This is a genomic window from Streptomyces canus, assembly GCF_041435015.1.
Taxonomy (GTDB): Bacteria; Actinomycetota; Actinomycetes; order Streptomycetales; family Streptomycetaceae; genus Streptomyces; species Streptomyces canus_G.
The window spans coordinates 399930-855389 of the sequence record NZ_CP107989.1; the positions used below are offsets into that span (position 1 = coordinate 399930).

Below are 455460 nucleotides of genomic sequence, written 5' to 3' on the forward strand. Positions count from 1 at the left end.
CGACCGAGGCCCGGCGGTGGGCCGACGCGCGAGGTCGGCCCGGCGCCGGTGTCCCCGGTCTTCCCGGTGGCCGGTCCCGCGGTCCGGGCGGAACCCGGGGCGACACGCCCGCCGTGGCGGAAGCCGTCACTCGTCGTTCACCCACCGCATGAGCCGTTGCAGCGGGTAGAAACCGTCGTGGGACAGGCCCGGCGGCATGCCGCCCGCCCTGCCCAGGGAGACCACGCGTTGCACGCCGGCGCAGGCGAGGGCGTCGCGCAGTTCCGCCTTGCGGGTGTCGGGGTACACGCCGACCGTCTGGGTGGCGACCCCGGCATGGGTGACGGCCTCGGACAGGGCGGCGACCGGGACGACGTCCACGATCTTCCCGTCGGGGTGGAAGTCCACGGGTTCCGGTGAGCGGATGACCAGGCCCCGGCCGTCGTAGCCGCCCCACACCCGGTACTCGGGTTCCATGGACCGCAGGACGTCGATCTCCTCGCGCAGTTCCGCGGCCACCCGTGGGCCGATAGCTGAGCTGAACTCCCTTGCCACACCCAGGCGTTCACACAGTAGGGCGGCGTAGCGGTCGGCGTCGTCCCAGGATCCCTCGACGAACTGGAAGCGGCTGGCCACGCAGGCCTGCTGGTTGAAGAACGTGGCGTCGGCGGCGCCCGCGTCGGCCGCCCGGGCCAGGCTCTCCTCGGACGTGAAGGCCTCGCGGCCGATCATCGAGATGGAGGTCTTGGGGTCGAAGGAGACGAGCTCGAACCCCGGGCCGACGTACTTCAGCGCGCTGCGGATGGTGGACTCGCCGCCCCAGGCGACCAGCTTGTCGAAGAACTGCGGGCGGAACAGCGCGCTCTCCACCACATCGTCACCGCCGCGCCAGTACGCCGCGGAGAACGACCGCACCACCGGGTGCCCGGGGGCGACCGCGGCCATGGTGCGCAGGATCGCGGTCGCGGTGAACAGGTCGTTCGAGGGCAGTTTCAGGAGGTTGACGCCCTTGGTGAGCGCGCCGCGCACGACGGACATCGCGGCGACCCCGGGTGCGTTGCCGGCGATGATGTGCACCAGGCGGGGTGGGAACGCGCGGGTGGCCGCGACCCGATCGTCAGGCAGGCGTACCTCGCGCCAGCCGTCGAGCACGTCCGCACCGCCGAGTTCGTGGTCGATCTGGGCGTACAGGCCGGGGCGTTGGAAGCTGCGCCACAGCACGGCGTAAGCGCGCTCCAGCACCTCCGCCGGCAGCGGGCTGACCGGGGCCATCCGCTCCAGGGCTTCGGCGAGCAGGCCCGCGCGGTCCGCCTTGAGCGCCTCGCCGGTCTCCACCAGCAGGTCGACGATCTCCGCGACGGGCACATGGAAGGCGGGGCCGGGTTCGGTGCGGGGCCACACGAGGCGGTCCAGGTCGAGGGCCGGTGCGGCGAACCGGCCGAGGTCGACGGGGGTGCTCCGGTCGACCTCGCCCCGGATCACGTGGACGACGGTCACGGGGGCGGCCGCGGTGCCGCCGAGTGTCGTACCGCTCATCAGTGGATCATCCCCCGCACATAGGAGTCGAGTGTCGCGGCGCAGGTGATCTTGTCGTCGCCGCCGAGGTCGCCGTAGCGCCGAATGTCCGGCAGGACCGCCGGTCCGGGGCGGCCGCAGGCGCACGGCGAGAAGTCCACGAAGACACGGTCGCCGCTGATCAGCCCACCCCAGCGGCCCTCCAGGGAGATGTCGAGGAACGCGAAACGCCCTTCCACCACACCCTGTTCGGGGTTGAGCAGCTTCTCACCGGGCTCGTCCAGCACCAGGGGGATCACCCAGGGCGGCACGTGGTAGTTGCCCTGCTCGCAGGCGAGGCAGGAGCCCTGGAGCTCGGTCATGCCGTAGCTGCGTACCCGGCGTACCCCGTCGTAGAAGGCGGTGAGCTGCTGCTGGTAGTCGTCGGGCAGGGCGCGGCCCTTGTTGCCGCCGCCGCTGAGCACCAGTGTGTCCGGGTGCAGGCTGCCGTCGGCCACACCGCGGGCGCGCAGGGCCTGGATGAGGGTGAACTGCTGGTTGTTCATGCCGGCGATCAGCAGCGGCTCGTCGCGGTGCGCGGCGATGTCGTCGACGATCCGGGCCATGGCCGCGCCGAGTTCCCCCTCGCGGGACTCGGAGGCGGTCTCGAAGGAGCTGATCTCCTGCGGAGTGGCGGCTCCCTCGGCGATCCGGCGGCGCAGCAGCGCGCTGCTCATCAGCTCGGACACCCGCATCGGGTCCTCGGTGAGCAGTCGCGTCTCGCCGGGTTGGGCGAAGACGTCGGCGTGCCAGCGGAAGCCGTCGATGGAGCGCATCGGGCCGCTCGCGGGTGCGAGCAGATAGCCGCGGCGGGTGGGTTTCGCCGGCAGCGGGTCGGGCCAGCAGGTGAGGTGCTCCAGGATGTCGTGCAGGAAACTCAGGTCACTGGCGTCGCAGTTGAGGAAGGAGACCTTTCCCGAGGTGCCGCTGGTGATGTACGGGCGGTGGCCGGCGGCGGTGATGCGGTCGGTCCACTCGTCGATGTCGCGGACGCCGTCCATGTCGACGTCGCCGGGTTCGACCGCCGACACGGTCGTGTACCAGCGCAGGAGCCGGTCCCAGCGGCCGGCGGTGATGAGGGAGACGGGGTAGGACTTGTAGCTCGTGTGCGAGAAGAGCAGCGGCACGAGGTCGTCGAGGCCGGTGACCTCCTCCACGCCGGTCTCCGTCGCCCGGGTGCGCAGCAGCGGAACCCGCTCGCGGTGGGCGGTGAAGGTCTCCCGGGCGGCCTCCAGCTGCAACTCCCGCAGTTCGTCGGCCGGTTGGTCGAAGGTGTCGCCGGAAAGGACGAGGGATCGGATCTGCTCGCGTGCGCCTGGCACAGCGTTCACCTCAATCAGTTGCGTACGTTGTCTTTTCCGCTGTGGCTTGCGCGAGGTACGACGACTCGATCGCGTCGAGGTTGCCGCGCAGTTCCTTCGGGGTGCCGGTCATGGTGACGCGGCCGCGGTGCAGGACGTACACGCGGTCGGCGATGTCCAGCACCTTGCGCACGTGCTGTTCGACCAGCAGCGCGCCGAGGCCGCGGTCGGCCGCCTCGCGTACCGCGCGCAGGAGGCGGTCGACCACCAACGGGGCGAGACCCAGGGAGAGTTCGTCGGCGAGGAGCAGCTTGGGCGCGCGGCACAGGGCGCGGGCCAGCGACAGCATCTGCTGCTCGCCGCCCGACAGCATGCCCGCGCCGGTTCTGAGGCGCTTTTCGAGTTCGGGGAAGAGTTCCAGTGCCTGCTGGGACCTCACCCGGCCGACCCGCAGGTTGTCCGCGGTGTCGAGCCGGGTGAAGACCGCCCGCTCACCGACGTACGCCAGGCCCTGACGGGCCCGGCGGTGCAGCGGTGCGCGGCCGGGTACGCCCAGCCAGCGCACCTCGCCGCCCATCGGGGCGAGGCTGCCGGAGAGCGCCCGGAGGGTGGTGGTCTTGCCCGCCCCGTTGGGGCCGAGCAGGGCGACCACCTCGCCGGGCCGGACCTCCAGGTCGAGATCGCGTACGACGGGCCGGCTGCCGTATCCGGCGGACAGGGAGCGTGCTTCTATCAGGGGTGCGTCGGTGTCCGGCACGGGCCTGCTCCTCAGCTGGACGGCAGGGCCGTCAGGACCTTGCGGACGTCGACGAAGGTCGATCCGGGCTTGGCCCACTCGATCTTCCCGTCGCGGATGGTCAGTTCGGTGGCGGTGGTGTTGTGGATGCGGTTGAGGCCCTTGATCGGCAGGGCCGTGGACGCCTTCCAGCTCAGCGGCGGGGTCAGTCCGCCGGTGTTGATGCCCGGGGCCGTGTCGAGCTCCTGCACCAGGGCCTTCGCCGTGATCGTCGGGAGCGTCTTGGCGGCCTCGGTGAAGACCTTGAAGGCCACCCAGGTCGTCTCGTCGGCGCCGTTGCTGGTGTCGATGTCCTTGTCGCCCTTGGTGGCCGCGAGGAAGTCCTTCCAGGCGGCGTCGGAGGTCGGCGGGAAGTAGCCGGTGATCGCGGCGCCCTCCAGAGGGCCGCCGGCTCCGCCGGTGCTCTCGGCGAGCTGCGGGGTCAGGTTGCCGACGACGCTGCCGAGCTTCGTCTTGGCGCCGGACTGCACGTACGACTTCACGAACAGGCCCGAGGCGGTGCCCATGATGACGCTCACGCAGTCGCTTCCCTTGGTCGCGGCGGCGACCTGCGGGGCGAGGTCGGTGGCGGTGAGGGGCACCTTGATGTCCTTGGGCGCCGCCCCTCCGGCGGAGACCGCGCCGACGGTGAGGAACTGCGAGACGACGGCGGCGGCGGCCACGTCGTAGCGCACGCCGGAGATCTTCTTGCAGCCGTTCTGGACCAGTTGCCGACCGTGGGCCGCGAACACCACCGGGGTGCCGCCGTTGACCGGGAACGACAGCGGGTTGGAGAACTCCGCCGCCGAGACTCCGGTGCCACCGATGTACGGGATGCCGGCCTTCTGCAGGATGGGCATGTAGCGATCACCGGCGAGGCTGTAGGAGCCCACCACCGCGACCACCTTCGCGGCGACCGCCTGCTGGGCGCACTTCTCGGCCTCGTCGGGGTTGTTCTTCTCGTTGCAGGTGAGCACCTTCAGCGGGGCGCCCTTGATCCCGCCGTTGGCGTTGATCCACTTCTCGTACGCCTGGGCGGTGAGCCGGACTCCGGGCTGGGCGCTGCCCTGGGTGTCCTCCGGCGCCCAGACCATCACCTTGACCGGTGTGCCCTTCAGGGCGGAGGTCTCCTCCTTCGAACTGCCGGACGCCTCTCCCCCGCAGCCGGCGGCGAGCAGGACTCCGGTCACCGCGAGAGCGCTCGCTGCGGCGGTTCTGCGTCGGCGTGAGTGGTTCATGGTTCCTCCGCTGTGCTCGTCGTCGAGATGCCGAACAGCATGGGGTGCGTTTTGCAGTTAGTGAAGTACTCTCGGCACAATTATTTAAATGAATGCACTGTCTGACCACGCCTCCGGGAGGTTCCCCGATGGACGACATCCTGCGGTTCGCGCTGCTGGGCCTGGGCCTGGGGGCCCTGTACGCGCTCACCGCGCACGGCATCGTGCTGGTCTACCGGGGCTCCGGCGTCCTGAACTTCGCGCACGGCGCGATCGGAATGGCCGGGGCCTATGTCCAATGGGAGCTCGCCACCCAGCACGGCATGCCGTACTGGCCCGCGACCGCGTGCGGCGTGCTCACCTCCGCCCTGCTGGGCGTGCTCACCCACCTGTTGGTGCTCCGCCCGCTGCGCAGAGCGTCCTCACTGGCCCGCCTGGTCGGCACCCTGGCGGTCTTCATCGTGCTCACCGCGATCGCCGTCAAGCGCTACGGCGACAGCCTCGAGCTGGTGCCGGGCAAGCTGCCCACCAAACTGCTGACGATCGCCGGGGCGACGGTCTCCCAGGACCGCATGTGGCTGATCGGCATCGCGGTCCTCGTGACCGTGCTCCTCCACCTCCTCTACAGGCGCACCCTGTTCGGCCTGGGCACCAGCGCGGTCGCGGAGAACGAGGGCGCCGCCGCCTCGCTCGGCTGGTCCCCGGACCTGATCGCCACCGGCAACTGGGCGCTGGGATCGGCGCTCGCGGGGCTGACGGGCATCCTGATCGTGCCGGTCATCGGTCTGTCGGTGACCGGGCTGACCACCCTCCTGCTCAGCGCCCTGGCCGCCGCCCTGGTCGGCAGGTTCTCGTCGTTCCCGATCACGCTGGCGGGCGGCCTGGTCATCGGCGTCGTGCAGTCCGAACTGACCCGCTTCGGCTCCGACGTCACCGGGCTCGCCGCCTCGGTCCCCTTCCTGTTCATCGCCCTGGTGCTGGTCGCACGCGGCCGGGCGCTGCCGCTGCGCGGCACGTTCCTGGACCGGCTACCCGGTCTCGGCACCGGGAAGGTCCGCCCCCTGCCGTTGGCGCTCGCCGTCGTGGCCGGGCTGTCGCTGGTGAGCCTGGCGACACCGCTGTGGGCCGACGCGATCACCACCACCCTGGTGCTGTCGCTGATCATCCTGTCGATCGTCGTGGTCACCGGGTACGCGGGACAGGTCTCTCTCGCGGCCTACTCCCTGGCCGGGACCGGCGCCTTCCTCGCCGGACACGCGGCGGCCGACTGGGGTTGGCCGTTCGAACTCGCCCTGCTGGCCGGGGTGTTGGGTACCGTGCCGATCGGCTTGCTGTTCGCGCTCCCCGCGGTCCGCACCCGCGGTGTCAATCTCGCGATCATCACGCTCGGCCTCGGCACCACGCTGGAGGCGATGGTCTTCCAGAACACCGACCTGTCGACGACCCCCGGCAGCGACGGCATCGCGGTGGGCAAGCAGACACTCTTCGGGATCAGCATCTCCGGCGTCGACCATCCGCAGCGGTACGCCGCCGTGGTGCTCGTGCTGTTCGTCGCCGCCACGCTCGTGGTCGCCAATGTACGGCGCAGCCGGACCGGCCGCCGGCTGATCGCCGTACGGGCGAACGAGCGGGCCGCCGCCGCCCTCGGCATCGACGTCCGCGCCGCCAAGCTCTACGCCTTCGGCCTCTCCTCGGCCATCGCCGCGCTCGCCGGCGTACTCACCGGCTTCCGCTCGACCTCGGTCGTCCTGTCCGACTTCGCGAGCTTCGGCTCCATCACCGCGCTCGGCCTCGCGGTCATCGGCGGTGTCGGTTTCCTCGTCGGCCCACTGTTCGGCGCGACCTTCGCCGCGGGCACGGTGGGCGCCCGGTTCGGGGACCTCGTGCTGCCCGGGCTCAGCGAGTGGATGCCGCTGATCGGCGGAATCGTCCTGGTGCTGACCCTGGTGGGCAACCAGGACGGCATCGGGGCGGGGCTCGGCAAACGAGCGGCGGGGAACCGGCGCGAGCTGCCCCCGAAGCGGCCGGCGACCGTCCCGGAGGACGAGCCGTCGGCCGCCCCGACCGTGACCCGTGCCGCCCCGCTCCTCCTCCAGGTACGGGACCTCACCGTCCGCTACGGCGGTGTCGTCGCCGTCGACGGGCTCTCACTGGACGTCGGGCCGGGCGAGGTCGTGGGGCTCATCGGTCCCAACGGCGCCGGCAAGACCTCCGCCATCGACGCGGTCACCGGCTTCACGCGGGCCGCGTCGGGCAGTGTGCGCCTCGGGGACCGGGACGCGACCCGGCTGGCGGTCCACCGACGGGCCGCCGCCGGTCTGAGCCGGTCCTTCCAGTCTCTGGAACTGTTCGAGGACATGACCGTCCTGGACAACCTGTACGCGGCCTGCGACCGGCCCGGCCGGTGGGCGTACCTCACGGACCTGGTCCGTCCCGGCAGCCGCCCACTGCCTGCCCATGTGCTCGTCGCGGTAAGGGAGTTCGGTCTCCAGGACAGTCTGGACCGGCCGGTGGGCGACCTGTCGTACGGAGAACGTCGGCTGCTGGCCATCGCCCGCGCGGTGGCGGCCTCGCCGTCCGTGCTGCTCCTCGACGAACCGGCGGCGGGCCTGTCGGACGACGAGACCAGGGAGTTGGCCCACCTGGTACGGCGGCTCGCCGAGGACTGGGGCATGGGCGTGCTGCTCGTCGAGCACGACGTCGACATGGTGATGAGCGTCTGCGACCAGGTCGTCGTCCTGGACTTCGGCCGCCGCATCTGCGCCGGTACGCCGGAGGAGGTCCGGCGCGATCCGGCGGTACGGGCGGCCTACCTGGGCGACCTGGAGCCGGAGACGCTGGCCTGAGCGTCCCGTCCCGGGGAACACCGAGAACCGGAGGCGCTGATCTCAGCGCCTCCGGTGGCCCGGTGGCAGGGACAGAGGCCGTGTCAGGCGTCGCGCAGATCCGCGACATACGGCTGATGGGACAGGAGCCCGCCGTCCACGCGCAGGGTGTGCCCGGTGACGAAGGCCGACTCGTCGGAGGCGAGGAACACGACCGCCGAGGCGACGTCCTCCGGGCGCCCCAGGCGCGGGGTGAGGTGATGGCGCAGCATCGCCTCCCGGATCGCCCCGTGCGCCGAACCGGAGCTGGCCGGGGTGACGATGAACCCCGGTGCGATGGCGTTGCAGCGCACGCCCTGCTTGCCGTACTGGGTGGCGACGTACTGCGTGAGGTTGATGAGGGCGGCCTTCGAGGCGCCGTACGCCGGATTGCGCAGATCGCCCGAGAGGCCGGCGCCGGACGAGGTGTTGATGATGGAGCCGCCGCCCCGGGCGATCATGTGCGGGACGGCGGCCTGGATGGCGACCATGGTCCCGCGCAGGTTGATGCGCATCGTGTCGTCCCAGACCGCCGGGTCGGCTTCCACGACGGCGAGGTCCTGACGGGCGGCCAGGTGGGTGGCCGCCGCGTTGTTGTGCAGGACGTCGAGACCTCCGTACGTCTCCACCGCCGCGGTCACCATGGCCCGTACGCTCTCGATGTCGCCGAGGTCGACCGGGACCGCCGTCGCGGAGCCGCCGGCGGCGCGGATCTCCTCCGTCACCGCCTTGGCACCCTCGAGGTTCAGGTCGGCCACGACCGTGTGGGCGCCCTCGGCCGCGAGGCGGCGGGCGGTGGCCGCGCCGATGCCGGACGCGGCCCCGGTGACGACGGCTATCTTGTCCTGGAGTCGCGTCATGGCGAACCGCCTTTTCTACTCGGTGAGTTGACTGCCGACAACCGACACGAACGAGACGCACTCGCCGGGTCCGCCGCCGAGGTTGTGGGTCAGGGCGAGCGAGCGTCCTTCGGCCACGGACTTCACGGTCCGCTCGGCCGGTGCCTCGCCGCGCAGTTGGAGCCAGGCCTCGAACATCATCCGCAGGCCGGAGGCGCCGATGGGGTGGCCGAAGGCCTTCAGGCCGCCGTCCGGGTTGACCGGCAGCGAGCCGTCCAGGTCGAACGCGCCGCTGGTGACGTCCTTCCAGCCCTGACCGCGCTCGGAGAAGCCCAGGTCCTCCATCAGCACCAACTCCGTGGGCGTGAAGCAGTCGTGGACCTCGGCGAGGGCGAGTTCGGCGCGCGGGTCGGTGATGCCCGCCTGCCGGTAGGCCTCCTGCGCGGAGGCGACGACCTCGGGGAAGGTGGTGAAGTCGTACTCGGGGTCGAGGAGCCCGTCGGCCGGACCGGCGACGAAGGACAGCGCCTTCACGAAGATCGGCTTGTCGGTGTACTTGTAGGCGTCCTCGGCGCGCACCACGATCGCCGCCGCCGAACCGTCCGAGACGCCCGAGCAGTCGAACACGCCCAGCATGCCCGCGACGATCGGGGCCGACCGGATGCGCTCCAGCGGGACCTCCTTGCGGAACTGGGCGCGCGGGTTGCGGGCCCCGTTGACGTGGTTCTTCCAGGCGATGCGGGTGATGACGTCCTTCATCTCCTCCCCCGCCAGGCCGTACTTGGCGGCGTAGGCGGGGGCGAGGAGGGAGAAGTTGGCCGGGGCGGTGATCTCCCCGCGGCTGTCGTCTCCCGCGCCCGGAATGACGGTGCCGGACAGCCCGGACATGCCGGAGTCCTTGAGCTTCTCCACGCCGACGGCCATCGCCACGTCGTACGCCCCCGAAGCGACGGCGTAGCAGGCGTTGCGCAGCGCCTCGGAGCCGGTCGCGCACATGTTCTCGACGCGGGTGACCGGCTTGTGGGGCAGGTGGAGCGCCCGGCTCAGGGTCAGCCCGGACACGCCGGAGGCCTGGGTGCCGAACCAGTACGCGTCGATGTCGTCGAGGGTGATGCCGGCCGAGGTGACGGCCTCGCCGACGGCGTCGATCAGCAGGTCGTCCGCCGAGCGGGTCCAGTGCTCGCCGAAGGGCGTGCAGCCCATGCCGACGATCGCGACCCGGTCCCGTATTCCGTGCGAGCCCATCAGTGTGTCCCCTCGGTCTCGCCCGTGCGCACCGGCCGGGCCTTCCAGAAGTAGTTGTGGACGCCGGACGCGGTGACCGTGCGCCGGAAGGTCATCTCGACCCGGGCGCCGATGACGGCGTCGGCCTCCGTGGCGTCGGTCAGCTGGCAGCGGAACCGGCCGCCGCCGTCGTAGTCGACGACCACGACGAGCATCGGCGGACTCGGCGTGGCCGCCAGGCGGTCGACGGTGAACGTGGCGACCGTGCCGCGCACGTCCGCCATCGGCTCGTCGGTCATGGCGTCGACGCTCCGGCACGAGGTGCACACCCGGTCCGGCGGCAGATGCCGGGTGGCGCACTTCTCGCAACGGGAGGCGACGAAGCCGTACTTCCATCCGGTGCGGCGGTGTGCGGGCGGGGCGTAGGGCGGCTCGGGGTCCGGCCGGCGGGGTGGTTCGCGGTCGAGGAGGCCGCGCCAGGACAGGTAGGTGGCGTACGGCATCGGGGCGCTGCCCTGGGCGATCTGAGCGGCGACCGGGCGGGCCGCGCGGTGTGCGGGGAGTGCGTCGGTGGTGCGCAGCAGGAGGACTCCGGCGCCGTCGCCGAGTACGACGAGGGCGATGGTCTCGCCGGACCGGGCCCGATCGAGGACGTCGGCGAGGAGCAGGCCCGGCTGGGCGGTGCCGGCGTTGCCGATCACCCCGGCCAGGTCCGGGGTCACCGCCTCGGCGCGGACCCCGGCTGTGCGCCGGACCGCCGCGCACGCGCGCGCGTGCAGGCCCGCGACCACGAAGTGGTCGATCGAGCCGATGTCGACCGCCGCGTGGTCGAGGGCCGCGGTGAGCGCCCTGTCCGCGAGGGACACGTAGATCTCCTCGGCGAAGCGCTCCTCCCAGACCCGGGAGACGGGCGCGCCCGGCAGCCGCCAGCGGTCGAGAATCTCGTCGCTGACCGTGTCATGAGCGAGCAACTCCGCGATGACCGGGGCTCCGTTGCGGTGCCCGCCGAAGACGAACGCCGCCGCGCCGTCGCCGCCCGCGACCTCGTCGCTGCCGCCGGGCAGGCCGGTGCGCAGGTCGGACAGGACCGTCAAGGTCGTTACCGGGGATCGTGCGGCCGTGACCAGGGCACCGAGGCCGGAGCGCACGGAGCCGGCCATGTCGGCGGCGAGCACGTGCGGGTCCAGGCCGAGCGCGGCATGGACGGCGGTGGCGTTGGTCTTGTCGAGGTAGGCGGGTGCGGCGGTGGCGAGGAAGAGCTGGCTGACGCGGGCGCGCAGTCCGTCGCGGGCCAGGGCGCCGCGGGCCGCCTCGACGGCCATGGACGTGCTGTCCTCGTCGTAGCCCGCGACCGCGCGGGTTCCCTTGCCTCCCTTGCCGCCCAGGGCGGCTGCGACATCCGTCCTCGCGAGGCGGTGGTACGGCACGTAGGCGCCGTATGCGATCAGTCCGGCCATGTCAGCGTCCTCCATGAACGTGGGTTGCGTCGGTCGGCCGCTCGAAGACCGCGGCCAGGCCCTGGCCCCCACCGAGGCACATGGTCTCCAGGCCGTAGCGGGCCTGACGGCGGTCCAGTTCGCGCAGCAGGGTGGCGAGGATGCGGCCGCCGGTGGCGCCGACGGGGTGGCCCAGCGAGATGCCGGAGCCGTTGACGTTGAACCGCTCGAAGTCGGTATCGGTCAGGCCCCATTCACGCGTGCAGGCCAGGACCTGGGCGGCGAAGGCCTCGTTGAGTTCGATCAGGTCGATGTCGGCAAGCTTCAGTCCGACTCGCTCCAGGGCCCGGGCGGTGGCGGGTACGGGGCCGATGCCCATGGTCTCGGGTGGTACGCCGACGACGGCCCAGGAGACCAGGCGGCCCAGCGGGCGCAGGCCGAGTTCGGCGGCGCGCTCGGGGTGGGTCACGACGCAGAGCGCGGCGCCGTCGTTCTGGCCGCTGGCGTTGCCGGCCGTGACGGTCGCCTCGGGGTCCTGGCGGCCGAGCACGGGGCGCAGCGACGCGAGCTTCTCCAACGACGAGCCGGGGCGCGGGTGTTCGTCGGTGTCGACGACCGTCTCGCCCTTGCGGCTGCGTACGGTGACGGGCACGATCTCGTCCGTGAACCGGCCATCGCGCTGGGCCGCGACGGCCTTCTCGTGGGAGCGCAGGGCGAGTCGGTCCTGTTCCTCGCGGGGGATGGCGTACTCGCGCCGGAGGTTCTCGGCGGTCTCCAACATGCCCCCGGGGACGGGGTGGTTGACCCCTCCGGAGGTGACGCGGCCGCGCGCCAGCCGGTCGTGCAGGGTGGTGCCGGCCCCGCGCACGCCCCAGCGCACCCCGGTCGTGTAGAACTCGGCCTGGCTCATGGACTCGACGCCCCCGGCCAGCACGAGGTCGCTCGCGCCGGTCTGCACCTGCATCGCCGCGGTGATGATCGCCTGCAGTCCGGAGCCGCAGCGGCGGTCGATCTGCAGTCCCGGCACCTCCACGGGCAGACCGGCGTCCAGGGCGGCCACGCGGCCGATGGCCGGGGCCTCGCCGTTGGGGTAGCACTGGCCCAGCAGGACGTCGTCGACGGCTGCGGGCGGTATGCCGGTGCGTTCCAGTACGGCGCGGACGACCGTGGCGGCGAGTTCGGCCGCCGTCACGTCACGGAAGGCGCCGCCGTAGCCGCCGACGGGGGTACGCAGGGGTTCGCAGATCACCGCGTCACGCAGGAGGGCGGGCATCAGCACTGCCTTTCATGAGGGGTCACATGTACCGGCCGCCGGTGACCTCGACCACGGCTCCGGTGACGTAGCTCGCCAGGTCGGAGGCGAGGAACAGGACGACCTGGGCGACCTCGGCGGGCTCTCCGGCACGTCCCATCGGGATCTCCGCGAGCTTCGCGTCCCAGGCGGCCCTGGGCATCGCCTCGGTCATGGCGGTGCGGATCAGACCGGGCTGGACGGCGTTGACGCGTATCCCGGCCCGGGCGAGTTCCTTGGCGGAGGCCTTGGTGAGGCCGACGAGTCCGGCTTTGGCGGCGCTGTAGTTGGTCTGCCCGAAGTTGCCGACCTTGCCGGCGATGGAGGAGATGTTGACGATGCTGCCGCCCTGGCCGTGCGCGCGCATCGCCTCGGCGGCGTACCGGGTGCCGTTCCAGGCGCCGGTCAGGTGCACGTCGACGACGGCGCGGAAGTCGGCGAGAGCCATCTTGCGCAGGGTCGCGTCCCGGGTGATTCCGGCGTTGTTGACCATGACGCCGACCGGTCCGAAGATGTCGGTGCCGTGGGCGACGAGGGCGGCGACCTCGTCCTCGTCGGTGACGTCGCAGCGCAGCGAGGTGGCTGCCACGCCGTTCTTGGCGAGGCGTTCGGCGGCTTCCGCGGCCGCGTCCTCGTTGATGTCGCCGAGGACGACGGACGCACCCTCGGCGCCGAGGACTCCGGCGATCTCGAAGCCGATGCCCTGTGCGCCGCCGGTGATCACCGCGTTGCGGCCGTCCAGCAGTCCCATGTCAGCCCGCCCTGGCTCGACGCTATTCCTCTCAAATAGATAACCTATTATGCTGAAACAATCAATACAGCGACTGAGCTGTGCGCACGGGCCGGACGAGGAGAGTACGCAGGTGGACATCAGCTATCCCCCCGAGACCGAAGCGTTCCGCACCGAGGTCAGGGCGTTCCTCGCCGAAACACTGCCGCCGCGCTGGAAGGGCATCGGCGCCCTCGACGAGGAGGCGGCCTGGGCCTTCGCCCGGGACTGGCGCCGTCTGCTGGCCGAGCGCCGCTACCTCTCACTGACCTGGCCCGAGCAGTACGGCGGCCGGGGCCTGACCAAGCTCCACCAGGTGGTGCTCATGGAGGAACTGGCGCTGGCCGGTGTGCCGTTCGGGCTGCCGCAGGACACCTTCGGCGTGAAGATGCTGGCCAACACGCTGCTGCGCTGGGGTACGGACGAGCAGAAGGCCCACTTCCTCCCCCGCATCCTCAGCGGCGAGGACACCTGGTGCCAGGGGTACTCGGAGCCGGACGCGGGCTCCGACCTGGCCTCCCTGCGGACACGTGCGGTGCGTGACGGTGAGGAGTGGGTGATCGACGGCCAGAAGGTGTGGACCTCCGGCGCCCATCACAGCGACTGGATCTTCGTCCTGGCCCGCACCAACCCCGACGCCCCCCGACACCGCGGCATCTCCTTCCTGCTCGTCCCGCTCGACCAGCCCGGCGTCGAGGTGCGGCCCTTTCGCATGATGAGCGGACAGCTCCACTTCAACGAGGTGTTCTTCAACGGCGCCCGCACCCGCGCCGACCTCGTCGTGGGCGGCGTCGACAACGGCTGGACCGTCGCCCAGAGCCTGCTCGGCGTGGAGCGCGGGGAGGAGGCGGCGACCAACCCGATCCTCTTCAAGGCGGAGGTGGAACGCCTCGTCGAACTCGCGCGGCTGTACGGCAAGGACCAGGACCCGGTGATCCGGCAGCGCATCGCCTGGTGCTGGTCCAAGGTCGAGATCATGCGCTATCTCGGCTACCGGATCCTCACCGGCTGGCTCAAGGGCACCGAGCCCGGCCCGGAGTCGTCGATCGCCAAGCTGTACTGGAGCGAGTACCACACCAAGGTCACCGATCTGGCGATGGACATCATGGGCCTGCACGGCCAGGTGCCGGTCGGCCGCCCGCCCCTGCGCACCTACCGCACCGACGACCCCGGCGCCGCGAACTCCTCGGCGTCCTGGTCGACGACGTACCTGATCGCCCGGTCCGGCACGATCTACGCGGGAACCTCCCAGGTGCAGCGGAACATCCTCGCGGAGAAGGTGCTGGGGCTGCCGCGCGAGCCGAGGGCAGCGGCGGGTTAGAACCCGGTCGGGGGGGCTTTGCCGGCCGCGGCGGTGGACCGCGTCGGGCGCGGAGCAAGCGGAGCGGGGCGGGCCGGATCGTCATGCCCGTTGGGCCCTCGGCCGCAGTGGGTCTATCGTCGGGATCCTGGGGCCAGACGATGGAGGACGGCCGTGATGCCGCAGGACGAGGCCGTGATCGGTTGCACGGGGAAGCTGCTCATCGGAACCCGCGGTTCCGCGGGCCCCGGCGAGATCCTCGTGCGGGTCAGAGGCGGCTCGGAGACCTTCCTCGCCTGGTCCGAGGATCCCCTGCCCACCGGAGCGACCGTGCTCGTGATCGAGTCGCGTGGATGCCGCGCGGTCGGCGTCATCGAGTGGGCGGATCCATTGGACGCGCTCGCGGTGAACCCGCCGGCGCCGGCTGAGGAGTAACAATGTTCGGATACCGCGTTCCCGCTCCCGACGAGGCGATGCTGATCTCGGGGGGACGGCGGGGACTGGGGGGCGCGCCGTTCCGAGTGGTGACGGGGCACGGCAAGTTCGTGCTCCCGATCTTCCGCAAGACCCGTTTCCTCACCCTGTCGATGTGCGAGGCCGAGGTCACCGAGACCTGTGTGACCAGGCAGGGCATCGCGCTGCACGTCCGCGCCGTCATCGCCTTCAAGGTCGGCAACGACCACGAGAGCATCATCAACGCGGGCCAGCGGTTCCTCTCCGACCAGGATCAGATGTCGGTGCTGACCGGCCGGATCTTCGCCGGTCACCTGCGCGCCATCATTGGCTCGATGACGGTCGAGGAGATCGTCACCGAGCGGCAGAAGCTCGCCGCGGAGGTCCTGGACACCTCGAAGGTCGAGATGGCGAAGATCGGTCTGATCGTGGACTCGCTGCAGATCCAGTCGATCGACGACGGAGAGGTCGGCTACATCGAGGCCATGTCCGCGCCGCACAAGGCGGCCATCCAGCGGCAGGCCCAGATCGCCCAGGCCCAGGCCACCCAGGCCTCGGTCGAGGCGGAGCAGGTGGCGGCCCGCAACCAGGCCGAGTACGCCCGGCAGACCGCCGTGGTCAAGGCGGAGTACTCGGCCGAGGTGGACCGGGCGCAGGCGAGGGCCGCGCAGGCAGGGCCGCTGGCGCAGGCCCACGCCCAGCAGGAGGTCCTCGACGCCCAGACGGAGCTGGCCCTGCGCCAGGCCAAACTGCGCCAGCAGCAACTGGTCGCCGAGATCGTGAAGCCCGCCGAGGCCGAGGCCGAGCGGATCAGGGTGCTCGCCGCCGCCGACGCCCAGCGGATGAAGATCCAGGCGGAGGCCGCGGCCTCCTACGACCGGGTCGCGCTCGACCGGATGCTGATCGACCAGCTCCCGCAGATCGTGAAGGAGGCCGCGGGCGGCCTCGCCGGTGCCAACGTCAACGTCCTCAACGGCGCCGACGGGCTCGGCGAGATCGCCGCCGGCCTGGTGTCCCAGGGCCTGACGATCCTCGACTCGGTCCGGCAGAACCTGAACGGCCAGGACTCCTCCGACGGCCGCCGTCCCTCGGAGAGCAACGACGGCGACGGCAGTGGCAACGGCCTGCTCCAGTTGCACGCGCGGAAGGACGGCAAGGGGGACGACGGTCGGGTCGACGTCGACTGAGTGGGTTCCCTCGATCCGGAGGCCCTAGCAGGACCGGGGCAGGATGCGGCCCTGCAGGCCCCAGGCGGGGTCGATGGGGACGCCGAGACGGTCCAGGACGGTCGGTGCCAGGTCGATGAGGCGCGGGGTGTCGAGCCGGGTGCCGCCTGGCACGCCGGGCTCGGCGAGGATGACGAAGACCTCCCGCTCGGCACGGGTGTCGCCGCCGTGGCCACCGGTGTCGAGGTGGCCGTGGTCCGTGGTGACGAGCACCGTCCAGCGCTCGTCACCACGGCCGGGCTGGGAGCGTCGGGCGGCGATCGCGTCCAACAGCCGCCCGAGGTGGGCGTCCGTGCCGAGGAGGGCGTGGTCGTAGGCGGGGCTGAGCGAGCCCGTGGCATGGCCGGCTTCGTCGGTGGCGCCGAAGTACACGAACACGGCGTCCGGATCGCCGTCCGTGAGCCAGTGTGCGGCGGTGTCGGCGACGAGGCGGTCCGCACCTTCGTAGCCCTCCGCCTCGCCGTCGTGGAGTACCCGCCGGCCGATGGCGGGGCCGAGGGTGCCGCGGTGGACCAGGTCGGGCCAGGACACCGCGGCCGCGGTGCGCAGACCGGGCCGGGCGGTGACAGCGCGGCTGAGGAAGTCGGGGTAGCGGGAGTAGTCGGCGCCGGTGAAGTCGTTGCCGGTCACCCCGTGACGGTCGGGCCACACCCCGGTCAGCACGCTCGACCACCCGGGTCCGGAGTCGGTGTAGGCCATGCTGGTCGACGGCCCGCCCTCCGCCTGCCCGTCCACCTCGCCGTAGGGCAGCAGACTGGTGCCGTGGGCACCCGCCGCCATGAGCCCGTGCAACACGGGGACCATGGATGACGGCGAGCGAGTCAGCCGGTCGAAGCGCACCCCGTCCAGGCCGACCACGAGTACCTTGCCGCGCTGCACGCCGTGCGCCCTCCCCTCCTCAGCCGGCCGCCCCGGCGGATCGACATCCGTCATTCCTCACCTCTCTCGACGCCGAGGAGCCGTCTCCTCGCAGTCCAGGGTCGCCAACGGGTTCAGCTGCCCTGCACGGCACCTTCCGTCGCGCCCGCGATGAAGCCTCGGGCGAAGATCGAGAAGACGACGAGCATCGGGACGGAGGCCATGAGCACACCGGCCATGACCATGCTGTAGTCGGTGTTGTGGGCGACGTTGAGCTGGGCGAGCGCCACCTGCAGGGTGACGTGGCCGGGCCTGGTGAGCACGACGAGCGGCCAGATGTAGTCGTTCCAGGCGTTGACGAAGGCGTAGATCGCGAGGAAGGACAACCCCGGCTTGATCATGGGCAGCGTGATGTTCCAGTACTGGCGGAAGAACCCGGCGCCGTCGATGCGTGCGGCGTCGAGCAGTTCGTCGGGCACGCCGCTCTGGATGTACTGGCGCAGCCAGAAGATGCCGAAGGCGTTGGCGAGGGCGGGCGGGACGAGTGCCCTGAGCGTGCCGACCCAGCCGATCTTCGAGACCAGGATGAACTGCGGAAGGATGCCCAGCTGCAACGGCAGCATCATGAACCCCAGCAGCGCGGCGAAGAGCACCCTGCGTCCGGGAAAGTCGAACTTGGCGAAGGCGAAGGCGGCCAAGGAGTCGACGAACAGCACCAGGAGGGTGGTGACGGACGCGACGACGAGGGTGTTGAGCATCGACCCGAAGAAGTCGATGGTCTTGAGCATGTGCCGGATGTTCTCCAGCAGATGGGAGCCGAAGGTCAGCTTCGGCGGACTCTTGTAGATGTCCTGGGTGGTGTTGGTCGCCATGATGATCGTCCACACGAACGGGAAGACCGAGATCAGGACGGCCAGCATGAGGAAGATGTGGGCGCTCAGGCCCCTGGGCCGTCGGGACCGCCTCGTGTCCGCCGCCCCCGGCGTCGTACCCGCTGCCGTCATGCCTTCCTCCCTCGTTGCACGATGCGCCAGTTGATGAGGACCAGCACGATGATCAGTACGAAGAAGGCCCACACGATGGCCGCGCCGTAGCCGTAGTCGTTGTTGACGAAGGCCGACTGGTAGAAGTACAGCAGCGTGGTCAGGCCCGCCTGGCCGGGACCGCCGAGGCTGGGGTTGGCGGCCTCACTGGCGAAGAGGATCTGAGGTTCGCTGAAGCTCTGCAGGCCGTTGATGGTCGAGATGATGACGGTGAACAGGATGATGGGCCGCATGATCGGCATGGTGATCTGGAGGAAGGTGCGGACAGGGCCGGCACCGTCCAGCTTGGCCGCCTCGTAGATCTCCTTCGGGATGGTCTGAAGCCCGGCCAGGTAGATGATCATGTTGTAGCCGGTCCACATCCAGGTCATCAGCAACGCGATGACCAGTTTGATCAGCCACGGGTCGCTCAGCCACGGGACGGGCGAGATGCCGACCGTGTCCAGGATCGCGTTGACCAGGCCGAAGTTGTTGCTGAAGACCGCGCCGAAGAAGATCGCCACGGCCACGATCGAGGTCACGTTCGGCACGTAGAGGGCGATGCGGTAGAAGCCCTTGAACCGGCGCACCGAATGCAGCAGCGTCGCCAGCACCAGGGCACCGGCCAGCGTGGGCACGGTGGAGAGGACCCAGATCACCAGGGTGTTGCGGATGGACAGCCAGAAGACGGGGTCCTTCCACAGGAACCGGAACTCCTGCAGCCCCACGAAGTGCATGGTGCCGATGCCGTCCCAGCGCTGGAAGGCCAGATACAGCGAGTAGAGGACCGGGAAGAACGAGAAGGCGAGGAAGACCAGGTAGAAGGGCGAGATCGCCAGGTACTGCCGCCAGTGGGACAGCACCCCGCGACGCCTGACCCGTACGGCGCCCGCGGGCGGGGTGCGCCGCGGGCGGAACCGGGTCGGGCCCGGCCCGCCGCGGTGCTTGGGCACCGCGGCGGCTCCGGTGACCGGAGGTGAGGACACGTCAGCTCACCCCCTGCCGCTGGCCGATCTGCTTGGCCTGGCTGACCGCGTCCTTCCAGGCGTCGTCGGGCTTCTTGCCCTTGGCCTCGATGTTGGTCAGCTCGGTCAGGTAGGGGGCCATGACGGCGGCGTCGGCGGGCGCCTCGTAGCTGGCCGGGATGGCCTCGGCGGCCGGGCCGAAGATCTCGATGATCTTCTGCCCGCCGAAGAAGGCGTCCGGCCCCGTCATGGCCGGCATCGCGTAAGCGGCAGGACAGGCCGGGAAGATGGCGGCGTCGGTGAAGCCTCGGGCGTCGTTGGCCGGGTTGAGGATCCAGCTGATGATCTTGAATGCCTCTTCGGGATTGCGGCACTGCTTGGGCAGGGCCAGGTAGGAGCCGCCCTGGTTGGCCGGTCCTCCGGGGTTCGGGCTGACATGCCACTTGCCCTTGGTGTTGGGGGCCGCCTGCTCGATGTCCAACGCGTGCCAGGCCGCGCCGAGTTCGGTGGTGAGGGTGCCCTTGCTGAGGGCGGCGTTGTGGGTGTTGTCGTTGATCTTCCCGTCGAGGCCGAGCCGGTAGGGGCGGATGGAGAGATCCCAGGCGGCGCGTATGTGGTCCTGGTCGCCGATGAAGTGGTTGTTCTCGTCGATGAACCGCTTGGTGCCCTGACCGACCGCGATGTTGAACACCGAGCCGAGGTTGTTGATCAGGTAGGTGCCGGGCAACGCCTTCTTCAGCTCGGCGCCGAGCGCGTAGTAGTCGTCCCAGGTCTTGGTCTCGGCGGCGACCTTGGCGGGGTCGGAGGGCAGCCCGGCCTTGTCGAACAGGTCCGCGCGGTAGTAGAGCGCGGTGGGACCGATGTCGATCGGAAAACCGATCTGCTTGCCGTCGGTGGTCTGGGCGAGCTTGGTCTTCCAGTCCAGGTACTGGGAGGAGAGCTTCTTGAAGCCCAGGTCGTTCAGGTCCAGGAAGCGGCTGCCGTTGGGCAGGAAGGAGGCGATGTCCTCCCCCTTGATGCCGGTGATGTCGGGCACGGCCGCGCCCGCCGCGAGGGTGGTGGTGAGCTTCTGCTTGAAGTCGCCGCCGATGGAGCTGGTGGTCAGCTTGACCTGGCCGCTGAAGTGCGTCTTGGCTTCGGCGACGACCTTGTCGCTGAGCGCGCCTCCCCAGTACCAGAGGGTCAGGTCCTTGCCGTCCTTGCTGCCGCTCGATCCTGAACTGCCGCCGCATGCTGCGGTGGCGCCGGCCGCGGCGGCCGTCAGGGCGGCGGCCTGAAGGAATCGTCTGCGGGAAAGATCCACGATCTTCTCCTAGTTCTGGGCGGGTTCTGCACATCGGCCATATCCGGTATGTCCGACAGGACCTGTGAGTCGTGAGCCGTGGAGGGGTGTGACGGGAGGGCCGGGTGGCTGAAGAGCATCGGCGTGGTGGGAACCCTTCAGCCACCCGGGGCGTGTGAGCTGGTCCTCTCAGACGGTGCCGACGCGTCCATGGCGGCGAAATACGCCGTTCATCCGCTTCGGCCGACCGGAGTGGGGTCCGGACCTCGCTTGAATTACGCAAGAGAGTGCACCCACTGCGCGACTTTGACAAGGGTCAAGCGAGTATCGAGACATTCCTGCGTGACTTTGCTTGAGTTTGAAGAGTTCGCGAGTATGGTCAGCGGCATGCTCGCTGACCGAAGACATCAGCTGATCCTTCGCGCCCTGCGCGCGGACGGGCCCCTCTCGGTGGTCGCCCTGGCCGAGAAGATCGGGGCGAGTCAGGCCACGATCCGTCGGGACCTCGTACAACTGGAGGACGAGGGACTGCTCAAGCGGGTCTACGGCGGTGCCGCCCCCGTGGTGGGCGAGGACGACCCGTTCGCCGACGTCGCCGGCGTCCGTGTCGAGGCGAAGGACGCGCTGGCCGTCTGGTGCGCGGACATCGTCAGGGACGGCGAGACCGTGCTGCTCGACATCGGCACCACCGCCCACCGGGTGGCCCGCCATCTGCACGGCCGGTCGCTGACCGTGATCACCAGCAACCTCGCCGTCTACGAGGAGCTCCAGGACGACAAGGACGTCCAGTTGATCCTCCTGGGCGGGGTGGTCCGCCGCGACTACCGCTCGCTGGTCGGCTTTCTCACCGAGGACAACCTGCGGCAGGTCCACGCCGACCGGTTGTTCCTCGGCACCAGTGGAGTCCGCCCCGACGGTCAGGTGCTGGACACCACGGCCGTCGAGGTACCCGTCAAGCGGGCGATGATCGCCGCCAGCGCCCAGGTGGTCCTGCTGGCGGACGCGGGCAAGTTCCCCGGCACCGGAATGGCCCGGGTGTGCGGTCCCGAGGAACTCGACGTCGTGGTGACCAACGCCCCGGTGGACGAGAAGACCGGTAGCCGTCTGCGGGAGGCGGGAGTCGAGGTGGTCGAGGTATGAGACTGACGATCCTGGGTGGCGGCGGCTTCCGCGTCCCGCTGGTCTACCGGGCCCTGCTCGGCGACCGCGGCGAAGGACGCGTCACCGACGTGACCCTGTACGACCTGGACGCCTCCCGGCTGACGACCATCGGCAAGGTGCTCGCCGACCAGGCGGCCGAGCACCCCGATCCGCCCAGGGTCACCGTCACCACCGACCTGGACGCGGCGGTCACCGGAGCCGACTTCGTGTTCTCGGCGATCCGGGTCGGCGGGCTCGCCGGCCGTGCGGCGGACGAGCGGATCGCCTTGGAGGAAGGTGTGCTGGGCCAGGAGACCGTCGGCGCCGGCGGCATCTCCTACGGGCTGCGCACCATCCCGGTCGCGCTCGAGATCGCCCGTCGGATCGCCGCCCTGGCACCCGACGCCTGGGTCATCAACTTCACCAACCCCGCCGGCATGGTCACCGAGGCCATGACCGCTCTCCTCGGCGACCGCGTGATCGGGATCTGCGACTCCCCGGTGGGTCTCGGCCGCCGCGTGGCCGGGGCGCTCGGCGTGGATCCGGCGCGCACCAGCCTGGACTACGTGGGTCTGAACCATCTGGGCTGGCTGTGCGGCCTGTACGCCGACGGCCGGGACCTGCTGCCGTCCCTGTTCGAGAACGAGGCCGCCCTGACCTCCTTCGAGGAGGGCAAGCTCTTCGGCGCCGACCTGCTGCGCACACTCGGCGCGCTGCCCAACGAGTACCTGCACTACTACTACTTCCACCGTGAGTCGGTCGGCACCGCACGGGCCGCCGAGCACACCCGGGGCGCCTTCCTCCACACGCAGCAGCAGCGCTTCTACGACTCGCTGGACACCTCGGTCGGCGGTCCGACCGCGCCCCGTGCCGCCTGGAACGCCTGGGACGCCACCCGGCTGGAGCGCGAGACCACCTACATGGCGGAGAACCGCGACGCCGTCGGCATGGGCGAACGGGACTCCTGTGACCTGGAATCGGGCGGATACGAGCAGGTGGCCCTTGCTCTCATGCGGGCCATCGCCCGGGACGAGCGCACCACGCTCATCCTCAACGTCCGGGGCCGCGGCCGGATCCCCGCCCTGGACGACGACGCCGTCATCGAGGTCCCCTGCCATGTGGACGCCAACGGCGCACGCCCCATCGCCGGCTCCCCGTTGCCCGACCACGGCCAGGGCCTGGTGTGCGCCGTCAAGGCGGTCGAACGGGCGGTGATCCACGCCACGACCACCGCAGAGCGGGCCCACGCGGTCAAGGCACTGACCATCCACCCGCTGATCGACTCGTACACCGTCGCCAAGCGCCTGCTGGACGCGTACCAGCGGCACTTCCCCGAGCTCGCCTACCTGGGCCGCTAGCGCCTTGACCGGGAATGTTCGCCCAGGCTGGTCGGTCACCGGGAGCTCAGGGCGGCCTCCAAGACCTCGTGGACGGTCTTCGCCGGGTGGCCGATGGTGGCTTCCAGTGTCGGGGTGGTGGCGTTGAACTCGCCCTTGCGCGATGCCGTGAACATCGTCAAGGAGAACTCCGCAGCCGGCCGCGGCATCCCGCCGGCGACTGCTGCGGATATCCACTCGTCGTCGTCCATGGCGACTCGGGTGATGGTCCGGCCGGTGATGCGGCTGAGGATGTCGGCTACGTCGGCGAAGTCCAGCGTGTGAGGGGCTGTCAGAGGCGGCGTGATCCCTTCGAGTGCACCGTCTTCGACCAGGGCGGAGGCCGCGGCTTCTGCCAGGTCCTCGTGGGCCGTCCAGGACACCGGGCCGTCCTGCGGCACGGCGAGCGTGCCGGTCTCCAGCGCCGCGCCGATGTAGAAGCCCAAGGTGGCGGCATAGAACCCGTTGCGAAGAGCGGTGTAGGGGACGTCTTGCTGCTTGAGGTGCTCCTCGGTAGCCGCGTGGACCTTCTGCGGCGGGAAGAACGACGTGGGAGAGGCGGCCTGGTGGCTGGTGTAGAGGATGCGTCGGGCGCCCGCTTCCCGTGCTGCGTCGATGGCGGCGCGGTTGGCGGTCAACGCGCCGCCTCCTCGAATGGCCGCGGAGACGACCAGGACGCGCTCGGCACCTTCGAAGGCGTGCTTGAGACTGTCGGGTTCGGTGAAGTCTCCCGCTCGGACTCGGACGCCGCGCTCGGCAAGGTCGGCGGCCTTGCGCACGTCGCGCACACTGACGGCGATCCGGTTGGCCGGTACCCGCTCCAGAAGGCGGTTGACGATCAGCGACCCGAGGCGGCCGGTGGCTCCCGTGACGATCAGCATTCCTGGCTCCAGTCTGACGACGTTTCCAACGGAACTGAAATAACGGTATCACTGATACTTCCATTGGAAGCACTCATGCTTCACATGCAGCTCAACGGCATGTAGTTGCTCATATCAGTGATAACATCACCTGTCACTGTCGGGCGATATCATCGTCTCCATGACACCGAACGCGCAGCGGCGAGACATCACCCGGGACCGCATCGTGAAGGCTGCGGCCGGCCTGCTGCGCGACCAGGGTCCGGCCGCGGTGACCACGCGTCGCGTGGCGCACGAGGCCGGGCTGCAGCCTCCTGCTCTCTACCGCTTCTTCCAGGACAAGGACGAGCTGCTGGATGTCGCCGCGGAACATGTCTTCGCCGAACATGTGGCGAGCAAGCAGACCACCGCGCCCTCGGACGACCCTGTGGAAGACCTCCGCGCCGGATGGAACACGCAGATCAGCTTCGGGCTCGCCAACCCGTACGTCTACGGCCTGTTGCTCGACCCGGCCCGCGCACGCGCCACCCCGGCACAGGTCAAGGGTGTCCTGATCCTCGCCGAGCGCGTGCACAGGATCGCCGCCGTTGGGCGGCTCCGGGTGAGCGAGGAACGCGCCGTCAATCTCATTCGCTCGGCGGGGATCGGAACCGTCCACACCCTGCTGACCCTGCCACCAGAGCAAAGCGACCCGCATCTGGCCGACGCCGCCTTCGACGCGATCGCTCGCGCCATCCTCGTCGATGAGCCCGCTGTCCCCACCCAGGACGCGGCGGCCGTCGTCGCGGCCTTCCGCACCCTCCTGCCGGAACTTCCCGGTCTCAGCAAAGCCGAGGCCGCGCTTCTCGACGAGTGGCTGCAACGCTGATCCAGCACCGCGCTGCGCGACGCACACTCCGCCGCGAACGGGAGAGATACGCCCGTCGACGCGACGCCCGCGAGGATGCAGACGTCGGACGGCAACGCGTTCAGGTGGTGCCGGACGTCCCCGGTCCACGCCCCTCGAAGGTCCTGAGCGGCGGCACCGGACGCGGGCCGGTCCCCGGGACCCAGCCCGCGTCGAGCTTGCGCAGGCCCACGCCGTCCGGCGCCCAGATGTGGCAGCTGTTCAGCACACCGGCCGTGGAGCGCGGGCCCTGCGACTGCTCACCGGCGTACCGCAGGCCCGCGTTCGCCGAGATGGCCGCCTGCACCACCGCGGGGCCCAGGACACGGGCCAGCTCATGCAGGTGCGAGCAGCCGGACACCCCGCGGAACCGCTCCTGGATGGCCCGGTTGTAGCCGGCGGCCACGCTGAGCCCGACCAGCCCGTCGAACACCGGGGTGATCAAGGGGCACTCGGCGTGCGGGAAGGTCCGCATGTCCGCGTCGGCGTGCACGATGACCATGTCGGCCAGACGGACGCGCACGGCGAGCGCCATCCGGTGGACGACGTCGGCCGACGGCTCCGCCCAGGGGCGCACGTCGCTCAGTTCCGCCTCGACCGAGATCTCGTCGCCGCCTTCCGCGTACGCGGTGACGGTGATCGTACGGCGGTGCAGCGGACGTCCGGAGCGCGTCACGAGGAGGCCTCCCCCGGGAGCGCCGATGCCGGGACCGGGGCCTCCCCCAGCCCCGCGAACTCCGGGGGTCTGCGTTCGATGAAGCTGCGCACGCCCTCGCGGTAGTCCGGGGCGCGCTTCGCCGTGGCCAGCAGGGCGGCCGCGTGGTCCTGGCTCTCGGTGAAGGTCCTCGCCTGGTCGTCGGCGAGCTGCCGCTTGATGAGGGACATCGCGTACGGGCTGGCCGATCGGGCCAGTTCGGTCGCGTACGCGAGCGCCGTCGGGAGCAGCTCCGCCGGCTCGACCAGGCGGTTGACCAGCCCCATCGCCAGGGCCTCCGTCCCGGTGATCCGGCGCGAGGACAGCAGCAGGTCGGCGGCGTTGCCGTAGCCGACCAGCCGGGGCAGGAGCCAGGACACACCGTCCTCGGCCACCAGCCCACGGGCACTGAAGGCGGCGGCGAACTTGGCGTGCGGTACGGCGAACCGGACGTCGCACATCAGCGCCTGGTTGAAGCCGATGCCCGCGCAAGCTCCGTTGACGGCCGCCACCACGGGCTTCGGGAAGGACATGGGCCGGGTGCGCGGGGGCAGTTGGTCCGTCGGCCACGGGCGGGCACCCGATGAGGCCGCGTCGAGCACACTCATGTCCATGCCCGGGCAGAAGCTGCGCCCGGCGCCGGTGAGCACTACGGCTCGCACCCGTGGATCGTGCTCCGCCCGGTCGAACAGTTCGTTGTAGAGCAGCTCCATCTCCAGCGTCCAGGCGTTGTGCCGCTCGGGCCGGTTCAGGGTCAGCAGCATGACCCCGTCGTCGGTGAGATCGGTGAGGATCTCCGGGGCCGGGTTCTCGGTCATCGAGGTCACTCCCGCGGTATCCGTCGGCTGGACCGGCTTTATAGATAGATGAATCATCTATATACCAACAACCGCCGGGGCACCAGATCGGTTCGCGCAAGGAGAAGATCACCGATGGCTTGACCTGGTACCCTCGATGCACTAAGACGATTCATTTAGCTATACGAGGAGCCCACTGTGGCCGAGGCAGCCCGCACCGCAGAAACGGCGACCGTGCCGGTCCCCGCCCGCAGTCGCGTCGGACGTCAGGTGCGGGTGCCGAAGACCGCCGAGCTGGTCGCCGCACACCTGCGTCGCCAGATCGTACGGGGCGAGCTGAAGCCCGGCGACGCGCTGCCCCCGGAGTCGGGCCTGATGGAGCAGTTCGGCATCTCACGGCCCACACTGCGCGAGGCGTTCCGGGTGCTGGAGTCGGAGTCCCTGATCACGGTGCGCCGCGGCGCCCACGGCGGTGCCCGGGTGAGCGCTCCCGACTCGGATGTCGCCGCCCGCTTCGCCGGCCTGATCCTCGAGTACCGCGGCGCCACCCTGGGCGACATCTATCGTGCCGCCGCCCTCATCGAGCCGCCCTGCGCCCGCCAGCTCGCCACCAAGCACACGGCGGACGACATCAAGCGACTGCGCGACGCGGTGGCGGCCGAGAAGGCCGTTCTCGAGGACCCGCTCGCCCTGGTCGACGCACAGGACGCCTTCCACGCCCTGCTGGTCGAACTCACCGGCAACCAGACCCTGATCCTGCTGTGCGGCATGCTGCGCAACATCATCGACCGGGCCAACGCCTCGTACACGGCGGGCGCGGCCGATGCCGAGGCACAGAAGACGCAGGCCCTCAAGGGACACCGGGCGCATGTGCGGATGGTCGGCCTGATCGAGTCCGGCAAGGCGGACGAGGCCGAGAAGCTGTGGCAGCGGCACATCTCCAGCGCGGACGACGTCGTGAACGCCGCAGGACCCAAGACGGTGCTCGAACTCCTCGACTGACCGGCCCGACCTCGCGGCGGCTCCGCCTCCACTCCCCCTTGCGCTCTCTAATCAGTTAGATAATTATAGAAGGCGTACTGAATAGTTCCTGGGGCCCGGAGGCGACGCCATGGCCGAACAGCGCAAGCCCATCTTCGACTGCGACCAGCACATGTACGAGGAACGGGACTCCTTCACCCGCTACCTTCCGAAGGAGTTCCTCGGTGCGGCCGTCGCCCCGGTGACCCTGCCGGACGGGCGGGAGGTGATCCTCGCCGGGGACCGCATCGTCGTATGCCTGGAACCGGAGTTCGGGCAGGTCTACCGTCCCGGTTCGCTCAAGGAGATGCTCAAGGCGATGGCCTCGGGCAATCCCGAGGAGACGTACCAGTTCGAGCCGATGCACGAGTCGTACCAGAACCGCGACGCCCGGCTGCGCGTCATGGACGAGCAGGGGCTGGACCAGACGATCATCTACCCGGGCGGCTGGGCGCTGGTCGCCGAGGAGTACGTGAAGGGCGTGGAGCCGCTCTACGCGAACTACCACTCCTTCAACCGGTACATGAACGAGGTCTGGGGCTTCAACCACCAGGGCCGCATCTACGCCCCCGCGCTGCTGTCACTGCGCGATCTGCCCAGCGCCGTCAAGGAGCTGGAGTTCGTCCTGAACCAGGGCGCCCGCTTCATCCTGCTGCCCACCGGCCCGGTCTACGGCCGCTCGCCCGGCGACCCGTACTTCGACCCGTTCTGGAAGCTGGTCAACGAGGCCAAGGCGAGCGTCTGCTACCACATCAGCGAGTTCTACTACAACTCGCAGGTGGCGCCCTCCTGGGGCTACGACCCGAACCCCATCCACTTCCGGATGTCGGCCTGGCAGTGGCAGAACACCTACGGCCAGCGCCCCGTCGAGGAGACGCTGTCCGCGCTGATCTTCGACAACCTCTTCGGCCGTTTCCCCGACATCAACGTCCTGGTGTCCGAGTTCGGCTCCGAGTGGGTGCCGCACTTCGTGCGTCACATGGACAAGAGCCGGGGCATGGGCCGCAACGGCCCGTGGATCGGCGGGCAGTTGGACGAGCGCCCCAGCCAGGTCTTCCGCAAGCACATCCGCGTGGTGCCCTATCCGGAGGACGACATCGTGAACGTCGTCAAGCGCCTCGGCTACCACGAGTCCCTCGTCATGGGCTCCGACTTCCCGCACGCGGAGGGCCTGGCCAACCCCGGCGACTTCCGCAAGCTCATCGCCGAGCTCGACGAGTCCGCCCAGGACGACATCATGTACAACAACGCCCAGCAGCTGATCACCCGCTGAGCCTCGCGGGAGAGAAACGTGGAGCCCGGTACCGGATTCGGTACCGGGCTCCGTGCTGCCCGGCCCGTTTGCCGTCGGCGCCTGGAACCCTGCCGTCGGGCCGGTGGAGCGGCCATCCCCGAAGCGGCCCGCACCCCCAGCGGTGAATCGGTGCATCCGTACAGGCGCACTCGGCAGAAACATGGGTGTGCGGGTGACCGAGAGTGAGAAGGGGTTGCGCATGCGGGGACTGCGGCCCACGGTGGCCGAACCGGCTGGATCGGTCGGATCGGTCGGGTCGGTCGACCGGCCGTGCACGGCCCAGGAAGCCGTCCGTGCCGTCGAGGCGGAGCTCGGGCGTGTTCTTGACGAACGTATGTGCCGGGCCCGGGAGACCGATCCGGTGTTCGCCCGCGATGTCGCCGACCGTGTCTCCGCGCTCGTCCGGCGCGGCGGGAAGATGCTGCGCACGGCGTTCGCGTGGTGCGGATGGCGGGCCGTCGGCGGATCGGGCGACGTCACCGCGGTCCTGCGTACGGGCGCGGCCCTCGAACTCCTCCAGGCGTGCGCCCTCATCCACGACGACGTGATGGACGGATCGCCTCTGCGCCGCGGCGCACCGGCGGTGCACGTGGACCTCGCCCGCATGCACCGGGCCGGACGGATGACCGGGCCGCCCGAAGCGTTCGCGACGTCCGCCGCGGTGCTCGCCGGCGACCTGGCCCTGGCCTGGGCGGACGACCTCCTGACCGAGACGGCCCTCGGCTCGCCGTACGGCCCCGAGCTGCACCGCGAGTGGCAGGCCATGCGCGGCGAGATGGTCGCCGGGCAGTACCGGGACATCCACGCCCAGGCCACCGGAACCTCCGGACTCGACGAGGCGGTGAGCATCGCCACGCTCAAGAGCGCCCTGTACACGGTCGAGCGGCCCCTGGCTCTCGGCGCGGCACTGACCGGAGCCGACGCGTCCGCCCTGGACGCGCTGCGCTCCGCCGGACGGTGCGCCGGTCTGGCCTTCCAGCTCCGCGACGACCTCCTCGGCGCCTTCGGAGACCCGGCCGTGACGGGCAAACCGGCCGACGACGATCTGCGGACACGCAAGCTCACCTACCTGCTCGCTGTCGGTGTCAGGCTCGCCGACGCCTCCGGTGACGAGGAATCCGCCGACGCGCTCGCCCCGGGCACGCATCTCCCGTCGGACGAGGCCGTGGCGCGGATGCGGGCGGCGCTGGAGCGGACCGGGGCACGCGCCGTCGTGGAGTCGAAGATCACGCAGCTGGGCGCGACAAGTCTGCGGCACTTCGACCGGACCGGCGCGGAACCCTTCGTACGGCAGGAGTTCGCCACCCTCGTCGAACAGGCGGCGGGCGTCGCACTGGAGCGCGCCGGGGAGGCCGCGTGAGGACCGTACCGGGGCCGACGGACCATGTCGTCGTGGTGGGCGCGGGGTTGTCCGGCCTCGCCTGTGCGTTGCACCTGCTGGGTGCCGGCCGCCGGGTGACGGTCGTCGAGCGGGACGCCGGTCCGGGCGGCCGGGCCGGCCGGGTACGCCTCGGCGACTACGAGGTGGACACCGGGCCCACGGTCCTGACCATGCCGCACCTGGCCGACGAGGCTTTCGCGGCCGTCGGTGACAGCCTCGCCCGCCACGTCGAGCTGACGGCCCTGCACCCCGCCTACCGGGCGTGCTTCGCGGACGGCACCTCCCTCGACGTGCACACCGACGGCGAGGCGATGGAGGCGGAGGTCGGGCGGTTCGCCGGACCGGCCGAGGCGGCCGGCTACCGCGACCTGCGGGACTGGCTGGAGCGGCTGTACCGGGCGCAGATGCGACGCTTCATCGACACGAACTTCGACTCGCCCTTCCAGCTGCTCCACCCGGACCTGGCACGCCTGGCGGCCCTGGGCGGCTTCGGGCGGCTCGACCGGCGCATCGCCCGCTTCCTGTCCGACCCCCGCCTGCGCCGGGTCTTCTCCTTCCAGGCCCTGTACGCCGGAGTCGCCCCGGCCAGGGCCCTCGCGGCCTACGCGGTGATCGCCTACATGGACACCGTGGCCGGCGTCTGGTTCCCCAAGGGCGGTATGCACGCGCTGCCCCGCGGGATGGCGGACGCGGCGGCCGACGCGGGTGCCGAGTTCCGCTGGTCGGCCGAAGTGACCTCGCTGGAGCGCTCGGCCGGTCGGGTCCGTGCCGTACGGCTGGCCTCCGGCGAGCGGATCGCCTGTGACGCGGTGGTGCTCTCCTGCGAGCTGTCCGCCGCGCACCGGCTGCTGGGGCGCGTGCCTCGGCGCCCGGTGGGGCTGCGGCACTCACCGTCCGCCGTGGTCCTGCACGCGGGGACCGACCGCACCTGGCCCGGCCTCGCCCATCACACCCTGTCCTTCGGCGGGGCCTGGGAGCGCACGTTCGACGAGCTGACCCGCTCGGGGCAGTTGATGAGCGACCCGTCCCTGCTGATCACCCGGCCGACGACCCACGATCCCAGCCTGGCGCCGCCGGGCAAACACCTCCACTACGTGCTGGCCCCCTGCCCGAACACCACCGTCGGCCCCTCCGCCGCCGCGTGGCGCGACCTGGGGCCGCGCTACCGGGAGAGCCTGGTCGCCGAGTTGGAACGCCGGGGCCTGGACGGATTCGCGAACAGCGTCCAGGAGGAGCTGCTGGTCACCCCGCTGGACTGGGCGGCGCAGGGGCACGCGGCGGGCAGCCCCTTCTCCGTCTCCCACACCTTCGCCCAGACCGGCCCGTTCCGCCCGCGCAATCTGGTGCGCGACGCCGACAACGTCGTGCTGGCCGGCTGCGGCACAACCCCCGGTGTCGGCGTTCCGACCGTGCTCATCAGCGGCAAACTCGCGGCGGCGCGTATCACCGGGGGCGTCCCGCGCCGTTCCGACCGCACCCGCCCGGCGCCCCGCGAAGCACGTGTTCCCGTCCCCTCGACCGTGGAAGACGCCCATGACCCGTCGTGAACTGGACGCCGCCGGCATCACCGACCCCGCCCTGCGCGCCGCGTACACGTACTGCCGGCGGCTCAACGCCCGCCACGGCCGGACCTACTTCCTGGCCACCCGGCTGCTCCCGGTGGAGCGCCGCTCCGCGGTGCACGCGTTGTACGGCTTCGCCCGCTGGGCGGACGACATCGTGGACGACCTCGACGGGAGCCGCACGCCTGAGGACCGCGACCGGCTGCTGCGCCGTCTGGAGAGCGATCTCGCGCACGGGCTGCGTACCGGCGGCGGAGACGAGCCGGTGGTCCGGGCCGTGGCCGACACCGCCGACCGGTACGGCATCGAGGCCGTGCTGTTCGCGGACTTCCTGGCCTCGATGCGCAGCGACCTGCACGTCACGGACTATCCGACCTACGCCGACCTACGGGCCTACATGCACGGCTCGGCCGCGGTGATCGGACTGCAGATGCTGCCCGTCCTCGGCACGGTCGTACCCCGCGCGGAGGCGGCACCCCACGCGGCTGACCTCGGCGTGGCGTTCCAGCTCACGAACTTCCTTCGGGACGTGGGCGAGGACCTGGACCGCGGCCGCGTCTACCTGCCGACGGACCTGCTCGCCGCCCACGGCGTGGACCGGCCACTGCTGGAGTGGAGCCGCCGCACCGGACGCGGCGACCCGCGGATCCGCGCGGCGCTGATCGCCGCCGAGGCCATGACGCGAGAGGTGTACCGGGCGGCGGAACCCGGCATCGCCATGCTCGACCCACGGACACGCCCCTGCATCCGCACCGCGTTCACCCTGTACGGCGGCATTCTCGACGCGATCGCGGATCAGGACTACACGGTGCTGCACCGCCGTGCGGTGGTGTCCCGCGGGCGCCGAGCGGCCACGGCCGCCGCCGGAGTCGTACGCATCGCGGGCGCGCGGTGGCGTGCCCGCACCGCGCGTGGGGTGCCCCGGGCGAGTGGCGAGGCAATCCCGACGAAAGGACCGGCGCGATGAGTGACCGACCGGAATGGGCCGGCTGGACACCTCCGTTGCGCCGGCGCCGGCGCCGGCGCTCGGACTGGGCGACGCAGACGCCCACCTGGCGGGAGGCACGCCCGGCGCTGATCGCCGACGCGCTCAAACGGGCGTCGGCCCGCCGGTCCGGAAACTGGTTCGTCGTCGGTGCCTCCCGGGACGTACGCGCCGGTGGCCGCCCCTACGGCAGGACGGTGGGCGGGGTCGAAGTGGTGCTGTGGCGGTCCGACACCGGTGCGCTGCACGCCGGCCCGGGAGCCTGCCCCCACCTCGGTGCGCCCCTGCGTGACAGCCGGGTGGTGTGCGGCACGCTGGTGTGCCACTGGCACGGACTGGCCCTGGACGGCCGGTCGTTGGCCGGCTGGGATCCCTATCCGGCCCACGACGACGGGGTCCTGGTGTGGGTCCGGCTGGACGCGGTCGGCGGCGAGGAGCCGTTGGAGCGTCCGGTGGTGCCGGAACGGCCGGCGGCGGGCAGCGGGGTCGACGCCGTGTTCACGGCCGTCGGGCGGTGCGAACCGCAGGACGTGGTCGCCAACCGGCTCGATCCGTGGCACGGCTCGTGGTTCCACCCGTACTCGTTCGTCGACCTGACCGTGGCCCGGCCGCCGACGAGCGAGGACGACACCTTCGTCGTCGACGTCTCCTTTCGTGTGACCGGTCGTCTGGTGGTGCCGGTCCGGGCGGAGTTCACGGCACCCGGACCGCGTACGGTCGTCATGCGTATCACCGAGGGTGAGGGGGCCACGTCCGTGGTGGAGACTCACGCCACCCCGCTGACCCGCGAGGCGGACGAGCGGCCGCGGACCGCTGTGGTCGAGGCGGTCGTCGCGGCCTCGGACCGGCGCGGTTTCGCCCTCGCGCGAGCGGCCGCGCCCTTACTGCGCCCGCTGATGAGGCGGACGGCCGGCCGGCTGTGGCACGACGACCTGGCGTACGCGGAACGACGCTGGGCGCTGCGCAGCACAGGACGGTTCCCGGGGTAGCGCCGCGAGTCACCCGGCAGCCCGGGGCCCGCATGCCGGGGACTCAGCGTCTCCCGGTCGCCCCGAGTGCGCGCAGTACGGGGGTACGGCCCGCCCGGGGCACCGTCCACAACACCTGCCCCCGGACGCCCCAGGCGTCGAGCAGGGCACCCGCCGCCAGGAAGCCCGTGGTGGCGGCGCGCTCCATCAGGGCCACGGGCAGACCGCAGCGGATCGCGTCACCGGCCAGCGTCACCCGGGGATGGGGCGTCACCACGGTGGGCCGCCGGGAGTGGGAGCCGACCGGGAAGAACGGACAGTCGGAGCGCCACTCGTGCCGGGCGTCCACGACCCGTGCGTGCCGTGTCTCCGGGTAGACCCGGCGCAGACTCTCGGCGAGGCGGTTCTGCATCGCCTCCCGTGCGGTGCCGTCGGGGACGGCGTAGGCGTGCAGTTCCACCACCGAGCCGCCGGTCCGGGCGGCCCAGCGGGCGGCCTCGCCCTCGTAGCGGTCGAGGACGCTGATGTTGTCGAGGCCGTCGTAGCCGTTGGTGCCGAGGAATCCTGGGCGGTCTGCGCGGACCGGCCGGTCCAGCCAGAGCCGGGAGACGAGGAACGCGGGGGCGGTGGCAAGGGCGGCGATGTCGTCGCGCCAGGCGGGGGTGCCCAGGCCGGGTGACGCCGCGACGACCCCGCGCAGCGCCCCGGGGTCGAGTGCGAGCACGGCCGCGTGGTACCGGTCGGCGGCGCTGTCGGTCCGCACCTCCACTCCCCCGCCGTCGCACGGGAGGACGCCGTGCACGGGTGTGCCGGTGCGGACATCCGTCCCGAGGTTGCGGAGGTAGTCGCCGAGGGGCTCCCACAGGGCCCGGGGGAAGGGCTCGTTGGGCACGTCGAAGAGCAGGCCCTCCGAGGAGCCGAGGAAGTAGATGTGGAACATCAGCAGCAGTTCCGCGGCGGACAGTTCACGCGGGTCGGCGAAGAAGCTGCGCGAGAACACCTCGAAGGCCAGATGGTGCGCGGCTTCGGGGAAGCGGACACGCTCCAGGAAGGCTGTCGCGCTCATGCCGTCGAAGCGGTCGTAGACCTCGGGCACGCGGACGTCCAGGAGGGGCAGCGCGGCCCTGGCGTTCATCGCGGCGAGGTCGCGCCAGCCGAAGGTGGGGCTGAGGGCGACGAAGCCGAGCGCGCTGAACGGCGGCGTCCGCGGGACACGGGCGAAGCTGTCGGTCAACCCGCCGCTGTGCCGCAGCGGGTAGTCCGGCAGTGGCCGAAGACGGTCGAGGCCGGGATCGGTACGCCGCAGCAGGCCGCGCAGGTTGTAGTACTGGCGGAAGAAGGCGTGGAAGCCGCGGCTCATCGTCGCCTCGGAACCGTCGGCGAGACGGGTGCGCCACCCCGCGAGCCGGCCGCCGAGCGACTCCTCCCGTTCGTAGAGGGTCACGCGGGCGCCGCGTTCGGCCAGCAGGGTGGCCGCGGCGAGACCGGCGATCCCTCCGCCGACCACGGCGACGCCCGGCGCGTCCGCAGGGTCGAAACGGTCCCGGCCGGGCGCGGGCATCATGATCTCGGCCTTGCGGTCCCGGCCCCGCCGGGCTGCTCGCGGTGGGGCGCTCACCGTGCGTCCCCCGCAGCCGCGGGGGAGCCGTTTCGGGCCAGGAAGGTGTGCACGATGCCGGTCTGCCATCCGGCGACGGGCGCCGCGCGCACGCCCGTGAATCCGGCGCCGGTCAGCCGCGCGGTGAAGTCGGGGACCGTGTCGAAGTCGAGGACGCTTCGCCACAGGTGACGGTAGAGGGCACGGTCACCGCTGAGGGTGCCCGCCGGGATGATCACTCCCCGGCACACGGCCGTCCACACGGCGCGGTGCGCGGGCGAACCGCTGAGACTGTACTCGTGGACGGCGAGCCGCCCGCCCGGCCGGAGCAGTGACCGGACGGTTCCGAGGACGCCGTCCGGGTCGGTGACGTTGCGGAACAGGTAGGCGGCGAACACCGCGTCGTACGGTTCCTCACCGGCCGCCGCCGCCTCCTCGGCGGTCAGGTGCAGAAAGCGTACGTGGTCCGGCCACGGTTTGGCCTGAGCGCGCCGCAGCATCCCGGCCGACGCGTCGACGGCCGTGATCCGGGCGCGGGGCGCGGCCCGCAGCAGGGCCCGGGTGGAGGCGCCCGTGCCGCAGCCGAGGTCGAGGATGTGCAGGCCGGCCCCTGACCGGGGCAGCCCGAGCCTTCGGGCCGAGCGCAGGAGGTCGGTGCGGTAGCCGGGGTTGAGGGCCGTGAGGCGGTCGTAGGTGTGCGACGCGTGGTCGAAGGCGCGTGCCAGGTCGTCGTCGCGCAGCAGTGTCATCGGTGGCTCTCTCCGGTTCGTGGGGCGGGCTGGAAACGCCGGGGCAGGAAGGGGAGTTCGAGGGCGGTCCGCAGCATGGGACCCACGGGGGTGCGCAGGCCGATGCCCCACTCCTCGCCGAGCGAGGTGTCACCGTCGAGGAAGCGCAGCAGACGTTCCGGCGGAATGCGTCGGAACAGGCCGGTGAAGAAGTCGGGACCGTCGATCCGCCCGGTGTCCAGCGCTCGCAGCAGCACCGCGTCCATGGCCAGTGCCCGCCGCCCGTGCGGGGCGGGCACGGCCGGCCGGCCGTCGCCCAGGGCGGCGGCGATGGCCCTGCTCTGACGCTGCACGGCGGCGAAGGTGTAGCCGGTCGACGGGCGGGTGGCACCGCCCGCGGTACCGATCCGGAACACGGCGGGCCCGGTCCGGCGGGCGAAGCGCGCGTCGGTCATGGGGATGACGCCCTGCTCCGCCGATTCGACGGTGAACGCCCCGAGGCCGAGGATGTCGCGGCAGTAGTGGGCCAGCGCGGCCTCGTACGCCGTCGTGGTCAGCGGGGCACGGGAGAACTCGGTGTACTCGACGAGCGCCCGGTCCGTCGCCAGCGGCAGCGTGTAGCCGAAGGCGAGCCCGTGGCGCGGCTGCGGCACCCGGAAATCCATCAGATCGGCGACCGCGGGGTCGAAGCGGTCCTCATCGGTGCGCACGAACCAGCCGCGGAAGTGCTGCATCAGCTGTGTCCGGGCCGGTGGCAGGGAGCGCAGCGGGCGGGAGTCGAACACCTGGCGGGCGCGGAGTGTCAGCGTCCGGCCGTCGGACGTCGTGCAGCGGACCTCCGCGCCGCCGGCCGTGTCGTGCACCGTGTCCGCGGTGGCGCGCAGGACGCGCGCGCTGGGTGAACGGGCCAGCCGGGCATGCACCAGCTGTTCGAACGCCGTGGACCGGAGCATGCGGTAGCGCAACGGAGCCGGGTCCACGGTGATCGTCCGGCCGTCGGTGCCGTGCACGCGGAGCCGGGACCAGGAGGCGCTGACCGCCTCGGCGAAGTCGCCTGCGCCACGCTCCCAGTAGCACCAGGTCCGCTCGGGCGGACGCCGCGGACCGTCCGGGGCTTCCACCAGGGTGACGGTGGAGGAACCGGTCGCCGCCAGGTGGTGCGCGAGACTGAGCCCGGACGCGCCGCCGCCGACGATGACCACGTCGGAGGTCTCCTCGGGCGCCTCGGGAGCTCGGCTCACCGGGCACGCCGTTCGGCGGCGGATGTCCCGGGGGACCTCGTCACTGCCTCGACGGCGTACCGCCCGCCGGTGGCGGCGGCCCCCAGCACCCGTGCGCCGTTGATGTCCACGTCTCACTCCTGATCGCCGAGGCACGCCGGCGGCTTCCCTCTCCTTGCCCTCTCTTCCGTGAACCGGCCGCCGGCGGATGCGCCGGACACAGACCAACCGGAGTCACCTGAGCGCGATGGACTCCACCGCCGCGAGGGCCTGCGCCAGCCCGGACGGATGGGGCGAGCCGGGCACGGTCTGTCCGGCCCAGCCGGGCCCGAGCGTCAGGACGACCGGCTTCCTGCGGGCACCCCGCACCCCCCATTCGAGCGCGGCCACGTGCTGAGCCAGCGGCCGGCTCGCGGTGGTACGCGACTGCGCCCACAGACCCACCGCGGCCGGACCGGTTCTGCGTACCGCGGCCACGAGTGACTCGACGGGCAGTGCGCCACCGAACATGCGCACCGGCAGGCCCCGTTCGGCCAGGGCGGCGGCCAGGACCTCCAACGGCAGCGTGTGGTTCTCGGCGGGGACACAGGCCAGGAGCGTCGTGGCGCCGGGGCGGTCGGCGACCACGGGCGGGGCGTGGCGCCGCAGCACACCGGACACGTGCCAGGACAGGAAGTGCTCGACCTCGACGTATCTCTCGCCCGAGGTCTCCCACTTGCGGCCGACCGCCTGCAGAGTCGGCATGATCACCTCCGACCACGCCACGACCAGGCCATGGTCCTCGATCGCGGCGCTCAGCAACGTGTCGAGCGCGGTGGCGTCGAGACGCAGGGCCGCACGGGCGACTCCCTTGCACTCCTGACGTACGTCGCCCAGGCGCAGGCCGGTGCCGGCCCGGCTCCGGCCGCGGGACGTCGGCAGTCGGGACCGGACGGAACCCACCTGGGGGGCGGGCGCCTGCGGCCCCTCCTCGTCCAGCGCCAGTCGGGCGGCCTCGGCGGGTGGCAATCCGGTCGCCGTCAGCGCGCACATCCGCTCCAACCTCGCCACGTCCGCGGCGGTCCAGCGGCGATGCCGGCCATCCGTATGCGCTGTGGGGCCCAGACCGTAGCGGCGGTCCCAGGAACGGACGGTGGTCGGTGCCACCCCCAGACGCCTCGCCACCTCACCGGTGGTCAGCCCGCCGCCGACACGCGGCGCGTCCTGGTGATCACCGTCATCTCTGTCCAGGCTCATATTCTCCATCATACGACGCACAAACGACGCATGTTGTATGCGTCGTTTCGGCTCACAAGACTGGCATGCAAGCGCTCGGCCGCTACGGCGCCTGCCGACCGAACCGGTTCGGCAAGCGGCTTCCGGCCCCATCACGGGACGCACGGCAGGAGGGACAAGCCCATGACCATGAACACACGATCCGCCGGTGTCCGCACCCAGGCCGCGGAGGAAACGCCGTGCGAGGACGAACTGGCGCGCGGCCTGTGCGCCGCGGACGAGACCGCGTTCGCGGCTGTCTACCGGCACTGGGGCGCACTGGTCCACACCATGGCCACCCGCTCGCTCGGTGACGTCCACGAGGCCGAGGACGTGACCCAGCAGGTGTTCCTCGGCGCCTGGCGCGGACGGGACGGCTACCGTCCGGAGCGGGGACCGCTGGGCGCCTGGCTGGTCGGCATCGCGCGCCGGAAGATCATCGACGCACTGTCAGCCAGGACGAGGCGTCTCACGCTGATCGATTCGATGGCGTCCGACGCCGACGTGCACCGCCACGAGACGGGCGCCCCGGACGACGTCCTGGACCGGGTGCTCCTGGTCGACGCGCTGTCCCGGCTGCCGCGCCACCAGCGCGAGGTGCTGTGCATGGCCTTCTACGAGGACCTCACCCAGGCCCAGATCGCCGAGCACACCGGCATCCCCCTGGGCACCGTGAAGAGCCACACCCGACGCGGCCTGCACCGGTTGCGTGAGGGGATCGAACGAGGCCGCACCGGCGAGAACACCGCGTAGGCACGCACGGGAGTCCTCGGCGAGACAGGAGGGTGACGGTGCCACATGTCGAGCCCGCACACCTGATGGAACTGGCACCGGGAAACGACGTCTCGAGCGACGACCCGGGCGCGCTGAGGCACATCGCCACATGTAACCGGTGTCGGGAGGAACTGAGCCAGATCACGCGGATCGTTGTCACGGCCCGTGACGTGGAGGAGTCGGACCTCCCGGCCACCCCTCCAGAGCAGGTATGGCAGCGCATCACACAACAGTTGTCCGCGGCGTCGGCCGAGCCCCGTCGCATCCGCCGCTCCACGAACCGCCACGGTCGGACGATCCGTTACGCGCTGAGCCTTCTCGTCGGCATCGCCCTCATCTGGTGGTGGAGCCGCACTGGTCCGTGAGATCCGCCGCGAGATTCGCGATGTTGGTGAGCAGTGCCGTGCCGCGCCGGGAGTGGTCGTAGCCGGCGAGGGGGTAGCCGTTGCTCAGGCAGGCGAAGGACAGGCCGGTCTCCGGGTCCAGGAAGCCGAGTTGGTAGGCGGCTCCGGCACTGCCGAAGAGGGCGGGCGAACCGGTGGACGGCAGGTTGCTGCCCGCGTCCGGGCCGGCCACGGTGACGAACAGGCCCATGCTGGTACGGCGGTTGGAGCCGCCCCCGTAGATCTGTTCCCCGTGCGGGTGGTCGGTCAGCCGGATCCGGGTGCCCTCGGCCACCGCCTCCGGCTTCCACAGGCCGGAGTGTTCCAGCGCCTGGAAGTACAGGGCGACGTCGGCGGCCGTGGCGACCAGCGCGTGGCTGGGCTCCCCGGCCGCCAGCACCCGCGGGTCGGACAGATACCAGGGGCCCCAGGGGTCGGGCTCCTGCTCGTCGCTCGTGCGGTCGGTGGCGGTCATACGGGCGACGGTGCCTGCCTGCCGGTCCACCGGGACGCCGAGTTCGAGCGAGGACAGGCCGAGCGGTACGGCGATCCGCTCGCGCAGGTAGTCGGCGAACGCCAGGCCCGTACGCCGCTCCACGATCTCGGCGATCAGCCAGGCCGCCGAGGTGAGGTGGAACTGGAAGCGGCTGCCCGGCGGGTAGTCGAGCCGCCAGCGGCCGAACGCGGCGAGGCGCTGCTCGCGGTCGAGCATCTTCGGGTACCCGAGCGGCGCGAAGGGGAAGCCGGCGGTGTGGGTGAGCACCTGCTCGACCGTCACCGCCTCCTTCCCGTTCGGCGCGAACTCCGGGATGATCGCGGCTACTTGCTCGCCCACGTCCAGAAGGCCTTCGCCGATCAGCTTCCAGACCGCGCCCGCGACGATCGACCGCCCGACGGACTGCAGGACGTATCGCGTGGACGGTTCGGCGTCCCCCCAGGTCGCGAAGGCGACCAGCCTTCCGCCCCGCGCCACGGCGACCTGCGCGGACGGCAACGGCCCGTGCTCGACCTCGAGGCGGATCCGGCGCAGGAGTACGTCCAGCCGGTGCGGGTCGACGCCGACGGTTTCCGGGGCGACGACCGAGTGGTCAAGCGTCACGTGGTTCTCCTTCGAGCGTGGTCGGTTCCCGAAGGCTTCGGCGTACGACCTTGCCGTTCGCGTTGCGCGGCAGGTCGACCACGAACCACCAGCGGACGGGGACCTTGAACCCGGAGAGCCGGGCGCGGGTGTGGCTTGTGAGCGCCGCCGGTTGTGGCGGGGCGTCGGGATCGGCGGGGACGACGAAGGCGACGACGGTCTGGCCGAGCCGCTCGTCCAGAACGCCGGTCACCGCGACGTCCGCCACCTCGGGGTGCGCGGACAGGACCGTCTCCACCTCGAGCGGATGGACGTTCTCGCCACCACGGATGATCATGTCGGTGCGCCGGCCGAGCAGGTAGAGATACCCGTCCTCCGCCACGCGGCCCAGGTCGCCGCTGTGCAGCCAGCCTTCGGCGTCGATCTTGAAGAGGTGGTCGGCGCGGGCATGGATCTCTCCGCTGCCGTCCGGGCCGGGGTCGTGGACCCTGATCTCGACGCCGGGTGCGGGTCGCCCCACCGACCGCAGCAACTCGGTGCGTCCGGCCACCGCCTCCCGGTGGTCCTCCGGGGTGAGCACGCTGATCGGCGAGCCCTCGGTCTGGCCGAACATGTTGAGCATGCGAACGCCGGGCATCGCCTCGTACGTCCGCCGCAGGGTGCCGGGGCGGATGGGCGCGCCGCCGTACTGGAGCGTTCGCAGCGTCTCGTGGCGGGCCTGTCCGGCCGCCAGCAGGGTCTCCAGCATCGCGGGGACCATGCTGGTGTGCGTGGTGCCGAGGTCCCGCAGCAGGGCCCAGCCCTCGACGGTGAAGCGGGGCAGGCCGGTGATCAGAGCGCCGGCGGCGAGGGCGACGGCGATGTTGCCCAGGCCCGCGATGTGGTGGAAGGGGGCGCTGCCGCCGTAGAAGCTGTCGGGGTCGAGTGCGCACAGATGCCCGTTGACGCGGGCCCGGGCGGCCAGGCGCCGTTGGCTCATGGGGACGGGCTTGGGCAGGCCCGTCGTTCCGGAGGTGTGCAGGACAGCGGCGAGGTCGTCGGGTCCGGCAGCCAACCGGCGTCCGCCGGGGGCCAGTTCGGGCATGATGGCGATCCGCCGACCGGACAGCTCGGCGACCTGCCTGCCGAGGTCGGCGAACTCGGGCTGCGCCAGCAGGACGTGAGCCCTCGTCTCCTTGACCACGGCGGCGATCTCGTACGCCGTCATGCGGACGCCCAGCGGTGCGAGCGGGTGCCCGGATCCGGCGCCGCCGATCACCAGCGCGAGGGCGTCGGCGGAGGTGGCGACCAGTGCGGGCACCGGTTCGCCGGGTTCCAGGCCGAGGGTCTCCAGCCAGTCGGCCGCGCCGGCCGCACGGTCGAGCAGTTCGCGTCCGGTCCAGGTCAGATCGCCGAACCGGACAGCGGGGCGGGCGTGGTCGTAGGCGCGGCTCACCATGGCGGTCCAGGTGGCCGCCTGCACCCCTTCCTGCGCGGCGGCCATCGGCTCAGGGCTCCAGACGGGCCGCCGCCGTGCCGGAGACCACCTCGGCGCCGTCCTGGTTGACGGTGCGCAGGGTGAAGTGGGCGACCGGGCCGGTCGGCGTGTCCTCGATCGACTCGACGGTGGCCGTGGCGGTGAGGGTGTCGCCGGGCCAGACCTGGGCCTTGAAGCGCACGCCGTAGCGCAGCAGCGCCTCGGTGCCGACCCAGTCGGTCAGGACCCGGCCGGTCATACCCATCGTCAGCATGCCGTGGGCGAACACGCCGGGATAGCCCGCGGCATCGACGGCGAACCGCTCGTCGGTGTGCAGGGGGTTGAAGTCGCCGGAGGCGCCCGCGTACTGCACGATCCGGGTGCGCTTGAGGTCGTCGACGAGGACGCTCTCGCGTATCTCGCCGACCTTGATGTCGTCCGGGCTCAGGCTCATCGGGCGTCCTTCGGGGTCGCCGGGCCCTCGGGGACGACGGCCACGGTCACGGCACTGACGACCGGCTCGCCGTCGGCGTCCCGGTACTCGGTGATGCGCTCACTGAAGAGCAGGCGGCCGGTGCGGCCCTGCTTCTCCCAGCTGCGGCCGGTGCTGTTGTGCGCGTAGAGGGTCTCGCCGGCGCGCACCGGACGGTGGTACTCGAAGTGCTGCTCGGCGTGGAGCCCGCCGGCGCCCTCGGCCATGACGCCGGCGTCACGCCCCGACCCGAACCACTCCTCGTCCGGCTTGGGACGCAGGTGGTAGTCGGGGTCGTAGTGGGCGCTCGCCATGGTGAAGGTGGGCGGTGCGAGCGCGGACTCGCCCTGGTACGCCGGGTTCTCGTCGCCGATGGCGCGGGCGAACAGCATGATGTGCCCGGCCTCGACGGGGAAGGGTTGCCCTGTCATCTGCGTGTGCTCCTCGAATCAGTACGGCAGATCAGTACGGCAGAAACGCGTCGCGCGTGGCCTCGTCCGGGTCGAAGTCCGGCGGCAGTCCCTCGAACTTGGGCTCCCGCTTCTCCACGAAGCTCGACACGCCCTCGCGGAAGTCGGGGGAGCCCGCGAAGAACTCCATGGCGGAGTAGGAGCGGGCGAGGGCGTCGGTGAAGGTGCGGTCGAGGTCGCCGTACACCTGGTGCCGTACGACGGCCATGGCCCGCGGCGAGCAGTTGCGGGCGATGTCCCGGGCGTAGGCGCGAGCGGCGTCGAGGAGGTCCTCGGGTTCGACGACGCGGCTGACCAGGCCGAGGCTCTTCGCCTCGTCGGCGTCGAAGACGCGGCCGGAGAGCAGCAGGTCGAGCGCGTTCTCCAGGCCGATGACGCGCGGCAGGACGTGCGGCAGGTTGTACTCGCCGGCCAGCCCGCGGCGGGTGAACGCGGTGGTGAAGCGGGCCCCGCGGGCGGCGAAGCGGACGTCGCAGATGAGCGCCTGGACCAGTCCGATGCCCGCGCAGGCGCCGTTGACGGCGGCGATCAGCGGCTTGGGCATGTTCCGCCTGCTGTACATGGGGACGCGGGCCTGCAGGTTGAGGGACTCCCCCGGCTGCGAGTTCTGCTCCAGGCGCTGCATGTCCATCCCCGGGCAGAAGGCCCGGCCCGCCCCGGTGATGATCACCACTCTGACGGCGGGGTCCTGTGCGGCCCGGTCGAGGAGCGCGAAGAAGCGGCGCTCCATCGGCAGGCTCCACGCGTTCTTGCGCTCGGGCCGGTTGAGGGTGACGGTGGCGACACCGTCCTCGTCCACGTCGTACAGGACCAGGTCCAGGTCCTCGGGGGCCACCACGGTTTCCTCGGGCATCACGTCACTCCTCGTCCAGCGGTTCGATCGGGTCGCCGACGCCGGGCCGCTCCCCGGAGATGGTCACCACCACCTGCCCGCGGGCGCAGATGCGTCCGTCGGCCCGCACGTCGACGTCGGCGAAGTGCACCCGGCCGCCCCGCCGCACACAGCGCGCGTACGCGACCGCCTCACGGCCGCGGGCGGGTGCGAGGTACTGCACCGACATCGACACGGTGCTGAGCCGGCTGCCCTTGGTGAAGTCGTGCCCGGCGATCACGGCTCCGGCGCCGGCGGTGTCGATGAGCGCGGAGATGACGCCGCCGTGGAAGACGTCTTCGTGGGCCGAGAGGGACTCGGCGTAGGGGAGCACGATCTCGACGCCGTCGGGTTCCCAACGTCTTACGCGCATCCCGCAGCGGCGATTGAAGGCGACTCCGCGCTCCCAGCGGGCTCGGAACCAGGATCGGCGTTCGCGCTGCTCCTGGTCGGTGAGGGTCCTCGCCGCGACGGTCATCAGCACGCCCTCCGGTCTCGGCCTGTCGACCGACCTATATAGCTACATGATTCGCCTGGATGAAGGAATCATAGACCCCGGGGCGTGACTACTGAAGTATATTTATCTAACTCATTCAGCTGAAGGGGGAATCTCGATGCCGTCGACCGCCCTGGCCGGGATCCGTGTCCTCGATCTGTCCCGCATCCTCGCGGCGCCGCTGGCCACTCAGCTACTGGCCGACCTCGGAGCCGAGGTGATCAAGGTGGAACGGCCCGGGACGGGAGACGACTCACGGGCCTATGGCCCGCCGTTCGCCCCGGGGACCGACACCGCCGCCTTCTACCTCTCCTGCAACCGCAACAAGCGGTCGGTCACCGTCAACCACGCCTCCACCGAGGGGCAGGAGGTGCTCCGCGCCCTCGCCGCGCGGTCGGACGTACTGGTCGAGAACTTCCGGACGGGCACGCTGGCGAAGTACGGTCTCGACCACGAGAGCCTGCGCGCACTCAACCCACGTCTCGTCTACCTCTCGGTCACCGGCTTCGGCCAGACCGGCCCGTACGCCGACCGCCCCGGCTACGACGGCATCTTCCAGGCCATGTCCGGGATGATGAGCGTCTCCGGACACCCCGAGGAACCGATGAAGGTCGGCGTCAGCATGATCGACATCCTCACCGGGCTCTACGCCTCCACGGCCGTCCTCGCGGCCCTGCGCCACCGGGACGCCACCGGCGAGGGCCAGTTCATCGACCTGTCCCTGCTGGACTGCGGCCTGGCCTCGCTGTCCCACTTCGCGATGAACTACCTGGTCTCCGGCGAGGTTCCGCAGCGGCGCGGCAACGGCGGCTACGGCGGGATCCCCTCGCAGGCCTTCCCCTGCAAGGACAAGCCGATCTTCCTGGTCGCCGGCAACGACAAGCAGTTCGCCGCGTTCTGCGCGGCGGCCGACCGCACCGACCTCCTCCAGGACGAACGGTTCGCCACGACCTCCGCCCGGATCGCCCACCGCGAGGAGATCCTGCCGGTGCTGGCGGCGATCCTGCGCACCCGCACCCGGGACGAGTGGCTGACCGTTCTCGACGCACACGACGTGCCCGCGGGACCGTTCAACGAGATGCCCGAAGTCTTCGCCGATCCGCAAATACAGCACCGGGGGATGCTGATCGAGGTCGAGGACCCGGCCTCCGGGCAGCTGCCGATGCTCGCCAACCCCATCCGGTTCACGGCGACGCCGATCGAGGGGTACGCCCCACCGCCTGCGCTGGGTGAGCACACCGCCGAAGTGCTCACCGCTCTCGCGGGGGTGACGGACCGTCAGCTGGCCGCGCTGCGGAACCGGGGCGTCGTGTAGCGGCGTCAGCCGATCAGGGTCCGACCGCCCTCCAGCATCAGCGTCGCGCCCGTCAGATAGGCCATGTCGTCACTGACGAGCGCGGCCACCGCCCGGCCGATGTCGGCCTCCGGGTCCCCGAGCCGCCCCAACGGGATCTGCCGGGCGAGCTCGTCCGCCTTGTGGGGATGCGCGGCCAGGTAGTCCTCCGCCGCCGGACTGAGCGCGGCCGGACAGATGACGTTCACACGGATCCCGTACGCGCCCCACTCCCGCGCGGCGACCCGGCTCAGACCGCGGATCGCCTCCTTGGCCATCGCGTACGCCGCGAAGGTCACCTCGCCCTGCACGGCGGCCGACGAACCGAGGTTCACCACGCTGCCGCGGCTCTCCTTGAGATGGGGCAGTGCGGCCTGCATCGCGTGGAATGCGGCCAACGGACCGCTGCGGTAGGTGAGTTCGACATCGTCGTACGACGTCTCCGCCAGCCGGCGCTGCACCGAGGACTGCGCGTTGTTCACGAGCACGTCGAGACCGCCGAACTCCCGTACCGTCTCGGCCACCATGCGGTCGACGTCGTCCCGCTCCCCCACGTCCCCGACCACGGTGTACGCCCGGCCACCGCGTTCGACGATCTCCCCGGCCGTGTCCTTCAGCTTGGCTTCGGTGCGGCCGGTGATCACCACGGCAGCCCCCTCGGCCGCCAGCGCGAGCGCGATGCCCCGCCCCACGCCCTGCCCTCCGCCGGTGACCAGCGCCGTCCTGCCTGACAACCGTGCCATTACGTCTCCTTCCAGAAGGCCGACCAGGAGGGGAAGGCCTCGGGCAGCGCCGGTTCTCCGGCGCCTTCCCAGCCCTTGAATGCCACCGCCTGGGGGCGCTCGGTCACGTCCGCCGCGTACCAGTGGCGCTCGCGCCGCCGGGAGAAGTACCAGTCACCGTCGACGCGCGCATAGTCGTCCCAGTAGCAGATCGCCATCACGATCCACCGGTCCCCCACCTCGTGCTCGGCCCGGCAGTACACCGCGCCGGTCGCCGTGTCGCGGCCGGTGAACTCGACGCGGTGGCCGCAGATCTGGTGGACCGACCGGTGGAAGCCGCGCACCGCGGGTTCGATGTGCTGCCGCAGGACAGCCCGCCCGCGGCCGTGGCGCCCCATGTCCACGTCGGGCCGGAAGCAGCCGACCCAGGCGTCGAGGTCACGGCCGTCCACGGCGAGCGCGTAACGGATGGGCAGTTGCTGGATGGCGAGCTGCGACTCGATACGGTCGACGCGTTCCTCGAGCGATGTCACGGGCGCGGCTCCTTCGGCAGACCGAGGACCTGCTCCCCGATGATGTTGCGCTGGATCTCGCTCGACCCGCCGTAGATCGTCTCCGCGAGGGCCAGCAGGAACGACCTCTGCCGACGGTCCAGGGCGTAGTCCTCGCCCACGATCTGTCCGGCGGGGCCCGCCAGCTCCGTGGCCAGCCGGCCGAGTTGCTGGTGCCTGGTCGACGCGTACAGCTTGGCGGTGGTGGCCTGTGCTCCCGCGGTGCGGCCGGCGGTCAGTTCCGCGATGGTCCGCAGGTTGGTGGTGCGCATGATGCGTACGGAGATCCAGGCGTCGACGATGCGGCGGCGCAGCATCGGATCGTCGAGCGCGCCCCGCTCGCGGGCCAGGTCGATCAGTGCCTCGGCCTCCCGCTCGAAGGTGAGCTGCTGGGGCAGGAGGGTGGTGCCGCGCTCGATGCCGAGCGTGGCCATCGCGGTGCGCCAGCCCTGGCCGACCTCGCCGACGACCATGTCGGCTCCTGTGCGGGCGTCGGAGAGGAAGATCTCGGCGAACTCGTCCTGGCCGGCGAGGTTGCGGATGGGGCGGATCTCCACGCCGGGCTGGTCCGTGGGCACCAGCAGCATGCTCAGGCCCTTGTGCCGCGCGGACTGCGGGTCGGTGCGGGTGAGGACGTAGACCCAGTCGGCGTGGATGCCGAAGGACGTCCAGACCTTCTGTCCGCTGACCACCCACTCGTCGCCGTCCCGTTCCGCCCGGGTGCGCACGGATGCCAGGTCGGAGCCGGCGCCGGGTTCGCTGAAGCCCTGGCCCCACAGCTCCTCGACGGCGAGGATCGGCGGCAGGAAACGCTTCTTCTGTGCCTCGCTGCCCATCTTGAGGAGCATCGGGCCCAGCAGGTCGAGGGCGTTGACGGTGGCCCGGTACGGGGCGTTCACACGGGCGTACTCGTACTCGAAGACGATCTCCTCCAGCAGCCCGAGCCCGCGTCCGCCGTACTCCTCGGGCCAGCCGACGCCCAGCCAGCCACCGGCGGACAGCTCACGGTCCCAGGCGAGGCGGACCTCCCAGGCCGCGCCGTCGGTGGGGCCGCCCACGCCCCGGTGCTCGGCGAACTCCCCCACGAGGTGGTCCGCCAGCCAGTCCCGCACCTCGTCGCGGAAGTCGCGTACCGCGGGCCCGAAGTCCAGCTCCATGTCTGCTTCTCCCTGAGGTCTCAGATGCCGAGCCGGGCGGCGAGCAGTTCCCGGTGGTACGACGGTGTGCCGAGCAGTACCTCGGAGCTCTTGGCCCGCTTGAGGTACAGGTGCGCGGGGTGCTCCCAGGTGAAGCCGATGCCGCCGTGGACCTGGATGTTGTCCGCGGCGACCTTGGTGAACGCCTCCGAGCAGAAGGCCTGCGCGAGGGCGGCGGCGATCGCGATCTCCGTCTCGTCGCCCGCGTCCAGCGCCCACAGCCCCCCGTACGCGGCCGAGCGGGCGGACTCGATGTCCATGAGCATGTCGGCGCACTTGTGCTTGATCCCCTGGAACGAGCCGATGGGCCGGCCGTACTGCTCGCGGATCTTGGCGTACTCCACGGCGGCGTCCAGGGCGGCCGCGGCTCCCCCGACCTGTTCTGCGGAAAGGAGTACGGCGGCGGTGGCGAGGGTGCGCGCCAGGGCCGGCCAGGCCGTGCCCTCGGGGCCGAGGAGGCGGGCGGGGGTGTCCCTGAACTCGATCCGGGCCTGTTTGCGGGTCTGGTCGAGGGTGGGGAGGGGGGTGCGGGTGAGGCCGGGCGTTCGGGCGGTCTCGACGGCCAGGAGGCTGATGCCCGAGGGGGTGCGGGCGGCGACCAGGAGCAGGTCGGCGAGGTGCCCGTCGGGGACGTAGGTCTTCACGCCGGTCAGCTGCCAGGCGCCTGTCTCGTCACGGACTGCGGTGAGCCCGATGCCCTGCTCGTCCCAGCGGCCGACGTCCTCGGTGAGCGCCAGCGTGGCCACCGTCTCGCCGGATGCGATACCCGGCAGGAGTTCGTGCCGCGCCTGCTCGTCGGCGCAGCGCAACAGCGCCTCGGCGGCCAGAGCGACGGTGGCGAAGTACGGCCCGCCGAGCAGCGCGCGACCCGCCTCCTCGAAGACGATGCCGAGATCGACGTAGCCGAAGCCCGAGCCGCCGTACTCCTCCGGTACGGCGAGCCCCTGGAGGCCGAGTTCGCCGGCCATCCGCCGCCAGACGACCGGGTCGTGACCCTGGGGGTCGGCGGCCAGGCGGCGCACGGCCGCCTCGTCGGAGTGCTTGGCGAGGAACGAGCGGACGACCTTGCGCAGTTCGTCCTGTTCCTCGCTGAAGGTGAGATCCATGCCGAGCTTCCCGTCCTCCGTGCAACGTCACGTGCGGCCTGCTTGCCGCCCACCCCTCGATACAGTTAGATAATTATAGTATCCACACTGAATACACCAGGAGCGCGACGTGATCGATCCCTACGCCCCGTTCACGAGCCTGACCTTCGAGCGGCCCACGCCCGGCGTGCTGCGGATCGTGCTCGACGCCCCGAACCTCAACGCCGTGGATCCACGGATGCACGGTGAGCTCGCCGACATCTGGTCCGTCGTCGACCGGGACGACGAGACCCGGGCGGTGCTCGTCCAGGGGGCGGGCCGGGCGTTCTCGGCGGGCGGGACCTTCGACTCCATCGACGCCATGACCGAGGACTACGCGGTGCGTGCCCGGGTGATGCGGGAGGCGCGGGACATGGTCTACGGGGTGCTCAACTGCTCCAAGCCGGTGGTCTCCGCGATCCACGGACCGGCGGTCGGCGCGGGGCTCGTCATCGGCATGCTCGCGGACATCTCGATCGTGGCCCGCACGGCGAAGATCGTCGACGGGCACACGCGGCTCGGGGTCGCGGCCGGTGACCATGCCGCCATCTGCTGGCCGCTGCTGTGCGGCATGGCCAAGGCCAAGTACTACCTGCTCACCTGCGAGACGCTGACCGGTGAGGAGGCCGAGCGGATCGGGCTGGTGTCGAAGTGCGTGGACGACGCGGACGTGCACACCGAGGCCCTCCGGGTGGCGACGGCCCTGGCCGCCGGGCCGGCCAGCGCGATCAGCTGGACCAAGCGGTCCCTCAACCACTGGTACCGCACCGCCCAGCCGATCTTCGAGGCCTCGCTGGGGCTGGAGTTCTTCGGGTTCGGCGGGCACGAGGTCGTCGAGGGGCTCGCCGCGCACCGCGAGAAGCGGCCCGCGGACTTCGAGGGCGTCAGCGGCAAGCACCCGCTCGACCTGTGACCACCGTACGAGAGGAACCGATCGATCATGACACCGCAGCAGGCCAGCACCGAAGTCCCCCTTCTGGTCAAGGGGCTGACCTTTGAGGAGATGCCGGTCGGGCAGGTCTTCCGGACCGCCCGCCGCACCATCACGGAGACCGATCTGGTCAACTTCGTCACCTGGGGCGGCTTCACCGAGCCCCTCTTCTGGGACGCCTCGCACGCGGCGGACGGCGGTTACACGGGGCGACTGGTCCCGGGGGGACTGACGTACTGCATCGCCGAAGGCCTCGTCCTCCAGACGAACGTGCTGCACGGCACGGGCCTCGCCTTCCTGCACATGGAACTCGACGTGCTGGGTCCCGTGTACGTCGGCGACACCGTGTACGCCGTCGTGGAAACCACGGGGTCCCGGCCGTCCAGCAAGCCCGGCCGGGGCGTGGTGACCAGCCGGATCACGGTACGCAACCAGCGGCACGAGCATGTTCTCGTCTACACGCCGGTGCGGCTGATCCGCGGCAGGGACTACGAGGCTCCGGCATCCTGAGCCCGCGGCGGGGACTGGTTTCGCTGCCTCCGCCCTCCGGACCCGGGGCCGGGCGCTGGCTACACGGCCTCCGCCCTCCGGGCCCGGGGCGGGGACTGACTGCACGGCCTCCGCCCTCCCGAACCCGGGGCCGGGCACCGGCTACACGGCCTCCGCCCTCCGGACCCGGGGCCGGGCGCTGGCTACACGGCCTCCGCGGTCCTGAGCCCGCGGCCGGGCTACGAGGTTGCGCCGTCCTGAGTCCGGGGCACGGCCGGCACGAGACTCAGACCGGTGGCCCGCCCCGCTTCGGGTACGGCGGCGCCGGCGAAGGCGCCGTGGTGCAACCAGTCGGAGGGGATCGCGGGACGCGGCGGGGCCTCGTGGTCCGGGACCGCCATCGCGTACAGGCGGGTGTAGCGGAACTTGGCCTCCAGGTTGTCCAGGACCGACCAGTACTCGTAGCCGCACACCTCCACACCTGCCGCGGTGAGTCCGGCCAGCCAGGAGAGGCGGGCGCGCAGCAGGGCCCGGCGCCGGTCGTCGTCGCTGTGTCCGGTGGCGTCGACGAGGTCCAGGTCGCCCATGCCGTTGTCGATGACGGACAGCGGCGGCAGCGCGTCACCGTACAGCTCGTAGAGGCCGGCGACGGCGTCGGCGAGTCCTTCGGGGATGATCGGCCAGCCGTAGGCGGTGGTCTCCACGTCGTCGAACGGGACGATCGCGAAGCCCAGCCCCACGAGCAGGCGGTTCACCTCGTTGAGGGCGCTCTGACAGGTTCTCGTCGGCAGCACCCGGGGCAGGTTCTCCGGCGCGGTGACGCGGAACGGCGTGTGCCAGGACAGGCCCAGCAGGTCCTGCTCGGTGGTGATGTTCTCCAGGTCGCCAGGGCGTACGCAGCCGGTGTCCTCGACCGGTGAGTCGCCGTCCTCGGTCACCATGTGCTCGCCGAGCAGCAGGGGGTCGAGGAAGAGACGGTTGGTCCAGCTCTCCAGGCGTTCCAGGGCGAGACGGTCGTAGGGGTCGTCGGTGGCCGGGTAGCCGCCCACGAGGGTGACCGTGGTGCCGATCCGGCCTCGCGCGCCGCCGGACCTCAGGGCCTGGGTGGCGAGCCCGTTCGCGAGCAGGATGTGGTGGACCGCGGGCAGTCCTGCCCGGCCCGCGCCCCGGTTCGGGGGATACATTCCGGCCACGTGGTCGGCGAGTGTGGGGCCGGCGAGGTCGGTGGAGGTGATCCAGCGTTCCACCCGGTCGCCGAAACGGCGGCCCAGCTCGGCGGCGTAGGCGGCGAAGTGCTCGGCGGTGTCACGGGCGAGCCAGCCGCCGGCCGCGTCCAGCCACGGCGGCAGCGAGCGGTCGAGCAGGGTGAGAGCGGGCCGGGTGCCGTGCGCGAGCAGTGCGTCGAGCGCGCGATCACAGCGGTCCAGGGCGTCCCGGTCCCAGCTGCCTGCGCCGTCGGGCTGGAGCTGCGGCCATCCGGCGACCATGCGGTGGGTGTCCGCGACGACGCCGGTCAGCTGCCGGAGGTCTTCGGTCCACTGCCGGAAGTGCCCGCCGCGTTCCGGCCGGGGCGGCAGTGGCGCCGCGATGGTGTCCGCGGTGGCGACCCCCCAGTCGACACAGCGAAGGGATTCGTGCAGGAAACCATCGCTCATGGTTACCGTCCAGGCGGTGAATGGTTTAGCGCATTCAACTGAATGTCCGCCGACCGGACGCTAACAGGTCAAACAAACTACGACAATGTTTCGGCCAGATCTCCCGATAACGGATCAGACCGCGTCCAGGATGAGGCCGCCCGCCAGGCCATCGCCATGATCGGCGCGTTCGGATTGCCGGACACCATGGTCGGCATGACCGAGCAGTCGACGACCCGCAGGCCTCGATGCCGCGTACCCGCAGCCGGCCGTCGACGACGTCGCCCTCGTCCGGGCCCATGGCGCAGGCGCCGACGGCGTGGTGGTCGAACGTCGTCATCCCTGGCTGTCCGATGCCGGTGCCCGCTCCTCCAGGGGACGGAACTCCTCTTCCTGCCACCAGGGATAGAGGGATGGCATGTCCTTGCTGACCCGGCCCGGGAACGCGGGCGGCCGTTTGGCGAGGAACGACTGGACGCCCTCCACGGGGTCCGGGCCGCCGCCGATCTGGCTCATGATCCGGGAGTCGAGCCGGTGGGCGGCCATCGGGTGCGGCTCGCCCAGCATCCGCCACATCATCTGGCGGGAGAGGGCGACGGAGATCGCGGAGGTGTTGTCGGCGATCTCCCGGGCGAGTGCGTACGCCGCCGGCAGCAGCTCCTCCGGCGGGTGCACGGAGCGGACCAGCCCGGCCGCGAGTGCCTCGTCCGGGCCGAAGACGCGGCCCGTGGCGACCCATTCCATGGCCCGCTGCATGCCGACGGCCCGGGGCAGGAACCAGCTCGCCGCCGATTCCGGCACGATGCCGCGCCGGGCGAAGACGAAGCCGAACTTCGCCGAGGTCGACGCCAGCCGGATGTCCATGGGCAGGGTCATGCTGGCTCCGACGCCCGCGGCCGGGCCGTTGATCGCCGCGATGACCGGTTTGGTGCTGGAGAAGATCCGCAGGGCGACCCGGCCGCCGGTGTCCCGGTGCCAGGCGCCCGCCTTGCGGTGGTCGAAGGAGGAGCCGCCCGAGCTGACGTCGGCGCCCGCACAGAAGCCGCGCCCTGCGCCGGTCACCACGATCACGCGGATCTCGTCGTCGGCGTCGGCCGCGTCCAGGACGTCGAGCAGATCGGCCATCATCCGGGGGTTGAAGGCGTTGAGTTTCTCGGGCCGGTTCAGCGTGACGGTGAGGATCCGCTCCGCCACCTCGGCCCGCACGGTGTCGTACTCCTGCTCCGGCATACGCGTCCTCCGTCACTCCGGCGAGCCGTTTCCAGAAAGCTTAATTAGTTATAGCATTCAACTCTACTGACTCGTTCGATGATGACTGATGGCGGTGGAGATGACGGACCTCTTGGTGACGGCCGTCGGGCCGGTCCGGCTGATCGAGCTGAACCGGCCGGACCAGCTCAACGCGATGAGCGAGGAGCTGCACGCGGGTCTCGCGTCCCTGTGGGACTCGCTCGCCGACGACCCCGAGGCCCGGGTGGTCGTGCTCACCGGGCGCGGCCGGGCGTTCAGCGCCGGGGGCGACTTCGACATCATGACCCGGGTCCAGCGCGACCGCGCCTTCCGCGAACGCAACGTCGACGAGGCGCGGCGGATCATCACCGGCATGGTGCGCTGCCCGCTGCCGGTGATCGCGGCCGTCAACGGGCCCGCGGTGGGGCTCGGATGCAGCCTGGCGTTGCTGAGTGACCTGGTCCTGATGGCCGACGACGCCTATATGGCCGACCCGCACGTCCAGGTCGGGCTCGTCGCGGGTGACGGCGGTGCACTCGTCCTCCCCCTGCTCGTCGGACTGACCCGCGCGAAGGAACTGCTGTTCCTGGGCGACCGGGTGAGCGCCGAGGAGGCGGTCCGGCTGGGCATCGCCAACCGCGCCGTGCCCAAGGACAAGCTCCTGGACGAGGCCATGGACCTCGCCGGACGGCTGGCCGCCCTGCCCACGCAGGCGCTGCGCGAGACCAAGCGCGCGGTGAACCTGCATCTGGAGCAGGCAGTCGCCACCGTGCTCGAACCCGCCCTGCTCGCCGAGCAGGAGACCATGCACTCGCCGGACCACATCGCCATCGTGGAGAAGATCATCGCGTCCCGCGCCCGTCGCCGGACCGCCGGGGAGGGCTGAGGCATGGACTTCGCGTTCAGCGAGGAACAGGAGCAACTGGGGCGCACCGTACGGGCGTTCCTGACCCACACCTCGCCCGAGACCGAGACACGGCGCCTCATGGAGACGCCCGAGGGCTTCGACCGGGCGCTGTGGCGCCGGATGGGGACGGAGCTCGGGCTTCAGGGACTGGCGATCCCAGAGGAGTACGGCGGTGCCGGGTGCGGGCCGGTCGAAGTGGGCGTGGTGATGGAGGAGATGGGCCGTGCGCTGCTGTGTGCGCCGTTCCTGTCCTCGGCCGTGCTGGCGACGACCACGCTGCTGCGCTGCGCCGACGAGGAGGCCCGCAAGCGCCTGTTGCCGGGCCTGGCCTCCGGTGAGCTCGTCGGGACACTCGCCCTGACCGAGGACTCCGCCCGCTGGGACGCGGCGGGCGTCGGGCTCACCGCCCGTGAGAGCAATGGGAGTTGGCTGCTGACCGGGCACAAGACGTTCGTCCTGGACGGTGCCACCGCCGATGTCGTCCTCACCGTCGCCCGCACCCACGACGGCATCGGGGTGTTCTGCGTGGAGGGCGACGCGCCCGGACTGACCCGCGCACCGCTGCCCACCATGGACCCGACGCGCCGCCAGGCCCGCCTCGACTACCAGGACGTACCGGCGACCCGGCTGCGTACGCACGGCGACGGATGGGATCTGGTCGCGGAGGTGCTCGACCGGGTCGCGGTGGCGCTGGCCGCCGAGCAGGTCGGGGTGGCCTCCCGGGCGCTCGACATGGCGGTGGAGTACGCCAAGGTGCGCCACCAGTTCGGGCGGCCCGTCGGTTCCTTCCAGGCCGTCAAGCATCTGCTCGCGGACGTCCTCCTGGAGGTGGAGTCGGCGCGCGCCGCCGCCCACTACGCCCTGCTCGCGTCCGAGAACGAGGATCCGGAGCTGCCCGCCGTGGCGAGTCTGGCGAAGGCGTTCTGCTCCGACGCGTGTGTCCAGGCGACGGAGGAGAACATCCAGGTGCACGGCGGCATCGGCTTCACCTGGGAGCACCCGGCCCACCTCTATCTGAAGCGGGCCAAGACGTCACAGCTGCTGTTCGGCGATCCGGCGTACCACCGGGAGCTGCTCGCACGGAGAATCGGCATGGAAACGGACAAGGGAGCGGCATGAAGGTCGACGGCAAGCTCAACGTGTGGAGCACCACCGAGGTCGTGGAGGAGGCCCGGCACCACGAGAAGGCCGGCTACGACGGCCTGTGGGCGTCGGAGTCCAAGCACGACCCCTTCCTGCCGCTGGTGCTGGCGGCCGAGCACACCGACCGCCTCGAGGTGGGGACGGCCATCGCGGTGGCCTTCGCCCGCTCCCCCATGCAGCTCGCGTACACCGCACACGACCTGCAGACCTACGCCGGCGGACGGTTCTCGCTCGGTCTCGGCAGCCAGATCAAGCCGCACATCGAGCGGCGCTTCGACATGCCGTGGAGCCGGCCCGCGGCTCGCATGCGGGAGTACGTGAGCGCGCTGCACGCGATCTGGGACGCCTGGAACGAGGGCGAGAAGCTCAACTTCCGCGGCGACTTCTACTCGCACACCCTGATGTCGCCCTTCTTCTCTCCCCCGCCCGCTGCCGGCGGCGCGCCCAAGGTGTTCGTGGCCGCGGTCGGCCAGGCCATGACCAAGGTGGCGGGCGAGGTCGCCGACGGGCTCCTCGCGCACGGCTTCACCACCGAGCGGTACCTGCGGGAGGTGACCCTGCCGACCGTGGAGGCGGGTCTGGCCGCGTCCGGCCGGACGCGGGCCGACTTCGCCGTCTCCCATCTGCTGCTGACCGCGACCGGCCGCACGGAGGAGGAGATGACCCGCGCGATCGACGGCACCCGTGCCCAGATCGCCTTCTACGGCAGCACGCCCGCCTATCGCGGGGTGCTGGAGCTGCACGGCTGGGGTGAACTCGGCGACGAGCTGCACGCGTTGTCGACGTCCCGGCGCGAGGACAAGTGGGAGGCGATGAGCCGCCTCGTCGACGACGAGGTACTGCACACCTTCGCGGTCGTGGCGGAACCGGAGCGGGTCGCGGCCGAGATCCGGCGCCGGTACGGGGCACTGGTCGACCGGGTGTCCTTCTACACGGCGTACGAGATCGACGCCGCGGTGTGGGAGCCCATCGTGCAGGAGCTGCGCACATCCGAGTGACGGTCAGCCGAGCAGGTCCAGGACGGTGGTCATGGACCTGTTCTGCAGCAGATAGTCCTCGGCCTCCTGGAGGTGGAGGCGCCACAACTCCTCGGCGGCCTCGGTCTGGCGCGCGGCGACGAGTTCGACGAGCGCGCCGTGGGCGCGGAAGCCTCGGCGGTTGGCCCGTACGTTCTCGGGGCTGCCTGCGTCCAGGTCGACGTGGGACCAGTTCGCCTGGTCGATGATGTGCCGGACCATGCCGTTGAGGACGCTCAGCGTCTCGTTGCCCGCCAGTTCGACGACCAGGGCGTGGAACTCCATGTGGGCACGGATGAAGGCGGAGGGGTTGTCCATCAGAGTCTCGGCCTCGGCGACGGCGGCCCGCAGCCGCTCCAGGTCCCCGTCCGTGCGTCCCTCGGCCAGCAGTCCGGCGCACGGTGCCTCGATGACCGTACGGGCGTCGTAGACGTCCTTGAGGGTCGTGCCGCGGTATTCGAGGACCACGCCGGCGTACCGGGCCGCGACCGTGCCTTCCGGAGTCTGTACCCGTGCCCCGCCCCGGGCGCCCCGGCGCACGCTGATCAGCGACTCCGACTCCAGTACCCGGAACGCCTCACGCAGCGTCGGCCGGGACACGGCGAACTCCGCCATCAGCGCCGACTCGGCCGGCAGCGCCTCGCCCTCGGCCAGTTCCCCGCGCACGATCTTGCGGCGCAGCTGGGCCGCCACCAGTTCCGCCATCTTGGGCACACGGACCTTGACGCCGTTCACCCGGCCACCGCCACCGCCCTGCCGCCCCGTCGTACTCGTCACCGGGCCCACCTCCGTCCGACCCAGGGGTGCGGGACACAGCCCGAGCACCGGGTAGACGGCCAACTCTACTAGATAACTGATTGAACTAGGTTACCGAGTTCGCGGCAATGAGGTGTTCGGCCAGTGCGAGCAGCAGATCGCGGCCGACCGCCCGCTGTCGCATGTCCCCCATCACCAAGGGGACTTCCGGGTCGAGGTCGAGCGCTTCGCGGATCTCCCGCTCGCTGCGTTCCTGGTGGCCGTGGAAGCAGTTGACGCCGATCACGAAGGGAATGCCGCGGCTCTCGAAGAAGTCGATGGACGCGAAGCTGGACTCCAGCCGCCGGGTGTCGGCGATGACCACCGCACCGAGCGCGCCGTGCACGAGGTCGTTCCACATGAACCAGAAGCGCTCCTGGCCGGGCGTCCCGAAGAGGTAGACCACCAGCTGGGGGTTGACCATGATGCGGCCGAAGTCCATGGCCACCGTGGTGGTGGCCTTCCGCTCGACGCCCTCTACATCGTCGACGCCCACGCTCGCGACGGTCAGGTACTCCTCGGTGCGCAGCGGCGCCACCTCGCTCACCGCCCCGACCAGGGTCGTCTTGCCCACGCCGAAGCCACCCGCCACAAGGATCTTGACCGCCGCGGGTGCCGAGCCGTCGTAGGCCCGGCCCGCGGGGTCAGAGTCTGCGAAGGCCATCCCTCACCGCCCGAAGAAGTGTCATGTCCATTGCGTTTCCTCCTGCTACAGCGATCGGCGGGCGGGTTGTCGCCCGGCCCAGCGCGACCAGGTCGTCGATGAGGATCTTCGTCACCGCCACCGGCAGGTCCAGTTCCGCGGCGATCTCGGCCACCGCGGCGGGTGTGCGGCACTGCTGGAGGATCGAGCGGTGCTCGGGTTGCAGGCCTCGCAGACCGGCCCGGCCGGGTGCCGGTTCGACGGTCGTCACGAGGGTGATCAGAGTGAGGTCGTCGCGCGCGGGTGCCGTCCGGCCCTGGGTGATCGTGTAAGGCCTGACCGACAGCTCTTCAGCGTCTCCCGCTTCCAGGCCGTCCATCCAGTGGCTCACTCACGTACACCGCGCTCGTCGGCGGGCGCCCCGAAGCGCGTCTCGGTGCTCATGCGCTGGCCCACCTGCTGCATCAGGGTGTGCATGGCCACGGTCATCAACTCGGCGTCCACTTCCTGGGATGCCACGACGGCCAGATGCGTGCCGCGGCCCGCCGCGGAGATGAACAGCCACAGGTCGGTCAGCTCCACGATCACCTGGTGCACCGAACCGCCGCCGAACAGCTGCCCGACCCCGCGGGCCAGACTCTGCTGGCCGGTGGCGATGGCGGCGAGGCGTTCGGCGTCGCCGCGGGCGATGGTGCGGGACTGGCTGACCACCAGTCCGTCGTCGGACAGCACGATGGCGTGGTGCGTGCCGGGAACCTGTTCGACCAGGCCGTCCAGCAACCAGTCCAGGTCCGGATGAGTGGCGGTCGTTCGCATTGTCATGGTCAGTCTTCCGTCGGGATCCGTCTACGCTGCGGCAGCACGTCGAGGGGTTCGTGGTCGGTCGGGGGAACGTCACGCCGGACCATCCGGGACTGGCGCTGGAAGGCACCGATCGTCGCGCCGGAGCGGGCGGGTGCGGACCGCCGGTCCGGTGCCGGCTCCTCGGGCGAAGGCGCCCCCAGGCCGGCGGCCGGGTCCCGCAGTTCGTCGGCGAGACTGGCCAGCCGCACCCGTTTGGGCAGCGGTTGCACATCCGGGGCGACATCCACGCGCAGGGTGCCGTTCCCCCGCGGCGCGCCGGCCGTCTGCGACACCGGGTGGGGGCGCGGCGGCCGGGTCCACACATCACTCGCGGGGGCCGTGGCTTCGAGCGGACCAACCCGGCCGGTCACCAGGGTGTCCGCGTCCGGAGCCAACCCGTGCTCCACGCCGGGCGCGTCCGCGACGGCCACCTCGGGGGGCGGCGGCCAGGCGGCGTCGGCTGATTCGGGTGGGGGCCCGGTCCGCCCGGGAGCCTCGACGACGAGTTCGTCGGGGATGAGGACGACGACCCGGGTGCCGCCGAACGAGGAGGGCCGCAGTTCCACCTGGATGTCGAGGGCACGCGCCAGCCGGGCCACCACATAGAGGCCGAGCCTGACGTCGTCCGCCCGGGACATGACGTCCATGCGGGGCGGCTCGGTCATCAGCCGGTTGGCCTCGTCGTACTGCTCGGGGTCCATGCCCACGCCGCGGTCCTCGATCTCCACCGCGAGACCGCGTCCCACTCGGGCGGCGTACACCTCAACGGGCGTCGGTGGCCTGGAGAAACCCACCGCGTTCTCCATGAGTTCGGCCAGCACATGGATCACCAGGCCGACGGCGCGCTCGGCCAGCCACACCCGGTCCTCGACGTCGATCTGGATCCGCCGGTAGTCCTGCACCTCGCTCTGCGCGGAGCGCAGCACATCCAGCAGCAGGACGGGCTTGCGCCAGCGTCGCTGCGGCTGGCCGCCTCCGAGGATCACCAGGTTCTCCTCGTAGCGCCGCAGCCTGGCGGTCAGATGGTCGAGGTCGAACAGGCCTTCAAGGACCTCGGGATCCTCGTGCCGGCGCTCCAGCTCACTGAGCTTCTTCATCTGCAGGCCGATGAGCAGCTGGGTACGCCGGGCGATGCGCTGGAGCAGCTTCTCGAAGCCGCGGAACTGTGAGACCTGGGCCATCGTCGTGTCCAGGGCGCTGTGGCGCGCGAGGTTCAGCGCCTGGCCCAGCTGGCCCAGTTCGTCGTCGCCGTGCTGGATCGCGGGGAGTTCGGCGTCCAGGTCGACGACGTCTCCGCTGCGCAGGCGTTCGACCACGGCCGGCATGCGGGTCTGCAGGTCCAGGGCGGCGACGCGCAGCGCGGAGATCCGGCGGCGCAGCGTCCGGGTGAGCACCGCGCTGATCAGGACGACCACGAGCACCGCCACCGCGCCCATCACGCTGGTGACGATCAGCCGCCGCACCAACGCGTTCAGTTCTTTCTCGGTGGCCGCCGTCAGGGTCACGGAGTAGGCGGTGTTGAGCTGCTGGAGCTGGGCGGCGACCGGCCCGACGCTGTCGCTCCACGTCGTGCCGAGTCCCTTGGAGAACGTGTCCGCGTCTCCCCCGGAGCCGGAGCCCGACAGGACGTTCTGCTCGGCCGTCGTCTTCTGCTTCCACGCGCCGCCCGCCATCAACTTCCGGTAGAGCGCGGCCTGATCGGCCGGGACGAGGGGCACGATCTTGTTGTCGTAGAGGAAGCGCTGGGAGCCGATCCATCCGGCGAGCTGACCGCGTTCGGTGGCGGAGAGCCGTCCGGTCACCGAGCCGCGGGTGAAGAGCGCGTTCTCCCGCGAGATCATCTCCATGCCCCAGACCGAGTCGATGGCCGGCCGGGCGAGGTAGTCGATGTTGGGCAGACCGACATGGCTCAAGGTGGTGAACAGGTTCAACTGGCTGGAGATGAGGCTCGTGTAGCGGTCGAACGTCTGCTGCTGCGAGGCGGTCCGCTGGTCCACCCCCGCCCGGTAGTCGGCCAGTTTCCGCAGGTTCCTGCCCACCTGGACGACGTTGGCACGGATGTCGTCGGGGGCGCTCCAGCCGCTGTCGGGCAGTTCCTGGACGGTCGTGACGTCGGCGTCGGTGCGGCTGCGCTGCGCGCGCAACGCCTTCTGGTAGCCCTCGGGATCGGCCAACTCCGCGCCGCTGAGCCGGCGTTCCTCCTGGAGGTCGAAGAAGGCCGCCATGATCGGACGTGCCGCCGCGTTGGAGGCGGCGTTGCGGTCCTTCTGCGTCCGCCACTCCGTGTAGAGCTGCGCGGAACTCGCCAGCCACAGGGCCACGAGGGTCACGCTGGGCACCAGAGCCAGGATCAGCAGGACCGTGCGGAGTGACGGTTGTCGCCGGGCTCCGCTGCCGCTGACCCTGGGGCCTTGTCTCTTCGACGCACGCGCGTGCACTGCCACTGAGGTCCCCAGCGATGCTCCAAGTGACAGGCCGCTCCGATGGGCCCGCACGATGACGCGCCGATGCTATCCATGGATACCGCTATCTAAATACACTTAGAGCACTAAACTTTCACCATCATCGGTTTCCACCGACGCGGTCAGCGCTCCGGCACGAAGCAGGGCAGCGTGATCTCGTCCGTGAGGGGCCGGAAGTCGACGCGAACGCGCATACCGATGGCGACGGCGTCCGGATCCCCGGCGTCCACGTGGGAGAGCAGGGAGCCGCCGCCGTCGAGGTCGATCACGGCGAGCGCGAAGGGCGTGTCGAAGCCGGGGCCGGGGGCGCGGTGGACCACGGTCACCGAGTAGACGGTCCCGCGGCCGACACTGGGCACGTACCGCCAGTCCAGCGCCATGCACCCGGGGCAGGCGGGCTCGGGGACGAAGAAGCGCAGGTCACAGCTCGGGCAGTAGGGGACGACCAGGTCGCCGCGCCGGGCCGCGTCCCAGAACGGTTCGGACAGTTCGGTGGGGACGGGTACGGGCCGGCTCATCGCGCTCTCCCCAACAGGCTCATCTCGTAGTGCTGGGCCCCGGATCCGGCGTTCCCGACGACCGCCAGCTCGGCGCCCTCGACCTGGTGCACGGCGGTGCCGCGCAACTGCCGTACGGCCTCGACGACTTTGAGCGTCATCTGCTGTGTCCCGTTCCAGGCGTACGACAGACAGCCCCCGTCGGGATTGACGGGATGCTTGCCGCCCACGGCGATGGCACCGCTGGCCGCCAGTGGTCCGCCCTCGCCCTCGCCGCACAGGCCGAGCGTCTCCAACTGCCGGATGATCTCGAAGGAGTTGGGGTCGTACAGGGAGAACACGTCCACGTCGTGCGGGCCGACGCCCGCCATGGCGTAGGCGCGGGTCGCGGCGTCCAGGCCGAGCTGCCCGACTTCGCGGTACAGCGCCGGGTTGGCGTATGCGGCCTGGTGGTACTCCATGCCGCCGCCCAGGACGGCGACGGCGGGGTGCGGCAGGTCGCGGGCCCGCTCGGCGGTGGTCACCACGAGTGCGGCGCCGCCCTCGCCGACGATGCAGCAGTCCAGCAGGTGGAAGGGCGTGGCCACCATCCGCGAGGCGAGGACGTCGTCGGCGGTGTACGGGCCGCGCCCGTACATCATCGCCTCCGGGTTGGTGGTGCCGTTGTTGCGGATGGTGGCGGCGACCTCGGCGAGCTGGCGGGAGGTCGTGCCGTACTCGTGCATGTGCCGTGCCGCCACCAGCGCGAACTGGGCGACGACATAGCTGCCCCACACGTCGGCGAACTCCAGGGGCACACCGGCTCCGACGGGACCGGCGCCGCGCGAGACCAGCTTGCAGCCGCCGACGACGACGGTGTCCGCGAATCCGGCTCTGATGGCGGCGGCCGCTTTCAGCAGGCCCCGTGAGCCGGCGTTGTCGAGCATCGAGTCGCTGGTCCAGCGCAGGTCCCGGCCGAGCATCCGCGCCCAGGAGCTGCCCTCGCCGGGTACGCCGCCGGGGCCGGGCCAGTCGACCTGAGCACCGTCCACGTCGGCTGGGGTCAGTCCGGCGTCCGCGATCGCGCCGCGTACCGCTTCGAGGGCGAGGTCCATGGCGTCGCGGTCGGGCAGTGTCAGCGCCTGTTCGGTGGCGTGCACGCCGACGACGACGGGTTGGCGGTCGTTCACGAGGTCACCGCCCCGCGCCGAGCTGGTCGCCGCCGGGATAGCCGCCCCCGCCGAAGCGCTCGTCGAGCACCTCGTAGTCCTTGGCGTAGTCCTTCGTGCGCGGCAGAGCCTCGATGAACTCGACCGTCTTCGGCTTCTTGTACGAGGCGATCCGTGCCCGGCAGTGCTCGATGACGTCCTCCGCGGTGATCGGCTCGGCGCCCGGCTGGAGCACCACGACGGCCTTGACGTCCTGCGCCCAGCGCTCGTTGGGCACACCGATCACGGCCGCCTCCTTCACTGCGGGGTGGGACTCGATGCAGTTCTCCACCTCGGCCGGGAAGATGTTCTCGGCGGCGGACTTGAGCATGCGGGTCGTCGTCCCTAGGAAGCTGATCGTGCCGTCGGCCTCGCGTCGGCCGAGGTCGGTGGTGTGCCACCAGCCGAAGCGGAAGCGTTCCTCGTTGATCTCGGGCCGGTTCCAGTAGCCGAGGTGCACGAGGTCGCCGCGGACACAGATCTCGCCCGCCTCGCCGGCCGCGCACTCCGTGCCGGTGCCGTCCAGGACGCGTACGGCGGTGAAGGGGCCGGGGCGTCCCGCGTTGCCGGTGCCCGCGCCGCCGTAGGCGCCGGTCACCGCGAAGCCCGTCACCTCGGTCTGCCCGTAACCGCGGCCCATGCCGCCGCCGTTGCGGGTGAAACGGCTCTCATCGGTGGGGACGGTGCCTTGCCACAGTGGTGCGGCGACGCTCGCGCGCAGGTGGGAGAGGTCGTGGCCGGCCTCGCGGTTCAGCGCGACGAGCTGGGCGATGGTCGGAGGCATCAGGTAGGCGTGCGTGCACTTCTCGTCCGCCAGAAGCGGGAGCAGTTCCTCGGCGACCACGCGGCGCACGACCACGTTCTTGCCGCCGTGGACGAAGGCCGGGACGCCCCAGAACTGGTAGTTGCCGATGTGGAACATGGGCCCGGCGCCGAGGAAGGACGTCTCCGTGCCGATGTCCCCCATCCAGGCGGCGCTCGCGCCCATGGCGAGCAGGTTGCGATGCGAGAGCATCGAGCCGGACTGCCGACCGGAGATAGCCGCGGTGTAGATCACCAGGAGCGCCGCGTCGGGGTCGACCTCGGCGACGGGGTCCTCGGGTGAGCCCGAAGCCAGGAAGGACTCGTAGGAGTCGGCGCCCTCGGAGTCGTGACGCAGCCACAACGCCCGCTGGTCGCTGGCGAGTTCGGCCCGTGCCTTGGCTACCGTGTCGCCGATCTCCTCGTCCTGCCAGACGACGACCTTGGGGTCGAAGTCCTCGACGGCGAAGGCCATCTCGGGGGCGGCCCAGCGCCAGTAGCCGGGACAGACCATGGCGCCGATCTTCGCGGCGGCGCCGAGCAGCTCCCAGATCCGGAAGGAGTTCTGGCCCAGCCACAGGATGCGGTCGCCGGAGCCGACGCCCGCGTCCGTGAGGGCGCCTGCCAGGCGGTTGGTGCGCTCGTCCAACTGGGGCCAGGTCAGCCGGACGTCGCCGTCGACGAGGGCGACTCCGTCGGGGAAGGACCTTCGGTGCTCACGGATGATGTCGCCGAACGTCAGGCGGCGGGCGGAATGCATGCTGCTGGCTCCAAAGGCTCGGAGAGGTGGGGGCCGTCAGACGCGGCCGATGCCGACGCCCTTCACGTTGATGAACTCGTCCAGACCGGCCTTGCCGCCCTCCCGCCCGAACCCACTCATGCCCACGCCGCCGAAGGGCGTCGCGGGCGAAGTGATCGGATTCGGGCCGGGGTTGACGTAGACCGTCCCGGCCTTCAAGCGCGGCACCAGGCGGTTGACGCGCGCGATGTCACGGGACTGGATGTAGGCGGACAGGCCGTACTCGCTGTCGTTCGCCAGGGCGACGGCCTGGTCCTCGGTGTCGAACGGGGTGATGGCCAGGACCGGTCCGAAGACCTCCTGCTGGGCGAGGTCGCTGCGGTTGTCGACGTCCGCGAAGACGGTCGGGGTCACGAAGTAGCCGTCGGATGCGATGCGTTCACCGCCGTACACGAGCCGGCCCGCACCGTCCTCGACCGCCTTGTCGACCATGCCCTGGACGCGGTCGCGGGCGGCTTCGTTGATGAGGGGACCGATGTACGTCGTCGGGTCGAGCGGGTCGCCCACGGGCAGGTGGGCGATCACCCCGGTGACCCGCGCGATGACCTCGTCGTAGATCGCGCGCTCCACCAGCAGCCGGGTGGGCAGTGCGCAGCCCTGCCCGGTGTTGCTCATGGCGAAGGCGGCGCAGTACGGGACGACGGTGTCCAGGTCGGTGTCGGCGAAGAGCAGGTTGGCTGACTTGCCGCCGAGCTCGAACACGACCGGCTTGAGGCTGAGGGCCGCGTCGGCCATGATGCGGCGCGCGGTGGCGGGGCCGCCGGTGAAAGAGATCTTGTCGACGCCGGGGTGGGTCACCAGTGCCGATCCCGCGTCGCCGAGCCCGGTGACGACGTTGATGACGCCCTCGGGGATGCCGGCCTCGTGAGCCAGGTCGGCAAAGAGCAGCGCGGAGAACGGCGTGGACTCGGCCGGTTTGATGACCACGGTGTTGCCTGCGGCGAGCGACGGCGGGACCTTCATCGCCAGCGAGAGCGCGGGCGAGTTCCAGGTGATGATGTGGCCGATGACGCCGTACGGCTCGGGGATGGTGTACTCGATGTTCTCGTGCGGGCTGTAGGCGGCGCCGACCATGCCCTCGATCTTGTCGGCCCAGCCGGCGTAGTACTCGGTCCACTCGGCGACGTGCGGTCCGACGTTCTCCGCCCACCCTCCGATGCACACGCCGTTCTCCAGCGGGCAGATCGCCGCGAAGTCGGGGATGTGGTCGCGCAGCAGCCCGGCGAAGCGGGTGAGCAGCCGACGGCGCTCCGCGGGGCGCATGGTGCCCCACACCGCGAAGGCCTGGCGGGCGGCCGCCACCGCCTGGTCCACCTCGGTGGGTCCGGCGAGCGGGATGTGCGCCTGGATGAGGCCGGTGGCCGGGTTGCGGTGCTCGTAGAGTCCGCCGCTGGTGTCGGTGACGTCCTTGCCGCCGATGACCAAACGCGGCTGCGGCAGGTCGTGCTCCGCTCTGTCCTGGTGCAGCTTCACATCGACCGTGACCACGGGTACCTCCTAGAGACCGCGCAGCACTGCGCACATCCAGGCTAAATAGCTAACCTATTTAGCCAAGGTAGTCAATAAGTTCAGGACACTCCCGACCGTGACCTACAGGCCCAGCGACCGCCCGATGATCTCCAGCATGATCTCCGAGGTTCCGCCGAAGACCCGCTGCACCCGGCTGTCGCGCCAGATGCGCGCGATCTCGTACTCGTTGACGTAGCCGTAGCCGCCGAAGAGCTGCATGCAGCGGTCGATGACCTCCCAGCCGGTCTCGGAGGTCCAGTACTTGGCGGCGGCGGCCTCGTCGGCGGTCAGCTCGCCCTGGAGAAGGGCCATGATGCAGCCGTCCACGTACACGCGGGCGGCGTTCAGCTTGGCCCTGATACCGGCGAGCGCGAACCTGTTGGCCTGGAACTCCCCGATGGGCTGCCCGAAGGCCGTACGGGTCTTGGCGTAGTCGAGCGCCAGCACGTAGGCCCGCTCTGCGGCCGCCAGGGAGGAGACGGCGATGGCGAGCCGTTCCGTGGGGAGGTTTCCCATCATGTGGTAGAAACCGCGGCCCTCCTCTCCGATGAGGTTCTCGGCCGGGACCCGGACCTCGTGGAAGAAGAGCTCGGCTGTGTCCTGGGCCTTCATGCCGACCTTGTCGAGCTTGCGTCCGCGCTCGAAGCCCTCGGCTCCGCGCTCGACGACGATCAGGCTGATGCCCTTATGGCCGGCCGCCGGGTCGGTCTTGCAGGCGACGATGACCAGGTCGGCCAGGATGCCGTTGGTGATGAAGGTCTTGGAGCCGTCGATCACCCACTCGTCGCCGTGGCGGCGGGCGGTGGTGCGGATGGCCTTGAGGTCGGACCCGGCGGACGGCTCCGACAGCGCGAGCGCGCAGATCGTCTCGCCGCTGATGACACCGGGCAGCCAGCGGGCCTTCTGCTCAGGTGTCGTGAGGTTCATCAAATAGGGCGGGAGGACGTCGTTCTGCAGCCCGAGCCCGATGCCGACCGAGCTGGTGGCCGCCATCTCCTCGGCCATGATCGCGTTGTAGCGGAAATCCCGGATGCCCTGGCCGCCGTACTCCTCCGGGAACTGCCAGCCGATGAGTCCGGCCTTGCCCGCCGCCGCCCACGCGGCCCGGCTCACCTGCCCGTCGCGCTCCCACTGCTCGGCGTACGGGGCGCATTCGCGCAGGTAGAAGGTGCGGGCGGTCTCGCGGAACAGCTCATGTTCCTCGGTGAAGATCGTTCGGCGCATGCTCGACTCCACTCACACATCTCGCTTATTTAGCTGAAGTAGTTATACGATAGCGCTGTATCGGGACCTGGGCGAGGGAGGGCGCGTGAGCGTACGGGACAAGGTGGCACTCGTCACCGGAGCGGGACGCGGGATCGGCGAGGCGATCGCCGACCGGCTCGCCGCCCAGGGAGCCGCGGTCGCCGTCTGCGACCTCGACCCCGAGGCCGCCGCCAAGGTCGCGGGACGGCTCGTCGAGCGGTACGGGGTGCGGGCGACGGGGGTCGGCGCGGACATCTCCGACAGCGCGGCCGTGCACGCGGCCGTGGAGCGGGTGACCGTCGAGCTGGGTCCGGTGGACGTCCTGGTCAACAACGCGGCCGTTGACGTCATCGGCCGCTTCGTCGACAGCACCGAGGACACCTGGAACCGGATCATCGACGTCAATCTGCGCGGCACGATCACGGTGACCCGCGCCGTACTGGACTCGATGATCGAAAGCGGTGGCGGCCGGATCGTGCACATCGCCTCCGACGCCGGCCGCGTCGGCTCGTCCGGCGAGGTGGTGTACTCCGCGACGAAGGGCGGGGTCATCGCCTTCGGCAAGGCGCTGGCCCGCGAGGTCGCCCGGCACGGCATCACCGTCAACAGCGTCTGCCCGGGCCCGACCGACACCGCGCTGCTGGGACAGGTCGCCGACTACAGCCAGAAGATGTACGACGCGACGGTGCGGGCCATCCCGCTGCGCCGCGTCGCCCAGCCCGAAGAGATCGCCGGTGTGGTGGCCTTCCTCGCGTCCGACGACGCCGCCTACATGACCGGGCAGACGCTCTCGGTCAGCGGCGGACTGACGATGGTCTGAGGTGAACACCGTGCTCCGTACCGAACTCCGCGACCGCATCGCCGTACTGACCCTCGACCGGCCGGGGCAGCTCAACGCCCTCGGCTCCGAGACCGCCACACAGCTGAAACAGACTCTCGCCGACGTCCGCGACAACGACGACGTACGCGCCCTGGTCATCACCGGTGCGGGACGGGCCTTCTCGGCCGGTGCCGACCTCGGTGAGATCGAGTCGTTCACCGCGCCGGGGCAGTTCCGGGCCTTCGTGGGGCGCCTGACCGAGGCGTTCGCGCTCCTGGAGGACTTCCCCAAGCCGTCGGTCGCGGCCGTCCACGGATTTGCCTTCGGCGGCGGCCTGGAGCTGGCCCTCGCCTGCGACCTGCGGGTGGCCGAGCGCGGCACCCGGCTGGGCCTGCCCGAGATGAAGCTCGGCGTACTGCCGGGCGCGGGCGGCACCCAGCGGCTGCCCCGCCTCCTTCCGCCGGCGATCGCCAAGCAGATGATCCTCACCGGCGAGCCGATCGACGCGGAGCGTGCTCACGCGCTCGGGCTCGTCAACGAACTCGCCGAGCCCGGCGGTGCGCTCAAGACCGCCGAAGCCCTGGCCGCGAAGCTGACCGCCGGGGCCCCGCTCGCGCTCGCGGCGGGCAAGCGGCTCATCGACTACGGGCTCGGCATGGACCTGGAGGCGGCGATCGCGTACGAGCGCGAAACCGTCGCGGTGCTGTTCTCCACCGAGGACCGGGCCGAGGGACTCAAGGCCTTCCGGGAACGCCGACCGGGCGACTTCCGCGGCGTGTAGCAGGCGTACAAGCGCCCGATGATCTGGAGGTGGGCCCGTGCGGCCACTGGAGGGCTATTCCGTGGTCGAGCTGGGCATGTGGGTGGCGGCACCGGCCGCGGCCACCATGCTCGCCGACTGGGGCGCGGACGTGATCAAGGTGGAGGCGCCGACCGGCGACCCCAACCGGTACACGCTCAAGCACGTCGGGCAGGACATCGACAGCGCTCCCCCGTTCGAGACCGACAACCGCGGCAAGCGCGGGATCGTCCTCGACCTGCGCTCGCAGGAGGGCAGGGACGTACTGGAGCGGCTGCTGGAACGCGCCGACGTGTTCGTCACCAACCTCCGCCCGGGCGCTCTGGAGAGGCTGGGCCTGGCGCCGGACGATCTGAGGGAACGTCATTCTCAGCTGGTCGTCGGCACGTTGACGGGCTACGGCTGGACGGGCGCCGAGCGCGACCGCGCCGGGTACGACGTCTCGGCGTTCTGGGCCCGCCCCGGCATCGCCGCCATGCTCAACCCGGCCGGGGAGCCACCGCCCGGCATCCGGCCCGGCCTCGGCGACCGTACGGCCGCGGCCAACCTGGTCGCCGGAGTGCTGGCCGCGCTGCTGCGCCGCGAACGCACCGGCGAGGGCGGCGTGGTGGACGTATCGCTGCTGCGGTCCGGCACCTACGCCAACGGAAACGACCTCGCCCTGCAGAACTACTTCGGCAAGCGCGGCCGTACCCGGCATCGCACCGAGCACGAGTCGCCGCTCTACAACTCCTACCGGGCCGCCGACGACCGCTGGTTCTGGCTGGTCGGTCTGGAGGGCAACCGGCACTGGCCCGGTGTCGTCAAGGCACTCGGCCGCGAGGACCTGGCGACGGACGAGCGGTTCGCGACCGGCAAGGCCCGGCGCGGGCACGTACGCGAGCTGATCGCCGAGTTCGACGAGGAGTTCGCCAAGCGGCCCCTGGACGAGTGGGCCGAGCGCTTCGACGCCGAGGGCGTGTGGTGGGCGCCCGTGCAGACCCTGGCGGAGGTGGCGGCCGATCCGCAGGCGGAGGCGGTCGGGGCGTTCGTCGAACAGCCGGGCATGGGGGACGCCCCGCCGCTGCGGACGGTGGCGACCCCCGTCGCCTTCTGGGGCGTCGACGAGAAACCGCGTGGCGGCGCGCCGACGCTCGGCGAGCACACCGACGAAGTGCTCCGCGAACTCAACTGAACTCATATATCTGGAGGTACGGCGTGGGCATCCTCGACGACAAGGTCGCCATCGTCACCGGCGGCGGCAGAGGCCTTGGCCGGGCGCACTGTCTGGCGCTCGCCGAGGCCGGCGCGACCGTGGTCGTGAACGACCTCGGCTCGGGCATACACGGCGAGCAGACCGGCGACTCCCCCGCCGACGAGGTCGTCGCCGAGATCACCAAGCTCGGCGGCCGGGCGATCGCCAACCACTCCTCGGTGACCGACTGGGCGGCGACCGAGACCATGGTCGCGGACACCGTCGCGGAGTTCGGCCACCTCGACATCGTCGTGAACAACGCGGGCATCGTGCGCGACCGGATGCTGTTCTCGATGACCGAGGCGGAATTCGACTCCGTCATCGCGGTGCACCTGAAGGGCACTTTCGCGCTCACCCGGCACGCGTGCGCGTACTGGCGAGAGGCGTCGAAGCGCGGCGAGCGGGTCGCCGGCCGGGTCATCAACACGACGTCCGGGACCGGCCTGTTCGGCAACCAGGGCCAGTCCAACTACGGGGCCGCGAAGGCCGGAATAGCCGGGCTCACCGTCCTGACCGCCCTGGAGATGCGCCGCTACGGCGTGACCGCGAACGCCATCTCGCCGATCGCGGCCACGCGGATGACGGATGGGCTGGCCGTCGGCGAGTCCCTCCAGGCCACCGAGGGCTTCGACCCGCGCGATCCCGCCAACGCCTCCGGGGTCGTCGTCTACCTGGCCTCCGACAGCGCGGCCTGGCTGACCGGTCAGGTCCTGCGCATCGAGGGCAACCGGCTGAACCGGCTGCAGGGCTGGACGGTCGCCGCCGTCCACCCGAGCCAGTCGGGGCAGGCCCTCACCTACGACGAGCTCGTCGACGCGGTACCGCAGTTGTACGGCGCCGTCCCCGTCGGCCGGGCGACGGGCGTCGGCCAGTGAAGGGCCACGACGCCGCCGCCCTCGCGCTGCGCGCGACCCTCGGCCCGATGCTCTTCGCGCACGGCTGGAACAAGGTCGCCGGACCGGGCGGGCTCAAGGGCACCACGGGCTGGTTCGAGGCGCTGGGCCTCAAGCCGGCCGAGGTGCACGCCCGGATGGCGGCGGGCACCGAGATGGCGGCCGGGGTGGGCATCGCGCTCGGCGCGGCCAACCCGCTCCCCGCCGCGGCGGCCGTCGGCCTGATGACCGTGGCCGCGCGGACCGACCACCGCGGCAAGGGCTTCTTCGTCTTCAAGGGCGGCTGGGAGTACGCCGGTGTCGTGGGCGGCGCGGCCGTCGCACTGGCCGCGCTGGGCAACGGACGGTACTCGCTGGACGGCCTGCTGCGCCGCCAACACGCGGGCAGCCGACACGCGTTGCTGGCGGCCGGAGTCGGCACGGCGAGCGCGGCGGCGCTGCTGGCGCTGTGCTACCGGCCGCAGCAGAAACCGGACGGGACAGATCAATGAGACCGATAAGGGCAACAAGGGAGAGTCGACATGGACGCGGCTGACTTCAGCGCGGTGCTGTCCGAGGTCCGGCGTTTCGTCAGGGACCGTGTCGTGCCGCTCGAGGCGGAGATCGACGAGAAGGACGAGATGCCCGCGGACATCCGCGAGGCGGCCAAGAAGATGGGCCTGTTCGGCTTCGCGCTGCCCGAGGAGTACGGCGGACTGGGTCTGTCGATGCTCGAGGAGGCCCAGCTGATGTTCGAGCTGGGCTACACGACCCCGTCGCTGCGTTCGATGTTCGGCACGAACAACGGCATCGCGGGTCATGTCCTCATGGTGGGCGGCACCGAGGAACAGAAGGCGGAATGGCTGCCGAGGATCGCCTCCGGTGACGTACTGGCGTCGTTCGCGCTCACCGAACCCGAGGCCGGGTCCGACCCGTCGACGCTCACCACGCGCGCCCATCTGGACGGCGACGACTGGGTGATCAACGGCGCCAAGCGGTACATCACCAACGCCCCGCTCGCCGACGTCTTCATGGTCTTCGCCCGCACCGACCCCGATGCCCCGCGCACCCGGGGCATCTCCACCTTCCTGGTCCCGGCCGGAACGCCGGGCCTCACCGTGGCTCCCAAGGACCACAAGATGGGCCAGTTCGGCGCCTGGACCGCCGACGTCTTCTTCGACGACGTCCGCGTGCCGGCCTCCGCCCTCGTCGGCGGCGACGCCGGCCTCAACCGTGGCTTCTCCACGGCGATGGGCTGCATCGCCCACGGGCGGGTGCACATCTCCGCGCTGATGGTCGGCATGGCCGAGCGCCTGGTCGACGAGTCGGTCGCCTACGCGAGCACCCGCAAGCAGTCCGGGAAGCTCATCGGCTCCTTCCAGCTCGTCCAGGGCCTGATCGCCGACTCGCAGACCGACTACTACGCCGGACGCGCCACCGTCCTGGAGGCCGCCCGCGCCTTCGACGCCGGGACGGACACCAAGATCGGCCCGTCCTGCACGAAGTACTTCGCCAGCGAGATGGTGTGGCGGGTCGCGGACCGCGCCGTGCAGATCCATGGCGGTGCGGGCTACATGCGCGGGGTCGCCGTCGAGCGCTTCTACCGCGACGCCCGGCTGTTCCGCATCTACGAGGGCACCAGCCAGATCCAGCAGGTCATCATCGCGAAGGCGCTGCTGGGCGAGGCGGCGCGCGGCTGAACCCGCCTGCCGGGGTGTGTCGTTCTCGGCGCATGACCGACACCTCGCCGAGTGACGAAGACGGCCTCGCGCTGTGGCGGCAGACGCCGGCCCCGTTCCAGCAGCAGGACCAGCAGCCGCTCGCCGCATCCCTCCGACCGATCCTCCCAGATCTCCTCGCCCATGCCCCCTGCCCGCCGCTTCTGTCCTCCAGCACCCTGGTCATCGGCGCACAACGTGACCTGTGAGGCCCGCCCCAGCGGCTCATGCCGCCATGCGCGGCATGTCGGAGGCGCCGGCGAGTAACTGCTTCTTCCTCTGCGTGATCAGTATCGAGGGGAATCGATGTCGCGGAGTCAGCCCGCGTCGAGCGGAACCAGGGCCACGGGCCGGACCATAGCGCGCGCCGGCACCACCGGCCGATGGCTGGGCGCGCACAGCAAGTGGACCACCGGCATCACCATCGCCGACGACGCGCTCGCCCTGTTGCCTCTCCGCGGTCTTCGGCACAGCAGGACACGCCAACGCCGATGGTCAGCGACTCATCCCCTCCGGGTGATGCCGTCCGGTGCGGGCTGGAGTCTCCTGAATACGTACGGCACTCCGACCGCCAGACAAGGAGCACGAAATGGCCAAGCAAGAGACAGGCGCGGGCGGCGTCGCCGCCATCGCCGAAGCGGACGCTCCCGTCTTCGAGACGCTGGTCCAGATGACGCTCGACACGTTCGAGCGGTCCGGGCTGGATCAGGAGACGTACCTGCTGGCACGCATCGCGGCTCTGGTGGCCATGGACGCCTCTGCCCCCTCGTACCTGCTCAACATCGGCACCGCAGCGGAGATCGGTATGCCGCTGGAGAAGATCCAGGGAACGCTCGTGGCGATCGCCCCCGTAGTGGGCAGCGCACGGATCGTGTCCGCCGCCCGCGCCATCGGCGACGCATTCGGCCTGGAACTCCCCGGAGAAGAGGAGCAGTGACCCCGCCCCGGCCGGGGTGGCAAGCCCTGGCCCCGGGCTCGCCATGGGGCCTGCGGCCCTTCCTCTCGCACGCACTGCGACCTCGGCACGGCCGAGACACCAAACAGGAGACGCGATGGACAGCTATGTGAACCTGGCCTACGACTACCCGGTACTGGGCGCCTTCTGGACGGTCATGTGGATCTTCCTGTGGGTCATGTGGATCTTCCTGCTCTTCCGCGTCGTCGTCGACATCTTCCGCGACGACTCCATGAACGGCTGGGCCAAGACGGGATGGCTGGTCTTCACGATCGTCCTCCCCTTCCTGGGCGTCTTCGTCTACCTCATCGCCCGGGGCAAGGACATGGGCAAGCGTGAACAGGAGCACACCAGGGCCAAGTTGGAAGCGACGAACCAGTACGTCCGCGAGACCACCGGCACCACAGGGCCCGCGAGCGAGGCGGATCAACTGGCCAAGCTCTCGGAGGTCCGGGCCCGTGGCGACATCTCCGACGAGGAATACCGCCGGGCCAAGGAGAAGGTCCTCCACTAGCAACCGGACGCACCACATGCCACGTCTGTGCGCCCGTTCACCGGGCCCGCGACGATACGGGGGCCCTGGCTGTGGCAGGGGCCGGGTCGGCTGTGGGGCCCAGGGGCGGCAATGAGCCCACGCAGCTGTGACGGCAGCGGACTCCCTCGCCAACCCGGCGTACAAAACCATCAGCCACCACGCCCGCAGTCCACCAGCGCCGCGCTGAGGCTCTGCACCGAATCGGGGGCGACAGCATCACATCGGACGAGTTCGCCGGTCAGCTTCCACGCGAAGAAGCTGGCTCGAGGACATCTGCGGTCGTCCTACACTCCACTGCGGCTCCGAAGGTGCTCACACTCTCGACGCCGGCCCAGCGGTCATGGAGCCCGTCATCGGGGATGACGTCCGCATGAACGCCGACGGACAACGGTCGCCCACCTACCACCCTCAGCTGCGGGGCACCTGGACCGGCCTCTCATCCACCAGTTCAAGACCGGGGGCTGTCGGCCCGACCGCCGCCTGCGAGCGGATGACATCGATCGCTTCGACGAGTTGGTCGCGCAGCAACCGGCAGAGCCTGGTCCGCCCCTCCGGAGCCCAGGCCAGTCCATCCGAACCACTCATGTGCACCTCCGCCGGGTGACCTCGCCCTGAACGTTGTCCGTCAGATCGCCGACCCGGTCTGCAACCAGCGCAGCATCAGTCCCACAGGCCGCGCAATGCACGATCACATCGGTACTCAGCTCGCGGCGAGCACCCTCACGCCGACAAAGCTGATCACCGTGCTGCACCGCCATACCGTCCCAACGACGCCACCTCGCTCCCGATGGCCCGCCGAAAGGGTGACTTCGGCCGCTGCCCACCCCCGGAATATCGGGAACTGCGCCTGGAGTCCGCCAGTCACCCACCGGCGCAGGCCGGCTGCGGCCAGGTGGCGCCTGGACCCGTGTGGCGGCGGCGGACGCCACTGCGGCGTAGCAACTTCGACGCGAGGCTGCCCGGGCTGTGGGAATGCGACGTCAAGCGGCAGTCGGCCGACCTGGTCATCGCGGGCCGGCGCCGGGAGCAGGTCGGCCGCCGTTTCGGCCGACGCAAGTCCCCTCTTCCATCGGACACAGGACCGGCCCGCCCTGGATCCTTGCCGCGTGCAACCGCCCACGTCAATCCGACTGGCACACCGGTCCGCCTGTCTCCGGAAGACGCCGCGAGCACAGCTTGCAGCGGATGAGGCCGACGTGGCTGTGCTGTTCCCAGGGCAGCCAGGCATGCTCGCCGAGCCGCTGTTGGCTCGCGTCGGCCGGGACGGCGGCCGTCCGGCGTGTCCTCGTCGATGTCGGCGCGCAGTCCTTCGTCGACCTGTAGAAGGAGGCGAGCGGCGCGTCCAAGGGGGATCAGCGGGGCTGCCGCAGGAGTCGACAATCCGCAGGGTTGATCCGAAGGGTCGGAGCATGAGCAGTGGCGGCTGGACCGTTGTGGCGGTGGCGGGCGTCACCGCCGCGTACGCACTGGTTTCGCGTCGGCTGTCCTCGACGCCCCTGTCGTCGGCGATCGTGTTCGTCGGCGCCGGGATCCTCATCGGGCCGGCCGTGCTCGACATCGTCGACCTGGAGCACGACACCGCACCGATCACCACGCTCCTCGAGGCCACGCTGACCCTCGTGCTGTTCACCGATGCCATGACCGTGCGCAGACGGGACCTCGCGGCCGGGGGCTTTCTGCCGGGCCGTCTGCTGGGCTTCGGACTGCCGCTGAGTATCGGGGCGGGCTGGCTGCTTGCCTGGCCCCTGCTGCCGGGGCTGACGGTGTGGGAGCTCGCACTCGTCGGCGCGATCCTCGCCCCTACAGACGCCGCCCTCGGAAAGACGGCGATCTCCAATCCCCGGGTCCCGGCGCTCGTACGGCATGGACTGAATGTGGAAAGCGGCCTGAACGACGGCATGGTGCTGCCGTTCTTCGTCGTGTTCCTCGCCGCCATCCCGGGCACGCACTATGCGGACGAGGGTGCGGCAGGTGTCTTCTGGCGCGCACTCGTGCTGAGCACCGCGCTGGGGCTTCTGGTCGGTGGGCTGGGCGGTCGTCTGCTGCAGTGGACTCGGGCCAGAGGGTGGGTCACACGGGAGTGGCGGCAGGTCTATCTGCTGGCCGTCGCCGCGGCGTCGTACGAACTCGGCGTCCTGACGGACGGCAGCGGCTTCATCGCGGCCTGGGTGGCCGGGTTCGCCTTCGGGTTCGCCCTGCGCCGTTACCGGACCGGCGGCGAGGAGGAGGCACACCCGGACCACACCTCCGACTTCGCCGAGAATCTCGGCGGACTCCTGGCGTCGATCAGTCTTCTGGTCTTCGGAGCGGTGCTCCTCGGTCCTGCGCTGGAGCACCTGAGCTGGCGGATCGTCCTTTACGCGGTGCTCAGCCTCACCGTGGTCAGGATGCTGCCCGTGGCCCTCTCGCTCGCAGGGAGCGGACTCCGGTCGCCCACGGTGACGTACATCGGGTGGTTCGGGCCGCGCGGTCTCGCGTCCGTCGTGCTGGCGCTGCTCGTGGCGGAGGAACACGTTCCAGGGGTGGAACTGCTGGGCAGAGTGGTCGCGATCACCGTCGGCCTGAGTGTCCTCCTGCACGGCGTCTCGGCCGTGACCCTCGCTGAGCGGTACGGCCGCTGGTACGAGAAGGCCGCTGCCGCCACCCGCGGCCTGCGGGAGAAGGCACCCGTACCTGAGGCCCCCGGGCGCCGCAGGCTCGGCTCCCTGGACCGGCCCGAGACGTGATGGCACGGGTCCCGTACTCGCTCCGCGCGCTGTCGCCCGGCTCGTACGGTGTGGCCCGCCCGCCCTAGGGACGGTCAGATCCCGAGCCGGTCCAGCAACCGCTCGTGGTACACCGCCGGGCCGCCGAACAGCAGCTGCGAGGACTTGGCCCGCCGGAAGTACAGGTGGGCCGGGTGTTCCCAGGTGAAGCCGATGCCGCCGTGGACCTGGATGTTCTCCATGGCGGCGATCATGTACGCCCGTGAGCAGCAGGCGTGGGCCACGGTCGCGGCGACCGGGAAGTCCGGGGAGCCCTCGTCGGCCAGCCGGGCCGCCTCACGGGAGGCGGCTTCGGCCAGTTCCACCTGGACGAGCATGTCGGCGCACTTGTGCTTGACCGCCTGGAAGGAACCGATCGGCCGGCCGAACTGATGGCGGGCGCGGGCGTACTCCGCGCTCGTCTCCAGGCACCGGCGCGCCCCACCCGCCTGCTCGGCGGCGAGCCCGACCGAGGCTATGTCGAGGACCTTGGCCATGATGCGGCCGCCCGCCCCCTCCGCCCCGACGAGGGTCGCGGGCACGGCGTCCAGGGTCAGCCGCGCCATGGCCCGGGTGGCGTCCAAGGTCTCCATCGGTTCCGCCGCGAGTCCCGCGGCGTCCCGCTCCACGGCGAAGAGGGTGGGGCCGGCCACGGTACGGGCGACGACGAGGATCAGGTCGGCCGTCGTACCGTCGATGACGAAGCACTTGCGGCCGCGTACCGTCCAGCCGGCGTCGCCGTCCGGCACGGCGCGCGCCGAGACCATGGCGGGGTCCCAGGAGCCGTGGTCCTCGGCGACGGCGAGGGTGGCCGTGGTCCGCCCGGCCGCGATACCGGGCAGGAGGCGCGCACAGGCCTCCTTGTCCCCCGAAGCCAGCAGGGCCTGGGCCGCCAGGAGGACGGTGGCGAAGAAGGGGGCGCAGAACAGTGCGCGGCCCATCTCCTCCAGGACGACGCCGAGTTCGACGCGTCCGAAGCCGTCGCCGCCGTACTCCTCGGGGATCGCCAGGCCCGGCAGGCGCAGTTGGTCGGCCGCCTGGGACCACACCGCCGGGTCGAAGCGCGGCTCGCTCTCCATCAGCTTGCGGACCGCTTCCTCGGGCGACTTGGCTTCCAGGAACTCCCGTACGGCTGCCCGCAGTTCCCGCAGTTCGCTCTCGTCGGCGGTCACGGCCGCACCTCCTTGGCAGCGGCGGTCACCGGTTCCTTGGGCAGGCCGAGGACGCGTTCCGCGAGGATGTTCTTCATGATCTCCTCGGTGCCGCCGAGGATGCGCAACGCCGGGGTGGCCAGCAGCAGTTCGGTCCATGCGTACGTGCCCCACTGGCCGGTGTCGGCGATGATCCGGGGGCCGAGCACGTCGGACACGAAGTGCGCCGCGCGGGTGAGGTTCTGGCCGTACATCAGCTTCGAGACGGACATCTCGGGGCCCGGCGCGACCCCCGCGCGCAGCCTGCGGAGGGCGCGGGCGTTGAGGTGTTCGGTGGCCAGGACGTCCACGAGGAGTTCGGCGAGGCGGGCGCGCAGGGCCCGGTCGTCCCAGGTCCAGGTGGCCCGCATGAGCGCCGAGAGGTGGTCCGGGGACAGGGCGGCGGCCACCGGGCCGACTCCCTCGCTGCCGACCGTCGCGCGCTCGTTCATCAGGGTGGTCAGGGCGACCGTCCAGCCGCCGTCGACCTCGCCGAGCCGGTGGTCGTCGGGGATGCGTACGTCGGTGAGGAAGACCTCGTTGAAGTCCGCGCCGCCGGTCATCTGCCGCAGCGGCCGGACCTCGACTCCGGGGGCGTCCATGGGGACGAGGAACGCCGTGATGCCGCGGTGCTTGGGCGCTTCCGGGTTCGTACGGGTCAGAGCGAGGCCGATCTGGCTGTGCTGGGCGACCGACGTCCACACCTTCTGCCCGTTGAGCACCCAGTCCTCGCCCTCGCGGACGGCCCGGGTCGCCACGCTCGCCAGGTCGGATCCCGCGCCTGGTTCGCTGAACAGCTGGCAGGCGATGGCGTCCCCGCGGTACATCGCGGGCAGCCAGCGGTCCTTGATGCGGGGCTGGGCGTGGGCCAGGATCGTCGGCCCGATCATGCCCAGGCCGATCACGCTGAGCACACCGGTGTCGGCGACGTCGTACTCCGACTCAATGGCGTCGTAGAGCAGGTCGTGGACGGGGGTCAGGCCCCGGCCGCCGTACTCCACCGGTCCCGTGATCCAGCCGAAGCCGTTCTCGTGGCGGATCCGCTGCCACTCCCGGGCCCGTTGCACGAACTCCCGTTCCTCCTCGAGCGGGAGGCTGCTGAAGTACGCCATCGAGTCGTCGCCCTCGCCCCAGGTGAGGGCGGTGCGGTCGGGGGCCTTCGCCACGTGCGCGTCGAGGAAGCGGCGCGCCTCGGCGGCGAAGTCCCGCATGTCGTCGGATTCCATCGCGTTCGCTCCGCTGTCAGGTCGAGAGGATCGTCACCGCCGACGCGCCGGGCGCGCCGTACAGGTGGGTGTAGCCGACGCGCGGTGTGCCGGGGATCTGGCGCGTGCCCGCGGTACCGCGCAGCTGGAGGACGATCTCGTGGATCTGACGCAGTCCGGACGCGCCGATCGGTTCTCCGTTGCCGAGGAGTCCGCCGTCGGTGTTGACCGGGAGCCGGCCGCCGATCTCGGTGGCACCCTCAGCGATGAGGCGTTCCTGCTCGCCGTCCTTGCAGAGGCCGTTCTCCGCCATGTGGATGATCTCCGACCCGGCGTCGGTGTCCTGGAGCTGGGCGACGTCGACGTCTTCGGGGCCGATGCCCGCGCGTTCGTACGCGTCCCGGGAGGCGTCCACGCTCGGGCTGTCCACGGGCTCCCCGACCGGGAACGACGGGCTCTGCACCTCGAACGCGCCGAGCCTGCGGCTGCGCAGGGCGGTGGCCCGGACGCGTACGGGGGTGGTCGTGTACTTGTGGGCCTGGTCGGCCCGGCACATCACGACGGCCGCGGCGCCCTCGTTCGGCCCGCAGTACATGAACTGCCGCAGGGGGTAGTTGAGGACCGGCGAGGCGAGGACCTCCTCGGGCGACAGGGGCGTCCGGCGCCAGGCCTTGTCGTTCCCGGCCGCGTTGCGGAAGTTCTTCGAGGCCACGCGGGCGAGCGTCTCGTGGGAGATGCCGTGCTCGTGCATATAGCGGTTGATCTTCATGCCGAAGAAGTGGGTGGTGAGGAAGAGCCCGGTCTGCCCGTACCAGGAGGGGATGCCTGCCACGGACGGGTCGGCGGCGAACGCGCCACGCGGGTGCTTGTCCAGGCCGATCGCGATCGTCAGGTCGTGCTCGCCGGTCTCGATCGCGCGGGCGGCCAGCGCCACCGCCGTACCGGCCGTCGCGCAGCCGTTGAAGACACCGCGCATCGGTATGCCGGTCAGGCCGAGCCTGCCGACGATCGCGTCCGGGTTGGCGACCTCGTAGCTGCCGATGTAACCGCCCTGGATCTGCGGCCAGTTCACGCCCGCGTCGGCGAGCGCCAGCCGTACCGCGTCCGCGCCCATGTCCAGCGCGGGCTTGCCGGGGAACCGGCCGAAGGGGTGCAGGCCCACCCCGATGATGACGGCCTCGGTCATGACGCCTCCTCCTCGATCTCAGTGGATTCCTCGACCGGGGCGAACGCGAACGTCATGACCTCCGTGCCGTCGTCCTGGACGGTGTAGGGCACGAGCGTCAGCCGCATGTCCTGCCCGATCCGCAGCTTGTCCGGGTCGGGTTCGGTCAGTCGCGCCTCGACCAGCAGCTCGCCGGGGAGCTCGATGTATCCGACGGAGTACGGCTCGAAGGTCTCGGGGCCGTCGTACGGCGGGGACGGCGGGCGGAAGTCCTGGGTCGTGTACGTCCACAGCGTGCCGCGGTCCGCCAGGAGCCGTTCCTTCGAATCGTCGCTCGCGCACCGGACGCAGGTCGCGGCGGCCGGGAAGCTCACCAGGCCGCACACCCTGCACTCGGAACCGATCAGCCGGAGGGGCGCGGCGGCGGGCGGCCAGGTGAACAGGCCCTCGGCGACCGGGCGTTGTGCCGTCGTCATCTCAGGCCCCGTTCCGGTTGCCCAGGACGTCGGCGTTCGGAGCCGCCTTGGCCACCAGGTTCGGGACGACGGAGGACAGCTCCTCCGGCGTCCAGCGGGTGTCGGCACTCACGGCGGGGCCGTTGACCCAGCCCTCCAGGACCGTGATGCGGTTGCCGACGACGCCGAACACCCGGCCGGTGACCTCGCGCGAGGCGGCCGAGCCCAGCCACACCACCAGCGGCGAGATGGCCTCAGGGGTCAGGTCCTGGCTCTCGGCGGCCTGCTTCATCATCTCGATGTCGTCGGTCAGCCGGGTCAGCGCGGTGGGCGCGATGGCGTTCACCGTCACGCCGTAGCGGGCGAGTTCGGCGGCGGCGATGAGGGTGAGGCTGCCGATGCCGGCCTTCGCCGAGCCGTAGTTGGACTGGCCGGGGTTGCCGAAGATGCCGGACGGGGAGGTCGTGTTGATCACCCGGGCGTCGTTGTCCTGACCGGACTTGGCGCGCTCGCGCCAGTACGCGGCCGCGTGGTGCAGGGTGGCGAAGCTGCCCTTGAGGTGGACAGCGATCACGCTGTCCCAGTCCCGCTCGGTCATCGACACGATCATCCGGTCGCGCAGGATGCCGGCGTTGTTGACCAGTACGTCCAGACCGCCGTAGGTGTCCACGGCCTGTCGGACGAGCCGGCCGGCGCCCTCCCAGGTGGAGATGTCGTCCGTGTTGGCCACCGCCTCACCACCGGCCGCGACGATCTCGTCGACCACACTCTGGGCGGGCCCGGCCGATGCGCCCGCGCCGTCCCGCCCGCCGCCCAGGTCGTTCACGACGACCTTCGCCCCGTGCGCCGCGAACGCCAGGGCGTGCGCCCGGCCGATCCCGTTGCCGGCGCCGGTCACGACCGCGATCCGGCCTTCGACCACTCCTTCAGACATGCTCAATTCCTCCATCGGAAAGGTCAGTTGGCCTCGGCGAGCAGGACTCGCGGGGTGTCGCTGCCGCAGCCGCACCGGCCGGTGACGACGCGTCCGGTGATGCCGAGCGGCGTCTCGGGCAGGGGCGAGGTGCGCCCCTCCCCCGCCGCCACGGTCAGCTGTCCGTCCCGCTCGGCGAACCGCCATTCGGCGGCGTTGACATGTGCGCCGCTGCGCTCGGGGCATTCCAGTGCGAGAGCCGGTCCCACCGCCGAGATCACGGAGGCGGTCACCCCCACTCCGCGCAGGAGGGGGATGGCGGCGGGCCGGGCCAGCACGACGGGCGTGGACCGGAACATCTCGCCGATGTCGGCCGTGCCGGCGAGCCCTCCCAGCGTCTCCGCCGACAGGCCGATCACCGCGTGCGGGGTCAGTTCGCGATGGAAGACCGCGGTGCGGCGGTGGTCCCAGCCCATCGCCTCGGCGATGCCGTACGGCACCTTCAGCGTGCGCAGGGCGCCGATCACCGCATGTCCCCAGAAGCCCTCGAAGCCGGAGGCGGTCAGCAGGGCCCGCTGTCCGGCGGCGAGGCCGTGTTCGCGGAGCCGTGCGGTGGCCCACTCGGTGTCGCGGGCGAGTTCCGCCCAGGTCAGCTCCAGGTCCCGCATGCCGTCGGCGGTGGGGAAGCGCAGGAGGTAGGCGAGTTCGGGGCGGTCGAGCGTCCTGGCACGGGCCAGGGTGTCGGCGCGGGCCATCAGGTCTTCACCACCCGGGGGAACTTGGCGACGCTGGTCATGGTCTTCAACAGGTCCTCCTCGGTGCGCATGTCGAGCACCGGCTTGACTCCGGTCCGTTCGCGCACGGCCTCGCTCAGGCGTCCGGCCAGGGCGTCGACGTCGCCGGTGAGATGGGGGTCGTAGCCGACGCGCAGCCGCAGTTCGTCGACCTCGCGTCGGTCCCGGACGATCTGGAAGACGCCGGCGACGGTCTCCGGCTGGTCCTCGACCGCCTGCCAGACGTCCCGCAGGACGACGGAGCGTCCCTGGACCACCGTCTCGTCACCGCGCCGCCCGGCCACCCACATACGGGCGTGGGTGCGGCCGCAGCCGCAGGTGTCGCGGGAGAGGCGGACGAGGTCCTCGCTGCGGTAACGGATCAGCGGCGCGGCCCGGTTGTCGAGGTCTGTGGCGACGAGTTCGCCGAGGTCGCTCTCGGGGACGTCGTGCCAGCCGTGCTCGTCGACCTCGACGCACTCGGCGAAGACGGTGTCCTCCCAGAGGTGGAAGCCGTCGTGCTCGCGGCACTCCCAGGCGGTGCCGGTGTCGGCGGCGCTGGTGTACTCGTAGACGTCGATGCCCCAGTCGTCGCGGATCCGCTCGCGCATCTTCCGGCTCAGGGGCTGGCCGGCGCAGGAGGCGCCCTTGAGGGAGGAGAAGGCCTCCCTCAGGTCGGTCTTCTCGGCCAGGTGCTCCAGCTCCACCATCTGCGGATACATCATCTGCAGGTAGGCGGGGCGGTAGGTGCGCAGGGCCTCGACGACCTCGGGCATGTTGCCCATCCAGGTGTCCACCTCGATGACCACCGCGCCCAGCGCCTGGAATCCGGCGTCCATGAAGTTGCGGAAGGTGCCGGGCGGGCTCAGGACCCGGTCGCCGGGCCTCAGGCCCAGTTCCCACAGGTCCCGTACCTGCGCGGTCACCAGGGGTGGGGCGTCCTGCCAGATCTCGGCGAAGAACTCCGGGTCGCCGGTGGTTCCGGAACTGGAGGAGACGGAGGTCAGCTCCTCGACCGGGACGCAGAGCAGGCCGGCGAAGGGATCGCCGGTGCGGCTGCGGTAGGCGCGGATCATGTCCTTGGTGATGAACGGGATGCGTGCCCGGAAGTCCTCCAGGGAGCGGATGTCACGCGGGTGGGTCCCGTGTTCGTCCCACAGCTCGCGGTAGAAGGCCGAGTTGGCGTAGGCGTACTCCACGAGCTCCAGGAGCTGTTTCTCCTGCCGCGCGCGCAGTTCCTCGCGGGGCATGGTCTCCACCTGGGGCTCGAAGTACCTGTCAGCGGTGTCCCTGTCACCGACCATGGCGCCTCCTCGCGGCTCAGTGCCCAGATCTTCCAGCTATCAGCGCAATCAGTCAACCAATTCGACGGATTGAGCCCGAGGCTCGCGCTCCACCGATCTATATAGTTAACTATTAACACTCATTGAACCACAGGAGGGCTGCCGTGAAGATCGTTGTCTGCGTGAAGCACGTCCCCGACGCCACGGCGGACCGCACCTTCACCGAGGACGGCACCACCGACCGGGCGTCCGTCGACTCGCTGCTGTCCGAACTCGACGAATACGCCGTCGAGCAGGCACTGCGCCTGGCCGAGTCGGACGCGGAGGCCGAGATCAGCTATCTCACCGTCGGCCCCGACGACGCGCGCGACGCCCTGCGCAAGGCCCTGGCCATGGGCGGTGACGCGGCGATCCATGTCAGCGACGAGGACATCGAGGGCAGCGACGCGTTCGGCACGTCACTGGTGCTGGCCAAGGCCATCGAGCGGCACGGCTTCGATCTCGTGCTGTGCGGGATGGCCTCGACGGACGGCACCATGGGCGTGCTGCCCGCGCTGCTGGCCGAGCGGCTCGGCGTCCCGGCCGTCACCCACCTCGAGGACCTGGCGATCGAGGACGGAACCGTCACCGGCCGCCGCGAGGGCGACGGCGCCACCGTGCGGATCCAGGGCGCCCTGCCCGCCGTCGTCTCGGTGACCGACCGCTCCGGGGACGCCCGCTACCCCTCCTTCAAGGGGATCATGGCCGCGAAGAAGAAGCCGGTGCAGACCCTCGGCCTCGCCGACCTCGGCATCGAGTCCGCACAGGTCGGCCGGGCCGGGGCGCGGTCGGGCGTGGACACCGCGACCCGGCGCCCGCCGCGCAGCAAGGGCGAGATCGTCGCCGACGAGGGGACGGGCGGCGTGGGACTGGCCGCGTTCCTCACGACCAAGAAGTTCATCTGACCGCGCCCCGCCCTGACATACCTGCCTGAAGGAGTTGCATCACCGTGGCCGAGATCCTCGTCCTCGTCGACCACGTCGACGGTGCCGTACGCAAGCCGACTCTCGAACTGCTCACCCTGGCCCGCCGCTTGGGCGAGCCATCGGCCGTCTTCCTGGGGCCGGGCGCGGACACCGCGACCGAGGTTCTCGGCCGGTACGGCGCCGGGAAGATCCACGTCGTGGACGCCCCCGAGGTCGACGAGTACCTCGTCACCCCGGCCGTGGACGCCCTCACCCAGATCGCCGAGCGCACCGGCGCCGCCGCGATCCTGCTGCCGTCCGGGCCGGACGGCAAGGAAATCGCCGCGCGGGTCGCACTGCGGCTCGGATCCGGACTCATCACCGACGCCGTCGAGGTCACCGCGGGACCCGACGGACCGGTCACCGAGCAGTCGGCGTTCGCCGCGACACACCAGGTCACCGCGCACGTCACCCAGGGCGTGCCGGTGATCACGGTCAAGCCGAACGCCGTAGCCCCCGAACCCGCTGCCGCGGACCCCGTCGTCGAGAAGCACGACATCACCTTCGGGCCGGCTTCCGCCTCCGTCCGGATTCTGTCCCGCACGCCTCGCGAGCGCGGCGACCGGCCCGAACTGACCGAGGCCGACATAGTCGTCTCCGGCGGCCGAGGCGTGAACGGCGCCGAGAACTTCGCCCTCATCGAGCGGGTCGCCGACACGCTGGGCGCGGCGGTCGGGGCGTCACGGGCCGCCGTGGACGCGGGCTGGTATCCGCACAGCCACCAGGTCGGGCAGACCGGCACCCAAGTCTCCCCGCAGCTCTACCTGGCCGCCGGCATCTCCGGGGCGATCCAGCACCGCGCGGGCATGCAGACCTCCAAGACCATCGTGGCCGTCAACAAGGACGCCGACGCCCCGATCTTCGAGCTCGCCGACCACGGCGTGGTCGGGGACCTCTTCGCGGTGCTGCCGCAACTGGTGGACGAGATCGAGCGGCGCCGGAGCTGATCTCCGCTCCTCCCGGCCTTCCCTTCAGCCACCCATACAACTAAAATCGCTAACTGATTACATCCATTGAGCTTGCAGCCCTGACCCGAAGGAGCGTCATGACGAAGATCTGGGTCAACTCCGGGGACTCCCACGTGATGGAACCCGCCGACGTGTGGACCGAGAGGCTGCCCGCGCGGCTCGGCGCCCGCGCCCCGCGCAGCGAGCGCGGCGAGAAGTACGAGATGCTCTACATCGACGGGGAGCGCATCGACCGCCAGCTCGGCGACTTCATGGACGCCATGCGTCCGCCGGGCGCCTGGGACCTGAAGGTCCGCCTCAAGGACCTCGACCAGGAGGGTGTGTGGTCCCAACTGGCCTTCCCCTCCATGGGGTTCTGGCTGGTGTCGATCACCGACCGGGAGCTGGCCCGGGAGACCGTACGGGCCTGGAACGACTGGGCCCACGAGGAGATCCTCAGCAAGAACAAGCGGGTCATCACCACCGCCTGCGTCTCCACGGCCGACATCGACGACGCGGTCGCCGAGGTGGAGCGGGTGGCGGAGCTGGGCTTCAAGGCGGTCTTCCTGCCGTGTTCCACCCGCGAGGGCGAGGAGTACGCGCTCGACCGCTGGGAGCCGCTGTGGACGGCGGTCGAGCGGGCCGGTCTGGTACTCGGCTTCCACATCGGCACGGGCGGACAGAACGTCGTCTTCCGCGGGCCCGGCGGCGCGGTCGTCAACTACATGGAGACCACGTACCCGGGCATGCGGGTGGTGTCCCACATGGTCGCGGGCGGCGCCCTGGACCGTCACCCCGACCTGAGGATCCTCATCGCGGAGGGCGGCGCGGGATGGATGCCGGCCATCGGCGACCGGATGGACGAGGCCTACCGCCAGCACGGCATGTTCGTCCGGCCCAAGCTGAGCCGACTGCCCAGCGAGATCATCAGGCAGCAGGTGTACGCCTCCTTCCAGCACGACAAGAGCTCGGTGGAGATCGTCGAGTCGACGGGCTACCGCAACGTGATGTGGGGCGACGACTACCCGCACCTGGAAGGCACCTACGGCCACACCCAGTCCACGCTGCACGACCTGTTCGACGGCGTGTCCGACGACATCCGCGACCGCGTCACGCGCGGCACCTTCAACGAGCTGTTCGGCCTGCCGGAGCAGACTCCCCAGGAGGCGGCCGTCTGAGCGGCGCCGACGGATCCACTCCGGTGACCACTCCCCCGTACCCCTCCTATCCCGAAGACCTCGAGCGGCCCGGACTCGTCAGGACGGGACGGTCGACCTTCGTCCGGCCCATCCGGCCGGAGGACGCCGACCGCCTGGTCGCCTTCGTCGGCACCCTCTCCCGGGCCACCCTGGCCTACCGTTCCCTCGGCCCCGTGGTCCGCGCCCGCGACGACGTCATCCGGCGCGGGGCCCACGTGGACTACCTCAACGAGCTGGCGCTCGTCGCCCTGGCCGGTGACGAGATCGCCGGCCTGGTGCGCTACGTCCGCGACCCGGAGGAACCCGAACACGCCGAGGTCACCTTCACCATCCGGGACGACCACCAGAGCGAGGGGTTCGGCAGGCTGCTCCTGGAGCACATCGCCGCCGCCGCGCGGGCGCGGGGCATCCGTGTGCTGGAGGCCGACGTCCTCGCCGACAACGCCCGGATGATCAATGTGTTCCTCGGCTCCGGCTACCGGATCGAAGCCGGTCCGCCCGGTCAGATCATCCACTTCGAGATCGCCGTCGATCCGCAGGCCCAGGCCGTGGCGCGGGCCGAGCGCCGCGAGCAGACGGCCGTACGGCGCTCACTCAAGCCCCTGCTCGAACCGCGCTCCGTCGCCGTGATCGGCGCCAACCGCGACCCGCTGACGATCGGCCACGAGATCGTCGCCAACCTGCTGCGGGGCGGCTTCGCCGGCAGCGTGTTCCCCGTCAACCCGCGGGCCGAGCGGATCGCCGGGGCGCGGGCGTACGCCGGCGTGCGGGACCTGCCCGAGGCGCCGGACCTGGCGCTGGTGGCCGTACGGGCCGAGGCCGTACCCGGTGTCGTACGGGAGTGCGCGGAGGTCGGCGTCAAGGCGGTGGTCGTCGTCTCGACGGGCTTCGGAGAGACCGGCGCCGAAGGACGAGCCGGCGAGCTGGAGCTGGCGCGTTTCGCCCGCGCCTCCGGAATGCGGCTGGTGGGCCCGAACTGCATGGGCGTGGTCAACACGACCCCCGCGGCGCGACTGGCCGCGACCTTCTCCCCCGCCCTGCCGACGCCCGGCCGGGTCGCGATGTCCAGCCAGTCCGGGCCGCTCGGGCTCGCGGTGCTCGACTACGCCCGGCGGCTGCGGCTCGGCTTCTCCGGCTTCGTGTCGGTGGGCCACGCCGTCGACGTCTCCACCGACGAACTGCTCCAGTGGTGGGAGGAGGACCCGGGGACCTCGGTGATCCTGCTGCACGTCGAGACCTTCGGCGATCCGCGCCGGTTCGCCCGCGTCGCCCGCCGGATCGCGCCGCGCAAACCCATCGTGGCGGTCCACCCGGGCCACGCGGACTCGGCGGTGAGCTCGCTGTTCGCCCAGTCCGGTGTGATCCGCACCCGCAGCCTCCAAGAGTTGTTCGACGTCGCCCTGCTGCTCGCCCACCAGCCTCCCCCGCCCGGCAACCGGGTCGCCGTGATCACCAACGCGGGCGGCCCGGCGACGCTGACGGTCGGCGCGTGCGCGGCGAGCGGCCTGTGCGTGCCCGCGCTCGGTGAGCGCACCCGGCAGACGCTCCGGCCGGCCCTCGCCCCCCACGCCGACGTCTCGAACCCGATCGACCTGACGCCCACCGCGACGGCCGCTCACTATCGGCAGGCTCTGGACGCCGCCCTGGCGGACGACGGCATCGACGCGGCCGTCGTCCTGTTCATGCCGCCGCTGGCGGACAAGCCCGACGAGGTGGCATCGGCGATCCTCGACGCGGCCGCGGCCCGGCCCGACAAACCCGTGCTGGCCAGCTTCCTGGGCGGTGCGGGCGTCGCCGATCTTCTGCACCGGGGCGACCTGGTGGTGCCGACGTACACGTTCCCCGAGGCCGCGGCCACCTCGCTCGGACACGCGGCGGCCTACCAGACCTGGCGCAGCACCCCGGCGGGCGTCGTACCCGACCTCGCGGGAGTCGACGCCGAGCGGGCCCGGGCGCTGATCGCCTCGAGTGCCCCCGGCCCGGTCCCCGCGGCGGTCGCCGCCGAGCTGCTCGCCTCGTACGGGATCGCCGTGCGCGGGGGTGAACCGGGCCCCGGACCCGACGCGTTTCTCACCGTCCGCGCCGACCCGGTCTTCGGACCGGTGGTCGCCTTCGGTCTCACCGGGGACTACGCCGATCTCATGGCGGACGTCGCCCACCGCGTCACCCCCCTCAGCGACCGCGACGCCCGCGAGATGGTCCGCTCGCTGCGGGCCGCCCCCCTGTTGGACGGCCGGACCGGGGGCCCGGGGGTGGACCTCGCGGCCCTGGAGGAGACCCTCCTGCGCATCTCGGCGATGGTCGAGGACCACACCGAGATCGAGGCGCTGGAACTGCGTCCGGTACGGCTCCTGCGGCCCGGGGACGGAGTGGCCGTCGCGCACGCGACGATCCGGCTGGCCGACAACACAGCAACAGGAGGTTCCTCGTGAAGGTGGGCATCTACTTCGACCTGCGCAACCCGCCACCGTGGCAGCAGAGTTGGTCGCGGGTGTACGGGTTCGCCCTGGAGATGTGCGAGGAGGCCGACCGCCTCGGCCTCGACTCGGTCTGGTTCTCGGAACACCACGGCTTCGAGGACGGCTATCTCCCCCAGCCGCTCACCATGGCCGCAGCGGCCGCCGCCCGCACCCGCCGGGTCCGCCTGGGCACCGCGGTCATCCCCGCACCGCTGCACGCGGCCCCCGAGATCGCCGAACAGGCCGCGCTCGTGGACATCATCAGCGACGGCCGCCTGGACCTCGGGCTCGGCACCGGCTACCGGGTGCCCGAGTACCGGCTGTACGGCGGCGACCTCACCAAGCGCTACTCCACGACCGATCAGCGGGTACGGGAGATCCGCGGCCTGTGGGCCGAATCCCTCGTCACCCCCGGCCCGGTCCAGGACCCGCTGCCGATCTGGCTCGGCTACCAGGGCCCGCAGGGCGCCCGCCGGGCCGGCCGGCTCGGCACGGGACTGCTGTCGCTCAACCCGGCGCTGCTGACGCCGTACCGGGAAGGGCTCGCCGAGAGCGGGTACGACGTGTCGGCGGGCCGTATGCAGGGCTCGTTCACCACGTTCGTCACCGAGGACCCCGACGGCGACTGGCCGGTCGTACGCAGGCACCTGGCGTACCAGTGGGACAGCTACCGCCGGTACATGGTGGAGGGCACCGACCAGCCGCTCCCCCGCCCCATCGACCCCGAGAAGTGGCGGGAGACGGGGCTGAGCGCGACCGGTGTCGGCCAGTTCCTCTACGGCACCCCGCAGGACGTCGCCGATGCCATCAGGGCGTACGTGGCAGGGTTGCCGGTGGAGGGCGTGTTCCTGTGGGCCTCGCTGGCCGGGATGCCCGAGGAGATGGTGGCCCGGCAGGTCCAGCTCATCGCCGGGAAGCTGCGTCCGCTGCTTGCCGATGTCTGACAGCCCGATGTCCGACACTCCGACGCCCGACAAGAGGAGTCACACCATGTCCACGACGCCACCGACCGGGCCCTGGGCGGGGGCCGACTTCCAGGAGCCGCCCCGGACTCCCGGCGGGGTGGCCCTGTGCGGGGCGTGCCGCGCCGCCGGTTCCTGCCGGCTGGGAGTGGAGCACGAGCGGCTCGACGAGGACGGGTCGGCGGTGTTCGAGCTGTCCTGCCCGCGCGACCAGGAGGGCGGGCCCGATGTGGCGCACGGCGGCTGGACCGCGGCCGTACTGGACGACTGCCTCGGCCATCTGCCGCTGCTGCACCGGGTGTTGAGCGTGACGGCGGAACTGACCGTGAGCTTCGTGAAGCCGGTGCCGGTGCAGCGGCCGCTGGAGGTCCGGGCCTGGGTGGAGAAGCGGGAGGGCAGGCGCTGGTACATCGCGGGCGAGATGGTGCTGCTGCCGACCCGGGCCGTCCTGGCCCGGGTCTCCGGAATCTGGGTGACCCGGGACCAGGGCCACTTCGCACGGCACCAGGAGTGGCTGGCCGGTCAGGACGGCGAGGCGCAGTAGGAGCATCGGGCCAGGCCGAGGCGACGGGTCCCGGTAGGAACAACCGACGGGCCGGGACGGCGGGGCCCCGAAGAAGCACCCGGCAGGCCGAGGCAGCAGGGCTCCGAAGAAACAACCAACAGGCCGGGGCGGCGGGGCCCCGAAGAAACAACCGACAGACCAGGGCGACGGGGCCCAGAAGGAACAACCGGCAGGCCGGGGCAGCGGGGGCCAGAAGGAACCCCCGGCAGGCCGAGGCGATGGGGCTCAGTAGGACCTGAGCCCCATGCTGCGGGCTATGCCGTTGCGCTGGATCTGACTCGTGCCGCCGGAGATCGTGGCCACGATCGACTCCCGGTAGCGGAAGCTCATCACGCTCTCGGTCGAGAAGCCGTGCCCGGCGCAGACCTGCATCCCGAGCCGGGCGGCCGCCACGTACGTCTCCGAGCCCTTCAGCTTCGCCATCGACCCCTCCCGCGTGCACGGCTTGCCCTGCGCGAGCAGCCAGGCCGCCCGGTAGGCGAGCAGCCGGGCGGAGTCGATCTCGGTCTGCAGGTCGGCCATGGCGTGCGCGAGGGCCTGGAAGTTGCCGATCGGTCGGCCGAAGGCGTGCCGGTTGCGGGAGTAGTCCAGCATCTCGTCGAGCGTGGCCTGCGCGGCGCCCAGATAGCCGCCGCTGATGATCACCTTCTCCAGCTCGATGTTGGAGAGCATCACCTTCCAGCCCTCGTCGTGCGGACCGACGAGATTCTCCTTCGGCACCAGGGCGTCGTTGAAGAAGACCTCGTTGGTGCCCAGGATGTGCCGGGCCAGTGTCGGCGTCCGGCGCACGTCGACGCCCTCGGTCGCGGGATCGACGAGCAGCAGGCTGATGCCGCCGTGCTTGGGCTCGCGGGGCCCGGTCCGCACGTACGTGGCGATGGTCGTGTCGGGCAGGCCGCCGCCCGTGCACCAGGCCTTCTGACCCCGGACGAGGAAATGGTCCCCGTGGTCCTCGGCGGTGGTGCGCAGCGCGGCGGCGTCGGACCCGCTGTCCGGCTCGCTGAGGCCGACGGCGAGCCGGTGGCGGCCCGTCATCACCTGCTCGCGGATGAACTCGCGCTGCGCCTCGCTGCCCCACCGGAACACCGTGATGCCGGGAATGAGCACCCCGATGTAGCACATGGCGACGTCGAAGCTGGCCCGCCCGAGCTCCTCGGCGATCAGGATGAGCTCCAGCGGCCCGCCGCCGTCACCGCCCTCGTCCTCGGCGAACGGGAGCGAGAACCACCCGAGGTCGGCCATGCCCCGGAACAGCTCGGGCGGTACGACGCCCTCCTCGTCCCACTGCTTGGCCTTCTCGGCCGGACACACGTCGGCGACGAACTTCCGAGCCGTCGCACGCAACAGGTCCTGCTCGTCGGTCAGCCCGAAGTCCACGGCCACTCCTCGCCAGCACTAGCCTATTCATCTATCTAATTGTTCTATGTTAGCTGATAGAAGGCGGCCGTAGTACTGCCAGACCACGGTTACCTGCGCGCCGGTCACCTGGTGGTCGCCGAGCCGCGGTGCACGGGGCCGTGCAGCCCCCAGCCCACACTCGCGGCTCGCTGGACGCCCGCGGGCTCAGGGCAGGAGGAGCACCTTGCCGGTCTGACGGTGGCTTTCGAGGTAGGCGTGGGCTTGGGCGGCTTCTTGCAGGGGGAAGGCACGGTCGATGATCGGGGTGATCTTCCCGGCCGCCAGCAGTTCCAGGCACAGTTGCTGGTCGCGCAGGGTGGCGCCGCGCACGCCGGCGATTTTGACCTGTTGGCCGATGACGGCGAGTGCGTCCAGTTCGAGGCGGGATCCCTGGTCGGTCGGTGTCCCCAGGACGATGACCGTGCCGCCGAGCCGTGCGCAGGCAAGAGACAGCTGGAAGAAGTCATTGCCTCCGACGCAGTCCCAGACGGCGTCGGCGCCCAGGCCGTGTGTCAGCTCCCGCACGCGTGCGGGCAGTTGGGGGGCGGTGGAGTGCACGATGTGGTCGTAGCCGAGCTTGGCGAGTGCTTCGTCGTGGTCGGGTTTCGTGGTGGTCCCGATGACGGTGGCGCCGCTGAGTTTCGCCAGTTGTGCGCAGGCGATCGCCATTCCGCCGCTGGCGCCGGTGATCACCACCGTGTCGCCGGGGCCGACGGGTGCTTGGCGCGCGCAGTTGAGGGGCGTGGTGTAGGTCCACATGGTGGCCGCGGCGGTCTGGAAGTCGACGCCGCCGGGGATGGGCAGGACGGCGTCCTGGCGGCGCACGACGTACTGGGCGTATCCGCCGAAGACCTGGTGACCGGGGTAGGCGGTGTCGACGCACAGGTTTTCCAGCCCGCGCAGGCACAGGGCGCAGTTGCGGCATGGCGGGTGCGGGAGCTGTACAGCCCGGTCGCCGGGGCGCCAGCGGGTGACGTTGTCACCGGTGGCGACGATCTCACCGGCCGCGTCCCGGCCGAGCTGAAAGGGCAGGGGCCACGGCGGCCGACCCGGCAGAGGCTGCGGCAGGTTGCCCGCACGGTAGCGCAGGTCCCAGCTGTTGACGGCCGTGGCGTGCACACGCATCAAGACGTCATCGGGGCCGACCTCGGGAACCGGCGCCTCCATGTACTGGAGCACCTCGGGCCCGCCGTGTTCGAACAGGCGGACCGCCATCATGGTCTGTTCCACTTTCACGTTCCTTCAGATCGATACGCAATTCATCGCAGGCTCCACTCAGCCGTCCACACCACATCCGTCCCGCCGACGGGCATGCGTGAGCCGATCCCGGCCAGGCGGCTCACCAGGGACGGACACAGGATGGAAAGGAAACGGAACTCCCCGAGGAGTACACCGAGATCAGGACTGAACCGGACAGCTCGATGTGAACCGCCGCAGTCAAGTGCTGCACAACCTTGTGCTGGAAGGCGGGACGAGAAAGCTGCACAACCACCAGGCAACAGCCGCCTCATAAAGCCCGTACCGCTCCCCGGATGAAGCTTCCATGAAGCCGGGCGCTCCGTGCGGCCGAACCCGGCCGGGCAGAGCAGGTCCGGACGCAGGTTTCTGAACCCCCTGGACCTGCTTGCGCATCACCCGGCCGAGGCCGGTGTCAGCTGTCAGTTGCCGAACAGTTGAAGGGCGCTGAGCCAGATTGCCCACGGGTTCACACGCTCGGGGTAGCGCTGCTTCATCGCGTTGAAGAATTCCGCGGGGTTCGTGGACTGCTCGAGGACGACGGCGCCGACGTCGAGATAGCGCCGCGTTTCTTCGATGTCCGATGCGGGATTTCCGCGTTGGGTGTCCTTGTGGCCGGCCACCACGAACCGCGGCTTCAAGGCAGCGACCTTGTCGAGTGCCCGGTGCCACGCCTCCAGGCCGCCGTCTCGGCCTTCTCCGAGATACTGGTGCACGTTGTTGTAGACGACATCGCCGGCTATGACCAGGTCCAGTGAGGGCGCGTGCAGCACGCTGGTGTCGTCGGTGTCGGAGTGGCCGACCTCGTGCGCGAAGAGTTCGTGGCCGTCGAGGAGCAGTCCGTCCGCGGGGAAGACGGAACCCTGGACGGTCAACGGAGGCTCGGGAAGGGCGTCGCCGAAGATGTCCCTGTATGTGCCGGCCAGCACTCCGCCAGGTGTCTGGTGGGCGATGCCCGCAAGCACCGCGTCGCTCGCGACGACTGTCACGTCAGGGAACCGGCGGAGCAGGTGATTCGTGGTCGCGAAGTGGTCGAAGTGAGCGTGGGTCACATAGATGTAGCGCAGCGCCACATCGTGGCTTTCCACCCATTTGATGAGCGTGTCGGCCTGCCCGCGTGTGACCGGCGGGTCGGTCAGCAGCGCCTCGTTCTTCCCGTAGATGAGCGTGTGGGACATCGATGACCAAAGCGACGGCCCGTCGTCCGGCCGTGGCGGAGCCGCGACCGTGACCGGCTCCATGTCCGAGACGAAGACCTCATAGCGAAGATCGGTGCTGCTCATCGGATTTCCGCCCGTCCGCCGGCCGCCGCGAGGCTTTCCCGCCGCGGGAAATGCTTGCCGTACGCGGTGCCGGCGACGTGCGTCGCGACACCGTCCTCGACCACACCGCTCGCTGCGGATACGGGCGGATTGACCGTCCGTCCCAGGCCGCGATTGGCTCTGTCCGGATAGGTGATCACCATCAGTCCTCTCCATCGTCGTGAACATTTGAACGAGGGCGGCGCCTGGACGAGCCGCGATGCGTGCTGCTGAAGAAGGTGCGGGCGGCGAACAAGATCGGCTGGCCCAGGGGGTGGCCGATCCCTCCCACGCCCGGGCGGCTCGGCGCGTCCAGAAGCGGTCCCAGTCCGGTCGACCGCGCGCGACCGGGCAGCAAGCACCAGGTCCTCACCGAGGGGCAGGGCATCCCGCTCGGGGTGTCACCGACCGGTGAAAACCGTAACGACGTCACTCAACTGCTGCCGCTGCCCGACAAGATCGCAGCTGTGACGGGGAAGCACCGCGGCGGCCGTTCGCATGCGGCGCCATGCTCCGGGTCGCGTTGCGACGCCCCAGCTAGCTCTGTGAACCTCCCGTGACGTCCACCCAGCTCCCCGTCACCCACCGGCCCCCGTCCGACGCCAGGAACGCCACCACATCCGCGACGTCGGCCGTCTCCCCCACCCGGCCCAGCGCAGACAGCGCCGCCATATGCTCCCGCGCGTCCTCGCTCGTGTGCAGCAGTTCATATGTGCCGTCCGTGGCTATGACCCCCGGCGCCACCGAGTTCACGGTGATGTTCCGAGGGCCCAGCACCTTGGACAGGTACAGGGAGAAGGTGTCCAGAGCGCCCTTCGTCATGGCGTACGCAATGGCGTTCGGCATCTTCGCGCTCCGGGCCAGTCCCGACGAGACGTTGATGACCCGGCCGCCGTCGCGCAGACGGGTCAGGCCGTGCTTGACGAGGAGGAAGGGCGCCTTCACGTTCACCGCGAAGACGCTGTCGAACTCCGCCTCGTCGATTTCCTCGATCGACCGGGTGTTGCCGATTCCGGCGTTGTTCACCAGGATGTCCAGCCCGTCCGCGTGCCGGTCGAACTCCTCCCACAGGGCCTCGGCGTCCCCGGGCACCCCCAGCTCCACGCCGATGGCGAAGGCCGAGCCACCCGCCGCCTCGATCGCGGCGACCGTCTCCTTCGCCGCCGCCTCGTTCCTGCCGTAGTGCACGGCGACCCGTGCGCCGTCGCGTCCCAGCCGCTCCGCGATCCCGCGTCCGATGCCCCTGCTCGCCCCGGTGACCAGAGCCGTCCTGCCCGCAAGCACGCCCATGTCGGCGCCTCCTTCACCATTCCCTTGATTGCTCATGGGAACGACCCTAGAGGGTCTGACTTTAAAAATGCAATCCAGCAGGGGTGCGACTTGGGCCCAACTTTCGAGAGAGGCGGTGAGTTCGAGGGCGTCGACCTGTCGCCGTATCGGTGCTGAGCAGGCACTTCTGGCCGCCGGCTGCGCGGACGGCGCCACGAGCCGCCGGAGGGGGCGGTGCTGCGGGTGGGGTTCTTGCTGCTGTCCATGACGCAGTCGGCGAAGCTCTCGCGCATCCTGGCGCGGGCGGCAGCAGGGAGGGTCAGGAGGCATCCTCAGCGAGTGCCCGGACCCTCAAGAGATCCATGGACCCAGGAGTGCTCACTGGAGGCAGCTTCTCCGCGTACAGCCCCGGCGCGGGTCTTCTGGTCCGCCGGCTGCCCCGACGGTCCGCCGCAATCCGGACACCGCAGCAGTCGGCTGGGCGGGACCGGGAACGCTTTGACGAAGGCTGGGTTCAGCCGGACTGACCGGGGGACGAGTTCTGAGGGTCAGGTGCTGCCGCCAGCAACACATCCTCCACGGGAACCTCGCGGCCCTCGTCATCGACGAACCCCACATGGACGGCCCGCCCCGTGGAGCGGGTCCGCCGGCCAACGGAGGGACCTGCGGGCCGCGGGCGATGTCGGTCGCCCCACTGCTGCAGCGCTCCCAGGACGGGCTGCAGTTCGAGCCCGGCCGGCGTCAGGTGGTAGCTCTGCCGGGGCCTGCTGCCTGCCTCCTGGTAGGTCAGTGTCCGCAGCACTCCGGCGTCGACGAGAACCTTGAGCCGGTCACTGAGCAGGTTCGACGCGATGCCGAGAGCTGACTGAATTTCAGCGAACCGGTGCCGGCCGTAGAGGACCTCACGCAGCACCAGCAGAGTCCACCGCTCGCCGAGTACCTGCAGGCTCCGCTCCATGGAGCAGGCCGGCTCGTCATCCATGGGGCCGGACACGTGCCTTCCTGACGGCACAGAACTCACCTCCACATCGACGCCGGACACTCGTTCCGGTGGCCACGCACGTCCCGCAGCCGCACCGCATGCCTGAGTTTACTATCACCAGCCAGAAGACACGTACGCCTGCCGAGCGGGAGCAGGCGACTCGGGCAGGATCCCCCACAGGCAAAGGGACGCGGCAGGTAAGAAGGATCAATTGCGCATCCCCTCGCCGGACGGGCCGACTGCACGTCGCAGCTGCCGGTCTGGCGCATGTGACGGCGAGACAGGCTGCCAGGAGTACGACCGGCGAGCGAGTCACCGGTCAAGGAGGCCCAGCCGGGGGGCGGCCGCCTGCTCCGGATTGCACGGAGCAAGCTGCAAGGCCTGCGGCGTGCGTTCACGTCGGGTCGTGGAGCCTTGGAGTTCGCGTCTTGGAACTGGCGGCTGCGTTACTGCCAGCCGGGGAGGCGGCGGTCGAGATCCCTACCACGGAGCTTCCTCGACCTGGCGCAGGATATCGGCCCGCCCGGCCACCGCAGGTGCTTGTCGCCCTTGTACGCCGCCTCAGACACCCCGGGTCCGAGACACTCGCGCGTGTCACATCACTCCATCGCGGCGACAAGCCTTGTCTCGGCAGACTGAGGACATGTCAACCGAAGTGAGCGGAATGATCGAGTGCCGGCCCTTGGCCCGCATCTGGGGAGAGGAGGACGAGGACGCGGTCTGGCACGCCGCCATTGACCTCTTCCTCCTCAATACGGGCAACGCCTACGACGCCCTCGCCTGCCTCTTCGGCGTCCGCAATTCCTTCGGGTTCCGGCCGCTGACCGAGGACCGCGGTCTGCCGGAGGACGCCTCGGACGGACTGCGAGGCACGTTCAGCGCGTGGGGCGGACCACAGGACACGCACGGAACGACATGGATCAGCTGGGCCGAGTTGGCAGCCGCCGACTGGGACGAGACAGATCGGTCCGGCACGCGCAGCCGAAGGGCGGTCGCCGGTGACGAGACCCACTGGGCCCCGGTCTGGGACGTGATGCGGACGCTTGGCGAGGTGCATGGCCCAGAGCACGTGCGACTCGTGGTCTGGTTCGACTGATCGCGGTACCGGTTCTGCCCCAGGACGCAGGTCGACTTCTCCGTTCGGAAGCCACTGGAGCCGAGTCTGCTCGGCGGGTCCGTCGTGACGGGCGAGGTGAACCACGGAGTGGGTGAGGGTTGGGCCGGTGTTGCACTCTGGTGATCCGGTGCCGGTCATGTGGCGCCTCTGGTCATGCGGCGTACCCGCTGCGTGGACTCGTGTACCGCCCGCTGGGCCTGGGCGACGACGTCGGCAGCGGAGCGGCTGTGTCCCTCGGCCTCCTGCTGTTCGTTCTCGGCCTGCCGGCACTCCTCGCGCGCCTGCTGCATCTGCTCCTCGATGGCGGACATCCGTCGACGAGCCTGTTCGGTGCGCTTGCGCGCCCGCCGAAGCTCGGCGTCGAAGTCCGCCTGCCGTGCACGCTCTTCACGCAGGCACTGCTCGGCCGCCTCGGCTTCCTCCCGCGCGCGGGCCAGCTGCTCCTGTCGGGCGCGGCGGCGCTCGGCGAGTTCGTCCTTGGATGCCCGTCTCGGAGACGCGGAGGGGGACGGGGCCGCCGGGCGACTGCGGGTGCCCGGTTTCTCGGCCACCGGTGCGCTGCCCGGGCGGAATTCCGATGGCGGGGTGAGGGCGTTGGCCAGGCGGCCGCCCGCCCACTGATCGGCTGCGTCCGGATCTGCGAGTACGGCGCGCAGGGTCGCTTCGAGGTCCTGCTGGACCGGTTGCGAGAGCCGGTGCCCGGCGTCACGGGCGAGCTGGGCGGCCTGCCGGGAGAGGGCGGAGACGACGCGGCGGCGCTGCGTGGAGAGATCTTTGAGGCTTTCGGCGTCCAGGGCCTGGTAGGCCTCGCGCAGCGCCTGTCCCAGTTCCAGGAACTGCCGGCTCTCTTCCGGCTGGGAGCGCAGGAGGAGGTTGGCCGCCCAGGCCGCGAGGGTGGGGCGGCGGGCGGCGCGAATGCGGCGGGCATCGTCCATCCGGCCGGCGGTTCTCGCGGCGGCGGCCAGCGTCTCCCGCCGGGCGACGAAATCGGACGGCGGCGCGGTGTACAGCTCGTCGAGGACGGCTTCCACGTCGTCCCCTTCGCTGCCCCGGCGGCTTTTGCGCGCGTTCAGTGTCCCCGCACCTCCAGGCTGCCCTCATGCCGCTCGTTCCGTCTCGACTCCCCGACATCCAGCTCGTGTCCGCCAGTCCGGCCCGTGTTCTGCAGGAACACGGTGAGGTCATGCAAGCGGTGGGCCGTGCGGAGCAACGGATCGTCGATGCCCGCCCTGCGGCCACCCGTCCCATACGGCGGGCAGATGATGACGCGGCGCTCCGACATGGCACCAGCCTCACGCGCACCGCAGCGCCCCGCATCCCGGCGGGGGCGAGCTTCGGATCCCGCCTCGCAGGCCGGGGCGAGGTCGGTTCGCGACAGCGTGCAGGTGACGGTGCGTGGTTCACAGGCGGAGGACGATGAGGGCGATGTCGTCGCGGGCGCCGCTGCTGACGCCGAGGTGCGCGAGCAGAGCGTCGGCGAGACGTTCGGGGCTGTGGCGGGCATGGCGGGCGAGCGCGTCGGTGAGGCGTTGCAGGCCGGCGTCGATGTCCTCGCCGCGGCGTTCGATGAGACCGTCGGTGTAGAGCACGAAGGTGTCGCCAGGGGTGTAGGGCAGGTCGGCCTGGACGCGGGGGACGGGTTCGGGGCGGGCCCCCAGCGGAGGGTCGGTGGCCTGGTCCAGAAGTTCGCAGGTGCCGTCCGGGTGAAGCAGGACGGGAGGCGGGTGGCCTGCGCTGCTGTACAGAATGCGGCGAGCGCGGGTGTCGATGACGGCCTGGACGACGGTGGTGGCCAGCGCACCCTCCACATAGCGCGCATACCGGCCCAGGACGTCCAGGGCTCTCGCGGGCCCGTCGACGGCCCGGACTACGGCGGACAACGCGCTGCGCAGCATGCCCATGACGGCGGCGGCCTCCAGGCCGTGACCGACGACGTCGCCGACCGCGACGGCGAATCTGTTCTCGGGCAGGTCGACCACCTCGTACCAGTCACCGCACACGTTCAGTGACCCGGCGGCGGGCAAGTAGCGCACCGCGGTGTCCCGGTGCCGGGCCAGGTGGGGAGAGTGGAGCATGGCCTCCTGCAAGGTGACGGCGACCTGGCGTTCTCGGGCGTGGGCCTGGCGCAGTTCCTCGTTCACTCGGTGGAGCTCGCGCGCCCGCGCGTACAGCTCGACCTCCATCGCCTCCACGCCGCTGAGCGCCCCGCCTCCTCGCCGACGAGGGTGGGAGAGGATGAACGAGGTCACATCCTCCCCCCGGTGGAGGATCCACTCCACCTGCCCGTCCGGCCCGAGCACCGGTGTGTTGATCGCGGACCACCACCGCTCCTCGAACACGCCGGGCCGGTCGACCACGGGAATGTCGTACTTCATCGGCGCCATCGTGTCCGGCTCCCTCGAGCGCAGGACCCCGTGCAGGGAAGCGTGCAGATTCCGCACCCCGTCGGCATCCGGGTCCGCCGGATTGTCGGGGAAGGCATCAAAGAGGTACCGCCCGACCAGATCTTCCCGAGTACGGCCGGTCCCCCGGCAGGCCGCCTCATTGACGTCGACGAGCACCAGGTCCGGGCCGAGCACCATGCAGGGACTGGGGCTGACCGTGAACAGCGCCCGGTAGTCGATCCCCGGCCTCGCCACACGATGTGGCCGGGCACCCTCAGCAGGGCTGGTCTCGTCCCTCACCCTTACGTTCTACCGTTCGTCGGCGCCCTCGGCACCTGGGCGTATCGCCAAATCAAACGTCACGGCAGGCCGTCATCGCCAACTAGCGCGTCGAGGACGAGCAGATCGGCGGCCTGTCCGCGGGCCACGCTGCCGGCGGCCGGCAGGCCCAGGGTGCGGGCCGCGTCCCGCGTGGCCGCGTGCACAGGGCCTCAGCCGGGGTGAGGCCGGCCGCCACGAGCGCCGGCCGTCGTGGAGGGCGAAGCCCGGGACGAGGTGTCCCGGCCGGTATCGGTGCCCGCCGCCAGCCGCACACCCCGCCGTGCGGCTCGTTCACCAGCCGGCGCCGGTGCTCGAAGACACGGCGGAACTGCCGGGCCTGGGGGCGCCGGCCGGTCAGGGCCGCCGGCTGGTCCGGCCGGCTCTCCCTCTGCCAGGCGGGCAGGTACTTCCACTCCTCGGTCCGGGACGGAACGCCATCGGGCAGTTCCAGCGTGCGGTGCACGCTGAGCATGGAACGACCGCGGTCCCGTCAGCCGCCAGGCCCCGGAAGAGGGCGTCCGCCCGATCCCCGGGGTCTGAGCGCACTACTCGGCGTCCTTCTCGACCGCGACGTGCTCGTCACCGCCGCCCCGCGGTCGATGGGTCAGGGGGACATCGGAGGCAGGACGCCTCCCGGAACGTGATCCTGCGGCAGGTGCAAGGTGATCGTCGCTCCCTTGCCCAGGCCGGCGGATTCCGCGGTGATCTCTCCTCCGTGGGCTCGGGCGATGCCCCGGGCGATGGTCAGGCCGATGCCGCTGCCACCGGCGGCAGCGGGTCGGCCGGGATGCTCAAGGCGTTCGAAGCGGTGGAAGATGCGCTCACGGTCGAGTTCGGCGATGCCGATGCCGTCGTCCATGACACGGACGATCACGTGGTGCGCGGGAGACGGTCCAGCGTGCACGGACAACGCCACATGTCCCCGCCGATCGCAGGCGGCCAGTGCGTTGCCGAGCAGATTCACCAGGACCTGGGTGATCCGGTCCGGGTCGCAGAGAGCGGCGACGGGTGTGCCTGCGTCAACGGAAAGCGTCACCATCTGGTCGTCGTACTGGGGGCGCAGTCGCTCGGCTGTGCTCCGAGCCAGCATGGCCACGTCGGCGTGCCTGCGGCGAAGATCGAAGGCGCCCTCCTCCGACCGCGACAGGCTGGAGAGGTCGCCGGCCAGGCGCTGCAGCCGGTCGAGGTCGTCGGCGAGAGAGGCGAACATCGCCCCGTCGGGGGTGAAGATGCCGTCGGCCATGCCCTCTATCTGGCCGCGAAGGATGGTGATGGGAGTGCGCATCTCGTGGGCGACCTCGGAGATCAACCGGGCGCGGCGGCGCTCGGTGTCGGCGAGGGCCGCCGCCAGCTTGTTGACATCCTCGACCAGCGCTGCCAGGCCCGGCTCGCTGGGAAGTTCAAGGACGTCGTCGTAGTGGCCCTCGGCGAGCCGACGCGTGGCGGCGCGCACCCTGTCGAGCGGACGCAGCAGAAACCGGGACAGGGCGACGGACGCCGGGAAAGCCGCGGCCCCTCCGAACAAGAGGCCGACCTGCAGGACCACGTCGCCTTGGATGTCGGCAAAACCGAGCCATACCTCGATCAGCGCGCTGATCGCCGCCATGGCCGCCAGTGCCAGGAGGAGCACCATGACGTGCGAGAGCACCAGCCGGTCGCGGAGCGACAGACGCTCCTTGATCCGGCGCAGCCGCGCAGACAGGTGGTAGGCCGGCAAGCGGGAAGCAGGCACGCGTCGGTGTCCTTCCTGGCCGCTAGGCGGGGCGCCCGACAAACCGGTAGCCGATGGTGCGGACGGTCCCCACGAACCGGGGTGCGCCCGCGTCGTCGCCCAGCGCGCGCCGCAGCGTGCGGATGTGCACGTCCACGACGCGCTCGTCCCCGAAGAAGTCATCACCCCACACCTGGGCCAGCAGGCCGCGCCGAGTGAAGACCCGCCCGGGGGCACGGGCCATCGCGCACAGCAGATCGAAGTCGAGAGCGGACAGCTCCACCGTCCGGTCGGGATCGACCAGCACGGTCCGAGTCTCGGGATCGACCGTCAGTCCGTCGAAGCGCAGCACCCCGTCCTCGTGGTCCGCCTCGGACCGGCTGTCGGCGCGCCGCAGGATCGCTCGTACGCGCAGTGCCAGTTCGCGGGGGCTGAACGGCTTGGTGACGTAGTCGTCGCTGCCGGTGGTGAAGCCGATCAGCCGGTCGACCTCCTCGTCCCGGGCGGTGAGCATGATCACCGGAATCTGGCTCGCCTCCCGGATGCGGCGCAGGACCTGGAATCCGTCCAGGCCCGGAAGCATCACGTCGAGCACCACGAGGTCCGGCCGGTCGCGGGTGACCGCCTGCAGGGCGGACGGTCCGTCCGCGGCTTCGACGACGTGGAACCCGTCCGCCTCCAGGTAGCCGCGCACGGTCATGCGGATCTTGGGCTCGTCATCGACGACCAGAACCCGCTGCGTACTCATCGTGCTCGCTTTCCGTCGCCGAGGTGGGGAGAGGAAGGGGGAGGCCAGGCCGTCATGGCCGTGGGGGCACGGGGCAGAGGGCCTCGAATGCCGCCAGCGTACGGTGTCCGTCATGGTCGGCGACGGGCCTGCGGTGTGAGGCCGGCCGGTGCGGCGTGATCCCCCTCTCCACGCTGGTCGTTCCCAACGGCCTCCGCCGCCCGGCAGATCAGGCACCGGCCGCCCCGTCCTGCGTCCGCGCTCGCCCGGCCAGGTGACGGTGGTCCCTCCGTCGTTGGGCTCCCCCGCCGGCCGGCCCTTGCACAGCGCCCCGCCCAGGGGCGGGGCAGCGGGCGGCGGGCCGGGCCGGCCGGCGTACGGTCGCGGTTCAGCGAGAGCCGGAGCGGCGGAGCCGCGCCTTCAGCTTCGGGAACTGCTCGAGGGCGTTGGTCCGCTCGAGCGCGATCCGCCGGCGCCGGTTGTAGATCTCGTCGACGGTCGGTTCGGGGTCGCCTGACTGGAGAAGCGGCAGGCTGCCCTTGAGGAAGGGCATGGTCTCGACGTTGTCGGCCGCGTAGAGGTGGCGGGTCGCCGGCCAGTCGCTGCCGAACATGATGTGGTCGGCGGGCACAAGGGACGACAGCGGCTGCAACTGCGCGGCGGTGAATGCCTGTGCGTCGTCGAAGAACAGCCGCTTGATGTAGGTGAGGGGGCCTTCCGGCAGCACCTCGTTGAAGGGCGGGAAGGCCGAGTGCCGGGTCGCGAGCCGGTAGGCCAGGAACGGCAGTGCGCCGCCGCTGTGCGTGAAGTGCCAGCGGATGTTCGGGTAGTCCCGCAGGACACCGTTGTAGATCAGGCTCGTCATCGCACGGGTCGCGTCGAAGGTGTACTCGAAGACGTTGTTCCCGGCCGGGATGTCGGGGCCGAAGCAAAGCTTGGGAGCCGGGTTCACCTCCGGACCCGTCGGGTGGACGTAGACGTAGGCACCCCGGTCATTGAGGATCTCGTACAGAGGCGCGAAGGACGGATCCCCCAGATAGGTGCCCTTGTAGTTGGTGAGCAGGCAGATGCCGTCGAGATCCAGTTCGCCGAGCGCGCGGTCCACCTCGGCCATCGAGCCCTCGATGTCGGGCATCGGGGTGACCGCGAAGATGCCGAACCGGTCACCGCGGGTCTGCACGAGGTCGCGGGCGTAGTCGTTGACCGCGCGGGCGGTGGCGCGGCGGTCGTCGACCGGGCCGACGGTGATCTGGAGGTCGCCGAACGACAGGACGCTGGCCTGGATCCGGTACTCGTCCATGAAGGCCAGGTGCCGATCGACCGACCACGGACCGTACGCGCCGGTGATGGCGCCGAGGAGGCCGTAGCGCTTCAGGTAGTCGTTGTACACGTCCGGGGAGTAGTGCGCGTGGGTATCGATACGCCAGTTGCCCTTCGGCAACCCAGATTCGGAAGCTGCCGACTCCGGACTGGCCATGGCCGCGGGCACCGTGGCCGCAGCCGCGGTGACGACCGCCGCGGCCGATGCCCCTTCGATCATCCTTCGACGCGAGATGTTCCGTCGCAGGTTCATTTCCAGGTCGCCTCTTCATTCTGTGTGCGAGTCAGGTCGTATGTGCGTGCGTCACGGCGCCGTCGACAGGCCGGCGATGGCCCCCGCAGTGGTGGAGACCACCGTCTCCTCGGGCGCGCGTGCGCCCAGTCCAGGCCGACCGGGGAGCGCAAGCGGCCAAGTCACCCTTCGGCCGGGCCGGTTGCCGCAGTCGGAGTTGAAGCGGATCTGCGAGCAAGGCCGCCGACCTCGCCGACCCCAGCCGTAGGAACTCGCCGCACAGCAGGGTGATCAACGTTGTCCACCGGCGGGACGAGGAGTACAGGCATGACCGTCAGACAACAGCCGCCCCATAAAGCGGCTACCACTCAGCACATGAAGCTTCCATGAAGCCCATCGGCAGCCATGCAGGGTGCGAGTATTGCCCGGCAGCGGCGGCGAGGCTCACTCGTTCAACCGTGGCGAGACCGGTGGACACGAATTCGCCTTCTGTGACTACTCCCGGGAGTCTCGCGGTGCCTCGGCGGGCTGGACCGTGGTGAGCCATTGGGCCACGACGGCGTCGATGAAGGCGTCGGTGACCTGACCGCGGTCGAGGAAGAGCCGGGCCAGGACGGGGCCGTACAGCAGGGTGAACTCGTCCTCGCTGATCTGGACGCCCGCAGGCTCCAGCAGCCTGTTGAAGCCGGCGTGGCGGTCTTCGCCGATGCGGACGAGCGCCCGCGCGCTGTCGGGGTCGTGGTCGGCCTGGGCGGTGACGGCGAGGGCCGCGGTTCGCACGGCCGGCACGCTGACGCCGGCGCGCAGGCTCTTGAGCCAGGCGGTGGCCACCTCACGCACGTCACTGCCCGGTTCGGGGTAGGTGCCGAGGTCGGGGCCTTCGAGGACGAGGTCGAAGAGCAGCGCGGCTCGGGTGGGCCAGTGCCGGTAGAGGGTCTGGCGGGTGACGTCCGACCGCTCGGCGAGCAGGGCGTAGGTCAGCCCGGCCGGTCCGACCTGAGGCAGCAGTTCCCGTGCGACGGCCAGCACCCGGTTACGGGTGCGCTGCACGCGTGGGTTGCCCGGGGTCGGCTGACGGCGGTGGAGGGGCTGCTTCATGGCGCCACCCTACCGGCACATCATACGGAGCGTGTGATTGACGTCACACGCCCGAATCATACGCTCCGCGTGATAGACCTGAGGAAGTAATCACACGCACTGGATGATTCTTGCGTGTCGGCCCATCCGAAAGGCAGACAGCCATGTCACCTCGCAACCTGACCGCACCCACCTTCGCCCGCACTCGCCTCGGCTCCGGCCCCGGCCTGCTCCTCGCCCACGGCGCCGGCAGCAGCCTCGCCGGCACCTACGGCCCCGTCCTGGAAGCCCTCGCCGCCCGCCACACCGTCGTCGGCATCGACTACCCCGGCAGCGGAGACACCCCCCGCTCCACGACCCCGCTGTCCGTCGACGACCTCGCCGACCAGCTCGTCGCCGCCGCCGACGCGGAGGGCCTCGACCGCTTCGCCGTGTCCGGCTACTCCCTCGGCGGCCCGGTCGCCATCCGCGCCGCCGCCCGTCACCCCGAGCGCGTCACCGCACTGGTGCTGACCGCCGCCTTCCCGCACCGCGACAACCGGCTCGCTCTCGCCTCCTCGATCCAGAGCAAGATCGCCGCGTCCGGCGACCGCGAGCTGCTCGCCGAATTCCTCCTCATGGTGGCCCTCGGCACCCAGGCACTGGAGTCGATGCCGACCGAGCAACTGCAGCAGACCCTCGGCTACGTCGCCGCCGGTGCGGCCGACGGCAGCTCCGAGCAGACCGACCTCGTCGGTCAGGTCGACGTCCGGGACGACCTCGCCGGCCTCACGATCCCCACTCTGGTCGTCTCGACCACCGACGACCGCCTCGTCTCCACCGACCTGCACCGCCGGCTCGCCGAGACCATCCCCGGCGCCCAACTCGCGGAAATCGCCACCGGCCACCTGCCGATGCTGGAGCGGACCGAGGAGTGGCTGCAGCTCATCACCGACTTCCTCGACAAGCACCACGCCTGAACGCAGGCCTCGGGCGGAGCCACAGGGCCTGCCCCTTCACCCGGACCGATCACAAGTCACCACACGCGAGTCCATGGAGGAATCATGCTCAGCTTCGGCCACCTCGACGAGTCCACCCACTTCCACGACCAGCAGAAGGAGAAGGCCGGCCCTGTCACCATCATCAACACCTTTGTCGCCCCGGAAGGCAAGGAGGATGAGGTGGTGGCCGCCTGGACGGCCGACGCGGAGTACATGAAGAAGTCGGGGAACCTGCTCTCGGTGCAGCTGTACCGGGGTATCGGCGGCAGCCGGCTTTTCACCAACGTCGCAGTCTGGCGATCCACCGAGCACCTCCGCGCCGCGCTCGGCACGCCGGAGTTCGCCTCGCACCTGGCGAGCTATCCGGCCGGCACCGTCGCCTACCCGCACCTGTACCAGAAGTTCGCTGTCGAGGGCATCTGCGAAGGGGAATGACGACCCCTGACCGACCGGCCGGTTGCTCGAAGTACGGACGGTGATGGCGGCGGCGAGCGCCGTCACACCGCCTCGACGGAGCCCGCCTTGCCACGGACGACGTCCCGCAGGCGCTTCTTGTCGATCTTGCCGACCTTCGTGAGCGGCAACTCGTCCACGACAAGCAGGTCTTCGGGGAGCTTGTACCGCGCCACCTGCATCGCGGTGAGGGCGGCACGGACCGACTCGAGGCTCACGTGGGTCCCCGGCTCGACGACCACGACCGCGCACACCCGCTCCCCCAGGTCGGGGTCGGCCTTCGCGACGGCCGCGACACGGGCGACGCCGGGCAGGCGGTAGATGAGGTTCTCGACCTCCTCGGCGGAGATCTTCTCGCCGCCCCGGTTGATGAGGTCCTTGTCCCGTCCTTCGACGACGAGGTTGCCCGAGAGATGCAGCCGGACGACGTCACCGGTGCGGTACCAGCCGTCGGGGGTGAACGCACGGGCGTTGTGCTCGGTGGCCCGGTAGTAGCCGCGTGGGGTGTACGGGCCGCGGGTGAGCAGGGCGCCCATCTCGCCGGGCGGGACCGGCTCGCCGGAGGCGTCGACGACGAGGATCTCGTCGTCCGGGCACATGGGGCGGCCCTGCGTCTCGATCTTGATGTCGTCGGGGTCGTCGGGGCGCGTGTAGTTCAGCAGCCCCTCTGCCATGCCGAACACCTGCTGGAGTGTGCCGCCGAGCACGGGTTCGGCGCGGCGGGCGACCTCAGGCGCGAGGCGGGCGCCACCCACCTGCAACAGCCGGAGAGCCGGCGGGGCAGGGTGGCGGCCGGAGGCCACCGCGTCGATCCAGCGCTGGACGACGGCCGGTACGGCGGCGGTGGCCGTCACGCCTTCGGCGGCCATCAGCGGCAGCACCTTGCCGGGTTCCGGGCTGCGGGCCAGAACGACCCGGCCGCCGTTCATGAGGGTGCCCAGGATGCCGGGGCAGGCCAGGGGGAAGTTGTGTCCGGCGGGCAGTGCCACCAGGTAGACGGAGTCGGAGTCGAGGCCGCAGACCTCGGCGCTGCGCCGCGCGTTGTACTCGTAGTCGTCATGGGTGCGGGTGATGAGCTTCGGCAGTCCGGTCGTACCGCCGGAGAGCAGGAAGACGGCGATGTCGCCGCTGTCCGGGGCGATCCGGTCGAGCCGGGCCCGTGCGACGGCCGGATCGTCGGCCGGTTCGGCCAGGGCGCGCAGGTCCGTGGCGTCGGTGCCGATCATGCCTCCCGCGACGAGCAACAGCCGTACGCTCGGGACGGCTTCGGCGACCTCCCGTCCCAGGGCCTGGTGGTCGAAGTCGCCGAGTCGGTCCGGTACGGCGATCGAGGTGACCTCGGCATGGGCTGCCAGGTAGCGCAGTTCGTGACCGCGGTGGGCGGGCATCGCCATCACGGGAGCGATTCCGGCCCGTAGACAGGCAAGGGTGAGTGTGACGAACTCCCAGCCGTTGGGCAGCTGGACGAGCATCGCGTCACCTGGGTGGAGACCACCGTCCAGCAGGCGGCATGCCAATCCGTCGGCCCTCTCGACCAGTTGACGGTACGTCAGGCGCGTTTCGCCGTCTACGACGGCCACCGTGTCGCCGTAGGTCTCGGCCCATTCGTGAAGGTACGAGCCGAGCGGCCTGCCACGCCAGTACCCGGCCTCGCGGTACCGGTCGGCCGCCTCCTCGGGCCAGGGCACGAATCCCTCATGCGTCATCGGATCCTCCTTGATCCCGGGGGTCACGCAGCAGCAGTACGGCGTCGAGCGCGACGACGTCGCCGTCGGGCAGGACGCGCAAAGGGTTGATCTCGCACTCGACGACCGCGTCCTCGGCGGCGAGGGAGGCCATGGCGAGCAGCACGTGGGTGAGCCGCGCGCGGTCGACCGGGGTGGCGCCGCGCGCGCCGAGGAACATCTGGCGGGTGGCGAGCTCGTCGAGCATCGCGTGGGCCTCGTGCGCGGACAGGGGCGAGAGGCGCAGGGAGACGTCGCAGAGGATTTCGGCGGCCGTTCCCCCGGCGCCCAGAGCCAGCACGGGGCCGAAGACCGGGTCGCGGCGTACGCCGACGATGAGTTCGGGTCCCGCGGGGGCCATCTGTTCGACCAGCAGCGCGGGGCTTGCGGGCATGCGGGCGAGGGCGTCGTCGAGTTCCTCGTGCGTGCGGACGCCGACTTGGACCCCGCCCACTTCCGTCTTGTGCAGGATCTCCGCGTCGAGGATCTTCACGACGACCGGGCCGCCGAGCTCATCGAGAGCCGCGTGCGCCGCGGCGGCGTCGGCGCACACGAGCCGTACGGGCGTACGGATGCCCAAGTCCGCGAGGACCCCCGTGGCGGTGTGCTCGTCGACCGGGCCCGGCGGGAGCAGGGCGGGGGCATCGGAGGCGGTGACGACGGCCTCCAGCCGGGTGCGGGCAGCCGCGTCCTCGACGAGCGCGCGCACCATCGCCGATCCGGAGGCCGGCGTGGCCGCGCAGGGAATGCCGGCTTCGCCCAATTCACGGCGGGACCGCCGCGCCTGCTCCACGGGCCCGCCGACGACGGCGACGAGCGGGGTGGCCGTACGGGCGGCGCCCAGCGCGGCCGGGAGGTCCACCGCCGTGGGTTCCAGCAGCCCGTACACGGCGGTGACGTCGATGCCGGGGTCCTCCGAAACCCGCTCCACCACCTGCGTGAGCGCGGGTGAGGGGCGGCCGGTGTCCACGGGGTTGTTCAGATAGGTGAGGGCCGGGAGCAGCTCGCGCAGTTCCTTCACCGTCCGTTCGACCAGTGGCGGAACCTGGATGCCGTGGGAGCGCAGGTCGTCGGTGAGCAGCAGTCCGGGTCCGGCCTGTGCGGTGACCAGGCCGATGCCCGGGCGCGGGTTGGCCGGGAGGCGTACGCGGCTGAGCGCGGTGACGGCGTCGACGAGGTCGCGCTCGTCGTCGACGAGGACGGCTCCGGCCTGACGCAGGGCGGTCCTGGTCACGCGCCAGGAGGTGGCCAGGGCGCCGGTGTGGGAGCGGGCGAAGTCGCCGATGTCGCTACGGCCCACGACCAGGGCCACCACGGGGACCCGATCGGTCAGGCGTCGTACCGCCTCGGTGAGGCGCCGGCCCTCCGCGGCGGTCTCCACGTGCAGGGCGACGGCCCGTACGCCGTCGTCCTCGGCGAGGTGGCGCAGGACGTCGGCCTGGGTGACGTCCAGGCTGTTGCCGAGGCCGACCCCGAGTTGCAGGCCGCCGCCGGCCTCGGCCAGGGCGAACGCCAGCGCGTGGTTCACGCCGCCGCTCGCGGCCACGACCGCCACCGGACCCGGTTCCAGGTCGGGCGCGCCTGGGACGAAACTGGCCGTGAGCCGTCGATGGGGGGCGAGAAAGCCCGAGGTGTTCGGTCCGAGGACCCGGATGCCGGTGTCCCGCATCACTTCGGCCAACGCCTGCTGGTGCAGCGCACCGTCAGCCCCGGCTTCCGCGAACCCGCCGGCGCACACGAGTGCGGCGCGGGCACCCACGGCTGCCGCCTCGCGCAGGGCGACGGCGGTCACGGCGGCCGGAATGCAGGAGACGACCACGTCAGGTGTGATGCCGTGAGCTTCGGCCGCCTCGCCGACGGTGGCGAAGAAGCCCCGATCGGGGTCCGGGCGGCCGGAGTTGACCTTCATCACCGGTCCAGGAAAGGAAGCCAGGGAGTCGACCATGGCCGCGCCGAGTTTCCCGGGCGTGGCCGATGCGCCGAGCACGGCAATGGCTTGGGGCGCGAACAGCGCGTCCAGGGAGCTCACTTGCTGCCTCCGACGAGATCGGCCCGGCCGGAGAGCACGAGCGTGGTCGCGGTGTCGTCGTCGTACGCGCCGGTGATCGCGGCGGGCAGGCTGTGCACGAGCCGGGCCTCCTCCGCGATCAGTACCCGGGTCAGCGCCGTACCGCCGCGTACGCCGACGAGCAGGACGCCCGCCTCTGCCGCCTCACGCACCTGGTCGAGGGCGAGCGGCATCCCCTCCTCGGTGTCCGGGGCGTCGATCCACACGCCCGCCCCGTACGACTGACCGCTGAAGGGGACCATCGGGATGCCGGTGCCGTCGGTCCCGGTCAGAAGATCGTCGCCGACCGTCACCCGGCGCGAGGGAAGGCGGTACGGCCCGACCCGGAAAGGCGTCTCCAGGGGACCCGCCTCGTGACGTCGCCGCCACCATCCGTCGACGCGGTCCATGTACGTCGCGTCGCGCACGGCGAGTTTGGCGCGCGGGATGCTGCGGGTGAGGAAGTGGAAGGCGAACTGTGTCGGGTCGTCGAGGTGACGGACGTAGCGGCCGAAGTGCTCCCACCACGACAGGCTGGGCCGCGCCGAGTTCTGGATCCTCTCGGCCTTGGGGCGGCGACGCTCCTCATAGAGGCCGAGTGCCTCCGACACGCTGTCCGGTGCCTCCCCCAGGGCCTCGGCCAGCGCGACCGCGTCCTCCATGGCCATCTTGGTGCCGGACCCGACGGAGAAGTGTGCGGTGTGCGCCGCGTCGCCCAGCAGCACCCACTTCCCGCTGCGCCACGAACGGGCCCTGCGGGTGGCGAAGTTGGCCCAGCGGGAGTTGTTGCCGACCAGCGAGTGCCCGTCGATCTGCTCGCGGAAGAGGTCTTCCAGGTAGCTCTTGGTCTTCTCGTCGCTCATGCCCGGCGGGGTCGACGGATCGAAGGCGTCGAGTCCGGCCCTGATCCAGGAGTCGGCGTCGGTCTCGACGATGAAGGTGCTCAGCGAGTCGCTGATCGGATAGGCGTGGGCGGCGAAGACACCGTGGGGGCCGTCCTGGTGGACGAAGGTGAGCCCGTCGAACAGGTAGGTGGTGCCGAACCAGATGAACTTCGCGCTCGCCACCTCGGCGCTCGGCCCGAAGTCGTCGGCGAACAGGGCGCGGAAGCGGCTGTTGGCGCCGTCGCACACCACGACCAGGTCGAAGTCGTCCAGTTCGGCGGAATCGCGGACTTCGTGCTGGAAGCGCATCTGAACGCCCTCGGCGCGGGCCCGTTCCTGCAGCAGGCTCAGCAGCGTCTTGCGTACGACAGCCGCCATGCCCATGCCGCCGACGCGCTCCCGTGTGCCGTGCACGCGGACCTCGATGTCGTCCCAGTGCCGGCCATGCTTCTCCAGCGCTTCGCTGAGGACGGGGTCGGCGGCGTCGATGGCATCGAGGGTGGCGTCGGAGAAGACCACTCCGAAGCCGAACGTGTCGTCGGGCCGGTTGCGTTCGAAGACCACGACCTCGGCGTCGGGCCGGCTCCGCTTGAGCAGGGTGGCGAAGAAGAGTCCTCCGGGACCTGCGCCGATGCAGGCAACTTTCATTGCTGTTCCTTCGCGCTCACAGCCACGCGGGCAGTGTCGGCAGGGATCCCCTGCCGGTCGGGTACAGGGGGCCGGGCACGGGCCGTCCGGTCGTATAGGCGGCCAGGCTGGGCAGGTCACCGCTCACGACGACCGGCTCGACACCGGCCGGGTCGCCCAGTAGCCAGGTGTGGGCACCGTCCTCGGACCGCAGCCGGACGGAGGGACAGTCAGGTCGCCCCCGGAAGGAGGCGGCCACGTCGTCGACGAGGGCCGCGCACATGTCGTGCGGGACGTCGTCGAAGCCGGTGTCGATGTCCAGGTCGACGGCGTGGATCCATACCTCGCGCGCCCGCATCCAGGGCACCTGAGCGGCGGGCACCTCACGCCCTCGCGCGGTGCGGACGGTCGCCGCCCAGCACTCGTCGGGCAGCGCGGCGAGCTCCTCGGCGAGACGGCTGTCGGCCTCGAGCAGCTCGGCACGCAGCTCTTCGGCCGGCCGCCGGGCGCCCTCTTCGATCTCGCGCGCCCGCTGGTCGCCACTTGCGTACATGGGTGTCTCGACACCTGTACGCGCCCAGGTCAGCACATTGACGAGTGCGTCGGCGTTGCGGGCGACGTGAGCGACGACGTGGGCCCGGCTCCAGCCCGGCAGGTGCGAGGGCCTGGTGAATCCCGGGTCGGTGAGCCGGTGCACGGCGGCTTCGAAGGCCGCCGTGCCCTTGGCCGCCCGCTCCAGCATCGTGGCCGGGAGTGCGCTCACCGCGTCTCCCGGCGGCAGGTGTTGCGGGTCTCGCCGATCCCCTCGATCCGGGTGACGAGGAGCGATCCGTCCTGCAGATGGCGGGCGGGCTTGCGGGCGTGGCCGACCCCGCCCGGAGTGCCGGTGGCGATCACGTCGCCGGGCACGAGGGTGACGATCTCGGACAGGTACGAGACCAGCGTGGCCGGGTCGAAGACGAGGTCACCGGTGTCGGCCTTCTGGACCGTGTCGCCGTCGACTTCGCAGGTCAGGCTCAGGCCCTGGGCGGAGACCGCGGGATCGTCGGCGGTCACCAGCCATGGTCCGATGGGGGTGGTGGCCTCGAAGGTCTTGCCCTGGTCCCACTGGGTGGTGCGGTACTGCCAGTCGCGGGCGGTGACGTCGTTGAGCACGGTGTACCCGGCGATCGCGGCCCGCGCCTGCTCCGTGTCGGCGTGCCGGACCTCGGCCCCGATGACGACGCCGAGTTCGGCTTCCCAGTCCATCTGCGTGGAGGAGGCGGGCAGGGTCACGTCGTCGTAGGCGCCGACCAGCGCCCGCGCGTACTTGTTGAACAGCGTGGGGTGGGAGGGGAGTTCGCGGCCCATTTCCAGAATGTGGGTGCGGTAGTTGAGGCCGACGCACACGACCTTCTCGGGCGCGACGACGACGGGGGCGTAGTCCAGGGCGCCTTCGTACGTCTCGCCGTCGGCATCCGCGGCACGCGCCGCCCAGTCCCGGTGGCGCAGGAAGGCCACCAGGTCGTTCTCGCCGAGGTCCACGGCCTTGTCCTCGTCGACGCGGACGGCGCTCGTGCCGCCGTTGACCCGGATGGTGGCGAGCTTCACTTGTGTTCTCCTCGGGAGGTACGGGCGAGGCCGAGGGCCTCGTAGACGGGCTCGTCGCTGAAACGGAACAGGTCGACCTGGGTGCGGGCGGACAGCGAGACCTCGCACCAGGACGGGACGACGAACAGGTCGCCCTTGGCGATCTCGAAGACCTTGTCGCCGACGCGGGCCACCGCCTCGCCCTCGAACACCTGCCAGATCGCGGAGCCGACGGTGCGCACCGGGGCGGTCTGGGTGCCGGCCCGCAGTCGGCGCATCTCGGTGCGCATCGTGACCAGGGCGTCCCTGCCGGTCGTGGGGTTGGAGAAGCGGACTCCGGCGTGCCCGGGCTCGAGCACGCCGGGCACGCCCTCCCGCTCCAACTCCAGCTGGGAGGTCAGGGCGGCGTCGGTGTGCTCCCAGCGGTACGCGTTCAGCGGGGAGTTGGGCCGGCCGATCGGGCGCAGTCCGGGGTGGCCCCACAGTCGCTCGCCGCGCGACCGCTCGGGGGTTTCACGAGTGGAGAGCTCATCGGGGCCGAACTCGAAGAAGCCGGCGTCCAGTTTGGAGACGAGCGGGATGTCGAGCCCGTCGAGCCAGGCCATCGGCTCATCGGTGACGTTCTGGTGCTCGTGGAAGGCCCAACTCGGCGTGAGCAGCAGGTCACCCCGCCGCATCGCCACCGCGTCCCCGTCGACGTTGGTCCACACGCCTTCGCCTTCGACGACGAACCGGAAGGCTCCCTGGCTGTGCCGGTGCGAGGGGGCGACCTCGCGCGGGCCCAGGTACTGGATCGCGGTCCACAGGGTGGGAGTGGCGTAAGGAAGGCCCGGAAGACCGGGGTTGGACAGGGCCATGGCCCGGCGCTCGCCGCCGCGTCCCACCGGTACGAGCTCTCCGGAGCGCTGCGCGATGGGCAGCAGCTCGGCCCACCGCCACAGGTGCGGGACCGCTGCGGGCTGCGGCGACATCGGCATGAGGCCGTCCACCTGAGTCCACAGCGGGATCAGGCCGGCGTCCTCGAAGTCCGCGTACAGCTCGTCGAGCAGCTTGCGCTCGGTCTGTTCGCTGGTGGTGTCGGTCACGGAAACCTCCACGTCGTGTGTGCGGCGACCGCCGGAAGAAGCGCAGTTCGTTCCGCGCCGTCCATGACGCTACGGACCGTTTCCCCTCACCGGAATCCTGGAGAGATAGGATTCCTCTATGGAGAATTCAGGCAGTCCCTCGCCCAGCCCCTCGTATCCGGTGAGCGCCGCCGGCAACGCCCTGCGCGTCGTCCGGCTGCTGCACGAGCTCGACGAGCTGCGGGTGATGGACGTCGCCGACCGGCTCGGCGTCGCGCGCTCGACCGCGCACCGGATCCTCGCGATGCTGGTCTTCGAGGGATTCGCCGTGCAGGACCGCCACAAGGTGTACCGGCCGGGGCGGGCTCTGCAGGCCATCAGGGGAAGCCAGGCCGCCCCTCCCCCGGACCTGATCACCGTCGCCCATCCTCACCTGCAACGGCTGGCGGACGCCGTCCGGGAGACGACTCACCTGATGGTGCTCGAGGGCAACGGCAGCCGCTTCCTCGACGGCGTGGAGGGCCCCCAGGCGCTGCGCGTCAGCTACCGCACCGGCACGCTCCTGCCCGCCCACGTGACCTCGGGCGGCAAGGCCCTGCTCGCGGCACTGCCGACCGACCGGCTCCGGGCGCTTTACCCCAACGGACTTCCCGAGGACCGGGCCAAGGCCCCCAAGGACTTCGAGAGCCTGATGAACGAGCTGGTGTCCGTGCGCCGTCACGGCTACGCCATCAATCTCCAGGAGAGCGAGCGCGGAGTGCACGCCGTCGGCGCGTGCGTACGCGACCGCACGGACGCCGCCGTAGCTGCCGTGGTCGTGGCGGCTCCGTCCGTTCGCTGCACCCGCGCAAGGCTCGCTGAACTGTCCCAACCTCTGCTCGCGACCGCACGGGACATCGGTCAGGGTCTGTGAACGGCGGCGGCGCACGCCACCGTCGAGCCGCGTGGTGGCGTGCGCCGTAGTGTCTTCGAGGTACGACCTGCTGTGCGCAGGTCGTCGAGGCTCCTCACAGTCGCAGAACGCGCTCGGCGTTGCCGTGCGCGATGCTCGCGAGATCGGCCGGCGCGTACGGTGCCGAGCGCAGGAATCCGACCGCCTCAGCACTGGACTCGAACGGGTAGTCGATGGAGAACAGCACACGGTCGACACCCACGGCATGGACGGCTCCCAGCAGCGCGGCATGCGACATGACTCCGCTGGTGGTGACGTACACGTTGTTCCGCAGGTAGTACGAGGGCAGGTGCTGCACCCTGCGCTCGGCGGGCACCTGGTCGTAGCGGCTGTCGAGCCGGGCCATCTGGAACGGCAGCAGTTCGCCCATGTGACCCAACACCACCGACGCGCGCGGGAACTCGTCGAACACTCCGCCGTAGATCAGCCGGAGCGCATGGGCACCGGTCGTCGCCGTCCATCCCCAGGACGGCCCGACCAGCACGGGATACCCATCGAAGACATGCCAGTTGTCGGCCGGAACGACGGCCGGATGCAGGTACAACGTCACGCCGAGGCGCTCCAGTTCAGCCCATACCGGCCTGAACTGCGGCTCGTCGAGGTAGTGCCCCCGCACATGGTCGTTGTGGAGGACGCCCTTGAAACCGAGCTCCGTCACCGCCCGGCGCAGTTCCACGACCGCGGCCTTGGGGTCCTGCAACGGAAGGGTGGCAAAGCCCGCGAAGCGGGTGGGATGGGCGGTGATCGCCTTGGCGAGATGGTCGTTGATGCGCCGCGCGGCAGCCACGGCCTCCGCGGGATCCTCGATCACTTCCACGCCCGGCGTGGAATACGAGAGGACCTGGACGTCGACGCCGTTGGCGTCCATGTCCGCGAGCCGCAGCTCGGTCAGATCGTCCAGGCGCCGGAACCACTCCTGCTTGATCGCGTCCGGCACCGCCATGTGCTGACGGATGGTTTCCTCCTGCCGGATGGCTCCGGGAACGGAGAACGCCTCTTCCACGGCCACAATGCGCATCTTTTCCTCCGAAGTGTTCCGATGGTCCTTCGAGTGGCCGCCTGCGGGCCGGGGCGGCGGGCCTGGCGTCGGGCGCCTGGAATCGGCTCCCTGGACGCCGGCGACCGCCGCGGAGACACGACGGCCTGGCGCGGTCTCGGCCGCCCGCGCGGGCGCCCCCGCGACCAGGCCGCCGACCACTTGCGGCTCCTGAAGCAGCGGCGGTCACGGCGATGAATCTTCGCCGGGTGGCCTCGGCGGGAGGCTGGGGGCGGGGTTCGGTGGGCGGAGTCACGGCTTGGAAGGGACGGTCGTCGGGCATGTCCACTCTCCCTCGAGGGCGCGCGGGTGATTGCCGGGTCCTGCCGATGGCCTTATGCGCTCCGCGAGGTGCGCCTCGTTCGCGAGTGGTCCGATGGCCTGTTCGAGCAGCTCTTTTCGGCAGTTCGCCGTCGCCCGTGGCTCATTTCACTGAAGCTCTCTTGAACTGGAGCCAAGCTAGTTCTGGGGCACTTTTCAGTCAAGGCCTGCTCGGAAGCCACTCGGCGCCAACCTCTCTCATGACTCGCTGTCAAGAGAGTGAGCGGGCGGCGCGGCACGCCGCACTCGGCTCGTGTCACGCAGGTCCGTCGTCGGCAGAGCATCGGGATTGAGCTCGGCAAGCATCCGGAGCAGCAGGGTATGTACGACCGCGCGCTCGCCGGGAGCGAGGACCGCGAGGGCTTCCTCGTCGAGGTGTTCCACCACACCCCGCGCCCGCTCGGCGACCTTCGCACCGCTGTCGGTGATGGTCAGCTGTACGGTTCTGCGGCTCGAAGGGTGTTCACGGCGAGCCAGAAGGCCGCGGTCGACCAGCGTGTTGACAGCGGCGCCCATGGACTGGGGAGTGAGGCCGGTCCGACGCGCGATCTCCGCCGCGGAAATGCCGGGACTCCAGACGACGTGCTGCAGAGCGTTGTGCTGGGCCGCCGTGAGGTTGAGCGAGCGCAACGCTCTCTCAAGACGCGCCCCCATCACGTGCACCACTTGCCACGCCAGGTAGCCCATGCGCGTCGGGGGATGTGCGTCAGGACGCCCCATCAGCAACTCCAAAAGTAAGGTGCCTGATATTTCTATGGTACAAATAGAAGGTACCTTAGAAGGTGCCTTACAAGAAGAACTTGGAGAGGGCCCCATGTCCACGCCACCGACCACTTCCGCCGAGCCGCACCATGCGCACCATCACCACGCGATGGACACCGCTCCGGCGCCGCAGGGCGCCACCGGGATGAAGGGGGTTCTGCTCCCCGTCGCGATCGTGCTGGCCATCGGCTCGATCTTCGTCAGCGTGTTCCTGGCCGCATTTCACGCCCCGCGGCCTCACGACCTACCGGTCGCCGTGGTCGGGACGACCCCACGGCTCGAACAGATCACCGGAGGGCTGGAACTCGGGCTGCCCGGCGGATTCGAGGTGAAGCGCTACCCCGACGCGAACGCGGCCCGCCACGCGCTGCAGGATCGAAAGGTGTACGCCGCCTATGTCACCGGCCCCGAAAAGTCCGCCGAGTTGCTGTATGCCGGAGCCAACGGCCCTTCGGTGACCTCGACGGTCACCGGTGCCTTCTCCGGTGTCGCCAAGTCGAGCGGAGACCGGCTGACAGTGCAGGACGTCGTACCGGCCTCGGCGGGCGACACCCGCGGTATGTCGGTGTTCTACGCCGGGTTCGGCGTCGTGCTGGCCGGGTTCCTGTTCGGCATGATGACGTACCAGATGGCTCCGCGGCTGGAGTACCGGTGGAGGTTGGTCAGCCTCGCCTCCTTCAGCGTCCTCGCCGGCGTCCTCGTGGCGGCGATGGCCGGCAGCCTGGGCTTCTCTGCATTGCCGGGTCCCTTCCTGGGCATAGCGGGGGTCATCGCGCTGATGGCCGCGGCCATCGGCAGCGCGACCATGCTGTTCATGCGTCTCTTCGGCCGCGCCGGGATGTCACTGGCCGCCGTGGTCCTGCTGACCTTCGGCAACAGCACGAGCGGTGGCACGCTGCCCACCGCCTACCTGCCGGGCTGGCTGCATCCGCTCTCGGAGATCCTCCCGGTGGGAGTCGGCGTACGAGCCGTCCAAGGCCTGTCCCACTTCAACAACGACGGTCTCACCGCGGGCGTCGTCGTCCTGGTGGCGTGGATCCTCGTCGGCGCCGTGGTGCTCCTCTGGCTCGATGCCCGCGGACCGCGTCGCGCAGCCGTCGGCTGACCCGTCAGCCTGCGCGCCACGCGGCGCAGTCCCAGCTCCATTGACCGGTGACACGCTCGCAAGCTGCGCACCTCGCTCTCGTAGACTGCGGCCGTGACCGACGCCGCTTTCCCCACCACCGGATACCTCGCCTGGCAGTTCTCCCAGATCATCGCCGGACGACTGGAGCGGGCACTGCGCGCGGAGGACCTCACCTTGGCGCAGCACAACGCTCTGCAGCAGGTCCTGTGGACGCCGGGGGTGTCCGCCGCGGAGATCGCGCGCCGCTCCGGCATCACGGCGCAGTCCATGGGAGCCGCGGTGAGCCAGCTCGTCGAGCGAGGACTGCTGCGACGGGAGCCGCATCCGACCAGCCGCCGTAGCATGCGCCTGTTCGCGACGGCCGAGGGAAGCGCGACGACCGCTCGTGCCACGTCGATCGCGAGGCGGATCGAACGGGAGACGACCGCGCCGCTCTCCCCGGAGGACAAAGACGCCATTCACCGTCTGCTCTACCGTTTGGTCGAGGAACTGAACCCCGACGCCCTCGCCATCGACACGCGATCGCTGAACTGACCCTGGCCGTCCAGCGGTCGCCACTTCCGGGGGCGAGAGGACGCAACGCCATGAGCCGTGCCGAGAGCCGTCGTCGGTCGTACGGTTCCACCCGCGGTCGTCCCCGCAGCAAGGCCGTGGAACGGGCCATCCTGGAAGCGGTGCTGATGCTTCTCGAGGACGGCGTCCCGCTGGCAGAGCTCTCCGTCGAGAGCATCGCCCGCACCGCCGGTGTCGGCAAGGCGGCCATCTACCGCCGCTGGAGCGACAAGGAGGACCTCTTCGTCGACGTCATCCGCGCCGCTGAGCCTGCCGAGCGAGAGCTTCCCGGTACGTCGATGCGGGACGACCTGGTCGTTCTGCTGGAGTCACTGCGCCAACGCAGCCTGGCCGGCCGCTCGTCGGCGGTCCTGCACACCGCACACGCCCAGATGAGAAGCAGCCCGAAGATATGGGCCGCCTACCACTCCGGCGTGATCACTCCCCGGCGTGACCTCGGACTGGAGATCCTCCGGCGAGGCCAGCTGAAGGGGGAGCTCCGTACGGGCATCGATCTGGAACTGACCATCGACATGTTCGTCGCCCCCCTGCTCATCCGCACGTTCGTACGCCACGACCCCGACCTCCCGGATGGACTCCCCGAACAGATCGTCGACACCGTCCTCCATGGGCTACGGCCTGTCGGCTCCCCGCGCAGTTGAACGCGTAGGCGCCGGGGGCGCGGTCGCTGCGGCGCTCAGCCGCGCGCGGCGAACACAGTGGCCGCTTCCTCGAAGGACGCGGGTGCGCGGCCGAGCAGCATCCGCAGGACGTTGCTGTTGCCGCGCAGGCCGTGCCGGTCGTAGCCCTGCCACATGGCGCGCATGTCCGAGGCCCGGGACGCGGAGTCGGCCACTCCCGGCGGGAGCGGTGCGTCCGCCCAGTCGACCGTCCGCGCCTCCAGATCCACTCCTCGTGCCCGCCCGGCGAACCGCACCGCCTCGGCCAACGTCAGGGCGGGCCCCGCGAGTTCGTAGGTCGCCGAGTCGTGGCCTTGCTCGGAGAGCACCTTGACGCCGGCTTCCCCGAGGTCCCGCAGGTCGATGAACGAGAACTCGTTGTCGACGTCGAACGGCACCCCGACGGGGCCTGCCGGAGCCCTCCCCCACGTCGACAGGACGATCTGCGCGAACATCGAGGGCTGAAGGATCGTCCAGTTCAGCCGCGAGGCCCGCACGGCGGCCTCGGCGTTCGCCTTGCGCAGGTGGTGACGCAGCCCGGGGGTGTGCGGGTGCAGGACGGACAGGTACACGAACCGGCGCGCACCCGCGTGCTCAGCCGCTTCAAGTGCCCTGATGGCGAGCATGTCTTCCTCCGGGTGGAACGCCGGCGGGATCATGAACACGAAGTCCGCGTTCTCCAGCGCCTGACGGACGGTGTCCGGCTTCTCCAGGTCGGCCTCGACGATGTCGTCCACGCCCAGGGCAGCCACTCGTTCCCGCCCTGCCGGGCCGTGCACCACGGCCCGGACCCGGAAGGGAGCTCGCAGCGCGGCCTCCAGCACGTACGTACCGCAGAGCCCGGCCGCCCCGATCACCGCGATCAGTGGCGGCTCCTGGCTGCGTACGCCTTCTGATTCGGACACGTTCCTGCTTCCTCTCGCTGTTCAGAGGCGACTCCGCGGAGTCGCCTCGCGCGCGTGCGTAGGGTCAGGGGTTGATCACGGTCATCCACATGGGGTCGTCGACCCGTTGCTGTATCGCGTCCATGGCCTTGCGCGCTTCGGTGAGCGGGAAACGATGCGTGATGAGCTCGTCGGCGGTGAGGGCGCCCGTCGCGAGCAGACGAAGGACGTCCGTCGCGTCCTGGCGGGTGTAGGCGCGCGTGGCGACGAAGCGCCAGCAGTGCATCATCAGGTCGATGGGGGGCAGTGCCAGCGGGGTGGAGTTGCCGCCCATGTGCACGAGTGTGCCGCCGGTGGCCATGCCGGCCATGGTCTGGCCGAGGGCGGGCCCCTCCGGGATGAAGTCGATGACGGCATGGGCTCCCTCGGGTGCCAGCTCACGCAGCCGACGGGTGAGGGTGCCGTCGGTCGACCAGTTCTCGGGGAGTTCGTCGAGTGCGACGACGCCGACCGGTATGCCGCCGGCGAGCCCGGCGACCCGGTGGAGACGGTCGGAGTCGCGGCCGACGAGGATCAGACGGGCGACTCCGAAGTGCTCCGCGAGTTTGACCGTCGCGGTTCCCATGGTGCCGGTCGCGGCGGTGACCACGAGGGTGGCCCGTTCCGGAAGGTCGGCGCACTTGAGTGCGCGCACGGCGTTGGCCAGATCCTGGACCTTGGCCGCGACGTCGAAGCCGACGGAGTCCGGCAGCGAATCGATCAGCCAGTGCGGGACACGGACGTACTCCGCGAGCCCGCCGTCGTGGTACTGCTCGTACAGCGGCATCGGGCCATCACCGAAGGCGGCGTGGCCGAGCATGGCCTGCTGGGCGCACATCATGTCCCGGTCTGTACGGCAGTAGTCGCACTCACGGCAGTTCAGCAGGGGGTGCACGCGCACCCGGTCGCCGACCGCATGGCCCGTGACGTCGTAGCCGACAGCGGAGATGACGCCTGCGGCCTCGTGGCCGAGTGTCGTGGGCAGTTGCTTGAGCGCCCCCATCCTCAGCAACCGCATGATGCCCGGCGCCAGGCCGGCGGAGGCGACCTTCACGACCACGTCGAGTGGACCCGGCTCGGGGACGGGCACCTCCTCCAGGACGAGTGCTTCGGCGCCCTGGTGCGCCCGCAGGGCAAGCATCGTGGCCATCAGCCGACCTCCACGGTGAGGCTCGGGAGGCGTGCGGGGGTGTAGGCATCCGCCGTACGCGTGGTCTCGGCGACCTGGGGCAGTTCCTGCTGCGAGAGAAGACTGACGTGGTCACCGGGCTCGGTCACGACGCTGGTGTGGGAGATACCGAGCGGGATGCGGACGAAGTCGCCCGGCTGGAGCTCGACGACGCCCCGCTGGGTGATCAGCGTGCGGTGGCCGTGGGCCTGGTACTGGATCTCGTCGGCGTCGAGGGTGCGCCGGTAGCGGCGCTGCCCGCCAGGGGTGGTGGTGACCATGCCGAGGCGGATGCGATCCGTCGTGTACAGCCAGGTGACGTCCTGACCGGGATCGGACCGGAACACCGCCATCCGCCGGTCCTCCTGGTGCACCTGCTCGAGCAGGAGCTGTTCGTCGACCCCGAAGACGGTGATGTCGTGGCCGAGCGCGGCCATGCACTGCGTGATCGCCTCGTTGGCCTCGCCGGGCTGCCAGCCGGGGAACGGCGGGAACACGGCCCCGGACTCCCGCTGGGCCGGCGCCAGTTCGGTGACGGGTGCGGGGATGTAGAACAGCAGGTGGCTGTCCTCGCGGCCGTAGTTGTCATGGGCGACGCCGCGTGGGATGCGGGAGAACTCGCCGGGCTGGAACTCGATCACGCCGAGTTCGGACATCAGCGTCCGCTCGCCGCCGATCTGGTAGGAGATCTCGTCGACGTCGCAGTTGCGGTGGTAGAACGGCTGCCGGCCGTCCATCTTCTGCCACTCGACGCGGATCTCGTCGTTCTCGTAGACGCCGCGCGGCGGGGCGAATGCCTCCGGCTCGTACTGCTGCGGGTAGTGCACCACGGTCAACGGCGGGTGCTCCTGCCACAGCTTGACGGGCACCTTCGGGGCATGCGGCGGCGAGAGCAGCAGGTGCTCGTCGCGGACGATACTGCGCAACGGATGATCGGAACCCAGGACCATGACGTCTTCTACGACACTCACGGGGACCACCTTGTCTTTGCGTACCTGTCCTTGGGCGGTCACCTCTTTCGGCCCCAGTACATCTCGATGCCCTTCCATTCCATGAGTTGCGGGCTGTCGACCTTGTCCCCGAACGCCTCGCGGATCTGCTCTCCGGAGTAGTAGGGAATGTCGTCCACGGGGACGTGCGCGAAGAGTTTGTCGAACCACTGCCGAAGGTGGACGTCGGAGTTGATACGGGAGGAGAACGTCGCTCCCTTCAAGACCGCTTCGGCCAGCACGATGCGCCGACCGGGCTTCATCACCCGCAGCAGATCCGCGGCCGTCTCCTGCCAGTCGTCACAGTGCTGTGTCGCCTGCAGCACGGCGACGCAGTCGTATGCCTCGTCGTCCACCCCGTCCGTGTACGCCCAGCGCCAGCAGCCGATCTGGCCGTTCCGGCCGGGGATCTTGCCCAGGACGGCGTTTCGTCCGTCCTTGATGATCTCCACGGTGTCGATGACGCCGTCCGGCCCCACGATGGCCTGCATGTCCTCGACCCATCCGGAGGGCGCGATGCCCTCACCGATGAGCAGAACCCGGTCTCCGGCACGGAGTTCGAGCAGACCGTAGACGATCTCGGAGATCGGCCGCGCCAGCTCCTGCCAGATGTACGGCAGGCCACCGGCGATGGCCATGGCCATTTCCCATTTCACCCGCTGGTTGACGTCGTGGACCTCCGGGCCGAAACGCTCCTCGTCCCACGGCTGGATGTATTTCCAGGGGTCTCCGCCGCCGAAGCTGTCCTTGTCTTGTGTACTCATGTCGTCATGTCCTCCGTAGCCTGCCGGAATCATGTGGTGAGGGCGCCGTTTCTCCGGCTGGAATGCCCTCCTTGCCCGTCAACGGTGAGGGCAGCGGCCTGAAGGCGCGGCGCCTGATGCGCCGCTTGCCGCCGGTACGGCGGAACGGGTGGGTGGTGGTGTCCTGGTGGCATCCGCCAACCAGGGCCAGGCAGCGGCTCCCGACCTCGTCCTGATCAGCGGGAGTCGCCATGACCATCCCCGCCTCTTGAACCCGAGATGAGCGTAGCACCGCACCTGACCTGTCAAAAGTCTTGTGTTTTGCCAGGTCTTCCATGCACAGGCTTGCGCGTCCAATCCTGACCCCGGTTCAAGAGGTCGGGTCATGAGCGGTCCGACCCTTGCTCAGGAAGGCAGATCTTCTACGTCTGACCAGCACGAGAGAGCTGGATCTTGGCCGGGTGCGGCATCTCGCCGGGCTGCTTCGGGGCCGACATGAGATGGGCGAGGAGATCCGCCGGTTCCGTGCCAAGGAGTTCCGCTGGACGGGCGTCCAGCTCGGATACCGCTGCAGCGGCTCCCCGATCTGCGTGCCGGACGGCAGTCCGGAGCCGCCCGACGAGCCGGACGAGTACGCCCGTCGAGGTGGCCCGGCTGCCGCGCACCGCACGTCTGGCTGCCCGACGGCAGTTCGGTGCTCGACCACTTCGGGCGCGGGTTCACGCTCGTGGTCTCGGGTTTCGCGGACCCGACGCCACTGGTGCAGGCCGCCCGCCGGTGCGGTGTGCCGTTGGCGGTGCTGCGCCTCGCCGACCCGGCCGCGGCAGAGCTGTACGAGCGGCCACTGGTGCTCGTCCGCCCGGACGGTCACGTCGGCCGGCGGGGGCGGAGGGCTCCCGCGGATCCCGTCGCCGTGCTCGACATGCTGCGCGGGGCGACGCTCCCGCGTCCCCACGGGAAAGCGGCCGGTGCGGGGCGGGGTATCAGCGGGAGTCGGGACTCACCTCGTCCGAGGCCGCGCTCAGCGCTTCCGCCCCTGGGGCCCCGCACACCTGGCCAGGACGGACTCCATCAGAAACCGGATCATCTCGTGGGCCGGTCTGTTCCGGTCGTTGGGCACGTTCGCCCCTTCGAACACAGCGACCGCGACATCGCGGACGAGTGCGGCATCGATGCCAGGGGCGTCGTCGAGGCCGCGCTCGGCCATGAGCTCGTCGACCAGTCCGACGATCCAGTTCAGGAAGGTGTTGTGAGCCTCGCGAACTGCCTCCGAGTGAGGAAGCCGGTCGTGCATGGCCTGGTGCAGCGGCCGTGAATAGCGCATGTCGGACAGCCCGCGCACCAGGCGGCTCAGTGGATCTGCACCGACCTGCTCCTCGTTCAGGATGCGGATCTCGCGACTGAGCATGCGGTTCATGACGGCGGCGAAGATGTGGTCCTTGGAGTCGAAGTACCAATAGACGTTGCCCCGGGCCACGCCGGCGGCGGAACTGATGTCCGCCATCGTCGTCTTGGCATAGCCCTTCGCCAGAAAGAGCTCGGTGGCCGCGGCTAGCAGATCACCCGTGCGCTCCTCCCGGGGAATCTGTTGGCGGTTCCGCGGCATCCCGAGTCCTCCTATGAGTTCACCACATCTCATGTGAGTGTAGACACCCGGCAGCTCACGCCCTGTTCAGGAGTCGCACGGCGGCCACCGCTCGTCGGTTCAGTCCACGGAGGGCCGGGCGAGGCCGTGGTCGTAGGCGAAGATCACCGCCTGGATGCGGTCCCGGGCTCCGATCTTGGTCAGGACGCGGCCGACATGCGTCTTGACCGTGGACTGGGACAGAACGAATCGCGCGGCGATCTCCCCGTTGGTCCAGCCCTTGCCGATGGCCACGAGGATCTCGCGCTCACGGTCGGTCAGGGAGGTGAGCCTCGGGTCCTCGGCGGGGTCAGTTCTGTGGGAGGGGACGTACTGGGCGAACTCCTCAAGGAGGCGGCGGGTGAGAGCGGGCGCGATGACGGCGTCGCCGACGGCGACCGCGCGGATGCCCGCGAGAAGTTCTTCGGGGCGGGCGTCCTTGAGGAGGAAGCCGCTGGCGCCGGCGCGGATGGCTGCGTGGACGTACTCGTCGAGGTCGAAGGTGGTGAGCACGAGGATGCGCGAGCGGCCGCCCGCGGCGACGATGCGGCGGGTGGCCTCGATGCCGTCCATGCCGGGCATGCGGACGTCCATCAGGACGACGTCGGGGCGCAGTTCGGCGGCCTTGCGGACGGCCTCGCCGCCGTGGGCGGCCTCACCGACGACGTCGGTCTCGGGGACGGAGTCCAGGAGCAGGTGGAATCCGTAACGTTGCAGCGGCTGGTCGTCCACGATGAGCACGGTGGTCATCGGTCACCGCCGCTTCCGGGCGTGAGGTCGAGGTCGGCCTCGACGCTCCATCCTCCGCCGCCCGCCGGTCCCGCTCTGACGGTACCGCCGTACAAGGCCGCTCTCTCCCGCATGCCCACCAGGCCATGTCCTTCCTCGTTCGGCGGTCCGGGCGGTGCGGCCGGGCCGGTGTCCAGGACCCGGATGGTCAGTCGGCTGTCCTCGACGAGGATCGCCAGGTGTACCCGGGTGCCGGGGTCGGCGTGCTTCAGGGTGTTGGTGAGGGCTTCCTGGACGATGCGGTACACCGTCAGCTGCACCCCGCTGTCCAGGGTGTCCACGTCGCCGGAGGTCCGGTAGACGACCTCAAGCCTTGCGGCGCGCACCTTGGCGCACAACGCTTCGATGTCCGCGATGCCGGGCTGCGGGCTGAGTTCGGCCCTGTCCGGGGGACCGTCCGCGGTCTCGCGCAGCACGCCGAGCACGCGCCGCAGCTCGCCGAGGGCCTGTCGGCCGGTGTCGCCGATGAGCTGCAGGGCCTCCTTGCCGCGTTCGGGTGCGATGTCCGTGGCGTAGGTGCCGGCGTCGGCGAGCGTGATGATGACGGACAGGTTGTGGCCGACGATGTCGTGCATCTCGCGGGCGACCCGGGTGCGTTCGGTGGCCGTGGCCAGCCTGCTGCGCTGGTCGCGCTCGATCTCCAGCCGGGCGGCCCGATCCCGTAGTCCGGCGAGCTGGGCCCGGCGGATCCGCACCATCATCCCGAGCGCGAGCGCCGCGGTCGCCGTGCTCAGCAGGAAGAACAGCGCGTCCCCGACGGACACCGCCGACGACACGCGGACCGCGACCAGCACCATGGCTCCCGCCATGGCCGCACAGGCCCACGGCAGCTGTCGCAGCCTCCCGTGCAGGGCCAGGCTGTACAGGGCGACGAAGAGGGCGACATCCGCGCGCAGCGCCGCGCCCAGGGACCATTGGAGGACGAACACCGCGGCGATGACACCGAAGGCCACCACGGGCTTGCGCCGCCGCCACAGCAGGGGCAGTACCAGGCCGACCTGCAGGGCCAGCGTTCCCGCGACGGGCAGTTGGGTGAAGGCGAGCCGGAACCGGCGCGGGCCGTCGCCGTCGTCCGCACCTCCGTGGATCAGGTCGGGCAGGCAGAACATCAGGAAGACCAGGACGACGACCGCGGTGTCCAGTACCCACGGATGTCTCCGGTCGGCATGCCGCAGCCGCTGGCCGCCCCGGGACAGTCGGGCGACCAGCGGTGCCATCCCGCTGATGTCATCGGTGGTCACGGACGTCACCTGTCCATGGTGCGGGCGTCAGACGTCGCTGCGCACGAGCCGGTACGCCGCGCCGCCCAGCGCCAGCGCCGTCCAGCACAGGAACACCAGCAGTCCGGCACCCGGCGACAGGGTCGTGGAGTCGTGAGTCAGGGCGAACATCGCCTCCCCCGCGTTGGACGGCAGGTAGGGGCTGATGTCGTTCTGCCAGGAGCTCGGCAGCAGTGAGATCAGTCCGGGGATCAGCATCAGGGTGGCCACCAGGACCGAGATCCCGCCGGCCACCGACCGCAGCAGTGCGCCCAGGGCGGCGCCGATCACCCCGACCAGGCCGAGGTAGAGCCCCGCACCCAGCAGGCTCCGCAGGACGCCCGCGTGCGAGAGGCTCATGGCCGCGGGCGTGCCCGAGACGATTCCGCTCCCGATCAGGAAGGCGACGAACGCACCCAGCGTCCCCACGACCAGCGCGACCAGCCCGAACACGGCCGCCTTGGACCACAGGACGGGCAGCCGGCGGGGCACCGCCGCCAGCGTCGAGCGGATCATGCCGGTCGAGTACTCCCCTGCCGTGACCAGCACGCCGAGCACGCCCAGGGCCAGCTGGGCGAAGTTCGTACCGAAGAGGGACAGGCTCACGGTCGTGGAATCGGCGAAGTCCCGGTCCAGGTTGCCGGAGTCGATCCCGGACTTGTACCGGCTCGCGGCGATGAGGCCGAAGGCCACCAGGAACAGCAGGCCGAGGCCCAAGGTGATCCAGGTCGAGCGCAGGGACCACAGCTTGGCCCATTCTGAGGAGAGCACGCGCCGCCCGGTCACCCGGTACGCGGGGCGGGCAGGGGTGGTCCGGGGTTCCTCGGCGGGTGCGGCGAGGGTGCTCATGCGGACCTCCCGAGGGTCTCGATGCCGGTCGTGGAGCCGTGGTACTCCACGGCATCCCTGGTCAGGTCCATGAATGCTTCCTCCAGCGACACGGTCCGCGCGCTCAGCTCGAACAGGGCGATCCCGTGCTCGGCCGCCTTCAACCCGATCTCGCGGGCCGACAGCCCCGTCACCTGCAGCTCCTCGGAGCCGATCCGACCCGTGACGTCGACACCCGGCCCGGCCAGGACGTCCCGCAGCCGCGTCGGGTCCTGCGTCGCGACCTTCACCGTGTCGCCGCCCGCCTCGCGGATCAGGTCCGCGACGGTGGTGTCGGCCAGCAGCCGCCCGCGCCCCACGATGATCAGGTGGTCCGCCACCAGGGCCATCTCGCTCATCAGGTGCGACGACACGAACACCGTCCGCCCCTCGTCGGCGAGCCCCTTCAGCAGGTTGCGGATCCAGAGCACACCCTCCGGGTCCAGCCCGTTGACCGGCTCGTCCAGCATCACCGTCTGCGGGTCGCCCAGCAGAGCCGCGGCGATGCCCAGCCGTTGGCCCATGCCGAGGGAGAAGGCGCCGGCACGCTTTTTCGCCACGCTGCTCAGTCCCGCGAGGTCGATGACCTCGTCGACCCGGCGGCTCGGAATGCCATGGGTCAGCGCGAGGGCCCTGAGGTGGTTGTACGCCGAGCGGCCGGGGTGGATCGACTTCGCCTCCAGGAGCGCGCCGACCTCCTGGAGCGGCGCCTGGTGGCGGGCATAGTGACTGCCGTTCACGGTGACGGAGCCGCTCGTCGGGGCATCAAGGCCGACGATCATGCGCATGGTCGTGGACTTGCCCGCGCCGTTGGGCCCCAGAAAGCCCGTCACGGTGCCCGGCTTCACGACGAAGTCCAGCCCGTCGACGGCTGTCTTCTCGCCGTATTTCTTGGTCAACTGCCGTGCGTCGATCATTCGCGTTCTTTCTGTCGGGCTCCGGCGTCCGTCACTTCGACGCCGCACCGGCAACGCTAGGCGCCGAATCACCCCGATCCGGTGGTACCTGGAGGCTGATCTACGCCATACGCGTGGTACCGCGGTACTACGGGCCTACCTGCGGTGCTTTCCGAGTTCGTCGGCTCCGGCATGGTCGCAGCAGGCATCCGGCCGCCGCGGAGGACGCCGGCCACGGCTGGGCGATGACGACGATGACGATGACGATGACCACGGCGTGGCGCAGTCCTCCCTCAAGCAAGTGGCGGCATGACAGGAAGCGGTCCGCGGTCTGCCGTGGGAGCAGGCGAAGCCGTGCCGACAAGCAGCGGATGAAACGGGGTTCGGGAACCTCGGGGCGGCCGGAGAGACGACGGGCCGGGTGCCGCCCGCGGACGTCAGGAGAGGTCGGCGAGGTCTTCTTCGCCGAGGCTGATCCCGGCGACGGCCATGGTGTCCTCCAGATCCGTCGGAGAGCCCGTGCCAGGAATGGCCAGGGTCACCGGCGAGGAGGCCGGCAGCCAGGCCAGGCCGATCTGCGACACGGCGACGCCGTGCCGGGCCGCGACCTTGGCCAGCCGCTCGTCGTCGAGTTCCCGGCGGCCACCGAGCGGGAAGAGCGGCACGAACGCGATGTCGGCCTCCTCGCAGGCGGAAAGCAGCTCCGCGTCGTGGCGCTTGGCGGCGTGGAACTGGTTCTGCACCGCCACGACCGGGGCGATCGCGCGGGCCTCCACGAGATGGTCGGTGTCGACGTTGCTGAGGCCGAGGTGACGGATCAGGCCCTCCTCCCACAGCGCGGCGAGCGCCTCGAAGGGCTCGGCGAGCCAGTCCCCGTGCGGAGGCGTCATCGCCCCGATCCGCAGGTGGACGAGTCCGCTCGAACGGGGCAGGCGGTGAACTCCAAGCCGTTCGGGAGCCGCCTGAGGCAGCGGCTCTCCCACGCGCCCGACATCGGCCCGGCGTCCGGCATCCGGTCCAAGACGTGAAGCGTCTCGAACCCGGGTACCTGGCGGGCCGATGTCAGGCGCGTGAGGGCACGGGCGTTCCGGGCCGGGCTCGGCCCCGGAACGCCCGTCGGCGCCCGTGAGGTGAATCAGTCCGACTTCTCGCCGCTCTCGGCCAGGATCCTGTTACGGGCGCCGGCGAGGGCTCCCGCCATGGCCCCCTGTGGCCTGCCGAAGGTCGAGGCGGAGAACCGGGCGGGGCCGGTCTTGGCGGTGAAGGAGTGCGCGTAGGCGAATTCCCGCAGCCCCTCGTCCCCCTGCTTGCGCCCGTAACCGCTGTCGCCGCGACCGCCGAAAGGCACCGCGGGATTCATGGAGAACACCAGGGCATCGTTGATGCTGGTCATTCCCACGCGGAGCCGACGGGCGATGGCTTCACCGCGGTCGCGGCTGAAGACGGCGCTGCCCAGTCCGTACCGGCCGGCGTTGATGTGAGCGACGGCCTCATCGGCGTCGGCGACCTTGATGACCGCCAGCGTGGGCCCGAACGTCTCCTCCGTCGCCGCGAGGGCGTCTGGGGCCACTCCGACCAGGATGGTGGGCGCGACATAGCGGTCACCCACCGCGTCGAGGCCGCCGACGGTGGCTGTCGCGCCGCGCTCCAGAGCGTCCTGGATGTGTTCGCGGATGATGGAGGTCTGGCTCGGCAGCGGAACCGGCCCGATCTCCGCATCCTCGTCGCTGCCGACGCGTACCTGCCCGGCAAGCTCACTGATCTTCCGGACGAACTCGTCGTGCACCGATTCGACGACGTAGGCCACTTCGAGACTGATGCACCCGTGCCCGGTGTTCTGCATGGCACCCCACACGACGTGAGCGGCGGCTTCGTCCAGGTCGGCGTCCTCGGCGATGATGACGCCGTCCTTGCCACCGAGTTCCAGCAGAACGGGGGTCAGGGTCCGAGCGCATTGGGCGGCCACCGTTTTGCCCGTGGCGACGCTGCCCGTGAACGCGAGTTTGTCGAGGCCGGCCTCGATGAGCGCCTGCCCCGTGGCCCCGTATCCGTTCAGGTTCTGCAGGACGGCCGGCAGGTCCGGAACGGCACGCTGCCAGGTTCGGACGAGCCATTCGGCGACGCCGGGCGTGATCTGGCTTGGCTTGAGGATTACGGCGTTCCCGGCCGCGAGCGCGTCGACGAGGATGGCCGCGGGAGTGAGCAGGGGGAAGTTCCAGGGGCCGATGACGCCGACCACTCCGTAGGGCTGGTATTCGACCCACGCACGCTGGTTGGGCGTGGTGGGGCTGCCCTGAACCTCTCGGCGCTCCAGGACGCGCGCGGCGTTGTCAGCGGCGTACTGCACGTGCTCGAGCGTGCCGAGCACCTCCACGCGGGCGTCGTCGAGGGGCTTGCCGTTCTCGGCGTGAATGAGTGCGGCGCCCTCCTCACCGCTCGAAGCTATCTGCCGCCGCCACGCGCGCAGCCGCTCCGCCCGGCCTTCGAATCCGAGGTCCCACCAGGCCTCGGTGACCGAGCGTGCGGCGGCGACGGCTGCGGCAGCCTCTTCCTTGCCGGCCACGGGGTATCGCGCGAACTCGGCTCCGGTGGCCTGGTCGATGGTGACGATCTCGGTCGCGTCGTATCCGATGACGCCGTCACGGGTGATCGTCGGGGTGTTCTCGGTCATGGGTCTTCCCTTGTCTCTTTACGTCCGCCCGAGTGAGACGCACCCGTGAGTGAGGGCCAGGTGGCGGACGTGGTCTTCGGCACGAATGGCCGCTGGACTGCGGTCGGCGTGGGCCGACGTGAAGCAGGTCTTGGCAGTTGGGCACCGGTAGCCGCATATCCGGAAGCGCCCTCGGCGGACGGACGTGGCGCAGCCGTCGGAGGGCGACGCGTGGCCGGGCCGGGGCAGCGCCGAGGAGGCGCCCGCATCTATGCCTCGGGGTTGCGGTAGCGAGCCGCGGGGGTGGGCTGGTTCCCGCCGGTGAGCAGAGCGGACTCCGCGGCCAGCAGGGCGTCAAGAGCGGCGGCCTGGTCCTCCAGACCAGGGGCGCACACGGTCTCCCCCAGGCGCAGTCCGGCAAGGCTGGCCGAGGCGACGTCCTGCGGGGTCATCGCCCAGGGGATGTCGCGGCCGACGCCTTCGTTCCACTCCGTGGCCACGACGCCGGGCAGCAGCACTTGCGTACGGATGGGCGTGTCGGCGAGCTCACCTGCGAGGGTCCGGGTGAAGGCGACGGTGGCGGCCTTCGCCGCCGCGTAGAGAGTGCGTCGGGGTGCGCGTGGATTGGTCAGGCCCCCGCTGAAGGCCAGCAGCGAGGCCACCGTGATGATCGCGCCTTCTCCGGCGGCGAGCATTCCGGGAAGCGCGGCGCGGACCAGCTGAACGGGGGCCACGGCGTTGAGGGTGAGCAGTCGGTCGACGTCGGCGGGGTCGACATCGACGAGCGGGGCGTAGCCGCCGGCGCCGGCGTTGCTGACCAGCAGGCGCACATCCCCTGCGGTGAGGCGAGCGGCGACGGCGGCGATGCCTTCGTGGGTGCCGAGATCAGCGGGCAGCACTTCCACGGCCGCACCCCGGGCGCGGAGTTCCTCTGCGAAGTCGCCGAGCCGGTCCGCGCGGCGCGCGACCAGGACGAGGTCGTGGTCATCCGCCAGCAGACGGGCGAATTCGGCGCCGATGCCGGAGGAAGCGCCGGTGATGAGAGCGATCATGCGAGTCATACGTCGAGCATGACTCAAGCGCTAGCCTGGTGTCAAACGCTTGATAGTTATGAAGTGTCGTACTCTTGGCGGGTGATACGTGATGACGAGGAGCCCGTGGGGCTCGGCGCGCTTGACCGGGTGACCTGGGCATTGCGCCGCGCGGAACTGGCGGTGCAGACGCTCAAGGAACAGCGGCTGCGCCCGCTGGGCATGGCCGCCGCGCACTACACCCTGCTGATGTCGGTGCACAGCGAACCAGGGCTGGCCGGCGCCGAGTTGGCCCGCCGCCTCAACGTCACCCCCCAGGCCGTCGCCTCCCTCGTGGCACGCCTGGAGGGCCGCGGGCAGCTGGAGAGGCGCGAGCACCCGCGCCACCGGCACGTGCAGGAACTGCACCTCACCGACGCCGGACGGGAAGCGCTGCGCGCGGCCGACCAGGTGATCGCCGACATCGAGCAGCACATCACCGAGGGGCTGGGACCGGAAGAGAGCGCGCAGCTGCGGACGCTGCTCGACCAGGTGAGCAAGACGGTACGCAACGCCTGAGTCCGTCGGCCGCCGGCCACGCTGGTGCGTCGGGGGCACCGGCCCGGCGCACGCGGACTCTTCCCCCCCCCGCGGTCTCGGCGCATTGCGCGCCGGCTGCCACGGGGCTCGCCCCGCGGCGCAAGCGGCGACCACTCGCTCGACGGACACGGTTCACGGCCGAGCAGCATGTCGGGACCCGTGCAACGGCGGCAACGATCAACCGTACGAAGCCGCCGGTGCAGCCGGGTGTCGGGTCACGGGACGAGGACGATCTTCCCCGTCGTATGCCCGGTCATGATCTGCCGATGCGCCGCGGCGACTTCGCGCAACGGATGGCTGGCGGCGATCAGGACGCGCAGTCGCCCGGCCCCCGCGGCTTCGGTGAGCTGCAGGCGCGCGGCGGCGCGGACTTCTGTGCCGGGGTCCGCGCCGGGCCCGCCGCCCAGGAGCTTGATACCGGCTCGGGCCCCGCGTTCGAACCCCGCGACGCTCGCGATGCGGGACCGGTCCGCCACCAGCTCCACCGAGACGTCCACCGCCTCGTCGGTGCCCACCAGGTCGGCAGCCGCGTGGACGCCCTGCGGCGCTGCCGCACGCACGCGGTCCGCCAGGCCCGGCCCGTACGCGATGGGAAGCGCCCCCAGGTCGCGCAGTACGTCGTGCTTGGCCGGGCTCGCCGTTCCCAGTACCGTCGCGCCGCGCTCGACAGCCAGCTGCACGGCCATCAGGCCGACGCCACCCGCAGCGCCGTGGATCAGCACCGAGTCCTTCTCGCGCAGGCCGATCGCTTCGAGGACGTGCACAGCAGTGACGCCCGTGACCATCAGTCCTCCCGCCTGCTCCCAGGAGAGTGCGGCGGGCTTGGGCACCACCGACGAGGCCGGGACGACGAGTTCGGACGCGTACGCGCCGGGCGCTCGGTACGCGATCACCTCGTCGCCGATCTGGATCGGGCCCGCGGGACCGGTCGCGTCGGCACCGACAGCGGTCACGACACCGGCCGCTTCGGCGCCGAGCCGCATCGGCAGGTTGGCCGGATCGGTTCCGAAGGCGCCGCTGTACATCTTGTGGTCGAAGGGATTGACGCCGACGGCGCGGACCTCGATGCGCACCTGACCGGGCCCGGGCTCCGCTACGGCGACATCGATCACCGACAGCACCTCGGGACCACCGTAGGCACGCGCTACTACTGCTTCGCTCATGTCAGACGACAACACGGTGCTGGAAGGGCCGATTCCCCTTCGCAAGCAATTTTTTGAACGGAGCGCTCCGCTCCGATAGGTTGGGAAACCAATCGCCTGACATGGAAGGACACATGAACACCACCACCAAGCCCACGGCCCTGGTGACCGGCGGGAGCCGGGGAATCGGTGCTGCCACGTCGCGGGCATTGGCAGCTCGCGGCTACCGCGTAGCGGTCAACTACTTCTCCCACCGCGAAGCGGCCGACCAGGTGGTCAAGCTCATCGAGGCCGACGGCGGCGAAGCCTTCGCCGTGCAGGCCGACGTGTACGACCCCATCCAGGCGACCGAACTCCTGGAGCGCTCCTCGGCCGACGGGCGCCTGGATGTCCTTGTCTGCAACGCCGGCGCCCGCTTCACCCCCACTCCTGTGCAGCACCTCGCCTGGGACGACTTCAGGACGAAGGTGACGGACGAACTCGCATCCGTCTACACGCTCACCCAACGGGCACTGGGGCTCATGGGCGCCCAGGGACAGGGAAGCATCGTGTATGTCTCCAGCGCCGTGGCTGACGGTCCGCCCGCCCCGGGCATGGCCGCCCACGGCACCGCCAAGGCCGCCCTGAACACCTTCGCCCGCTTCGTCGCCCATGAGGCCGGTCCGGTCGGCGTCCACGTCAATGTCGTGGCACCGGGTTACGTCCGTACCGAGAGCAGTGCGCTCATGCCGCAGGAGTTCCAGCGGCGGCTGGCGGAGAACACGCCCCTGGGGCGGGTCGCGGAGCCGGAGGACGTGGCCCGGGCGATCGCGATGCTCGTCGGCGAGGAAGCCGCCTTCGTGACCGGCGAGGTGCTCACCGTCGACGGTGGGTACGGCCTGGCACGCCGGTAGAGGAAAATACCTGTCCATGGGTGACACGCAGACCGGTAGACCGCGCGGCCGCCGCCAAGAGGCGGACCGCAACGACGCCCGCCTCATGCGGGCTGCGCGCGAAGTCTTCGCCGAGCTCGGCTGGGACGCCCCCGTCTCGGAGATCGCCCGCCGGGCGGGCATCGGCATGGGGAGCCTCTACCGCCGTTATCCCAGCAAGGAACTGCTGGCTCAGCGAATGCGCATCGTGGGGATGGAACAGCTCGTCACCCAGGCCCGCACCGCCCTCGCCGAGGAGCCCGATCCTTGGGATGCGTTCGCCCGTTTCCTCCGGGACGCGCTCTCGGCCCAGGGTGCGGGCGGCCCGCTGCTCCCGCTGGTGGGCGGCCGGCTTCCGGCCACCGACGAGATCGTGGCCGCCGCCGACCAACTCCGGGCCGCTCTCGACGATCTCGTGGACGGCGCCCACCGCGCAGGCGTGCTGCGCGCCGACTTCACCTCCGCCGACGTGCCCTTGCTGCTCGAGCACCTCACCGCGCGGATCCCCGTCACCGACGAACGCGCCACCACGCTCCACTTGCGGTACCTGGATCTGATCCTCGCCGGACTGCGCACGTCGACCACCGACGGGCCCACCGCGGTGCAGAGTCCGGCTCCGGACTGGGCGGAACTCAGCGAGCTGTGGAACGCGCCCAAGAAGTGAGCCTCGGAAGGGAACCTCCGGCGGCGTACGACATCGATGATGCGAAGCGCGCGATCCTGGAGGTGGTCCGTTGCGAGCCGTTTGAGAGGGTGCGGGTCGGCCGGCGACGGACGACCGTTCACACGGCAGCCTGCCTTGTTTCGGTCATGCTGTCGTATCCCGCGCCCGCCCGTACGGAGCAACCGTCCAGGACGCAAGGAAGCGCAGTCCGTCATGGGACGGGGTCCCGGGCTCAGGGGTCATGATCACCAGCTGCTGTGCCGGGTCGGCTGTCGAGGTCAGGCTGTCCCGGTCGAGAGTGAGGTCACCGGCGACCGGATGGCTCAGCCTCTTGGAGCCGACTTGCAGGCAGGGCACCTGGCGGCCTGCCCACCACTGCCGGACCAGGTTCTGGGCAGTCGCCTTTGCTTTTCTTGAGTGCGCGAGGTCATGACTGCCCGGTGATCAGCCGGTCAGTTCAGGTGACGCGAACGGCTACGGACTCGGCGGACCGACGGGCGGCCCGCGAGGCGAGGATGCGCAAGGCGTCGTACGCCGCGTTCCGGACTCCGCCGCGCGGACGACGAGTTCCTGATCGGGATCCGCGCTGCGGGTGAGGGTGTCCCAGTCGAGGGCGAGTTCGCCGGCGACGGGGGGTGGAACCTCTTGGTGTCGGTCTGCCCGGCACCGGTGGCCCCCGGCGCGTGGCCGGCCTGCGCCGGGGGAAGGCGCCCTGCCCGCCGCCATCAGCACCCATGACGGCCAGTCTCGCCCCGCTCGGTCTGCGCGAGGAGGGTAAGGATTCCTCCCCTGGATAAGCCATTCTCAGGATGGGATTCTCCCCTTTGCGGGCTCGCACGAGGATGGCAGGGTCGACCCGCGACCACCAACCGGGACCGGCCCACGGAGAACATGCACCCAAAGCAGGCCGGGATCGCCAACCTCAGCTAGTAATTGCTTTCCGGACGCCACAGAGCGAAATCGCCCTGGCCCCCTTACCGAACGCTCGCCGCCATCCAATCCCCCTGCCAGGGGACAATTGCTTACCCAGAGCCACGAAAGGGCAGGTGCCATGGTCGAGACTGTTTCGTTCAGGAACAAGGACGTAGAGATTGCGGGACATCTCCATCTGCCGGAAAACCTCAGCGAGGACAAGAAATATCCGGCACTCGTCGGAATTCATCCAGCCGGCGGCGTAAAGGAACAGACCATCGGCCACTACGCCAAGAGGCTCGCCGAGCACGGATTCGTCACCGTGGTCTACGACTCCTCGTACCAAGGAGCGAGTGGTGGTGAACCCCGTCTCCTGGAAGACCCGACGACCCGGGTGGAAGACGCTCGCTGCGCAGCCGACTTCCTCACCACTCTTCCGTTCGTCGACTCCGAGCGCATGGGGGTCTTCGGTATTTGCGCCGGCGGTGGCTACGCGATCAGCGTGGCCCAGACCGAACGTCGCTTCAAGGCAGTGGCTACGGTCAGCGCGGCTCCGATGGGCGAGGGATCCAGGGGCTTCCTGGGGCATCTGTCCCCGGTGGCCGAGCAGATCGGCACGCTGGACATGGTCGCCCAACAGCGCACGGCAGAAGCAAGGGGGGCACGGCCTCTCTACGCCCCGTTCGTCCCGGAAACGCTGGAGGATATCGACGAAAGCACGCCGGACCTCCTGCGCGAAGGGTACGACTACTACAGGACGCCGCGAGGTCAGCATCCCCATTCGAAGGGCCGTTTCCTGCTGACCAGCATGGACAGGATGTTCGCCTTCTCGGCCTTCGACCGGATCCCGGAACTGCTGACCCAGCCGCTGCTCCTCATCGCAGGGAGCAAGGCGGACACAAAGGTGTTCAGCGACCAGGCCTACGCGCTTTCCGAGGGGCCGAAGGAGTTGTTCGTCGTCGACGGCGCGACTCATATCGCACTGTACGACGTGCCTGAGTACGTGGACCAGGCGATCCCCAAAATGGCGGAGTTCTTCGCCGTTCTCTAGCGGTCCACAGATTTTCGAGGAGCCCGATCGCCGTGTCCCATTCGAACCGCACCAAAATCGCCGGTCTGAATCTCCGTGGACACCAGCACCGACGAGCAGTGGGCGCAGCTGGATGTCTCGGACACGATCATCTTCGGTGCCGCCAGGACAAGCTCGCCGCGGGCTTCACCACCTCCGGCGCCAAGAGCGGCGACAAGTCGTCCACCCCGGGCTGCTTCGCCACCTTGGCCGCCCAGCACGGCATGCACGGGATCAGCGAGGGCCTGGTGCCGGGCTCCCGACCGACGCCCGGTCCCGAAGCGGTCCACACGTCGGACATCGCCACCGCCGCGCACTTGGATGCGCACGTCACAAGCCAGGCCGCGGTCGGCCCGCCCCGGACGGGCCGCTCTCGCCGCCGGATCACCAGCCCTTCTGTCCGTCTCCGATCCACCACCCCCCGCAAGGAGCAACCATGTCCGCCTCCCCGAACCTCGCCCTCATCCGCCGACTGTACGAGTCCGGAATGGCCCCGGAGGTCACCCGCGAGGTCATGGCCTCCGACCTCGTGTGGGACATCACCCCCGGCTTCCCGAACAGCGGCGTGTACCACGGTTGGGCCAGCGCGGCGCAGGACTTCTTCGGCAGGACGATGCCGAACTACGAGTCGTTCGGCGCGGTGCCCGAGGAGTTCTACACGGACGACGAAGGCCACGTCTTCGTGTTCGGGCACTACCACGCCGAGACGAAGACCGGGAACAAGGCCGACGTCCGGTTCATCCACCTGTGGACCGTCCGCGACGGCAAGGCCGTGAGCATGCGGCAGGCCGCCGACAGCCACGTCCTCCAGGAAGCCCTCAAGGGCTGAGCCCTCACCCGTCAGGAGTCACCCATGGCGAAGATCCTCTTCGTGATCACCGCGTCCGACCACTGGACGCTGGCCGACGGAACCCGGCAGCCGGCCGGCTTCTGGGCCGAGGAAGCAATCGGCCCGTACCAGGTCTTCAAGGAGGCCGGATACGAGATCGCGGCCGCGACGCCCGGCGGCGTGCCGCCCACCGCTGATGCCCTCAGCCTCACTGCGGATTTCAACGGCGGCGAGGAAGGCGCCCAGCGCATGCGGACCGCCCTGCGCGAGGCGACCGAGCTGGCCCAGCCCATACGCATCGAGGACGTGGCCATCGACGACTACGTGGCCGTCTTCTACCCCGGCGGCTGGGGCCCGATGGAGGACCTGCCCGACAACGCCGCGTCCGGCAAGCTGCTCACCGAGTGGCTCGCCTCGGGCAAGTTGGTGTCGCTGGTGTGCCACGGCCCCGCGGCGCTGCTGGCCACCATCGGCCCGGACGGGACGTCCCCGTTCGCCGGCTACCGCCTGACCGGCCTCTCCAACGCCGAGGAGAAGCTCAACGGTCTCGCGGACCGCGCGAAGTGGCTGTTGCAGGACCGCCTCGTGAACGAACTCGGCGCGGACTACCGCGAGACCGAGCCGTTCGCCCCGCACGTGGAGGTGGACCGCACCCTGTACACAGGCCAGAACCCGGGCTCGGCCGTCCCCCTGGCACAGGAACTGGTCAGGGCACTGAGCTGACAACTCAGCTGCACGCGGAAGAGGACTCGGCGGCCCCCGGAACGCGTTCCGGACCGCCGAGTCCTCTTCCCTCGGTTGCCATGAAGCGTGGCACTGATACAACTATTGATACATATCGGTAAAGCCCAACGGAGACAGGATCACTCCCCCTCACATCGCCGGGCTTCTGTGCGAGGCTGCACATCATGAACCGCAACCCCCATCTGAACGAGCTGGGTGAGTTCCTCAAGGCCCGCCGTGCCGAGCTCAGCCCCTCCGAGGTCGGACTTCGCGGAGGGCAACGGCGGCGCGTGAGCGGTCTACGGCGTGAGGAAGTGGCGCTTCTCGCCGCGATCAGCACCGAGTACTACACGCGCATCGAGCAGGGCCGTCTCCAGGCATCGGCCCCACTGCTCGACGAGATCGCCCAGGTACTCCGCCTGAACGACGACCAGCGCACGTACCTCTTCGACCTCGCGGCAAAAGAGCGCGGGCGCCCCTCCGCGTCGGACGAGCACCAGCAGGTGGACACACAGCTGCAGCGCATGCTGGACGATCTCACCGCCTCCCCTGCCTTCGTCATCGGCCGGCGGACCGACATCCTCGGTTGGAACCGGCTCGCCGCCGCCCTGTGGACCGATTTCGGACGCTATCCGAAACAGGAGCGCGTGTTTGTCCGGCTGCTGTTCACCGAACCCTGGATGCGCGAGCTGTACGCGGACTGGGAAGAGGTCACCCGGCTGGCCATCGCCCAGCTGCGCATGGAGAGCGCACGCTACCCCGACGACCAGCGCCTTACCGCGCTGGTCGAGGAACTCTCCGCCCGCGACACACAGTTCCGGCAATGGTGGACCGAACACGACGTCGCGGCGCGGGGCAAGGGCACCAAGAAGCTTCATCACCCGGTGGTGGGCGAGCTGACCCTCGACTGGAACACGCTCACCTGCGGCACGGACCCCGACCAGCACATCATCGTGTGGAACGCCGAACCCGGATCCCCGTCCCACGACGGACTGCGCCTCCTGGCCTCCTGGGCCGCGGACCAGAAACGGACGGCGTCCGACACCGTCACCTGAGCCCCCTCCCACGTGCGTCCGCAGGGGGAGAATTCCCGAGCACCATCCCCGGCGGCGCTGCCCTCTTGCTCTCAACGGCATGCCACAGCGCGGCAGACAAAAGCACCGCATCTCTCGCCGGTGCCCGTGTCATGGAGGGAGGGATTCGTCCCCCCTATCACCGCATCCCGGCCAAGAACCTTCCCCTTTTCCCGGCGCGCGCGGGGCGGAAATGTCGGACACCTCAAAGACCGCATGCCGAGCTATGAGGTAATTCGATGAGGGCTGTAGGTTTCACGGAATTCGGCGGACCGGAGGTGCTTCGGATCCTGGAGCTGCCCACGCCCGAGGCCGGTCCGAACGAGGTGCGCATCCGGGTGCACGCCGCGACCGTCAACGCGGTCGACGCCCTCCAGCGCAGCGGACCCGCCCGGTCGCCGGACGCCCAGCCGCCGTTCGTTCCGGGCATGGAAGCCGCAGGGATCGTGGACCAGATCGGCGCGAGTGCGGACACGGATCTGAGCGTCGGCGACCGCGTCATGGCGATCGTGCTCCCCGACGGCGCGCACGGCGCCTACGCCGAGCAGGTCGTGGTCCCGGTGGACTCGGTCGTCCGCGCCCCCCACGGCGCGACCGACGCGCAGGCCGGGTCGCTGCCGATGAACGGCCTCACCGCGCGCCTGGCCCTGGACACACTCGGCCTGGAACCCGGCCAGACCCTCGCGCTCACCGGAGCGGTCGGCGCGGTCGGCGGTTACGCCATCCAGCTGGCCAAGGCGGACGGGCTGCGCGTGGTGGCCGACGCCTCGGACCAGGACGAGACCCTGGTCAAGGAACTCGGTGCCGACGTCGTACTCCGTCGCGGCGCCGCGTACCCGGACCGGGTACGCGCGGAGGTCCCGGAGGGCGTCGACGGACTCGTCGACGCCGCGTCGCTCGGCGCCCTCTGCGCTCGGGCGGTACGCGACGGCGGCCGGGTGGTGACACTGCGCGGCTACGACGGCCCCGGCGAGCGAGACGTCGTCTTCGAGCCGATCGTCGTGTTCGGCTACGCCAAGGAGCACGCCAAGCTCGACCAGCTCCGGCAGCAGGCGGAGGAAGGCCGCATCACCCTCCGGATCGCGAAGACGTTCCCGGCGGAACAGGCCGTCGAAGCACACCGGCTCCTCGCCGCCGGCGGTGTGCGGGGTCGGCTGATCCTGACGTTCTGATCCGAGGCGCCTACCGGCACAGGGGCGTTCTTGAAGAACTCGGGGTTCCGCAGGTTGCCCTCATCGTCGAACCATCCGAGGTCCACCTAGGGGGGTACGGATTCCTCCCCTGGATAAGCCATTCCCAGGATGGAATTCTCCCCTTTGCGGGCTCGCACGAAGATGCCAGGCTCGATGCGCGACCGGCAACTGGTACCGGTCCGGCGACTGTCCGAGCACGGCTGCACCGCCTTCGCCTTCGACGCGGCCGACAGGGTGTCAGTGACAACGAACCACATTTCCTGGAGAACTCCCTGGCCGCGGGCCCGGCCTGAATCCCTGAAACACACGCTAGGAGCATCACCCCATGTCCGAACGGAAGAAGTTCGCGCCGCCGGCGATCCAGGAATTCGCCCCCAAGCTCGCGGAGGTGACCGACACGGTCCTGTTCGGCGACATCTGGGAGCGGCCGGGTCTGTCCCCGCGTGATCGCAGTCTGGTCACGGTCACCGCTCTCGCCGCCCTGTACCGGGGTGACCAGCTCACCTTCCACCTCGGCAAGGCGCTGGAGAACGGCGTGACCAAGGACGAGTTGATCGAGGCCATCACCCATCTGGCCTTCTACGCCGGATGGCCCAACGCCATGGCCGCGATGAACCAGCTCAAGGAGATCGTGGACAAGGCTGACCAGTCCGGCTGAGGCTCCTCCGCCCGTCCCCGCGGCAGCGTCACACCAGAGGGACGACATCCCATGGAACCGCTGAAGCGGCCTTCCATCATGAAGCTTCCTGCAGAGTGGTCATCGGCGATGCCTACGCCGAAGTGATCCACCGTGGCGAGGATCCCTCCTGTAGGCGGGCCAACCTGGTCCGACAGAGCCCCTCCCTCGTCGCGGGCATCGCGCTGGTGCAGTCCCGTGGCGGCGCCCTCATCGAGGCTCATCCCGGCGAGGTCATCCGGACGCCCCCGGGTGAGGAGCACTGGCACGGCGCGGCACCCGACCGGTTCATGATCCGCCTCGCTCCCTGGGAGACGGACGACGCCGCCTGGCTCGAACACGTCGCGGCCGACGACCACAACGGCCCGCGCTTCAGCACCCGTACGCGTCCCTGACGCCACGACAGACACCACGAGTGGGAAGGCATCATGCGAGCGACCATCATTCACGCGCCGGGGGACATCCGGGTGGAGGACCCCCCGGAACCGAAGATCATGGCATCGACGGACGCGGTGATCCGTACCGTCGCCACCTGTGTGTGCGGGTCCGATCTGTGGAGCTACCGCGGTGTCCTGCCGGTCGCCGAGGCGCAGCCGATCGGCCACGAGTACGTCGGTGTCGTCGAGGAGGTCGGCAGCGACGTCTCCAGCGTCAGGCCGGGCCAGTTCGTCATCGGTTCCTTCGTCGCCTCCGACAACACCTGTCCGGTCTGCCAGGCCGGCTACCACACCTCCTGCCGGCACGCGCAGTGGGTGAACGGCGCCCAGGCCGAGTACGTCCGCATCCCCCTCGCCGACGGCACCCTGGTCGCCACGCCGGAGCAGCCGTCCGAGGAGCTGATCCCGGACCTGCTGGCTCTGTCCGACGTCATGGGCACCGGGTGGTACGCCGCCAAGGCCGCCGAAGTCGAGTCCGGTTCGACCGCCGTGGTCGTCGGGGACGGCGCGGTGGGCCTGTCCGGCGTCATCGCCGCGAAGGAACTGGGCGCCGAGCGCATCATCGCCATGAGCCGACACGAGTCCCGACAGAAGCTGGCCCTGGAGTTCGGCGCCACCGACATCGTCACCGAGCGGGGCGAGGAAGGCGTCACCCGCGTCAAGGAACTGACGAACGGCATCGGCGCCGACTCGGTCCTCGAGTGCGTCGGCACCCAGGAGTCGCTGCACCAGGCCCTGCGGTCCGCTCGCCCCGGCGGCAACGTCGGTTTCGTCGGCTTCCCGCACGGCTCGCAGATCGACGGCCAGGAGCTCTTCTTCTCCCACGTCGGCCTGCGCGGTGGCCCCGCCCCCGTGCGCGCCTACCTTCCCGACCTGATCGACCGCGTCCTCAGCGGCCGTATCAACCCGGGCCGGGTCTTCGACCTCACCCTGTCGCTGGACGAGGCCGCCGAAGGCTACAAGGCCATGGACGAACGCCGCGCCATCAAGACCTTGCTGCGTCCGTGACCTGAAACCCGGCAGTGGCCCCTGGACCGTCGCGGCCAGCGAGCAGAACGGACCCGACCGTCATGACCAGCGAGGCGATCGCCACCGTCGAGACCTACTCCGAGGCCTTCGGCACCGGTGACCTGGAGCGGATCCTCTCCCACTTCACATCCGACGCGTGGATGATCCCGGGCGATCCAGCACTGGCGTCCTGGGACGGACTCGCTCGGCATCACACATACCTACCTCGGTGAGCCGCTCACCACCGCCGCGAGGATCCATCCGCCCTCACCGGATCCAGGGAGATCGGAGAATCACCGATGACGACATGGACGAGTGACGAGCTCAACCTCATCGCAAGGGCCGACGAGTTGGAGATGGCGCCGCGGCGCGGTGACGGCACCCTGCGGGGGCCGGTGCCGATCTGGGTCGTCCGCGACGGTGACGACCTGTACGTCCGCTCGTTCCGAGGCACGGACGGCGGCTGGTGGCGCACGGCCCGCGCGAGCCACGAGGGGCACATCCGCTCCGGTGGCGTCGACAAGAACGTCACCTTCCTCGAGGTGACGGACTCCGAGACCAACGACCGCATAGACACCGCGTACCGCACCAAGTACGGCCGCTTCGGCGACGCATACGTCAACCCCATGGTGACCGCGCGCTCGACAACCCTGCGGCTGATCCCCCGATGAACACGACGATCCCGGTGGAAGCAGTTGCGCTCCCATCGGCATCCGTCCCCTCCCAGGAGTACGCGCCATGCTCGGTCTCGAACTCGTCGTCGCTCTGGGCGCGGCCGTACTGCTGGGCAGTGTCCTGGGCCGGCGCTTCCACGTCGCGCCGCCCGTCATGCTGCTCATCGTGGGTGCGCTGCTCGGTCTCGTGCCGGCCGTCCGCCAGACCCAACTCCCTCCCGAAGTAGTGTTGTTGCTCTTCCTCCCCGTGCTGTTGTACTGGGAGAGCCTGACCACGTCCATGCGGGAGATCCGTACGAACCTGCGCGGGATCGTCCTGCTCAGCACGGTCCTGGTGATCCTCACCGCGGGGACTGTGGCGGTAGCCGGACACGCGCTCGGACTGCCCTGGGGGCCGGCGTGGGCGCTGGGCGCGGCCGTGGCTCCGACCGACGCCACAGCGGTCAGCGCCCTGGCCGGCTCCCTGCCGCGTCGTCAGATCACCGTGCTCCGAGCGGAAAGCCTCGTCAACGACGGCACCGCGCTCGTCATCTACGGCCTGGCGGTCGGTATCACCGTCGGCGAGGAGCACCTCACCCTGCCGCACGTCGGAGCGCTGTTCCTGCTCGCGTACGGCGGCGGGGCCGCGGTCGGCGTGGCGGTCGCCTGGGTCAACATGAACCTGCGGCGCCGCCTGGACGATCCCCTGCTGGGCAACCTCGTCATGATCCTCGCGCCGTTCACGGCGTTCCTGCTCGCCGAACTGATCCACGCCTCCGGTGTCCTCGCGGTCGTCGTGAGCGGGCTGATCATGGCCCAGGTGGCTCCCAGCCTCATCCGGGCCGAACATCGCCGACAGGCACTGGCCTTCTGGCCGCTGGCCACGTTCATCATCAACAGTGCGCTGTTCGTCCTGGTCGGCGTGGAACTCCAGTACGCACTGCGCCACTTGAGCCGGTCCGACCTCCAGGACGCCCTGATCGCGGTCGGCGTGGTCAGCGTGGTGCTGGTCGCGGTCCGGATCGCGTTCCTGTTCTCCTCCGCCTACCTGATCCGCGCCCTCGACCGGCGTCCCGAGCAACGGCTGCGAAGAATGACCCACCGGGCCCGTGTCGTCAGCGGTTTCGCGGGCTTCCGCGGCGCGGTGTCGCTCGCCGTGGCCCTCTCGGTGCCGGAGACACTCGACTCCGGCGCGCCGTTCCCCGATCGCGCCTTCATCGTCTTCGTCACCTCCGGCGTCATCGTGGTGACCCTCGTGGTGCAGGGACTGCTGCTGCCCGGCGTGGTGCGCTGGGCCCGGCTGCCGCGCGACACGTCCGTCGACGAGGAAGAGGTGCTCGCCGAGACGAAGGCGACCGAGGAAGCCATCGAGGCACTGCCCCACCTCGCTGCCGAACTGGGCACCACCCCGAAGGTCATGGAGTGGCTGCGCCAGGAGTACGAGGCCCACCTGGCGACCGTACGGGCCAAAGGCACGGGCACCGACAGCGATCCGGCCCTGCTCCACAACCGCCACTACACCGACCTCCGCCTCGCCCTGCTCGCCCACAGGCGCGCCACCGTCGTACGCCTGCGCGACGAGCGAGAGATCGACGACACCGTGCTGCGTCGGCTCCAGGCCGCCCTGGACAACGAAGAGGTGCGGCTGGCCGGACGCGAGCAGGTGGAGTGAGCGGAGTCCGACACCCGGCCTCGTCCCAAGTCCCCCAGGAGAACGGATCCTTCCTGCCATGCCCTCCGGCCTCATCGACGTCCACGCCCACCTCCTGCCCGACTTCTACGTCGAGCAGGCGACCGCGGCCGGCCACGCCCACCCCGATGGCATGGGCGGCTGGCCGTCGTGGTCCGTCGAAGCGCACCTGGACCTGATGGATCGCAACGGCATCGAGACCGCGATGCTGTCCATGTCCTCCCCCGGCGTGCACTTCGGCGACGACAAGGCGGCCCGACTCCTCGCCCGGCGCGTCAACGAGTACACCGCCGAACTGACAAGAGACCACCCCGGCCGCTTCGGCAACTTCGTGTCGCTTCCGCTGCCGGACGTGGACGCCTCGTTGGAGGAGATCGCCTTCGCCTACGACGAACTCGACGCCGACGGCGTGGCCCTGCTGACCCACACGCACGGTATGTACCTGGGTGACCCACGCCTCGAACGGGTCTTCGCGGAACTCGACCGCCGCCGAGCCGTGGTCTTCCTCCACCCCACCTCACCCGTGGGCTGGGAACAGTCCGCACTCGGTCGACCGCGGCCGATGGTCGAGTACATCTTCGACACGGCCCGCACCGTCACGGACCTGGTGATGGCGGGTGTCGTGGCGCGTTGTCCCCGCATCCAGGTGATCGTTCCGCACTGCGGTGGTGCGGTCCCCGTCCTGGCCGACCGCATCAACGAGTTCATGAGACTGTTCGTGCCCTCGGAGAAGTCGCCCGCCCAGGACGCGGTGGAGCAACTACGAGGCCTGTATTACGACATGGCGGGCACTGCCTTCCCACGCCAGGTCCCAGCGCTGCTGAAGCTCGTCGATCCGGACCGCGTGCTGTTCGGCAGCGACTACTGCTGGACCCCTCCCCCGCTGGCCGACGCGCACATCGCGGCGATCGACACGGCCGAGTCACCGGTGGACGGACCCACGTGGCGGTCCCTGACGACGGCCAACGCCCAGCGCCTGTTCCCAGCGACGGCGCGGTAATTCGACACCGCCTTCAACAAGGAGGAAAAATGCACACGCGAACGCTCGGGCGAGACCTCCGGGTATCCGCCGTCGGCCTCGGCGCCATGGGAATGTCCCAGAGTTACGGCCCGAACCCCGGCGACCGACACGACATGATCGCCGTACTCCGTGGTGCCGTCGACCGCGGGGTCACCTTCTTCGACACCGCTGAGGTGTACGGCCCCTACGTCAACGAGGAGCTCGTCGGCGAGGCCCTCGCTCCCGTCCGTGACCAGGTGGTGATCGCCACGAAGTTCGGATTCCACATCGAGAACGGCGCCCCAGCCGGACTCAACAGCCGGCCCGAGCAGATCCGTGCCGTCGCCACGGCCTCCCTCGAACGGCTCGGGGTCGAGAGGATCGACCTGTTCTACCAGCACCGCGTGGATCCGGAGGTACCGATCGAAGACGTCGCCGGCACGGTTGGCGAGCTCGTGCAGGAGGGCAAGGTCCGCTCCTTCGGGCTCTCGGAGGCCGGCGCGGAGACCATCCGCCGTGCTCACTCGGTCCACCCGGTGACGGCCGTACAGAGCGAGTACTCGCTGTGGACCCGGGATCCCGAGCCGGAGGTCCTGCCGACGTGCGCGGCGCTCGGGATCGGATTCGTGCCCTTCAGCCCGCTCGGCAAGGGGTTCCTGACCGGGTCAGTGGACGCGTCGACGTCCTTCGCGGACGGCGACGTCCGCACGACGATTCCACGGTTCACGACCGAGAACCGAGCGGCGAACCAGGCCCTGGTCGAACACATCTCAGCGCTCGCGCAGGCCAAGGACGCCACACCGGGACAGGTCGCCCTCGCCTGGCTGCTCGCGCGGCATCCGTCGATCGTCCCGATTCCCGGAACAAGGCGCATCGCCCGCATCGAGGAGAACATCGGCGCCACCCAGCTGCCGCTCTCCGCCGACGAACTGGCGGACCTCAACGAACTGGCCGGTCGGGTCGGGGTGCAGGGAGACCGCTACAACGAGCACCACATGTCGCTGGTCGACAAATGACTTCTGCTCCACGGGCTGACACCGCCAGTCCGGCGGCCCTGGCGACCCCGAGGCGACCCGAGACGTCACCGCCTCGCACTCGCCGGCCCCGACCGCCACCGACGGGAGCGGGCGCTCGAACCAGACCTTCCTCGTCGACGTCGTCGTTCGATCGGGCGGAGCCGAACGCCGGGCCATGGCCGGCGGCCAGGACATGTGCGCCGTCACCAGGCCCCTGGTCGCCGAGGCTCTCGAGTGCGTCCTGACCGGCCGCACCAAGACCGTGGACGCCGCCTCCGCCGACGAGATCTTCGACGCCCCCGACTTCCCGCACGCGCTCGCCCCGCACCTCACACTCGACCTGGGTCCGGTCTGAATCCGGTCTTGATGTGTCAGCGGGCGAGGGAGACGGCGAAGGGCTCGAAGCCGTGTCGGCGCAGAATGTGGGGCACGACCAGGATCATGGCCTCGGTGGCGCGGGCCGTGGTGATGTCGCCGAGGTCCTCGATCCGTTCCGGCTGCCAGCCCAGGTCGCCGAGCAGGCCGGTGACGGTCCTCTTCGCGAGTTCGTCGTCGCCCGAGAGATAGGCGGTCGGTGGGGTGGCCAGGGTTTCGGGAGCGGTCATGACCGTGAAAAGCATGGTGTTGAGGGTCTTGACCACGTGGGTGTCGGGGAGCGCGGCCTGGAGCTTCTCGGCGAGGCTGCTGCCGGGGTAGCACAGGTCGCCGGGCAGGCCGTCACTGTCGTCGCCGGTGGCGTTGGAGACGTCGACGAGGATCTTGCCGGCGAGTTCGGTGCGCAGGTCGGTGAGTCGGTCGAGGGAACTTCCGCCGGGCGTCGCGTTGATCACGATGTCCGCGGTGCGGGCAGTGGTGCGCTGGTCGGCGAAGGCGATCCGCGGGGCGAGCCCGGCGGTGCGGGCGGCGGTCCTTTCAGGGCTCCGGACACCGAGGGTGACATGGTGTCCGGCTGCGGAGAGCTTGCCGGCGAGGTTGGTGCCGACGCGGCCGGCGCCCAGTATGCCGATGCTGGTCATGCGGTGATGCTCCTTGCGGTATCGGGGCGGTATCGGGGTGGGGAAGAGCAGAGACTTCGGGTCATGCGGTCGTCGCGAGGACCTTGAGGGCGGCGCCGTGGATGCCGGGGGCGGCGGCCAGGAAGTCGCGGCTGCCGGTGTTCCAGGGGTCGCCCGTCAGGTCGGTGACGGTGCCTCCGGCCTCGGAGACCAGCAGGGCGCCGGCGACCAGGCCGGAGCGGACGTCGGAGAACTGCCAGAACGCGTCCATGCGTCCGGCGGCGACGTGGATGAGCTGCATCGTGGCGGGAACGGACACACGCACGACCAGGCCGTTGATGAGCATCGCGGTGACGGAGTCACCGATCCGCCGGAAGGTGCGCTCGTCCTCGCCGGGCTTGGCCTGGCCGGTGCCGATGAGCGCCGCGCCCAGGTCGGTCTTGGCGGACACCTTCAGGGGCCGGTCGTTGAGGCGGGCACCGCCGTCGGCGACCGCGGTGTAGGTGTCGCCGGTCAGCGGCAGATGGACGACAGTGAGTACCGGCTGGTTGTCGCGGACCAGGGTGGCGGTGACGGCCCAGTCGTCCATGCCGTGAACGTGGTTGATGTTGCCCTCGGCGGGGTCGACGACCCACCACTCCCCGGGCGGCAGCGCGCCGCCGGCCAGCTCGTCCTCGGCCCACTGCGACCCCGGCCGGGCCCGCAGCAGCGGCTCCCGCAGCACGTCCAGCACCGCGTCGTCGTTGGCGTGGATCTCACCCACGACCTCGTCCAGACTTACGCCCCGGGCATGCGAGGTGTGGCGGTCGCGCAGCGTGACGCCGGCGGTCTTCACCGCGACCGTCACGTCGGACAGAAGCGTCGTACCGGCGTCGAAAGGCATGGCTGTGCTCATGGCGGGCTCCCTGGAATCGGTAGAAGCGGGGCGGGTGTCTCGCCCCCGCACTTCGAAGGTAGGCCGCAGGGTCATGAACAACAAGTGCATGCTTGTCACTTGTAGAGTTACCGGCATGCAACTGGATCTCAACCTGCTCACGGCCCTGGACGCCCTGCTGGAAGAGGGCAGCGTCACCGGCGCGGCGGCACGCCTCCACGTGACCGCACCGGCGATGAGCCGTTCCCTGGGCCGCATCCGCAAGGTCACCGGTGACCAGATCCTGGTCCGCACCGGCCGCAGCATGGTCCCCACCACCCGCGCGCTGGCCATGCGCGCCGAGGTCCACGCCCTCGTGCAACAGGCCCACCGCCTCCTGTCCGCGCAGCAGGAACTCGACCTGGCGGCCCTGGACCGGGTGTTCACCATCCGCTGGCACGACGCCCTGACCGCCGCATGCGGCACCGCCTTGACCACGGCCGTCCACCATCAGGCCCCCGGCGTCCGGCTGCGCCTTTCCGCCGAACCCGGCGCGGACGACGCCGAGTTGCGCCGTGGTGAGGTCGATCTCGAATCAAGCTCCAGCGTTCCGACGCTCCCCGACATCCGCCACCGCCTCGTCGGCAAGGACCGGCTGATCGTCGCGGCCCGCCCGGGCCACCCGCTCACCGCGGGCCCGCTGAGCCTGGAGCATTACGCGGCCGCCGAACACCTCACCGTTTCGCGGCGCGGAAGCCTGCGCGACCCGATCGATGACGCCCTGACCACACGCGGCCTCGAACGACGCGTCGTCGCCGTCGGGCCCACCGCCGCCTTCGCACTGCAACTCGCCCTCGACACCGACCTGATCGTCACCGTCCCCGACGCGGTCACCCGCACGGCCCGGGAACAACTCGGCCTGGCCACGCTGCCACCGCCACTCCCGCTGCCCGACGTACCCCTGTACCTGCTGTGGCACCAGCGCTACGACAACGACCGCGCCCACACCTGGCTGCGAGACCTGGCCACCGAAACCGTCCAGGCACTGTTCACACCACCGACTGCCTCTCAACTGCCCCGCACCAACCGGACCGGGGCAGCCGACTCCCGTGCTCGCGAACATCACTGACGACCATGTCCCGTGTGTCGGTCTCGCAGCACTCCGGACACCAGGTGACAGCTCGTTCCACGGTGCGTTTCGTTGCGACGAGTGGTGCCTGCGGCGGTGCCTCGCTCTTGACGGTCTGGTCCGGAGCGGGATCCGTTTCAGCCACAGGCCGAGTGACTGGAGCCCTCTGTCGGGCCGCCGGGGGCACCGCCGCCCTGCTCACCAGGTGGCGCAACTCCGGTGCCACTACGAGGGGAGAGCCGACTGCCTGCTCGCAGTCACCGGTGTCACCACAGCCCTGAAGTGGAATCGGGTCACGCGGGGTGCGGCACCGGGCCCGGGAACGTGCCGTTGGCCGCTTGCGGGGGCGTATTCCCGGGAGGGGGAGAACTGAGGGCGGCCAGCATCGGCAGCGGCTCCAGCCCGAAGATGTCCCGACCGTTGATCTCGGCCATCGGGTCGATCCGGAACGCGCCGTGCGTCGCCAGTACGTGCACGTCCCGGACGAAGCGCTGGATCGGGTTGGCCAGGCCGACGGTCGAGGAACCGAGTGCCAGCTGCAGCCCGTCGATCACCTGGAGACAGGCGTGGATCTGATGGACGAGGTCCATCGTGATCTCCGGTTCCTCCGACGGGTGGAAGTCCTCGCTCGCCAGTGCGCGCCGGTCGATCTCGTCGGCCTGCCGCTCGATGACCGATGCGGCCGTGTTGATGACGGCCCTCGCCTTGCCTGCCACGACCTGCGTCGAGGCCATGTCGGCCATCGTCGGATACGGCAGGTTGAACGGCGGCCGCTTGGCTGCCTGCTCGACGAAGGCCTTGAAGGCACCCTGGGCCATGCCCAGGGCGAGCGCCGCGAACGCCGTCGTGGTGGCGACCATGGTTCCGATCGCGGAGTGCATGAATCCGAGTCCCTGGTACGTGCCGCGCAGTGCGTCCATACGCGCGGGCATGTCCATGGTGTGGACGACTCGGTCCTCGGGGACGAACACCTCCTCGTCGGCCCGCACACTGTTGCTCGACGTGGCACTCAGGCCCATGACGTGCCAGTCGTCGACGATCGTGTACTGGTCCTGGGTGAGGAGCCCCATCGCCCGACGTCGTTCCCCGGTGTCGGGGTCTTCGTACTCGAACCCGACCGAGGCCCACTTCGCGATCTTGCAGCCACTTCCGAAGGACCACTTGCCCTGCACCATCCAGCCGCCCTCCACCTTGCGACCGTCGCCGACCTTCGGCGCGAAGACGGTGGCGCCGAACAGGAGCGGTCCCTGCCAGGTCTTGATGTCGGCGAACACCTCCTCCTTCACACGCTCGTCGAAGGTGAGCGCGCCCCGGACAGCGCTGGAGACGATCACCGTCCAGCCGGCCGACGCATCGACACGTCCGAGCTCACGCACGACCTCCGCGGTGTCGCGCGCGCCGGACGCGAATCCGCCCAGCTCGACCGGGACGGTGATACGGAACACGCCGATCTCGTGCAGTACCGAGACCGTCTCGGGTGCGAGCGCGCCCTGCGACTCCCCCTCACGGGCACGTTCGGCAAGGCCGGGCGCCGCCGCGCGCACCGCGTCGCGCATCCGCCGTCCCTCCTCGCTGAGATAGGGGGATTCGGGAAACCTGTTCACTTTGGGCGACGTCATTGTCATCTCGGTTCTCTTTCTTCAACCTTGGGCAACGCCGGCCGCGTTCATCACTGCGTACGCGCGACGGCGGAATGCGATGCAGGGGGGAGCGCCTCCGCCCGGCGCCGTCAACAGCCAACGGATGCTGCGGGAGCGGTATGCGACCGGCCGGGCTCGCCGGTCAGTTCCCCGGCAGGGGCGCGGCCATCTTGCGGAAGGCGCTCCAGTGCTCGGCGAGCTTGCCGTCGCGCACCCGGAACACCGTCAGGATGTACCAGTCGTAGGTCTCGCCCGGGCTCGTCGGGTCCGGCGTCGGCGCCTTCATCATGACGCAGGCCAGTTCGCCCTCCACGGTCACGTTCACCACCGGCGGCGGCGTGCCGTTGCCGGTCGGAACGTGGCGGAAGTGCTCGATGAGGTTGTCCAGGCCGTTGCCGGGTGCGTTCGGGTCGTGCTGGATGTAGTCCTCGACGACGTAACGCTTCATCACGTCAGCGACGTTCTCCTGCACGGTGCCGTCGCGGACCATGCGCCCGAGGTCCGCCTCGAAGTCGACCAGCAGACGCTTGACGGCGGTCCGCTCGGGTGTGTCGGCCTGCGCGACGGCGGCCTTGAAGTCCTCGCGGTCCAGCCAGGTCTCGTACAGGGCGGGATCGTTGATGTGCGCGATGCCGTCGATGATGCTGAAGTCGTTCATGCTCGGAGGGGCTCCTTGTCCCGGGAGGAATCTGTTGCGGCACGGCGCTCGGGGACGCCGCCGCCGATCATGGCGATGGGGGCAGGCCGCGGTCTTCTCCGCGTCGCGGGCCGTCCGGCGGCGCCGTTCTCAACCCATCTGCGGCTGGGGGGCGTTGACGCCGCGCTGGGGCACCGCGGCGCCGACCATGGGGAAGGGCTCGAGCCCGAGGAGGCGTCGGCCGTTCTGCTCGGCGAGGGGGTCGACGCGGATCGCGCCGTGCGAGGTGACCACGCGTGCGTCGCGGACGAACCGCTGGATCGGGTTGGACAGCGCGATGGTGGAGGAACCGAGCGTCTTCTGGAGCAGGTTGATGGCGTCCTCGCACAGGTTCGCCGCGTACGCGAGCGCGAGGCTGATCTCCGACTCCTCCTCGTCGGTGAACTCGAGACCTGCCTCGGTGCGCGCGTCCACCTGGTCCGCGAAGCCTTCGATCGTCGCCCCGGCGAGAACGATCATCGCCTGCGCGCGCCCGGCGGCCACCTGGGCCGAGGCCATGTCGGCGACGCTCGGGTAGGGCAGGGTGAACGGCTTGCGCTTGATGGCCTGCTCGGCGAAGCACGAAAGTGCACCACGGGCCATGCCCAGCGTGATCGCGGTGCTGCTGAGGGCCACGGTCATCAACAGCGCCCGGCCGCTCTGCTGGAAGGCTGCGCCGGTGTAGTGGTGCCGGATCTGGTCGAGCCGCGGCGGGAACTCGGCGAGGTCGAGGAAGCGGTAGTCGGGGACGAAGATCTCCTCGGTGACGCGCAGGCTGTTGCTGGACGTCCCGGAGAGCCCCATCACGTGCCAGTCGTCGAGGATCTCGAACTGCTCCCGCTCCAGGACCACCACACCGCGGCCGGTGCCGCCGGCCTCCGCCGGGTCGAAGGCGATCCCGACCATCGCCCAGCGGGCGTGCTTGCAGCCGCTGCCAAATGCCCACCTGCCGCTGACCATCCAGCCGCCGTCCACCTTGCGGGCGTCCCCGACCGTGGTCGCGAACACGGAGGCGCCCACGAGGGCCGGACCCACCCAGCCCTCGACGTCCTTGCGGATCTCCTCGATCAGCTCCGGCTGGAGCCCGAGGAAGTTGCGCAGGCCGACACCGACGAAGGCACTCCAGGCCGCCGAGCCGTCGCCCTCCCCCAGGGCTGCGACCACCTCGACCAGGTCCCGCGCGCCCAGAGCGGTGCCACCCCACTCGACCGGCATCGTCATCCGGTAGATGCCGGCCCCGTCGAGCGCCTTGAGCACATCGGGAGTCAACGCCCCGATCCGCTCCCCTTCGCGCGCCTGCTCCCGGATCAGCGGCCTGAGTTCGCGAATCCGATCGCGCAGCTCACGTCCGGCATCGGTCAGCCAAGGCGATTCCACGGCCCCGAACTCCGGGGCAATGTGCTGGAACATCGGCTCTCCTCAATAAAGTTGGGCAAAAGAAGACGAACTGATCTGCATCGGGAATGAGTTGATGCCAGTCCCGCTCAAGCGGGGACAGCCGGCCTGTCGCCGTCGCCGAGTCGCCGGAAGCGGCTTCCGTGGAAGACCAGGGGTTCGGCGGACGCCAGTGTCCACAGGCGGTCTATCTCCAGCAGGGCGATGGTGTGGTCGCCCGCCGGCAGTTCGGCGCGGAGCGTGCAGGTGTACCAGGTGACGGCTCCGGGAAGGACGACCGCTCCTTCTCCGGTCGTCTCCCAGTGCACCTCCGCGAACCGGTTCTCCTCCGCACCCGCGAGGGCGCGGCACACTTCTCCCTGTTGCTCGCCCAGGACACTGAGGCCCAGCCGCGGACGCTGCCTGAGCTTCGGCCAGGTGCGGGACGAGGTCTGCATGCACACCGAGACGAGGGGCGGGGTCAGCGACACGGAGGTGAAGGAGCTCACCGCCATACCGACGGGGCGATCGTCCACCATTGCGCACACCGCGATCACACCGCTCGGGAAACGGCCGAACGCTTCCCGCAGAGCCTGCGCGTCCATCGGTGCCACCGGTGTGAGCTGCGGCTCGATGCCGGGGCCGGGAGTCATGACCCCCTGGGGCCCGTGGTCATTCATCGACATGATCCTCACCTTCTGTCTGGCTGCCGGGCGGCCGGCTCAGCCCACCTGGGGCACGCCGCCGGCGAACATGGGAAACGGCTCGAATCCGAGGAGCTGACGGCCGCTGAGCTCGGCCAACGGGTCGAAGCGGATGGCGCCATGAGTGGCCAGCACGCGCACGTCCCGCGCGAAACGCTGGATCGGGTTCTTGAGACTCACCGTGGAGGAGCCAAGGGCGAGTTGGAGCTTGTCGATGGCGTCCGCGCACAGCCGCACCGCGTAGACGAGGTCCATCGTGATCTCGGACTCTTCGGCGCCCGTGAACTCGATCCCGGCCATGGCTCGGCGGTCCACCTCGTCGGCGTGGCCGAGGACGGTCGCCCCCGCGGCGTTGATCATCGCGCGGGCCGTACCGGCGGTCACCTGGGTCGACGGCATGTCCGCCACGGTGGGGTAGGGCAGGTTGAACGGCTTGCGGGCCTTCGCCTGCTCGACGAAGCAGTCCAGGGTGCCGCGGGCCATACCGAGTGCGACGGCCACGTTGCTGAGACAGGTGATCAGCATGAGCGCGCGTGTGTCGTTGCGGAACCCGATACCGGCGTAGCGATCCCGCACGCTGTCCATGACCGCGGGGAAGTCGGCCAGGTCGACGAACCGGTGGTCGGGGACGAAGGCCTCCTCCTCGGCGGTGATGCTGTTGCTGGAGGTGGCTTTCAGCCCCATGACCTTCCAGTCGTCCAGGATCGTGTACTGCTCGCGCCTCAGCAGCGCCATTCCCCGGCCGGGCCGGCCTTCCGAGTCGTCGTAGGTCACGCCCACGGCCGCCCAGGCCGCGTGCTTGCAGCCGCTGCCGAACGCCCACTTCCCGCAGACCAGCCACCCGCCGCCGGTCCGGCGGGCCGATCCCACGCTCGTGGAGAACACGGAGGCACCGACGACCAGCGGGCCGATCCAGGTGTCGATCTCCTTGAAGACCTCGTCGACGGTCTGCTGGGGGAACCCGAGGACATTGCGGATGCCGCCGGCCACGAAGACCGTCCAGGCAGCGGATCCGTCGCCTTCACCGAGCGCCGTGACGATCTCCACGACGTCTCTCGCCCCGAAAGCGTAACCACCCAGCTCGACGGGCAGCGCGGTCTTGAAGACACCCGCTTCGTGGATCGCCCTCAGCGTCTCGGGAGGCAGGGCGCCGAGCTCTTCTCCTTCCCGCGCTTCCTCACGCAGCAAGGGGATGAGGGCGCGCACCTCGTCCCGTATCTGTCGGCCGCGATCGCTGAGGTGCGGAGAGGGGGTCTTGTTCATGGGGCTCCTTCACGGCTCAACTGTACTGCACTGTTCAGTCCAGTTGAACCGTACGGTAGGGTCCAGTGAAAGGTCAAGACATGAGATCCGTACCGGCGCTGAGCGGGGCCGGGACTCGACAAGGAGTGAGATGGCTGAGCAGGGGCGTCCCCAGCGCACGGGCGCGGGCGGGCGGAACAAGCGGGAATCCATTCTCGACGCCGCGGTCGAGCTGTTCCTGGAACTCGGCTTCGATCAGACCTCGATGGACGCCGTGGCGGCACAGGCCGGAGTCTCGAAGACGACCGTCTACGCCCACTTCGGAGACAAGCTGGAGCTGTTCCGTGCGGTGATCGCCCGCGGAGGAGCCTCCCTCGACTTCGATCTGGACCAGACGATGCTCGCCTCCGTCGACGATCCACAGGAGAGGCTGGCACGCATCGCCCTGAAGCTCCTCCAGGCCACGACCGCTCCGAACTACCTGGCCTTCATTCGGGTCCTGACCGTCGAGGCGGCCCGCCGCCCCGAGCTGACCGAGACGATTCGATCCCTCGGCGTACCGCATGTCGTCGATCTGGTGGCCGTGGCGCTCCGCGAGGACGCACGGCTGCACGGCTACACCCTTTCCGACGCGGAGGCCTACGCCGGACTGTTCGTGCGCATGACGGCGGCCGGACCGCAGATGGACGCGCTGCTGGATCTGGAGGCCGACCGCGACCCGGACCATCTCGAGGCGTACGCCAGATGGACGACGGCCATCTTCCTGCGCGGCCTGAGCGCCGACGACCGGCCGGACGTACCCGATTCCGCGATCCACCAGGTCTTCCCCTGGCTGTCACGGGCGAGTTCCTGACTCACGCCGTGGCGCGGGAGACGCAGACTTCCGCGCCACGGCGTTCCCGAGCACTCCTGCGGGATTGCCGGACACCGCACGCCCCGACCCCTTCCGGCCCCCCTTTCGGGGTGGCGATGGCGATTCGATTCATGCGGGCCTCTTGACCGATCGAATGCACTGGACCGTACAGTTCATCGATCGGAGTGCCGCTCGGCGCTCGGCGCCCTCGGCGAGCCACCGGCCGCACGGGGGCCGCCCCGCCCGCTCAGCCGGCGGCCGCCATCGCCTTGCGCGAGGAAGGACGACGATGTCCCCACCCCAGCCCCACACGGAATTCGCCCCGCCCGGCCGACCGGGTGCTCCCGCCCCCGCCTCCCTGCGGGAGTCCCTGTCCGCGTTGCGCGGCTATCCCACACCGGCCTGGAAGGCCGCGATCGCCTGCGTGCTCGCCATGGTCCTCAGTCCTCCGGCCCTCGTCACGGCGGTCACCTTTCTCATCGACCCGGTCGCCGAGGACTTCGGCTGGTCCCACTCCCAGACGCTGACCATCTTCAACATCCCCACCGTGGCCGCCCCCTTCGTACTCCCCCTGGCCGGCCGGCTGGTCGACCGCTGGGGCGCCCGGGTGGTCGCCGTTCCGGGTACCGCCCTCTACGCGCTCTCGACGGCGGCGGTGGCACTCGTGGGTGCGAACGGCGTCGTACTCATGGCGGTCCTGCTGGTGAGCACGGCTCTGGGGTACACCTCCATACTCGGCGTGGTCTACAAGGTCGTCTCCGAGTGGTTCCCCCATCACCGCGGACTGGGCTACTCCCTGCTCATCGGCGCGACCTCCAGCCTCGCCGGCGCCGCCCTCTCCCCCCTGAGTCAGCTGTCCATCGACCACTTCGGCTGGAGGACCACCTACCTGCTGATCGGCGGATGCATCCTGCTGGCCGTCTTCCCCGCCCAGTACTTCCTGATGTACGAGCCTGCGGTGCCGCCGCTCGCCCCCGGGAACGCCGTTGCGCCGACGGGAGCGGGCCGGGCTGCGCACAAGGAACTGCCCGGACTCCCCCTGGGCCGGGCGCTGAGGACCCGCGCCTGGTGGTACACGATGCTGGTGCTGACCGTGGCGGCGGGTGTGGCGATGAGTGTGCGCCTGAACGCCGTGTCGCTCTTCGGCGAGCAGGGCTACTCCGCCACCGAGGTGTCCCTGTCGGTGTCGGTCATGCTGGTGGCGTCCGTCGCCGGGCAGATCCTCGCCGGCATGACCCTCGACCGGTCACGTACGCCTCGCGCCTTCGTGCCGTTCATGGTGTGCCTGGTGCTCGGCATGCTCACGGTCTTCGCCGCCACCGGCGACATGTGGGCCCTGTTCCTCACGATGGGACTGCTCGGTGTCGTCACCGGCGCGGAGTCCACCACCGGGCCGTACTTCGTGGGGTGCTACTTCGGCATGCGGGCCTTCGCCCAGATCCAGGGCATCACCCTGGGCATCGTCAGCCTCGTCGGCATCGGAGTCTTCCCGGTGCTGGCAGAGGGGGCGGCCGAGAGCACGGGCGGGTACACGGCGACGCTCGTCGCGCTCACCGTTGCGGGCTTGATCGTCCTTGCGCTGTCGGTCTTCCTGCCGGCTTACCCGAGCCCCGCCGCCCCCGACTCGGACGTCGGCGAGCCGGAAGCCGGCAGCGCCGATGAGCGCATGGGCAGCTACTGAGCTCGGACTCCGGCTAGGCATCCGGATCATTTCAGATCGTTGACAATACTGAACCGTTCAGTTTGACTGCACTGAACCGTACAGTACGGAATTCGCGCCACCGAACCACCGGAGGAAACGTTGCAGGAGTACACGATCGCGGGCGGGGTCGCGCAGATCCATGGCCCCGCCTTCTTCGAGGCATGGATGTACCGCGAGGACTTCGTCGACAAGCTGTCGGAGTCGACGACGGCCGAGGTGACCGCGATGAAACGCCTGGTCATCGAGTTCGAAGCGGCGCTCGCCCGGATGATGGTCGGCGGCAGGGTCGACGAGCAGGTCGACGGCGTACTCGAGAAGTTCGTCGTCGACGACTACATCCAGAACGATCCGAACGTGCCCGGCAACGGGCGCGCTTTCCTTGCGGACGGGTTCCGCAAGATCCCCTCGACCGTGGACGCGCCGCCCCCTCCGGTCGCGTTGATCGTCGAAGGCGACCTCGTCTGTCTGCTGATGCAGAAGCCGTGGCCCGATCCGACCATCCCCGGCGCGACGTACGACTGGTTCATCCCCACCGTCTTCCGGGTCAGGGACGGGAAGCTGGTCGAGCACTGGGGTGCCTACAAGAAGGGCGGCCACGACGCCGGGCCGGCGCCGGAGTAGCGCGCAGACAGGGCCTCGTAACCCCACGCCACGCTCACGCCGCCACCGGGCGGCAGCATCCGCACTTTCTGTCAGTCGTGCAAACCCCTTGACCCACTATATGAACTGGACCGTACAGTATCGCATCTGTCCGAATAGCCGGGTACCGCCGCGCAGCCCTCCTGCGCACGGCGCCGGCCCCGGACCGAATGCGGGCGTGCGTCACACCTCGCGTACGGAAGAAAAGGACGACGATGTCCCCGAACCCTCATGACGACCTCACGGCACCCCACAAGCAGACCCACAGCACAGGCTCCCTGCGTGCGTACGTGACCTCCCTGCGGGGCTATCCCTCCCCTGCGTGGAAGGCCGCGATCGCCTGCGTATTGGCCATGGCCCTGAGCCCGGCCGCCTCCAGCGCCACCATCACGTTCTTCGTCGGACCGGTCGCCCGGGACTTCGGTTGGTCCCAGTCGCGGACTCTGACCATCCTCAACATCCCGATCATCGCCGCTCCGCTCATCCTGCCGCTGGCCGGCCGCTGGGTCGACCGCTGGGGCACCCGCGCCGTGGCGGTACCGTGCGTCGCTCTGTACGGCGTGTTCACCGCGGCCGTCGCACTCGCCGGCGGCAACGCCGTGTTCCTGCTCCTGCCGATGCTGGCTTCCGCCCTCTGCGGATACATCGGCATCATGGGCCTGACCTACAAGGTCGTCGCAGAGTGGTTCCCCGGCCACCGTGGGATGGGCTACTCACTGTTCATCGGCGGCGCCACCAGTCTGGGCGGAGCGGTCATCGCCCCGTTGTGTCAGCTGTCCATCGACGGTTTCGGCTGGCGCCAGACCTACCTCCTGTTCGCCCTGTGCATCCTCGTGATCGTCTTTCCTGCCCAGTACTTCCTGCTCACCGAGCCGACGCGGGATCCTGCGGACCTCGCGGCGAAGAAGGACGGACGACGTCCGAAGGAACTCCCCGGCATGCCGCTCGGCGCCGTGCTGCGCACACGGGCCTGGCTGGTCACAGTGGCGGCCATCGTCCTGACCGCGGGCGTGGCGACAAGTGTGCGGTCGAACGCGGTCTCCCTGTTCGGCGAGCGCGGCTATTCGCCCACGACGGTGTCCCTGTCACTGTCGGTACTGCTCGTGGCCTCCTTCGTCGGAATGTTCCTCGCCGGTGTGGCCATGGACCGTTCGAAGAGCCCACGCGCCTTCGTGCCGTTCGTCGCGTGCCTCGTGGTCGGCACGGTCGTGATCTTCACAGCCAGGGGAGGAACCTGGGCTCTGCTGCTGGCCATGGGCCTGCTCGGTGTGGTGATGGGCGCGGAGTCGTCGGTCGCGCCCTATCTGGCGGGCCGGTACTTCGGCATGCGCGCCTTCGCGCAGGTCCAGGGCATCACGCTGATCATCATCACGCTCCTGGGCGTAGGTCTGACGCCGACCCTTGTCCAGGCGGCCGCCGAGGCCACGGGCAGCTTCAACGCGCCCCTGATCGCCCTGACCGGGGCCAGTGTGCTCACCCTGGCACTTGTCTTCCTGCTCCCGCGCTACCCGGCCGACGAGCAGCGCGAAGTCGCGGTGGCCGACGAGGCGACGCATTCGGAAACGGTCTGAAGCCGACCGCAGAGCACACAAAAGATCCCGGGAGGGCACGCGATGCGCGTGCCCTCCCGGGCGTTGAGCGGGGACGGACGGGGCTAGCCCCGCGGCGCGGGTACTCCCGGCACGGGTACTCCCGCTCCCGGCGGCGCGGCGGGGGCCGGCGGCGGGTTCAGGCGCAGGGGCTGCAAGGCCTCGCTCCAGCGCAGCAGTTCGTCGAGCATCATCGTGGCCGCGACCTCCAGCGGCTCGTCGGCCCGGAAACCGCCCTCCCCCATGAGCTTGAAGACGAACGGTATGGACACGGCCTCGGGAATCGGCATCATCTTGAGAGCCGTCGCGATCTCCTTGAGCACCTGCACGGAACGCAGGCCGGCCGCGACGCCGCCGTAACTGACGAATCCGACGGGTTTGTAGAGCCACTCCCGGTACAGGAAGGAGAGGGCGTTGAGCAGCGCGGCCGGGGGCCCGGAGTTGTATTCGGGCGTGACGAAGACGAAGGCGTCGGCCTCGTCCACCGTCGCGCTCCACCTGAGCGTGTGCTCGTGGGTGTACTGACCCGCACGGGGATGGCCGGGTTCGTCGAGGAGGGGGAGGCCGAGCTCGGCGAGATCGACGAGTTCGACGTCGAAGCCGCCGTGCTCCTTCGCGGACTGCGCCGCCCACTGGCCGATGGGCAGTCCCAGTCGGCCGGGACGGGTGCTTCCTATGACAACGTGCAACTTCGGCATGGGCGAGCCTTTCTGAGTATGCGTGTGCTCGAGCGCGAATGGGATGAAAGGGGACGCCGACCAGTCAGGTCCGGGCCGCGGGCGGCGGACCGGGGGGCTTGGGCGGGGCAGACTTGTTGATGCCGCTCCAGTGCTCCACGAGCCGTCGCCCGCGCACGCGGTAGGCGTCATAGGCGTAGTAGGGGTAGAGCGCGCCGCTGCCGTCGGGTTCGGCCTGCGGGAGCAGTCCGGCGACCACGACGATGTCGCCCTCGGCGACGATCAGTGCGGGCGGGTTGAGGGGCTCGGCGGGCGGGGGAACGGGGCCGTTCGGGAATCGGCTGCGCACGAACTCCTCCAGGCCCGCCCTGCCGGGTGGGTAGTGGGAGACGTGCTGGAGGTAGTCCTCGTCGACGAAGTCCTTGACCGCATCCGGGTTCTGCGCGTCGAAGACGCAGCGGTAGAAGTCCACCACCAGGCGCTTGTTCGCCTCGACGTCGATCGAAGGCGATGACGAGACGGTGGTCGTTCGCGTAGGCGTACCCGGTGCGGGGCGCCGCGGTGGGGCGATCTTGTTGAGGGACGGCCACCGCTCGGCGATCCGTCCTTCACGGATCCGGTAGGTGGTGAACGCGTAGTGGTCGAAGGTGGAGCCGGGGGCGTCCGGGTCCGGTTGCGGCATGTAGTGACAGACACAGACCAGGTCGCTCTCCCCCACGACGAACACCGGGTCCCGCCGCCCTGAGACCTCGGGCGTGCCCTGGTCCGCCGTCGGTCCACCGTCGAACTCGCGGCGCAGGAGATCGGCGAACGGCTTCGCTCCGTCGGCGACGTCGGCACCGTGCTGGACCAGGTCAGGGGTGACGTGGTCGGCGACCGCGTCGGCGTTTCTCGCGCCGAGGACATCGGTGAGGAACCGGGCGACCAGGCGCTTGTTGATGCGTGGCTCTTGCTCCGTTGATGTAGCCATGCACCTAACTAAACTGTACCGTACAGTGCACGTCAACAGGACGCTTGACATCTCCCCCACCCCAGAGGGAGTGTCCTATTAGGTGAATCGCCTGTTCGGAATAACAGGACATTGATAGCTGTCCTACAGAGAAGGGGACACCATGACTTTTCTGGATGCCGGCGACTGGCAGGAGCGGATCTTCTCCGGAGAATGGATCAAGGCGACGGGCGAGTCGTACGACTCCACCGAGCCGGCCACCGGCAAGACCCTGGGCCGAGTCGGCTCCGCCACCCCCGCCGACCTGGAGCGGGCCGTGGAGCATGCGGTGCGGGCCCAGCGCGACTGGGCGGCGCGGCCGTACGTGGAGCGGGCCCAGGTGCTGCGGCGGGCGGCGCGCCTGTTCGAGGAGCACCAGGCCGAGATCGCGGAATGGATCGTGCGGGAGTCCGGTGCCCTGCGGCCGTTCGCCGACTTCCAGACCTCGAACGGGGCGGCCGAGGAGTGCTACGAGGCCGCGGCACTGGCGGCGGCTCCGTACGGCGAGGTGCTGCGGTCCATCGAGGACCGGCTGTCGTTCGCCCGGCGGCGCCCGGTGGGCGTGGTCGGGGTGATCGCCCCGTTCAACGCACCGATGGTGCTGGCCATGCGCGCCGTCGCCCCCGCCCTGGCGCTGGGCAACGCCGTCGTGCTCAAGCCCGACCCGCGCACCGCCATCTGCGGCGGCGTCACCATCGCCCGCGTCTTCGAGGAGGCGGGTCTGCCGGCGGGCGTACTGCACATGCTGCCGGGCGGCGCCGACGTCGGTGCCGCGCTGGTGGACGACCCGCGCGTACCCGTCATCGCGTTCACCGGCTCCACCCGGGCCGGAAAGGCGATCGCCACCGCGGCGGCGCAGCGGTTGAAGCGGGTCCACCTGGAGCTCGGCGGCAACTCGGCGCTGATCGTCCTCGACGACGCGGACCTGGAGAAGGCCGTCTCGGCCGGCGCGTTCGGCTCGTTCCACAACGCCGGACAGGTGTGCATGGCCTCAAGCCGCCACCTGGTGCACGCCTCGGTCGCCGAGGACTACGCCGAGCTGCTCGCCCAGCACGCGAACGCCGCCCCGGTCGGCGACCCGGCCGGAGGGCAGGTCGCGCTCGGCCCGATGATCGACGAACGGCAGCTGCAGGCCGCCCACTCCGTCGTCACCGACAGCGTGGCGTCCGGCGCGCGGCTGGCCGCCGGCGGCACCTACGAGGGCCTGTTCTACCGGCCGACCGTGCTGGCCGACGTGCCGCTCGACGCCCGCGCCTACAAGGAGGAGATCTTCGGTCCGGTCGCCCCGGTCGTGCCCTTCCAGGACCTCGACGAGGCCGTCCGGCTGGCCGGCGACACCCACTACGGACTGTCGCTGGGCATTCTGACCCGGGACGTCGCCAAGGGCCTGGCACTGGCCGACCGTATCCCCACCGGACTGGTCCACATCAACGACCAGACCGTGAACGACGAGGCGACCGTGCCGTTCGGCGGCGTCGGCGAGTCCGGCAACGGCTCCCGGCACGGAGGGACCGTCGCCAACCTCGAGGGCTTCACCGAACAGCAGTGGGTCACCGTCCGCGGCGAGATCCCCGACTACCCCTTCTGACCCCGCTCTGGTCTCTCACCCCCGCTTCACCCGCACTTGGAGCACGCAGATGACACTTCCTCCGCGGCAGGGCCCGTCCCTGCCCGACCCCATGACCATCGCGCCGCGCACCACCCCGCAGCCGTCCACCCCACAGCTCACCCAGGACGCAGCCGACTGGGCGCCCGGCAACAAATTCCTGCGGGGCCCGTTCACTCCCTGGACCGAGGAGAGCGGCGCGTACGACCTGGAGGTGGACGGGCAGATCCCGGACGACCTCGCCGGGGCGCTGTTCCGCATCTCCTCCAACCCCCGCTTCCAGCCGCGCGATCCCGACCGCTACCACTGGTGGGAGGGCGACGGCATGGTCTGCGGCATCTACCTGCGCGACGGCCGGGCCGCCTACCGCACCCGCTGGGTGATGACCGACTCCATGAAGTTCGAGGTCGAGCAGGGCGAGGCGGTCTACAGCGGCTTCGCCAACGGCGGCAGCACGGCACCGCTCCCCCACGGCGCTCCGCCCGCGAAGAACGTCGCCAACACCAACGTCGGCATCTTCGACGACCACCTCCTGGTCTACTTCGAGGGCGGACTGCCGTACTCGATGCACCCCGAAACCCTGGAGACGTACGGCACCTACGACTTCGACGGCGGCATCGACGTCCTGTGCACCGCCCATTACAAGACCGACCCCGACAGTGGCGACATGCTCTTCTTCGCCGCCACCGGCCCGACCATCACCTGGTACCGCGCGGACGTGAAGACCGGGCACGTCGTCGACAGCCACAGCTTCGACATCAAGGTGCCGGTGCTGATGCACGACTTCGCCGTCAGCGACAACTACGCGATCTTCTTCGTCACCCCGGCGCAGTTCCGCCTCGACCACATCATGCGGGGCGAGCCGGGCGTGGTGTGGGACGAGGCGTCGCTGCCGCACGGAGTGCAGATCGTGCTCATGAACCGGCAGACGCACGCCGTCAGTTGGCACGAGGTGGGCGGCCACTGGGCCAACACCCACTTCTACAACGCCTATGAGGAGGACGGCCAGGTCGTCATCGACGGACACCGCATCACCCGCCTGGGCACACCGGCCGACCGGCTGGGCACGCCGGTGACGTCCCACTCCTGGTTCCCGCCGTCGGTGCCCCACCGCTGGCGTGTGGACCTGGCGACCGGCCGGGCGACGGAGGAGCTGGTCGGCGGTGTCGCCGGAGAGTTCCCGAGGATCAATGACGCCTTCACCGGCCGGCGTCATCGCTACGGGTATTTCGTCACCACCCGCTACCTGGCCGACGACACCATGAGTGACGGTCTCGCCAAGCACGACGCCTTGCGCGACTCCACCACGGTCGTCGAGGGACCGGATCACCTGACCAATCCCGGCGAGCCGGTCTTCGTGGCCCGCGAGAACGCCGTCGCCGAGGACGACGGCTACCTGCTCACCCTGTGGTGGAACCGCGAGACCGGACTGAGCGAACTGCTCATCCACGATGCCGCCGATCTGCGGCGCACGCCTCTGGCCAGGGTGAAGCTGCCCAGCCGCGTGCCCTTCGGCTTCCACGGCAACTGGGCCGACCACACCACGCTCGACCAGGCTGTGGCCGCCCGCAGCGACGCGAACTGACCCGCTTCTTGCATTGCGAGTTCTGAAAGGAGAGGTCCATGGCTATCACCGGCCTCGGACACACCGGCTTCTGGGTGGACGACCTGGAGACGATGCGTGACTTCTACACCCGGGTCATGGGGTTGACCGTGACCGACGAGGACGAGGAGCGGGCCATCGTGTTCTTCTCCTCGCGTCCCGAGGAGGAGCACCACGAGTTCGTCCTCCAGCGCGGCCGGACCGCGCCTCCCGGCGCCAAGCTCACCCATCAGGTGTCGTGGAGGGTCGACTCGCTGGAGACGATCATCGACTTCCATCACCGGTTCCGTGCTGAAGGGATCGAGGTCCAGCAGGAAGTCACCCACGGCAACGCGATAGGGATCTACTTCTTCGATCCCGAGGGCAACCGCAACGAGGTCTACCTCCGGGTGGAGCGGGACGTCCGCCAGCCCTTCCGCAAGTCGCTCAACCTCGACCTGCCCCCGGAGGAGATCTTCGCCGAGGCCGAGCGGCTGCTGACCGAGGGCGGTCCGGCCTACCAGCCCGTCCAGTGACGGTGTCCTCGCGACGGCTGCGCCCCGGGATCCCGGGGCGCAGCCGCAGGGCTTGGGCGTCGGTGGCCGCCGCCCTCGTCGCCGAACGCGTCGTACCCCGATCCCTCCCCCATCTCAGCTGCACACCTACGACGTGGACCGAAGTGCCGGCCCTGGCCGCCGCTTCGTCCCCGCCCTCCGGAGAACCGTCATGAGACTGAGCACCGTCCGCCTGCCCGCCCCCGGTTCCGGCGGGCTGATCACTGCAGCTGCCCGCCATGAGGCCGACGAACTGGTCCTCCTGCCCTACCGGGACGTCGGAGCCCTGCTGGCGAGCGGAGAGGACTGGCAGCAGCGTGCCGCGGCGGCCGACGGCAAGAGGGTGCGTTGGGAGGGGGCGTCCCTCGCCCCCGTCGTCCCGCACCCCAACAAAATCGTCTGCCTCGGCCTGAACTACGCCACCCACATCAAGGAGATGGGCCGGCCCACCCCGGCCCACCCGACGCTCTTCGCCAAGTACGACGGGTCCTTGGTCGGGGCCCAGGACGACATCCATATGCCGCCGGTCAGCGACGACCTCGACTGGGAGGCCGAACTCGGTGTCGTGATCGGACGACGGGGCAGGCACATCACCCGGGACGAAGCGCTCGCCTACGTGGGCGGCTACACCGTCGTCAACGACGTGACCGTACGGGACTGGCAGCATCGCACCCGGGAGTTCCTCTCCGGGAAGACGTTCGAGGCGACCACGCCGGTGGGGCCGTCTCTCGTCACTCCGGACGAACTTCCCGCGGGAGCCTCGGGGTTGGCGGTCGGCTGCAGTGTGGACGGCCACACGATGCAGAAGTCCAACACCTCCGACCTGCTCTTCGACGTCGCCACGACCATCGCCTACATCAGCACCATCATCACGCTCCAGCCGGGTGATCTGATCGCCACCGGCACACCGGGCGGAGTCGGGGCAGGACGTGACCCCAAGGTCTTCCTGCGCCCCGGGCAGCAGCTGGTCACGTTCGTCGAGGGAGTCGGCGAGCTGCGCAACACCGTCGTCAAGGACCGGCTGTGATCTCCGGTCGCCGGGAGGCATCTGCCCGGTAGGGTGTCTCCCATGTCAGGAGCAGCGTCCCCCAGCTATCGCGAGCGCAATTCCACGGCCGACCGGGCCCTGGACATCCTGATGATGTTCGACGACACCCAACTCGTCATTTCCGGTAGCGCGGTCGCCGAGCGTCTGGGGGTCGCCCGTTCGACCGCCTACCGGTATCTGCAGTCCCTGGTGGGCAGCCGGTTCCTGGAGGAGGCGCCGGGCGGCGGTTTCCGGCTCGGGCTGCGTGTTCTGGAGATCGGCCGGCTGGCACGGCGCAGCTACGGACTGTCCGAGATCGCCGTCCCGGTGATGACCGAGCTGTCCGAGGACGTGGGCGAGACGGTGCTCCTGACCCGTCGCACCGGGGAACTGGTCGTCTGCGTCGACCGCGCGGAGGCCCGCGCACGGGCGGTGCGGATCTCCTACGAGCGTGGCAGCACCCTCCCGCTCAACGCCGGGGCCTCCGCACTCGTCCTGCTGGCCTGGATCCCGCAGGACGAGGCGCGCCGACTGCTGGAGGCAGCCGAGCTGAGGCGTTTCACCCCGGCCACGCTCACCGACGTGGACACGCTCGTGGAGCGGCTCTCGCACATCCGTCGCGCCGGATATTCCGTCACCCGCGGCGAACTCGACCCCGATGTGACGGGCGTGGCCGCGCCGATCCGCGACGACCAGCAGAAGGTGGTCGCCGCCGTGAGCGTCGTCGCGCTCGGCTCCAGGGTGTTTCCCGAAGCCGAGGCGGAACTGGCTCAGAAGGTGCTGAAGACGGCTCAGAAGATCACTGACCGCCTGATCGCCGTCGGAGGCTGAGAAACCGAGGGCGGTGGCAGGAACCGGGCCAGTGTCCGGGCGACGTGATCGGCCTGCCCGGGGGTGAAGACGGCCGCTATCAGCCGGTCGGGGCGGACCAGCAGCAGATGACCCGGGAGTGGCGCCAGGTAGGCGTCGAGCGCACCGTCCCCGTCCGACACCGCGGCCCGTCCGCCGTGCTCACGCGGTGCGCGGTCGCCGAGTACGACGTCCACGTACCGCGCGTCGGGCAGACCGGCCGCCGCGACACCGGTCCAGTCGTCGTCGGACAGGCCGATGCCCAGCAGGCTCCAGCCCGGGCCGAGGGGATCGTCGAGACGCGTGCTCGTGTACCCGGGGCCGTGCAGCACGAAGGGCTGCTGGAGCAGGGTGCCGGTCAGCGCCTGACCGGGGCCGTCGGTCGGTGCCACCGCTCCGGTCGTCACCCGGGTGTCGGGCCGGTACCGCATCTCGGTCAGATACCGACGCCCACGCCGGCTCCGAAGAGCCGCACGCACACACAGATCCCTCAACCGGGCCCGTCTGTGATCGGTCGTCATGACGAGCCGGCCGAGCCGCACGGACAGGTCGATCATCGCCTGAGCGTGCGGTCGGCGCTCCGTGTCGTAGGTGTCGAGGAGCGCCTCGGTGGCCCGCCCCGCGAGCACGTCGGCCACCTTCCAGCACAGGTTGGCCGCGTCCCGGACACCGGAGTTGAGACCTTGTCCGGCGAAGGGCGGCATCATGTGCGCGGCGTCGCCGAGCAGGAAGCAGCGGCCGACGCGCAACCGCTCGGCGAGCAGTGCGTGGAAGGTGTAGGCGACCGAACGCTCGACCTGTTCCGGGGTGATGTCCCGATGGGGGCGCAGCAAGTCCCGCACCAGGCCGAAGGGCACCGCGGTGCCGGGAGCGCACTCGCCGGGGCGCAGCCGGAACTCGTACCGGCACCGGCCCGCACGCCCGGGCACGATGACGAGGGGCCGATCGGGGTCGCCGACGTGCATGCCGTAACGCTGGTCGTGGGGATCATCGAGGGTGTCGACGACGAGCCAGACGTCGTCCGGATAACTCCGTCCGCGCATGGGGACGGACAGCTGCTCCCGCACGGTACTGCGGCCTCCGTCGCACCCCAGGACGTAGGCGGCCTCGATCTGTTGCGTCGCTTGGCCACCGTCACCGTCACCGTCACCGTCACCGGATGCCAGGGTGGCCCACACGCGGTCGGGATACTGGGTCAGTTGCACGAGGCGGGTCCCGAAGCGAACGTCGACGTGCGGGAAGCGGTCGAGAGCGGAGCGCAGGAGGCGCTCGAGGTCGGGCTGGGCGAAATGATTCTTGAACGGGTGCCCGTATCGCCGCTCTCCGGTGCCGCGGGCATGGACGAGCGGTCGTCCGTCGACTCCGTAGTACCTGGTACCCGTCCCCGGCACGATGATCGGGTAGACGGCTTCGTCCAGGTCGGCCAGTTGCAGTGTGCGCAGCGACTCGTCGTCCAGGCTGATCGCCTTCGCTTCGTCGCTCGTGGTCGTGTGCCGCTCGACGACCAGGACGCGCACACCGAGCGTGCCCAGGAGGTTGGCCGCGGTGAGCCCGACCGGTCCCGCGCCGACGACGAGCACCAGTGGCGTCGCGCCGGAGGACGCCGACGGTGGTGTGGTCATGGATAAACCCTTCTCGGGGTGTCTCCTTATTCAGGATTGATGTTCTGCTTTTCGAGACATTAGGCCGAAGTGCTCAGGCTGACAACCCCGGAGAACCGTGACGCACAGGTCTTGCCCGAGGGCCTCGGTCGCAGGGCGTCCTCCAGGACCCGATCAGCGGGATTCCCGGCCGGAGCCGGCCGCGGGCAGGACCAGGCGGAAGGTGCAGCCGCGACCGGGGGCCGTGTCGAGTTCGAGGCGGCCGCCATGGCCCTCGGCGATGGTCGCGGCGATGGCGAGGCCGAGGCCGCTGCCACCGTGGAGCCGGGAACGGGCGGGGTCGGCGCGGTAGAAGCGTTCGAAGACGAGCTCGGCGTCGACGGGTCCGAGGCCCGGCCCTTCGTCCGCCACCTCGATCACGCTGATCGGAAGGCGCTCCGGCAGCGGCGGTGAGGCGCTGGTGCGCCCGGGCCGGTCGGCACCACCCGCCGCGGGCCCCACCAGGGTGCCACCGACGCGGACGTGGACCAGAGTGCCGGGCGGGGTGTGGATACGGGCGTTGGACAGCAGGTTCTCGAGGATCTGGCCCAGCCGGTGCGGATCACCGACGGTCTCCGCGACGTCGAGCCTCTCGGCTCCGGTGGGATCGGCCGGGGTGTGCAACGGGCCGAGGTCGACGGGGTGGGACGCGCTGTGGACGGCGGCCGCGCTGACGGCGTCCGCCGCGAGGGACAGCAGGTCGACCCGTTCCCTCAGGTAGGAGGGCTCCTTGTCCAGGGTGGCCAGCAGCTGAAGGTCGTCGACGAGCAGGCTCATGCGCTCCGCGTTCTGCACGATGAAGCGGTTGGCCTCGTGCAGTTCCCGCGCCGAGCGCTGCTCGGGACGCAGGGCGAGTTGGGCGTAGCCCTGGATGGCGGTGAGCGGGGTGCGCAGTTCGTGCCCGGCGTCGGCGACGAACCGACGCAGCCGGGCCTCGGAGGCCTCGCGGGACAGCAGCGCCTTCTGGAGGCGGTCGAGCATGGAGTTCAGGACCCGGCCGAGCCGTCCGATCTCGGTGCGCGGATCGGTGTCGGGCAACCGCAGGTTGAGTCGGCCCGCGGTGATGTCCTGGGCGGTGCTTTCCATTCTGGTCAGTGGCAGCAGGCCCAGCCGGACCACCCATCGGCCCAGGGCGAGCAGCGCGATGACCGTGACGGTGAGCAGGACGGCGTTCAGCCAGAGGATCTTCGACGCGGCGCCGTCGACCGTGTCGAGCGGCAGGGTGACCACCGCGCTCATCCCGTCCGGGCCGGGGTTGAGCATCACTCGCCAGCGACCGTCACCGCTCTTGGCGGGCACGGTTTCCGGATGCCCGTCGCGTAGACCGAGATCCTGGACGTCATCGGCCAACCGAGGCCCTGGCTTTGTCCGGGAGCCGAGGGAGTCGTTCAGGAGGCGCCCGGCGGCGTCGTAGAAGTAGATGTGGAAGTCCGAGGGCAGCACGTCCGGGCGCTCCTCGGGCGCCGGGAGTGTTCCGTCGACGGCGTCGTGGAAGGCCGGTGCCGGGGGGTGGAATTCGACGAGCTGCTCATCGACACGGTCCAGCAGCCAGGTGCGCAGCACCACGTAGCCGATGACCTGGGAGGCCAGGACGGCCGCGGTGGCGAGGACGGTGACGCCGAGGACGAGCCGTCGTCTCAGCGATCCTGGCGGCTGGGTCAGGAAGCGGGTCACTGCTCCGGCGTCCCACCGTGATCACGGGGGAGACGCAGGCTGTAGCCGACCCCGCGCACGGTCTGGATGAGCGGTGGATCGAAGCAGTCGATCTTCTTGCGCAGGTAGCGGACGTACGTCTCGATGATCCGGACGTCGCCGGCGAAATCGTAGCTCCAGACATGGTCGAGGATCTGGATCTTGCTCACCACCTGCCCGGCGTTCTCCAGGAGGTAGGCCAGGAGCTTGAACTCGGTGGGTGAGAGCGCGATGTACTCCCCCGCACGGTGCACTTCGTGGGCGCCTTCGTCGAGTTCCAGGTCGGCGTAGCTCAGGACGCTCGGCAGGGCCTGCGCGGTGATGGCCGGCGCCGTTCGGCGCAGGATGGCCTCGATGCGCAGCAGCACCTCCTCGATGCTGAACGGTTTGGAGACATAGTCGTCCCCGCCGACGCTCAGTCCGCTGATGCGGTCGTCGGTACCGGTGCGGGCGGTCAGGAACAGGATCGGACAGTCGTTCCCCGCCGCCCGCAGCCTGCGGGTCACTTCGAAGCCGTCGAGATCGGGCAGCATCACGTCGAGCAGCACCAGGTGCGGTTCCCGGCGTTCGACCTCCAGGAGGGCCGACTGTCCGGTGTCGGTGCTGCTCACCTCGTATCCGGTCAGGCGAAGCGTCGCCTCCAGCAGGGTGCGGATGCTGGGCTCGTCCTCGACCACGAGGAGCCGGTATCCGGGCCTGGCCGCTGCGGGCTGCTCGGTCATGAGGTCTGCTGATCCGTTCTGCCGTCTGGCGGCGCTTGCTCCGGCCCGGGTTACTTGGCGGCGCAGTCGTAGAGCACGTTGCCGCCTCCCATGGGTCCGGTCGCGCCGCTGCTGTCCGTCTGGGAGGTCGTGCCGCCGTACGACGACGCGGGAACCTTCGTGCAGTTGTCGGCGATCCAGTCGGAGCGCTGCTGGGCGTAACCGCCCGACAGGCCCGGCAGACCGCCGCCGCCCGTGCCGGAACCCAGGATGTAGCGTAGTTCGCCGTTCTTGGTCCACTCCTTCAACTGGGCCACCGACGGCGCGTTGTCGCTGTTCGTGAAGCCGCCCATGCCGATGACGGTCTCGTCGCTGCCCAGGATGAAGGCGCTGGCGGACAGGGCGCCGCCCTCGACCGCGAGCTTGATGCGTGCGTCGGGTGCCTGCTCGACGACGTACTCGAGGATCTTGCGCTGGTCGGCGGTGAGTTCCCCGTTGCCGAAACCGCCGCCCCCGCCGGGCCCCCGGGGGGCACCTCCGGAGCCGCCACCGGGCATGCCGTTCGCTCCCCCTGTGGGCATACCGGACGGCATACCCGAGGGCATTCCGGAGGGCAGCCCGCCGGACGAGGGTTGACCGGACTGGCCCGAGGACCCGTTGCCGCCGGGGAATCCCGGCATGTTCGTCGGCATCCCGGAAGGCATCCCCGACGGCATGCCCGACGGAAGGCCTCCGCCGTTCCCGCTCTGCCGGGGCATGCCGCCGCCTCCACCGAAGCCGAGGGTCTGCGGTCCGGCCGTCGGGTTGGAGCCGCCCATGCCGGTGGAGCCGGGCACGCTCACCGCCCAGGCACCCGGGGCCACCAGAACCGATGCCACCGCGGCGCCCACGGCGACCGTCAGCAACCGGCCGTGCCGTCGGGACAGCACCAGCAGGACCACGGCCGCGCAGCCCACGAGCAGCACCGGCCACACCAGCCAGCCGTTCCAGTCGGGTTCACGGTGGATCAGCACCACCGCCCAGATCACGCTCACCGCGACCCCGGCCACGCCGACCAGGGGCGCCCAGCTCAGGGCCGCGCGGTGCAGGCGAATCAGGGCGGCCGTCAGTCCGCCGCACAGAGCGGCGATGGCGGGCGCGAGTTGGGTGGTGTAGTAGGGATGGAAGATCCCTTTCTGCGACGAGTACACGGCGGCGCAGACCACCAGCCAGGTACCCCACAACAGCCAACCGGAGGCCGGCAACAGGGCGGACGCGGGCAGCTTCCCGCGTCGGTGCAGTACCGCCACGACGACGGCGACGACCATGGCCACGGCGCACAGCGGCAGCAGCCAGCTGATCTGACCGCCCACCTGGGTGCCGAACATCCGGGTCAGGCCGTACTCACCGCCGAACCCGCCGGCGAATCCGCCCCCACCTCCGCCTCCCATCCCCTGGGGTGCACCGTCACTGGAGCCGAACACCCGCCCCAGACCGTTGTAGCCGATCACGAGGTCCCAGGCCGAACCGTCCTTGCTGCCGCCGATGTAGGGACGGTCGCCCGGCCACAGGGCGACCATGGCGACCCACCACAGGGAGGACGCCGCCAGGATGGCTCCCGCGCCCAGCAGACGCCGCACTCGCGGTATCCAGGCGCCGCTTCCTCCCACGAGCCAGGCGACGGCGAACGCGGGGATGACCATCCAGGCGGCGAGCATTTTGGTGAGGAATCCGCACCCGATCAGGAAGCCGCTCGCGCACAGCCACCACGTCGCGGCCCGGTCCTCGGCCTGCAGTGCGCGGGTCAGCGCGTACGCCGCGGACACCAGCAGCAGGACCAGCAGAGTGTCGGGGTTGTTGTCCCGGTTGATCGCCACCGTGATGGGCGTGAGGGTGAGGACCAGGGCGGCGACCAGCGCCGCCCCCTCCCCCGCCCAGCGGCGCACGGTCCGGTGCAGCGCCAGCACCGCGGCCACTCCTTCGAGCACCTGCGGCAGGATCAGCGCCCATCCGTGCAGCCCGAAGATCTTGCTGCTGATCACCTGCGGCCACAGGGCGGCCGGCGGCTTGTCGACCGTGACCACGCCGGCCGGGTCGAAGGCACCGAAGAGGAAGTGGGTCCAGCTCTGCCCCATCGACTTCACGGCCGCCGAGTAGTAGCTGTTGCCCCACCCCAGGGAACCCAGTGCCCATCCGTAGAGCACTGCCGCGAGCACCATGACGGCTCCGAGTGCCGCGGGAGCCGCCCAGGTGGGCAGCGAGCGCACAAACGTAGTGGTGCGCCTCCCTTCGTGTGCCGATGCCGCCGGTGCGGGCCTGAGGTGCGCGTGGTTGCTCATGTCGGGATTCGCTCTCATCAACGGTTACGGCTACGGGGGGCGGCGAAGACAGCCAGCCGCAGTACGGCGAAGCGCACGCAGGTGACCGCGACGGACGCCGTGGCGAGGACCGCGGTCTCCGCGGCCGGTGAGGCTCCGGGATCGAGCGACGTGAACCACAGCACCGCCCCGGAGGTCACCAGGTAGCCGAGGACGAACAGCCCACCCGCTCCGAGGTGGGCACGGGTGGGCCGGGTGATGGAGTGCCGGAAGGTGAGGCGTCGGTTGGCCTCGGTGTTGAGGACGGTGAGGCCGAACAGCGAGATCAGGTTGGCGACGGCTGGAGACCACCAACCACGCAGCAGCCAGTACAGCAGGGCCTGTCCGACCGTGGAGACGACACCGATCGCGAGGAAACAGCCGACCTCCCACGACAGCGCACCGCGGCGCGTGGGTGGCGCGAGGACGGCGTCGGGGTGTTCCGCGGCCGGCTCGGGACGCGGCCGCACCTCGACCCGGGCGTCACCGGAGGCCTTGAGCCGCGCCATGCGCCACAGGCCCCGCAGGTCTTCCCTGGCGGTACTCGCCACATCCACCCGGGTGTCGACGTCCTCGACCCAGTCGACCGGAACCTCGTGGATGCGCAGTCCGTTGTGCTCGGCGAGCAGGAGCAACTCGGTGTCGAAGAACCACGCGTCGTCTTGGGTCACCTCCAGCAGCGGCCGGAGTACGTCGGTGCGGGCCGCTTTGAACCCGCACTGGGCGTCGGTGAAGCGCACACCGTGGGTGAGCCGGATGATGCCGTTGTAGCAGCGGGAGATGAACTCGCGGCGTGGCCCGCGCACCGTGCGTGCGCCGGACGCCAGCCGGGAGCCGATCGCGAGGTCCGAGTGGCCACTGGCCAGCGGAGCGACCAGCGGGAGCAGCCCGTCGAGACCGGTGGACAGGTCCACGTCCATGTACGCCACGATGTCCGCGTCGCTGGCGCCCCAGACGGTGCGCAGCGCCAGTCCGCGACCCTTGCGGTCCAGGTGGACGACGCCGACGCCGGGCAGCTCGTCGGCGAGGCGACGGGCCGTGGCGAGGGTTGCGTCGGTGCTGGCGTTGTCGGCCACGGTGATCCGCCACGGGAACGGGAAGCCCCGGGACAGTCGGGCGTGGAGCGTGCGCAGGCACCCGGGCAGGGCGCGTTCCTCGTTGTAGACCGGCACGACGATGTCCACCGTCGCGGTGCCGGCGTGTGGGAGAAGCAGACGTTCGACGGGTTGGAAGGGGGCCGAACGCTCCACGCCGGCGGCGAGTTCGGTGAGGTGGGGGGTGGGAGTCATGGCTTCCTCAGGCATGAGGGGACGGCAGACTGCGGCTCATAGGCCCTGGTCCAGGGCCGCGGCCTCACTGTTGCCGTCCCGCCTGTGGGGGTAGGGGGAGAATCCCGAGAACTGACGGGGAGTCAGATCTATGGCCGAAAGGGCTCCCACGGCTCACAGTGAGCCCGGCCGCATCACGGCGTTGCGGAGTTCGCCGATACCTCTGATCACACTGATCACCTGGGTTGTGGACCGAGGGGGCACCTCGCGTTCATGGCCGGTGCCGGTTCCGGTCGGCGTTCCGGTGCTGATCAGATCGCCGGGCAGCAGGGTGACGGCTCTGCTGACGTGCGCGATGACGGTGGCGACGTCGAAGAGCAGTTCCGAGGTGCTCGCCTTCTGCCGGACGCGCCCGTCGACGAAACAGTGCATCGTCAGGCCGCGGGCGCCGATCGGCACGTCGTCGGTGGTGACCAGGGGCCCAGGCCGATGCCACGGTCCGGGTACTGCACGGCGACGGCGGCGATACTGTCCGCGGCCAGAGACAGCAGGTCGACCGGCTGCCACCGCGTCGCGGGCACATCACCCAGCTTGGCCAGCTGAGACAGGCTGTCGACGAGTCGACTCATCCGTTCCGCGTTCCGCACGATCAGCTGCTGCGCCTCATGGCGTCGTTGCGAACTCATCTCCGGTTCCTGTACGAGGAGTTCGGCGAAGCCCTTCAGTCCCTCGATCTTCTCCCAGGAGAACCGCAGTTGCGGGGAAGGCCGCGAGAGTCAACGGCAGCAGCCAGTTCCGCAAGGATTCCATCAGGACACGAGCCTACGACGCACACTCCCGCCGCCACGTCCCGCACCGGGCCGCCCGAAGGTCCGACGCCGTGGCTGACCTGCTACCGCAGATGCGGAAGCATCCAAGTCACATGTCGCATCGGCGAGTTGCGGAGCCGCTCGGCTGCACCGGGACGTTCGCGCCGCACCCGGCCCGCACGGCGACGCGCGGATGGCCGTCCTCGAAACCGCATGAGAGCGCCTCGGCGGTCTCGGCACCACCCGTTTCCGCGAGGCGATCCCGTGTTGGCTACGGACGCGGACTACGTCGCGATGGCCGATCCGGAGGGAAATGGAGTCCTGCTTGAACTGAGCGACGGGGACCTTCACCCCCGTGAGGGTTTCGGAGACGGCACACAACCGCTGCTGAACGGCTGGCTCGTACGAATCCGTGCTGCAATTGACCAGCCGGGGGCCCTTGATCTCGCGGTGATCAGCGGCGCGAGCCAGGTGACGGGAAGCCGACGGACCGCGCGGATGTTGCGGGCGAGCTCAGTGCTGGACAAGCCGGGGTGCGCGGCCACCGCGACGGTGGTGCCTCGCCCCGGCGAGCCGGCGCTGCAGCTCGTACGTGAATATCAGGTCGGCCGGCCTGGACTGGCCGTAGGCGGCGGCCCGGGCTGTACGCCCGCTCCCCGTGCAGGTCGGTGCGCCACTTGCGGCAGGCCCGCTCCAGTGTCTCCTGGACCAGATCCTCGGCGGCGTCGCGATTCCCCGTCAGGACGAGGGCACCCCGGAACAGCGCGGTCGACCTGGCAGCTACGAAACCGTCGAAGTCCGTCTCCACACGCTCCTCCCTTCCTGTCACCCCTCCTCGACGGAGACACCCCGGGATCTGCTGCACGCAGGCGATGAGACCTGGGCCACAGCGGCGACAGGGGCGCGGCATCGCCTCCCCCGTCGTCCCCGTCCTGCGGTGGCACCGAATCTTGGGACAGGTTTTGCGCGACGCACGCAACTGCGGCCCACGCCATCTCCGTCTGACAGGGGGACGGGCCCGTCAGGGCCGAACAGCGAGTAGACCGGGGCAGTTCGTGGGACGGCGCAAGGGCAGCATATGGATCGCATGCGTCACGGGTGTGATGCTGGTGGGCGCGAGCGCCTGCGGGGCAGGCGGCAGCGACAAGGCGGGCGGGGACGACGCGAAGGCATCGGGAAAGCCGGGCGCGAGCACCTCTCCATCGCCGACGACACCCGCGGGCCCGCCCATGCTGCTGGAGACGATCACCCCGCAGACGGGCACCACGGTCGGCGTGGCCATGCCGATCTCGGTGATCTTCACGAACCCGGTGGCGGCCAAGGCGCGGGCCACAGTGGAAAAGCACATGAAGGTGAGCGCCTCCCAGACGGTGGCCGGCGCCTGGCACTGGATGGGCGACAAGCGCGCCGACTGGCGCCCGAAGACGTATTGGCCCTCCGGTACGACGGTGAAGATCGACGCCGACATGAAGGGTGTCAGCAACGGCAACGGACGCTACGGCGTACACAGCTACACGCACACCTTCAAGATCGGTGACGACGTGCGCGCGGATGTCTCGGTGACCGGCCACACCATGAAGGTGACCCGGAACGGCGCGCCGGTGCGCACCCTGTCGATCAACGCGGGCAGCGCCGAGTATCCGACGTGGGACGGCACGATGGCCGTCATCGACAAGCAGGAGAAGGTCCACATGACTTCCTGCAGCGTCGGTATCAGCTGTGACAAGGGCAGTCCCAACTACTACGACCTGACACTTCCCTGGGACATCCACCTCACCCAGTCCGGCACCTACGTCCACTACTCGACCGGCGACCCGAACCCGGGCAGCGGCAGCGCACGCGGCTCTCACGGCTGTGTCCACCTGTCCCTGGCGGACGCCAAGTGGTTCTACGGTCAGGTCAAGCAGGGCGACCCCATCACCATCACCGGCTCACCCCGCGGCAAGGCCCCGGCCGACAACGGCTACGCCGACTTCAACCTGGGCTGGGACCAGTGGCTCACGGGCAGCGCCTCCGGAGAGGGTACGACCGCCGCCCTGTGACGCGTCGCGGTGGCGGCGTTGGTCAGCACGTGCCGACTGACGGGCGGGCTCCGACTCCGGTCTTCGCCGATGCGGGGCGGGTGGTTGCGTGCCAGCGGCGGCACCTGATGGGGTCCGGCGTTCCCGCAGGGTTGTGGTCGGGGGTACACGCGTAGCCCGGATGTCACACTGCCCGCCCCCGTCAGGTCGTGGCCAAGCGCCGGCCTTCCATCCAGTCCTGCCGCGCCTGTTCGATCTCCTCCAGGGACTCCCCGATCCGGACTCCCCGATCCAGTTCCAGGACACGACGAGTTCCTCCTCGAACGGCTCGCCGCCCAGGAGCATCAGGCCCGCGTCCGACTCGGCGCGCAGCGGGAGTCCGGTGCGGCCGCAGCCGACGTAGAGCATGGTGTTGCCGCATCCCCTGGGCCCGGTCTACCGGCACCCATTCGATTGATGCGCTTCAATCGGGGGCGATGGGAGCTCGCCCGCTCCCCCACGGACCGCCAAGACCCGGCGCGGCGATTGCCCACATCAGCGGACAGCCGTTCCGGTGCCCGCAAGGTTTCCTGTGCCTCCCGGGTCGGCAGGTGCTCGACCCGGTGCCAGGGAGGTTCACTGGCAGGACGTGTCGTGTGACCAGCTGTTATTGGACGGCTCTCGCGTCGCCGAGGGAGTGCGCCTGGAGGCACATATTGGAGCGCTTCAACGCGTGTCGTGTATTCTGCGGCTTGTCCGCGACAGCCTGGTCCCTGCGAGTGCCTGACGGTCGCGGGCCGAACGAGACCGGAGGTCGGAGGAGCACCGTGGCAACCGCCCGTCCGCGAGCAGTACAGGGGCATGCCAGTCCGAGCGTGCAGGACGTCGCCGACGCCGCGGGCGTCTCGGTGGGCACCGTCTCCAACGTCCTCAACCATCCGTCGAAGGTGAGCCCCGCGACGGCCGAGCGGGTCCGTGAAGCCATCAGCCGTCTGGGTTTCGTACGCAACGACGCGGCCCGGTCCCTGGTGTCGGGATCGACCAACAGCGTCGGCATGGTGCTCGCCGACATCGAGAACTCCCTGTTCATCGACATGGCGCACGGCGCCCAGGACGCCGCCCGCGCGGTCGGCCAGAACCTGCTGCTCGCGAACACGGCGTGCGACATGACGCTTCAGGACGACTACCTGGACCTGTTCGACGAGTCCCGGGTGACCGGAGTGCTGCTGGCTCCGATGGAGGACTCCTCCGCCGGTATCGCGCGCATCCGTTCGCACGGGCGCCAGGTCGTGCTCCTCAACTACTCCCCCAAGCCGGGCACATGCTGTTCGGTGCTGGTCAACAACGAACACGTCGGATATCTGGCAGCCCGCCATCTCATCGACACGGGGCGCACACGACTGGCCTATGTGGCCGCCCACGACGACTACCAGCCGGTGCGCGACCGACGCAGGGGTGTCCGCGCGGCAGTCGAGGAGGCGGGCCCCGGCGTCACCCTGGAGGAGATCGACAGTGGCGGCCTGACCACGCCCCATGGCCATGTGGTCGGGCAGGATCTCGCACGGAGAGCACCCGGCGATCTGCCGGACGGCCTCGTGGTCGTCACCGATGAACTGGCCCATGCCATCATCCACGAACTGCACACCGTGGCAGCGATCCGGGTGCCCGACCGGATCGCCGTCGTGGGGTGCGAGAACAACCGCGCGGCGGGCGCCGCGGCGGTTCCACTGACCGCGGTGGACATGCCGGGCCGGATGATGGGACGGGAAGCGATCCGACTCCTGATGGACGAGGTGGCCTCGGGCAAGCAGCACCGTCATGCCACCGTCGTGCTGGAGCCCGAGCTGATCGTCCGCGCCAGCGCGCCCCGCTGAGAGTCCGGCGTCGGCACGCCGAGTACGAGTGATCGTGCGCGGGACGCGCAGAGTTGATCGTCCGGCTCCACTCGCCCTTCGAACTGTCCACGCCGTGCCCCGCTGGACACGCTGACCAGCTGTTCATCGCTTCACGCTGAGGGTAGCCCCTCCGGACAACCGCCCCCCGCAGCTCTCGGTGCGGTTCGGAAACATCCGCGACAGCTTATTGACACACGCCGAAACGGGTCATAGGTTCCCGACGTCCCCCGGATTGAAGCGTTTCAACAACAAGCCGCGCGCCAAGGAGCACCTGTGCGCAAGACCCTCAGAACCGCCGTGTCGCCCTCCTGGCAGAAGCTCACCGCCTCGGGCGAAGCCGGGCAGGTCCTCGACCTGGAAATGGCGCTCAAGGACCTCGGCGTCTGGAACGACATCCAGCGGGCCGCCGTCAAGACCGTCGAGAAGCGGCTGGGACTCTTCCTGGACCTATCCGCCCACCGGCTGCCCACCCTGCCGAGCAGGGGCCGTTCGAAGACGGCGGCGCCGACGCCGCTGCCGCACTCGAGGCGGCCCTGCCGAGCGGAACAGCGGACTGATCTCCGCAACGCACAGCACCTCGCCACGTCGTGAGCCGAGAACACGCACCCCTCCACAACGGATCAGCAGGAGATGCCATGCTCCGTGAACGCCCACTACTGCTCGTACTCCTGAGAGGCCTTGTCATGTGTGCCGTGGTCGCAGGCGCGGTGATCCTGCCGGCGCCCGTGTCCCCCGCGGCGTCGGCTTCGGACGCGCCGTTCGCCGTGAAGGCTCTGACTGCCAACGGCCGGGTGAACCCGCTGGGCATCGGCGGTGACGACCCGGTCCTCGGCTGGCAGTTGACGTCAGCCCGGCGGGCGACATCGCAGACGGCCTACGAGATCCAGGTCGGACGCAAGCCGGGCTCGACCGACGTGTGGTCGTCCGGCAAGGTGGCGTCCGGCCGCCAGGTCGGCGTGCGGTACGGCGGGCCTGCCTTGGAGGCGGGCATCCGTTACCACTGGCGCGTTCGGGCCTGGGACGACAAGGGAGTCGCGAGTCCGTGGAGCGCGACCGCGTACTTCGAGACCGGCCTGCTGGACTCCGAAGACTGGGACGGCGCCCAGTGGATCACGCGCCCCGCGGCTCCGAGCGAGCTGGACAAGTGGACGGACTACACCGCTACGGTCGAGTTCAAGCTCGACAGCGCCGCTTTCGGCATGTTCCTGCGCGCCCCGGATGTGGGCAACGGGTACATGTGGCAGTTCAACGTCACGGGCCCGACACCGATGCTGAGGCTGCACAAGCAGGTCAACGGCAACTACACCGTGGTGCAGGACGTGGATCTCGCGCCCTACGGCTTCACCAACGCGAGTCTCCTCGCCGGCCGACACACCGTCCGCTACGAGGTCTCGGGCACCACCATCAAGACGACACTCGACGGCAAGCTGGTCAACACCTTCACGGACTCCACGTTCACGAAGGGGTACCTAGGCTTCCGCACCCACGCATGCTGCGGTGAACGCGGAACGGTCTACGACGCCGTCGTGACCGGCACCGACGGCGGCACGCTGCTGGACACCGACTTCGCCTCCGGCCGCAACCCGTTCACCGGCGGTGAGATCGTCGACTCCGCCCTCGTCGTGTCCGGCACCACGGACGCCCTCTACGCACCCGCGTCCCGGCCGCTGCCACTGTTGCGCAAGGACTTCACGACCAAGGCCGGCAAGAAGATCGCCTCCGCGCGCGTCTACGCCTCCGCACTCGGCCTCTACCAGCTGGAGCTCAACGGCAAGCCGGTCGGCGACCAGGTGCTCGCCCCGGGCTGGACGAACTACGACAAGCGCATCCAGTCCCAGACCTACGACGTCACGAAACTGCTCGACAGCGGAGGCAACGTCATCGGCGCGTCCCTTGCGGACGGTTGGTGGGCCGGCAAGGTCGGGCTCGGCTGGACCCACCAGTACGGTGACACTCCCGCTCTCGTGGCGAAGATGCGCGTCACCTACACCGACGGCTCCATCCAGTGGATCGCCACGGACGGTTCATGGAAGGCGTCGGACGGGCCCTTCGCGAAGGCCGACCTGCAGGACGGCGAGACGTACAACGCTCGTCTGGAGCCGTCGGGCTGGAGCCGACCAGGCTTCGACGACGCGCAGTGGGAGCCCGCCGCGAGCGTGGACTCACAGACCGCACTCCTGGTCCCGCAGAGCGACGAGCCGGTGCGCCGGACTCAGGTGCTCCAGGCCCGGAAGATGACCGAACCCACCCCCGGGACCTACGTCTACGACCTCGGTCAGAACATGGTCGGCGTGTCACGGCTGAAGCTGACCGGCTCCGCCGGCCAGACCGTCAAGATCCGCTACGCGGAAGTGCTCAACAAGAACGGCACCCTCTACACCGACAACTTCCGCAGTGCCAAGGTCACCGACCGCTACACCTTCGCCGGGACCGGAACGGTCACCTACGAACCCACCTTCACCCAGCACGGTTTCCGCTACATCGAGATCACCGGGGTGAACGAGCCTCCCGCTCTCTTGGACGTCAACGGCGTCGTATGGGGGTCCGACCTCCCCACCACCGGCACGCTGAAGACCTCGGACAGCATGCTCAACCAACTGGTGAGCAACATCTCCTGGAGCCAGCGCGGCAACTTCCTCTCCATCCCCACCGACACCCCGGCCCGCGACGAACGTCTGGGGTGGACGGGAGACATCAGCCTGTTCGCGCCGACGGCCAACTACCTGGTCGACACCCGTGCGTTCCTGTCCCACTGGATGGCGGACGTACGCAACTCCCAGTACGCCAACGGCGACCTGCCGGCGGTCGTACCCACCCCTCAGGGCCAGTTCGGCGACAGCGGTGTCGGGTGGTCCGACGTGATGATCACGGTGCCGTACCACGTATGGCGCTCCTACGACGACACCCGCATCCTGCGCGAGAACTACCCCGCCATGCAGAAGTTCTTCCAGTTCGTGCGCACCAGCGCCGGACCGGACCTGCTCGAGCCCGGCCGCACCACCTTCTTCACCAACGACTGGCTGAACCTGGACGACCCGACCGAGCAGGGCATCCTGGGCACGGCCTACTACGCCGAGAACGCCCGCATGATGGCGGAGACGGCCAAGGCCCTGGGCGATGACGCGGCGGCGTCCGACTACGGCAAGCTCTCCGCCGACATCCGCGACGCCTTCACCAAGGCCTATGTCGCGGCCGACGGCACCGTCAAGGGCAACTCCCAGACCGGGTACGCGATGGCCCTCGCCATGAACCTGGTCTCGGATCCGGCACTGGTCGACAAGGTCGGTGAGAAGTTCGTGGCCAAACTGGCCCTCACCGACTACCACCTGCGGACCGGCTTCATCGGCACGCCGCTGCTGCTGCCCGCGCTGAGCAGGATCGGCCGGGACGACCTGGCCTACAAGATGCTGCTGCACAAGGACTACCCGTCCTGGGGCTACGAAGTCGCCAACGGTGCCACCACCATGTGGGAGCGCTGGAACTCCATCATGCCCAACGGCGACTTCGGCCCGGTCGACATGAACTCCTTCAACCACTATGCCTACGGCGCCGTGGGTGACTGGATGTTCCAGAACATCGGCGGCATCTCCGCGCTCGAGCCCGGCTACAAGCGCTCCCGGATCGCGCCGGTTCCCGGCGGGAACCTGACGCAAGGCACCGGAAGCCTCACCACCGTCTACGGCCGCCTGTCGTCGAAGTGGAGCACACACAAGGGCGCGTTCGACCTGAAGGTGACGGTCCCGGTCAACACGGTCGCGGAAGTCCATGTCCCGGCGACGACCCACTGGGCGGTCACCGAGGGCGGCCGACCGGCCGACGCCGCCAAGGGAGTCCGCTTCCTGCGCATGGAGAAGGGGGCCGCCGTGTTCGAGGTCGGCTCGGGGTCCTACGACTTCGGCGTCCACACCGTCCGCGGGGAGGCCGAATAGGCCCGGAGAGCCGCATGACGTTCTGGCGGGCCCGGACATTCCGGGCCCGCCAACGACCCGCGAGCAGGCTCGGCAGGGCCCAGACCTTCGGCTTCCACTATGCAGGTCATGGCGCGCTTCAAGGATCTTCAGCATCTCGTGCGTGCAGCCGCGGGCCTGTTCAGTGGCACCCCCCTGGCCTGCTCGACCTCCTGCGCAATCAGAACGGTGGCCGGGTCACCCGCAGCTGGAATGCCTTCTCCACGAGCCCGCCGACATCGTGGAGCGCCGACCACGTTCGGGTGACGGCGAAGGCTGAGTCCCCAACGGGCTGGACCAAGGTCACAAGGCGATCAGACCTGCCGTCGTCTCTCTGAAGCCGCAGGCATCGAAGTAGAACGATCGCAAGTGCTCTTCGAAGTCGACGTGCAGCCACTCGCACCCCGCAGCACGACATCCCTCAGCAGCTGCCTTGATCAGCGCGGCTCCCACCCCGTTCGAACGATTGCGCTGAGCGACGACCGTGTCCAGGGCGAACGCATGGACGCCGCCGTCCCAGGCCACGTTGACGAAGCCAATCAAACGGTGATCCTCCCAGGCGCAGACCCAGCCGAGGCTGTGCCGTTGAAGCCTTGCACGCCAATCCGTCCGCCCGACTGGGTGATCGAATCCTTCGGCATGCAGCTTGTTGAGAGCTGAGTTGTCGACGTCGCCCCGCCACTCATATGTGATCGTCATGATCCGAACCTAGTGACCGCCGGAGCCGGACTACAGGGCGGGCGACTCACTCACCCTCGGTTGCCGTCAAAACCAGGCTCTGGCGTGGCGCTCGCTCGGGATGAACCCCACCCAGCCGGAGGGCACATCATGGACGTACACACTCATCGACGAGTCCGACAGGTGCCCCAGCAGGTCGGACACGACGGAACGGTCGGTGCCACCGCGGATCCAGTGCGTCGCCGCGCCGTGGCGGACCATGTGCGGGCGGGCGATCAGGTCAGCCGCGCGCGCGAGGCGGTCGAAGAGGTCCTTGGCATTGGAATAGGTCATCGCCCGGCCCAGCGGGGCCCGGAAGAGGTTCACCAAAACCTGCTCGGTGAACTCGGCCTCCGGCACCGCTGCCCGCTCGTAAAGGTAGTCGGCGTAACAGGCGACCAGCTCGGTGGTCACCGGGATGACCCGCGGCCGCCGCGACTTCGCCCAGGCCCCGTTGCTGTTCAGCCGGCGCCGCACGTGCACGTGCGGGCCCTTCACCTGGCAGCCGAACGCCTGGGAGTCGGCGAGCAGGTGCATGTCCTCCCGGCGCAGCCTCAGCGCCTCGCCGATCCGCATCCCCGTGCCCCACAGCAGCAGCACCAGAAAGCGGTCCCGCGCGTGCCGGGCCACCTCCACCAGGCGCGCGATCTGCTCGATGGTCAGCCACTCGATCCCCGCGTCCAGCGACGCCAGCTTGATCAGCCGGGACCGAACCGTACGGCGCTGGTCGTCCTCGCCCGGGTCGTAGCCCGGCGGCAGGTAGCGCAGATACTTGGGCTCCGTCAGCTGCCCCAGCAACTCCTTGGCCACCCAGCCCATCCGGACGCCGAAGGCCAAGAACTCACAGACCGTGCCAACGATCGCATTCGCGGTGTTCTCCCCACGGAACCGTGCCGGCCCGCCACCTCGCCGACTCCGCGACGGCAGCGGCTCCTCGACAAGCCAGTGCAGGAACCGCGACAACTGCCAGACGGTCACCGAAGCCCAGCCGGCGAGGGGGTCCGCTGCGCGCTGGAGGCGGCGAGCCGGGGCAGCTGCATGCCGCATTACGTCAAGTGGCGCTACCAGTACAAGAGTGGGCAGACACAGCTGGAGCTCGCCGACTGGCTCGCGACCATGGCCCACCCCCTTCCTCGCGGCCGCCCGTGCCTGGTGGGGGCCTGCGACGGCACGGCGCACGGCCGCCGGACTGCGCTGTGCACCTACCACCGCGAGCGCTGGCGCCGGCACCGCAAGGAACTCGGTATGAAGGACGCGACCGGCGAGGACCTGGCCGGCTGGGCAGCGGTGCAGAGTCCGTGTCTGAGCGGCTTCCAGTTCACGCTGCTGCCGCTGAACCCGCTGCTGCGCCGTGAGGTCCTCCACGCCCTGGTGCAGCGCGATGCCCAGCGGCCGACGCTGAGCCCGGTCGCGGTGCGGCTCCTGGTCCGCGGCCTGGAGGGCGTCGACAGTATCGCCGCCCTGCCGCCCAAGCAGCTCGCCGACCTCGGGTACATCGACCGCAACTGCGAGGCCCACTGGAACGACGTGCTGCGCCTGGTGCGCGCGGCCTTCGACAAGTTCCGCGGGATCGACCCGCTCGACAAACCCGTGTGGGAGCTCGCCGACCTGGGTCTGCGCTCGCGCACCCGCTCCGGGGTGCGTACGGTCCCGCGGCAGTTGGACACTTCGGTGATCCGGCAGGACTGGCTGCGCCGCCTGCTGGCGGACTGGGTGAAGGAGACCACCCCCGAGAACACCGACTTCCGGCGGTTCTTCAGGGCCTGCGCAGCCGCATCGCGTGCCCTGGAGCTGCGACCGAGCGGCGGCCACGACCCTTCCGCGCTGAAGATCACCGACATGGACGCCGTCGTCGAGGAGATCCGTACCCGCCAGCGGGAGGACGGCACCGGACCGCTGTCCGCGGGCGCCCGCAACGAGCTCCTCACATGCTTTTGCCAGCTCCTCGACTTCGGGCGCCGCCTGCAGGTCGTCGACGACCTCGCCACCGGGTTCGCCCGCCAGCGCCACCACCAGATCCCTTACGAGGACGCCAGCGAGGACATGGCCGGCAAGGCCATCCCCGAACTCCTCATCGCCCAGCTGGATGCGGCCACCGACCTCATCGGCGTCGACTTCCCCTACGGGGACTTCCCGCCGGAGGTGGTGCAGGCGATGCTGCGCACCGTCTACGTCCTGCTCCGTGACACCGGCCGGCGCCCCTGGGAGGTGCGCTGGCTGCCCAGCGGCACGCGGACGCCGGCACTGACCTGCACACCCTGCGCGATCTCATGGACCACCGGTCGGCAGACACCACTCTTGGTTACTTCACGGTCTCCCTGAAGCGGCGCCGCGAGGCAGTGGAGACGATGCGCCTTCACGTCGTCGATCGGTCCGGGCACCCTATGCCGACCTCATCGGCGACCGTGTACGACGCGCGGTCGGTGGGGACGCCGTTCGGCAACTGCACCGAGCCGTCCAACGTCAAGGCGGGCGGCGGGAAGTGCCCGATCCGTTTCCAGTGCTCGGGGTGCGGCTTCTACCGCCCGGCTCCCTCGTTCCTCCCGGCGGTCGAGGACCACATCCGCGGTCTGAAGGCCGACCGGGAGAGCGCCGTGGCCATGGATGCGGCCGCGTTCGTCATCCGCAACCTCACCGACCAGATCGACTCCTTCCAGGCGGTGGTCACCGGCATCCGTACCGCGCTTGCCGAGATGCCCGAAGCCGAACGCCACCACATCGAGGAGGCGGCCGCCCTGCTGCGCAAGGTCCGCGCCGCGGAGCCGCCGAACCTTCTGCCGATCGTCGGCCTTCCCACCAGGAGCAACTGCAATGGCTGAACCCCGCACCCCCGCGCAGGTCCTGCACGAGGCCCGGCAGAAGGACTCCCGGGTCAAACGCGCCCGGGTCCTGGGCGTGGTCGACCAGATGCTTGCCGAGAAGGAGCCGGTCTCCTTCACCGCGGTGGCCCGCACAGCGAAGGTCTCGCACTGGCTGGTTTACGCGGAGGGTGTGCGCGAGGTCATCGAGCAGGCCCGGCGCCGCCAGGCCCGTCAGCCGCGCGAGGACGGCGGCCGGAAGGCTCCGGCCGGCTGGCAGGTGGAAGTGCAGATCACCCGGGAGGACAACCGGCGGCTGCGGGAGGAAGTCGACCGTCTCAAGGCAGCCGTGCGCCGCTCCCTGGGGCAGCAGATCGATCAGGTTGGCGCCGCCGACCTCGGCGCCCGCGTCGACGAGCTGACCGCCGCCAATCAGCGTCTGGAGGGCGAACTCGCCCAGGAGAAGGCCCGTGCCGAGGAATTGCAGGGCCGGCTCACCGAGGCGGAGGACGATTCGCCGGGGCTAGGACCAGCCTGCGCCGCATGATCCGGTCGGGGAACCAGGAGCCCGCTGTGTGATCCACGCCCGCCCCTCGACGGCCGCCCGCACCGGGCGGGCGTCGAGGGGCGCGGGTCACTGGGTCGTGCTCGGGATGCCCAGGACCTCGTACAGGTGCTGGCCGTGAGCCCACCTCTTCAGCTCGGGACGGCCCATGAGGATGAGGTCGTGGTGCGCGGCGAAGTGGATCGCAGGCTGGGTGAAGCCGTTGAGGCCGATCATGATCGGGACGTCGGCTCCATGGTGGAGGCGCGCAGTCCCGTTGAACTTCTGCACGTGCCCTGAGCCGACCGGGCTCGAATACTGCTTGCACTGCAAGATCAGGAGCCGGTCGTCACGGTCCCGGGCGGTGACGTCCACACCAAGGTCTCCGGCGCCTCCCACCCGCCGTGTGCTGCGGAACCCGTCCCGGGCAAGGAGATCGGCGCACGCCTGGTCGAACCCCGTCGCACTCATCGCTGCGAGTTGCTTCATCTTGAAGGTCAGCACATCTGGATCCACTGCTTCGCCCGGCGTAACGGTGGAGTCCTCGTCGTTGCCGACGTAGGCGTAGGCGTAGGTGCCGGCGCCGAACAGGAAGGACAGCAGCTTCGCCAGGAGGATGAGCGTAGTCAGTGTGCCGATGGCGATGAGGCCGCCCCACCAGGGGTGACCGGAGATCAGCCCCCACAGGTCCACGGTGATCCACCGGCTTACGTCTTCCGTGAGCCACTCCCACACCATCTTGCCGATCGCTAGTGTGCTGCGCCAGAAATCCGTCGGTAGATCTGTCTCGTATCGGCGGTCGGATTTCCGCCGCCGAACCGGGGTGTTGACCGTCCGCGGCTCGGTCAGAACTACCTAGGAACTTGCGGCGCAGGACACTAGTGCCGCATCAGCCAACGTTTCGCCCCGTAGTGCCTCAGATCGCGGATGGCGCAGGTCCCAGCGAACGCGACGTCTGAAATCCGCCAGCAAGCTCGCTGTCCGCCGGCCGAGAATCCGCTCATGATCGTTGAAGCGCGGGGAATCCGCATCCTGCATCGCGGGCATGAACCGCAGGTCCATCCCACCGCCTACGTCGCCCCGACGGCCACGCTCGTTGGTGATGTCCGCGTGGGGCCGAGGGCGCGCGTGATGTACGGTGCGGTGCTCGATGCCGAGGGATCTCGGATCGAGGTCGGGGAAGCGTCGTTGATCTGCGAGAACGCGGTGTTGCGCGGGTCTGCGGTCGCCGGCGACCAGCCGGTACTTGTCGCCGACCACGTCTTCGTGGGGCCGCATGCCACGCTGCTGGGCTGCGAGGTCGGCAGGTGCGTCTACGTGGCGACCGCGGCGACCGTCCTGCAGGGCGCACGGTTGGGGGCCGGCTCTGTTGTCGCTGTCGGTGCGCTCGTCCATGCGCGCGCCGTTCTGCCGGACGAGTTCTTCGTGCCGCCGCACACCGTGGCGCTTGACGCGCCGCTGCGGCTGCTGGCCCCAGGCGATCCAGGTCTGGCAGAGGCCGTCGGGCGGGTGGGTTTCGCGCAGGTGGCGTTCGGCATCGGTGCGGAGTGGACCGACCGGATCAGCCGGTACGAGCGCATCGCGGAGGTGCGCGTCGCCGAGTTCGGCACGCACGCGGACGATGAGGTTCTGAATCTCGGCTAGTGTGCTGCGCCAGAAATCCGTCGGTAGATCTGTCTCGCATCGGCGGTCGGATTTCCGCCGCCGAACCGGGGTGTTGACCGTCCGCGGCTCGGTCAGAACTACCTAGGAACTTGCGGCGCAGGACACTAGCGCAAGGACGGTGTACAACAGGAACTTCAGCAGCGGGTCGAGTGACCCGTCTTCGTCGAACACCACACCTCCGGAACGTCGATGACGGGGGTGCCCGTCAGGCGGCACGCTTGAAGCGGGCACGGCGGGCGCGTGCGGACAGCCCGAGGAGCTCGTGCAGCGCGGTGCCGTCCTGCGCCCAGCGCCGAAGTCGGTCCCGGTCGACCCAGTGGACGCTGTGCCTCTCGCCCCATGCCATCGCGTCCCGGGTGAAGGCACCGTTGGTGACGACGACGGCGTGATCGGCCCGGTGCGCCGGGCCTGCTGTCCCCTTCACCGCGTACATGACCGAGGACCCCACCTTCCCGCCGACGCGGGTGTGCTTGGCCTGCACGACGATCCGCCCGCGTTGCGTGTGGTCGCTGATGACGTCGGAGGCCTGATCCCCACTGCCGCCCACGCGACGCGCCGACCAGCCGTCGCGGACCAGCAGGTCCCGCAACGCGTACTCGAACTGCCGGTCGTCCATGGCGTCGAACTCGGCCAGGGTGATCCGCAGCGCGGCCAGCCGCACGGCGTCACGCCGTCGACCGCGCACGGTACGCGCGATCCGCCAGGCCCCGACGGCCCCCGCCAGCAGGACGAGGATCAGGAGGAACGGCCACCCGTCCTTGAGCGCTCCGACGGCCGCAGCGGCCATGCGGACTGCCAGCACCAGGGCGGCCAGTGCCACCACAGCTGCAGACAGGAACTCGGCCGCGCCGCGTGGACGTCGAAGACGTACCCGCTTGCGTCCCATCAGCGGGCGGACGGAGAGGAGACGACCGGCTGCGGCTGCGCGGGCGGCGTCGTGGTGACCGCCTCACCGAACCCGAACACCTGCCCCCATAACCAGATGCCGGCCGCAAGGCCGGCGATCATCCAGCCGCTCATCCGCTTCGCCCCGCCCGGCTTCGGATTGCGGCGGATGTGTCCGCGTACGAAGTGGAACCCGTCCGGCGCCTTCGACATGACGTCCCCTCCCGTCGGCAAGCCGCGGTCGCAGCCCGTCCCTCTCATTGGGAACTTTCCATCCTGAAGCCGCAGGTGGGAGGCCCTGGTTTGGGGTCGACCTGGCGTGAGTGGACCGCTAGACGGCCGTGATCACCAGGGTTGATCATCCGTCACCTGGCCACAACCACAAGGACCCCCGGTGGGTTGGGCAGTCTGTGAGAACAAGCCAGAGCCCCGCCGAGGGCACCGAAATAGCTGTCTACCAAGCCCGACTCCCGCTGTCCAGCAAGACGATCGGCATGGTCGCCGACCTGATCCGAGGGCACTGCAAGGCGATCGCTTCGCGCTGGCACAAGCTCCCGCCCGGCAAGCAGGCGGTCATCGTGCTCGCCGTGATGCGCCACGACCAGCGCCTTTCCGACATGGCCGGCGGCAACAACATCTCCGCCTCTCCGGTGCGCCGCTGGTTGCTGGAAGTGATCGACCTGCTCGCAGCCCGCGCTCCGCGCCTGGACCGGGCCCTGAAGAAGATAGCCCGATCGGGTGGCGAGGTCGTCCTGATCGACGGCACCCTGGTGCGCACCCGCAGACGCACTGGGGCGGCCAACCGCCGTAACTACAGCGGGAAACACCAGGTCCACGGACTGCTCTTCCTCGCTCTTACCGACACCAACGGCAATCTGCTCTGGATCTCCGCTGCCCGACCGGGGCGCGCCAGCGAGATCACCACCGCCCGCCACGACAAGATCACCACCCGGCTGCGGGAAGCAGGACTCGGCGCCATCGGCGACCTGGGCTTCGTCGGCCTGGACGACGACCCGGACGACCCTGTGATCATCACCGGGCGCCGAGCCACCCGCAACCATTCCTTGACCGAAGCCCAGAAGCAGGCGACCAAGCTAATCAGCCGCGAACGCGCCGCCAACGAACATGGCTTCGCCGACCTCAAGAACTGGAGGATCCTCGCCAAGGTCCGCATGAACGCCAAACACGGCACCACCCTGCTGCGGGCCATGCTCGTCCTAACCACCAGCGAGGTCGCCCGGTGACGAATGATCAAGCCGAGTGATCACGGCCGCCTGCCACCCTGCGCACACCTGACCGACCCCGGCCAGGGCTGGGCGCATCGGGTGAAGCGGTCAGGTGTGTGCCGGGCGCCACATGGTCGTCACAACGTGGCCGGAGGCCAGGGTGATCGTGTCGCGGGCGGTGAAGCCGACGCTGGCATACCGCTTGTTGTTCGCCGGGTTGCACGACTCCAGGTAGGCGGGGGCACCGAGGGCGTCGATGCGTGCCAGGTTCTCCGTCAGCAGCCCCATCCCGAGGCCGCGTCCGCGGTGGTCGCTGTGCGTGGCGAGCAGGCTCAGGTAGAAGTGCGGCTCGCTCGGGCGTGCCTCCTCCAGCTTGCCGAAGATCCTGAGGATGCCGTCGGCGACCGTTCGGTCGGTGACGCCGACCAGGAACTCCTCGAAACCGCTCTCCTCCTCGGACGTCAACTCGCTTCCGCCCGGCGGGATCCACAGAGCCGCGGACTCGACGTTCCCCGTCACCAGCATCCAGGGATACCGCAGCGACGACGTGACGGCCAGCCGCCACAACGCCGACGCCTGCTCCGCACGACGGTCGACGTCCGGGAACGCCGGCCCCCACATCGGGTCGTCGAAGAACCCGGTGGTCATGGCAGCGACGATCGCGTCAACGTCCGCAGGCGTCGCTGCCAGCGCGGGCACAGGCGTGTAGGGACTGATCATCTCGCCAGAGTAGACCGCTCGACCGTCGCTACTCAAGTGATTTCGTTGCCAAACCGTTGATCCACTACCGTTTTCGTCATTGAAGTCGCCTAGTAGTGTCGATTCTGGCAGTCTCTCGGCATGCATTCGGTGTGCCGTCTCCAGGCGGCCGTCCGGCCGCCGCTAGGGCGAAGGCTCCTGTGCACATAGAGACCGCCTGGTGCCAGGGCAGATGGACGCCAGGGACGCCGAGACCCCCTCCGGCAGTCGCCCCTGTGTCCGAGGACAGGCGAGAGGTGGCAGGAGCGGGGACGACCACCGTGTCGGGCGTCGCCAGCAGCTCGGAGCGAAGGCCCACCGCACCCGGAAATCAGCGCTGGTCCGCACCGGTCCGCCCTCGACGCAGACTGCTCAACCTGCCGGGGATCTTTGCGGTTGCGGGCAGGTGACGGATGATCAAGCCGGGTGATCATGGCCATCTGCCAGCCGACTCACACCCGATCGCCCTTAAGTCAACCTCCCTCACCTGCGGATTGAGGATGGAAATTTCTCATTGATGTAGCAGCGGCCACTGACAGAAACTGATGGATCATCACGACGCCGATCTGAGCCAGACCTTCATCAAGCCAGGCCCCATCTCCCCGCCTGGCTGCCCAGCCGAACTCGAAACCCGGGCTGCTGACCTCGGGGAACGGGCCCCGAGGCTCCTGTACGGCCGCCGATGCCCTGCGCACCGCTGAGATGCGAGGTTCACCCAGCGGGTGTCTCTCATCTGCGAAGAACGGCTGCGGCTGCCTCCGGGCGCACCGCGATGATGAATGGCGAAAAGCAGCAGGAGCGCACTCGTCGCTCTTGTGCGCCGGTGCCGCCCCCTGGGCCGGGGTTCTTCGCGCCCCTTGCGACGTGCGCCGTCGAGCTCCCTGCCGAGACTCCGGGCTTCGCTTTCACTTACTGCGAGCCGCGGCCGACCGGGATGGCGATGCTGATGCTGTCGTCCTTCGCGGCGGAGTGGCCGACTTGGACGGCCAAGCAGGGCGAGGCGATGGGGCTGCTGTGCGGCCAATGCCGCTTCGACCTACGGACACGAGGCGTAGAGCGGCGGCTCACCTACAACCTGCCCACCCAGCCCGATCGTCGGCGCCTGGTGTGCGGGGACTGCTGCGGCAACGGCCCGGACGAGCTCAAGCGCCTCGCAGACGGGAGGACGCAGTGACCGTGCCCGAGACGAGCGAGAGTGATGGGCGTCCGGCAGACCCGGTGCTGGTCGCGGAGATCGTCGGGCTGTTGGGTGACGCCGAGAACTACGTCGCCCTGTCCACCGGCGAGCGGCTGCGCTACCTCGAGCGCCGCGCGCAGATGCTGCACCGGCTGGTCGATGTGCTGGGCGACGAACGATCCCGCTATCTCGCCGTGGATGCGGAGGACCGGGCAGAGCGGGCACGGCAGGTGGCCGAAGCGACGGCCGAGAGTTTCGGGGACGCGAACCCTGCCCCCACGAGACAGGGCAGGCGCGTACAGCGTCGCTGAGGCGGCCGGCGCGGCAGCACAAGGGGCACCGATGCAACTCGGCGAGCTGCTACAAGCAGGGCTCGGAACGCGGGGCGGCGCCGACCCATACGGCGGCAGCGATGCGCCGACGACCAGCTCATCGCGGCGGTGACACTCCCGCCCTGATCAGGGGTTGCCGGCCAGGTCGTGGCCGGTGACGGCGCGGGCGTAGGCGTGCAGGGCGGTGATCACTTCGGTGCGGGTGCGGCGGCCGGCGAGGACCTCCATCTGGTAGCCGTCCTCCATGGCGACGAAGCTGGCGGCGAGCAGGCGGGGCGGATCCTGCAGGGTGAAGTGCCCCTGGGCCTGGCCCAGGACCAGAACGCCTGAGTACACGGCGATCTGGCGTTCCGTCAGTGCGCTGTCGAGTGCCGCGGCTCTGGCGTCGCGCAGGCAGCGGGGCCAGTACTCGAAGAGCAGCCGGGTCAGGGCGTCGTCGGGGCCAGTGGCGACGCCCTTGTCGATGCAGGCTCTCAGCTGGTCGCGGGCGTCGGTGAAGTGGTTCGCCGCCTGCTCGCGCTCCTGGCTGTAGCGCTCGATGGCCTGCTGGTAGGCCGCGTGGACCAGGGCGTCCAGGTCGCCGTGGTAGAGCACCGCGGCGGGCGTGACGCCTGCCTCGTCCGCGATGTCGCGCAGGCGCAGACCCTCCAGGCCGCGCACGAGCAGTGCGCGCTCCACCGCCTTGCCCAGCTCGGCCCGCCGGGCCTCCTTGCTGCTGCCTTTCCTGGCCGCCACGCCGACCCCTCTCACTCCACAGGTTCTGTTGTACGCAGATTTAACAATAGCTCGCCGCCTATTGACGGACCAGTGAGCCAGGTCTTAAATCTGCGTTTAACAAACCTGCGGGCCTACGGAGGCATCATGACCCATCCGACTGACGCCGAGGCCAGAACCGGGCCTGTGCCCGCCCCGGCAGGCAAGGGGCTGCGCGGTGGGTCGGTGGGCCTGCTCGCCGCCGTCACCCTCGGGCTGTCGTCCGTCGCCCCGGCCTACAGCATCGCCGTCACCCTCGGCTTCGTGACGCTGGTCGTCGGGCACCTCGCTCCCGCCGCTCTGCTGCTGGGCTTCGTCCCGATCCTGCTCACGGCCTTCGCCTTCCGGGAGCTCAACCGTGAGATGCCCGACTGCGGAACCACCTTCGTGTGGACCACCCGCGCGTTCGGGCCACTGACCGGCTGGCTCACCGGAGGCTGGGTGGTACAGATCGCCACGCTGATCGCGATGACGGCCCTCTCCCAGGTCGGCGCCACCTACCTGCTCCAGCTGCTCGGCCTGCAGTCCCTGGCCGGCAGCCCCGCCGCCGTGACGATCACCGCCATGCTGCTGCTGGCCGCTGCCACGTCGATCGCCTACCGGGGCCTGCATCTCGCGGCCTCCGTCCAGTACGTGCTGCTCGGCCTGCAGCTGGCCGCCCTGCTCGGCTTCGGCGTTGCCGCCTTCGCCCGCCAGGGTGCCGCCACCCCGTCGCTGGCCTGGCTCAACCCCTTCGCGGTCGACGGCTTTGGGCCGTTCGCCGAGGCGGTGATGCTGTGCCTGTTCATCTACTGGGGCTGGGACGCGCTGATCACCGCGAACGAGGAGACCCGCGACGGGGACCGGGTCGCCGGACAGGCCGCCGTCATCTCCACCCTCGTCCTGCTGGGGACCTACCTGTTCACCGCGTTCGCGGCGATCAGCTTCGCCGGGACCGGCACCGACGGCATCGGCCTGGGCAACCCCGACAACGCCGCCGACATCCTGTCCACCCTCGCCCCGCCCGTGATGGGCACGGCCCTCGCCAAAGTGATGCAGTTGGCCGTCTGCGTCTCGGCCGTCTCCGCACTGCTCACCAGCCTCGTGGGCTCCTCACGCAGCACCCTGTCCATGGCCGCCCACGGCGCCCTGCCCAAGGCTTTCGTTGGCCTCCACCCCCGCCACCGCACCCCCGGCTTCGGAACCCTCTTCTTCGGAGCGGCCGCAGCGTGTCTGCTCATCCTGCTCACCCTCGTCTCCGCGAACTTCCTCGGCGACGCCATCCTCTGCATCGGCCTGCTCATCGCCTGCTACTACGGCACCACCGCCCTGGCCTGCGTCTGGTACTTCCGGGGGCGACTGCGGAACTCGCCCCGCGACCTCATGCTGCGAGGCGTCCTGCCGCTGCTGGGCGGCCTGCTGATGCTGGCGGCCTTCGCCCGCAGCGCCCACGACATGTACGACCCGGCCTACGGCGCCACCTCCTTCCACGGCATCGGCGGCGTCTTCCTCCTCGGCGCCGGATCCATCGCCACCGGCGCCCTGGCCCTGACCATCGCCCGCACCCGCTTCCACCGCTTCTTCCGCGACGGCCGCACCACGGTCGCCGAACGCACCGTCACCGAGGACTGACACCACCCATGCGCACGCTCGCCATCGCCGCCATCCAGACCACCCCCGTACCCCACGACCTCGAAGCGAGCTGGCAACGCTTCGCCCACCAGGTCCGCGCCACCCGCGAGATGTTCCCCCACGTCCAGCTCGTCGTCGTCCCCGAACTGCTGCTCGCCGCGGAAGGCGCCCTGCTCCAGCCAGCCGCGGACGACTGGATGGAACAGGCCGCCACCACGATCCCGGGCCCGCTCACCGACCGGATCCGCGCCCTCGCCGTCGAGACCGGCCTGTGGCTGATCCCGGGAAGCGTCTACGAGCGCGCCGAGGACGGCAACGTCTACAACACCGCCCTGGCCATCTCACCCGAGGGGGAGATCGTCGCCCGCTACCGCAAGGTCTTCCCCTGGCAGCCGTACGAGAAGACCACCCCGGGAAGCGGGTTCACCGTCTTCGACATCCCCGGCGCCGGCCGGGTGGGCCTGGCCATCTGCTACGACGGGTCCTTCCCGGAGACCGTCCGCCAGCTGGCCTGGCTGGGAGCGAAGATCATCATCCAGCCCACCCTGACCCCCACCCGCGACCGCGAGATGGAACTCATCTGCGCCCGCGCCAACGCCTGGACCAACCAGGTGTACGTCGTCAACGTCAACGCCTGCGACCCGGTCGGCGTCGGCACCAGCACAGTCGTCGACCCCGAGGGCATCGTCCGCCAGCAAGCCGGACCCGGCGAAGAGATCCTCGTCGACGTACTCGACCTCGACACCGTCACCCGGGTCCGCCGCTACGGCTCCGCCGGAATCAACCGGCCCTGGAGCCAGCTCGCCCGGTACGGCGAGTCGGTGCAGCTCCCGATGTACGGCGGCGGAGGATTCCGCACGCCGCACTGGCTGAAGGATGAGACCGTGTAGCACCCGTGGCCCAACGTGCAGGGCATGGGAGGGAGCTTGGGACGGGGCAGGGCGTGCGTCGAGGGCCGGGCCTGCACCGGCCCGGATCCGTGATCGCGGCCCCGCTCAGCACCTTGTGCCTGGCCTTCAGCGTTGGCATTCGCGATAGAGAGTGAAGAGGCGCTCTATGCGAGGCGGATAAAGGCCGGACTGTTGCGACCTCGATGACGATGTCGGGCACGACCGTCACCCTCCCAACCCAGGTGTCACCCGTCGAGGAGTGACCCCACTGGCACGGCGGCCTCGCACCTCTTCGCGACCCGTGCCCTACATGCCTGTTCAGCTCGCACGGCTCTGACCAGTGCCGGAACTTGACAGCTACAGATAACTCTTCCCCACAACTGCTTCTGGTGCTGCGTCGGCACCGGGCTGGAAGACCACGCGAAATACGGCGAGTTGGTGTACACCGCCGAGGGCGACGACCTGTTCGTCAACCTCTTCATCGCCTCCCGGCTCAGCCTGCCCGAACACAACCTGGTGCTGGAGCAGACCGGGACGGCCCCCTACGCCGACCAGGTCGAACTCGTGCTGCGCCGGGCTCCTGCCACCCCGGTGGCGATCCACATACGCGTCCCCAGCTGGCACGAAGGGACACCACACGTCCATGTCAACGGCGCACCGCCCGAGGAGGAACCCGCCCCGCTCACGACGCGCCACGGGACCGGCGGACAGCCCCTGACCTACGTACGTCTGGAGCGGCAATGGCGCGAGGGCGACACGATCACTCTGCGCCTTCACCCACGCATCAGCGCCGAGCTGCTGCCCGACGGCTCGCCGTGGGTGTCCTTCCGCTACGGGCCCACCGTCCTCGCGGCCGAGGGCGACGGCAACGACCTGGTCGGGCACTTCGCCGACGACTCCCGGATGGGGCATGTCGCCGACGGCCCGCTGCGTCCACTGGAGCACCTGCCCGTCGTACTCGCTCGCAGCACCTGCGACCTGACGGCCGGCGTGCGCCGACTCGCCCCGGACAGGCCGGAGTTCGCCCTGGAGGACGTGGACGCACGACCTGGCGAGTCCGTCACCCTCGTACCGTTCACCGGCATCCACGACTCCCGCTACACCCTCTACTTCCCCCTTGCGGAACCGGACCGCCTCCACGAGCGGCGGGCGGAGCTGCGCGCCGCCGACGAGAAGGCACTGACCCTGCGTGACCGCACCGCCGACGCGGTTGCCGCGGGCGAGCAACAGCCGGAGAGCGACCACCGGTTCGAGGGGCAGGACACCTGGTCGGGCCTCACAGACGGGCTCAGGTGGCGGGCCGCCGCCGGATGGTGGTCCTACCGCCTGACCGACCCGGACGGCACCTCCACCGGCCTGCAGGTGACCCACCTCTCGGACGGGAGCGCCGGAACGACGCGGGTGCTCGTCGACGGCCAGGTGCTGGCCACGCTCCCGCCCTCGTCGCATCCCGAGGGCACGGAGGTGTCCCAGGTGCTCCCGCTGGCCGCACCCCGCGGGGCCGGGACCGCCGAGATCCGGTTCGAAGCGGTGGGCTCCGCGACCACCATCCGGCTGCGCGAGGTACGCCTGGTGCGCTGAGTGCCCCGCCAGTGACGCCGAGGAAGGCGTGCCGTGCGGTCGGACGCCCCCGGTGACGCCTGCGCGCGATGGGGATACCAGGCCGTCCAGGGCCGCGAAGACGTTCTCCGTCATCTCCTGGACACGTCGAAACAGGCCAAGCACTCGCGCACCGCATCGCGACAAGCGTCGTAGAGCCCGTCTACGCCGGACACAGGCGAGTCCCCGTCGCTGGGCGACGGGGACTCGTCCTGACCTGCTGTTATGACAGGGACAACGACATGGGCGGCTACTCTGCGCCGCCACACTGCCGGGTCAGCAGTGACCGCAGCTCCTTCAGCGCGGCCTCGACGCGAGCATGAGCTCGTACGGGAACCTCTGCATGGCTGGTTCGCGGGTGACCACGTCCGCCCAGTCCCGCCGCGTCGATCGCCGGAGGCGGCCGCGGCCCAGTCAGTAGCTGTCGTAGCCGGGCTCGCCGTTCGTCCGGTAGATGCCGAGGATGGTGCCACCTTTCGTCGTCGAGACGCTGACCGGCTCCAGCGCACTGGGGATCGCTCCGTCGGCGAACAGCCGCTTGCCGGTCCCGATGATCACCGGATGGATGGTCAGCCGGTACTCGTCGACCAAGCCGTGCCGCATGAGGGTCTGGGCGAGATCACCGCTCCCGACCACGTTGATGTTGCCGCCGTCAGACGCCTTCAGCTTGCGTACGGCATCGACGGTGTCGCCCTCCAGCAGCGTTGAGTTCTGCCACTCGACCGACGTCAGGGTCCGCGACGCCACGTACTTGTGCATGCTGTTCATCCGATCCGTGAACGGGTTGTCGGGATCGGCGGTCGGCCAGTACGCCGCGAAGATCTCGTATGTCTTGCGGCCTAGCAGCATCGCGTCGGAGTCCTCGTACCAACCGGCGATGGCCGTGCCGACCTCGTCGTCGGAGACGGGCTTCTGCCAGCCGCCGTACTCGAAGCCGCTCTCCGCGTCCTCGTCCGGTCCACCCGGCGCCTGCATGACGCCGTCCAGTGTCAGGAACGTGCAAACGATGATCTTGCGCATGGTGCGCTCCCTTCGTCGAGGGGTAGACGGCACGACCGCCGGAAACTCATCGGCGGAATGTCCGCGGCCCAGCCGGAACAGTAGTTCCAGAATGGCTCAGTGGTCCCGAGCCGGCCCTTGAGGGTGTCGTTGACCGACGATCAGCTGCCGGATCGTCGAGCACGGGGTCGGCTGGGTGCGGGGTGCCGCGGTTGCGGCAGGGTGGCTGTGGCTGCGGGAAGCCGAGTCATGGTCGAGTTCGGCGGTGATGCAGCCCTCTGCTCCGCTCATCAGGCCCCCTTGGAACCCATCATCCAGGGGACCGGGAGGCGCTCTACCGGCGGACCGCCGAGATCAGTCCGCCCGGCCGCTCCTCGCGCTGCGGCGGGGTGCTGATCGGGCGGCCGTAGGCGGCGGCGCGCTCGCGCAGAGTGTGGCTGACGGCCTCCCAGCCGTGCCCGGCCAGCCAGCCCACGGGGTCGTCGGGCATCTCCGACACCCACATGGACGCCGCCGATCCCGGCGCGGCGTCCGCGCCGAAGCGCTCGATCACGCCGCGCGAGCCCAATGTCAGCCCCATCCGACTGCCTTGCGCCGACTGCGCGCTGATCCGGGCAAGCAGTAGCTCCACGGCGTCCTCGGGCAGATAGATCAGTAGTCCTTCGGCGATCCACGCGGTCGGTACGGCCGGGTCGTGTCCTGCGGCGGCCAGCGCGCCTGGCCAGTCCTCCCGCAGATCCACCGCGACGGTGATCCGCTCGCAGCGTGCGACGGCCCGCTCCTGGCGCAGCACCGAAGCCTTGAAGTCCAGTGGCGCGGCAGTGTCGACCTCGAACAGCCGGGTGCCTTCGGGCCAGTCCATCCGGAAGGCTCGGCTGTCCATACCGGCACCGAGCAGCACCACCTGCCGGACCCCGGACGCGACGGCCTGCTGCAACAGGTCGTCGAGGAACTTCGTCCTGATGACGATGGAGAACGACACGGCCAGCCGGCGGCGTTGCGCGGCCTCGTCAGCGAGCGGCGGCGAGGAGGGCCACAGGCCGCCGGCGGTGGCGAAGGCCCGGGCCAGTGGGTCGCGGAACAGCGCGTTCTCCCGCTCGGTCTCCAGTGCCCGCACCCTGGCCACCCCCACCGCCGTGGCCCACACTCCCGACGGCTGCGCCCGCTCCTGCTCATCAGTCACCGCGCCACCCTAGGTGATCGAACCAAGGGGACTGATGAGGGGAGCCAGATCAACAGTCACCCTCGATCCGGAATTCCGACGAAACTGCGTGGCAGTCCCTCCCGATCGCCGCACCGACCGCACTGATGCAGGCCATCCTGGTCAGTGATGAGTTTTCGCGCCCGTACCCGTCACACCTACGACGGGACACTACGAGGCGTAAGGGTGACGTGATGAGTGCGGACACGCGGCTGGAGGAGCTGGACGTGAGCGGGCCGGGTGAGGTCGACGAGCCGGCGTTCTCCGGGCTGGTCGAGCGGCACCGGCGGGAGCTGCACGTGCACTGCTACCGGATGCTCGGATCGTTCGAGGACGCCGAGGACACCGTCCAGGAAACGTTCCTCCGTGCCTGGCGGCGGCGGGAGACCTTTGAGGGGCGGTCGACGTTCCGGGCCTGGCTGTACCGGATCGCCACCAACGCCTGCCTGGACCTGCTCGCCAAGTGCCGCCCGGAGCCTGCGACCGATGGCGAGGTGCTGTGGCTGCAGCCCTACCCGGACCGGCTGCTCGACGAGCTGCCCGCGGGCGGCGCGGACGAACCGGAAGCCGTCGCCGTCGCTCGGGAGACGATCGAACTGGCGTACCTGGTCGCGGTCCAACACCTCGCGCCGCGCCCTCGGGCCGCGCTGATCCTGCGGGACGTGGTCGGCTGGCCGGCCAAGGACGTCGCGGAGTTCCTCGGGGACTCCGTCAACTCCGTGAACAGCGCGCTGCAGCGGGCCCGCGCGGGCATGCGGGAGCACCTCCCCGCCGAGCGGCAGGACTGGACCAGCGGCGAGGAGGACCCAGGGACGCGCGAACTGGTGCGCCGCTTCACCGACGCGAGCGTCGCCAAGGACGTCGACGCTCTCGCTGCCATGCTGCGGGACGACGTCCGCTGCTCGATGCCCCCCACCCCGGGCCTGAACGTCGGTCGTGACACGGTGGTGAACAACTGGGTCGAGGACGGGTTCGCGGACCTGGGACGCCTGCGCTGCGTCCTCACATCGGTGAACCGGCAGCCCGCCCTCGCCTTCTACCTCTGGCGGGAGCAGGTGGGCGTGTACCTGCCGCTGACGATCGACGTCCTGCGCATCGCCGACGGGGCGATCACCGAGATCGTCACCTTCCACGACGACCAGTTCCCACGGCTCGGGCTGCCGGAGCGCCTGTCGGCGGACGGCACGGAGTAGTCCCGGTCCGGACGCTCGAACTGCGGCGGTGGCGGGCCTGTCGCAGTGGTCACGGCGAAGTGGTACGACGCGTTCGGCGTCGTCACCCCGCGGGCGGCCGCAGCCGAAGCTGCGCGATGGCGAGCCCGGGCCGGTCCTCGGACGCGACGCCGGGTGCAGGCTCCGCGGGGTACATCGTCACCCCGGAGCCCAGGCCCGTCACATGCCAGTCAGCACACACCCCGTGCGCCAGTTGGCGAATGATGGAGGAACGAGATGAACAGCATGCATGACAGCGGGGTCGGCGCAGGCCCGGCGTCGACCCGGCCCAGCAGCCACACCCACCGACTCCGTGGGCTCGCCGGCACCGGCTTCATTGCCACCCTCGCGGCGACGGTGGCCACCACCCTCGCCGCGGCGCTTGCCCAGGCCATCGGCGTCGACTTCGAGGTCCCCGATGGTGGCGAGACGATCCCGTTGTCCGGGTTCGCCGTGGTGACCGGCCTCTTCTCGGTGGTGGGCATCGTCATTGCCGTCGCTTTTCTTCGTTGGAGCTCTCGCCCCGCCGAGCGATTCGTGTGGACGGCAGTGTCGCTGACCGCGATCTCGTGGGTCCCTCCCCTCCTCTCCGGGGCAAACACCGCCACCACCACCGCCCTCCTCGGGCTCCACCTCGTCCCTGCGACGGTGATGATCCCCACCCTGGCGCGGAGCCTCCGCACCCGGACCGAATGACGATCCCTCAACGGAACAGCGCGCGGCGCAAGGGTGTATGCGAAGCGCGCCGCCGTGGCTCCCGGTGGCGCCACCCTCCATGCCAGGTTCGTGGCCGGCGGGCGGTGCCGTCTCGGTGTGTCCCTCGCCGACGGAACGCTCCGGCGCTGTTTGAATCGCTCCATGACCAAGCGCGATGATGCACTCCTTTTCGGTAACCGATTCCTGACCGCGCCCGCTCCCTCGGACACCTTCCCCGAGGAGGGCATGGCCGCGTCGGATGCCATGAGGCTCGTGGATGTGGATCTCGCCATGGAGGGCGACCCACAGCGCAACCTCGCCACCTTCGTGACCACGTGGATGGAGCCCGAGGCCCAACGGCTGATCGCCGAGAACCTCCACCGCAATTTCATCGACCACGCGGAGTACCCCATCTCCGCCGAGATCGAGCAGCGTTGCGTGCGGATGCTCGCCGATCTCTTCCACGCGCCGGGCAGGACGACGGGCTGTCGGACCCAGGGCTCGTCCGAGGCGATCATGCTCGGCGCGCTGTCGCTGAAGTGGAAGTGGCGCGAGCGCCGCCAGGCGGCAAACCTGTCGATCGACCGCCCCAACCTGGTCTTCGGCGGAGACGTCCACGTCGTATGGGAGAAGTTCTGCCGCTACTTCGACGTCGAGCCGCGCATCGTGCCGCTTGCCGAGGGCAAGTACACGATCGGCCCCGAGGACGTGGAGCCCCACCTCGATGAGAACACCATCGGCGTCGTCGCCGTCCTGGGCACCACCTTCACCGGCCACAAGGACGATGTCGTCGGGATCGACAAGCTCCTGCGGGACGTCCGCGAAAAGCGGGACCTCGACATCCCGATCCATGTCGACGGCGCCAGCGGCGCATTCGTGTGGCCCTTCCTCTACCCCGACTCGAAGTGGGACTTCCGACTGCAACAGGTCCGTTCGATCAACGTCTCGGGACACAAGTACGGCCTCGTCTACCCCGGCATCGGATGGCTGGTCTTCCGCGAGGAGTCCGACCTGGCCCAGGACCTCGTGTTCTACGAGAACTACCTGGGCAAGACCGACGCGACGTTCACGCTGAACTTCTCCACCGGTGCGTCGATGGTGCTCGCGCAGTACTACAACTTCGTGCGGCTCGGTCGTCAGGGCTACACCTACGTCATGAAGATCATGCAGGAGAACGCCCGCGCACTGGCGGACAACCTGCGCAGCAGCGGCCGCTTCGAAGTGATCGGGAGCGACCTCGAGCAGCTGCCGCTGGTGGCTTTCCGTCTCGCCGGCAAACACGCCTACGACGAGTCCGACATCGCCTGGCAGCTCTCGGCCGAACGGGGCTGGATGGTGCCGGCGTACACGCTCCCGCCCAACGCGGAGCGGGTGAAGATCCTGCGCGCCCTGGTCAAGGAGACTCTGAGCCGCGAGCAGATCGAGCGGCTGAGCCAGGACATCGCCGACGCGTGTCGCACGCTGGACGACAAGGGTGCGGCCCACGGGATCGAGCGGGCCCAGATCAAGCGCGGCACCGGCTACTGACGCACTCGACGGAGCAGGAATGTCGAATGACCGGCCGGCGGCGACCCCGGCCGTCTCCAGCGCCGGAGACGTGACTTCCGCTCCGCGGGCCAAGAACTCCTGACGAAAGGCCCTTTCGGCGTCTTCTGGTTCCTCGTGTCTCGGTCCGGCGGCATGGGCCAGCGGGGGTGCGATTGCTTGGGCATCGGCTCCCTCCCCGACCCATAGCCCGATGAAGAGCGCGGCGGGCGCTTCCAGGAGTCCCGCTCGCTCAAGGCCGCCGCCCGCACGGGCTCGCAGCCGGCGTGCCGCACCAACTGGTGTACCAGCGCGAGGGCGGTTTCGTCGTCTCCGCAGACCGGAACGGCAAGTGGCCGCCCGTCGAAGATGGGCGGCGACATGCGCCACACATGTGCGCTCCGTGGAACCTGTGAGACCGGAAGACGAGGCCGGCGCTCAGTCGCGCGACCCCTGCCTCGCGGCGGCGGAGGGGCACGGCACGGTGGCCGTCACCGTCTTTCCCGCCACATGAGCCAACACCCGCACCTCGAGCGACAGTTCCTGTACCACCGGCCAGCCGAACCCGCCCGGCTTACCGGCATCCCAGGGCCGGGCCAGCGGCGGAACCGAGCTGGCGTCGCGCACCTCCACCGTCACCGTCCCCGGCCCGGCTTTCAGGCGGAAACCCGTCATCCCGCCGGCATGTCGCACCGCATTGGTACACAATTCCGACACCACCAGCACTACGTCATCCACACCGCTTCCGCCCTCCGGCGCGGCCACCGACAAGAAGCCACGGGTCAACTCCCTGGCCTGCTCGGCCGTCCCCACACTGCCCTCGCCGACAAGATCCTGGTCCTCGGAAGGGGAACACACCATCGCGACCTCCAGCAGCTCGGCGCTCATACAGCCCACCACTTGCCCGAGCCCCGACCGATCACGCCGGGAATCAGCCACATGCACACCCAAACGTGCCGCGATCCACACTTCAGGCCCACGGCGTTGCCAGTTCTCATCGACATTTCGCGGCTGCAAGATCGCTCACTGCTACCCGGCAGCAGGGCCGGCGCGTGAAGCCGATGAGTTTGCCCGTTGCCCGAGGTCTTCCTTGTGACATGCCCGCCCCGTCGGCAGATCAGGGAGCGGTGGGTCCCGGTGTCACGGAGGAGAGACGGAGGCCAGGATGCACAATCCGATTCGGCTGTACATGTCGATGTCGCTCGACGGCTATATCGCCGGCCCGGACGATCGCCCAGGGCAGGAACTCGGACGCGACGGCGGACGGCTCTTCAACTGGCTCGACGACCCGGAATCCGACGGTCCCAGCGGACAGGTCTACCGCGAAGCGCTGGCGACCGGCGCGCTGATCTCCGGCCGACGGACCTTCGAACTCGCCGGGCGCTGGCAGGGCGACCACCACGATGGCGTACCGATTCTCGTCCTCACCCACCAGGTGGACGACGGGGACGTGCCACCCGGTCACGCGCGATTCGTCACCGACGTCGAGGACTGCGCCCGTCAGGCTCGCGCCGCCGCCGGGGACCGGCCGGTCATGGTCCATGGGGCGAGCGCGGCCCAAGCGCTCCTCCGAGCCGGGCAGATGGACGAGTTGGAGATCCATCTGGTGCAGGTCCTCCTCGGGGACGGCCGACGACTGTTCGACCACCTCGGTAGTGATCACATCGAACTCGACCTGGTCCGCCGGCTCGAGGATCGAGACGTCACGCACCTCCGCTACCGGGTGCGCCGACCCGGGGAGGCCGCATGAAGACGCTCTTCGTCGCCTACCGCGTCACCGATCTGGATCGCTCGCTGGGTTTCTACACTGCCTTGGGCTACGTCGAGCTGGGCAGGGTCGAGCTCGGCGACGGGAGTCGCCTCGTGATCCTCAAGTTCCCCGGCGAACCGTCGGCCTCGCTCGAACTGGTCCACCGTCCATCCGACGGACGCGTCGACGTGGGCAGCGGAGTCGACCACCTCGCGATCCAGGTGGACACGCTGACTGTCACCCTGAAGACGCTGGCCGAAGCCGGCCTGGAGCCGGAGCCTGTCCAGTATCCGGGCGGCCCTCACGGCCCGAAGACGTCGTGGCTCACCGATCCGGACGGTTACCGGATCGAGCTGGTGGAGTGGCCGTTCGGACATCCCGACGGCATCACCGCAGCAGACTTCTCCTGAGGCGGTCACGGTGAGCGGGGTGTGACTCTCGGGTCCCACCTCCGTCCTCGGTCAGGAGACGAGCTCGGCGATGCTCCGGGCTGTCAGCCACAGGCCGAGGAGCAGGGCGAACGTGACGATCAGCTGCTCCTGGTGCTGCGCTAGCCACTCCCGCAGGGCGCTCAACCGGGCGTTCGCGGCCGCGGGCGCCCAGGCGACGTACATCTCCATGACGATCAGGCTGAGAGTGGCCAGCAGGCAGTAGCCGGCCAGTGCGAGCCAGTCGGCGAGGGTGGAGAGGTTCGCGCTGACGGCGGTCGCGGCTCCGGCGCCGACCAGTGCCCAGGGCTGCAGCAGCCATGCCAGGCCCGCTGCCGTGGCCGGGGAGGCGTTGTCGATCCGGGCGGTCCAGCGTGGCGGGCCGTGCGGGCGGGGTGGCCGGAAGTGCCGGTGTGCGCTGTACAGCACCAGTGCCAGGCCGATGGCGAGTTTCGCATCGATGGCGGCGGTCGAGGGCACGCTGTGCCGGGCCGGGGGCTGACCGCCGGTCAGCAGCACCACGCAGGCGATCACGGCGATCAGATTGGCCAGCCACGACAACAGGAACGCCAGGCCCTGGCGAACGCCGTGCCGCGAGGAGAGCAGCAGGATGAAGGCGCTGTTGTGCAAAGGCCCCAGGGTGACGGCCGTAGCGATCACAACCAGGTCGAGGACCATCGGATCAGCCGCTCCTGGGTATCAGGGCCGTGTGCCACCTGTGGACGGGCGGACCGGTCGGCAGCTTGAGGCGGTGCCGCTGCGGTGCCGCATCCCGACTGTGCAGGCGGACGTCCCGATGGTCAAGCAGGCCACGCCCGCATGGCGGCACCGGCTGCCCGACGGGCTCCCTGGTGGGCATGGCCTGGGAAGCCGGGGCCGTCCGGCAGGATGAACTTCAGGCCGAGTCCTTCCTTGCCTTCGTCGGCATCGCAGCAACCCTCATCGGCCACGGCAGGCGCCCGGACCGTCCTCTGGGGTGATGAGTTCGCTGCCAAGGGCCGGCGCATGGCCAACACCCGGCACGGCGCCTTCGCTTGGCAATGCCAGCCGGCCGGCAAGGCGCGGCAGGACCCGGGAACACCCCGGCGCGTACGTGTCCGCCCAACGGCTATGGCTTGTACGACGTGGCCGGCAAAGTCTGGGAGTGGCCTGCGACTACTTCACCCCGCGCCTCCGCGATCCCACCCCCAAGGCCTCCTGCGCACCTCGGAATCCACGCGTCGACCATCAGGCCGAGACCCCGGCCGGTGCCGACCGCTTCCCCCGCCGCGTCATCAAGGGCGGGTCGCACCTGTGCGCCCCGAGCTACTGCCTGCGCTACCGACCCGCCGCCCGCCAGGGCCGATCCGAGGACAGCGCCACCTGTCATCTGGGCTTCCGCTGCGTGCTTCGCCGACCGCGACAGGCGACCAACCCCGCCCGCCCGACTGGGCGCCTGCGCTGTCCCGCATCCTCACCCAGTGACCCAAGCATCCCCTCCTGAGTCATCCAGTTCTTCCGTCTTGGCGGGAGGGTCGGACCCGCACGACCCTGTGCCCCGAGCGGCCGATGCCCGTGCAGGTGCACTACGTGACCGAGCGGTGGCGGCAGACGGCTCAGGCCGATCCCACCTTGGCGGACCGGCAACCGTACGCTTCGGTACCCGCGGGCGGCCCGTCGTGGATGGCCTCGGTGGTCGCGGGCCACTCCGCCGAAGACCAAGCCCTACGACTGAAGCGGCTTCCCCATGGAGAAGTCAGGGCACGCAGGTGACTGGACGGGGCGATCAGTCGGCCGACATGGCGCGGTGAACACTCTCGCGGAGCAGTGCGCGACGCTGCTCGTGCAGTTCGGGGGGCTCCTGTGCGGTCGCCGCGTAGACATTGCTGACCGGTGACCATGCCATGGACATGGCAATGACCATGGCCATGACGTCGAACGGATCTCCCTGGCGTACCAGGCCGGCGGCCTGGGCCTCGGCGATGGCGCGCAGTTTGCGGTCGTCGAGGCGGTCGGGGTCGTCAACCAGGTGGCCGGCCGGGCGTCGCTCCAGGCGTGCCCAGGTGGCCAGTCTGATGAGATCGGGGCGGCGCAGATACTCGTCGTAGAGGCGTACGGCCCAGTCCGCGAGGTCGTTGGCATCGATCGGGACGACATTCACGATCCGCTCCAGCGAGCCGAAGAAGATGGCGTCGAAGAGCCCTTCTTTGCTGCCGAAGTAGGCATAGAGCTGCGCCTTGTTGGTGCGCGCGGCGGCCACGATCCGCTCGATGCGCGCTCCGGCGATCCCGTGCTCGGCGAACTCCTGGGTCGCCACATCGAGGATGCGTTGATACGTCGCGGCTCCGCGCGAGGAGAGGGGCTGATCAGCCATGCCTCCAGGCTACCAAACAGAACAGTTGGTTTGCCTGGCGGGGCTTGATGACCCTACTCTTAAATAGACCGACCAGTCTGTCTATGAGGAGGCACCGTGAGGAACACCGTTGGCTGGCAGATGCAAGGTCCGTCGACGACGCTACGGCGGACGCCACTGGAACGGCGCGACCTGCGCGCCGACGACCTCGCGGTCCGGGTGGACTACTGCGGTGTCTGCCACTCCGATCTGCACGCCGTCAGCGCCCGGGACGGCGAAGGAGGCCAACCCCTGGTGCCCGGGCACGAGTTCACCGGCGTGGTGACCGAGACCGGACCCGCGGTCACCCGGTTCACCGTCGGCGACCCGGTCGCCGTGGGCAACATCGTCGATTCGTGCGGCGACTGCGCCATGTGCCGGGCCGGCCAGGAGAACTTCTGTCCTGCCTTCCCGACCCTGACCTACGACGGCACCGACCGGATCGACGGATCGACCACGCTGGGGGGCTACTCCCGCGAGTACGTCGTCCGCGACCGTTTCGCCTACGCCCTTCCCGCCGCGCTGGATCCGGCCGCCGCCGCTCCGCTGCTCTGTGCCGGAATCACTGTCTGGGAACCGCTGCACGCACTCGGCGTGGGGCCGGGAACCCGCGTCGCCGTGGCGGGACTGGGCGGCCTGGGCCACCTCGCGGTCAAGATCGCCGTGGCGCTCGGCGCCGACACCTCGGTCATCAGCCGCTCATCGGACAAGGCCGACGACGCTCGTCGTCTCGGCGCCCACGATCTCATCGTCTCCACGGACCCGGAACAGATGGCTGACGCCCGCGACCGGTTCGACGTCCTCATCGACACCATCTCCTCCCCGCACGATCTCGGCCCTTACCTGCGCCTGGTCGCCATGGACGGGACACTCAGCCACCTGGGGCACCTGGGGCCCGTCACCGTGGAGACCACCGACCTGCTCGTGGGACGCAAGAAGCTCAGCTCCGCAGGCAGCGGCGGCAGGCCCGCGACCGCCGCCATGCTCGACTTCTGCGGCGAGCACGACATCACCGCCGACATCGAACTGCTCCCCTCGGCGCGAGTGAACGAGGCCCTCGAGCGTCTCCGGCGCAACGACGTCCGCTACCGCTTCGTACTCGACATGTCCGACCTGGACTGAACGGTGAGGGCCAGGAACCGCAGTAGTCGGCGAAGCACCCTCCTGTCGGTAGGAGCGCAAGGTGCGGGTGCGACGATGCGGCATGCGCGAGTTGAGCCAATTGATCGATGTCGAGGAACCGGCCTGCCCGGAACCCAGAGAGAGATCCTCAGTGCCGGGCCCGTCGAGGCCTGTTCGGCGTTACGGGGCTGCGGTGTTGGGGGCTCGGGCGCACGCCCAGCGGATGCCCACGTCGCCCGTTTGACCCGCTGGTCGGACCAGGTGGACGACGTCCGTTCCCGCCAGGCGGGGAGTCCGTCCGGCGCGGTGAAGCCCCACTGATACCGGGCCCACGCTCGACCGCCTCACTCCCTTCACTGCGGAGACGGACGGGAACGCGGTCGTCCTCCCGTGCGCCTTCCTTGCATCACGGTGAACCATCCCGGTCGTACGTCCTGGATCGGTTGGCACACAGCTACCAGGTCCTGACCAATCGCCGAGGTTCCGAAGGACAGCGCCGCCAACGTCCGGCACAGCGCCCGGCCGTCGCGGCCTCCATGAGCCCGCCGTGGTCGTCCTCTCCGGCGTATCCGAGGCCGGCAGTATGAGGGCCCGCACGCCGGTCGTCCGGTGATCGTCATCCAGGTGGGATGGACGGGAGGCCGTCGGGAGTGGCGCGATCGACCTCGGCCGCGTCGGCGAGGGCCGCGGCGGCGGCTTCCGCGGCCTGAGCCGCGTCGTCAGCTGCCCGCTCAGCGCTGTCGTCCGAGGGCTTCTCGCGGGTGGCCGGGGACTGGGGCAGCACCTCGGTGAAAGCGCGGGACACGCCCTGGAGAGCGGAGGTGATCTCGCTGGGGATCACCCAGAAGTTGTTCCCCGAACCTTGCGCCAGTTGAGGCAGTGTCTGCAGGTACTGGTAGGCCAGAAGTTTGGGGTCGGGGTCGTTGCGATGCACGGCCTGGAAGACCTCGTCGATGGCCCGGGACTGGCCCTCGGCCTGGAGGATCGCGGCGGTACGGTTACCCTCCGCGCGCAGGACGGCGGCCTGCTTGTCGCCTTCGGCGGTGAGGATCTGCGATTGGCGCTGTCCCTCGGCCCCGAGAATCGCGGCCCGCTTGTCCCGCTCGGCCCGCATCTGCTTCTGCATCGCGTCCTTGATGGACTGCGGCGGGTCGATGGCCTTGATCTCCACCCGGTTGACCCTCAGTCCCCACTTGCCGGTGGCCTCGTCCAGTACGCCGCGGAGCTGGCTGTTGATGGTGTCCCGTGAGGTGAGCGTCTTTTCCAGGTCCATGGATCCCACGACATTGCGCAGGGTGGTCACAGTGAGCTGTTCGACCGCCTGAAGGAAATTCGCGATCTCATAGAAAGCCGCTCGCGGGTCGGTGACCTGGAAGTACAGGACGGTGTCGATCTCGACGACCAGATTGTCCTCGGTGATGACCGGTTGCGGCTTGAAGGAGACGACCTGTTCCCGCAGATCAATCACGGGATGAACCCGGTCGACGTACGGGATGACGAGGCTGAGGCCCGGACTCAGGGTCCGGTGGTAGCGCCCGAGTCGCTCGACATTCCGAGCACGCGCCTGGGGCACGATACGGACCGCTCGTACCACGGTGAAAACCGCGATCAGCGCGAAGACCAGACCGGCAATGAGGAACGCCGAGGTTTCCATGGTTTCAGTCCCGGGGGTAGACGAGCGCGGTGGCGCCGCTGATCTCCATGACGTCGACGGTCTTTCCAGGCGGAATCACCAGCGTCTCGTCGTAGGCGCGGGCCGTCCATTCCTCACCGTCGATACGGACCCTGCCGCCGAGGCCCGTCACCTCCGAAAGGACGTAGGCAGGCTTGCCGACCAGAGCGTCGATGCCGAATCGCTCCGCTTGCGGCCGGAGCACGTGGCGCAGCGCGATGGGACGGACGAACACCACGGTGCCCGTGGCGACGAGGGTGAACACCAGGAACTGGAAGGGCAGAGGCAACCCGACCGCGGCGGATCCCGCCGTGACCAAGGCGGACACACTCAGCAGTCCGAGCGCAGCGGTGAGGGTGACGATCTCCGCCACCGCCAACACGGCTGCGACGACCAACCAGATCAGCCATGGATCCATTGCGTGCCTCTTCTCACCGGTGCGGGTGCAGGTGCGGAAGAGCCTGACTCTCACCATTGGACCCCGACATCGGCCAGCGGCGATACCCCTGGGGAGGCTGATCCTGATACGACGGTGCCCGCATGCTCATCGTGCTCTTCGCAAGGCGCTTTCGGCGCCCGCCGGACGACCTGGACGCCCATCACTGGGAGCTGTACCACGTCGCCGAGGAACACCGCAGCAAGCTCATCGAGATGATCGCCCTGTGGTACGTGGAGGGCCGGCAGGTACAACGTGCTCCCGATCGACGGCAGCGCCCTCGAACGCATGATGCACGAGCGTCCGCAGATCACCGCGGACAGGACCAGCTACACCCTCCGCCCCGACACGCAGGTCCTGCCGGCCGCCGACGTGGAGATCCCGCCCGGCGGCGCCGAGGGCGTGCTGCTGTGCCAGGGCACCAACGCGGGCGGCTGGTCCTTCTACGTCAAGGACAACCACCTGCACTACGCCCACAACTACGTCCAGCGCACGCTGCACCACGTGGCCTCCGGCGAAGCCGTCCCTGAGCGCCGCCACACGCTGCGCTTCGAGTTCGAGCCCACCGGCAGCCCGGACATCGCGGCGGGCAAGGGCTCACCCGGCCGCGCCCAGCTCTACTTCGGCGACCGCCTGGTCGGCGAGATCGAGATGCCGTTCACGACCCCGGTCGCCTTCAACCCCGGCGGCATGGGCTGCGGCGCGAACCCTGGGTCGGCCGTCACCTCCGACTACCGGGCGCCGTTCCGGTTCACCGGCACCCTGCACAGCGTCACGGTCGACATGTCCGGCGACCTGATCGTCGACGCTCCCGGCGAGATGCGCATGCACATGGCCCGGCAGTAAGGGCCCGCAGGCGCCGGGCCTGCTGGTGGTCAGCCGATGCCGTCCAGCAGCAGGCCCAGCCGGATGTCGAACCAGGCCCGCTCCTGTCGCCAAGCCTGCGCCGCACCCACCAGGAGGCGGCTCAGCCCGTCGACGGTGAGAGACCTCCACCGGTAAGCGCTCAGGATCTCCACCAGTGCCCCGGCGCACTCCTCCTGCGAGCTCGGCCGACTCAGGGGACCGCGAGGTCGGGGAAACACCTGCCCGCCGTCCATGGCGGCCACCGCATGACGACAGACCAGTTCCTCGGTGAACGACTGCCACGCGAACGGTTCCAGCGCGGCCCGGACCATGCCGACCCGGGCGTCCCCCGCCGGTACCGTCACCGCCGTCCAGACCACCTCACGCGCCACGCACCAGTCGAATCCGATTGTCACACGGTATCGACGGCGGGTGAGCAGGGCATCGGCCCGGGACTGACGGCGTGCGCAGAGGGTCTCGGGTGGTAGTCCCGGCACCGTAACTTCGGCGCAGTCCGCCGATGCCCTGGGCACACAGCATCAGCCACGGGCACTGAGCGTGTCGTGGATGCGGGCGCTGGGCTCGTTCAGTCCGGTGATGCTGACGGTCTTGCCGCGCTGGGCGTACTTGGTCTCGATGGCGTCGAGGGCCGCGACGGAGGAGGCGTCCCAGATGTGCGCGGCGGACAGGTCGATCACGACCTCGTCGGGGTCGCCGGCGTAGTCGAACCGGCCGACGAGGTCGTTGGAGGAGGCGAAGAACAGCTCGCCGGTCACCCGGTAGATCACGGACGTACGGTCGGGACCGGCTACCGCGGTGACCTCGGCCATGTGGGCGACCCGCTTGGCGAAGACGACCATCGCGGTGATCGAGCCCACGACGACACCGATGGCCAGGTTGTGCGTGGCGACCACACACGCGACGGTGATCAGCATGACCGTGATCTCCCCGGCCGGCATCCGCTTCAGGGTCTTCGGCGCGATGGAGTGCCAGTCGAAGGTGCCCACCGACACCATGACCATCACCGCGACGAGCACGGCCATCGGAATGTCCGAGACGACCGGCCCGAAGACGACGCACAGCACCATCAGGAACGCACCGGCAAGGAACGTCGACAGCCGGGTCCGGGCGCCCGACACCCGTACGTTGATCATCGTCTGCCCGATCATGGCGCAGCCGCCCATGCCGCCGAAGAAGCCGGTGACGATGTTGGCGATGCCCTGACCGATGGACTCGCGGGTCTTGGAGGAGTGGGTGTCGGTGATGTCGTCCACGAGCTTGGCGGTCATCAGCGACTCCATCAGACCGACCAGCGCCATGGCGAGGGCGTAGGGCGCGATGGTGGTGAGGGTGTCCAGGGTGAAGGGCACGTCCGGCAGCCCGGGCACGGGGAGCGCGGAGGGCAGTTCGCCCTTGTCCCCGACGGTCGGCACCGCGATCCCGGCTGCCACCGTGATGACCGTGAGGATCACGATCGACACCAGAGGGGCCGGGATCACCTTCGTGACCTTCGGGAAGAACACCATCAGCGCCAGACCGGCCGCGATCAGCGGATAGACCGGCCAGGGCACGCCGGTCATCTCCGGCACCTGCGCCATGAAGATGAGGATCGCGAGGGAGTTGACGAAGCCGACCATCACGCTGCGCGGCACGAACCGCATCAGCTTCGCCACGCCCAGGGCGCCGAGAACGATCTGGAAGACGCCGGCCAGGATGACGGCGGCGACGAGATAGCCGAAACCGTGTTCGCGGTTGAGCGGGGCGATGACCAGGGCGACCGCACCGGTGGCGGCGGAGATCATGGCCGGTCGGCCGCCGACGATCGCGATGGTCACGGCCATGGTGAACGAGGCGAACAGACCGATGGCCGGGTCGACCCCGGCGATGACCGAGAACGAGATCGCCTCGGGGATCAGGGCGAGAGCGACCACGAGCCCGGCCAGTACCTCGGTGCGCAGCACCTTCGGATCGGACAGCCAGGTAGGACGCCGGGAGCCGCGCAGCCAGGCGGCCGGGGACAGTGCGGAGGAGGACAAGACGAGAAGAACCTGTCGTGCTCAGGCACACCCGGCTCAGGGCGGGCGTACGGGAAGGCGTGGGAGGCGGGGGCGGCCGGCCACCGGGTCCGCGAGCGGCGGACCGAAATCAGGGAGCGGCGGCGAGGCGATCCGCCACGGAACCGTGCGCCGTGTGGGGGTGAAGGGTCACGGCGGGCAGGCAGCGGCGCCGGGCGTCATGGGCACACGCACGCTCTCTCCTGCGGGTATCGGTCTTGGCCGGAGGCGTCATCGGCCCCGACACGGGTGACGGCCACGCGACGGCATCCCGCACCATGCAAACGGCACGAAAGGCAGCTCGGCGGTGGCACCGGGGCAACTCTACCCTAACGTTAGGGTAGAGATCGGTGGCCGTGCGCGGCCATGGCGAGAGACGAGGAAGGCACTCCGCGTGAGCAGCGAGCACATGCAGATCGGCGAGGTCGCCACACGGACCGAGTTGTCGCTGCGCACCATTCGGCACTACGAGGACACCGGCCTCGTCACCCCCTCCGCCCGCTCCCCAGGCGGCTTCCGCCTCTACACCGAGTCCGACGTCGCCCGCCTGATGGTCATCCGCCGTATGAAGCCTCTCGGCTTCACCCTCGACGAGATGCGCGCCCTGCTGGAGGCCACCGACCGCCTCGACTCCGGCGAGAGACTGCCGCCCGAGGAGCATGAGGAACTGCTGGACCGGATGCGCGGCTTCGAGCAGGCCGCCCAGCGGCGGGTCGAGGATCTGCGCACCCAGCTGGCGCGAGCGGAGGAGTTCGCGGCGACGCTGGCCGAGCGCCTCACGCGGAAACCTGCGCACTGACCCCTACGTGTGCGGGCGCCGCTGCCGCGAGCCGGCGCACGGTCGTCAAGGATGCCCACCTGACGCACCTGGAGGAGACACCCACGCACGATCACGCCGAGCGGCACGTGTGCTGTGCAAGACCCACGTGCTCTCTTGTGGTTACTCGAGACCTGTTGGAGAGTCTTTCTTGATCTGGAAGAACGAAAATTTTCAGCGACTGGGGACCCTGATGGCGACCAAGCAATTCACGGGCTCGCCCGAAGACGCGGACCTGAGGCGCGCGGACTCTCTGGCGCGAGAGATCTTCTCGGACGTCGCCAACAAGTGGGCGCTCCTGATCATCGAGGCTCTCGGAGAGCGCACGGTGCGCTTCAGCGAGTTGCGCAACGAGGTCGAGGGCATCAGCCACAAGATGCTCACCCAGAACCTGCGCATGCTGGAGCGCTACGGCCTGGTCGAGCGGACGGTGCATCCCACCGTGCCGCCGCGGGTCGAGTACACCCTCACCGAGCCGGGCCGTGCCCTGCGAGCCACGGTTGACGGCATGTGCGGCTGGACCCACCAGTACCTCGGTCACATCGAGGCCGCCCGCCGCCGCTTCGACGTCTGACGGGTGCGCAGGAAGGGCCGTGACGCCAGTGGTCCGGCCGGGTGCGGTCGTCGCCATCGCGCGGGCGCGGTGGGCGACGATGCGCCAGTAGTGGCAACGCCCGCCGGATACGGTGCCGGTGGTGATGGGCAGCGTGTCGGTGGCGACAACGACGCTCACGGTCATGCCGAGGCTGTCGCTCAGCGGCATCCGCTTCAGCGGCTTGGGCCAGGCAGTGGATCACCCCGGCAGACCCTCCGGTAACGTGAGGGTATGAGCCATCCGCACCCAGAACTCAAAGCCGCCCCGCCCCTGCCCGACGGTGGACTGAGGGTGACCGCCCTGGGTGGTCTGGGCGAAATCGGCCGGAACATGACCGTCTTCGAGCATGCCGGCAAGCTGCTGATCGTGGACTGCGGTGTGCTGTTCCCGGAGGAGAACCAGCCCGGCGTTGATGTGATCCTGCCCGATTTCACCTCGATCCGGGATCGCCTCGACGACATCGTGGCCGTCGTGCTCACTCACGGCCACGAGGACCACATCGGGGGCGTGCCGTATCTGCTGCGCGAACGGAGGGACATCCCGGTCGTCGGCTCGAAGCTCACTCTTGCCTTCCTGGAGGCCAAGCTCAAGGAGCACGGCATCCGCCCCCGCGCGGTGCGGGTGCGGGAGGGCGACCGGCGCGGCTTCGGTCCCTTCGACTGCGAGTTCGTGGCCGTCAACCACTCCATCCCGGACGGCCTCGCCGTGGCCCTGCGGACCCGGGCCGGCCTGGTGCTGCACACCGGTGACTTCAAGATGGACCAGTTCCCCCTGGACGACCGCATTACCGACCTGCGCGCCTTCGCCCGCCTCGGCGAGGAGGGCGTGGACCTGTTCCTCACCGACTCCACCAACGCCGAGGTCCCCGGCTTCACCACCTCCGAACGCGAACTGAACCCCGCGATCGAGCAGGTCCTGCGGACCGCCCCGCGGCGGGTCATCGTCTCCAGCTTCGCCAGCCATGTGCACCGCATCCAGCAGGTCCTGGACGCCGCCCACGAGCACGGTCGCAAGGTGGCCTTCGTGGGCCGTTCGATGGTCCGCAACATGGGCATCGCCCGCGATCTCGGCTATCTCAAGGTCCCGTCCGGTCTGGTCGTGAACGCCAAGGAACTGGAGAAGCTGCCGGACCACCGGATCACCCTGGTCTGCACGGGGTCCCAGGGTGAGCCGATGGCCGCCCTGTCTCGGATGGCCAACCGCGACCACGCGATCCGTATCGGCAAGGGCGACACCGTCCTGCTCGCCAGCTCCCTCATCCCCGGCAACGAGAACGCCATCTACCGGGTGATCAACGGCCTGACCCGCTGGGGCGCCAACGTCGTGCACAAGGGCAACGCCAAGGTGCACGTCTCCGGCCACGCCAGCGCCGGGGAACTCGTCTACTGCTACAACATCGTCCGGCCCCGCAACGTCATGCCCGTTCATGGCGAGTTCCGTCATCTGCGGGCCAACGCCGACCTCGCCATCCGTACCGGCGTCGATCCCGAGCGAGTGGTGATCGCCGAGGACGGTGTCGTCGTCGACCTCGTCGACGGCCGCGCCTCCATCGTCGGCAAGGTGCCCGCGGGCAACGTCTACGTGGACGGCATGGAAGTCGGCGGCGCCACCGAAGCGTCCCTCAAGGACCGGGTCACCCTTGCCCAGGAGGGCGTCATCACGGTCGTGGCCCTCGTCGACGCCGACACCGGCGCGCTGGCCGAGGCACCCGACTTCCTGGCCCGCGGTTTCGTCCACGACGAGAGCACTTTCGAGCCGGTGATCCCCGTCATCGAGAAGACGCTGGCCACCGCCGCCCAGGAAGGCGTGGGCGATGCCCACCAACTCGAACAGCTCATCGCCCGCGCCGTGGGCAACTGGGCGTTCCGCGCCCACCGCCGCAGGCCGCTGATCATCCCGGTCGTGATCGACGCCTGAGACGGTCGCCGCCCGGCTCCCCGCTTCCACGCCTGCCGCGTCACTCATACATCCACGAACGAACGTCAGAAGGGTGAGCGGATGGGCCTGCGCTTCGAGGAGATCGACTGGCAACCGACACCGATCGGCGAGATCAGTCTGCGTCGGCGCCGTCACCCGGTCTCGGGAGACGACGTGTACGAGGTGAAACTCGGCGACGAGTTCCTGATGTCCAGCCTCTTCACCACCGGCGAGATCGCCCTCACGGAACTCGCCCTGGCGCAGCTGCCGGACGCCGAACTGCCCGAACTGGACGTCGCCGTCGGCGGACTCGGGCTCGGCTACACCGCCCAGGCGGCGCTGGACGACCCCCGGGTGCGCTCGCTGACCGTGATCGACGCGCTCGCGGAAGTCATCGACTGGCACCAGCGGCACCTGGTGCCCCTCGGGGCCCGGCTGACGTCGGACGCCCGCTGCCGCCTGGTGCACGGCGACTTCTTCGCGCTGGCCGCCGACCCCGGCGGTCTGGATCCCCAGGAGCCGGGCCGCCGCTTCCACGCCATCCTGCTGGACGTCGACCACTCACCGCGCCATGTGCTTCATCCCCGGCATGCTGCGCTGTATCAGCCTGCCGGACTGCGCGCCCTCGCCGAACACCTCCACCCCGGCGGGGTGTTCGCCCTGTGGTCGAACGACCCGCCCGACGAGGAGTTCACCTCCGCGCTCAGGGAGGTCTTCGCACAGTCGGCAGCCCACGTCGTCGACTTCGACAACCCCCTGCAGGGCGGCACCTCGGCCAATACCGTCTACCTGGCCGGCACAGCACCGGGCACACCGTAGGACGACGGCTCCACGGGATCCGGCGGTGCGGCGCGCCCGCTGCTGGAACCGACCATCTGCGGAACCCCAGAGGGCACCGGGTCTGACCGCGAGGAGGGCTGCCAGCGGCGAATCATCAGCAGTCGCCCGCGACGGACGGTTCCTTCGCGCCGCCTTCGACGTCCGCGTCGGTCCGGCCGGTGCAGCAGGTGCTGCCCTGTTGCTTGGCCCGGGAGTCGGCGTCGGCCTTGACGACGTACACCTCCCAGGGTTCCTGGCCGGGGCCACGGACCCAGACCTTGTCCTGGAGGGCGTAGCAGCAGGTGGTGTCGTCTTCCACGTCGGTGACCAGGCCCGCCTCGCCCAGTCGGGCGGTAGCCGCGTGGACCGCTTCGCTGCTCTCGACCTCGACGCCGAGGTGGTCCATGGCCGTCGCATCGCCCGCCGCGCCCTCGATCAGGACCAGCTTGAGGGGAGGCTCGGTGATGGCGAAGTTGGCGTAGCCGTCGCGGAGTTTGGCGGGTCCGGTGCCGAACAACTTGCTGTAGAAGGCGACCGAGGCGTTGAGGTCGGGGACGCGGAGGGCGAGCTGTACGCGGGACATGGCGAATCTCCTTGCGTGGGAGGGGAGTTCAGCAGCCGCCGGAGTTGACCGGGGCGCCGACGCCGATCTGCAGGGTGGCCGGGGCGGCGCAGCAACCGCCGCCGTCGCTTTCCTGTGCCGCCTCGGAGTCGTCGAAGAGGCCCGCGCCGCCGCAGACTCCGGTCTCCGGCAGGGTCAACTCGACACGCTCGGCGGCCTCCTGGTCTCCGGCGATCGCCGCGGCGATGGAGCGGACCTGCTCGTAACCGGTCATCGCGAGGAACGTGGGGGCGCGGCCGTAGGACTTCATGCCCACCAGGTAGACGCCCTTTTCCGGGTGGGAGAGCTCGTTGACGCCGTGCGGGTAGACGGTGCCGCAGGAGTGCTGGTTGGGGTCGATGAGCGGGGCCAGGGCGGTCGGGGCCTGGAGGCGATCGTCGAGGCCGAGGCGGAGCTCGGAGAGGAAGGAGAGGTCGGGGCGGAAGCCGGTGAGGACGATGACCTCGTCGACCGGGTCGAGGCGGCGGCCATCCTCGCCGACGAGCACCAGGCGGCCTTGTGCGTCGCGCTCGATGGCGTCGGTGCGGAAGCCGGTGACCGCGTCGGCATGGCCGTCGTCGACGGCGGCTTTGGCGGCGAGGCCGAGGGCGCCGCGGGCGGGGAGCTGGTCGGCGGTGCCGCCGCCGAACGTGGAGCCGGAGATCCCGCGGCGCAGGACCCACACGGCCTTGGTTCCGGTGCCCTCGTCGGATGTGGCGAGGTCGGCCAGGTGGGCGAGCGCGGTGAAGGCGGAGGCGCCGGAGCCGATGACCGCGGTGGCCTTGCCCGCGTGCCGGGCGCGCACGGCCGGGTCCTTCAGGTCCGGCACGCGGTAGGCGATCCGGCCGGCGGCCGCCTTCTCCCCCAGGGCCGGAAGGCCGCTGGCGCCGGCAGGGCTCGGGGTGGTCCAGGTGCCGGAGGCGTCGATGACCGCGCGGGCGAAGAGCCGCTCCTCGCGGCCGTCGGCGTGGGCGACATGGACGACGAACGGCTGGGCTTCGCGGTCGGCGTCCACAATCCGGTCACGGCCCGCGCGGGAGACGCCGGTGACGGTGGCGCCGAAGCGGACCCGCTCACCGAGGATGTCGGCGAGCGGCTGGAGGTACTGCTCGGCCCAGTCCCCGCCCGAGGGATAGGTGGCGGCGTCCGGCTTCACCCAGCCCGTGGGGGCCAGCAGCTTCTCGGCGGCCGGATCGGTGACCTCGCCCCAGGTGGAGAACAACCGCACGTGCGCCCACTCCCGCACCGCCGCCGCGGCGACCGGGCCGGCTTCCAGGACCAGCGGGGCGAGACCGCGGTCGATCAGGTGGGCGGCGGCGGCGAGTCCGGCGGGACCGGCGCCGATCACGACGACGGGCAGCTCGGCGGTGGCAGGCGCGTTCACGGTCGACTCCTCGGTGTTTCGGCATTCGTCGATGGCTTGCGCGGCCAGCATGGCACCTGATTCGACGAGCGTCAACATAGACATTCATCGAATCAACGGTGCTCTCCATGGAGCACGTCGACGTCGCGGTGAACGGCGGCGGGCAGTCCGGGCCGATCACGGCGCACGCCCTACGACAACGGGGCGCCGAGCCGGTGGCACTGGAGGCGTCCGAGGTGGCGGAGGGGTCGGGGCCGCGCCAACTTCGCCCGGGTCGGGGCCGCGCTACTACGACAGCCCCACCGCGTACGCCGCTCGGCCGGACGCAGACATCCCCGCACCGGCCCGCGCGTCACCACCGTCCGCCGGGTCGACAGGGGTGAGGTGGAGCTGGCGGGCGGCGGCCGCCTGGCGGCGCGCGCCGCCGACCACCGCAGCCCGGAAAGGTTGGCCGGGCAGCGGGTCGTCGTGGTGAGTGCGGGCGACTCCGCCGTGCAGATCGCAGCCGATCTCGCCACCATGGCACGGGTGACCCTGGTCAGCTGGGCGCCGTCACGTTATCCGGCCAGCACATCGGGGCCGTGACTTGCACTTCTGACTGAAGCGGACCGGGCTGGACATCGCTCCGCCCGGCCGGCTCGTCATCCACCACAGTCACTACCGGGCCGCCCTCACCCAGGGGGCTCCGGCCCGGCGGCAGTTGTTCACTGGCATCTACGGCCTTGGGGACCAGCGGAACAGCCAGTAACGCTAAGCACTTGATCTTGGGCTTCTAGCACAGGTGATCGGTGCTGTGCGGGGGTTCGGCGGAAGGTCCCCGATCGCTGGTGGGGGATGGCTACGGTCCGCCGCATGCCGGTGGAATTTCTGACTGATGAGCAGGCTGAGGCGTATGGGAAGTTCGCCGAGGAGCCGACGAAGCCCGAGCTGGAGCGGTTCTTCTTCCTTGATGACGAGGACCTGAAGCTGATCGCGAAGCGGCGCGGGGACCACAACCGTCTCGGCTTCGCGCTCCAGATGTGCACGGTGCGGTACATCGGGCTGTTCCTGGAGGACCCCCTCGCGGTGCCGTGGCCGGTCGTCGAGCATCTGGCCGAGCAGCTGGGGATCGGGGATGTCTCCCAGATCAAGCGGTATACCGAGCGCAGGCCGACGCCGTACGAGCACGCGTGGGAGATACGTGACGCGTACGGCTATCACCAGTATGAGGACCACGACCAGGGCCGGAAGTTCAGGGCCTTCCTGCACGGCCGGGCGTGGACGGCGCACGCGGAGGGGCCGAAGGCTTTGTTCGATCACGCGGTGGGCTGGCTGCGCCGCAACCGGGTGCTGCTGCCGGGAGTGAGTGTGCTGGCCCGGCAGGTCGCCGAGGTCCGCGGCGTCGCGGACAAGCGGCTGCACGCCACGGTCCCCAGGGCGGCCCGGCGGGCGGCCCCGGCTCTGCCCGGCGACCTGGTTGCCACGCTGAAGACGCCGCAGGGCAAACGGCATTCGGAGCTGGAGCGGATGCGCCGGCCGCCGACGCGGACCACCGGCACCGCGATGAAGGCCGCGTTGCAGCGGGTCGAGGACATCGCCGCCTTCCAGTTGGGCCGTCTCAGGCTGGAGCAGGTTCCGCCGAACCGGCTGTCCGCGCTGGCCCGGTACGGGCTGGGCACCAAGGCGCCGAAGCTGGAGCGAACCCCGGAGCCCAAGCGCACGGCGATGCTCACCGCGGTGATGCGCTACCTGGAGGCGAAGGCGATCGACGACGCGCTGGACCTTTTCGAGATCCTGATGGCCACCCGGCTGATCAGCTCCGCGAGGCGGTCCACGGACAAGCAGCGCCTGTCCACGCTGCCGCAGTTGGAGAAGGCGGCACGGATCACCGCCCGGGTCTCGAAGGTGATCATCGAGGAGCTGGAGCTCATCGAGGCGAGCGGCTGCGATGTCGACGTGGCCGGGCTGTGGCGGGCCTTGGAGGAGGTCGCGCCTCGGGCCGCGCTCTCCAGCGCGGCGGCCACGGTGGTGAGCCTGGTGCCGGAGGACGACGGCACGGCGGAGACCGCGCTGCGTGGGGCGCTGGCGCTGCGCTACAACACCGTCAGGCCGTTCCTGTCGCTGCTGGGTGAGTCGAAGGCGCTGGACGCGGCGCCCGCCGGCAGACGGATCCTCACCGGGGTGCAGCGGCTCCCGGCTCTCTCCCGGCGGAAGGTGGGCGAGAAGCCGCTGCTGCCGCGCGAGGTCGACGACAAGCTGGTGCCGGCGCACTGGCGCAAGACCGTGTACGCGAACGCGGAGCTGCCGCAGGGGGCGGTGGACCGTGATGCGTACGTGGTGTGTGTGCTGGAGCAGCTGTTCGGCGCGCTGAGGCGCCGCGACATCTTCGCCTCGCCCTCGCACCGCTGGTCCGACCCGCGAGCCCGGCTGCTTCAGGGCAAGGGGTGGGAGGCGGTGCGTGAGGACGTCCTGGCGGGCCTGAGCCTGGACGAGGACGCCGAACAGCACCTTCGGGAACTGGTCGCCGTGCTGGACGCGACGTGGAAGCAGATGGCCGAGCGCCTGGTGGAGGCGGGCGCCGACGCGAAGATCAGCATCGAGGTGCAGCCCAACGGCCGGGCGAAGCTGAACGTGGAGAAGCTCCACGCGCTCGGTGAGCCGAAGTCACTGAAGTGGCTGCGCGAGCGTGTCGAGAAGATGCTTCCGAAGATCGACCTGCCGGACCTGGTGTTCGAGGTGTACTCATGGACCGGGTTCCTGGACGCTTTCGTGCATCTGGGCGACGGCAGAACCCGGATGAAGGACCTGACCACCTCGGTCGTCGCCCTGCTGGTGAGCGAGGCGTGCAACATCGGGATGACCCCGGTCATCAACCCCAACCACGAGGCTCTGACCCGCTCCCGGCTGGTCCACGTCGACCAGTACTATCTGCGCGCCGACACCATCGCCGCGGCGAACGCGGCCCTGATCGCCGCCCAGGCCCAGGTGCCCATCGTCGAGCACTGGGGCAAGGGCCTGCTGGCCTCCGTCGACGGCCTGCGGTTCGTCGTCCCCGTCCGTACCATCAACGCGGCCCCCTCACCCAAGTACTTCGCGAAGAAGACCGGCATCACGTGGCTGAACGCCATCAACGACCAGGTCATCGGCATCGGGCAGATGGTGGTGCCCGGTACCCCGCGCGACTCCCTGTTCATCCTGGACGCTTTGTTGAACCTGGACGGCGGGGTGAAGCCGGAGATGGTCGCCACCGACAACGCCTCCTACTCCGACATGGTCTTTGGCATCTTCAAGCTGCTCGGCTACCGCTTCTCCCCGCGCTTCAAGGACCTTCAAGACCAGCGGTTCTGGAAGGCCCAGATGCCCGGCGCCGAGACGGCCGGCGAGTACGGGCCGCTGGAGGCGATCGCGCGGAACAAGGTGAACGTGAAGAAGGTGATCACGCACTGGCCGGACATGCTGCGGGTCGCCGGCTCCCTGGTCACCAACCAGGGCCGCGCCTACGACCTGCTGAGGATGTTCGGCAGAGAGGGGCATCCCGCCCCGCTGGGGCAGGCGTTCGCCGAGTACGGGCGCATCGCCAAGACCCTGCACCTGCTCGCCGTCGTCGACCCGGTCGACGACACCTACCGCCGCCAGATGCACAAACAGCTCACCGTCCAGGAATCCCGCCACAAGCTCGCCCGCGACATCTGCCACGGCAAGAAGGGCACCATCCACCAGGCGTACCGGGACGGGATGGAGGACCAGCTCGGGGCGCTGGGGCTCGTGCTGAACGCCGTGGTCCTGTGGACGACGCGCTACATCGACGCCGCCCTCGCCCAGCTCCGCGCGGAGGGCCACGAGATCCGCGACGAGGACGTCGCCCGGCTCTCCCCGCTCAAGCACAAGAATCTGAACGTCCTGGGCCGGTACAACTTCACCGCCTCCCAGCCGGTGAAGGGGCTGCGGCCCCTGCGCGACCCGGATGCCATCGACCTCGACGATGACGACGGCCAGGAGGAGTGAGCGCCGCATCCGCCGTCCGGGGCGGGTCGTTGTACTTCGAGAAGGCCACCGCCGACCGGCGGGGCAGTGAGAAGGGGGCGCCGGTATGACCGTGACGGACTCGTACGACGAGATGAGGGAGCACCTGCGGGAGGCCAACGAGCGGTTCGCCGCCGACCGCAGGGACGCGCCGATGACCATCCGCTTCGAACCCATCGAGGTGACCTGACCTGCACGAAGCCTCTATTTTCGTGTCAGAGTCAAGCTCAGCGTCCACCTTCAAAGCCTCCATGGCGCGGCGGCACGGCCGTCCGCGGCTCCAACCTCACGCTCCCGGCCAGGACAGCTCAGGCGTGCCAGTCGTGGTCCATCCGCAGGAAGTACGGGAAGAGGGTGCGCTCCTCGAAGTCGAGATGTGCCTGGAGGTGGTCGGAAAGCGCGACGATCTGTTCCAGCACCACGTGGACGGAGCGTTCGTCCTTGGGGTTCAGATGCCGCGCGTCGGCGCGGATGCTCACGATCATCTGTTTGACCTCCTCATGCTCGCGCCGGAGCCGCCCGATCTGATCGGTGAGCTCGGGGAACCGGTGCTGTATGACCGGCAGCATCCGAGCGTCCTCGATCGTGTGGTGGGCGTCCAGGTGGGCGCAGAAATGCTGGCAGCCCACCTTGAGCTGCCAGGTGAGGTCCGCGACAGTCAGACCGCCGAGCAGCTCCTCGATGTCCTCTGCGCGTGTGGTCGCCGCATCGAGCACCTCAAGCCCCTTGCGCAGGGCGGCGACGTCGCTGCGCAGCGGCGCATGCGCCATCAGCAGCTGCTGCATCATCTGGCGGCCGGCGACAGTTCCCGCCTGCGGCTGTGTCATCGTCGATGCTCCTTTGCGACTGCCTCGCGCACGGCGGGTGCGACCTTCTCGATGATGGGGCGCAGCGCGGACTCGTCGACCGGGCCGCTGAAGATGTAGCCGTTCATGCCGTGCTCGACCGGCCAGCTCGTCAGCAGGTCGACCCGCTGCGTAGTCGAACGGTCACCGACCAGGTTGTAGACCCGGTTGGTCCGGCTCGGGTCCCGCCCGGCAGCGCCGGCCGCCTCGTCGATTCGCCGGTTCGCGTCGTCCAGCTCCTCCGGGGCGAGAAATTCCTTCGAGGGCAGCCAGCCGCCTGTCCCCGCTGGAGTTCGCCCACGGCGGCCGTGAAGCGTGCTTCACGGCCGCCGTCCGGAGGGCGCTGTTTCTAGGCGGCGATGCGGTGGGCTATCGCCTTGGCCGTGGAGGCTGCGTCGTCCAGTGCCTGCTGGCGGGAGGCTTCGAAGAGGGGGATCAGCTGGGACATCGCCGGGTTGTGTACGGCCATCGTGAGTTCCGGGACGATGAAGTTCACGTCCAGGGCGAGCGCGTCGGCCAGAACGGCCGTGAGGTAGTTCTGCACGTATTCGTAGCCCTCGCGGGGCGTGCCCGGGGCGTAGGAGCCGCCGCGGCTGGCGACGACGGTGACGGGGGTGCCCTTGAGCCTGGAGCTTTCCACGCCGGCGGTGCGGCCGACGAGGACGATGTTGTCGAGCCACGCCTTGAGGGTCGAGGGAATCGAGTAGTTGTACATCGGAGCGCCGATCAGTATGGCGTCGGCGTTCTCCAGCTCGTCGATCAGCGTCAGCCGGTGGGCGAGGGCGGCGGCCTGGGCGGGGGTGTGCGTGGCCGGGTCGGTCTGGCCGGCGGTGTGGGCGTCGGCGGTGAGGTGCGGTACGGGGTTCGTGGCGAGGTCACGGTAGATGACCGTGCCCTCGGGGTGGTGCTCCTGCCAGGTCCGGCGGAAGGCGGCGGTCACGGCGCGGGAGGAGGAGGCGTCGCCGGAAAACAGCGAGGAATCGAGATGCAGAAGCGTGGCCATGGGATGTTCCTCAGGTGTAGCAGTGGTCGGGAATGCGGATGATCGGTGACGGTCCGCGTGGCGAGGGCGTCTCGCGATCACCCGGCCGGGTTTGCCGGGTGGAAGGTGAGCTGTGGCGCCTCGGATTCAGGCGCTGGTCAGGAGGCGAGGACGAGCGTGGCGGCGGCAGCGATCGCGATGACGGTGAGGATGATGGGTGCCATCGCGTTGCCGCGGGTCTCGGGGTTGGCGTAGTCGCCGGACTTGGCGTGGAAGCCGACGGCTCCGACGAGCAGGACTGCGAATCCCAGGGCGGCGGCAACGCCGATGGGCTGCCAGAAGAGACCGGCGATGAGCCCTGCGGCTGCGGCCAGCTCGGCCAGCCCGATGAACCGGACCAGCGGGGCGCTGAAGCCTCCGGGAGACTGCAACTGGGCTGGAATGCTGCCCTTGAGCAGGGCTTTCGGTAGTCCGGCGGCCAGCCCGACAACGGCGAGCAGAACGCTCAGTACGGCGGCGAAGACAAACACGGGTCATGCCTTTCTGGAGAGTGATTCGGACCGCCCGAGCTGTGAGGGACCGGCATCCGTGGAGGATGGGTGTGCCGGCGGGTTTGCTGTTCACGCGTGAGCGTTGCTGAAGTGCGGTCTCATCGATGGAGAGCGCTGCTGCGCGGCAACCCGGCCGCGGGCCGGGCGCCGGCCGCCGCGGTGCGGTCGGTGACGGCAGACGCTGAGGCGGGACGGCTCGTCGGCGCCGGCCGCACCGCCTGTGGAAGGCGGAATGCGGCCGATCAGGTGAGGGGCTGTTCGGTGAAGTTCCTGAGCACCAGTACGCCGGGAACCTCGATGAGGCGTCCGCCTTCGTCGATCCTGCCGAGTTCCACCGGCGACAGGCCGAGCGTGCGGGCGAGCTCGGCGATCTGGGAGCTGGCCTCCCCGGAGTCGCTGGAGACGAAGACCACGCGCTTGCCCTGGCCGGAGGGCACTTCGGCGGCGAGCGTCTGGGCGGGAAGGTGGTTGAAGCCCTTCACGATCTGGGCGCCGGGCAGGACCTCGGCCGCGTACTGCGAGGAGAGCCGACCCTTGAGGATGTCGCCCGCGTTGGGCGCGTAGTGCGCGTTGGTGGTGTCGACGACGATCTTCCCGTTCCAGTCGGGCAGGGCGTTGCCGAACGTCTCGACTGCGCCGAACGGGATGGCCATGAAGATGACGTCGCTCGCCAGTGCCTCGGTGAGCGTCACGGCCCGGACCGTGGAACCCCAGGAGGCGGCGAGTTCGCTGATCGAGCCCGGTCCGCGGGTGTTGGCGATGCTGACCTCGACTCCGGCCCGGGCGAAGACGCGCGCCAGCGCCGAACCGATGTTTCCGGTGCCCACGATGGCGTAGCGGGTGTCTGCAGACATGAGTGCTCCCTGTTCCAGTAATTGCTGAAGGCTGTCGAGGCTGCAGAGCAGCTTCGTCGTCCGGCCTGTCGTCGCCGCGTTTCTGTAGGCGGCTCCGACCTCCGCAAGTCCATTTGGTTGAGGTGTTAACCAAACCGTACGACGGACTGGTTAACATGTCAACCAAAGCGGTAGGATGGGCTTCATGGACGAACCGCGATGGCTGGACGAGCGTGAACAGCGGGCTTGGCGCAGCCTCATGAAGATGCAGGCCGGCCTGTCCGAATACATCGAGCGGCAGCTGCGCACCCACAGCGGGCTGTCCACCGCCGACTACCAGGTGCTGGCGCACCTGTCTGAGGCGCCCGAGGGACGCCTGCGGTCGTTCGCACTCGGAGATGCGCTGCAATGGGAGAAGAGCCGTCTGTCGCAGCATCTGACCCGCATGCAGAACCGCAACCTCATCCGCCGCGAGCGATGCGCGACCGACCAGCGAGGGGCCGTCGTGGTCATCACCGAACAGGGCCGCACCCTCGTCGAGGCAGCCGCCCCGCTCCACCTGGCTGACGTGCGCAATGTGCTGATCGACCACGTGACCCCTGCGCAGATGGACCTGCTGATCGAATTGGGAGACCAGGTGGAGGCGCAACTCGCCGAGATCGATCAGAAACCGGGATGACCCCTTGCGTCCCCGCCGGGCTGCCGCCGACCGTGCCGTCAGAGTCTCGCCCGGGGTGCTGATGAGGGCCCGGCATCGCACCAACCGCCCTTACTGCGACACTCCCATCCAACAGAGAAGACGATGCGGGTCGACGAGCCTCGCCTTCAAAAAACGAACGTTTTCTGAAGATCGCCATTTCAAGATCGAAAAGAACCGAGAGCCCTTCAAAAACCCCTTCAAAAACTTCAGTGCTTCAAGAACCCCGAACCACCGTTTTCTGACATGATCCGGGGTCATGAGTGACCCCCTGGAGCCGTCCGGCCATCCCGAATTCCTCGTCGCCGAGCCGCTCGTCCGCACCGAGATCAAGATCGGGTACGCGAGGGTGTCGAGCGGCGGGCAGAAGCTCGACCGGCAGATCGATGCCCTCACCTCTGCCGGATGCCGGAAGATCTTCTCGGACAAGAAGTCCGGCAAGAACGCGCTCCGCCCGGAGCTGAAGGCGTGCCACGCCTTCCTCGATGCCGGCGACACCCTCGTGGTCCCCTCGCTCGACCGCTGCGGCCGCAGCCTCCAGGACCTCATCAACATGGTCGCCGAACTCCGGACGCGCGGGATCGGCTTCACCTCGCTGCACGAGAACCTCGACACCACCACCCCCGGCGGCCGACTCGTCTTCCACGTCTTCGCCGCTCTGGCGGAGTTCATCCGCGAACTCATCGTCCAGGGCACTCGCGAGGGCCTGGCCGCTGCCCGCGCCCGCGGCCGGGTCGGCGGGCGCCCCACCGTCGCTACCGAGGAAGTCATCCGCGCCGCCCGCGACCTGCTGCCCGACCCCGGCCGCTCCATCACCTCGATCGCCAAAATGCTGGGCATCTCCCCGGGCACCCTCTACAACCACATCCCCGACCTCCAAGACCTGCGCGCCTCCGCCGTCCCCCACCAGCTCGACGCTGCGGAACGGTGACCCCACGTGCCGATCCGTCCCTAGGACCGCGAGCGTTGTCCCGCCGACTGGCCGGACATCTCCAACGCCATCAAGGAACGCGCCGGCTGGCGGTCCGAGTGTGAAGGCGAGTGCGGACGCGGCAGTCACCCGGCCGGTGTCCCAACCGGCACGGACAGCCCGTGTACGGCACCGGTTCGCGGGTCATCCTGACGACGAGAGCGCGCACCTCGACTACACGCCGGAGAACTGTAACCCGGCCAACCTCAAAGCCATGCCAGGGCTGCCACCTGCACTACGACTGTAACCACCACGCCCGCATCCGGGCCCAGACCCGGCATACCGCGCTCGAAACGGCGGGCAGCTGACGTTTGAGTTGTAGGCGAACGCAGCAACATCAAGTGCTTAGCCTCGCGCTTTCACGTGGCAGGGCGTCCGGTAGGTGATCAGAAACGCGGAGAGTGCTCCTGACCTGCAACGATGGGACTTGTCTAGGGTCCAGGTCGTCGCGTGAAAGAAGCACTCTCCAGGTGAAGAAGCGTATCGGGTCCTACCCGTGTGTCCGTACCGAAGGTGGTGGTCGCGGGGTGGTCTCCCAGGCCGGCGGTGTGCTGCTGGTGGAGACGATCCGCAAGACTGGCCTGGACAGGGCGATATCGGCGGCGTTGGCGCCGTGGCGCAAGTCGCGGGCGGTGCATGATCCGGGCAAGGTCCTGCTGGATGTGGCGCTGGCGGTCGCGCTGGGCGGGGACTGCCTGGCAGATGTGGGCATGCTTCGGGCCGAGCCAGCCGTGTTCGGGCCGGTCGCCTCCGACCCGACAGTCTCCCGCCTGATCGACACCCTTGCCGCCTCGGGCGAGAAGGCACTGACCGCAATCCGCACAGCCCGGTCCGAAGTCCGTTGCCGGGTCTGGAAGTTGGCCCGCGACGGGGCTCCGGACGCTGGTGGGCAGGTGACCGTGGATCTGGACGGAGTGCTGGTCATCGCCCACTCGGACAAGCAGGACGCCGCCCCGACCTGGAAGAAGACCTACGGTCACCACCCGCTGATGGGTTTCGTCGATCACGGCTCCGGTGGCACCGGTGAACCTGTCGCGTCCCTTCTCAGGGCGGGCAACGCGGGCTCGAACACGGCCGCCGACCACATCGAGGCCGCCCGCCTCGCCCTCGCTCAGCTGCCCACGAAGTACCGGCGGGGGCGACAGACCTTGATCCGCTGCGATTCCGCGGGCGGCACCCACGAGTTCGTCGCCTGGATCGCCCAGCGCGGGCGCTGGCTGTCCTACTCGGTCGGCATGGTGATCACCGAAGCCATTCACCAGCACGTCCTGAAGATCCCGGCATCGGCATGGACGCCGGCCGTCGAGACCGGCGGCGAGGTCCGCGACGGGGCCTGGGTCGCCGAGCTCACCGGCGACCTGCTTGAGGGCTGGCCGAAGGGCATGCGGCTGATCGTCCGCAAGGAACGGCCGCATCCCGGGGCCCAGTTGAGGATCACCGATGCGGACGGCATGCGGATCACCTGCTTTGCTACCAACACCGCCGGCCGTCCCATCGCCGAACTCGAGCTCCGTCACCGGCTGCGGGCCCGGGCCGAGGACCGTATCCGAGCTGCCCGCGCGACGGGCCTGCGCAATCTGCCCCTGCACGACACCGCGCAGAACAAGGTGTGGCTGGAGATCGTCCAGATCGCACTCGACCTGCTGGCCTGGATGCCCATGCTCGCCCTGACCGGCCAGACCCGTCTCTGGGAACCCCGCCGCCTCCGCTTCCGCCTGTTCTCCGCAGCCGCCCAGCTCGTCACCACCGGCCGGCGCCGCATCCTCCGCCTCGCGGCCCACTGGCCCTGGACCAACGAGATCACAGACGCCCTCGCACGGCTCACACTCCTGCCGAACCCCGGCTGACCAGCAGCTTCCCTACCCCTGCGAGTAGCACCACCCCACCCGGAGCAGTGGAACCCGGCGCCCACCCGACGCGACACTCGGGCCCACGGCCTGCCCGCAATCAGCCACCGAAAGCGAAACGGTCCACCGACTCCCTCGCGGACCGTCAAGAAAGATCGAGGTTAGCGTTACTGGCTGTTCCGCTAGTCCCCAAGGCCGATCTACGGCGTCAAAGCCCTCTGGCGAACCAGCCTGTACGCCCCCCTGACTCGGCGGCGCCTCGCTCCCCGCCCGGGACGCCGACCGCGTCACGCGGCGACTGGCGCACCGCCATCCCCGGCGCTGACCAGGCTGACCCTCGCCCGCTTGGTTCGATGTGTGTCAACATAGACGCATGTCGAATGCCAAGGTGCTGCCGCTGATAGAGCCCGCCGACGGCCAGGCCGTGGCGCCGTGCTGCCCGCCGCTGACCGAGCGACCGTTCAGCGCGGAGGAGGCCGAGGTGGCGGCGCGGATGTTCAAGGCGCTCGGCGACCCGGTCCGATTGCGGCTGTTCTCCGCGGTCGCCTCCCACGAGGGCGGCGAGGCATGCGTGTGCGACATCTCCGACGTCGGCGTCTCCCAGCCGACCGTCTCCCACCACCTGAAGAAGCTCAAGGAGGCCGGGCTGCTCACCTCCGAGCGGCGCGGGACCTGGGTCTACTACCGGGTCGAGCCGAGCGTGCTCGCCGCGATGGGGCAGCTGCTGACCAACGCGTCGGCTGTCGCCTGACCCAAGGCCCGGCGAACCGCAGAGTGGTCATCGGGGTGCGGGCTGGGTGACACGCCACAGGCGCCACGGCAGTTCGCCCTCCTCGACGGCCTGGACCGGGCGTCAAGGCCGGACTGGCCGCCCTCGACGATCACCACCTGCGTGCGCCGGTCTCTCGTCATGAGGTACGGACCGACCATGTGCGCTGTCTGCGGGCAGCACGCCGGGTAGGCGCGGTGAGCCGTCGCGCACGTGCCGCACAGCAGCCGCCACACCGGTGGCTCGGTGGCGGGCGGGAGACAGGCTTCGTAGAGGTCAGGAACTGCTCGGAACTCTCGGAGTGGACGGGGCAGAGCACGGCCCCGCACTGGCACAGACACCGACCGCGGCAACCTGCGCCCGAGCCCGGAGCAGTCCAGACAGTGCGTCAGCTCTCCTGCGATACGGCCGTCAGCTGCCGTCCGGCGCTGAATTTGCGCCGCCAGGCCAGGGAGACGTACACGAGTGCGACCAGGACCGGTACCTCGATGAGCGGGCCGACCACACCCGACAGGGCCTGACCGGAGGTGACGCCGAAGGTGGCGATGGCGACCGCGATGGCCAGCTCGAAGTTGTTGCCGGCCGCGGTGAAGGCGAGCGTGGCAGTGCGGTCGTAGGCCAGGCCGATGGCCTTGCCGAGAGCGAAGGTGCCGAACCACATCACCGCGAAGTACACCAGCAGCGGCAGCGCGATCCGGACCACGTCCAGCGGCTGGGAGGTGATCGTCTTCCCTTGCAGTGCGAAAAGGATGACGATCGTGAAGAGCAGGCCGTAAAGCGCCCACGGGCCGATCTTCGGAAGGAAGCCCGTCTCGTACTTCTCCCGGCCGAGCTTCCGCTCGCCGACGCGGCGGGTCAGGAAGCCGGCCAGCAGCGGGACGCCGAGGAAGATGACGACGTTCAGAGCGATCTTCCACATGGAGATGTCCAGGTGCTCGCCGTCGCCAAGGCCCAGCCAGCCGGGCAGCAGGTCGAGGTAGAACCAGCCGAGCAGGCCGAACGCCAAGACCTGGAACACCGAGTTCAGCGCCACGAGGACGGCTGCCGCCTCGCGGTCGCCGCAGGCCAGGTCGTTCCAGATGATGACCATGGCGATGCAGCGGGCGAGGCCGACGATGATCAGGCCGGTGCGGTACTCGGGCAGGTCGGGAAGGAAGATCCAGGCGAGCGCGAACATGACGGCCGGTCCGACGAGCCAGTTGATGACCAGAGAGGAGATCATGAGCGGCTTGTCGCCGGTGACGGCGTCCAGCTTGTCGTAGCGGACCTTGGCCAGGACCGGATACATCATGATCAGCAGGCCGACGGCGATCGGGAGCGAGATGCCGCCGATCTCGACCTTGGCCAAGGCATCGTTCAGACCGGGGATGAGCCTGCCCAGGCCGAGGCCGAGGGCCATGGCGAGAAGGATCCAGACGGCGAGGAAACGGTCGAGCGTCGAGAGCTTCGCGACGGCCGAGGACTCTTCGGTGGTCGCGAGGGATTCAGTGCGGGTCACGGGCAGGCCCTCTTGTTGCCGACGGCATTGCGAGCGGACTCGGCCAGGTCGGCGAACTGACCGGCGAGCTGGGCGATGACGTCCGGGCGGAGCGTGTAGTAGGTGTACCGGCCGCACGGCTCTGTCTCCACGACCCCGGCCTCGCGCAGCACTCTCAGGTGGTTGGAGAGGTTGGTCTGCTTCGCACCGGTCTCCTCGATCAGGTGTGTGGAACAGAGCGTCTCCCGGGCGAGCAGGGTGACGATCTGGAGACGGAGCGGGTCGGCGAGGACTCGCATCAGATCAGTGTCGACTGACGTCATCATGGACTGATACTTTCACATCAGTGGAGACTGACACCATCGTGTGCTGAATTCATTGACTACTGATATCGCCGCGAGACAAGAGGGACCTCTGATGTCCGACAAGCCGTCCGTGCTGTTCGTCTGCGTCCACAACGCCGGTCGTTCCCAGATGGCCGCGGCGTGGCTGACCCACCTGGCCGGAGGCCGCGTGGAGGTCCGTTCCGCCGGCTCCGATCCGGGCGCGGGCGTGAACCCGGCCGCCGTCGAAGCCATGGCCGAGGTCGGCATCGACATCTCCGCCGAGGTCCCGAAGATACTTACGGTCGACGCGGTGAAGGAGTCGGACGTCTGCATCACCATGGGCTGCGGCGACACCTGCCCGGTCTTCCCCGGCAAGCGGTACCTGGACTGGCAGTTGGAGGACCCGGCCGGCCAGGGTGTCGAGGCCGTCCGCCCGATCCGCGACGAGATCAAGGCACTGGTCGAGGGCCTGATCAAGGAGATCGCGCCGGAATCCCAGGCGTGAGCACGAGCACGGACGTACGCAAGGTCATCGTCATGGGCTCCGGCCCCGCCGGATACACCGCGGCCCTCCACACCGCCGGGCCGAGCCGAAGCCGCACGTCTTCGGCGGCGCGATCTTCGTCGGCGGCTCGCTGACCACCACGCAGACTTTCCCGAGGGCATCGACGGCCCGGACCTGATGATCAACATGGACGCCCCCGGGCCGAGAGGTCCGGCGCCGCCCACCGCGCCAGAACGGTGATCGTGACCACCGGCTCCGACTACCGCAAGCTCGATCCGCCGAACGAGGAGGAGCTGTCCGGACGGGGCGTGTCGTGGTGCGCCGCCGGCGACCGGTTCTTCCCGCCCCCGCGGCCGGGTCATCGTCGTCACCCGCTGCACCCGTAGCACCACCCCCTCCCGGGCTGGTTCACCACCCTGGCCTGCACTCATGCGCGTAGGGGATCACGGGCGCTGCCGGGTTCATCGGGTCCCATGCCGTCGAGCTACTTCCGGCGAATGCGAACGAAGCGTGGTGTTCGACATGCCGGGGAAGGCGCCGGTGACGCCCGCAACCGCAGATGCCCGCCAGGCCAGCAATCGGATTGACCTATCCACTTTCGTGCTAGCCTGACTTCAGCGAGCTGGATAGGTCTATCCGTTTTCTATCCGGATAGGGCTATCCGGATCTTGCCGTTTCCCTACCGCGCCTTTCGAAAGGATCGCTGTGACCAGCATCGCCATCATCGGAGCCGGCCCTCAGATGGGCATGGCCATCGCCCGCACCTTCGGCTCCCAGGGCTTCGACGTCGCCTTGATCTCCCGCAACCGTGAGAAGCTCGACGACCTCGTCGCCGCGCTCAGCGCCGAGGGCATCACCGCCGCCGCGTTCCCCGCGGACGTCCTCGACCATGCCGCGCTCGCCCAGGCGCTCAAGGACGCCGCCGCCAGGTTCGGCGGCATCGACGTCCTGGAGTACTCCCCGCTCGCCATGGAATCCACCGTGCTGGCCACTCCGGCCGAGAGCGACCCCTCCCACATCCAGCACGAGATCGAAGTCCAGCTGTACGGGGCCATGGCCGCGACCAAGGCAGTGCTGCCCGCGATGCGCGAGGCCGGCGCGGGCACCCTGCTCTACACCACCGGTGCCGGCTCTCTCGACCCGCTGCCGATGGTCGGCAACGTCAACGCCGCCGCCGCGGCGCTGCGCAACTGGGTCGTCAACCTGCACAAGGAACTGGACGGCACCGGCATCCAGGCCGCCCACATCGCCATCGACGTGGCGCTCGGCGGCGCCTCCATCGACCCCGCGCTCAAGGCGGCCACGCCCGAGGCCGTCTCCTCCGCCTACTGGGACCTGCACGCCACCAGGCGTGACCAGGCCGAGATCGTCTACAGGGGCTGAGGCGGCGTCCGGCTCCCGCGCCGCCCTCTGGTCGCGCCGCGGCGTTCGCGGCCGGCGGCGTCCTGAACGATCAATGTGCCGGATCAGGCGAGGAGCCGCGGTGTTCGGCGCCCAGGCGGGCGTAGTGCTCGAGCAGGTCAGGGGCGTCCACGACCGCCGGGTTGACGACCTGCTCGACCGGGGCCCCCTGGAGCAGGCGCTTCACCGGGACTTCGAGCTTCTTGCCCGTGCGGGTGTGCGGGACTCCCGGCACCTCAAGGATCTCGTCGGGCACGTGGCGCGGTGAGGCGCCGGTGCGGATGGCGTCGCGGATCTTCTCGCGGAGGGCGTCGGCTTCCGGCTCAGCGCCCGGATGGCCGACTCGCACCCGGAGCTGATGCAGGTCCTGCGCCGTCGAGGCCTCGGACACCTCCACTCGGACAACGGTCTGGTCCGGCGGGCACTGCGTGACCTCCACGTCGGCATGGCCTCCGGCCGCTTCACCGCCCTCGACCCCGCGGTCGCCCTGTCCGCACTGGGCGGAACCCTGCTGTCCCTGGTGGAGCTGCGGTTCGCCCGGCCCGACCTGGACGGTGACGAGTCCGCGGCGACCCTGGCCGAGATGGTCCTGCGCATGCTGGGCGTGCCGCCCGACGACGCCCGCGAGGTCGCCCGACGACCCCTTCCTGACGCGGCATGACCGACCCCTGCCCGCTCACACCCTGCGCGGGCTGAGCGGGCTCCCCCGCCGGATCACCACCGCACCAGGCCTCGAGGCCCAATCCCGTCCCTCAGGATCCGCGATCGGCCGCTGCCCCAGCCTTGGTCGTGCAGGGGGCTGCATCGTTGGTGGCCTCCCGGTGTGTGCGAGTGGTTCGTCATCTCCACCGCCCATGCCGTCTTCGCTACGCGGGCAACCAGAAGCTCTCCAACGGGTGGAACGGCACCTGGTCCCAGGCCGGCCAGACCGTCACGGTCAAGAACGCCTCGTACAACGGCACCATCGCCGCGGGCTCCGCCGTCTCCACGGGCGCGCAGTTCAGCTACAGCGGTACCAACGCCGCTCCGACCAGCTTCGCGATCAACGGCACCAGCTGCACGGGCGCCCACCAGCCGCCGATCACCGTACTGACCAGCCCGGTCGCCGGCGCGACGTACTCGCGCGGTGACGCGGTACCGCTCGCGGCGACGGCCGCCGCCGCGGACAGCGCAAGCATCAGCAAGGTGGAGTTCTACGACGACACCACGCTGCTCGGCACCGACACGAGCGCGCCCTACTCGCTCTCCGTCTCTGGTTTGACCGTGGGCAGTCATTCCCTGCTGGCCAAGGCGTACGACAGCCTGGGCGCGTCCGCGGAATCCACTCCGGTCGGCATCACGGTCGCCTCGGGTCCCGCGGTCGTCGCCTCGACCACCCAACTCGCCGTCCAGCAGGGCAAGACGGCGACTTACGAGGTCAAACTCTCGACCCAGCCGTCGGCCGACGTGACCGTGACGACCGCCCGCACCGGCGGCAACACGGGACTGTCCGTGACCGGCGGGGCCTCGCTCACCTTCACCCCGTCCAACTGGAACACCGCGCAGAAGGTGACCGTCACGGCGGACTCCTCCAACACGGGCGCGGCGACCTTCGACTCGACCGCCGCCGGGCACGGCAAGGCCTCGGTGACGGTCACCCAGATAGCGGCGACGGGCACCTACAACGCCCGCTTCCTGGATCTGTACGGCAAGATCACCAACCCGGCGAACGGCTACTTCTCCCCCGAGGGCATCCCCTACCACTCGGTCGAGACGCTGATCGTCGAGGCGCCGGACCACGGCCACGAGACCACCTCGGAGGCGTACAGCTACCTCCTGTGGCTCCAGGCCATGTACGGCAAGGTGACCGGCGACTGGTCCAAGTTCAACGGCGCCTGGGACATCATGGAGAAGTACATGATCCCCACCCACGCCGACCAGCCCACCAACTCCTTCTACAACGCCTCCAAGCCGGCCACCTACGGGCCCGAGGAAGACACGCCGAACCAGTATCCGACGGCACTCGACCCGTCCGTTCCGGTCGGTTCCGACCCGCTCGCCGGCGAGCTGAAATCGACCTACAGCACGGACGACGTCTACGGCATGCACTGGATCCAGGACGTCGACAACATCTACGGGTACGGCAACACGCCGGGCGGCAAGTGCGAGGCCGGCCCGACGGCCACCGGACCGTCGTACCTCAACACCTTCCAGCGCGGACCGCAGGAATCGGTATGGGAGACGGTGCCGCAGCCGACCTGCGACGCCTTCAAGTACGGTGGCAAGAACGGCTACCTGGACCTGTTCACCGGGGACAAGTCGTACGCCAAGCAATGGAAGTACACCACCGCGCCGGACGCCGACGCACGCGCGGTGCAGGCCGCCTACTGGGCGGACCTGTGGGCGAAGCAGCAGGGCAAGGGCTCGGCCGTGTCGGGCACGGTCGCCAAGGCGGCCAAGATGGGCGACTACCTGCGCTACGCCATGTACGACAAGTACTTCAAGAAGATCGGCAACTGTGTCGGGCCGTCCACCTGCGCGGCCGGCACCGGCAAGGACGCCTCGATGTACCTGCTGTCCTGGTACTACGCCTGGGGCGGCTCCACCGACACCAGCGGGGGTTGGGCCTGGCGGATCGGGTCCAGCTACGCCCACAGCGGCTACCAGAACCCGCTGGCCGCGTACGCGCTCAGCTCCTCCGCCGACCTGAAGCCGAAGTCGTCGACCGGCGCGGCCGACTGGAGCAAGTCGCTCCAGCGGCAAATGGAGTTCTACCGCTGGCTCCAGTCGGACGAGGGCGCGATCGCCGGCGGCTCGACGAACAGCTGGGCGGGCCGCTACGCGACTCCCCCGGCCGGGAAGTCGACGTTCTACGGCATGTACTACGACGAGCAGCCGGTCTACCACGACCCGCCGTCCAACCAGTGGTTCGGCTTCCAGGCCTGGTCCATGGAGCGGGTCGCCGAGTACTACCAGCAGACGGGGAACGCGCAGGCCAAGGCGGTCCTCGACAAGTGGGTCAAGTGGGCGCTGTCCAAGACCACGATCAACCCCGACGGCACCTACCAGATCCCCTCCACCCTCCAGTGGTCGGGCCAGCCCGACACCTGGAACGCGTCAAGTCCCGGCGCCAACAGCGGACTTCACGTCACCGTCGCCGACTACACCAACGACGTCGGCGTGGCCGCCGCGTACGCCAAGACCCTGAGCTACTACGCCGCCAAGTCCGGTGACACGGCGGCGAAGACGACCGCGAAGGCGCTGCTGGACGGCATGTGGACCAACTACCAGGACAGCCTGGGCATCGCTGTTCCCGAAACCCGCAGCGACTACAGCCGGTTCAACGACAGCGTCTACGTGCCGACCGGCTGGAGCGGCACGATGCCGAACGGCGACGCCATCACCTCGTCCTCGACGTTCTCCTCGATCCGGTCCTTCTACAAGAACGATCCGGCCTGGTCGAAGATCGAGGCCTACCTCAAGGGCGGCGCCGCGCCCGTGTTCACCTATCACCGGTTCTGGGCCCAGGCGGACATCGCCCTGGCCATGGGCTCGTACGCGGAACTCCTCGAGTAGCCCCCGCCGGAGCTCCGCGTACCCGACCCCGTCACCAGGCGACGGGGTCACCCGGCCGGGCGGCCCCACCCCCAGGGGCCGCCCGGCCCTCCTCCGCAAAGGGGAGGCGGTTCCGTTGCCGACCCTGCAGTGCCCCCGCTCCGTTCGGGAGCGCTCCCAACCATTGGGGGCAGGACGACCGTCCGTAACCACGCCCCTGGTGAAGTCATGTGCGCGATCCCCTCCGGCCGGTAAGATCGGTGATCTCTTGGGGGAGGTGGCATGGGCAGGCGACGCCCGGGGGCACCGACGCTGGAGGAGGTGGCCGCCCACGCGCGGGTGGGACGGGGCACGGTCTCCCGCGTCATCAACAACGCCGCGGGCGTGAAGGAGTCGACACGTCGGGCCGTGCAGCAGGCCATCGACGAACTCGGTTACGTGCCCAATCTCGCGGCCCGTTCCCTGGCCGGGCGGCGGGCCGACGCCGTCGCCCTGGTCATGACGGAGCCGGACTGGCGGCAGTTCGCGGAGCCCTTCTTCTCCGAGATCGTCACCTCGCTCGGGGACGCCCTGACCGACACCGGAATGCAGCTGATGCTGACCCTGGTCCGTTCGGACGCCGAACGGCAGCGCTTCCTGGAGTACGCGCGCGGCGGCCGGGTCGACGGCGTCCTGCTGATGTCCGTGCGCGCCGGCGATCCGCTGCCGGACATGCTCGCCGAGGCCCGGCTGCCGACGGTGCTGCTGGGGCGCCGCTCCGGCGACGAGTACGTCAGCTACGTCGACATGGACAACGTCGGCGGTGCGCGCAGCGCCGTCTCCCACCTTGTCCAGCGGGGCCGCAGGGTCATCGCCACCATCACCGGGCCGCTCGACCTGCACGCCGCCCAGTGCCGGCTGCGCGGCTACGAAGAGGCCCTGGCGCTGGCGGGCCTGAAGGTCGAGCGGACCCGCGTCGCCGAAAGCGACTTCACGGCGGAGAGCGGGCGCCGCGCCATGGCCGAGCTCCTCGAACGGCACCCGGACATCGACGGCGTCCTCGCCGCGTCGGACACCACAGCCGCGGGGGCTCTGGAGGCCGTGCGCGCGGCCGGTCGCCGGGTGCCCGAGGATGTCGCCGTGATCGGCTTCGACGACTTTCCGCTGGCGCAGCGGACCGAACCGCGGCTGACCACGGTGCGCCAGCCGATCGAGGAGGTCGGGCGGGCCATGATCCGACTGCTCCTGGAGGAGATGGAGGAGGGCGCCGTGGCCTGGCGTCACGTCATCCTCCGCACGGAGCTGGTGGTCCGCGAGTCGACCTGACGCGCCCGCAACGGTCGGGGAGAGCCCCGGAGCCGCGTGCCGTGCCTCGCACCCGCTGCCTGACCTGAGGCTCCCCAAATCGGTTCACCCAGTTCCTGCCGACAGCCTTGTCATGGACCTGAACGCTCCCTACAGTCCTGGCGAACCCAAAATTGGGAGCGCTCCCATTCACTAGGTCGTGGGAGCACTTCCCGGTTACCTCTCCCCCACCCTGAAGAGGATCCGCATGCGTCCTTCACCGCACCATGCCCGCCGCGCGCGTGGCCTGCTCGGCGCGCTGCTCACCTCGCTCGTCTCACTCGTCGCGCTGCTGACCACCGCCCCCGTCGCGCAGGCCGACACCACGATCTGCGAGACTTTCGGCACGACGACCATCCAGGGTCGCTACGTGGTTCAGAACAACCGCTGGGGCACCAGCGCCACCCAGTGCATCACCGCGAGCGACTCGGGATTCAGGATCACCCAGGCCGACGGATCCGTCCCGACGAACGGCGCTCCGAAGTCCTACCCGTCCGTCTACAACGGCTGCCACTACACCAACTGCTCTCCCGGCACCAACCTCCCCGCTCAGCTCAGCTCCATCTCGACTGCGCCCTCGGGCATCTCCTTCAATTACGTCAACAACGCGGTGTACGACGCCGCGTACGACATCTGGCTCGATCCCACGCCCCGCACCGACGGCGTGAACCGGACCGAGATCATGATCTGGTTCAACAGGGTCGGATCCGTCCAGCCCATCGGCTCCCCGGTCGGCAACGCCAACGTGGGCGGGCGCGACTGGCAGGTGTGGTCCGGCAACAACGGCTCGAACGACGTACTGTCCTTCGTCGCGCCGTCGGCGATCAGCAGCTGGAACTTCAACGTCATGGACTTCGCCCGGCAGGCCGTCTCCCGCGGACTCGCCCAGAACAGCTGGTACCTGACGAGTGTTCAGGCCGGTTTCGAACCCTGGCAGAACGGCGCCGGCCTCGCCGTGACCTCGTTCTCCTCCTCCGTCAACAAGAGTTCCTCCGGTGACCCGGGCACCCCGGGAGGCTCCACCGCCTGCAAGGTGGCGTACGGGGCGAACGCCTGGCAGGGCGGCTTCACCGCCGACGTCACCATCACCAACACCGGCACCTCCCCCGTCAGCGGCTGGAAGCTCGCGTTCACCCTCCCCTCCGGGCAGCAGATCACCAATTCCTGGAACGCGAACCTCTCCGGGTCGTCAGGAGCGGTCACGGCGAGCAACGTGAGCCACAACGGCGAGCTGGCGGCCGGCGGCCAGGCGACCTTCGGGTTCCAGGGCACCTCCAGCGGGACCTTCGCCAAGCCCTCCGCCTTCACGCTCAACGGCACCGCCTGCGCCACCGCCTGACACACACCCATCCTCCGGGGCCCGCCTGATTCCGCCTTGCCGGCGGGCGCGCCCCGGAGGCCGCGAGGTGCTCGCGTCCTGGTTGGTGACGACGAAGCCGACGTGCGCCGGCCCAGCGGGAAGCCGTTCCTTCCTGACGGGACGGTAGGGCGCCACCGCAAGGTTTGACCCGACGCACCGGCCGCGGGCGGACCGCGGCCGGTGCGTCGGCTCGGAACAGGTCCGCGTCCACCGGTGGTTCGTACCGCCGTGGCACGAAGAGAGCTGCAGCTTGGTGGTCCGAGTACCTCGCCGCCCGAGCCGAAGCTGAAGCTGTCCGAGAACGGAGTGGACGAAAGAGCAGTGACCGAAAGGCCGTGATCAGTGGCCGCTGAAGAAGGTCACTAGCCTGCCGACTCCACAGTCAAGTCACCGTTCGTTGTCGACAGATCCAAGCGGTACTTGCCCGACGGGTCGTTCTTGAACGCCACCTTCTTGTCGCCGTGGGAGTCGTTCGCTGAGATCTGGTACTTGGCGGGCGGGGCCGTGATCGTGAGGCTGCCGCTGGTCGTGCGCGCCTTGATGTTCTGTGGGGTGGCCGTCTGGATCGTCACCTCGCCGTTCGACGTCTGCGTGTCGATGTCGCCGCCCTTGGCGTCCTTGACGTTGACGTCACCGTTGGACGTGCGCAGCTTCACCGGGCCCGTCGCACTGTTCACTGCGATCTCGCCGTTGCTTGTGTGCACGTCGACCGTGCCGACATCGGTCAGTGTGAGGCTGCCGTTGGACGTGCCTCCCGTCACCGGAAGACCGGCGGGCAACTTGACGATGTATTCGACGCCGCAGTTCTTGCCGCAGCCGGAGAGCGTCAGGACGCCGTTCTCGACGCTGAAGGACGTGCCACTCGGCTTGTCACCACGGTAGTTGACCTTTCGGTGCACGGAGGTCGTTGAGATGTCCGCCGAGGCGTCCACCTTCACCCCGCCGTCCCCGCTGTCGAGACGGATCGAGGTGATGTTCTGGGGCACCTTGGCGTCGTCCTCGAAGGTCTTCTGGTCGAGGGCCGAGCACGCGGAGAGCCCGCCGACGGTGAGAGCAGCCAAAGCCACTGCTGCAAGGACGCGCGTCTGTAGGCGTCGCATGAAGTTCCCCCGTATGGAGCGAGTTGGATCGGTGATCAGTCACTGCGACTTTACGCAGCCACAGTCCCGCCCACGATGGGGAAAACCCGCCATTGCCAGGACTGGGCTGACCTTCACGGCGACCACAGCCGCCGTGAGGAGATCGCGTGACTTACCGCCGGGTTCCACCGGAAGAGGCTGTTGCGCCCGACTGCCTCGCCGAAGCCTGCCTCCTGCCCCGCCCCGCCCCGAACGAGGCCGGACGGCCCGGGACGAGCCCGGACGCAGACCGAAGGTGATCTGGTCCCTCGGCCCCGGCAGGACAGAGGAAAGAAGGGAATAGTGCACGGTCGGAATAGCCCCCTCCCGCCAGTAGAGGACCACCGTGTACCCGACCCCGCTGCCGCTCGCCGCCGACCGGGCCGCCGTCGCTCTGGACGAGCCGTTCGGGCCCGACGCCGGCCACGACCCGGACGCCCGGGCCGCCGACCTGGTGCGCGAGGCTCTCGCTCTGCTGGCCGACGACCGGCGGCAGCCAAGGCCGGGTTGCGCCCCGGCGCGGTGGACGGAATCGACGACGACGCCGCCCGACGGCTCCTGCGCTCCCTGCTGACGGTCCGGGAATCGGGCCCGTTGTCCACCGAGGCCGCCCGGGTGCTGGACGCGCTCCTGGCCGGCGAACGCCTGGCACGCGGCATCACCGATGCGACCTCGTTGCCCGCCGTCCTCGACACGCTGCCCCATGCCGCCTACCACGCCGCTGACCGTACGGTGCTGTGGCAGGGCGACATCACCACCCTCGGAGCGGACGCCGTCGTGAACGCCGCCAACAGTGCCCTGCTCGGATGCTTCAGGCCGATGCACCCGTGCATCGACAACGCCCTCCACGCCGCGGCCGGGCCCCGACTGCGCGACGACTGCCACACGATCATGTCCTTGCAGCGCCATCCGGAGCCGACCGGCACCGCCAAGATCACCCGCGGCCACCACCTGGCCGCCCGCTACGTCCTGCACACCGTCGGCCCCATCGTCGACGGCCCGGAACCAGCCCCGATGAACGAGTCCGCCTTCGACCTGGAAGCGGCCGCCGGCACGCTCCGCACCTGGCTCGGCGAGGCAGATCGTGTCCTGATCACCGCAGGGGCGGGACTCAGCGCAGCCGCCGGATACGACTACGGCGACAAAGACCGCTTCCGGGAGGACAAGGACCACTGGGTGATGACGTCCGATGTGGACGCCCTCTTCGCCCGCAACGGCTTCGACCCCGACCGGATCTTCACCCCCCAGGGCGACTACGGCCGCTACCAGTGCACGACTCCCTGCACCCCGACCACCTTCGACAGCCGCCCCCTCGTCGCCCAGCTCCTCGCCGCATACGACCCGGTCTCCGGTGCCGTCACCGGCCCTCTGCCCAGGTGCCCGAACTGCGCCGGCGAGGTCGAGATCAACGTCCGCATCGGCCCCGAGTTCGTCGACACCCCCTATCTTCCCGCGGGTCGCCGCCTCCAGGACTGGCTGGGAACCGGTGCCGACACCCGCCTCCTCATCATGGAGTTCGGCGCCGGATTCAACACCCCCGGCGTCATCCGGTGGCCGGGCGAACACCTCACCCGCCAGATCGCCCACGCACGCCTCGTGCGCGTCAACCCCACCCACCCCGAAACCCCCGACGACCTCGCCGGCCGGGCCCTGTCCATCCCCGCCGGGGCCGACCACCGGCTCGACGCCCTCACCGTGCCGCACCCGGCACCCGGCACCCGGCACCCGGCACCCGGCACCCGACCCTACGGTGGCATCATGAACGACCCGGAGAAGAACAAGGCCACGGCTCAGGCGTTCTACGACCTGATGTTCAACCAGTGCCGCCCCGCGGACGCCATCGAGCAGTACGCCGGAGACACCTACATCCAGCACAATCCACACGTCGGCGACGGCAAGCAGGCGTTCGTCGACTACTTCGAGCGCATGGCCGCCGAGTACCCGGGCAAGCGGGTGGAAGTCAAACGCGCCTTCGCCGACGGCGACCACGTGATCCTGCACTGCCACCAGACCTGGCCCGACGAGGAGTACGCCGGCATCGACATCTTCCGTTTCGACGCAGGCGGCAAGATCGTCGAACACTGGGACGCTCTCCAAGTGATCCCACCCACCTCCAAGAACGACAACACCATGTTCTGACAGAAGGGGGACAACAACCGCTGGCCTTCAAGACCTGGGTGGCAGCGGCAACGGCGCCACCCAGGCGAAGGTCGCCTCGTTTCCGGCCGGCGTCACACGGGTGGCGAGCCCGGTACAAGCTGGTTGCGGCACCGGGACGCTCCGTGGGCCTGTCACCCCGACACCGGGCTCAGTGCTGGGCGAACTGGACTCCCGTCGACTGCACGACGTCCGGCCGCAAGGCGACGCCGTTGACGGTCAGTTGTTCTCCGTAGATGTCGGTGAGTCTGATCGCCTTGCCGCACCCGCTGCCGTCGGGCGAGAGGAAGTAGTTGTAGTCGGTGCGGGCCAGTTGGCGCCAGCCGCCGCCGGTGCGGACCTCCAGCCGGGCGAGCGGGTTGCGATGGCCGATGGCCTGCACGCCGCACCAGTAGGGGCTGGATCCGACCTTGTAGCGGATCGAGATCGTCCCCACCGAGCTGGGGCTCACCAGGCTCCAGGTGACGGCGAGCCGGCCGGTCGAGACAGGAGCGAGTTCGGCGAAGGCCTGTTCGCTGAGGTCGAGCTGCCCGGGCGCGCAGGGCAGTGGGCACTCGTTGGTGATCCGGACCGTGACGGTGGCGCCGTTCGCCGCGCGGACGAACACGTATGCGCCGCAGGCCTTGGAGGTCTCGTAGTCGGTGGTGTTCATCGCCGCGATCATCATGTCGCTGCTCGGACCGTAGGAGCAGGCACCGTCCCCGACCCCGGCCTTGTAGACGGTGGCGACTCCGGGGTAGGTGACCTTGCCCCGGATCCGTCCGGCCAGGGACGACGCGGCGGGGGCCTTCCGCGGGGAGGCCGATGACGGCTTCGCCGCCGACGGGGACGCGGAGGGCTTCGGCTTCTTGGCCTTGGCCGAGGGGGACGCGGAGACCGCGGACGGAGAGGGTGTGGGGGATTTCTTCGCGGCCGGCGACGACGACGGGTCCGTCTCCTGGGAGTTGGCGACGGCCGTGGCCGCGGCCCGCCCGGCGTCCACCTCGCGGTCCGGTCGCATCGTCATGGCCAGGCAGACGAGAAGACCCGTGACGACCAACCCCGCGGTGCTGCCCACCATCAGCCGGCGTCTGCGCCTGCGCTGTCGCGCGGCCTGGCGTGTCTCTTGCATGTTCATCCGTTCGGAAGAGCGTGTCGGTCTTGCACTGCTCAGTGGCCGCGGGTGGCGAAAAGGTTGCCGCCTTTTTTCGGATCCTGTGACGACCGCGTGCTCCCACCCGGGGGTCCCTGGGTGGGAGCACGGAGGTCTGCGCGGCGGCTCAGCCGACCTTGGCCATGTTCCACTGCTGCGGGGCGCCGCCGTTGGGGGTCCACTGGATGACCTGGGTGTTGTCCGCGCCGTTGTTGGCGTTGTCCAGCGCCTTTCCGCTGTGCCGGTTGATGAGCCGGAACGCGCCGTTGCCGAGCGCGGTGACGGCCCACTGCTGCTGGTGACTGCCGTTGTCGGTCCTCTGCACCATCACCCCGCTGTCGGAGGTGCTGTTGTTGTCGTCGAGGGCCTTGCCGCTGCGGACGCAGACCAGCTTGTAGTAGCCGTGGCCCAGGTCGGTGACCGTCCACTGCTGCGGCGAGCCGCCGTTGGCGGTCCACTGGATGATCGGGCTGCCGTCGTTGCCGATGTTGCCGTTGTCGAGCGCCTTGCCGCTCTGGGCGCAGATCAGCCGGTAGACACCGCCTGCCAGGACGGCCGGCATGCCGTTGACCTCCACGCAGACCACGGAGTCGTTCGCGTTGGGCGCTGTGCTCGGGACGCTGACGTTGATCTGCCCGCCGCTGACCCAGTAGTTGAGGTTGGTGGCGGGGTTGTTCATCAGGTAGACGCGGTTGATCGTGTTGTACACCGCCGGTATCTGCAGGGTGCCGCCCGTGGGCCAGTCGAAGACGTGGGCGAAGAGCTTGCCGTTCTTCTTGGTGACCCTGCCCCAGGACGGGTCGGTGGCGAAGGGGCTGCCGCTGGTGCCGTGGATGCTGTCGCCGTGGGTGGCCATCCAGGAGCCCATGCCGTTCAGAACGGTCACGGATCCGGCGGTCACGCTGCCGTCGCCCTTGGGGCCGATGTTGAGCAGGTAGTTGCCGTCCCGCGAGACGACGGTGACCATCTCCCGGATGATGGTCTGGACCGAGCGGTACTGGTTCTCCTTCCACGAGACGTAGCCCCAGGCGTCGTTCATGGTGGCGCAGGCCTCCCACGGACGGTCCAGCGGCGCGTCGGGGATCCCGAACTCGGCGACCGCGTAGTCACCGAGACCGTGGTCCCGCTTGACGCGTTCGTTGACGATGAGGTTGGGCTTGCGGGCCATCAGCCAGTCGTAGAGATCCTTGCCGTCGGCCTGGCCCCACCATTGGTCGAGGTCGGGGGTGGAGGGGTTGCCGTACCAGTCGCCGTCGAACCACAGAACGGCCGGGTCGTAGCGGTTCAGCAGTTCCTGCAGCTGGGCCTTCATGTCGTTGATGTAGCCCGTGCGGGCGGACAGCGACGACATGTCGGAGTAGTAGTTCGGGCGGTCGATGGTCTGGGAGGGGTGGTTCCAGTCGAGGATCGAGTAGTAGAGCCCGAACTTGATGCCCCGGCTCTCGCACTCGGTCTTCAGCTGGGCCAGCAGGTCGGGCTGGAAGTTGGTGAAGTCGTGCAGGTTGTACAGCTTGGTGCCGGTGGCGTCCTTGAAGCCCGGGACGTCGGAGTCCCACATCGCGTAGCCCTCGTGATGCTTGGCAGTGATGACGAGGTACTTCATGCCCGCGTTCTGGGCCAGCTGGGCGATGGTGGCCGCGTTGAAGGCGTTCGGGTTGAAGTTCTGGGTGACCTGGCTCTGATAGCCGGCCTTGGTCCACAAAGGATTGGTGTCGGCGCTGAACGCCCACTCACCGCGCCCGAGGTAGGAGTAGGACCCGAAGTGGATGAACATGCCGAACCGGGCCTGGTACCACCAGTCCATCTTCGCGTCGACGGAGTACGCCTCGGCCGTGGCGGGCCACAAAGCCTGAGGCAGACCGAACGCCACGGTACCGCCGGCGAGGGCCGCGGCCTTGATGAGGGAACGCCTGCTGAGGGGAGCGGAGGACATCGTGCGGCTCCTGGAGGGTGAGGGCCTGGGGGAGGGAGGCTCAAGCGGCTCGCATGAACATCGGATGTATTAACAGCCATCTAGGCACGCTGCGTCTAGAGTACGGGAAGAGAATTCAGATAATCCCTGTTCATGACCTCACCCCTTAAACCCGAGGGAAATATACATAGGATGTCTATTGAGGGCTGATCAGGGGCCGAAAAGGGGGCACGGCGACACCGGCTACGCGTCCTCGACCACGACGATGTCGAGCGTCCTGGGCCCGTGCACGCCCTCGACACGGTCCAGTTCGATGTCGCTGGTGGCCGAGGGGCCGGAGATCAGCGTCGACGGACGGCAGGGGTCGAGCAGCACCAGTGCCTCGGGTACGTCGGGAGCGATCTGGTCCGCCCTGACCACACAGATGTGCTGGTCCGGAAGCAGGGTCAGGATCCGCCGCCCCTGGCCCGGACCATGGTCGAGCGTCACGGTGCCGGTCATGGCGATGGCGGTGGCGACAGTGGTGACCACGGCGTCCGCCGCGTCGAGTTGCCCGACCGTCAGCGACGGGACATCCGTCAGCAGGGACCAGGGCCCCGACGGAACCAGGTCCTCGGGAAGCCCGTACGGCACCACCAGGGACCGTGCGCCGGTGCGGACCAGTGCACGACCGACCGCGGCCGCGGCATCGGCGGCCGGGACACGGACCACGGTGGCGCGGTACTCGGCGGCACGCTCGGCGAACAGCGCGACGACGTCAGGTCCCGCGTGGTCGACGCGCTGGACGGGCGCACGGGGCACGTCGTCGGCGCGCTCGGAACCGGGAACCCCGGACAGCGCTTCCCGAATCGCGCTCAGGACACTCTCGCGGCCGCTCATCGTCGCCCCTCCCCCTCCGCCGCCGTACGGGCGTCGTCATTCGTCGGTGTTCTCGTACGGCGCCACCAGGCGCGCAGGGACTCGCGGGCCGGCGCCGGGGTGTCCCGGGTGCCGGACCAGCGGGCGAACGGACCGGGCAGGGCGCCGATCCGGCCGTCACGGGCCACCAGCCGGGCTCCGACGGCGGCCAGGCGCTGCACGGCGGCCAGCCGCCGCGGTGAGCCCAGGACAACGCCCGCTGCCTTCATGGCGAGTCCCTCGGTCGTGGGAAGCAGCCGGCCCCGGCGTTTGGCCTCCACGGCCTCGGCGCGCAGGTGGACCAGCACCTCGGGAATGTTGATCTTCACGGGGCAGGCGTCGTAACAGGCCCCGCACAGGGTCGAGGCGAAGGGCAGCGAGGCAGCGTTCTCGATGCCGACGAGCTGCGGGGTCAGGACGGCGCCGATCGGCCCGGGGTAGACCGAACCGTAGGCATGGCCCCCCGTGCGCTCGTACACCGGGCAGACATTGAGGCAGGCCGAGCAGCGGATGCAGGCGAGGGCCTGGCGGCCCACCTCGTCGGCGAGGGTGGCGGTGCGGCCGTTGTCGAGGAGCACCAGATGGAAGTGCTGAGGGCCGTCGCCCTCGGTGACGCCGGTCCACAGCGAGGTGTACGGGTTCATCCGCTCACCGGTCGACGAGCGGGGCAGGAGCTGGAGGAACACGTCCAGGTCGGCGAAGGACGGCAGGACCTTCTCGATGCCCATGACGGTGATCAGGGTCTCCGGCAGGGTCAGGCACATCCGCCCGTTGCCCTCCGACTCCACCACCGCGATCGTGCCGGTGTCGGCGGCCGCGAAGTTGGCGCCGGAGACGGCGACCTTGGTGCGCAGGAACTTCTCCCGCAGATGCAGCCGGGCCGCCTCGGCGAGGTCTCGGGGCTCGTCGGTGAGGTCCTCGGGGGCGGGCCTGCCCCACTCCCCCATCTCGCGCCGGAAGATCTCCCGGATCTCGGAGCGGCCCCGGTGGATGGCCGGCACGAGGATGTGCGAGGGACGGTCGCCGCCCAACTGCACGATGAGTTCGGCGAGATCGGTCTCGTAGGCACGGATGCCCGCGTCCGCGAGCGCCTCGTTGAGGCCGATCTCCTGAGTCGCCATCGACTTGACCTTGACGACCTCGTCCGCACCGGTCTGCTTCACCAGGTACGTGACGATGCGGTTGGCGTCGGCGGCGTCCGCCGCCCAGTGGACCACTCCCCCGGCGGCGGTCACCGCCTTCTCCAGGCGCAGGAGATGGTGGTCGAGATGGCGCAGGGTGTGACGCTTGATCGCCGCGGCTGTCTCCCGCAGTTCCTCCCAGTCCTCCAACTCGGCGGCGACCGCCAGGCGCTTGTCCCGGATGGTGCCGGTCGCGCGGCGCAGGTTCGTCCGCAGCCGGGAGTCGGCGAGCGCGGAGCGCGCCGCCTCGGGGAAGGCCGGAGTGCCCAGCCATACGACGTTGTCCGCACCGGTCACCGTACGTCCCCTTCCGTGGCGGCCAGGATCTCGGCCAGGTGCATCGTGCCGACCCCGGTACGGAGCCGGGACAGGCCGCCGCCGATGTGGGTCAGGCAGGAGTTGTCTCCGGCGGACAGGATCTCGGCGCCGGTGTCCTGCACATGGCGCATCTTGTCGGCGAGCATCGCGTTGGACACGTCCGCGTTCTTCAGCGCGAAGGTGCCGCCGAAGCCGCAGCAGGACTCCGCGTCGGGCAGTTCGACCAGGTCAATGCCCTTCACGGCACGCAACAGCCGGAGCGGACGGTCGCCGACGCGGAGCATCCGCAGCGAATGGCAGGTCGGGTGGTAGGTGACGCGGTGCGGGAAGTAGGCGCCGACGTCGGTGACGCCCAGGACGTCTACGAGGAGTTCCGACAGCTCGTACACCGTCGGGACCACCTGCTCGACCGCCTCGGCGAGGGCGGAGTCGCCGTACTGGGCCGCCACCACGCGGTGGTGGTCGCGCACCATGCCCGCGCAGGACCCGGAGGGGGCCACGACCGCGTCGTAGCCCGCGAAGACCTCGGCGAAGCGGCGGACCATGGGCAGGGTCTCGGGGCGGTATCCGGTGTTGAAGTGCATCTGGCCGCAGCAGGTCTGGCCCTGTGGGAACTCCACGGTGTGGCCGAGCCGTTCCAGGAGTTCGGTCACGGCGCGTCCGGTGCGGGGGAACATCGTGTCGTTGAAGCAGGTGATGAAGAGGGCTATGCGCATGGGGTTTCCTGGTGCGGGGCCGGCGGTGCGGGGACGGGCAGGTGGCGGGTCCGCACGGCCGGGGCGGTGAAGACGTCGTGGCGCTCGGCCGGGGCGAGTCCGGCCGTCAACTCGCTTGCTACGGCGATCACTTCGGCATAGCTGGCGGCGAGTGGGCAGACCGGCCAGTCGGACCCGGCCATCGGCCGCCGCGGTCCGAAGGCGTCGAGCAGGGTGTCGGCACACGGCACGAGAGCCGCGGTGAGTCCACGAGATCCAGTCGGCTTCGGTGGCCGTGCCGGAGAGTTGGCAGACAATGTTGGGGAGGGCGGCCAGGCGCCGGATCTGCGGTGCCCACGGGGCGAGTTCACCCGAGGCGACGGGCGCCTTGCCGAGGTGGTCGAGGACGAACGTGAGGCCGGGCAGTTGCTGCGCGACCTCGACGGCCGCCGCGCGTCGGTGGGGCCGGACCACGAGGCCGTGGACGAGTCCCGCCTCCGCGACCGCGGCAAGGCCGCGCGGTACGTCGGAACGGACGAGCCGGCGCGGGTCCGACTCGCCCTGCGGGCGCGGTCGGGTCGCTCCAGCCGACGACTCCGGCGACCCGGTCGCTTTCCGCGGCCAGGGCCAGAGACTCCGGGGTCTCCTCCGGCACGGTGAGCGTCCGAACCAGCACCGTGGCGGTGAAACCGGCGCCGCGGGCCACCGGTGCCAGGTCGGCGAGGGTGAAGTCGCGCCGCAGCGGGGCGAGTGCGGCCCCGCTGATCCAGTTCTGGTCGCGGACGGGTCTCCGCCCGGGTCACAGCCGCCACACCACCGGCAGCGAGGCGTCCGCACCCTGCGCGGAGTAGTCGTGGACGACGTCGAGCAGGTCGGCCATCCGGGCCTGCCAGGCGATGTTGACGGGCAGCTCGTCGAGTTCGGCGATCATCGCCTGGTAGTCCTCGACCTCCAGTACGTGGAACAGGTCCGTTCCGCTGCGCCAGATCGTCCATTCACTCCCGCCCGCGGCGCGGATGGCGGCGGCGAGTTCCTTGGGCACCTCCCGGTGCGCGGCGTCGTACTCCTCGATGCGGTCGGCGCGGACCTTGGTGTGCAGGGCGACCTTCATGAGGGTTCCTTCGGCGGCATGGCTCCCCCTACGCGTGTGCCGGCGGGGACGGGGACGCCCGGGTCCAGCAGGCCCTCGGCGCGCAGTTCGTCCCACAGGGCGTCCGGAATCGGGCGCCGCAGCTGTTCGACCGTGTCGCGGACCTCGAGCGGGGACCGCGCGCCGGTCAGGACGCTCGCGACCGCGGGATGGCCGAACGGGAAGCGCAGCGCGGCGGCCCGCAGCGGCACGCCGTGGCGTTCGCAGACCGCGAGGAGGCGCAGCGCGCGGTCGAGGACCGGCTGGGGCGCGGGGGCGTAGTCGTACGTGGCGCCGGGCCGGGGAGCCGTCAGCAGCCCGGAGTTGAACACCCCGCCGATAACGACGCTGCGGCCCCGGGCGGCCGCCTCCGGGAGCAGTTCGGTGAGCCCGTCCTGTTCCAGGAGGGTGTAGCGGCCGGCCAGCAGCACCACGTCGATGTCGGTCTCCCGCACGAGCCGGGCGGGCAGCGCGGACTGGTTCATCCCGACACCGATCGCTCCGATCACGCCTTCGGCGCGCAGCCGCTCCAGCGCCGGGTACGCCTCGCGCAGCGCCTGCTCGGCGTGGTCGTCCGGGTCGTGCAGCAGGGCCACGTCGATGCGGTCGACGCCGAGGCGTTCCAGGCTGGCCTCCAGGGAGCGCAGCACTCCGTCGGCGCTGAAGTCCCAGACCCGGCGGTGGGTGGCCGGGACGGCGAAGCCGTGGGCGAGGTCGTCGCCCACGCCACCCCCCGGATGCGGCACAAGGTGCCGGCCCACCTTGGTGGAGAGGGTGTAGGTGTCACGGGGGCGGTCCCGCAGCGCGGCGCCGAGCCGCCGTTCCGACAGGCCGAGTCCGTAGTGGGGCGCGGTGTCGAAGGTGCGGATTCCGGCGTCCCAGGCCGCGTCCACGGTGGCCTGGGCGGCCTCGTCGGTGACCGGGTGGAAGAGGTTGCCGAGGGCGGCACAGCCCAGCGCCAGTTCCGAGACCGGTACCGCGGTGCCGCCCAACGCGGTGGTCCTCACGGCCGGTCCACCGGGCGCAGCCGCAGTCCCTGCATGCCGCCGTCCACCGCGAGCGCGGTGCCGGTGACGGACGCCGCGGCCGGACTCGCCAGGTAGACGATGGCGGCCGCCACCTCCTCGGCGGTCACCAGACGGCCCATCGGCTGGCGGGCGTCGAGGGCGGCGCGCTCGGCCTCCGGGTCGTCGGCGGCGTCCAGCAGCCGGGACACCCAGGGGGTGTCGGCCGTGCCGGGGTTCACACAGTTGACCCGGATGCCCTCACGGACGTGGTCGGCGGCCATCGCCAGGGTGAGCGACAGTACGGCGCCCTTGCTGGCGGAGTACAGGGCGCGCTGCGGCAGTCCCGCGGTGGCCGCGATGGAGCAGGTGTTGACGACGGACGCGTGCGCGGAGCGACGCAGGTGGGGCAGGGCGGCGCGGGTGGTACGGACGATGCCGAGGACGTTGACGTCCAGGACGCGGTGCCACTGCTCGTCGGTGTTGTCCTCGACGGTGCCCACCGCCCCGACGCCCGCGTTGTTGACGAGGATGTCGATACCCCCGAGCCGCGTCACCGCCGCGTCCACGGCGGCACGCACGGAGGCGTCGTCGCTGACGTCGGCCTTGAAACCGAGCAGCGGTGCGCCGGCGCCGTCCGGATCGAGGTCGAGCACGGCCACCGCCGCGCCCTGCGCCGCCAGTGCGCGGGCCGTGGCGAGCCCGATGCCGGACGCGCCGCCGGTGACGACGGCCCTGAGTCCTGACAGAGCGGTCATGCCGCCTCCTCCTGCGCGGCGCGGTCGGCCACCCAGAACGCGCCGTCCGGATAGCGGAACTCGGTGATGGACTCCTCGTGCATGGTGGCCGAGAAGCCCGGCGCGAGGGGCGCGGTGTAGTGGCCGTCCCTGATGACCACGGGCACCGTGAAGTGCTCGTGGAGGTGGTCGACGTACTCGATGACCCGGTTCTCGGTGGTGCCGGACAGCGCCAGGTAGTCGAACATCGACAGGTGCTGCACCAGCTCGCACAGGCCCACTCCGCCGGCGTGCGGGCACACCGGCACGCCGAACTTCGCGGCGAGCAGCAGGATCGCGAGGTTCTCGTTGACGCCGCCGACGCGCGCCGCGTCGATCTGCAGGACGTCGAGGGCGCCGGCCTGGAGGAGCTGCTTGAAGACGATGCGGTTCTGCACGTGCTCGCCGGTCGCGACCTTCACGGGGGCGACGGCCTTGCGGATCGTCGCGTGGCCGAGGATGTCGTCGGGGCTGGTGGGCTCCTCGATCCAGTAGGGGTCGAACTCGGCGAGCGCCTTGGTCCACTCGATCGCCTCGTCCACGTTCCAGCGCTGGTTGGCGTCGATGGCGATGCGGATGTCGTCGCCGACGGCGGCACGGGCGGTGCGCAGGCGCCGTATGTCGTCGTCGACGTCGGCGCCGACCTTGAGCTTGATCTGGGTGAAGCCGTCCGCGACGGCCTGCTTGGCCAGCCGGGTGAGCTTGTCGTCGGAGTAGCCGAGCCAGCCCGGGGAGGTGGTGTAGCCCGGGTAACCGCGCTCCCGCAGGACCGCCTCACGCTCGGCGAGACCTGTGCGGCCCTCGCGCAGGAGGGTGAGAGCGTCCTCGGGGGTGAGGGCGTCGGCGATGTAACGGAAGTCGACCTGGGAGACCAGCCACTCCGGGGCGGCGTCGGCGAGCAGCTTCCACAGCGGCTTGCCCTCCCGCTTGGCGGCCAGGTCCCACACGGCGTTGACCACGGCGCCGATCGCCATGTGCATCACGCCCTTCTCGGGGCCGAGCCAGCGCAGCTGGCTGTCGCCGATCAGGTCGCGGCTGAGGGAACCGGGGTCGGCGCACAGCTCCTGGACACCACGGCCCATGAGATGGGGCCGCAGCGCGTCGATCGCGGCGACCTGGACGTCGTTGCCGCGTCCGATGGTGAAGGTGAAGCCGTGGCCTTCGTGTCCGTCGCCGGCGTCGGTGCGCAGCACCACGTAGGCGGCGGAGTAGTCGGGATCCGGGTTCATCGCGTCCGAGCCGTCCAGTTCCCGGGAGGTGGGGAAGCGGACGTCGTAGGTGTCGACGGCGGTGATCCGTACGGGTGTCGCAGTCAAGGGGGTGCTGCCTTTCACGCTTGGGCGAAGGTCTGGCGCTGGCTGCCGAGGCCGTCGACGGAGAGCTCGACGGTGTCGCCGGGGCGCAGGAAGGGAGTGCCGGGAAGGCCGAGGGCCACGCCCGCGGGCGTACCGGTGTTGATGACGTCGCCGGGCTCCAGGACCATGTACTGGCTCAGGTACGACACGATGTGGTCGACGGCGAAGATCATGTCGCTGGTGTGGCCGTCCTGCCGCTTCACGCCGTTGACGCTCAGGTGCAGGCCGAGGTTCTGCGGGTCGCCGGCCTCGTCGGCGGTGACCAGCCACGGGCCGAGCGGGTTGAAGGTCTCGCAGGACTTGCCCAGGTCCCACTGCGGCGAGTACTCCAGCTGGAACTCCCGCTCCGAGACGTCATGGCTGATCGCGTAGCCCGCGATCACGGCCCGCGCGTCCTCGGGGCCGTCGAGGTAGCGGGCCCGCCGGCCGATGACGACCGCCAGCTCGACCTCCCAGTCGGTCTTGACCGAGCCGCGGGGGATGAGCACCTGGTCGTTCGGGCCGACGACCGTGCCCGGGTCCTTCATGAACACCACCGGGCGCGGCGGGATCGCGGCGCCGGTCTCGGCGGCGTGGTCGCGGTAGTTGAGACCGACGCAGATGACCTTGCCGGGGCGTGTGACGGGTGCGCCTACCCGCAGGCCGTCCTGTTCGAGCTCGGGCAGTTCTCCGGCCGCGACGGCCGCACGAGCCCGGTCGACTCCCCCGGAGGCGAGGAAAACGCCGTTGATGTCCGGAGTCACGGAGGACAGATCCAGCAGCCGGCCGTCGTCGGTGCGGACGGCGGGCCGCTCCTCACCGGGGGCGCCGACTCGTAGCAGTTTCACTGGGGGAGCTCCCTTGCCATGCGGGATTCGTCTGAGGGGTGGTCGGCCGTTGAGCCGGAGCCGCCGGCGTGCGAGGGAACGGACCGTTCCGGCTCTCACGTATCCGCGTCGACAGTCATCGGATGTATGGCGGCACAGTGACCATAGATGCCGAGATCCACACCTGACAAGAATTCCTCGGATGTATTTCCTCGGCTTGGCCAGTCAAGCCCTCACGCGCGCAGATCTCCCAAGCTCACGCATGGCCACGGAGCCGATACGCGCCACACCATCCGATGAATCCAGAGGAGAGCCAGAGGGGCTCCATCCCAGATGGAACCGCGGCTAGCGAGCATGTCACTGGCTCATACGGGGTGACACGGCCCCCCTTGAGACGCCCCGCCTGCCTCGGCCCGCCGACCCAGACCGCCGCCCCGTTGCCGAATCGTGAGTTACCGCAGCGCATCGCCCGCCCCCTGCGCAGGCCACGAACACACAGGTCACGCAAGGCGCCGACGCAAGCTCCCGACGCCGGGGAGGCGACCTCCTCGACCCAGGACGCCCCGTCCCGCAATTCTCTGGCGGCGAACTCTTGTCAACCTCGGCAACGTCGTCGTAACGTCCTCGACGTCCCGAGATACATCGGAGGAATGGTCGCATCGGCCCATGCGACCGTTCGGCTCGCATTCGTGCACCGCTTCGCCTCCGGTCCTCGGGCCCCCTGACTCACCCTCACCTCCGACCCTGCCGGGCATGATCCGCGCGCTTCCGCTCCGGATCTGCACCTCCCATCCGGCGCGACCTCGCCCTCCCCCGCAGGCAGGTTCGTCCCCTCCCACCCTCGCCCTGCGGCCCCGTGCCCTGGCTAAGGAGAGAACACGGCCATGAAGCTCGCTCGCACCCGCTCCACCGCTGCGGTAGCCACCACCGTCCTCGCGGTACTGGCCCTCGCCACCGCGTGCAACCGCGAAAGCACCGGTTCGGTCGCCTCGGACGGCGGCAAGCCCGCCATCGGCATCGACCTGCCGCGCTCGGACTCCGACTTCTGGAACTCCTACGCGCAGTACGTCGACAAGGACATCAAGACCGACGGCATCAAGGCCCTGCCGATCAGCAACTCGCAGAACGACGTCACCAAGCTGGTCGCCAACGTGCAGGTGTTCCAGAACACCGGCGCCAAGGCCGTCGTCATGGCCCCGCAGGACACCGGTGCCATCGCCTCCACCCTCGACACCCTCGCGTCGAAGAAGATCCCGGTGGTCAGCGTCGACACCAGACCCGACAAGGGCGACGTGTACATGGTGGTCCGCGCCGACAACCGGGCCTACGGCACCAAGGCCTGCGAGTTCCTCGGCAAGCAGCTGGGCGGCAAGGGCAAGGTCGCCGAGTTCCAGGGCGCGCTGGACTCGATCAACGGACGCGACCGCTCCGAGGCCTTCGCGGAGTGCATGAAGACGAAGTTCCCGAAGATCAGGGTGTTCGAGCTGCCCACCGACTGGAAGGGCGACGTGGCCTCCGCCAAGCTGCAGAGCCTGCTCGCCCAGCACCCAGACCTGAACGGCATCTACATGCAGGCGGGCGGCGTCTTCCTGCAGCCGACCCTGGCCCTGCTGGAGCAGAAGGGCCTGCTCAAGCCCGCCGGGCAGAAGGGCCACATCAGCATCGTCTCCAACGACGGCATCCCACAGGAGTTCGACGCCATCCGCAAGGGCCAGATCGACGCCACGATCTCCCAGCCCGCCGACCTCTACGCCAAGTACGCGCTGTACTACGCCAAGGCCGCAGCCGAGGGCAAGACCTTCCAGCCGGGCAAGACCGACCACGACTCCACCATCATCAAGCTTCCCAACGGCCTGGAGGACCAGCTGCCCGCGCCCCTGGTCACCAAGGACACCGTCGACGACAAGTCGCTGTGGGGCAACAACGTCGGCTGACGACCGACAGCGTCCGCCCGCCGCGTCGGGGAACGGAGCCCCCCGTCCCCGACGCGCAGCCCGCCGCACCCCGCCCCGGGTGCACACCCACGCCCCTCGGCCCCAGCCTCCGTACACGAAGGACGGTATCCACCATGGCGGACACCGCGACCACCCCGCCGACCGGCCCCGGCACCCCGGCCCCGGTGGCCGAGGCGACCGGCATCAGCAAACGATTCGGCGCGACCGTCGCACTGCGCGACGCTCGTATCACCGTCGCCCCGGGCGAGTCCCACGCCCTGGTCGGACGCAACGGCGCCGGCAAGTCGACCCTCGTGTCCATCCTCACCGGACTCCAGCAGCCCGACACCGGAACCCTGCGCTTCTCCGGCGAGCCGGCGCCCGCCTTCGGCGACATCGACGCCTGGCGCTCCCGGGTCGCCTGTGTGTATCAGCGCTCCACCATCATCGGTGACCTGACCGTCGCCGAGAACCTCTTCCTGAACCGGCAGAGCGCCGGGGCGGTGCAGCCCATCCGCTGGAGGCAACTGCGCCGACGAGCCGAGGAGTTGCTCGCGGAGTACGGCGTGGCCGTCAACCCCGCCGCGCGGGCCAAGGACCTCACCGTCGAACAGCGGCAGTTCGTGGAGATCGCGCGGGCCCTGTCCTTCGGTGCGCGCTTCATCATCCTCGACGAGCCGACCGCCAAACTCGACGCCCGCGGCATCGACCGGCTCTTCGAAAAGCTCCGCGAACTCCAGCGCCAGGGTGTCGCCTTCCTGTTCATCTCCCACCACCTGCAAGAGGTCTACGACCTCTGCACCACGGTCACGGTCTACCGCGACGCGGGCCACATCCTCACCGCCCCCGTCACCGAACTCGGTCACCAGGCGCTGGTGGAGGCCATGACCGGCGAGTCGGCCTCCAAGATCACCGCCACCGCCGGCGAGCGTCCCGCCCCGCGGTCCGACTCCGCGCAACTCCTGACGATCGACGGCCTGACACTGCCCGGTGTCTGCGAGGACATCTCCCTCTCGGTCGGCTCCGGCGAGGTCGTCGGGCTGGCCGGCGCCACGGCGAGCGGCAATGTGCAGGTGGGTGAGGCCATCGCCGGTCTGCACCGCGCCAAGGACGGACGCATCACGGTCGGCGCCAGGACCGTACGCACCGGCAGCGTGCCCTCCGCGCTCGCTGCCGGAGTCGGTCTCGTCCCCGAGGACCGCCACCTCCAGGGGCTGGTGAACAACCGCAGCGTGGCGGAGAACGCGACGCTGACCGTCACCGCCCAGCTCGGCCCGTTCGGCACGGTGCTGCCCGCCCGTACCAAGGCGTTCGCCGGACGCATGATCCGGGACCTCGACATCAAGACGCCGGGAGCCGCCACCCCGGTCTCCGCCCTCTCCGGCGGCAACCAGCAGAAGGTCGTCGTCGCCCGCGCCCTGGCCACCGACCCTCACGTGCTGGTGGCCATCCGCCCCACCAACGGCGTGGACGTCAAGTCCAAGGAGTTCCTCCTGGGCCGCATCCGGCAGGTCGCGGACGTCGGCAAGGCCGCGCTGATCGTCTCCGACGAACTGGACGACCTGAAGGTCTGCGACCGGGTCGTCGTCATGTTCCACGGACGCGTGGTCGCCGAGTTCGACCACGGCTGGAAGGACGAGGACCTCGTCGCCGCCATCGAAGGGGTCTCCGGCGAGGCGACCCGCGCCACCACGTTCCCCGAATCCGCCGTACCCGCCTCATCCGGCGCAGACGAGCACGGAAGGTAGTCATGTCCGCCACCACAGATCTCACCGAGCCCGCAGTGAGTCCGGCCGAGCCGGCCGCCGCGGACGCCACGCGCCGCCGGGTCGACCTCGGGCGCTTCCGTGAACTGTCCCTGGTCCCGGCGATCCTCGTCCTGGGCCTGATCGGGTTCATCGTCTCGCCGGCCTTCCTCACCTCCGACAACCTCATCGGTGTGCTCCAGCAGTCCACCGAGCTCAGCCTGTTGGTCCTCGCCACGACCTTCATCCTGATCAGCGGACGGATGGACCTGTCCCTGGAGTCCACCATCGGTGTGGCCCCCGTCATCGCCGTCTGGCTCGTGCTGCCGACCAGCGGTGGGCGGTTCAACGGACTCGGTCTCCTCCCCGAGTGGACGGCGGTCCCGCTCTGTCTGCTGGTCGGCGCCCTCATCGGCGCCGTCAACGGCTTCCTCATCCTCAAGCTGCGCCTCAACGGCTTCATCGTCACCCTCGGTGCCCTGACCATGCTCCGCGGGCTGCAGGTCGCCCTCTCCGAGGGCCAGTCCATCGTGGAGCTGCCCTCCTCCTTCACCTACCTGGGCAAGGCGTCCTGGCTGGGCATGCCCGCAGCCATCTGGGTGTGCGCGCTGCTCTTCGGCATCGGCGGCGGCGCCCTGGCCTGGCTCCGGCACGGCCGGGCGCTGTACGCGATCGGCGGCAACTCGGAGGCCGCACGCACCGCCGGGATCCGCGTCGACCGCATCGTGTGGATCGTCCTCATCGCCGGCAGCGTCCTCGCCGCGTTCGCCGGCATCCTCTACAGCGGCCACTACGGCTCCATCTCCGCCACCCAGGGCAGCGGCTGGATCTTCCAGGTCTTCGCCGCGACCGTCATCGGCGGCGTCAGCCTCAACGGCGGCAAGGGCTCCGTGTTCGGCGCGCTCACCGGTGTGCTGACCCTCCAACTGGTCGTGAACGTCATGACGTTGGCAGGCGTACCTCCGCTGTGGAACCAGTTCCTCAACGGGGCCATCATCATCGTCGCGCTGATCATCTCCCGGTTCGCTTCCGGCGAGAAGCAGGAATAGCCACGCGCGGATCGGCGGCTCCGCCCGCCCCGGGGCACACTCGGCGGAGCCGCCGGCCGGCACTCCCCCCACTCAGAGAGGCACCCTCGTGGCACTCACGGACGAGGCGATCGACAAGATCAAGGCGATGATCGTCGCCGGCGAACTCGCACCCGGCTCCCGACTGCCCAAGGAGGAGGACCTCGCGGGACAGCTCGGTCTGTCGCGGAACTCCCTGCGCGAAGCCGTCCGGGCGCTCACCGCCATGCGGATCCTGATCACCCGGCAGGGCGACGGCACGTACGTCTCCAGCCTGGAGCCCCACCTCCTGCTGGAAAGCCTCTCCTTCGCCGCCGATGTCTCCCAGGGCCACACGGCTCTGCAACTGCTCCAGGTACGCCGCCTGCTCGAACCGCAGGCGACAGGGCTGGCCGCCGCGCTGCTGAAGCAGAAGGACCTCCAGGAACTGCGCAACATCCTCGACCGGTCCCGGACCGTGACCACCGTCGAGGAGTTCGTCGCCCACGACATCGCCTTCCACCTCAGGATCGTCGAAGCCGTGGGCAACCCCGTGCTGTCGATGCTGTTGCAGGTGCTCTCCACCCGAACCCAGCGTGTCCGCATCGTCCGCGGCAGCCAGGCCGATCACGCCCTCAACAACGCCCACGACGACCACGAGCAGATCCTCAGCGCGCTCCAGTCACGTGACGCCCTGCTCGCCACTGCCGCGGCGACCGTCCACATCACGGCCGTGGAGCAGTGGCTGGCCAGCAGCCTGACCGACGACCCGACGCGAGCGATCGTCGACTGACCTCCCGCACCCCGAGGCAGGAACAGGCCGAGTCTCGGTTTGAAGCCGTCGACCCCGGCGGCTGACCCGAGCGGATCGTCCTCGGCGTCGGCTTCTCGGAGGCGGCACACATGACAGTGAACGGCTGCCTGCAGTACTCGAACGCACCACGTCGCGCAGGAAGCCCTGTCGGCGTGGTTGTGTTGTTTCGGACCGGCGTTCCTTTCGGAGGGCGTCGGCGGGAACAGGACACCCGGGACCGCGGCCGGGGTGCGGCGCGAGCCGCCCGATCCGACCGGCCGGGCATACCGATCGCGTTGTGCGAGGCCGCCGCGACGCCGACGTGGAAGTCGTCGTCCTCGCTGCGTCACCCATCCCCGCTGCAACTCGACATAGTACAGACCCTCCGCCTTCACAATGAATCGTACTCATTTTGAGGAAGCGTTCAGCGAATCCGATGCTCCGGCCTCTGCGAGGCACGGGAATACCTCACAAAGCCTCACAAAACATCATCAAAGTTGCCTGACTCTCGAAAATTGTGCCTGCACATCCTCTTGACCATGGTCGCAATAGAGCGCCTAATTTCTTCGACTGCCGACCCCACCCCTCTCCTCAGGGCGCACACAACGCAGTGGAGTACTCATGGCCACAAGGAAGCCGACCATCCTGACCGCCGTATCAGGCGGCGACCTCCCGATGGGTCCCGGCACCAGCCTTCGTGGCGGGGGTATCTCCGCGTCCACGCTGCCGTGGGACCCGGCATCGAAGCCGCTCTGCACCGCGCCCACGTGCGCAATCACAGCATCTTCCGCCACGCCATGGCCGGACCGGGGCGCCGGGGGCCAGTGCCCCTCGTAGAACGCCGTCGGCGCACGGGGCTCCCGGCGCCGAGGCGCGCAACAAGGTAAGGAGAACAACAGCATGAGACCCGCACGACTCATCGTGGGACTACTGCAGACCCTTCTGGTCGCAACCGCCGTCGTCCTGCCCGCACAGGCGGCGCACGCGGCCGACACCAGCTTCTATGTGGACCCCGCAAACGGCAGTGACAGCAATTCGGGAACCAGTACGTCAGCAGCGTTCAAGACGATCACCAAGGCCCGCGACGCGGTCCGCGCGGTGAACTCGGCCATGTCCGGGGACATCGTCGTGAACCTGCGCGGGGGCACGTACCCCCTCACCAGCCAGGTCGACTTCACCACCGCCGACTCGGGCACCAATGGCCACAACGTCATCTACAAGGCGTACGGCTCCGAGACCCCGGTCGTCTCCAGCGCCAAGACCATCACCGGCTGGACCACGGCCGCCAACGGCGAGTACAAGGCATCGGTCGGCGCCCTCGACTTCCGGCAGCTCTACGTCAACGGCGTGCGCGCCACGCGCGCCCGCTACCCGGACGTCGGCTCCAACTTCCAACTGCAGGGCAGCGACAAGACGGCCAAGCTACTGAAGGTCCTCAGCTCCCAGGTCACGAGCTGGAACCACTTCGACCGGGTCGAGATGGTGCTGCAACTGCAGTGGGCCGAGAACTACCTGCGGCTGAAGTCGTACACCAACAGCGGTGGCATGGCGAACATCTCGATCCAGGACCACGAGGCCGGCATCCTCTTCCAGCGACCGTATCCGCTGCTGTCCAACGGCTCTCCCCTGCACTTCGAGAACGCCCATGAATTCCTCACCGAGCCCGGTGAGTTCTACCTCGACAAGGACGCGCAGACCCTCTACTACCTCCCCCGGCCAGGGGAGACCATGTCGTCCGCCACCGTGCAGGTCCCGACACTGCAGACCCTCTTCAACATCCAGGGCGACAGCCTCAGCTCCCCTGTTCACAACCTGCAGTTCTCCGGCATCACCTTCACCCAAACCAACTGGACCGAGGCCGGCAACAACGGCCTGCTCAACGCCCAGGGCGGCAACTACAACATCTCCGCCGACACCAGCAACCACCAGTACGTCAACCGCCCGCCGGCCGGTGTCTACACTGCCAAGGCCGACAACCTGTCCTTCACCGGCAACACCTTCACCCAGATGGGCTCGACCGCCCTGGACCTGCACCACGGCGTCCACAACTCCGCCGTCACCGGCAACGTCGTCCAGGACATCGCGGGCAACGGCATCATGGTGGGCAAGTTCTCGGATCCCAACGTCGAGTACCACACCGTGTACAACCCGCCCACCTCACCCGCGGGCGAGGACGCACGCGAGGTCGTCAGTGGTGTCAGCGTCACCAACAACCTGATCAACCGCACCGGTGAGGACTACTACGGCACCGCCGGCATCAACGCGGGCTTCGTGCACGGCACCACCATCGACCACAACGACATCTCCGACTCCCCGTGGGCCGCGATCTCCCTGGGCTGGGGCTGGCAGTCGGCCGCCAACGCGGAGGGCGACAACTCCGTCAGCTACAACCGCATCGGCAACGTGATGAACCAACTGTGCGACGCGGCAGCCATCTACCACCTCTCCAACGACCCCGGCACGGTGATCAACAACAACTACATCCACGATGTGGTCCGCACGCCCACCGCGTGTTCCTCGTCCGTGGCCGGCATCTATCTCGACGAGGGCTCGAGCAACATGACGGTGGCGAACAACGTCCTGTCGCACACCGACGGCTTCACCCACCAGAACGCCAACGGCCCGGGCGTCACCCTCTCCAACAACACGACCACCGGAACCGCGGTGATGCAGGCCTCGGGTCTGCAGTCGGCCTACCGAGGACTGTCGGCGAAGATCAATCTCGCCTACGGCAAGACGACCTCCGCGTCCTCCGTCTACAGCTCCACCTGGGCACCGGCCAAGGCCAATGACAACGACCCGACGACCGGCTGGTCCCCCACGGGGAGCGACACCTCGGCCTGGTGGCAGGTCGACCTCGGCAGTGCGTACCGACTCGGCCAGTTCTCGTTCACCACCCGCCAGGACATCGACCAGCCCGAAACCCGCAGCAACTTCGAGATACGCGGCTCCAACGACCCCGCCTTCGCCGACTACACGGTCCTGGGACGCCAGGACGGCGCGACCCTCCCGTACACCTCGACGCTGACCGCCAAGATCGACGCACGACAGAAGTTCCGGTACGTGCGCGTCGCCAAGACCGACGGCGCCTACTTCTACATCGACGACTTCAGCGTGCAGCAGGCCGGCACCGCGCTGGAGAACTCGGGCACCGCGCCATCCTTCAACCCGTCGACGAACTACACGATCAAGAACGTCAACAGCGGTCTGCTGGCCGACGTCTACCAGGCTGCGACCACGGACGACGCCGCCGTGATCCAGTGGCAGGGCAACTCGGGCACCAACCAGCAGTGGAACATCGTGCGGGTCAGCGGCAACCTCTACAAGATCGTCAACCGCAACAGCGGCAAGGTCCTGGATGTCCGCAACGGCTCCCACGGCAAGGGTGCCGCGGCCGTCCAGTACACCTACAACGGTGGCAACAACCAGCTCTGGTACTTCGAGTCGGCCGACAGCGGATACGTCATCCGCAACTTCGAGACCAAGCAGGCCTTGGAGGTCTCAGGCGGCGCGACCACCAACGGGGCAGCGCTCGACCAGTGGACACCGCTGAACCAGACCAACCAGCTCTGGACGATCCAGTGACACTCCGCGGGTGAGGCGGGGCCGTGCCCCAGCCCGCCGCCGTGGTCACCACCTCGCGGGTGAGGAGGAAGAAGGACAGAGAGGGCCGGAAGGGCGCACCGTGCTTGTCCGCGTGCCCGGCCAAGTCCTGCTGCCAGGCGCGGAAGCCGGTCAGCGCCTCCGCCTCCTCGAACCACAGCGCGGAGTAGGTGTCGTACGCGGGCTGCTCCGAGGTGCCTCCGACGTATGCGGCCATGGCGTCCCCGGGGAGGGCCGTGTGCCAGTTGTGGCCGCGCACGTACCGGGCGGGCCCGGCCGGGTCGGCGAGCAGGTCCTCGTGCGCCTGTCGCAGACCCTTCTGGTAGGCCTCCGGGGCGAGCCCGTCGGCGGCCTTGAGGAAGTACCCCCCTACTGTTTTTGGATCAAGCCTTGAACGTCCACATCAGGTTGGTGCTGTCCTGCCACGTCCACTGCTTGACCACGGCCCCTTCGGCGACCATGCCGCCGCCGTCGAGGACCAGTCCCGTGGTGCGGTTGGCGATCGAGTACCGGCCCTGACCGCGGTGGGTGATCTGCCACTGCTGGTTGGTGCCGCCGTTCCAGGGTGCCTGCCGGGCCGGGTCGCCGTTGGTGGTGGCGCCCCAGCCGTCGGCGGCCAGGCCGTTGGTGCGGTTGACGAGCCGGTAGTAGCCGTTCCCGAGTTCGATCGCCTGCCACTGGACGTTGGCGTTGTCCACGATCTCCCACTGCTTCAGGTTCGAGCCGCTGGAGAAACTGCCGCCGCTGTCCAGCACCAGGCCGCTCGTGACGTTGCCCAGGCGGAAGTACGTGGCCGGGTTGAACGTCACCTTCAGTGAGGCGATGGCGTCGTTGTTGCCGGTCGTCCGGAGGTCGGCGGCGTTCGAGGTGAACGTCCAGGCGGTGCCGGTGAAGTTGTCGCCTGAGTAGCCGATCACCTGGAAGCCGTCGGGCACCAGGACGGAGGAGGCCTGTGCGGCCCCCAGGCCGGCGGCGGACAGCTGCGAGGAGGTGTAGCTGCCCAGTTGGAGAACGCCGCGGGCACCTTGGTAGTCGACGTTCTGGAACACCGAAGGTGAGACCCTCGTGGGCATGCCCTGGACCTCGACGCACACCACGGGGAGGGTGGCGTTCGGCGCGGTGGCCGGCACGGTGACGTTGATCTGGTCGGTGACGGTGTACGAGAGCGAGACCGAGGGGTCGTTCAGCAGATAGACGCGGCTGATCGTGTTGTCCGTCCTCGGGATCCGCAGCTGGCCGTTCGTGGGCCAGGTGAAGACATGGGCGAAGAGCTTGCCGTTCTTCTTGGTGAGCTTCCCCCACGAGGGTTCGGTGGCGAACGGGCTGCCGCTGGTGCCGTGGATGCTGTCGCTGTGCGTCGACATCCATGAGGCCAGGCCGTTCAGGACGGTCTGGGATCCCGCGGTGACCGAGCCGTCGCCCTTGGGACCGATGTTCAGCAGGAGGTTGCCGTCCCGGGAGACCACCGTGACGAGCTCCTGGACGATGTCCTTGACGGATCGGTAGGAGTTCTCCTTCGCCGCGTTGTAGCCCCAGGCGTCGTTCATGGTGACGCACCGCTCCCACGGCCGGCTCATCGGCTCGTCGGGTATCCCGAACTCCGCGACCGCGTAGTCACCGAGACGGTGCCCGCGCTTGACCCGCTCGTTGACGATGAGGTTGGGCTTGCGGGCCATCAGCCAGTTGTAGAGGTCGACGCCGTCGGCTTCCAGCCACCAGTTCTCGAGGGTGGGGCTGGAGGGCTCGCCGAACCAGTCGCCGTCGAACCACAGCAGTGCAGGGTCGTAGCGGTCCAGCAGTTCCTGAAGCTGCGCCTTCATGTCGGCGATGTAGGCGGTGCGGGCGGCCTGCGACGACATGGTCGTCAGGCCATTGTCGTGGCGGTCGGTCTGGGAAGGGTGGTCCCAGTCGAGGATCGAGTAGTACAGGCAGAACTTGATCCCACGGCTCTCGCACTCGTTCTTGAGGTTCATGTACGGGTCGGTCTGGACCCCGCCGAAGTCGTGCAGGTTGTACAGCTTGGTGCCGGTGGCGTCCTTGAAGCCCGCGACGTTGGAGTCCCACATCGCGTAGCCCTCGTGGTGCTTGGCGGTGATCACGAGGTACTTCATGCCGGCGTTCTTGGCCAGCTCGGCGATCTGGGCGGCGTTGAACTGGCTGGGGTTGAAGTTCTGGGTGACCTGGGTCTGGTAGTTCGCCTTGCTCCACTGCGAGTTGGTGAACGCCCACTCGCCCTGGCCGAGCTGCGAGTACGACCCGTAGTGGATGAACATCCCGAACCGGGCCTGGTACCACCAGTCCATCTTCGACGCGACGGTGTACGCCTCGGCGGTGGAGGGCCACAAGGCCTGCGGCAGCCCGAAGGCCGCCACTCCTCCGGCAAGGGCGGCGGCCTTCATCAGAGAGCGCCTGCTGAGGGGAGCTGAGGACATGGGTGCGGCTCCATGAGTCAAGGGGAAGGGAGGGCAGGGAGTTACGAGCGGAACGCCGGCCTGGACACTCTGCTTCGCATAGCGCCACAAGGAGACATCGGATGGATTTATATGAGTCCGGCGGTTACCGTGTCTAGGGGTGAGGCAGAAATACCCAGCAGAAGAGGTTCTTTACGGGATTGCCGGAGGCGACGAAGGCCGTTGAGGACCCGTCACACCGAGACAGTTGCCACCGATACATCGGATCTCTTTGGGGCGGAGCTGACCAGGGAAAGACGAAGGCGTCACAGAGCGCGCCTTCGTGAACCAGTACCGCTGCACCACCGGCACCAACCAGCGGTTCCGGCGACGCACGGCATGACCACCGGCCGGCCGACCATCGGCGCCGCGCATCCCTACGTCCGATTCCCTTGCCCGCTCAGCTCACATGCCGTCGGCACGGCTCACGCAAACGACCGCGGGTCATGCGGTTCGGCAGCGTCGTGTCCCTCCGTCGTCGACCGCCGAGCCCGGTCGCTGCTGGGTGAAGTGTCGGGCGGCTGCCAGGAGAAGAAACGCCAGCGCGGCCGGCGCCGCATAGGCGAGACGGAACTGGCCGGTGGAGCCCAGGAGTCCGCCCACCGCGCCACCGGTGATGACGCCGACGTAGTTGAAGAGGTTCAGCCGCGCCAGGACCGCCTCCGAGGCTGCGGGACGCAGCCGCGCGGCGGAGGCCAGACACAGCGGAGCCAGGACGGACGCCCCCAGGCCCACCGTCCCGGCCGCGAGAACGGCGACCGGCCAGCTCGGTGCGGCGGCCATGCCTGACAGGGCACCCGCGACCAGCAGGGCCGCGGCGCGGACGACCGCGACCGCCCCGAACCGTTGCACGAGCCGATCGGTGGCGGCGCGACCGACGACCGTGCCCGCCTGATAGGCCGCGTACGCCAGCGGTGCGACCGTGAGGGACGCGGCGAGGGTCTGGCGGAGATCGACGGCCGACCAGGCCGAGACGGTGGAGTCGACGACGTAGACGACGAGGAGGACCAGGCCGAACGGGATGAGCCGGATCCACAGACGACGCCCCAGCGGCGGCTGCGCGACGGTGTCCGAACCCGCGGAGGAGGCGGGCAGGGCGTACGTGCGCATGCGGACGGCGAGGAGCAGCACGATCCCCGCCTGAACACTGAGGCCGGCCGCTACGGGCCACTCCAGCCGGGCGGCCCCGGCAGTGAGCAGGGCCGCGACCACGCCGCCGACGCTCCATGCCATGTAGAAGGAGCCGAAGATGCTGCGGCCGTAGGCGCGTTCGATCGCCGCCGCCCGGGTGTTGACCCCGACATCGAGGGCACCGACAGCGAGCCCGAAGAGGATGTACGCGCAGATGGCGGTCGCCTCGTCGGGGGCCCACCCGATCAGCACCAACGCGGCGGCGGCCAACAGCACGGCCCCGCGCGTCGTGGCGAGGGAACCGGCGCGGCGGATCGCGGCCAGACCCAGGAAGCTGCCGCCCCCTGCCATCAGCGCCACCGCGACCATCAGGGTGGTCGTCAGGAGCGGAGCCAGTCGCAGGTGTTCCGTGACAGCGGGGACGGTCGTGTAGACGGCAGCGACAGAGACACCTTGCGCGGCGAACGCGAAGGTCGCGCCCTTGCGGGCGCCGGACCTGGAGACCGGGTGCCCGGCCCCTGTCCGGGCTGGAGCAGTGAAGGACATCATGCTGTCGCGCCCTCATTTCCGTGCGGGTTACCGAAACCGTATGCAGGCCCGGCAGGCAGGCTCAGGACGCCAGGGGCCGTACAGGGGACTTCGGGGGCCACGGTCGGCGACCGGTGACGCCCGTGCCTCTAGGGTGATCGTTCGAGCAGAAGGTGAGTGCGATGTCCCTTGCCCCAGGCCCGGCAGACCCTCCCGGGACCAGCCGCAGCACGTCGGCGACGATCCAGCCGAACATCCTGCGCTATCTCGTCGTGGTCGCCGACGAGTGCGGTGTCGATCTGCGGCCGCTGCTGAAGCAGATGGCACTGAACGAGACGGTCATGCGCTCCGCCGCACTGCGGGTGTCGTACCGGCAGGGCAGCGCGGTGATCCGTCGTGCGCTGGAGCTCACCAGGGACGAGCACCTGGGTCTGAAGGTCGGCGCGGCGCAGCACCTGACCGCGTGGGGCCTGCTCGGTTTCGCCCTGATGGCCGACGACACGCTGCGGCACGCCATCGAGACCGGGGTGAAGTACCAGAACCTGTCCGGGGCGATGGTGGTGTGGTCGGCCGACGTGCGCGAGGAGGACGACGCCTTCGTGCTCCGCGCCGATCTTCCCGATCCCGCCATGGACCCGGCCGTGGCCTCCTTCCTGAGCGAGGAGGCGTTCGCCTCCGTGGTTACCCTGTCCCGGCTGGCCGTCGACCCGGCCTTCGCGCCGCGTGCAGTGGAGTTCTCTTTTCCGCCACCGCGCCGACGCGACCTGTACGACGCCCTGTTCCGCTGTCCGGTCCGCTTCGGCGCCCCCGCGAACCGCATGGTCATCGACCCCGCGTGGGCCCGTATCCGGATGCCCGGCCGGGATCCGGTGAGCTACGCGTCGACTCTGGAGACGCTCGACGCGCAGATGGCTTCCCGCCGTGACCAGCAGGATCTGCTGGAGGTGCTGGAGATCTCCGTCGCGCAGGGTCTGCCGGTGGTGCCGTCGTTCGGCGAGCAGGCGCGGCGGCATGCGACGAGCGAGCGGACGCTGCGCCGTCGGCTGGCCGACTGCGGCACGACGTACGAGGCACTCGCCGAGGGGGTGCGCCGCGAACGCGTCGAACAGCTGTTGCTCCGCCCGGAACTGACCCTGCGCGATATCGCCCGCCAGGCGGGATTCTCCGACGAACGGGCGATGCGTCGCGCGGTACGCCGCTGGCACGGTACCTCGCCGGTCCAGCTACGGGAGCGGATGCGCACGGATCGCCTTTGAGGCCGAGGTCAGCGGGTGCGGATCCAGATCGTCTTCTCCCGGGTCCACTGCTCGAAGGCGTTGGTGGACTTCTCCACTCCCCCGAATCCGGACTGCTTCCAGCCGCCGAACGGTGTGGTGATGTCACCCTCGCTGTAAGCGTTGACGGAGACTACGCCGGCCTCGATGCCACGTGCCAGCCGCAGCGCGGTGTCGAGGTCGCGGGTCCAGACCGAGGCGGCGAGCCCGTACTCGGTGGCGTTCGCCAGACGTACCGCCTCGTCCTCGGAGGTGAAGGTCTGGACGGTGACGACGGGACCGAAGAGCTCCTTGGTGAGGACGTCGCTGCCCTCAGGGGCTCGGGTGATCACGGTGGGCGGGTAGTAGGCGCCGCGCGGCGGCAGCCCGTGGGGCAGTCCCCCGGTGTGGATCCGGGCTCCGCCGGCCCGGGCGGACTCCACGGCTCGCGCCAGCCGGTCGAAGGCGGCGTGGTTGATGAGCGGCCCCATCCGCGTGCGCGGGTCGGCCGGATCGCCGATGACGAGCTGTTCCGCCGCGGCCGTGAACCGCTCCAGCACCTCCTCGGCGATACTGCGGTGAACCAGAACCCGGGAGCCGGCCGTACAGTTCTGCCCCATGGTCAGGAAGGCGGCCTCGATCATGTTGTCGATGAGCTCGTCGCCGTAGGAGAGCGCGTCGGCCATCAGCACCTGGGGGCTCTTGCCGCCCATCTCCAGCGAGACGCGCTTGAAGTTGCTCTCGGCGGCGTCCTTGAGGATGCGGCGGCCGGTCGCGGTGGACCCGGTGAAGGACAGCGCCCCTATGAGGGGGTGACGGGCAAGGGCCGCCCCGGTTTCCCGACCGTACCCCGGCAGTACCGTGAGCACCCCGGCGGGCAGGCCGGCCTCGACTGCGAGTGCGGCCAGGTGCAGGGCCGAGCGCGGGGTCGCCTCGGCGGGCTTGACCAGCAGACAGTTGCCGGCGGCCAGGGCCGGTCCGACCTTCCATGAGGTCATGGCGAGCGGGTAGTTCCACGGCAGGATCGCCGCGACGACCCCGACCGGTTCGCGACTCATGAGACCGAGACCGTCGGGCCCGCTGGGCGCGATGCGCCCGAAGACCTTGTCGGCGGCCTCGGCGAACCAGCGGATCGACTCGATCGCGCCCGGTACGTCGCCCGTACGGCACTCCGTGATCGGCTTGCCCGCGTCCTCGCTGTCCAGCCGGGCGAGGATCTCGGCGTCGCGTTCCATGAGGTCGGCCAGCCTCCGCAGCACCGCGCCGCGCTCCCGGACCGGCAGCCGCGACCACACGCCGGCCTCGTGGACCTGCCGGGCCTGCTCGGCGGCCTTGGCGACGTCGTCGGCGCTCGCGGCGGGCAGGGCGGTGATCGGCTCACCGGTGGCGGGGTTGATGACGTGCAGCGTCTCGTTCGTGGTCATGCCTCCTCCACCAGCTCCCAGCGCCCGTCGGTCCGGCGGGCCAGCCCGCGTCGGCGGAGTTCCTCCAGATAGCGGGCCATGCCACGGTCACCGCGCTTGCGGAACAGCGGGAAGACCCGGGGCAACAGGTTCGGCACGAGCATCGCGAACCGCACCAGACGGGACTCACCGGGCCGGGGGTAGGCCTCCAGCCGGGGCTTGTCCAGCAGACTCACCACCGCCGAGACGACGTCGGCGGGCTGCTGGGGCCGATCCTGGAACTGCAGGGAGTTCCCGCCGTCCACGGCCTCCTGGCGCAGCATCCGGGTGTCGGTCGCCGACGGGAGCACGGACCCGGCCAGAATGCCCTTGCTCCTCAGGTCGAGCCCGATGGCCAGCATCGCGCCCCGCAGCCCGAACTTGGAAGCGGTGTAGATCGGGGTCTCGCCCAGCGGGAAGATCCCGCCGAGGGAGACCGTGGTGACCACCCGGGGGTCCCGGGAGGCCATGAGAAGAGGGATGGCGATACGGGTCGCGACCAGCGGTGAGGTCAGGTTGAGGGTGATCTCCCGCTCGATGCTCTCGACGCTGCGGACGTCGAAGCGTTCCGCGCTGGTCATGCCCACGTTGTTGACGAGTACGTCGAGGCGACCGTGGTCATCGGCGACCACTGCGAACAGCCGCTCCACCTGGGCGCGGTCCATCAGGTCACAGCCGATGCCCGTGTGCCCGGTGCCGGGCAGCTCCGCGGCCACCTTCGTAGCGCGGATCTCGTCGATGTCTACGACGACGCAGCGGGCGCCGCCGGAGGCGAAGCGGCGGCACAGCGCGCTGCCGATGCCGCCCGCGCCGCCGGTCACCAGGACGACTTTGTCGGTGAAGTCGAACCCGCTCATGCCGTCGCCTCCGCGGGTCGCAGGGACCGCACGGACGGCGGCCGGCCCTCGGTGCGCCAGCCCATCTCCCCCGCGACCTTGCCCAGGTATTTCACGAAGGCCCCGCTGTCGACGTAGCCGGTGTGGCGGGGCGAGTCGACGAACTTCAGTCCGCCGGACAGATCCGGGCGGTCGGCGCGGATCCTCTGGGCGAACCGCTCCGCGTTCGGCCGCTGGTGCCGTACGTCATGGAGGTACCCGGCGATCAGCTGCGCCTGCATGTCGAAGAGCTGGTACGCACCGGCGTTGGTCTCGACGAAACCGATGCCGAACAGGCCCTCGTGCTCGCGCGAGAACGACGACAGGTACAGGTCGGGGTGCTGCTCGTCGCCGAAGTACCGCTGCGCGACCGGCACTTTGTGGACGTAGCCGGTGGCCAGCAGCACGAGATCGAAGTCGTCGCTGGTGCCGTCGGTGAAGTACACGGTCCGGCCCTCGGTGCGGGCGATCCCGGGCTTGGCGGTGATGTCGCCGTGCTGGAGGTGGTGGATCAGCATCGAGTTGATGGCCGGGTGGGTCTCGAACAGCTTGTGGTCCGGCTTCGGCAGCCCCAGCCGTGTCGGGTCGCCGTTGATGATCCGCAGGAGGGCACCGAAGACCCGCTGCGCCAGCCACATCGGCAGGTGCGGCCCGCTGTTGGCGATGGTGTCCACGGGCCGGCCGAAGAGGTGCTTGGGGATGAACCAGTACCCGCGCCGCATGCTGATCACCGCGTGGTCCGCGCTCCGGGCCGCGTCGCACGCGATGTCGCACCCGGAGTTCCCCGCTCCCACGACCAGGACCCGCTTGCCCCGCAGCTCCTCCGCGCTGCGGTAGCCGACGGTGTGCCGGACCTCCCCGCTGAACTCCCCCGGCAGTTCGGGGATGTTGGGGTGCCACTGCGAGCCCGTGCACACGACGACCTGCCCATGCACGCTGTCCCGGCCGTCGGCCCGGGTGACCGTCCAGGTGCCGTCCGCGTTCCTCTCGACGTTCTCGACCTCGACGCCGAACTCGATGCGGTCGCTCAGCCCGTAGGCGTCGGCGAACGATCGCAGGTACGACAGGACCTGCCGGTGGGGCGGGTAGTCCGCGAAGTGGTCGGGCATCGGGAAACCGCCGAATCCCGACAGGGTCCTGCTGGAAATGAAATGGGCCGACTCGTACATCGGGCTGCCGGGACTGTCGATGTCCCAGATACCGCCGGACCCGGTGTGCCGCTCAAGATGCGTGTACGGCAGATTCCGCTCCGCCAGCCCCCTGGCGACCGCCAGTCCGGCAGGTCCCGCCCCTATCACGCACGTGTCCAACTGGCTTTCCTTCACGGGCCTGCCTCCTCGTTCATCCCGCTTCACGGGGCTTGAAGGAAACGTATTGACCCGCTGCCCGGCGGGAACTGACCCGGGCGGCCACGGGCCGGACCTCAGCGGCCGCGCGACCATGGCGTCGTCGGCGAGCTCCAGCCACTGACTGCGGGCATGGGCGGTGGCGAAGCCGTAGCGCGCCGCCTCCAGGGCCAGCGCGGCGGGCAGGGCGAGGGAGAGCGCGTTGTCGACGGACATGCGTTCGTGGTCGCCGTGGTGCGTCCGGTTCAGGTTGTCCTCAAGGGTGCGCGCGAGCATGAGGTCGACCTGTGCGCAGCGCTCGTGGACCTCCCGAGCCTGGGTACACGTCCCGGGCTTCCTGGGCCAGCCGCTTCATCTCCGTGATGTCGCCGCGGTCGTAGGCGTGTTGGGCGCCCAGGAGCATGGTGTCGGCGGCGGCGATCGAGGCGCCGATGTGTTCGAACCGGGCCAGGCTCGCCGTCATCAGGTCGTCCGCGCCGGTGCTGTCACCGCGCTGACCGGCGAGAAAGGCCCGCGCCTGTTCACAGGCAGCCAGATCCCCGTAGCGCCGCTGCCGCTCGAAGAACGCGGAGGCCTTCGCGAACAGCCGCTCCGCGAGGTCGAAGTCACCCCGGTGCATCGCCGTGTACGCCCGGTGCGCGAGAAGCGACTGCAACTCACCGGTGTCCCCCATCGCCCGCAGAGCGCCCTCCGCGCGGGCGAACTAGTCCTCGGCCGGGTCGAACCGCCCGGTCGAGGCGCAGATCAGGCCGAGGGCGATCAGCAGGCGCGGGACGGTCTCCACCGCAGTGGCCGGGTGCCGCGTCAGGTCGGCCGGGCGGTCTCGGGAAGGTGGGGGTAGGCGGCCGCCCGGTGCTGGAAGGAGAGGATCTTCGGGTTCTGGACGACGCCGTCACGCATCTCGATGGCCTTTCTGATCGTGACGTCGGTGTCCCATGCCGTAGGGCCGCTCATGACCTTGCGCAGGTAGGGAAGGAGCGCCTCGCTGATCTCCCAGGTGGCGGAGTTCCACAGGTGGGACGGGCTGTGATCCACCGCGTAGTAGTGGCAGCCAGGACCCACCTCGTGCATGGGCGCGCCGAAGGTGGTCGGGCGGGCGAAGGTGAAGCCCATGCCCTCGTCGCAGGCGACGTCGACGAAGAAGGTGCCCGGCCGGAACAGGGCGAGTTCCTCGTCGGTGACGAAGGTGAGCGGTGCGTCGGTGTCCTGCAGGACGCAGTTGACGATGACGTCGAACCCCGCCAGATACTCCGCCAGCGGCTTGGAACCGGCCGCGGTGATCGCCCGCAGGCGCGACGGATCGTCCTCCTGCTCCTCGAAGTGGGCCATGACGACCGAGGGCATCGGCGAGGCCACCGCCGCGGCGGCGCGCTGGGTGAGCACCGTGACGTCGGTGACGCCCATGGCGCCCAGTCCCGTGACCGCTCCGCGCGCCGTGGCGCCGAAGCTGATGACGACCGCGCGCAGGCGGCGGCCGTAGTGTCCGGTCAGCCCGCCGAGCTGAAGAGCGTGCAGCACCGAGCAGTAGCCGGCGAGCTCGTTGTTCTTGTGGAACACATGGACGCTGAAGGCGCCCGTGGAGGTCCAGTGGTTCATGGCCTCCCAGGCGATCAGGGTCAGCCTTCGGTCGATGCCGAGCTGGGTCATCTTCTCGTCCTGCACGCAGTGCGGCCATCCCCACAGCACCTGACCCTCGCGCAGCGCGGAGATGTCGTCATGCGTCGGTTTGGGCAGCAGCACGATGTCGCTCTCGGCGACGAGTCGCTCGCGGGAGCGCAGGCCGGCCACGAGCGGTCGCAGCGCGTCGTCGGCAACGCCGAACCGCTCGCCGTACCCCTGTTCGAGGAAGATTCTCTCGCGTATGGCCGGGGCGATCCGGTCGAGGTGGGCGGGGTGCAAGGGCAGGCGGAACTCGTTCTCCTTGCGGGAGGAGGCGAGTACTCCGAGGCTCATCAGACTCATACGGGTGCGGCTCTCTTCCGGCCGGATGCGATGCACTCCGGCCTTTGCCGTTCCCCGAGGGCGACGCCGCAACGGATGACGGCGTACGAAGTGCACTCGGTACCGCCACCGTACTCCCCACCAGGTCCCCGAGCCGACCGTCAGGGCGTCGAACCCCCTCCCCGCCCGACCGGGAACTTGCCCGGCGCCAGGAACGTTGTAGCGGGTGGTTGCAGTTGGAACAGGAACCGTGAAGTGGTCACCGGCGGCCAGGGCCCGAAGGGCATGCAGGCCGACCGGTTTCGCGCGTTCCGAGGGCCCCGATTCCGAGGCAGGCCCGTGCGGGCCTGCCTCGCGCTGCTTCCGTACAGGCTTCTCTCGCCCAGCGCCCTGCCCCCGCGCCGGCGGCGACGGCCCCCACGCGTTCGAAAGGAAAACCGTGACCACTGACACCGTCAACCGGGGCACCGAGCCGGCGGACCACGCAGGGACGACGCAACCGTCGTCCAGCGACCGGGGCAGCGACTACGCCGTGCTGTCCCGCGAGGTGAAGCAGAGCGGGCTGCTGAGGCGTCGGCCGGGCTATTACTCCGTCAAGGTCGGCGCGAACCTGCTTCTGCTGGCCGCCGGATGGACGGCGTTCGCCCTGATCGGGCAGTCGTGGTGGCAGCTGCTGACCGCTGCCTTCCTCGCGGTGATGTTCACCCAGACCGGGTTCATCGGGCACGACGCCGGACACCACCAGATCGCCGCCTCCAAGCGCGTCAACAACCTGCTGGGCCGCGTGCACGCCGACCTGCTGATCGGGCTCAGCTACGGCTGGTGGATCTCCAAGCACAACCGGCACCACTCCCACCCCAACCACGTCGACCGCGACCCCGACATCGCCGACGGCGCGATCGCGTTCACGGAGGACCAGGCCCGGGTCCGCAGCGGGGCGTACGCCTGGCTGGCCCGCCACCAGGCCTGGCTGTTCTTCCCGATGCTGCTCCTGGAAGGGCTCGCCCTGCACGTCGCCGGCGTACAGGCACTCCTCGACCGCACCGGCAACGCGCACTCGCGAAAGGCCAAACTGACCGAGGCGGGCCTGCTGACGGCTCACGTGGCCGGCTACCTCGCCGCCCTGTTCCTGGTCCTGTCCCCGCTCCAGGCCGTGGTCTTCCTCCTCGTGCACCAAGGGCTGTTCGGGCTGTACATGGGATGCTCCTTCGCTCCCAACCACAAGGGCATGCCCATCTTCGCCAAGGACGACAGGATCGACTTCCTGCGTCGGCAAGTGCTCACCTCGCGCAACATCCGCGGCCACCGGATCACCGACTTCGCGCTCGGCGGACTGAACTACCAGATCGAGCACCACCTGTTCCCGTCCATGCCGCGACCCGGACTGCGCCATGCCCAGGAACTCGTACGCTCCTTCTGCGCCCGGCAGGGCATCGCCTACCACGAGACCGGGCTCTTCGATTCCTACGCCCAGGTGCTGCGCCACCTCCACGACGTCGGCGGCCCTCTCCGACCCGAACTGGAGTACTGATCAGGAGGACGCCGTAGCGGCGGCGGCGCTGTTGCGCAGGAAGGTCGCGAAGGCCTGGGCGGCGGGGGTGAGGGCGTGGTCGCTCATGCGGACGAGGAGGATGCGGCGCACCGGGCCAGGGGGTTGCAGCGGCAGGACGCTGACACCGGCTCGGATGCCTTCCAGGGCAAGCGTGGGGGCGAGGGCGACGCCGATGCCGGCGGCGACCATGGCCTGGGCCTCCTGGTAGTCGTGGGCCTCGTAGGCGATCTGCGGCTCGAATCCGGCCGCGTGGCAGCTGCGGGCGAGGGCCTCGGCGACCGGGTGGTGGTCGGCGCGGGTGATCCAGGGATCGTTCGCGAAGTCCGCGAGGGCGGCCGAAGGACGGTCGGCCAGGGGGTGGTCCTGGCCGACGAGGAGGGCCGGGGGGTCGTCGACGAGTGAGGTGACGACGATGTCCTCGCGGTCGATGCGGTTCCAGTCGTAGTCCCACATCAGGGACATCTCGATCTCCCGATTCTCCAACATCGCCCACAGGCCCGCGATGCGGGCGCTGCGCACCGTCAGCCGTACGTCCGGATGCGCGTCCCGGAAAGCGATCACGGCCCGCGGGAGCAGGGAGGCGCCGACCGTGGGGAAGGTTCCGACCCGGAGGGTGCCCGCGCGCAGTCCCGCGAAGTCGGCCAGCTCGTTCTCCGCGGCCGTCAGTTCGCGCTCGATCCGCTCCCCTCGCTCGGCCAGGGCGCGTCCCGCGTCGGTGAGCGTGACGCCCCGCGCATGCCGCTCCAGCAAGGGCTGTCCGGCCTCCGCTTCCAGACGGCTGACCTGCTGGGAGACCGCTGACGGCGTGTAGTTGAGGGCTCGTGCGGTCGCGGTGACCGAGCCCCGCCGGGCGACCTCGGTGAAGAGCAGAATGCGCCGGACGTCGAGCATCACACCACCTCCAGCGTTAACTTCACCTTAATACCCGTGCAGATTTCCGAGATTGTACTTCACGCTCCGCGCGCCCACTGTGGATCGCATCCCGCACGGAAGTGCCGTCGGGGTATCCACGAGGAGACCGTTGTGTTGCGTCTGCAGGGCGAGATGATCCGCGGAGGAACCAGCAAGTGCTGGATCTTCGACCACCATGACGTGGTGGCGACCGGCGTGGACGCCGACACCCTGCTGCTGGCCGCCTACAACGCCGCCGACCCGCGCCAGATCGACGGTGTCGGTGGTGCCTCCTCCACCACCTCCAAGGCGGCGATCGTCCGGACCTCGACGAAGCCGGGCATCGACGTCGAGTACGCCTTCGCGCAGGTCGGCATCGGCGACGAGCGCGTGGAATGGGCCAGCAACTGCGGCAACTGCGCGACCGCCGTAGCCCTGTACGCCGTCCACAACGGCCTGGTGCCGATCACGTCGGACTCCACCACGGTGCGGATGCTCAATGTCAACACCGGGGCCCGCCTCACCGGCACCATCCCCACCCCCGGGCGGACGGCCTTCGACGAGGGCACGGCCGCGGTGCCCGGCACCGCCGCGCTCGGGGTTCCGGTCCTGCTCGGTTTCGAGGACCCGGCGGGCTCGACCACGGGTCGCACCCTGCCGACCGGCCACGCCGTGGACACCCTGACCGGCCCGGCCGGCCGGATCGAGGCGTCTCTGGTCGACGCCGGAGCCCCGGCCGCGCTGTTCGAGGCCAAGGCCTTCGGCCTGCGGGGCACCGAGTCCCTGGCCGAGTTCGCCGCGGCATTGCCCGCGCTCACCATGCTGCGCCGTCAGGCCGCCCTTGCCATGGGCCTGGCCCAGGAGCACGATCCTGTCAGCCACGCCGTGCCGAAGGTCGGCGTCGTCGCCCGCCCCGCCGCCTACCGCACCACCGACGGCACCCCGGTCGGACCGGACGAGTACGACCTGGCCGTCCGCATGGTCTCGATGCACGCCCCCCACCCGGCGATCGGTCTCACCTCGGCCGTCGCGCTGGCCACCGCAGCCGCTACCCCCGGCACCCTCGCCCACCGCGTCGCCCGGCAGACCGCCGACGGCACGCTGCGCCTGGGCACCCCGGCCGGTGTCATCACCGCCCGAGCCGTCCCCGCAGCGGAGGGCGCGTCCCCCACGGTGCTGCTGCACCGCGCCGCCCGCCGCATCGCCCGAGCCGAACTCCTCGTTCCCGTCCTGGAAGGACGCCCCGCATGAGCCGCAACGACGCCGCCCCGGGCACCGTCACCGCTCCACCCGGCCGCATCCACCGACTGCTGTCCCTGCTCTACGTCCAGTGCCTGATCGGTGTGCTTGCCGGGGCTGCCGTCGGCTGGCTGTGGCCGTCGTTCGGAGCCGACCTGAAGCCCTTGGGCGACGGCTTCATCGCGCTCGTACGCATGATGATCGCACCGGTCATCTTCTGTACCGTCGTCCACGGCATCGCCTCCATGGGCAACGCGCGCGCCGTCGGCCGGGTCAGCCTCAAGGCGCTGATCTACTTCGAGGTCCTGACCACCGTCGCCATGGTGATCGGCCTGGTCGTCGTCAACATCGTCCAGCCCGGCAGCGGACTGCACGTCGATCCCTCCACCCTCTCCACCGAGGGCCTGCCGCCGGAGGCGACCCAGAGCCACGAGAGTGTCGCCGCATTCGTTCTGTCCACCATTCCGGACACCCTGCCGAGCGCGCTGACCGGCCACGAGATCCTGCCGGTGCTGGTGGTCTCGGTCTTGTTCGGCTTCGGTCTGAACGCCGCCGGCGAGGCGGGTGCGGGGATCACCCAGGGCATCGAGAACCTGTCCAAGGTCCTGTTCACGCTCATCCGCTGGATCATGCGGCTGGCCCCGGTCGGCGCCTTCGGCTCCATGGCCTTCACCATCGGCAACTACGGCCTGGACACCCTGCGGCACCTCTTCTTGCTGGTCGGCTCCTTCTGGCTCACCGCCCTGTTCTTCGTCCTGGTCGTCCTCGGGACGGTCATGCGCATCAACGGCCTGCGTCTGCTTCCCTTCCTCCGCTACATCAAGGAGGAGTTGCTGATCGTCCTCGGCACCTCGTCCAGCGAGCCGGTGCTGCCGCGCATGATGGCGAAACTGCATCACGCGGGCGCCTCCAAGCCGGTCGTGGGCATCACGCTGCCCGCCGGATACTCCTTCAACCTCGACGGCACCGCGATCTACCTGACCATGGGCTCGGTCTTCCTCGCCCAGGCCCTCGGCATCGACCTCAGCCTCACCCAGCAACTGTCGATGCTCGCCGTCATGCTGCTCACCTCCAAGGGTGCCGCAGGCGTCACCGGCTCCGGCTTCATCGCCCTGGCCGCCACCCTCAGCGCCGTTCCGCACGTCCCCGTCGCCGCCTTGGCCCTGATCTTCGGCATCGACCGTTTCATGTCGGAGGCCCGTGCCCTGACCAGCGTCGTGGGCAACGGCGTCGCCACCCTGGCAGTGGCCAAGTGGGAGGGGCAACTCGACGAGAACCGCGCCAGGGCCGTTCTGCGTGGCGAGATCCCGTACACCTCCGCCCCCGAGAACGATCACACCCCCGAGCCGCAGGAAGAACCGACGCCCGACGCGCACCCCGAGGAGGCCGACCCGGAGGCGGCGACCGGGGCGGGTCGTGAGCCGGTGCCCGCCGCCGGCTGACACACGCCTCGCCGCCGGTCCGGAGCCTGAGCTCCGGACCGGCCCCTTCTCGTGCTCGGGAGCACCCCACTGATGGCAACCCCCTGGAACGTCATCGTGGTCGTCGGCAGAAACGCCGGCCTCTGGGCCGCAGGGTCCGCCCGGCAGGAGGAAGCTCCGGTCCTCGTACGGGAAAGGCCTCGCCGACCTCAAGGTCCTTCTCGAACCGGCCGCACATCTCGGGCGCGGTGGGTCGCGCCGACGAGCCCCTCGGGGACGGTGGGCACATCGAGATCGACGGCCGGTACGGAGCCCTCCGGCCATCCATACGCGTCGAGGGTGAGGGCGCGCGTGGTGCCGGAGGCCGGTCGTGCCGGGCTGATCACAGGCGCGTCCGGCATCGGATCCCGCGCGGATGAGGTGCCGGACCGCTCGTCGATCCCGCTCGCCTGCGAGATGGGATGCTTGGCGGCGACCGATGTCCGGCTTGCGGTGCCGGCATCCCCGTAGGCCGTCTCCAGCACGAAGTCCTTCACGGCCCGGCCGCCCCAAGAGCCGCACAGCCGCGACGTTCGCCTTCCCCGGCGTCGGGCGGCCTGCCAGGTACAGCTCCTCGATGTTCACTCCGAGGATCTCCTCGGCCCGTGCGCAAGCCGGGCAGGGTTCGCCGCAGAGTCCTGTCCCGCGGGTGCACCTCCCGGCGGGCGATCCGCCGGTCGATGGCCGACTTGGAACGGGTAGAGGCCTCGGAGTCCGGCGGCGTCATCCGCTTCACCAGGCCGGGACCAGGCTGGACGACCTGTGCTCGACCCGGCGCGAGGGCCGGATACGGCGAGGCCGTGACGGTCGCGATCAGACTTCCGGACGCCGATGTCGAGGCGTTCCGGGCCTGGCTCGCCGCCATCACGGCCGAGACGGCCACGTTCGAGCTCGGGATAGGGGCGTACGGGGCCGCGTGACGACCCCGATTGCCGGTGAAGCGATACGGGAAAAGCAGCTCGTGCGAGTGCTCCGCGCCTGCGGAGCCGGAACGGAATGCCGCGACCGGCCCCCTGTCGACCGCTGTCCGTGAACCCGGCTCGGCGCCGTGAAATGAGTACTACTTATTCGAAGGCGTCAGCTTCGCTGGGTAAGTGGGGCGGGCGCGCGGTAAGCAGGCCGTTCGCCGCAGCCGATCGCGCTTCCGCCTGGGTGTCTCTTCGTTGCGGTGGTGCGCACGGCGCCGAGCCTTGATGCGTCCGCATGTCATCGATGGTGCTCCAGTGAAAAATCAGTATGTCTATCGCCTTGACTGGGGTGCCGCAATGCATCGATAAATGCAACTCATAAGCAGACGGGGTATGGAGGAGGGACAGCACAGATGAGACCCATGCGCATCGGCGCGGGGACGGTCAAGGCGCTCGCAGCGGCAACTGTCGTCTTCGCGGCACTACTGCCCGTTCAACCCGCCTACGCGGCCACGACGAACTTCTACGTCGACCCTGTCAACGGCAGTGACGGCAACTCGGGAACCAGCACCGGCGCGGCGTTCAAGACCATCCAGGCCGCCGAGACCGCGGTCCGAGCCGCCAACGCGAACATGACCGACGACATCGTCGTGAACCTGCGCGGAGGCACCTACCCCCTCACCGCCCCGATCAGCTTCGGCACCAGTGACTCGGGCACCAACGGCCACACGGTCGTCTACCAGGCGTACAACGGTGAGACGCCCGTGATCACCAGTGGCAAGGCCGTCACCGGCTGGACCGCGGCTGCCAACGGGGAGTACAAGGCGTCCGTGGGCACCCTCAACTTCCGGCAGTTGTACGTCAACGGGGTCCGCGCCACCCGATCCCGCTTCCCCGACGTCGGCTCGGACTTCCAGCTGCAAAGCAGTGACCGTCCCAACAAGCTGCTGAAGGTGCTCAGTTCGCAGGTCTCCAACTGGGACCACCTCAACCAGGTCGAGATGATGCTCGAGACGTCGTGGGGCGAGAGCTTCCTGCGGCTGAAGTCGATCAGCTCCAGCAACGGCACCGCCAACGTGTCGATCCAGGACCACGAGGCAGGCATCCTCTTCCAGCGCCCCTTCCCGTGGCTCGGCGACGGCTCTCCCCTGCACTTCGAGAACGCCCACGAGTTCCTCAACGAGCCGGGCGAGTTCTACGTCGACACGGCCGCGCAGACCGTCTACTACAAACCCCGTCCCGGCGAGGACATGTCCACGGCCACCGTGCGGGCGCCGACGCTCAAGACCCTTGTCGACATCAAGGGCACGAACCTCGGCAGCCCCGTCCACGACCTGCGCTTCTCCGGGATCACCTTCACCCAGACCACCTGGATGGAGGCGACCGACAACGGCTACCTCAACGCCCAGGGCGGCAACTACAACATCTCGGCCGACAACTCCAACAACCAGTACGTCGACCGTCCGCCGGCCGGCGTCCAGGCCTCCTACGCCGACCGCCTCGCCTTCACCGGCAACACCTTCACCCAGATGGGTGCCAGCGCCCTCGACCTGCACCACGGCGTGCACGACAGCAGCGTGACCGGCAACCTGATCCGCGACATCTCCGGCAACGGAATCATGGTCGGCAAGTTCTCCGACCCGACCGTGGAGTACCACACCGTCTACAACCCGCCCGCCTCACCGCCCGGTGAGGACGCCCGGGAGGTGGTCAAGAACGTCACCGTCAAGAACAACCTCATCACCCGGATCGGGGAGGACTACCTGGGAACCGCGGGCATCAACGCGGGCTTCGTCAACAGCACCACCATCGACCACAACGACATCTCCGACACTCCGTGGGCCGGCATCTCGCTCGGCTGGGGCTGGCAGTCGGCGGCCAACGCCGAAGGCAACAACAGCGTCAGCTACAACCGCATCGGCAACGTGATGAACCGGCTGTGCGACTCCGCCGGTATCTACCACCTCTCGAACGACCCGGGCACGGTCATCAACGGCAACTACGTCCACGACGCGATACGAGTGCCGTCCGCCTGCGGCAACGCCGTGCACGGCGTCTACCTGGACGAGGGGTCGGACAACATGACCCTTTCGAACAACGTGCTCTCGCGCACCGACGGCTTCATCAACCAGAACCACAACGGCTCCAACGTCACGCTCACCAACAACACGACGTCCGGCGACTCGGTGATCAAGGCCTCCGGTCTTGAGTCCGCCTACCAGGGGCTGGCGACGAAGCTCAACCTCGCCTACAACAAGTCGGTGTCCTCCTCGTCGGTCTACGATTCCGGCACGCCGGCCGCGAACGCCGTCGACAACAACAACTCGACCGGCTGGTCGCCCACCGGAAGTGACTCCTCGGCGTGGTGGCAGGTCGACCTGGGGCAGGCCTACCAGCTGGGACAGTTCTCACTGACGACCCGCCAGAACCTGGACCAGTCCGAGACCCGCGGCAACTTCGAGATCCGGGCCTCCAACGACCCGTCCTTCGGCAGCTACACCGTCCTGGGACGTCAGACGGACACCCTGCCGCTCGCCGCGACGCTCACGAGCAACGTCGACGTCCGCCAGCAGTTCCGCTACGTGCGGGTCGCCAAGACCGACGGCGCGTACTTCTACATCACGGACTTCAGTGTGCAGCGGGCCGACGGGGCGCTGGAGGACTCGACCGGTACGCCGACCATCAGCCCGTCGACGTTCTACACGATCAAGAACGTCAACAGCAGTCAGATGATGGACGTCTACGGATGGTCCACCGCCGACGGCGGCAGCGTCGTCCAGTGGCCGAGCACCGGTGGCGCCAACCAGCAGTGGACCATCGTTCCGGTCACCGGGCAGCTCTACAAGATCGTGAACAGGAACAGCGGCAAGGCCCTCGAGATGAACTTCTCCAGCCACTGGAAGGGGACCGCGGCGCAGCAGGGAACCTACGGCGGTGGCAACAACCAGCTGTGGTACTTCGAGCCGACCAGCGGCGGATACCTCATCCGCAACTTCGAGAGCAAGCAGATCCTGCAGGTGAACAACGCCTCGACGACGAACGGAGCCGCCACCGAACAGTGGATGCCCCTGAACCAGTCCAACCAGGCTTGGACGATCCAGTGACAGGGTGACCGACGCAGGGCCGCAGGCGGTGAGGCCGGAAAGCGATCGCTTTCCGGCCTCACCCATGCCCCTCAGACCGTGCACTGGGCGCCGCCGAGGGGGCGGAGGCCCTGGTCAACGACCTGGGCGCCGGCCTCAAGGCACTGCGGAAAGGGCCGGTGCCGGCTCGCGATTCGCCGGCACCGGCCCTCAGATCCTTCGCCTCCCCGGTCCGCAACCAGCAGCACACCGACGCGGCTGAGCGGGGAGTGCGGCCCGTGGCGCGGAGGGAATCAGTCCACGTTCACCGCCTGCCACAACTGGCTGTCGGCGTTCGTGTCCGTCGTCTGCACGAGCTGAGCGCCTGCTGTCGTCGACGAGCCGGACACCGAGAGCAGCTTGCCGCTGTTCACATTCTTGATCTTGTAGTAGCCGTTTCCGGCGGCGACCAGCGTCCAGTGCTGGTTAGCACCGTTCTTGTCGGTCCACTGGATGACGGCCGCGCCGTCCGCGGTGGACGCTTGGTAGACGTCCAGCAGCTTGCCGCTGTTCTGGTTGATGATCTTGAAACTGCCGTCACCCACCGCAACGAACCGCCAGTGCTGATTCTGGGCGCCGCTGTCGTTCCACTGGATGGCGTTCGCTCCGTCGGAGGTGGATCCACCTGTGATGTCGATCGCCATGCCGCTGTTCTTGTCCAGGAGCTTGTAGAACGCGTTGGTGGCGGGGAAGGAGATGCCCGCGAAGGCGTCCAGCGCACAGACGGTGTTGGAAGATGCCGCGTTCTTCGTTCCGGTGCACACGACCTTGATCGTGTGGGGACCCGCGGCGAGATCCGTCTTCTCGAACAGCGACACCTGCTTCGTCACCGTCGAGGCATAGGCGTCGACGCCCGACTGCGCCAGGGCTCCGTCGATGTAGACGTCGACCTTGCCCATGTTCGGTTGCTTCATGCCGAGATACCGGACGCCCGAGCCGGTGAACGAGTACTGGACGTTGTCGCCCGCCCTGTTCGTGTAGTGCTCGGATCCCTTGAAGTCCTGCGAGTCGTTCCAGGTCGACCAGCCGGAGGAGTAGGTGAGGCCGGAGTCCTTGTCGTCGACGTAGCCCCATCGCTGGCGTACGAGCGACTTGGATTCGGCGGACGCGTTCCCCTGGGCGTCCACGACGTAGAGGCGGTAGTCGCCGGCCATCGGCGGGACACTGATGGTCGTCGCGGTTCCGGCTGCCTTCGTCATGGTGGGGCCGACGGTGAACGTCGTCGTACCGGAGGGAGCCAGCCAGAGAGTCCTGGTCGCGTCACCGATGCTGCGGAGGGGGATGGACGACACGCCCTTGCCGGTGAACGTGCTCGCGGGCAGGGCGTAGTCCTGCAGGCCCAGGCTGCTCTGGGGGACGAGGTCCTTGTAGGCGTCCTCCAGACCGGAGTTCACGGCGATGGCGTACGCCTGGGACGGCCACACGCCGTCCGCGTACGCGCGCACGTCCTCGATGGTGCTGTTCGGGACGTTCTTGTCGTTGATCTTGTTGACGGTGCCGTAGGTGTGGGTGATGCTCAGGTCGTGCTGCTTGCCCCACGTGCCGGAGTTGATGGCGAAGGCGACATTCGGGTCAAGGTCGAGCACGTTGTCGTGGAAGTTGATGTAGGCGGAGCCTTCATCGGGGTGGAGTCCGTACTTGTGGCCGGCCGGAACGCCCTGGATGTAGTTGTTGCTGATCTCGGTTCCCGGCTGGCTGCCCAGGTCGTAGATGGGAGCGGAGTCGCCGAGGACCTGCATCGTGTCGACGATCTGGTTGTAGCTGATGGTGTTGTTCTTCGCCGTGGTGGTCGGCACACCCGGCCGGATCGAGTTCGACGAACCATCGAAGTTCCACCATCCCCAGCCGAGGGTGATGCCCGCCCACGGGGACTTCTCGATCCGGTTGTGCCGCACGGACAGGGAATCGGTGAAGTACGCCGACACGGCGCTGGACCCCTGGAACAGCACCGCGCTGTCGTAGAGGTAGTTGTCCGTGATCGAGATGTTCTTGCAGACTCCCTCGACGTTCACCGGGTACTTCTCGTGGTTGGTCGAGGTGTAGTCCCCGATGTACACGTGCTGGGGGTGTCCCACCGTGATGGCGGATCCGGCTATGTCATTCGTGATGTTGCCGGTCAGTTGCGAGTCCGTCACGTCGTTGACCATGTTGATTCCGTCGGCGCCGGTGTGCTGCACCGTGTTGCGCTGGAGGCTGATCCCGTCGGCGTTCTCGATCTGGATGATCCCCGGCGGCAGGTCGACGTTGCGGTAGGTGTACGCGTGGAAGTTCTTCCTCGCGTACACGGTCGAGATGGCGTTGCCCTGCTGGCCCTGCCGGAAGACGGAGCCCGCGACATTGACCAGGTTCCAGTCGGAGTGCTCGACCGTGAGCCCGGAGAAGGTGATGTTCCGCGCGTGGTCGGTCGTGGAGGTGCCGGCGACCTTGATGAGGGTGGACACGTTGTTCGGCGCGAAGACCTGCGCCGATGTCATGTCCTCGGAGCTGGACTTGTAGTAGTACAGCGTGTGGTTCGTCTTGTCGAAGTAGAACTCGCCGGGCTGGTCCAGGAACTCGTACGCGTTCATGAAGGTGGGGGTGCCGCCGGCGGCGGCGAAGTTGCCGTTCGGCGGTCCCTGGGCAATGGCCGCACCCGGCTGCTGGAACAGGGCCACGCGATGGGCGCCGTCCGAGCTCGTGGTGATCTGGCGGACTCCCACGATGGACGTGGTCCAGGTCGTCGGATACCTGATTTCGACGTCGTCCTGGTTGGCGGCGACGGCGGGCAGATCGGAGAGGCTGTACTTGGCTCCGTCGCACTGCGAACCCGACTCCCAGGCCCAGGGAGCCTGGCCGGCCGTGATGGTGTAGGTCCCGTAGCATCCGGCCGAGGGGATCGTCTTGGAGGCCATCTGGGCGCGCTTGTTGTTGACGTAGAGCGCGCGGAGCTTGTTGTCGCGGTTCAGCGGGGCCTTCCAGATGTTCCCGCTGTGCTGTGTCCAGCCGGTCACCTGAACGCCGCCGTTCAGCACCGGCTTCTCGCCCTGGTAGGCGGCGTACACGACATGGTGGCCGTTCGTTCCGGAGTCGGCCGACGTGAAGTTGATGGTGCTGCTCACCGGGTAGTTGCCGCCGCGGAGAAAGACGTTGATGTCTCCGGTCATGTTGCTGTTGACCGTGCGCACGACGTCCCGTGCGTGCTGCAGGGTCTTGAACGGCGCGGTGATCGTCCCGGCGTTGGCGTCGTTACCGCCGGGGGCGACGTAGTAGGTCGCCTGCGTCGCGGCCGAAGCCGGGGTCGGCGTCGTGAGGGATGTCAGCAGCACCGCGGGGAGAGCCATCGCAAGCACTGCTGACAACTTGCGGATGGCGGAGGTGGCAGGTCTCATCGTCTGCCCCTCCTGCTGCTTCGGACGGACGGGAAAGCGTTCATGCGGCGGCTCCGGGGGTGTTGTCGGTGCGGTTGACGCGAATCTTCATCGGCCTCCGGCCCTTGGGTCCCGAGGGCTCAGGAGCGTCGGTGAGCGGCACAAACTCGCGGGTCTGGGGCGACTTCGTTCGTCCACGGTGGCTGTGCCAGGGGGGTCACCCCTGTCGATCGGCGACCTCGGGCGGGCGGTCGGCCGTGCCCTGGATACCGCTGGTGGTAAGGACGTCGGGCCTGATCAGGCCTTGGCACCGGAGGTCGTCCCAGAGTGCCCGGGGTACGACGCTCCGCTGAAGGTCCACGTTCTGCGTCACTTGTGCGCGGTCACGCATGCCGAGCGTGACATTGACGGTGCTGGGGTGGGTGGTCGGGAAGGCGATGGCGGCGGCGGGCAGGCTGGTGCCGTGCCCCTTGCAGACCTCGGCGATCGCCCGTGCGCGGGCGACCAGCTCCGACGGGGCGTCCTGGTAGTCGTACTTCATGCCTTCGGTGGGCCACTCACGAGAGAGCAAGCCGGAGTTGAAGACGCCGACCGCGACGACGCTCTTGCCCGATTCCTGTGCGGCGGGCAGGACGTCGTCCAGCGCGGACTGGTCGAGGAGTGTGTAGCGTCCGGCGAGCATGACCACGTCGGCGGCGGTCTCGCGCAGGAAGCGGGCGAGCATGGCCGATTGGTTCATGCCGGCGCCGATCGCCCCGATCACGCCCTGGTGGCGCAGCTCCGCGAGGGTGGGCATGGCCTCGTCGGCGGCCTGCTGCCAGTGGTCCTCAGGGTCGTGCAGGTAGACGATGTCCAGCCGGTCCAGGCCCGTGCGCTCCAGCGTGTCCTCGATGGAGCGGAGCACACCGTCGCGGCTGAAGTCCCAACGCCGGCGCAGGTCGTCCCGTACGACGAAGCCCTCGGTGTCGACGCCACGTGGCTCCTCGTTGGGAACGAGTAGTCGGCCCACCTTGGAGGAGATGACGTACTCGTCGCGCGGGCGGCCTCGCAGGGCGGCGCCCAGGCGGCGCTCGGAGAGGCCGAGGCCGTAGTGCGGTGCGGTGTCGAAGTACCGGATTCCGGCCTCCCACGCCGCGTCGACGGCGCCCGCGGCGTCGCCCGCCGAGGTGGTCCGGTAGAGGTTGCCGATCACGGACGCGCCGAATCCGAGCTCGGTGAGTTCGACGGAGGTGTTGTGGATGTTCCGGCGTTGCATGACGTCCTCTTCGTGGATGTCGATCGGCGTGCGTCAGCGCCGCACGTGGGCCGCGTCGCCTGCCATGAGCGCCTCGACCTCGCCGAGCGTGGCCATGGAGACGTCGCCGGGAGTGGTCATGGTGAGCGCGCCGTGGGCGGTGCCGTAGGCCAGGGCGCGGTCCAGTGGGGTGCCGGTGAGCAGCCCGTGGATCAGGCCGGCGGCGAATCCGTCGCCGGAGCCGATGCGGTCCAGGACCTGCAGTCCCGGCATCCGAGGGCCGGTGACGAAGCCGGTCTCCGGCGACCAGGCGGCCGAGGACCAGTCGTTGATCCCGGCCGAGGGCACCTCGCGCAGCGTGGTCGCCAGCACTCTCGCCTCGGGCAGCAGGCCGGCCACCTCGGCGAGCGCGTCCGCCACCTCGTCGGCCCCGACGCGCGCCTGTCCCGGGTACGCCCCGGCCAGGCCGAGGGCGCCCACCACGACATCGGCGTGCCGGGCGAGTCGCAGGTCGACCTCGCGGGCGGCGTCGGCGCCGCCCCGGCCGGCCCAGAGGCTGGGGCGATAGTTGGGGTCGTAGGAGACGGTGACCCCGTGCCGGCGGGCCGCCGCCAGGGCCTCGTCGGCGACGTCCACCGTGGTGTCGGACAGACCGGCGAAGATGCCGCCGGTGTGGAACCAGCGCACCCCGCCGGCGAAGACGTCGTCCCAGTCGACGTCGCCTTTGCGCAGTTGAGAGGCGGCGGTGTGCGCGCGGTCGCTGACGCCCAGTGCGCCGCGGATGCCGTAGCCGCGTTCGACGAAGTTGAGGCCGTTGCGGGTGGTGCGGCCGATGCCGTCGTCGGGCACCCAGCGGATCAGCGAGGTGTCGACGCCGCCCTGGAGGATGAGGTCCTCGACGAGCCGGCCCACGGCGTTGTCGGCGAGGGCGGTCACGACGGCTGTGCGCAGGCCGAAGCAGCGGCGTAGTCCGCGGACGACGTTGTACTCGCCGCCGCCCTCCCAGACCTGGAAGGAGCGGGTGGTGCGGATGCGTCCCTCGCCCGGGTCGAAGCGCAGCATCACCTCGCCCAGGGCCACCACGTCGATCACGACATGCTCCTTTTCACCGCATCCGCGGTCAGCCGGCGGATCTCGTCATAGTCGCCGCGCTCCAGGTGGGCGGGGGTGGCCATCCAGCTGCCGCCGACGGCCAGGACCGCCCGGTCGGCGAGGTAGGCGGCCATCCGGGAGGCGTCGATCCCGCCGGTCGGCACGAAGCGCGTCCCGGGGAAGGGCGCCGCGAGCGCCCGCAGTGTCCGCAGGCCGCCGAGCGGCTCGGCGGGAAAGAGCTTGACGGTGTCGAGGCCGGCGCGCAGGGCGCGCATCAGCTCGGTGGCGGTGGCGATGCCCGGCACGACCGGGACCCCCAGCTCACCGCACGTCGCGACGACCTCCTCGTCGAAACCGGGCGAGACAACGAAGCGGGCCCCGGCCGCCACGGCCCGCTCCGCCTGCCCCGGGGTGAGGACCGTGCCCGCGCCGACGGCCAGGCCACCGTGGGCGGCCATCTCCTTGAGCACCCGCTCGGCGCCCGGGGTACGGAAGGTGACCTCGGCACACCGGGCGCCGCCCACCGCGAGCGCCTCGGCCAGCGGACCGGCCATCTTCGTGGACGGCACGGTCAGCACCGGCAGGAGACGGGCCCCGCCCAGCACGGTCGCCAGGTCGGTGTCGCTCATCGGCCGAGCCAGCCGCCGTCGACGGGCAGCACGACGCCGTGGACGTAGGCGGCGGCGTCCGAGGCGAGGAACACCGCGGCACCCGCCAGGTCGTCCGCGCTGCCCCACCGTCCGGCCGGGATACGGTCCAGGATCGCCTGGCTGCGCACCGGGTCGTCCCGCAGGGCCTGGGTGTTGTCGGTGGCGATGTAGCCCGGCGCGAGGGCGTTGACGTTCACGCCGTGCGACGCCCACTCGTTGGCCAGCGCTTTGGTCAGGCCGGCGATGCCGTGCTTGGCGGCGGTGTAGCCGGGAACGGTGATCCCGCCCTGGAAGCTGAGCAGCGATGCGGTGAAGATGACCTTCCCCCGGCCGCGGGCGACCATCACCGCGCCGAGGGCGCGGGTGAGCGCGAACTGGGCGTTGAGGTTGACCTGGAGCACCAGCTCCCAGTCGGCGTCAGTGTGTTCGGCGGCCGGCGCGCGGCGGATGGTGCCCGCGTTGTTGACCAGGATGTCCACCGGCCGCTCCCGCCCCGCGAGATCCGCGCCCAGGGCCCGTACCGCCTCGGGGTCGGCGAAGTCGGTCCGGATCGCCTCGAACGTACGCCCCGCGCCGAGGACGTCCTTCTCCACCGCACTGCCGGACTCCTCCAGCGAGGCACTGACGCCGATGACGTCCGCGCCGGCCTCGGCGAGCGCTCGGGCCATGGCCCGGCCGATGCCGCGCCGGGCTCCGGTGACGACGGCGAGCTTCCCGGTGAGGTCGAAGGCGGTCATACGGCGGCTCCCTGGGCGTCGTCGGTGCAGTCCACGAGGATCTTCATCACGTCACCGCCGCCCTCCAGCGCCTCGAAAGCGGCGGGTGCCTGGGTGAGCGGCACGACCTTGCTGATCAACCGCTCTGCCGGGATCGTGCCGTCCGCCACCAGCCCCACCGCCTTCTCGAAGTCGGAGCGGTCATACAACCGCGCGCCCACCAGGGTGAGTTCGCGCCAGAAGAAGCGGTGCAGATTGACCTCGCGGGGGCGGGGGTGGATGGCCACCAGGCACAGTCGTCCGCGCACGCCGAGTACGTCGACCGCCGTGTCCACCCCGCCCGCCGCGCCCGACACCTCGAACGCGACATCCGCGCCCGCATCCCCGGTCCACTGCCGTACCAGCGCCGGCACGTCGTCGTCGGCCGGATTCCACACCGTCAGGCCCAACTCCTCGGCGAGCAGCCGACGGTGTGCGCTCAGCTCCGCCACCCGGACGTCGGCACCCGTGGCCCGTGCGACCAGTGCGATCAGGACGCCGACCGGCCCGCCGCCGACCACCACGACCTTCTCCCCCTGACGCACCCCGGCCCGGCCCACGTCATGGACGGCGACCGCCGTCGGCTCGACCAGCGCGGCCCGGTCCAGGGCCAGGCTCTCCGGCAGCCGGATCAGCGTCGAGGCGGGCACGAGCCAGCGCTGCTGCATCGCGCCCGGCGAGTCGATACCGATGAAGTCGAGGTGCTGGCAGATGTGTTGATGGCCCGCCCGGCAGGCCGGGCAGCTGTCGTCCCAGCGCAGCGGCATCACGGTCACCGCGTCACCGAGCTGCCAGCCCTCGACGTCCGGACCCACGCGTATGACGCGGCCGGACATCTCGTGCCCCAGGACGGCGGGCATGCCTACCCGGGCGTCCATGTCGCCGTGGAAGATGTGCAGATCGGTGCCGCAGATGCCGACATAGGCGGGGGCCAGCTCCACCTCCCCGGGACCGGGCGAGGGGGTCTCGGCGGGAGCCGTGTCCAGGGTACGGGCGGCCGTGTAACGGACTGCGAGTGTCATGGTGTTCTCCAGAGGTCCTTCAGCGCGAGCGCCGACGGGTCAGCTGCGGGCGGGAAGGCGGTAGAAGGCGGTCGCGGTGCCGGCGAGGATCGCCTGGATCTCGTTCTCGGCACAGTCGGTGAGCAGTTCGTCCACGGTGGCGGCCCAGCGGTTCCAGCCGCCGGCGAGGTTGGCGACCGGCCAGTCGGAGCCGAACATCAGCCGGTCCGGGCCGAAGGCGGTGAGCAGGGTGTCCCAGACCGGGCGGAGGTCGTCGGTCGTCCACGTCGCATGGTCGGCTTCGGTGATCAGTCCCGACAGCTTGCAGACCACCTGGGGGTGTCCGGCCAGCCGGTGCATCTGGTGTTGCCAGTCGGTCAGTTCACCCCGGGCGATGGGCGGCTTGCCCGCGTGGTCGAGGACCTGGGGCAGGTCGGGGAAGCGTTCGGCCAGGCGGATCGCCTGGCCGAGTTGGTGGCTGTGGATCAGTACGTCGTAGGACAGCCCGTGGTCCCGGACCGTAGCCAACCCCCGCTCCACATCCGGGCGTTGCAGCCAGCGCGGGTTCGACTCGCCCTGGACGAGATGGCGCAGGGAGCGCAGGTGTGCGCCGCCCGGTCCGGCGAGCAGCTGGTCCAGCGTCTCGCCGATCGCCGGCGACGTCAGGTCCGCCCAGCCGACCACCGCCTCGATCAGCGGCTCCTGCTCCGCGAGGGCGAGAAGGTCCTCCGTCTCGGGCACGTCCGGGATGCACTGCACGACCACCGTGCTGTGCAGATGACGGCCCGCGATGGGGTGGGTCGCGGTGGAACGCAGGTCTCCGGGGGTGAAGGTGCGGCTGATCGACGCCAGGTCGGGGTCGTCGAGCCAGGGTTGCGGACGCCGGTCGAGGTCCCAGAGGTGGTGGTGCGCATCGATGAGGACAGGGGCGGGGGTCATGGCAGCTTCCAAGTGGGTCGGTCCGGTCGGGGCCGCGTCAGAGGGTGAAGTCCTCGCCGGGCGGGTCGAGGTGCCAGATCTCGGTCAGTTCCGTCCACTGGCGGGAGTCGCCCCGGTCGGGCCAGGGTTCCTGGCAGGGGTCGGTGAGCTTCCACCACTCCTGGGTCTCCGGGTCGGCTTCGAGGACGGCCATGTCGGCCTCGAAGTCGTCGCCGTGGTACTCGAAGTAGGCGAACAGCACGTCACCGCGGAGGAAGATGCCGTAGTTGCGGATCTGTGCCCGGTGCAGGGCCGCTTGGACGCCGGGCCACACAGCGGAGTGGAGTTCGAGGTACTCCTCGCGGTGTTCGGGGCGGAGCCGGATGGTCTGGGCGATGCGCTTCATGCCGTGGTCTCCTCCGTGCCCGGGGTGGGCTCGTCGGCCGGTGTGTCGAACGGGCTGCGGTAGCTGGGAGTGTTGGTGCGCAGGCCGAGCCGCAGGACGAGCCGGATGCGGGTGGACGCGGGCAGCCGGACCGTCAGGAAGGCGCTGTCGCAGACCTGCTCCGCCTCGCTGACGACGGGCTCGCTGTGGCCGTAGTCGTACATGTCACCGATCCAGCCGTCGTCCTGGCAGGTCGTGTACCGGACGGCGGTGATGGTGTGCTCGGCGAAGGCGCCCGCCTGCACGATCACCGTGCGGTCCGTCCCCGGGGAGAGGTTGACGAGTTCGACGGTGGTCGCCTCGGGGGCGATGGAGGAAACCAGCGCTGCCACGTCCGGCGGCAGGCCGGCGCGGCGGGCGTCGGCGTCGTGGTAGCGCAGCCTCGCCTGCTGCAGACCGCCCTGATACAGCACCTGGGGACCGCCCCAGGTCAGCTGAACGAGGGCCTCGGTGGCCACCGGGTTGCACTGCTGCCACACGTGGATGTCGGCCTCGGGCACGTCCAGGTCGCGGTAACGATCGCCGCGCCGCAGCCGGTGGCGGACCTGGGCCTGGGCAGTGGCGAGGATCCGCTCGGGGTAACCGGGGTCGTCACCGGCGAGGAAGGCGAACCACGCCTTCTCGTGCCCTGCCTCCTCCTTGGACCGGAACGGCCGGACGGTCCGCCAGTCGATGCCGTCGGCCTCGCGCAGCCCCTCCAGCCGGGCGCGGTCGGCGTCGGAGGCGGTGTGGTGCCACAGGGCCACCGGCACGGGCGGTGTGGCCGGGTTGTAGTCGAACCAGCCCGCGTCGTTGTGCCGGAACGGCAGGTGCGGCGTGGGCGTGTGAATGTCAGAACCGAGCTCCACCGCCCACTTGGAGGGCAGGCTGGAGTCCGCCTCGGTGTGGGGCATCACCTTGCCGCGTTCGATCAGGGCGTCGAGCGAGGTCGCGACCATGGAGAGGTAGTCGTCGTCCCCGGTGACCGTGGCCGCCGCCAGCGCCGCCACGCAGGCCGCGTGACCGACGCTGTGCCAGCCGTGCGGCCAGGACCAGCCGTAGTGGCCGCCGTACCAGCGTCCTTCCAGGAGGCTGCCGACGACTCCGTCCGGGCCGACGTTGTCCGGGAGGAGGCCGCCGTTCGCCTCGGTGCGCTCCCGCCACGCGCCGACGTACTCGACGATCCAGTCGCGGTAGCGCTCCTGGCCGGACAGGATCCAGGCGTTGAGGACCAGTCCCGCCGCGGCGAGGTTGACCGCGGTGTCGCCCACGCCCATCCGGTCCCGCATCTGCGCACCGAGACGGGGATCCGCGGAGAGCGGGAACGGACCGCCGTCCGCCTCGGGGATCCACTCGAGCGGGAAGCCGTACGTCTCGGCCTCCTTCTGCAGCCAGGGATAGACGTCGCCGTCGAACACGCCGCGGCGGTCGGGGTCGCTGCCGTTGTGCGGGCGGGTGATGACGCGATGGTCGGGGTCGTAGTTGCCCTTGGCCCGGTCGACGTACAACTCGGCGAAGCGCAGGGCGCGTTCGGACCAGCGCTCGGGGGCCGCCATGCTGAGGAAGTAGAGCAGGAGCAGGCTCTCGCCCTGGTGGAACCAGTCGTAACCGCGCTCGAACTCGTCGTGCAGCATGCCCAGTTCGGTGAGCTGCCGGGTCACACCCTCCCAGTGCTTCTCACTGGCGGGCAGCAGGTCGTCGGCGCCGCCGAGGAGATAGAGCTGGGGCCAGTTGAAGAACACCTCGTAGAAGTCGTCGACACCGTCGCGGGTGGTCAGCGGGCCGGAGTAGTTCAGCCGCCCGTCGGGTCCGGTGAAGTCCTCGGCGAAGCGCCGCCAGGCGTGGTCGAGGAGGTCGAACAGGGCCCGCTGGGCCACGGCCCAGCCCGGTGGTTCGAGCAGTGGCACCCCCGCTTCGATCTCGGGTGGCGGGACCGGCTGCCCGGAGGCCGGGGCGTTCTCACCCGACGTGGGGCCGGAAGAGGTGAAGGGCATGGGATGGTTCTCCGTTCGGGGTGGCGGGGTGCGCGCGCCGGGGACGACGGGTGGTCGGGACCTACTCCTTGGTGGCGCCCGCGAGCATCCCGCTGACCAGGAAGCGCTGGGCGAACAGGAAGACGATCAGCACCGGTGTGATGGCCAGCAGCGTGGCCAGCGCCAGCTGTGGACGCTCGATGGCAAGGGTGCCGACGGCGGGATTGAAGGACGGCACGTTGCTGAGCAGGCTTCCGACGCCCACCTGGATCGGCATCTGGTCGCTCTCGGGGAGCATCACGTACGGCAGGAAGTAATTGGTCCAGTTGGCGACGAAGCTGAAGAAGCCCACGAGCGCGACGACCGGTGTCGCCAGCGGCAGCGCGATGTGCCAGAAGACGCCGAACTCCGAGCAACCGTCGATCCGTGCCGCCGCCAGCAGGTCCTTCGGTACGGCGGTGGTGAAGTAGATGTACGTCAGGTACACCCCGAACGGGTAGAACGAGTAAGGCAGGATGATCGACCACATCGTGCCGATCAGGTGCGCCGCGTTGACCTCCAGGAACAGCGGCACCACCAGCGTCGCCGTCGGCATGAGCATCACGACCAGAGTCGAGACGAGCAGAGTGTGCCGGCCGCGGAACTCGGTCATCGCCAGCGCGTACCCCGCCGGGACGGCCACGCAGAGCGTGATGACCAGCGAGATCACCGCGTAGAGCGTGGAGTTGCCGAGCCACTGCATGATGGCGTTGTCCTGGAAGGCCGTGAGGGCGTTCCAGTTGGCCTTGAAGGCGTGCCAGGAGCCGAAGGACAGTGGGCTGCCGTGGACGAGTTGCTGGTCGGTCTTGGTCGCCGCGAGGAGGAGCCACAGCACCGGCAGCACGAAGAACACCATGAACGCGGCCAGGACGAAGCCGATCAGCAGGCGGGGCGCAAGGCGACGCGGGGAAAGGGTGCGCCGTCGCTCGGTGGCCCGGTGGTGCGCTCCGCGCATCGCGCTTGGTTCCCGTTCCGTGCGTGGTGTGGTGACGTCCGGTCCGGCAGGGCTCTTAGTCGGCATCGAAGAACCCCGATCGTGCGACGAAGACCGCGGCGGCCGACACACTGACGACCAGAAGCTCCACCGAGACAGCGGCGGCGCCGTTGATGTTGTTCATCTGGAAGGCGAAGTCGTAGGTCAGCTGGTTGAGCGAGTAGTCGCGTCCGGCGACGCCCACGCTGGCGAGGGAGAGCAACTGCGGCTCCACGAAGAGCTGGGCGCCGCCCGCGAAGGCCAGGATCACCATGTACACGATCCACTTGCGGAGCATGGGGATCTGCACCCGCCAGGCGGTCTGCCAGGCGCTCGCGCCGTCGATGCGCGCGGCTTCCATGACGTCCTGGGGGATGTTGTTCAACGCACCGTAGATGACGACGATCCAGCCGCCCGCGCCGGTCCAGAACGCGATGATCGTGAACAGCAGGGGCAGGTTGCCGGGCGCGATCACCTCGCCGAAGGTGTGGAAGCCCAGCATGCCCAGCAGTGAACTGACCGGGCTCACCGTCGGGTCGAGCATGAACAGCCACACCAGCACGCTCGCGGCGCCGGCGAGGGCTCCGGGAATGTAGAAGAGGAAGCGCAGGGACTTGCTGATGGTGCCCGAGGCGAGACGGTGCAGCAGCAGCGCCAGGCTCACCACGAACACCACCAGGGAGACCAGCCAGAACAGGAGGTACAGCGCGACATGGCCTACGGCGTCCATGAAGCGGAAGTCCTGCGCCGTGGTGACGAAGTTGCTGAAGCCGGTGAACGTGCCCCCGGCGTCGGTGAAGGCGAAGTAGACGGCGTAACCGGTGGGCAGGATGCCGAACGCGATCAGCAGGAGCACATAAGCGGCGACGAAGGCGACGCCGGCCCGGCTCTGCCGCGAGGTGCCGCGAGGGCGCCGGGTGGCAGAGCCGGCCGATGAGTGGGTGGCGGTCACTGGGAGACCTTGTATCCGTTGGACTTGGCGTACTTGGTGATGGAGTCCTGCCAGGCGGGCAGCATCGAGACGATGGACTTGCCCTGGGTCAGGCCGGGCTTGACGGTGGCGGCCCAGATCGCCTCCTGGCTGAACTGTCCCGAACCCCACTCCGGCCAGACCTGGGAGGCGGCGGCCGAGAGCGCGCTCAGGTCGCTGGCGAAGTAGCCGGCGGTCGCCTGCCCCTTCAGCCAGGCCTCGGCCGCGGGCGCGTAGGCCGGGAAGCCTGGCGCCTTCTCGCCCTGGTAGGCGTTGTCGGTGGTGACCCACTTCAGGAAGTCGGTGGCCGCCTTGACATGCGTGGAGTGCTGGGACAGCAGCCAGGTGCCGCCGCCGACATTGCCGGTGGAGGGCGAGCTGTCCCCCTGCCACTGCGGGATGGGAGCCGCCGCGATCTGCTTGGCCGGAACCTTGAGGGTGTCCCTGAAGACCGCGCCGCCGTACCAGGCGGGGCCGGGCATGAGCAGGACCTTGTCGGCCTCGTTCTTGCCGAAGTCGGTGCTGAAGACGCCGCTGATCGACATCGACTTGTTCTTGATCAGCACGTCCAGCAGCGTGGCCATCTTGGTGCAGGCCTCGCTGGTGGTGTTCACCGAGACGGACTTGGGGCCGGTGATGTGGTTGGCGCCGCACTTGCTCGCCCACAGGTAGATCTCGGGGGTGAAGGAGTCACCGGCGTCACCCACGAGATAACCCGGGTGCTCCTTGGCCACCTTCTCACCGAGCTGCTGGTACTCCTCCCAGGTCGTGGGCACCGTGTAGCCGAACTTCTTCAGCAGTGGCGCGTTGTACCAGAGCACCGCCTGGGAGAGGTCGTTGCGCAGGCAGTAGAGGGTGCCGTCCACCGTGCAGACGTCGTTGGCTCCCTTCGCGAACTTCCCGAGGGTCCCCTCGTCGACCAGGCCCTTGTTGAGGGGTGCGGCGAAGCCCGCGTCGACCGCCCAGCTGGCCTCGTTGTTCTGGGAGCTGAAGACGACGTCCGGCCAGCCCTTGCCGGTGCGGTTGAAGAGCTGGACCTTCGTCTGGAGGTAGTTCGAGCCGTTGGCGTCACCGTCGTAGCTGACGATGTCCAGCTTCACCTCGGGGTGCAGCTTCTGGTACAGCTTCGCGGCGTCCATACGGGTCGCGTCCACCCAGACGGTCAACGCGCCGTCCTTCTGCGGCGCCTGAGCGAAGCCGTCCTTGGTGGTCGTGCCGGCGGTGCCGCCGCCACAGGCCGTCACGGTCAGCAACACCGTGGCCGCGCACCCGGCCAGCAACGCCGCACGCTTCTTGTCAAGCGCTCTCTTCGGGCCGGACGAAGGCTTGTTGACGGTCATGAGTGACTCCACTGGGTCTGCGGGCCCCGAGCGGATCGGGGGCGGTGCGAGGACGGGCCGACGCCGGGCCGTCCCGGGCGGGCGTCGGACACTGAAGGCGGCTGTACTGCTACCGACGTGGAAGAAATTAGCCGCCTTATCGAGGGATCCGTCAAGAGTGCGTACGGCGATACTTTGATGACTTAGGGCTGATGAGTGGCCGTTATGAGCGCTTACGAATGATAAGATGGCGTTTGCACGCTTGGATATCCAGAACTACCGTCGTAGATCTTGGTCAGAATGAGTACGACTTATAGTTCACCTGCGCTACGATGCTGTCGGCGCCACAGCGATCAGTCGCGGTCGCCGTAGTCACCCGGGAGGCAGCACAAATGGACGACACGCCAGCGATCGAAGCGGCCTTGCCGGCTCAGGTCCTTCCCGCTGCGCCTGCGGCAGTGAACGGCTCCGACGAGCGGCGCAACTACCGTCCGGGGTACGAAATCGTGGCGGAGCGGATCCTCGAGTACATCGCCGAGGAGCGGCTGGTGGCAGGTGACCGGCTTCCCACGGAGATCGACCTGGCCCAGATGCTGAACACCAGCAGGGCCGTGGTGCGGGAAGCCGTGAAGATCCTTTCGGCACTGGGTCGGGTACGGGCCCACAAGGGGAGGGGCCTCTTCGTCGCAGACGACGAAGGCATGCTCGTCACCAGCCGTTGGGGAGGCTTCTTCCGCCCCGTCGACATCGACCACGTACTGATGCTGTTCGAGTTCCGCAGGGTCCAGGAGATGTCCGCCAGCAGTCTGGCGGCCACCCGCGCCACTCCTTCGGAACTGCGCACCATCGAGGTGGCCATGGAGCAGTGCCGGCACGGGTTCGTCCACGGCCAGGTCGACGTGTTCAATCAGGCGGACGAGGACTTCCACGCGGCCGTGTCCGCGGCCTCGCACAACACCTTCCTCGTCAGCGCCGTGCGGGACGCACGACGCCTGCAGCGCCAGTCCAGCGCCATCGGCATCCACGACACGCTTGGCGAGAACTCCGGAGCGGCGGTCGAGGAACACGAGGCCATCTACCGGGCCATTCGCGACGGCCGGCCCGACGAGGCGGCCGAGGCCACGGCGGCACATCTCGACAGGACGCTCGAGGACTACCGGCGGGAGATCCAGCGACGCCTGTTCGGATAGCGTTCAGGGTCGGAGTTCCATCAAGCGAGCTCCACCGGCAGGAACGCCCCGTGGGCAGCCGGGCCGCCCGGGCGGCCGTCGCCGACGACCGCCGGCATGCCGCTGGTGCCCGCAAAAAGGGGGACCTGTGGGTCGTCATCGGACCTGTGCGATCCGGCAGCCCGCCGTGGGCCCTCTCCCATCGCGTCCACCGCGCGATGCGCGCCTGGTTCCCCAGCGGCTACGACGCCCGGTCGGCGAGCTGCGACGGGCGGCCGCGGGAGGTCCGCCCGTCGGCGACACTGAATGAGTCACACCTGTTCAGTGCTGCCGCTTGCCGTGGTAGCGCTCGGCGAGGCGGGCGAGTGCGACGGCGGCGAACAGGAGGGCGACGTCGCGCACGGCGATGTCGTAGTAGGTCTTTTCGAGCAGCGGCACGAAGAAGGCGCCATCGTGCCCGGCAACTGTCCCTTCCACTCCCTGGCCCGTGAGTACACGCAGACCGTCTTTGGAGCCGGGTGGCGACAGCGACCTCGTTCACCCGGTGACGGAATAACTCAGATCCTGTGCGGTGAGTGCGTCGGGAACCAGCCGCAACCACGTCGTCCCTCTCTCCGCGGGGTCGTCGTACAGGTAGTGAACGAAGCGTGCGTCCCAGCGGGACTCGTCCGCGCCGAGGTAGCGGATGAGCTTGCGCCGGCCCCGCGGTACGTCGAAGGGCACGAGCTCGGCCTCCCCACGAGCAATCACCTGTCGGACAAGGCCCGTTTCGATGTCGCAGACGTCGACCACGAGGGCGACCCTGGGGTTTGACCTGACGTGATCGAAGAGCTTGGCCCACGGCCCGGTCAGGACCCAGAAGGCTCCGTCCTCCCACAGAAACCACACGGGGCGCACCGTCGGGCCATACGTCGCGATACGCGCGGTGAGCGACTGGCCGAGGAAGGACTCCACGTCGAACGCAGGAGAGGTCACCCGTTCATTCTCTTCTCGCTGGAGTCCCTTGGAATCCGACCTTGGACCTAAGACCTCTGGTCGAGCAGGACGCCGGTCTGCTGGGTGAGCATGTCACCGCAGTCGCGGACGAGTTGGTCAGCACATGACCTCGACGCTGGGATGCACGACAGGCACGTGGTCAACAATCCGGAATCCCGGGGGCAGGACATCGACGCCGTGGGCAAGGAGGCCACGGCCTCTATCATTCGTCTCCGAGATACGGGCAGTTGCAGAGAGGGCCGACAGTGATGGTGGCAGTACGCATGGCCGCATCAGTACTCGTCACGTGGGCCGCACTGATCGTTCTCCTTCTGGCGCCCGGGCCCCTGCCGGAGCAGTGGCGCTCCTACATCTATTCGCCGGCGAGCGTCGGCCTGTGGCTGCTGGCCATGCTCGTCGCACCCGTAGTGGTCTGCGCTGTCAAGTGGCCTTGGATCAAGTCGGGCAGCAGGTGAGAGCGGTCGCGCCTGACGTCCATGGGGTTCGGACGCTCGCCGGTCAGGAGATCGAACTCATTGCCGGCTGCCGCAGACTCCACTCGTCTGCGGAAAAGAGTTGGAGGAAGGCGACGCCCCGCTGCTACGGTCCTGATGGACCGTGAAGTCGTCGTATGGAGGTGAGACCCGTGAACACAGTTACCCATGGGTGCTCCCTCAACCCGTCACGGTCCGGCGGCTGACGTTCGGTGTCGCCAGGAGCGCCTGAGATCGAGGCACTCCTGGGAGGAGACTCCGATGAACACAACACCTTTCACATCTGGCCTGAGCGAGAACGCCGTGATGATCACGCGCGTCGCGGACAGGCAATGGCATGCACTGGATGACGACCTCGTGGTCGGCCGCGGGCATGCGCATCATCGACCCGACGGACGCTTGTTCGTCAGCATCGACGCCTGGCACGACTCCATCTTCGACCGGCTCGCCGAGACGATGCTGGCGGAACTACCGGCCCCGCTGTACACCGTGGTCGACGAGGCCGACGTCGAGCTGACGGCCGGCTGGCGACGGGCCGGCTTCACGGTCCGGCGCCGTGAGTGGGAGTACGTCGTGCCGACCGACCCGCAGGTCACGGGGCTCGAAGCCGTCACGCCGCCTGCGGGCGTGACGATCGTGCCCGCCGGTCAGGCGGACGAGGGTCTGCTGCGGGCGGTGGACCGCGCGATCCGTGACGAAGTCGAGGCGACCGTTGGGTGGCAGTCCATGCCTGCGGAGGTGATCCCCCGGCTCGAAGGCGACACCATCGTGGACCCCTCGAAGTACGCGGTGGCCGCGGCGCCCGACCGCTACCTGGGTCTGATCCGGGTGGTGAGGGTGAAGCGACCGCGCATCGGGCTGGTCGCGGTCCGGTCCGCCGAGCAGCGCCGAGGCATCGCGCGGGCTCTGCTGGCCCACGCGCTGGGGACACTGCACCGCTCCGGCGCCGCCGCGGCCTGGACCGAGGTCCAGGAGTCCAACCACGCGACCTCGGCGCTGCTCGGGGGCATCGGCGCCCAGCCGATGAGCAGCAACCTGGAGCTGGTGCGATGACGAAGCACAAGAACGTCATCGAAGTCGAGGGCAGGGTCGTCGAGTGCCTGCGCAGCGCCATGTTCACCGTGGAGCTCGAGAACGGCCACCAGGTGCTCGCGCACATCAGCGGGAAGATCCGCAAGAACTACATCAAGATCATGCTGGAAGATCGGGTGCTGGTGGAGCTCCCGCCGTACGACCTGACGCGCGGCCGGATCGTGTTCCGGTACCGGAACTAGCGGCAATCGGCACCCTCCGCGACATCTGATCCTTGCCCCGGTCAAAGGCTTTCCGTGACCGGGGCAAGGTCATGGCTTCGGGGTGAACTGGGAAAGCTGCGTTGAAAGCGCCCGCAGCAGGCATCCCGAAAGGCCCGCAACGCCATGCGCCTTACCTCTGCGACGTCGTCCGACGGCGTCTTTGAACAGCTCTTTCTCCTCGGCGACATACCTGGGGTGCTATGGACTCCACGAGGTGCCGACCGAACCCGCCCCCTGATCGCATTGGGGCACGGCGGCGGTCAGAACAAGAAGGCCCCTGGCATCGTGGACCGCGCACGCCGTTTTGTGGCCGAATGCGGTTTCGCCGTGGTGGCAGTCGATGCCCCCAGCCACGGTGACCGGCCGGAACACAAGGAGTTCACCCGGATTGCTACCGAGTACGAGGCGCGGCTTGGCGCCGGTGAGGGACTGGCCCCGCTGATCGCCGGCTTCCAGTCGCTCGTTGTCCGCCAGATGGTGCCGGAATGGCAGACAGTCCTCGACGCGGTCCAGAAGCTCAGTCACGTTGGCAGTGGCCCCGTTGGCTACTGGGGGGTGTCACTGGGCTGCGTCCTCGGCGTCCCGCTTGTCGCCGCCGAATCCCGGATCCGAGCGGCGGTGCTGGGCCTGGCCGGTGCCGAGGTGTCAGCCGAGACCGCCGCGCGGATAACCGTCCCGGTGGAGTTCCTCGTGCAGTGGGACGATGAGCGAGTGCCACGGGCCCAGAGCCTGGCACTGTTCGACGCCTTCGCCTCAACCGAGAAGACGCTGCACGCCAACCCCGGCAAGCACGGTGAGGTCCCGGCATTCGAGATGGACAGCACGCTACGTTTCTTCGCCCGGCACCTTGGCTGATACCGCCGCCTGTACGCACTGGCCCGAGTGACCGGTTCGGGCTGTCCGGCCGGTCACGTACGGAGCCAGATGGTGAGGGCTGCGGTGGTGGACGAACCGGTCGCATGAACGGACGAACCCTGATCGCTCAGTCCGTGACGAACGGGGTGTATCCGACGGGGACCTCGGTGACCTGCAGGTCGGCAAAGAGCAGGGTCAGCCGGTGAGCGTCGGTTTCGATGAGGACATCGTGGAAGTCGATCCCCAGGGCATGCGACCAACGGCGAGCCGCATCCGACGGCGGAAGCAGCTTTGCGCCTGGATACATCGCATGCCACTTCACGCCCCAGACGAATCCGTCGAGGTCCACGCCGGTCTCATGGTCGATGAGTCGGTCGTCCATCGAACGTTGCCACGTCTCGGCCGGTACTGACGTATCGCATCGGGCCTCGACGCAGAATCGGAAGAGATACCGCAGGTATGACGGCTCGACCCCAGTGCCCGGAGCCGCCGTCATGTAGACGATGACCTCGTAGTCACGCATGTACGTGGTGTAACCGTGGTGCACGACGCCATGATCGAAGCTCTCGTCCAGCATCTGTTCAAGTGCTGCTGCGTCCATGGCGCCGTTCTACCTCAAGCCCCGGACTCCCCGACAAGCAGCGACGGCTGCATGGGGAGCAGAGATCACCGGGAGTCCGGGTTCAGCGGATCACGAACGTCATCATGCTTCGAGCGGGGAGCGTGACGGTGAAGGAGCCGTTCGATACGGCGGTCGTCCCCTGGGACGCGACGTTCCTGCCGGCGTCGGTCAGCCAGGACGAGACACTGGGCCCGGCGCTGTTCGCCAGGGTGAACTGCTGACTCACCGCGGCGGCCGCCTTGTTGACGGCGACGACGACCGTGGAGCCGCCGCCCCGGTACGCCGAGACGTAGACATCCGTTGCCGGCTTCGCCGTCGCCTCGACCCGCACATACCCGGGTCGGACAAACCTGGCGAAGTGCGCCATGATGGCGCCGCGCTTGCTGATCTTGCCGTCCTCGCGCATGGGGCCGTAACTGCGCCGGATGTACCACCAGATGTAGGCCTGGAACTCGGCGTCCACCATGGCGCGATGGATGTGCTCCCCCACGTCGAGTGCCTGGGGCCAGAGGTCCGCCGAATCCGTGCTGTTGGGGTAGTAGACCTCCGTCATCCAGAGTTCTTTGCCCGCGCCCTTCTGCTTGAAGAGGGGGTAAGGGAAGTTGGCGAACGGCGTGCCGTAAAGATGAGCCCCGATGATGTCCACGTTGGCGAGTGCCGCCGAGTCGTTGAGGATCGGGTCCGACATGTTCCTCAGGTACTGGAAGGACTCCGGCGCGATGACCCTGGTGCCGATGGAGCCGGCGTTCTCCCGTAAGAAGCGAACCATTTCGGTGGGGGTCCACCACGTCCAGTCCTGCGCGTAATCGGGCTCGTTCTGCACGGATATGCCGTACAGATTCACTCCGTTGTTCCGCAGGTACGTGGTGAAGTCGTTCAGGTGCTGGGCGTAGGCGCCGTACATGTCGTACCTGAGGCGTCGCGCGTTGGTCTGGCTGCCGTGGACGAAGGTCTCGACCATGGAGGCGGGCGGATTCCACGGCGAGGCGATGACGGTGGCCCCGAGTTCGACCGCGCGCTTCGCCGTCGCCAGATCGCGGTTCCAGGCCGCCCGGTCCTCGGGTACCGGGATTCTCAGCAGGGAGAACCCGAGCCTTTCGTCTCCGGTCCCGAACGCCGTGTCCCGCTGGGCCGCTGTGAGTTCGCCGATCCAGGCTGCATGGCTCATGCCGCCGAAGCCACGGATCGTCTGCCGCGTTGCCGACGGGTCGATGACCGCCGTGGCGGCAGCCGTCACCGCCCCGGCATCAGAGGCTCTCGCTACCGACGTCGCGGCGGTGAGGACGGGCAGGGCCCCTAATGTCGCCAGGACGGTCCTGCGGCTCGTCGAGCTCTTCTCCCCGGTCAACGGCTCATTCCGATTCTGCGTCACGTTTCCTCCTCTGAAATGACTGTGGGAGCGCTCCCACCAACAGTAATGACTTCACACGTGCCGTTTTCGACGGGAGGCGCTGTGGGAATGTCGCCCAGCCAGCACTCAACGACTCGGCAAGACATCAACGCCGTTCGATATCGTGAACACCGTCCAAGTGGCGGACCTGTCGAAAGTTAACGACGCCACTCACCGCGGTCAACCCCCTCGACGCGTACGGCCACCTCGGCACCGCGCGAGTCAACCAACCGCCCCAGGACCCGCTCTCGTCACCCCTCGGACGCGGAGTCGCGAGCCGCGCTTCCGGGCTGTCGCACTGCCTGGCGGGCTGCCTCACGCAGGGCGGAGACGGCCGGTGCGTTGCGGTGGTCCGGAAGCCAGGCGAGTTCGCCCGTCGAGAGACCCAGTTCCGGGCAGTCGACGTAGATGATGCCGGCGCGCGGGTACAGGCGGCGGGCCGCGGAAGGCAGGAAGGTGATCGCCCTGCCTTGGGTGACGGCGAGGACCATGGCCTCGGTGTCCCTGACGACCGGGCCGAAGCGGACCGTTGTGCCGTCCGGGCGGGGATTGACCGTCAGGTGGTTCCACCATGACCGGGGCACTTCCGGCGGCATGTCGACGACCGCGCGATCGGCGAGATCGTCGAGCGTGAGGGTGTCCCGGCCGGCGAGCGGGTCGTCGGCGGACAGACAGACCACCCGCGTCTCGGTGGCCAGTTGCAGGGACTGGATCCCGCCGGGCAGGGGTCCGCGGAGGAAGGCGGCGTCGACCTCCCCGGTGAGCAGAGTGCTGAACATGTCGACGAAGGTCAGATTGCGGACCTCGATCTCGAGGTCCGGATGCGTTCCGCGGAGGTGGGAGAGAATGGCCTGGGCGTAGGGCATGGCCGCCTCGGCCCCGAGGCTGCCGATCCTCAGGAGCCCACGCGCCGCGCCGGCATGACGGTCGGCCGCCTGGCGCAACCGGGCCATGGCATCGACCACTGCCCCGGCCTCCTCGGCGATGGACCGGCCGACCGCGGTGAGCCGCACATTCCCGCCGCCGCGCTCGACGAGTACGACACCGAGCCGCTGTTCCAACGACCGGATCTGCTGGCTGAAGGCGGGCTGAGTGACGTAGACCCGCGCTGCCGCGCGCCCGAAGTGAAGCTCCTGCGCGAGAACGAGAAAGAGCCGGAGTTGGTGGAAGCTGGGCTCTCGTTTGGCACCGGATCCGCCACCAGGACTCATAAACGAAAGTTTATCGACAAGAAGGTCATCCTCTCCCAGCTCTCGGCTTTCCCCTCCAGACCCACTACATCAGGATCTATGGGGTCGACTTGGCCGACGGCTCAGCCCCGCGGTCGACCCCTTCCCGTCTCATCCGTCCGCACCTGCCTTCGCAAGGAGCCACTTGCTTCGTATCCACTTCGGCTGGCGCGATCTGCAGAACATCCGGATCGCTCAGCAGCCCGAACCCCTGTGGGAGTTGATGTGCGCGGTATGCCGCCTCCAGACGTCTCAGGGGCTTGTGGAGTTCGGGCACTGGCGCCGCGAGACAGGTCAGCGGCTGTCGCGGGACCGACGGGCCTCACATGCCCTGCACACCCTGCGCACCGTCATCCCGGCCTCCGGCTACATCCCCGACTTCCTCACGCCTTCGGTCACGGGCGAGTGCCTGGAGGCGGGGCTCGACCAACTACGGGCGACGCCCCGTGACCGATTAGCCGCAGAACTGACGCGGTTCGCCGACACGAGGCCGGTACCGGGCTGGATACGCGGCCCCCACGAACCGGCCGTCGCCTCGCTCAAACTGGTCTCCGACGCTCTACGGGCCTCGTTCCGGACACTCCTGGAACCCCACTGGCGGCACGTCCGTTCGGCGGTGGTCGACGACGTCGCGGTCCGCACGCGCGCCGTGCTCGGCGGAGGCAGCGCCGCCCTGCTGGGGGGCCTGCGCCCCTACGCGCGCTGGAACCCGCCGTATCTGGACGTCGACTATCCCGTCGACCGGGAGCTGCGGCTGGAAGGCCGAGGCCTGACGCTCGTGCCGTCGTACTTCTGCTGGCGCAGACCCACGGCCCTTGCTGATCCCGGCCTCGATCCGGTCCTCGTCTACCCCGTCATGAAGCAGCCGCTCGACATCGCGCGAGCCGGCGAGGAACGGCTGGAACGACTGCTCGGGCGGACGAGGAGCGCGGTTCTCGTCGATGTGGCCGGTCATCGCACTCGTACGACCACCGAACTGGCGCGGGCTCTCGGGCTCGCCCCGGCCAGTGCGAGCTATCAGATAGGCGTCCTGCGCGGTGCGGGACTCGTCGTCAGCAGGCGCGACGGCAAGCACGTCGAGCACACGGCGACGCCACTGGCCCTCAACCTGCTGGCCGGCACCGGTTCGACGTTTCGAAGGGGATCGAAAACATAGCGGCCCATGCAGGTGCGTGGCACTCTTTTTGCAACCGTTGTCGACCAGGGAGAACCACATGGGGCGTGCCGTCAAGGCTGCGCTGATCGCGCTCTTGGTGCTCGGCTGTTGCTCCGTCATCGCTACCCGGTCGGCACCACCACCCCAGAGCGTGACGATGACGGCGCCCTAGCGGGTGGGAACGAAGTCAGACACGACCAATGGGGGAAAACATGAAGCTGCACAAGCGAGCGATCACCATCGTGTTCCTGGCAGCGACCGCTCTGGGCTCTCTGGGCACACCCGCCATGGCGGCACCGATGCCGTGGGAAACCAGCAAGGTCCCAGCCGTCCCGGCCCCGGCCAACGGCCAGAACGGCACCGTCACCGTCCAGTGCGGGAGTCCCTGCTACCAGTAGGCGCCCCGCTGTGACGGCGTCACGGATGGTAGATGTCCCAGCCGGTCGAGGCCGAGGGTGACGGGCTCGGCGTCGACCGCCTCACGCCGCACTGCGTGGACCCCTGCGCCGGCAGCAACCGGTGCACACCGATCCGTGCCGTCCCGAAGCGCACGTCCGCGTCCCCGGCTGTGGCCAAGTCCCCTGTCAGCCGGGGCAGTTCCGCGCCGGCCAGGGGTGTGCCCGCGTACGCCGCGACAAGGATCCGGACGCAGGTGCCGTCCCGTCCGGTGGGAAGTCCGGCCGGGAAAGCGACGGTTCGGGTTCTGCCGCCGTCCGCGGACAGTCCGTAGCGCATGACGAACGACAGCTCCGGCCTCGTCGTCGAGGCCGTGAGGGTCCAGAACTCGACCTGTACGGCGAGAGGTTGGCACAACACACGCACATCGCCCGTACGCGGTCCGCGGACGACGACCGATGCCTGTGCGTACGACGGGTCTGCCCCGTCGGTCGTCCCGTGGAAGGCGACCGCGGCCCGCAGCCAGGCCGCCTGTGCTCGTCCCGACCAGTCGCCCGCGTCGCGGCAGCCGCCGGTCTGCGCGCCCGCGGACGCGTTCCAGCAGCCGGTCGCGAGCAGCGCGAAGGCCGCCGCGCCCGCCGACAGCACTGCGTGGCGGAAGCGGGTCTGGGTGCTGTGCATGGTCTCCCTCGATCGGAACGGGGCGGGCCACGGACGTCACGTGGTCCGGACGGCGAGCAGCCTGCTGGTGTCCTGGCCGCGGCGGGGGCCTCGATGGCCCGCTGTGTCCGTCCCGTGATCAAAGAGGAGGCCGGAGGTACGGCGGAGGACGTGCCGTCCGTCTCGTGGCAAAGGTCCGGCAGGGCCTGCCGGAAGACGGTTTGCCGATCAGCACCCCGTTTTCCGGCGATTCGTAGCCGAATTTCCCAAACAGTTGAGTGCTTGTCGTCCGCTCTTCACGCTGTGCCTGTCAAGTGCCCGACGGCCAGGCCTCGGGTCCCAGCGCTGCAGAAGCGAGACCAGCATGGTGCGTGTCCGTGCGTCCCTGTCCCAGCTGCCCGCCTACGTCCCGGGCCGCAAACTGCCCGGCGCCGTCGTACTGGCCAGCAATGAGTCCCCGTTCGGGTTGCTTCCTGGGGTGGCCGAAGCCCTCGCGGAGGCCGCCGGCGGCGTCTCGCGGTATCCCGATCTGCACGCCGCCTCGCTGATCGAGGCTCTGGCGGCGCACCACGGGGTCGAGCCGGACCGGATCGCGGTGGGCGCCGGTTCCTCCGAGGTGTGCGGGCAGTTGCTGCACACCGTCGTGGGCCCCGGTGACGAGGTCGTCTTCGGCTGGCGTTCGTTCGAGGCGTACCCGATCCTCACCGCCGTGGCAGGCGGTACGGCGGTGCGGGTGCCCCTGCGTGACCACGCCCTCGACCTGGACGCCATGGCCGCGGCGATCACCGCGCGGACCCGGGTGGTCTTCGTGTGCAACCCCAACAACCCGACCTCCACGGCGGTCGGGGCGCGGGCCCTGACCGACTTCGCGGACCGGGTGCCGCGGGACGTGCTGATCGTCGTCGACGAGGCGTACCGGGAGTACGCCGATCCCGCCCTGGTCCCCGACGGCCTCGCCCTCCTCGGCGACCGGCCCAACGTGGCGGTGTTGCGGACCTTCTCGAAGGCGTACGGCCTGGCGGGGCTGCGGGTCGGCTACTGCGTCGCGCCGCCCGGGATCGCGGCACATGTGCGCCGGACGCAGGTGCCGTTCAGTGTCAGCGCTCTCGCCCAGCGGGCCGCCGTGGCCGCCCTCGGCGAGGGCGCAGAGGTCGCCCGGCGGGCCGCCCTCACGGTCGCCGAACGCGATCGTGTCACCGGGCGGTTGCGGGCGCTGGGCCACGACGTGCCGGACTCCCACTCCAACTTCGTGTGGCTGCCGCTCGGCGCGGACAGCGCGCCCTTCGCCGGGCACTGCGCCGACGGGAAGGTCGTGGTGCGCCCGTTCCCCGGCGAGGGCGTCCGGGTGACGATCGGGCTGCCCGAGGAGAACGACGCCCTCCTCGCGCTCGCGGCGAGCCGGCAAGGCTGACGGCGATGCGCCCCGGTCCCTACGAGCGCCATCGCGAGCTGCTGCAGAGCGTCGTTCGCGCGATCGCCGCCGGTGAGTGCCGTCGTCCCTTCACCGAGGCGACCGGCCAGGACGCGGCGGACGCGGGCATGAGGTCGACCCGCACCGCCGGCAAGGTGTTCCGCTCACTGCTGGGGCGGCCGTTCGAGCTGGGGCAGCCCGGCGAACTCGGCCGTGTGCGCACGGAGTCGTCGCCGTACGGCCTCGCCCCGCCCATCGACTACCCGTGCTGCGATCCCGCGGAGCTGGTCGCGGCGGCCGGGCGGGCTGCGGCCGGCTGGCGGGCCGCTGGACCGCACCAGCGCGCCGGGCTCGCCGTGGAGATCCTGCGCCGGCTCAACACCCGCAGCCACGAACTGGCCCTCGCGGTGCATCACACCACCGGCCAGCCCCTCCAGGGAGCCTTCCGCGCCGCCGGGCCACGCGCTCAGGACCGCGCGCTGGAGGCGGTGGCCCAGGCCTTCGCCGAATCGGAACGCGTCCCGGCAGACCTGCACTGGAAGAGCACCGAACGGGGCGGGCAACCACTGGAGGGCACCTGCACTCTGGTGCCCCGCGGAGTGTCGCTGCTCGTGGGCTGTCCGGACTTCCCGCTCTGGAACGGGTATCCGGGCCTGTTCGCCAGCCTGGTGACCGGCAACCCGGTCGTCGTGGCTCCGCACCCGCGCTCCGTGCTGCCGCTGGCGATCACGGTGCGGGTCGCCCGGCAGGTGCTGGCGGAGGCAGGTCACTCCCCCGACCTCGTGACCCTGGCAGTGGCGGAACCGGAACGGCAGGTGCACCGGCGTCTGGCCACGGACCCGGCGGTGCGCATCGTCGACTACACGGGCCCCGCGCGTTTCGCCGGCTGGCTGGAGCGACACGCCCGCCAGGCCGCCGTGTTCGCCAACCGGACCGGACTGAACACCGTGGTCGTGGACTCGACCGACGACTACCGGGGCCTGGTCCGAGGTCTCGCCCTCGCCTCGTGCCGGTGCAACGGGACGGTGCGCACCACGCCGCAGAACATCCTGGTTCCGGAGCGGGGCTTCAGCACCGACGAGGGGCACAGGACGCTGCGGGACCTCGGGGCCGATCTCGGCGACGCCGTCGACCGGCTGCTCGGCCATCCCGCCCGGGCGGCAAAAGTGTTGGGTGCGATCACCGCCGACGAGGTACGCGGCGCCCTGACGGATGCCGCGCGCTACGGCCCGGTCCTGCACGCCTCCGGCCCCGTGCCCCATCCCGAGCACCCGTACGCCGACCTGCGCAGCCCGCTGCTGGTGCGGCTGCGCGCCTCCGACGAACGCGTCTACACCCGCGAGTGGCCCGGGCCCGTCTCCTTCCTGGTGGGCACCGACTCGACCTCGCACAGTCTCACGCTCCTGCGCCGTACCGTGGCGCGGCACGGAGCGCTGTACGCCTCGGTGCACTCCACCGACCCGCTGGTGCTGGCGGCGGCCGGGACCGCGGCACTGGACGCCGGGGTGCATCTGGTGGAGAACCTGGACGACCTGCCCGCCGACCCGTCCTCGGCCCTCTCCGAACTGCCGGGTTCCGGCGTCAGCTTCGTCACCGGCCGGTTCCGCGTGGTGCGCTCCCGGCGGCACGCACCGCCGTCGGCTCCCGTCCCGGCACCGACCCGGCTCGAGGTCGACGCCGCGCTGGCCGACGTATGACGCGCGGTCCTCAGTGCGTCCAAGTGGCGCCGCGCCCCCGCACCTCGTCGAAGACGAGCCAGGTGCGGGTGGAGCGCACTCCGGGGATCCCCTGGATCTTCTCCAGCACCACCTGGCGCAGCACCAGGTTGTCCGGCGCACGCACGACCACCAGGACGTCGAAATCACCGGTGACGAGGGCGACGTGCTCCACGTAGGGGATCTCGCGCAGTTCCCGCGAGATGTCGCGCCAGGCGTTCTGCTCGATTCCGAGCATGACGTAGGCGCTCGTGCCCAGGCCCGCCCGCTGGGCATTGAGCTGTGCGGTGAAGCCCGTGATGACGTCCTCGGCCACGAGCCGACCGATGCGGGTGTAGGCGTTGGCCCGCGAGATGTGCACCTGCTCGGCGAGGGCGCGGACCGAGATCCGGCCGTCCTCGAGGAGCCGGCTCAGGATCTGCCGGTCGATGTCGTCGAGCGGGACGGCAGTTCGTCCGGCCACTGCACCCGGCAGCGAGTTTTCCTCGGACACTTTGTCCTCCCAGACCATCGGGTTCGGCAGTTCATCGCCGATCCGGCCGAGCTATTGAACACATATTCATCAGTCGCCACCATTCTCCTGTCAAGTGTCCAGAGAAAGCGAGTGCCCTCCATGTCCGTGAAGAGCCTCCGCCAGACGGTCCAGGGCCTCCTTCCGTCCCTGACGCCGGTGCGGTTCGTGGCCGAGGACGGCACACGGGTCGCCAGGCCGTCGGCCGACTACACCGAGCCTCCTCTCGAGGCCCTCCTCGAGGCCTGGCGGCGGATGGTCCTGGGCCGCCGGTTCGACACCCAGGCGACCGCTCTCACCAAGCAGGGCCGCCTGGCCGTCTACCCGTCCAGCCGCGGCCAGGAGGCGTGCCAGATCGGCGCCGTGCTCGCCCTGCGCCCCGATGACTGGCTGTTCCCGACCTACCGCGACTCCGTCGCCCTGGTGACCCGCGGCATCGACCCCGTCGAGGTGCTCACGCTGCTGCGCGGCGACTGGCACTGCGGCTACGACCCCGCCGTCACTCGTACCGCCCCCCAGTGCACCCCGCTGGCCACCCAGGTGCTGCACGCGACCGGCATGGCCGAGTCCCTGCGCCGCAAGGGCGAGGGCGGCGTGGCGATGGCGCTCGTCGGGGACGGGGCGACCAGCGAGGGCGACTTCCACGAGGCACTGAACTTCGCCGCCGTCTTCCGCGCCCCGGTCGTCTTCTTCGTGCAGAACAACAAGTACGCGATCTCGGTGCCGCTGGCCCGCCAGACCGCGGCGCCGGCCCTGGCGTACAAGGGCATCGGCCACGGAGTGCGCTCCGAGCAGGTCGACGGCAACGACCTGGTCGCGGTGCTGGCGGTGCTGGCCGCGGCCGTGGAGCATGCCCGGGCGGGTCACGGTCCCGTCCTGGTCGAGGCGCACACGTACCGCATGGACGCGCACACCAACGCCGACGACGCCACCCGCTACCGGGAGGACGACGAGGTCGAGCAGTGGCGGTCCGCCGACCCCGTCGACCGGCTGGAGACGTACCTGCGCTCGCGCGGCGCGCTCACCGACGAGGACGTGGCGGGGCTGCGGGAGGAGGCCGAGGAGCTGGCGGCGCGGGTGCGCGCCGGCATGAACGCGGACTCCGTGCTCGACCCGCTGGAGCTGTTCGACCACGTCTACGCCGAGCCGACCCCACAACTGCGCGAACAGCGAGCCCAGTTGGCGGCCGAACTCGCCGACACCACCCAGGCACAGGAGGACTGACGACCATGGCCAAGGTCACGATGGCGCAGGCGCTCAACACCGCCTTGCGCGACGCGCTGCGCGAGGACGAACGGGTCCTCGTCTTCGGCGAGGACGTCGGTCCGCTCGGCGGGGTCTTCCGCATCACCGACGGGCTGACCCGCGACTTCGGCGAGCAGCGCTGCTTCGACACCCCGCTCGCGGAGGCCGGCATCGTCGGACTGGCGGTCGGCATGGCGATGGGCGGCTTCCGGCCCGTGGTGGAGATGCAGTTCGACGCGTTCGCATACCCGGCGTTCGAGCAGATCGCCTCGCACGTCGCCAAGACGCGCAACCGCACCCGCGGACGAATCGGCCTGCCGATGGTGATCCGCATCCCCTACGCCGGCGGGATCGGCGGAGTCGAACACCACTGCGACTCCAGCGAGGCCTACTACGCGCACACCCCCGGCCTCAAGGTCGCCACCCCGGCCACGGCCGAGGACGCGTACTGGCTGCTGCGCGACGCGGTGGCGGACCCCGACCCGGTGGTATTCCTGGAGCCGAAGAAGCTGTACTGGTCGCGCGAGGACACCGACCTTCAGACACGCGAGGCGCTGCCCTTCGGGCGGGCGGCGATCCGGCGGGCGGGGCGTGACGCCACCCTCATCGCCTACGGGCCCTCGGTCCCGGTCGCCCTGGCCGCCGCCGAGGCCGCCGCAGCGGACGGGATCGAGCTGGAGGTGGTGGACCTGCGGACCCTGGTGCCCTTCGACGACGAGACGGTCACGGAGTCGGTGCGCAGGACCGGCCGCTGCGTGGTCGTGCAGGAGGCGCAGGGCTTCGCCGGGGTCGGCGCGGAGATCGCCGCCCGGGTGCAGGAGCGCTGCTTCCACTCCCTCGCCGCTCCCGTGCTGCGGGTGGCAGGCTTCGACATTCCGTATCCGCCGCCGAAGCTGGAGCACGCGCACCTTCCCGGCGTCGACCGGATCCTCGACGCCGTCGACCGTCTGCAGTTCGCCGACGAGCCGGACACCCGGCACCTGGTGAAGGGAGCGGTCGCATGAGTGCCGCGACGCTGAACGAGCAGCAGTTCCGGCTGCCCGACCTCGGTGAGGGGCTCACCGACGCCGAGATCGTCGAGTGGAAGGTCGCCGTCGGTGACACCGTGACGATCGACCAGATCGTGGTCGAGGTGGAGACCGCCAAGGCCGCGGTCGAGGTGCCGGTGCCGTACGCGGGCACGGTGCTGCGACTGCACGCGGAGGCGGGAACGCCGCTGGGGGTGGGCGAACCGCTGATCACCGTGGGAGCGGCGGCACCCGCGCCACCGGGGGCGGCCGTCCCGGAGCCGGCCGCCGAGCGGTACCGCGAGGAGGAACAGGCCGGTTCCGGCAACGTCCTGATCGGCTACGGCACCGGGCACGGACCCGCGCCCCGCCGGCGTCGCCGACGTACGGTCACCGCACCGGAGACGCCCGCACCCGCGCCGGTCACGGAGGCGCATGCTCCCCGCGTCATCTCGCCCCTCGTCCGTCGGCTCGCCCGGAATCACGGGATCGACCTCGCCGCGCTGGCACCTTCGGGTCCGGCCGGGGTCGTCCTGCGGCGGGATGTGGAACAGGCCGTCACCCGACAGGCACCCGCCCCGGCCGAAGCCACCGCCGTCCCGGAGCCCGTCTCCGACGGCCCCGTCCGCATCCCCCTGCGCGGCATCCGCAAGGTCGTCGCGGACAAGCTCACGCGCAGCCGCACCGAGATCCCCGACGCCACCACCTGGGTCGATGTGGACGCGACCGGCCTGCTCCAGGCCAAAAAGGCAATGGAGGCCGCCGAACCGGGGCGCCGGATCGGGCTGTTGGCCCTGTTCGCCCGTATCTGCGTGGCCGGCCTGCGCCGCTACCCCGAGCTCAACTCGACCGTCGACACCGAACACCGGGAGATCCTGCGCTACGACGAGGTGCACCTAGGGTTCGCCGCCCAGACCGACCGCGGTCTCGTCGTCCCCGTCGTCCGCGACGCCCACCGGCTCACGACGGTCCAACTGGCGGCAGAACTCGCCCGGTTGACGGAGCTGGCCCGGACCGGAAGCCTCCCGCCCGACCGGCTGACGGGGGGCACCTTCACGCTCAACAACTACGGCGTGTTCGGCGTCGACGGCTCCACACCCATCATCAACCACCCGGAGGCGGCCCTTCTCGGTGTGGGCCGCATCGTCGACAAACCCTGGGTGGTGGACGGTGAGTTGACCGTCCGCAAGGTCACACAGCTGTCGTTCAGCTTCGACCACCGGGTCTGCGACGGCGGCACCGCCGGCGGCTTCCTGCGCTTCGTGGCCGACTGCGTGGAACGCCCAGCAGTCCTGCTCGCCGACATCTGACCGACACCCTTCTTCACCGCCCTCCTGCCTGGGCCCACTCCACTCATCCACCGACCGAACGTTCGGCCTGGAGCCTTCATGTCATCACCCTTCTACGCCCGCCACGCTGACCTGCTCGAACAGGCCGTGGCCCGCACCACCGACCGCGGCTACTGGACGCCGTATCCGGAAGTACCCAGCGCCTCGGAGTACGGGACCGGAGCGCCTGAGTCGGGCGAGGCGGCCTTCCGTGCCCTCCTCGACCGGCCCTTCCCACTCGACGGGCACCCCACCACCGGCACCGTCCCGGCCACGGAGGTCTCGCCGTACGGCTTCCCCCTCGGCATCAGCTACCCGCATCTGGCGCCCGAGGCCGCCGTGGCAACGGCCAAGTCCGCGGCTCCGGCGTGGCGTGCGGCGAGTCCCGACGTCCGGGCCGGCGTGGCGGCCGAGATCCTGGCCCATCTCAACGCGGCGAGCTTCGAGATCGCGCACGCCGTCCAGCACACCACCGGTCAGCCCTTCGTGATGGCCTTCCAGGCGGGCGGCCCGCACGCCCAGGACCGCGGCCTCGAAGCGGTGGCGTACGCCTGGGAGGCACAGCGGCGCCACCCGGCCACGGCCCGCTGGAGCAAGCCCCGGCGGCGGGGCGGACCGCTGGTGATGGAGAAGACGTTCACTCCGGTCGGCCGTGGTGTGGCCGTGCTCATCGCCTGCAACACCTTCCCCACCTGGAACGGCTACCCGGGGTTCTTCGCCAGCCTGGTCACCGGCAACCCCGTGATCGTCAAGCCGCACCGGCGGGCCGTGCTGCCGCTGGCGATCACCGTGCGGATCGCCCGCGATGTGCTGACGGAGGCCGGTTTCGACCCGGACGTGGTGCTGCTGGCCGCCTCGGGGCCCGAGGAGCGCACCGCTCCCGCCCTGGCCACCCATCCCGACGTGCGGATCGTGGACTTCACCGGTTCCAGCGAGTTCGGCGACTGGCTGGAGACCAACGCCCGCCAGGCCGCGGTGCACACGGAGAAGGCGGGACTCAACACCGTCGTGGTGGACTCCACGGACGACTACGCCGGGCTGCTGCGCAACCTCGCGTTCTCGCTTTCGCTCTACAGCGGGCAGATGTGCACCACCCCGCAGAACATCCTCGTCCCCCGCGACGGGTTCCCCACCGACCAAGGGCCGCGTACGGCCGACGAGTTCGCCGCCGATCTGGGCTCCGCGCTGGACGACCTCCTCCGCGATCCGGCCCGCGCCGTCGCCACCCTCGGCGCGATCGTGAACCCCGGAGTCCTCGCACGTCTGGAGGAGGCAGCCAGCGTGGGCCGTACCGCCCATCCCTCCCGTGCCCTGATGCACCCCGACCACCCGGACGCCGTGGTCCGCACCCCGCTGGTGGCCCGGCTCGACGCCGAGGCCGACGAGAAGACCTACACGAGTGAGTGGTTCGGTCCGGTCTCCTTCGTCATCGCCACCGACGACACCGCGCACTCCCTGCGCGTCCTGCACGACACCGTACGGAGCCACGGCGCGCTCACCGCCTGCGTGTACGCGACCGGCGAGGACGTGCCGGCGGCGGCGCGTGCGACGGCTCTGGAGGCGGGGGTGCACCTGTCGGAGAACCTGACCGGCGAGGTGTTCCCCAACCAGTCCGCCGCCTTCAGCGACTTCCACGGCACGTCGGCCAACCCGGCGGCCAACGCGACTCTGACCGACCCTGCGTTCGTCACCGGCCGGTTCGCCGTCCTCCAGTCCCGCCGTCACGCGCCCGACCAGGAGCACGAGGAGTCCACCGATGGCCGATGAGGTCTATCTGATCGACGGGGCCCGTACCCCGCAGGGCCGTTACGGTGGGGCGCTGGCCTCCGTTCGTCCCGACGACCTGGCCGCGCTCATCGTCGGCGAGGCCGTGCGCCGCGCCGGGGCCCCGGCCGACTCCGTGGACGAGGTGATCCTCGGCGCCGCGAACCAGGCCGGTGAGGACAACCGGGACGTCGCGCGGATGGCCGTACTGCTGGCCGGACTTCCGCACACCGTGCCCGGATACACCGTCAACCGGCTGTGCGCCTCGGGGCTTACGGCCGTGGCGTCCGCCGCGCAGTCGATACGGGCGGGCGAGGCCGATCTGGTCGTGGCCGGCGGGGTGGAGTCGATGACCCGAGCACCATGGGTGATGGCCAAGCCGGGCACACCCTGGGCACGGCCCGGCGACGTCCACGACACCTCGCTGGGCTGGCGCTTCACCAACCCGCGCTTCCCCGCGACGACGACCTTGTCGATGGGCGAGACCGCGGAGGAGGTCGCCGCCCTGGACGGCGTCAGCCGCCTGGAGGCGGACGCCTTCGCGCTGCGCAGTCACCGTCGGGCGGTGGCCGCGCGGACGGCGGGCCGCTTCGCGGCGGAGATCGTCCCGGTGCCGGTGGCGGACGGTGAGATGACCGAGGACGAAGGGCCGCGCCCGACCACCACGTTGGAGAAGCTGAGCAGCCTGCGCACCGTCTTCCGCCCGGGCGGCATCGTCACCGCGGGCAACTCCTCGCCGCTGTCCGACGGAGCTGCCGCCCTGGTGGTGGCGAGCGGGGCGGCGGTGGAGCGCCACGGGCTGACTCCCCGGGCCCGGGTCGTCACGGCCTCCTCGGCCGGGGTCGAGCCCCACCTGATGGGACTCGGCCCGGTACCGGCCACCGCCAGGGCCCTGGAGCGGGCGGGCTGGGCGGCCGAGGACCTCGACGCGATCGAACTCAACGAGGCCTTCGCCGCCCAGGCCCTCGCGGTCATGCACCGGCTGAAGCTCGACCCGGACCGTGTCAACGCCGACGGCGGCGCCATCGCCCTCGGCCACCCTCTGGGCTGCTCCGGCGCCCGCATCCTGCTCACCCTGCTGGGCCGACTGGAACGGGAGGGCGGCCGGCGCGGCCTGGCGACGCTCTGCGTCGGGGTCGGACAGGGCGTGGCCATGCTCGTGGAGCGCGTATGAACACGCGCGGGAGACCGTCGTACGAGACGCTGTCCGTGGAAGAACGCGCCGACCGGGTGGTCGTCACCCTGCGGCGGCCCGGCGCCCGCAACGCCATCAACGGCCGCATGATCACCGAACTGCACCGCGTGTGCGAGGAGTTGGAGCGCACGCCGAAACTCCTCCTGCTCACCGGGCACGACGGAGTCTTCGCCGGCGGGGCCGACATCGGTGAACTGCGGCGGCGCGGCCGGGACCATGCGCTGGAGGGGATCAACAGCCGCCTGTTCGAACGGGTACGCAGGCTGCCCCTGCCCACCGTGGCCGCCGTGCCGGGCTGGGCGCTGGGCGGCGGTGCCGAGTTGGCGTACGCCTGCGATCTCAGGATCGCCGGGACGGACGCGGTCTTCGGCAACCCCGAACCGGGCCTCGGCATCCTCGCCGCCGCCGGTGCGTGCTGGCGGCTGCGCGAGCTGGTGGGCGAGTCGGTGGCCAAGCAGGTCCTGCTCGCCGGACGCACTCTCGACGCCCCCGCGGCCCTCGCGTGCGGGCTGGTCATGGACGTCGTACCGACCGGCCGGCTGGTCCCCGAGGCGCACGCGCTGCTCGACCGGATGGCTCGCTCCTCGGCACTCGCCCTGCGGCTCACGAAGCTCGTCACCGACGCCTCGGGGGCTCATCCCGTGGCCGACGACCTCGCCCAGGCGGTGCTCTTCGAGAGCCCGGACAAACAGGAGCGCATGACGCGCTTCCTGGAGAAGAAGGGAGGCCGGGCATGACCTCGGCAGCACCACCCTCCATGGTGGGGGTCATCGGCGGCGGTCGCATGGGCGCCGGTATCGCCCAGTCCTTCGCGGCCGCCGGATCACGTGTGGTCGTGGTGGAGCGCGACGAATCCGCCGCGGCCGCGGCAATGGAGAGGGTGAGCAGGGGACTTCGGCAGGCGGCCGAGCGCGGGACGCTCGCCGGGCCGCCGGACCTCGGAGTGCCGGACCGTGTCATCGTCGCCTCCTCGGTCGCCGAACTGCCCCACGACACCGACCTGGTCGTCGAGGCCGTCTTCGAAGACGCCGCTCTCAAGGCCGAGTTGCTCGCCGCCGCCGAGGACGTCGTGCACGACGGATGTGTGCTGGCCAGCAACACCAGCGCCCTGTCCGTCACCGAACTCGCGGCGGTGCTGCGGAGCCCGGGGCGGTTCCTGGGGATGCACTTCTTCAACCCCGTGCCCGTGTCCGCCCTCGTCGAAGTGGTCCTGGCCCCCGACACGACCGAAGCGACCCGGGCAGCGGCGGTCCGTTGGACCCACGCCCTCGGCAAACAGGACGTCGTCGTCAAGGACTCGCCCGGGTTCGCCAGCAGCCGCCTGGGCCTCGCCCTCGGTCTTGAGGCGATCCGCATGGTCGAGGAGGGCGTCGCCGACCCCGAGGCCGTCGACACGGCCATGCGCCTCGGCTACCGGCACCCGATGGGCCCGCTGCGGCTGACGGACGTGGTGGGACTCGACGTACGCCTCGCCATCGCGGAGCACCTGCACACGATGCTCGGCGAACGGTTCGCGCCGCCACGGCTGCTGCGGGAGAAGGTCGCCCGCGGTGAGCTGGGCCGCAAGACCGGTCAGGGGTTCTACCGATGGCAGTGAGCGAAAGACCGCGCGCATCGAGCGAAAGCTCCGCCCCGCACGGCGTGTCGTACGAGGTCAGCGACGCCGTGGCCGTGATCGAACTGCGCGGACGCACGAGTGGCAACGCGCTCGACGCACACCTGCGCGGCGCCCTCCTCATGGCCGTCCGGCGGCTGACCACGGACGCCCGGCGCGAGGTGCGGGCGGCCCTGATCACCGCGCATGGCCGGCACTTCTGCGTCGGCCAGGACCTCAAGGAGCACGCCCATCTGCTGAAGACCTCGCCCGCCACCGCCTTCGCCAACATCCCCGACCACTACAACCCGCTGGTCAAGGAGCTGCACGCGCTGCCGATCCCGCTCGTCGTCGCGGTCGAGGGCTCCTGTGTCGGCGCCGGACTGGGCCTCGCGCTGTGCGCCGACGTACGTGTGGCGGCCGAGGGTGCCCGCTTCGCCACCGCGTTCGGCGGTGTCGCGCTCGCCTCGGACTCGGGCGTGGCCCGCGCCCTGTCCCGGCAGCTGGGCCCCTCCCGCACCGCCGGACTCATGCTGCTCGGCGACGCCTTCTCCGCATGGGACGCCGAGCAGTGGGGGCTGGTACACCGCGTCGTGGCGGACGGCTCGGCCGCCGCCGAGGGCGTGGCCCTGGCCCGCGCGCTGGCCGCCGGACCCACCGCCGCGCACCGGGAGACCAAGGCGCTGCTGCGGTCGGCGGCCACCACTCCTCTGCCGGCGGCGCTGGAGCGCGAGTCCGTCGTCCAGCGGCGGCTCGGCACCACCGCCGACCACCACGAGGCCGTCACCGCCTTCCTCGAACGGCGAGGCCCGGTCTTCCGTGGCCGCTGACTGCCCGTCCCCCTTGAAAGGAGCACCCGTGCAAGAACCGCCCGCCTCCATGAACATGTCCGTGTTCGAGGACACCATCGCCCGTGACCAGCGCATCGAACCCCGCGACTGGATGCCCGACGCCTACCGGGCCACGCTGGTCAGACAGATCGCCCAGCACGCCCACTCCGAGATCATCGGCATGCAGCCGGAGGGCGAGTGGATCACCCGGGCGCCCTCGCTGCGCCGCAAGGCGATCCTCTTCGCCAAGGTGCAGGACGAGGCGGGGCACGGGCTCTACCTCTACTCGGCGGCCGAGACCCTCGGCGCCGACCGCACCGACATGACGGAGCGGCTGATCGACGGCCGCCAGAAGTACTCCTCGATCTTCAACTACCCCACCCGCACCTTCGCCGACGTCGGGGTGATCGGCTGGTTCGTGGACGGGGCGGCCATCTGCAACCAGGTCCCGCTGTGCCGCACCTCGTACGGCCCGTACGGACGCGCCATGGTCCGCGTCTGCAAGGAGGAGTCCTTCCACCAGCGGCAGGGCTACGAACTGCTGCTGACCATGATGCGCGGCACCGACGAACAGCGCGCCATGGTGCAGGACGCCGTGGACCGCTGGTGGTGGCCGTCCCTGATGATGTTCGGCCCGCCCGACGAGGACTCCCCCAACTCGGCGCGGTCCATGGCCTGGAGGATCAAGCGGCACTCCAACGACGTCCTGCGACAGCGCTTCGTCGACATGACCGTCCCGCAGGCGCAGAAGCTGGGCGTCACCCTGCCCGACCCGGGCCTGCGGTGGAACGAGGAGCGCGGCCACCACGACTTCTCCACCCCCGACTGGGACGAGCTGAAACGGGTCGTCTCCGGTGACGGACCGTGCAACGCGGCGCGGATCGCCCGTCGCCGGGCCGCGCACGAGGAGGGGGCCTGGGTACGGCGGGCCGCCGCCGCGCACGCCGCCAAGCGCACCGCGCGGTCACGGCAAGGAGCGACGGCATGAGCCCGACGAGCAAGGCCGAATGGCCGCTGTACGAGGTGTTCGTGCGCGGCAAGCGCGGGCTCAACCACGTCCACGTCGGCTCCCTGCGCGCCGCCGACGACGACATGGCCCTGCTGCACGCCCGCGATCTCTACACCCGGCGCAACGAGGGCGTGAGCATCTGGGCCGTGCGCTCGGACACCATCGCCGCCTCCGCGCCCGACGAGAAGGACCCCTTCTTCGCGCCCAGCGGCGACAAGGTCTACCGGCACCCCACCTTCTACGACATCCCCGACGACGTCCCCCACATCTAGGGACCCTCCCGGAACCTTGAGGAGCAGCGCATGACCGACGAGGACCTGTACGTCGACGGCGACGGCGCGCGGTGGGCATTCGGCACCGGATTCACCGACCCGCTGCACGGGATCGACCAGACGGTGCCGGACGGAGTCGACGCGGACTACCTGGCCGCCTGCTGTCTGGCGCTCGGCGACGACGCCCTGGTGTCCGCGCAACGGCTGGCCGAATGGTGCACCCGCGCCCCGGAGTTGGAGGAGGAGCTGGCGCTGGCCAACTTCGGACTCGACCTCCTCGGCCAGGCACGTCTGCTGTACGCCAGGGCGGGCCGGGCCGACGGCACGGGCCGTGGCGAGGACGCGTACGCCTACTTCCGCGCCCCTGTGGACTTCCGCAACGTACGCATCGCCGAACTTCCGGGCGGCGACTTCGCGTTCACCGTCGCCCGCCTGCTGGTGCTGTCCGTCTGGCGGCTGGCCGTGTGCGAGGCGCTCGCCACCGCACCCGACCCGGTGCTGGCCGCGATCGCGGCCAAGAGTGTCAAGGAGCTGGCCTACCACCGCCGTTGGGCTGCGGAGTGGACGATCCGGCTCGGTGACGGCACCGACGAGTCCGCCGCCCGGATGCGGACCGCGCTGGACGAACTCGCCCCCTGGATGGACGAGTTGCTGTCGGACCGTACGGCCGCGCGCCTCGGCGCCGAGCCGGCCGCCGTAGCCGCGCGGACCCGCCTGGAGCTGTTCCACGTGCTGGCCGATGCCGGACTGAATCGCTCCGCCGACGTGCCCCCGTTCGATCCGCCGGCGTCCCCGGTCCCGGGCTCCGGCAGGAACGGACAGCACACCCCGCACCTGGCGCCCCTCCTCGCCGAACTGCAGAGCGTCGCCCGTGCCCACCCGGACGCGTCGTGGTGACGGCGTCCGAGGAACGGGCGTCGCGGATCGCCGCGGAGGTCCCCGACCCCGAGCTGCCGATGCTGACGCTCGTCGACCTCGGGGTGCTGCACGGCGTCGAGGTGACGCCGGAGGGCGCCGTCGTCGTACGGCTCACCCCGACGTACGCGGGCTGTCCCGCCATGGCCGAGATGCGCGCCGAGGTGTCGTCCCGGCTGCTGGCCGCCGGCTTCGCCGACGTGCGGGTGATCACGGTGCTCGACCCGCCGTGGACCACCGACCGGATCACGGACGAGGGCCGCCGCAAGCTGGTGGAGCATGGCATCGCGCCGCCCGGCCCCCGCAACGCGCCAGGACCGGCAGCGACACGGGCCTGGCTGAGCCTTTCCGTCAAGCCACCCGAAGTTCCCTGCCCGCGCTGTGCCTCGGCCGACACCGAGGAGATCTCTTACTTCGCCGCCACCGCCTGCACGGCACTCCGTCGCTGCCGCACGTGCCGGGAGCCGTTCCCCCACGTCAAGGACCTGCCATGACTTCGTCCCCCGTTCGGTCCCGCCGTCGCCCCGCCTTCCACGCCCTGCGGGTGTCCGCCGTGGAACCGCTGTGCGCCGACGCGGCCGCCCTCACCTTCGACGTCCCCGACCGCCTGGCCGCCGAGTTCGCGTTCCGGCCCGGTCAGTGCCTCACCCTGCGCCGCGAGATCGACGGTCGCGACGAGCGGCGCTCGTACTCGATCTGCTCACCGTCCGGTACCGCGCCGCGGATCGGCGTCCGCGTGGTACCGGGCGGCCTGTTCTCCTCCTGGCTCGTGCACGACGTACGCCCCGGGGACACCGTGGAGATCATGGCCCCGGCCGGTGCGTTCACGCCGGATCCGACCGGTGCCGGCGGCTTCGGCCACCAGGTACTCGTCGCCGCCGGATCCGGCGTCACACCGATGCTGTCCATCGCCGCGTCCGTCCTCGCCGCGGACGAGGACGCGCGCGTCACGCTCCTGTACGGCAACCGGCGCACCGGCACCGTGATGTTCGCGGACGAGCTCGCCGACCTGAAGGACCGGTATCCGGCCCGATTCCAGCTCGCCCACGTCCTGTCCCGCGAGCCGCGCGAGGCCGAGTTGCTCTCCGGCCGTCTCGACACGGCGCGGCTCACCGCACTGCTGGACGCTCTCCTCGACGTCCGGGAGGTCGCCCACTGGTGGCTGTGCGGCCCGCACGGCCTGGTGCGCGACACCCGCGCGCTCCTGACCGGACTCGGCGTCCCGGCGGACCGTGTCCACCAGGAACTGTTCCACGCCGACGACGAACCCTCCGAGGCAACCGCCACCGACCGCGAGGACACCACCGACCGAGGTCCCGGGAGCGAGGTCACCGTGGTCCTCGACGGCCGGGCGACCACGTTCACCGCGCCCCGCGACCGCAGCATCCTCGACGGTGCCCAACAGGCCCGGTCCGACCTGCCGTTCGCGTGCAAGGGCGGCGTCTGCGGAACCTGCCGGGCCCTCGTCACCGACGGCGACGCCGACTTGCGCCGCAATTACGCCCTGGAACCGGCTGAGGTCTCAGCGGGCTATGTCCTCACCTGCCAGACGTATGCCGTCTCCGAGACCCTCACCGTCGACTTCGACAGCTGAGCGTCGGGCGGGGGGGGGTGTCGGCAGCTCAGGCTTCGTCGGCCCGGCGGCCCATGAGAACGCGTTGCCCGGCAAGCTCCGTGGCCGCGACTGCGGGTGTGGTCCCGTGGGTCCGGGCCGTGCGGAAGACCTGCCGGAGCGTCGCGGCCATGCCGGCCAGACGCTCGGTCAGCTGTTCCTCGGATTCCCTGCGCAGTTCGACCCCGGTGGCGTGGATGACTCCTCCCGCACTGACGACCACGTCGGGCGCCCAGAGGATGCCGCGTGCGGCCAGGAGCCTGGCGGTGCCCGGTTCGTCCAGTTGGTTGTTGGCCGGGCCTGCGACGGCGGCGCACCGCAGCAGCGGCACACCTCCACGGCTTCCTCATGGACAAGTTCACCGCGCGCCGCGAAGTCGTCGGGTTCCGCACCTCTGTGATCTACCAGCACACCCACAATCAGGTGCTCGAACCCCTCACACCTTGAACGCAAGGCGCCCGCCTGAACCCGTTCACCGGCCCCGAAGCTGATGATCCGTGCCGGTGGACGTGGCGGCACGCGTGTCCGGGTGCAGGAGGACGGCACCGTCCGGCCCAGGGCCGGGCCGGATGCCGACCCGTCCGCCTTGCCGGAGGCCCTGGTGTTCAGTGGCTGCTGAGCATGCCCTCGCGCAGGCGGGTCAGGAGACGGGTGATCAGGCGGGAGACGTGCATCTGGGAGACGCCGAGGTGTTCTGCGATCTGCGCCTGGGTGAGTTCCTCGACGAAGCGCCAGTGGATGATCTTCCGGTCGCGTTCGTCGAGTTCGGCGATCATCGGTGCGAGGGCGTGGAAGTCCTCGACGAGGCCGAGCGCCGGGTCCTGGTTGCCGATGAAGTCCGCGAGGACACTCTCGCCCTCCTCGCTGCCGCCGATCGCCGCATCCAGAGAAGCCGACTTGTAGCCGTTCGAGGCCAGTCGGGCCTCGACGATCTCCTCCTCGGGCAGGCTCATCAGCTCGGACAGTTCCCTGGTGGTCGGCGTCCGGCCCAGTCGGCTGCTCAACTCCTCGCTCGCGCGGGCCAGTTGCACACGGGCCTCCTGCAACCGGCGAGGCACGTGCACGGCCCAGGAGGTGTCGCGGAAGAACCGCTTGATCTCCCCGACGATGTAGGGGACGGCGAAGGAGGTGAACTCCACCTCGCGGGACAGCTCGAACCGGTCGATCGCCTTGATCAGGCCGATCATGCCGACCTGGACGATGTCCTCCATCTCGTCCTGGCCACGGCTGCGGAACCGGCCGGCCGCGTAACGGACCAGGGAGATGTTCATCTCGATCAGTGTGTTGCGCGCGTACTGGTACTCGGGCGTGCCTTCCTCCAGCACCGCGAGCTGCTCGAAGAACAGCTTCGACAACTCCCGCGCGTCCTTCGGAGCCACCTGGGACGGGTCGGTGATCTCCGGCATGGTCACCGTCTGTCCGGCGGTCCGCACGGTCGTCGTCGCCATGATGTGCCCCTCCCACTGCGTCGGTCTCGTGTCAGCCTGCGCGCTGACCGATGATCATCCGTCTACCCCGGCCTTGAACACGCATGCACGCGAATTTTGCCACTGCCGTGGACGGGTTCCGGCGATCGAGCCGGAACCCGTCCAGGATCCTCCGGTCCTGCCCGGATCTGGAAGACAGCCACTTGCTCGGCGTGGAGTGGACCATCGTGATGTCGGCGTCCGGTTCGAGTCCGGCGACGAGCGGTCCGGCCTTCGCGAACTCCTCGCCCAGCCGGGCGACTTCCGTATAGGTACGGCCGGGCTGTCCGCTGTGCGGGAGGACTCCGCCCCAGTACGTCTCGGCGCCGAAGCGCAGGGTCTGCCACTGCCAGTACTCGATCATCCCGGCGCCGCGCGCCACGTGCGCCCATGCGGCCTGGCGCCACTGGCCGTCGTAGCCGGGCCGGTTGTCCCAGGCGAAGCCGATGGCCGGGTCGCTGTTGAGGAACTGCGCGAACACCGCGGCGCGATCGGGTTCTTGGTCTGCTTGATGCAGCCCTACGCGACCTCCGGCACGGGCAACGTCTCCATCGACGTCGACGACACGATCTCCAAGAAGCTCGCCGTGTACTGGGGCGGGCTGGCTCAGGAGGGAGTCATCGGCGTCGAGCCGGACTTCACCGAAGTGGCGCCCGCCTGCCAGAGCAGGCCGTGCCAGGCGGCTGCCTCGTTGCCGGCCAGGTTGGTCAGGTAGACCTCCGGGTCGGCCTTGTGCATGAGGAATGCCCTGAGCAGCGTGGTTCCGAACAATTGAAGCGCTTCGACGCAGCCATCGTTCCCTTGAGGGTGTCAATGTCCAGGCAATATGAAAGTTTCTTCGCGTTGCTCCTCTTGTTTAGCGAGAAACATGTCATTAACGTTCCCCGCCAGGTGAAGCGCTTCGACGCGCTTCGATCCGCCGATGGGAAGCGCCGCGTCATGACCAACGAGTGGAACCGGAGAGGCTTCGTCGGCACAACGGCCGCCGTGGCCGAAGCCGCTGCGATGGCCCGCTCCCTGCGGAAGGCGCTGCCCGTCCACGCACTCCACCCGCCGACCTGGCGGAACGCACACGTCAGCGTCGGACAACTGCCCGGCTCCCAGCTCGCGGACCCGACGACCTACCTGTCCGGCGGCGAGATCAAGAAGTATCGCCACCCCGCTGCCTCCCCCACCGGCGTCCGGCGGGTCGGCGCCTGGGGCGACAAGCCGTACGGCATGCCGGACCCAGCCACCTGGTTCGCCATGGTCGGCACCGCCATCCACCGGCACGACATCCTGGAGCCCCGGGGCATCGCGCCCTACGACGTGACCTCCGCCGACGATCTCACCGACCGTCCCGGCACCACCGGCTCCGCGGTGCAGAACGAGGGAGCGATCGGACCACTGTTCAGCCTGCCGCGCAGCAGTCGACGGTCGGTGCCCGAGTACGCCTCGGTCGTCGTCCTGTGCCCGGCGCAACTGGCCGAGCAGCACACTCCCGCCCTCACCACCGCGCCGCGGAGCGAGCAGCCGGATGACGAACAGGCGCTGCCCACATTCCTGGTGACGGTACGTCAGAGCACTGACTCCCCCAAGTCCCCTGTTCCGAAGGACCAGCCATGACCTCGCGCAGCCTCACCGACCGCCTGGGCGGACTCGCCTACGGCGGTGACTACAACCCCGAGCAGTGGGACGAAGCGGTCTGGAAGGAGGACGACGAGCTGATGCGCCGAGCCAGGGTCAACCTGGCCACCGTCGGCGTCTTCTCCTGGGCCCTGCTGGAACCGGAGGAGGGCCGCTACGACTTCGCCTGGCTGGACGCCCACCTCGACCGGCTCCACGCGAACGGGGTCGCCGTCGACCTGGCCACCCCCACCGCCTCCCCACCGCCCTGGTTCACCCTGGCCCACCCGGACGCACTGATGGTCCAGCCCGACGGCACCCGTCTCGTCCACGGCAGTCGGGACACGTACTGCCTCACCGCGCCCGCGTACCGGAACGCTGCCCGTCGGATCGCCACGGTGCTCGCCGACCGCTACGGCGACCACCCGGCCCTCGCGCTGTGGCACGTGCACAACGAGTACGCCACGCTGTGCTACTGCGACCACACGGCCGCCGCCTTCCGGGTGTGGCTCCGCGCCCGCCACGGCTCGCTGGACGCCCTCAACGAGGCCTGGGGAACGGCCTTCTGGAGCCAGCACTACACCTCCTGGGAACAGGTACTGCCGCCGCGTGCCACGAACTGGCACAAGAACCCCGGCCAGGAGCTGGACTTCCGCCGCTTCTGGGCCGACGAGGTCACCGCCGCCTACTGCGAGCAGCGGGACGCGGTCCGCGCGTACAGCGACCGGCCGGTGACGACCAACCTGATGCTGCCCGCGTACCAGAACATCGACCTGTGGGCCCTCGCCCGTGAACTCGACGTGGTCACCTGCGACCAGTACCCCAGTTCACCCGGCGTGGACGCCGCCGCCGACGTCGCCTTCCACGCCGACCGCGCCCGCTCGCTGGGCGGTGGCCGCCCCTGGCTGCTGATGGAGCAGGGCACCAGCACCGTGTACGACGGCGACCGGGTCCTCGCCAAGGAGCCTGGGGACATCCTGCGCCACACCCTCGGTCACATCGCGCGCGGTTCGGAGGGCGCCCTCTTCTTCCAGTGGCGGCAGTCCCGGGCCGGCGCCGAGACCTGGCACTCGGCGATGGTGCCGCACGCAGGGCCCCACAGCCGGATCTTCCGCGAGGTCACACAGACCGGAGAGGCGGTCGCCCGCCTCGGCGAGCTGGCGGGGTCGACGGTCTCCGCGCCGGTCGCCGTCCTGCACGACCCGGACGCCTGGTGGGCACTCGGCGTGGACGGCCTGCCCTCCACAGAGCTCGGCTACCACGCGGCACTCGCCCGGGCCCACCGGGCGCTGTGGGACTCAGGAGTCACGGCCGACTTCGCCCACCCCGCACACGAGTTGAGCGGCTACCCGCTCGTCATCGCCCCGGCCCTGTTCCTGCTCTCCGACGGATCCGCCGAGAACCTGCGCCGCTACGTCGCCGGCGGCGGAACACTCCTCGTCCAGCACGCGAGCGGCTACGTGGACGAGCGCCTCCACGCCCGCCTCGGCGGCTATCCCGCCGCTCCCCTGCGCGAGGCGCTGGGCATCCGCGTCGAGGAGTACCGGCCACTGCGGCGCGACGAGCGGATCACGTTGTCGGACGGCACGCAGGGCACCGCCTGGAGCGAGGCCCTGCACGCCGAGAGCGCCGTGACTCTCGCCACCTACACCCACGGGATGCTCGCGGGCAGCCCGGCGGTGACCCGGAACGCCTTCGGCACCGGGCACGGGTGGTATCTCTCGACCCGCCTCGACGACGCAGGCTACGGCGCACTGGTCGCCCGGCTGCTCGGCGAGACCGGAGTGGGCCCCGAGACGCCGGGACTGTCCCCGCACGTCGAGGCCGTCACCCGGCATGCCGCGGACGGCCGCCGCTGGCGCTTCCTGATCAACCACGGCACCGAGTCCGCACTCCTGCCCGAGCCCGCCCACGACCTGCTCACGGGCGGCACGGTCGCCGAACTGGCCGCCGGCGGCAGCGCCGTACTCCGTATCGCCTGAGCACGGCCTCCCTCCTCCCTCTCTTCGGAAAGGCAACAATGACCAGCGCACCTCAGTTCGTCCGATGGGGCCACCGGGACCTGGAGGCCGAGATCGTCGTCGGTGAGGACGGCGTCGCCCGTCTCACCCGTCTCGGCCTGCCCGGCGGACTGCCTCCCGAGCGGCGGTCGTGGCCTGCGCTGCCCCTGGTGGAGGTGACGGCGGCGGGCCACGGCCGCGCCTGGTCGGGCGGGCGCCTCATCGACTCGTACATCGGCGGGCGGCTGCGTCATCGCGCGCACCGTGCGACCCGCGACGGCGACTGGCATGTGCTCACCGTCGAACTCCACGACCCGGAGACCGGGCTGGTCGCCGAGGTGACCTACCGCTCGCCGGACGGAGTGCCCGTACTGCGCAGTGAGGTGGTCGTGCGCAACGAGGGGGCGGCCACCCTGCACCTGGAGTCCGTCTCCTCCCTCGTCGTCGGTCCCCTCGCCGACGGTCCGGAGGCCATCGACGGCGCCGACCTGCTGTGGGCCGAGAACGACTGGGTCGCCGAATGCCGTTGGCAGCGCCGGCCGATGCGGGTGACGTCGCCCGCCCTCGCCGGCCGCGTGGTCTTCGACAACGGCAAGGGCGAGTTCAGCCAGACCGGTCGGGGTGTGTGGTCGAGCTGCGGCCGGCTGCCCATGGGCGGCCTGACCGACCGTAGCCCGGGCCGCACGTGGCTGTGGCAGATCGAGCACAACGGAGGCGGCTGGCACGGGGAGTGCGGCGAGCGCGACACGCTGGCCTACCTCGCCCTGTTCGGCCCGACCGACACCCACCACGGTTGGCGGCATCCACTGGAGCCGGGCGCGGAGTTCCGCACCGTGCCCGTCGCCCTCGCGTTCAGCGACGCCGGGGGCCCGGACGAGGCTTTCGCCGCGCTCACCCGCTATCGCCGGGCCGCCCGCCGCCCGCACGCCGACCACCTGCGGCTCCCCGTCATCTTCAACGACTACATGAACTGCCTGATGGGCGACCCCACCACCGAGAAGCTGCTGCCGCACATCGACGCGGCGGCCGACGCGGGCGCGGAGTACTTCGTCATCGACGCAGGCTGGTACGACGGCGAGGACGGCGGCTGGTGGGACAGCGTAGGAGCCTGGGAGCCGTCCGCGTCCCGGTTCCCCGGCGAGCGCGGGATCCACGAGGTGCTGGACCGCATCCGGGAGCGCGGCATGGTGCCCGGCCTGTGGCTGGAGCCGGAGGTCATCGGCGTAAGCAGTCCCATGGTCACGTCCCTTCCGGACGAGGCGTTCTTCCGCCGGGACGGCGTCCGCGTGACCGAGACCGGCCGGCACCACCTGGACCTGCGCCACCCCGCCGCCCGTACCCACCTGGACCAGGTCGTGGACCGCCTGGTCGGCGAGTGGGGCGTCGGCTACCTCAAACTCGACCACAACATCGACCCCGGCTCCGGCACCAGCGCCCACCCCGGCGAGACCCCCGGCGCCGGACTGCTCGGCCACAACCGGGCGCACCTCGACTGGCTCGACGGCATCCTCGACCGCTACCCCCACCTCGTGGTGGAGAACTGCGCCTCCGGCGGCATGCGCTGGGACCACGCCCTGCTGTCCCGGCTGCAACTGCAGTCCACCAGCGACCAGCAGAACCTCCACCTCTACGCCCCCATCGCGGCCTCCGCACCCACCGCCGCCACCCCCGAACAGGGCGCCGTATGGGCCTACCCCCAGCCGGAGGACTCCCTCGACGAGGTGGCCTTCACCATGGCCAACGCCCTCCTCGGCCGCATCCACCTCTCCGGCCGCATTCCCGAACTCGAGCCGACGGCCCGCGCCCTGGTCCACGAGGCCGTCACCGTGTACAAGGCCATCCGGACCGACCTGGCCCAGGCCGTCCCCGCGTGGCCGCTGGGCCTGCCGGCCTGGGACGACCCGTGGCTCGCCCTGGCGCTCCACACCCCGGACACCACGTATCTCACGGTCTGGCGCCGGCCGGGTGCGGAGACCACCACGACCCTCCCGCTGTCTCATCTGCACGGCTGCGCGGCCAGGGTCGACGTGCTCTATCCCGCAGCGAGCCAGGCCGTCGCCTCCTGGCACCCGGACACCGCCGACCTCGCCCTCACGCTGCCGGCGGCCCCCTCCGCGGTGCTCCTCCGCCTCGCCCACGTGGCATCGGACCCCCCGTGATCGCGCGAGGTGCGCATCCTCGGCCCCGTCGGAACGCTGCGCACGGTCCCGGGATCACGGTCCGTGCCCGCCGGTCCCGACCTCCTCACCCTCGGCATCGAGGAGCCTGACGGCACCTTCATCACCTCTCTCGGCGCTCTCGACGGCCGCTGCCTGTCGACCGAGGTGGCCGGCGGCTTCACCGCACGGGTCATCGCGGCCGGCGCGTACTGACTTGATCGCCCTTCCCCCCACGGGCGGAACGTCCGCTCGCCAACAGAGAAGGATCGAAGATGAAGGGAACGCACTCCCCCACCGGCCGCCGCAGAAGCGGCCCCGGCCGGCTGCTCGGCCTCGTGGTGGCGCTGATCGCCACGGTCGGGCTGACCAGCACCGCCGCCTTCGCGGCACCGGCCCACAAGGACGCGTCCGCGGCACTCGGCTCCAAGGCACTCACCCCCATGAGCGCCGTGGCCGCGATGCAGCCCAGCTGGAACCTGGGCAACAGCCTGGACGCCATCCCCGACGAGACGTCCTGGGGCAACCCCGCGGTCACCAAAACCCTGTTGGACACCATCAAGGCCCAGGGCTTCCGCAGCGTCCGCATTCCCGTCACCTGGTCGGGACACCAGTCCGCCACGGCCCCGTACACGATCGACGCGGCCTGGATGAACCGCGTCAAGCAGAAGGCCCCCGGCCGTCCCGCCTCCGCGTCGTCCCGCCCCGCACCGCCCAGGGTGGCGTACGCCGGCGCCTCGGCCCGGCAGCTACTGAAGGCCATGACCGATGTACCGGCCGCCGTCATGGACCGGCGCAACAACGTCCTTGCCTGGAACCACCTGGGTCACGCCCTGCTCGCCGGACACCTGGCGCCCGAGGCCCCCGACGGGCCCGGCGACCGCCCCAACCTGACCCGGATTCTCTTCCTGGACGAGCGGTACCGGGAGTTGTACGCGAACTGGGCCGACCAGGCCGGACTCGCCGTGGCCGCCCTGCGTCTGGTCGCCGGCCCGCCATCCCGACGACCGCTCGCCGGCCGAGTTCATCGGCCAACTCACCATGCGCAGCGATGAGTTCGCCTCTCTGTGGGCCCAGCACCCGGTGCGCGCCTGCACCTCCGGGGTGAAGCACCTGCGTCACCCGCTGGTCGGTGCGATGGAACTCAGCTTCGAGAATCTCGTCATCCCGGGCACCTCGGGCCGGCGCATGATCGCCTACACGGCCGAGCCCGGCGACACGATGACGCCGGCCCCGCTCGGACGCCGAGCGGGGCCGGTGTTGGCGTGGACCTACCGCGCCGTAGTCACGGGAGGTGGCAGGTTGGTTGCCGAGAAGTCGTGGTCGTCAAACGCATGCGCGCTGCCGGAGGTTCCGTACGCCCCTCCCGTCCGGGCTTCTTGGTCCCCCCTGCGCGGTGTGCGAGGCGGTGGTCGCCGACCGCGATCGGCGACCACCGCTTGTTGGTGTCGGTGGCGCAGGCCTTCTGGTTCGATGATCGCCACGTCACCACCCGCAAGGCGCCGTTCGTTGACAGTCGCGGTCACCAATAGTGGCGTCGGCCGGCGACGGCGTGCCCCATGGACCCCATCAGCCAGAACACGGCGCCCACCACGGCCAGGATGATGCCGAGGGTCCACAAGATCGATATGCCGGTGAGGAAACCGACGACAAGCAGAATGATGCCGAGCGCGATCATGACGTACCTCCTGGCGTGAGCCGATGTGTTACCGCCCGAGTGCCCCGAACCGGCAACCTCACCCCACCTCGCCGAGCAAGAAGCAACTGCCGACGGGACTTTGGGCAGGAACCACCTCGCCGTACAGCTCGCCAACCTCCTGATGCACAGCACTTCCGCATCCAGACCTTGCCTGGCCTATCGAATGTCGATAGGTTTCCATCGTGATTCGATGGAAGGACAGGGCATGGGAAAGCTGACCGTGGGTGCGCTGCGTGTCGTGCTCGTGGTGGTGCTCGCCGGGACCGTGTCGGTACAGGCGTTGATGGCGTGGACCTTGGTCAGCGGGAACGACCCGGAGGACGGGTCGCTCCCGCTGACCGCACTGCGCGTGATCACGATCCTGGGCATGGTGTCGGTCCAGGTCGCCGCGTTCTGCGTGGGGCGGCTGGTGACGATGGTGCGACGCGGCACCGTGTTCTCCCACGACGCCTTCCGGTACGTGGACGGCGTGATCGGCGCGATCGTGGCGGCCGCCCTCGTGTGGTTCGCGGTCACCATCGTCAATGCGCCGGGCCAGCGGGACGACCCGGGCGTCACCGTCATCATGGGCGGCATCGGCGTAGCCATCCTGGGGGTCGCGCTCATCGTGCTCGTCCTGCGGATGCTGCTCGCCCAGGCCGTCGCTCGCGACGTCGAAGCGGCGCAGATGCAGGCCGAGTTGGACGAGGTGATCTGATGCCGATCACCGTCGACATCGACGTGATGCTGGCCAGGCGGAAGATGTCCGTGGGCGAGCTCGCGGACCGTGTGGGGATCACGCCCGCCAACCTGGCGGTACTCAAGAACGGCCGCGCCAAGGCGGTGCGCTTCGCGACGCTCGCCGCGCTCTGCGAGGTACTGAAATGCCAGCCGGGCGACCTGCTGCGGTGGGAGGCCGAGGACGCCGCGAGCGGATGACGTGCGCGAGGGTGGGCGGGGGAACACCTGACACCACCAGTCCGTGACACATCACCTGGACCGCCTGCGCGCCCGGACGGTCCTGACGATAGTGATGGGCTGCGCCGGTTTCGTCCTGACTGCGGTCGGCGAGGCCCGTCGCGGCGCACTCGGGGCGCCCACCCACGGGGCTGTAGTCAATGAGCAGAAACTACACCCAGGGGTGACAGCCCCTCAGGAGCCGGCTGATCCCGCCGGCCGAGGCTGCCGGTACGGCTTCACCACGCGGCGGGCGATGGCGAACCGGTGGGTCTCGGACGGGCCGTCGTAGATCCGGAACGGCCGCACCTCCCGGATCAGCCGCGCCAGCGGGGCGTCCGACGCCGAGATGCCGAGCGCCCCGCAGATCTGCACGGACCGGTCGACCACCCGGCCCACCGCCTCCGCCACGAAGACCTTGGACACCGAGGAGAACTGCGCGGCGGCCCTGGAGCCGGTGTCCAACTCCCATGCGGTACGCCAGATCAGCGCGCGGCTCGCCTCGATGTCGATCTCGGAGTCCGCGAGCATCTGCTGCACCATGCCGAGGTCCCCCAGCAGTGAGCCGAAGGCCTCGCGGCTCCCCGCGTGTTCGAGTGCGACGTCCTGGGCGCGGCGTGCGGACCCGAGCCAGCGCATGCAGTGCGTCAGCCGGGCGGGGCCGAGGCGGACCTGGGCGTTCTCGAAGCCCCGGTCCACCTGGCCGAGCACCTGATCCTCGGCCACCACGCAGTCCTCGAACACGATCTCGCCGTGACCGGCGAAGAAACTCTCGTCCAGGGTGTCGATGTTCCTGACGACGCGCATGCCTGGGGTGCCGGCGTCGACGAGGAACATGGTCGCGCCGCCCGGGCTGCCGGGACCGCCCTCGGTGCGCGCCATCACGATGGTGAAGTCGGCACCGGCGGCCCCGGTGATGAACCACTTGCGCCCGTCGATGCGCCAGCCGCCGGGAACCCGTACCGCCGTGGTCCGCAGCGCGCGGGGGTCGGCTCCGGCGCCCGGTGCCGGTTCGGTCATCGCGAAGCACGAACGGTACTCACCAGCGGCCAACGGGCGCAGATAGCGCTCCTGCTGCTCCTCGGTGGCCACCTTCTCCAGCAGATGCATGTTGCCCTCGTCCGGAGCCGCGCAGTTCAGCGCCAGCGGGCCGAGCACCGAGTACCCGGCGGCCTCGAACACCACGGCCTGCCCCCGCAGGTCCAGGCCGTGTCCGCCCCACCGTTCGGGAAGGTGCGGCGCGAAGACGCCCGCCTCACGGGCGCCCTTCTGCAGGGCCTCCCGCAGCGCGTGCGGAGCGTCGTGGACGGACCCGCCGCACTCGCGCTCGGCCGGGATCACCACGTCGCGGACGAACTCGGCGGTGGCCTCGGCGAGCCGGGCGACGGACGGATCGACATCGAACTGGATCGGCATGGTTCCTCCGGCCGACGGGCGTACGGGCGCCGGTGCCCGTCGCGTCGTAGAAACTGTACAACGGGTCAAGTATCTTTCCCGAGGGGTGACAGTAATCCTCTTCTGAAGAGCCTTCATTTGTGACCAGAAGACGACCTACGGTCACCGAAACTTGAGGGCGGGCCCAGTATGTGAGCCCGATCCCCGACGAGCTGTGCCAACGATGGGAGAAGACCTCCGATGAGCACCCAACCGGTCCGGGTCGTCCGCCACTGCGCCGGGATCGTCGAACTGCTGCTGGACGATCCCGGCCGCGGAAACGCCCTGGACCTTCCGACCGCCGAGGCGCTGCGGGACGCGGCCGCCGACATCGCCCACGACCCCGGCGGCGCGGTCCTGCTGCGGGCGGCGGGCGGGAACTTCTGCGTCGGCGGCGACCTGCGCGCCTTCGCCGGCCGGGGCACGGAAACCGGCTCCTACGTGCACGCGGTCGCGACCGCCGCCCACGCGGCCGTGCAGACCCTGCACGAGTTGCCCGTGCCGGTGGTGACCGCCGTGCGCGGCGCCGCGGCGGGTGGCGGGGTAGGGCTCGCACTGACGGGCGACATCGTGGTGGCGGCCCGGTCGGCACGCTTCCGGCTGGCCTACACGGCGATCGGGCTCACCCCGGACTGCGGCGCGTCCTGGGTGCTGCACCGCCTGCTGGGCCCACGACGGGCCGCGGACCTGGTCCTCACCAACCGGGTGCTGACCGGCGACGACGCCGAGGGCTGGGGCCTGGTGTCCCGGGTCGTGGAGGACGCCGAACTGGACGACACGGCCTACCGGACGGCCGCCGCCCTGGCCGCGGGAGCAGGGGTCGCGCTACGGGCCGCGAAGGCGCTGTTGCGGGCGGGGGCCGAAACGCCGCTGGAGGAGCAACTCGCCGAGGAGGCGCGCTCCATAGCCGTCCTGGCGGGCGGCACGGAGGCGCAGGCGGCGATGGAGTCCTTCCTCGCCGCCCGGTCCCGCGCCAAGGCGTCGGCCGAGCGGTCGGCAGACCCGGAGCCGCAAAGTGTTTCTTGAGTTCCTCTTCACTAACAGGGTCGCTGGAGCGTAACCTCCGGGCAACACAGATCGCAGTTCCCTGCGACCCGGCATCCGTCGCCGCGCGGCCTGAGTCCGCGCCCCCACAGGAACAAAGGTGTGGAGATGCATTCTGCTGCCGCGGAGCGGACAGACACCATCGACCCGTCCCTCGCCGACGCCGTCATCGACCTCGTCCTGCGCGGCATGTGGCGCGGTACGCAGGAGTCCGTGCACCGCCCGCTGGTCGACGCCGGGCTCGCCATGGTGAAGGGCCCGATGGTGCTGCCCACCGAGTCCGCCAAGCAGGCCGCAGCGCAGATGCTGCGGATCCCGGCCGGCTCCAGGCAGGAAGCGCAGATCACCGCGGTCTACGAGGCGTTCCTTCCGGTCAACAGGAAGATCCGCGAGGTCTGCACGGCCTGGCAGTGCCGCCCCGACGGCAGCGTCAACGACCACGGCGACAGCGTCTACGACGCCGAGGTGCGCGAGCTGCTGGAGGACGTGCACGAGGCCATCCAGCCGGTGCTGCGCAGGCTGGAGCGGCTGCTCGCGGACAGCGGCCGTTATCTGACCGGTCTGGAGGAGGCTCTCGACCGGTTCGACGACGGCGACCCGCGGTGGCTGGCCTCGCCCCTGTGCGACTCGTACCACACCGTGTGGATGCGGCTGCACCAGGAACTGCTGCTGGTCCTGGGCATCAGCCGCGCCGACGACGAGGCCCGCGAGGAGCAGCTCGTCCGAGGGAGCCAGGGGTGAACATCACCGACCACCGCCCCGGCGTCGACGCGCCGCAGCAGGCCCCCGGCCTCGCCCTGGTGCCCTACGGCCAGGGACGGACCCGCGGACTGGACGCGGACGCGCTGGGCACGCACGGCGTCGCGATGGACCGGCTGGTGGCCCTCGGGCTGACGGTGGTGCCGGGACTGACCGTGCCCGCGGGCGCCGCGGCCTCGCTGGCCGATCCCGGGACCGCCCGTGCGGCCGTCGAACTCGTCGAGCAGTTGGCCGGGCGCCGCATCGGCGACTCCGCGAGGCCGCTGCTGCTGCGGCTGTCGGCGAGCGGTCCGACGGACATCGCGGGGCTCCCGCCCGATCTCGCCTGTCTCGGAGTCACCCCCGACAGCGCCGGGGACCTGTGCTCCGTCATCGGCCGCGCGGACGCGCTGGACGAGGTCTGGGCGGCCACGGTGCGGATGATCGCCGAGTACGGCCTCGACGTACCGGCCGTGCTGCTGGACGACGCCCTCCTCGACAGCCCCGCGCCCCGCGCCCGCGTCGAGGCACTGTTCTCCCTGGTCGCTCGACATGCCGCGCGACCCTTCCCCGACGACCCGGCCGAGCAGCTCGCGCTGGCCGCCCGCGCGGTCCTCGCCCGCTGGGACTCGCCGCGGGCCCGAAGGGCGCGCAAGGCCCAGAAGCTTCCCGCCGACCTGGACATCGCGCTGCATGTCCAGGCGCTGCGCATCGGTCCCGCCGACCGCTCCGGCTACGGCACGGCGGTCAGCCGCCACCCCGAGACCGGCCGCTTCTCTCCGCAGGGCTCGTTCTTCCGGGGCGTACGCCGCAGCGCACCGCCCCCGCACACCGGCGAACCGCTGGAGAAGCTCGCGGGCGGCACGGTGCTCCTCGAGCATGCCCTGCTCACTCTCGAACGCCACCTGCACGCGCCCGTGTCCGTCGACTTCGAGGTGCGCGACGGCGAGCTCTCGCTGCTCGCCGCCTCGGCGCAGAGCCGCCCGCCGCTGCGCGCCTCGGTGTGCCTGGCGGTCGACCTGGTCCGTGACGGCGCCCTCGACAAGGACGCGGCGGTACGCCGGATCGGCCCCGCCCAGGTGCAGGAACTCCTGCACCCTCAGCTGAAGTTGACCGGCGACGAGGAACTTCTGGCACGGGGTCTGCCCGCGTCCCCGGGCGCCGCGACGGGCACGGTCGCCCTGTCCGGCGAACGCGCCCTCGAACTGGCTGCCGAAGGCGCGCACGCCGTCCTGGTGATGCACGAGACCACACCGGCCGACGTCCCCGGGATGCTGGCCGCCACCGCGGTGCTGACCGGCAGCGGCGGCATCGCCTCGCACGCGGCCGTGGTGGCGCGGGGCGCCGGCAAGCCGGCGGTCTGCGGCGTCGAGGGGCTGCGGGTGGACAAGGCGGCCGGCACGGCACGGATCGGGGAGCGAGTGCTGCGCGAGGGCGACGCGGTGTCGCTCGACGGCCGTACCGGCGCGGTGTACGCCGGAACGCTCAGTGTCAGCGTCGCCGGACCGCCGCCGGCGCTGTCCACCCTGCTCGAGTGGGCGGACGACGTGCGGCGGCTAGGGGTACGGGTCAACGCCGACACCGCGGCGGAGGTGACCACGGCCGTCGCGCTGGGCGCGGAGGGGGTGGGCCTGTGCCGTACCGAGCACCAGTTCCTCGGCGACCGGCTGCCCCTGATCCGCAGTGTCATCCTGGCCGCCGACGCGGCGGCTCGCGACGATGCGCTGCTCGCCCTGGAGCACGCACAGCACGAGGACTTCAAGGCGCTGCTGGCCGCCGTCGGGGACCGCCCGGTGACCGTGCGTCTGCTGGATGCCCCCCTGCACGAGTTCCTGCCCGCTCCGGGCGAGGCCGGGGACGCGGCGGCCGAGCAGCGGGCCGCGTCCCTGCGCGAGGCCAACCCCATGCTCGGGCTGCGCGGGGTACGCCTGGCGCTGCTCCACGAGCGGCTGTACCCGGCGCAGGCGGAAGCCCTGTTCTCCGCCTGGGTGGAGGTCGCCGCCACCGGCGTCCGCCCCCAGCTGGAGGTGATGATCCCACTGGTCAGCCTGCCGGAGGAACTTCAGGCCGCCGCGGCCTTCGTGCGCGACGCCGCCGAGACGGTGGCCGCACGCACCGGGGTCCGGGTGCCGTACCGGCTCGGCACGATGATCGAGACACCGCGCGCGGCCCTGCTGGCCGGCGAACTCGCCGAGCACGCCGAGTTCTTCTCCTTCGGCACCAACGACCTCACCCAGCTCACCTACGGGTTCTCCCGGGACGATGTGGAGCGCCAGGTGCTCGCCTCCTACCAGGAGCGCGGATTCCTCACCGCCAGCCCGTTCGCCCGGCTCGATCCGCACGGCGTCGGCGCGCTGATCGCCCTGGCCGTGGAAAAGGCCAGGAGCGTACGGCCGGACATCAAGCTCGGCGTGTGCGGTGAGCACGGCGGGGACCCCGAGTCGATCGCGTTCTGCGACGACCTCGGGCTGGACTACGTCTCCTGCTCCGCGCACCGCGTGCCGGTCGCCCGGATGGCGGCGGCACACAGCGCGCTGCGCGAAGGCAAGAGTCGTAGCGCAAGCGGAAGCAACGAGAACGGGGCACCGGCATGACGACCACCGTGACCGGCCCCGTCGCCGGAACGACCGAGGCCTCGGAGGCCGAACTCGAGGATCTGCGCGCGACCGTGCGGTCCGTGTGCGCGGACGCGGGCGGCATCGCCGCGGTGCGCCGGCTCGACGAGCACGCCCCCGGCATCGACGCCGAACTCTGGGACACGCTCGGCCGGCAGGTGGGCCTCGCGGCCCTCGGACTGCCGGACGCGGTGGGAGGCATCGGCGGCCTCGCGGAGATCGCCGTGGTCTGCGAGGAACTGGGCAGAACGTCGGCCGCCGTGCCGCTGCTGTCCTCCACCGTGCTCGCCGGGCAGGTGCTGGCCGGCTGCGGCACGGCCGAAGCGCCGCTGGCGGCGGTGGCCGACGGCACGGTGCACGCCCTGGCCGTGGTCGCGCCCGACGGCGTGTGGCGGCCGGACGCCGTGCCGGTCGGCGTCACCTGGCAGGGCAGCACCCCGACGCTGGACGGCATCGCACCCTTCGTGCTCGACGGCGCCGACGCGGAGGCCCTGGTGGTCGCGGCCGCCGGCCCCGACGGCGTGGACCTCTTCCTCGCCGACCCGCGCGGGCCGGGCGTGACGGTCCGCCGGGTGCCCACGCTGGACCTGAGCCGGGGCCAGGCCGTGGTCACCTTCACCGCTGCCCCGGCACGTGCGCTGACCGCCGGGGGCGAAGGGACGGACGTCGTCACCCGCGCCCTCGACGTGGCCTTCGTGGCGCTGGCCGCCGAACAGCTCGGCGGGGCGCAGGCGGCCCTGGACATGACGGTGGCGCATGTGCGGGACCGTGCGCAGTTCGGCCGGGCGATCGGCAGCTTCCAGGCGATCAAGCACACCTGCGCGGACATGCTGCTCCAGGTCGAGTCCGCACGGTCCGCGGTGGTCCGGGCGGTACGGGCGGCCGACTCGCCCGAAGCGCTCGCGGAGGCCGCGGCGGTGGCGCAGTCCTGGTGCGGCGAGGCGTTCACGTACGTCGCCGCCGAGTGCGTCCAGTTGCACGGCGGGATGGGCTTCACCTGGGAGCACGACGCGCATCTGTACTTCCGGCGCGCGCAGTCCGACGCCGTGCTGCTGGGCGGCGCGGCCCACCACCGGGAACGACTCGCCGGGCTCCTGAGCTGGTGACCGCGGGACGGAAGCGACCGGCCACGTCGGAAAGGGCCGACCGGTGACGGCAGGAAGAAGGCGGGCGGCATGACCACCAGACTGATCGACGAAAGCCTCTTCGACGGCGCGGATCCGCCACGCCTCGTGGGCGCGCGCTGCACCGGGTGCCGCACCGTCGTCTTCCCCCGGCAGGACTCCTGCCCCCGGTGCTCGGACGGGGCGATGGCCGCGCACGTACTGCCCGACCGTGGCGAGATCTGGTCGTGGACGGTGCAGGCGTTCCGGCCCAAGGAGCCGTACCGTCCGCCGGCCGGGGGCCACCAGCCGTACGCCCTCGGCTATGTCGACCTCGGGGAGATCCTGGTCGAGGCACGCCTCGACATACCCCGCCGGCTGATCCGGATCGGGCTGCCGGTCCGGCTGACAACGGTGGAGGCCTACCGCGACGAGGACGGGACCCAGATCCTGACCTTCGCCTTCGGCGCGGCTGCCGAGGACGAGCGATGAGCCGCTCCGACGAGGTCTACGTGGTCGGATGCGGCATGCATCCCTTCGGCCGGGACGAGACCGTCAGCGGTATGGACATGGCCGAACGGGCGATCCGGGAGGCCCTGGCCGACGCCGGTGTCGCCTGGGCGGACATCGGGTACGCGGCCGGCGGCTCCGACGTGTCCGGCAAGCCCGACACCCTGGTGGGCCGTCTGGGGCTGACCGGTGTGCCGTTCGTCAATGTGCAGAACGGCTGCGCGACCGGCGCCTCGACGGTGCTCGCCGTCGCCAACGCACTGCGGGCGGGCGAGGCGTCGCTCGGACTCGCCGTCGGCTTCGACAAGCACGAACGGGGCGCGTTCCATGTCTCCGCGGCCCGTTACGGACTCGGCGACTGGTACGCGGAGACCGGGATGATGTTGACGACCCAGTTCTTCGCACTGAAGACGCAGCGGTATCTGCACGAGTACGCCGTCCCCGAGCGGGCGTTGGCGACGGTGGCGGCACGCGCCTTCCGCAACGGCTCCCGGCACCCGCTGGCCTGGCGGCGCAAGGAGCTGACGGAGGAGGAGATCCTCGACTCCGCCGAGGTCAGCCCGCCGCTCACCCAGTACATGTTCTGCTCGCCGGGCCAGGGCGCGGCGGCGCTGGTCCTCGCCCGCGGCGACCGCGCCTTCGATCTGTGCGAACGGCCGGTGAAGCTGGCCTCGTTGGCCTTCAGGACCAGACGGTTCGGCTCGTTCGAGGTGTTCGCTCCCTGGCTGCCGCCGGGACCGCACCGCAGCCCCAGCATGGACGCGGCCGAGGCCGTCTTCCGCGGCGCCGGTCTGAGGCCCTCGGACGTCCAGGTCGCGCAGTTGCAGGACACCGACAGCGGTTCCGAGCTGATCCACCTGGCGGAGACCGGGCTGTGCGGGCACGGCGAGCAGCCGGAGCTGCTGGCCTCGGGTTCCACCGACCCCACCGGCCGGATCCCGGTCAACACCGACGGCGGCTGCCTGGCCGGTGGCGAGCCGGTGGGTGCGTCCGGGCTGCGCCAGTTCCACGAGGTGGTACGGCAGTTGCAGGGCCGCGCGCCGGGGGTGCAGGTGCCCGGCGGCCCCCGGGTGGGTTTCACCCATGTGTACGGGGCGCCCGGGATCAGCGCCTGCGCGGTACTGACGGTCTGACCGCAGTCGAAGGGAATCGCCATGAGCGAGAACAGAACCGCCCTGGTCACCGGCGGCGCTCGCGGGATCGGCGTGGAGATCTGCCGGCAACTCGCCCAGCGGGGGCTGCGGGTACTGGTCGCGGCACGGCAGGTGGAGGCAGCCGAGGAGGCGTGCCGCACCATCGGCCCAGGGGCGCTGCCGCTGGCGCTGGACGTGCGTTCCGCGAAGAGCGTCACCGAAGCGGTGCGGGAGGCCGGGGAGCTGACCGGCGGCGGGGTGGACGTGCTGGTGAACAACGCGGGAGTGTCCCTGGACGGCGAGCTGCGGCCCCCGTACGTCGACGAGGAGGTCCTGCGTGCCACCCTGGACGTCAATCTCGTGGGCGCCTGGCGGGTGGCCGAGGCCGTCGTCCCGGGCATGGTGCGGGCCGGCTACGGACGGGTGGTCAACCTCACCAGCTCGTACGGCTCCCTGGCGCTGATGGACTCCGGCCGGCACCCGGCCTACCGCGTCTCCAAGACCGCGCTCAACGCCTTGACACGGATGCTCGCCGGCGAGCTGTCGGGCACGGGGGTCCTGGTCAACGCCGCCGACCCCGGGTGGACCCGCAGCGGCATGGGCGGTCCGTCCGCCCCGCGCGGGCCGGAGGAGGGCGCGGACACCCCCGTCTGGCTGGCGACCCTCCCCGACGGCGACGAGACGACGGGCGGGCTGTTCGCCGGCCGCGAGCCACTGCCCTGGTGAACCAGGTCGGCCGGCCGCCGCCCTGGTGACCGGCTCCGCCGAATCGGGACCGCGGGCGGTCAGGCCGGTGCGGCAGCGCTCCCCTGGTCGGCGGCGACGATGCGCAGCGCCAACGCCCTGACGGCCTCCTGCACGGACCGGGACGGCAGCTCGGACAGCGGCCCGCCCTCCGCCCGCAGCGCGGTGACGAGGATGGTCGTGCTGATCAGCGTGCGCACGGCGAGCGCCTGCGACGCATGTCGCGACTTGGCCGCCCGCGGGTTGCGGGTGGTGCCGTCCGGCAGATAGTCGTACGCCCGCTGGATGTGCCGCTGCTCGAACTCGTCGCGGAGCGCCTTGAGGTTGCCGTTGGCGGAGGCGACCTGGACCTGGTAGAGCCGGGCCTCGTCCGGGTTCTTCTCCACCCAGTCCCACACGGCGTCGATGACCCGCACCAGGCCCTCGGCGTCACCCGGCTCGGACTCCGGCCGGGCCGCCTCCACGACCGCGTTCAGCTGGTCGAAGACCCGCCGCATGGACAGTTCGAGCAGCTCCTCCTTGCCGGCGAAGTGGTAGTAGACGGCCGTGGGCACCACCTGGGCCTCGTCCGCGATGTCCTGCACGCTGGTCTCGGCGAACCCGTTGCGCCCGAACACCCTGACCGCGGCCGCGATGATGTGCTGCCGCCGCGAGGGACGGTGGGCCGGTTGCTTGCCGTTCTGCTTCGTGGCCATGCTGCTCCCTGTATGCCCGACGGTACTCACCATGCTATCCAGTAACTCCGCCTGGTCGGGTCCGTAATTCCTGGTGTCCGTGCGGTACGGGCACGGAAAGATCCCGGCATACTTGACACCATGACTACATCCGGAACCCGCGCCGCTCACCGCCCCTCGCGCAGGCAGTGGGTGATCGAGGCGGCCACGGAGCTGTTCGCCACCCAGCCTCCGGACGAGGTGACGGTGGCCGACATCGCCGCGCGGGCGGAGATGACGTCGGCCGCGGTGTACTACCACTTCTCCTCCAAGGACCAGGTGCTCGTGGAGGGGATGCGGGTGTTCGCCGCGGCGCTGCGTGAGCAGGTGGAGACGCTCGCGGAGACCCCCACGCCGGGCAAGGACATCGGTCCCGCCGTCACGGCGCTGGTGGCCTGGCTGGGCGAACACCGCTCCGCCGCCACCGTCTTCTTCGTGTCCTCGGCCGGCATGAGCCAGGAGGCGGAGGCCCTGCGGCACGAGGTCCGCACGCAGTTGCTGGAGGACCTGGTGCGGCTGGTCCGCAAGGCCAGTGGGCCGGTCACGGACGCGGAGGCGGCGGTGATCGGCCTGGGTGTGCTGGCGCTGCTGGAGACCGCGGCGATCTCACAGGCGCGGGGGGATGAGGCGTACCGCTCCCTGGGCCATCGTTCCTTTCTCCGCGAGGTGGGCCGCCTCGCGGAGCGGATCGCCGATCCGGTGGCGGAGGGCTGAGCGCTCCGCCGGAAGAAAGGGCTGCGGGCCCCGGAGGCGACGTCAGACCAGCAACCTCAACGGTTTGCGCAGCAGTTCACCGAGCGTGCGCAGGTACTCGGCCGCCGGAGCCCCGTCCACGGCACGGTGGTCGAAGGTGAGGCTCAGGGTGAGCACGCGCGTCCGCCGCGGCTGGTCGTCGACCCACTCGACGCCGTCCCTGAGCCTGCCCACGCCAAGGATGGCCACGTTGCCGGGATTGACCACGGGCGTGAAGAAGTCCACGCCGTACCCACCCAGTGAGGTGACGGTGAACGTCGCGCCCTCCAACTGCGCCGGAGAGATGCGCCCGGCGCGGGCGTTCTCGGCCAACTCCCGTGAGCAGCGCGCCATTTCGGGCAGTGACAGATCCGCCGCGTCCTGGATGACCGGGACGAGCAGGCCGTTGGGCACCGCGACCGCGAACCCGAGGTGGATGTCCTCGAACAGGTGGACACCGTCCTCGAGCACTCCCGCGTTGAGCAGCGGATGGTCCCGCAGGGCCAGTGCGGCGGCCTTCATCAGGAAGTCGTTGAGACTGGGCACCGGCAGGTCGCTGTCGGCCCACTCCTGCTTGAGCTGGTCCCGCAGGGCCACGACGGCGTCCATCCGCACTTCGTAGCCGTGTGTCAGCTGGGCCATCTCCTGGAGGCTGGCGTGCATCCGGCGGGCGATGGTGCCGCGCATCCCGGTCAGCGGGATGACGTCCCCGGGCCGCGGCGCGCCGGCCGGGACGCTCCGGCCCACCGGTGCGGGCGCCGGGGTGACGGCATCGAGGTCGGCCCGGCGGATCCGGCCGCCCGCACCGGAGCCGCGCACGTCGGCGAGGTCGATGCCCCGTTCCTTCGCCAGCCGACGGACCAGCGGGGACACGGGCATCACCTGATGGTCGACCGAGCGCGGTTCCACCGGGGAGTCCGCCGCGGCGAGCAGATACTCCACCACGTCCTCGGAGACGATCCGGCCGCCGGGCCCGGTGCCGCGTACGCCGGTGAGGCCGACGCCCGCCTCGGCCGCCACCCGCCGGGCGTTCGGCGAGGCGAGGAGTCTGCCGCCGGACCCGGCCGCGCCGTTGGATGACGGCGCCACGGGCATCACGGCGGCTGCGGCCGAAGCCACCACGGGCTGCGTGTCCGCACCGGACGGGCCGGTCCCGGCCGGCGTCGGCCCATCCCCCGCACCCGGCGGCTGCTCGCCCTCGGCCAGCAGCCAGCCGATGAGCGCCCCGGCCGGGACCGTCGCCCCGGCGGCGACGACGGGGTGGAACAGCCCCCCGGCTTCCGCCTCGACGTCCACGTCGACCTTGTCCGTGGCCAGCCGGAGCAGCGCGTCGCCCTCCATGACGGCGGCGCCGGTCGGCACGAGCCATTCGTCGATCGTGCCCTCCTGCATGGTCAGGCCGATCTTCGGCAGCAGAACCTCGACGGCCATGTCGGTCACGCCCTTTCGAGGAGCTTGCGGCAGCCCTGCGCGATGCGCACGCGGTCGGGTACATAGGCCTTCTCCAGTACCGGCGAGAACGGCACCGGGGAGAAGGGGGCGCCGATGCGCAGGACCGGTGCGTCGAGGTGGTCGAAAGCCGCGTCCTGGATCTGGGCGGCGATCTCCGCGCCGAGTCCGCCGAAGGTCACCGCCTCGTGGACCACGAGGACGCGGTTGGTGCGCCGGACGGAGGCGAACATGGTCTCGGTGTCCAGGGGCTGCACGGTGCGCGGGTCGATCACCTCGACCTCCACTCCTTCGGCGGCGAGTTCGTCGGCCGCCGCGAGGGCCTCGCCCACCATGCGGCCCAGGGCGATGACGGTGACGTCGGAGCCGTGCCGTGCCGTGTGCGCCTGCCCCAGCGGAATGCCGTAGATCTGCTCGGGCACCTCGCTCGTGCTGCCGAGGAGCACCTTGTTGAGCATCACGACGACCGGGTTGTCGTCCCGGATCGCCGACACGGTCAGGCCCTTGGCGGTGTACGCGTCGCACGGCATGACGACCTTGAGGCCGGGGACATGCGCGAGCCAGGCCTCCAGACTCTGGCTGTGCTGGGCGGCGGCGCCGAGGCCCGCGCCGGAGGCGGTGGTGATGGTGAGCGGCACCGAGACGGAGCCGCCGAACATGTACTTCATCTTGGCGGCCTGGTTGACGATCTGGTCCAGGCATACGCCGATGAAGTCCATGAACATCAGGTCGACGACAGGGCGCAGACCCCGGGCGGCCGCGCCCACGCCCAGGCCGACGAGCGCGGCCTCGGAGATCGGGGTGTCGATCATGCGGCGGGGGCCGAACTCGTCGAGCAGGTTGTCGAACATGCGGAAGACGCCGCCGTATCCGGCCACGTCCTCGCCGGCGACGAAGACGTTCTCGTCCTCGCGCATGGCCTGGGCGAGTCCTTCGTTGAAGGCCTTCACGTAGCTGAGCTTGCGGGCCGTGCCGCCCGGGGCGAGGGCCGGTGCTTCGGTGATCGTGGTCATGGCGGTCATCCCGAGTAGACGTTGAGCAGCAGGTCGGCGGTGTCGGGCAGCGGGCCGGCCTCGGCGTAGGCGATGGCCTCGGCGATCTCGTCGCGGGTGCGCTGCCAGGTGTCGTCCAGCTCGGCGCGGGTGGCGGTGCCGTCGGCGAGGGCACGGGCCTCCAGGAGGTCGATGGCGTCGCGGGCCTTCCACTCCGCCACTTCCTCGTCGGAGCGGTACGGGTGGCGCAGTCCCTTGACGCCCTGGTGGTCGTAGTAGCGGTAGGTCTTGGCCTCGATGAACATGGGGCCCTCGCCGGCCCGGGCGCGTGCGACGGCCTCGACGCCGGCCTCGTGGACGGCGAGCGCGTCCATGCCGTCGACGATCACGCTGGGCATGCCGTAGGACGCGGCCCGGTCGGCGACGTCGGTGATCAGCATGTGCTTCGACTGCGGGGTGAACTCGGCGTAGCCGTTGTTCTCGCAGATGAACAGCACCGGCAGGTGCAGGATGGCGGCCATGTTGGCAGCTTCATGGAAGGCGCCGATGTTGGTGGCGCCGTCGCCGAAGAAGGTGACGGCGATGTTGTCCTCGCCTCGGTACTGGGCGGCGAAGGCGGCTCCGACGGCGATCGGGATGCCGGCGCCGACGATGCCGTTGGCGCCGAGCATGCCGAGCGAGACGTCGTTGATGTGCATGCTTCCGCCGCGGCCGAGGCAGGCGCCGGTGACCCGGCCGTAGAGCTCGGCGTACATGTGCTTGAAGCTGACCCCCTTGGCCACGGCGTGTCCGTGTCCGCGGTGGGTGGAGGTGATCTGGTCGTCGTCGCGCAGGGCCGCCATCACGCCCGCGGCCACGGCTTCCTGACCGACGTAGAGATGCAGGAAGCCCGGCAGCTTGCCGGCCTCCATGAGCTTTCCCGCCTCGGTCTCGAACAGCCGGATGCGTACCATGCGCTCGTGCAGATCCCTGACGACCTGCGCGGATGTGTGGTTCGCGGCCGGATCGGCCGACTTCTTCGATGCCCTTTGAGCCATCGTCCGCCCCTTCGCCCCGAGCGAGGTGTTTCCAGCAATCGGACTTTGTTGTGCCGGTCTACAGTAACCAGCAGCGGGCACGTTACTGGAGAGGTTCTCTAATTACTATGCCTCGGTCCGACCAGGCTCCGGATCACCTCCACGCTCGTCGACCGGCTCGAGCGCATGACCTTCCGGTTCGGCCCGGAAACCGACCCGGCGGGCGATCAGCGGCGCGACCGAGGGCGCGACACCGGGACCGGACGACCAGCAGTTCACCACCCGGTCCGGCCGGGATGCCGATGGAGCCCGGGAAGCGGGAGCGAACGGCCCGGTCATGCGAGAGCGACTGGAGCCGTTCCCTAGAAAGATCGAACCGGCTTTGGAGCCCTTTGCCCCGGGTGAAGGTGATGTGACCTGCGGTATACCGAGCGGCAAGTTCCGTACTTTCTATTGACAGACAACACTTACCCCTGTTGTCGTGTCGCTCACAGCCCGGCCGCCGCACCTGAAGCCCCTCGCCGGTTCGCGGCCGAGAGGATTGTGAGGACATCGTGGTCCAGACCAGTTCACCGGAGATCCTGGAGACAGGTGCCGATCGCAGGCCGCCCCCGGCCCCCGAGTACTCCTCGTGGATCAGCCAGGACCGGTCCTCCGATGCCGCCGCCGTCGCGATGCGGCAGGAAGCCGCCGAGCTCGTCGAGCGCGTGCTGGAGCACTACCGCAACAACACGACGCACGAGGCGGACGACCAGTGGACGGAACCGGTCGCCCACTACCTCGACGCCGACCGCTGGCAACGGGAGATGGACGCCGTCCACCGGACCGTCCCGCTGCCGCTCGCCATGTCCGCCGAACTCCCCGGACCGAACACCTACAAGGCACTCGACGTGCTCGGTGTGCCGGTGCTGATCACCCGGGACCGGCAGGGCACCGTCCACGCGATGATCAACGCCTGCCGGCACCGCGGGGCCAAGCTGATCGAGCCGGGTTGCGGGGTCTCCAAGCGGCTGACCTGCCCCTACCACTCCTGGTCCTACGACCTGGCCGGTGAGCTGCGGGGCGTCTACGCCGAGAAGACCTTCGGCGACGTGCCCCGCACCGGGCGCGGTCTCGTACGGCTCCCGGCCGGGGAGCGCGCCGGCATCGTCTTCGTCTCACTGGACCCGGCGGCCGAGCAGGACCTCGACGCCTGGCTCGGGGATCTGCAGCCGCTCCTCGAGGGGCTGCGCCTCGCGGACTGCCACCACTACTCGACCAAGGAGCTGACCAGTCCCAACTGGAAGGTCACGCTCGACGGCTATCTGGAGACGTACCACTTCGCCTCGCTGCACCCGAAGACGGTGTTCGAGACCAACCTCTCGAACATGATGGCGCACGACACCTGGGGCGCCCACCAGCGCATCGCACCGGCCCTGCGTCCCATCGCGCAGGCGGCCGAGCTGCCCGCGGACCGGCGCGATCCCGGAGACTGCGTCGGAGCCATCTACTGGCTCTACCCCGGTCTGGCGATCGCGGGCGGCTGGCGTCACAAGATCGCCGTGTCCCTCGTGCTCCCCCGGACGGCCACCGAGTCGGTGACCCAGCAGATCATCCTGCTGCGCGACCCCGCGGTGACCGAGGAGGAGCGCGCGGCCGCCGACCGGTTCGGCGAGTGGTTCCACGAGGTGGTCCGCGACGAGGACTACGCGACCACCTACGGAGTACAGCAGGGACTTGCGGCCCTGAACGGGACCGACTTCGTCTTCGGACGCAACGAGCCCGGACTCCAGCATTTCCACCGCACCGTTCACGGACACCTGGACAGCAGAGCCGCCAGGTGACGCACCGACAACCCTCGCAGGAGAACAACATGGTGGCTACGGGCAGCCTCGACGGACGTGTCGCGGTGATCACGGGCAGCACACGCAGTATCGGCCGCGCCATCGCCGAGGCCTTCCTGGCCCACGGCGCGACGGTCGTCATCAGCGGCCGCAGCGAGCTCAAGGGCAAGCAGGCCCTGGAGGAACTGGACGCCGGGGACAAGGCGGTCTTCCACCCCTGCGACGCCAACAGCCAGCAGGACATCGAGGCCCTCGCCGACTTCGCCGCCGAGCGCTTCGGCAGGCTCGACATCTGGGTCAACAACGTCGGCGGCACCTCGGGCTTCGCCCCCGTCCACGAGCTCAGCGACGAGGCCTGGCACAACGCCCTCAACCTGAACCTCAACGCCTACTTCTACGGCACCCGCCGCGCACTGCCGACGATGCTGGCGGGCGGCTGGGGACGCGTCATCAACATCTCCTCCGTCGAGGGCAAGCAGGCCAACAAGCCCGCGATCAGCCACTACATCACCAACAAGCACGCCATCCACGGCCTGACCAAGGCGACCGCCTTCGAGTACGGCACCCAGGGCATCACCTGCAACGCCATCTGCCCCGGCGCCGTCGACACCGACCTGATGCGGGCCGCCGGTCCGGCCGCGGCCGAGGCCGAGGGCATCTCGTACGAGGAATGGCTGGGCCGCTTCGCCGAGCACGCCGCCACCAAGCAGATCACCACCGTGGAGCAGGTGGCCGCGGTCGCCTCGCTCCTCGCGAGCGACGCCGGCGCGGGCATCACGGGCACGCTGATCAGCGTGGACGGCGGAACGGCGCAATGGTAGAGACCGGCACCGACACGGACAGCAGGAGATCCTCGGCATGAAGAGCTGGATCACGGACGGGCGCCGCAGTGAGCGGCTGCCCCACTACACCCGCGCCAACGCGGGCGAGACCCTGCCGGAGCCCGCCAGCCCACTGGGCTGGACCCTGGTGTGGGGACGCGGGCTGCAGGGCTGGCGCCGCGGCTTCGTCGGGTTCGGCATCTACCGCGAGGAGGAAGTGGCAGGCCCCTGGCCGCCGTTCGCCGGAATGTTCGGCGGGTACTTCTACCTCAACCTGTCGCACATGCGGCTGTTCGGCATCCGTATGGGGCAGACGGCGGACCAGATCGACACGGCCTTCGTCGGCCAGCGCTCCGACACCCCTGTGTACGTGGCGCATCCGGAGGACGAGGACGCGGAACTGACGGCCAAGGCCGGGGCGACGGTGCAGCGGATGCTGGGACAGACCGGCTTCCCCGAGGCCGACGCCGACCAGGAACGGCTGCGCCGGATCCGCCGCGAGCGGCCCGACCTGACGCGGTTGTCCGCCGCGGAACTCGTGGCACACGCCCGTTCGCTCCTCGACGAGGTGGAGACCACCTTCCAGCGGCACGTCGAGTCGTCGCTGCCGGCGTCCGTCGGACCGGCCATCCTCGGTCCGCTGTGCGCGGGCCTGGACCGGCCCGGCGCCATGCTGGACCTCATCGGCGGACTCGGTGACGTCGACTCGGCCTCCCCCTCCACCGGGCTGTGGGCACTGTCCCGCCAAGTGGTGGCCTCGACCGAGCTGACCGCGCTGTTCGACCGGGGTACGGCGGCAGTGGAGCGGGCGCTGGACGGGGCGAGCGGGGACGTGAAGGCGTTCCGGGACGCCTTCGAGGAGTTCCTGGCCGCGTCCGGTGACCGGGGCCCCAACGAGTGGGACATCCACGCACTGTCCTGGGAGGCGGCACCGGTCCAGGCCCTGGCTCTCGTCGACCGCATCCGGCACAGCCCGGACGACGACTCCCCGGCCGAGCGCCACCGGCGGCTGACCGAGCGCCGCGAACGGCTCGCGAAGGAGATCCGGGACGCCCTCCCCGAGGACGCCCAGCCGATGTTCGACGCCGGCATGCACGCCTCCCAGGTGTGGATCCCGGCCCGCGAGCGGACCAAGGCGAACTGCGTGACCGTCATCAACGAGATCCGGATGGCGGTACGGGAACTGGGCCGCCGCGGGGTCGGGGCGGGGCTCTTCGCCGAGCCCGAGGACGTGATGATGCTGCTGGAGAGCGAGCTCGACGACTACGTCGCCGACCCGGGGCGCTTCGGCCCCGTCATCGCGCAGCGGCTTGGGGAGTACGCCGGGCTGCGGGAGCTGGAACCGCCCTTCTTCGTCGCCCAGGACGCCCAGACGGCGATCGACACCTGGCCGCGGCGCAGCGAGGACGGGATCACGTCCGCCGGTGAAGGCGATGTGCTGACGGGTGTCGGCGGCAGCCAGGGCACCTACACCGGCCGGGTGCGGGTGGTCACCGACCCGGCCTCATGCGAGGCGCTGGAGCCGGGCGAGGTGCTGGTGGCACCGATCACCGACGCGGCCTGGACACCGCTGTTCCTGGTCGCCGGGGCGGCCGTGGTGGACGTGGGCGCGCTCAACAGCCACGCCGTCGTGGTCTGCCGGGAGCTGGGCATCCCGGCCGTCATCTCGGTCGAGGGCGGTACCCGGCGGCTGCGGGACGGCATGGTGATCACGGTCGACGGCACCAAGGGCACGGTCACCGTGGACGGCGTCCCGGCGGCACTCGCCGTCTGAACGGCCCACGGGCCCGGCGTTCCTTCCTGACAGGGGGCGGCGGGCCCGCGGGCGTGCGTACGGAAAGGAGCACCGTGGCAGAGGAAATCATCGTCGCCGGCTGGATGGACTACGAGCCCGCGGACCGCGACACGATGCTGGGCCACCTCGTCGAGGTCGGAAAGCGCACGCGTGCGGCGGAACCCGGCTGTCTGGACTACGCCATGACCGCGGATCCCGCCGACGAGCGCCGGATCCGGGTGTATGAGCGCTGGGTGTCCCAGCAGGCCCTCGACGAGCACTTCGCCACCGCGCACATCAAGGAGTTCCGCGCGGCCACGACGGGGCTGACGCGGGTGGGTGTCTCCATGGAGGTCTTCAGCATCGGGGCGAGTCACTCCATGCGGTAGGCACAGGGGTGTGACCGGGGGCGTAGGCCGCGCTGCCTACGCCCCCTGAACTATGCGCGACTGTAAGGATCGTCGGCCAACCGGACCAGCATCTTGCCGACGTTGCCACCGTCCAGCAGCGCCAGCAGGGCGCCGGCCGCGCTGTCGAGGCCGTCCGTCACCGTCTCGCGGGCGGTGACGCGGCCCGAGCGGAGCCAGTCGGCCACGCGGCTCTCGAACTCCGGCCGCAGGTCGTCGTGATCGCGCACGATGAAGCCGCGCAGGGTGAGCCGCTTGAGGACGGCCTGGATCAGCTGGTTGATGTCGGTGGACCGACGCTCCCCGCCGAACTGCGACATCATGCCGCACAGGGCGATCCGGCCGCCCGTCCGCAACGCGTGCAGGGCGGCGGCGAGTTGCTCCCCGCCGACGTTGTCGAAGTACACGTCGATGCCGTCGGGCGCCAGGCGGGCGAGGGCGTCGCGCACCGGCTCGGCGCGGTAGTCCGCGGCGGCGTCGTAGCCGAACTCCTTGACCAGCAGGGCGCACTTGTCCGGCCCTCCGGCGGTTCCGATGACGCGCTCGGCGCCCAGCAGCCGGGCGAACTGTCCGGCCGCGCTGCCGACGGCCCCGGCCGCCGCCGACACGAAGACGGTGTCGCCGGGGCGCACCTCGGCGATCCGCGCGAGCCCGACGTAGGCGGTGAAGCCGGTCTGCCCGAGCAGCCCCAACCACGTGGTCAGCGGGGCGAGTTGCGGGTCGATACGGCCTGCGGCATCGGTGTCCGCGGGGTCGAGGACGGCCCACTCCCGCCAGCCGAGCTGATGGCGTACGAAGGTGCCCGGCGGCACGGACGGACAGCGGCTCTCCTCCACGACGCCGAGGGCGCGGCCGTCCAGCGGCGAGCCGGGCGTGAAGTTGTGTGTGTAGTGCTTCTCGGTGCTCTCCAGGCGCCCACGCATCGACGGGTCGACGCTCATGTAGAGGTTGCGGACGAGCAACCACCCCTCGCTCAGGGGTGGAAGCGGGCGCTCCTCGACGGCGAAGTCCCCGAGGGTCGGTTCCCCGTCGGGCCGGCGCACCAGGCAGACCACGCGGGTGGTGCGGGGCGCCATCGGCTCACGCCTCCGGCGGCGTGGCGCCGCGCCGCTGGGCGAGACGGCCCACCCAGCCGGCCATCTGGAGGTCGGCGTGGCGCAGTTCGCCGGACTGCCAGCGGGCCTGGAAGTCGAAAATGCCGCGGGCTCCGGTCCGTGGGTCGGTCACTTCGACCAGCCCGTCCTCGGTGAGCCGGTACACCTGCCCGGTCAGCGGATGGGTCACTTGCTTGGGGCTCACGGCTCACTCCTGCGGTCGGCGGCGTACGCCGCGTTTGGTCACGGTCACCGGGCCCTCGACCCGGAGCCGGCAGGCGAGCCTGGTCAGGCCGTCCACCGGCCTGCGCAGGGCCTCGATGCCCTCGCGCTCCAGCGGGCCCACGGGAGAACAGTTCTCCGCGCCCTCCTCGACCTGGACGAAGCAGGTGCGGCAGGTGCCCATGCCGCCGCAGACGGTGGGCCAGCGGTAGCCGAGCCGCTGGGCGGCGCTGAACAGGTCCTCGCCGTCGCGGACTTCGATCTCGACGTCCGAGGGCCTGACCGCCACCGTGTGGGTCACGTGTTCATCCACTGGTCGAGCGTCTGGTTGAAGTGGCGGATGCGGCTCTCCTGGTAGTTGGACAGTGTGATGCCCGGCTTGCGCATCGCCTTCAGGCCCTGCTGGACATAGGGCAGGTTCTCGCAGTCCTGGTCGAAGACCGGCCCGAGGACGCCGAGTTCGGGGATGTCCGCGAAGAGCATGTCGTCCGGCACCCAGCGGATCTTGGCCGGGGGCGGCATCTCGCCGGGCTGCTTCGGGGCCGACATGAAGATGATCTCCGCGGTGCAGGAGTCGGGGTCGAGGCCGTGGGGCCGGAACCGGTAGATGATGTTGGACTTGGCGCCGCCCCAGGGGTTGAAGTTGGGGAACAGCAGGTAGTTGATGGCGTCCAGCAGTTCGGTGTCCGCGGTCTGCGAGAAGTCCTGCTGCGAGGTGGTCGCCAGCTGATCGCGCATCCGCTGGGCGAGGACCTGGCGGGCGGTGCCGCCGGGCGGGATGGAAGGCAGCGCGTCGCCTTCCTGTATCACCAGATCCCGGCCCTGGGCCGCCGCGTAGAACGCGCGGGAGTCGTAGAAGGTCTCCAGGACGTCCTCCTCCGTGACGGAGTCGGCCACATGGGGGCTCGGGGCGCCCTGGATGTTGATCATCCGGTTCCAGTTCGGCTGGTCCGCCATCACGTCGTACTGGGAGTTGGCGTCGGCCAGCCACGGCAGCATCTGCGGGTGCGTGGCGATCACGTGGAAGGACTCGATGAACGCGTCCTGGGCGACCTTCCAGTTACAGGGCAGCACCTTGGCGATGTGCAGCGACTTGTAGCGGTTCTCCAGCGGCCAGATGTAGTAGTCGTCGAAGGTGCCGCGGTAGCTCTCGAAGGACTCGGCACACGGGTCCATGTTGATGAAGACGAAGCCGCGCCAGGTGGCCACCTGGGCCTCGGGCAGCGAGAACTTCTCCGGGGTGACGTGCGGGAAGTCCCAGGCGCAGGGCGGGCTCTGCATGCTGCCGTCGAGGTTCCAGGCGAAGCCGTGGAACGGGCAGCGGAACTCGCCGACGTTGCCGCCGCTCGTGCGCAGCTTGCGGCCGCGGTGCAGGCAGACGTTGACGTACGCGCGGATCTCCTCGGGTGCCGTGCGCACGACGATCAGCGAGTCGTCACCGATCTCGTAGATCTCGTGGTCGCCGACCTCGGGGATCTCGCTCTCCAGACAGGCGAACTGCCACACGCGCCGCCAGACCTGTTCCATCTCGCGTTCGGCCCAGGCGCGGGAGGTGAAGCGGGTGGCATCGATGTCCTCGCTGCCGATGTGGTCGTTGTGGTCGAACCTCAGCGCCTTGGGGACCGGCCGGCTGTCCCGGTCGAGATAGTCCTGGACGCTGGGTCCGGGGCACCGCGCCGTGCCCGTCTCCGACGTATCGTCCATCTTCGCTCCTCCGACAGAAACTTTAGAGTGAGTGTAGTTATCGATCGCGGTCAGGAGCAACACTCACGACATCACCCAAGCGACGTTCACCTTGAATTAGTGAGGACCGACCCCTCCCAAAGCCGGTCGGGGCGTGTCACACTCCGTCGCATCCGAGGCTGTAGAGCCTCAAAAGTTTCTCCACGGCCAGAGGTGGCGTTCCACCCCCTCTCGGCCACAGCGCCGCCCGGTCACCCCGACGGCCCGCGCCGTACCCCACGACGGCGATCCACGCAGCTTTCGCTCACCCATGCGTGCCGTCCCGACCCGGGCGGCAACGGATCCCGCCTGACAGAACCGGCCGCCGCGGACGCGGAAGCGACGCGGGCCGCGGCAGCGCAGGCCCACACCACGGGAGTACTCAACGATGAGTCCCAGACCCGGACGCGCGCTCCGCCGCGCGCTCACCGCGATCGTCCCCGTCACCGCCCTGCTCACCCTGGCGGCGTGCGGCACCGACACCACTCCGGCCGCCGACTCCGCCAAGGCCGCGGGTGCCGACCCCGCCGGGCTGACCGCGGCCCGTGCGGCCGTCACGAAGTACTCGGCGCGCCCGGACCGGATCCCCGTCACCGAACCGGTGGGCAAGAAGATCCCCACGGGCAAGAAGATCGACTTCATCCTGTGCGGCGTGCAGTCCTGCAAGGATCTGGCCGACTTCTTCACCGCCGGGGCCAAGGAACTCGGCTGGGACGTCAAGCAGATCGCCACGCAGGGCACACCGGAGTCCGTCCAGGCCGCCTACGAGCAGGCACTGCGCGACAAGCCGGACGCCGTCGTCGCCTCGGGGTTCCCGCGCGCGGTGTACGCCAAGCAGCTGGCGCAGCTGAAGCAGGCCGGGATCCCGGTCGTCCAGTCGAACGCCGACGATGTGCCGGGCGACGGCATCTCGCTGCTGAAAAACGGGCCGAAGGATGTCGCCGTCCAGGGCGAGATGCTCGCCTCGTGGGTGGTGTCGGACAGCGGCGCCCACGCCGACACCGTCTACTTCGACCTGCCCGCCTACACCATCCTCAAGCCGGTCAAGGACACCTTCGCGGCCAAGTACCAGCAGTGGTGCGCGGGCTGCGGGCTGGACACCGTCGACGTACCGATCACCGCGATCGGCAAGGACATGCCGGACCGCGTGGTCTCGTACGTCCGCTCGCACCCGAAGGTGACCCACATCGTCTTCTCGCTGGGCCTGCTCAACGTGGGCGTGCCGGCCGCACTGAAGACCGCCGGCATCACCGGCAAGCACATCGCGGTGAACGTCGGTGACGCGCAGAACTACCAGTACATCGAGAGCGGCCTCAGCGACGCCGCCATGGCCCTCAACTCCCACGAGGCCGCCTGGCTCCAGGTCGACGCGCTGGCCCGCCACTTCACCGGCCAGTCCATGGCGGTGGACCAGAAGGCGGTGCTGCCCAACATGCTGATCACCGGCAAGGACAACCTCCCGTCCGCCGACGGTGACTTCCCGCTCGTCGAGGACTACCAGGCGCAGTTCAAGGCGCTCTGGGGTCTGAGCTGAGCGCCGGAAGGAGCAATGGTGCACGCTGAAACGCCGCTCGGGTCGGCCGGGACGCAGGAGACCGACCGGCCCGTGCTGCGGGTGTCCGGACTGTCGAAGCGATTCGGCGCGACCCAGGCACTCCAGGACGTCGACCTCGACATCGCCCACGGCGAGATCCATGCGCTGATCGGGCCCAACGGCTCCGGCAAGTCCACCCTCATCAAGATCCTCGCCGGGTATCACCACGCCGCCCCGGGAGCGGTCGCCGAACTCGACGGCGAGCCGTTCGGCCTGGGCCAGGTCACCGGCTCCCGGCACGACAGGCTCCGCTTCGTCCACCAGGAGCTGGGCCTGGTGGGCGAGTTGAGCGCCACGGACAACCTCGCCCTCAGCCGCGGCTTCGCCCGTACGGCCCTGGGCAACATCCGCTGGCCGGAGATGGAACGCCGTACGGCGGCCCTGGTCGAACGCTTCGGGCTCGGCATCGACGTACGCCGTCCCCTGTCGACCGCCACCCCCGTCCAGCGCGCGGTGGTGGCCATCGCCGCCGCCCTGCAGGGCTGGGAGGGCCGCCGAGGCGTCCTGGTGCTCGACGAGCCGACCGCGGTGCTGCCGCCCGGAGAGGTGGCCCGGCTCTTCGACATCGTGCGGGAGATCCGCGACTCCGGTGCCAGCGTCCTGTACGTCTCGCACCGGATGGACGAGATCTTCGCGCTCGCCGACCGGGTCACCGTGATCCGCGGCGGCCGCCGGATCGCCACCCGCCGGGTCGGCGAGCTCACTCCCCGGTCGCTGGCGGAGCTGATGGCGGGCGAGGAGACGGAGACCGAGCACCGGCCGCGGCCCGTTGCCGATGGCGCCGAGGCCGTGCTGGAGGTGCGCGGATTGTCGGCCGGACCGCTGCACGGCGTCGACTTCACCCTGGCCCGGGGCGAGCGGCTGGGCATCACCGGCCTGGTCGGCTCGGGCCACGAGGTGGTGCCGTACGCGGTGTGCGGGGCGTACGGCGGACCGGTGCGCGGCCAGGTGCGGGTGCCTGAGCGCTCCCCGCGCTGGGTCGAAGCGAAGGACGCGGGGCGGCTCGGTATCCCTCTCGTGCCCGCGGACCGGGCCGGCGAGGGCGTGATCGGTGACTTCTCGGTCGGCGAGAACCTCACCCTCCCGCTGCTCAGCCGGCTCCGCGCCCGGGCCGGGCGGCTGCACCGGCGCCGCGAATCCTCACTCGCCGAGGAATGGATCGGGCGGGTCGGGGTGCGCACGGCCGGCCGCGGCGCCCGGATCACCACGCTGAGCGGCGGCAACCAGCAAAAGGTCGTCGTGGCCCGCTGCCTGGCCCAGCGGCCGCCGGTACTGGTGCTGTGCGAGCCCACGGCGGGCGTCGACATCGCGACCCGGCTGCAGCTGTACGACCTGATAGAGCGTCAGGCCGATGAGGGGATGGGCGTGATCGTGTCCTCGTCCGACACCGAGGACCTGCTCGCCCTGTGCACCCGGGTCCTGGTGGTACGGGACGGCCGGATCGTACGGGAGATCAGCGGCCGGGACATCACCGAGCCCTCGCTGGTCCACGCCATGGAAGGAACCGAGTGGACCGAGGAAGGAACCGAGTGACATGACATCCACCCCGACCCGGACCGCCGAGTTCCGGCCGAGCGAAAGCGAGGTGCCCACGGCGTCCGGCCCGCGGAGCCTGGGCACGCTGAGCCGACGGGCGGCGGCAGCCCTGTCGTTCCGCACCGTCGGCGCCGTCTACGTATGGCTGCTGATCATCGTCCTCTTCTCCGTGTGGGCACCGGACACGTTCCCTACCGTCACCACGGTCAAGCAGGTCCTGAACGGCAACGCGGTGGCCGGACTGGTGGCGCTCAGCGTCGTACTCCCGCTGGCCGCACGCGTCTTCGATCTGTCGGTCGCCTACACCATGTCCCTCACGAGTGTGCTGACCGCCCACTTCCTGGTCTCCACGGGCCTGGGCCCCGGCGCCGCGATCGCCCTGGCGATGACCGCCGCGCTCGTGGTGGGGGTGGTCAACGGAGTCGTGGTGGTGGTGCTGCGGGTCGACTCGTTCATCGCCACCCTGGCCACCGGCGCTTTGATCCAGTCCCTGATCACGATGGTCACCGACGACAGCTCCATCACCGGGGTCCAGCTGCTGGCCAAGCCGTTCGCCGACATCGCTCAGCTCGACGCGGGCGGCATCACCCTGCCGGTGCTGTACCTGCTGCTCGCCGCGACGGCCATCTGGTTCCTGCTGGAACACACCGCGACCGGGCGCCGGTTGTACGCGACCGGCTTCAACGCCGACGCGGCACGCCTGCAGGGGGTGCGCACCAACCGGCTGCGCTTTCTGACCCTGGTGACGTCCGCACTGGTCTCGGGATTCGCGGGAGTCGTCTTCGCGTCCTCGGTGGGGTCCGGATCGCCGAGCGCGGGCACTCCGTATCTCCTGTCTGCCTACGCGGCGGCCTTCGTCGGCGCGACGCAGTTGCGTGCGGGCCGCTTCAACGCCTGGGGGACGGTGATCGCGGTGCTGCTGCTCGGCACCGGCATCACCGGGCTCGGACTCGCCACCAGCGCGCAGTGGGCCGCGAGCCTGTTCACCGGTGCCGTCCTCATCGTCGCGCTCGTTCTCACGGGAGGGCGGATCACCCTGCCGGCGGTCCTGCGCCGCCACAAGGCGCCCACGGTCGCCGAGGCGGACGACGTATCCGTCCCGGACAAGGAGTTCACATGATGAAGGCGGTTCAGTACCGGACGGTGGGCAACGCGCCCGAGGTCGTCGAGGTTCCCGTGCCCGAGCCGGGCCCGGGACAGGTGCTGCTGAAGGTGACGGCCGCGGGGCTGTGCCACTCGGACCTGGCGGTCATGAGCTGGCCGCAGGAGCAGTTCCCGTATCCCCTGCCGATGACGCTCGGCCACGAGGGCGTCGGCACCGTCGCGGGACTGGGCAGCGGGGCCGTGGGAGTGGCCGAGGGCGACGAGGTGGCGGTGTACGGCCCGTGGGGCTGTGGTCTGTGCCGGGCGTGCGCGGAGGGCAGGGAGAACTCCTGCCCGCACGCCGCCGGGCTCGGCATCATGCCGCCGGGGCTCGGCTCGCCGGGCGCGCTCGCGGAGTACATGGTGGTGGACTCGCCGCGCCATCTGGTGCCGCTGAACGGGCTGGACCCGGTGCAGGCCGCACCCCTGACGGACGCCGGCCTGACCCCGTACCACGCGATCCGCGCGTCCCTGCCCAAGCTCGTGCCCGGCAGCACGGCGGTGGTGGTCGGCGTCGGCGGCCTGGGTCATATCGCCGTACAACTGCTGCGGGCGTTGACCCCGGCCCGGGTGGTCGCCCTCGATGTCGGCAAGGAGAAGCTGGAGCTGGCCCGCGCGGTCGGCGCCCACGAGACGCTGCTCTCCGACGGCGAGGCGGCGGCCCGGGTGCGGGAGCTGACCGACGGCGTCGGGGCCGACGTGGTGCTGGACTTCGTGGGGGCCGAGGCGACCCTGGCGGTGGCCGGCGCCTCGGTGGCGGTGGCCGGCGATGTCACCGTCGTCGGTATCGGGGGTGGCACTCTCGCGGTCGGCTTCGGCGGCGGTCTGCCGTTCGACGTGTCCGTCTGCGCCCCCTACTGGGGCAGCCGCCGGGAGCTCATCGAGGTCCTCGAACTGGCGAGGCAGGGGCTCGTCTCCTCCCACGTCGAGACCTTCTCGATCGAGGAGGCCCCCCTGGCGTACGAGCGCCTGCATGCCGGCGAGGTGGGCGGGCGCGCGGTCGTCCTGCCGCACGGCTGAGCCACGCGTGCCTGGGTCCGGGTCCCCGCGGGGACCCGGACCCAGGCACGTCAGGCCGAGGGGAGTGCCGCTTCGGTGACCGGACGCTCCGCGCCCACGGCCCGCTCCAGACACCGCCCGAGCACCGTCAGGAACTCCGGGGTCTCCCAGGGCCCCCGGTCCACGCGCCGGGTGTCGTCCACACCGAGGTCCTGCATGTCGTACCGGCCCCGGCAGTGGCCGAGGGTGAAGTAGCAGACCTCGCCGAGACCGTGCCGTTTCAGATAGAGGACGGGACGGGGCTCGCCGTCCCGCGCCGCCGTGTCGCCCTCCTCGAAGCCGCGGCACGGCCCGGTGAACTCGGCGTGCAGCAGCACTTCCAGCTCCCCGTGCAGCTCGCACACGTACAGCTCGTCGGTGACGGTGAACGGTTCGATCCCGGCGACCAGCGGATGGTCGGGCCGGGTCACGCGCACCTCGTACGGCTCGATGGGCGGGTGCGCCAGGAACTGGCTGCCGAGCACGTCGGCCAGCTGCCCGAGCAGCCGGGGGGTGGAGAACATCCGGGATCCACCGGGAGCGGACGCCTCGATCACCGCGTTGGTGCCGTGCAGGGCGAGCCAGCGCCCGCCCCGCGCGGTGAAGCGTGCCAGCGCGTCCCGCTGCGCCGGGCGGGGCCGCACATCGCAGGTGTAGCTGACCAGCAGATCCGCCTGCTCCAGCGCGGGGAGACAGTCGTAGTCCTGGTAGACCCTGGTGCGCACCCGGGGATGGTCGCCCAGCATCTCCAGCAGCCTGAGCCGCGCGTGGTCGAAGTCGTGCCATCTGCCGCCGCAGACCAGTACGGCGTCCAGGCGGCCCGCCGGGCCCGCCACGGCTCAGTACTGGACGCGGGTCAGCAGCCCGCCGTCCACCACGAGGTTGACTCCGACACAGAAGGAGCCCGTCCGGCCGAGCAGGAACGCCACCGCCGCGGCCACGTCCTCGGCGGTGCCGTAGCGGCCGATCGGCAGCTTGGCGAGCACCTCCTCGTAGACCTCCGGGCGGCTGGTGCGGATGGTCTCCCACGCGCCGCCGGGGAAGTCGATCGGGCCGGGCGAGACGGTGTTGACGCGGATGCCCTTCGGGGCGAGGGCATGGGCGAGGGCCGAGGCGTGCTGGACGACGGCGGCCTTCAGCGCGGAGTAGGAGTTGGCGCCCGCCGGGCGGGCGGTGTCGGAGGCGTTGGTGGTGCCGATGGCCACGACGGCGGCCCGGTCGGAGGCCTCAAGATGGGGAAGGGCCGCCTCGACGAGTCCGGCGAACGGGATCAGGTCGCCGCGCAGGCTGGCCTCCCACGACTCGGGCCCTTTGACGTTGCCCGCCGAGACATTGGACACCAGCAGGTCCAGTCCGCCGAGTTCACCGGCCGCGCGCTCGACGAAGCCCGCGAGGGCGGCCGGGTCGGTGACGTCGACCGGTTCCGCGAAGACGGTGGCCCCTTCGGCCCGCAGTTCGGCGGCCGCCTTGGCCAGCCCTTCCTCGCCCCGGGCGCACAGGGCCAGCGCACAACCCTCGGCGGCCAGGGTCTCGGCGATCGCCCGGCCGATACCCCGGCTCGCACCGGTCACCAGCGCCTTCGCGCCTGTCAGTCCCAGTTCCATCGATGTCACTCCTTTGTGAGAAGGCCTCTTGGAGGCCTCTTAGTCGCCGGGAAGCTGTGAGAACGGCGCCCGGTCCACCCGGGGTTCCGGCGGCAGCTTGAGCACCCGTTCGCCGATCAGGTTGCGCTGGATCTGGTCGGTGCCTCCGGCCAGCCGGTAGCCGGGGGCGCCGAGCAGATGCTGGGTCCAGGCGAAGGTGCCCGGTTCCCCGGTGTCGGCGCTGATCCGCGCCCCCATCAGCTCGGCGGCGACCTGGCCGGTGCGGGTGAGCAGTTCGGAGGCCATGAGTTTGGTCAACGAGGCCTCCGGACCCGGCCGGCCGCCGGCGGCGCTCGTCCTGGCGACGCGGTCGACGGTGGCCGCGCGCAGGGCGGCACGGACGTACAGGTCGGCCAGGCGCTGGCGGACCAGTGGATCCCCGGTCCGGCCGAGGGAGCGGGCGAGCGCGAGGACGTCCGGGAAGGTGCCGCCCTTGCGACGGTTGCCGCTGCCGGAGGCGGTCCGCTCGAAGGCGAGGGTGGCGTTGGCGACCTCCCAGCCCTGGCCCGGCCGCCCGATCCGGAGCCGGTCCGGGACGCGTACGCCGCTGAGGAACACCTCGTTGAAGGAGGTGCCGCCGCTCATCTGCCGGATGGGGCGCACCTCCACTCCGGGGGCGTCCATCGGGACCAGGAAGGCGGTGATGCCGGCCTGTTTGACGACGTCCGGGTCGGTACGGGCGAGCAGCAGACCGTAGTCGGCGAACTGGGCGCCCGAGGTCCACACCTTCTGGCCGTCGATCACCCACTCGTCACCGTCCTGCCGGGCCCGGGTGCGCAGGGCCGCGAGGTCGGAGCCGGCGCCGGGTTCGCTGAAGAGCTGGCAGGCCAGCAGGTCGGTGCGCAGGAACGCGCGGGCGTGGTCGCGGCGTTGCTCGTCCGTCCCGAACAGGGAGACGGCCATCGCGACCAGGCGCACCGTGACACTGATCAGCTCGGTGGACGGCGGCACCTCGAACGCGGACTCCTCCTGGGCGAAGACCGCCACGTGCGCGGCGCTCAGGCCCGCGCCGCCCTTGTCCTCGGGGAGTGTCAGCGCCTGGTAGCCGGCGTCGAAGCGGGCCCGCTGATAGGCGCGGCAGCGATCCAGCAGGAGGCGTTCCTCGTCCTCCGGGAGGTTGTGGAACACGGCGAGGTCGGCGGCCTGTGCGGTGGACTGCGGCGCCGGCGCCGGTTCGAGCACCGTGGCCAGCCACTGCCGGACCTGCCGACGCCATGCGTCCGGATCGGGCTGGGACATGGCTCCTCCTCGGGTACTTACCAGACGACGGTTTGAGTAACAGCGAGTGGGCTGCACGCCTCTGTCACCGCTGGAACATGCGGGAATGACTTCGTCCGGGGTCAGAGTGTTCCGTACTTTCTTGATAAACGCTACAGTCTCCGCATTCCCTCTCTCCCGTCGACATCGGGAGAGGACCGCGGAGCCGCCGGAGGAGCCATGTCGCTGCTGCCACTCGACCGTCGCGCCCAGGAGACACCCGAGGAGCCCGCCCTGGCGGACGACCTGGGGGTGCTGTCCTGGTCCGGCCTCGCCGACCAGGTGGCCCGGGCGGCGGCCCGGCTGCTGGAGATCGCGCCCGGTCCCGGCGACCGGATCGCCGTCCTCGGCGACAACGCGATTCCGACGCTGGTGGCCCATCTGGCGGGCCTGCGCGCCGGAGTGGGGACCGTGGCCACGTCCCGGAACCTCACCTCGGGCGAACTCGTCGACCAGATCATCGACGCGGGGGTGACCGGCATCGTCGCGGGACCGGCCGGCGCGGGTGCCGCCCTCGACGCGGCCCGGGAACTGGGCCTGCCGATCGTGACGCACGGAACGCCACCAGCCGGGCACGCGTTCGACTGGGACAAGTGGCTGGCCACCGCGCCCGCCGGACGCACCCTCCCGACGGACCGGCCCGCCCGGCCTCCGCTCGTGTACACCTCGGGAACCACCGGACGAGCGCGCGGCACCGAGGTGCGCTGGGTGAGCGGCCCCGTCGCCGACTGCTCCGCCTACCTCACCGCGATGTCCGCCCGGCCCGGATTCCCGCCGGGACCCCACCTGGTGTGCGGCCCCCTGCAGCACAACGCCCCACTGACCTCGCTGCGGCACCTGGCGGCCGGTCAGCCGGTGGTCGTCCTCGGCAGATACGACGCGGAGTCGTTCCTCAGCCGGGTGCAGAAGTGGCAGGTCTCCTCGACGGTGATGGTGCCCACCCATTTCCAACGGCTGCTCGCCCTCCCGGAAGACATCCGCGCCCGGTACGACGTCTCCAGCCTGCGGCAGGTCTCCCACACCGGCTCCGCGTGCCCGCCGGACGTGAAGCGCGCCATGATCGACTGGTTCGGTCCGGTGCTGACCGAGTCGTACGGCGCCAGCGAAGCCGGAACCGTGGCGCGCATCAGCAGCACCGAATGGCTGGCGCACCCCGGCTCGGTCGGGCGTGCCCGGCCTCCGTTCGAGGTCCTGGTCACCGGTGACGACGGCCGGCGACTGCCCCCCGGGGAGCACGGGCTGCTGGCTTTCCGGGCCCCCGAGGACCAGGGCGTCCGCTACCACGCGGACCCGGACAAGACCAGATCCGCCTACCTCTCCCCCGGCGTCTTCACGCTCGGCGACATCGGCTACATCGACTCCGACGGCTACATCTTCATCACCGACCGGGCCGCGGATGTCGTGGTCTCCGGCGGCGTGAACCTGTACCCGGCCGAGAGCGAGGCGGTCCTGCGCCGGCACCCGGCGGTCGTCGAGGTCGCCGTGATCGGCGTGCCCGACCCGGACTTCGGCGAGTCGCTGCGGGCGCTGGTCGTGGTGGCCGGGGACGAGCCGCCCGCCGACGAGCTGGACGCCTTCTGCCGCGAGCGCCTCGCCGCCTACAAGTGCCCGAAGTCGTACGAGGTCGTTCCCGAGCTGCTGCGCAACGCGATGGGCAAGCTCGACAAACGCGCGATGCGCCGCCCCTACTGGGGCTCGGAACGGACCATCGCCGGCTGAGCCGCTCCCTCATGTACCTATCGCCGGCTGAGCCGCTCCCTCACGTACTTAAGGAACATCCATGACCGAACTCCTCCTCGTCCGGCACGGCCTCCCCGTGGCGGGCGTCTTCGACCCGGGGCTGTCGCCGGAGGGCACCGCCCAGGCCGAACGCCTCGCCGACTGGCTGGGACACGAGGACCTCGACGCCCTGTACGTCAGCCCGTTCCAGCGGGCCCGCGAGACCGTGGCGCCCCTGGAACGGCTCACCGGCATGACGGCCACCGTCCTCGACGACCTGCGCGAGTGGGACACGGACGTGTCCCAGCCCTACACGCCACCCGAGCAGATCGGGACCGGTGACCCCCGGGCGGCGGCGCTCGCCGAGGGACGCTTCGAGGACTTCGTGCCCGACCTGGACCGGGACGCCTTTCGCGGGCGGGCCGTGCGCGCCATGGACACCATCCTCGACGCCCATCCCGGCGGACGGGTCGCCGCCGTGTGCCACGGCGGCATCACCAACACCTATCTGGCGACGGTGCTCGGTCTGCCGACGATGTTCTGGTTCCACCCCGGCTACACCTCCGTCAGCCGGGTGCGGCGCATGCCGGGCGGCCGGATCGTCCTGCACTCGGTGAACGAGACCGCCCACATGATCGCCGAACGCGCCGTCGACCCCGTCGCCTGACTCCGCCCCACACCCCAGGAGGTCCCGGCCATGCCCGGATCCGTCATCGTCGCCGGAGCAAGGACGCCCATCGGCAAACTGCTGGGCGCCCTCAGCCCGCTGTCCGCCGTCGATCTCGGCGCCCACGCCATCCGCGCGGCTCTGGCCGCCGTCCCTCTGGACCCGCAGGCCGTGCAGGCCGTCGTGATGGGCCATGTGGTGCAGGCCGGCGCCGGCCCCAATCCCGCCCGGCAGGCCGCGGTGCTCGCCGGCATCCCCTTCTCCGTGCCGGCGAGCACCGTCAACAAGCTCTGTCCGTCCGGCCTGCACGCCATCGCCCTGGCCGACCTCATGATCGCCTCAGGCCGTCACGAGGTGGTCGTCGCGGGCGGCATGGAGTCCATGTCCGGCGCCCCGCACCTGCTGCGCGGATCACGCGCCGGCTGGAAGTACGGCTCGAACGCGGTCGAGGACGCCCTGGACCGGGATGCGCTGGTCTGCGCCTTCGACGGGGTCTCCATGGGCGCGGCCACCGAGCGCTACCAGCAGCCATACGCCCTGACCCGGCAGGAACAGGACGAGTACAGCGCGCTCTCCCATCAACGGGCCGCCCGCGCCCAGCAGTCGGGCGCGTTGTCCGAGGAGATCGCCCCCGTCACGGTGTCCGGACACCGAGACGAGACGGTGGTGGACACCGACGAGGGCGTACGACCGGGAAGCACCGCCGAGACCCTGGGCCGCCTGCGGCCGGCCTTCTCCGGCACGGGCACCATCACCGCCGGCAACTCCTCCCAGCTCTCCGACGGCGCAGCGGCCGTCGTCGTGATGAGCGCGGAGCGAGCCCGGCGGGAGGGCCTGACACCACTCGCCGAGATCGGGGCCTACGGCACGGTCGCGGGCCCCGACCCCTCACTGCTCGTCCAGCCGGCCGGCGCCGTCCGCGACGCCCTGGACCGGGACGGCCGGCTGAAGACCGCCGACCTGGACCTGTTCGAGATCAACGAGGCGTTCGCCGGAGTGGCCCTGGCTTCCGTACGCGAGCTGGACATCCCGCTGGACAGGGTGAACGTCAACGGCGGAGCGATCGCGCTCGGACACCCGGTCGGCATGACCGGAGCCCGGCTGGTGCTGACCCTCGCGGCGGAACTGCGCCGACGCGGAGGCGGCAGCGGAGCGGCTGCCCTGTGCGGGGGCGGCGGTCAGGGTGACGCGCTGTTGCTGCATGTACCGACGCAGGCCTGAGACCGGGAGCCGAACCAGCATGAACGACCAACTGCCCCCGGCCCCGACCACCCTCACGGTGGCCGCCCGCACCCTCGCCGCCGACGGCGTCGTCTCCCTCACCCTGCGCCGCCCCGACGGCGGCATGCTGCCCCCCTGGACGCCCGGCGCCCACATCGACGTCCTCCTGGACGGCGACGCCGACGGCCTGGTCCGTCAGTACTCCCTGTGCGGACACCCGGCCGAACGCGGGGTCTGGCAGATCGCCGTGCTCCGCGAGCCGAAGGGCCGCGGCGGTTCCGCGTACGTCCACGACCACCTGCGTGAAGGCTCCACCGTGCGGGTCCGCGGACCGCGGAACAACTTCCCGCTGCGGCCGGCCACCCGCCATCTGTTCGTCGCCGGCGGCGTCGGCATCACGCCCATCCTTCCCATGGTCGAGGCCGCCGAGGCCGCGGGGGCCGACTGGAGTCTGCTGTACGGCGGCCGCACCCGGACTTCCATGGCCTTCCTGGACCGCCTCGCCCCGCACGGAGACCGGGTGCTCGTGCGTCCGCAGGACGAGTACGGCCTCCTGGACCTCGCCGCCCACCTTGGCGTGCCCAAGGAGGGCACCCTGGTGCACGCCTGCGGTCCCGAGCCCCTGCTGCGGGCGGTGCAGGAGCGGTGCGCGGGCTGGCCGCCCGGCACGCTCGGCGTCGAACGGTTCGCCCCGGTCGCGCCGACGGAGACCGGTGCGGCCGCGGCCTTCGAGCTGGAGCTCGCCCGTTCCGGACTCACCCTCACCGTGCCGCCGGACCGTTCGGTGCTCGAGACCGTGGAGAAGGCCGGCGTCACGGTCGACTTCTCCTGCCGGGAAGGCACGTGCGGCACCTGCGAGACCGACGTACTGGACGGCACACCCGACCACCGCGACGCGCTGTTGACCGAGGACGAACGCGCCGCCGGCGACACCATGCTCATCTGCGTCTCCCGCTCGTGCGGGCCCCGTCTCGTCCTCGATCTCTGACGCCGATCACCGCCCGCTCACCAGACCCGCTCACCAGAAAGGACGGACTCCGGATGGATCCCGTCACCCGTCTCGGCGTCGTCGGATGCGGCCTCATGGGCTCCGGCATCGCCGAAGTCGCCGCCCGCAGCGGCATCGACGTCCGTGTCGCCGAGGCCACGCATGACGCGGTCGAGGCAGGCCGCCGCCGACTCACCGCCTCCCTCGACCGAGGCCTACGGCGCGGCAAGCTCAGCGAGGAACAACGCGACCAGACCCTCGCCCGGCTCTCCTTCACCCGTGACCTCGGTGACATGGCCGACCGCCAGTTCGTCGTCGAGGCCGTCGCCGAGAACCGCGACATCAAGACCGGTGTCCTGCGCGACCTGGACAAGGCGATCGAAGACCCCACGGCGGTCCTGGCCACCAACACCTCCTCGATCCCCGTCGTCGATCTCGCCGTCGTCACCCAGCGGCCCGAACGGGTCATCGGCCTGCACTTCTTCAACCCCGTCCCCGTGCAGCAGCTGGTCGAGGTCATCCCCTCCCTCGTCACCGGCGCGGACACGGTGCGACGGACCCGCGGCTTCGCCGAACAGCTGGGCAAACAGGCCATCCAGGCGCCCGACCGTTCCGGCTTCGTCGTCAACGCCCTCCTCGTGCCCTACCTGCTCAGCGCGGTACGCATGGTGGAGTCGGGCTCCGCACGGCCGGACGACATCGACCGGGGCATGGAACTCGGGTGCGCGCACCCCATGGGGCCGCTGAGCCTGCTCGACCTCATCGGCCTCGACACGGCCCAGGCCGTGGCCGAGTCGATGTACGAGGAGTACAAGGAGCCGCTGTACGCACCGCCCGCCCTCCTGCGCCGGATGGTCGCCGCGGGTCACCTCGGCCGCAAGAGCGGCCGCGGGTTTCACACCTACGACAGCTGAGGCGGGTCGAACAGTTCAACGACTTCTGGTCGTGCACCGGGGCACGTTCAGGCAGCGCGATAGTCGGCAGGCATATGCCAGCAGTACCACCCCCTCGTTGGACGGCACGCCACTGCGGCATTCGACGTACGGTTCATCGTCCCGCCGACCGGTTAGCTCCCGTCGGAGCGGCCGATGCGGACTGGGACTGACGTACGACGTACGGACGGTCGAATACAAAGGGCAGGGGCCACAGGAGACACCTGTGGCACTCCCGTCGCACCCCCACCACGGGCACCAATCGCGGCCTGCTCGCCTTCGGGGCTCCCGCCAGAAAGTTCAACGGAACACACATCCACCGCCCGGACACCCGCATACCGTGCGGTGACCCGAACCGCCTCCGCCTCCCCCACAGTCCTGCGGTCCGTGACTTCCGGGCCCACCGCGCTAGGAGTTTTGGGATGTCCTACGACCGCTCGGAATTATCCCTGTCGCACCGGCACAACGGACGGGTCTCCTCCCCCACCTCACACCGGCCGACGTCCCTCGCGTCGGCCGGAGAGCGTCCGGGAAGCGGGGCCCGTCCGCGTTCGTGGTCCAGCTACCACCGCGCCCTGCGCGTCCTGCGCCGCGCCTGCCGGTGGCAGCGACGCGTGGCCACCCTGGCCGCCCTCGGTTACTTCGCCGTCTTCCTCACCCTCACCGTCAAGGCCCCCGGGTTCATGGCTCGCCCGGCCCTCGGCGGGCTCCCCACCGGCCTGCTGCTCGCCGTCGTACAGATCCCCGTCACCTGGCTTGCCGTCCTGCTGTTCGAGTACTCGGCACGGCGATTCGTCGATCCCCTGGCCCGCCGGGTCAGCCGGTACGCGCCCCCGGCCGACGGCGACGGCCGGGCCCAGGCATGACCGACCTCGGCGGCTCCGCGCAGTCCTGGTCCCTGGTCGCGTTCTGCAGCGTCGTCACGCTCACGCTCCTGCTGTGCGTGCTGACGGGCCCCGACCGCGACGACCTGGAGGAGTTCTACACCGGCTACCGATCGCTGTCCCCGCTGCGCAACGGCCTGGCGGTCGCGGGCGACTACATCTCCGCCGCGACCGTGCTCACCATCGGCGGGGTCATCGCCCTGTGCGGCTACGACGGAGTCGTCCTGGCCCTGAGCACGCTGCTGTCCCTGCTCCTGCTGATGTTCCTGCTCGCCGAACCCCTGCACAACACCGGCCGGTTCACCATGGGTGACGCTCTGAGCCGACGCGTCCCCGGGCGGGCCGTACGCATCACCGCGTGTGGGGTGACCCTGCTGTCGCTGATCCCGATGATGATCGTGCAACTGGCGGGCGTGGGACAGCTGCTGGCGTTCATCCTGGGCTTCTCCGACCGTGCCATGCAGACCGGCTGCATCGCCGGCGCCGGCATCCTGATGATCAGTTACGCCGCCCTGGGCGGGATGAGGGGGACCGCGCTGATCCAGATCATCAAGACGGTGATGCTCCTCGGATCCGGCCTCGTGGTCGCCGCACTCATCCTCGCCGGCTTCGGCTGGCATCCGGGCACGCTGGTCGACACCGCCGCGCAAGGCAGCGGAACCGGCCAGGCGTTCCTTCGGTACGGCCTGCAGTTCGCGGACGGACCGTACCCGGGACTGGACATGGTCAGCACGCAGGTCGCCATCGTGCTCGGCGGCGCCTGCCTGCCGCACGTCACGATGCGGATGTACACCGCGGGCAACGCCCGCCAGGTACGGCGCACGATGTCCTGGGCGGTGTCCTCCGTCGCCCTGTTCATGCTGGTGATCACCGTCATCGGCCTCGGGGCCACGGCGCTGGTCGGCCGCGAGCGGATCATGGCCGCCGACCCGCACGGCAGCACCGCCTACCTGCTGGGCGCCCGCGCCGCGTTCGGCCCGGACGTCTCACGCACCGAGAGCCTGGTGTTCAGCACCGTCACCACGGCGATCTTCCTGACTCTCCTGGCATCCGTCGCCGGGATGACGCTGGCCTGCGCCAACTCCCTGGCACACGACGTCGCCGCCTCCCGGCACAGGGGGATGCCGGCCCTGCGGGAGATGACCCTGGCGAGGGTGAGCGCGCTGATCGTCGGCGTACCGGTGGTGCTGCTGGCGGCCCTGGCCCAGCACCGCAGCCTTCAGCCGCTGGCCACCCTGTCCTTCTGCATGGGCGCCTCCGCCATCGCGCCCGCGCTGGTCTACTCGCTGTTCTGGCGACGCTTCGGCAAGGCCGGGCTGCTCGCCACGCTGATCGGCGGTTCGGCCGCCGTCCTGGTCCTGATGTCGGGCACCCGGCTCGTCTCCGGCTCCCCGGCATCGGCCTTCCCGGAAGCCGACCTGAACTGGTTCCCCTTCACCACGACCGCCCTGGTCTCCGTACCGGTGGGCTTCGCCTGCGGCTGGCTCGGCACCTTCCTGAGCGGACGCCGCAGCGCCCGTCGCGCACGCGAACGGTACGCCGGCATCGAGCAACTGATCCTCGCCGGACCTCCGCAGCGCCGCCCGAGCTGGAGCGACAACGACTAGAACTCGGTGTGTTCCGGGTGTCGAGAATGTGGCGCCGACTCCGTCCCAGGTGTGACCGACCCCAACGATCCGTCGGCGGACCGAGAAGGACAACGGAGGAACCACCGTGGAAACGAACGAGATCACCGACGTTCTGAACCGACCGACAAGCCAGGAGCTGCTGGCTCGCGACGTGACCCGCTTGGCATACGTGGCCAAGGACGGCACACCCCGCAACGTCCCGATCGCGTTCGTCTGGAACGGCTCGGAGATCGTCATGTGCACTACGAAGAACGCCCCGAAGCTCCCGGCCCTGCGCGAGAACCCGGCGGTCGCCCTGACGATCGACACCGAGGTGCACCCGCCCAAGATCCTCCTCATTCGGGGCCGGGCCGAGCTGGACTTCGTCGATGGCATCCCGGACGAGTATCTCCAGCCGACCAGCACCTACGAGATGACCCCCGAGCAACGGGTCGAGTGGGAGGCGGAGGTGCGTTCGCTCTACCACGACGGCATGGTCCGGATCGTCGTGACGCCGACCTGGGCAAAGCTGATCGACTTCGAGACGACCCTGCCGAGCGCGGTCGAGGAACTGGTCCGGCAGCGGGAGGAGCGTCGGCGCACCTGAACGGGAAGCTGCGTTACGTCCGGCCGGCGGAGGCGCCGGTAGGGATCAGTGCACCGGCACGGGCCCCGGCTCCGCAGCGGACTGTTCACGGCGAGCCCATCCGAGGCGCCCCGCCGGTGCGAAGATCAACCCAGGGACGGCCTCGCGCGGTTCCTTCGGGACCGCAAACTGCGGGTGCGCACGCCGACGATCCCCCGCAGTGCTGGTCGGTGGCATGGTGCCGGCCGGCGAGACAGGCAGCCACCGCCCCGTCCAGGGCGAGGCCCTCGCACCCCGCTCGGCGAGTTCTCGACGCTCCCCGCACCGCAGACGACCGCCGCAGGCACGCCAAAGACCCGTACGAACACGGGACTTGAAGCCGCCTGGTTTCAGCCTGCGAACGTTTCTGCCCGCGGATTCTGCGAGAAGTATTGACGTCATTCATGGGATGTCTAGCATTCTCGCGATCGGTACTTCGACCCCTGTTTGATATACCGAACATCCGGGTCGCACCACGCCGGCATCCGGACAGCCTCTGACGGGGAAGACCGGAGCCGCTTGCTCAAGGATGACGAGGTCCTTATGCGCAGACGTAGTTCCAGCCTCAGGCGCCCGTCCGCGGTGCTCGCCGCCGCGGTCGCGGCCCTGGCCGCGTTGGCGGCACTGCTCGTCGCCGGCCCGGCTCAGGCGGCCACCACCAGCGAAGTGCGCGGTGTTGATTCCGGCCGCTGTCTCGATGTGGAGAGCTTCAGCCAGACCGATGGCGCGAACGTGCACATCTGGGACTGCCACGGCGGAGTCAACCAGCAGTGGACGTTGACGGACAGCAGCCAGCTGACCGTGTACGGCAACAAGTGCCTGGATGCCCGGGGCGCCGGTACCACGAACGGGACCCCGGTGCAGATCTGGTCGTGCAACGGCAGTGACAACCAGCAGTGGCGGGTGAACTCCGACGGCACGATCGTCGGCGTGCGGTCCGGGCTGTGCCTGGAGGCCGCGGGCTGGGGTAAGGCCAACGGCACGGGGGTGCAGCTCTGGTCGTGCCACGGCGGCGCCAACCAGAAGTGGACCGGCCTGTCCGGGGCGAGCAACGCGTGTGCTCTTCCGTCGACGTACCGGTGGAGCTCGACCGGCCCGCTGGCGGAGCCGGCGAACGGGCAGCTCGCGCTGAAGGACTTCACCACCACCACGTACAACGGCAAGCACCTGGTCTACTCGACCACCTCCAACGGAACGAAGTGGGGCTCGACGGGGTTCAGTCCCTTCACGAACTGGTCGGACATGGGGGCGGCCACCCAGACCCAGATGAACGACGACGCGGTGGCGCCCGAACTGTTCTACTTCGCGCCCAAGAACATCTGGGTGATGGTGTCCCAGTGGGGTCAGTGGCCGCTCCACTACCGCACGTCCAGCGACCCCACCAACCCCAACGGCTGGTCCGCCCGGCAGCCGCTGTTCACCGGCAGCCTCCCCGACGGCCCCGACGCGAACCAGAAGAACGCCCCGATCGACCCGACCATGATCGCCGACGACCAGAACATGTACCTGTTCTTCGCCGCTGACAACGGCAAGATCTACCGGGCGAGCATGCCGATCGGGAACTTCCCGGGCAACTTCGGCTCCTCGTACACGACGGTCATGAGCGACACACGGGACCTTCTGTTCGAGGCGCCGGAGGTCTACAAGGTCCAGGGCCAGAACCAGTACCTCATGATCGTCGAGGCGCAGGGGGCGAACCGCTACTTCCGCTCGTTCACCGCCTCCAGCCTGAACGGTCCGTGGACGGTCCAGGCGGGCAGCGAGAGCAGCCCCTTCGCGGGCCAGGCCAACAGCGGTTCCACCTGGGCCCAGGGCGTCAGCCACGGTGACCTGGTCCGCAACAACCCCGACCAGACCATGACCATCGATCCCTGCAACCTGCAGTTCCTCTACCAGGGCCTCCCCACCAACACCACGGAACCCGACTACCTGAAACTGCCGTACCGGCCGGGCCTGCTCACCCTGCAGCGCTGACCCGCGGGCGCGTCCAACGCTGAGCCCACTCGGTCAGACACTGACCATCGACCCCTGCCGGCTCCAATTCGTCTACCAGGGCGTCGACCCCAAGGCCAACGGCGACGACGGCTACATCAAGATGCCCTACCGGATGGGCCTGCTCACGCAGACCAACTCCCCCTGCTGACACCGGTATCCGGTTCAAGCCCACCGTCACGCCCCTTGCCCGCCGGGCAAGGGGCGTGACGCGCTGTCGCGCGTTCGGGCCCTGCTTTCTCGGATCGGCCGTCAGCCACACGTCAGTGTGGGTACCGCCCAGTCGCCGTGGTCGTTGCCGTTGCCGTCGCCGGCGTCGCCTACCTTGAGGTCGACCACCTGGGCGCCGCTGACGTCGACGTCGACGGGCACGGCGGTCTGTCGGCCGCGGATCGTCGGCGTGGTCAGCAGGGTCCTGCCGTCGGCGATCACGGAGAACGTCACCGTTCCCGCACCACTTGTCTCGTCGTCGACGCCCACTTCCGCCGTCAACCGCGAGCAGTTTCCGGCGAGGTAGAGCTGGATGTCGCTGAGGGCATTGGTGCCGAGGCCCTTGGCGTAACCCACTCCGCCGATACTGATCGCACGACCGTCCCCGGCCGCCTGCTCGCCGACGCTGCTGTCACGCTCCACCGGACCCCATCCGTTGGTGGAGGACAGGAACGGCAGGTCGCTCACAGCGCTCTTCCCGGCCGGCGGCGCCGGTGGTATCCCGCCGATGATGCGCTCGTCGACACCCGTGGCCTGCCGTCCGTTCTGTGTGTAGTGCACCGTGGTGGTGAGCGCCGAGGCGGACGGCAGATCCCCGGTCGGCGGCTGGACCTTCCACGTGAAGGTTGCCGATCCGCCCGGCTGCAGGCTCTTGAGGGACACGGGGCTCGTGGCGCTCACGCTCCACCCGTCGGGTGCGGAGAGCGAGGCCGTCAGCCGGGATGCGGGCGGTGCGCCCTTCGGCACTCGCACGGTCGTCCGGGCCGTGAAGGCCTCTCCCGGCTGAGCGGTGTCGGGCACGCCCAGGGTGACGTCCGCTCCCGGAGGCTTCGGCATCGCGTACTTCCGGGAGTCGTAGCGCGGGCTGTCGTTCTGCGCGACGCGCAGGGACGAGGCGTAGCTGCCGTAGTCGGTGAGCGAGACCTTGCCGAGGCCGCCGGTGCTGCCGTCCAGGTTCCACACGGCGATGGCGATGCTGTTGCGGCCGTTCGGGTTCAGGATTCCGTTGGGGACGGGGAACGTGTGCTGCGGGCCCAGGTAGTTGACGTAGTTGCCGACCTGCCAGCCGTTCACGAAGAGCGTGGCACGGTACTTGCGGGACGGGTCGTCGGTGAACGTCAGGCCGAGTGAGGTGTCCTGGCCGCGAGGCAGGTCCAGCGTGGCATCGGTGCGGTACCAGGACACCCCGGGGCGGGCGTCGGCCGTCGGCAGGGTGACCCGGTTCCACTTGCCGTCCGGGTAACCCGGGAGGGACCAGCCCGCCCGCTCGCCGTACAGGCCGCCCGTCGAGAGCGGGCCGCGCACCGTGTCCTGCAGGTCCTCGCCACCGCGTACGCCCTGAAGGCGCCAGGTGACGGAGGTCAGCGGGGCTCCTACCAGGGAGGCGCTGGTCAGGCCGCGCGCGGTCTTGTTGCCGTTGGTCGAGTTGTAGTCCTCCTCGTGCCCCATGTTCACGGTGAGCACGGAGAGGATGTTGTCGCCCTTGGACTTGACCGAGCCGGCCGGGAAGGTGAAGTCGGCGCTGCCCGTGGTCGAGCTGCCCAGGAAGGTGCCGTTGAGCCAGGCGGAGAACGCCTGTGCCCCTCCGCCCGAGTCCGAGACCAAGTGGATGCCGGTCTCCTTGCCGGTGGCGTGGAAGCGGCCGCGGTACCAGGTGCTGCCGGTGTGGAAACCGTAGTCGTCCGCGTAGAGCACCGGCAGCTTGTTGATGCCGGAGACGCTGTTGGTGGTCGTCCTGTCGGCCACCTGCCAGCCGGTGTCGTCGAAGCCGGGGGCCGCTTCCGGGGACTCCTCGGCGTGCTTCCAGTTCGTCAGGGCCGGCAGGTGTACCGCGGCGGCCGTCGGGACCGTGCCGGTGAGGCTCCGGGTGTCGGTGGCCCGGGTGCCCACCGGCCGGCCGTTCCAGGTGACGCGGGCCGCGGAGGTGAACACCTCGATGTTCTTGTCGTCGGCGTTGTCGCCGGTGAGCGCCACCGTACGGCCGCCGTTCACGCTGGTCGCCGTCCGCAGCAGGTGCGTACCGCGGACCAGGACCGGGCCGGTCGCGGTGTCCTGACGCCAGAACGTCTTCGCGGTGGCCTTGTCTCCCACGAGAAGCAACAGCGGGCGCTGTCCGGCGCCGCTGACGTTGATCCGGATCAGGCCCTTGTGGGTGTAGTTCAGCCGCAGGTCACCGGTGGCCGGGTCCCAGGTGCTCGTGACGGTGCCGCCGCTGGTGGTGACCGTGGGCTTGGAGGAGTAGCGCAGGACGGTTTCGCCATCGCTGTCCGGGTCGCCGTAGAGCACGGCGAGGTCCCGGTCGCCGATGGTCGCGCCGGTCATGATCTCCGAGGTCGAGTACTGCAACTGCGCGTCCCCGAGGCGGTAGTTCGCCACGATCACGTGGGAGTCGCGTCCGTCGAGGGTGATCGCGGTGCCCGGCTGCTGGGGGACGACCGGGTAGGTCGGCTGAGCGGCGGCGTCACCCGTCGGCACGTCGATGGCGTCGATGGACACGTAGTTGTCGGTGGACCCCGAGCCGTGGCTCCCGGAGACGACGATCTTCAGCGTGTGCGCCCCGGCCGTCAGGCCGGTCTTCTGGAAGATCACCGCCTGGTTCTCGGCGCCGGAGTCGTCGACCGTCGCCACCTTGGTGCCGTCCAGGTAGACGTCGGCGTTGCCGTGGTTGTTCGTCTTCGAGCCGATCCAGCGGATCGCGGTGCCGTCGAAGGGGACGGTGACCGAGTCACCGGCCTTGTTGGAGAACGACTCGGTCTTCTTGTAGTCGCCTCCGGTGTAGCTCTGGTTGGCCACGTGCGACCACGAACCGGCGTACTGGAGCGCCGAGTCCGGGTCGTCCCAGGTGTAGCTGGTGTCCCCGGCCGGCTGGGCGTTGAAGTCCAGCGAGATGTGCGTCCTGTCGACCGCCGTGGACGTGGAGTTGCCGTGCCGCAGCACATGGAACTGGGTCTTGGTGTCCGGGTTCATCCGTGCGGTGTCGACGATGGCGGAGTCGTCCGGTGGCGTGGTCCTGATCGCGTCGGTCTTGGTCAGCGGGGCCACCGACTGGGTGAAGTACCCGATCAGCTTGTCCTCGTCGTACTTCGGGTCGAGCTGGCGGGTCTCGCGGATCGCGGCCCCGTAGTCGTACGACGTGTAGTTCTGCGGCATGCTCAGCCAGCCCCAGTTGGTGCCGCCGTAGGTCATGTAGAAGCTCTGCGCCGTCGCACCGACCGCGATGTTCTGCTTGTAGAACACGTTGGCGAACTGATCGTTGATCAGCTCGGCGCACTTGTCGTAGCCCGGACCGCCCCAGGGGTCGAAGGCGCCGCCCTGGAACTCCGGGGAGTAGAGCGGCTTGCCGGCGGGGTGGTCGTAGCTGATGTCGGGGACGCCGTTCCACTTCGAGGGGTTCGAGCAGTCGAAACCCTGCGGATACGAGTCCGGGCCGTCCACGTCCAGGGCGCCGGCACCGGAGTTGAAGGTGCCGTTGTTGTTGCCGGTCAGCGGCACGGTGATGCCGTCGGCGCGGGCCTTGTCCTCGAGGTGCTGCATGTAGGAGCGGGCGGCGGCGGAGCCGTTGTAGTACTCGTTCTCGACCTGGTAGGCGATGACCGACCCGGTGCCGTTGGTGAGTTGATGCCGGGCGATGATCTTGTCGATCCGCGTCAGCCACTCGTCGGCGTACGTGAGGAACCGCGGATCGTCGCTGCGGTTGTTCTCGGCCTTGGTGGTCAGCCAGCCGGGCAGGCCGCCGCTGTCGACCTCCGCGTTGATGTACGGCGCCGGCCGCGCGATCACGTAGAGCCCGGCTTCCTCGGCCATGTCGAGGAGCTTGTCGACGTCACGCACCCCGGTGAAGTCGTACACGCCCGGCTTGGGCGAGTGGTATCCCCAGTCGAAGTACAGCGAGGTGGAGTTGAAGCCGGCGGCCTTCATCTTCTGGAAGATGTCCCGCCACAGGTCCGGGCTCGGAAGCCGGAAGTAGTGGAACTCGCCGGACCAGAGGTAGGTCCGCTTGCCGTCGACGAGGAACGAGTAGCCGTCGAGGGTCACCGTGTGCGCCTGGGCGTTGGCGGCAGATGCGGCGGCGGATGTCGGCCCGTCCGCCTCCCGCGCCGTGGCGGGCGCGGCCATCCCCACGGCCAGGGCGATGGTCGCGGCCGTCGCGATGACGGCCCTCCACCACCCACGGCGACCGGGTCTCGCGGTCTCTGAATCTGTCCGATTCCCTCGCACTGCGGCCTCCCTCTCGCCTGAGCGATCAGCATCAAACAGACTCAGGCAAAGTCGAACAGTAGGGGGGCAGTTGACTCAGCACAATGGGGCGGTAGAACACGGTTGGGGCGGCGGGGGCGGCTGACGCCGACTTTCCCTGACGGCGCAGCGCCCAATGGCAGACCAGGTCAATCAGCGGCTGCGCAGAACTCTCGGTTGGAGTTCCGGCCGAGAGCTCTGCGTGGGCCCCCTCGCGGCACGACGGAACCGTTCGTGGTCGTCAGCCGTCCACGGGTCGTTCGAGCGCCACCCTGGGCAGGCACCGGGCGAGCGGGGCGGGCACCACCAGGCCCTCGTCCTCGTAGGAGAGCGGGATGGAGGCCCCCCGGCGCCGCTGTGTTCGAGCCTCACTCCGGTCGCGATCGCGACCCCGAGCTCATGGCCCAACGGATGGTGTGGGTCAGCAGCAGGCCTGCGGGCTGTATCGCGAGACCCTCCACGACAGGGAGCCGTGGCAGTCGTAGTACGCCCCGTTCCCGCTGCGGAAGCAGCGCGACCGCGTTCGCCGCAAGGACGCCGTAGAACGGCCGCACGGCAAGCGGTACCGGTGGGTGCAGCAGCAGGAACCGGGCGGCGGCCCTGGCCTCCGGAGTGGCCCGCAGTTCCGGCCGGTACATGGCCAGGCGTCCGGCGAGGGCCCGACGATCGCGGGGTGGATCGATCACGCCCAGTGCCTCGGCCACCCGCGCGGTGTCGGCCACGTAGCCGTCATATCCCGCCGGGTCGAGCGGCCGCGCCCCGTAGCGTTCGTGCGCGCGCAGGAAGCTGTCGGTCTCGGCCGCGTGCACCCAGCCCAGCAGATGCGGGTCCGCGGCGTGGTACGGAAGTCCCTCGGCCGTCGTCCCACGCACCCCGTGGTGGATGGCACGCACTCGCGCGACGGCGTCCTCGGCATCGGCAACGGTGCCGTACGTCGTGACAGCCAGGAAGGTGCTGGTGCGCTGCAACCGTCCCCAGGGATCACCGCGAAACCCGGAGTGCGCGGACACGGCGGCCATGGCGAGCGGATGCAGGGACTGGAGAAGGAGAGCGCTCAGCCCACCGATGAACATCGACGCGTCACCGTGGACGGTGCGGATGGGACGTTCCGGACCGAACCACCGGGGTCCGGGGGTGTCGTGGATGCGGGCACGGTTGGCGGGCCCGTCCGGACCGGCCACTCGCTCGAATACGGCCTTGCCCAGCCGATCACGAAGGTCGGTCATCACCGCGGCACCTCCCTCCGGCCCCATGGTGAGCACACCCGGTCATCCTTCTTCCCCGGCGACCGTACGTCCGGATGCGGGGGCGCCGCGCTTGTGCGCCCCGGATACCACGCTACTCGTCCGACCATGGGAGAAGCCCGCGCCGGAAGGAGCGATCACCACGCCGGGATCGGCCCTTCCGGGTCGGCCACAGCGGGCTGCGCGAACCCTTCAGTGGCGCCGCCCCCGGAGCCTTCCGAGCAGCTGCCGAGCCTGGGCCCTGCGACGCGGATCGGCCGAGGCACGGCGCACCTGCTCGACGGCACGTCGCCCCTGCGGGCTCCTGCTGAACTGCTTGATCTTCTCCAACATGCCAGGCACGACTGTCCTCCCGAGAAGGTCGACGACAACTCCTGTACGACAAGGCCTTCGTACAGACGCGGTTACCCCGGCCCCGCCGTCCCACCCCTGCCGTCGGAGGGAACAGGAACAGCGGTCATGGCATCTCAGAGGCGGCCAGTGCCTCGGGCGCCATGGGAATTCAGATTGAGGTAGTGGCGGGTTACCCGGTCAACGATGAGATGGAGCGGGTGCTCGGGCCGGCCGAAGCGGTCGGCGAGCCCGTCACCGTCACGTTCATGTGGGAGGGGCGCGACAAGGCGGAACGTGCCGTGCTGGTGCCCCCGGCCACGCTGGCGCTCTGGGAACCCCGTGGAATTCGGCCCGTTCACGCTCTTTCGTCGTCGCGTGGGTGGGCGCACGGCGGTCGCTCGCGAAGGCGTGGTGGCCGCCGAGCTCCTGGACCCCGACGAGGCGCACTGGCTCCAGGAGCGGGCCCGCCATGTCCGTCAAGGCTTCATGGATCCGAAGCAGAAGGCGGCGTTCGAGGACTTCCTCGCCCGGCAGGAATCCCTCGATGAGCAGTGAGACGCCGACCCATGCGGACGGCTTTCAAGGACGCTCATGAAGTGCCCAAAATATTACAAGATGGGATAATTTACTTAACTCGGGGACTCGTCCCCGATGCACCCCACCGACCGTGAAAAGGCGGATCCGACCATGTCGAAGAAACCACGTTCGTCCGAGCCACCACACGGAAAGGGCCCCAGCCGTCACCAGGGCACCGGACAGCACGGCTGGTCGCCCGATGTGGATGAGACGCGCCGGCAGGACAATCCGAGCGCCGAACGCTCCTTCCGTGCCGAGCATGCCGGCAAGCGCGGTCCGGGCCGGACGAAGTCCGCCGAGGAGACGAAGTCCGTCCCCGGTGACACGGTCGAGAGCCCGAGCGCAAGCGGCGAGGAGTACGGCGACGCGGACGAGAAGGGAAGGCGCGACGCCGGACGCAAGGGCCGCTCCCAGCGCCCCAGCGGCACGAAGGACGCTGCCGCCAAGACCGGCGTGGACCCACAGGATCCGTCGTCCGGGCGCTGACCGGATCAGCCCTCCGATCGGGCCCGGACGGCAGGTCCTCGGCGAACGGCGCCCCTGTCAGCAGATCCGCGGCAGTTGCTCCCCGATCGGTAGATCGACCACCCGTGTCCCTCCCAGGCCGGTCCGTGCCACGACCATGCCGGGATGCGCCTCCACGGCCTCACCGATGATCACGGACTCCGCGCCCAGAGGATGGGCGCGCATCGCCCCGAGGACGGCGTCGGCGTGCTCGCGCGGGACGAAGGCCACCAGCTTGCCCTCGTTGGCGATGTACATGGGGTCCAGTCCGAGAATGGCGCAGGCGTTGGCCACGGCCGGCGGGACCGGGACGTCGCGTTCCTGGATGACCACCCCGGTGCCGGAGGCCTGCGCGATCTCATTGAGCGAGGCGGCCAGGCCGCCTCGGGTGGGGTCGCGCAGGACGTGCAGATCCGGGGTGACGGCGAGCATGGCGTCGACCAGGCCGCCGAGCGCCGCACAGTCGCTCTTGATCTCCACTCCGAATTCCAGTCCCTCGCGCACGCTCATGACCGCCACCCCGTGGACGCCGATGGCACCGCTGACGATCACGACGTCGCCGGGGACGACCCGCTGAGGGCGCAGATCGACGCCCGCCGGGACGAGACCGATGCCCGCGGTGTTGATGTAGATCCCGTCGCCGTGGCCGGCCTCCACGACCTTGGTGTCGCCGGTGGCCACCTCCACCCCGGCGGTGCGCGCGGCCGCGCCCAGCGCCTCGGACACGCGCGTGACCACGTCGAGCTCGACGCCCTCCTCCAGGATGAATCCGCAGGAGAGGTAGGCGGCGCGGGCGCCGCTCATGGCGAGGTCGTTGACGGTGCCGTTGACCGCCAGGTCGCCGATGCTGCCGCCGGGGAAGAACAGCGGCCGCACCACGTAGGAGTCGGTCGAGAACGCCAGCCGGGCACCGCCCAGGGAGAGGACCGCGGCGTCCCCCATCTGGGCGAGCACCTCGCCCCCGAACGCGGGAGCGAAGATCTGCTGGACCAGCTCGGCGGAGAGCACTCCGCCGCCGCCGTGGCCCATGACGACCCGCGGCCGGTCCCGTAGGGGCGCCGGACACGTCCACGCCTCGACGTCCAGGGCGGGGACGGGGAGATCGGTGGTGTCAGACAACGGGGGTCGCCTCCTGGGCCTTGGCGGCGGGCGTGTCCAGCCGCCGGTAGAGGTAGTACGCGGCGCAGGCTCCCTCGCTGGAGACCATGGTGGCCCCCAGCGGCGTACGAGGCGTGCACAGAGTGCCGAAGGCCTCGCACTCGTGCGGCTTGAGCAGCCCCTGCAGGACCTCTCCGCTGCGGCACTCGGCCGGCTCCTGGGTGCGGATGCCCTCGACGGAGAAGCGGTGCTCGGCGTCGTAGCCGCGGTATTTCGGCGCCAGTCGCCAGCCGCTCTGCGGGATCACCCCGATGCCGCGCCAGGCGCGGTCGGTGACCTCGAAGACGTCCTCCAGCATGGCCCGGGCGGCCGGGTTGCCCTCCGCGCGAACGGCACGGGCGTAGGCGTTGTCGACGGTGTGCTCACCGCGTTCCAGATGCTGGACGGTACGGCGCACGCCTTCGAGGATGTCCAGTGGCTCGAAGCCCGTCACGACGATCGGCACCCGGAAGCGCTCCGCCAGTTCCGGGTACTCCCCCATGCCCATCACGCTGCAGACATGGCCGGCCGCGAGGAAGCCCTGCACCCGGCAGCTCGGCGAGGACATGATGGCCTCGATGGCGGGCGGTACGCGGACGTGGGACACCAGCATGCTGAAGTTCGGGATGCCCAGCTTCCGGGCCTGATGGACCGTCATGGCGTTGGGGGGTGCGGTCGTCTCGAAGCCGATGCCGAAGAACACCACCTCGCGGTCCGGGTTCTGCTGGGCGATCCGCAGCGCGTCGAGCGGTGAGTAGACGACCCGCACGTCGCCGCCCTCTCCGCGGACCTGGAACAGGTCCCGCCCGGTGCCCGGCACGCGCAGCATGTCACCGAAGGAGCAGAAGATCACCTCCGGTCGGGAGGCGATCTCCAGCGCCTTGTCGATGACCTCCAGCGGTGTCACGCACACCGGACAGCCGGGTCCGTGGATCAACTCGACCTTGTCCGGCAGGAGTTGGTCGATGCCGTGCCGGATGATGCTGTGGGTCTGCCCTCCGCACACCTCCATCAGCGCCCACGGCCTGGTCACCGTGGCGTGGATGTCGTCGAGGAGCCGTCGAGCCAGCTCCGGGTCCTGGAACTCGTCGATGTACTTCACTGGTTGTGTACCTCCTCCACCGGTTCCGAGCCCGCCGCCTCCGCTGCCGCCGTCTCCCAGGGATCGCCGAACTCCTCCTGCAACAAGCCGAGTTCGGCGAAGAGCTCGAGCGTCTGCTTCGCCGACTCCTCGTCCAGCCGTTGCAGGGCGAACCCGACGTGGACGATGGCGTACTCGCCGACCTGGAGGTCGGGCAGATACTCCAGGCACACCTCCTTGACCACGCCGCCGAAGTCGACGGTGGCCATCCGGGTACCGTCCCGTTCCTCGATGTCCAGCACTCTGCCGGGTACCGCCAGGCACATGAGCCTCTCCTTGCTGTGGGTCGCGCGTTTGCTCAGTCGGTGGGAGTGGGAGTGGCGCGGGCGGCCACCATCAGTTGGCCCAACGCCAGGCCACCGTCGTTGGGCGGCACCAGGTGGTGGCGCAGGACCGTGAAGCCGTCCTCGCGCAGAGTGGCTGCACAGGCCGAGGAGAGCAGCGTGTTGGCGAACACGCCTCCCGTCAGGGCGACCGTGTCCAGCCCGTGCCGCTCTCGCGCCCGCGCGCACATCCGGTGCACCAGGCCGGTCACGCCCCGGTGGAAGCGCGCGGCGACCAGGGCCGGCTCGACGCCCTCGCGCAGGTCCCCGACCATCGCCGCGAGTACGGGTGCCGGATCGGCCCGTACGGCCCCGTCCCGGTCCTCCTCCGACGTGAGCAGGGCGAAGGCGTACGCGGCGGTGTCGTCGGCCGGTGCGTGCAGAGCCGCCCCCTCCAGTTCGACGGCGGCCTGTGCCTCGTAACCGGCTCGGTGGCACACCCCGGCGAGCGAGGACACGGCGTCGAAGAGCCGACCCATGCTGGATGTGGGGACACAGTTCAGGCCCCGCTCCAACTGCCGTTCCAGGATGTGGAGTTCCTCGGGCGGGCAGGCGGTCGTACAGGCGAGGTCGTCGGACCAGTCGATACCGGCCGCCCTCAGATGGGCCAGCGCCATGCGGTACGGCCGGCGCACGGCGGCGTCACCACCGGGCAGGGGAACATACGCGAGATGTCCGAACCGGGTGAAGCGGTCGTAGTCCGCGAGCAGGAACTCCCCGCCCCACACGGCGCCGTCGTCGCCGTGGCCGGTGCCGTCGAAGGCGACGCCGATCACCGGCCGGGTGCCGTCCAGTCCGTGCTCGGCCATGGCGGCGGCGATGTGCGCGTGATGGTGCTGCACGCGTACGACGGGCCGGTGCGCCGCATTCCGGTCGGCCCATCCGGCCGAACGGTAGCCAGGATGCCGGTCGGAGACCAGGACCTCGGGCCGCACTCCCGTGATGGACTGCAACTGCGCCGCCGCGCGCTCGAAGACCCGCTGTGTGCCGACGTCGTCCATGTCGCCGATGTGGGCCGACAGCCAGGCCTGCCGGTCCGCCCCGAGGCAGAAGGCGTTCTTGAGGTCTCCGCCGACGGCGAGGGCCGGCCGCACGGGCAGCGGGAGGCAGACCGGCAACGGGGCGTAGCCCCGCGAGCGGCGGATCACCAGTGGCTCCCCGTCGCAGACGCGGACCACGGAGTCGTCGCACGGGACGTGGATCGGCCGGTCGTGCGCGAGCCAGGCGTCGGCCAGGTGCGCGAGCCGCTCCAGCGCCTCGTTGTCGTCGGTGACGATCGGCTCACCGGACACGTTGCCGCTGGTCATGACGAGCAGCCTGGGGCCGTCCGAGTCTCCGGGCAGACCGAGCAGCAGATGATGCACGGGCGTGTAGGGCAGCATCACGCCGAGGTCAGGGCTGCCGGGTGCCACGGCCTCGGCGGGCCGCGGATCCCCGCCGGCGTGCGGACGCCGCCTCACCAGGACCACCGGCCTGGCACGGCCTTCGAGCAGGCTCCGCTCCGCCGGGCTCAGCCGGACGAGGTGACGGACGTCGTCCGCGGTCCGGGCCATGACGGCGAAGGGCTTGTCCCCGCGCGCCTTCCGCCGACGCAGGAGGGCGACCGCCTCCTGGTTCGAGGCATCGCAGGCCAGGTGGTAGCCGCCCAGGCCCTTCACGGCGAGGATCGCGCCCCGCGTCAGCAGCGCACGGGCCTCGGTGACCGGGTCCGCCCCCTCGACGTTCCTGAGCCGCGTCCCCTGGGCGAGGACCAGCCGCAGACGGGGCCCGCAGGCCGGGCAGGCGACCGGCTGCGCGTGGAAGCGGCGGTCGGCCGGATCCGCGTACTCCCGGGCGCAGTCGGGACACATCGCGAAGCCGGCCATGGTGGTGTTCGCCCGGTCGTACGGCACGCCGGTGACGATCGTGAAGCGCGGGCCGCAGTGAGTGCAGTTGACGAACGGGTGCCGGTAGCGCCGGTCCGCCGGGGCTGCCAACTCGGCGAGGCAGTCGGCACAGGTGGCGGAGTCGGGCGAGACCAGGGTGCGGGCCGGTCCGCCGGTGCGCGAGGTGAGGATGGTGAACGCGGTTGTGCCGCCGACGGGAGGCATCTCCCGGTGGTGGACTGCATCCACGCGGGCCAGCGGCGGTGCCTGGGCGGCGATCAGGTCGCAGAACCGGTCCACGGCCGAGGCGCTGCCCTCGACCTCCGCGACGACGCCCTCCGGGGTGTTGGTCACGTGGCCGGCCAGGGCGAGTTCGGTGGCAAGGCCGTAGAGGTAGGGCCTGAAGCCCACGCCTTGTACCACTCCCCGGACGGTGACCCGGCGGCGTCGTGGGGTGTCCTTCGCGACGGCGGTCGGAGCCTGCGGACCGCTCACGAGTGGGTGTGGGCCATGGTGCCGGTGGCCTCCGGGTGCGGGTGCGCGTGACCGTGGTGATGAGGCTGCCGGGCCATGACCGGTGAGTGGACAGGTGCGCCGTCCACCGCGGCCAGCGCCCGGTCGAGCAGCGCGCCTACTCCCTGTCCCCGGCGTGCCGACGTCAGGATCACCTCGACGCCGGGGTTGACCTGCTCCACATGCGCGCGGAACGCCGCCTCGTCGAACTCGACGGCCTCCGCGATGTCGGTCTTGGTGACCACCACGAGGTGGGCGAGGCCGAAGGCGGTGGGGTACTTGAGCGGCTTGTCCTCCCCCTCCGTCACGGAGGCGAGGGTGACCCTCAGTGTCTCCCCCAGGTCGTAGGAGGCGGGGCAGACCAGGTTGCCGACGTTCTCCACGAACAGGAGCCGGGTGTCGTCGGGCAGCCACCCGTCCAGGTGCCCGGCGAGCATCCCCGCCTCCAGATGGCACAGTCCGTCGGTGAGTACCTGTTTGACGGGGACCCCCGAACGCGCCAGCCGGGCCGCGTCGTTCTCGGTGGCCAGATCGGCGCTCAGCGCCGCGACGGGAACGGCCCGCTCCCGTGCCCGCAGCAGTTCGCGCTCCAGCAGCGCGGTCTTGCCGCTGCCCGGACTGGACAGCAGGTTGACGACAGCGATGCCCCGAGCCGCGAGGTCCGCGCGCAGTTCGTGGGCGCTCGCGTCGTTCTTCGCGAGTACGGCCTGCCGCAGGTCGACGACACGACACATGGTTCAGCGCTCCTCGGAGATCGGTTCGCGGGTGGGCGTGTGCTCGGGGCCAGGGCCGTCCTCCCAGTGCACGTCGACGATCTGCAGTTCCCGGCCCGCGAGCAGGTCGGTCTGCGTACCGCCACACGCGGGGCAGGTCAGCCGGGGCGGCATGCCGACGGCCCATTCGTGTGAGCACGGGGTGCAGCGGGCCCGCCCCGGCACCGCTTCCGTGATCAGTTCGGCGCCTTCCAGCAGGGTTCCGGCGCAGGCCAGTTCGAAGGAGAAGGCAAGCGCATCGGGTACGACGCCGGCCAGTTCGCCCACCTGGAGCCGTACCGATCGCACCGCCGTGACGTCCTTGGCCCGTGCGGCGGCCTCTTCCACCTGGTCGACGACGGCCAGCGCGACGGACATCTCGTGCATGGTTTCCGTCCTTCCGTCCGCGGCTGCCTCCGGTCGGCCTTCATTAGAGGCGCGCGCGGCCGGGTCGCACGGCCCGGCACGCCGTGGCCGGCCGTCGGGTACGCCGTTCGACGCAACCGCACGGCGCACCGGTGGCGGCCACGATTCACATCCGTCTGATGCGCAGGTAGCGCCTCAGGTCGGGAAGTACCTCGACGACGACAGCGACCATGGCGGCGACGGCCGCTCCACCGATGACGATCTTCTTCATCCCGTCTCTCCTCATGTCGGAGCCTCAGCTGTTGAGGCCTGCGCCACGGACGGCTCGCCGTCCCGCAGCAGCTCTTCGATCAGCCGGACGGCCTCGGGTACGGCGTCGGACACCGGCGGGCTGAGACCGATGCCCTCGTCCACCGAGGCCGGTTCGCATCCCACGACCAGGACGCGGCGTGGGGGCTCGCCGCCGGTTCCGGCGCACAGGGTGCCCAGCAGTGCCAGGACGGTGTCGGGGGTCATCCGGTGGCCGTCCAGGGCGGGGGCGGCGGGTGAAGGGCTCCCACCGCCGACGTCGTGCTCGATCACGTACAGCGTGCCGGGGGCTTCGCCGCGGGCCGTGGCGTCCACGAGGACGAGGGTGTCGTAGCCGTCCAGCAGCTGATAGGCGAGGTGCACGCCGCGCACTCCGATGTCCACGACCTCGACGTGTCCGGGGAGGTCGCGCTCGGTGAGCCGGCGGGCGGTCTCCACCCCGAAGCCGTCGTCTCCGAGGAAGACGTTGCCGATGCCCGCCACGAGCGTCCTTGGACCTGGCGTTGGGGGAAGATTCATACGTCGTCCTCCAGCGGTGTGACCTCGTCCGGCTGGAAGTACAGGAACCGTCCCTGCTCGCGGCGGACGTCGGCGCCCGGGTCGCCCTCCACGGTGACCGCCAGGTGCACCCCGCCGTCCACGTCGTGCAGCACCGCCTCGACCGTCGCGGTGCGGCCCCGCAGGAAGATGTCCTGCGCGTCGGTCCGGCGCAGGCCCGGGTGCAGTTCGACGCGGCTGCCCTGGCCCACCGACCGGCCGTCCACGACCACCCGGTCCCGCGCCGGGTCGAAGCCCGAATCGCTCGCGGGGTCCCACCAGGGGGTGTCCGGCCGCATCACCCCGTATTCGTCGGGGAAGCCGCCGTCCGGGGCGGCGGGGCCGGGACCGGTCACGTCGCGCAGGCTGCGCACCGCCCCGTGCAGACGCTCCAGAACCTCGGGCGGCATCGAGTCCGCCAGCTCGATCACGGCGGCCGCCCGCTCGTCCGTACCCCGGGCCTCGCGTTTCTCCTCGTCGGTCAGGGCCGCGGTGCGCAGCGCGAGGATCTCGTCGATCTCGGTGGCGTCGTAGAGCGCGCCGGGACTCTCCGGCGCGATGGCAGGATGGTCCTGCAGGATGATCGGCGAGGACAGCACGAGGTCGGCACGGCCGGGTTCGCCGGCGAGTACGGGCCAGGTGTGCAGGTTGCGGCAGGCGGCGACCGCGCCCTTCGCCCACTCAGGGGGATCGGTCATCGACAGGAACGATCCGGCGCTGAGGGCCATGAGGAGGTGGGTCGCCACCAGGGAGTGCGGCAGCGCCGCCTCACGGTCCGCGCCGCGGCCCTCGGGCGGGGTCCAGTCGCTGGTGTTCTCGACGACGGCGGTCAGCCGCATGGTCCGGTAGGGGCCGTCGAGTTCGCGGGCACAGAGCCGTACCGTCCCGCTGATCTCCTCGCGGCGCCGGACCAGTCGGCCGACGGCGCGACCGTCCTCGTCCACGACCGGCTCGGTGTCCTCGCGGGCGGGGAGCCGGAAGGGATGCGTGACGCCGTCGCCGAGGAGCTCGTCCACCGACGCGACCACCTCGACGCGCTCCTCACTTCCCTCGTCCCATGGCACCAACACCCGGTCTTCAAGGCGGAGTTCGGGCACCGTGTCGAAGCCGCCGTCCGGACGGGCCCGCTGCACCGTGCGCCGTCGGGCGTGCAGGAAGCGCACCTCGACCGAGAGGGTCGTCCCCGCCTTCGGTTCCATCAGGCATTCGGTGTGCTGGAAGTCGTGCTCCTCGCACTCGGCACCCCAGCCGGGCGGCACGAGCACACCGAACTGCCAGCGCAGCCGGTTCTTGGCCGCCGAGGCGCGGTACGGGTAGAGCACGTAGCCCTCGAAGAGGACGGCGTCGGCCACCTGCCGGGCGAGAGCGAGGCGCTCCTCGGTCTCGGGGGCGAACGCGGTCACGGTCACGGATCGGTCCTTCCGGTGGTGGCGGTGAGGGCGCGCAGCGGGTCGTGCGCGGGCGGGTCGGCACCCTCCAGCAGCGCCGCGACGGTCGCCTCCCAGGAGGGCAGGGCGTGCCGGGAGCGGTAGGCCAGGAGGGCGTCCATGGTGTCGCGGGGAAGCCGGATCCAGCCGCAGCCGGGGAAGTGCTGCTCGACCATCTCCCGCCAGGCGCTGACGGGCATCCGGAAGGCTGCCTCGCGGTCCCATGGGACGGGCTCCACCTGGAAGCCGCCGGTTCCGGTGAACGCCGTACCGGAGAAGAGCATCAGCAGGGGGACCTCGCCGTCGGTGAGGGCGTTGAGGTAGCGGGTGGCGGCGATGTCCATGTCGTAGGTGCAGGGCACGACGAGGTCGGTATCGATCTCTCCGGTGAAGCTCGGGACCATGACCGAGACCTGGGCGAACTGCACCGGCTGGAGCGTGCTGCCCCAGCGTGAGCGCTCGCCGAAGAGGTCCGCGAGGCCGTCGGCCTCGGCGGGTTCGTAGCCGCGGCGGGCGGGTTCGATGCGGATCTGGCAGCGCAACGCGAGGGCGTGCACGCGCGCGTTGTCGGCGGCGGTGACACGCAGCCGGAAGACGAGGGTGGGTCCGGCGGCGTACTGGTCGGCGCGGACGCCGGTGCAGGCGAAGGAGAACGCGGTCACGGGTGACCCACCTCGCCCAGGGGCCGGACGCGTCGCGCGACGTCCGCGAAGAACGCGTCCAGCGCGGCGCGGGCCTCGGCCCCACCGTCGAAGCCCTGCCACAACAGGCGCATACGGCCGACGAGTTCGTAGCAGATGTCGATCGGCACGAGGTGGCACTCGAAACGGCCGTCGGTGCGGCGCAGCAGGAGCGCCTCCACGTCGGGTTCGAGCAGTTCGGCGAGGCGGCTGCCACCGAGGACGTCCGTCCACGTGGCCGGTTCGAGTTCGCTCTCGGTGGCTCCGGCCGGGCTCGGGTAGAGGGCGACCAGCCGGTCGAGCGCCGCGTTGCGGAAGAGGAAGGCGACGCCGACCGGGATCTGGAGCGCCTCCCACGCGCTCTCGTCGAGGCGGTGTCCGGGGTCGGTGAGGTAGCGGGCCGGGACCGTACGGAAGCGGCCCGCGGCGGCGCCCGGCTGCTCCATCAGCAGCGCGCACGGGGGACAGGCGCAGACAAGGGCGCGTTTCTCGGTGTCGACGAGATGACGGTGGCCCGCCTCCACCGCCACGGCGCACAGCTCACACCGTTCGGGCTGCGGAAGCCTCTCGGTGAGGAACCTCCGCAGTCCGGGCGCGCGCGTCGCCGGGGACGCCGTCATCGGGCCGCCGTCGGTGCCGTACTGATCTGGAGGAGCGTCGGCCCCGCGGGTGCGGTCTGTACGTCGACCGCCCTGACCTCCGGTGCGAAGCAGGCGAGCGCCGCCTCCGCGGACTCCCGGGCACCCGCGCCGGAGCCGCAACCGCAGCCGCCGGCATCCCGGTCCCGGGCCCGCACCGTCAGGGTGCCGCTCTCCTCGTCGAAGCCCACCACCTCCAGGGTGTGTTCCGGGACACCGTCGAGGGCGCGGGCGATGCGGGTGTCGCGGTCCTCGGGGTGCAGGTCGTGCAGGACGAGCAGGCTCGCGACCAGGTCGTCGCCCAGGAGGCGTGCCGCTGCGTCGCCGGGAGCATCGGCCAGCAGGTGGAGGATGCGGGCGAGGCCGGCACCGTAGAAGTCCATGAGGGAGCGGACGAGTTCCTCCGCCGCCGCGGCGGCGGCCGTGTCGCCGCTCTCGACCAGCCCGTCGAGGATTTCCTCGACGCGGCGCCCGGTCTGCTCCGCGGAGCTGACCGCGCTCATCCGCCCAGTCCGCTCAGGCCGGTGGGCACGTGCATCGACTTCACCGTCTTGCCGCCCCCGACGTACATGTGGACGCCACAGGGCAGACAGGGGTCGAAGCTGCGGACGGCGCGCATGATGTCGATGCCCTTGAAGTTCTCCGGGGTGTTCTCCTCGAAGATGGGTGTGTTCTGCACGGCGTCCTCGTACGGGCCGGGCGTGCCGTAGGTGTCCCGGACGCTGGCGTTCCAGGGGGTCGGGGGGTATGGGTGGTAGTTGGCGATCTTGCCGTCCCGGATCACCATGTGGTGGGAGAGGACACCGCGGACCGCCTCGGTGAAGCCGACGCCGATGCTCTCGTCCGGAACCTCGAACTTCTCCCAGGTCTGGGTGCGTCCGGCGCGGACCTCCGCCAGTCCCTTCTCCGCGAAGTGCAGGGCGACGGCGGCGGAGTAGGCCTGGAAGTACGTGCGGGCGCGGTTGCGCTCCAGCGCGTTGGACCACTTCGGGATCTTCCACTCGAAGGTGGTCTCCGGCTTGGTCATGGTGCGGGGCAGGTTGATGACCACGCTCTGGCCGGTGGCCTTGACGTACCCGATGTCGACGAGACCGGACAGGGCGGTCGACCACAGGCGGGCGATGGGGCCGCCACCGGTGTCCAGGGCGAGGTGGTCCTTGCCGTCGAACCAGCGCGGGGACATGACCCAGCTGTACTTGTCGTCGAAGTTCCGCTTCTGCGGGGTGGGGATGGTGTGCTGGTTCCACGGGTGGCGCGGGTCCACCGGGTTGCCGAGCGGGTCATGGGTGACGAACTGCTCCTGGCCCTGCCAGTCCTCGTAGTAGGAGCTGCCCAGCAGGATGCGGATGCCGAGGTTGATCTCGGTGAGGTCGTTGGTGACGAGCTTGCCGTCCACGATGATGCCGGGCGTGACGAACATGCGCCGGCCCCAGTCCGTCATGTTGGCGTAGGTGAAGTCGCAGTACTCGGGGTCGTTGAGCGCGCCCCAGCAGCCGAGCAGGACACGTCGGCGGCCCACTTCCTCGTACCCGGGCAGCGCCTCGTAGAAGAAGTCGAACAGGTCGTCGTGGAGGGGCACGACGCGCTTCATGAACTCCACGTAGCGCATCAGCCGGCTGAGGTAGTCCGTGAAGAGCTGCACGGAGGCGATGGTTCCGACGCCGCCCGGGTAAAGCGTGGAGGGGTGCACATGGCGGCCCTCCATCAGGCAGAACATCTCGCGCGTGTAGCGGCTGACCTGGAGGGCCTCGCGGTAGAACTCGCCCTCCAGGGGGTTGAGCGAGCGCATGATGTCGGCGATCGTGCGGTAGCCGTGCTCCGCGGCGTGCGGGGCCTCGGTGCGCTCGGCGAGTTCGAGGACGCCGGGGTTGGTCTCCTTGACCATCTTCTCGCAGTAGTCGACCCCGACCAGGTTCTCCTGGAAGATGTTGTGGTCGAACATGTACTCCGCGGACTCGCCGAGGTTGATGATCCACTCACCGAGGTGCGGGGGCTTCACGCCGTACGCCATGTTCTGCGCGTACACCGAGCAGGTGGCGTGGTTGTCGCCGCAGATGCCGCAGATGCGGCTGGTGATGAAGTGGGCGTCGCGGGGGTCCTTGCCGCGCATGAAGACGCTGTAGCCGCGGAAGACCGACGAGGTGCTGTAGCACTCGGCGACTCGCTTCTGCTTGAAGTCGATCTTCGTGTGGATGCCCAGGCTGCCCACGATCCGGGTGATCGGGTCCCAGGCCATCTCCACCAGGCCGCTGCCGTCGCCGGCCGCCTTCGTCGTCGGTGCCATCTGTGTGCCGTGCCCTTCGTTGCGCGGGATGTTCAGGTGGGGGGTGCATGCACGAGAACGGTGAGCGGGTCATCTGCGGCGGACGCTCACCACGGGGGTCGGTATCCGGTGGTGATCTTGTCTCCGGTGCGGCGCCACTTGGGCTCCTTGTCCACCGTCTTTGCGGTGATCGACCGCAGCTTGCGGACCACAGCGCCGTACGCTCCGCTGGCGCCGCTCGACACCTTGGCGCCGGGGGGCTCGTCCATGAACGGCATGAACTTGTCGGGGAAACCGGGCATGGTGCAGGCGATGCAGATGCCGCCGACGTTGGGGCAGCCACCGATGCCGTTCATCCAGCCGCGCTTGGGCACGTTGCACTTGACGACCGGGCCCCAGCAGCCGAGCTTGACCAGGCACGTCGGTGAGTCGTACGACAGGGCGAACTGGCCCTGCTCGTAGTAGCCCGCGCGGTCGCAGCCCTCGTGCACGGTGGCCCCGAACAGCCACGTCGGGCGCAGCTTGTCGTCCAGCGGGATCATCGGGGCCGCGCCGGTCGCCTGGTAGAGCAGGTAGGTGAGCGTCTCGGAGAAGTTGTCCGGCTGGATCGGACAGCCGGGGACGCACACGATGGGGATGCCCGCGTGGGACTTCCAGTCCCAGCCCAGGTAGTCCGGCACGCCCATCGCGCCGGTCGGGTTGCCCGCCATGGCGTGGATGCCGCCGTAGGTGGCGCAGGTGCCGATGGCGACGACCGCCAGCGCCTTCGGGGCGAGCCGGTCGATCCACTCGCTGGTGGTGATCGGCTGGCCGGTCTCCGGGTTGTCGCCGAAGCCGCACCAGTAGCCCTCGGGCTTGATCGACTCGTTGGGGATGGAGCCCTCGACGACCAGGACGAACGGGTCGATCTCGCCCCGCTCCCCCTTGAAGAACCACTCGATGAACGTGTCCGAGCCGCCGACCGGACCGCACTCGAAGTCGATGAGCGGCCAGTGGACGGCGATCTTCGGAAGGCCCGGCAGCACACCGAGCACGATCTCCTCGATGCTGGGCTGCATGGCCGCCGTCAACGCGACCGAGTCACCGTCGCAGCTCAGGCCCGCGTTGATCCAGAGAATGTGGATCGTGGGTGTCTCGTCGGCGGGCGCACCGCTTGCGTCCGCAGCGCCGACCGTGTCCGGCGTCGCCTCAGTCATGGGACCGCCTCCTGGGGAGGTAAGGGATGAAAGCCCAGATTTCGACCATCGCTCTTCTTCGTATCAGCCGATCGGCCGTGACGAGACGCCATGCAGGGCCATTCCGGTGACATCCGGGGCGGAGGGGGTCGGACCGGTTGGCGCGATCTGGGCGGGACCGAGGTGCGGCGGGGTGCACGTCGGCCGCTCCTTGTGGACGAAGGATCGACGCAGCGAGTGGTACGGGGCGTCCGGGTCGTCGAAGGTCCGGCGCATCCGGGCCAGCTCCTGCTCACGGAAGCCGGCCAGCGGGGTCACGCTCTCCAGCCGGTCCAGCTCCGTCTTCTTCGCGGTGATCCGCGACGCCGTCGCCGGCAGTGACGCCAGCCGGGCCGCCAGGCTGCCGATCTCCGCCGCGAACCCGTCCGGACCGCAGTCGACCAGCCGGTCGACGAGGCCGAGGCGCAGTGCGGCCGCCGAGCTCACCGGGAGAGCCTCACGCATGAGCCGTTCCGCCGTCGCGGGACCCACCCTGCGCGGCAGGGTGTGCGTCCAGTACTCCGAGCCGTACAGGCCCATCAGGCGGTAGTGAGGGTTCAGTACGGCGCCCGAGCGGCACCACACCTCGTCGGCCGCCAGGGCGAGCATCACCCCGCCCGCGGCGGCGTTGCCCGCGACCGCCGCGACCACCAGTCGGTCCGTCGTCGTCAGGACCGCCTCGACCAGATCGTCGATGGCGTTGATGTTCGCCCAGGACTCGGCAGCGGGGTCGTCCGCGGCCTCGATGACGCCCAGGTGGATCCCGTTGGAGAAGAAGTCGCGTTCGCCGCCCAGCACCAGTACGGACGTGGGCCGCTCGCACGCCTCCTGGTAGGCGTCCAGCAGACGCCGGCACTGCTCGGTGCTCATGGCGCCGCCGGGGAAGGAGAACGAGAGGAACCCGACGTTCCCGTCCTCCCGGTAGCGGATGTCCGTCCAGGTACGGTGCCGCTCCTCGGGCAGCGGGGGCAGGGCGTGATCGGGCAGGGGCGGCAGCCGGTCGCCCAGTGCCCGCACGGCAGGCAGTTTGTACGTGGGCGGCTGCCCGGGCGCACGCCGGGGCCGCAGCTCGGGGATCCACACGGCGCCGTCCCTGGTGGCCCGGCACACCGCCCCCGCCCTGGTGGCCAGCAGCTCGCCCGGGCGTCCGCGCAACACGCTCTCGGGATGACCGCCGTGCAGGTACCACTCACGGCCGAGCAGGACGTCCAGCACACCGGGCTGCGAGTCCGCCGCCCTCAGCTTGCGCAGCACATCCTGCGTGGAGTCCTCGGCCCAGTCGATGCGCCGGACGCTCTGGTCGAGGTAGGGGCGGGGGCGCAGACGGGCGTCGGCCGTGCGTGCCGCGTCCTGCTTGCGTGGGACGTGGATTCCCTCGGCGAAGCGCTCGACCGCGAGCATGACGGCCTCGAGGGCGGCGTCGGCGATCTCGCCCCGGTACAGCTCGCTCTTGGGAACGGGAGGGACCCTGCACGGCACGCAGGCCCACACGTCACCGGCGTCCATCTCCGCGTCGGCCTGCAGGACGGTGACGCCCCACTGGTCGACGCCCTCGTGAATCGCCCAGTCCAGGGAGGAGGGTCCGCGGTCGCCCACGGGCCCCGGGTGGACGATGAGGCAGGTGTGCGCTGTCCACACCTCCTCGGGAATCGCCGTCTTCAGCATCGGCGCCACGACGAGCTGCGGTGCGTGCCGCCGCACAGCCTCGGGCAACGGGCTACCGGGCAGAGCGAGTTCCACCGCCACGGTGTGGCCACGGTCGCGCAGCTCCGCGTGGACACGCTGGGTGAGGCTGTTGAACGCACTGGCTAGGAGCAGGATGTGCACGGCTGCCTCCGGGACGAACGAACGGCAGGCAGGGATGGCCGCCGAACGCGATCCTCGGGCAAGGCGACCTGCCGTCCCCGACGACAGGCGGTGAGATCATCCGAAAGCGGGCGCCGATCCGCCGTCCGGCCTCACGGGCCATGGCCGACGGCGCCACTGATGATCACATGCGTCGCAGGCCGCTGGTGATGCGCTCCCACCGGGAGCGGGTGGCGCCGAAGTGGGTCTCGTGTGCCCAGATGTGGCTGCACGACCGGCACTGCAGGTGGAGCAGGCTGCCGACGTGGGACAGCAGGTAGCGCCAGTGCTCGGAGCAGGTGCGCCCCTGCTCGCAGGTGGCGCACCCGCGACGGTCGTCGCAGTTCGGGCAGGCCACCCAGGCGCGACGCCCGATGTCCGCCTGGGGGTCAAGCGGCAACATCGCCGCCGCCTCTCCGCGGCAGTACACCGGCCGAGACCAGCTCGTCGTACACGCGCTGTTGCTCCGCGCTGAGGCCGGAATACAGCAGCTCATACGCGGCTTCCTCGCCGCGCAGCGCGGCGACGGGGTCCCAGTCGGGACCGAGAGCGTCCAGGACATGAGCGCGCCGGAGCAGTTCATGTGAGCTCAGGTCGACGTCCAGGTCCACCGTCGCGGCGGGTTCGTGCGGTTCGCCTGGAAGGGCGCGGCCATGGGAGGACATGGGACCGAACGTAGGCAAGCGCTTCTCGTCGCGGCAAGAGCAGGTGGGAGAAGTCACAGCGTGGCTTCTTCTCGGAGGCCGGTGGTCGGCGGTGGTTGTCATGACGCCAGGGCCTCCCCGCATCGCGGCCGAGAGGCCCTGGCTTCCTGCACGTACCTTGGGACGGTTTCTCAGGTCTCCAGGCGCCAGTGCTGGTTCGCGCCGCCCGAGCAACTCCACAGCTGGATTTTCGTCCCGTTGCCGGTCCCCTGGCCGCTGGCGTCCAGGCAGAGCCCCGACTGCGCCGCTGTGATCGTGCCGTCGGGGTTGATGTTCCATTGCTGGTCTGCCTGTCCGCTGCAGTCCCAGATCGCCGCGGGGGTGCCGTTGCCCGCCCCCTGGCCGACGCCCAGGCACTTGTTGCCGTAGACAACCAGCTGCTTTCCGGCGGAGTAGGTCCACCGCTGGTTGGAGCCGCCGTTGCAGTCCCACAGCTGGGCCTGTGTGCCGTTGGCCGTGGTGGAGTTGTTGATGTCGACGCAGCGCCCGGACTGCTGGCCGACGATCTTCTGGTTGCCGGACTGCGGTGGCGGCTGCTGGTTCGAGCCGAACTGGGTGAAGAACTGCCACACCGCCGCCGACGTCCAGGTGCGCCAGCCGTCACCGGTGGAACCGTCGATGGGACCGGGGTCGTGGCCCGCTCCGTCGAACGCGGCCCAGGTGACGGGGTATCCGGACCTGCATCCGGAGTAGGTGGTGATGATGTGCGTCAGGCTTCCGTTGGCCGGCTCGGGCGGGTTCTGCGGGGTGCAGCCGTTCGCCCGAACGAAGGTGTCGCGCAGGTCTCGTCCCGACTGGATGGGCAGCACGTTGTCCCTGAGGCCGTGCAGTCCCATGTAGGCGATGGGCTGGTTGCCGCCGTTGCACCCACTGAGGTTCGCGCCGGAGTAGACCGCGACCGCCCGGAAGACCGTTGCCCGGGAGCAGGCGAGGGCGTACGACATGGCGCCGCCGTAGCTGAAGCCGGCGGAGAACAGTTGGGCGGTGTCGACACACAGGCCTGATTCGATCTGGTTGACCATGGCGTCGACGAAGGCCACGTCCTGGCCGGCGGGGTTGGCCCAGCCGTTGCGGTTGCCCTGGGGGGCCACGAAGATCGTGCTGTTGTTCGCGTTGTCCGCCAGGCGCCTGAGGCCGTAGTAGGACCAGTTGTATCCGTCCGTTCCGCCCGAGTCGACGTCACCCGCCGTGCCGCCTCGCCAGTGGAAACCGAAGATCAGCCGGTAGGGGCGGTTGCTGTCGTAGCCGGCCGGGACCCGCAGGATGTAACTGCGGTTCTGGCCGCCGCTCTGAATCGTGTGGTTGCCGCTGGTCAGCGTCGGGGCCTTGCCGCATCCGGCGCTCGCCGCGGCGGCGGACTTCGTGGCCGGCGCGGGTGCGCCGAGGGCGCTGCTGAACGAGGTGCCCGCGGTGGTCAGGATGAGAAGCAGTGCGGCCGCGATGGACAATAAGAGCGGTTTGCGTTCCATACTCTCCTTCTTCCGTGTCGGGTTCTTCCGTCGTACGGGGAGCGCCGGTTCACACGGCGGTGATGGTCCACGCGTTGTTGGTGCTGGAGTTCGGCGTCCACAGCACCGTGGTGGAGCCGGCCGTGGTGCTGCCGCTGCCGTCGAGGGCGGTGCCGGTGCCCCGGTTGACGATCTGGTAGCGGTTGTCGCCGAGGTTGTTGAGTGACCACTGCTGGTTGTTGCCGCCGTTCCACGCCTCCTGGCGGGCGGGAGCGCCGTTGGCGGCGTTGCCCCAGCTGTCGGCGGCCATGCCGTTGGTGCGGTTCATGATGCGGTAGTAGCCGTTGCCGAGGTCGATCAGCTGCCACTGCAGGTTGGTGCTTCCGTCGTAGTTCCACTGCTTGAGGTTGGAGCCGGAGGCGACGTTGCCCCCGCTGTCGAGCACCAGTCCGCTGGTCACGTTGGCGATCCTGACCCAGGTCGTGGAGCCGCCCGGCGCGCCCAGGACGGGGATCTCGCCGGAGAAGGTGAGCTTGACCGTGTACGCCAGGGCGCTGAACGGCGGGTTGGACGAGGGCATGGTGAGGTGCAGACCGGACGCGTCCTGGGTCGGGGCGGGCAGGTTGATGTAGGTGCCGGCCGTGTTGTTCAGCAGTTGCGCGCCTGTCAGGCTGCTGAGGTTGATCTGGTTCGAGTTCAGCGTCGTGATGGTCATGCTGCCGCCCTGCCAGCCCAGCGCGGTGGCGTAGAGGACCTTGTTGTCCAGGCTGCGGGTGAACCGGATGTCCTGCGGTTTGCCGGCCACCGGCCCGCTGAACGAGCCTCCGCCCATCTTGGTGGGGCCCTCGCCGTAACTGGACCAGGAGCGGGTGGAGTAGACCGCCTCCCCGAAGCGGCCGAGCCAGTCGCCCATGGCGAGCAGGATGGACTGCTGCCCGGAGGGGATGGTGCCGTCGGCCATCGGGGCGATGTTGAGCAGCATGCTGCCGCCCTTGCTGACCCGGTCGATCAGCGAGTGCAGCAGTGCCTGCGTCGAGTAGTAGCCGATGCCCACCGTGTAGCACCAGCTGGAGGAGGAGATGCTGTCGTCGGTCAGCCAGTAGGGGGTGAGCAGCCCTGCCGGGCCGCCGCGCTCGAAGTCGAAGACCTCACCCTTGTTGTTGAGGCCGTCCTTGTAGGTCGCGACCACGTCCTTGTTCCACGCGACGGCCTGGTTGTAGTAGTGCGCGAGGAACTGGAGCCGGTAGGACTCCTGCACCAGGGGCAGGTTGAAGTCCTGCCAGACCAGGTCCGGTTGGTAGCCGTCGATGACCTCGATCAGCTTGTCGTACCAGAGCTTGTTCTCTGCGGCCGAGCCCTGCTGGCCGTAGAGGATGCGCAGGTTCGGGTCCGACTGGGACGGTACGTTGTCGTAGAAGCCGGTGAAGTGGTAGGCGTGGTGCAGCGAGGCCATGAACTTCAGCCCCTGCCCGCGGATGGCCTGCGCGTGCAGCCCCACCAGGTCGAGCCTGGGGCCGTGCTGGACCGAGTTCCACGGGTTGGCGCGGCTGTTCCACATGGAGAAGCCGTCGTGGTGCTCGGCGACCGGGCCGGCGAACCGGGCACCCGCGGCCTTGAACAGCCGGGCCCACGCGTCCGGGTCGAACTTGCCGCCCTGGGAGACCAGTTTGGGGGCGAACTGAACGAAGTTGCCCGCCTTGTCGCGGGCGCCGTCGATGAAGTTGTGGTACGGCCATGCCGAGGGGTCGCCGTAGGTGGCCTTGTGGTGGTTGTTCTCGGACGAGCCGCCGATGTACATGTTGCGCGGATACCACTCGTTGCCGAACGCGGGAACGCTGAAGACGCCCCAGTGGTAGTAGATGCCGAACTTGGCGTCCTGGAACCAGGCCGGGGCAGGGGGATGTTGGTCCACGGAGGACCAGCTCGGGGTGTAGCTCGCGGGACCGTCGGTCGCGGCGGCCTCGGGGGCGAACCGCAGCAGGCCGTAGGCCGTGGCCGCGCCGGCCGCCGCCAGCAGTCGGCGCCGGCTGAGCGGCAGGGAGGAGGACATGTGGGGGCCTCTCGGGGGAGTTGACGGAGGTGGTGCCTTCGGTCGCTGATCGCGCCGGCCGGGCGCCTCGATCAGTCGCGCGTCCACTTCTGGTTGCTGCTGCCGTTGCAGGTCCACAGCTGCAGCAGGGTGCCGTTGGCCGTTCCGGCGCCGGTGGCGTCCAGGCACAGGCCTGACTGGTCACCGGTGATCGTGCCGTCGGTGTGGAGCGTCCACTTCTGGTTGCCGCCGCCGGTGCAGTCCCAGATGTCCACCTTGGTGCCGGGGCTGGTGCCCTGGCCGGCGGCGTCCAGGCAGTCGCTGCCGTAGACCCTCAGCTCGCCGGCGGAGGTGTTCGTCCACTGCTGGTTGCTGCCGCCGTTGCAGTCCCACAGCTCCACCTGGGTGCCGGCCGTGTGCGACTGGTTCGGCACGTCCACGCACCGCCCGGAGCCGACCCCGACGATCGCGCCGGCCGTACCGCCGTCGTTCCCGCCGCTGCCGGGCGTGATGGACAGGTTGTCGAACTGTGCCGTCTCGCCCTGGCTGGTCGCGTAGCCGATCTGTCCGGCGGCCCAGGTGCGGTCGTCCACGGAACCGACCGTGGCACCGTCGATGACAGCGGTGATCGTGGTGCCGGAGAAGGTGAGCGCCAGGCTGTGCCACCGGTTGGTGCCGAGCGCCGCGGTCGTGCCGCGGGCCAGCGTGGAGACGTTGCCGTTGGTGTTCGAGTTCAGGATCGACCAGGCCCCGGTGTCACTCACCCGCAGGTGGTAGGCGTTCTGACCGCCGGTGCGGTCGTAGTCGTGGCCGCCCGCACGGCCGAGCAACTCGGCGTATCCGGGCTGTTCGAGCAGCACGTCGGACGAGACGGTGTAGTTGCCCCAGCTCACGTCACCCAGCAGGGCGTGCGGATCGGTCAGCGCGTCCCAGGTGATCGGCTTCTGCGGGCTCATCTGGCGCACGCACTTTCCGCTGCGGCCGCCGCCGCAGCCCACCGCCTCGAAGGCGCCCTGCCAGTCCATGAGGTACTTCGCCTCGGTGCCGGTGGCATAGCCGTCGAAGGAGTCGCTGTACGGCAGCTTCAGCGCGCTTCGGGCGGGACCGGCGGCGGTGCCCTTGCCCTGGCCGGTCGTGGTGGTCAGGGTGTACAGGTGGCCTGGCTGGACGGTCAGGCTGAAACCGCCGCCGGACGGGGTGATGTCCGCGGTGTGCACGAAGTGGTCGGCCGGGTTGGCGGACCCGACGTCCGTGGACCATACGTGGACGGCTCCGGCGGACAGACCCCCGGTGACGTTGAAGTTCAGGGTCTGCGCGCTGCCGGCGTCCATGGTCTCGATGACCGTGGAGTAGTCGGAGTTGTTCGTGGACTTGAGCGAGACGTAGCTTCCGTTGGCGCGGTTGCCGCCGATGTAGCCGCTGGAGGCGTCGAGGTAGCGCCAACCCGGGGAGGTGAACTGGCTGGTGTGCGCCATCACCCAGGTGTTCTTGCCGATCGAGTACGAGCCGGACCACGGCTGCGAGGCCAGGGCCATGCCCATGGTGGGGTACGGCAGGTTGGGGGTGAGCGCGGCGACCACCGGCCAGTTGAGGTACGCGGTCATCCGTCCGTCGATGTATCCGCGGTTGATGCCGCGGGCCATGGCCTGCGCTCCCCCGTTGTAGTCGTCCGAGCCGTTCTCGCTCGCCCACAGCGGCTTGCCGGACGACATGGCGGCCGACGGCACCGAGCAGGTGGTCTGGGCGGACCGGTATCCGCAGGGATAGTGCGTGCCGATGACGCTCACCGCGGCGGCGAACGCCTGGTTGGAGTTGACGTCGTTCGCCACGTTCCAGTCCGAGTCGGCCGCGACGATCTTCACGTTGCCATAGCCGTTGCTGTTGAGCGCGGCGCGCAGCTGCTGGTACCAGGAGACGTTGTAGCCTCGCTCGTTCCATCCACCGAGGTAGTCGATGCTCAGGCCGTGCTGTTTGGCGCAGCCCAGCCACGAGACCAGGTAGTTGACCATGTCGGTGGACCAGAAGTTCCCGTTGCCGATCCAGCCCGGGGCGCCCCAGGCCAGCCCGTACAGCTTGATGTTCGGGTTGCGGGCCTTGGCCTGCTCCATCAGCCACCATTCGTAGCCCCGGTCGCAGTTCAGGTCGGAACGGGTGTGCTGGTGGCTGGGCTCGGCTCCCGAGGTGGAGTTGGTGTCCCCGCCGATCTCGGCCTTGAGCATCTGCAGGGAGGCGCCGTAGCCGGGCCGGAAGAGGTAGTCGAGGACCTGGCCGCGTTGGGGCTCGGGATAGTCGATCAGGAGTCTGCTGTTGCCGCCTCCCCCGCTGATCGCGCCGACGCCGTCGAAGGTCCGTCCGCCGGACGCGCCGTTGAGGGTGATGGAGGTTGCGGCCCGGGCCGGGGCGGCGGCTGTGCCCACGACGCCGCCGGCGGCCAGGACGAGGCCCGCCAGCACGGCCGTCGGGACACGCAGGCGCCGTAACAGCCGTCCGAATGCTGACACGGTGGGTTCCTTTCGCAGGTGGGGGGTGTCCACGGCCGGTGCGGTCGGCGGACGGTTCAGCGGACGAAGAAGTCCTGGTTGGTGCCCGGCGCGTTCTTGCACTGCCACTGGTCGAGTTGCTGGCCCGCGTTGCTGCCGCCGCCGTAGACGTCCAGGCACAGGCCGCTGTTGCGGTTCTGGAAGGCGTAGGAGCCGTCGGACTGGCGCACGGGCAGCCAGAGCCCGTTGGCCGTTGTGCCGGGAGGCTGTTGCACGATGTTCGGGGTGCCCGCTGTCGTGGATCCGCCGGCGACTGCCACGTCCTGGCCGGAGCTCTGGGCGCGCAGTTCGCCGTAGCCGCCCGAGGCGGGCACGAACTGGAACTGCTGGTTGCTCTGCCCGTTGCAGGTCCACTGGTCGATCGCGGCGCCCGCGCTGCCCGAGTTGCCGTACACGTCCAGGCACAAGGTGTTGTTGGCGACGACGAGTTGGTGGTTGCCGACCGGGAAGGCCTCGCCGCCGGAGGAGGCCGGGGTGAGATAGACGGCGAACGCGTCGTGTGCGCCCTGGAACGTCAACGGCACGGTGATCGAGCCGCCCGAGGCACTCAGGTTCTGGTCGTACACGGTCTGTGGCGCGGCGAGCGGTGCCTGGTCCGGGATGCGGTGCACGGTGACGTGCACGCTGCCTGCGTTGGTGAGCCAGGGCACGGACGACAGTCCGTTGAAGGTCACGGAGGCGGTGCCGGAGGTGCCGTTCGCGTCGCCGATGATCGCCACCGCGCGCTTGTTGGTGGGGTCCTCGGAGGCCGAGATCGCGGTCGAGCCGACCTGGCCGGAGGTGTCGACGAGGGTGCCGGTCATGTCGGCGTAGTCGCGAAGCGCCCACCAGTTGCCGGTCGGCTGCCAGCTGCCTCCGCTCTGGGTGAGGACTCCCGTGAGGTTGGGGGTGACGCAGCAGACCCAGTTGCCGCGCATCGCGTTGGTGTACCCGGACTGCGCGAACCGCGCCAGGTACCAGGCCGTCACCCCGGCGGTCTGCCGGTCGGCGGGCTGGTACTCGTTCGCGGACAGGGGCAGCGGGCCGATGCCCGCCGTCGTCAGGGCGCTGTTGAGGGACTGGGAGACGGTGACCGGGTCGTCGACATCGCCCTCGTCATGGTTGGTGATCATGTCCGGCACCGTCCCGGCCGCCTTCACGTGCGCGAGCCAGGTCCGCCACTCACCCGGGTTGCTCTGCGGGGTGAAGGCAAGCGAGGGTCCCACGATCTGCGCCGAGGGGGCGAGGCGCCGGATCTCCCGGTAGGCGGTGTCCCACATCTGGAAGTACTGGGCGCTGTTCACACCCCGGGTCCAGAAGGCAGAGATGTCCGGCTCGTTCCAGATGTCGTAGGAGAACTTCAGCCCCGATGCCTGCAGTGCCCCCACAGTGGAGTCGATGAAGGCGATCCAGTTGGAGCAGTCGCCGTTGTCGCACGGGTACCTCGTGTTGGACGGCTGGCCGCCGTTGGCGCCGTAGATGTCGCTGACCAGTACCTGGTACTGCGCGTGGTACGGCGGCTGGGTGAGCCGTTTCGCCTGCGCGACGATCGAGTCGAGGTCGGCCCGAGTGGCCGATCCGTACTGGTAGTTGTCCCTGATCCAGCCGCCGGAGAACCAGCCGCCGCCACGGAACGCGTTGATCCCCAGCGGCTTGATGTACTGGTCCGCCGGCTGGCTGCCGTCCTGGGTGAAACCGTAGAGGAACCCCTCGCCCACGCCGGTCGACGGGCCCCGTGTCGACGCCAGGTTCACGCTCAGCGCCTCGCCCGAGACGGCCCGGCTCTCGGCCGTCGCCGACAACTGCAGCACGAACGCCAAGACGATGCCGACGGCCAGTACCAGACGGCCGGGTCTCGCTCTCGTCCTCATTCGGTCCTCCTGCGTTCCCGGGGTCAACTCAGTGACCACTGCTGGTTGGATCCGCCGTTGCAGGTCCACAGTTCTACGGGGGTGCCGTTGGCGGTGGCGGCGCCGGTCACGTCCAGACACAGGCCGGACTGGGCGCTGGTGACGGTGCCGTTGGCGTTGACGTTCCACTGCTGGTTGGCCTGGCCGTTGCAGGTCCAGGTGATGACCTTGGTACCGGGGTTGGCGCCCTGGTTGGAGGCGTCCAGGCACAGTTGGTTGCTGCCGGAGTACACGGTGAGCTGGCGGGAGTCGGTCCGGGACCAGGTCTGGTGCGCCGCTCCGGTGCAGTCCCGGATCTGCGTCTGCGTACCCGGGGTCGTGGACGCGCCCGGCACCTCCAGGCACTTGCCCGCGCCCACCGCGTGCAGCGCGGTCGACGTACCGCCACCGCCCCCCGCGCCGTAGCCGGCCGCGGTGATGGCGGCCTGGACGGCGTTCTCGGTGGCGTCGGAGGGATAGCCCGCCGTGATCGCGCCCTCGAAGAACTCGCCCACGCCGTTGGGGCTGTTGTCGCCCCCGGTGCCGAGCAGGACCGAGCTGTCGACCTTCATCGGTGAGTAGCCGTTCGGCAGGGGCCCGGAGTAGGTGGTGGTCAGGCCGCCGCTCGTGCCGTTGCCGTATTTGAGAGTGAAGTTGCTGGTGCCGTTGTTCTTCAGCCACGCGCTGACGAACGGGTAGTGCACGCCAGGGTTGTTCGGGTCCTTGTTGGAGCCGGTGTTGGTGTGGAACATGCCGTTCTCCAGGTCGGCCTCGACCCACGGGCCGCTGCCGGTGCAGCCGCCGAACCAGCAGGCGGTGCCCCAGTAGATGGCGTTCATGGTGGCGTTGCCGGTGTCGGTGTGGGAGTTCTCACCGCTGCCGTAGTCGAAGCAGCACCACTGGCTCGTGTAGTTCGACGAGGTCACCATGTAGATGCCTTCGGGCTGGGCCCCGGTGGGCACCCCGCTCGCGTGGTCGAGCCGGTAGCCGACGCCGGGGGTGACCTTGACGCCGAAGACCTGGTGGCCGGCCGCGGTCACCGGCAGGGCCATGGCGTCCGCGCCGACGTCGGACCCGTTGGGGCCCGGCCCCTTCCAGTAGCCGCCCCAGGAGATCGGCATGTCGTTGTGCTGGGCGGTCTGGTCGTAGATCTTCGTGATCGTGCACGATGTGCCCGAGCAGAACGACACCTGGGAGGCGCTGTCCGCGTACCCGCCGGCACTGAGCACTCCGATGTCGCGGTAGCTGTGGTCGGAGGCCCGCTGAATCCGGTACAGCGGGCCGTTGTACGACGCGAAGAGCGCCCTGGTCGTGGCGTGTGCCGTCACGCACGGCGTACCGCCCGCGGCGTAGAGGTCGCACGGGAGGGACGCGTCCGCCACGCGGTGGGTCACGTGACGGACGACGGCTGTCGTAGCGGCCCGCGGGGACGTGGCGAACGCCGGTGCGCCGAACGCGGCCACGGCCATCGCCAGGGCGACCAGGAGCACGGCTTTCCATCGCCTGGGTCGGCGATCACCGGCTGGTTCGAGCATGGAGACCTCCTCTGTGGCTGTGCGCACCCGGTGGTGCCGACGCTTGTCGAGGGCTCGGGCCGGGGTCATCTCGACGTCGGGTCATCCCCACGTCCACCGCTGACTGCTGCCGCCGTTGCAGGTCCGCAGCTCGGCGAGGGTTCCGTCGGAGGTGGCCCCTCCGGCGACGTCCAGGCACAGGCCCGACTGGTTGCCGGTGATCGTGCCGTTGGTGTTCAGCGTCCACTGCTGATTGCTCTGGCCGTTGCACGACCAGATCTCCACCTTCGTCCCCGGAGTGGTCTGGTTGTTGTAGGCGTCCAGGCACATCTGGTCGCTGCCGGAGTAGACGGTGAACTGGTTGGACGCGGAGTGCGTCCATGTCTGGTTGGCGCCGCCGTTGCAGCTCCAGATCTCCACCTGAGTGCCGGCGGTCCTGGTCGAGTCGGGTACGTCCAGGCACTTGCCCGCACCCACCGCGTGCACCGCGCCGGTCACGCTGGTGCCGCCGCCGCTGGCGCCGCCCGCGACCCGGTACATCACCGTGCCGTGCGCCGGGACCGAGGCGCTGATCGTGCCCGAGGTGGTGGAGGACGCCCCCGACCACAGGTCGGTCAGGGTGTAGGCGGACGCCCCGGTCTTACCGATCGCGGCCGCGGTGGTGGAGATGGTCGCTGTCGAGCCCGTCTCGTTGAACAGCGCCACCGACACGTCCCCGTTGGCCAAAGGCTTGGCCAGCACGTCCCGGCCGCCTGAGGAGGAGACCATGGTGCCCTGCTTGCCGAGGGAGTCCTGGTCAACCGCGATCACCCGGGAGTTGGTCAGCGTGGACAGGGTCTCCGCGCCGGCCGAGGGGATGTTGGTGCCCGCGATCAGCGGTGCGGCCATCTCCGCCCACAGGCTGAACTCGCTGCGGCTCTCGGTGGCCGTCATCGAGCCGTTGCCGACCTCCAGCATGTCCGGGTCGTTCCAGTGGCCGGGGCCGGCGTAGGAGGCCAGTCCCACGTTGCTGTGGAAGATCGACAGCATGCTGGCGAAGTTGGCGCTGATGTCCCCGGTGGTGCGCCAGCTGTTGCCGACGCCCGCGCCCCAGGTCCACACGTTGTCCTGGCCCCAGTTGCACAGGCTGTACAGGATCGGCCGACCCGTGGCCGCCAGGGCCTCCCGCATCGCGGTGTACCGGCTCTGCGCGGACACCCCGTTGTTGTTGCAGTTGTCGTACTTCAGGTAGTCCACGCCCCACGACGCGAACGACTGGGCGTCCGTGCTCTCGTGCCCCAGGCTGCCCGGATACCCGGCGCAGGTGGCGGTGCCCGCGTCCTCGTAGATCCCCAGCTTCAGCCCCAGGGAGTGCACGTAGTCGGCGGTGCCCTTGATGCCGTCGGGGAACTTGGCCGGGTCCGGCACCAGGCGGCCGCCGGAATCGCGGTTGTGGGTCATCCAGCAGTCGTCGATGTTGACGTAGGAGTAGCCCGCTGCCTGCATGCCGTTGGTGTGCATCGCCTGCGCGGTGGACTTGATCAGCGACTCGGAGACATCGCAGCCGTACGCGTTCCAGTCGTTGAAGCCCATCTGCGGGGTCAGTGCCAGTCCGTTGCCCAGCGCGGCGGCGGGCTGCGCCGTACCGAGGGAGACGAGGGGAACGCCCACGCAGAACAGCGCGATGGAGAAGGCGAACGCCAAGGTCCTGCGCAGGGACGGTCGTGGGAACGGCGGCAGGAGGTGTCCGACTCTCCTGGTGATCATGTGCATGTCATCAGCTCCTGGGCCGGGTCGCGGCAGAACACGCCGTGGGGCAGAAGGATTCAGCGGTATCCGGCCGCGGTGATGTTGGCCTGCACCGCGTTGTCGGTCGCGTCGGAGGGGTAGCCGGCGACAATGGCCCCCTCGTAGAAGGTTCCGGCGCTCAGGTTGGCGCCGCCGCCGGGCTTGCAGCAGTCGCCGCCGCTGCCCAGGACAATGGCGCCCTGCTTCTTCATCGGGCTGTATCCGCCGGGCAGCCCGCCGTCCCACAGGGTGGTCAGGCTTCCGGACTGCGCGTTGCCGCCCTTGAGGGCGAACCTCGACGTCCCGTTGTTCTTCAGCATCGCGGTGACGAACTTGCTGGTGAAAGCACGCTGGTTGGTGTTCCAGGACTGGCTTCCCCCGGAGTACAGGCCCCATTCGAGATCGGCCTGCACCCACGGGCCGCTTCCCGAGCAGCCGCCGAACCAGCACTCGGTGCCGAAGTTGATCGCGTCCATCGCCCCGGCCGCGTCGGCCTTCCGCGTCGTCTCACTGTTGCCGTAGTCGAAGCAGCAACCGTTGTTGACGTGAGTGCCGCTGGTCACCATGTACGCCCCTTCGGGCGCGCTACCGGTCGGCACGCCCGTCAGATGACCATCCCGCCAGTAGCTGTTGCCGGGATTGATGTACAGCGAGTACGCCTTGGTGCCCCCGGCGGTCAGCGACTCCGAGGTCGCCTTCGCGGGACTGCTCTGACTCGACCCCGGAACCTGGGCCGATCCCTGGTACCACAGGTCGTTGCCGCGTCCGGACTGGTCGTAGACGACCGTGATGACACAGGAGGTGCCCCCGCAGAACGAGTCCTGCGCCGCCGCGTCGGCGAAACCGCCGGACGCCCGTACGCCGATGTTCCTGGTCGCGTTGTCCGAGGCGCGCCTGACCTGGTACAGGCTGCCGCTGTACGACCCGTAGAGCGCCCGCACGGTGCTGTGCGCGGCCACGCACGGAGTGCCGCCCGCGGAGTAGATGTCGCACGGGCCCGACCCGCCGGGCGCGGGTGGAGGTGTCGACGTGGTCCACTTCTGGTTGCTCTGGCCGTTGCAGGTCCACAGGATGACCGCGGTGCCGTTGGCCGTGCCCGCCCCGTTGACGTCCAGGCACAGGCCGGACTGGACACCGGTGACGGACCCGTCGGAGTTCTGTCGCCACGCCTGGTTCGACTGCCCGTTGCACGACCAGATGATCACCGGGGTTCCCGGCGCGGTCCGGTTTTCGTAGGCGTCCACGCATCGGGTGCCGTCCATCGTCCTCAGCTCGCCCGCCGAGGTGAACTCGAACGCCTGGTTCGGCTGGTTGTCACAGTCCCGGATGTCCAGCGCCGTTCCCGGGGTGTCGACATTGCCCTTGACGTCCAGACACCGCCCCGACGCCGCACTTACCAAGGGCGCCGGCGTCGATGCCGGCGCCGACCACGTCTGCGCGGTCGTCAGCATCATGGCCAGCAGCGCCATCACACCTACGGCGGCGGACGCCGGAAGGCGTGGTCTGCGAGCCGCGGGGCTTCGGCGAAAAACGGATGTAGGCCGCATTCTGTTCCTTGGGTCTGTGGGGGAAGGTGACAGAGGGTGCTGTGCCTTGCCGAACGGGATGTTCGTGGACCGCCGCGAGCCACCGGCACGGCCGCGGGATCCGAACGCCTCATGGTGGCGAGGGCGCCCGAGAGCACTCACAGAAACCACTCAGACATCCCATGTTGCTAGTGATTCCACAGGCTTCCCACAGAGTCAATACGCTCCACACCTTCAATTGGATTCTGATCCATCCCATGTATTGCTGCTGGTAGGCCCGTTGTGAGGGCATGCCGGAACCCGCGTCCGGCGACGGCCGCCGTGCCGGACGCGGGTGTTCGTTCCGGTATCACCTCACCTGAGGTTCCAGTGCTGGTTGGCGCCGCCGTTGGAGTCCCAGATCTGGACCGGGGCCCCGTTGCCGGTCTGCCCGCTGGGGATCTCCAGCGCCCGGCCGGAAGCGACGTTGGTCAGGGTGTAGGAACCGTCGCCGTTCTGACTCGCCCGCCACTGCTGGTTCGCACCGCCGTTGGCGTCCCAGATCGCCACCCGGGTGCCGTTGCCCGTCTGCCCGCCGGGCTCGTCCAGGACCCGCCCGCTGCCGATGTTCGTCAGCGTGTAGGAGCCGTCGCCGTTCTGACTCGCCCGCCACTGCTGGTTCGCGGCACTGCCATTGGCGTCCCAGACCTGCACGGGCGTGCCGTTCGCCGTCTGCCCGCCCGGCACGTCCAGCACCCGGCCCGCGGCCACGTCGGTCAGCGAGTACACCGTGCCCGAGACGATGCCTCCGCCCGGGTTCCCCGTACCTCCGCCGAGCGCGGAAAGGGCCGCGTCGTAGGCGGGCTTCTTGTTGCCGTTGTTGTCGAACAGCAGCGGGTTCTCCCCCGTCCGCCACGAGTCGCTGTCCCTGATCCCCCACACCGTGATGCCGGTGCAGCGGGCGACGCTCATGCACGCCCGCACCGTGTTCCCGTACGCGGTCGCCGAGGCCTGGGCGATGTCGAGTTCGGTGATCTGGACGTCGACGCCGAGGGCGGCGAAGTTGGACAGGGTGGTCTGGAAGCTCGACGGCGGGCCGCCGGAGCCGAAGTGACTCTGGAGGCCGACGCAGTCAATGGGCACTCCGCGCGCCTTGAAGTCCCTGACCATGTTGTAGACGCCCTGCGTCTTGGCGTCGTTCCAGTTCTCGATGTTGTAGTCGTTGTAGCAGAGCTTGGCCGAGGAGTCGGCGGCCCGGGCGGTGCGGAAGGCCTCCTCGATGAAGCCGTTCCCCAGCACGTTCTGGAAGACCGAACTGCGGTGCTGACCGCTGCCGCCGTCGGCGAACGCCTCGTTGACCACGTCCCAGGCGTAGATCTTGCCCTTGAAGTGGTTCATCTCGGTGGTGATGTGATTGTTCATCACGCTGCGCAGGGTGTTGGCGTCACCGATGGAGCTGACCCAGCCGGGCAACTGCGAGTGCCACACCAGGGTGTGGCCGCGCATCCGCTGCCCGTGCGCGGTGGCATGGCTGACGATCTGGTCGGCCGGGCCGAAGTTGAAGTTGCCGCGGGACGGTTCGGTGGTGTCCCACTTCATCTCGTTCTCCGGGGTGATCATGTTGAATTCCCGGTCGAGGATCGTGGAATACGTCGAGTTGCCGAGTTTCCCGGCAGCCACGGCCGTACCGAAATAGCGGCCGCTGTCGGCGGCGGCCGCGCCCAGCGTGCCGGAAGCCGCGTGCGCGGTGAGGCTCGCCGGTCCGCTCAGGGCCAGTGCCGTGCCGGCCAACAGGCCGGTGGCCGAGACCAGGGCTCTGCGGAGCAGAGGCTCGTCGTTGAGCCAGGACATGAAGGATCAACCTCCTTGCGCGGGGGCGCGAGAGGGGCGGACACCGGCCACGGGACGGTGTCCGCGGTGGAGTGGGGTCATGTGCTCAGGAGACCGGCAGAGCGGTCCACTGCTGGTTGGTTCCGCCGTTGCAGTCCCACAGGACCAGTTGCGTACCGTCGGTGGTGGACGCGTTGGGGTCGTCGAGGCAACGGCCGGAGACCGGGTTGCGGTAGCCGCCGTTGTACGTCTGCCACTGCTGGTTGGTTCCGCCGTTGCAGTCCCAGATCTCGATCTTGGTGCCGTTGGCGGTGCCGCGGCCGGTGGCGTCGAGGCACTTACCGAGCGCCCGCAGGGTGCCGTCGGAGCGCGCGGACCACGTTTGCGCGGCGGAGCCGTCGCAGGACCGGATCTCCGCGGCGGTCCCGTTGGCGCTGTTGCCGCCGTTGACCCCCAGGCACTTCCCCGGGATCCCGGAGCGCACCTGCCCGACCGCGGAATCCGGCGGCTTGATCCAGCCTGCCGCGTCCGCGGCCTGGATCCCCGTGTTGAAGGCGTCCGCCATCTTGCCGAAGCCGCTGTCGTTGGGGTGCAGGGCGTCGGACAGGTCCGCGGCGGTCAGGGCGCTCATGTCGACCAGACGTACATGCTTGCCGGCAGCCTGCTCGGCCTGGACGATCCCGGGCAACTTGGCGTTGAACGCGGGCCGGTTGGCCTCCTCGGTGCCGCTGGTGGAGATGATCACGGTGCCGACGAGCACGGTCGCGTCGGGTGCGGCCCTGGTGATCTGGTCGATGAGCGCGTGGAGCCGGTCGGCGGCGGTCGGGATCTGGTAGTTGCCGTTCAGGTCGTTCGTGCCGATCTCCAGGGTGACCACGTTGGGGCGGTACCGGGCCAGCACGGAGTCCGCGATGCCGGCGATCTGGTCGATCCGCCAGCCGGAGTGGCCTTCGTTGTCCGGGTCGGACATGGTGCCGTTGCGCCCCGAGCCGACGAAGTCCAGGGTGTGGCCCTCGGCCGTCAGCTTGTTCGCCAAAAAGCTCCGGTAGCTGTTCCCGGACGGGCTGCCGACGCCCCAGGTGATCGAGTCGCCCAACGGCATCAGCCGCAGCGGCGTGGGTGCGGCGGCCCGGGTGGCGGACGGCGGCGCCTCGGCGGCGTTGGCCGCGGCAGGCCAGGCGGCGCCCATGGCGAGGGTGGCCGCCAGCGCCGTGGCCAATGGTGCCCAGTACTTCTTCATCAGCGTTCCTCACTGGGTGCGGGACAGTGGGTGGGGGGTGAACGAACCGCCGGTCCGTGCAGGCGTTCTGGAGGCGCGAGCAGGTCAGCGGGGGGTGAAGTCCTGGTTGGTGCCGGGTGCGTTCTTGCACTGCCACTGGTCCAGTTGCTGGCCCAGGTTGCTGCCGCCGCCGTAGACGTCCAGGCACAGACCGCTGTTCTGGTTCTTGAAGGAATACGAGCCGTCGGACTGCTGTACCGGCAGCCACAGAGTGCTGGACGCTCCGCCCGCGGCCTGCTGCACGATGTTCGGCGTACCGGCACTCGTGGAACCTCCCGCCACCGCCACGACCTGTCCTGAGTGCTGTGCCCGCAGTTGCCCGTAGCCGCCCGAGGCGGGCACGAACTCGAACTGCTGGTTGCTCTGCCCGTTGCAGGTCCACTGGTCGATCGCGGCGCCCGCGCCGGTGGAGTTGCCGTACACGTCCAGGCACAGGCTGTTGGTGCCGATCACCAACTGGTGGTAGCCCGTGGGGAAGCCGCCGCCGCCCGAGGACTGGACGCCCGCCTGCTGGATGACCTCTCTGGCGCCCTGAGGCCAGTTGGTGCCGCTGACCTGGACGTTGCCGGTGAGGACGTTGTTGTGCGGAGGGCCGGTGGCCACGTACGTGTTGCCGCCGTTGTACCAGTTGCCGGAGAACGTGCTGTCGTCGGTGTGGTTGTTCGCGTTGGCGTTGGTGAGCGCCCAGTTGCCGGCGTCCTGCACCACGTTGTTGGACACCCTCAGATACCGCGAGCCCTCGTCGAGGTACAGGGCGGTGGTGCGGTTGTTGTCGTACATGTAGTTGTCGGAGATCACCGAGCCGGGGGCCGCGGACAGGCTGTAGATGCTGCCGCCGTCGAACATCGCGTTCTTGGTGTCGAAGACCAGGTTGTGGGAGACGGTGTTGTTCTTCAGCGTCGTGGGAGTGCTGTAAATGGGCTGGTAGTTGTACGTTCCTCGGTTGACGTAGTCCTGGCTGCCGCCCGGGTCGTTCATCCCCCAGCCCCAGCCGATGTCGATCCCGTCGTAGGGCAGGTGGTCGCACTGGTTGTGGGTGATCGTCGCGTTGGTGACGTAGGTGGACAGGATGCCCGCGGTCTCCTTGTAGTCGGTGCCCACCCCGCTGACCTTGTTGTTGCTGATGGTGATGTTCTGGTTGCTCATCTGCGGGTTGGCCGGGTGGTGCGCGTCCGGCTGGATCCCGCCGACCTGGATGCCGCTGCCGGCGAGGTCGGTGAACGTGTTGCCGGTGATGGTGACGCCGCTCGCTCCGAGTCCGGTGCCGGAGGCCGTGGCGACGCCGTCGTTGCCCACGCCCAGTCCGGCCTGCCCGAGTTCGGAGAATGTGTCGCCGGAGAACGTGATGTTCGTGGCGGCGGAGACCTGGACGGCCGCGGGCATCTGCGCCCAGTGGTTCCGGGTGGCCTCGAACTGCGTGCAGCCCGACTTGCAGGTGCTCAGCCAGTTGGCGGGCATCGCATAGGAACCGGTGATGTGCGCGCCGCTCTGCTGGTCCGCGTATCCGTCGGGTCCGCTCGGGCCCAGCCAGGAGGTCCCGGTGAACCGTATGCCGGCGAATGCCAGACCGGTCGCCGGTGAGCCGTAGCTGCCACTGATGCCCAACAGGCTCTGCAGCCGGGGCAGTTCGACGTCGAGGCTGTTCGGGTTCTGCCCCGGCTGGGCCCGGTAGTACAGGTCGCCGGTGGACGAGTCGAGGTACCACTGCCCGGCCTGCTTGAGGAACGCGTAGTTGTTCTCCAGGTACATGGTCCCGCCGGCGAACGGCGCGTTGATGGTGTCGTAGCCCCAGGAGTTGTTGTTCCACGCGGGCTGCTGCATGGTGATGGTCCTGCCGCTGATCGACTGGACCGGCGCGTAACGGTCGGTGAAGGAGTTGACGCTCTCGACTTCCATGTGGCTCTGGTCCGAGAGGCCGGCCAGGTAGTCGAGGGAGGAGTCGGTGACGGTCAGGCCGGTCTGCGTGAAGGTGAAGCTCGAGCGGGGCACCTGGATCGACGCCCGCGGTGCCTGCTTCCCGTTCACGTACAGCTGACGCGTGTTCACACCGGTACCGACATGGACCGACCAGATGTTGCTGCTTTGATCATGCACCTGCCAACCCGAAACCCGCTGGGCGCCGCTGACGACCGGCTGCTGCCCGGACACGGCCTGGTAGGTGATGGTGTGGCCGTTCTGCCCGCCGTCGCCGGGGCCGAAGGTCAGCGGCTTGGTCAGCCGGTACGTGCCACCGGCCAGGTGGACCACGACGTCCGCATCGGCCGAGAGCCGGTGCGCGGGCTGCTGCGCCTGGTCGATCGTCGCGAACGGCTGCTCCGCGCTGCCGTTCCCGCCGGGAGCCGCATCCGGAGACACGTACAGGGCGGCGGTCGCTGCCTGGCGCTCGGTGGGTACGGCGGATGCGGCCCCGGCTGTGCTCAGGCTCTGGGCCAGTAGGGCGAGCAGGGCCACGGGGGCGGCCCAGAGGCCGCGGAGCGCTCTGGCTCTGGACATCGTCATCCTTCGGTAGGGGTGCGCGGGGCCGGAGAGTCCGGCCGTGCCTCGGACTCGGCGTCGGGCACGCTCAGGCCCGTATCCGGTGGCGGTGGCCCGTGGCCGGTGGCGAGCCGACCACGGTCCGGTGCCGTTCGGATCAGGAGAGGCTCCATTGCTGGTTGGACTGACCGTTGCACGACCAGAGTTCGGCCAGGGCGCCGTTGGCCGCGGAGGCGCCGGTGACATCGAGGCAGAGTCCCGACTGGGTGCCGGTGACGGTGCCGTCGGAGTTCAGCTGCCACTGCTGATTGGCCCCGCCGTTGCACGGCCACGTCACCACTTTGGTCCCGGCGGACGTCTGGTGGTTGTACGCGTCCAGGCACATCTGGCCGCTGCCGCTGTAGACGGTCAACTGGCCGGAGGACGTGCGGGTCCACTTCTGGTTGTCGCCGCCGCTGCAGTCCCAGATCTGCAGTTGCGTACCGGCCGTCGTGGACGAGTTCGGCACGTCCAGGCACTTGCCCGCGCCCACCGCGTGCAGCGCTCCGGTGCTCGTCCCGCCGGAGGCGTTGCTGTATCCGGCCGCGGTGATGTTGGCCTGAACCGCGTTCTCGGTGGCGTCGGACGGGTAGCCCGAGGTCATCACGCCCTCGTAGAAGGTGCCTTGGGCGCCCTTGCTGTTGTCGCCGCCGATGCCGAGGATGATGGCACCCTGCTTGCGCATCGGGTTGTAGCCCGCGACGTTGGGGCGCGGACCGTCGTAGAACGTGGACAGGCTGCCCGACTGCGCGTTGCCGCCGCGGATCGCCCAGTGGTTCGGGCCGCCTTTGACGATGGCGGTCGTGTACCGGTAGTTGATGGTCGGGTCGTTCGCGTTGTAGTGCTGGTTCACTCCGGAGAACAGGCCGTTCTCCAGGTCGGCCATGATCCAGGGGCCGTTGCCGCTGCCATAGCCCCAGACCTTGATGTTGCCGAAGTAGATGGCCTCCATGGTGCCGTTGCCGTCGTCGTTGCTGTCCGTCTCGGCGTTGCCGTAGTCGAAGCAGCAGCCGCCGTTGTAGTGCGTCCCGTCGAAGATCGCGTACATGCCTTCGGGGTTGTCCCCGGTGGCGATGCCGTTCGTGTGGTTGTTGCGGTACCCCGTGCCGGGCGCCACGAAGACGCCGTAGGCCTTGTGGCCTCCCACCGTGGTGGGTGCGGCGGTCGCGTTCGCGAGGTTGTCGGGGCCGCCCGCGGCTCCGCCCCCGGGCGCCTGCGTGAGGTTGTTGCCGCGACCGGACTGGTCGTAGACGATCGTGATGAGGCAGGTGGTCCCCGAGCAGAACGAGTCCTGGCCGGCGGCGTCGGCGTACCCGCCCGCGCTCAGGACGCCGATGTTCCGGGTGGTGTTGTCCGAGGCACGCCGCACTTGGTAGAGCGGCCCGTTGTACGAGCCGTACAACGCTCGTGTGGTGCTGTGGGCCGCCACGCAGGGGGTACCGCCCGCCGCGTAGATGTCGCACGGCCCGGATGTGTCTGCATGGGCCGCACCCGCCGTGACGGCGGCGCCGGTCAGCGTGCCGGCGACGAGCACGACCGCGGCTCCCGCGCGGGCGAACGCCTTCGGCGGGGAGCCGACCGAGCGCGCCGGCGACGGCGCGTTCGCCCGTTCGGGCACGTTGTCCGGCCTGCCACGGCGCCGTACCGCCGCGAGCAACCGTCGCACACCACCGGGGTGGCGTCTTGTCCGTATGGTTCCCATCCGATCTCCCTACCGTGCCGGCGCGACCCGTTCGGGTCGTGTGGGGGCGCTGACAATCCGGAAGCGCTTCGAGGTGCCGTATGTGCAGCGGATTGCAGAGAGGTTTCGGGGGGAGACGGTGCTCCCGTAACTGACGGGCTGTCAAGGGTGTGGAGGATCCTGTTGCGAACCTTGTCGCGGAATCGGTTCGACGGCTGATTCCCGCGGGTCGCCCCTGACCGTCACATCGAAATGTTGCGACGCCGAGGGACGCGGAAGCCCAGGCGTTCTCCCGGCGGGCGGGGGTGCGCGGCGGGCCGGGACCGGCCCGCCCGACGGCCTGCCCATCATGCCGGTGAGCAGCAGCGCAGCGGTCAGGCCCGGTGCGGGAGGGCCGGTCCGGGAGGCGCGGGGCGACGAGGCGACGCAGCGGCCCGTGGGGCGGCGCCGTCTCACCGTGCGGCACGCCGTTGACCCAGGACCCCCACAGTCCTACGATCCCGTCGAAGCGCTTGCGTGCGAATCGGTTCGCCCCAGGGTCGCGTGTCGTTCGCCATCAACGCTCAGGGCCCGTCCGTCACGGCGGCGGTGAAACGCGTGGCGAGCGCTTCCACCGCCGCGCGCAGTTCCTGCCCGCCCTCGACGCGGAAGGCGAGCGGCAGCTGCGCCAGCCACTCCTGCGCGTACATCGTCGGATTCCTCGTGCTGCCGACGAGCACGCACCCGTCTCCCGACGGTTCGAGCCGTCCCATCGGCGGGCGGATCGACGGCAGCACCTCGGCCATCGGGGCGTCGAACACCACCCGCGTGGGAAACTCCCACCCCTTGCCCAGGTTCTCCTCCAGCGCCGCCACCGGGTCGAGGCCGTCGGGCATCTCGAAGCCATGGACGGTCTCCCGGACCGCGCGGACCCGGTCGATCCGGTAGGTGCGGATCGCGTCCGCGTGGTGGGAGTGGCACAGGAGGTACCAGCGGCCGTAGCGGACGACCACCGCCCAGGGATCCACCTCGGCCTCCCACTCGTTGCCGGATTCACTGCGGTACGTGACGAGCACGCGGCGTCGCACCGCGCTCGCCGCGACCAGCGTGCTCGTGAGGGCGGGATCCGGACGGGACGCGTGTCGGTCGGGCGCCGCCGAGGCGTGCTCGCGCAGGGCGGCCGCCTGCCGGCCGACGCTCTCGGGCAGCGCCCGGATGACCTTGCCCAGTGCGGCACCGACGAGGTCGTCGGCGTCGGGGTCGGCGGCCGCCGGCTGACCGTCGAGGACCGCCATGACCAGGCCCAGCGCCTCGGGCTCCGTGAAGACCACCGGAGGTAGCCGCGCCCCGCGCCCCAGCCGGTACCCGCCGTAGGGGCCCCGGGCCGAGTGCACGGGGATGCCCGCCTCGCGGAGGATCCCGACGTAGCGGCGCGCGGCCCGCTCCGTGACACCCAGGGAAGCGGCGAGCTCGTCGGCCGTCACTCCCGCGGTGCGGGACTGGAGGATCTCGAGGGTGCGCAGGGCTCGCGCGGTGGGACTGAGATCGGTCGGCATCCCGAGCAGATTAGGTGGTCACGAGATATACCGGAAGTGGATTGTCCGGAACCAGTCGTAGCGTGATGGCATCGACCTCATGGGCTTCACGGGAAGAGAGAACTGATCCATGGACATCCTGCTCATCGCCGGCCTGTGGCTCGACGGATCCGCCTGGGACGACGTCGTGCCCGTGCTCGAGGAACTCGGCCACCGCCCCGTGGCACTCACCCTGCCTGGTCAGGGTGGCGGGGCCGAGTCCGCCACCCTGGAGGACCAGGTGGCGGCGGTGCTCGCCGCCGTGGACGCGGCGCCGGAGAATCCCATGGTGGTCGGGCACTCCGCGGCCGGCTCCCTGGCCTGGCTCGCCGCCGACGCGCGGCCGGAGCGGGTCGCCGGGGTGGCCCTCATCGGAGGCTTCCCCTCCGCCGACGGGCAGCCGTACGCCGACTTCTTCGAGACCAAGGACGGCGTGATGCCCTTCCCCGGGTGGGGCCCGTTCGAGGGACCGGACTCCGCCGACCTCGACGAGGAGACACGCAGCCGCATCGCCTCGGCGGCGATCCCTGTGCCCGAGAGGGTGGCCAAGGGTACGGTGCGGCTGAAGGACGAGCGGAGGTTCGACGTCCCCATGCTGCTCGTGTGCCCCGAGTTCAGCCCCGCCCAGGCCCGGGACTGGATCGACGCCGGTGACGTGCCCGAGGTCTCCCGCATCAGGCACCTGCGCTTCGTCGACATCGACTCGGGCCACTGGCCGATGTTCACCAAGCCGGTCGAACTCGCCCGGCTGCTGGCCACGGCGGCCGCCGATGTCTGAGCCCGGGCCGTACCAGGTCCGCCCCCTGGACGCCGCCACCTGGGACGTCTTCGCGGAGCTCGTCGAGCGCAACAACGGGATCTTCGGCGGGTGCTGGTGCATCGGCTACCACCCGGAGTGCGGCCGACACGGGATCAGCCACCGCGAGGCCAAGGAGGACCGGGTGCGGACCGGCCGCGCCCACGCCGCGCTCGTCCTCGACGAAGGCGGCACCGCGCAAGGGTGGTGCCAGTACGGCAGCCCGGAGGAGCTCCCCAACATCAAGCACAGGCGCGCGTATGACAAGGACGTACCGCCGCGGCCGGACTGGCGGATCACCTGTGTCTACGTCGACAGGAAACACCGCGGACGGGGCATCGCGCGGGCGGCGCTGGAAGGCGCCCTCGACCAGATCGCCCAGGCCGGAGGGGGCGTCGTCGAAGCCATCTCGGAGGTGACCGACGGACGCGAGGCGCAGGGCCGCTTCCTGTTCAGCGCGACCGTCGAACTTTTCCAGGACTTCGGATTCACGCGCGGTCGGCAGGTCGGCAAGCATGCGTGGATCGTGAGCAGGGTGGTCGATCCGGCCTGAGGTCGACGCGCCCACCGAAGGGCAACCCGGCTTGCGTCGGGCGGCGGTTGGCGGCGGTGCGAGGCCGGCCGCGACCTCGGTGGCTGCCGGGGTGGGAACCTGGTGTACGGCTCGACACCGTGCGGGGCATGCTCCGCGACGGTCCCGCGGCGTGAGGAGACGGTCACCGTGTTCGACTACGACTCGGAGCTCGCTCGCCATCACGAGCGACTGCTGGAAGCCCTCGACGTCCGCCCCGGTGATCGTGTCCTCGACGTCGGCTGCGGCACCGGCCTGACCACCCGGGACGCGGCCCGAGCGGCGTCGGTCGGTAGCGCGCTCGGCATCGACGTGTCGGGGCCCATGCTGGAGCGGGCCCGCCGACAGGCCGAGGCGGAAGGGCTCGGCAATGTCGATTTCGTGCAGGGCGACGCCCAGGCCCATCCGTTGCCGCCGGAGTATTTCAGTCTGGGTGTCAGTCGGTTCGGCACGATGTTCTTCTCCGACCCGGCGGTCGCGTTCGCCAACATCGGGCGAGCCCTGCGTCCGGGTGCGCGCTTCGTGCAGCTGGTCTGGCAGGCCGCCGACCGTCAGGAGTGGCATACCTCGATTCGGACGGCGCTCGCCGGCCGGCACGCGTCGGCCTCGACGGGCGACGACCCCTTCACGCTGGCCGATCCGGACGACGTGGCCCAGGTCCTGACCACGGCAGGCTTCACAGCCGTGGACGTCGTCGACGTAGGCGAGCCCGTCTGGTACGGCCCGGATGCCGACCACGCGCGTACCGCCGTACTCCAGCTGCGCATGGCGAAGGATTGGCTCGCCGCTCTGGATGCCGCGTCCGCCGAACGCGCCCTCGACCGGTTGTGCGCGACGCTCGACGCGCACGACACCGGCGACGGCGTGTGGTTCGACTCCCGCGCCTGGCTGGTCGGCGCGCGCCGAGTTTGACCGTCTGCGAGCGGACGCTGCTCCGACGCAGGAGCGGTCAGGCCTGGGCGGCGCGGTTGGTGCGGACCCGCTGGGCGACGTCGCGGAGCTTGATGTTGTGTTGCTGCGAGATGCGGCGCAGCACGTTGAAGGCGTCGTCCTCGGTCAGCTTGTGGCGTTCCATCAGGATGCCCATGGCCTCGCCTATGGCGTGCCGGGTCTTCATGGCGTCCTCGAGCTGGTCGATGGTGCGGGCGTCGGCCAGGGCGACGGCGGCGTGCGAGGCCAGCATCCAGCCGGCGGTCTCGATGTCCTTGCCGAAGGCGCCCGGGCGGCGGGAGTACAGGTTCAGCGCGCCGAAGTCCTCGTCGTGGGTGTAGAGCAGCACCCCGGTCATGCTGCCGATACCCAGGTCGCGAGCCGCCGTGGCGAACCGGGGCCAAGCAGGCTGCGGCTCGGTGATGTCCGCGATCCGGAACACGCGCTCCCCGTCCCCGCCGGTGGCCCGGGCGGCGAGATCGAAGCACGGGCCCTCTGCCAGCTCGCCCTGCAGCTGGTCGGATGCTTCCACCACGTCGCCGCACGAGGACAGCGTGACCGCCCGGCCCTTGCGGACCGCGAGGATCCCGGCCGCGTCACAGCCGTCCACCAGTCGCACCGCCGACGCCGCGATCTCGTCCAGTGTCCCCTGCACCGACTCCTGGGCCAGCAACGTCCGCGCAAGCTGGGCCATCGCCTCTGCGAATTCCCGCCACTCCACCGCCACCACCCACCTCGCCCATCGGTGCGGCCACCCTACCGCCGACCCACTCCCCACCATCGGCCGAACCGGCCTCGCCGGGTCACGCCCCGGCGTGAGCAGCATGACGGGCTCACCTGTGCGCGGCCTCTCCGGCTCGTTGGCAGAACCGGAGAAGCCTGGCCGGAGCGGCCCCCATGGGGTACGCCGCCACACCCGGCCTGCCCTTCAAGTCCCCACCCCTGACCACGCTACTCCTCCGCAATGCGGTGTGATCAACGTTTCAACGGTCCTCATGTCGGACGCGGACGACGAGCTTGCCGGTGGCGCGGTCGTGTTCCATGTCGTCGTGGGCCTGCGGCACCTGCTCCAGGCCGTCGTAGACGCGGTCCACGGGGAAGGCCAGCCGACCGGCGGCCACGGCGTCGAGGATCTCCTGGAAGGCCTCCCGAGGCAGGTCGGCGGCGTCCCCGAAGTAGCCCGCGAGGCGCACGCCCCTCGGCAGGTACTCGTTCGGGGAGAACTCCCGGACCGTCCACTGGTTGGAGAGGCTGCCGCCGAAGCAGCCCGTGCCGTGTACGCGTACCGCGCGCAGGGTGTCGGGCAGGGTCGGTGTGCCGACGAGGTCGAGAGCGGCGTCGACCCCGTGCGGGTACAGCTCGCGTACGGCGGGCGCGATCTCGCCGGTGTCGAGGAGGGGGTGGTCGACGCCGTGCTCCGACAGCAGCGTGAGGCGGTCGGCCCGCCGGGTGGTGGCCAGCACTGTGGCGCCGCGCCAGGTGGCCAGCGCGGCGGCTGCCAGGCCGACCGAGGAGGTGCCCCCGCGGATCAGCACGGACTGGCCGGGCTTCAGGTCCAGGCCGATGGTGAGCGAGCCGTAGGCGGTCTGTACCATCTCGGGCAGTGCGCCCAGCACCTCCCAGGGCAGGTCGGTGTCGACCGGGATGACCTGGGACAGCGGCACCGAGGTGTACTCGGCGTAGCCGCCGTCGTAGGTGCGCCCCATGTCCCCCATCATCGCTACGACCTTCTGCCCGGGGGCCAGCCCGCTGCCGGCCGGGGCCGCGTCCACGGTGCCGGCGACCTCGATGCCCGGCACCCGGGGAAAGCTGACGCCCACGCTCAGGCCCAGCCGGAGCTTCAGCTCCGAGCGGTTGAGGCCGAACGCCTCGACGCGGATCCGTACCCAGCCGTCCCTCTCGGGCGGGAGCGGGAGCGTGGTCGGCCTCAGGTTGTCCACGGGGCCGGGGGCGGAGAGCCGGACGGCGCGCATCGTGCTGGGCGAGGACGTCATGAGCCTGCTTTCTACCCGGGGGCGGGAGAGTCGGTCGGCGGTGGTCAACGTGCAGCCGCCGCGGGTTCATTCCCGACTCGTCCCGCATCTCCGCCTGATTTCCTGAACGCCTGCACGGGCTGGGTTACGCTCATCACCCGCTGGGGGGAACTGGCGTGCATCGAACGTGACTTCGGGGGTTCTCTTGTCGGGACAGCGGCCGGCGTCGGCGGACGACGCGGCTGCCGCACTGCGGCAGACCGGTGCCTTACCACTGCGCCTCGGCGACCCGAGGCACGTCGGACCCTATGCGCCGGTCGCGCTGCTCGGCAGCGGTGGCATGGGACGGGTGTATCTGGCGCGTCCCGCGGACGACAGCCCGGGCCTGGTCGCGGTGAAGGTGATCAGGCCGGAGTACGCGGAGGATCCGAGGTTCCGGCGCCGGTTCGAGCGCGAGGCGGCCGTGCACGCCCGTCTTCGTACCCCGCACGCACCCCGCCTGTGCGGCACGGGCTTCGAGGACGAGGTGCTGTGGATGGCCACGGAGTACCTCCCCGGCTTCGATCTTGCCGAAGCCGTGAAGGCGTACGGCGCCCTGGAGACGGCCGCGGTCTGGCGGCTGGTGGCGGAGCTGGGGCAGGCACTCGCGGGCCTCGCCGTCGAGGAGATCGTGCACCGGGACCTGAAGCCGTCCAACGTGTTGCTGTCCGTCCGGGGCGCGCATGTGATCGACTTCGGGATTTCCAAGGCGGCCGACGCGAGCGCGATCACCGGCACGGGCAACCGGGTGGGGACACCGGCCTATATGTCGCCCGAGCACCTGCGAGAGGGCCGGTCCGACACGGCGTCGGACGTGTTCTCGCTGGCCGGGACTCTGGTCTACGCGGCAACGGGGCGTGCGCCGTTCGGCGACGGCACAGGGGTCGACGTGATGCACCGGGTGGCGTACGAGGACCCGAACCCGGAGGTGGTCGGCGAGATCGCGGAGGCGGACGCGGAGCTCGGTTCGCTGCTGACCGCCTGCCTGGACAAGGAGCCCGTACGGCGACCCACTCCGCAGGAGCTGATCGACGCCGCGGGGTTACGCCCCGTGCCGTCGGCCTGGCCGGAGCCACTGGGCGGCAAGGTGCTCGCCCGGCAGCAGGCGTACGAGGCGCTGCACCGCCTGCCTGTCGAGGTCATCAGCCGTCTCCGGTCCCCGGGCGACCTGCTGCTGCTCCGGTCCGCACCCATGCCGGAGCCTGCTCCGCCCGATGCGCGGGCACCGGAGAAGGACGACAGCTCCGCGGCCACGCCCCCGCCCGCACAGCCGGACCCGATGGACGTCCCAGCCCGGAGCCGTAGGACAGCGTTATTGGTCGCCGTCGCGGGCGTCGCGATCTGTGTCGTGGCTGCCGTGGCCTTATTGCTCATCCGTCAGGATCCCCCCGCGGCCGCATCCCCGAAAGCCGGTGCCACCAGCGCAGACGGCACCGGCCCCCGTGACGCCACCGGCGGTTCGGTGTCCCCGAGTACGAGTGGACTGACCCGCCCGGACGTCGACGGCGCCGTCGAGGAGGACCGCGACGCCAAGGCGGGGACCGCCTCGACGGAGCCCGAGGCCTCGGGCTCCGTCGGCGACCAGGACGACAACGCGGTGCCTCCCGGTGAGACTCCGTCCACCGCGCTCTCCCCCACGCCGTCCCCCGACAGCCCGTCCGTCGGGACCGACACCGCGCCCTGGCTCTCGGAGTGCACGTACTACGCCGGCAACGGACGCACCCGCCTCGGCGACAGCGGCAAACGCGTACAGCAGGTGCAGTGCATCCTGACCGAGCGCGGGTACAGCGTGGGAAGCAGTGGCGTGGACGGTGAGTTCGGGTCGGGCACGGAGTCCGCGGTCCAGGCCTTCCAGAGCGAGCGGGGGCTGAACACCGACGGCGTCGTCGCGCACGACACCTGGGTCGCCCTGCGCAGCGCCGGGTGACGACCCCGGACCAACGGCCGACGCGCCGCGCTCACTCGTCGATCACCGAGCCGAAGTGGGCACCGTGGGCGCTACCGCCGAGAGCGGCGGCGCCGTAGGAACGGGAACCGTCGGCGAGCAGTCCCTTGCCGCTCGCGGGCAGCAGCCATACCGCGCCGTCGCCGGCGTTCTCGTCGGGCGCGGCGGCCACCAGCTCGGCCCGGCCGTCGCCGTCGGTGTCGATCAGCCGCACCTGGGCGCCCCAGCCGTCACTGGCCTCGGCGGCTCCGGGGATGCCCGGGGTGTTCTGGTCGAAGTGCTGGAAACCGGTGGCGGTCAGGCCCTCTCGCGAGCCGCGCAGCAGCGACACCGCGCCCGCCCCCTGTTCGCCGTCCGCGTCCTCGCCGGGCCCACCGACGGCAAGGTCGGCGTATCCGTCACCGTCGACGTCGGCCACGGAGACGTCGTTGCCCCACGAGTCGTCCACGCCGGGCGAGCCGAGCAGGCCGGGGGAGTTCTGCGACCACCACTGCGGGGCGAAGCCGGGGCCCTCCTCACCGGCGGGCCCTTCCTCACCGCCGTAGTAGACGCCGACCAGGCCGCCGGGCGCTTCCGCGTCGCCGGCTGCCTCGTCCACGCCGCTGAGCTGGCCGACGACGAGGTCGTCATAGCCGTCGCCGTTGATGTCGCCGGAGGCGGTGCCCAGGCCGCCGTGCAGGTCGCGCCCGTAGCGCAGGCCTTCGGCGCCACCCGCGTAGTAGGCGGACCAGCCCTTGGTGTAGTCGTCATCGGGGCTGTAACCGGAGACCACGAGGTCGGCGAAGCCGTCGCTGTCGTAGTCGCCGGTGGTCAGGTAGGCGGCCTGGAGGGTGTGGCCGGTGGCGTGCGGGGTGCCGACCTGGCGCAGGACGCCGGCGTGGTACGTGAAGACGTGCAGGCCCACCTTCTGGTCCAGGACGACGAGCTGGTCGCCGTCGATGTCCCCGGTGAACCGGGCGGCGGCCACCGCATGGCCGAACCGTGCGCCCTCGGCGGGCGTGGCGGCGGCGACGGTCGCGGTGCGCCCGGTGTCGAGGCCCTTCGCGGATCCGTAGACGACGGTCACCCGGCCCGCGTCCTCGACGGTGCCCTCGTCCTCGCCGGGCGTGCCGATGACCGCGTCGTCGTAGCCGTCGCCGTCCAGGTCGCCGGTCGCGACCCCCTGTCCGAAGTGGTCGCCGGTCTCGGAGGTTCCGGGCACGCCCTTGGTCGACTGGCTGACGAGCTGGACCCGGCCCTTGGGCACGGTGTTGTTGGTGCCGATGCCGTTGGGAGCGCCGTACTGCACGGTGACGTACCCGGCGCCCTCCTTGCCGTCGACCGCGCCCTCCGGGACGCCGGTGAGGAGGTCGCTGTAGCCGTCGCCGTTGAAGTCGCTGTTGCGGTCGGCGGCGGAGGTGCCGCCCGGGACGCCCGCGAACGCGGTCGGTGCGGCCAGGATGCCCGCTCCCGCCAGCAGCAGGAAGGAGGCCGCAGCGACGGCGGCCGAGCCTGCGGTACGCCGCTTGGTGCGCGTGGTGATGTTCATGTCTGTTCCCCCCGTGGGAAGTTGATGCTCTGTCAGCCGGATGGTCTGTCCGACTGGTCTTGGTGCAACGCAGGGTTCGACACGACGAGCCCGGAACAAGTTGTGGGGCCCGGGCGTGCTGTGACACGCCAGTGACATCCGTTGCCGCACCACGACACCCGGGACCGGAACCGCAACGTCAGTGCACTGGCTCGCCGATGCCCAGCAGGTTGCCCTCGCTGTCACGGAACCAGGCCGCGCGCTCTCCTCGGGAGTTCTTGCTGGGGTAGTTGCCGTCGATGTCGGCGATGCCGTTCCTTGTACGGAAGCCGGGTAGGTCGACCTCCTCGAAGACCACGCCACGCTGCCGCAGCTGGGAGACGACGGTCTCGATGTCGTCCACCTCCCATCCCATCTGGGTGAAGGTCCCGGGCGAGGCCCCTGTCGACTGGAAGAGGGCGAAGTCGGTGCCCCCGCAGCGGTACAGCAGTCCGCCGGGGCGTTCGTCGACGGGATCGAGCCCCAACTGCTCGGCGTAGAAGCGCCGGGCGCGGTCCAGGTCCTGCGCGGGAAGCCTGGTCGCCACGCGACCCCGGGCCAGAATGTTCCTGTCGTCTGCGGTCATGTCTCCACTGTGCGCCGGTTCGCCGCCGTGTGCCGGGCGCGCCCCCGCGGTGGGAGTAACCGAAACCATCATGACAGGTCGGGGGCCGTTTTCGTAGGACGGATGGCACAACTCGAAAGTGTTGTCAGGCCACTGCTCCTGATCTCAGAATTCCCGTCATGGATCACTCAGAAAAGGTCGATCAGGACGCGGTGTTGCGGGCCCGCACGATGCTGCTCGGATCCGGCCGGCTGGAGCTCGGGCGGCAGGTCGAGGCGTACCGGGTGCTTTCCGCTGTGAGTCCTTTGACCTATCTTCCGAAGCTGGCGGAGGCGTTGCTGTCCTACGGATATGCGCAGGAGACCGGGAATGTGCCGGAGATCCAACTGGCCCGTCGGGCCGAAGCCGTGGCCGCGGCGCGAGCCATCGACGACAAGGACCCGAAGAAGACCGATCTGCTCGTCCGTACCCTGGACGCCTATCGGTACGAGTTGTCTCTCCTCGGCCGCCGGGCTGAAGGATTCGCCCTGTGCGAGGAGATGGCCGATGCCGGGACATCAGGGTTCGCACTCGGTCAGGTGCAAAGCCCTCTGTACGGACACGGGCCGCTGGTGGTCGCTCTGGCCGAGGAGGGCCGGTACCGGGAAGCCGCGGAATGGTGCGAGCAGATGGTCCGATCCGAGCACGGACAGGAACCGGCGGAGCCGTCGTTCTGGGACATGGTCGAGTGGGTGGCCGCGCTGGACGCCTCCGGACGTCACGAGGCCGCCGTGGAGGTCCTCGCAAAGCTCGTGGACGACACCCGCGCGGGATGTGCCGAGGACGGCACCGCACTGGCCATCCTGACGTGGGAGCTGGTCCACCAGGCCACGTTGCTCGATGGCGTGGGGCGCCGCACCGAGGCGGTGGCGGCCCGGCAGGAGGCCCTCGCCCTGCTCACCGAGTTGGACCTGACCGGGGAGCGCAAGAGCTGGAGCAATATTCACTCGTGGTGGAGCACACTGTTCGCGATGTCCGGCCGTTCGGCGGAGCCGGTGCCGTCCGCGAGTGCGCCGGGCCCGTCTTTCGGCGCGGCTCTCCACCAATGGTCGCCCGACATCAAGCAGGCCTATTTCGGCAGCATGTCGTCCCTCGAAGAGCGGGTCGAGGAACTTCGAGAGGCGGCGAGGACCGATCCGGGCAGGTATCTGCCCGAACTGGTCGCCGTGCACCGAAGACTCACGATCCGGTCTGCCGTTCACCGGGAGAACCGGAGCCACCTCATTCTGAAGCCGCTCCGGCCCGTATTCAATGAACACGTGGATCTCGCCCGCCGTCTCGCCGACAAGGAAATTCTGGCCCGCGCTTTGACGGACCGTTCCATGTTTCTCCTCGCCGCCCACCAGTACGGCGAGGCCTACGACGATTTCGTGGAAGTCTGCGAGCTGTTGAACTGACGGTCAGTGCCGGGCGAACGGGACCGGGGTCGGCTGCACGACGTCCGGCTTCACGCCGATACCTTCTCTTCCCAGTCGCTGTAATAAGGCTCGGCATCGCCCGCCTCGTGAAGGGTCCGGGTGAGCCAGTGGGAGAACTCGATCGGCACAGGCGTCGCTGATCGGATCCGGCTCCCGGAACAACGGTGTGCTCAGCGGTAGCAGGTGGTGAGGCCGGGCCGCCACGGGCAGGCGAGCGCGGCGAAGCCGCCGTTGGCCACGACGTCGACGCTCAGCGTGTCGCCGCCGCGCAGGACCTGCCGGTCCTGGACCAGGCCGTCGGCGCCGTCCCGGATCGTCTCCACCAGCCACCGGCCCGGACCGAGCGACAGCGGCACCGCGGCCGTGCGGGCGGCACCGGCGTAGAGGCCACCCAGGAACCAGCGCTCGCCGCTGCGGCGGGCCAGTACGGCTTCCTGACCGGGTTCGCCGGCGAGGAGGCGTGTGTCGTCCCAGGCCGCGGGGACCTGGTCGAGGTAGGCCCGGGCGAGCGGCCGGGCCTCGTACGACTCCGGGGTGCCCGCGAACATCTGCAACCCCGACTCGTAGGCGACGGTGAGTCCGACCTCGGCCGCGTCGGAGTTGGGCCGCAGACCGACGCGCTGGAAGGCGCCGGGCGTGAAGTCCATGGAGCCGATGACGTTGCGGGTGAACGGCAGGGTGGTGAGATGGGCGGCGGTGTTGGTGCGCTTCTCCTCGCCCGCGACGCCCTCCAGGGTCATGACCTGCGGCCAGGTGCGCTGGATGCCCTTGGGGATGGTGGAGCCGTGGAAGTCGATCATGAGGTGGTGGGCGGCGGTCTCCTTGAGGATGGCGTCGTACCACTGGAGCATGGGCTGCGCCTCGGAGTTCATGAAGTCGATCTTGACGCCCTTCACACCCCACTTCTCCAGGGTCGGCAGCCACTGGGCGCGTTCCTCGGGGGTGTCGAGGTCGCGCTGGTGGATCCAGACGATGATGCCGACGCCCTTGGCACGGGCGTACTGGACGAGCTCGGGCATCCAGCTGTTGGTCTGCCAGTTCGGGTCGGTGGTGTCCCATTCGTCGGTCTTGAAGTACCAGCCCGCGTCTACGGCCTCGTAGGGCCAGTTCCTCTTCGCGGCGTAGTCGACGAAGGCCTTCTGCGCCGTCAGGCTCTGGCCGGCTTCGCGGCCGCCGGCGAGCCAGGTCCACAGCACGGTGCCGGGCCGGATCCAGGAGGGGTCGGCGACTTTGGAGGCGGGGGCGAGGTCGTCGGTGAACGTGGAGCGGGTGACGGTGGCGAGGTCGCCGGTGACCATGGCGCGCCAGGGGGTGGCGAGAGGGCCGTCGCTCTTGATCCGGTCGTCCGCGAGCTTGATCCGGTAGGTGCCGGTGCCCTCGGTGTGGGCGAGGCGGGCACCGGAGTAGGCGCCGGTGAGGTCGGACTCGGCGAGCAGGGTGTAGCCGCCGTCGGTCGCGAACAGCGCTTGGTCGGAGTACTCACCCGTGGGCGCTGTCGCCGCCGTGTACTGGACGAACTGGCCCTCGTTGTCCACCCGGTAGGTGCCGAGCCACGCCTTCGAGTCCGCCGGGAGAGTGAAGGCGGACGTCTCGCCGAGGACGTCACCGGATCCCGCGGGCAGGGCATAGCGGTAGGCGATTCCGTCCGCGGAGGCGCGGACGACGACGTCGAGACGGGCGCCCGCGGCCGTGGCGAAGGAGAGACGGGTCTCGTTCATGCGGAGGAAGCGGTCCAGGCGTTTGCCGGACTTCGCACGGTAACGCTCCTGAATCGTACGGTTCTTGCGGTGCAGGAAGCGCAAGTCCTTGGACAGGTCGGCCTGTTCGGTGACGATGCCGACCGGTGACGGTTCGATGACCGTACGGCCGTCCCGGGACACGGCGAGGCTCAGCGTGCCCGTGGCGTCGTCGAGGGTGACCTGCGCGCGCGGCGCGTGTGCTCCTGCGGACAGGGACCAGGCCTGGTCGTGCTGTTCGGCCTGTGCGGGTGCGGTGGTGAGAACGGCGGCCGCCAGCGAGGCGCAGAGCGCGGCGACCGCGGTTCTGATCGGAACTGCCATCGGATACCTCCGGGTTGTGTGGCCTTTACGGCAGACCCCAGGCCGGCCCCGGCTCGCTGACGGCGACGGGCGCGATGCTCAGGTCGGGGCGGGAGCCGGTGTGGACGAGCACCTCGCGGCCGCGGGGCAGGTCGATGGCGAGGGTGCCGTCGCCGAGGTCGTGGGTGCGGGCCGGGGTGCCGTCGTCCAGCACCGCGGTGAGGTGCCCGGTGAGGCCGTGCCGCAGCTTGAGGGGTTCGCCCGCCAGGCTCTTGACCCTGATGAATCGGGTGGTCCCCGCCTTGCGGACGGCGCTGACCAGGAAGGCGCCCTCGGTGCGGAAGTTGTGCAGGGTCAGATCCGCCCAGGCGCTCGGGACGGCCGGGAAGACGCGGATCACTCCGCCCCAGCTCTGGCAGAACATGTCGTGCAGGGACTGCGAGGCGGACAGCGGGGTCTCGATGACCGGGCCGGCCTCCGTGTAGTGGGTGTTGGCCCGGCACGGGTAACGGGTGGTGGGGTCGAAGAACTTGCGCAGGTAGGTGATCGCGGTGTCGCCGTCGCCGCTCATCGCGTACATGGAGGCCGCGCCGGTGTAGCTGTAGCCGCGGTGGGCGCCGGTCAGCGCGTGCCAGTGCACCAGCGACTTGGTGATGAGGTCGCGGTTCTCGGGCTGGTCCCAGTTGACGAGGTAGAGGGGGTAGACCATCAGCAGGTGCGAGTAGTGGCGGTGGGACTGGGCGTAGGGGGTGTCGGCACCGATCATGAAGCCGTTGGCGTCGACCGGGTACGGCGTGAGCCTGGCCAGCACCTCCTGCCAGCGCGGTGTCAACTCGTCCTCGATGCCGAGGAGTTGGGCGGAGTCGAGGAGGGTCTGGCAGCCCCAGCGGATCAGGGCCAGGTCGTAGTTGGTGTCCTGCGGCGGTACGACGGGGTATTCGGGCGAGAGGGTACTGGGCAGGTGCAGCTTGCCGTCGCTGCCCGGGGTGAGGAAGTGCAGGTAGTAGTTGATGGCCCGGCGCAGCACCGGGTAGATCGTGTCGCGCAGCAGGGACTTGTCCATGGAGTGCCGGTACGACAGCCACACGTTGTGCAGGGCCCAGGTGAGGTCGCCCGTCTCGGCGCCGGTGCCGGGCCGGCCGACGCCGCGGTTGGCGAACATGTCGGAGCTGCGGCCGATGCCGGAGCTGTCGGCGCGGTAGGCGTCCGGCACGTTGGCGATGAGCTGTTCCTGGTTCTGGCGCAGCGTGGTGGCGAGGGAGTCGAGCTCCGGGTGGTTGAAGCCGTGGATGAGCCAGTACTCCAGTTGGACGTTGAGGTTCCACCAGACCGCGGGCCAGGGCGTGGGCTCCAGCCAGGGTCCCGAGGTGGCCATGACGGGGCCGCCGGCGCGGCTCGCGGAGGCGACCTTGTAGAGCTGGATCCAGTGGAAGCTCTGGAGCCGCTGGTCGGGAAACGAGACGAAGCTCTTGCGGTAGAACGCGTGCCACCAGTCGGTGTGGCGGCTCCTGAGCGTGCTGTACGACTTCGCGCGGCGCAGGTTGCGCAGCGAGTCGGCTTCCGCGGCGGTGCCGGAGGGGTGGCTGTGGCCGACGCTGAGAAGCAGGTCGTCGCCGGTGCGGCGGTGGGCCGTGGCGGTCTGGCCGCCGCCGGTGAGGGGCTGGAGGACCTGTTCGGTGCCGTCGGAGGTCGTGCGGGTGGTCCAGGCCGGGTTGGCGGTGTATCCGGTGGGCGGGGCCTCGCTGATCTTGCGGGGGCTGATGGCCTCCTCGGGATGGAAGGTCCAGATGGCCCGTTCACCGCCGGTGGCCTTGACCCGGACGGCAAGGACCTCGTCGTGGATGAGGGCGGCGAGGGTGAGGGTGCCTGCCGTGGTGGTGACCGTGCCGGTGAGCTCGGCGTTCCACAGGCTCAGCCGCCAGTCGACGGCGGTGATGGTGCCGGCCGGTTCGAGGGTGAGGTGGCCTACCGGGAGACGGCAGGTTCCCCACCCGCTGCCGAACTCGGGGCGGTGGTCCTGGACCCGGCCGTGCTGGACGGTGAAACGGATCTGGTTGGCGCCGGGCTCCTGATAGATCATGCTGCCGAGTTGGCCGTCGCCGAGGAAGGGACCCTCGTACCAGAGGGTGGGGAGCCTGGTCCACCGCAGGTCCTGGTCGTGCAGGAATCGGGCCCACGCGCCGTCGGTGGTCATGGCGTCCCGGAGTTTCCAGGGGCGTCCGACGGCACCGGGCGAAGCCATGGGTTCTTCGGCGTGGGCCGTACCGGGTAACGCGGCCGCCGCGGCTCCGCCCAGCGCGGTGCCGAGTACGGCTCTGCGGGCCGGCTGCGAGTGTCTCTCCGGCTGTGAGGTCATCGTCGTCCTCTCTACCTGACGGTTCCCCGATACATCGGGTGTATCGGGGAACCTAAGAGGCTCTCGTGTACCTGTCAATGACTTCAGCACCATGCGAACCGCGTGACAGTGCAGCAATTCATGGGCTCTCCTAGCCGAAGACCCCATGCCAGCTGGCCTAGGCCAGCCCTTTGACCCATCCGATGTATCCGCGGTCGAAGAGTGCAGGGTCGGTGGTGTGGCCAAGGCTCAGCCCGGACTGGACCGCGTCAACAGCACGGCCTGAAGGGGACGTTGACACCCAACAGGTTCGGCGTCACGGTGAGGGTTCCCTGCGCAACGGGCCCCGGAGGTCTTGTCTTGGCTGATCCATCCGCACGGAACTCGGACGCCGAACTCGTCGAACGTGTACGGAAACTTCAGCCCCTCATCCGCTCACACGCCCTGCGCACCGAACAGGCACGCCGGGTGACCGGCGAGGTCGTCACGGCTCTCACCGATGCCGGAGTGCTCCGCATGAACGTGCCCCGCCGGTACGGCGGTTACCAGACCTCGGTGCGGACGCAGGTCGACGTACTGAGCGAGGTCTCCGCCGCGTGCGGGTCGAGCGGATTCATGGCGCTGATCCAGGCCGGGTGCGCGTTCATCGCGGCACTCTTCCCTGACGAGGCGCAGGACGAGATCTTCACCGGCCCCGACGTACGGGTCAGTGGCACCCTCATACCGAAGGCGAAGGCCCGTCCGGTGGACGGCGGTTACGTGGTCGAGGGAACCTCTCCGTTCGCCACCGGCTGCCAGGACTCCGACTGGCACCTGCTGACCACCGTGGCGGACTCCGGGGGCGTCCGCCCACCGGATCTGCTGTGGACGGCCATTCCCATGACCGACCTGGACGTGCTCGACGACTGGCACGTCTCCGGTCTGGCCGGGAGCGGCAGCAACAGTGTCGTCGCCCATGACGTCCATGTGCCGGCCCACCGTGTCCTGCCACTGGGGCCGTTGCTGGGCGGGTCCCACCCCTCGCGGCGCAACAGCGAAGATCCCTTCTACGGCATGCCCGTCCTCCTGCTGTTCTGTGCCTGGACAGCGGCCGGCGCCCTCGGCCCGGCCCGGGCGGCACTGGCGGAGTTCGGCGAGCGCATCCATCAACGGGGCATCACCTACACGATCTACGAGCAGCAGCACACCGCCCCGGTGACGCATCTGCAGTTCGCCGAGGCCGCGATGAAGATCTCCTGTGCCGAACTGCTCACCGCCGACTTCGTCTCACTGATCGACGCCCGGGTCGCGGACGGCAATCGGTACACGCCGGAGGAACGGGCTCGGATCCGGGCCCAGGCCGGCTATGTGGCGCGGCTGTGCAAGGAGGCCGTGGACCTGATCGGTTCCGCATCCGGCGCGTCGTCGCTGCGTCTGGAGGTGCCGGTCCAGCGTGCCGTGCGGGATCTCAACGCGCTGAGTCTGCACTCCTTCGTCAACCCCGCCGCCAATCTGGAGCTGTACGGGAGGGTGTTGTCAGGGTTGGACGCCGGTACGCCGTTCCTCTGATGACTTCGCGAAGCGGTGTGGCCTTCCTCGTCCGCTGGTCAGTTGCCCGCTGTCGTTCCGAAGGGGAGGGCTTCGCCTGAGCGCAGGTGCTCCCTCAGCCACTGTTCGGTGTTGCTCACGTGCAGCAGGGCGGCGGCCTGGCTGAGGGCGGAGTCACGCGCGGACAGGGCGTTGTAGATCGCCTCGTGCTCGGCGAGTGTGCGGCCCGCGGCCTTGTCGTCGACCAGACCGCGCCAGATACGGGCGCGCAGGGTGCGTCCGGAGATCCCTTCCAGGAGGGTGAGAAGGGTCTCGTTGCCCGTGGCCGAGACGACGGCGCGGTGGAAGGCGGCGTCGTGGGCGTTGAGCTGTGCGACGTCGTCGCGGGCATCCCGCATGGCGTCCAAGTGCCGCTTCACCTCGGCCAGTTGGGCGTCGGAGATCCGGGTGGCGGCCAGGGCCGTGGCCATCGGTTCCAGGAGTCGCCGTACCTCCATGAGGTCCTGCAGCGCGACCGAGTCGCCCTGCAGCAGTTCCACGGCGCCGCCGAGCCCCTCCAGGAGCAGGCTCGGCTGCAGGCTGGTCACATAGGTGCCGTCGCCCCGCCGGACCTCCAGAACCCGGGCGACGGCCAGCGCCTTGACCGCTTCGCGGGCGAGGTTGCGGGACAGCCCCAGTTGCGCGGCCAGGTCCGGCTCCGGTGGGAGCTTCGAGCCCGGAGGCAGGGCACCCGTCCGGATCAGCTCACGGATGTCCTCAATGGCCTTGTCCGTCAAAGACACGACTCATCCCTCCACCCACCATGCTTCACGGGCACGTCCGGCCTGGTCAGTCCCCGAGTGCGGAGATCACCCCGGAGACCGACGGGGATGTGTTGATCATGGAGTTGCACGTTCCGTCCGACCTGTCCGGGAGTCCGCATGCCTAGGGCGACGTTGATGATACGGGGATCCATGGGCGGGACGCCGATCGCGTCGGCGGACAGGGTCGTGCCGTGCGCCGCGCGGACGTGGGCGTCGACATTCCGACGGCGGAGGCACAGCGGCCCACGTCAGACACGGGCGGACCAGACAGGGCCGTCCGGGTACGTGTACTCCTTCAGGGACTCCGGGTGCATCTGCGCGCTGAGGCCGGGCCGGGTCGGCGCGAGGTAGTGGCCGTCGGCGATGCGCACCGGGTCGACGAAGTGCTCGTGCAGGTGGTCGACGTACTCGATGACGCGGTCCTCGGTGGTGCCGGAGACGGCGACGTAGTCGAACATCGACAGGTGCTGGACCATCTCGCACAGGCCCACGCCACCCGCGTGCGGGCAGACCGGCACACCGAACTTCGCGGCGAGCAGCAGGATCGCGATGTTCTCGTTGACGCCGCCGACCCGGGCGGAGTCGATCTGGACGATGTCGACCGCGCCGGCCTGGAGGAGCTGCTTGAAGACGACCCGGTTGGCGATGTGCTCGCCGGTGGCGACCTTGATGGGGCTGACGGCCCTGCGGACGGCGGCGTGGCCGAGGATGTCGTCGGGGGAGGTGGGTTCCTCGATCCAGTACGGGTCGTAGGGGGCCAGGGAGCGCATCCAGTCGATGGCGGGCTGGACGTCCCATCTCTGGTTGGCGTCCACGGCGATGCGGATGTCCGGGCCGACCGTCTCGCGGGCGGTGCGCATGCGCCGTACGTCGTCCTCCAGGGACGCACCCACCTTCAGCTTGATCTGGGTGAATCCGTCGGCGACGGCCTCGCGGGCCAGGCGGGCCAGCTTCTCGTCGGAATAGCCGAGCCAGCCGGGGGTGGTGGTGTAGGCGGGATAGCCCTGGTCGAGGAGGTGACCGATGCGCTGCTCGCGGCCCGGTTCGGCGCGGCGCAGGATCTCCAGGGCCTCCTCGGTGGTGAGGGCGTCGCTGAGCCAGCGGAAGTCGACCTGTGCGACCAGTTCCTCCGGAGGCATCTCTGCGAGGAAGCGCCAGACGGGCTTGCCCGCGCGCTTGGCGGCCAGGTCCCAGGCGGCGTTCACGACCGCACCGGTCGCCATGTGGATGGCGCCCTTCTCCGGGCCCAGCCAGCGCAGTTGGGGGTCGTGGACCAGAGAGCGGGAGAATGCTCCCAGATCGCCGCAGACCTCTTCGACGGACAGACCGACCACGTGCGGGGCCAGGGTCGCGATGGCGGCGGCCTGGACGTCGTTGCCGCGGCCGGTGGTGAAGGCCAGGGCGTGGCCCTCCAGTTCGTCGCCGGCGTCGGTGCGCAGCACGACGTAGGCGGCCGAGTAGTCGGGTTCGGGGTTCATCGCGTCCGACCCGTCCAGGTGCTCGGACGTCGGGAAACGCACGTCGAGGACGTCCAGGGCGATGATGCGGGCGGACGCGGACGCGGGTGAGGACATGGCGTCAACTCCTGTGGAGCAGGCGGGACACACGGACCCACTGGGACGGAAGGGTGAGGGGTGGCAGGCCGGCGGCGACGGCCGCGCCGGTCACTCCTGGACCTTGCCGCCCGTGATGCGGGAGATGGCGAGGGCGACCAGGATGATCAGGCCGTTGAGGGCGCCGATCCACTGCGCGGGTACACCGCCCAGGGTGAGCACGTTCTGGATCATGAAGAGGAGCAGGATGCCGCAGAACGCTCCGAACATGGTGCCCTTGCCGCCGTTGAGGCTGATCCCGCCGATGACGGCGGCGGCGAAGACGGTGAAGATGTAGCCGTTGCCCTGGGCCGAGGCGACCGAGGCCAGCCGTCCGGAGAGCAGCAGTCCGGCGAGCGCGGCGAGCACGCTGCCGGTGACGATGACGATCCACAGCACCCGGTCGGTACGGATGCCGGCCGCCTTCGCGGCGTCGACGTTGCCTCCGATGGCGTACAGGGAGCGGCCGAAGCTGGTCCAGCCGAGCACCACAATGGCCACGGCGAACAGCACCAGGCAGATCCAGATGGACGCCGGCATCCCGAACCATTCGGCGGTGCCCAGATACAGCATCGACTCCGGCAGCTGGAAGAACGTCTGCCCGCCCGAGATGCCGGTGAGGACGCCGCGCAGCACGATCAGCATGCCGAGGGTGACGATGAAGCCGTTGAGGCCGAAGCGGATGATCAGCAGGGCGTTGATCACGCCGACGAGCGCGCCGACGGCGAGCGTGACCGGGATCGACCAGGCACCGGGCAGCAGTCCGAGACCGTGTCCCGCACCCGTCGGGACCACCAGCCAGGCCGCCACTCCGGGTGCGAGGCCCATCGTGGACTCGAGGGACAGGTCCATCTTCTTGACGATGAGGATCATCGCCTGGGCCAGCACCAGCAGGGCCATCTCGGACATGGTCTGCAGGACGTTGATGAGGTTGTCGGTCTGGAGGAAGACCGGGTTGACGATCTGGCCGACGATCGCGATGCCCACGATGGCGGGGACGAGCGCGAGATCGCGCAGGCGCGCCAGGGGTATCCGGCCGCCGAGCAGCCTGGTCCGCTGCGCCTCCGTTTCCGTGGGGGCGGCGGTGTCCGCGAGGACGGTTTCAGGCATTGAGGTCCACTCCTTCCATCGCGGCCACGAGGTCGTGGTCGTGCCAGCCGCGGGTGATCTCCGAGGTCACCCGGCCCTGGAACATCACCAGGACCCGGTCGCACATGCGCAGGTCGTCCAGTTCGTCGGACGCGATGAGCACCCCGGTGCCGGTCCGGGCGGTCTCCTCCACCTTGCCGAGGAGGAACTCCTTGGAGCGCACGTCCACGCCCGCGGTCGGGCTGATCAGCACCAGCAGACGTGGGTCGTTCGCCAGAGCGCGGGCCATGACGACCTTCTGCTGATTGCCTCCGGACAGGGCGGAGACGGGCAGATCGGGACCGGGCGTCTTGATCGCCAGGTACTCGATCATGCCCTCGGCGAGGCGGTCCCGGCGGCCGCGGCTGAGGAATCCGTTCCTACCGAGGCGCTTCGGTATGGACAGTGTGGCGTTGTCCGCGATGGACAAGTCGGGCACGAAGCCCTGGTGATGCCGGTCCTGCGGGACGAACCCGGCACCGGCGGCCAGCGCCGCGGGCACGCTGCCCGGCCGGGGCCGCCGCCCGGCGATCTCCACCTCGCCCGCAGTTGCCGCCCGCAGCCCTACGACGGTCTCGGCCACCTCGGTGCGCCCGCTGCCGGCGGCGCCCGCCAGGCCTACGATCTCGCCGGCACCCACCTGGAGGCTCACGTCGGCGTACGTGTCGCCCCGCAGCGCACGGACGCTCAGTGCGGCCGTGGTGCCAGGGGTGAGGGTGCTCGCCCGTTCCCCTTGCCGGTCGGCGGCCGCCTCACCGGTCATCGCGGCGACCAGCTCGGTGCGTGGGAGTTCTGCCACCGGCGCCGTGACGATGTGCCGGGCGTCGCGGAAGACCGTCACCATGTCGCAGATCTCGTAGACCTCCTGGAGATGGTGGCTGATGAACAGGAACGTCACGCCCTGCCGTTGCAGGTCGCGGATGCGCTCGAAGAGCCGGTTGATCGCCGCCCCGTCGAGCTGGGCGGTCGGCTCGTCGAGGATGATGAACCGCGCCCCGAAGGACAGCGCCCGGGCAATCTCGACGAACTGCCGCTGTTCGACGCTCAGTTCGCCCGCGAGGGTCTGCGGGTCGACGTCCACCGACCAGGTCGCCAGCAGCTCCCGGGCGCGGCGACGGGTGGCCCGCCAGCTGATGAGCCGGCTGGGCCCGTGGTCGTGCCGGTGCAGGAAGAGGTTCTCGGCGACGGTCAGCGTGGGGATGATCGTCGACTTCTGGTAGACGCAGGCCACGCGCCGGCGCCAGGCGTCACGGTTGCTGAGCCGGGGGGCCGGCTCGCCGCCGAAGGTGACCGTTCCCTCGTCGGGGGCCTGGAGGCCGGTGAGGACCGATACCAGGGTCGACTTGCCGGCTCCGTTGCGGCCGACGAGCGCGTGGGTCTCCCCTGGCCTGATGGTGATCCGGGCGCCGTTCAGGGCCACCGTCGGACCGAATCGTTTGACTATGCCCGTCGCCTCGACGACGGGCGGCCCCGTCGGGACCTGTCCGTGGCACGCCGGGTCGGGCGCGGGAGTGACCGCTCGCTGCCCGTCGCTCATCTCAACCGCCTTGTTCTCGTGAGCCGTTGCACGCAGGAGGAGCGATCAGCCGAGGTTGTTGCCCCACAACGACGTGTCGTCGCTCTTGACGCTGGGCACGCCGCCGTAGGTGGCGCCGTCGGCAGTCACCAGCGGGGCGGAGAGCTGGTCCTCCAGCAGTCCGTCGCGGACCTGGATGATGGTGCTGTCATGGTCGGTCTTGCCGGGCTTGAACGTCTTTCCGTCGATCGCGGCCTTGAGGTAGTACAGGGCGTACTTGGCGTAGAGGTCGGCAGGCTGGGACACGGTGGCGTCCATCTTCCCGGCGGCGATGGACTTGAGTTCCTCGGGGATGCCGTCGTTGGACACGACAAAGACGTGCTTGCTGTCCTTGGGGCCGACCAACAGGCCCTTCTGCTTGAGGAGTTGGAGCGTGCCGGACAGGGCGAAGCTGGACTGCATGTAGACGCCCCTGATGTCCGGGTGGGCGGTCAGGTCGGTCTGAAGCTTCTGCGCGGCGACGGCCCCGTCCCAGTTGGTGGCCTCGCCGAACACCTTGATGCCGGGGTAGTTCTTCTTCATGCAGTCGTTGAACGCCTCGGTGCGGTCACGGCCGTTGATGGAGTCCAGCCCGCCCTCCAGCATCACGACCTTGCCCTTGCCGCCGAGCTTGGTGCCGAGGTACCGGCACGCCTTCTCGCCGTAGGCGCGGTTGTCGGCGCGGACCACCATGAAGACGTTGCCGGTGTCCGGGCGGGTGTCCACGGTGACGACCGGGATCTTCTTCGCCTCCAGTTGCGCAAGGGTCGGCGCGATGGCGGCGGTGTCCTGCGGGGCCATCGCGATGCCCTTGACGCCCTGACTGATGAACGTCTGTGCGTTGGCGGTGAGTTTGGCGACGTCGTTCTGCGAGTTGGTGGTCTTGAGCGAGAGGCCGAGCTTCTTGCCGTACTCCGGCGTGTACTTGATGTAGGAGTTCCAGAAGTCGGTGTCGGAGCGCGGGTAGTCGACACCGACCAGCGGCGCGTCGCCCGACGACGCCGACGTGGTGGAGCCGCTGCCGCACGCGCTGAGCAGCGCCAGTGCGGACAGGGTGGAGACGGCGGAACAGAGGGCGGTGCTGAGTCTCATCAGTGCTTCCTCGCGCCGGTCCCGTAGTGGGAGATGTTGCGCTTCGACGACATCCGTGCATCGCCGCGCGGTAGAGATGGGATGTTTATAGAGGGGGCACGATGGGTTGTCCAGACCTCCGTACAAAATCGAGGAAGCGAGGGCAGTATGTAGGGATTCGTCACGCCAGAATGGCGCAAGTGGGAGAAGATCCATCCCATCAATCGCCGAAAACCTCATCGCTTGCGCCAGCCACGCAAACACGGCAAGACATTCTATGTCTACGTGACAGCAATCCCCATCAGAATGGGTCAAGCAGGGCTATTCCTCGGGAACAACGGTCACTTTCATCCCTGCACGTTGGTTGACACGCCAGGGCGACATGGTCGACCTTCATGCGTGGCCCTGCATTCCCCCCACCTCTTCCGCCCCAGGGATGTGTCCATGTCGAGCTCGATCAACCGACGCCAGCTGCTGGCCTCCGCAACCTGCGTGGCCACGGCGGCCGTTGCCGGAGACGCGTTCGGTGCCGGTGTCGCCCAGGCGGCGCCCAGCACATACACGCCCGACTGGAACTCGGTCGACCAGCACCCACCGGCTCCGGAGTGGTTCCAGGACGCGAAGTTCGGGATCTACTTCCACTGGGGCGTCTTCAGCGTCCCCGCCTTCGGCAACGAGTGGTACCCGCGCAACATGTACGAGAGCGGGAACGACGCCAACCAGCACCACATAGCGACCTACGGCCAGCCCTCGGCGTGGCCGTACCACAACTTCATCAACGGGGCGCGGGACCTGGCGGGCAACACCGTGCAGTTCGCGCCGAAGCTGAAGTCGGCCGGCGGGAAGTTCGACCCCGACGAGTGGGTGCAGCTGTTCGCCGACGCCGGCGCCAGGTTCGCCGGCCCGGTGGCCGAGCACCATGACGGATTCTCCATGTGGGACAGCCAGGTCAACGAGTGGAACTCGGTGAACAAGGGCCCGGGACTCGACCTGCTGCGGCTGTTCTCCACGGCCATCCGCGCCAAGGGCCTCAAGCTGCTGGTGGCCATGCACCACGCGTACAACTTCACCGGCTTCTACGAATTCGCCCCCGCCCAGACGGACTCCAGCCTCAAGAAGCTCTACGGGCAGCTGGGTTCGGCCGCGGAGAACCAGCTCTGGTTCGACAAACTCAAAGAGGTCATCGACCGCGCCCGGCCCGACATCCTGTGGCAGGACTTCAATCTGGACGCCGTCGACGAGACACAGCGCCTGAACTTCCTGGCGTACTACTACAACCAGGCGGACAGCTGGGGCCGTGAGGTCGTCGCCACCTACAAGGACGGCATGAACGGCAAGGGCGAGGTCTTCGACTACGAGCGCGGCGGCCCGGCCGACCTCACCACCCCGTACTGGCTCACCGACGACAGCATCTCCAGCTCCAGTTGGTGCTACACCCAGGGCATCGGCTACTACACCATCCAGCAGATGCTGCACTCGTTCCTCGACCGGGTCAGCAAGAACGGCAACATGCTGCTGAACATCGCACCGATGGCCGACGGCACCATCCCGCAGGCGCAGAAGGACATCCTGCTCGGTATCGGTGACCACCTGAAGCGCTTCGGAGAGTCGGTGTACTCCACCCGCGCCTGGACGACGTACGGCGAAGGCCCGACGAAGATGGGCGGCGGCTCGTTCACCACCCCGCACGCCGGCACCGCGCAGGACATCCGCTTCACCCGGAACAAGGCGAACGACGTCCTGTACGCCACCGTCCTGGGCTGGCCCGGCAACTCGCTGACGATCAAGACCCTCGGCTCGGACCGGATCAACCTCTCCTCGCTGACCTCGGTGAAGCTCCTCGGTTCCACCGCCGGCACCTACATCGACCTGCCCACGCCCGCCCAGAGCACCTCCGGCCTCACCGTCACCCTGCCGTCCTCGGCGCCGTACAGCGCGAACGCCTACGTCCTGAAGCTCACCTTCTCCGGCACGATTCCCGCCCTGCGGCCGCTCGCCGGAGCCGTCGCCTTCACGGACGTCAACTACACCGGCACCGCCGCCGTCCTGACCGTCGGCGACTACACCGCGGCCGACCTGACCGCGGCGGGACCGGGCCCGCGCACCCTCTCCTCCCTCCGGCCGGCCCCCGGCTACCAGGTGATCGGCTACTCGGGAGACAACTTCACCGGCACCTCCTGGACCTTCACCGCCGAGAACCCCGACCTCAGGGCCACCGGCAACAACGACCAGATCACCTCGCTGAGGGTCCAGTTCAACCCGGCGGCGTACTTCCGGATCACCAACGCCACCAACGGCCTCGCCCTGGACAGCGGCGGCGACGTGGCCTCCGGGTCCAACCTCAAGCAGTGGACCTGGGACGGCAGTTCGAACCTGCAGTGGCACGCGGAGGCGGTCGGAGACGGCTACTACAGGCTGGTCAACCGCACGAACGGAATGGTCGCCGACGGCTGGGGCGCCACCACCGACGGCTCCGCCGCCCGACAGGCCGCATGGAACGGCGGCACCAATCAGCAGTGGACCATCACCCACCGGGGCGGCGACCGCTACTCGGTGGCCAACCGCACCACCGGCCTGGTCCTGGACGGCGGCGGCAACGTGACCTCGGGCTCCCTCACCAAACAGTGGACCTACGGCAGCAGCACCAACCTGCTGTGGACCTTCACCGCGCTGTAAGGGCCACGGAGGAGAAAGAGCATGCATATGACATTCATTTCGCGGTGGGGGCGCGGGCGGCGTACGTGAGTACACCTGACGGCGACTTCATCCAGAGGCCGCGCACGCGCTACGGGTCCGACACTGCCATCGCGGCGGTGGGCGCCGGCCAGTACGACTGCCATGTCCAGCAGGTGGTCAAGGCGCGCAACGACGCCGGCGACAACCGGGTCCGCCACTGGGCCCTCGACGACTCGGGCCTGGACTTCCCCGGTTGCCACTGGCACTACGCGGCCCACGACGACCGCCTCATCGCCGACCGGCTCAAGTCGTTCGTCGCCGGTCTGCCGACAGGCTGGTGACGGCACCGGCCGCCTGACTGCCGTACATGCCGTGGGCGGGTGCGAAACGCGGAACCGGTACGCGGCCCTGTCGACCGGACCGTGCGGCTGACCGGGGTGGGTGAAACCCCGGTCCGCCGTACGCCGCGGGCACGCACGATCCGGGCTGGGCGTTCGGCCCTGGCCGTGCCGCATGCGCACCCACGACGCGGCGGCCCACGGACGTGCTGCACCCGGCGATCAGGCACACACCGGCCGGAGAGCCGTGGAGCAGAAGCGGACCTACGCTGGAAGCTGCGGTCGGGATCCAGCCCTGACGGGCAGAGCTGTCCGGACGGAGGCGTAGCCGTGGACATGGCCGACAAGCAGGATGCCCCCGCTGCCGCGCTCGTGGTGGACCCGGACGGCGTAGTGAGCGGCTGGAGCGAAAGCGGGCGGCTGCTGCTGGGCTGGACGGCGGCGGAGACCGTCGGCCGCCCCGTGACCGACCTGCTGGCCGCACCCCCACCACCCGGCTTCCCCGAGAGTCACGTCGGCGGCTCCGATCACACGGAGCTCATCTCCCTGCGCCACCGGGACGGTTCCACGGTGGACGTCTTGGTGTCGGCTCATCCGCTGTTCGGCGCCGACGGCCGGGCGCTGGGCCACGCGGTGACCGTCCAGCGCTGGGAGCGCCGCCCGGTGATCGCCGACCTGGCCTTCGAACAGAGCCCCTTCGCTCTGGGCGTCTACGACCCTGAGCTGCGGTTTCTGTGGATCAACGCGTCCTCGGGCCGGGTGATCGCGCACTCCGAGGAGCAGGTGCTCGATAAGAAGTACCGCGAGCTGTTTCCTGAATTCGACCGCGAACTGTTCCCCGAAAGAGACGACAAGCCCTACACCGACCAGCTCGCCGAAGTGGCGAGGACGGGCAAGCCCGCACGTCTCATCACCGTCTTCCACCCGCTCGGCAGTAACTACGCCAACGCCTGGGCCACCAGCATCTGGCCCGTCCTGGATGCCGAGGGCAGGGTGCGCGCGGTCGCCAACTGGGGATTCGACATGAGCGCGGAGTACTGGGCCAGGCAGCGCCTGCTCATGCTCAACGAAGCCAGCCGCGGCATCGGCCGGACACTCGACGTGATCGGCACCGCCCAGGAACTGGCCATGACCTCCGTACCGAAATTCGTCGACCTCGTCACCGTCGATCTCTTCGACGAGGTGCTGCGCGGAGAGGAACCGCCTCTTTCCCCCGCCTCCGGCAAAGCCATCACGCTCAGCCGCGCCGCCCAGCACAGCGCGAAGGAGGACACGGACCGGGCTCCGGGGCACCCGGTGCCCGTCAGTCATGCCCCGGGTTCCGTCGCCGCCCGCTGCATGGCCACCGGCAGGTCCACGGTTCAGCTCGCGACCGAACCCGGCCACGGCGGCGAGTGGGCCTTCGGGCCCGGGCTCGCGGCCGACCCGGCCCACTGGCCGCCGGGCAACCCGTTGATCGACGAGTCCCTCGCCGCGGACGGGCTGACCGGCCGGATCACCGTGCCGCTCCGGGCCCGCGGCGCGCTGCTCGGCGTCGTCGTGTTCTCCCGCAGTGACCGGCCCGAGGCCTTCACCGCCGACGACCTGATCCTCGCCGAAGAGCTGACCGCCAAAGCAGCCGTCGCCATCGACAACGCCCGCCGGTACTCGCGCGAGCGCATGACCGCGCTGACCCTGCAACGCAGTCTGCTGCTGCAGCAGCTGCCGAGCCAGGAGGCGGTGGAGGTGGCAACCCGCTACCTGCCCGGCGGGACGGGCACGGAAGTGGGTGGTGACTGGTTCGACGTCATTCCGCTCTCCGGCGCCCGGGTCGCCCTGGTCGTCGGCGACGTGGTCGGTCACGGCCTGCACGCCTCGGCCAGCATGGGCCGGTTGCGCACGGCGGTCCGCACGCTCGCCGACGTGGACCTGCCGCCGGAGGAGTTGCTGACCCACCTGGACGACCTGGTCATCCACCTCGCCAGCGACCTCCAGCCCGCCGGCCGCTTCCAGCCGACCGGCGAGTTCGGGGCCACCTGCCTGTACACCGTCTACGATCCGGTCGCCCGCCGCCTCACCCTGGCGAGCGCAGGTCATCCACTGCCGCTCATCATCTCGCCGGACGGCACCAGGACCCCGGCCCCCGCACAGCCGGGCCCGCCCCTCGGCATCGGTGGGCTGCCTTTCGAGGCCACCGAACTCCAGCTGCCGGAGGGCAGCCTGCTCGCCCTCTACACCGACGGGCTGGTGGAGAGTCGCGAGCGTGACGTCGACGAGAGGATCGCCGAACTCCTGCGGGTCCTGAACCATTCGGCCACCTCGCTGGAGGGCCTCTGCGACACGGTGCTGGACGCCATGCTTCCCGAACGCCGCACCGACGACGCCGCGCTGCTGCTCGCCCGCACCCACGCGCTGGATCCCCAGCATGTCGCCGACTGGGCCGTCGAACCCGACCCCGCGCAGGTGCCGCGCGCCAGGAAGTTCGCCCTCGACCAGCTGGAGGCCTGGAGTCTGGAGGAGGCGTCGTTCGTCACCGAACTGGTCGTCAGCGAGCTGGTCACCAATGCCATCAGATACGGCGAGCCCCCGATCAGGCTGCGGCTGATTCGCGACTCCTCCCTGATCTGCGAGGTCTCCGACGCCAGCAACACCGCACCGCACCTGCGCCGGGCGCGTGCCTTCGACGAGGGCGGCCGGGGCCTGCTGCTCGTCGCCCAGCTCACCCAGGGGTGGGGTACCCGGCACACCACCGACGGCAAGACGATCTGGTGCGCACAGACCCTCCCCGAGCCCCAGCCGCGATGAAGTCCGGGCCGCTCTGACCGCTGGATGACCCCCACCCCCGGGTTGGAGTCGAGCGGGCTCTCCTCATGTGTGGGCGTGGCATCGCGCAAAGCACAGGGTGTGCGTGGGCGGCTACTCCCGAAGCCCGGGAGTCGAAGCGCTTCGAAGATGCCATTCACTCCGACGGGGTGTCAATGCGCCGGGGAAAGAAAGTATCCAGCGGTTGGCGCCCTTGTTTCGCACGAAACTTCTCCGTTAACTTTCGACTGGAAGTGAAGCGCTTCGACAGCCGGCCAAGACCGCCGCCATGAGTCATGACTCGACTGGGCGTTGACCTCGAAAGGGCCGACATGACCAAGGAACAAGAGACCTTCCACTGGGGACACGAGGCCCTTCATCTCGAGATCGTCCTCGATGACGACGGCAGCCCGCGCCTCACGCACCTCGGACTCCCCGGCGAAGCGCGGACAAGCCCCGGTGCGTCCCTCCCCCTGGTGGAGGTGACGGCCGCGGGTCACGGCCGCGGCTGGTCGGGCAACCGCCTCGTGGACACCGCTCTCGGCGGGCGTCTGCGCCACCGGACTCACCGCGCGACCCGCGACGCCGACTGGCACGTGCTCACCGTCGAACTTCACGACCCCGAGACCGGGCTGGTCGCGGAGGTGACCTACCGATCACCGGACGGCATCCCCGTTCTCCGCAGCGAGGTGACCCTGCGCAACGAAGGGCGGACCACGCTGCCCCTGGAGTCGGTCAGCTCGCTCGTGGTGGGCTGCCTGACCCCGCAGGACCCGGCGGCCATCGACGCAGCGGACCTGCTGTGGGCGGAGAACGACTGGGTCGCCGAATGCCGCTGGCGGCGCCGGCCTATGCGCCTGACCACACCGGCCCATGGCGGACAGGTGAGCAACGGGCACGGCAGAGCCGGCTTCGCCCTCAATGGACAACGCACCTGGTCCAGTTGCGGACACCTGCCCATGGGCGGCCTGACGGACCGCCGCTCCGGCCGCACCTGGGTGTGGCAGATCGAGCACAACGGCGGGGGCTGGCGCTGGGAATGCGAAGAGCGCGACGAGGCGGCCTACGCGGCGCTGTTCGGCCCCACCGACACCCACCACGTCTGGCGGCACCCCCTTGAACCCGGCGCCGCCTTCCGCACCGTACCCGCCGCACTGTCCTTCAGCGCGGACGGCGGCCCCGACGCCGCGTTCGCCGCGCTGACCCACTACCGCCGCGCCCAGCGCCGCCCGCACGCCGATCACCAGCGCCTGCCCGTCATTTTCAACGACTACATGAACTGCCTGATGGGCGACCCCACGACCGAGAAGCTGCTGCCGCACATCGACGCGGCGGCCGACGCGGGCGCGGAGTACTTCGTGATCGACGCAGGCTGGTACGACGGCGACAACGGCGGCTGGTGGACCACCGTCGGCGCCTGGGAACCGGCCGCCTCACGATTTCCCGGCGAGCGCGGGATCCACGAGGTGCTGGACCGCATCCGGGAGCGCGGCATGGTGCCCGGCCTGTGGCTGGAGCCGGAGGTCATCGGCGTAAGCAGTCCCATGGTCACGTCCCTTCCGGACGAGGCGTTCTTCCGCCGGGACGGCGTCCGCGTCACGGAGTCCGGCCGGCACCACCTGGACCTGCGCCACCCGGCCGCCCGTGCCCACCTGGACCAGGTCGTGGACCGCCTGGTCGGCGAGTGGGGCGTCGGCTACCTCAAACTCGACCACAACATCGACCCCGGCTCCGGCACCAGCGCCCACCCCGGCGAGACCCCCGGCGCCGGACTGCTCGGCCACAACCGGGCGCACCTCGACTGGCTCGACGGCATCCTCGACCGCTACCCCCACCTCGTGGTGGAGAACTGCGCCTCCGGCGGCATGCGCTGGGACCACGCCCTGCTGTCCCGGCTGCAACTGCAGTCCACCAGCGACCAGCAGAACCTCCACCTCTACGCCCCCATCGCGGCCTCCGCACCCACCGCCGCCACCCCCGAACAGGGCGCCGTATGGGCCTACCCCCAGCCGGAGGACTCCCTCGACGAGGTGGCCTTCACCATGGCCAACGCCCTCCTCGGCCGCATCCACCTCTCCGGCCGCATTCCCGAACTCGAGCCGACGGCCCGCGCCCTGGTCCACGAGGCCGTCACCGTGTACAAGGCCATCCGCGCCGACCTGCCGCAAGCCGTGCCGTCCTGGCCACTCGGCCTTCCCGGCTGGGACGACCCCTGGATCGCCCTGGCCCTGCGCGCTCCCGCCACCACCTACCTCACCGCCTGGCGCCGCCCCGGAGCCGACGCCACAGCGACACTTCACCTGCCCCACCTGCGGGGCACCGCCGCCCGTGTCGACCTGCTCTATCCCTCGGTCAGCCGGGCCGTTCCCACCTGGATGCCCGACACGGGCGAGCTGAACCTGACCCTGCCCACCGCGCCGACCGCGGTCCTGCTCCGCATCACCCCCACGGACCCCGGCGCTCCCTGAACCACCCCACGCCCGCATCA

General features: G+C 70.0%; 407 protein-coding genes and 16 pseudogenes. 193 read left to right on the forward strand and 230 right to left on the reverse strand.

What is annotated here, in order from left to right; all coding sequences use genetic code 11:
- Positions 1-126: 126 nt before the first annotated feature.
- From OG841_RS01910 to OG841_RS01925, 4 genes are read right to left on the reverse strand one after another with little or no spacing between them, the layout of a single operon-like run.
- Complete coding sequence (locus OG841_RS01910) at positions 127-1515, reverse strand: acyl-CoA reductase (protein ID WP_371562857.1); 1389 nt, start codon at positions 1513-1515, stop codon at positions 127-129.
- Positions 1515-2855, reverse strand: a complete 1341-nt coding sequence (locus OG841_RS01915; RefSeq protein ID WP_328643106.1) for a hypothetical protein — start codon at positions 2853-2855, stop codon at positions 1515-1517. The genes OG841_RS01910 and OG841_RS01915 overlap by 1 nt, the downstream gene beginning before the upstream one ends.
- A gap of 10 nt (positions 2856-2865) precedes the next feature.
- Positions 2866-3591 (reverse strand): ABC transporter ATP-binding protein, encoded by a 726-nt coding sequence (locus tag OG841_RS01920; RefSeq protein WP_328643105.1) that lies wholly within the window; start codon positions 3589-3591, stop codon positions 2866-2868.
- A gap of 11 nt (positions 3592-3602) precedes the next feature.
- The gene (locus OG841_RS01925) at positions 3603-4847 is read right to left on the reverse strand and encodes an ABC transporter substrate-binding protein (protein WP_371562862.1); all 1245 of its coding nucleotides are present in this window, start codon (positions 4845-4847) and stop codon (positions 3603-3605) included.
- A gap of 128 nt (positions 4848-4975) precedes the next feature.
- Here OG841_RS01925 and OG841_RS01930 point away from each other — a divergent pair, with 128 nt between their 5' ends.
- Positions 4976-7672, forward strand: a complete 2697-nt coding sequence (locus OG841_RS01930; RefSeq protein ID WP_328643103.1) for a branched-chain amino acid ABC transporter permease/ATP-binding protein — start codon at positions 4976-4978, stop codon at positions 7670-7672.
- A gap of 83 nt (positions 7673-7755) precedes the next feature.
- On the opposite strand, the gene OG841_RS01935 is transcribed toward OG841_RS01930, so the two are convergent.
- Genes OG841_RS01935 through fabG form a run of 5 tightly spaced genes read right to left on the reverse strand, consistent with a single transcriptional unit; the run spans position 7756 to position 13231 of the window.
- Positions 7756-8550, reverse strand: a complete 795-nt coding sequence (locus OG841_RS01935; protein WP_328643102.1) for an SDR family NAD(P)-dependent oxidoreductase — start codon at positions 8548-8550, stop codon at positions 7756-7758.
- A 15-nt stretch (positions 8551-8565) separates the two neighbouring features.
- Positions 8566-9774 (reverse strand): acetyl-CoA acetyltransferase, encoded by a 1209-nt coding sequence (locus tag OG841_RS01940; protein ID WP_328643101.1) that lies wholly within the window; start codon positions 9772-9774, stop codon positions 8566-8568.
- Positions 9774-11210, reverse strand: coding sequence for an OB-fold domain-containing protein (locus OG841_RS01945; RefSeq protein WP_328643100.1), 1437 nt, complete (start codon positions 11208-11210; stop codon positions 9774-9776). Before OG841_RS01945 ends, OG841_RS01940 begins: the two co-directional genes overlap by 1 nt.
- Position 11211: 1 nt before the next feature.
- Complete coding sequence (locus OG841_RS01950) at positions 11212-12462, reverse strand: acetyl-CoA C-acetyltransferase (RefSeq protein ID WP_328643099.1); 1251 nt, start codon at positions 12460-12462, stop codon at positions 11212-11214.
- Positions 12463-12484: 22 nt separating this feature from the next.
- A complete protein-coding gene (gene fabG / locus OG841_RS01955) occupies positions 12485-13231 on the reverse strand; it encodes a 3-oxoacyl-ACP reductase FabG (RefSeq protein ID WP_328643098.1) in 747 nt (248 codons plus the stop codon).
- Between the two features lie 112 nt (positions 13232-13343).
- Here fabG and OG841_RS01960 point away from each other — a divergent pair, with 112 nt between their 5' ends.
- The 3 genes from OG841_RS01960 to OG841_RS01970 all read left to right on the forward strand — a co-directional run bounded on the left by OG841_RS01960 (position 13344) and on the right by OG841_RS01970 (position 16189).
- Positions 13344-14570, forward strand: coding sequence for an acyl-CoA dehydrogenase family protein (locus OG841_RS01960; RefSeq protein ID WP_328643097.1), 1227 nt, complete (start codon positions 13344-13346; stop codon positions 14568-14570).
- A 156-nt stretch (positions 14571-14726) separates the two neighbouring features.
- Positions 14727-14984: a hypothetical protein gene (locus OG841_RS01965; protein ID WP_057612745.1), complete on the forward strand. Its 258-nt coding sequence runs from the start codon at positions 14727-14729 to the stop codon at positions 14982-14984.
- Positions 14985-14986: 2 nt separating this feature from the next.
- On the forward strand, positions 14987-16189 hold the full coding sequence (locus OG841_RS01970; protein WP_328643096.1) for an SPFH domain-containing protein: 1203 nt from the start codon (positions 14987-14989) through the stop codon (positions 16187-16189).
- A 24-nt stretch (positions 16190-16213) separates the two neighbouring features.
- Here OG841_RS01970 and OG841_RS01975 read toward each other — a convergent pair whose 3' ends face one another.
- The 4 genes from OG841_RS01975 to OG841_RS01990 form a co-directional block, all read right to left on the reverse strand.
- Entirely contained in the window at positions 16214-17161 is a 948-nt protein-coding gene (locus OG841_RS01975) for an alkaline phosphatase family protein (protein ID WP_328643095.1), read from the reverse strand.
- 59 nt (positions 17162-17220) lie between these two features.
- Positions 17221-18090, reverse strand: coding sequence for a carbohydrate ABC transporter permease (locus OG841_RS01980; RefSeq protein WP_328643094.1), 870 nt, complete (start codon positions 18088-18090; stop codon positions 17221-17223).
- Positions 18087-18971 carry a carbohydrate ABC transporter permease gene (locus OG841_RS01985; RefSeq protein ID WP_328643759.1) on the reverse strand — a complete coding sequence of 295 codons (885 nt, stop codon included), beginning with the start codon at positions 18969-18971 and terminating at the stop codon, positions 18087-18089. The genes OG841_RS01980 and OG841_RS01985 overlap by 4 nt, the downstream gene beginning before the upstream one ends.
- A gap of 124 nt (positions 18972-19095) precedes the next feature.
- On the reverse strand, positions 19096-20376 hold the full coding sequence (locus OG841_RS01990; protein WP_365115949.1) for an extracellular solute-binding protein: 1281 nt from the start codon (positions 20374-20376) through the stop codon (positions 19096-19098).
- 189 nt (positions 20377-20565) lie between these two features.
- Here OG841_RS01990 and OG841_RS01995 point away from each other — a divergent pair, with 189 nt between their 5' ends.
- Both OG841_RS01995 and OG841_RS02000 read left to right on the forward strand, forming a co-directional pair.
- The gene (locus tag OG841_RS01995; protein ID WP_442759695.1) at positions 20566-21495 is read left to right on the forward strand and encodes a DeoR/GlpR family DNA-binding transcription regulator; all 930 of its coding nucleotides are present in this window, start codon (positions 20566-20568) and stop codon (positions 21493-21495) included.
- Entirely contained in the window at positions 21492-22853 is a 1362-nt protein-coding gene (locus OG841_RS02000; protein WP_371562878.1) for a 6-phospho-beta-glucosidase, read from the forward strand. The genes OG841_RS01995 and OG841_RS02000 overlap by 4 nt, the downstream gene beginning before the upstream one ends.
- 35 nt (positions 22854-22888) lie before the next feature.
- Here the strand turns inward: OG841_RS02000 and OG841_RS02005 are convergent, their stop codons facing one another.
- Positions 22889-23752 carry an NAD(P)H-binding protein gene (locus tag OG841_RS02005; RefSeq protein WP_371562881.1) on the reverse strand — a complete coding sequence of 288 codons (864 nt, stop codon included), beginning with the start codon at positions 23750-23752 and terminating at the stop codon, positions 22889-22891.
- A 160-nt stretch (positions 23753-23912) separates the two neighbouring features.
- Between OG841_RS02005 and OG841_RS02010 the strand changes: the two genes are divergently transcribed.
- Entirely contained in the window at positions 23913-24599 is a 687-nt protein-coding gene (locus tag OG841_RS02010) for a TetR/AcrR family transcriptional regulator (RefSeq protein WP_365115956.1), read from the forward strand.
- Positions 24600-24699: 100 nt separating this feature from the next.
- Here OG841_RS02010 and OG841_RS02015 read toward each other — a convergent pair whose 3' ends face one another.
- Positions 24700-25293 carry a DUF2889 domain-containing protein gene (locus OG841_RS02015; RefSeq protein ID WP_365115958.1) on the reverse strand — a complete coding sequence of 198 codons (594 nt, stop codon included), beginning with the start codon at positions 25291-25293 and terminating at the stop codon, positions 24700-24702.
- On the reverse strand, positions 25290-26129 hold the full coding sequence (locus OG841_RS02020) for an enoyl-CoA hydratase-related protein (RefSeq protein WP_328643087.1): 840 nt from the start codon (positions 26127-26129) through the stop codon (positions 25290-25292). The genes OG841_RS02015 and OG841_RS02020 overlap by 4 nt, the downstream gene beginning before the upstream one ends.
- Before the next feature lie 177 nt (positions 26130-26306).
- Here OG841_RS02020 and OG841_RS02025 point away from each other — a divergent pair, with 177 nt between their 5' ends.
- The 6 genes from OG841_RS02025 to OG841_RS02050 all read left to right on the forward strand — a co-directional run bounded on the left by OG841_RS02025 (position 26307) and on the right by OG841_RS02050 (position 33339).
- Entirely contained in the window at positions 26307-27110 is an 804-nt protein-coding gene (locus OG841_RS02025) for a FadR/GntR family transcriptional regulator (RefSeq protein WP_266555370.1), read from the forward strand.
- 109 nt (positions 27111-27219) lie between these two features.
- Positions 27220-28401 (forward strand): amidohydrolase family protein, encoded by a 1182-nt coding sequence (locus tag OG841_RS02030; RefSeq protein WP_371562886.1) that lies wholly within the window; start codon positions 27220-27222, stop codon positions 28399-28401.
- A gap of 220 nt (positions 28402-28621) precedes the next feature.
- The gene (locus OG841_RS02035) at positions 28622-29782 is read left to right on the forward strand and encodes a polyprenyl synthetase family protein (RefSeq protein ID WP_371562890.1); all 1161 of its coding nucleotides are present in this window, start codon (positions 28622-28624) and stop codon (positions 29780-29782) included.
- Complete coding sequence (locus OG841_RS02040) at positions 29779-31350, forward strand: phytoene desaturase (protein ID WP_371562893.1); 1572 nt, start codon at positions 29779-29781, stop codon at positions 31348-31350. The genes OG841_RS02035 and OG841_RS02040 overlap by 4 nt, the downstream gene beginning before the upstream one ends.
- Complete coding sequence (locus OG841_RS02045) at positions 31337-32332, forward strand: phytoene/squalene synthase family protein (RefSeq protein WP_371562896.1); 996 nt, start codon at positions 31337-31339, stop codon at positions 32330-32332. Before OG841_RS02040 ends, OG841_RS02045 begins: the two co-directional genes overlap by 14 nt.
- Positions 32329-33339 (forward strand): DUF5914 domain-containing protein, encoded by a 1011-nt coding sequence (locus OG841_RS02050; protein WP_371562899.1) that lies wholly within the window; start codon positions 32329-32331, stop codon positions 33337-33339. The genes OG841_RS02045 and OG841_RS02050 overlap by 4 nt, the downstream gene beginning before the upstream one ends.
- 43 nt (positions 33340-33382) lie before the next feature.
- On the opposite strand, the gene OG841_RS02055 is transcribed toward OG841_RS02050, so the two are convergent.
- From OG841_RS02055 to OG841_RS02070, 4 genes are all read right to left on the reverse strand, one after another.
- Entirely contained in the window at positions 33383-34882 is a 1500-nt protein-coding gene (locus tag OG841_RS02055) for an FAD-dependent oxidoreductase (RefSeq protein ID WP_371570529.1), read from the reverse strand.
- A 50-nt stretch (positions 34883-34932) separates the two neighbouring features.
- The gene (locus OG841_RS02060; protein WP_328643082.1) at positions 34933-35664 is read right to left on the reverse strand and encodes a methyltransferase; all 732 of its coding nucleotides are present in this window, start codon (positions 35662-35664) and stop codon (positions 34933-34935) included.
- Entirely contained in the window at positions 35661-36884 is a 1224-nt protein-coding gene (locus OG841_RS02065) for an FAD-dependent oxidoreductase (protein ID WP_328643081.1), read from the reverse strand. Before OG841_RS02065 ends, OG841_RS02060 begins: the two co-directional genes overlap by 4 nt.
- A gap of 213 nt (positions 36885-37097) precedes the next feature.
- Complete coding sequence (locus OG841_RS02070; RefSeq protein WP_328643080.1) at positions 37098-38099, reverse strand: MerR family transcriptional regulator; 1002 nt, start codon at positions 38097-38099, stop codon at positions 37098-37100.
- A gap of 168 nt (positions 38100-38267) precedes the next feature.
- Here OG841_RS02070 and OG841_RS02075 point away from each other — a divergent pair, with 168 nt between their 5' ends.
- Together OG841_RS02075 and OG841_RS02080 are read left to right on the forward strand one after the other, a co-directional pair.
- Entirely contained in the window at positions 38268-38870 is a 603-nt protein-coding gene (locus tag OG841_RS02075; protein ID WP_371570532.1) for an RNA polymerase sigma factor, read from the forward strand.
- 38 nt (positions 38871-38908) lie between these two features.
- Entirely contained in the window at positions 38909-39256 is a 348-nt protein-coding gene (locus OG841_RS02080; RefSeq protein ID WP_371562905.1) for a hypothetical protein, read from the forward strand.
- Here OG841_RS02080 and OG841_RS02085 read toward each other — a convergent pair.
- From OG841_RS02085 to OG841_RS02110, 6 genes are read right to left on the reverse strand one after another with little or no spacing between them, the layout of a single operon-like run.
- A complete protein-coding gene (locus tag OG841_RS02085) occupies positions 39225-40373 on the reverse strand; it encodes a serine hydrolase domain-containing protein (protein WP_371562908.1) in 1149 nt (382 codons plus the stop codon). The two genes, OG841_RS02080 and OG841_RS02085, sit on opposite strands and share 32 nt — an antisense overlap.
- Complete coding sequence (locus OG841_RS02090) at positions 40363-41835, reverse strand: class I adenylate-forming enzyme family protein (RefSeq protein ID WP_371562911.1); 1473 nt, start codon at positions 41833-41835, stop codon at positions 40363-40365. Before OG841_RS02090 ends, OG841_RS02085 begins: the two co-directional genes overlap by 11 nt.
- A gap of 4 nt (positions 41836-41839) precedes the next feature.
- Positions 41840-42262 carry a MaoC/PaaZ C-terminal domain-containing protein gene (locus OG841_RS02095; RefSeq protein WP_365115971.1) on the reverse strand — a complete coding sequence of 141 codons (423 nt, stop codon included), beginning with the start codon at positions 42260-42262 and terminating at the stop codon, positions 41840-41842.
- Entirely contained in the window at positions 42259-42711 is a 453-nt protein-coding gene (locus OG841_RS02100) for an FAS1-like dehydratase domain-containing protein (RefSeq protein WP_371562915.1), read from the reverse strand. The genes OG841_RS02095 and OG841_RS02100 overlap by 4 nt, the downstream gene beginning before the upstream one ends.
- 31 nt (positions 42712-42742) lie before the next feature.
- Positions 42743-43603, reverse strand: a complete 861-nt coding sequence (locus OG841_RS02105; RefSeq protein WP_328643073.1) for an enoyl-CoA hydratase-related protein — start codon at positions 43601-43603, stop codon at positions 42743-42745.
- A 4-nt stretch (positions 43604-43607) separates the two neighbouring features.
- Positions 43608-44099 (reverse strand): PaaI family thioesterase, encoded by a 492-nt coding sequence (locus OG841_RS02110; protein WP_057612768.1) that lies wholly within the window; start codon positions 44097-44099, stop codon positions 43608-43610.
- Positions 44100-44235: 136 nt separating this feature from the next.
- On the opposite strand from OG841_RS02110, the gene OG841_RS02115 reads away from it, so the two are divergent.
- Positions 44236-45432 carry a CaiB/BaiF CoA transferase family protein gene (locus OG841_RS02115; protein WP_328643072.1) on the forward strand — a complete coding sequence of 399 codons (1197 nt, stop codon included), beginning with the start codon at positions 44236-44238 and terminating at the stop codon, positions 45430-45432.
- Between the two features lie 5 nt (positions 45433-45437).
- On the opposite strand, the gene OG841_RS02120 is transcribed toward OG841_RS02115, so the two are convergent.
- The 4 genes from OG841_RS02120 to OG841_RS02135 are packed head-to-tail and all read right to left on the reverse strand — an operon-like array spanning position 45438 to position 49025.
- Positions 45438-46193 carry an SDR family NAD(P)-dependent oxidoreductase gene (locus OG841_RS02120; RefSeq protein WP_365115977.1) on the reverse strand — a complete coding sequence of 252 codons (756 nt, stop codon included), beginning with the start codon at positions 46191-46193 and terminating at the stop codon, positions 45438-45440.
- The gene (locus tag OG841_RS02125) at positions 46193-46705 is read right to left on the reverse strand and encodes a nuclear transport factor 2 family protein (RefSeq protein WP_328643070.1); all 513 of its coding nucleotides are present in this window, start codon (positions 46703-46705) and stop codon (positions 46193-46195) included. Before OG841_RS02125 ends, OG841_RS02120 begins: the two co-directional genes overlap by 1 nt.
- Positions 46702-47880 (reverse strand): acyl-CoA dehydrogenase family protein, encoded by a 1179-nt coding sequence (locus OG841_RS02130; protein WP_328643069.1) that lies wholly within the window; start codon positions 47878-47880, stop codon positions 46702-46704. Before OG841_RS02130 ends, OG841_RS02125 begins: the two co-directional genes overlap by 4 nt.
- A 20-nt stretch (positions 47881-47900) precedes the next feature.
- Positions 47901-49025 (reverse strand): acyl-CoA dehydrogenase family protein, encoded by a 1125-nt coding sequence (locus OG841_RS02135; RefSeq protein ID WP_328643068.1) that lies wholly within the window; start codon positions 49023-49025, stop codon positions 47901-47903.
- A gap of 109 nt (positions 49026-49134) precedes the next feature.
- Between OG841_RS02135 and OG841_RS02140 the strand changes: the two genes are divergently transcribed.
- Both OG841_RS02140 and OG841_RS02145 read left to right on the forward strand, forming a co-directional pair.
- Positions 49135-49956, forward strand: a complete 822-nt coding sequence (locus tag OG841_RS02140; RefSeq protein WP_328643067.1) for an enoyl-CoA hydratase/isomerase family protein — start codon at positions 49135-49137, stop codon at positions 49954-49956.
- A gap of 27 nt (positions 49957-49983) precedes the next feature.
- Entirely contained in the window at positions 49984-50484 is a 501-nt protein-coding gene (locus tag OG841_RS02145) for a MaoC family dehydratase (protein ID WP_328643066.1), read from the forward strand.
- Between the two features lie 218 nt (positions 50485-50702).
- Here OG841_RS02145 and OG841_RS02150 read toward each other — a convergent pair whose 3' ends face one another.
- The 3 genes from OG841_RS02150 to OG841_RS02160 all read right to left on the reverse strand — a co-directional run bounded on the left by OG841_RS02150 (position 50703) and on the right by OG841_RS02160 (position 53327).
- Complete coding sequence (locus tag OG841_RS02150) at positions 50703-52118, reverse strand: family 1 glycosylhydrolase (RefSeq protein WP_328643065.1); 1416 nt, start codon at positions 52116-52118, stop codon at positions 50703-50705.
- Between the two features lie 77 nt (positions 52119-52195).
- Positions 52196-52315 carry a hypothetical protein gene (locus OG841_RS02155; protein ID WP_365115983.1) on the reverse strand — a complete coding sequence of 40 codons (120 nt, stop codon included), beginning with the start codon at positions 52313-52315 and terminating at the stop codon, positions 52196-52198.
- A gap of 118 nt (positions 52316-52433) precedes the next feature.
- Positions 52434-53327, reverse strand: coding sequence for a crotonase/enoyl-CoA hydratase family protein (locus tag OG841_RS02160; protein WP_328643064.1), 894 nt, complete (start codon positions 53325-53327; stop codon positions 52434-52436).
- A gap of 100 nt (positions 53328-53427) precedes the next feature.
- Between OG841_RS02160 and OG841_RS02165 the strand changes: the two genes are divergently transcribed.
- Genes OG841_RS02165 through OG841_RS02175 form a run of 3 tightly spaced genes read left to right on the forward strand, consistent with a single transcriptional unit; the run spans position 53428 to position 56375 of the window.
- Positions 53428-54213 (forward strand): enoyl-CoA hydratase/isomerase family protein, encoded by a 786-nt coding sequence (locus OG841_RS02165; RefSeq protein WP_328643063.1) that lies wholly within the window; start codon positions 53428-53430, stop codon positions 54211-54213.
- A 3-nt stretch (positions 54214-54216) separates the two neighbouring features.
- Positions 54217-55353, forward strand: coding sequence for an acyl-CoA dehydrogenase family protein (locus OG841_RS02170; RefSeq protein ID WP_328643062.1), 1137 nt, complete (start codon positions 54217-54219; stop codon positions 55351-55353).
- Positions 55350-56375, forward strand: coding sequence for an LLM class F420-dependent oxidoreductase (locus OG841_RS02175; RefSeq protein ID WP_328643061.1), 1026 nt, complete (start codon positions 55350-55352; stop codon positions 56373-56375). Before OG841_RS02170 ends, OG841_RS02175 begins: the two co-directional genes overlap by 4 nt.
- A 3-nt stretch (positions 56376-56378) precedes the next feature.
- Here OG841_RS02175 and OG841_RS02180 read toward each other — a convergent pair whose 3' ends face one another.
- The 10 genes from OG841_RS02180 to OG841_RS02225 form a co-directional block, all read right to left on the reverse strand.
- Positions 56379-57170, reverse strand: a complete 792-nt coding sequence (locus OG841_RS02180) for a FadR/GntR family transcriptional regulator (RefSeq protein WP_328643060.1) — start codon at positions 57168-57170, stop codon at positions 56379-56381.
- 85 nt (positions 57171-57255) lie between these two features.
- Positions 57256-57852 (reverse strand): GTP-binding protein, encoded by a 597-nt coding sequence (locus OG841_RS02185; protein WP_328643059.1) that lies wholly within the window; start codon positions 57850-57852, stop codon positions 57256-57258.
- Positions 57833-58201: a DUF742 domain-containing protein gene (locus OG841_RS02190; RefSeq protein ID WP_371570536.1), complete on the reverse strand. Its 369-nt coding sequence runs from the start codon at positions 58199-58201 to the stop codon at positions 57833-57835. The genes OG841_RS02185 and OG841_RS02190 overlap by 20 nt, the downstream gene beginning before the upstream one ends.
- A gap of 17 nt (positions 58202-58218) precedes the next feature.
- A complete protein-coding gene (locus OG841_RS02195) occupies positions 58219-58647 on the reverse strand; it encodes a roadblock/LC7 domain-containing protein (protein WP_371570538.1) in 429 nt (142 codons plus the stop codon).
- An 8-nt stretch (positions 58648-58655) separates the two neighbouring features.
- Entirely contained in the window at positions 58656-61013 is a 2358-nt protein-coding gene (locus OG841_RS02200) for a sensor histidine kinase (RefSeq protein ID WP_328643057.1), read from the reverse strand.
- A gap of 245 nt (positions 61014-61258) precedes the next feature.
- Positions 61259-61654 (reverse strand): Zn-ribbon domain-containing OB-fold protein, encoded by a 396-nt coding sequence (locus OG841_RS02205; RefSeq protein WP_371562933.1) that lies wholly within the window; start codon positions 61652-61654, stop codon positions 61259-61261.
- Positions 61651-62802 (reverse strand): thiolase family protein, encoded by a 1152-nt coding sequence (locus OG841_RS02210; RefSeq protein WP_371562936.1) that lies wholly within the window; start codon positions 62800-62802, stop codon positions 61651-61653. Before OG841_RS02210 ends, OG841_RS02205 begins: the two co-directional genes overlap by 4 nt.
- Before the next feature lie 4 nt (positions 62803-62806).
- Entirely contained in the window at positions 62807-64381 is a 1575-nt protein-coding gene (locus tag OG841_RS02215) for an AMP-binding protein (RefSeq protein ID WP_371562939.1), read from the reverse strand.
- Positions 64382-64417: 36 nt separating this feature from the next.
- Positions 64418-65908: an aldehyde dehydrogenase family protein gene (locus OG841_RS02220; RefSeq protein WP_365115998.1), complete on the reverse strand. Its 1491-nt coding sequence runs from the start codon at positions 65906-65908 to the stop codon at positions 64418-64420.
- A 102-nt stretch (positions 65909-66010) separates the two neighbouring features.
- Positions 66011-67153: an acyl-CoA dehydrogenase family protein gene (locus tag OG841_RS02225; RefSeq protein WP_328643052.1), complete on the reverse strand. Its 1143-nt coding sequence runs from the start codon at positions 67151-67153 to the stop codon at positions 66011-66013.
- Between the two features lie 85 nt (positions 67154-67238).
- On the opposite strand from OG841_RS02225, the gene OG841_RS02230 reads away from it, so the two are divergent.
- From OG841_RS02230 to OG841_RS02270, 9 genes are all read left to right on the forward strand, one after another.
- Positions 67239-67994, forward strand: a complete 756-nt coding sequence (locus OG841_RS02230; RefSeq protein ID WP_371562943.1) for an SDR family NAD(P)-dependent oxidoreductase — start codon at positions 67239-67241, stop codon at positions 67992-67994.
- Position 67995: 1 nt separating this feature from the next.
- The gene (locus OG841_RS02235) at positions 67996-68775 is read left to right on the forward strand and encodes an enoyl-CoA hydratase/isomerase family protein (RefSeq protein WP_328643050.1); all 780 of its coding nucleotides are present in this window, start codon (positions 67996-67998) and stop codon (positions 68773-68775) included.
- 37 nt (positions 68776-68812) lie between these two features.
- Positions 68813-69967 (forward strand): CaiB/BaiF CoA transferase family protein, encoded by a 1155-nt coding sequence (locus OG841_RS02240; RefSeq protein ID WP_328643049.1) that lies wholly within the window; start codon positions 68813-68815, stop codon positions 69965-69967.
- A 23-nt stretch (positions 69968-69990) separates the two neighbouring features.
- On the forward strand, positions 69991-70902 hold the full coding sequence (locus OG841_RS02245) for an SDR family NAD(P)-dependent oxidoreductase (RefSeq protein ID WP_371562946.1): 912 nt from the start codon (positions 69991-69993) through the stop codon (positions 70900-70902).
- A complete protein-coding gene (locus OG841_RS02250; protein ID WP_328643047.1) occupies positions 70899-71411 on the forward strand; it encodes a DoxX family protein in 513 nt (170 codons plus the stop codon). Before OG841_RS02245 ends, OG841_RS02250 begins: the two co-directional genes overlap by 4 nt.
- Positions 71412-71441: 30 nt before the next feature.
- Positions 71442-72599, forward strand: a complete 1158-nt coding sequence (locus OG841_RS02255; protein WP_328643046.1) for an acyl-CoA dehydrogenase family protein — start codon at positions 71442-71444, stop codon at positions 72597-72599.
- Positions 72600-72631: 32 nt separating this feature from the next.
- Positions 72632-72826 (forward strand): hypothetical protein, encoded by a 195-nt coding sequence (locus OG841_RS02260; protein WP_365116006.1) that lies wholly within the window; start codon positions 72632-72634, stop codon positions 72824-72826.
- Positions 72827-73206: 380 nt separating this feature from the next.
- Positions 73207-73554 carry a carboxymuconolactone decarboxylase family protein gene (locus OG841_RS02265; protein ID WP_328643044.1) on the forward strand — a complete coding sequence of 116 codons (348 nt, stop codon included), beginning with the start codon at positions 73207-73209 and terminating at the stop codon, positions 73552-73554.
- A gap of 115 nt (positions 73555-73669) precedes the next feature.
- Positions 73670-74086, forward strand: a complete 417-nt coding sequence (locus OG841_RS02270; protein ID WP_371562952.1) for an SHOCT domain-containing protein — start codon at positions 73670-73672, stop codon at positions 74084-74086.
- A 429-nt stretch (positions 74087-74515) separates the two neighbouring features.
- On the opposite strand, the gene OG841_RS02275 is transcribed toward OG841_RS02270, so the two are convergent.
- Positions 74516-74692 (reverse strand): hypothetical protein, encoded by a 177-nt coding sequence (locus OG841_RS02275; protein ID WP_371562955.1) that lies wholly within the window; start codon positions 74690-74692, stop codon positions 74516-74518.
- Positions 74693-75516: 824 nt separating this feature from the next.
- On the opposite strand from OG841_RS02275, the gene OG841_RS02280 reads away from it, so the two are divergent.
- Positions 75517-76833 (forward strand): cation:proton antiporter, encoded by a 1317-nt coding sequence (locus tag OG841_RS02280; protein ID WP_328643042.1) that lies wholly within the window; start codon positions 75517-75519, stop codon positions 76831-76833.
- A 74-nt stretch (positions 76834-76907) separates the two neighbouring features.
- On the opposite strand, the gene OG841_RS02285 is transcribed toward OG841_RS02280, so the two are convergent.
- Genes OG841_RS02285 through OG841_RS02315 form a run of 7 tightly spaced genes read right to left on the reverse strand, consistent with a single transcriptional unit; the run spans position 76908 to position 83856 of the window.
- Complete coding sequence (locus OG841_RS02285; RefSeq protein WP_328643041.1) at positions 76908-78023, reverse strand: acyl-CoA dehydrogenase family protein; 1116 nt, start codon at positions 78021-78023, stop codon at positions 76908-76910.
- Positions 78020-79267, reverse strand: coding sequence for an acyl-CoA dehydrogenase family protein (locus OG841_RS02290; RefSeq protein ID WP_328643040.1), 1248 nt, complete (start codon positions 79265-79267; stop codon positions 78020-78022). Before OG841_RS02290 ends, OG841_RS02285 begins: the two co-directional genes overlap by 4 nt.
- 16 nt (positions 79268-79283) lie before the next feature.
- The gene (locus OG841_RS02295; RefSeq protein ID WP_328643039.1) at positions 79284-80432 is read right to left on the reverse strand and encodes a thiolase family protein; all 1149 of its coding nucleotides are present in this window, start codon (positions 80430-80432) and stop codon (positions 79284-79286) included.
- Entirely contained in the window at positions 80429-80887 is a 459-nt protein-coding gene (locus OG841_RS02300) for a Zn-ribbon domain-containing OB-fold protein (protein WP_328643038.1), read from the reverse strand. The genes OG841_RS02295 and OG841_RS02300 overlap by 4 nt, the downstream gene beginning before the upstream one ends.
- Position 80888: 1 nt before the next feature.
- Positions 80889-81800, reverse strand: coding sequence for an SDR family oxidoreductase (locus OG841_RS02305; protein WP_328643037.1), 912 nt, complete (start codon positions 81798-81800; stop codon positions 80889-80891).
- 23 nt (positions 81801-81823) lie between these two features.
- Positions 81824-82534, reverse strand: a complete 711-nt coding sequence (locus OG841_RS02310) for a hypothetical protein (RefSeq protein WP_328643036.1) — start codon at positions 82532-82534, stop codon at positions 81824-81826.
- A complete protein-coding gene (locus tag OG841_RS02315; RefSeq protein WP_328643035.1) occupies positions 82534-83856 on the reverse strand; it encodes a phenylacetate--CoA ligase family protein in 1323 nt (440 codons plus the stop codon). Before OG841_RS02315 ends, OG841_RS02310 begins: the two co-directional genes overlap by 1 nt.
- A 161-nt stretch (positions 83857-84017) precedes the next feature.
- On the opposite strand from OG841_RS02315, the gene OG841_RS02320 reads away from it, so the two are divergent.
- The 6 genes from OG841_RS02320 (at position 84018) to OG841_RS02345 (ending at position 90950) form a co-directional block, all read left to right on the forward strand.
- Positions 84018-84779 (forward strand): electron transfer flavoprotein subunit beta/FixA family protein, encoded by a 762-nt coding sequence (locus OG841_RS02320; protein WP_328643755.1) that lies wholly within the window; start codon positions 84018-84020, stop codon positions 84777-84779.
- Positions 84780-84823: 44 nt separating this feature from the next.
- The gene (locus tag OG841_RS02325) at positions 84824-85786 is read left to right on the forward strand and encodes an electron transfer flavoprotein subunit alpha/FixB family protein (RefSeq protein ID WP_328643034.1); all 963 of its coding nucleotides are present in this window, start codon (positions 84824-84826) and stop codon (positions 85784-85786) included.
- Positions 85787-85884: 98 nt separating this feature from the next.
- Positions 85885-86964 (forward strand): amidohydrolase family protein, encoded by a 1080-nt coding sequence (locus OG841_RS02330; RefSeq protein WP_328643033.1) that lies wholly within the window; start codon positions 85885-85887, stop codon positions 86962-86964.
- Between the two features lie 23 nt (positions 86965-86987).
- On the forward strand, positions 86988-89417 hold the full coding sequence (locus OG841_RS02335) for a bifunctional acetate--CoA ligase family protein/GNAT family N-acetyltransferase (RefSeq protein ID WP_328643032.1): 2430 nt from the start codon (positions 86988-86990) through the stop codon (positions 89415-89417).
- Complete coding sequence (locus OG841_RS02340) at positions 89414-90388, forward strand: LLM class flavin-dependent oxidoreductase (RefSeq protein ID WP_328643031.1); 975 nt, start codon at positions 89414-89416, stop codon at positions 90386-90388. The genes OG841_RS02335 and OG841_RS02340 overlap by 4 nt, the downstream gene beginning before the upstream one ends.
- 46 nt (positions 90389-90434) lie before the next feature.
- A complete protein-coding gene (locus OG841_RS02345; RefSeq protein ID WP_328643030.1) occupies positions 90435-90950 on the forward strand; it encodes a PaaI family thioesterase in 516 nt (171 codons plus the stop codon).
- A 246-nt stretch (positions 90951-91196) separates the two neighbouring features.
- Here the strand turns inward: OG841_RS02345 and OG841_RS02350 are convergent, their stop codons facing one another.
- The 6 genes from OG841_RS02350 to OG841_RS02375 all read right to left on the reverse strand — a co-directional run bounded on the left by OG841_RS02350 (position 91197) and on the right by OG841_RS02375 (position 97169).
- Positions 91197-92348, reverse strand: a complete 1152-nt coding sequence (locus OG841_RS02350; RefSeq protein WP_328643029.1) for an acyl-CoA dehydrogenase family protein — start codon at positions 92346-92348, stop codon at positions 91197-91199.
- A 186-nt stretch (positions 92349-92534) separates the two neighbouring features.
- Complete coding sequence (locus OG841_RS02355; RefSeq protein ID WP_328643028.1) at positions 92535-93599, reverse strand: quinone oxidoreductase family protein; 1065 nt, start codon at positions 93597-93599, stop codon at positions 92535-92537.
- Between the two features lie 428 nt (positions 93600-94027).
- Complete coding sequence (locus OG841_RS02360) at positions 94028-94888, reverse strand: MBL fold metallo-hydrolase (RefSeq protein WP_371562970.1); 861 nt, start codon at positions 94886-94888, stop codon at positions 94028-94030.
- Positions 94885-95070, reverse strand: a complete 186-nt coding sequence (locus OG841_RS02365; RefSeq protein WP_328643026.1) for a hypothetical protein — start codon at positions 95068-95070, stop codon at positions 94885-94887. Before OG841_RS02365 ends, OG841_RS02360 begins: the two co-directional genes overlap by 4 nt.
- Positions 95071-95443: 373 nt before the next feature.
- Complete coding sequence (locus OG841_RS02370) at positions 95444-96196, reverse strand: SDR family oxidoreductase (protein ID WP_371562973.1); 753 nt, start codon at positions 96194-96196, stop codon at positions 95444-95446.
- 493 nt (positions 96197-96689) lie between these two features.
- Complete coding sequence (locus tag OG841_RS02375; RefSeq protein WP_371562975.1) at positions 96690-97169, reverse strand: winged helix-turn-helix transcriptional regulator; 480 nt, start codon at positions 97167-97169, stop codon at positions 96690-96692.
- Between the two features lie 631 nt (positions 97170-97800).
- Between OG841_RS02375 and OG841_RS02380 the strand changes: the two genes are divergently transcribed.
- The gene (locus OG841_RS02380; RefSeq protein WP_328643023.1) at positions 97801-98253 is read left to right on the forward strand and encodes a hypothetical protein; all 453 of its coding nucleotides are present in this window, start codon (positions 97801-97803) and stop codon (positions 98251-98253) included.
- Positions 98254-98408: 155 nt separating this feature from the next.
- On the opposite strand, the gene OG841_RS02385 is transcribed toward OG841_RS02380, so the two are convergent.
- From OG841_RS02385 to OG841_RS02420, 8 genes are all read right to left on the reverse strand, one after another.
- Positions 98409-99305: a hypothetical protein gene (locus OG841_RS02385; protein ID WP_371562978.1), complete on the reverse strand. Its 897-nt coding sequence runs from the start codon at positions 99303-99305 to the stop codon at positions 98409-98411.
- 38 nt (positions 99306-99343) lie between these two features.
- Positions 99344-99556, reverse strand: a complete 213-nt coding sequence (locus tag OG841_RS02390; RefSeq protein ID WP_371562980.1) for a hypothetical protein — start codon at positions 99554-99556, stop codon at positions 99344-99346.
- A gap of 118 nt (positions 99557-99674) precedes the next feature.
- Positions 99675-100856, reverse strand: coding sequence for a SpoIIE family protein phosphatase (locus OG841_RS02395; RefSeq protein ID WP_371570541.1), 1182 nt, complete (start codon positions 100854-100856; stop codon positions 99675-99677).
- Between the two features lie 161 nt (positions 100857-101017).
- The gene (locus OG841_RS02400) at positions 101018-101143 is read right to left on the reverse strand and encodes a hypothetical protein (protein WP_328643019.1); all 126 of its coding nucleotides are present in this window, start codon (positions 101141-101143) and stop codon (positions 101018-101020) included.
- Between the two features lie 440 nt (positions 101144-101583).
- Complete coding sequence (locus OG841_RS02405; protein ID WP_328643018.1) at positions 101584-102711, reverse strand: sensor histidine kinase; 1128 nt, start codon at positions 102709-102711, stop codon at positions 101584-101586.
- Positions 102712-102733: 22 nt separating this feature from the next.
- Positions 102734-103438: a response regulator transcription factor gene (locus OG841_RS02410; protein ID WP_328643017.1), complete on the reverse strand. Its 705-nt coding sequence runs from the start codon at positions 103436-103438 to the stop codon at positions 102734-102736.
- Between the two features lie 367 nt (positions 103439-103805).
- Positions 103806-104957: an amidohydrolase family protein gene (locus tag OG841_RS02415; RefSeq protein WP_371562985.1), complete on the reverse strand. Its 1152-nt coding sequence runs from the start codon at positions 104955-104957 to the stop codon at positions 103806-103808.
- A 507-nt stretch (positions 104958-105464) separates the two neighbouring features.
- Complete coding sequence (locus OG841_RS02420) at positions 105465-106067, reverse strand: TetR/AcrR family transcriptional regulator (protein ID WP_328643015.1); 603 nt, start codon at positions 106065-106067, stop codon at positions 105465-105467.
- A 143-nt stretch (positions 106068-106210) separates the two neighbouring features.
- Between OG841_RS02420 and OG841_RS02425 the strand changes: the two genes are divergently transcribed.
- Positions 106211-107005: an alpha/beta fold hydrolase gene (locus OG841_RS02425; protein ID WP_328643014.1), complete on the forward strand. Its 795-nt coding sequence runs from the start codon at positions 106211-106213 to the stop codon at positions 107003-107005.
- Positions 107006-107089: 84 nt separating this feature from the next.
- The gene (locus OG841_RS02430) at positions 107090-107461 is read left to right on the forward strand and encodes an antibiotic biosynthesis monooxygenase family protein (RefSeq protein ID WP_326660028.1); all 372 of its coding nucleotides are present in this window, start codon (positions 107090-107092) and stop codon (positions 107459-107461) included.
- 62 nt (positions 107462-107523) lie between these two features.
- Here OG841_RS02430 and OG841_RS02435 read toward each other — a convergent pair whose 3' ends face one another.
- From OG841_RS02435 to OG841_RS02460, 6 genes are read right to left on the reverse strand one after another with little or no spacing between them, the layout of a single operon-like run.
- The gene (locus OG841_RS02435; RefSeq protein WP_371562990.1) at positions 107524-109185 is read right to left on the reverse strand and encodes a (2,3-dihydroxybenzoyl)adenylate synthase; all 1662 of its coding nucleotides are present in this window, start codon (positions 109183-109185) and stop codon (positions 107524-107526) included.
- Positions 109175-111232: an acetate--CoA ligase family protein gene (locus tag OG841_RS02440; RefSeq protein ID WP_371562993.1), complete on the reverse strand. Its 2058-nt coding sequence runs from the start codon at positions 111230-111232 to the stop codon at positions 109175-109177. The genes OG841_RS02435 and OG841_RS02440 overlap by 11 nt, the downstream gene beginning before the upstream one ends.
- Complete coding sequence (locus OG841_RS02445) at positions 111229-112782, reverse strand: FAD-dependent monooxygenase (RefSeq protein WP_371562996.1); 1554 nt, start codon at positions 112780-112782, stop codon at positions 111229-111231. The genes OG841_RS02440 and OG841_RS02445 overlap by 4 nt, the downstream gene beginning before the upstream one ends.
- Before the next feature lie 16 nt (positions 112783-112798).
- On the reverse strand, positions 112799-113524 hold the full coding sequence (locus tag OG841_RS02450) for a maleylpyruvate isomerase family mycothiol-dependent enzyme (RefSeq protein ID WP_328643010.1): 726 nt from the start codon (positions 113522-113524) through the stop codon (positions 112799-112801).
- Positions 113521-114351 carry a fumarylacetoacetate hydrolase family protein gene (locus OG841_RS02455; RefSeq protein ID WP_371563000.1) on the reverse strand — a complete coding sequence of 277 codons (831 nt, stop codon included), beginning with the start codon at positions 114349-114351 and terminating at the stop codon, positions 113521-113523. Before OG841_RS02455 ends, OG841_RS02450 begins: the two co-directional genes overlap by 4 nt.
- Complete coding sequence (locus OG841_RS02460) at positions 114348-115415, reverse strand: cupin domain-containing protein (RefSeq protein ID WP_371563002.1); 1068 nt, start codon at positions 115413-115415, stop codon at positions 114348-114350. Before OG841_RS02460 ends, OG841_RS02455 begins: the two co-directional genes overlap by 4 nt.
- A 118-nt stretch (positions 115416-115533) precedes the next feature.
- On the opposite strand from OG841_RS02460, the gene OG841_RS02465 reads away from it, so the two are divergent.
- Positions 115534-116307 carry an IclR family transcriptional regulator gene (locus tag OG841_RS02465; RefSeq protein ID WP_328643007.1) on the forward strand — a complete coding sequence of 258 codons (774 nt, stop codon included), beginning with the start codon at positions 115534-115536 and terminating at the stop codon, positions 116305-116307.
- Positions 116308-116401: 94 nt separating this feature from the next.
- Here the strand turns inward: OG841_RS02465 and OG841_RS02470 are convergent, their stop codons facing one another.
- Positions 116402-117364: an amidohydrolase family protein gene (locus OG841_RS02470; RefSeq protein ID WP_371563005.1), complete on the reverse strand. Its 963-nt coding sequence runs from the start codon at positions 117362-117364 to the stop codon at positions 116402-116404.
- 537 nt (positions 117365-117901) lie between these two features.
- Positions 117902-118390 (reverse strand): MarR family winged helix-turn-helix transcriptional regulator, encoded by a 489-nt coding sequence (locus OG841_RS02475; protein ID WP_328643005.1) that lies wholly within the window; start codon positions 118388-118390, stop codon positions 117902-117904.
- Positions 118391-118517: 127 nt separating this feature from the next.
- Here OG841_RS02475 and OG841_RS02480 point away from each other — a divergent pair, with 127 nt between their 5' ends.
- The 3 genes from OG841_RS02480 (at position 118518) to OG841_RS02490 (ending at position 120805) form a co-directional block, all read left to right on the forward strand.
- A complete protein-coding gene (locus OG841_RS02480) occupies positions 118518-119570 on the forward strand; it encodes an ABC transporter permease (protein ID WP_328643004.1) in 1053 nt (350 codons plus the stop codon).
- A 93-nt stretch (positions 119571-119663) separates the two neighbouring features.
- Complete coding sequence (locus OG841_RS02485) at positions 119664-120125, forward strand: MarR family winged helix-turn-helix transcriptional regulator (protein WP_328643003.1); 462 nt, start codon at positions 119664-119666, stop codon at positions 120123-120125.
- A 50-nt stretch (positions 120126-120175) separates the two neighbouring features.
- Complete coding sequence (locus OG841_RS02490; RefSeq protein WP_371563008.1) at positions 120176-120805, forward strand: TetR/AcrR family transcriptional regulator; 630 nt, start codon at positions 120176-120178, stop codon at positions 120803-120805.
- A 35-nt stretch (positions 120806-120840) separates the two neighbouring features.
- Here OG841_RS02490 and OG841_RS02495 read toward each other — a convergent pair whose 3' ends face one another.
- The 4 genes from OG841_RS02495 to OG841_RS02510 all read right to left on the reverse strand — a co-directional run bounded on the left by OG841_RS02495 (position 120841) and on the right by OG841_RS02510 (position 124667).
- Positions 120841-121728: an SDR family oxidoreductase gene (locus OG841_RS02495; RefSeq protein ID WP_371563011.1), complete on the reverse strand. Its 888-nt coding sequence runs from the start codon at positions 121726-121728 to the stop codon at positions 120841-120843.
- Positions 121729-121792: 64 nt separating this feature from the next.
- Positions 121793-122896 (reverse strand): alcohol dehydrogenase catalytic domain-containing protein, encoded by a 1104-nt coding sequence (locus OG841_RS02500; protein ID WP_371563014.1) that lies wholly within the window; start codon positions 122894-122896, stop codon positions 121793-121795.
- A complete protein-coding gene (locus tag OG841_RS02505) occupies positions 122896-123885 on the reverse strand; it encodes a hypothetical protein (protein ID WP_328642999.1) in 990 nt (329 codons plus the stop codon). Before OG841_RS02505 ends, OG841_RS02500 begins: the two co-directional genes overlap by 1 nt.
- A gap of 38 nt (positions 123886-123923) precedes the next feature.
- On the reverse strand, positions 123924-124667 hold the full coding sequence (locus OG841_RS02510; protein ID WP_328642998.1) for a hypothetical protein: 744 nt from the start codon (positions 124665-124667) through the stop codon (positions 123924-123926).
- Between the two features lie 565 nt (positions 124668-125232).
- Between OG841_RS02510 and OG841_RS02515 the strand changes: the two are divergent.
- Positions 125233-125532 (forward strand): annotated as a pseudogene (locus OG841_RS02515) (aromatic-ring hydroxylase C-terminal domain-containing protein); the annotation flags it as partial.
- Between the two features lie 135 nt (positions 125533-125667).
- Here OG841_RS02515 and OG841_RS02520 read toward each other — a convergent pair.
- From OG841_RS02520 to OG841_RS02555, 8 genes are all read right to left on the reverse strand, one after another.
- Entirely contained in the window at positions 125668-126252 is a 585-nt protein-coding gene (locus OG841_RS02520; RefSeq protein ID WP_328642997.1) for a TetR/AcrR family transcriptional regulator, read from the reverse strand.
- 99 nt (positions 126253-126351) lie between these two features.
- Entirely contained in the window at positions 126352-127020 is a 669-nt protein-coding gene (locus tag OG841_RS02525) for a response regulator transcription factor (protein ID WP_328642996.1), read from the reverse strand.
- Positions 127017-128300 (reverse strand): sensor histidine kinase, encoded by a 1284-nt coding sequence (locus OG841_RS02530; protein ID WP_371563020.1) that lies wholly within the window; start codon positions 128298-128300, stop codon positions 127017-127019. The genes OG841_RS02525 and OG841_RS02530 overlap by 4 nt, the downstream gene beginning before the upstream one ends.
- Before the next feature lie 27 nt (positions 128301-128327).
- Positions 128328-129167 (reverse strand): ABC transporter permease, encoded by an 840-nt coding sequence (locus OG841_RS02535; protein WP_371563023.1) that lies wholly within the window; start codon positions 129165-129167, stop codon positions 128328-128330.
- The gene (locus tag OG841_RS02540) at positions 129164-130102 is read right to left on the reverse strand and encodes an ABC transporter ATP-binding protein (RefSeq protein WP_371563026.1); all 939 of its coding nucleotides are present in this window, start codon (positions 130100-130102) and stop codon (positions 129164-129166) included. Before OG841_RS02540 ends, OG841_RS02535 begins: the two co-directional genes overlap by 4 nt.
- Before the next feature lie 416 nt (positions 130103-130518).
- On the reverse strand, positions 130519-130971 hold the full coding sequence (locus OG841_RS02545; protein ID WP_371563029.1) for an aldo/keto reductase: 453 nt from the start codon (positions 130969-130971) through the stop codon (positions 130519-130521).
- A gap of 245 nt (positions 130972-131216) precedes the next feature.
- On the reverse strand, positions 131217-132752 hold the full coding sequence (locus OG841_RS02550) for an aldehyde dehydrogenase family protein (RefSeq protein WP_328642991.1): 1536 nt from the start codon (positions 132750-132752) through the stop codon (positions 131217-131219).
- 248 nt (positions 132753-133000) lie between these two features.
- Positions 133001-133792 (reverse strand): SDR family NAD(P)-dependent oxidoreductase, encoded by a 792-nt coding sequence (locus OG841_RS02555; protein ID WP_328642990.1) that lies wholly within the window; start codon positions 133790-133792, stop codon positions 133001-133003.
- A gap of 72 nt (positions 133793-133864) precedes the next feature.
- Here OG841_RS02555 and OG841_RS02560 point away from each other — a divergent pair, with 72 nt between their 5' ends.
- The gene (locus OG841_RS02560) at positions 133865-134320 is read left to right on the forward strand and encodes a MarR family winged helix-turn-helix transcriptional regulator (RefSeq protein ID WP_328642989.1); all 456 of its coding nucleotides are present in this window, start codon (positions 133865-133867) and stop codon (positions 134318-134320) included.
- Positions 134321-134556: 236 nt separating this feature from the next.
- Here OG841_RS02560 and OG841_RS02565 read toward each other — a convergent pair whose 3' ends face one another.
- Complete coding sequence (locus OG841_RS02565; protein ID WP_328642988.1) at positions 134557-135504, reverse strand: quinone oxidoreductase family protein; 948 nt, start codon at positions 135502-135504, stop codon at positions 134557-134559.
- 113 nt (positions 135505-135617) lie between these two features.
- On the opposite strand from OG841_RS02565, the gene OG841_RS02570 reads away from it, so the two are divergent.
- Positions 135618-136376 (forward strand): SDR family oxidoreductase, encoded by a 759-nt coding sequence (locus OG841_RS02570; RefSeq protein ID WP_328642987.1) that lies wholly within the window; start codon positions 135618-135620, stop codon positions 136374-136376.
- A gap of 16 nt (positions 136377-136392) precedes the next feature.
- Positions 136393-137058 (forward strand): TetR/AcrR family transcriptional regulator, encoded by a 666-nt coding sequence (locus OG841_RS02575; protein WP_328642986.1) that lies wholly within the window; start codon positions 136393-136395, stop codon positions 137056-137058.
- Positions 137059-137202: 144 nt separating this feature from the next.
- Here the strand turns inward: OG841_RS02575 and OG841_RS02580 are convergent, their stop codons facing one another.
- Positions 137203-137445 (reverse strand): MmyB family transcriptional regulator, encoded by a 243-nt coding sequence (locus tag OG841_RS02580; protein ID WP_371570544.1) that lies wholly within the window; start codon positions 137443-137445, stop codon positions 137203-137205.
- A gap of 664 nt (positions 137446-138109) precedes the next feature.
- Here OG841_RS02580 and OG841_RS02585 point away from each other — a divergent pair.
- From OG841_RS02585 to OG841_RS02650, 14 genes and pseudogenes are all read left to right on the forward strand, one after another.
- The gene (locus OG841_RS02585) at positions 138110-139021 is read left to right on the forward strand and encodes an alpha/beta hydrolase (protein WP_328642985.1); all 912 of its coding nucleotides are present in this window, start codon (positions 138110-138112) and stop codon (positions 139019-139021) included.
- Between the two features lie 454 nt (positions 139022-139475).
- Positions 139476-139868 carry a nuclear transport factor 2 family protein gene (locus OG841_RS02590; RefSeq protein ID WP_371563037.1) on the forward strand — a complete coding sequence of 131 codons (393 nt, stop codon included), beginning with the start codon at positions 139476-139478 and terminating at the stop codon, positions 139866-139868.
- A 24-nt stretch (positions 139869-139892) separates the two neighbouring features.
- A complete protein-coding gene (locus tag OG841_RS02595; protein WP_328642983.1) occupies positions 139893-140591 on the forward strand; it encodes a type 1 glutamine amidotransferase domain-containing protein in 699 nt (232 codons plus the stop codon).
- A 185-nt stretch (positions 140592-140776) separates the two neighbouring features.
- Complete coding sequence (locus OG841_RS02600) at positions 140777-141646, forward strand: helix-turn-helix domain-containing protein (protein ID WP_371563041.1); 870 nt, start codon at positions 140777-140779, stop codon at positions 141644-141646.
- A 257-nt stretch (positions 141647-141903) separates the two neighbouring features.
- Positions 141904-142836: an NADP-dependent oxidoreductase gene (locus OG841_RS02605; protein WP_328642981.1), complete on the forward strand. Its 933-nt coding sequence runs from the start codon at positions 141904-141906 to the stop codon at positions 142834-142836.
- A gap of 346 nt (positions 142837-143182) precedes the next feature.
- Positions 143183-143515 carry a carboxymuconolactone decarboxylase family protein gene (locus OG841_RS02610; protein ID WP_328642980.1) on the forward strand — a complete coding sequence of 111 codons (333 nt, stop codon included), beginning with the start codon at positions 143183-143185 and terminating at the stop codon, positions 143513-143515.
- Between the two features lie 95 nt (positions 143516-143610).
- The gene (locus OG841_RS02615; RefSeq protein WP_328642979.1) at positions 143611-143928 is read left to right on the forward strand and encodes a cupin domain-containing protein; all 318 of its coding nucleotides are present in this window, start codon (positions 143611-143613) and stop codon (positions 143926-143928) included.
- A gap of 33 nt (positions 143929-143961) precedes the next feature.
- Positions 143962-144978 (forward strand): zinc-dependent alcohol dehydrogenase family protein, encoded by a 1017-nt coding sequence (locus tag OG841_RS02620; RefSeq protein WP_371563046.1) that lies wholly within the window; start codon positions 143962-143964, stop codon positions 144976-144978.
- 62 nt (positions 144979-145040) lie between these two features.
- Positions 145041-145211: a hypothetical protein gene (locus OG841_RS02625; protein WP_328642977.1), complete on the forward strand. Its 171-nt coding sequence runs from the start codon at positions 145041-145043 to the stop codon at positions 145209-145211.
- Positions 145212-145277: 66 nt separating this feature from the next.
- Positions 145278-145649 carry a DUF2255 family protein gene (locus tag OG841_RS02630; protein ID WP_371563050.1) on the forward strand — a complete coding sequence of 124 codons (372 nt, stop codon included), beginning with the start codon at positions 145278-145280 and terminating at the stop codon, positions 145647-145649.
- A 67-nt stretch (positions 145650-145716) separates the two neighbouring features.
- The gene (locus OG841_RS02635; RefSeq protein WP_371563052.1) at positions 145717-147303 is read left to right on the forward strand and encodes a Na+/H+ antiporter; all 1587 of its coding nucleotides are present in this window, start codon (positions 145717-145719) and stop codon (positions 147301-147303) included.
- 58 nt (positions 147304-147361) lie between these two features.
- The gene (locus OG841_RS02640; protein WP_371563055.1) at positions 147362-148321 is read left to right on the forward strand and encodes an amidohydrolase family protein; all 960 of its coding nucleotides are present in this window, start codon (positions 147362-147364) and stop codon (positions 148319-148321) included.
- 29 nt (positions 148322-148350) lie between these two features.
- Complete coding sequence (locus tag OG841_RS02645) at positions 148351-149337, forward strand: aldo/keto reductase (protein ID WP_371563058.1); 987 nt, start codon at positions 148351-148353, stop codon at positions 149335-149337.
- Positions 149338-149386: 49 nt separating this feature from the next.
- Positions 149387-149692 (forward strand): annotated as a pseudogene (locus tag OG841_RS02650) (saccharopine dehydrogenase); the annotation flags it as partial.
- 16 nt (positions 149693-149708) lie between these two features.
- On the opposite strand, the gene OG841_RS02655 reads toward OG841_RS02650, so the two are convergent.
- Both OG841_RS02655 and OG841_RS02660 read right to left on the reverse strand, forming a co-directional pair.
- A complete protein-coding gene (locus tag OG841_RS02655) occupies positions 149709-150353 on the reverse strand; it encodes an NADPH-dependent F420 reductase (RefSeq protein ID WP_328642972.1) in 645 nt (214 codons plus the stop codon).
- Positions 150354-150414: 61 nt separating this feature from the next.
- On the reverse strand, positions 150415-151227 hold the full coding sequence (locus OG841_RS02660; protein WP_328642971.1) for an inositol monophosphatase family protein: 813 nt from the start codon (positions 151225-151227) through the stop codon (positions 150415-150417).
- Positions 151228-151342: 115 nt separating this feature from the next.
- Between OG841_RS02660 and OG841_RS02665 the strand changes: the two genes are divergently transcribed.
- Positions 151343-152314 (forward strand): LysR family transcriptional regulator, encoded by a 972-nt coding sequence (locus OG841_RS02665; protein ID WP_328642970.1) that lies wholly within the window; start codon positions 151343-151345, stop codon positions 152312-152314.
- A gap of 293 nt (positions 152315-152607) precedes the next feature.
- Here the strand turns inward: OG841_RS02665 and OG841_RS02670 are convergent, their stop codons facing one another.
- The 5 genes from OG841_RS02670 to OG841_RS02690 form a co-directional block, all read right to left on the reverse strand.
- Positions 152608-153939, reverse strand: a complete 1332-nt coding sequence (locus OG841_RS02670; RefSeq protein ID WP_371563062.1) for an acyl-CoA dehydrogenase family protein — start codon at positions 153937-153939, stop codon at positions 152608-152610.
- Positions 153940-154096: 157 nt separating this feature from the next.
- Positions 154097-154612, reverse strand: a complete 516-nt coding sequence (locus OG841_RS02675) for a nuclear transport factor 2 family protein (RefSeq protein ID WP_328642969.1) — start codon at positions 154610-154612, stop codon at positions 154097-154099.
- A gap of 129 nt (positions 154613-154741) precedes the next feature.
- Positions 154742-156040, reverse strand: coding sequence for an acyl-CoA dehydrogenase family protein (locus OG841_RS02680; protein WP_328642968.1), 1299 nt, complete (start codon positions 156038-156040; stop codon positions 154742-154744).
- A 74-nt stretch (positions 156041-156114) separates the two neighbouring features.
- The gene (locus OG841_RS02685) at positions 156115-156690 is read right to left on the reverse strand and encodes a flavin reductase family protein (protein ID WP_371563066.1); all 576 of its coding nucleotides are present in this window, start codon (positions 156688-156690) and stop codon (positions 156115-156117) included.
- A gap of 36 nt (positions 156691-156726) precedes the next feature.
- A complete protein-coding gene (locus OG841_RS02690; protein WP_371563069.1) occupies positions 156727-157971 on the reverse strand; it encodes an acyl-CoA dehydrogenase family protein in 1245 nt (414 codons plus the stop codon).
- Between the two features lie 130 nt (positions 157972-158101).
- On the opposite strand from OG841_RS02690, the gene OG841_RS02695 reads away from it, so the two are divergent.
- From OG841_RS02695 to OG841_RS02710, 4 genes are all read left to right on the forward strand, one after another.
- Positions 158102-158803, forward strand: coding sequence for a TetR/AcrR family transcriptional regulator (locus OG841_RS02695; RefSeq protein WP_328642965.1), 702 nt, complete (start codon positions 158102-158104; stop codon positions 158801-158803).
- A 433-nt stretch (positions 158804-159236) separates the two neighbouring features.
- Positions 159237-160484: an MFS transporter gene (locus OG841_RS02700; protein WP_437114279.1), complete on the forward strand. Its 1248-nt coding sequence runs from the start codon at positions 159237-159239 to the stop codon at positions 160482-160484.
- Between the two features lie 120 nt (positions 160485-160604).
- On the forward strand, positions 160605-161126 hold the full coding sequence (locus tag OG841_RS02705) for a nuclear transport factor 2 family protein (RefSeq protein ID WP_371563076.1): 522 nt from the start codon (positions 160605-160607) through the stop codon (positions 161124-161126).
- A gap of 233 nt (positions 161127-161359) precedes the next feature.
- Positions 161360-162715, forward strand: coding sequence for an MFS transporter (locus OG841_RS02710; RefSeq protein ID WP_371563080.1), 1356 nt, complete (start codon positions 161360-161362; stop codon positions 162713-162715).
- 83 nt (positions 162716-162798) lie between these two features.
- Here OG841_RS02710 and OG841_RS02715 read toward each other — a convergent pair whose 3' ends face one another.
- Positions 162799-163431 (reverse strand): NADPH-dependent FMN reductase, encoded by a 633-nt coding sequence (locus OG841_RS02715; RefSeq protein ID WP_328642960.1) that lies wholly within the window; start codon positions 163429-163431, stop codon positions 162799-162801.
- A 64-nt stretch (positions 163432-163495) separates the two neighbouring features.
- The gene (locus tag OG841_RS02720; RefSeq protein WP_371563084.1) at positions 163496-164380 is read right to left on the reverse strand and encodes a nuclear transport factor 2 family protein; all 885 of its coding nucleotides are present in this window, start codon (positions 164378-164380) and stop codon (positions 163496-163498) included.
- Between the two features lie 142 nt (positions 164381-164522).
- Here OG841_RS02720 and OG841_RS02725 point away from each other — a divergent pair, with 142 nt between their 5' ends.
- The 5 genes from OG841_RS02725 to OG841_RS02745 all read left to right on the forward strand — a co-directional run bounded on the left by OG841_RS02725 (position 164523) and on the right by OG841_RS02745 (position 169998).
- Positions 164523-165986: a benzaldehyde dehydrogenase gene (locus tag OG841_RS02725; protein WP_328642958.1), complete on the forward strand. Its 1464-nt coding sequence runs from the start codon at positions 164523-164525 to the stop codon at positions 165984-165986.
- A gap of 49 nt (positions 165987-166035) precedes the next feature.
- Positions 166036-167589, forward strand: coding sequence for a carotenoid oxygenase family protein (locus OG841_RS02730; RefSeq protein ID WP_371563089.1), 1554 nt, complete (start codon positions 166036-166038; stop codon positions 167587-167589).
- 38 nt (positions 167590-167627) lie between these two features.
- Positions 167628-168122: a VOC family protein gene (locus OG841_RS02735; RefSeq protein ID WP_328642956.1), complete on the forward strand. Its 495-nt coding sequence runs from the start codon at positions 167628-167630 to the stop codon at positions 168120-168122.
- Positions 168123-168312: 190 nt separating this feature from the next.
- Positions 168313-169167, forward strand: a complete 855-nt coding sequence (locus OG841_RS02740; RefSeq protein WP_328642955.1) for a fumarylacetoacetate hydrolase family protein — start codon at positions 168313-168315, stop codon at positions 169165-169167.
- Between the two features lie 42 nt (positions 169168-169209).
- Positions 169210-169998 carry an IclR family transcriptional regulator gene (locus tag OG841_RS02745; RefSeq protein WP_328642954.1) on the forward strand — a complete coding sequence of 263 codons (789 nt, stop codon included), beginning with the start codon at positions 169210-169212 and terminating at the stop codon, positions 169996-169998.
- Here OG841_RS02745 and OG841_RS02750 read toward each other — a convergent pair.
- The 9 genes and pseudogenes from OG841_RS02750 to OG841_RS02790 all read right to left on the reverse strand — a co-directional run.
- Entirely contained in the window at positions 169959-171638 is a 1680-nt protein-coding gene (locus tag OG841_RS02750) for a bifunctional 3-(3-hydroxy-phenyl)propionate/3-hydroxycinnamic acid hydroxylase (protein ID WP_365116045.1), read from the reverse strand. The two genes, OG841_RS02745 and OG841_RS02750, sit on opposite strands and share 40 nt — an antisense overlap.
- 153 nt (positions 171639-171791) lie before the next feature.
- Positions 171792-173330 (reverse strand): sensor histidine kinase, encoded by a 1539-nt coding sequence (locus OG841_RS02755; protein ID WP_365116047.1) that lies wholly within the window; start codon positions 173328-173330, stop codon positions 171792-171794.
- Entirely contained in the window at positions 173327-174070 is a 744-nt protein-coding gene (locus OG841_RS02760) for a response regulator transcription factor (protein ID WP_328642952.1), read from the reverse strand. The genes OG841_RS02755 and OG841_RS02760 overlap by 4 nt, the downstream gene beginning before the upstream one ends.
- A gap of 50 nt (positions 174071-174120) precedes the next feature.
- Positions 174121-176247, reverse strand: coding sequence for an ArnT family glycosyltransferase (locus OG841_RS02765; protein ID WP_371563097.1), 2127 nt, complete (start codon positions 176245-176247; stop codon positions 174121-174123).
- Between the two features lie 137 nt (positions 176248-176384).
- Positions 176385-177674, reverse strand: coding sequence for a bifunctional glycosyltransferase family 2/GtrA family protein (locus OG841_RS02770; protein ID WP_365116051.1), 1290 nt, complete (start codon positions 177672-177674; stop codon positions 176385-176387).
- Positions 177675-177827: 153 nt separating this feature from the next.
- A complete protein-coding gene (locus tag OG841_RS02775; RefSeq protein ID WP_328642949.1) occupies positions 177828-178112 on the reverse strand; it encodes a fumarylacetoacetate hydrolase family protein in 285 nt (94 codons plus the stop codon).
- Positions 178088-178339, reverse strand: coding sequence for a hypothetical protein (locus tag OG841_RS02780; RefSeq protein WP_328642948.1), 252 nt, complete (start codon positions 178337-178339; stop codon positions 178088-178090). Before OG841_RS02780 ends, OG841_RS02775 begins: the two co-directional genes overlap by 25 nt.
- A 444-nt stretch (positions 178340-178783) precedes the next feature.
- Positions 178784-179129 (reverse strand): annotated as a pseudogene (locus OG841_RS02785) (short-chain dehydrogenase); the annotation flags it as partial.
- A 3-nt stretch (positions 179130-179132) separates the two neighbouring features.
- Positions 179133-179225, reverse strand: a pseudogene (locus tag OG841_RS02790) (SigE family RNA polymerase sigma factor); the annotation flags it as partial.
- 340 nt (positions 179226-179565) lie between these two features.
- Between OG841_RS02790 and OG841_RS02795 the strand changes: the two are divergent.
- Positions 179566-180504: a L,D-transpeptidase gene (locus tag OG841_RS02795; RefSeq protein ID WP_328643752.1), complete on the forward strand. Its 939-nt coding sequence runs from the start codon at positions 179566-179568 to the stop codon at positions 180502-180504.
- Positions 180505-180700: 196 nt separating this feature from the next.
- Here the strand turns inward: OG841_RS02795 and OG841_RS02800 are convergent.
- A pseudogene (locus tag OG841_RS02800) lies at positions 180701-180894 on the reverse strand (pirin-like C-terminal cupin domain-containing protein); the annotation flags it as partial.
- A gap of 443 nt (positions 180895-181337) precedes the next feature.
- Between OG841_RS02800 and OG841_RS02805 the strand changes: the two are divergent.
- From OG841_RS02805 to OG841_RS02815, 3 genes are all read left to right on the forward strand, one after another.
- Positions 181338-182336: a LacI family DNA-binding transcriptional regulator gene (locus OG841_RS02805; protein ID WP_328642947.1), complete on the forward strand. Its 999-nt coding sequence runs from the start codon at positions 181338-181340 to the stop codon at positions 182334-182336.
- Between the two features lie 294 nt (positions 182337-182630).
- Positions 182631-182948 carry a hypothetical protein gene (locus tag OG841_RS02810; RefSeq protein ID WP_328642946.1) on the forward strand — a complete coding sequence of 106 codons (318 nt, stop codon included), beginning with the start codon at positions 182631-182633 and terminating at the stop codon, positions 182946-182948.
- A 44-nt stretch (positions 182949-182992) separates the two neighbouring features.
- Positions 182993-186286: a family 78 glycoside hydrolase catalytic domain gene (locus OG841_RS02815; protein WP_328642945.1), complete on the forward strand. Its 3294-nt coding sequence runs from the start codon at positions 182993-182995 to the stop codon at positions 186284-186286.
- A gap of 321 nt (positions 186287-186607) precedes the next feature.
- On the opposite strand, the gene OG841_RS02820 is transcribed toward OG841_RS02815, so the two are convergent.
- Both OG841_RS02820 and OG841_RS02825 read right to left on the reverse strand, forming a co-directional pair.
- A complete protein-coding gene (locus OG841_RS02820) occupies positions 186608-187003 on the reverse strand; it encodes a GNAT family N-acetyltransferase (RefSeq protein ID WP_328642944.1) in 396 nt (131 codons plus the stop codon).
- A 66-nt stretch (positions 187004-187069) separates the two neighbouring features.
- A complete protein-coding gene (locus OG841_RS02825) occupies positions 187070-187858 on the reverse strand; it encodes a tyrosine-type recombinase/integrase (protein WP_371563108.1) in 789 nt (262 codons plus the stop codon).
- Positions 187859-188059: 201 nt separating this feature from the next.
- Between OG841_RS02825 and OG841_RS02830 the strand changes: the two genes are divergently transcribed.
- The 3 genes from OG841_RS02830 (at position 188060) to OG841_RS02840 (ending at position 190366) form a co-directional block, all read left to right on the forward strand.
- The gene (locus tag OG841_RS02830; RefSeq protein WP_371563110.1) at positions 188060-189343 is read left to right on the forward strand and encodes a hypothetical protein; all 1284 of its coding nucleotides are present in this window, start codon (positions 188060-188062) and stop codon (positions 189341-189343) included.
- Positions 189344-189405: 62 nt separating this feature from the next.
- Positions 189406-189840, forward strand: a complete 435-nt coding sequence (locus OG841_RS02835; RefSeq protein WP_371563113.1) for a hypothetical protein — start codon at positions 189406-189408, stop codon at positions 189838-189840.
- Positions 189833-190366, forward strand: a complete 534-nt coding sequence (locus OG841_RS02840; protein WP_328642941.1) for a DUF6262 family protein — start codon at positions 189833-189835, stop codon at positions 190364-190366. The genes OG841_RS02835 and OG841_RS02840 overlap by 8 nt, the downstream gene beginning before the upstream one ends.
- A gap of 87 nt (positions 190367-190453) precedes the next feature.
- Here OG841_RS02840 and OG841_RS02845 read toward each other — a convergent pair whose 3' ends face one another.
- Entirely contained in the window at positions 190454-191101 is a 648-nt protein-coding gene (locus OG841_RS02845) for a restriction endonuclease (RefSeq protein WP_371563116.1), read from the reverse strand.
- 264 nt (positions 191102-191365) lie between these two features.
- Between OG841_RS02845 and OG841_RS02850 the strand changes: the two genes are divergently transcribed.
- Positions 191366-192007, forward strand: coding sequence for a gamma carbonic anhydrase family protein (locus tag OG841_RS02850; protein ID WP_328642939.1), 642 nt, complete (start codon positions 191366-191368; stop codon positions 192005-192007).
- A 226-nt stretch (positions 192008-192233) separates the two neighbouring features.
- Here OG841_RS02850 and OG841_RS02855 read toward each other — a convergent pair whose 3' ends face one another.
- Positions 192234-192914 (reverse strand): restriction endonuclease, encoded by a 681-nt coding sequence (locus tag OG841_RS02855; RefSeq protein WP_371563121.1) that lies wholly within the window; start codon positions 192912-192914, stop codon positions 192234-192236.
- Positions 192914-193126: a hypothetical protein gene (locus OG841_RS02860; protein ID WP_328642937.1), complete on the reverse strand. Its 213-nt coding sequence runs from the start codon at positions 193124-193126 to the stop codon at positions 192914-192916. Before OG841_RS02860 ends, OG841_RS02855 begins: the two co-directional genes overlap by 1 nt.
- Positions 193127-193323: 197 nt before the next feature.
- On the opposite strand from OG841_RS02860, the gene OG841_RS02865 reads away from it, so the two are divergent.
- The gene (locus tag OG841_RS02865) at positions 193324-194157 is read left to right on the forward strand and encodes a transposase family protein (protein ID WP_371563125.1); all 834 of its coding nucleotides are present in this window, start codon (positions 193324-193326) and stop codon (positions 194155-194157) included.
- A gap of 90 nt (positions 194158-194247) precedes the next feature.
- Here the strand turns inward: OG841_RS02865 and OG841_RS02870 are convergent, their stop codons facing one another.
- Positions 194248-194859, reverse strand: coding sequence for a GNAT family N-acetyltransferase (locus OG841_RS02870; RefSeq protein WP_328642935.1), 612 nt, complete (start codon positions 194857-194859; stop codon positions 194248-194250).
- A 958-nt stretch (positions 194860-195817) separates the two neighbouring features.
- Between OG841_RS02870 and OG841_RS02875 the strand changes: the two genes are divergently transcribed.
- Entirely contained in the window at positions 195818-196051 is a 234-nt protein-coding gene (locus tag OG841_RS02875; protein WP_371563129.1) for a hypothetical protein, read from the forward strand.
- Positions 196052-196053: 2 nt separating this feature from the next.
- Entirely contained in the window at positions 196054-196365 is a 312-nt protein-coding gene (locus OG841_RS02880) for a hypothetical protein (protein ID WP_371563132.1), read from the forward strand.
- A 147-nt stretch (positions 196366-196512) separates the two neighbouring features.
- On the opposite strand, the gene OG841_RS02885 is transcribed toward OG841_RS02880, so the two are convergent.
- Positions 196513-197121: a TetR/AcrR family transcriptional regulator gene (locus OG841_RS02885; protein ID WP_328642933.1), complete on the reverse strand. Its 609-nt coding sequence runs from the start codon at positions 197119-197121 to the stop codon at positions 196513-196515.
- A gap of 126 nt (positions 197122-197247) precedes the next feature.
- Between OG841_RS02885 and OG841_RS02890 the strand changes: the two genes are divergently transcribed.
- The 3 genes from OG841_RS02890 (at position 197248) to OG841_RS02900 (ending at position 201221) form a co-directional block, all read left to right on the forward strand.
- A complete protein-coding gene (locus OG841_RS02890) occupies positions 197248-198750 on the forward strand; it encodes an APC family permease (RefSeq protein WP_371563136.1) in 1503 nt (500 codons plus the stop codon).
- Positions 198751-198758: 8 nt separating this feature from the next.
- Complete coding sequence (locus tag OG841_RS02895; protein WP_328642931.1) at positions 198759-199640, forward strand: carbon-nitrogen hydrolase family protein; 882 nt, start codon at positions 198759-198761, stop codon at positions 199638-199640.
- 438 nt (positions 199641-200078) lie between these two features.
- Positions 200079-201221 carry a DUF6805 domain-containing protein gene (locus OG841_RS02900; RefSeq protein WP_371563140.1) on the forward strand — a complete coding sequence of 381 codons (1143 nt, stop codon included), beginning with the start codon at positions 200079-200081 and terminating at the stop codon, positions 201219-201221.
- 432 nt (positions 201222-201653) lie between these two features.
- Here the strand turns inward: OG841_RS02900 and OG841_RS02905 are convergent, their stop codons facing one another.
- The gene (locus OG841_RS02905; protein WP_328642929.1) at positions 201654-202259 is read right to left on the reverse strand and encodes a dihydrofolate reductase family protein; all 606 of its coding nucleotides are present in this window, start codon (positions 202257-202259) and stop codon (positions 201654-201656) included.
- A 313-nt stretch (positions 202260-202572) separates the two neighbouring features.
- The gene (locus OG841_RS02910) at positions 202573-203385 is read right to left on the reverse strand and encodes a class I SAM-dependent methyltransferase (RefSeq protein ID WP_328643751.1); all 813 of its coding nucleotides are present in this window, start codon (positions 203383-203385) and stop codon (positions 202573-202575) included.
- Between the two features lie 248 nt (positions 203386-203633).
- On the opposite strand from OG841_RS02910, the gene OG841_RS02915 reads away from it, so the two are divergent.
- The 3 genes from OG841_RS02915 to OG841_RS02925 all read left to right on the forward strand — a co-directional run bounded on the left by OG841_RS02915 (position 203634) and on the right by OG841_RS02925 (position 206873).
- Positions 203634-204632, forward strand: coding sequence for an RNA polymerase subunit sigma-70 (locus OG841_RS02915; RefSeq protein WP_328642928.1), 999 nt, complete (start codon positions 203634-203636; stop codon positions 204630-204632).
- Between the two features lie 255 nt (positions 204633-204887).
- Entirely contained in the window at positions 204888-205346 is a 459-nt protein-coding gene (locus tag OG841_RS02920) for a DUF6069 family protein (RefSeq protein WP_328642927.1), read from the forward strand.
- 162 nt (positions 205347-205508) lie between these two features.
- Positions 205509-206873, forward strand: a complete 1365-nt coding sequence (locus OG841_RS02925; RefSeq protein ID WP_328642926.1) for a glutamate decarboxylase — start codon at positions 205509-205511, stop codon at positions 206871-206873.
- A gap of 141 nt (positions 206874-207014) precedes the next feature.
- On the opposite strand, the pseudogene OG841_RS02930 reads toward OG841_RS02925, so the two are convergent.
- Together OG841_RS02930 and OG841_RS02935 are read right to left on the reverse strand one after the other, a co-directional pair.
- A pseudogene (locus OG841_RS02930) lies at positions 207015-207262 on the reverse strand (NADP oxidoreductase); the annotation flags it as partial.
- A gap of 46 nt (positions 207263-207308) precedes the next feature.
- Entirely contained in the window at positions 207309-207758 is a 450-nt protein-coding gene (locus tag OG841_RS02935; RefSeq protein WP_328642925.1) for an ATP-binding protein, read from the reverse strand.
- 277 nt (positions 207759-208035) lie between these two features.
- Between OG841_RS02935 and OG841_RS02940 the strand changes: the two genes are divergently transcribed.
- Both OG841_RS02940 and OG841_RS02945 read left to right on the forward strand, forming a co-directional pair.
- Positions 208036-208620, forward strand: coding sequence for a dihydrofolate reductase family protein (locus tag OG841_RS02940; RefSeq protein WP_371563147.1), 585 nt, complete (start codon positions 208036-208038; stop codon positions 208618-208620).
- Complete coding sequence (locus OG841_RS02945; RefSeq protein WP_328642923.1) at positions 208617-209030, forward strand: VOC family protein; 414 nt, start codon at positions 208617-208619, stop codon at positions 209028-209030. Before OG841_RS02940 ends, OG841_RS02945 begins: the two co-directional genes overlap by 4 nt.
- Before the next feature lie 51 nt (positions 209031-209081).
- On the opposite strand, the gene OG841_RS02950 is transcribed toward OG841_RS02945, so the two are convergent.
- Positions 209082-209726, reverse strand: coding sequence for a GAP family protein (locus OG841_RS02950; protein WP_371563150.1), 645 nt, complete (start codon positions 209724-209726; stop codon positions 209082-209084).
- A gap of 301 nt (positions 209727-210027) precedes the next feature.
- On the opposite strand from OG841_RS02950, the gene OG841_RS02955 reads away from it, so the two are divergent.
- Entirely contained in the window at positions 210028-210531 is a 504-nt protein-coding gene (locus OG841_RS02955) for an SUMF1/EgtB/PvdO family nonheme iron enzyme (protein ID WP_371563153.1), read from the forward strand.
- 282 nt (positions 210532-210813) lie between these two features.
- Here OG841_RS02955 and OG841_RS02960 read toward each other — a convergent pair whose 3' ends face one another.
- The gene (locus tag OG841_RS02960) at positions 210814-211401 is read right to left on the reverse strand and encodes a TetR family transcriptional regulator (protein WP_328642921.1); all 588 of its coding nucleotides are present in this window, start codon (positions 211399-211401) and stop codon (positions 210814-210816) included.
- Positions 211402-211497: 96 nt separating this feature from the next.
- On the opposite strand from OG841_RS02960, the gene OG841_RS02965 reads away from it, so the two are divergent.
- On the forward strand, positions 211498-212541 hold the full coding sequence (locus tag OG841_RS02965; protein ID WP_328642920.1) for an NAD(P)-dependent alcohol dehydrogenase: 1044 nt from the start codon (positions 211498-211500) through the stop codon (positions 212539-212541).
- Between the two features lie 616 nt (positions 212542-213157).
- Here the strand turns inward: OG841_RS02965 and OG841_RS02970 are convergent.
- Together OG841_RS02970 and OG841_RS02975 are read right to left on the reverse strand one after the other, a co-directional pair.
- Positions 213158-214195 (reverse strand): SPFH domain-containing protein, encoded by a 1038-nt coding sequence (locus OG841_RS02970; protein WP_328642919.1) that lies wholly within the window; start codon positions 214193-214195, stop codon positions 213158-213160.
- A 4-nt stretch (positions 214196-214199) separates the two neighbouring features.
- Entirely contained in the window at positions 214200-214631 is a 432-nt protein-coding gene (locus tag OG841_RS02975) for an NfeD family protein (protein WP_328642918.1), read from the reverse strand.
- 273 nt (positions 214632-214904) lie between these two features.
- Between OG841_RS02975 and OG841_RS02980 the strand changes: the two genes are divergently transcribed.
- Positions 214905-215495 carry a hypothetical protein gene (locus OG841_RS02980; RefSeq protein WP_328642917.1) on the forward strand — a complete coding sequence of 197 codons (591 nt, stop codon included), beginning with the start codon at positions 214905-214907 and terminating at the stop codon, positions 215493-215495.
- A 29-nt stretch (positions 215496-215524) separates the two neighbouring features.
- Here the strand turns inward: OG841_RS02980 and OG841_RS02985 are convergent, their stop codons facing one another.
- Together OG841_RS02985 and OG841_RS02990 are read right to left on the reverse strand one after the other, a co-directional pair.
- Positions 215525-215911 (reverse strand): hypothetical protein, encoded by a 387-nt coding sequence (locus OG841_RS02985; RefSeq protein WP_328642916.1) that lies wholly within the window; start codon positions 215909-215911, stop codon positions 215525-215527.
- Between the two features lie 123 nt (positions 215912-216034).
- A complete protein-coding gene (locus tag OG841_RS02990) occupies positions 216035-217516 on the reverse strand; it encodes a SulP family inorganic anion transporter (RefSeq protein ID WP_328643750.1) in 1482 nt (493 codons plus the stop codon).
- A 427-nt stretch (positions 217517-217943) separates the two neighbouring features.
- Here OG841_RS02990 and OG841_RS02995 point away from each other — a divergent pair, with 427 nt between their 5' ends.
- From OG841_RS02995 to OG841_RS03010, 4 genes are all read left to right on the forward strand, one after another.
- Positions 217944-218348 (forward strand): MerR family transcriptional regulator, encoded by a 405-nt coding sequence (locus OG841_RS02995; protein ID WP_328642915.1) that lies wholly within the window; start codon positions 217944-217946, stop codon positions 218346-218348.
- A gap of 211 nt (positions 218349-218559) precedes the next feature.
- Positions 218560-218940 carry a winged helix-turn-helix transcriptional regulator gene (locus OG841_RS03000; RefSeq protein WP_328642914.1) on the forward strand — a complete coding sequence of 127 codons (381 nt, stop codon included), beginning with the start codon at positions 218560-218562 and terminating at the stop codon, positions 218938-218940.
- 252 nt (positions 218941-219192) lie between these two features.
- Positions 219193-220878 carry a ribonuclease J gene (locus OG841_RS03005; RefSeq protein ID WP_328642912.1) on the forward strand — a complete coding sequence of 562 codons (1686 nt, stop codon included), beginning with the start codon at positions 219193-219195 and terminating at the stop codon, positions 220876-220878.
- 81 nt (positions 220879-220959) lie between these two features.
- Positions 220960-221697, forward strand: a complete 738-nt coding sequence (locus OG841_RS03010; protein WP_328642911.1) for a spermidine synthase — start codon at positions 220960-220962, stop codon at positions 221695-221697.
- A 115-nt stretch (positions 221698-221812) separates the two neighbouring features.
- On the opposite strand, the gene OG841_RS03015 is transcribed toward OG841_RS03010, so the two are convergent.
- Together OG841_RS03015 and OG841_RS03020 are read right to left on the reverse strand one after the other, a co-directional pair.
- Positions 221813-222280: an ArsI/CadI family heavy metal resistance metalloenzyme gene (locus OG841_RS03015; RefSeq protein WP_371563165.1), complete on the reverse strand. Its 468-nt coding sequence runs from the start codon at positions 222278-222280 to the stop codon at positions 221813-221815.
- 28 nt (positions 222281-222308) lie between these two features.
- A complete protein-coding gene (locus OG841_RS03020; protein ID WP_371563167.1) occupies positions 222309-223682 on the reverse strand; it encodes an NAD(P)-binding domain-containing protein in 1374 nt (457 codons plus the stop codon).
- Between the two features lie 363 nt (positions 223683-224045).
- On the opposite strand from OG841_RS03020, the gene OG841_RS03025 reads away from it, so the two are divergent.
- The 3 genes from OG841_RS03025 to OG841_RS03035 all read left to right on the forward strand — a co-directional run bounded on the left by OG841_RS03025 (position 224046) and on the right by OG841_RS03035 (position 227853).
- Entirely contained in the window at positions 224046-224246 is a 201-nt protein-coding gene (locus OG841_RS03025) for a hypothetical protein (RefSeq protein ID WP_371563170.1), read from the forward strand.
- Between the two features lie 267 nt (positions 224247-224513).
- Positions 224514-227645: a Tn3 family transposase gene (locus OG841_RS03030; protein ID WP_371563173.1), complete on the forward strand. Its 3132-nt coding sequence runs from the start codon at positions 224514-224516 to the stop codon at positions 227643-227645.
- An 85-nt stretch (positions 227646-227730) separates the two neighbouring features.
- Complete coding sequence (locus tag OG841_RS03035; protein ID WP_267953763.1) at positions 227731-227853, forward strand: hypothetical protein; 123 nt, start codon at positions 227731-227733, stop codon at positions 227851-227853.
- A 118-nt stretch (positions 227854-227971) separates the two neighbouring features.
- On the opposite strand, the gene OG841_RS03040 is transcribed toward OG841_RS03035, so the two are convergent.
- The 4 genes from OG841_RS03040 to OG841_RS03055 all read right to left on the reverse strand — a co-directional run bounded on the left by OG841_RS03040 (position 227972) and on the right by OG841_RS03055 (position 230895).
- A complete protein-coding gene (locus OG841_RS03040) occupies positions 227972-228490 on the reverse strand; it encodes a hemerythrin domain-containing protein (protein WP_371563176.1) in 519 nt (172 codons plus the stop codon).
- A 367-nt stretch (positions 228491-228857) separates the two neighbouring features.
- Positions 228858-229511 carry an FMN-dependent NADH-azoreductase gene (locus OG841_RS03045; protein WP_181649890.1) on the reverse strand — a complete coding sequence of 218 codons (654 nt, stop codon included), beginning with the start codon at positions 229509-229511 and terminating at the stop codon, positions 228858-228860.
- Positions 229512-229648: 137 nt separating this feature from the next.
- Positions 229649-230020 (reverse strand): DoxX family protein, encoded by a 372-nt coding sequence (locus OG841_RS03050; protein WP_057582123.1) that lies wholly within the window; start codon positions 230018-230020, stop codon positions 229649-229651.
- 263 nt (positions 230021-230283) lie between these two features.
- Positions 230284-230895, reverse strand: a complete 612-nt coding sequence (locus OG841_RS03055) for an NADPH-dependent F420 reductase (RefSeq protein WP_060897116.1) — start codon at positions 230893-230895, stop codon at positions 230284-230286.
- Positions 230896-231079: 184 nt separating this feature from the next.
- On the opposite strand from OG841_RS03055, the gene OG841_RS03060 reads away from it, so the two are divergent.
- From OG841_RS03060 to OG841_RS03075, 4 genes are all read left to right on the forward strand, one after another.
- On the forward strand, positions 231080-231553 hold the full coding sequence (locus tag OG841_RS03060) for a MarR family winged helix-turn-helix transcriptional regulator (RefSeq protein WP_057582258.1): 474 nt from the start codon (positions 231080-231082) through the stop codon (positions 231551-231553).
- A 277-nt stretch (positions 231554-231830) separates the two neighbouring features.
- Positions 231831-232502: a recombinase family protein gene (locus OG841_RS03065; protein ID WP_371563184.1), complete on the forward strand. Its 672-nt coding sequence runs from the start codon at positions 231831-231833 to the stop codon at positions 232500-232502.
- Positions 232503-233011: 509 nt separating this feature from the next.
- Positions 233012-234388 (forward strand): IS1380 family transposase, encoded by a 1377-nt coding sequence (locus OG841_RS03070; protein WP_266697342.1) that lies wholly within the window; start codon positions 233012-233014, stop codon positions 234386-234388.
- 373 nt (positions 234389-234761) lie between these two features.
- On the forward strand, positions 234762-235139 hold the full coding sequence (locus tag OG841_RS03075; RefSeq protein WP_059209934.1) for an ArsR/SmtB family transcription factor: 378 nt from the start codon (positions 234762-234764) through the stop codon (positions 235137-235139).
- Positions 235140-235545: 406 nt separating this feature from the next.
- Here the strand turns inward: OG841_RS03075 and arsB are convergent, their stop codons facing one another.
- Together arsB and OG841_RS03085 are read right to left on the reverse strand one after the other, a co-directional pair.
- Positions 235546-236655 carry an ACR3 family arsenite efflux transporter gene (gene arsB, locus OG841_RS03080; RefSeq protein WP_328642904.1) on the reverse strand — a complete coding sequence of 370 codons (1110 nt, stop codon included), beginning with the start codon at positions 236653-236655 and terminating at the stop codon, positions 235546-235548.
- A complete protein-coding gene (locus OG841_RS03085) occupies positions 236652-236960 on the reverse strand; it encodes an ArsR/SmtB family transcription factor (RefSeq protein WP_328642903.1) in 309 nt (102 codons plus the stop codon). Before OG841_RS03085 ends, arsB begins: the two co-directional genes overlap by 4 nt.
- Before the next feature lie 91 nt (positions 236961-237051).
- Here OG841_RS03085 and OG841_RS03090 point away from each other — a divergent pair, with 91 nt between their 5' ends.
- The 3 genes and pseudogenes from OG841_RS03090 to OG841_RS03100 all read left to right on the forward strand — a co-directional run bounded on the left by OG841_RS03090 (position 237052) and on the right by OG841_RS03100 (position 238848).
- Complete coding sequence (locus OG841_RS03090; RefSeq protein ID WP_371563189.1) at positions 237052-237465, forward strand: arsenate reductase ArsC; 414 nt, start codon at positions 237052-237054, stop codon at positions 237463-237465.
- Between the two features lie 32 nt (positions 237466-237497).
- Positions 237498-237806: pseudogene (locus OG841_RS03095) on the forward strand (NAD(P)/FAD-dependent oxidoreductase); the annotation flags it as partial.
- A gap of 364 nt (positions 237807-238170) precedes the next feature.
- Positions 238171-238848: an SDR family NAD(P)-dependent oxidoreductase gene (locus OG841_RS03100; RefSeq protein WP_328642901.1), complete on the forward strand. Its 678-nt coding sequence runs from the start codon at positions 238171-238173 to the stop codon at positions 238846-238848.
- A gap of 70 nt (positions 238849-238918) precedes the next feature.
- Here OG841_RS03100 and OG841_RS03105 read toward each other — a convergent pair.
- Positions 238919-239179, reverse strand: a pseudogene (locus tag OG841_RS03105) (acetoacetate--CoA ligase); the annotation flags it as partial.
- Here OG841_RS03105 and OG841_RS03110 point away from each other — a divergent pair.
- The 4 genes and pseudogenes from OG841_RS03110 to OG841_RS03125 all read left to right on the forward strand — a co-directional run.
- Positions 239141-239527, forward strand: a pseudogene (locus OG841_RS03110) (TetR/AcrR family transcriptional regulator); the annotation flags it as partial. The pseudogenes OG841_RS03105 and OG841_RS03110 overlap by 39 nt on opposite strands.
- A 170-nt stretch (positions 239528-239697) precedes the next feature.
- Positions 239698-242421 carry a glycoside hydrolase family 48 protein gene (locus tag OG841_RS03115; protein ID WP_371563192.1) on the forward strand — a complete coding sequence of 908 codons (2724 nt, stop codon included), beginning with the start codon at positions 239698-239700 and terminating at the stop codon, positions 242419-242421.
- A 261-nt stretch (positions 242422-242682) separates the two neighbouring features.
- Positions 242683-243705 (forward strand): LacI family DNA-binding transcriptional regulator, encoded by a 1023-nt coding sequence (locus tag OG841_RS03120; protein WP_266555541.1) that lies wholly within the window; start codon positions 242683-242685, stop codon positions 243703-243705.
- A 226-nt stretch (positions 243706-243931) separates the two neighbouring features.
- Entirely contained in the window at positions 243932-245062 is a 1131-nt protein-coding gene (locus OG841_RS03125) for a GH12 family glycosyl hydrolase domain-containing protein (protein ID WP_371563196.1), read from the forward strand.
- 383 nt (positions 245063-245445) lie between these two features.
- On the opposite strand, the gene OG841_RS03130 is transcribed toward OG841_RS03125, so the two are convergent.
- Positions 245446-246150, reverse strand: coding sequence for a DUF4097 family beta strand repeat-containing protein (locus tag OG841_RS03130; RefSeq protein ID WP_328642898.1), 705 nt, complete (start codon positions 246148-246150; stop codon positions 245446-245448).
- A 397-nt stretch (positions 246151-246547) separates the two neighbouring features.
- Between OG841_RS03130 and OG841_RS03135 the strand changes: the two genes are divergently transcribed.
- Together OG841_RS03135 and OG841_RS03140 are read left to right on the forward strand one after the other, a co-directional pair.
- Positions 246548-246775, forward strand: coding sequence for a hypothetical protein (locus OG841_RS03135; RefSeq protein WP_371563200.1), 228 nt, complete (start codon positions 246548-246550; stop codon positions 246773-246775).
- Positions 246724-248340 (forward strand): macro domain-containing protein, encoded by a 1617-nt coding sequence (locus OG841_RS03140; protein WP_371563203.1) that lies wholly within the window; start codon positions 246724-246726, stop codon positions 248338-248340. Before OG841_RS03135 ends, OG841_RS03140 begins: the two co-directional genes overlap by 52 nt.
- 169 nt (positions 248341-248509) lie before the next feature.
- Here the strand turns inward: OG841_RS03140 and OG841_RS03145 are convergent, their stop codons facing one another.
- The 11 genes and pseudogenes from OG841_RS03145 to OG841_RS03195 all read right to left on the reverse strand — a co-directional run bounded on the left by OG841_RS03145 (position 248510) and on the right by OG841_RS03195 (position 259584).
- Positions 248510-249469, reverse strand: a complete 960-nt coding sequence (locus OG841_RS03145; RefSeq protein WP_328642896.1) for an expansin EXLX1 family cellulose-binding protein — start codon at positions 249467-249469, stop codon at positions 248510-248512.
- A gap of 148 nt (positions 249470-249617) precedes the next feature.
- Entirely contained in the window at positions 249618-251423 is a 1806-nt protein-coding gene (locus OG841_RS03150) for an alpha-L-fucosidase (RefSeq protein WP_328642895.1), read from the reverse strand.
- A 222-nt stretch (positions 251424-251645) separates the two neighbouring features.
- Positions 251646-252281, reverse strand: coding sequence for a LutC/YkgG family protein (locus OG841_RS03155; protein ID WP_371563207.1), 636 nt, complete (start codon positions 252279-252281; stop codon positions 251646-251648).
- Positions 252278-253777 carry a LutB/LldF family L-lactate oxidation iron-sulfur protein gene (locus OG841_RS03160; protein ID WP_328642893.1) on the reverse strand — a complete coding sequence of 500 codons (1500 nt, stop codon included), beginning with the start codon at positions 253775-253777 and terminating at the stop codon, positions 252278-252280. Before OG841_RS03160 ends, OG841_RS03155 begins: the two co-directional genes overlap by 4 nt.
- A complete protein-coding gene (locus tag OG841_RS03165) occupies positions 253774-254514 on the reverse strand; it encodes a (Fe-S)-binding protein (protein WP_328642892.1) in 741 nt (246 codons plus the stop codon). Before OG841_RS03165 ends, OG841_RS03160 begins: the two co-directional genes overlap by 4 nt.
- Positions 254505-255259, reverse strand: a pseudogene (locus OG841_RS03170) (amidohydrolase family protein). Before OG841_RS03170 ends, OG841_RS03165 begins: the two are co-directional and overlap by 10 nt.
- 33 nt (positions 255260-255292) lie before the next feature.
- Positions 255293-255604, reverse strand: coding sequence for an L-rhamnose mutarotase (locus tag OG841_RS03175; protein WP_328642891.1), 312 nt, complete (start codon positions 255602-255604; stop codon positions 255293-255295).
- Positions 255601-256629, reverse strand: a complete 1029-nt coding sequence (locus OG841_RS03180) for an aldo/keto reductase (RefSeq protein WP_328642890.1) — start codon at positions 256627-256629, stop codon at positions 255601-255603. The genes OG841_RS03175 and OG841_RS03180 overlap by 4 nt, the downstream gene beginning before the upstream one ends.
- Positions 256626-257384, reverse strand: a complete 759-nt coding sequence (locus OG841_RS03185; protein WP_328642889.1) for an SDR family NAD(P)-dependent oxidoreductase — start codon at positions 257382-257384, stop codon at positions 256626-256628. Before OG841_RS03185 ends, OG841_RS03180 begins: the two co-directional genes overlap by 4 nt.
- Positions 257381-258718 carry an L-fuconate dehydratase gene (locus OG841_RS03190; protein WP_328642888.1) on the reverse strand — a complete coding sequence of 446 codons (1338 nt, stop codon included), beginning with the start codon at positions 258716-258718 and terminating at the stop codon, positions 257381-257383. Before OG841_RS03190 ends, OG841_RS03185 begins: the two co-directional genes overlap by 4 nt.
- 14 nt (positions 258719-258732) lie before the next feature.
- Positions 258733-259584, reverse strand: coding sequence for a fumarylacetoacetate hydrolase family protein (locus OG841_RS03195; protein WP_371563217.1), 852 nt, complete (start codon positions 259582-259584; stop codon positions 258733-258735).
- A gap of 863 nt (positions 259585-260447) precedes the next feature.
- On the opposite strand from OG841_RS03195, the gene OG841_RS03200 reads away from it, so the two are divergent.
- The 5 genes from OG841_RS03200 (at position 260448) to OG841_RS03220 (ending at position 268666) form a co-directional block, all read left to right on the forward strand.
- Complete coding sequence (locus OG841_RS03200) at positions 260448-261497, forward strand: sugar ABC transporter substrate-binding protein (RefSeq protein WP_371563221.1); 1050 nt, start codon at positions 260448-260450, stop codon at positions 261495-261497.
- Positions 261498-261631: 134 nt separating this feature from the next.
- Positions 261632-263245 (forward strand): sugar ABC transporter ATP-binding protein, encoded by a 1614-nt coding sequence (locus tag OG841_RS03205; RefSeq protein ID WP_371563224.1) that lies wholly within the window; start codon positions 261632-261634, stop codon positions 263243-263245.
- Positions 263246-263247: 2 nt separating this feature from the next.
- Positions 263248-264291, forward strand: coding sequence for an ABC transporter permease (locus OG841_RS03210; RefSeq protein ID WP_365116094.1), 1044 nt, complete (start codon positions 263248-263250; stop codon positions 264289-264291).
- Between the two features lie 88 nt (positions 264292-264379).
- Entirely contained in the window at positions 264380-265081 is a 702-nt protein-coding gene (locus OG841_RS03215) for a FadR/GntR family transcriptional regulator (protein WP_059203957.1), read from the forward strand.
- Positions 265082-265981: 900 nt separating this feature from the next.
- Positions 265982-268666: an RICIN domain-containing protein gene (locus tag OG841_RS03220; protein ID WP_371563228.1), complete on the forward strand. Its 2685-nt coding sequence runs from the start codon at positions 265982-265984 to the stop codon at positions 268664-268666.
- Between the two features lie 151 nt (positions 268667-268817).
- On the opposite strand, the pseudogene OG841_RS03225 reads toward OG841_RS03220, so the two are convergent.
- The 3 genes and pseudogenes from OG841_RS03225 to OG841_RS03235 form a co-directional block, all read right to left on the reverse strand.
- A pseudogene (locus OG841_RS03225) lies at positions 268818-269018 on the reverse strand (EthD domain-containing protein); the annotation flags it as partial.
- Between the two features lie 49 nt (positions 269019-269067).
- A complete protein-coding gene (locus tag OG841_RS03230) occupies positions 269068-271116 on the reverse strand; it encodes an alpha-L-fucosidase (RefSeq protein WP_328642882.1) in 2049 nt (682 codons plus the stop codon).
- Positions 271117-271578: 462 nt separating this feature from the next.
- Complete coding sequence (locus tag OG841_RS03235) at positions 271579-272814, reverse strand: MFS transporter (RefSeq protein ID WP_371563231.1); 1236 nt, start codon at positions 272812-272814, stop codon at positions 271579-271581.
- Between the two features lie 161 nt (positions 272815-272975).
- Here OG841_RS03235 and OG841_RS03240 point away from each other — a divergent pair, with 161 nt between their 5' ends.
- Positions 272976-274049, forward strand: coding sequence for an AraC family transcriptional regulator (locus tag OG841_RS03240; RefSeq protein WP_328642880.1), 1074 nt, complete (start codon positions 272976-272978; stop codon positions 274047-274049).
- Positions 274050-274057: 8 nt separating this feature from the next.
- Here OG841_RS03240 and OG841_RS03245 read toward each other — a convergent pair whose 3' ends face one another.
- The 5 genes from OG841_RS03245 to OG841_RS03265 form a co-directional block, all read right to left on the reverse strand.
- Positions 274058-275470: an aldehyde dehydrogenase family protein gene (locus OG841_RS03245; protein ID WP_371563235.1), complete on the reverse strand. Its 1413-nt coding sequence runs from the start codon at positions 275468-275470 to the stop codon at positions 274058-274060.
- The gene (locus OG841_RS03250; protein WP_328642878.1) at positions 275467-276345 is read right to left on the reverse strand and encodes an SDR family NAD(P)-dependent oxidoreductase; all 879 of its coding nucleotides are present in this window, start codon (positions 276343-276345) and stop codon (positions 275467-275469) included. The genes OG841_RS03245 and OG841_RS03250 overlap by 4 nt, the downstream gene beginning before the upstream one ends.
- Positions 276342-277688 carry a flavin-containing monooxygenase gene (locus OG841_RS03255; protein ID WP_371570548.1) on the reverse strand — a complete coding sequence of 449 codons (1347 nt, stop codon included), beginning with the start codon at positions 277686-277688 and terminating at the stop codon, positions 276342-276344. The genes OG841_RS03250 and OG841_RS03255 overlap by 4 nt, the downstream gene beginning before the upstream one ends.
- 277 nt (positions 277689-277965) lie before the next feature.
- A complete protein-coding gene (locus OG841_RS03260; RefSeq protein ID WP_371563239.1) occupies positions 277966-278382 on the reverse strand; it encodes a hypothetical protein in 417 nt (138 codons plus the stop codon).
- 131 nt (positions 278383-278513) lie between these two features.
- On the reverse strand, positions 278514-279671 hold the full coding sequence (locus OG841_RS03265) for a N(5)-(carboxyethyl)ornithine synthase (RefSeq protein ID WP_328642876.1): 1158 nt from the start codon (positions 279669-279671) through the stop codon (positions 278514-278516).
- Positions 279672-280089: 418 nt separating this feature from the next.
- Here OG841_RS03265 and OG841_RS03270 point away from each other — a divergent pair, with 418 nt between their 5' ends.
- Entirely contained in the window at positions 280090-281181 is a 1092-nt protein-coding gene (locus OG841_RS03270; protein WP_371563243.1) for a fatty acid desaturase family protein, read from the forward strand.
- Here the strand turns inward: OG841_RS03270 and OG841_RS03275 are convergent, their stop codons facing one another.
- Complete coding sequence (locus tag OG841_RS03275; protein WP_328643747.1) at positions 281182-282093, reverse strand: LysR family transcriptional regulator; 912 nt, start codon at positions 282091-282093, stop codon at positions 281182-281184.
- Positions 282094-282225: 132 nt separating this feature from the next.
- On the opposite strand from OG841_RS03275, the gene OG841_RS03280 reads away from it, so the two are divergent.
- Both OG841_RS03280 and dctA read left to right on the forward strand, forming a co-directional pair.
- Positions 282226-283344: a PrpF domain-containing protein gene (locus OG841_RS03280; protein WP_328642874.1), complete on the forward strand. Its 1119-nt coding sequence runs from the start codon at positions 282226-282228 to the stop codon at positions 283342-283344.
- Positions 283341-284774, forward strand: a complete 1434-nt coding sequence (dctA, locus tag OG841_RS03285) for a C4-dicarboxylate transporter DctA (RefSeq protein WP_328642873.1) — start codon at positions 283341-283343, stop codon at positions 284772-284774. The genes OG841_RS03280 and dctA overlap by 4 nt, the downstream gene beginning before the upstream one ends.
- Before the next feature lie 188 nt (positions 284775-284962).
- Here the strand turns inward: dctA and OG841_RS03290 are convergent, their stop codons facing one another.
- The gene (locus OG841_RS03290; RefSeq protein WP_328642872.1) at positions 284963-285289 is read right to left on the reverse strand and encodes a hypothetical protein; all 327 of its coding nucleotides are present in this window, start codon (positions 285287-285289) and stop codon (positions 284963-284965) included.
- A gap of 183 nt (positions 285290-285472) precedes the next feature.
- On the opposite strand from OG841_RS03290, the gene OG841_RS03295 reads away from it, so the two are divergent.
- Together OG841_RS03295 and OG841_RS03300 are read left to right on the forward strand one after the other, a co-directional pair.
- Positions 285473-285712 carry a DUF1949 domain-containing protein gene (locus OG841_RS03295; protein ID WP_371563249.1) on the forward strand — a complete coding sequence of 80 codons (240 nt, stop codon included), beginning with the start codon at positions 285473-285475 and terminating at the stop codon, positions 285710-285712.
- Positions 285713-286113: 401 nt separating this feature from the next.
- Complete coding sequence (locus OG841_RS03300; RefSeq protein ID WP_371563252.1) at positions 286114-288804, forward strand: RICIN domain-containing protein; 2691 nt, start codon at positions 286114-286116, stop codon at positions 288802-288804.
- Positions 288805-289076: 272 nt separating this feature from the next.
- Here OG841_RS03300 and OG841_RS03305 read toward each other — a convergent pair whose 3' ends face one another.
- The 12 genes from OG841_RS03305 to OG841_RS03360 form a co-directional block, all read right to left on the reverse strand.
- Positions 289077-292190, reverse strand: coding sequence for an RICIN domain-containing protein (locus OG841_RS03305; RefSeq protein WP_371563255.1), 3114 nt, complete (start codon positions 292188-292190; stop codon positions 289077-289079).
- A gap of 196 nt (positions 292191-292386) precedes the next feature.
- On the reverse strand, positions 292387-293424 hold the full coding sequence (locus tag OG841_RS03310) for an aldo/keto reductase (RefSeq protein WP_328642869.1): 1038 nt from the start codon (positions 293422-293424) through the stop codon (positions 292387-292389).
- A 33-nt stretch (positions 293425-293457) separates the two neighbouring features.
- Entirely contained in the window at positions 293458-294495 is a 1038-nt protein-coding gene (locus OG841_RS03315; protein ID WP_328642868.1) for a sugar kinase, read from the reverse strand.
- Complete coding sequence (locus OG841_RS03320; protein ID WP_328642867.1) at positions 294492-295124, reverse strand: bifunctional 4-hydroxy-2-oxoglutarate aldolase/2-dehydro-3-deoxy-phosphogluconate aldolase; 633 nt, start codon at positions 295122-295124, stop codon at positions 294492-294494. Before OG841_RS03320 ends, OG841_RS03315 begins: the two co-directional genes overlap by 4 nt.
- Positions 295121-295882 carry an SDR family oxidoreductase gene (locus OG841_RS03325; RefSeq protein ID WP_328642866.1) on the reverse strand — a complete coding sequence of 254 codons (762 nt, stop codon included), beginning with the start codon at positions 295880-295882 and terminating at the stop codon, positions 295121-295123. The genes OG841_RS03320 and OG841_RS03325 overlap by 4 nt, the downstream gene beginning before the upstream one ends.
- Positions 295879-296922 carry a zinc-dependent alcohol dehydrogenase gene (locus tag OG841_RS03330; RefSeq protein WP_328642865.1) on the reverse strand — a complete coding sequence of 348 codons (1044 nt, stop codon included), beginning with the start codon at positions 296920-296922 and terminating at the stop codon, positions 295879-295881. Before OG841_RS03330 ends, OG841_RS03325 begins: the two co-directional genes overlap by 4 nt.
- Before the next feature lie 39 nt (positions 296923-296961).
- The gene (locus OG841_RS03335) at positions 296962-297840 is read right to left on the reverse strand and encodes an amidohydrolase family protein (protein WP_328642864.1); all 879 of its coding nucleotides are present in this window, start codon (positions 297838-297840) and stop codon (positions 296962-296964) included.
- A gap of 37 nt (positions 297841-297877) precedes the next feature.
- Positions 297878-298225 (reverse strand): L-rhamnose mutarotase, encoded by a 348-nt coding sequence (locus OG841_RS03340; RefSeq protein WP_328642863.1) that lies wholly within the window; start codon positions 298223-298225, stop codon positions 297878-297880.
- Positions 298222-300237, reverse strand: a complete 2016-nt coding sequence (locus OG841_RS03345) for a hypothetical protein (RefSeq protein WP_328642862.1) — start codon at positions 300235-300237, stop codon at positions 298222-298224. Before OG841_RS03345 ends, OG841_RS03340 begins: the two co-directional genes overlap by 4 nt.
- A 61-nt stretch (positions 300238-300298) precedes the next feature.
- On the reverse strand, positions 300299-301210 hold the full coding sequence (locus OG841_RS03350) for a carbohydrate ABC transporter permease (protein ID WP_328642861.1): 912 nt from the start codon (positions 301208-301210) through the stop codon (positions 300299-300301).
- A 55-nt stretch (positions 301211-301265) separates the two neighbouring features.
- Positions 301266-302180, reverse strand: coding sequence for a carbohydrate ABC transporter permease (locus OG841_RS03355; protein WP_328642860.1), 915 nt, complete (start codon positions 302178-302180; stop codon positions 301266-301268).
- Complete coding sequence (locus tag OG841_RS03360; RefSeq protein WP_328642859.1) at positions 302177-303538, reverse strand: ABC transporter substrate-binding protein; 1362 nt, start codon at positions 303536-303538, stop codon at positions 302177-302179. Before OG841_RS03360 ends, OG841_RS03355 begins: the two co-directional genes overlap by 4 nt.
- Before the next feature lie 371 nt (positions 303539-303909).
- On the opposite strand from OG841_RS03360, the gene OG841_RS03365 reads away from it, so the two are divergent.
- Complete coding sequence (locus OG841_RS03365) at positions 303910-304707, forward strand: FadR/GntR family transcriptional regulator (RefSeq protein WP_328642858.1); 798 nt, start codon at positions 303910-303912, stop codon at positions 304705-304707.
- A gap of 516 nt (positions 304708-305223) precedes the next feature.
- Here the strand turns inward: OG841_RS03365 and OG841_RS03370 are convergent.
- The gene (locus tag OG841_RS03370) at positions 305224-305661 is read right to left on the reverse strand and encodes a pyridoxamine 5'-phosphate oxidase family protein (protein WP_328642857.1); all 438 of its coding nucleotides are present in this window, start codon (positions 305659-305661) and stop codon (positions 305224-305226) included.
- Positions 305662-305945: 284 nt separating this feature from the next.
- Between OG841_RS03370 and OG841_RS03375 the strand changes: the two genes are divergently transcribed.
- The 4 genes from OG841_RS03375 to OG841_RS03390 all read left to right on the forward strand — a co-directional run bounded on the left by OG841_RS03375 (position 305946) and on the right by OG841_RS03390 (position 308305).
- Positions 305946-306137, forward strand: a complete 192-nt coding sequence (locus tag OG841_RS03375; protein ID WP_328642856.1) for a hypothetical protein — start codon at positions 305946-305948, stop codon at positions 306135-306137.
- A gap of 279 nt (positions 306138-306416) precedes the next feature.
- Positions 306417-307208, forward strand: coding sequence for a GNAT family N-acetyltransferase (locus OG841_RS03380; protein WP_371563272.1), 792 nt, complete (start codon positions 306417-306419; stop codon positions 307206-307208).
- Positions 307205-307429 (forward strand): translation initiation factor IF-1, encoded by a 225-nt coding sequence (gene infA, locus OG841_RS03385; protein ID WP_123758744.1) that lies wholly within the window; start codon positions 307205-307207, stop codon positions 307427-307429. The genes OG841_RS03380 and infA overlap by 4 nt, the downstream gene beginning before the upstream one ends.
- Positions 307430-307573: 144 nt before the next feature.
- Positions 307574-308305, forward strand: a complete 732-nt coding sequence (locus OG841_RS03390) for a dienelactone hydrolase family protein (RefSeq protein WP_328642854.1) — start codon at positions 307574-307576, stop codon at positions 308303-308305.
- Between the two features lie 127 nt (positions 308306-308432).
- On the opposite strand, the gene OG841_RS03395 is transcribed toward OG841_RS03390, so the two are convergent.
- The 3 genes from OG841_RS03395 to OG841_RS03405 all read right to left on the reverse strand — a co-directional run bounded on the left by OG841_RS03395 (position 308433) and on the right by OG841_RS03405 (position 311528).
- Positions 308433-308906, reverse strand: a complete 474-nt coding sequence (locus OG841_RS03395; RefSeq protein WP_371563278.1) for a YxiG-like protein — start codon at positions 308904-308906, stop codon at positions 308433-308435.
- An 82-nt stretch (positions 308907-308988) separates the two neighbouring features.
- The gene (locus OG841_RS03400) at positions 308989-310299 is read right to left on the reverse strand and encodes a glycoside hydrolase family 30 beta sandwich domain-containing protein (RefSeq protein ID WP_371563281.1); all 1311 of its coding nucleotides are present in this window, start codon (positions 310297-310299) and stop codon (positions 308989-308991) included.
- Positions 310300-310568: 269 nt separating this feature from the next.
- The gene (locus tag OG841_RS03405; RefSeq protein WP_371563284.1) at positions 310569-311528 is read right to left on the reverse strand and encodes a LysR family transcriptional regulator; all 960 of its coding nucleotides are present in this window, start codon (positions 311526-311528) and stop codon (positions 310569-310571) included.
- A gap of 163 nt (positions 311529-311691) precedes the next feature.
- Here OG841_RS03405 and OG841_RS03410 point away from each other — a divergent pair, with 163 nt between their 5' ends.
- A complete protein-coding gene (locus tag OG841_RS03410) occupies positions 311692-312702 on the forward strand; it encodes an ArsR/SmtB family transcription factor (RefSeq protein ID WP_328642850.1) in 1011 nt (336 codons plus the stop codon).
- 212 nt (positions 312703-312914) lie between these two features.
- Positions 312915-313100 (forward strand): hypothetical protein, encoded by a 186-nt coding sequence (locus OG841_RS03415; RefSeq protein ID WP_371563288.1) that lies wholly within the window; start codon positions 312915-312917, stop codon positions 313098-313100.
- Positions 313101-313119: 19 nt separating this feature from the next.
- Here OG841_RS03415 and OG841_RS03420 read toward each other — a convergent pair whose 3' ends face one another.
- A complete protein-coding gene (locus OG841_RS03420) occupies positions 313120-313779 on the reverse strand; it encodes a hypothetical protein (protein ID WP_371563291.1) in 660 nt (219 codons plus the stop codon).
- Between the two features lie 343 nt (positions 313780-314122).
- Here OG841_RS03420 and hisC point away from each other — a divergent pair, with 343 nt between their 5' ends.
- Positions 314123-315169 (forward strand): histidinol-phosphate transaminase, encoded by a 1047-nt coding sequence (gene hisC / locus OG841_RS03425; protein WP_328642847.1) that lies wholly within the window; start codon positions 314123-314125, stop codon positions 315167-315169.
- A 5-nt stretch (positions 315170-315174) separates the two neighbouring features.
- Positions 315175-316866 (forward strand): aldehyde dehydrogenase family protein, encoded by a 1692-nt coding sequence (locus tag OG841_RS03430; RefSeq protein WP_371563295.1) that lies wholly within the window; start codon positions 315175-315177, stop codon positions 316864-316866.
- A 10-nt stretch (positions 316867-316876) separates the two neighbouring features.
- Here the strand turns inward: OG841_RS03430 and OG841_RS03435 are convergent, their stop codons facing one another.
- Entirely contained in the window at positions 316877-317377 is a 501-nt protein-coding gene (locus tag OG841_RS03435; RefSeq protein WP_057613423.1) for an Lrp/AsnC family transcriptional regulator, read from the reverse strand.
- Between the two features lie 120 nt (positions 317378-317497).
- On the opposite strand from OG841_RS03435, the gene pdhA reads away from it, so the two are divergent.
- The 13 genes from pdhA to paaE all read left to right on the forward strand — a co-directional run bounded on the left by pdhA (position 317498) and on the right by paaE (position 330148).
- Positions 317498-318619, forward strand: a complete 1122-nt coding sequence (pdhA, locus tag OG841_RS03440; RefSeq protein ID WP_371563299.1) for a pyruvate dehydrogenase (acetyl-transferring) E1 component subunit alpha — start codon at positions 317498-317500, stop codon at positions 318617-318619.
- A 5-nt stretch (positions 318620-318624) separates the two neighbouring features.
- Positions 318625-319644 (forward strand): alpha-ketoacid dehydrogenase subunit beta, encoded by a 1020-nt coding sequence (locus OG841_RS03445; RefSeq protein ID WP_371563302.1) that lies wholly within the window; start codon positions 318625-318627, stop codon positions 319642-319644.
- A complete protein-coding gene (locus OG841_RS03450; protein ID WP_371563305.1) occupies positions 319641-320957 on the forward strand; it encodes a dihydrolipoamide acetyltransferase family protein in 1317 nt (438 codons plus the stop codon). Before OG841_RS03445 ends, OG841_RS03450 begins: the two co-directional genes overlap by 4 nt.
- Positions 320958-321035: 78 nt before the next feature.
- Complete coding sequence (gene paaN, locus OG841_RS03455) at positions 321036-322742, forward strand: phenylacetic acid degradation protein PaaN (protein ID WP_371563308.1); 1707 nt, start codon at positions 321036-321038, stop codon at positions 322740-322742.
- On the forward strand, positions 322732-323913 hold the full coding sequence (locus OG841_RS03460) for a thiolase family protein (protein ID WP_371563312.1): 1182 nt from the start codon (positions 322732-322734) through the stop codon (positions 323911-323913). Before paaN ends, OG841_RS03460 begins: the two co-directional genes overlap by 11 nt.
- The gene (locus tag OG841_RS03465) at positions 323910-324671 is read left to right on the forward strand and encodes an enoyl-CoA hydratase/isomerase family protein (protein ID WP_328642840.1); all 762 of its coding nucleotides are present in this window, start codon (positions 323910-323912) and stop codon (positions 324669-324671) included. Before OG841_RS03460 ends, OG841_RS03465 begins: the two co-directional genes overlap by 4 nt.
- A complete protein-coding gene (locus tag OG841_RS03470) occupies positions 324668-325531 on the forward strand; it encodes a 3-hydroxyacyl-CoA dehydrogenase family protein (protein WP_371563316.1) in 864 nt (287 codons plus the stop codon). The genes OG841_RS03465 and OG841_RS03470 overlap by 4 nt, the downstream gene beginning before the upstream one ends.
- A complete protein-coding gene (locus OG841_RS03475; RefSeq protein ID WP_371563319.1) occupies positions 325522-326358 on the forward strand; it encodes an enoyl-CoA hydratase/isomerase family protein in 837 nt (278 codons plus the stop codon). The genes OG841_RS03470 and OG841_RS03475 overlap by 10 nt, the downstream gene beginning before the upstream one ends.
- 49 nt (positions 326359-326407) lie before the next feature.
- Positions 326408-327346, forward strand: coding sequence for a 1,2-phenylacetyl-CoA epoxidase subunit PaaA (paaA, locus tag OG841_RS03480; protein ID WP_328643746.1), 939 nt, complete (start codon positions 326408-326410; stop codon positions 327344-327346).
- The gene (gene paaB / locus OG841_RS03485) at positions 327343-327639 is read left to right on the forward strand and encodes a 1,2-phenylacetyl-CoA epoxidase subunit PaaB (protein WP_059203996.1); all 297 of its coding nucleotides are present in this window, start codon (positions 327343-327345) and stop codon (positions 327637-327639) included. The genes paaA and paaB overlap by 4 nt, the downstream gene beginning before the upstream one ends.
- 30 nt (positions 327640-327669) lie before the next feature.
- A complete protein-coding gene (gene paaC / locus OG841_RS03490) occupies positions 327670-328536 on the forward strand; it encodes a 1,2-phenylacetyl-CoA epoxidase subunit PaaC (RefSeq protein ID WP_371563323.1) in 867 nt (288 codons plus the stop codon).
- A complete protein-coding gene (gene paaD / locus OG841_RS03495) occupies positions 328530-329048 on the forward strand; it encodes a 1,2-phenylacetyl-CoA epoxidase subunit PaaD (protein ID WP_371563326.1) in 519 nt (172 codons plus the stop codon). The genes paaC and paaD overlap by 7 nt, the downstream gene beginning before the upstream one ends.
- Positions 329045-330148: a 1,2-phenylacetyl-CoA epoxidase subunit PaaE gene (paaE, locus tag OG841_RS03500; RefSeq protein ID WP_371563329.1), complete on the forward strand. Its 1104-nt coding sequence runs from the start codon at positions 329045-329047 to the stop codon at positions 330146-330148. The genes paaD and paaE overlap by 4 nt, the downstream gene beginning before the upstream one ends.
- Positions 330149-330176: 28 nt before the next feature.
- Here the strand turns inward: paaE and OG841_RS03505 are convergent, their stop codons facing one another.
- The 3 genes and pseudogenes from OG841_RS03505 to OG841_RS03515 all read right to left on the reverse strand — a co-directional run.
- Positions 330177-330497, reverse strand: coding sequence for a hypothetical protein (locus OG841_RS03505; protein WP_328642834.1), 321 nt, complete (start codon positions 330495-330497; stop codon positions 330177-330179).
- 274 nt (positions 330498-330771) lie between these two features.
- Positions 330772-331614 (reverse strand): RNA polymerase sigma factor SigF, encoded by an 843-nt coding sequence (locus tag OG841_RS03510; RefSeq protein WP_328642833.1) that lies wholly within the window; start codon positions 331612-331614, stop codon positions 330772-330774.
- A gap of 166 nt (positions 331615-331780) precedes the next feature.
- Positions 331781-332083, reverse strand: a pseudogene (locus tag OG841_RS03515) (beta-galactosidase); the annotation flags it as partial.
- A gap of 60 nt (positions 332084-332143) precedes the next feature.
- On the opposite strand from OG841_RS03515, the gene OG841_RS03520 reads away from it, so the two are divergent.
- From OG841_RS03520 to OG841_RS03550, 7 genes and pseudogenes are all read left to right on the forward strand, one after another.
- The gene (locus OG841_RS03520) at positions 332144-332347 is read left to right on the forward strand and encodes a hypothetical protein (protein ID WP_328643786.1); all 204 of its coding nucleotides are present in this window, start codon (positions 332144-332146) and stop codon (positions 332345-332347) included.
- Positions 332348-332571: 224 nt separating this feature from the next.
- Positions 332572-333237, forward strand: coding sequence for a hypothetical protein (locus tag OG841_RS03525; RefSeq protein ID WP_371563336.1), 666 nt, complete (start codon positions 332572-332574; stop codon positions 333235-333237).
- The gene (locus OG841_RS03530; RefSeq protein WP_328642831.1) at positions 333234-335219 is read left to right on the forward strand and encodes a beta-galactosidase; all 1986 of its coding nucleotides are present in this window, start codon (positions 333234-333236) and stop codon (positions 335217-335219) included. The genes OG841_RS03525 and OG841_RS03530 overlap by 4 nt, the downstream gene beginning before the upstream one ends.
- A 38-nt stretch (positions 335220-335257) precedes the next feature.
- A complete protein-coding gene (locus OG841_RS03535; protein WP_371563340.1) occupies positions 335258-337396 on the forward strand; it encodes an alpha-galactosidase in 2139 nt (712 codons plus the stop codon).
- A gap of 6 nt (positions 337397-337402) precedes the next feature.
- A pseudogene (locus tag OG841_RS03540) lies at positions 337403-337609 on the forward strand (glycoside hydrolase family 43 protein); the annotation flags it as partial.
- 59 nt (positions 337610-337668) lie between these two features.
- On the forward strand, positions 337669-338448 hold the full coding sequence (locus tag OG841_RS03545; RefSeq protein WP_371563343.1) for an MmyB family transcriptional regulator: 780 nt from the start codon (positions 337669-337671) through the stop codon (positions 338446-338448).
- A pseudogene (locus OG841_RS03550) lies at positions 338435-338563 on the forward strand (MmyB family transcriptional regulator); the annotation flags it as partial. The gene OG841_RS03545 and the pseudogene OG841_RS03550, both read left to right, overlap by 14 nt.
- A gap of 352 nt (positions 338564-338915) precedes the next feature.
- Here OG841_RS03550 and OG841_RS03555 read toward each other — a convergent pair.
- Entirely contained in the window at positions 338916-339071 is a 156-nt protein-coding gene (locus OG841_RS03555) for a DUF6131 family protein (protein ID WP_088245310.1), read from the reverse strand.
- Positions 339072-339297: 226 nt separating this feature from the next.
- Here OG841_RS03555 and OG841_RS03560 point away from each other — a divergent pair, with 226 nt between their 5' ends.
- Positions 339298-339789: a DUF2975 domain-containing protein gene (locus OG841_RS03560; protein WP_328642829.1), complete on the forward strand. Its 492-nt coding sequence runs from the start codon at positions 339298-339300 to the stop codon at positions 339787-339789.
- Positions 339789-340010 (forward strand): helix-turn-helix domain-containing protein, encoded by a 222-nt coding sequence (locus OG841_RS03565; protein ID WP_095878373.1) that lies wholly within the window; start codon positions 339789-339791, stop codon positions 340008-340010. The genes OG841_RS03560 and OG841_RS03565 overlap by 1 nt, the downstream gene beginning before the upstream one ends.
- Positions 340011-340223: 213 nt before the next feature.
- Here OG841_RS03565 and OG841_RS03570 read toward each other — a convergent pair whose 3' ends face one another.
- On the reverse strand, positions 340224-341444 hold the full coding sequence (locus tag OG841_RS03570) for an acyl-CoA dehydrogenase family protein (protein ID WP_371563350.1): 1221 nt from the start codon (positions 341442-341444) through the stop codon (positions 340224-340226).
- 219 nt (positions 341445-341663) lie between these two features.
- Between OG841_RS03570 and OG841_RS03575 the strand changes: the two genes are divergently transcribed.
- The 7 genes from OG841_RS03575 (at position 341664) to OG841_RS03605 (ending at position 349331) form a co-directional block, all read left to right on the forward strand.
- Complete coding sequence (locus tag OG841_RS03575) at positions 341664-342488, forward strand: enoyl-CoA hydratase/isomerase family protein (protein ID WP_371563353.1); 825 nt, start codon at positions 341664-341666, stop codon at positions 342486-342488.
- Between the two features lie 126 nt (positions 342489-342614).
- Entirely contained in the window at positions 342615-343247 is a 633-nt protein-coding gene (locus OG841_RS03580) for a hypothetical protein (protein ID WP_371563356.1), read from the forward strand.
- On the forward strand, positions 343244-345838 hold the full coding sequence (locus tag OG841_RS03585; protein ID WP_328642825.1) for a putative PEP-binding protein: 2595 nt from the start codon (positions 343244-343246) through the stop codon (positions 345836-345838). Before OG841_RS03580 ends, OG841_RS03585 begins: the two co-directional genes overlap by 4 nt.
- Positions 345835-346965 (forward strand): acyl-CoA dehydrogenase family protein, encoded by a 1131-nt coding sequence (locus OG841_RS03590; RefSeq protein ID WP_371563360.1) that lies wholly within the window; start codon positions 345835-345837, stop codon positions 346963-346965. The genes OG841_RS03585 and OG841_RS03590 overlap by 4 nt, the downstream gene beginning before the upstream one ends.
- A 69-nt stretch (positions 346966-347034) precedes the next feature.
- The gene (locus OG841_RS03595) at positions 347035-347454 is read left to right on the forward strand and encodes a Zn-ribbon domain-containing OB-fold protein (RefSeq protein ID WP_328642823.1); all 420 of its coding nucleotides are present in this window, start codon (positions 347035-347037) and stop codon (positions 347452-347454) included.
- Complete coding sequence (locus OG841_RS03600; protein WP_371563364.1) at positions 347451-348605, forward strand: thiolase family protein; 1155 nt, start codon at positions 347451-347453, stop codon at positions 348603-348605. Before OG841_RS03595 ends, OG841_RS03600 begins: the two co-directional genes overlap by 4 nt.
- A 21-nt stretch (positions 348606-348626) precedes the next feature.
- The gene (locus OG841_RS03605) at positions 348627-349331 is read left to right on the forward strand and encodes an SDR family NAD(P)-dependent oxidoreductase (RefSeq protein WP_328642821.1); all 705 of its coding nucleotides are present in this window, start codon (positions 348627-348629) and stop codon (positions 349329-349331) included.
- Positions 349332-349390: 59 nt separating this feature from the next.
- Here OG841_RS03605 and OG841_RS03610 read toward each other — a convergent pair whose 3' ends face one another.
- Complete coding sequence (locus OG841_RS03610) at positions 349391-350044, reverse strand: TetR/AcrR family transcriptional regulator (protein ID WP_328642820.1); 654 nt, start codon at positions 350042-350044, stop codon at positions 349391-349393.
- Positions 350045-350164: 120 nt separating this feature from the next.
- Between OG841_RS03610 and OG841_RS03615 the strand changes: the two genes are divergently transcribed.
- Complete coding sequence (locus OG841_RS03615) at positions 350165-350776, forward strand: TetR/AcrR family transcriptional regulator (RefSeq protein ID WP_371563369.1); 612 nt, start codon at positions 350165-350167, stop codon at positions 350774-350776.
- A gap of 42 nt (positions 350777-350818) precedes the next feature.
- Here OG841_RS03615 and OG841_RS03620 read toward each other — a convergent pair whose 3' ends face one another.
- Genes OG841_RS03620 through OG841_RS03630 form a run of 3 tightly spaced genes read right to left on the reverse strand, consistent with a single transcriptional unit; the run spans position 350819 to position 354272 of the window.
- Positions 350819-352225 carry a dihydrolipoamide acetyltransferase family protein gene (locus OG841_RS03620; protein WP_371563372.1) on the reverse strand — a complete coding sequence of 469 codons (1407 nt, stop codon included), beginning with the start codon at positions 352223-352225 and terminating at the stop codon, positions 350819-350821.
- 5 nt (positions 352226-352230) lie between these two features.
- Complete coding sequence (locus OG841_RS03625) at positions 352231-353256, reverse strand: alpha-ketoacid dehydrogenase subunit beta (protein WP_371563376.1); 1026 nt, start codon at positions 353254-353256, stop codon at positions 352231-352233.
- A 5-nt stretch (positions 353257-353261) separates the two neighbouring features.
- Positions 353262-354272 (reverse strand): thiamine pyrophosphate-dependent dehydrogenase E1 component subunit alpha, encoded by a 1011-nt coding sequence (locus OG841_RS03630; RefSeq protein ID WP_328642816.1) that lies wholly within the window; start codon positions 354270-354272, stop codon positions 353262-353264.
- A 533-nt stretch (positions 354273-354805) separates the two neighbouring features.
- Between OG841_RS03630 and OG841_RS03635 the strand changes: the two genes are divergently transcribed.
- The 4 genes from OG841_RS03635 (at position 354806) to OG841_RS03650 (ending at position 359058) form a co-directional block, all read left to right on the forward strand.
- On the forward strand, positions 354806-356074 hold the full coding sequence (locus OG841_RS03635; protein WP_371563379.1) for an aromatic ring-hydroxylating oxygenase subunit alpha: 1269 nt from the start codon (positions 354806-354808) through the stop codon (positions 356072-356074).
- 29 nt (positions 356075-356103) lie between these two features.
- On the forward strand, positions 356104-356895 hold the full coding sequence (locus tag OG841_RS03640; protein WP_328642814.1) for an SDR family NAD(P)-dependent oxidoreductase: 792 nt from the start codon (positions 356104-356106) through the stop codon (positions 356893-356895).
- Positions 356896-356932: 37 nt separating this feature from the next.
- A complete protein-coding gene (locus OG841_RS03645; protein ID WP_328642813.1) occupies positions 356933-358669 on the forward strand; it encodes a PEP-utilizing enzyme in 1737 nt (578 codons plus the stop codon).
- Positions 358670-358743: 74 nt separating this feature from the next.
- The gene (locus OG841_RS03650; protein WP_328642812.1) at positions 358744-359058 is read left to right on the forward strand and encodes a putative quinol monooxygenase; all 315 of its coding nucleotides are present in this window, start codon (positions 358744-358746) and stop codon (positions 359056-359058) included.
- A gap of 50 nt (positions 359059-359108) precedes the next feature.
- Here the strand turns inward: OG841_RS03650 and OG841_RS03655 are convergent, their stop codons facing one another.
- The 4 genes from OG841_RS03655 to OG841_RS03670 are packed head-to-tail and all read right to left on the reverse strand — an operon-like array spanning position 359109 to position 362096.
- Complete coding sequence (locus OG841_RS03655) at positions 359109-360152, reverse strand: NADP-dependent oxidoreductase (RefSeq protein ID WP_328642811.1); 1044 nt, start codon at positions 360150-360152, stop codon at positions 359109-359111.
- A 4-nt stretch (positions 360153-360156) separates the two neighbouring features.
- Entirely contained in the window at positions 360157-360375 is a 219-nt protein-coding gene (locus OG841_RS03660; protein WP_328642810.1) for a transposase, read from the reverse strand.
- 3 nt (positions 360376-360378) lie between these two features.
- Positions 360379-360705 carry a 2Fe-2S iron-sulfur cluster binding domain-containing protein gene (locus OG841_RS03665; protein ID WP_328642809.1) on the reverse strand — a complete coding sequence of 109 codons (327 nt, stop codon included), beginning with the start codon at positions 360703-360705 and terminating at the stop codon, positions 360379-360381.
- Positions 360690-362096 carry an aromatic ring-hydroxylating oxygenase subunit alpha gene (locus OG841_RS03670; protein WP_328642808.1) on the reverse strand — a complete coding sequence of 469 codons (1407 nt, stop codon included), beginning with the start codon at positions 362094-362096 and terminating at the stop codon, positions 360690-360692. The genes OG841_RS03665 and OG841_RS03670 overlap by 16 nt, the downstream gene beginning before the upstream one ends.
- Positions 362097-362502: 406 nt before the next feature.
- Between OG841_RS03670 and OG841_RS03675 the strand changes: the two genes are divergently transcribed.
- From OG841_RS03675 to OG841_RS03690, 4 genes are read left to right on the forward strand one after another with little or no spacing between them, the layout of a single operon-like run.
- Complete coding sequence (locus OG841_RS03675; RefSeq protein ID WP_328642807.1) at positions 362503-363648, forward strand: substrate-binding domain-containing protein; 1146 nt, start codon at positions 362503-362505, stop codon at positions 363646-363648.
- Positions 363649-363663: 15 nt separating this feature from the next.
- The gene (locus OG841_RS03680) at positions 363664-365241 is read left to right on the forward strand and encodes a sugar ABC transporter ATP-binding protein (RefSeq protein ID WP_328642806.1); all 1578 of its coding nucleotides are present in this window, start codon (positions 363664-363666) and stop codon (positions 365239-365241) included.
- A 1-nt stretch (position 365242) separates the two neighbouring features.
- A complete protein-coding gene (locus OG841_RS03685) occupies positions 365243-366364 on the forward strand; it encodes an ABC transporter permease (protein WP_328642805.1) in 1122 nt (373 codons plus the stop codon).
- Positions 366364-367407: an NAD(P)-dependent alcohol dehydrogenase gene (locus OG841_RS03690; protein ID WP_365121773.1), complete on the forward strand. Its 1044-nt coding sequence runs from the start codon at positions 366364-366366 to the stop codon at positions 367405-367407. The genes OG841_RS03685 and OG841_RS03690 overlap by 1 nt, the downstream gene beginning before the upstream one ends.
- 50 nt (positions 367408-367457) lie before the next feature.
- Here the strand turns inward: OG841_RS03690 and OG841_RS03695 are convergent, their stop codons facing one another.
- Genes OG841_RS03695 through OG841_RS03705 form a run of 3 tightly spaced genes read right to left on the reverse strand, consistent with a single transcriptional unit; the run spans position 367458 to position 370307 of the window.
- Positions 367458-368261: a ThuA domain-containing protein gene (locus tag OG841_RS03695; RefSeq protein ID WP_365121756.1), complete on the reverse strand. Its 804-nt coding sequence runs from the start codon at positions 368259-368261 to the stop codon at positions 367458-367460.
- 3 nt (positions 368262-368264) lie between these two features.
- Positions 368265-369029, reverse strand: coding sequence for an SDR family NAD(P)-dependent oxidoreductase (locus OG841_RS03700; protein WP_280860607.1), 765 nt, complete (start codon positions 369027-369029; stop codon positions 368265-368267).
- Between the two features lie 39 nt (positions 369030-369068).
- Entirely contained in the window at positions 369069-370307 is a 1239-nt protein-coding gene (locus OG841_RS03705; RefSeq protein WP_328642803.1) for an acyl-CoA dehydrogenase family protein, read from the reverse strand.
- Positions 370308-370505: 198 nt separating this feature from the next.
- On the opposite strand from OG841_RS03705, the gene OG841_RS03710 reads away from it, so the two are divergent.
- The 9 genes from OG841_RS03710 (at position 370506) to OG841_RS03750 (ending at position 380942) form a co-directional block, all read left to right on the forward strand.
- Complete coding sequence (locus OG841_RS03710) at positions 370506-372044, forward strand: AMP-binding protein (RefSeq protein WP_365121753.1); 1539 nt, start codon at positions 370506-370508, stop codon at positions 372042-372044.
- Between the two features lie 61 nt (positions 372045-372105).
- The gene (locus tag OG841_RS03715; protein ID WP_365121752.1) at positions 372106-372711 is read left to right on the forward strand and encodes a histidine phosphatase family protein; all 606 of its coding nucleotides are present in this window, start codon (positions 372106-372108) and stop codon (positions 372709-372711) included.
- 30 nt (positions 372712-372741) lie between these two features.
- Entirely contained in the window at positions 372742-373932 is a 1191-nt protein-coding gene (locus OG841_RS03720) for an acetyl-CoA C-acyltransferase (RefSeq protein WP_365121749.1), read from the forward strand.
- A 19-nt stretch (positions 373933-373951) separates the two neighbouring features.
- A complete protein-coding gene (locus OG841_RS03725) occupies positions 373952-374920 on the forward strand; it encodes a PDR/VanB family oxidoreductase (RefSeq protein ID WP_365121746.1) in 969 nt (322 codons plus the stop codon).
- 53 nt (positions 374921-374973) lie between these two features.
- Positions 374974-375834: a 3-hydroxybutyryl-CoA dehydrogenase gene (locus OG841_RS03730; RefSeq protein ID WP_328642798.1), complete on the forward strand. Its 861-nt coding sequence runs from the start codon at positions 374974-374976 to the stop codon at positions 375832-375834.
- A 440-nt stretch (positions 375835-376274) separates the two neighbouring features.
- Positions 376275-376718 (forward strand): DUF485 domain-containing protein, encoded by a 444-nt coding sequence (locus OG841_RS03735; protein WP_365121743.1) that lies wholly within the window; start codon positions 376275-376277, stop codon positions 376716-376718.
- Positions 376715-378343 carry a sodium/solute symporter gene (locus tag OG841_RS03740; protein WP_365121740.1) on the forward strand — a complete coding sequence of 543 codons (1629 nt, stop codon included), beginning with the start codon at positions 376715-376717 and terminating at the stop codon, positions 378341-378343. The genes OG841_RS03735 and OG841_RS03740 overlap by 4 nt, the downstream gene beginning before the upstream one ends.
- 106 nt (positions 378344-378449) lie before the next feature.
- Entirely contained in the window at positions 378450-378950 is a 501-nt protein-coding gene (locus OG841_RS03745) for a pyridoxamine 5'-phosphate oxidase family protein (protein ID WP_328642795.1), read from the forward strand.
- A 561-nt stretch (positions 378951-379511) separates the two neighbouring features.
- Positions 379512-380942: a non-reducing end alpha-L-arabinofuranosidase family hydrolase gene (locus OG841_RS03750; RefSeq protein ID WP_328642794.1), complete on the forward strand. Its 1431-nt coding sequence runs from the start codon at positions 379512-379514 to the stop codon at positions 380940-380942.
- Between the two features lie 270 nt (positions 380943-381212).
- Here the strand turns inward: OG841_RS03750 and OG841_RS03755 are convergent, their stop codons facing one another.
- Both OG841_RS03755 and OG841_RS03760 read right to left on the reverse strand, forming a co-directional pair.
- On the reverse strand, positions 381213-385286 hold the full coding sequence (locus OG841_RS03755) for a beta-galactosidase (RefSeq protein ID WP_371570552.1): 4074 nt from the start codon (positions 385284-385286) through the stop codon (positions 381213-381215).
- 488 nt (positions 385287-385774) lie between these two features.
- Positions 385775-386632 carry an oxygenase MpaB family protein gene (locus OG841_RS03760; RefSeq protein ID WP_371563402.1) on the reverse strand — a complete coding sequence of 286 codons (858 nt, stop codon included), beginning with the start codon at positions 386630-386632 and terminating at the stop codon, positions 385775-385777.
- A 512-nt stretch (positions 386633-387144) separates the two neighbouring features.
- Here OG841_RS03760 and OG841_RS03765 point away from each other — a divergent pair.
- Positions 387145-387538: pseudogene (locus tag OG841_RS03765) on the forward strand (hypothetical protein).
- A 132-nt stretch (positions 387539-387670) separates the two neighbouring features.
- Positions 387671-388045 (forward strand): hypothetical protein, encoded by a 375-nt coding sequence (locus tag OG841_RS03770; protein WP_328642791.1) that lies wholly within the window; start codon positions 387671-387673, stop codon positions 388043-388045.
- Between the two features lie 57 nt (positions 388046-388102).
- Here the strand turns inward: OG841_RS03770 and hypE are convergent, their stop codons facing one another.
- From hypE to OG841_RS03915, 29 genes and pseudogenes are all read right to left on the reverse strand, one after another.
- Positions 388103-389182: a hydrogenase expression/formation protein HypE gene (gene hypE / locus OG841_RS03775; protein ID WP_326660462.1), complete on the reverse strand. Its 1080-nt coding sequence runs from the start codon at positions 389180-389182 to the stop codon at positions 388103-388105.
- Positions 389175-390302, reverse strand: a complete 1128-nt coding sequence (gene hypD, locus OG841_RS03780; RefSeq protein ID WP_365121731.1) for a hydrogenase formation protein HypD — start codon at positions 390300-390302, stop codon at positions 389175-389177. The genes hypE and hypD overlap by 8 nt, the downstream gene beginning before the upstream one ends.
- Complete coding sequence (locus OG841_RS03785; RefSeq protein ID WP_328642788.1) at positions 390299-390607, reverse strand: HypC/HybG/HupF family hydrogenase formation chaperone; 309 nt, start codon at positions 390605-390607, stop codon at positions 390299-390301. Before OG841_RS03785 ends, hypD begins: the two co-directional genes overlap by 4 nt.
- Positions 390608-390639: 32 nt before the next feature.
- On the reverse strand, positions 390640-393024 hold the full coding sequence (hypF, locus tag OG841_RS03790; protein WP_328642787.1) for a carbamoyltransferase HypF: 2385 nt from the start codon (positions 393022-393024) through the stop codon (positions 390640-390642).
- Entirely contained in the window at positions 393021-393776 is a 756-nt protein-coding gene (hypB, locus tag OG841_RS03795; protein ID WP_328642786.1) for a hydrogenase nickel incorporation protein HypB, read from the reverse strand. Before hypB ends, hypF begins: the two co-directional genes overlap by 4 nt.
- Before the next feature lie 3 nt (positions 393777-393779).
- Positions 393780-394181, reverse strand: a complete 402-nt coding sequence (gene hypA / locus OG841_RS03800; RefSeq protein ID WP_328642785.1) for a hydrogenase maturation nickel metallochaperone HypA — start codon at positions 394179-394181, stop codon at positions 393780-393782.
- Positions 394182-394326: 145 nt separating this feature from the next.
- Positions 394327-394431, reverse strand: coding sequence for a DUF6893 family small protein (locus OG841_RS03805; protein WP_371563411.1), 105 nt, complete (start codon positions 394429-394431; stop codon positions 394327-394329).
- A gap of 11 nt (positions 394432-394442) precedes the next feature.
- Positions 394443-394988: a hydrogenase maturation protease gene (locus OG841_RS03810; RefSeq protein ID WP_365121726.1), complete on the reverse strand. Its 546-nt coding sequence runs from the start codon at positions 394986-394988 to the stop codon at positions 394443-394445.
- Positions 394985-396415 carry a hypothetical protein gene (locus OG841_RS03815; protein ID WP_365121724.1) on the reverse strand — a complete coding sequence of 477 codons (1431 nt, stop codon included), beginning with the start codon at positions 396413-396415 and terminating at the stop codon, positions 394985-394987. The genes OG841_RS03810 and OG841_RS03815 overlap by 4 nt, the downstream gene beginning before the upstream one ends.
- Positions 396412-397095: a DUF6084 family protein gene (locus OG841_RS03820; protein WP_365121722.1), complete on the reverse strand. Its 684-nt coding sequence runs from the start codon at positions 397093-397095 to the stop codon at positions 396412-396414. Before OG841_RS03820 ends, OG841_RS03815 begins: the two co-directional genes overlap by 4 nt.
- Complete coding sequence (locus OG841_RS03825; protein WP_365121719.1) at positions 397092-397733, reverse strand: DUF5947 family protein; 642 nt, start codon at positions 397731-397733, stop codon at positions 397092-397094. The genes OG841_RS03820 and OG841_RS03825 overlap by 4 nt, the downstream gene beginning before the upstream one ends.
- On the reverse strand, positions 397730-398254 hold the full coding sequence (locus tag OG841_RS03830; RefSeq protein WP_365121717.1) for a hypothetical protein: 525 nt from the start codon (positions 398252-398254) through the stop codon (positions 397730-397732). Before OG841_RS03830 ends, OG841_RS03825 begins: the two co-directional genes overlap by 4 nt.
- The gene (locus OG841_RS03835) at positions 398251-400035 is read right to left on the reverse strand and encodes a nickel-dependent hydrogenase large subunit (RefSeq protein ID WP_057610712.1); all 1785 of its coding nucleotides are present in this window, start codon (positions 400033-400035) and stop codon (positions 398251-398253) included. Before OG841_RS03835 ends, OG841_RS03830 begins: the two co-directional genes overlap by 4 nt.
- Positions 400036-400121: 86 nt before the next feature.
- Positions 400122-401210, reverse strand: a complete 1089-nt coding sequence (locus tag OG841_RS03840) for a hydrogenase expression protein HypE (RefSeq protein WP_328642779.1) — start codon at positions 401208-401210, stop codon at positions 400122-400124.
- Positions 401211-401273: 63 nt separating this feature from the next.
- The gene (locus tag OG841_RS03845; protein ID WP_365121714.1) at positions 401274-403055 is read right to left on the reverse strand and encodes a hydrogenase maturation protein; all 1782 of its coding nucleotides are present in this window, start codon (positions 403053-403055) and stop codon (positions 401274-401276) included.
- Between the two features lie 163 nt (positions 403056-403218).
- The gene (locus tag OG841_RS03850) at positions 403219-403476 is read right to left on the reverse strand and encodes a hypothetical protein (RefSeq protein WP_328642777.1); all 258 of its coding nucleotides are present in this window, start codon (positions 403474-403476) and stop codon (positions 403219-403221) included.
- Complete coding sequence (locus OG841_RS03855; RefSeq protein WP_328642776.1) at positions 403463-403738, reverse strand: DUF6400 family protein; 276 nt, start codon at positions 403736-403738, stop codon at positions 403463-403465. The genes OG841_RS03850 and OG841_RS03855 overlap by 14 nt, the downstream gene beginning before the upstream one ends.
- Positions 403739-403908: 170 nt before the next feature.
- Positions 403909-405246: a ricin-type beta-trefoil lectin domain protein gene (locus tag OG841_RS03860; RefSeq protein WP_371563422.1), complete on the reverse strand. Its 1338-nt coding sequence runs from the start codon at positions 405244-405246 to the stop codon at positions 403909-403911.
- A 49-nt stretch (positions 405247-405295) separates the two neighbouring features.
- The gene (locus OG841_RS03865) at positions 405296-407275 is read right to left on the reverse strand and encodes an alpha-L-fucosidase (protein ID WP_328642774.1); all 1980 of its coding nucleotides are present in this window, start codon (positions 407273-407275) and stop codon (positions 405296-405298) included.
- Between the two features lie 71 nt (positions 407276-407346).
- Positions 407347-409755 (reverse strand): ricin-type beta-trefoil lectin domain protein, encoded by a 2409-nt coding sequence (locus OG841_RS03870; protein ID WP_328642773.1) that lies wholly within the window; start codon positions 409753-409755, stop codon positions 407347-407349.
- A gap of 56 nt (positions 409756-409811) precedes the next feature.
- Positions 409812-411644, reverse strand: coding sequence for an RICIN domain-containing protein (locus tag OG841_RS03875; protein ID WP_328642772.1), 1833 nt, complete (start codon positions 411642-411644; stop codon positions 409812-409814).
- Between the two features lie 23 nt (positions 411645-411667).
- Complete coding sequence (locus OG841_RS03880; RefSeq protein WP_371563427.1) at positions 411668-413197, reverse strand: arabinofuranosidase catalytic domain-containing protein; 1530 nt, start codon at positions 413195-413197, stop codon at positions 411668-411670.
- Between the two features lie 81 nt (positions 413198-413278).
- Positions 413279-414922 (reverse strand): glycoside hydrolase family 27 protein, encoded by a 1644-nt coding sequence (locus tag OG841_RS03885; protein ID WP_371563430.1) that lies wholly within the window; start codon positions 414920-414922, stop codon positions 413279-413281.
- A gap of 59 nt (positions 414923-414981) precedes the next feature.
- Positions 414982-416412, reverse strand: coding sequence for an arabinofuranosidase catalytic domain-containing protein (locus tag OG841_RS03890; protein WP_328642769.1), 1431 nt, complete (start codon positions 416410-416412; stop codon positions 414982-414984).
- Between the two features lie 414 nt (positions 416413-416826).
- Positions 416827-418299, reverse strand: a pseudogene (locus OG841_RS03895) (endo-1,4-beta-xylanase); the annotation flags it as partial.
- A gap of 85 nt (positions 418300-418384) precedes the next feature.
- Positions 418385-419518, reverse strand: a complete 1134-nt coding sequence (locus tag OG841_RS03900; protein WP_328642768.1) for a ricin-type beta-trefoil lectin domain protein — start codon at positions 419516-419518, stop codon at positions 418385-418387.
- An 84-nt stretch (positions 419519-419602) separates the two neighbouring features.
- Positions 419603-422050: an RICIN domain-containing protein gene (locus OG841_RS03905; protein WP_328642767.1), complete on the reverse strand. Its 2448-nt coding sequence runs from the start codon at positions 422048-422050 to the stop codon at positions 419603-419605.
- 139 nt (positions 422051-422189) lie between these two features.
- Positions 422190-423773: an arabinofuranosidase catalytic domain-containing protein gene (locus tag OG841_RS03910; protein WP_328642766.1), complete on the reverse strand. Its 1584-nt coding sequence runs from the start codon at positions 423771-423773 to the stop codon at positions 422190-422192.
- A gap of 542 nt (positions 423774-424315) precedes the next feature.
- Positions 424316-425287, reverse strand: coding sequence for a helix-turn-helix transcriptional regulator (locus OG841_RS03915; RefSeq protein WP_328642765.1), 972 nt, complete (start codon positions 425285-425287; stop codon positions 424316-424318).
- A 109-nt stretch (positions 425288-425396) separates the two neighbouring features.
- Between OG841_RS03915 and OG841_RS03920 the strand changes: the two genes are divergently transcribed.
- The 3 genes from OG841_RS03920 to OG841_RS03930 all read left to right on the forward strand — a co-directional run bounded on the left by OG841_RS03920 (position 425397) and on the right by OG841_RS03930 (position 427584).
- Positions 425397-426083, forward strand: a complete 687-nt coding sequence (locus tag OG841_RS03920) for an alpha/beta fold hydrolase (protein WP_328642764.1) — start codon at positions 425397-425399, stop codon at positions 426081-426083.
- Positions 426076-426654 (forward strand): GNAT family N-acetyltransferase, encoded by a 579-nt coding sequence (locus tag OG841_RS03925; RefSeq protein WP_328642763.1) that lies wholly within the window; start codon positions 426076-426078, stop codon positions 426652-426654. The genes OG841_RS03920 and OG841_RS03925 overlap by 8 nt, the downstream gene beginning before the upstream one ends.
- Positions 426655-426822: 168 nt before the next feature.
- Positions 426823-427584 carry a class I SAM-dependent methyltransferase gene (locus OG841_RS03930; protein WP_371563439.1) on the forward strand — a complete coding sequence of 254 codons (762 nt, stop codon included), beginning with the start codon at positions 426823-426825 and terminating at the stop codon, positions 427582-427584.
- A 37-nt stretch (positions 427585-427621) separates the two neighbouring features.
- Here the strand turns inward: OG841_RS03930 and OG841_RS03935 are convergent, their stop codons facing one another.
- Entirely contained in the window at positions 427622-428323 is a 702-nt protein-coding gene (locus OG841_RS03935) for a GAF and ANTAR domain-containing protein (RefSeq protein WP_328642761.1), read from the reverse strand.
- Between the two features lie 262 nt (positions 428324-428585).
- Positions 428586-429596, reverse strand: coding sequence for a zinc-binding dehydrogenase (locus tag OG841_RS03940; RefSeq protein ID WP_328642760.1), 1011 nt, complete (start codon positions 429594-429596; stop codon positions 428586-428588).
- Between the two features lie 184 nt (positions 429597-429780).
- On the opposite strand from OG841_RS03940, the gene OG841_RS03945 reads away from it, so the two are divergent.
- A complete protein-coding gene (locus OG841_RS03945; RefSeq protein ID WP_328642759.1) occupies positions 429781-431541 on the forward strand; it encodes a serine/threonine-protein kinase in 1761 nt (586 codons plus the stop codon).
- Between the two features lie 31 nt (positions 431542-431572).
- Here OG841_RS03945 and OG841_RS03950 read toward each other — a convergent pair whose 3' ends face one another.
- Positions 431573-433087 (reverse strand): FG-GAP repeat protein, encoded by a 1515-nt coding sequence (locus OG841_RS03950; protein ID WP_371563443.1) that lies wholly within the window; start codon positions 433085-433087, stop codon positions 431573-431575.
- Positions 433088-433265: 178 nt separating this feature from the next.
- Positions 433266-433691 carry a VOC family protein gene (locus OG841_RS03955; protein ID WP_371563446.1) on the reverse strand — a complete coding sequence of 142 codons (426 nt, stop codon included), beginning with the start codon at positions 433689-433691 and terminating at the stop codon, positions 433266-433268.
- Between the two features lie 158 nt (positions 433692-433849).
- Between OG841_RS03955 and OG841_RS03960 the strand changes: the two genes are divergently transcribed.
- On the forward strand, positions 433850-435106 hold the full coding sequence (locus tag OG841_RS03960) for a hypothetical protein (protein ID WP_371563449.1): 1257 nt from the start codon (positions 433850-433852) through the stop codon (positions 435104-435106).
- A 191-nt stretch (positions 435107-435297) separates the two neighbouring features.
- Here the strand turns inward: OG841_RS03960 and OG841_RS03965 are convergent, their stop codons facing one another.
- A complete protein-coding gene (locus OG841_RS03965; protein ID WP_371563452.1) occupies positions 435298-437187 on the reverse strand; it encodes a glycoside hydrolase family 97 protein in 1890 nt (629 codons plus the stop codon).
- 25 nt (positions 437188-437212) lie between these two features.
- Positions 437213-439522: a glycosyl hydrolase family 95 catalytic domain-containing protein gene (locus OG841_RS03970; protein ID WP_371563455.1), complete on the reverse strand. Its 2310-nt coding sequence runs from the start codon at positions 439520-439522 to the stop codon at positions 437213-437215.
- Between the two features lie 339 nt (positions 439523-439861).
- Here OG841_RS03970 and OG841_RS03975 point away from each other — a divergent pair, with 339 nt between their 5' ends.
- The gene (locus OG841_RS03975) at positions 439862-441049 is read left to right on the forward strand and encodes an acyl-CoA dehydrogenase family protein (protein WP_328642753.1); all 1188 of its coding nucleotides are present in this window, start codon (positions 439862-439864) and stop codon (positions 441047-441049) included.
- A 38-nt stretch (positions 441050-441087) separates the two neighbouring features.
- Here OG841_RS03975 and OG841_RS03980 read toward each other — a convergent pair whose 3' ends face one another.
- The 5 genes from OG841_RS03980 to OG841_RS04000 form a co-directional block, all read right to left on the reverse strand.
- Positions 441088-441810 (reverse strand): FadR/GntR family transcriptional regulator, encoded by a 723-nt coding sequence (locus OG841_RS03980; RefSeq protein ID WP_371563458.1) that lies wholly within the window; start codon positions 441808-441810, stop codon positions 441088-441090.
- Positions 441811-442079: 269 nt separating this feature from the next.
- A complete protein-coding gene (locus tag OG841_RS03985; RefSeq protein WP_371563460.1) occupies positions 442080-443405 on the reverse strand; it encodes an L-fuconate dehydratase in 1326 nt (441 codons plus the stop codon).
- A 90-nt stretch (positions 443406-443495) separates the two neighbouring features.
- Positions 443496-444533, reverse strand: a complete 1038-nt coding sequence (locus OG841_RS03990) for an ABC transporter permease (RefSeq protein ID WP_371563463.1) — start codon at positions 444531-444533, stop codon at positions 443496-443498.
- Complete coding sequence (locus tag OG841_RS03995) at positions 444526-446088, reverse strand: sugar ABC transporter ATP-binding protein (RefSeq protein ID WP_371563466.1); 1563 nt, start codon at positions 446086-446088, stop codon at positions 444526-444528. Before OG841_RS03995 ends, OG841_RS03990 begins: the two co-directional genes overlap by 8 nt.
- A gap of 45 nt (positions 446089-446133) precedes the next feature.
- Positions 446134-447198, reverse strand: a complete 1065-nt coding sequence (locus OG841_RS04000) for a sugar ABC transporter substrate-binding protein (protein ID WP_328642748.1) — start codon at positions 447196-447198, stop codon at positions 446134-446136.
- A gap of 423 nt (positions 447199-447621) precedes the next feature.
- On the opposite strand from OG841_RS04000, the gene OG841_RS04005 reads away from it, so the two are divergent.
- The 4 genes from OG841_RS04005 to OG841_RS04020 all read left to right on the forward strand — a co-directional run bounded on the left by OG841_RS04005 (position 447622) and on the right by OG841_RS04020 (position 455440).
- Positions 447622-449853 carry an alpha-L-fucosidase gene (locus OG841_RS04005; protein ID WP_371563469.1) on the forward strand — a complete coding sequence of 744 codons (2232 nt, stop codon included), beginning with the start codon at positions 447622-447624 and terminating at the stop codon, positions 449851-449853.
- 65 nt (positions 449854-449918) lie between these two features.
- A complete protein-coding gene (locus tag OG841_RS04010; RefSeq protein WP_371563472.1) occupies positions 449919-450194 on the forward strand; it encodes a hypothetical protein in 276 nt (91 codons plus the stop codon).
- A gap of 333 nt (positions 450195-450527) precedes the next feature.
- Positions 450528-452975, forward strand: coding sequence for a SpoIIE family protein phosphatase (locus OG841_RS04015; RefSeq protein WP_371563476.1), 2448 nt, complete (start codon positions 450528-450530; stop codon positions 452973-452975).
- Positions 452976-453304: 329 nt separating this feature from the next.
- Positions 453305-455440, forward strand: coding sequence for an alpha-galactosidase (locus OG841_RS04020; protein ID WP_328642744.1), 2136 nt, complete (start codon positions 453305-453307; stop codon positions 455438-455440).
- Positions 455441-455460: the final 20 nt, after the last annotated feature.

What these genes read in the sequence shown, in the direction of transcription:
- OG841_RS01910 (WP_371562857.1), bottom strand. Translation starts at nt 1,515, where the DNA reads ATGAGCGGTACGACACTCGGCGGCACCGCGGCCGCCCCCGTGACCGTC.
- OG841_RS01925 (WP_371562862.1), bottom strand. Translation starts at nt 4,847, where the DNA reads ATGAACCACTCACGCCGACGCAGAACCGCCGCAGCGAGCGCTCTCGCG.
- OG841_RS01930 (WP_328643103.1), top strand. Translation starts at nt 4,976, where the DNA reads ATGGACGACATCCTGCGGTTCGCGCTGCTGGGCCTGGGCCTGGGGGCC.
- OG841_RS01935 (WP_328643102.1), bottom strand. Translation starts at nt 8,550, where the DNA reads ATGACGCGACTCCAGGACAAGATAGCCGTCGTCACCGGGGCCGCGTCC.
- OG841_RS01940 (WP_328643101.1), bottom strand. Translation starts at nt 9,774, where the DNA reads ATGGGCTCGCACGGAATACGGGACCGGGTCGCGATCGTCGGCATGGGC.
- OG841_RS01945 (WP_328643100.1), bottom strand. Translation starts at nt 11,210, where the DNA reads ATGGCCGGACTGATCGCATACGGCGCCTACGTGCCGTACCACCGCCTC.
- OG841_RS01950 (WP_328643099.1), bottom strand. Translation starts at nt 12,462, where the DNA reads ATGCCCGCCCTCCTGCGTGACGCGGTGATCTGCGAACCCCTGCGTACC.
- fabG (WP_328643098.1), bottom strand. Translation starts at nt 13,231, where the DNA reads ATGGGACTGCTGGACGGCCGCAACGCGGTGATCACCGGCGGCGCACAG.
- OG841_RS01965 (WP_057612745.1), top strand. Translation starts at nt 14,727, where the DNA reads ATGCCGCAGGACGAGGCCGTGATCGGTTGCACGGGGAAGCTGCTCATC.
- OG841_RS01970 (WP_328643096.1), top strand. Translation starts at nt 14,987, where the DNA reads ATGTTCGGATACCGCGTTCCCGCTCCCGACGAGGCGATGCTGATCTCG.
- OG841_RS01975 (WP_328643095.1), bottom strand. Translation starts at nt 17,161, where the DNA reads ATGACGGATGTCGATCCGCCGGGGCGGCCGGCTGAGGAGGGGAGGGCG.
- OG841_RS01980 (WP_328643094.1), bottom strand. Translation starts at nt 18,090, where the DNA reads ATGACGGCAGCGGGTACGACGCCGGGGGCGGCGGACACGAGGCGGTCC.
- OG841_RS01995 (WP_442759695.1), top strand. Translation starts at nt 20,566, where the DNA reads ATGGCGGCGAAATACGCCGTTCATCCGCTTCGGCCGACCGGAGTGGGG.
- OG841_RS02000 (WP_371562878.1), top strand. Translation starts at nt 21,492, where the DNA reads ATGAGACTGACGATCCTGGGTGGCGGCGGCTTCCGCGTCCCGCTGGTC.
- OG841_RS02005 (WP_371562881.1), bottom strand. Translation starts at nt 23,752, where the DNA reads ATGCTGATCGTCACGGGAGCCACCGGCCGCCTCGGGTCGCTGATCGTC.
- OG841_RS02010 (WP_365115956.1), top strand. Translation starts at nt 23,913, where the DNA reads ATGACACCGAACGCGCAGCGGCGAGACATCACCCGGGACCGCATCGTG.
- OG841_RS02020 (WP_328643087.1), bottom strand. Translation starts at nt 26,129, where the DNA reads ATGACCGAGAACCCGGCCCCGGAGATCCTCACCGATCTCACCGACGAC.
- OG841_RS02030 (WP_371562886.1), top strand. Translation starts at nt 27,220, where the DNA reads ATGGCCGAACAGCGCAAGCCCATCTTCGACTGCGACCAGCACATGTAC.
- OG841_RS02035 (WP_371562890.1), top strand. Translation starts at nt 28,622, where the DNA reads ATGCGGGGACTGCGGCCCACGGTGGCCGAACCGGCTGGATCGGTCGGA.
- OG841_RS02045 (WP_371562896.1), top strand. Translation starts at nt 31,337, where the DNA reads ATGACCCGTCGTGAACTGGACGCCGCCGGCATCACCGACCCCGCCCTG.
- OG841_RS02050 (WP_371562899.1), top strand. Translation starts at nt 32,329, where the DNA reads ATGAGTGACCGACCGGAATGGGCCGGCTGGACACCTCCGTTGCGCCGG.
- OG841_RS02055 (WP_371570529.1), bottom strand. Translation starts at nt 34,882, where the DNA reads ATGATGCCCGCGCCCGGCCGGGACCGTTTCGACCCTGCGGACGCGCCG.
- OG841_RS02060 (WP_328643082.1), bottom strand. Translation starts at nt 35,664, where the DNA reads ATGACACTGCTGCGCGACGACGACCTGGCACGCGCCTTCGACCACGCG.
- OG841_RS02070 (WP_328643080.1), bottom strand. Translation starts at nt 38,099, where the DNA reads ATGAGCCTGGACAGAGATGACGGTGATCACCAGGACGCGCCGCGTGTC.
- OG841_RS02075 (WP_371570532.1), top strand. Translation starts at nt 38,268, where the DNA reads ATGAACACACGATCCGCCGGTGTCCGCACCCAGGCCGCGGAGGAAACG.
- OG841_RS02090 (WP_371562911.1), bottom strand. Translation starts at nt 41,835, where the DNA reads ATGGCCGCCGCGCAGGAAGGGGTGCAGGCGGCCACCTGGACCGCCATG.
- OG841_RS02095 (WP_365115971.1), bottom strand. Translation starts at nt 42,262, where the DNA reads ATGAGCCTGAGCCCGGACGACATCAAGGTCGGCGAGATACGCGAGAGC.
- OG841_RS02100 (WP_371562915.1), bottom strand. Translation starts at nt 42,711, where the DNA reads ATGACAGGGCAACCCTTCCCCGTCGAGGCCGGGCACATCATGCTGTTC.
- OG841_RS02105 (WP_328643073.1), bottom strand. Translation starts at nt 43,603, where the DNA reads ATGCCCGAGGAAACCGTGGTGGCCCCCGAGGACCTGGACCTGGTCCTG.
- OG841_RS02110 (WP_057612768.1), bottom strand. Translation starts at nt 44,099, where the DNA reads ATGACCGTCGCGGCGAGGACCCTCACCGACCAGGAGCAGCGCGAACGC.
- OG841_RS02115 (WP_328643072.1), top strand. Translation starts at nt 44,236, where the DNA reads ATGCCGTCGACCGCCCTGGCCGGGATCCGTGTCCTCGATCTGTCCCGC.
- OG841_RS02120 (WP_365115977.1), bottom strand. Translation starts at nt 46,193, where the DNA reads ATGGCACGGTTGTCAGGCAGGACGGCGCTGGTCACCGGCGGAGGGCAG.
- OG841_RS02130 (WP_328643069.1), bottom strand. Translation starts at nt 47,880, where the DNA reads ATGGAGCTGGACTTCGGGCCCGCGGTACGCGACTTCCGCGACGAGGTG.
- OG841_RS02135 (WP_328643068.1), bottom strand. Translation starts at nt 49,025, where the DNA reads ATGGATCTCACCTTCAGCGAGGAACAGGACGAACTGCGCAAGGTCGTC.
- OG841_RS02145 (WP_328643066.1), top strand. Translation starts at nt 49,984, where the DNA reads ATGACACCGCAGCAGGCCAGCACCGAAGTCCCCCTTCTGGTCAAGGGG.
- OG841_RS02150 (WP_328643065.1), bottom strand. Translation starts at nt 52,118, where the DNA reads ATGAGCGATGGTTTCCTGCACGAATCCCTTCGCTGTGTCGACTGGGGG.
- OG841_RS02155 (WP_365115983.1), bottom strand. Translation starts at nt 52,315, where the DNA reads ATGCCGACCATGGTGTCCGGCAATCCGAACGCGCCGATCATGGCGATG.
- OG841_RS02160 (WP_328643064.1), bottom strand. Translation starts at nt 53,327, where the DNA reads ATGCCGGAGCAGGAGTACGACACCGTGCGGGCCGAGGTGGCGGAGCGG.
- OG841_RS02165 (WP_328643063.1), top strand. Translation starts at nt 53,428, where the DNA reads ATGACGGACCTCTTGGTGACGGCCGTCGGGCCGGTCCGGCTGATCGAG.
- OG841_RS02170 (WP_328643062.1), top strand. Translation starts at nt 54,217, where the DNA reads ATGGACTTCGCGTTCAGCGAGGAACAGGAGCAACTGGGGCGCACCGTA.
- OG841_RS02175 (WP_328643061.1), top strand. Translation starts at nt 55,350, where the DNA reads ATGAAGGTCGACGGCAAGCTCAACGTGTGGAGCACCACCGAGGTCGTG.
- OG841_RS02185 (WP_328643059.1), bottom strand. Translation starts at nt 57,852, where the DNA reads ATGGCCTTCGCAGACTCTGACCCCGCGGGCCGGGCCTACGACGGCTCG.
- OG841_RS02195 (WP_371570538.1), bottom strand. Translation starts at nt 58,647, where the DNA reads ATGCGAACGACCGCCACTCATCCGGACCTGGACTGGTTGCTGGACGGC.
- OG841_RS02205 (WP_371562933.1), bottom strand. Translation starts at nt 61,654, where the DNA reads ATGAGCCGGCCCGTACCCGTCCCCACCGAACTGTCCGAACCGTTCTGG.
- OG841_RS02215 (WP_371562939.1), bottom strand. Translation starts at nt 64,381, where the DNA reads ATGCATTCCGCCCGCCGCCTGACGTTCGGCGACATCATCCGTGAGCAC.
- OG841_RS02225 (WP_328643052.1), bottom strand. Translation starts at nt 67,153, where the DNA reads ATGCGCCGAACGATCTTCACCGAGGAACATGAGCTGTTCCGCGAGACC.
- OG841_RS02255 (WP_328643046.1), top strand. Translation starts at nt 71,442, where the DNA reads ATGGACGCGGCTGACTTCAGCGCGGTGCTGTCCGAGGTCCGGCGTTTC.
- OG841_RS02260 (WP_365116006.1), top strand. Translation starts at nt 72,632, where the DNA reads ATGACCGACACCTCGCCGAGTGACGAAGACGGCCTCGCGCTGTGGCGG.
- OG841_RS02265 (WP_328643044.1), top strand. Translation starts at nt 73,207, where the DNA reads ATGGCCAAGCAAGAGACAGGCGCGGGCGGCGTCGCCGCCATCGCCGAA.
- OG841_RS02270 (WP_371562952.1), top strand. Translation starts at nt 73,670, where the DNA reads ATGGACAGCTATGTGAACCTGGCCTACGACTACCCGGTACTGGGCGCC.
- OG841_RS02275 (WP_371562955.1), bottom strand. Translation starts at nt 74,692, where the DNA reads ATGAGTGGTTCGGATGGACTGGCCTGGGCTCCGGAGGGGCGGACCAGG.
- OG841_RS02280 (WP_328643042.1), top strand. Translation starts at nt 75,517, where the DNA reads ATGAGCAGTGGCGGCTGGACCGTTGTGGCGGTGGCGGGCGTCACCGCC.
- OG841_RS02290 (WP_328643040.1), bottom strand. Translation starts at nt 79,267, where the DNA reads ATGGAATCCGACGACATGCGGGACTTCGCCGCCGAGGCGCGCCGCTTC.
- OG841_RS02295 (WP_328643039.1), bottom strand. Translation starts at nt 80,432, where the DNA reads ATGACCGAGGCCGTCATCATCGGGGTGGGCCTGCACCCCTTCGGCCGG.
- OG841_RS02300 (WP_328643038.1), bottom strand. Translation starts at nt 80,887, where the DNA reads ATGACGACGGCACAACGCCCGGTCGCCGAGGGCCTGTTCACCTGGCCG.
- OG841_RS02305 (WP_328643037.1), bottom strand. Translation starts at nt 81,800, where the DNA reads ATGTCTGAAGGAGTGGTCGAAGGCCGGATCGCGGTCGTGACCGGCGCC.
- OG841_RS02310 (WP_328643036.1), bottom strand. Translation starts at nt 82,534, where the DNA reads ATGGCCCGCGCCGACACCCTGGCCCGTGCCAGGACGCTCGACCGCCCC.
- OG841_RS02315 (WP_328643035.1), bottom strand. Translation starts at nt 83,856, where the DNA reads ATGGTCGGTGACAGGGACACCGCTGACAGGTACTTCGAGCCCCAGGTG.
- OG841_RS02330 (WP_328643033.1), top strand. Translation starts at nt 85,885, where the DNA reads ATGACGAAGATCTGGGTCAACTCCGGGGACTCCCACGTGATGGAACCC.
- OG841_RS02345 (WP_328643030.1), top strand. Translation starts at nt 90,435, where the DNA reads ATGTCCACGACGCCACCGACCGGGCCCTGGGCGGGGGCCGACTTCCAG.
- OG841_RS02360 (WP_371562970.1), bottom strand. Translation starts at nt 94,888, where the DNA reads ATGAGCAGCACCGATCTTCGCTATGAGGTCTTCGTCTCGGACATGGAG.
- OG841_RS02365 (WP_328643026.1), bottom strand. Translation starts at nt 95,070, where the DNA reads ATGGTGATCACCTATCCGGACAGAGCCAATCGCGGCCTGGGACGGACG.
- OG841_RS02370 (WP_371562973.1), bottom strand. Translation starts at nt 96,196, where the DNA reads ATGGGCGTGCTTGCGGGCAGGACGGCTCTGGTCACCGGGGCGAGCAGG.
- OG841_RS02380 (WP_328643023.1), top strand. Translation starts at nt 97,801, where the DNA reads ATGTCAACCGAAGTGAGCGGAATGATCGAGTGCCGGCCCTTGGCCCGC.
- OG841_RS02390 (WP_371562980.1), bottom strand. Translation starts at nt 99,556, where the DNA reads ATGTCGGAGCGCCGCGTCATCATCTGCCCGCCGTATGGGACGGGTGGC.
- OG841_RS02395 (WP_371570541.1), bottom strand. Translation starts at nt 100,856, where the DNA reads ATGGTGCTCGGCCCGGACCTGGTGCTCGTCGACGTCAATGAGGCGGCC.
- OG841_RS02410 (WP_328643017.1), bottom strand. Translation starts at nt 103,438, where the DNA reads ATGAGTACGCAGCGGGTTCTGGTCGTCGATGACGAGCCCAAGATCCGC.
- OG841_RS02415 (WP_371562985.1), bottom strand. Translation starts at nt 104,957, where the DNA reads ATGATCGAAGGGGCATCGGCCGCGGCGGTCGTCACCGCGGCTGCGGCC.
- OG841_RS02420 (WP_328643015.1), bottom strand. Translation starts at nt 106,067, where the DNA reads ATGAAGCAGCCCCTCCACCGCCGTCAGCCGACCCCGGGCAACCCACGC.
- OG841_RS02425 (WP_328643014.1), top strand. Translation starts at nt 106,211, where the DNA reads ATGTCACCTCGCAACCTGACCGCACCCACCTTCGCCCGCACTCGCCTC.
- OG841_RS02430 (WP_326660028.1), top strand. Translation starts at nt 107,090, where the DNA reads ATGCTCAGCTTCGGCCACCTCGACGAGTCCACCCACTTCCACGACCAG.
- OG841_RS02435 (WP_371562990.1), bottom strand. Translation starts at nt 109,185, where the DNA reads ATGACGCATGAGGGATTCGTGCCCTGGCCCGAGGAGGCGGCCGACCGG.
- OG841_RS02445 (WP_371562996.1), bottom strand. Translation starts at nt 112,782, where the DNA reads ATGAAAGTTGCCTGCATCGGCGCAGGTCCCGGAGGACTCTTCTTCGCC.
- OG841_RS02465 (WP_328643007.1), top strand. Translation starts at nt 115,534, where the DNA reads ATGGAGAATTCAGGCAGTCCCTCGCCCAGCCCCTCGTATCCGGTGAGC.
- OG841_RS02470 (WP_371563005.1), bottom strand. Translation starts at nt 117,364, where the DNA reads ATGCGCATTGTGGCCGTGGAAGAGGCGTTCTCCGTTCCCGGAGCCATC.
- OG841_RS02475 (WP_328643005.1), bottom strand. Translation starts at nt 118,390, where the DNA reads ATGGGCTACCTGGCGTGGCAAGTGGTGCACGTGATGGGGGCGCGTCTT.
- OG841_RS02480 (WP_328643004.1), top strand. Translation starts at nt 118,518, where the DNA reads ATGTCCACGCCACCGACCACTTCCGCCGAGCCGCACCATGCGCACCAT.
- OG841_RS02490 (WP_371563008.1), top strand. Translation starts at nt 120,176, where the DNA reads ATGAGCCGTGCCGAGAGCCGTCGTCGGTCGTACGGTTCCACCCGCGGT.
- OG841_RS02500 (WP_371563014.1), bottom strand. Translation starts at nt 122,896, where the DNA reads ATGGCCACGATGCTTGCCCTGCGGGCGCACCAGGGCGCCGAAGCACTC.
- OG841_RS02510 (WP_328642998.1), bottom strand. Translation starts at nt 124,667, where the DNA reads ATGAGTACACAAGACAAGGACAGCTTCGGCGGCGGAGACCCCTGGAAA.
- OG841_RS02520 (WP_328642997.1), bottom strand. Translation starts at nt 126,252, where the DNA reads ATGCCGCGGAACCGCCAACAGATTCCCCGGGAGGAGCGCACGGGTGAT.
- OG841_RS02525 (WP_328642996.1), bottom strand. Translation starts at nt 127,020, where the DNA reads ATGACCACCGTGCTCATCGTGGACGACCAGCCGCTGCAACGTTACGGA.
- OG841_RS02535 (WP_371563023.1), bottom strand. Translation starts at nt 129,167, where the DNA reads ATGAGCACCCTCGCCGCACCCGCCGAGGAACCCCGGACCACCCCTGCC.
- OG841_RS02540 (WP_371563026.1), bottom strand. Translation starts at nt 130,102, where the DNA reads ATGATCGACGCACGGCAGTTGACCAAGAAATACGGCGAGAAGACAGCC.
- OG841_RS02545 (WP_371563029.1), bottom strand. Translation starts at nt 130,971, where the DNA reads ATGACGCCTCCGCACGGGGACTGGCTCGCCGAGCCCTTCGAGGCGCTC.
- OG841_RS02550 (WP_328642991.1), bottom strand. Translation starts at nt 132,752, where the DNA reads ATGACCGAGAACACCCCGACGATCACCCGTGACGGCGTCATCGGATAC.
- OG841_RS02555 (WP_328642990.1), bottom strand. Translation starts at nt 133,792, where the DNA reads ATGACTCGCATGATCGCTCTCATCACCGGCGCTTCCTCCGGCATCGGC.
- OG841_RS02565 (WP_328642988.1), bottom strand. Translation starts at nt 135,504, where the DNA reads ATGAGCGAAGCAGTAGTAGCGCGTGCCTACGGTGGTCCCGAGGTGCTG.
- OG841_RS02570 (WP_328642987.1), top strand. Translation starts at nt 135,618, where the DNA reads ATGAACACCACCACCAAGCCCACGGCCCTGGTGACCGGCGGGAGCCGG.
- OG841_RS02575 (WP_328642986.1), top strand. Translation starts at nt 136,393, where the DNA reads ATGGGTGACACGCAGACCGGTAGACCGCGCGGCCGCCGCCAAGAGGCG.
- OG841_RS02585 (WP_328642985.1), top strand. Translation starts at nt 138,110, where the DNA reads ATGGTCGAGACTGTTTCGTTCAGGAACAAGGACGTAGAGATTGCGGGA.
- OG841_RS02590 (WP_371563037.1), top strand. Translation starts at nt 139,476, where the DNA reads ATGTCCGCCTCCCCGAACCTCGCCCTCATCCGCCGACTGTACGAGTCC.
- OG841_RS02595 (WP_328642983.1), top strand. Translation starts at nt 139,893, where the DNA reads ATGGCGAAGATCCTCTTCGTGATCACCGCGTCCGACCACTGGACGCTG.
- OG841_RS02600 (WP_371563041.1), top strand. Translation starts at nt 140,777, where the DNA reads ATGAACCGCAACCCCCATCTGAACGAGCTGGGTGAGTTCCTCAAGGCC.
- OG841_RS02605 (WP_328642981.1), top strand. Translation starts at nt 141,904, where the DNA reads ATGAGGGCTGTAGGTTTCACGGAATTCGGCGGACCGGAGGTGCTTCGG.
- OG841_RS02610 (WP_328642980.1), top strand. Translation starts at nt 143,183, where the DNA reads ATGTCCGAACGGAAGAAGTTCGCGCCGCCGGCGATCCAGGAATTCGCC.
- OG841_RS02620 (WP_371563046.1), top strand. Translation starts at nt 143,962, where the DNA reads ATGCGAGCGACCATCATTCACGCGCCGGGGGACATCCGGGTGGAGGAC.
- OG841_RS02625 (WP_328642977.1), top strand. Translation starts at nt 145,041, where the DNA reads ATGACCAGCGAGGCGATCGCCACCGTCGAGACCTACTCCGAGGCCTTC.
- OG841_RS02630 (WP_371563050.1), top strand. Translation starts at nt 145,278, where the DNA reads ATGACGACATGGACGAGTGACGAGCTCAACCTCATCGCAAGGGCCGAC.
- OG841_RS02635 (WP_371563052.1), top strand. Translation starts at nt 145,717, where the DNA reads ATGCTCGGTCTCGAACTCGTCGTCGCTCTGGGCGCGGCCGTACTGCTG.
- OG841_RS02640 (WP_371563055.1), top strand. Translation starts at nt 147,362, where the DNA reads ATGCCCTCCGGCCTCATCGACGTCCACGCCCACCTCCTGCCCGACTTC.
- OG841_RS02645 (WP_371563058.1), top strand. Translation starts at nt 148,351, where the DNA reads ATGCACACGCGAACGCTCGGGCGAGACCTCCGGGTATCCGCCGTCGGC.
- OG841_RS02655 (WP_328642972.1), bottom strand. Translation starts at nt 150,353, where the DNA reads ATGACCAGCATCGGCATACTGGGCGCCGGCCGCGTCGGCACCAACCTC.
- OG841_RS02660 (WP_328642971.1), bottom strand. Translation starts at nt 151,227, where the DNA reads ATGAGCACAGCCATGCCTTTCGACGCCGGTACGACGCTTCTGTCCGAC.
- OG841_RS02665 (WP_328642970.1), top strand. Translation starts at nt 151,343, where the DNA reads ATGCAACTGGATCTCAACCTGCTCACGGCCCTGGACGCCCTGCTGGAA.
- OG841_RS02670 (WP_371563062.1), bottom strand. Translation starts at nt 153,939, where the DNA reads ATGACAATGACGTCGCCCAAAGTGAACAGGTTTCCCGAATCCCCCTAT.
- OG841_RS02675 (WP_328642969.1), bottom strand. Translation starts at nt 154,612, where the DNA reads ATGAACGACTTCAGCATCATCGACGGCATCGCGCACATCAACGATCCC.
- OG841_RS02680 (WP_328642968.1), bottom strand. Translation starts at nt 156,040, where the DNA reads ATGTTCCAGCACATTGCCCCGGAGTTCGGGGCCGTGGAATCGCCTTGG.
- OG841_RS02685 (WP_371563066.1), bottom strand. Translation starts at nt 156,690, where the DNA reads ATGTCGATGAATGACCACGGGCCCCAGGGGGTCATGACTCCCGGCCCC.
- OG841_RS02690 (WP_371563069.1), bottom strand. Translation starts at nt 157,971, where the DNA reads ATGAACAAGACCCCCTCTCCGCACCTCAGCGATCGCGGCCGACAGATA.
- OG841_RS02695 (WP_328642965.1), top strand. Translation starts at nt 158,102, where the DNA reads ATGGCTGAGCAGGGGCGTCCCCAGCGCACGGGCGCGGGCGGGCGGAAC.
- OG841_RS02700 (WP_437114279.1), top strand. Translation starts at nt 159,237, where the DNA reads ATGGTCCTCAGTCCTCCGGCCCTCGTCACGGCGGTCACCTTTCTCATC.
- OG841_RS02710 (WP_371563080.1), top strand. Translation starts at nt 161,360, where the DNA reads ATGTCCCCGAACCCTCATGACGACCTCACGGCACCCCACAAGCAGACC.
- OG841_RS02715 (WP_328642960.1), bottom strand. Translation starts at nt 163,431, where the DNA reads ATGCCGAAGTTGCACGTTGTCATAGGAAGCACCCGTCCCGGCCGACTG.
- OG841_RS02720 (WP_371563084.1), bottom strand. Translation starts at nt 164,380, where the DNA reads ATGGCTACATCAACGGAGCAAGAGCCACGCATCAACAAGCGCCTGGTC.
- OG841_RS02725 (WP_328642958.1), top strand. Translation starts at nt 164,523, where the DNA reads ATGACTTTTCTGGATGCCGGCGACTGGCAGGAGCGGATCTTCTCCGGA.
- OG841_RS02730 (WP_371563089.1), top strand. Translation starts at nt 166,036, where the DNA reads ATGACACTTCCTCCGCGGCAGGGCCCGTCCCTGCCCGACCCCATGACC.
- OG841_RS02735 (WP_328642956.1), top strand. Translation starts at nt 167,628, where the DNA reads ATGGCTATCACCGGCCTCGGACACACCGGCTTCTGGGTGGACGACCTG.
- OG841_RS02740 (WP_328642955.1), top strand. Translation starts at nt 168,313, where the DNA reads ATGAGACTGAGCACCGTCCGCCTGCCCGCCCCCGGTTCCGGCGGGCTG.
- OG841_RS02745 (WP_328642954.1), top strand. Translation starts at nt 169,210, where the DNA reads ATGTCAGGAGCAGCGTCCCCCAGCTATCGCGAGCGCAATTCCACGGCC.
- OG841_RS02750 (WP_365116045.1), bottom strand. Translation starts at nt 171,638, where the DNA reads ATGACCACACCACCGTCGGCGTCCTCCGGCGCGACGCCACTGGTGCTC.
- OG841_RS02760 (WP_328642952.1), bottom strand. Translation starts at nt 174,070, where the DNA reads ATGACCGAGCAGCCCGCAGCGGCCAGGCCCGGATACCGGCTCCTCGTG.
- OG841_RS02765 (WP_371563097.1), bottom strand. Translation starts at nt 176,247, where the DNA reads ATGGTGCTCGCGGCAGTGCTCTACGGATGGGCACTGGGTTCCCTGGGG.
- OG841_RS02770 (WP_365116051.1), bottom strand. Translation starts at nt 177,674, where the DNA reads ATGACTCCCACCCCCCACCTCACCGAACTCGCCGCCGGCGTGGAGCGT.
- OG841_RS02780 (WP_328642948.1), bottom strand. Translation starts at nt 178,339, where the DNA reads ATGAGTTCGCAACGACGCCATGAGGCGCAGCAGCTGATCGTGCGGAAC.
- OG841_RS02795 (WP_328643752.1), top strand. Translation starts at nt 179,566, where the DNA reads ATGCTGGTGGGCGCGAGCGCCTGCGGGGCAGGCGGCAGCGACAAGGCG.
- OG841_RS02815 (WP_328642945.1), top strand. Translation starts at nt 182,993, where the DNA reads ATGCTCCGTGAACGCCCACTACTGCTCGTACTCCTGAGAGGCCTTGTC.
- OG841_RS02820 (WP_328642944.1), bottom strand. Translation starts at nt 187,003, where the DNA reads ATGACGATCACATATGAGTGGCGGGGCGACGTCGACAACTCAGCTCTC.
- OG841_RS02830 (WP_371563110.1), top strand. Translation starts at nt 188,060, where the DNA reads ATGCCGCATTACGTCAAGTGGCGCTACCAGTACAAGAGTGGGCAGACA.
- OG841_RS02835 (WP_371563113.1), top strand. Translation starts at nt 189,406, where the DNA reads ATGCCGACCTCATCGGCGACCGTGTACGACGCGCGGTCGGTGGGGACG.
- OG841_RS02840 (WP_328642941.1), top strand. Translation starts at nt 189,833, where the DNA reads ATGGCTGAACCCCGCACCCCCGCGCAGGTCCTGCACGAGGCCCGGCAG.
- OG841_RS02845 (WP_371563116.1), bottom strand. Translation starts at nt 191,101, where the DNA reads ATGGTGTGGGAGTGGCTCACGGAAGACGTAAGCCGGTGGATCACCGTG.
- OG841_RS02850 (WP_328642939.1), top strand. Translation starts at nt 191,366, where the DNA reads ATGATCGTTGAAGCGCGGGGAATCCGCATCCTGCATCGCGGGCATGAA.
- OG841_RS02855 (WP_371563121.1), bottom strand. Translation starts at nt 192,914, where the DNA reads ATGGGACGCAAGCGGGTACGTCTTCGACGTCCACGCGGCGCGGCCGAG.
- OG841_RS02860 (WP_328642937.1), bottom strand. Translation starts at nt 193,126, where the DNA reads ATGTCGAAGGCGCCGGACGGGTTCCACTTCGTACGCGGACACATCCGC.
- OG841_RS02870 (WP_328642935.1), bottom strand. Translation starts at nt 194,859, where the DNA reads ATGATCAGTCCCTACACGCCTGTGCCCGCGCTGGCAGCGACGCCTGCG.
- OG841_RS02875 (WP_371563129.1), top strand. Translation starts at nt 195,818, where the DNA reads ATGCTGATGCTGTCGTCCTTCGCGGCGGAGTGGCCGACTTGGACGGCC.
- OG841_RS02890 (WP_371563136.1), top strand. Translation starts at nt 197,248, where the DNA reads ATGACCCATCCGACTGACGCCGAGGCCAGAACCGGGCCTGTGCCCGCC.
- OG841_RS02895 (WP_328642931.1), top strand. Translation starts at nt 198,759, where the DNA reads ATGCGCACGCTCGCCATCGCCGCCATCCAGACCACCCCCGTACCCCAC.
- OG841_RS02905 (WP_328642929.1), bottom strand. Translation starts at nt 202,259, where the DNA reads ATGCGCAAGATCATCGTTTGCACGTTCCTGACACTGGACGGCGTCATG.
- OG841_RS02915 (WP_328642928.1), top strand. Translation starts at nt 203,634, where the DNA reads ATGAGTGCGGACACGCGGCTGGAGGAGCTGGACGTGAGCGGGCCGGGT.
- OG841_RS02920 (WP_328642927.1), top strand. Translation starts at nt 204,888, where the DNA reads ATGAACAGCATGCATGACAGCGGGGTCGGCGCAGGCCCGGCGTCGACC.
- OG841_RS02925 (WP_328642926.1), top strand. Translation starts at nt 205,509, where the DNA reads ATGACCAAGCGCGATGATGCACTCCTTTTCGGTAACCGATTCCTGACC.
- OG841_RS02935 (WP_328642925.1), bottom strand. Translation starts at nt 207,758, where the DNA reads ATGAGCGCCGAGCTGCTGGAGGTCGCGATGGTGTGTTCCCCTTCCGAG.
- OG841_RS02940 (WP_371563147.1), top strand. Translation starts at nt 208,036, where the DNA reads ATGCACAATCCGATTCGGCTGTACATGTCGATGTCGCTCGACGGCTAT.
- OG841_RS02945 (WP_328642923.1), top strand. Translation starts at nt 208,617, where the DNA reads ATGAAGACGCTCTTCGTCGCCTACCGCGTCACCGATCTGGATCGCTCG.
- OG841_RS02950 (WP_371563150.1), bottom strand. Translation starts at nt 209,726, where the DNA reads ATGGTCCTCGACCTGGTTGTGATCGCTACGGCCGTCACCCTGGGGCCT.
- OG841_RS02955 (WP_371563153.1), top strand. Translation starts at nt 210,028, where the DNA reads ATGAGTTCGCTGCCAAGGGCCGGCGCATGGCCAACACCCGGCACGGCG.
- OG841_RS02960 (WP_328642921.1), bottom strand. Translation starts at nt 211,401, where the DNA reads ATGGCTGATCAGCCCCTCTCCTCGCGCGGAGCCGCGACGTATCAACGC.
- OG841_RS02970 (WP_328642919.1), bottom strand. Translation starts at nt 214,195, where the DNA reads ATGGAAACCTCGGCGTTCCTCATTGCCGGTCTGGTCTTCGCGCTGATC.
- OG841_RS02975 (WP_328642918.1), bottom strand. Translation starts at nt 214,631, where the DNA reads ATGGATCCATGGCTGATCTGGTTGGTCGTCGCAGCCGTGTTGGCGGTG.
- OG841_RS03000 (WP_328642914.1), top strand. Translation starts at nt 218,560, where the DNA reads ATGGCGACCAAGCAATTCACGGGCTCGCCCGAAGACGCGGACCTGAGG.
- OG841_RS03005 (WP_328642912.1), top strand. Translation starts at nt 219,193, where the DNA reads ATGAGCCATCCGCACCCAGAACTCAAAGCCGCCCCGCCCCTGCCCGAC.
- OG841_RS03010 (WP_328642911.1), top strand. Translation starts at nt 220,960, where the DNA reads ATGGGCCTGCGCTTCGAGGAGATCGACTGGCAACCGACACCGATCGGC.
- OG841_RS03015 (WP_371563165.1), bottom strand. Translation starts at nt 222,280, where the DNA reads ATGTCCCGCGTACAGCTCGCCCTCCGCGTCCCCGACCTCAACGCCTCG.
- OG841_RS03030 (WP_371563173.1), top strand. Translation starts at nt 224,514, where the DNA reads ATGCCGGTGGAATTTCTGACTGATGAGCAGGCTGAGGCGTATGGGAAG.
- OG841_RS03035 (WP_267953763.1), top strand. Translation starts at nt 227,731, where the DNA reads ATGACCGTGACGGACTCGTACGACGAGATGAGGGAGCACCTGCGGGAG.
- OG841_RS03040 (WP_371563176.1), bottom strand. Translation starts at nt 228,490, where the DNA reads ATGACACAGCCGCAGGCGGGAACTGTCGCCGGCCGCCAGATGATGCAG.
- OG841_RS03045 (WP_181649890.1), bottom strand. Translation starts at nt 229,511, where the DNA reads ATGGCCACGCTTCTGCATCTCGATTCCTCGCTGTTTTCCGGCGACGCC.
- OG841_RS03055 (WP_060897116.1), bottom strand. Translation starts at nt 230,895, where the DNA reads ATGTCTGCAGACACCCGCTACGCCATCGTGGGCACCGGAAACATCGGT.
- OG841_RS03060 (WP_057582258.1), top strand. Translation starts at nt 231,080, where the DNA reads ATGGACGAACCGCGATGGCTGGACGAGCGTGAACAGCGGGCTTGGCGC.
- OG841_RS03065 (WP_371563184.1), top strand. Translation starts at nt 231,831, where the DNA reads ATGAGTGACCCCCTGGAGCCGTCCGGCCATCCCGAATTCCTCGTCGCC.
- OG841_RS03075 (WP_059209934.1), top strand. Translation starts at nt 234,762, where the DNA reads ATGTCGAATGCCAAGGTGCTGCCGCTGATAGAGCCCGCCGACGGCCAG.
- OG841_RS03085 (WP_328642903.1), bottom strand. Translation starts at nt 236,960, where the DNA reads ATGATGACGTCAGTCGACACTGATCTGATGCGAGTCCTCGCCGACCCG.
- OG841_RS03090 (WP_371563189.1), top strand. Translation starts at nt 237,052, where the DNA reads ATGTCCGACAAGCCGTCCGTGCTGTTCGTCTGCGTCCACAACGCCGGT.
- OG841_RS03120 (WP_266555541.1), top strand. Translation starts at nt 242,683, where the DNA reads ATGGGCAGGCGACGCCCGGGGGCACCGACGCTGGAGGAGGTGGCCGCC.
- OG841_RS03125 (WP_371563196.1), top strand. Translation starts at nt 243,932, where the DNA reads ATGCGTCCTTCACCGCACCATGCCCGCCGCGCGCGTGGCCTGCTCGGC.
- OG841_RS03145 (WP_328642896.1), bottom strand. Translation starts at nt 249,469, where the DNA reads ATGCAAGAGACACGCCAGGCCGCGCGACAGCGCAGGCGCAGACGCCGG.
- OG841_RS03150 (WP_328642895.1), bottom strand. Translation starts at nt 251,423, where the DNA reads ATGTCCTCCGCTCCCCTCAGCAGGCGTTCCCTCATCAAGGCCGCGGCC.
- OG841_RS03155 (WP_371563207.1), bottom strand. Translation starts at nt 252,281, where the DNA reads ATGAGCGGCCGCGAGAGTGTCCTGAGCGCGATTCGGGAAGCGCTGTCC.
- OG841_RS03165 (WP_328642892.1), bottom strand. Translation starts at nt 254,514, where the DNA reads ATGCGCATAGCCCTCTTCATCACCTGCTTCAACGACACGATGTTCCCC.
- OG841_RS03175 (WP_328642891.1), bottom strand. Translation starts at nt 255,604, where the DNA reads ATGAAGGTCGCCCTGCACACCAAGGTCCGCGCCGACCGCATCGAGGAG.
- OG841_RS03185 (WP_328642889.1), bottom strand. Translation starts at nt 257,384, where the DNA reads ATGACCGCTCTGTCAGGACTCAGGGCCGTCGTCACCGGCGGCGCGTCC.
- OG841_RS03200 (WP_371563221.1), top strand. Translation starts at nt 260,448, where the DNA reads ATGAAGCTCGCTCGCACCCGCTCCACCGCTGCGGTAGCCACCACCGTC.
- OG841_RS03205 (WP_371563224.1), top strand. Translation starts at nt 261,632, where the DNA reads ATGGCGGACACCGCGACCACCCCGCCGACCGGCCCCGGCACCCCGGCC.
- OG841_RS03210 (WP_365116094.1), top strand. Translation starts at nt 263,248, where the DNA reads ATGTCCGCCACCACAGATCTCACCGAGCCCGCAGTGAGTCCGGCCGAG.
- OG841_RS03220 (WP_371563228.1), top strand. Translation starts at nt 265,982, where the DNA reads ATGAGACCCGCACGACTCATCGTGGGACTACTGCAGACCCTTCTGGTC.
- OG841_RS03230 (WP_328642882.1), bottom strand. Translation starts at nt 271,116, where the DNA reads ATGTCCTCAGCTCCCCTCAGCAGGCGCTCTCTGATGAAGGCCGCCGCC.
- OG841_RS03235 (WP_371563231.1), bottom strand. Translation starts at nt 272,814, where the DNA reads ATGATGTCCTTCACTGCTCCAGCCCGGACAGGGGCCGGGCACCCGGTC.
- OG841_RS03240 (WP_328642880.1), top strand. Translation starts at nt 272,976, where the DNA reads ATGTCCCTTGCCCCAGGCCCGGCAGACCCTCCCGGGACCAGCCGCAGC.
- OG841_RS03245 (WP_371563235.1), bottom strand. Translation starts at nt 275,470, where the DNA reads ATGACCACGAACGAGACGCTGCACGTCATCAACCCCGCCACCGGTGAG.
- OG841_RS03250 (WP_328642878.1), bottom strand. Translation starts at nt 276,345, where the DNA reads ATGAGCGGGTTCGACTTCACCGACAAAGTCGTCCTGGTGACCGGCGGC.
- OG841_RS03260 (WP_371563239.1), bottom strand. Translation starts at nt 278,382, where the DNA reads ATGGGGGACACCGGTGAGTTGCAGTCGCTTCTCGCGCACCGGGCGTAC.
- OG841_RS03265 (WP_328642876.1), bottom strand. Translation starts at nt 279,671, where the DNA reads ATGAGTCTGATGAGCCTCGGAGTACTCGCCTCCTCCCGCAAGGAGAAC.
- OG841_RS03275 (WP_328643747.1), bottom strand. Translation starts at nt 282,093, where the DNA reads ATGCTCGACGTCCGGCGCATTCTGCTCTTCACCGAGGTCGCCCGGCGG.
- dctA (WP_328642873.1), top strand. Translation starts at nt 283,341, where the DNA reads ATGAGCCGCAACGACGCCGCCCCGGGCACCGTCACCGCTCCACCCGGC.
- OG841_RS03295 (WP_371563249.1), top strand. Translation starts at nt 285,473, where the DNA reads ATGGCCGACTTGGAACGGGTAGAGGCCTCGGAGTCCGGCGGCGTCATC.
- OG841_RS03300 (WP_371563252.1), top strand. Translation starts at nt 286,114, where the DNA reads ATGAGACCCATGCGCATCGGCGCGGGGACGGTCAAGGCGCTCGCAGCG.
- OG841_RS03305 (WP_371563255.1), bottom strand. Translation starts at nt 292,190, where the DNA reads ATGAGACCTGCCACCTCCGCCATCCGCAAGTTGTCAGCAGTGCTTGCG.
- OG841_RS03310 (WP_328642869.1), bottom strand. Translation starts at nt 293,424, where the DNA reads ATGCAACGCCGGAACATCCACAACACCTCCGTCGAACTCACCGAGCTC.
- OG841_RS03320 (WP_328642867.1), bottom strand. Translation starts at nt 295,124, where the DNA reads ATGAGCGACACCGACCTGGCGACCGTGCTGGGCGGGGCCCGTCTCCTG.
- OG841_RS03325 (WP_328642866.1), bottom strand. Translation starts at nt 295,882, where the DNA reads ATGACCGCCTTCGACCTCACCGGGAAGCTCGCCGTCGTCACCGGAGCC.
- OG841_RS03330 (WP_328642865.1), bottom strand. Translation starts at nt 296,922, where the DNA reads ATGACACTCGCAGTCCGTTACACGGCCGCCCGTACCCTGGACACGGCT.
- OG841_RS03335 (WP_328642864.1), bottom strand. Translation starts at nt 297,840, where the DNA reads ATGACCCCCGCCCCTGTCCTCATCGATGCGCACCACCACCTCTGGGAC.
- OG841_RS03340 (WP_328642863.1), bottom strand. Translation starts at nt 298,225, where the DNA reads ATGAAGCGCATCGCCCAGACCATCCGGCTCCGCCCCGAACACCGCGAG.
- OG841_RS03345 (WP_328642862.1), bottom strand. Translation starts at nt 300,237, where the DNA reads ATGCCCTTCACCTCTTCCGGCCCCACGTCGGGTGAGAACGCCCCGGCC.
- OG841_RS03350 (WP_328642861.1), bottom strand. Translation starts at nt 301,210, where the DNA reads ATGCGCGGAGCGCACCACCGGGCCACCGAGCGACGGCGCACCCTTTCC.
- OG841_RS03360 (WP_328642859.1), bottom strand. Translation starts at nt 303,538, where the DNA reads ATGACCGTCAACAAGCCTTCGTCCGGCCCGAAGAGAGCGCTTGACAAG.
- OG841_RS03365 (WP_328642858.1), top strand. Translation starts at nt 303,910, where the DNA reads ATGGACGACACGCCAGCGATCGAAGCGGCCTTGCCGGCTCAGGTCCTT.
- OG841_RS03375 (WP_328642856.1), top strand. Translation starts at nt 305,946, where the DNA reads ATGGCCGCATCAGTACTCGTCACGTGGGCCGCACTGATCGTTCTCCTT.
- OG841_RS03380 (WP_371563272.1), top strand. Translation starts at nt 306,417, where the DNA reads ATGAACACAACACCTTTCACATCTGGCCTGAGCGAGAACGCCGTGATG.
- infA (WP_123758744.1), top strand. Translation starts at nt 307,205, where the DNA reads ATGACGAAGCACAAGAACGTCATCGAAGTCGAGGGCAGGGTCGTCGAG.
- OG841_RS03390 (WP_328642854.1), top strand. Translation starts at nt 307,574, where the DNA reads ATGCGCCTTACCTCTGCGACGTCGTCCGACGGCGTCTTTGAACAGCTC.
- OG841_RS03395 (WP_371563278.1), bottom strand. Translation starts at nt 308,906, where the DNA reads ATGGACGCAGCAGCACTTGAACAGATGCTGGACGAGAGCTTCGATCAT.
- OG841_RS03405 (WP_371563284.1), bottom strand. Translation starts at nt 311,528, where the DNA reads ATGAGTCCTGGTGGCGGATCCGGTGCCAAACGAGAGCCCAGCTTCCAC.
- OG841_RS03415 (WP_371563288.1), top strand. Translation starts at nt 312,915, where the DNA reads ATGAAGCTGCACAAGCGAGCGATCACCATCGTGTTCCTGGCAGCGACC.
- OG841_RS03420 (WP_371563291.1), bottom strand. Translation starts at nt 313,779, where the DNA reads ATGCACAGCACCCAGACCCGCTTCCGCCACGCAGTGCTGTCGGCGGGC.
- hisC (WP_328642847.1), top strand. Translation starts at nt 314,123, where the DNA reads ATGGTGCGTGTCCGTGCGTCCCTGTCCCAGCTGCCCGCCTACGTCCCG.
- OG841_RS03430 (WP_371563295.1), top strand. Translation starts at nt 315,175, where the DNA reads ATGCGCCCCGGTCCCTACGAGCGCCATCGCGAGCTGCTGCAGAGCGTC.
- pdhA (WP_371563299.1), top strand. Translation starts at nt 317,498, where the DNA reads ATGTCCGTGAAGAGCCTCCGCCAGACGGTCCAGGGCCTCCTTCCGTCC.
- OG841_RS03445 (WP_371563302.1), top strand. Translation starts at nt 318,625, where the DNA reads ATGGCCAAGGTCACGATGGCGCAGGCGCTCAACACCGCCTTGCGCGAC.
- OG841_RS03450 (WP_371563305.1), top strand. Translation starts at nt 319,641, where the DNA reads ATGAGTGCCGCGACGCTGAACGAGCAGCAGTTCCGGCTGCCCGACCTC.
- paaN (WP_371563308.1), top strand. Translation starts at nt 321,036, where the DNA reads ATGTCATCACCCTTCTACGCCCGCCACGCTGACCTGCTCGAACAGGCC.
- OG841_RS03460 (WP_371563312.1), top strand. Translation starts at nt 322,732, where the DNA reads ATGGCCGATGAGGTCTATCTGATCGACGGGGCCCGTACCCCGCAGGGC.
- OG841_RS03465 (WP_328642840.1), top strand. Translation starts at nt 323,910, where the DNA reads ATGAACACGCGCGGGAGACCGTCGTACGAGACGCTGTCCGTGGAAGAA.
- OG841_RS03470 (WP_371563316.1), top strand. Translation starts at nt 324,668, where the DNA reads ATGACCTCGGCAGCACCACCCTCCATGGTGGGGGTCATCGGCGGCGGT.
- OG841_RS03475 (WP_371563319.1), top strand. Translation starts at nt 325,522, where the DNA reads ATGGCAGTGAGCGAAAGACCGCGCGCATCGAGCGAAAGCTCCGCCCCG.
- paaA (WP_328643746.1), top strand. Translation starts at nt 326,408, where the DNA reads ATGAACATGTCCGTGTTCGAGGACACCATCGCCCGTGACCAGCGCATC.
- paaB (WP_059203996.1), top strand. Translation starts at nt 327,343, where the DNA reads ATGAGCCCGACGAGCAAGGCCGAATGGCCGCTGTACGAGGTGTTCGTG.
- paaC (WP_371563323.1), top strand. Translation starts at nt 327,670, where the DNA reads ATGACCGACGAGGACCTGTACGTCGACGGCGACGGCGCGCGGTGGGCA.
- paaE (WP_371563329.1), top strand. Translation starts at nt 329,045, where the DNA reads ATGACTTCGTCCCCCGTTCGGTCCCGCCGTCGCCCCGCCTTCCACGCC.
- OG841_RS03510 (WP_328642833.1), bottom strand. Translation starts at nt 331,614, where the DNA reads ATGGCGACGACGACCGTGCGGACCGCCGGACAGACGGTGACCATGCCG.
- OG841_RS03520 (WP_328643786.1), top strand. Translation starts at nt 332,144, where the DNA reads ATGCAGCCCTACGCGACCTCCGGCACGGGCAACGTCTCCATCGACGTC.
- OG841_RS03525 (WP_371563336.1), top strand. Translation starts at nt 332,572, where the DNA reads ATGACCAACGAGTGGAACCGGAGAGGCTTCGTCGGCACAACGGCCGCC.
- OG841_RS03530 (WP_328642831.1), top strand. Translation starts at nt 333,234, where the DNA reads ATGACCTCGCGCAGCCTCACCGACCGCCTGGGCGGACTCGCCTACGGC.
- OG841_RS03535 (WP_371563340.1), top strand. Translation starts at nt 335,258, where the DNA reads ATGACCAGCGCACCTCAGTTCGTCCGATGGGGCCACCGGGACCTGGAG.
- OG841_RS03545 (WP_371563343.1), top strand. Translation starts at nt 337,669, where the DNA reads ATGAAGGGAACGCACTCCCCCACCGGCCGCCGCAGAAGCGGCCCCGGC.
- OG841_RS03555 (WP_088245310.1), bottom strand. Translation starts at nt 339,071, where the DNA reads ATGATCGCGCTCGGCATCATTCTGCTTGTCGTCGGTTTCCTCACCGGC.
- OG841_RS03560 (WP_328642829.1), top strand. Translation starts at nt 339,298, where the DNA reads ATGGGAAAGCTGACCGTGGGTGCGCTGCGTGTCGTGCTCGTGGTGGTG.
- OG841_RS03565 (WP_095878373.1), top strand. Translation starts at nt 339,789, where the DNA reads ATGCCGATCACCGTCGACATCGACGTGATGCTGGCCAGGCGGAAGATG.
- OG841_RS03570 (WP_371563350.1), bottom strand. Translation starts at nt 341,444, where the DNA reads ATGCCGATCCAGTTCGATGTCGATCCGTCCGTCGCCCGGCTCGCCGAG.
- OG841_RS03575 (WP_371563353.1), top strand. Translation starts at nt 341,664, where the DNA reads ATGAGCACCCAACCGGTCCGGGTCGTCCGCCACTGCGCCGGGATCGTC.
- OG841_RS03580 (WP_371563356.1), top strand. Translation starts at nt 342,615, where the DNA reads ATGCATTCTGCTGCCGCGGAGCGGACAGACACCATCGACCCGTCCCTC.
- OG841_RS03590 (WP_371563360.1), top strand. Translation starts at nt 345,835, where the DNA reads ATGACGACCACCGTGACCGGCCCCGTCGCCGGAACGACCGAGGCCTCG.
- OG841_RS03595 (WP_328642823.1), top strand. Translation starts at nt 347,035, where the DNA reads ATGACCACCAGACTGATCGACGAAAGCCTCTTCGACGGCGCGGATCCG.
- OG841_RS03600 (WP_371563364.1), top strand. Translation starts at nt 347,451, where the DNA reads ATGAGCCGCTCCGACGAGGTCTACGTGGTCGGATGCGGCATGCATCCC.
- OG841_RS03605 (WP_328642821.1), top strand. Translation starts at nt 348,627, where the DNA reads ATGAGCGAGAACAGAACCGCCCTGGTCACCGGCGGCGCTCGCGGGATC.
- OG841_RS03610 (WP_328642820.1), bottom strand. Translation starts at nt 350,044, where the DNA reads ATGGCCACGAAGCAGAACGGCAAGCAACCGGCCCACCGTCCCTCGCGG.
- OG841_RS03615 (WP_371563369.1), top strand. Translation starts at nt 350,165, where the DNA reads ATGACTACATCCGGAACCCGCGCCGCTCACCGCCCCTCGCGCAGGCAG.
- OG841_RS03620 (WP_371563372.1), bottom strand. Translation starts at nt 352,225, where the DNA reads ATGGCCGTCGAGGTTCTGCTGCCGAAGATCGGCCTGACCATGCAGGAG.
- OG841_RS03625 (WP_371563376.1), bottom strand. Translation starts at nt 353,256, where the DNA reads ATGACCACGATCACCGAAGCACCGGCCCTCGCCCCGGGCGGCACGGCC.
- OG841_RS03630 (WP_328642816.1), bottom strand. Translation starts at nt 354,272, where the DNA reads ATGGCTCAAAGGGCATCGAAGAAGTCGGCCGATCCGGCCGCGAACCAC.
- OG841_RS03640 (WP_328642814.1), top strand. Translation starts at nt 356,104, where the DNA reads ATGGTGGCTACGGGCAGCCTCGACGGACGTGTCGCGGTGATCACGGGC.
- OG841_RS03645 (WP_328642813.1), top strand. Translation starts at nt 356,933, where the DNA reads ATGAAGAGCTGGATCACGGACGGGCGCCGCAGTGAGCGGCTGCCCCAC.
- OG841_RS03655 (WP_328642811.1), bottom strand. Translation starts at nt 360,152, where the DNA reads ATGGCGCCCCGCACCACCCGCGTGGTCTGCCTGGTGCGCCGGCCCGAC.
- OG841_RS03670 (WP_328642808.1), bottom strand. Translation starts at nt 362,096, where the DNA reads ATGGACGATACGTCGGAGACGGGCACGGCGCGGTGCCCCGGACCCAGC.
- OG841_RS03675 (WP_328642807.1), top strand. Translation starts at nt 362,503, where the DNA reads ATGAGTCCCAGACCCGGACGCGCGCTCCGCCGCGCGCTCACCGCGATC.
- OG841_RS03680 (WP_328642806.1), top strand. Translation starts at nt 363,664, where the DNA reads ATGGTGCACGCTGAAACGCCGCTCGGGTCGGCCGGGACGCAGGAGACC.
- OG841_RS03685 (WP_328642805.1), top strand. Translation starts at nt 365,243, where the DNA reads ATGACATCCACCCCGACCCGGACCGCCGAGTTCCGGCCGAGCGAAAGC.
- OG841_RS03690 (WP_365121773.1), top strand. Translation starts at nt 366,364, where the DNA reads ATGAAGGCGGTTCAGTACCGGACGGTGGGCAACGCGCCCGAGGTCGTC.
- OG841_RS03700 (WP_280860607.1), bottom strand. Translation starts at nt 369,029, where the DNA reads ATGGAACTGGGACTGACAGGCGCGAAGGCGCTGGTGACCGGTGCGAGC.
- OG841_RS03705 (WP_328642803.1), bottom strand. Translation starts at nt 370,307, where the DNA reads ATGTCCCAGCCCGATCCGGACGCATGGCGTCGGCAGGTCCGGCAGTGG.
- OG841_RS03710 (WP_365121753.1), top strand. Translation starts at nt 370,506, where the DNA reads ATGTCGCTGCTGCCACTCGACCGTCGCGCCCAGGAGACACCCGAGGAG.
- OG841_RS03715 (WP_365121752.1), top strand. Translation starts at nt 372,106, where the DNA reads ATGACCGAACTCCTCCTCGTCCGGCACGGCCTCCCCGTGGCGGGCGTC.
- OG841_RS03720 (WP_365121749.1), top strand. Translation starts at nt 372,742, where the DNA reads ATGCCCGGATCCGTCATCGTCGCCGGAGCAAGGACGCCCATCGGCAAA.
- OG841_RS03725 (WP_365121746.1), top strand. Translation starts at nt 373,952, where the DNA reads ATGAACGACCAACTGCCCCCGGCCCCGACCACCCTCACGGTGGCCGCC.
- OG841_RS03730 (WP_328642798.1), top strand. Translation starts at nt 374,974, where the DNA reads ATGGATCCCGTCACCCGTCTCGGCGTCGTCGGATGCGGCCTCATGGGC.
- OG841_RS03735 (WP_365121743.1), top strand. Translation starts at nt 376,275, where the DNA reads ATGTCCTACGACCGCTCGGAATTATCCCTGTCGCACCGGCACAACGGA.
- OG841_RS03740 (WP_365121740.1), top strand. Translation starts at nt 376,715, where the DNA reads ATGACCGACCTCGGCGGCTCCGCGCAGTCCTGGTCCCTGGTCGCGTTC.
- OG841_RS03750 (WP_328642794.1), top strand. Translation starts at nt 379,512, where the DNA reads ATGCGCAGACGTAGTTCCAGCCTCAGGCGCCCGTCCGCGGTGCTCGCC.
- OG841_RS03755 (WP_371570552.1), bottom strand. Translation starts at nt 385,286, where the DNA reads ATGGCCGCGCCCGCCACGGCGCGGGAGGCGGACGGGCCGACATCCGCC.
- OG841_RS03760 (WP_371563402.1), bottom strand. Translation starts at nt 386,632, where the DNA reads ATGACCGACCTTCGTGATCGGCTGGGCAAGGCCGTATTCGAGCGAGTG.
- OG841_RS03770 (WP_328642791.1), top strand. Translation starts at nt 387,671, where the DNA reads ATGTCGAAGAAACCACGTTCGTCCGAGCCACCACACGGAAAGGGCCCC.
- OG841_RS03785 (WP_328642788.1), bottom strand. Translation starts at nt 390,607, where the DNA reads ATGTGCCTGGCGGTACCCGGCAGAGTGCTGGACATCGAGGAACGGGAC.
- hypB (WP_328642786.1), bottom strand. Translation starts at nt 393,776, where the DNA reads ATGTGTCGTGTCGTCGACCTGCGGCAGGCCGTACTCGCGAAGAACGAC.
- hypA (WP_328642785.1), bottom strand. Translation starts at nt 394,181, where the DNA reads ATGCACGAGATGTCCGTCGCGCTGGCCGTCGTCGACCAGGTGGAAGAG.
- OG841_RS03805 (WP_371563411.1), bottom strand. Translation starts at nt 394,431, where the DNA reads ATGAAGAAGATCGTCATCGGTGGAGCGGCCGTCGCCGCCATGGTCGCT.
- OG841_RS03810 (WP_365121726.1), bottom strand. Translation starts at nt 394,988, where the DNA reads ATGAATCTTCCCCCAACGCCAGGTCCAAGGACGCTCGTGGCGGGCATC.
- OG841_RS03825 (WP_365121719.1), bottom strand. Translation starts at nt 397,733, where the DNA reads ATGACGGCGTCCCCGGCGACGCGCGCGCCCGGACTGCGGAGGTTCCTC.
- OG841_RS03830 (WP_365121717.1), bottom strand. Translation starts at nt 398,254, where the DNA reads ATGAGCGCGGTCAGCTCCGCGGAGCAGACCGGGCGCCGCGTCGAGGAA.
- OG841_RS03835 (WP_057610712.1), bottom strand. Translation starts at nt 400,035, where the DNA reads ATGGCACCGACGACGAAGGCGGCCGGCGACGGCAGCGGCCTGGTGGAG.
- OG841_RS03840 (WP_328642779.1), bottom strand. Translation starts at nt 401,210, where the DNA reads ATGACTGAGGCGACGCCGGACACGGTCGGCGCTGCGGACGCAAGCGGT.
- OG841_RS03850 (WP_328642777.1), bottom strand. Translation starts at nt 403,476, where the DNA reads ATGTTGCCGCTTGACCCCCAGGCGGACATCGGGCGTCGCGCCTGGGTG.
- OG841_RS03855 (WP_328642776.1), bottom strand. Translation starts at nt 403,738, where the DNA reads ATGTCCTCCCATGGCCGCGCCCTTCCAGGCGAACCGCACGAACCCGCC.
- OG841_RS03860 (WP_371563422.1), bottom strand. Translation starts at nt 405,246, where the DNA reads ATGGAACGCAAACCGCTCTTATTGTCCATCGCGGCCGCACTGCTTCTC.
- OG841_RS03865 (WP_328642774.1), bottom strand. Translation starts at nt 407,275, where the DNA reads ATGTCCTCCTCCCTGCCGCTCAGCCGGCGCCGACTGCTGGCGGCGGCC.
- OG841_RS03875 (WP_328642772.1), bottom strand. Translation starts at nt 411,644, where the DNA reads ATGAGGACGAGAGCGAGACCCGGCCGTCTGGTACTGGCCGTCGGCATC.
- OG841_RS03880 (WP_371563427.1), bottom strand. Translation starts at nt 413,197, where the DNA reads ATGCTCGAACCAGCCGGTGATCGCCGACCCAGGCGATGGAAAGCCGTG.
- OG841_RS03885 (WP_371563430.1), bottom strand. Translation starts at nt 414,922, where the DNA reads ATGATCACCAGGAGAGTCGGACACCTCCTGCCGCCGTTCCCACGACCG.
- OG841_RS03890 (WP_328642769.1), bottom strand. Translation starts at nt 416,412, where the DNA reads ATGGCGCTGCTGGCCATGATGCTGACGACCGCGCAGACGTGGTCGGCG.
- OG841_RS03900 (WP_328642768.1), bottom strand. Translation starts at nt 419,518, where the DNA reads ATGAAGAAGTACTGGGCACCATTGGCCACGGCGCTGGCGGCCACCCTC.
- OG841_RS03905 (WP_328642767.1), bottom strand. Translation starts at nt 422,050, where the DNA reads ATGTCCAGAGCCAGAGCGCTCCGCGGCCTCTGGGCCGCCCCCGTGGCC.
- OG841_RS03910 (WP_328642766.1), bottom strand. Translation starts at nt 423,773, where the DNA reads ATGGGAACCATACGGACAAGACGCCACCCCGGTGGTGTGCGACGGTTG.
- OG841_RS03915 (WP_328642765.1), bottom strand. Translation starts at nt 425,287, where the DNA reads ATGCCGACCGATCTCAGTCCCACCGCGCGAGCCCTGCGCACCCTCGAG.
- OG841_RS03920 (WP_328642764.1), top strand. Translation starts at nt 425,397, where the DNA reads ATGGACATCCTGCTCATCGCCGGCCTGTGGCTCGACGGATCCGCCTGG.
- OG841_RS03925 (WP_328642763.1), top strand. Translation starts at nt 426,076, where the DNA reads ATGTCTGAGCCCGGGCCGTACCAGGTCCGCCCCCTGGACGCCGCCACC.
- OG841_RS03940 (WP_328642760.1), bottom strand. Translation starts at nt 429,596, where the DNA reads ATGACGTCCTCGCCCAGCACGATGCGCGCCGTCCGGCTCTCCGCCCCC.
- OG841_RS03950 (WP_371563443.1), bottom strand. Translation starts at nt 433,087, where the DNA reads ATGAACATCACCACGCGCACCAAGCGGCGTACCGCAGGCTCGGCCGCC.
- OG841_RS03955 (WP_371563446.1), bottom strand. Translation starts at nt 433,691, where the DNA reads ATGACCGCAGACGACAGGAACATTCTGGCCCGGGGTCGCGTGGCGACC.
- OG841_RS03960 (WP_371563449.1), top strand. Translation starts at nt 433,850, where the DNA reads ATGGATCACTCAGAAAAGGTCGATCAGGACGCGGTGTTGCGGGCCCGC.
- OG841_RS03965 (WP_371563452.1), bottom strand. Translation starts at nt 437,187, where the DNA reads ATGGCAGTTCCGATCAGAACCGCGGTCGCCGCGCTCTGCGCCTCGCTG.
- OG841_RS03970 (WP_371563455.1), bottom strand. Translation starts at nt 439,522, where the DNA reads ATGACCTCACAGCCGGAGAGACACTCGCAGCCGGCCCGCAGAGCCGTA.
- OG841_RS03985 (WP_371563460.1), bottom strand. Translation starts at nt 443,405, where the DNA reads ATGTCCTCACCCGCGTCCGCGTCCGCCCGCATCATCGCCCTGGACGTC.
- OG841_RS03990 (WP_371563463.1), bottom strand. Translation starts at nt 444,533, where the DNA reads ATGCCTGAAACCGTCCTCGCGGACACCGCCGCCCCCACGGAAACGGAG.
- OG841_RS03995 (WP_371563466.1), bottom strand. Translation starts at nt 446,088, where the DNA reads ATGAGCGACGGGCAGCGAGCGGTCACTCCCGCGCCCGACCCGGCGTGC.
- OG841_RS04000 (WP_328642748.1), bottom strand. Translation starts at nt 447,198, where the DNA reads ATGAGACTCAGCACCGCCCTCTGTTCCGCCGTCTCCACCCTGTCCGCA.
- OG841_RS04005 (WP_371563469.1), top strand. Translation starts at nt 447,622, where the DNA reads ATGTCGAGCTCGATCAACCGACGCCAGCTGCTGGCCTCCGCAACCTGC.
- OG841_RS04015 (WP_371563476.1), top strand. Translation starts at nt 450,528, where the DNA reads ATGGCCGACAAGCAGGATGCCCCCGCTGCCGCGCTCGTGGTGGACCCG.
- OG841_RS04020 (WP_328642744.1), top strand. Translation starts at nt 453,305, where the DNA reads ATGACCAAGGAACAAGAGACCTTCCACTGGGGACACGAGGCCCTTCAT.